This is a genomic window from Clostridium gelidum (genome assembly GCF_019977655.1).
Taxonomy (GTDB): Bacteria; Bacillota; Clostridia; order Clostridiales; family Clostridiaceae; genus Clostridium; species Clostridium gelidum.
Genome location: NZ_AP024849.1, coordinates 1,565,686 through 2,027,058, shown reverse-complemented (window position 1 = coordinate 2,027,058; position 461,373 = coordinate 1,565,686). Strand labels below are relative to the sequence as shown.

Annotated in this window: 391 protein-coding genes, 8 pseudogenes, 4 riboswitches and 1 other annotated feature (2 of these 404 cut by a window edge); of the genes and pseudogenes, 58 read left to right on the top strand and 341 right to left on the bottom strand. The window is 29.2% G+C overall.

The genetic code is table 11. The features are described from left to right. From psyc5s11_RS08955 to psyc5s11_RS08935, 6 genes are all read right to left on the bottom strand, one after another. On the bottom strand, window positions 1–1,377 hold the 5' portion of the coding sequence (locus tag psyc5s11_RS08955) for a methyl-accepting chemotaxis protein (RefSeq protein WP_224037256.1). The gene continues 336 nt to the left of window position 1, outside the view; the window shows 1,377 of its 1,713 coding nt (coding positions 1–1,377); its start codon is at window positions 1,375–1,377; the stop codon falls past the left edge of the window. Between the two features lie 222 nt (window positions 1,378–1,599). Next, the gene (locus psyc5s11_RS08950; protein ID WP_224037255.1) at window positions 1,600–1,809 is read right to left on the bottom strand and encodes a DUF429 domain-containing protein; all 210 of its coding nucleotides are present in this window, start codon (window positions 1,807–1,809) and stop codon (window positions 1,600–1,602) included. A 192-nt stretch (window positions 1,810–2,001) separates the two neighbouring features. Beyond that, a complete protein-coding gene (locus tag psyc5s11_RS27835; RefSeq protein WP_258712435.1) occupies window positions 2,002–2,130 on the bottom strand; it encodes a hypothetical protein in 129 nt (42 codons plus the stop codon). Window positions 2,131–2,387: 257 nt separating this feature from the next. Beyond that, a complete protein-coding gene (locus psyc5s11_RS08945; protein WP_224037254.1) occupies window positions 2,388–3,185 on the bottom strand; it encodes a right-handed parallel beta-helix repeat-containing protein in 798 nt (265 codons plus the stop codon). Window positions 3,186–3,281: 96 nt separating this feature from the next. Next, window positions 3,282–4,619, bottom strand: coding sequence for a pectate lyase (locus tag psyc5s11_RS08940; RefSeq protein ID WP_224037253.1), 1,338 nt, complete (start codon window positions 4,617–4,619; stop codon window positions 3,282–3,284). A 231-nt stretch (window positions 4,620–4,850) separates the two neighbouring features. After that, complete coding sequence (locus psyc5s11_RS08935; protein WP_224037252.1) at window positions 4,851–6,626, bottom strand: pectate lyase family protein; 1,776 nt, start codon at window positions 6,624–6,626, stop codon at window positions 4,851–4,853. A gap of 360 nt (window positions 6,627–6,986) precedes the next feature. Here psyc5s11_RS08935 and psyc5s11_RS08930 point away from each other — a divergent pair. Beyond that, window positions 6,987–7,361: pseudogene (locus tag psyc5s11_RS08930) on the top strand (DJ-1/PfpI family protein); the annotation flags it as partial. 447 nt (window positions 7,362–7,808) lie between these two features. Here the strand turns inward: psyc5s11_RS08930 and psyc5s11_RS08925 are convergent. The 6 genes from psyc5s11_RS08925 to psyc5s11_RS08900 all read right to left on the bottom strand — a co-directional run bounded on the left by psyc5s11_RS08925 (window position 7,809) and on the right by psyc5s11_RS08900 (window position 12,432). Next, window positions 7,809–8,207, bottom strand: coding sequence for a hypothetical protein (locus tag psyc5s11_RS08925; RefSeq protein ID WP_449720077.1), 399 nt, complete (start codon window positions 8,205–8,207; stop codon window positions 7,809–7,811). 36 nt (window positions 8,208–8,243) lie between these two features. Further along, a complete protein-coding gene (locus psyc5s11_RS08920) occupies window positions 8,244–9,608 on the bottom strand; it encodes an MATE family efflux transporter (protein WP_224037250.1) in 1,365 nt (454 codons plus the stop codon). 368 nt (window positions 9,609–9,976) lie between these two features. Beyond that, entirely contained in the window at window positions 9,977–10,597 is a 621-nt protein-coding gene (locus tag psyc5s11_RS08915; protein ID WP_224037249.1) for a nitroreductase family protein, read from the bottom strand. 42 nt (window positions 10,598–10,639) lie between these two features. Beyond that, window positions 10,640–11,071, bottom strand: a complete 432-nt coding sequence (locus tag psyc5s11_RS08910) for an Rrf2 family transcriptional regulator (RefSeq protein ID WP_224037248.1) — start codon at window positions 11,069–11,071, stop codon at window positions 10,640–10,642. A gap of 89 nt (window positions 11,072–11,160) precedes the next feature. Next, complete coding sequence (locus psyc5s11_RS08905) at window positions 11,161–11,793, bottom strand: NAD(P)-dependent oxidoreductase (protein WP_224037247.1); 633 nt, start codon at window positions 11,791–11,793, stop codon at window positions 11,161–11,163. Window positions 11,794–12,225: 432 nt separating this feature from the next. Then, window positions 12,226–12,432 (bottom strand): alpha/beta-type small acid-soluble spore protein, encoded by a 207-nt coding sequence (locus tag psyc5s11_RS08900; RefSeq protein WP_224033539.1) that lies wholly within the window; start codon window positions 12,430–12,432, stop codon window positions 12,226–12,228. Window positions 12,433–12,727: 295 nt separating this feature from the next. On the opposite strand from psyc5s11_RS08900, the gene psyc5s11_RS08895 reads away from it, so the two are divergent. Then, window positions 12,728–12,928: a hypothetical protein gene (locus psyc5s11_RS08895; RefSeq protein ID WP_224037246.1), complete on the top strand. Its 201-nt coding sequence runs from the start codon at window positions 12,728–12,730 to the stop codon at window positions 12,926–12,928. Window positions 12,929–13,118: 190 nt separating this feature from the next. Here psyc5s11_RS08895 and psyc5s11_RS08890 read toward each other — a convergent pair whose 3' ends face one another. After that, window positions 13,119–13,496 carry a YmaF family protein gene (locus psyc5s11_RS08890; protein ID WP_224037245.1) on the bottom strand — a complete coding sequence of 126 codons (378 nt, stop codon included), beginning with the start codon at window positions 13,494–13,496 and terminating at the stop codon, window positions 13,119–13,121. A 166-nt stretch (window positions 13,497–13,662) separates the two neighbouring features. Then, window positions 13,663–14,592: a DUF2935 domain-containing protein gene (locus tag psyc5s11_RS08885; protein ID WP_224037244.1), complete on the bottom strand. Its 930-nt coding sequence runs from the start codon at window positions 14,590–14,592 to the stop codon at window positions 13,663–13,665. An 838-nt stretch (window positions 14,593–15,430) separates the two neighbouring features. On the opposite strand from psyc5s11_RS08885, the gene psyc5s11_RS08880 reads away from it, so the two are divergent. Then, on the top strand, window positions 15,431–15,943 hold the full coding sequence (locus tag psyc5s11_RS08880; RefSeq protein WP_224037243.1) for a QueT transporter family protein: 513 nt from the start codon (window positions 15,431–15,433) through the stop codon (window positions 15,941–15,943). Between the two features lie 363 nt (window positions 15,944–16,306). Here the strand turns inward: psyc5s11_RS08880 and psyc5s11_RS08875 are convergent, their stop codons facing one another. Continuing rightward, entirely contained in the window at window positions 16,307–17,221 is a 915-nt protein-coding gene (locus psyc5s11_RS08875; RefSeq protein WP_224037242.1) for a phosphate ABC transporter substrate-binding protein, read from the bottom strand. A gap of 232 nt (window positions 17,222–17,453) precedes the next feature. Next, window positions 17,454–18,860 (bottom strand): amino acid permease, encoded by a 1,407-nt coding sequence (locus psyc5s11_RS08870; RefSeq protein ID WP_224037241.1) that lies wholly within the window; start codon window positions 18,858–18,860, stop codon window positions 17,454–17,456. Window positions 18,861–19,632: 772 nt separating this feature from the next. On the opposite strand from psyc5s11_RS08870, the gene psyc5s11_RS08865 reads away from it, so the two are divergent. Next, window positions 19,633–21,006 (top strand): MATE family efflux transporter, encoded by a 1,374-nt coding sequence (locus psyc5s11_RS08865; protein ID WP_224037240.1) that lies wholly within the window; start codon window positions 19,633–19,635, stop codon window positions 21,004–21,006. 86 nt (window positions 21,007–21,092) lie between these two features. On the opposite strand, the gene fliB (psyc5s11_RS08860) is transcribed toward psyc5s11_RS08865, so the two are convergent. From fliB (psyc5s11_RS08860) to psyc5s11_RS08785, 16 genes are all read right to left on the bottom strand, one after another. Further along, window positions 21,093–22,313 carry a flagellin lysine-N-methylase gene (gene fliB, locus psyc5s11_RS08860; RefSeq protein ID WP_224037239.1) on the bottom strand — a complete coding sequence of 407 codons (1,221 nt, stop codon included), beginning with the start codon at window positions 22,311–22,313 and terminating at the stop codon, window positions 21,093–21,095. 539 nt (window positions 22,314–22,852) lie between these two features. Next, complete coding sequence (locus psyc5s11_RS08855; protein WP_224037238.1) at window positions 22,853–23,209, bottom strand: hypothetical protein; 357 nt, start codon at window positions 23,207–23,209, stop codon at window positions 22,853–22,855. 138 nt (window positions 23,210–23,347) lie between these two features. Next, window positions 23,348–23,488 (bottom strand): hypothetical protein, encoded by a 141-nt coding sequence (locus psyc5s11_RS08850; protein ID WP_224037237.1) that lies wholly within the window; start codon window positions 23,486–23,488, stop codon window positions 23,348–23,350. Between the two features lie 57 nt (window positions 23,489–23,545). Then, on the bottom strand, window positions 23,546–24,925 hold the full coding sequence (locus psyc5s11_RS08845) for a sensor histidine kinase (RefSeq protein WP_224037236.1): 1,380 nt from the start codon (window positions 24,923–24,925) through the stop codon (window positions 23,546–23,548). Beyond that, window positions 24,922–25,605 carry a response regulator transcription factor gene (locus psyc5s11_RS08840; protein ID WP_224037235.1) on the bottom strand — a complete coding sequence of 228 codons (684 nt, stop codon included), beginning with the start codon at window positions 25,603–25,605 and terminating at the stop codon, window positions 24,922–24,924. The genes psyc5s11_RS08845 and psyc5s11_RS08840 overlap by 4 nt, the downstream gene beginning before the upstream one ends. Window positions 25,606–25,710: 105 nt before the next feature. Continuing rightward, window positions 25,711–26,385 carry an SIMPL domain-containing protein gene (locus psyc5s11_RS08835; RefSeq protein ID WP_224037234.1) on the bottom strand — a complete coding sequence of 225 codons (675 nt, stop codon included), beginning with the start codon at window positions 26,383–26,385 and terminating at the stop codon, window positions 25,711–25,713. A gap of 178 nt (window positions 26,386–26,563) precedes the next feature. Then, window positions 26,564–27,052 carry a DUF6803 family protein gene (locus psyc5s11_RS08830; RefSeq protein ID WP_224037233.1) on the bottom strand — a complete coding sequence of 163 codons (489 nt, stop codon included), beginning with the start codon at window positions 27,050–27,052 and terminating at the stop codon, window positions 26,564–26,566. Between the two features lie 128 nt (window positions 27,053–27,180). Beyond that, window positions 27,181–27,513, bottom strand: a complete 333-nt coding sequence (locus psyc5s11_RS08825) for a hypothetical protein (protein ID WP_224037232.1) — start codon at window positions 27,511–27,513, stop codon at window positions 27,181–27,183. A 41-nt stretch (window positions 27,514–27,554) separates the two neighbouring features. Beyond that, window positions 27,555–27,887 (bottom strand): hypothetical protein, encoded by a 333-nt coding sequence (locus psyc5s11_RS08820; RefSeq protein WP_224037231.1) that lies wholly within the window; start codon window positions 27,885–27,887, stop codon window positions 27,555–27,557. 282 nt (window positions 27,888–28,169) lie between these two features. Next, a complete protein-coding gene (locus tag psyc5s11_RS08815) occupies window positions 28,170–29,507 on the bottom strand; it encodes a DUF346 domain-containing protein (RefSeq protein ID WP_224037230.1) in 1,338 nt (445 codons plus the stop codon). A gap of 206 nt (window positions 29,508–29,713) precedes the next feature. Beyond that, window positions 29,714–31,432, bottom strand: coding sequence for an HD domain-containing phosphohydrolase (locus tag psyc5s11_RS08810; protein ID WP_224037229.1), 1,719 nt, complete (start codon window positions 31,430–31,432; stop codon window positions 29,714–29,716). A gap of 36 nt (window positions 31,433–31,468) precedes the next feature. Then, window positions 31,469–32,470, bottom strand: coding sequence for an ABC transporter substrate-binding protein (locus psyc5s11_RS08805; protein WP_224037228.1), 1,002 nt, complete (start codon window positions 32,468–32,470; stop codon window positions 31,469–31,471). A 492-nt stretch (window positions 32,471–32,962) separates the two neighbouring features. Beyond that, on the bottom strand, window positions 32,963–34,078 hold the full coding sequence (locus psyc5s11_RS08800; RefSeq protein ID WP_224037227.1) for a glycoside hydrolase family 113: 1,116 nt from the start codon (window positions 34,076–34,078) through the stop codon (window positions 32,963–32,965). A gap of 30 nt (window positions 34,079–34,108) precedes the next feature. Further along, a complete protein-coding gene (locus psyc5s11_RS08795) occupies window positions 34,109–35,116 on the bottom strand; it encodes a polysaccharide deacetylase family protein (RefSeq protein WP_375541995.1) in 1,008 nt (335 codons plus the stop codon). A gap of 527 nt (window positions 35,117–35,643) precedes the next feature. Beyond that, on the bottom strand, window positions 35,644–36,837 hold the full coding sequence (fliB, locus tag psyc5s11_RS08790; RefSeq protein WP_224037225.1) for a flagellin lysine-N-methylase: 1,194 nt from the start codon (window positions 36,835–36,837) through the stop codon (window positions 35,644–35,646). A 428-nt stretch (window positions 36,838–37,265) separates the two neighbouring features. Next, window positions 37,266–38,111, bottom strand: a complete 846-nt coding sequence (locus psyc5s11_RS08785; protein ID WP_224037224.1) for a putative RNA methyltransferase — start codon at window positions 38,109–38,111, stop codon at window positions 37,266–37,268. A gap of 519 nt (window positions 38,112–38,630) precedes the next feature. Here psyc5s11_RS08785 and psyc5s11_RS08780 point away from each other — a divergent pair. Next, complete coding sequence (locus psyc5s11_RS08780; protein ID WP_224037223.1) at window positions 38,631–39,392, top strand: 3'-5' exonuclease; 762 nt, start codon at window positions 38,631–38,633, stop codon at window positions 39,390–39,392. A 93-nt stretch (window positions 39,393–39,485) separates the two neighbouring features. After that, window positions 39,486–39,581, top strand: a riboswitch (guanidine-I (ykkC/yxkD leader). Window positions 39,582–39,955: 374 nt separating this feature from the next. After that, window positions 39,956–40,345, top strand: a complete 390-nt coding sequence (locus psyc5s11_RS08775; RefSeq protein ID WP_224037222.1) for an ACT domain-containing protein — start codon at window positions 39,956–39,958, stop codon at window positions 40,343–40,345. Between the two features lie 116 nt (window positions 40,346–40,461). Here psyc5s11_RS08775 and psyc5s11_RS08770 read toward each other — a convergent pair whose 3' ends face one another. The 6 genes and pseudogenes from psyc5s11_RS08770 to psyc5s11_RS08745 form a co-directional block, all read right to left on the bottom strand. Further along, the gene (locus tag psyc5s11_RS08770; protein WP_224037221.1) at window positions 40,462–41,157 is read right to left on the bottom strand and encodes a response regulator; all 696 of its coding nucleotides are present in this window, start codon (window positions 41,155–41,157) and stop codon (window positions 40,462–40,464) included. A gap of 3 nt (window positions 41,158–41,160) precedes the next feature. After that, window positions 41,161–42,735 carry an ATP-binding protein gene (locus psyc5s11_RS08765; RefSeq protein WP_224037220.1) on the bottom strand — a complete coding sequence of 525 codons (1,575 nt, stop codon included), beginning with the start codon at window positions 42,733–42,735 and terminating at the stop codon, window positions 41,161–41,163. Between the two features lie 236 nt (window positions 42,736–42,971). Further along, window positions 42,972–43,081: pseudogene (locus psyc5s11_RS08760) on the bottom strand (butyrate kinase); the annotation flags it as partial. 184 nt (window positions 43,082–43,265) lie between these two features. Further along, window positions 43,266–44,255, bottom strand: coding sequence for a 2-keto-3-deoxygluconate permease (locus psyc5s11_RS08755; RefSeq protein ID WP_311196419.1), 990 nt, complete (start codon window positions 44,253–44,255; stop codon window positions 43,266–43,268). Between the two features lie 250 nt (window positions 44,256–44,505). Then, window positions 44,506–45,678, bottom strand: a complete 1,173-nt coding sequence (locus psyc5s11_RS08750; RefSeq protein WP_224037219.1) for an NAD(P)-dependent malic enzyme — start codon at window positions 45,676–45,678, stop codon at window positions 44,506–44,508. A 429-nt stretch (window positions 45,679–46,107) separates the two neighbouring features. After that, entirely contained in the window at window positions 46,108–46,725 is a 618-nt protein-coding gene (locus tag psyc5s11_RS08745; RefSeq protein WP_224037218.1) for a TetR/AcrR family transcriptional regulator, read from the bottom strand. Between the two features lie 139 nt (window positions 46,726–46,864). Between psyc5s11_RS08745 and psyc5s11_RS08740 the strand changes: the two genes are divergently transcribed. After that, a complete protein-coding gene (locus psyc5s11_RS08740) occupies window positions 46,865–48,517 on the top strand; it encodes an MFS transporter (RefSeq protein ID WP_224037217.1) in 1,653 nt (550 codons plus the stop codon). 195 nt (window positions 48,518–48,712) lie between these two features. Here psyc5s11_RS08740 and psyc5s11_RS08735 read toward each other — a convergent pair whose 3' ends face one another. Then, window positions 48,713–48,973, bottom strand: coding sequence for a hypothetical protein (locus psyc5s11_RS08735; RefSeq protein WP_224037216.1), 261 nt, complete (start codon window positions 48,971–48,973; stop codon window positions 48,713–48,715). Window positions 48,974–49,185: 212 nt separating this feature from the next. On the opposite strand from psyc5s11_RS08735, the gene psyc5s11_RS08730 reads away from it, so the two are divergent. Then, the gene (locus psyc5s11_RS08730) at window positions 49,186–49,725 is read left to right on the top strand and encodes a DUF6512 family protein (RefSeq protein WP_224037215.1); all 540 of its coding nucleotides are present in this window, start codon (window positions 49,186–49,188) and stop codon (window positions 49,723–49,725) included. Between the two features lie 275 nt (window positions 49,726–50,000). Here psyc5s11_RS08730 and rpiB read toward each other — a convergent pair whose 3' ends face one another. The 7 genes from rpiB to psyc5s11_RS08695 all read right to left on the bottom strand — a co-directional run bounded on the left by rpiB (window position 50,001) and on the right by psyc5s11_RS08695 (window position 58,942). Continuing rightward, window positions 50,001–50,471, bottom strand: coding sequence for a ribose 5-phosphate isomerase B (gene rpiB, locus psyc5s11_RS08725; RefSeq protein WP_224037214.1), 471 nt, complete (start codon window positions 50,469–50,471; stop codon window positions 50,001–50,003). 106 nt (window positions 50,472–50,577) lie between these two features. Continuing rightward, a complete protein-coding gene (locus psyc5s11_RS08720; RefSeq protein ID WP_224037213.1) occupies window positions 50,578–51,207 on the bottom strand; it encodes a VC0807 family protein in 630 nt (209 codons plus the stop codon). Between the two features lie 17 nt (window positions 51,208–51,224). Next, the gene (locus psyc5s11_RS08715) at window positions 51,225–51,926 is read right to left on the bottom strand and encodes a flavodoxin family protein (protein WP_224037212.1); all 702 of its coding nucleotides are present in this window, start codon (window positions 51,924–51,926) and stop codon (window positions 51,225–51,227) included. Between the two features lie 132 nt (window positions 51,927–52,058). Next, entirely contained in the window at window positions 52,059–52,619 is a 561-nt protein-coding gene (locus psyc5s11_RS08710; protein WP_224037211.1) for a PadR family transcriptional regulator, read from the bottom strand. A gap of 350 nt (window positions 52,620–52,969) precedes the next feature. After that, window positions 52,970–54,988: a methyl-accepting chemotaxis protein gene (locus tag psyc5s11_RS08705; protein ID WP_224037210.1), complete on the bottom strand. Its 2,019-nt coding sequence runs from the start codon at window positions 54,986–54,988 to the stop codon at window positions 52,970–52,972. A 344-nt stretch (window positions 54,989–55,332) separates the two neighbouring features. Next, window positions 55,333–56,811: an ISLre2 family transposase gene (locus psyc5s11_RS08700; protein WP_224033258.1), complete on the bottom strand. Its 1,479-nt coding sequence runs from the start codon at window positions 56,809–56,811 to the stop codon at window positions 55,333–55,335. Between the two features lie 331 nt (window positions 56,812–57,142). Beyond that, window positions 57,143–58,942, bottom strand: a complete 1,800-nt coding sequence (locus tag psyc5s11_RS08695; protein ID WP_224037209.1) for a heme NO-binding domain-containing protein — start codon at window positions 58,940–58,942, stop codon at window positions 57,143–57,145. A gap of 417 nt (window positions 58,943–59,359) precedes the next feature. On the opposite strand from psyc5s11_RS08695, the gene psyc5s11_RS08690 reads away from it, so the two are divergent. Both psyc5s11_RS08690 and psyc5s11_RS08685 read left to right on the top strand, forming a co-directional pair. Continuing rightward, window positions 59,360–60,823: an aminotransferase-like domain-containing protein gene (locus psyc5s11_RS08690; protein WP_224037208.1), complete on the top strand. Its 1,464-nt coding sequence runs from the start codon at window positions 59,360–59,362 to the stop codon at window positions 60,821–60,823. Window positions 60,824–60,956: 133 nt separating this feature from the next. Continuing rightward, a complete protein-coding gene (locus psyc5s11_RS08685; RefSeq protein WP_224037207.1) occupies window positions 60,957–61,550 on the top strand; it encodes a hypothetical protein in 594 nt (197 codons plus the stop codon). 192 nt (window positions 61,551–61,742) lie between these two features. Here the strand turns inward: psyc5s11_RS08685 and psyc5s11_RS08680 are convergent, their stop codons facing one another. The 30 genes from psyc5s11_RS08680 to psyc5s11_RS08535 all read right to left on the bottom strand — a co-directional run bounded on the left by psyc5s11_RS08680 (window position 61,743) and on the right by psyc5s11_RS08535 (window position 105,731). Continuing rightward, the gene (locus psyc5s11_RS08680; protein WP_224037206.1) at window positions 61,743–65,069 is read right to left on the bottom strand and encodes a methyl-accepting chemotaxis protein; all 3,327 of its coding nucleotides are present in this window, start codon (window positions 65,067–65,069) and stop codon (window positions 61,743–61,745) included. A gap of 87 nt (window positions 65,070–65,156) precedes the next feature. Further along, a complete protein-coding gene (locus tag psyc5s11_RS08675; protein ID WP_224037205.1) occupies window positions 65,157–65,759 on the bottom strand; it encodes a CheR family methyltransferase in 603 nt (200 codons plus the stop codon). Between the two features lie 488 nt (window positions 65,760–66,247). Continuing rightward, complete coding sequence (locus psyc5s11_RS08670; protein WP_224037204.1) at window positions 66,248–66,649, bottom strand: response regulator; 402 nt, start codon at window positions 66,647–66,649, stop codon at window positions 66,248–66,250. Between the two features lie 33 nt (window positions 66,650–66,682). Further along, window positions 66,683–68,983, bottom strand: coding sequence for a PAS domain-containing hybrid sensor histidine kinase/response regulator (locus psyc5s11_RS08665; RefSeq protein WP_224037203.1), 2,301 nt, complete (start codon window positions 68,981–68,983; stop codon window positions 66,683–66,685). A gap of 47 nt (window positions 68,984–69,030) precedes the next feature. After that, on the bottom strand, window positions 69,031–70,059 hold the full coding sequence (locus tag psyc5s11_RS08660) for a protein-glutamate methylesterase/protein-glutamine glutaminase (protein WP_224037202.1): 1,029 nt from the start codon (window positions 70,057–70,059) through the stop codon (window positions 69,031–69,033). Between the two features lie 6 nt (window positions 70,060–70,065). Continuing rightward, window positions 70,066–70,875 (bottom strand): CheR family methyltransferase, encoded by an 810-nt coding sequence (locus psyc5s11_RS08655; RefSeq protein ID WP_224037201.1) that lies wholly within the window; start codon window positions 70,873–70,875, stop codon window positions 70,066–70,068. 99 nt (window positions 70,876–70,974) lie between these two features. Further along, complete coding sequence (locus psyc5s11_RS08650) at window positions 70,975–73,605, bottom strand: methyl-accepting chemotaxis protein (protein ID WP_224037200.1); 2,631 nt, start codon at window positions 73,603–73,605, stop codon at window positions 70,975–70,977. Between the two features lie 147 nt (window positions 73,606–73,752). Continuing rightward, window positions 73,753–76,647, bottom strand: coding sequence for a methyl-accepting chemotaxis protein (locus psyc5s11_RS08645; RefSeq protein WP_224037199.1), 2,895 nt, complete (start codon window positions 76,645–76,647; stop codon window positions 73,753–73,755). Between the two features lie 60 nt (window positions 76,648–76,707). Further along, window positions 76,708–77,211, bottom strand: a complete 504-nt coding sequence (locus tag psyc5s11_RS08640; protein WP_224037198.1) for a chemotaxis protein CheW — start codon at window positions 77,209–77,211, stop codon at window positions 76,708–76,710. 20 nt (window positions 77,212–77,231) lie between these two features. Then, window positions 77,232–79,271: a chemotaxis protein CheA gene (locus tag psyc5s11_RS08635; RefSeq protein ID WP_224037197.1), complete on the bottom strand. Its 2,040-nt coding sequence runs from the start codon at window positions 79,269–79,271 to the stop codon at window positions 77,232–77,234. A gap of 27 nt (window positions 79,272–79,298) precedes the next feature. After that, entirely contained in the window at window positions 79,299–79,652 is a 354-nt protein-coding gene (locus psyc5s11_RS08630; RefSeq protein ID WP_224037196.1) for a response regulator, read from the bottom strand. 560 nt (window positions 79,653–80,212) lie between these two features. Further along, window positions 80,213–82,435, bottom strand: a complete 2,223-nt coding sequence (locus tag psyc5s11_RS08625) for a methyl-accepting chemotaxis protein (protein WP_224037195.1) — start codon at window positions 82,433–82,435, stop codon at window positions 80,213–80,215. A gap of 68 nt (window positions 82,436–82,503) precedes the next feature. Continuing rightward, window positions 82,504–83,001: a chemotaxis protein CheW gene (locus psyc5s11_RS08620; protein WP_224037194.1), complete on the bottom strand. Its 498-nt coding sequence runs from the start codon at window positions 82,999–83,001 to the stop codon at window positions 82,504–82,506. 833 nt (window positions 83,002–83,834) lie between these two features. Further along, on the bottom strand, window positions 83,835–85,397 hold the full coding sequence (locus psyc5s11_RS08615; protein ID WP_224037193.1) for a P-loop NTPase family protein: 1,563 nt from the start codon (window positions 85,395–85,397) through the stop codon (window positions 83,835–83,837). 227 nt (window positions 85,398–85,624) lie between these two features. Then, window positions 85,625–87,565 (bottom strand): FtsX-like permease family protein, encoded by a 1,941-nt coding sequence (locus tag psyc5s11_RS08610; RefSeq protein WP_224037192.1) that lies wholly within the window; start codon window positions 87,563–87,565, stop codon window positions 85,625–85,627. Beyond that, window positions 87,555–88,319 carry an ABC transporter ATP-binding protein gene (locus psyc5s11_RS08605; RefSeq protein ID WP_224037191.1) on the bottom strand — a complete coding sequence of 255 codons (765 nt, stop codon included), beginning with the start codon at window positions 88,317–88,319 and terminating at the stop codon, window positions 87,555–87,557. Before psyc5s11_RS08605 ends, psyc5s11_RS08610 begins: the two co-directional genes overlap by 11 nt. Window positions 88,320–88,355: 36 nt before the next feature. Next, the gene (locus tag psyc5s11_RS08600; RefSeq protein ID WP_224037190.1) at window positions 88,356–90,827 is read right to left on the bottom strand and encodes an ABC transporter permease; all 2,472 of its coding nucleotides are present in this window, start codon (window positions 90,825–90,827) and stop codon (window positions 88,356–88,358) included. Beyond that, window positions 90,820–91,575, bottom strand: a complete 756-nt coding sequence (locus psyc5s11_RS08595) for an ABC transporter ATP-binding protein (RefSeq protein WP_224037189.1) — start codon at window positions 91,573–91,575, stop codon at window positions 90,820–90,822. The genes psyc5s11_RS08600 and psyc5s11_RS08595 overlap by 8 nt, the downstream gene beginning before the upstream one ends. Window positions 91,576–91,817: 242 nt before the next feature. Then, a complete protein-coding gene (locus psyc5s11_RS08590) occupies window positions 91,818–92,828 on the bottom strand; it encodes a sensor histidine kinase (RefSeq protein ID WP_224037188.1) in 1,011 nt (336 codons plus the stop codon). 11 nt (window positions 92,829–92,839) lie between these two features. After that, the gene (locus psyc5s11_RS08585; RefSeq protein ID WP_224037187.1) at window positions 92,840–93,529 is read right to left on the bottom strand and encodes a response regulator transcription factor; all 690 of its coding nucleotides are present in this window, start codon (window positions 93,527–93,529) and stop codon (window positions 92,840–92,842) included. 371 nt (window positions 93,530–93,900) lie between these two features. Next, the gene (locus tag psyc5s11_RS08580) at window positions 93,901–94,146 is read right to left on the bottom strand and encodes a hypothetical protein (RefSeq protein ID WP_224037186.1); all 246 of its coding nucleotides are present in this window, start codon (window positions 94,144–94,146) and stop codon (window positions 93,901–93,903) included. A gap of 520 nt (window positions 94,147–94,666) precedes the next feature. After that, window positions 94,667–96,130 carry a glycoside hydrolase family 1 protein gene (locus psyc5s11_RS08575; protein WP_224037185.1) on the bottom strand — a complete coding sequence of 488 codons (1,464 nt, stop codon included), beginning with the start codon at window positions 96,128–96,130 and terminating at the stop codon, window positions 94,667–94,669. Window positions 96,131–96,148: 18 nt separating this feature from the next. Continuing rightward, window positions 96,149–97,555: a glycoside hydrolase family 1 protein gene (locus tag psyc5s11_RS08570; protein WP_224037184.1), complete on the bottom strand. Its 1,407-nt coding sequence runs from the start codon at window positions 97,553–97,555 to the stop codon at window positions 96,149–96,151. Between the two features lie 2 nt (window positions 97,556–97,557). Beyond that, a complete protein-coding gene (locus tag psyc5s11_RS08565) occupies window positions 97,558–99,414 on the bottom strand; it encodes a beta-glucoside-specific PTS transporter subunit IIABC (protein WP_224037183.1) in 1,857 nt (618 codons plus the stop codon). Window positions 99,415–99,571: 157 nt separating this feature from the next. Then, window positions 99,572–100,369, bottom strand: coding sequence for a MurR/RpiR family transcriptional regulator (locus psyc5s11_RS08560; RefSeq protein ID WP_224037182.1), 798 nt, complete (start codon window positions 100,367–100,369; stop codon window positions 99,572–99,574). 366 nt (window positions 100,370–100,735) lie between these two features. After that, window positions 100,736–102,475, bottom strand: a complete 1,740-nt coding sequence (locus psyc5s11_RS08555) for a M20/M25/M40 family metallo-hydrolase (RefSeq protein ID WP_224037181.1) — start codon at window positions 102,473–102,475, stop codon at window positions 100,736–100,738. 10 nt (window positions 102,476–102,485) lie between these two features. Beyond that, window positions 102,486–102,977 (bottom strand): hypothetical protein, encoded by a 492-nt coding sequence (locus tag psyc5s11_RS08550; protein ID WP_224037180.1) that lies wholly within the window; start codon window positions 102,975–102,977, stop codon window positions 102,486–102,488. Between the two features lie 61 nt (window positions 102,978–103,038). Next, entirely contained in the window at window positions 103,039–103,527 is a 489-nt protein-coding gene (locus tag psyc5s11_RS08545) for a hypothetical protein (RefSeq protein WP_224037179.1), read from the bottom strand. A gap of 268 nt (window positions 103,528–103,795) precedes the next feature. Further along, the gene (locus psyc5s11_RS08540) at window positions 103,796–104,458 is read right to left on the bottom strand and encodes a response regulator (protein ID WP_224037178.1); all 663 of its coding nucleotides are present in this window, start codon (window positions 104,456–104,458) and stop codon (window positions 103,796–103,798) included. Further along, window positions 104,451–105,731: a histidine kinase gene (locus tag psyc5s11_RS08535; RefSeq protein ID WP_224037177.1), complete on the bottom strand. Its 1,281-nt coding sequence runs from the start codon at window positions 105,729–105,731 to the stop codon at window positions 104,451–104,453. Before psyc5s11_RS08535 ends, psyc5s11_RS08540 begins: the two co-directional genes overlap by 8 nt. 290 nt (window positions 105,732–106,021) lie before the next feature. Here psyc5s11_RS08535 and psyc5s11_RS08530 point away from each other — a divergent pair, with 290 nt between their 5' ends. Then, window positions 106,022–106,501, top strand: a complete 480-nt coding sequence (locus psyc5s11_RS08530; protein ID WP_224037176.1) for an S-ribosylhomocysteine lyase — start codon at window positions 106,022–106,024, stop codon at window positions 106,499–106,501. A 139-nt stretch (window positions 106,502–106,640) separates the two neighbouring features. Here the strand turns inward: psyc5s11_RS08530 and clpP are convergent, their stop codons facing one another. The 6 genes from clpP to psyc5s11_RS08500 all read right to left on the bottom strand — a co-directional run bounded on the left by clpP (window position 106,641) and on the right by psyc5s11_RS08500 (window position 112,402). Next, window positions 106,641–107,225, bottom strand: a complete 585-nt coding sequence (gene clpP / locus psyc5s11_RS08525; protein ID WP_258712434.1) for an ATP-dependent Clp endopeptidase proteolytic subunit ClpP — start codon at window positions 107,223–107,225, stop codon at window positions 106,641–106,643. Then, entirely contained in the window at window positions 107,222–107,641 is a 420-nt protein-coding gene (locus psyc5s11_RS08520; protein WP_224037174.1) for a helix-turn-helix transcriptional regulator, read from the bottom strand. The genes clpP and psyc5s11_RS08520 overlap by 4 nt, the downstream gene beginning before the upstream one ends. A 241-nt stretch (window positions 107,642–107,882) precedes the next feature. Next, entirely contained in the window at window positions 107,883–108,836 is a 954-nt protein-coding gene (locus psyc5s11_RS08515) for a GNAT family N-acetyltransferase (protein WP_224037173.1), read from the bottom strand. A gap of 2 nt (window positions 108,837–108,838) precedes the next feature. After that, entirely contained in the window at window positions 108,839–109,912 is a 1,074-nt protein-coding gene (rsgA, locus tag psyc5s11_RS08510) for a ribosome small subunit-dependent GTPase A (RefSeq protein ID WP_224037172.1), read from the bottom strand. A 36-nt stretch (window positions 109,913–109,948) separates the two neighbouring features. Beyond that, entirely contained in the window at window positions 109,949–110,494 is a 546-nt protein-coding gene (locus psyc5s11_RS08505) for a GNAT family N-acetyltransferase (protein ID WP_375541994.1), read from the bottom strand. A 447-nt stretch (window positions 110,495–110,941) separates the two neighbouring features. Then, the gene (locus psyc5s11_RS08500; RefSeq protein WP_224037171.1) at window positions 110,942–112,402 is read right to left on the bottom strand and encodes a leucine-rich repeat protein; all 1,461 of its coding nucleotides are present in this window, start codon (window positions 112,400–112,402) and stop codon (window positions 110,942–110,944) included. A gap of 139 nt (window positions 112,403–112,541) precedes the next feature. Between psyc5s11_RS08500 and psyc5s11_RS08495 the strand changes: the two genes are divergently transcribed. After that, complete coding sequence (locus psyc5s11_RS08495; protein ID WP_224037170.1) at window positions 112,542–113,747, top strand: glycosyl hydrolase family 8; 1,206 nt, start codon at window positions 112,542–112,544, stop codon at window positions 113,745–113,747. Between the two features lie 262 nt (window positions 113,748–114,009). Here the strand turns inward: psyc5s11_RS08495 and psyc5s11_RS08490 are convergent, their stop codons facing one another. Both psyc5s11_RS08490 and psyc5s11_RS08485 read right to left on the bottom strand, forming a co-directional pair. Further along, window positions 114,010–115,041, bottom strand: coding sequence for a PocR ligand-binding domain-containing protein (locus psyc5s11_RS08490; RefSeq protein WP_224037169.1), 1,032 nt, complete (start codon window positions 115,039–115,041; stop codon window positions 114,010–114,012). 227 nt (window positions 115,042–115,268) lie between these two features. Further along, window positions 115,269–116,315 (bottom strand): HD-GYP domain-containing protein, encoded by a 1,047-nt coding sequence (locus tag psyc5s11_RS08485; RefSeq protein ID WP_224037168.1) that lies wholly within the window; start codon window positions 116,313–116,315, stop codon window positions 115,269–115,271. Between the two features lie 487 nt (window positions 116,316–116,802). Between psyc5s11_RS08485 and psyc5s11_RS08480 the strand changes: the two genes are divergently transcribed. Beyond that, complete coding sequence (locus tag psyc5s11_RS08480) at window positions 116,803–118,335, top strand: hypothetical protein (RefSeq protein ID WP_224037167.1); 1,533 nt, start codon at window positions 116,803–116,805, stop codon at window positions 118,333–118,335. Between the two features lie 235 nt (window positions 118,336–118,570). Here the strand turns inward: psyc5s11_RS08480 and psyc5s11_RS08475 are convergent, their stop codons facing one another. From psyc5s11_RS08475 to psyc5s11_RS08405, 15 genes are all read right to left on the bottom strand, one after another. Beyond that, window positions 118,571–118,903, bottom strand: coding sequence for a DUF192 domain-containing protein (locus tag psyc5s11_RS08475; RefSeq protein ID WP_224037166.1), 333 nt, complete (start codon window positions 118,901–118,903; stop codon window positions 118,571–118,573). 6 nt (window positions 118,904–118,909) lie between these two features. Continuing rightward, window positions 118,910–119,830, bottom strand: a complete 921-nt coding sequence (locus psyc5s11_RS08470) for a type II secretion system F family protein (protein WP_224037165.1) — start codon at window positions 119,828–119,830, stop codon at window positions 118,910–118,912. An 85-nt stretch (window positions 119,831–119,915) separates the two neighbouring features. Next, window positions 119,916–120,878: a type II secretion system F family protein gene (locus psyc5s11_RS08465; RefSeq protein ID WP_224037164.1), complete on the bottom strand. Its 963-nt coding sequence runs from the start codon at window positions 120,876–120,878 to the stop codon at window positions 119,916–119,918. Between the two features lie 83 nt (window positions 120,879–120,961). Beyond that, entirely contained in the window at window positions 120,962–122,290 is a 1,329-nt protein-coding gene (locus psyc5s11_RS08460; RefSeq protein ID WP_224037163.1) for a CpaF family protein, read from the bottom strand. Window positions 122,291–122,344: 54 nt separating this feature from the next. After that, on the bottom strand, window positions 122,345–123,511 hold the full coding sequence (locus tag psyc5s11_RS08455; RefSeq protein WP_224037162.1) for a response regulator: 1,167 nt from the start codon (window positions 123,509–123,511) through the stop codon (window positions 122,345–122,347). Window positions 123,512–123,525: 14 nt separating this feature from the next. Next, window positions 123,526–124,515 (bottom strand): Flp pilus assembly protein CpaB, encoded by a 990-nt coding sequence (gene cpaB / locus psyc5s11_RS08450; protein WP_224037161.1) that lies wholly within the window; start codon window positions 124,513–124,515, stop codon window positions 123,526–123,528. 31 nt (window positions 124,516–124,546) lie between these two features. After that, the gene (locus tag psyc5s11_RS08445; protein ID WP_224037160.1) at window positions 124,547–125,440 is read right to left on the bottom strand and encodes a pilus assembly protein TadG-related protein; all 894 of its coding nucleotides are present in this window, start codon (window positions 125,438–125,440) and stop codon (window positions 124,547–124,549) included. 9 nt (window positions 125,441–125,449) lie between these two features. Further along, window positions 125,450–125,848, bottom strand: a complete 399-nt coding sequence (locus tag psyc5s11_RS08440; RefSeq protein ID WP_224037159.1) for a TadE/TadG family type IV pilus assembly protein — start codon at window positions 125,846–125,848, stop codon at window positions 125,450–125,452. A gap of 83 nt (window positions 125,849–125,931) precedes the next feature. Further along, window positions 125,932–126,105, bottom strand: coding sequence for a Flp family type IVb pilin (locus psyc5s11_RS08435; RefSeq protein ID WP_224037158.1), 174 nt, complete (start codon window positions 126,103–126,105; stop codon window positions 125,932–125,934). Between the two features lie 64 nt (window positions 126,106–126,169). Then, complete coding sequence (locus psyc5s11_RS08430) at window positions 126,170–126,346, bottom strand: Flp family type IVb pilin (RefSeq protein ID WP_224037157.1); 177 nt, start codon at window positions 126,344–126,346, stop codon at window positions 126,170–126,172. A gap of 141 nt (window positions 126,347–126,487) precedes the next feature. Beyond that, complete coding sequence (locus psyc5s11_RS08425; protein WP_224037156.1) at window positions 126,488–127,162, bottom strand: response regulator; 675 nt, start codon at window positions 127,160–127,162, stop codon at window positions 126,488–126,490. Beyond that, the gene (locus psyc5s11_RS08420; RefSeq protein WP_224037155.1) at window positions 127,143–128,327 is read right to left on the bottom strand and encodes a sensor histidine kinase; all 1,185 of its coding nucleotides are present in this window, start codon (window positions 128,325–128,327) and stop codon (window positions 127,143–127,145) included. The genes psyc5s11_RS08425 and psyc5s11_RS08420 overlap by 20 nt, the downstream gene beginning before the upstream one ends. A 31-nt stretch (window positions 128,328–128,358) precedes the next feature. Further along, window positions 128,359–128,955 (bottom strand): prepilin peptidase, encoded by a 597-nt coding sequence (locus tag psyc5s11_RS08415; protein WP_224037154.1) that lies wholly within the window; start codon window positions 128,953–128,955, stop codon window positions 128,359–128,361. 65 nt (window positions 128,956–129,020) lie between these two features. Further along, on the bottom strand, window positions 129,021–129,668 hold the full coding sequence (locus tag psyc5s11_RS08410; RefSeq protein WP_224037153.1) for a phage replisome organizer N-terminal domain-containing protein: 648 nt from the start codon (window positions 129,666–129,668) through the stop codon (window positions 129,021–129,023). A gap of 1,054 nt (window positions 129,669–130,722) precedes the next feature. Further along, window positions 130,723–131,721: an SHOCT domain-containing protein gene (locus psyc5s11_RS08405; protein WP_224037152.1), complete on the bottom strand. Its 999-nt coding sequence runs from the start codon at window positions 131,719–131,721 to the stop codon at window positions 130,723–130,725. Between the two features lie 1,037 nt (window positions 131,722–132,758). Here psyc5s11_RS08405 and tnpC point away from each other — a divergent pair. The 3 genes from tnpC to psyc5s11_RS08390 all read left to right on the top strand — a co-directional run bounded on the left by tnpC (window position 132,759) and on the right by psyc5s11_RS08390 (window position 138,873). Next, window positions 132,759–134,228: an IS66 family transposase gene (gene tnpC / locus psyc5s11_RS08400; RefSeq protein WP_224033641.1), complete on the top strand. Its 1,470-nt coding sequence runs from the start codon at window positions 132,759–132,761 to the stop codon at window positions 134,226–134,228. Between the two features lie 339 nt (window positions 134,229–134,567). Then, window positions 134,568–137,588, top strand: coding sequence for an MFS transporter (locus psyc5s11_RS08395; RefSeq protein WP_224037151.1), 3,021 nt, complete (start codon window positions 134,568–134,570; stop codon window positions 137,586–137,588). 31 nt (window positions 137,589–137,619) lie between these two features. Then, complete coding sequence (locus psyc5s11_RS08390; RefSeq protein WP_224037150.1) at window positions 137,620–138,873, top strand: condensation domain-containing protein; 1,254 nt, start codon at window positions 137,620–137,622, stop codon at window positions 138,871–138,873. A 10-nt stretch (window positions 138,874–138,883) separates the two neighbouring features. Here psyc5s11_RS08390 and psyc5s11_RS08385 read toward each other — a convergent pair whose 3' ends face one another. Together psyc5s11_RS08385 and psyc5s11_RS08380 are read right to left on the bottom strand one after the other, a co-directional pair. Beyond that, entirely contained in the window at window positions 138,884–139,450 is a 567-nt protein-coding gene (locus psyc5s11_RS08385; RefSeq protein ID WP_224037149.1) for a YbhB/YbcL family Raf kinase inhibitor-like protein, read from the bottom strand. 58 nt (window positions 139,451–139,508) lie between these two features. Further along, window positions 139,509–140,216 (bottom strand): flavodoxin family protein, encoded by a 708-nt coding sequence (locus psyc5s11_RS08380; protein WP_224037148.1) that lies wholly within the window; start codon window positions 140,214–140,216, stop codon window positions 139,509–139,511. Between the two features lie 216 nt (window positions 140,217–140,432). Here psyc5s11_RS08380 and psyc5s11_RS08375 point away from each other — a divergent pair, with 216 nt between their 5' ends. Next, complete coding sequence (locus psyc5s11_RS08375; protein WP_224037147.1) at window positions 140,433–141,071, top strand: TetR/AcrR family transcriptional regulator; 639 nt, start codon at window positions 140,433–140,435, stop codon at window positions 141,069–141,071. A gap of 194 nt (window positions 141,072–141,265) precedes the next feature. Here psyc5s11_RS08375 and psyc5s11_RS08370 read toward each other — a convergent pair whose 3' ends face one another. The 3 genes from psyc5s11_RS08370 to psyc5s11_RS08360 form a co-directional block, all read right to left on the bottom strand. Continuing rightward, window positions 141,266–142,207 carry a polysaccharide deacetylase family protein gene (locus psyc5s11_RS08370; RefSeq protein WP_224037146.1) on the bottom strand — a complete coding sequence of 314 codons (942 nt, stop codon included), beginning with the start codon at window positions 142,205–142,207 and terminating at the stop codon, window positions 141,266–141,268. 155 nt (window positions 142,208–142,362) lie between these two features. Then, on the bottom strand, window positions 142,363–144,102 hold the full coding sequence (locus psyc5s11_RS08365) for an ABC transporter ATP-binding protein (protein WP_224037145.1): 1,740 nt from the start codon (window positions 144,100–144,102) through the stop codon (window positions 142,363–142,365). Beyond that, window positions 144,103–145,836 carry an ABC transporter ATP-binding protein gene (locus psyc5s11_RS08360; RefSeq protein ID WP_224037144.1) on the bottom strand — a complete coding sequence of 578 codons (1,734 nt, stop codon included), beginning with the start codon at window positions 145,834–145,836 and terminating at the stop codon, window positions 144,103–144,105. Window positions 145,837–145,980: 144 nt separating this feature from the next. Here psyc5s11_RS08360 and psyc5s11_RS08355 point away from each other — a divergent pair, with 144 nt between their 5' ends. Then, a complete protein-coding gene (locus psyc5s11_RS08355) occupies window positions 145,981–146,847 on the top strand; it encodes a LysR family transcriptional regulator (RefSeq protein ID WP_224037143.1) in 867 nt (288 codons plus the stop codon). A gap of 141 nt (window positions 146,848–146,988) precedes the next feature. Here the strand turns inward: psyc5s11_RS08355 and psyc5s11_RS08350 are convergent, their stop codons facing one another. The 3 genes and pseudogenes from psyc5s11_RS08350 to psyc5s11_RS08340 form a co-directional block, all read right to left on the bottom strand. Then, complete coding sequence (locus psyc5s11_RS08350; protein WP_258712460.1) at window positions 146,989–147,138, bottom strand: winged helix-turn-helix domain-containing protein; 150 nt, start codon at window positions 147,136–147,138, stop codon at window positions 146,989–146,991. A 44-nt stretch (window positions 147,139–147,182) separates the two neighbouring features. Further along, window positions 147,183–147,290 (bottom strand): annotated as a pseudogene (locus tag psyc5s11_RS08345) (family 1 glycosylhydrolase); the annotation flags it as partial. A gap of 129 nt (window positions 147,291–147,419) precedes the next feature. Further along, window positions 147,420–148,079, bottom strand: coding sequence for a TFIIB-type zinc ribbon-containing protein (locus psyc5s11_RS08340; protein ID WP_224037142.1), 660 nt, complete (start codon window positions 148,077–148,079; stop codon window positions 147,420–147,422). On the opposite strand from psyc5s11_RS08340, the pseudogene psyc5s11_RS08335 reads away from it, so the two are divergent. Next, a pseudogene (locus tag psyc5s11_RS08335) lies at window positions 148,078–148,281 on the top strand (IS5/IS1182 family transposase); the annotation flags it as partial. The gene psyc5s11_RS08340 and the pseudogene psyc5s11_RS08335 sit on opposite strands and share 2 nt — an antisense overlap. After that, on the top strand, window positions 148,277–148,543 hold the full coding sequence (locus psyc5s11_RS28195) for a transposase (protein ID WP_375541993.1): 267 nt from the start codon (window positions 148,277–148,279) through the stop codon (window positions 148,541–148,543). The pseudogene psyc5s11_RS08335 and the gene psyc5s11_RS28195, both read left to right, overlap by 5 nt. A gap of 267 nt (window positions 148,544–148,810) precedes the next feature. Here psyc5s11_RS28195 and psyc5s11_RS08325 read toward each other — a convergent pair whose 3' ends face one another. The 4 genes from psyc5s11_RS08325 to psyc5s11_RS08310 all read right to left on the bottom strand — a co-directional run bounded on the left by psyc5s11_RS08325 (window position 148,811) and on the right by psyc5s11_RS08310 (window position 152,279). Further along, window positions 148,811–148,954, bottom strand: coding sequence for a hypothetical protein (locus psyc5s11_RS08325; RefSeq protein WP_224038285.1), 144 nt, complete (start codon window positions 148,952–148,954; stop codon window positions 148,811–148,813). Between the two features lie 35 nt (window positions 148,955–148,989). Beyond that, window positions 148,990–149,751: an SDR family NAD(P)-dependent oxidoreductase gene (locus tag psyc5s11_RS08320; RefSeq protein ID WP_224037141.1), complete on the bottom strand. Its 762-nt coding sequence runs from the start codon at window positions 149,749–149,751 to the stop codon at window positions 148,990–148,992. Between the two features lie 109 nt (window positions 149,752–149,860). Further along, the gene (locus psyc5s11_RS08315; protein WP_224037140.1) at window positions 149,861–150,871 is read right to left on the bottom strand and encodes an amidohydrolase family protein; all 1,011 of its coding nucleotides are present in this window, start codon (window positions 150,869–150,871) and stop codon (window positions 149,861–149,863) included. Between the two features lie 16 nt (window positions 150,872–150,887). After that, on the bottom strand, window positions 150,888–152,279 hold the full coding sequence (locus tag psyc5s11_RS08310) for an oxidoreductase (protein ID WP_224037139.1): 1,392 nt from the start codon (window positions 152,277–152,279) through the stop codon (window positions 150,888–150,890). Between the two features lie 156 nt (window positions 152,280–152,435). Between psyc5s11_RS08310 and psyc5s11_RS08305 the strand changes: the two genes are divergently transcribed. After that, window positions 152,436–153,011: a TetR/AcrR family transcriptional regulator gene (locus tag psyc5s11_RS08305; protein WP_224037138.1), complete on the top strand. Its 576-nt coding sequence runs from the start codon at window positions 152,436–152,438 to the stop codon at window positions 153,009–153,011. Window positions 153,012–153,417: 406 nt separating this feature from the next. On the opposite strand, the pseudogene psyc5s11_RS28300 reads toward psyc5s11_RS08305, so the two are convergent. From psyc5s11_RS28300 to psyc5s11_RS08255, 9 genes and pseudogenes are all read right to left on the bottom strand, one after another. Further along, window positions 153,418–154,574, bottom strand: a pseudogene (locus tag psyc5s11_RS28300) (IS91 family transposase); the annotation flags it as partial. A 254-nt stretch (window positions 154,575–154,828) separates the two neighbouring features. Then, on the bottom strand, window positions 154,829–155,569 hold the full coding sequence (gene bglS / locus psyc5s11_RS08290) for a beta-glucanase (RefSeq protein ID WP_224037135.1): 741 nt from the start codon (window positions 155,567–155,569) through the stop codon (window positions 154,829–154,831). A gap of 270 nt (window positions 155,570–155,839) precedes the next feature. Next, a complete protein-coding gene (locus psyc5s11_RS08285; protein WP_224037134.1) occupies window positions 155,840–157,441 on the bottom strand; it encodes a response regulator in 1,602 nt (533 codons plus the stop codon). Between the two features lie 23 nt (window positions 157,442–157,464). Continuing rightward, window positions 157,465–158,871, bottom strand: coding sequence for a sensor histidine kinase (locus psyc5s11_RS08280; protein ID WP_224037133.1), 1,407 nt, complete (start codon window positions 158,869–158,871; stop codon window positions 157,465–157,467). A 200-nt stretch (window positions 158,872–159,071) separates the two neighbouring features. Then, the gene (locus tag psyc5s11_RS08275) at window positions 159,072–159,326 is read right to left on the bottom strand and encodes a hypothetical protein (RefSeq protein WP_224037132.1); all 255 of its coding nucleotides are present in this window, start codon (window positions 159,324–159,326) and stop codon (window positions 159,072–159,074) included. A gap of 21 nt (window positions 159,327–159,347) precedes the next feature. Next, entirely contained in the window at window positions 159,348–160,982 is a 1,635-nt protein-coding gene (locus psyc5s11_RS08270; protein ID WP_224037131.1) for an extracellular solute-binding protein, read from the bottom strand. 522 nt (window positions 160,983–161,504) lie between these two features. Continuing rightward, window positions 161,505–161,684 (bottom strand): hypothetical protein, encoded by a 180-nt coding sequence (locus tag psyc5s11_RS08265; protein WP_224037130.1) that lies wholly within the window; start codon window positions 161,682–161,684, stop codon window positions 161,505–161,507. A 53-nt stretch (window positions 161,685–161,737) separates the two neighbouring features. Further along, a complete protein-coding gene (locus psyc5s11_RS08260) occupies window positions 161,738–161,881 on the bottom strand; it encodes a hypothetical protein (RefSeq protein ID WP_224037129.1) in 144 nt (47 codons plus the stop codon). A 276-nt stretch (window positions 161,882–162,157) separates the two neighbouring features. Next, window positions 162,158–163,869: pseudogene (locus psyc5s11_RS08255) on the bottom strand (methyl-accepting chemotaxis protein). Between the two features lie 413 nt (window positions 163,870–164,282). Here psyc5s11_RS08255 and psyc5s11_RS08250 point away from each other — a divergent pair. Continuing rightward, window positions 164,283–164,549: a hypothetical protein gene (locus psyc5s11_RS08250; protein ID WP_224037128.1), complete on the top strand. Its 267-nt coding sequence runs from the start codon at window positions 164,283–164,285 to the stop codon at window positions 164,547–164,549. Between the two features lie 425 nt (window positions 164,550–164,974). On the opposite strand, the gene psyc5s11_RS08245 is transcribed toward psyc5s11_RS08250, so the two are convergent. From psyc5s11_RS08245 to psyc5s11_RS08160, 18 genes are all read right to left on the bottom strand, one after another. Next, window positions 164,975–166,435: a glycoside hydrolase family 32 protein gene (locus tag psyc5s11_RS08245; protein ID WP_224037127.1), complete on the bottom strand. Its 1,461-nt coding sequence runs from the start codon at window positions 166,433–166,435 to the stop codon at window positions 164,975–164,977. Between the two features lie 120 nt (window positions 166,436–166,555). Beyond that, a complete protein-coding gene (locus tag psyc5s11_RS08240) occupies window positions 166,556–167,461 on the bottom strand; it encodes an alpha/beta hydrolase (protein ID WP_224037126.1) in 906 nt (301 codons plus the stop codon). 85 nt (window positions 167,462–167,546) lie between these two features. Further along, window positions 167,547–168,461: an alpha/beta hydrolase gene (locus tag psyc5s11_RS08235; RefSeq protein WP_224037125.1), complete on the bottom strand. Its 915-nt coding sequence runs from the start codon at window positions 168,459–168,461 to the stop codon at window positions 167,547–167,549. Window positions 168,462–168,471: 10 nt separating this feature from the next. Beyond that, window positions 168,472–168,975, bottom strand: a complete 504-nt coding sequence (locus tag psyc5s11_RS08230) for a PTS sugar transporter subunit IIA (protein ID WP_224037124.1) — start codon at window positions 168,973–168,975, stop codon at window positions 168,472–168,474. A gap of 255 nt (window positions 168,976–169,230) precedes the next feature. After that, window positions 169,231–169,977 (bottom strand): ChbG/HpnK family deacetylase, encoded by a 747-nt coding sequence (locus psyc5s11_RS08225; protein ID WP_224037123.1) that lies wholly within the window; start codon window positions 169,975–169,977, stop codon window positions 169,231–169,233. 14 nt (window positions 169,978–169,991) lie between these two features. Further along, window positions 169,992–171,398, bottom strand: a complete 1,407-nt coding sequence (locus psyc5s11_RS08220) for a PTS transporter subunit EIIC (RefSeq protein ID WP_224037122.1) — start codon at window positions 171,396–171,398, stop codon at window positions 169,992–169,994. A gap of 168 nt (window positions 171,399–171,566) precedes the next feature. Next, complete coding sequence (locus tag psyc5s11_RS08215; protein ID WP_224038152.1) at window positions 171,567–172,529, bottom strand: LacI family DNA-binding transcriptional regulator; 963 nt, start codon at window positions 172,527–172,529, stop codon at window positions 171,567–171,569. A gap of 433 nt (window positions 172,530–172,962) precedes the next feature. Beyond that, entirely contained in the window at window positions 172,963–173,211 is a 249-nt protein-coding gene (locus psyc5s11_RS08210) for a hypothetical protein (protein WP_224037121.1), read from the bottom strand. A gap of 390 nt (window positions 173,212–173,601) precedes the next feature. Continuing rightward, a complete protein-coding gene (locus psyc5s11_RS08205) occupies window positions 173,602–174,468 on the bottom strand; it encodes a radical SAM protein (RefSeq protein WP_224037120.1) in 867 nt (288 codons plus the stop codon). Between the two features lie 145 nt (window positions 174,469–174,613). Further along, window positions 174,614–174,787, bottom strand: a complete 174-nt coding sequence (locus psyc5s11_RS08200; RefSeq protein WP_224037119.1) for a GerMN domain-containing protein — start codon at window positions 174,785–174,787, stop codon at window positions 174,614–174,616. A 234-nt stretch (window positions 174,788–175,021) separates the two neighbouring features. Beyond that, complete coding sequence (locus psyc5s11_RS08195; RefSeq protein WP_224037118.1) at window positions 175,022–176,554, bottom strand: methyl-accepting chemotaxis protein; 1,533 nt, start codon at window positions 176,552–176,554, stop codon at window positions 175,022–175,024. A gap of 236 nt (window positions 176,555–176,790) precedes the next feature. After that, window positions 176,791–176,878, bottom strand: a riboswitch (cyclic di-GMP riboswitch). 39 nt (window positions 176,879–176,917) lie between these two features. Next, a complete protein-coding gene (locus tag psyc5s11_RS08190; protein ID WP_224037117.1) occupies window positions 176,918–178,495 on the bottom strand; it encodes an AMP-binding protein in 1,578 nt (525 codons plus the stop codon). A 241-nt stretch (window positions 178,496–178,736) separates the two neighbouring features. Beyond that, window positions 178,737–179,747 carry a 3-oxoacyl-[acyl-carrier-protein] synthase III C-terminal domain-containing protein gene (locus psyc5s11_RS08185; RefSeq protein WP_224037116.1) on the bottom strand — a complete coding sequence of 337 codons (1,011 nt, stop codon included), beginning with the start codon at window positions 179,745–179,747 and terminating at the stop codon, window positions 178,737–178,739. A 234-nt stretch (window positions 179,748–179,981) separates the two neighbouring features. After that, entirely contained in the window at window positions 179,982–180,947 is a 966-nt protein-coding gene (locus psyc5s11_RS08180) for an aromatic acid exporter family protein (protein WP_224037115.1), read from the bottom strand. Window positions 180,948–181,032: 85 nt separating this feature from the next. Beyond that, window positions 181,033–182,313, bottom strand: a complete 1,281-nt coding sequence (locus tag psyc5s11_RS08175) for a PAS domain-containing sensor histidine kinase (protein ID WP_224037114.1) — start codon at window positions 182,311–182,313, stop codon at window positions 181,033–181,035. A gap of 389 nt (window positions 182,314–182,702) precedes the next feature. Next, window positions 182,703–183,401 (bottom strand): aspartate/glutamate racemase family protein, encoded by a 699-nt coding sequence (locus psyc5s11_RS08170; protein ID WP_224037113.1) that lies wholly within the window; start codon window positions 183,399–183,401, stop codon window positions 182,703–182,705. A 118-nt stretch (window positions 183,402–183,519) separates the two neighbouring features. Further along, entirely contained in the window at window positions 183,520–184,377 is an 858-nt protein-coding gene (locus psyc5s11_RS08165) for a YitT family protein (protein WP_224037112.1), read from the bottom strand. A gap of 269 nt (window positions 184,378–184,646) precedes the next feature. Beyond that, a complete protein-coding gene (locus tag psyc5s11_RS08160; RefSeq protein WP_224037111.1) occupies window positions 184,647–186,134 on the bottom strand; it encodes an amino acid permease in 1,488 nt (495 codons plus the stop codon). 363 nt (window positions 186,135–186,497) lie between these two features. Between psyc5s11_RS08160 and mmuM the strand changes: the two genes are divergently transcribed. Continuing rightward, window positions 186,498–187,433: a homocysteine S-methyltransferase gene (mmuM, locus tag psyc5s11_RS08155; RefSeq protein ID WP_224037110.1), complete on the top strand. Its 936-nt coding sequence runs from the start codon at window positions 186,498–186,500 to the stop codon at window positions 187,431–187,433. A 238-nt stretch (window positions 187,434–187,671) separates the two neighbouring features. Here mmuM and psyc5s11_RS08150 read toward each other — a convergent pair. From psyc5s11_RS08150 to psyc5s11_RS08140, 3 genes and pseudogenes are all read right to left on the bottom strand, one after another. Then, window positions 187,672–187,887 (bottom strand): annotated as a pseudogene (locus psyc5s11_RS08150) (aminopeptidase); the annotation flags it as partial. A gap of 88 nt (window positions 187,888–187,975) precedes the next feature. Next, window positions 187,976–188,731: an AIM24 family protein gene (locus tag psyc5s11_RS08145; protein ID WP_224037109.1), complete on the bottom strand. Its 756-nt coding sequence runs from the start codon at window positions 188,729–188,731 to the stop codon at window positions 187,976–187,978. Between the two features lie 265 nt (window positions 188,732–188,996). Beyond that, a complete protein-coding gene (locus psyc5s11_RS08140) occupies window positions 188,997–190,334 on the bottom strand; it encodes an NCS2 family permease (protein WP_224037108.1) in 1,338 nt (445 codons plus the stop codon). Window positions 190,335–190,517: 183 nt separating this feature from the next. Beyond that, window positions 190,518–190,619: riboswitch (purine riboswitch) on the bottom strand. A gap of 423 nt (window positions 190,620–191,042) precedes the next feature. Between psyc5s11_RS08140 and psyc5s11_RS08135 the strand changes: the two genes are divergently transcribed. Continuing rightward, on the top strand, window positions 191,043–191,828 hold the full coding sequence (locus tag psyc5s11_RS08135) for an RNA polymerase sigma factor (RefSeq protein ID WP_224037107.1): 786 nt from the start codon (window positions 191,043–191,045) through the stop codon (window positions 191,826–191,828). A 125-nt stretch (window positions 191,829–191,953) separates the two neighbouring features. Then, window positions 191,954–192,400, top strand: coding sequence for a DUF3795 domain-containing protein (locus tag psyc5s11_RS08130; RefSeq protein ID WP_224037106.1), 447 nt, complete (start codon window positions 191,954–191,956; stop codon window positions 192,398–192,400). Window positions 192,401–192,576: 176 nt separating this feature from the next. Here psyc5s11_RS08130 and psyc5s11_RS08125 read toward each other — a convergent pair whose 3' ends face one another. From psyc5s11_RS08125 to psyc5s11_RS08100, 6 genes are all read right to left on the bottom strand, one after another. Beyond that, complete coding sequence (locus psyc5s11_RS08125; RefSeq protein ID WP_224037105.1) at window positions 192,577–193,209, bottom strand: ankyrin repeat domain-containing protein; 633 nt, start codon at window positions 193,207–193,209, stop codon at window positions 192,577–192,579. 982 nt (window positions 193,210–194,191) lie between these two features. After that, window positions 194,192–195,754, bottom strand: coding sequence for a reverse transcriptase family protein (locus tag psyc5s11_RS08120; RefSeq protein ID WP_224037104.1), 1,563 nt, complete (start codon window positions 195,752–195,754; stop codon window positions 194,192–194,194). Further along, a complete protein-coding gene (locus tag psyc5s11_RS08115) occupies window positions 195,751–196,992 on the bottom strand; it encodes a hypothetical protein (RefSeq protein WP_224037103.1) in 1,242 nt (413 codons plus the stop codon). The genes psyc5s11_RS08120 and psyc5s11_RS08115 overlap by 4 nt, the downstream gene beginning before the upstream one ends. Before the next feature lie 96 nt (window positions 196,993–197,088). Then, window positions 197,089–197,559, bottom strand: coding sequence for a hypothetical protein (locus psyc5s11_RS08110; protein WP_224037102.1), 471 nt, complete (start codon window positions 197,557–197,559; stop codon window positions 197,089–197,091). Then, window positions 197,549–200,557: a hypothetical protein gene (locus psyc5s11_RS08105; RefSeq protein WP_224037101.1), complete on the bottom strand. Its 3,009-nt coding sequence runs from the start codon at window positions 200,555–200,557 to the stop codon at window positions 197,549–197,551. The genes psyc5s11_RS08110 and psyc5s11_RS08105 overlap by 11 nt, the downstream gene beginning before the upstream one ends. A 385-nt stretch (window positions 200,558–200,942) precedes the next feature. After that, window positions 200,943–201,242: a hypothetical protein gene (locus psyc5s11_RS08100; protein ID WP_224037100.1), complete on the bottom strand. Its 300-nt coding sequence runs from the start codon at window positions 201,240–201,242 to the stop codon at window positions 200,943–200,945. A gap of 696 nt (window positions 201,243–201,938) precedes the next feature. On the opposite strand from psyc5s11_RS08100, the gene psyc5s11_RS08095 reads away from it, so the two are divergent. Beyond that, window positions 201,939–203,287, top strand: a protein-coding gene (locus tag psyc5s11_RS08095) for an IS3 family transposase (protein ID WP_375541960.1) whose coding sequence is annotated in 2 segments (ribosomal slippage) — window positions 201,939–202,326 and window positions 202,326–203,287 — 1,350 coding nt in all. Because the reading frame shifts where the segments join, the coding sequence is not laid out codon by codon here. Here the strand turns inward: psyc5s11_RS08095 and psyc5s11_RS08090 are convergent. The 20 genes from psyc5s11_RS08090 to psyc5s11_RS07995 form a co-directional block, all read right to left on the bottom strand. After that, on the bottom strand, window positions 203,284–203,532 hold the full coding sequence (locus psyc5s11_RS08090; RefSeq protein ID WP_224037099.1) for a hypothetical protein: 249 nt from the start codon (window positions 203,530–203,532) through the stop codon (window positions 203,284–203,286). The two genes, psyc5s11_RS08095 and psyc5s11_RS08090, sit on opposite strands and share 4 nt — an antisense overlap. Window positions 203,533–203,546: 14 nt before the next feature. Then, window positions 203,547–203,813 (bottom strand): hypothetical protein, encoded by a 267-nt coding sequence (locus psyc5s11_RS08085; protein ID WP_224037098.1) that lies wholly within the window; start codon window positions 203,811–203,813, stop codon window positions 203,547–203,549. A gap of 127 nt (window positions 203,814–203,940) precedes the next feature. Next, the gene (locus tag psyc5s11_RS08080) at window positions 203,941–204,675 is read right to left on the bottom strand and encodes a hypothetical protein (protein ID WP_224037097.1); all 735 of its coding nucleotides are present in this window, start codon (window positions 204,673–204,675) and stop codon (window positions 203,941–203,943) included. A gap of 281 nt (window positions 204,676–204,956) precedes the next feature. Then, complete coding sequence (locus tag psyc5s11_RS08075) at window positions 204,957–205,349, bottom strand: hypothetical protein (protein WP_224037096.1); 393 nt, start codon at window positions 205,347–205,349, stop codon at window positions 204,957–204,959. A 14-nt stretch (window positions 205,350–205,363) separates the two neighbouring features. Continuing rightward, on the bottom strand, window positions 205,364–206,653 hold the full coding sequence (locus tag psyc5s11_RS08070; protein WP_224037095.1) for a hypothetical protein: 1,290 nt from the start codon (window positions 206,651–206,653) through the stop codon (window positions 205,364–205,366). Beyond that, window positions 206,623–207,243, bottom strand: coding sequence for a hypothetical protein (locus psyc5s11_RS08065; RefSeq protein ID WP_258712433.1), 621 nt, complete (start codon window positions 207,241–207,243; stop codon window positions 206,623–206,625). The genes psyc5s11_RS08070 and psyc5s11_RS08065 overlap by 31 nt, the downstream gene beginning before the upstream one ends. Window positions 207,244–207,843: 600 nt before the next feature. Next, a complete protein-coding gene (locus psyc5s11_RS08060; protein WP_224037094.1) occupies window positions 207,844–208,188 on the bottom strand; it encodes a hypothetical protein in 345 nt (114 codons plus the stop codon). A gap of 54 nt (window positions 208,189–208,242) precedes the next feature. After that, window positions 208,243–209,121, bottom strand: coding sequence for a hypothetical protein (locus psyc5s11_RS08055; protein ID WP_224037093.1), 879 nt, complete (start codon window positions 209,119–209,121; stop codon window positions 208,243–208,245). Window positions 209,122–209,457: 336 nt separating this feature from the next. After that, window positions 209,458–209,685 (bottom strand): hypothetical protein, encoded by a 228-nt coding sequence (locus psyc5s11_RS08050; RefSeq protein WP_224037092.1) that lies wholly within the window; start codon window positions 209,683–209,685, stop codon window positions 209,458–209,460. Between the two features lie 203 nt (window positions 209,686–209,888). Next, the gene (locus psyc5s11_RS08045; protein WP_224037091.1) at window positions 209,889–210,662 is read right to left on the bottom strand and encodes a hypothetical protein; all 774 of its coding nucleotides are present in this window, start codon (window positions 210,660–210,662) and stop codon (window positions 209,889–209,891) included. A 261-nt stretch (window positions 210,663–210,923) separates the two neighbouring features. Further along, on the bottom strand, window positions 210,924–211,697 hold the full coding sequence (locus tag psyc5s11_RS08040) for a hypothetical protein (RefSeq protein WP_224037090.1): 774 nt from the start codon (window positions 211,695–211,697) through the stop codon (window positions 210,924–210,926). Window positions 211,698–212,102: 405 nt separating this feature from the next. Continuing rightward, window positions 212,103–212,717 carry a hypothetical protein gene (locus tag psyc5s11_RS08035; RefSeq protein WP_224037089.1) on the bottom strand — a complete coding sequence of 205 codons (615 nt, stop codon included), beginning with the start codon at window positions 212,715–212,717 and terminating at the stop codon, window positions 212,103–212,105. Between the two features lie 78 nt (window positions 212,718–212,795). Then, on the bottom strand, window positions 212,796–214,388 hold the full coding sequence (locus psyc5s11_RS08030; RefSeq protein WP_224037088.1) for a late control protein D: 1,593 nt from the start codon (window positions 214,386–214,388) through the stop codon (window positions 212,796–212,798). A gap of 44 nt (window positions 214,389–214,432) precedes the next feature. Continuing rightward, window positions 214,433–214,828 (bottom strand): DUF4280 domain-containing protein, encoded by a 396-nt coding sequence (locus tag psyc5s11_RS08025; protein WP_224037087.1) that lies wholly within the window; start codon window positions 214,826–214,828, stop codon window positions 214,433–214,435. An 18-nt stretch (window positions 214,829–214,846) separates the two neighbouring features. Further along, window positions 214,847–215,374: a hypothetical protein gene (locus psyc5s11_RS08020; RefSeq protein WP_224037086.1), complete on the bottom strand. Its 528-nt coding sequence runs from the start codon at window positions 215,372–215,374 to the stop codon at window positions 214,847–214,849. Between the two features lie 29 nt (window positions 215,375–215,403). Then, window positions 215,404–216,000 (bottom strand): hypothetical protein, encoded by a 597-nt coding sequence (locus psyc5s11_RS08015; protein ID WP_224037085.1) that lies wholly within the window; start codon window positions 215,998–216,000, stop codon window positions 215,404–215,406. Between the two features lie 102 nt (window positions 216,001–216,102). Then, window positions 216,103–217,524, bottom strand: a complete 1,422-nt coding sequence (locus psyc5s11_RS08010) for a phage tail protein (RefSeq protein ID WP_224037084.1) — start codon at window positions 217,522–217,524, stop codon at window positions 216,103–216,105. 52 nt (window positions 217,525–217,576) lie between these two features. Further along, entirely contained in the window at window positions 217,577–218,167 is a 591-nt protein-coding gene (locus psyc5s11_RS08005) for a hypothetical protein (protein WP_224037083.1), read from the bottom strand. Between the two features lie 351 nt (window positions 218,168–218,518). Continuing rightward, window positions 218,519–218,962 (bottom strand): GNAT family N-acetyltransferase, encoded by a 444-nt coding sequence (locus tag psyc5s11_RS08000; protein ID WP_224037082.1) that lies wholly within the window; start codon window positions 218,960–218,962, stop codon window positions 218,519–218,521. A gap of 238 nt (window positions 218,963–219,200) precedes the next feature. Next, a complete protein-coding gene (locus psyc5s11_RS07995) occupies window positions 219,201–220,031 on the bottom strand; it encodes a polysaccharide deacetylase family protein (protein WP_224037081.1) in 831 nt (276 codons plus the stop codon). A gap of 155 nt (window positions 220,032–220,186) precedes the next feature. Between psyc5s11_RS07995 and pknB (psyc5s11_RS07990) the strand changes: the two genes are divergently transcribed. Beyond that, on the top strand, window positions 220,187–221,596 hold the full coding sequence (gene pknB, locus psyc5s11_RS07990; RefSeq protein WP_224037080.1) for a Stk1 family PASTA domain-containing Ser/Thr kinase: 1,410 nt from the start codon (window positions 220,187–220,189) through the stop codon (window positions 221,594–221,596). 204 nt (window positions 221,597–221,800) lie between these two features. On the opposite strand, the gene psyc5s11_RS07985 is transcribed toward pknB (psyc5s11_RS07990), so the two are convergent. Next, window positions 221,801–222,664, bottom strand: a complete 864-nt coding sequence (locus psyc5s11_RS07985) for a Cof-type HAD-IIB family hydrolase (protein WP_224037079.1) — start codon at window positions 222,662–222,664, stop codon at window positions 221,801–221,803. A gap of 174 nt (window positions 222,665–222,838) precedes the next feature. Here psyc5s11_RS07985 and psyc5s11_RS07980 point away from each other — a divergent pair, with 174 nt between their 5' ends. Then, window positions 222,839–223,102 carry a hypothetical protein gene (locus tag psyc5s11_RS07980; RefSeq protein WP_224037078.1) on the top strand — a complete coding sequence of 88 codons (264 nt, stop codon included), beginning with the start codon at window positions 222,839–222,841 and terminating at the stop codon, window positions 223,100–223,102. A gap of 273 nt (window positions 223,103–223,375) precedes the next feature. Here psyc5s11_RS07980 and psyc5s11_RS07975 read toward each other — a convergent pair whose 3' ends face one another. Together psyc5s11_RS07975 and psyc5s11_RS07970 are read right to left on the bottom strand one after the other, a co-directional pair. Continuing rightward, window positions 223,376–223,531 carry a hypothetical protein gene (locus psyc5s11_RS07975; RefSeq protein WP_224037077.1) on the bottom strand — a complete coding sequence of 52 codons (156 nt, stop codon included), beginning with the start codon at window positions 223,529–223,531 and terminating at the stop codon, window positions 223,376–223,378. Between the two features lie 67 nt (window positions 223,532–223,598). After that, the gene (locus psyc5s11_RS07970; RefSeq protein WP_224037076.1) at window positions 223,599–223,805 is read right to left on the bottom strand and encodes a hypothetical protein; all 207 of its coding nucleotides are present in this window, start codon (window positions 223,803–223,805) and stop codon (window positions 223,599–223,601) included. 44 nt (window positions 223,806–223,849) lie between these two features. Between psyc5s11_RS07970 and pknB (psyc5s11_RS07965) the strand changes: the two genes are divergently transcribed. Beyond that, entirely contained in the window at window positions 223,850–225,277 is a 1,428-nt protein-coding gene (gene pknB, locus psyc5s11_RS07965) for a Stk1 family PASTA domain-containing Ser/Thr kinase (protein ID WP_224037075.1), read from the top strand. 17 nt (window positions 225,278–225,294) lie between these two features. Here pknB (psyc5s11_RS07965) and psyc5s11_RS07960 read toward each other — a convergent pair whose 3' ends face one another. From psyc5s11_RS07960 to psyc5s11_RS07900, 13 genes are all read right to left on the bottom strand, one after another. Further along, window positions 225,295–226,953 (bottom strand): hypothetical protein, encoded by a 1,659-nt coding sequence (locus psyc5s11_RS07960; RefSeq protein WP_224037074.1) that lies wholly within the window; start codon window positions 226,951–226,953, stop codon window positions 225,295–225,297. A 4-nt stretch (window positions 226,954–226,957) separates the two neighbouring features. Then, window positions 226,958–227,743, bottom strand: coding sequence for an ABC transporter ATP-binding protein (locus psyc5s11_RS07955; protein ID WP_375541992.1), 786 nt, complete (start codon window positions 227,741–227,743; stop codon window positions 226,958–226,960). Window positions 227,744–227,769: 26 nt separating this feature from the next. Further along, window positions 227,770–227,916, bottom strand: coding sequence for a hypothetical protein (locus psyc5s11_RS07950; RefSeq protein WP_224038284.1), 147 nt, complete (start codon window positions 227,914–227,916; stop codon window positions 227,770–227,772). Between the two features lie 139 nt (window positions 227,917–228,055). Further along, window positions 228,056–229,192 (bottom strand): GGDEF domain-containing protein, encoded by a 1,137-nt coding sequence (locus psyc5s11_RS07945; RefSeq protein WP_224037072.1) that lies wholly within the window; start codon window positions 229,190–229,192, stop codon window positions 228,056–228,058. 195 nt (window positions 229,193–229,387) lie between these two features. Next, the gene (locus psyc5s11_RS07940; protein ID WP_224037071.1) at window positions 229,388–230,449 is read right to left on the bottom strand and encodes an iron-containing alcohol dehydrogenase family protein; all 1,062 of its coding nucleotides are present in this window, start codon (window positions 230,447–230,449) and stop codon (window positions 229,388–229,390) included. 137 nt (window positions 230,450–230,586) lie between these two features. Then, the gene (locus tag psyc5s11_RS07935) at window positions 230,587–230,898 is read right to left on the bottom strand and encodes a hypothetical protein (protein WP_224037070.1); all 312 of its coding nucleotides are present in this window, start codon (window positions 230,896–230,898) and stop codon (window positions 230,587–230,589) included. Between the two features lie 127 nt (window positions 230,899–231,025). Next, complete coding sequence (locus psyc5s11_RS07930; RefSeq protein ID WP_224037069.1) at window positions 231,026–231,217, bottom strand: PspC domain-containing protein; 192 nt, start codon at window positions 231,215–231,217, stop codon at window positions 231,026–231,028. Window positions 231,218–231,338: 121 nt separating this feature from the next. Then, window positions 231,339–231,485 carry a hypothetical protein gene (locus psyc5s11_RS07925; RefSeq protein ID WP_224037068.1) on the bottom strand — a complete coding sequence of 49 codons (147 nt, stop codon included), beginning with the start codon at window positions 231,483–231,485 and terminating at the stop codon, window positions 231,339–231,341. 198 nt (window positions 231,486–231,683) lie between these two features. Next, the gene (locus tag psyc5s11_RS07920; RefSeq protein ID WP_224037067.1) at window positions 231,684–233,090 is read right to left on the bottom strand and encodes an APC family permease; all 1,407 of its coding nucleotides are present in this window, start codon (window positions 233,088–233,090) and stop codon (window positions 231,684–231,686) included. A gap of 348 nt (window positions 233,091–233,438) precedes the next feature. After that, window positions 233,439–234,677 (bottom strand): MFS transporter, encoded by a 1,239-nt coding sequence (locus psyc5s11_RS07915; protein WP_224037066.1) that lies wholly within the window; start codon window positions 234,675–234,677, stop codon window positions 233,439–233,441. A gap of 140 nt (window positions 234,678–234,817) precedes the next feature. After that, the gene (locus psyc5s11_RS07910) at window positions 234,818–236,596 is read right to left on the bottom strand and encodes an ABC transporter ATP-binding protein (protein ID WP_224037065.1); all 1,779 of its coding nucleotides are present in this window, start codon (window positions 236,594–236,596) and stop codon (window positions 234,818–234,820) included. After that, window positions 236,535–238,289, bottom strand: a complete 1,755-nt coding sequence (locus psyc5s11_RS07905) for an ABC transporter ATP-binding protein (RefSeq protein ID WP_224037064.1) — start codon at window positions 238,287–238,289, stop codon at window positions 236,535–236,537. Before psyc5s11_RS07905 ends, psyc5s11_RS07910 begins: the two co-directional genes overlap by 62 nt. A 39-nt stretch (window positions 238,290–238,328) precedes the next feature. Next, window positions 238,329–239,309, bottom strand: coding sequence for a LacI family DNA-binding transcriptional regulator (locus psyc5s11_RS07900; RefSeq protein WP_224037063.1), 981 nt, complete (start codon window positions 239,307–239,309; stop codon window positions 238,329–238,331). Between the two features lie 385 nt (window positions 239,310–239,694). On the opposite strand from psyc5s11_RS07900, the gene psyc5s11_RS07895 reads away from it, so the two are divergent. Beyond that, the gene (locus psyc5s11_RS07895) at window positions 239,695–240,306 is read left to right on the top strand and encodes a hypothetical protein (protein ID WP_224037062.1); all 612 of its coding nucleotides are present in this window, start codon (window positions 239,695–239,697) and stop codon (window positions 240,304–240,306) included. A 102-nt stretch (window positions 240,307–240,408) separates the two neighbouring features. Here the strand turns inward: psyc5s11_RS07895 and psyc5s11_RS07890 are convergent, their stop codons facing one another. The 5 genes from psyc5s11_RS07890 to psyc5s11_RS07870 form a co-directional block, all read right to left on the bottom strand. Next, window positions 240,409–241,878 carry an MDR family MFS transporter gene (locus tag psyc5s11_RS07890; protein ID WP_224037061.1) on the bottom strand — a complete coding sequence of 490 codons (1,470 nt, stop codon included), beginning with the start codon at window positions 241,876–241,878 and terminating at the stop codon, window positions 240,409–240,411. 108 nt (window positions 241,879–241,986) lie between these two features. After that, on the bottom strand, window positions 241,987–242,724 hold the full coding sequence (locus psyc5s11_RS07885) for a phage replisome organizer N-terminal domain-containing protein (RefSeq protein ID WP_224037060.1): 738 nt from the start codon (window positions 242,722–242,724) through the stop codon (window positions 241,987–241,989). A 465-nt stretch (window positions 242,725–243,189) separates the two neighbouring features. Then, window positions 243,190–244,284 (bottom strand): sensor histidine kinase, encoded by a 1,095-nt coding sequence (locus psyc5s11_RS07880; protein WP_224037059.1) that lies wholly within the window; start codon window positions 244,282–244,284, stop codon window positions 243,190–243,192. Further along, window positions 244,274–244,969: a response regulator transcription factor gene (locus tag psyc5s11_RS07875; RefSeq protein WP_224037058.1), complete on the bottom strand. Its 696-nt coding sequence runs from the start codon at window positions 244,967–244,969 to the stop codon at window positions 244,274–244,276. Before psyc5s11_RS07875 ends, psyc5s11_RS07880 begins: the two co-directional genes overlap by 11 nt. A gap of 131 nt (window positions 244,970–245,100) precedes the next feature. Then, complete coding sequence (locus psyc5s11_RS07870) at window positions 245,101–247,056, bottom strand: serine hydrolase (RefSeq protein WP_224037057.1); 1,956 nt, start codon at window positions 247,054–247,056, stop codon at window positions 245,101–245,103. Window positions 247,057–247,296: 240 nt separating this feature from the next. Between psyc5s11_RS07870 and psyc5s11_RS07865 the strand changes: the two genes are divergently transcribed. Beyond that, window positions 247,297–247,977: a helix-turn-helix domain-containing protein gene (locus tag psyc5s11_RS07865; RefSeq protein ID WP_224037056.1), complete on the top strand. Its 681-nt coding sequence runs from the start codon at window positions 247,297–247,299 to the stop codon at window positions 247,975–247,977. Next, window positions 247,950–248,864 carry an IS3 family transposase gene (locus tag psyc5s11_RS07860; RefSeq protein WP_224038150.1) on the top strand — a complete coding sequence of 305 codons (915 nt, stop codon included), beginning with the start codon at window positions 247,950–247,952 and terminating at the stop codon, window positions 248,862–248,864. The genes psyc5s11_RS07865 and psyc5s11_RS07860 overlap by 28 nt, the downstream gene beginning before the upstream one ends. Before the next feature lie 119 nt (window positions 248,865–248,983). On the opposite strand, the pseudogene psyc5s11_RS07855 reads toward psyc5s11_RS07860, so the two are convergent. Further along, window positions 248,984–249,182 (bottom strand): annotated as a pseudogene (locus tag psyc5s11_RS07855) (tRNA-dihydrouridine synthase); the annotation flags it as partial. A 55-nt stretch (window positions 249,183–249,237) separates the two neighbouring features. On the opposite strand from psyc5s11_RS07855, the gene psyc5s11_RS07850 reads away from it, so the two are divergent. Further along, window positions 249,238–250,116: a PHP domain-containing protein gene (locus tag psyc5s11_RS07850; RefSeq protein WP_224037055.1), complete on the top strand. Its 879-nt coding sequence runs from the start codon at window positions 249,238–249,240 to the stop codon at window positions 250,114–250,116. A gap of 574 nt (window positions 250,117–250,690) precedes the next feature. On the opposite strand, the gene psyc5s11_RS07845 is transcribed toward psyc5s11_RS07850, so the two are convergent. From psyc5s11_RS07845 to psyc5s11_RS07825, 5 genes are all read right to left on the bottom strand, one after another. Beyond that, a complete protein-coding gene (locus psyc5s11_RS07845; protein ID WP_224037054.1) occupies window positions 250,691–251,032 on the bottom strand; it encodes a hypothetical protein in 342 nt (113 codons plus the stop codon). Window positions 251,033–251,043: 11 nt separating this feature from the next. After that, the gene (locus tag psyc5s11_RS07840) at window positions 251,044–251,433 is read right to left on the bottom strand and encodes a YtxH domain-containing protein (RefSeq protein WP_224037053.1); all 390 of its coding nucleotides are present in this window, start codon (window positions 251,431–251,433) and stop codon (window positions 251,044–251,046) included. A gap of 139 nt (window positions 251,434–251,572) precedes the next feature. After that, the gene (locus psyc5s11_RS07835; protein ID WP_224037052.1) at window positions 251,573–252,382 is read right to left on the bottom strand and encodes a helix-turn-helix domain-containing protein; all 810 of its coding nucleotides are present in this window, start codon (window positions 252,380–252,382) and stop codon (window positions 251,573–251,575) included. 145 nt (window positions 252,383–252,527) lie between these two features. Further along, a complete protein-coding gene (locus tag psyc5s11_RS07830; protein WP_224037051.1) occupies window positions 252,528–255,611 on the bottom strand; it encodes an efflux RND transporter permease subunit in 3,084 nt (1,027 codons plus the stop codon). Next, window positions 255,611–256,849 carry an efflux RND transporter periplasmic adaptor subunit gene (locus psyc5s11_RS07825; protein ID WP_224037050.1) on the bottom strand — a complete coding sequence of 413 codons (1,239 nt, stop codon included), beginning with the start codon at window positions 256,847–256,849 and terminating at the stop codon, window positions 255,611–255,613. The genes psyc5s11_RS07830 and psyc5s11_RS07825 overlap by 1 nt, the downstream gene beginning before the upstream one ends. Window positions 256,850–257,023: 174 nt before the next feature. Between psyc5s11_RS07825 and psyc5s11_RS07820 the strand changes: the two genes are divergently transcribed. Next, window positions 257,024–257,608, top strand: a complete 585-nt coding sequence (locus tag psyc5s11_RS07820; protein ID WP_224037049.1) for a TetR/AcrR family transcriptional regulator — start codon at window positions 257,024–257,026, stop codon at window positions 257,606–257,608. Window positions 257,609–258,065: 457 nt separating this feature from the next. Here the strand turns inward: psyc5s11_RS07820 and psyc5s11_RS28190 are convergent, their stop codons facing one another. From psyc5s11_RS28190 to psyc5s11_RS07660, 32 genes are all read right to left on the bottom strand, one after another. Beyond that, window positions 258,066–258,194 (bottom strand): hypothetical protein, encoded by a 129-nt coding sequence (locus tag psyc5s11_RS28190; RefSeq protein ID WP_375542006.1) that lies wholly within the window; start codon window positions 258,192–258,194, stop codon window positions 258,066–258,068. Next, window positions 258,191–258,787 carry a thiamine phosphate synthase gene (locus psyc5s11_RS07810; protein ID WP_224037048.1) on the bottom strand — a complete coding sequence of 199 codons (597 nt, stop codon included), beginning with the start codon at window positions 258,785–258,787 and terminating at the stop codon, window positions 258,191–258,193. The genes psyc5s11_RS28190 and psyc5s11_RS07810 overlap by 4 nt, the downstream gene beginning before the upstream one ends. Beyond that, window positions 258,780–259,937 carry a 2-iminoacetate synthase ThiH gene (gene thiH, locus psyc5s11_RS07805; RefSeq protein ID WP_224037047.1) on the bottom strand — a complete coding sequence of 386 codons (1,158 nt, stop codon included), beginning with the start codon at window positions 259,935–259,937 and terminating at the stop codon, window positions 258,780–258,782. Before thiH ends, psyc5s11_RS07810 begins: the two co-directional genes overlap by 8 nt. Before the next feature lie 15 nt (window positions 259,938–259,952). Further along, the gene (locus tag psyc5s11_RS07800; protein WP_224037046.1) at window positions 259,953–260,729 is read right to left on the bottom strand and encodes a thiazole synthase; all 777 of its coding nucleotides are present in this window, start codon (window positions 260,727–260,729) and stop codon (window positions 259,953–259,955) included. 39 nt (window positions 260,730–260,768) lie between these two features. Then, window positions 260,769–261,578 (bottom strand): sulfur carrier protein ThiS adenylyltransferase ThiF, encoded by an 810-nt coding sequence (thiF, locus tag psyc5s11_RS07795; RefSeq protein WP_224037045.1) that lies wholly within the window; start codon window positions 261,576–261,578, stop codon window positions 260,769–260,771. Window position 261,579: 1 nt separating this feature from the next. Then, the gene (thiS, locus tag psyc5s11_RS07790; RefSeq protein WP_224037044.1) at window positions 261,580–261,777 is read right to left on the bottom strand and encodes a sulfur carrier protein ThiS; all 198 of its coding nucleotides are present in this window, start codon (window positions 261,775–261,777) and stop codon (window positions 261,580–261,582) included. Window positions 261,778–261,988: 211 nt separating this feature from the next. Further along, window positions 261,989–264,418, bottom strand: coding sequence for a heavy metal translocating P-type ATPase (locus tag psyc5s11_RS07785; protein WP_224037043.1), 2,430 nt, complete (start codon window positions 264,416–264,418; stop codon window positions 261,989–261,991). Window positions 264,419–264,440: 22 nt separating this feature from the next. Continuing rightward, window positions 264,441–264,806, bottom strand: coding sequence for an ArsR/SmtB family transcription factor (locus tag psyc5s11_RS07780; protein WP_311196418.1), 366 nt, complete (start codon window positions 264,804–264,806; stop codon window positions 264,441–264,443). A gap of 390 nt (window positions 264,807–265,196) precedes the next feature. Beyond that, window positions 265,197–266,012 (bottom strand): nitroreductase family protein, encoded by an 816-nt coding sequence (locus tag psyc5s11_RS07775; RefSeq protein ID WP_224037042.1) that lies wholly within the window; start codon window positions 266,010–266,012, stop codon window positions 265,197–265,199. 42 nt (window positions 266,013–266,054) lie between these two features. Further along, the gene (locus tag psyc5s11_RS07770) at window positions 266,055–266,780 is read right to left on the bottom strand and encodes a DsbA family oxidoreductase (protein WP_224037041.1); all 726 of its coding nucleotides are present in this window, start codon (window positions 266,778–266,780) and stop codon (window positions 266,055–266,057) included. A gap of 166 nt (window positions 266,781–266,946) precedes the next feature. Further along, window positions 266,947–268,584 carry a methyl-accepting chemotaxis protein gene (locus tag psyc5s11_RS07765; protein ID WP_224037040.1) on the bottom strand — a complete coding sequence of 546 codons (1,638 nt, stop codon included), beginning with the start codon at window positions 268,582–268,584 and terminating at the stop codon, window positions 266,947–266,949. A gap of 76 nt (window positions 268,585–268,660) precedes the next feature. Continuing rightward, complete coding sequence (locus psyc5s11_RS07760; protein ID WP_224037039.1) at window positions 268,661–269,095, bottom strand: MarR family winged helix-turn-helix transcriptional regulator; 435 nt, start codon at window positions 269,093–269,095, stop codon at window positions 268,661–268,663. Window positions 269,096–269,297: 202 nt separating this feature from the next. After that, on the bottom strand, window positions 269,298–270,719 hold the full coding sequence (locus tag psyc5s11_RS07755) for a family 43 glycosylhydrolase (RefSeq protein WP_224038148.1): 1,422 nt from the start codon (window positions 270,717–270,719) through the stop codon (window positions 269,298–269,300). 291 nt (window positions 270,720–271,010) lie between these two features. Beyond that, on the bottom strand, window positions 271,011–271,430 hold the full coding sequence (locus psyc5s11_RS07750) for a DUF3237 family protein (protein WP_224037038.1): 420 nt from the start codon (window positions 271,428–271,430) through the stop codon (window positions 271,011–271,013). A gap of 171 nt (window positions 271,431–271,601) precedes the next feature. Further along, window positions 271,602–271,751, bottom strand: coding sequence for a hypothetical protein (locus psyc5s11_RS07745; protein WP_224037037.1), 150 nt, complete (start codon window positions 271,749–271,751; stop codon window positions 271,602–271,604). 26 nt (window positions 271,752–271,777) lie between these two features. Then, window positions 271,778–272,197, bottom strand: a complete 420-nt coding sequence (locus tag psyc5s11_RS07740) for a GtrA family protein (RefSeq protein WP_224037036.1) — start codon at window positions 272,195–272,197, stop codon at window positions 271,778–271,780. After that, the gene (locus tag psyc5s11_RS07735) at window positions 272,194–273,249 is read right to left on the bottom strand and encodes a glycosyltransferase family 2 protein (RefSeq protein ID WP_375541991.1); all 1,056 of its coding nucleotides are present in this window, start codon (window positions 273,247–273,249) and stop codon (window positions 272,194–272,196) included. The genes psyc5s11_RS07740 and psyc5s11_RS07735 overlap by 4 nt, the downstream gene beginning before the upstream one ends. Window positions 273,250–273,344: 95 nt before the next feature. Then, on the bottom strand, window positions 273,345–274,811 hold the full coding sequence (locus psyc5s11_RS07730; protein ID WP_224037035.1) for a glycosyltransferase family 39 protein: 1,467 nt from the start codon (window positions 274,809–274,811) through the stop codon (window positions 273,345–273,347). A gap of 478 nt (window positions 274,812–275,289) precedes the next feature. Continuing rightward, window positions 275,290–276,312 carry a sensor histidine kinase gene (locus psyc5s11_RS07725; protein ID WP_224037034.1) on the bottom strand — a complete coding sequence of 341 codons (1,023 nt, stop codon included), beginning with the start codon at window positions 276,310–276,312 and terminating at the stop codon, window positions 275,290–275,292. After that, window positions 276,309–276,980 (bottom strand): response regulator transcription factor, encoded by a 672-nt coding sequence (locus psyc5s11_RS07720; RefSeq protein ID WP_224037033.1) that lies wholly within the window; start codon window positions 276,978–276,980, stop codon window positions 276,309–276,311. The genes psyc5s11_RS07725 and psyc5s11_RS07720 overlap by 4 nt, the downstream gene beginning before the upstream one ends. A 37-nt stretch (window positions 276,981–277,017) precedes the next feature. Continuing rightward, window positions 277,018–279,009: an FtsX-like permease family protein gene (locus psyc5s11_RS07715; protein ID WP_224037032.1), complete on the bottom strand. Its 1,992-nt coding sequence runs from the start codon at window positions 279,007–279,009 to the stop codon at window positions 277,018–277,020. Further along, window positions 278,999–279,766, bottom strand: coding sequence for an ABC transporter ATP-binding protein (locus psyc5s11_RS07710; protein WP_224037031.1), 768 nt, complete (start codon window positions 279,764–279,766; stop codon window positions 278,999–279,001). Before psyc5s11_RS07710 ends, psyc5s11_RS07715 begins: the two co-directional genes overlap by 11 nt. Window positions 279,767–280,072: 306 nt before the next feature. After that, complete coding sequence (locus tag psyc5s11_RS07705) at window positions 280,073–281,626, bottom strand: ABC-F family ATP-binding cassette domain-containing protein (RefSeq protein ID WP_224037030.1); 1,554 nt, start codon at window positions 281,624–281,626, stop codon at window positions 280,073–280,075. A 394-nt stretch (window positions 281,627–282,020) separates the two neighbouring features. Further along, a complete protein-coding gene (locus psyc5s11_RS07700; protein ID WP_224037029.1) occupies window positions 282,021–282,296 on the bottom strand; it encodes a CD3324 family protein in 276 nt (91 codons plus the stop codon). Window positions 282,297–282,570: 274 nt separating this feature from the next. After that, window positions 282,571–282,708 (bottom strand): hypothetical protein, encoded by a 138-nt coding sequence (locus tag psyc5s11_RS07695; RefSeq protein WP_224037028.1) that lies wholly within the window; start codon window positions 282,706–282,708, stop codon window positions 282,571–282,573. Window positions 282,709–283,145: 437 nt separating this feature from the next. Next, a complete protein-coding gene (locus psyc5s11_RS07690) occupies window positions 283,146–283,658 on the bottom strand; it encodes a PTS sugar transporter subunit IIA (RefSeq protein ID WP_224037027.1) in 513 nt (170 codons plus the stop codon). Window positions 283,659–283,763: 105 nt separating this feature from the next. Then, window positions 283,764–285,479: a dihydroxy-acid dehydratase gene (gene ilvD / locus psyc5s11_RS07685; RefSeq protein WP_224037026.1), complete on the bottom strand. Its 1,716-nt coding sequence runs from the start codon at window positions 285,477–285,479 to the stop codon at window positions 283,764–283,766. Between the two features lie 20 nt (window positions 285,480–285,499). Further along, window positions 285,500–286,924, bottom strand: coding sequence for a 6-phospho-beta-glucosidase (ascB, locus tag psyc5s11_RS07680; protein ID WP_224037025.1), 1,425 nt, complete (start codon window positions 286,922–286,924; stop codon window positions 285,500–285,502). Continuing rightward, window positions 286,917–288,344, bottom strand: coding sequence for a PTS cellobiose/arbutin/salicin transporter subunit IIBC (gene ascF, locus psyc5s11_RS07675; RefSeq protein ID WP_224037024.1), 1,428 nt, complete (start codon window positions 288,342–288,344; stop codon window positions 286,917–286,919). Before ascF ends, ascB begins: the two co-directional genes overlap by 8 nt. A 407-nt stretch (window positions 288,345–288,751) precedes the next feature. Then, window positions 288,752–289,495, bottom strand: a complete 744-nt coding sequence (locus psyc5s11_RS07670) for a MurR/RpiR family transcriptional regulator (protein ID WP_224037023.1) — start codon at window positions 289,493–289,495, stop codon at window positions 288,752–288,754. A 419-nt stretch (window positions 289,496–289,914) separates the two neighbouring features. Next, on the bottom strand, window positions 289,915–292,338 hold the full coding sequence (locus psyc5s11_RS07665) for a flavocytochrome c (protein ID WP_224037022.1): 2,424 nt from the start codon (window positions 292,336–292,338) through the stop codon (window positions 289,915–289,917). 14 nt (window positions 292,339–292,352) lie between these two features. After that, window positions 292,353–292,952, bottom strand: a complete 600-nt coding sequence (locus tag psyc5s11_RS07660; RefSeq protein WP_224037021.1) for an NADPH-dependent FMN reductase — start codon at window positions 292,950–292,952, stop codon at window positions 292,353–292,355. 172 nt (window positions 292,953–293,124) lie between these two features. Between psyc5s11_RS07660 and psyc5s11_RS07655 the strand changes: the two genes are divergently transcribed. Both psyc5s11_RS07655 and psyc5s11_RS07650 read left to right on the top strand, forming a co-directional pair. Further along, window positions 293,125–294,069: a LysR family transcriptional regulator gene (locus psyc5s11_RS07655; RefSeq protein WP_224037020.1), complete on the top strand. Its 945-nt coding sequence runs from the start codon at window positions 293,125–293,127 to the stop codon at window positions 294,067–294,069. Window positions 294,070–294,226: 157 nt separating this feature from the next. Beyond that, window positions 294,227–295,165, top strand: a complete 939-nt coding sequence (locus psyc5s11_RS07650) for an FAD:protein FMN transferase (protein ID WP_224037019.1) — start codon at window positions 294,227–294,229, stop codon at window positions 295,163–295,165. Between the two features lie 30 nt (window positions 295,166–295,195). On the opposite strand, the gene psyc5s11_RS07645 is transcribed toward psyc5s11_RS07650, so the two are convergent. Together psyc5s11_RS07645 and psyc5s11_RS07640 are read right to left on the bottom strand one after the other, a co-directional pair. Then, on the bottom strand, window positions 295,196–295,600 hold the full coding sequence (locus psyc5s11_RS07645; RefSeq protein WP_224037018.1) for a GtrA family protein: 405 nt from the start codon (window positions 295,598–295,600) through the stop codon (window positions 295,196–295,198). Window positions 295,601–295,696: 96 nt separating this feature from the next. Then, entirely contained in the window at window positions 295,697–297,160 is a 1,464-nt protein-coding gene (locus psyc5s11_RS07640; RefSeq protein WP_224037017.1) for an MDR family MFS transporter, read from the bottom strand. 149 nt (window positions 297,161–297,309) lie between these two features. Between psyc5s11_RS07640 and psyc5s11_RS07635 the strand changes: the two genes are divergently transcribed. After that, window positions 297,310–297,885 (top strand): PadR family transcriptional regulator, encoded by a 576-nt coding sequence (locus psyc5s11_RS07635; protein WP_224037016.1) that lies wholly within the window; start codon window positions 297,310–297,312, stop codon window positions 297,883–297,885. An 81-nt stretch (window positions 297,886–297,966) separates the two neighbouring features. On the opposite strand, the gene psyc5s11_RS07630 is transcribed toward psyc5s11_RS07635, so the two are convergent. Further along, window positions 297,967–298,917: a flavodoxin family protein gene (locus psyc5s11_RS07630; RefSeq protein WP_224037015.1), complete on the bottom strand. Its 951-nt coding sequence runs from the start codon at window positions 298,915–298,917 to the stop codon at window positions 297,967–297,969. 219 nt (window positions 298,918–299,136) lie between these two features. Between psyc5s11_RS07630 and psyc5s11_RS07625 the strand changes: the two genes are divergently transcribed. After that, window positions 299,137–300,393 (top strand): PucR family transcriptional regulator, encoded by a 1,257-nt coding sequence (locus psyc5s11_RS07625; protein WP_224037014.1) that lies wholly within the window; start codon window positions 299,137–299,139, stop codon window positions 300,391–300,393. Window positions 300,394–300,551: 158 nt separating this feature from the next. Here psyc5s11_RS07625 and hydF read toward each other — a convergent pair whose 3' ends face one another. After that, window positions 300,552–301,790, bottom strand: a complete 1,239-nt coding sequence (hydF, locus tag psyc5s11_RS07620) for a [FeFe] hydrogenase H-cluster maturation GTPase HydF (protein WP_224037013.1) — start codon at window positions 301,788–301,790, stop codon at window positions 300,552–300,554. A gap of 105 nt (window positions 301,791–301,895) precedes the next feature. On the opposite strand from hydF, the gene psyc5s11_RS07615 reads away from it, so the two are divergent. Together psyc5s11_RS07615 and psyc5s11_RS07610 are read left to right on the top strand one after the other, a co-directional pair. Then, window positions 301,896–302,132, top strand: a complete 237-nt coding sequence (locus psyc5s11_RS07615; RefSeq protein WP_224037012.1) for a DUF2164 domain-containing protein — start codon at window positions 301,896–301,898, stop codon at window positions 302,130–302,132. Window positions 302,133–302,146: 14 nt separating this feature from the next. Further along, a complete protein-coding gene (locus psyc5s11_RS07610; RefSeq protein WP_224037011.1) occupies window positions 302,147–303,544 on the top strand; it encodes an aspartate ammonia-lyase in 1,398 nt (465 codons plus the stop codon). A 201-nt stretch (window positions 303,545–303,745) separates the two neighbouring features. On the opposite strand, the gene polC is transcribed toward psyc5s11_RS07610, so the two are convergent. From polC to psyc5s11_RS07595, 3 genes are all read right to left on the bottom strand, one after another. Next, the gene (gene polC, locus psyc5s11_RS07605) at window positions 303,746–308,095 is read right to left on the bottom strand and encodes a DNA polymerase III subunit alpha (protein WP_224037010.1); all 4,350 of its coding nucleotides are present in this window, start codon (window positions 308,093–308,095) and stop codon (window positions 303,746–303,748) included. Window positions 308,096–308,432: 337 nt separating this feature from the next. After that, window positions 308,433–309,131 (bottom strand): zinc dependent phospholipase C family protein, encoded by a 699-nt coding sequence (locus tag psyc5s11_RS07600; RefSeq protein WP_224037009.1) that lies wholly within the window; start codon window positions 309,129–309,131, stop codon window positions 308,433–308,435. A gap of 235 nt (window positions 309,132–309,366) precedes the next feature. Then, a complete protein-coding gene (locus tag psyc5s11_RS07595) occupies window positions 309,367–309,615 on the bottom strand; it encodes a hypothetical protein (protein ID WP_224037008.1) in 249 nt (82 codons plus the stop codon). 340 nt (window positions 309,616–309,955) lie between these two features. Between psyc5s11_RS07595 and psyc5s11_RS07590 the strand changes: the two genes are divergently transcribed. Further along, the gene (locus tag psyc5s11_RS07590; protein WP_224037007.1) at window positions 309,956–310,591 is read left to right on the top strand and encodes a phosphoribosyltransferase; all 636 of its coding nucleotides are present in this window, start codon (window positions 309,956–309,958) and stop codon (window positions 310,589–310,591) included. 282 nt (window positions 310,592–310,873) lie between these two features. Here the strand turns inward: psyc5s11_RS07590 and psyc5s11_RS07585 are convergent, their stop codons facing one another. Continuing rightward, window positions 310,874–311,710 (bottom strand): PRD domain-containing protein, encoded by an 837-nt coding sequence (locus psyc5s11_RS07585; RefSeq protein ID WP_224037006.1) that lies wholly within the window; start codon window positions 311,708–311,710, stop codon window positions 310,874–310,876. A 179-nt stretch (window positions 311,711–311,889) separates the two neighbouring features. Further along, on the bottom strand, window positions 311,890–314,016 hold the full coding sequence (locus psyc5s11_RS07580; protein ID WP_224037005.1) for a PTS transporter subunit IIABC: 2,127 nt from the start codon (window positions 314,014–314,016) through the stop codon (window positions 311,890–311,892). A 484-nt stretch (window positions 314,017–314,500) separates the two neighbouring features. On the opposite strand from psyc5s11_RS07580, the gene psyc5s11_RS07575 reads away from it, so the two are divergent. Next, on the top strand, window positions 314,501–314,797 hold the full coding sequence (locus psyc5s11_RS07575) for an HNH endonuclease (RefSeq protein WP_224037004.1): 297 nt from the start codon (window positions 314,501–314,503) through the stop codon (window positions 314,795–314,797). Between the two features lie 105 nt (window positions 314,798–314,902). Here the strand turns inward: psyc5s11_RS07575 and psyc5s11_RS07570 are convergent, their stop codons facing one another. From psyc5s11_RS07570 to psyc5s11_RS07515, 12 genes are all read right to left on the bottom strand, one after another. Further along, window positions 314,903–315,787: an ABC transporter substrate-binding protein gene (locus tag psyc5s11_RS07570; RefSeq protein WP_224037003.1), complete on the bottom strand. Its 885-nt coding sequence runs from the start codon at window positions 315,785–315,787 to the stop codon at window positions 314,903–314,905. Between the two features lie 248 nt (window positions 315,788–316,035). Then, window positions 316,036–316,917, bottom strand: a complete 882-nt coding sequence (locus psyc5s11_RS07565; protein WP_224037002.1) for an ABC transporter substrate-binding protein — start codon at window positions 316,915–316,917, stop codon at window positions 316,036–316,038. Window positions 316,918–317,257: 340 nt separating this feature from the next. Continuing rightward, complete coding sequence (locus tag psyc5s11_RS07560; protein ID WP_224037001.1) at window positions 317,258–318,127, bottom strand: hypothetical protein; 870 nt, start codon at window positions 318,125–318,127, stop codon at window positions 317,258–317,260. Window positions 318,128–318,130: 3 nt separating this feature from the next. Continuing rightward, a complete protein-coding gene (locus psyc5s11_RS07555; RefSeq protein ID WP_224037000.1) occupies window positions 318,131–318,511 on the bottom strand; it encodes a response regulator in 381 nt (126 codons plus the stop codon). A gap of 349 nt (window positions 318,512–318,860) precedes the next feature. Continuing rightward, window positions 318,861–319,871, bottom strand: coding sequence for an ABC transporter substrate-binding protein (locus tag psyc5s11_RS07550; protein ID WP_224036999.1), 1,011 nt, complete (start codon window positions 319,869–319,871; stop codon window positions 318,861–318,863). A gap of 3 nt (window positions 319,872–319,874) precedes the next feature. Beyond that, window positions 319,875–320,618 carry an ABC transporter permease gene (locus psyc5s11_RS07545; protein WP_224036998.1) on the bottom strand — a complete coding sequence of 248 codons (744 nt, stop codon included), beginning with the start codon at window positions 320,616–320,618 and terminating at the stop codon, window positions 319,875–319,877. Next, window positions 320,615–321,367, bottom strand: a complete 753-nt coding sequence (locus tag psyc5s11_RS07540) for an ABC transporter ATP-binding protein (RefSeq protein ID WP_224036997.1) — start codon at window positions 321,365–321,367, stop codon at window positions 320,615–320,617. Before psyc5s11_RS07540 ends, psyc5s11_RS07545 begins: the two co-directional genes overlap by 4 nt. Before the next feature lie 130 nt (window positions 321,368–321,497). Continuing rightward, complete coding sequence (gene tenA, locus psyc5s11_RS07535; RefSeq protein ID WP_224036996.1) at window positions 321,498–322,157, bottom strand: thiaminase II; 660 nt, start codon at window positions 322,155–322,157, stop codon at window positions 321,498–321,500. Between the two features lie 194 nt (window positions 322,158–322,351). After that, window positions 322,352–322,452: riboswitch (TPP riboswitch) on the bottom strand. Window positions 322,453–322,496: 44 nt separating this feature from the next. Beyond that, window positions 322,497–322,814: a hypothetical protein gene (locus psyc5s11_RS07530; protein ID WP_224036995.1), complete on the bottom strand. Its 318-nt coding sequence runs from the start codon at window positions 322,812–322,814 to the stop codon at window positions 322,497–322,499. A 56-nt stretch (window positions 322,815–322,870) separates the two neighbouring features. Next, complete coding sequence (locus psyc5s11_RS07525) at window positions 322,871–323,845, bottom strand: CPBP family intramembrane glutamic endopeptidase (protein ID WP_224036994.1); 975 nt, start codon at window positions 323,843–323,845, stop codon at window positions 322,871–322,873. Window positions 323,846–324,135: 290 nt separating this feature from the next. Next, on the bottom strand, window positions 324,136–325,434 hold the full coding sequence (locus tag psyc5s11_RS07520) for a sensor histidine kinase (protein ID WP_224036993.1): 1,299 nt from the start codon (window positions 325,432–325,434) through the stop codon (window positions 324,136–324,138). A 12-nt stretch (window positions 325,435–325,446) separates the two neighbouring features. Next, window positions 325,447–326,154 (bottom strand): LytR/AlgR family response regulator transcription factor, encoded by a 708-nt coding sequence (locus psyc5s11_RS07515; protein WP_224036992.1) that lies wholly within the window; start codon window positions 326,152–326,154, stop codon window positions 325,447–325,449. A 131-nt stretch (window positions 326,155–326,285) separates the two neighbouring features. On the opposite strand from psyc5s11_RS07515, the gene psyc5s11_RS07510 reads away from it, so the two are divergent. Beyond that, entirely contained in the window at window positions 326,286–326,366 is an 81-nt protein-coding gene (locus tag psyc5s11_RS07510; protein WP_224038147.1) for a helix-turn-helix domain-containing protein, read from the top strand. Window positions 326,367–326,469: 103 nt separating this feature from the next. On the opposite strand, the gene psyc5s11_RS07505 is transcribed toward psyc5s11_RS07510, so the two are convergent. The 6 genes from psyc5s11_RS07505 to psyc5s11_RS07480 form a co-directional block, all read right to left on the bottom strand. Continuing rightward, window positions 326,470–328,269 carry a dynamin family protein gene (locus tag psyc5s11_RS07505; RefSeq protein ID WP_224036991.1) on the bottom strand — a complete coding sequence of 600 codons (1,800 nt, stop codon included), beginning with the start codon at window positions 328,267–328,269 and terminating at the stop codon, window positions 326,470–326,472. A 23-nt stretch (window positions 328,270–328,292) separates the two neighbouring features. Then, on the bottom strand, window positions 328,293–330,056 hold the full coding sequence (locus psyc5s11_RS07500) for a dynamin family protein (protein WP_224036990.1): 1,764 nt from the start codon (window positions 330,054–330,056) through the stop codon (window positions 328,293–328,295). 6 nt (window positions 330,057–330,062) lie between these two features. Further along, window positions 330,063–330,752 (bottom strand): hypothetical protein, encoded by a 690-nt coding sequence (locus tag psyc5s11_RS07495; protein ID WP_224036989.1) that lies wholly within the window; start codon window positions 330,750–330,752, stop codon window positions 330,063–330,065. Between the two features lie 111 nt (window positions 330,753–330,863). After that, window positions 330,864–333,383 carry a dynamin family protein gene (locus psyc5s11_RS07490; protein WP_224036988.1) on the bottom strand — a complete coding sequence of 840 codons (2,520 nt, stop codon included), beginning with the start codon at window positions 333,381–333,383 and terminating at the stop codon, window positions 330,864–330,866. A 221-nt stretch (window positions 333,384–333,604) separates the two neighbouring features. Beyond that, on the bottom strand, window positions 333,605–335,047 hold the full coding sequence (locus tag psyc5s11_RS07485; protein ID WP_224036987.1) for an esterase/lipase family protein: 1,443 nt from the start codon (window positions 335,045–335,047) through the stop codon (window positions 333,605–333,607). 226 nt (window positions 335,048–335,273) lie between these two features. Continuing rightward, on the bottom strand, window positions 335,274–335,891 hold the full coding sequence (locus psyc5s11_RS07480) for a hypothetical protein (RefSeq protein ID WP_224036986.1): 618 nt from the start codon (window positions 335,889–335,891) through the stop codon (window positions 335,274–335,276). Between the two features lie 116 nt (window positions 335,892–336,007). Here psyc5s11_RS07480 and psyc5s11_RS07475 point away from each other — a divergent pair, with 116 nt between their 5' ends. Next, the gene (locus psyc5s11_RS07475) at window positions 336,008–336,436 is read left to right on the top strand and encodes a histidine kinase N-terminal 7TM domain-containing protein (protein ID WP_311196443.1); all 429 of its coding nucleotides are present in this window, start codon (window positions 336,008–336,010) and stop codon (window positions 336,434–336,436) included. Window positions 336,437–336,559: 123 nt separating this feature from the next. After that, a complete protein-coding gene (locus tag psyc5s11_RS07470; RefSeq protein WP_224036985.1) occupies window positions 336,560–336,868 on the top strand; it encodes a sensor histidine kinase in 309 nt (102 codons plus the stop codon). A 618-nt stretch (window positions 336,869–337,486) separates the two neighbouring features. Here the strand turns inward: psyc5s11_RS07470 and psyc5s11_RS07465 are convergent. From psyc5s11_RS07465 to psyc5s11_RS07435, 7 genes are all read right to left on the bottom strand, one after another. Continuing rightward, entirely contained in the window at window positions 337,487–340,111 is a 2,625-nt protein-coding gene (locus psyc5s11_RS07465) for an ABC transporter permease (RefSeq protein WP_224036984.1), read from the bottom strand. A 1-nt stretch (window position 340,112) separates the two neighbouring features. Continuing rightward, entirely contained in the window at window positions 340,113–340,775 is a 663-nt protein-coding gene (locus tag psyc5s11_RS07460; protein ID WP_224036983.1) for an ABC transporter ATP-binding protein, read from the bottom strand. Window positions 340,776–340,953: 178 nt separating this feature from the next. Beyond that, entirely contained in the window at window positions 340,954–341,925 is a 972-nt protein-coding gene (locus tag psyc5s11_RS07455; RefSeq protein ID WP_224036982.1) for a sensor histidine kinase, read from the bottom strand. Between the two features lie 128 nt (window positions 341,926–342,053). After that, the gene (locus tag psyc5s11_RS07450; protein ID WP_224036981.1) at window positions 342,054–342,230 is read right to left on the bottom strand and encodes a hypothetical protein; all 177 of its coding nucleotides are present in this window, start codon (window positions 342,228–342,230) and stop codon (window positions 342,054–342,056) included. After that, window positions 342,203–342,898 carry a response regulator transcription factor gene (locus psyc5s11_RS07445; protein WP_224036980.1) on the bottom strand — a complete coding sequence of 232 codons (696 nt, stop codon included), beginning with the start codon at window positions 342,896–342,898 and terminating at the stop codon, window positions 342,203–342,205. The genes psyc5s11_RS07450 and psyc5s11_RS07445 overlap by 28 nt, the downstream gene beginning before the upstream one ends. Window positions 342,899–343,146: 248 nt before the next feature. Beyond that, on the bottom strand, window positions 343,147–343,398 hold the full coding sequence (locus psyc5s11_RS07440; protein WP_224036979.1) for a kinase to dihydroxyacetone kinase: 252 nt from the start codon (window positions 343,396–343,398) through the stop codon (window positions 343,147–343,149). Between the two features lie 320 nt (window positions 343,399–343,718). Further along, a complete protein-coding gene (locus tag psyc5s11_RS07435) occupies window positions 343,719–344,069 on the bottom strand; it encodes a winged helix-turn-helix transcriptional regulator (protein WP_224036978.1) in 351 nt (116 codons plus the stop codon). A gap of 128 nt (window positions 344,070–344,197) precedes the next feature. On the opposite strand from psyc5s11_RS07435, the gene psyc5s11_RS07430 reads away from it, so the two are divergent. Then, window positions 344,198–344,599, top strand: a complete 402-nt coding sequence (locus psyc5s11_RS07430; protein WP_224036977.1) for a pyridoxamine 5'-phosphate oxidase family protein — start codon at window positions 344,198–344,200, stop codon at window positions 344,597–344,599. 500 nt (window positions 344,600–345,099) lie between these two features. Here psyc5s11_RS07430 and psyc5s11_RS07425 read toward each other — a convergent pair whose 3' ends face one another. From psyc5s11_RS07425 to psyc5s11_RS07415, 3 genes are read right to left on the bottom strand one after another with little or no spacing between them, the layout of a single operon-like run. After that, complete coding sequence (locus psyc5s11_RS07425) at window positions 345,100–346,791, bottom strand: [FeFe] hydrogenase, group A (RefSeq protein ID WP_224036976.1); 1,692 nt, start codon at window positions 346,789–346,791, stop codon at window positions 345,100–345,102. A gap of 4 nt (window positions 346,792–346,795) precedes the next feature. Then, on the bottom strand, window positions 346,796–348,670 hold the full coding sequence (locus psyc5s11_RS07420; protein WP_224036975.1) for an NADH-quinone oxidoreductase subunit NuoF: 1,875 nt from the start codon (window positions 348,668–348,670) through the stop codon (window positions 346,796–346,798). 1 nt (window position 348,671) lies between these two features. Next, the gene (locus tag psyc5s11_RS07415) at window positions 348,672–349,148 is read right to left on the bottom strand and encodes a complex I 24 kDa subunit family protein (RefSeq protein WP_224036974.1); all 477 of its coding nucleotides are present in this window, start codon (window positions 349,146–349,148) and stop codon (window positions 348,672–348,674) included. Between the two features lie 682 nt (window positions 349,149–349,830). Here psyc5s11_RS07415 and alr point away from each other — a divergent pair. After that, window positions 349,831–350,991 carry an alanine racemase gene (gene alr / locus psyc5s11_RS07410; protein WP_224036973.1) on the top strand — a complete coding sequence of 387 codons (1,161 nt, stop codon included), beginning with the start codon at window positions 349,831–349,833 and terminating at the stop codon, window positions 350,989–350,991. Window positions 350,992–351,025: 34 nt separating this feature from the next. On the opposite strand, the gene psyc5s11_RS07405 is transcribed toward alr, so the two are convergent. The 8 genes from psyc5s11_RS07405 to psyc5s11_RS07370 form a co-directional block, all read right to left on the bottom strand. After that, window positions 351,026–352,198, bottom strand: coding sequence for a SpoIIE family protein phosphatase (locus tag psyc5s11_RS07405; protein ID WP_224036972.1), 1,173 nt, complete (start codon window positions 352,196–352,198; stop codon window positions 351,026–351,028). 7 nt (window positions 352,199–352,205) lie between these two features. After that, a complete protein-coding gene (locus psyc5s11_RS07400) occupies window positions 352,206–353,894 on the bottom strand; it encodes a [Fe-Fe] hydrogenase large subunit C-terminal domain-containing protein (protein WP_224036971.1) in 1,689 nt (562 codons plus the stop codon). A gap of 222 nt (window positions 353,895–354,116) precedes the next feature. Next, the gene (locus tag psyc5s11_RS07395; RefSeq protein WP_224036970.1) at window positions 354,117–355,388 is read right to left on the bottom strand and encodes an MFS transporter; all 1,272 of its coding nucleotides are present in this window, start codon (window positions 355,386–355,388) and stop codon (window positions 354,117–354,119) included. A gap of 387 nt (window positions 355,389–355,775) precedes the next feature. Beyond that, on the bottom strand, window positions 355,776–357,485 hold the full coding sequence (locus psyc5s11_RS07390; protein ID WP_224036969.1) for a serine hydrolase domain-containing protein: 1,710 nt from the start codon (window positions 357,483–357,485) through the stop codon (window positions 355,776–355,778). A 250-nt stretch (window positions 357,486–357,735) separates the two neighbouring features. Continuing rightward, complete coding sequence (locus psyc5s11_RS07385) at window positions 357,736–358,002, bottom strand: CD3324 family protein (RefSeq protein ID WP_224036968.1); 267 nt, start codon at window positions 358,000–358,002, stop codon at window positions 357,736–357,738. A 302-nt stretch (window positions 358,003–358,304) separates the two neighbouring features. After that, on the bottom strand, window positions 358,305–359,426 hold the full coding sequence (locus tag psyc5s11_RS07380; RefSeq protein WP_224036967.1) for an alpha/beta hydrolase family protein: 1,122 nt from the start codon (window positions 359,424–359,426) through the stop codon (window positions 358,305–358,307). A 104-nt stretch (window positions 359,427–359,530) separates the two neighbouring features. Continuing rightward, window positions 359,531–359,968: a hypothetical protein gene (locus tag psyc5s11_RS07375; protein WP_224036966.1), complete on the bottom strand. Its 438-nt coding sequence runs from the start codon at window positions 359,966–359,968 to the stop codon at window positions 359,531–359,533. A gap of 83 nt (window positions 359,969–360,051) precedes the next feature. Beyond that, a complete protein-coding gene (locus tag psyc5s11_RS07370) occupies window positions 360,052–360,489 on the bottom strand; it encodes a MarR family winged helix-turn-helix transcriptional regulator (RefSeq protein WP_224036965.1) in 438 nt (145 codons plus the stop codon). Window positions 360,490–361,015: 526 nt separating this feature from the next. Here psyc5s11_RS07370 and psyc5s11_RS07365 point away from each other — a divergent pair. From psyc5s11_RS07365 to aguB, 3 genes are all read left to right on the top strand, one after another. Then, window positions 361,016–362,056 (top strand): galactose ABC transporter substrate-binding protein, encoded by a 1,041-nt coding sequence (locus tag psyc5s11_RS07365; protein ID WP_224036964.1) that lies wholly within the window; start codon window positions 361,016–361,018, stop codon window positions 362,054–362,056. Window positions 362,057–362,155: 99 nt separating this feature from the next. Next, on the top strand, window positions 362,156–363,196 hold the full coding sequence (locus psyc5s11_RS07360; RefSeq protein WP_224036963.1) for an agmatine deiminase family protein: 1,041 nt from the start codon (window positions 362,156–362,158) through the stop codon (window positions 363,194–363,196). Between the two features lie 2 nt (window positions 363,197–363,198). After that, complete coding sequence (gene aguB / locus psyc5s11_RS07355; protein ID WP_224036962.1) at window positions 363,199–364,077, top strand: N-carbamoylputrescine amidase; 879 nt, start codon at window positions 363,199–363,201, stop codon at window positions 364,075–364,077. Between the two features lie 86 nt (window positions 364,078–364,163). On the opposite strand, the gene psyc5s11_RS07350 is transcribed toward aguB, so the two are convergent. From psyc5s11_RS07350 to psyc5s11_RS07300, 11 genes are all read right to left on the bottom strand, one after another. After that, the gene (locus psyc5s11_RS07350) at window positions 364,164–364,895 is read right to left on the bottom strand and encodes an aminotransferase class IV (RefSeq protein ID WP_224036961.1); all 732 of its coding nucleotides are present in this window, start codon (window positions 364,893–364,895) and stop codon (window positions 364,164–364,166) included. Next, window positions 364,896–366,251 (bottom strand): aminodeoxychorismate synthase component I, encoded by a 1,356-nt coding sequence (gene pabB, locus psyc5s11_RS07345; protein WP_224036960.1) that lies wholly within the window; start codon window positions 366,249–366,251, stop codon window positions 364,896–364,898. It lies immediately after the preceding gene. Further along, a complete protein-coding gene (locus psyc5s11_RS07340) occupies window positions 366,244–366,828 on the bottom strand; it encodes an anthranilate synthase component II (protein WP_224036959.1) in 585 nt (194 codons plus the stop codon). The genes pabB and psyc5s11_RS07340 overlap by 8 nt, the downstream gene beginning before the upstream one ends. A gap of 198 nt (window positions 366,829–367,026) precedes the next feature. Beyond that, entirely contained in the window at window positions 367,027–368,388 is a 1,362-nt protein-coding gene (locus psyc5s11_RS07335) for an MATE family efflux transporter (protein ID WP_224036958.1), read from the bottom strand. A 271-nt stretch (window positions 368,389–368,659) separates the two neighbouring features. After that, window positions 368,660–371,338 (bottom strand): LuxR C-terminal-related transcriptional regulator, encoded by a 2,679-nt coding sequence (locus tag psyc5s11_RS07330; protein WP_224036957.1) that lies wholly within the window; start codon window positions 371,336–371,338, stop codon window positions 368,660–368,662. A 264-nt stretch (window positions 371,339–371,602) separates the two neighbouring features. Next, complete coding sequence (locus tag psyc5s11_RS07325) at window positions 371,603–373,315, bottom strand: methyl-accepting chemotaxis protein (protein WP_224036956.1); 1,713 nt, start codon at window positions 373,313–373,315, stop codon at window positions 371,603–371,605. A gap of 148 nt (window positions 373,316–373,463) precedes the next feature. Further along, window positions 373,464–374,651, bottom strand: a complete 1,188-nt coding sequence (locus psyc5s11_RS07320; protein WP_224036955.1) for a class I SAM-dependent rRNA methyltransferase — start codon at window positions 374,649–374,651, stop codon at window positions 373,464–373,466. Window positions 374,652–374,781: 130 nt separating this feature from the next. Further along, a complete protein-coding gene (locus psyc5s11_RS07315) occupies window positions 374,782–375,972 on the bottom strand; it encodes a DegT/DnrJ/EryC1/StrS family aminotransferase (RefSeq protein ID WP_224036954.1) in 1,191 nt (396 codons plus the stop codon). Between the two features lie 65 nt (window positions 375,973–376,037). After that, window positions 376,038–377,198: a MerR family transcriptional regulator gene (locus psyc5s11_RS07310; RefSeq protein ID WP_224036953.1), complete on the bottom strand. Its 1,161-nt coding sequence runs from the start codon at window positions 377,196–377,198 to the stop codon at window positions 376,038–376,040. A gap of 169 nt (window positions 377,199–377,367) precedes the next feature. Further along, a complete protein-coding gene (locus tag psyc5s11_RS07305) occupies window positions 377,368–378,543 on the bottom strand; it encodes a DegT/DnrJ/EryC1/StrS family aminotransferase (protein ID WP_224036952.1) in 1,176 nt (391 codons plus the stop codon). Window positions 378,544–378,873: 330 nt separating this feature from the next. Continuing rightward, window positions 378,874–380,589: a ribonuclease J gene (locus psyc5s11_RS07300; protein WP_375541990.1), complete on the bottom strand. Its 1,716-nt coding sequence runs from the start codon at window positions 380,587–380,589 to the stop codon at window positions 378,874–378,876. A gap of 218 nt (window positions 380,590–380,807) precedes the next feature. Here psyc5s11_RS07300 and psyc5s11_RS27830 point away from each other — a divergent pair, with 218 nt between their 5' ends. Beyond that, entirely contained in the window at window positions 380,808–380,933 is a 126-nt protein-coding gene (locus psyc5s11_RS27830) for a hypothetical protein (protein ID WP_258712432.1), read from the top strand. Window positions 380,934–381,121: 188 nt separating this feature from the next. Here the strand turns inward: psyc5s11_RS27830 and psyc5s11_RS07295 are convergent, their stop codons facing one another. From psyc5s11_RS07295 to psyc5s11_RS07280, 4 genes are all read right to left on the bottom strand, one after another. Then, a complete protein-coding gene (locus psyc5s11_RS07295; RefSeq protein ID WP_224033889.1) occupies window positions 381,122–382,732 on the bottom strand; it encodes an IS1182 family transposase in 1,611 nt (536 codons plus the stop codon). Window positions 382,733–382,895: 163 nt separating this feature from the next. Then, the gene (locus psyc5s11_RS07290; protein ID WP_224036951.1) at window positions 382,896–383,666 is read right to left on the bottom strand and encodes a DUF4931 domain-containing protein; all 771 of its coding nucleotides are present in this window, start codon (window positions 383,664–383,666) and stop codon (window positions 382,896–382,898) included. Window positions 383,667–383,894: 228 nt separating this feature from the next. Beyond that, on the bottom strand, window positions 383,895–385,868 hold the full coding sequence (gene pulA, locus psyc5s11_RS07285; protein WP_224036950.1) for a type I pullulanase: 1,974 nt from the start codon (window positions 385,866–385,868) through the stop codon (window positions 383,895–383,897). A gap of 56 nt (window positions 385,869–385,924) precedes the next feature. Further along, complete coding sequence (locus psyc5s11_RS07280; RefSeq protein WP_224036949.1) at window positions 385,925–387,265, bottom strand: alpha-amylase family glycosyl hydrolase; 1,341 nt, start codon at window positions 387,263–387,265, stop codon at window positions 385,925–385,927. Window positions 387,266–387,805: 540 nt separating this feature from the next. Between psyc5s11_RS07280 and psyc5s11_RS07275 the strand changes: the two genes are divergently transcribed. Further along, entirely contained in the window at window positions 387,806–388,315 is a 510-nt protein-coding gene (locus psyc5s11_RS07275) for a hypothetical protein (protein ID WP_224036948.1), read from the top strand. Window positions 388,316–388,465: 150 nt separating this feature from the next. Here the strand turns inward: psyc5s11_RS07275 and psyc5s11_RS07270 are convergent, their stop codons facing one another. The 9 genes from psyc5s11_RS07270 to psyc5s11_RS07230 form a co-directional block, all read right to left on the bottom strand. Next, entirely contained in the window at window positions 388,466–389,458 is a 993-nt protein-coding gene (locus psyc5s11_RS07270; RefSeq protein ID WP_224036947.1) for an alpha/beta fold hydrolase, read from the bottom strand. Between the two features lie 337 nt (window positions 389,459–389,795). After that, complete coding sequence (locus psyc5s11_RS07265; protein ID WP_224036946.1) at window positions 389,796–390,863, bottom strand: HD-GYP domain-containing protein; 1,068 nt, start codon at window positions 390,861–390,863, stop codon at window positions 389,796–389,798. Between the two features lie 194 nt (window positions 390,864–391,057). Further along, window positions 391,058–391,216 (bottom strand): hypothetical protein, encoded by a 159-nt coding sequence (locus tag psyc5s11_RS07260; protein ID WP_224036945.1) that lies wholly within the window; start codon window positions 391,214–391,216, stop codon window positions 391,058–391,060. A 173-nt stretch (window positions 391,217–391,389) separates the two neighbouring features. After that, the gene (locus psyc5s11_RS07255; RefSeq protein WP_224036944.1) at window positions 391,390–391,737 is read right to left on the bottom strand and encodes an arsenate reductase family protein; all 348 of its coding nucleotides are present in this window, start codon (window positions 391,735–391,737) and stop codon (window positions 391,390–391,392) included. A 4-nt stretch (window positions 391,738–391,741) separates the two neighbouring features. Continuing rightward, window positions 391,742–392,161: an SRPBCC family protein gene (locus psyc5s11_RS07250; protein ID WP_224036943.1), complete on the bottom strand. Its 420-nt coding sequence runs from the start codon at window positions 392,159–392,161 to the stop codon at window positions 391,742–391,744. 122 nt (window positions 392,162–392,283) lie between these two features. Then, complete coding sequence (locus psyc5s11_RS07245) at window positions 392,284–393,873, bottom strand: response regulator transcription factor (RefSeq protein ID WP_224036942.1); 1,590 nt, start codon at window positions 393,871–393,873, stop codon at window positions 392,284–392,286. A 36-nt stretch (window positions 393,874–393,909) separates the two neighbouring features. Next, window positions 393,910–395,703 (bottom strand): sensor histidine kinase, encoded by a 1,794-nt coding sequence (locus psyc5s11_RS07240; protein WP_224036941.1) that lies wholly within the window; start codon window positions 395,701–395,703, stop codon window positions 393,910–393,912. Window positions 395,704–395,903: 200 nt separating this feature from the next. Beyond that, window positions 395,904–397,442, bottom strand: a complete 1,539-nt coding sequence (locus psyc5s11_RS07235; protein ID WP_224036940.1) for a glycoside hydrolase family 43 protein — start codon at window positions 397,440–397,442, stop codon at window positions 395,904–395,906. 16 nt (window positions 397,443–397,458) lie between these two features. Beyond that, window positions 397,459–398,952 (bottom strand): GH39 family glycosyl hydrolase, encoded by a 1,494-nt coding sequence (locus psyc5s11_RS07230; protein ID WP_224036939.1) that lies wholly within the window; start codon window positions 398,950–398,952, stop codon window positions 397,459–397,461. Window positions 398,953–399,137: 185 nt separating this feature from the next. Here psyc5s11_RS07230 and psyc5s11_RS07225 point away from each other — a divergent pair, with 185 nt between their 5' ends. Then, window positions 399,138–399,923 (top strand): helix-turn-helix transcriptional regulator, encoded by a 786-nt coding sequence (locus psyc5s11_RS07225; protein WP_224036938.1) that lies wholly within the window; start codon window positions 399,138–399,140, stop codon window positions 399,921–399,923. Window positions 399,924–400,148: 225 nt separating this feature from the next. Here the strand turns inward: psyc5s11_RS07225 and psyc5s11_RS07220 are convergent, their stop codons facing one another. The 10 genes from psyc5s11_RS07220 to psyc5s11_RS07175 all read right to left on the bottom strand — a co-directional run bounded on the left by psyc5s11_RS07220 (window position 400,149) and on the right by psyc5s11_RS07175 (window position 415,168). Then, window positions 400,149–400,946, bottom strand: a complete 798-nt coding sequence (locus tag psyc5s11_RS07220) for a polysaccharide deacetylase family protein (protein WP_224038144.1) — start codon at window positions 400,944–400,946, stop codon at window positions 400,149–400,151. Between the two features lie 324 nt (window positions 400,947–401,270). Then, entirely contained in the window at window positions 401,271–402,821 is a 1,551-nt protein-coding gene (locus tag psyc5s11_RS07215; RefSeq protein WP_224036937.1) for a glycoside hydrolase family 43 protein, read from the bottom strand. Between the two features lie 12 nt (window positions 402,822–402,833). Then, on the bottom strand, window positions 402,834–403,970 hold the full coding sequence (locus psyc5s11_RS07210) for a glycosyl hydrolase family 8 (protein WP_224036936.1): 1,137 nt from the start codon (window positions 403,968–403,970) through the stop codon (window positions 402,834–402,836). Beyond that, window positions 403,970–404,866, bottom strand: a complete 897-nt coding sequence (locus psyc5s11_RS07205; RefSeq protein ID WP_224036935.1) for a carbohydrate ABC transporter permease — start codon at window positions 404,864–404,866, stop codon at window positions 403,970–403,972. Before psyc5s11_RS07205 ends, psyc5s11_RS07210 begins: the two co-directional genes overlap by 1 nt. A gap of 15 nt (window positions 404,867–404,881) precedes the next feature. After that, the gene (locus tag psyc5s11_RS07200; protein WP_224036934.1) at window positions 404,882–405,841 is read right to left on the bottom strand and encodes an ABC transporter permease; all 960 of its coding nucleotides are present in this window, start codon (window positions 405,839–405,841) and stop codon (window positions 404,882–404,884) included. Between the two features lie 242 nt (window positions 405,842–406,083). Next, window positions 406,084–407,757: a type 2 periplasmic-binding domain-containing protein gene (locus psyc5s11_RS07195; RefSeq protein ID WP_224036933.1), complete on the bottom strand. Its 1,674-nt coding sequence runs from the start codon at window positions 407,755–407,757 to the stop codon at window positions 406,084–406,086. Between the two features lie 282 nt (window positions 407,758–408,039). Further along, the gene (locus tag psyc5s11_RS07190; protein ID WP_224036932.1) at window positions 408,040–410,385 is read right to left on the bottom strand and encodes a glycoside hydrolase family 95 protein; all 2,346 of its coding nucleotides are present in this window, start codon (window positions 410,383–410,385) and stop codon (window positions 408,040–408,042) included. Between the two features lie 119 nt (window positions 410,386–410,504). Next, window positions 410,505–411,587: an alpha/beta hydrolase gene (locus psyc5s11_RS07185; protein ID WP_224036931.1), complete on the bottom strand. Its 1,083-nt coding sequence runs from the start codon at window positions 411,585–411,587 to the stop codon at window positions 410,505–410,507. A 213-nt stretch (window positions 411,588–411,800) separates the two neighbouring features. Continuing rightward, window positions 411,801–413,309 carry a GH39 family glycosyl hydrolase gene (locus psyc5s11_RS07180; RefSeq protein WP_224036930.1) on the bottom strand — a complete coding sequence of 503 codons (1,509 nt, stop codon included), beginning with the start codon at window positions 413,307–413,309 and terminating at the stop codon, window positions 411,801–411,803. A gap of 41 nt (window positions 413,310–413,350) precedes the next feature. Continuing rightward, a complete protein-coding gene (locus psyc5s11_RS07175; RefSeq protein ID WP_224036929.1) occupies window positions 413,351–415,168 on the bottom strand; it encodes a family 43 glycosylhydrolase in 1,818 nt (605 codons plus the stop codon). A gap of 183 nt (window positions 415,169–415,351) precedes the next feature. Between psyc5s11_RS07175 and psyc5s11_RS07170 the strand changes: the two genes are divergently transcribed. Beyond that, window positions 415,352–416,131, top strand: coding sequence for a helix-turn-helix transcriptional regulator (locus psyc5s11_RS07170; RefSeq protein WP_224036928.1), 780 nt, complete (start codon window positions 415,352–415,354; stop codon window positions 416,129–416,131). Window positions 416,132–416,143: 12 nt separating this feature from the next. Here psyc5s11_RS07170 and psyc5s11_RS07165 read toward each other — a convergent pair whose 3' ends face one another. From psyc5s11_RS07165 to psyc5s11_RS07135, 7 genes are all read right to left on the bottom strand, one after another. Further along, complete coding sequence (locus psyc5s11_RS07165; RefSeq protein ID WP_224036927.1) at window positions 416,144–418,243, bottom strand: alpha-glucuronidase family glycosyl hydrolase; 2,100 nt, start codon at window positions 418,241–418,243, stop codon at window positions 416,144–416,146. A gap of 85 nt (window positions 418,244–418,328) precedes the next feature. After that, window positions 418,329–419,792 carry a DUF5605 domain-containing protein gene (locus psyc5s11_RS07160; protein WP_311196417.1) on the bottom strand — a complete coding sequence of 488 codons (1,464 nt, stop codon included), beginning with the start codon at window positions 419,790–419,792 and terminating at the stop codon, window positions 418,329–418,331. 252 nt (window positions 419,793–420,044) lie between these two features. Further along, a complete protein-coding gene (locus tag psyc5s11_RS07155) occupies window positions 420,045–421,667 on the bottom strand; it encodes a mannitol dehydrogenase family protein (RefSeq protein WP_224036925.1) in 1,623 nt (540 codons plus the stop codon). A gap of 13 nt (window positions 421,668–421,680) precedes the next feature. Further along, complete coding sequence (gene uxuA / locus psyc5s11_RS07150) at window positions 421,681–422,751, bottom strand: mannonate dehydratase (RefSeq protein WP_224036924.1); 1,071 nt, start codon at window positions 422,749–422,751, stop codon at window positions 421,681–421,683. Between the two features lie 76 nt (window positions 422,752–422,827). After that, on the bottom strand, window positions 422,828–424,591 hold the full coding sequence (locus tag psyc5s11_RS07145; protein ID WP_224036923.1) for a methyl-accepting chemotaxis protein: 1,764 nt from the start codon (window positions 424,589–424,591) through the stop codon (window positions 422,828–422,830). A 373-nt stretch (window positions 424,592–424,964) separates the two neighbouring features. Further along, complete coding sequence (locus tag psyc5s11_RS07140) at window positions 424,965–425,945, bottom strand: glycoside hydrolase family 43 protein (protein WP_224036922.1); 981 nt, start codon at window positions 425,943–425,945, stop codon at window positions 424,965–424,967. 47 nt (window positions 425,946–425,992) lie between these two features. Beyond that, on the bottom strand, window positions 425,993–428,125 hold the full coding sequence (locus psyc5s11_RS07135; RefSeq protein WP_224036921.1) for a glycoside hydrolase family 3 C-terminal domain-containing protein: 2,133 nt from the start codon (window positions 428,123–428,125) through the stop codon (window positions 425,993–425,995). Between the two features lie 131 nt (window positions 428,126–428,256). Here psyc5s11_RS07135 and psyc5s11_RS07130 point away from each other — a divergent pair, with 131 nt between their 5' ends. Beyond that, on the top strand, window positions 428,257–429,033 hold the full coding sequence (locus psyc5s11_RS07130) for an AraC family transcriptional regulator (protein ID WP_224036920.1): 777 nt from the start codon (window positions 428,257–428,259) through the stop codon (window positions 429,031–429,033). A gap of 121 nt (window positions 429,034–429,154) precedes the next feature. On the opposite strand, the gene psyc5s11_RS07125 is transcribed toward psyc5s11_RS07130, so the two are convergent. The 17 genes from psyc5s11_RS07125 to psyc5s11_RS07045 all read right to left on the bottom strand — a co-directional run bounded on the left by psyc5s11_RS07125 (window position 429,155) and on the right by psyc5s11_RS07045 (window position 447,806). Then, on the bottom strand, window positions 429,155–429,721 hold the full coding sequence (locus psyc5s11_RS07125) for a Uma2 family endonuclease (protein WP_224036919.1): 567 nt from the start codon (window positions 429,719–429,721) through the stop codon (window positions 429,155–429,157). 203 nt (window positions 429,722–429,924) lie between these two features. Beyond that, window positions 429,925–430,638, bottom strand: coding sequence for a purine-nucleoside phosphorylase (gene deoD / locus psyc5s11_RS07120; RefSeq protein WP_224036918.1), 714 nt, complete (start codon window positions 430,636–430,638; stop codon window positions 429,925–429,927). Window positions 430,639–430,670: 32 nt separating this feature from the next. Further along, window positions 430,671–431,069: a cytidine deaminase gene (locus psyc5s11_RS07115; protein WP_224036917.1), complete on the bottom strand. Its 399-nt coding sequence runs from the start codon at window positions 431,067–431,069 to the stop codon at window positions 430,671–430,673. A gap of 158 nt (window positions 431,070–431,227) precedes the next feature. Then, window positions 431,228–432,400 (bottom strand): phosphopentomutase, encoded by a 1,173-nt coding sequence (locus psyc5s11_RS07110; RefSeq protein ID WP_224036916.1) that lies wholly within the window; start codon window positions 432,398–432,400, stop codon window positions 431,228–431,230. Between the two features lie 33 nt (window positions 432,401–432,433). Next, entirely contained in the window at window positions 432,434–433,738 is a 1,305-nt protein-coding gene (locus psyc5s11_RS07105) for a pyrimidine-nucleoside phosphorylase (RefSeq protein WP_224036915.1), read from the bottom strand. A 141-nt stretch (window positions 433,739–433,879) separates the two neighbouring features. Further along, a complete protein-coding gene (gene deoC / locus psyc5s11_RS07100; protein ID WP_224036914.1) occupies window positions 433,880–434,530 on the bottom strand; it encodes a deoxyribose-phosphate aldolase in 651 nt (216 codons plus the stop codon). 196 nt (window positions 434,531–434,726) lie between these two features. Beyond that, the gene (locus psyc5s11_RS07095) at window positions 434,727–435,611 is read right to left on the bottom strand and encodes an ABC transporter permease (RefSeq protein WP_224036913.1); all 885 of its coding nucleotides are present in this window, start codon (window positions 435,609–435,611) and stop codon (window positions 434,727–434,729) included. Beyond that, the gene (locus tag psyc5s11_RS07090) at window positions 435,601–436,728 is read right to left on the bottom strand and encodes an ABC transporter permease (protein ID WP_224035713.1); all 1,128 of its coding nucleotides are present in this window, start codon (window positions 436,726–436,728) and stop codon (window positions 435,601–435,603) included. Before psyc5s11_RS07090 ends, psyc5s11_RS07095 begins: the two co-directional genes overlap by 11 nt. Beyond that, on the bottom strand, window positions 436,703–438,253 hold the full coding sequence (locus tag psyc5s11_RS07085) for an ABC transporter ATP-binding protein (RefSeq protein ID WP_311196416.1): 1,551 nt from the start codon (window positions 438,251–438,253) through the stop codon (window positions 436,703–436,705). Before psyc5s11_RS07085 ends, psyc5s11_RS07090 begins: the two co-directional genes overlap by 26 nt. 95 nt (window positions 438,254–438,348) lie before the next feature. Beyond that, entirely contained in the window at window positions 438,349–439,395 is a 1,047-nt protein-coding gene (locus psyc5s11_RS07080) for a BMP family lipoprotein (protein ID WP_224036912.1), read from the bottom strand. A gap of 175 nt (window positions 439,396–439,570) precedes the next feature. Then, window positions 439,571–440,587: a LacI family DNA-binding transcriptional regulator gene (locus psyc5s11_RS07075; protein WP_224036911.1), complete on the bottom strand. Its 1,017-nt coding sequence runs from the start codon at window positions 440,585–440,587 to the stop codon at window positions 439,571–439,573. A gap of 486 nt (window positions 440,588–441,073) precedes the next feature. Next, window positions 441,074–442,240 (bottom strand): aminotransferase class I/II-fold pyridoxal phosphate-dependent enzyme, encoded by a 1,167-nt coding sequence (locus tag psyc5s11_RS07070; RefSeq protein WP_224036910.1) that lies wholly within the window; start codon window positions 442,238–442,240, stop codon window positions 441,074–441,076. Continuing rightward, window positions 442,237–442,716, bottom strand: coding sequence for an Lrp/AsnC family transcriptional regulator (locus psyc5s11_RS07065; protein ID WP_224036909.1), 480 nt, complete (start codon window positions 442,714–442,716; stop codon window positions 442,237–442,239). The genes psyc5s11_RS07070 and psyc5s11_RS07065 overlap by 4 nt, the downstream gene beginning before the upstream one ends. 48 nt (window positions 442,717–442,764) lie before the next feature. Next, window positions 442,765–443,069 (bottom strand) — a binding site (T-box leader). A gap of 316 nt (window positions 443,070–443,385) precedes the next feature. Beyond that, a complete protein-coding gene (locus psyc5s11_RS07060; RefSeq protein WP_224036908.1) occupies window positions 443,386–443,538 on the bottom strand; it encodes a zinc-ribbon domain-containing protein in 153 nt (50 codons plus the stop codon). A 114-nt stretch (window positions 443,539–443,652) separates the two neighbouring features. Further along, complete coding sequence (clpA, locus tag psyc5s11_RS07055) at window positions 443,653–445,929, bottom strand: ATP-dependent Clp protease ATP-binding subunit ClpA (RefSeq protein WP_224036907.1); 2,277 nt, start codon at window positions 445,927–445,929, stop codon at window positions 443,653–443,655. 4 nt (window positions 445,930–445,933) lie between these two features. Beyond that, complete coding sequence (locus psyc5s11_RS07050) at window positions 445,934–446,233, bottom strand: ATP-dependent Clp protease adaptor ClpS (protein WP_224038143.1); 300 nt, start codon at window positions 446,231–446,233, stop codon at window positions 445,934–445,936. A 94-nt stretch (window positions 446,234–446,327) separates the two neighbouring features. Continuing rightward, window positions 446,328–447,806 (bottom strand): aminotransferase class I/II-fold pyridoxal phosphate-dependent enzyme, encoded by a 1,479-nt coding sequence (locus psyc5s11_RS07045; RefSeq protein WP_224036906.1) that lies wholly within the window; start codon window positions 447,804–447,806, stop codon window positions 446,328–446,330. Window positions 447,807–447,966: 160 nt separating this feature from the next. On the opposite strand from psyc5s11_RS07045, the gene psyc5s11_RS07040 reads away from it, so the two are divergent. Further along, a complete protein-coding gene (locus psyc5s11_RS07040) occupies window positions 447,967–448,578 on the top strand; it encodes a DUF2975 domain-containing protein (protein WP_224036905.1) in 612 nt (203 codons plus the stop codon). Between the two features lie 16 nt (window positions 448,579–448,594). Next, a complete protein-coding gene (locus psyc5s11_RS07035; RefSeq protein ID WP_224036904.1) occupies window positions 448,595–448,804 on the top strand; it encodes a helix-turn-helix domain-containing protein in 210 nt (69 codons plus the stop codon). 238 nt (window positions 448,805–449,042) lie between these two features. Here the strand turns inward: psyc5s11_RS07035 and psyc5s11_RS07030 are convergent, their stop codons facing one another. The 5 genes from psyc5s11_RS07030 to htpG all read right to left on the bottom strand — a co-directional run bounded on the left by psyc5s11_RS07030 (window position 449,043) and on the right by htpG (window position 455,509). Next, window positions 449,043–450,065, bottom strand: a complete 1,023-nt coding sequence (locus psyc5s11_RS07030) for a threonine aldolase family protein (RefSeq protein WP_224036903.1) — start codon at window positions 450,063–450,065, stop codon at window positions 449,043–449,045. An 18-nt stretch (window positions 450,066–450,083) separates the two neighbouring features. After that, entirely contained in the window at window positions 450,084–451,304 is a 1,221-nt protein-coding gene (locus psyc5s11_RS07025; RefSeq protein ID WP_224036902.1) for a M16 family metallopeptidase, read from the bottom strand. A gap of 388 nt (window positions 451,305–451,692) precedes the next feature. Next, on the bottom strand, window positions 451,693–453,054 hold the full coding sequence (gene scfB / locus psyc5s11_RS07020) for a thioether cross-link-forming SCIFF peptide maturase (RefSeq protein ID WP_224036901.1): 1,362 nt from the start codon (window positions 453,052–453,054) through the stop codon (window positions 451,693–451,695). A 67-nt stretch (window positions 453,055–453,121) separates the two neighbouring features. Then, the gene (gene scfA / locus psyc5s11_RS07015) at window positions 453,122–453,259 is read right to left on the bottom strand and encodes a six-cysteine ranthipeptide SCIFF (RefSeq protein ID WP_224036900.1); all 138 of its coding nucleotides are present in this window, start codon (window positions 453,257–453,259) and stop codon (window positions 453,122–453,124) included. 312 nt (window positions 453,260–453,571) lie between these two features. Next, the gene (gene htpG, locus psyc5s11_RS07010; RefSeq protein WP_224036899.1) at window positions 453,572–455,509 is read right to left on the bottom strand and encodes a molecular chaperone HtpG; all 1,938 of its coding nucleotides are present in this window, start codon (window positions 455,507–455,509) and stop codon (window positions 453,572–453,574) included. 199 nt (window positions 455,510–455,708) lie between these two features. Between htpG and psyc5s11_RS07005 the strand changes: the two genes are divergently transcribed. Beyond that, the gene (locus psyc5s11_RS07005) at window positions 455,709–456,473 is read left to right on the top strand and encodes a MerR family transcriptional regulator (RefSeq protein ID WP_224036898.1); all 765 of its coding nucleotides are present in this window, start codon (window positions 455,709–455,711) and stop codon (window positions 456,471–456,473) included. Between the two features lie 131 nt (window positions 456,474–456,604). Here the strand turns inward: psyc5s11_RS07005 and psyc5s11_RS07000 are convergent, their stop codons facing one another. The 7 genes from psyc5s11_RS07000 to psyc5s11_RS06970 all read right to left on the bottom strand — a co-directional run. After that, complete coding sequence (locus psyc5s11_RS07000; protein WP_224036897.1) at window positions 456,605–457,417, bottom strand: purine-nucleoside phosphorylase; 813 nt, start codon at window positions 457,415–457,417, stop codon at window positions 456,605–456,607. Between the two features lie 165 nt (window positions 457,418–457,582). Next, entirely contained in the window at window positions 457,583–457,975 is a 393-nt protein-coding gene (locus psyc5s11_RS06995; RefSeq protein WP_224036896.1) for a GerW family sporulation protein, read from the bottom strand. A gap of 62 nt (window positions 457,976–458,037) precedes the next feature. After that, window positions 458,038–458,682, bottom strand: coding sequence for a DUF2953 domain-containing protein (locus psyc5s11_RS06990; protein WP_224036895.1), 645 nt, complete (start codon window positions 458,680–458,682; stop codon window positions 458,038–458,040). Window positions 458,683–458,686: 4 nt separating this feature from the next. Beyond that, the gene (locus psyc5s11_RS06985) at window positions 458,687–459,145 is read right to left on the bottom strand and encodes an anti-sigma factor family protein (RefSeq protein WP_224036894.1); all 459 of its coding nucleotides are present in this window, start codon (window positions 459,143–459,145) and stop codon (window positions 458,687–458,689) included. Then, window positions 459,142–459,717, bottom strand: a complete 576-nt coding sequence (locus psyc5s11_RS06980) for an RNA polymerase sigma factor (protein WP_375541989.1) — start codon at window positions 459,715–459,717, stop codon at window positions 459,142–459,144. Before psyc5s11_RS06980 ends, psyc5s11_RS06985 begins: the two co-directional genes overlap by 4 nt. A gap of 165 nt (window positions 459,718–459,882) precedes the next feature. Continuing rightward, on the bottom strand, window positions 459,883–460,035 hold the full coding sequence (locus tag psyc5s11_RS06975; protein ID WP_224036892.1) for a hypothetical protein: 153 nt from the start codon (window positions 460,033–460,035) through the stop codon (window positions 459,883–459,885). A gap of 132 nt (window positions 460,036–460,167) precedes the next feature. Then, window positions 460,168–461,373, bottom strand: partial view of an ABC transporter permease gene (locus psyc5s11_RS06970; protein ID WP_224036891.1) — the 3' portion only. Its footprint extends 825 nt past the window's final position; 1,206 of the gene's 2,031 nt are visible here — the last part of the coding sequence; its start codon lies beyond the right edge, outside the window; its stop codon occupies window positions 460,168–460,170.

Here is a 461,373-nt window from a genome sequence, read left to right as displayed (position 1 = left end):
ACCATTTGATGATAGATTTAAAAATGCATCCTGAACCTTTACAATAGTATCCTGAATACCAGTTACTGCCTCTGAAGATTGTTCTGCAAGTATTCCTATTTCTTCTGCAACTACTGCAAATCCTCTGCCTTGTTCTCCCGCCCTAGCAGCCTCAATTGATGCATTTAGCGCCAGTAAATTGGTCTGATCTGCTATGCTTGCAATTGTATCAGCCATAACCTTTATGTTATCTACAACCTTGCCATCTTCAATGGCCTTTAGCATATTCTTCTTCTTTTCTGAATATAAATCTCTTACTTCTTTTATAGATTCTTCACCTTTTTTCTTAACTTCAATAGCTCTTCCTTTGGATTTGTTTGCATTATCGCTTCCTTCCATAGCTTTTCCAGACAGTTCATTAATGCTTGAATCTACTTCTTTTACAGATGCTGTTATTTCTTCTGCGACTGCATTTGTTTCTTGAATTCCAGCTACTATGTTTGTTACTGCATTATCTATCTCTTCAGTTTTTGCTGATAATTCCTCTATTGTCGCAGAAAGTTCTTGACTTGATGCACTCATATTCTGTGAATCGCTCATTATTACCTTTATAAGTTCCTTTATATTCTCCTGAGCCTTTGTAAGTGCTCCAAATGTCTTACCAAATTCATCTTTCCTTACGACTTTATAATTATTAGATAAATCAAATTTAGCCATCTTTTCTGCTAAATCTACCATTTTTAATAATGGAATATCTATATCTTTTGATATAATAAGTCCACACACAATTCCAAGTATTATTCCTACTATAATTAATATTGTCATAGTGTTATTACTTTTTAAGTATATAGAATTATTATTTAAACTATCTGTTTTTGCACTATCAATATTTATATTTATCAACTTATCAATATTGCCAAACATTGCATCATCTGTAGCAGATAATTGCTGATATTGTTTTGCCGCTTCATCAAAATTTCCATCATTAATAAGCTTCATCACATTTGCTGTTAATGTGTTGTACTTTTCAAGTTGATTTTTATATGTTGGCCATATTTGTTTTTCTACATCATCCATAGAAATTTTTTCATAAGCTGTTACGTATTTATCATTTTTATCTTGATTTAGTTTAATATCTTTTTCTAAATCAGCTTTTTTCGAATCATCTTTTACATAAGCAACCTGTAACATATTGCTTTTAATCTGTGTTAAACTTTGTTTCATATCTGTCAAATAATAAACACTCTGTAGGTTATTGTTATACATCTCTCCAGAATTTGCATCTACTGTTTTTAATGATGTTTTTCCTATTATACCAACAATAGCAATTAATATTGCCATAATAAGAAAAGATGAAATCAATTTAGTTTTTACTTTTATATCCTTTAAAAATAACATTATAATTTCCTCCTCCTTGCATTTTAAAAAGAACTAATTTTATTGTTATTAAATTTATCTACCAACTTTTATAATCTCAATTGAATTTTTAACATTTAGATTACACTTTGTACAAAATTCTTATTTTTATTTTTTGCAAGTTGGTTATTAAAATAATAGTATTGAAGTAAAAATGCACTATTATAATATCTAACTATAAAGGCTAATTGTGGCAAACATATGTCATTTGATCATGAATTCAATTGCTTTTGTATAAACTTCAGCATATACAACTTGTCTACACTGCGTATTAAATATACTTGAGGTTTTTCCTTTTAGATATATTCTAGCGCTACTTTCTGGGCGATTATCCTCCATGCTCTCTAGAAGAACAATAATCATATCTATAATTATACTATTTGCATTTTTATTTAAAATATTAACCACAGCCATTTCCGCAAGCTACTTCCTATATATTTAAATATCTTCTCCTTAGTATAATAATATTTTACAAACACTTTATTGATTATAACTATTTATTTCTATATTTATCTATAGTTTCCTTTTTGATTACATTTAAGGCTTCAACATGTGCATTTACAACTGGCAACCATTCTGCTGATAGCACTCCAGAATTTGCAAGTATCACACCTTCTTTTCCACATATTTATTTTTGTCTACTACTAAAGCTAATACCTCATAACCTCTTGCTAAATCTTCATCAACTAATACACTACCTACGTTACCATTTGCTCCCAATATTGCTATTTTCATTTTAATCATCCTCACTTAATTTAATTTTTATTCGTTGTATCTGTTTCAGTCACATCTGTTGTGCTCATTGTAGTTACATCAAACAAATTTGTCAATAGGATAATTTTTCATTCCTTTTTTTCCTGACATATAAACACCCCCTATTGTAGTTATTTTAAGTCTACAATAGGGGGTGTTTTTCATCAATATCTATATTAATGGGTTCTGTTCACATTTTACACATCAATTGATATGCCTTTATTTTTTTATTTATAATTTTAGTTTAGATTCCAGCTAAATTGACCTTTTATATTTCCAGTAGATATATTACCAGATTGTATTGGAACTACTTTATTATGATTTCTAAGGAATCCCACTCCTTTATTATTTTTGGCAGTACAACCTGTTACTGTAATTAATCCACCATCTTGTCCATTATATAAATTAGGACCTAATTTAAAACCATTTCCATCACCATTTCCACCACTACCATTATTTTCTGCAGTACAACCAGTAAATTTTATATTAGCTCCAGCAGTATAAGTATCATATCCATCATCACTATTTCCACTAGCTGAACAATTATTTAATGTTATATTTTTTGCACCATTTTTTATTCCAAATCCATCAGCATTTTCGCCATTTTTAGCATTATCAAAATTATTATTTGATATGCAATGATCTAAAGTAATATATGATGCATTATTTTTTACTTCAATACCAGCAAATTGAGCTTTATTTACAGTGCAATTTTTTAAAGTTTTACCTAAGCAATCTTGCATACTTATGCCTTGTCTTTTAGCATTGTTTACAGTTATACCCGTTATATTAGCTTTTGCCACAATAGCTATTGTATCACTCGGACAACCTGAGGCATCAATTACAACTTTATTAGCTATAATATCTTTTGTTACTGTTACACCTTTAGTAAGTTTGTAATTACCAGCTGGTATAGTTCCACCTGCTTGCAATAAGGCTGCAATATCTGTACTTGCTGCTGATGCCGTTACTGTTCCTGTTCCTAATGATAATACTAATGTTGCTATTGTTAAAATTGAGACTACTTTTTTATTCATATTTAACACACTCCTTAAAAATTTATGTTTGCAGATAACTATTTAGCTATTTACAATTACATATTCTCATAATACTTAAATTAAATAAATATCTAGTTAATTCCAAAAACTGAAGTTCATATAAGTTGGAATTTTATTATTTGAAAGTTCAGTTCTCATCTTCGCTATTGCTGCATTAACTTCAGTTCTTATAGCTGCTTGTTTTGATGCATCTACAATTGTTACAGTTCCACCACTTGGTTGTTTTAAATTTTTTGTTGCAAATGCTTGAACATTTTTAAATGTTCCAGCTTTCATAAGATCAAGTTGATAATCACCTTTTGTATTTCCGAGTGACATACCATTTGTGATATTTATTGTACCAGCACCATTGTTTTCATCAAAACCTTTTGATGTATTATCAACAGCTAAACAATTAGTCATATTTCTAACGCCATTTGATTGAGCACCATATTTTGATGAGCCTGAACCCATCTTAAATCCATTACCATTTCCAGATGACTTACCAGTTGTCAAATCCTTATCAATCGCAAGTCCTTTTGCTTTATCATATGCTCCAGTATAAACTGTTGCATCACCATTGTGATATGCTACACAATAGTTGTATGTTACATCACTACTTCCTGTAGCAAAACTATCCCAAGCATCATCTGAATTTTCAGCTGATACACAATTTGAAAATACATTACCGTTCCCAAGGAAAAGCTTTGCGGCAAATCCATCTGCATTTCCACCAGTTGTAATTGGGTCAAAATTTCTATAAGCTACACAACCTGTCACGGTATTATTATCTGGTTTTACACTAAGTCCCAAATCTTCAAGTCCATTACTTCCTGAAATTTGAAGACCTGCATCACCATTATAATTGAATACACAGTCAATTATTTGATTGTTATCAGGATCTCCTGTTACTTGCTTATCTTTTGCTAATGCGCTGTTATAATTTGGCTTTATAAGCATACCATTATCATATGCTTTTTCTATTATAAGTCCTTTAATTGTATAACTTCCTCCACTAATTCTTATACCTACATATTGATCACCAGTTGCTTTAGGACTTGCTGCCTTTGCTGTTGTTCTAAAACTAGAAAAGTCTAACACAGGAGTAAATCCAGCTGCTGCCTCAATTGTAATACCTGAATTTACTTTATCGAGTACAAGCTGACTTGTACAATCAAACTTATTTGCTGCAATTTCTATTGTTTGTCCACTAGTTGCAGAAGAAACAGCTGTTTTTAATTGATCAAAAGTTGTAACTTTAATGACTGAAGCTGTACTTATACTACTTACAGTAACTGCTGCACTAGTAGTTACTGTTGAACTACTAATAGCCGCAAAAGCACTGACAGTAGGATTTCCAGAAACATAACAAATAGATAGAGCCATAGATACAATTGATAACTTTGCTAATATACTTTTTATTTTTTTTGACATGATTTAATCGCCTCTCTTATAATCATTATTTTTTATAACACAATGGAATTACTTCCACTGTGTGTAAAATCTTTTTTAGTTTTTCATATGACTTTTATACATGTTATAACGTGATTTATATTGTAAATATAAAGTATTAGAATTAAAATATCTTTATTGTTAACGTTAACTATTTCTTGCATAAATAATTATGCACTATTAGTTGCAGTTTAATACTTTGATGTTTTCTATTTATTTTCCTCCAACAGATACTAAACTAGATTCATAACTCTTAAGTTTAGCCATTAAATTAACATCCATAGTTGAATTTGTATCGTCAGCATTTGTGAAATTCCATATAAGATCTCCACCATTTACTCTTCCTGCATAGGTAGTAACCTTGCTTTCTACATCTTCTGAAGCATCTGGAGTATATTTGTACATTTCTGGTTTTGTATCGAAATTATTATAAGTTGTTCCTCCACTTACAGTTTTATATGTGCTAGGAACTACTTCGTTTTTTGATGTAGCTAAGTATGCATCAAATTGAGTAGGATTTTCACTAGCATAAACAAGTCTTGCAGCACCTTCTACTTTATTGTTGTATGCCTTAATCATACCACCTGGTTCCTTTGAAAATCCACCTATACTGCCATTATAAATATCAGTACCTTGTAGTGAACTCAGCATTGGATCTTTACAATTTCTAAAGTAGTTAGCTTCTACGAAAGCAGAACTTCCTTTTGTTACACCAACTCCATATTTTGCATTACCATCAAAATAGTTATTGTACACGTGAACAGTTCCGACCCTAATACGTGGATGTCTTGAATCTGAGTGATCAAACCAGTTATGGTGATATGTTACGTTGAAATTATTTACATCGCTCATACCGCAAAGAGAACATTTTCCTGAATCATGGAATCGGTTATATGAAACTGTAACATAATCTGATAGTTTCACATCACAAGAACCATCACCTTTTATTTGGTCAGCATCATGTCCAGCTGCACCATAGAAAATATCATTATTGTGGACCCAAATATTTTGATTACCTGTATCAAGTGAAATTCCATCGTCTGGGAATAACATAACTCCTAGATTTCTAATTTCTACATTATGAGCATTTCTAACAAGAATTCCCCATCCATAAGCTGTAGCATCTTCTCCTACACCTTCAAGTGTAACATTATAACAGCCTTTTACTTCTAAATATCCAGTACTATTAAGTCCAGTTATATCAGATGATTTAATTTCACCTACCATACGAATAATAAGTGGAGTTTTATCATAACCTTTTTGACGAGCTGCTAAAATATTAGCAAGACCTGTACAAGTAGTTTTAGTTCCTTTTACATTTGTTACAACATCTGATTTTATTGTATTTACAGTATCTGCTGTAATATATACAATTGTAGCATTACTTGCAACAGTACCATCATCCTTATATCCACCTGATCCTGTCCCCATTGGTGAAGCTGAAGAAAAAGCAAAGCCTTCTCTTATATTTGCTTTTACACTAAGAGTTTTTGTTATTGCTTGTACTGAAGTATCCTCTTTACTGCTTATAATAGGAACTATTTTTATTACATAATTACCTTCTGCAAGACCTAACACATCAGCTCTATAATATGATGAATATTTTCTAATCGATTGATTATCTAACAGCTTATATGTAGAATCTGAAGCGCTTGCTGATTTATAATAGACATCATATCCAGTAGCGTTCGAAACAGAACTCCATTCTACATTTGCAGATTCTAACCAACCTTCACTATCTAATATAGATACTGTACTATTTAATGCAGCTGATGCTGATAAGGCCGATATTGATACTGCTGCTGATGTAGTACTTGTAGCTTTTGTAGTATTTTGAGTTCCTACTGCTACAGCACTTTTATTATTTGTTGATGTACTAGCACTAGCACTAAATGTTGGCGCCATAACTATTGATGATGCTATAGTAGCTAGCATTACTCTTTGTGAAATTTTTAGGATTTGATTACTTTTTTTAAGTTTTTTTTCCATTTAATTATTCCCTCTTCATTAATTTATTTTTTATATTGCATCAAGTTATTATTATACGTTTACACGAAATAATAACGTGATTCTATGGTTGGCTTTGATTAAATGCTAATATATTTTATATTAAAATCTCTCTTGAAACTTAATGTAAAATATATTATAACTATTTAACTACTTGCAATTACATTTTCTCATGATATTTAAATTAAATACATACCTTTTCCTTAAAACATACAAAATCAGGCATTAAATGCAAATACTCTTCATATATGCTTTATTTTTTCTAAAATACTTCTTCTACGACTAAAAATATACACTATGCGATAAAAATATTGACTATATATCATATAAGAAGATTATGATGCGATTTATTTTACAGGTGGTCATGGTACTATATTGGATTTCCCTAACACTGAAGATTTTCAGAAATTAAGTAGTCAAATATATCAAAACGAAGGAATAATTTCAGCTGTTTGTCATGGAGTAGGTGCATTACTTAATATAAAGTTAGATGATAGTCACTTACTTATAAAAGATAAAGTTATTACAGGTTATTCAAATGATGAAGAAGTTTTAGCTAAAGCAATGGAAAAAATACCTTTTACTTCTTATGTAGTTGAAGATGAAAGACTTATAACAGGACAAAATCCCCAATCAATAAAAAACATTTTAAAAAGTCTTACAATCTTTAATAAAGTAAGACATAGCAATGACAATGTTTATTTAAATAACATATAAGAAATTCCACTAGTTCTGATAGTAATGTATATATAAAATCCTTGGGTGTTCATATGATATCCAAGGATTTAACTTTTATATTAATGAATTTCTAATTTAGCTAATATGTATCAGCTTTAAAAACTCATCTTCCTCAATCGTATTTACCATTACATTGTAAGTATAGGCGTTACTTGAAAATAGTGCCCGCTTTAATAACTAAAGATAAAATCGCCTTATTAATTCCTGTTTTAAAACACTTTATAAAATATAACCTGTGGTCACCAATAGAACGACCTAATATTGAAAGGGTAAGGGGCCTCACCCCCTTACCCTTTACTACTTCTGAGCCCATTCATTTAGAAATCCAATTAATTTAGGAAAAATTGGACTTGCCGCATTTCTAACATAGAATCCAAATGTTGCAGTCCCCATTATTAAGGATTCCTTAGGCGATAATCCTAGAATTTATCCTAAACAGAATCCTGCATTGAAGTTATCTCCTGCGCCTGTTGTGAGTTTTGGATTAGGCTCAAACGGACACCAAGTATGAAAATACTTTCCATTGCAAACTGCTGCCGCTTCTCTTACAGGGTGAACTACAGTGCAATATACATTAAGCCTTTTGGCTATTTCTGTAGTTAATGTTTCTAAATCTACTTTAGAGAATCCTTCTGATACTTCTAATATATCTCCTATTTCAATACCCACAGTTTCTTTTAGTTTGTCCCAATTAACATCTCTTAATGCTTCTCTCTTACCAATCATTAATTTACCATCAAGGAATTCAACAGCATCTGTTTGACCAAGGTTAGCAATTGAAACTAGCTTACATTTATCGAACATTGGCTCAAATACAGCATCAATAGAAGGAACTCCTTAAGATAAATTACAAAATTTATTTTATGCTAAACTTTTATCTTGTTTTATTTCTAATTTAAACTTCTTATCAGAGTAAAATACTATAAGTACAAAAATTGCACATGAAACCCAAATGATTGGTTCTGATATGGTTACCCCTAAATATCCCATGGTTGGAGCTAAAAAACCTACAACTGCAAATTTAGCTAAAAGTTCTATTGAACTTGAGATAAGTGGCGTAAACTTCCTACCAATTCCTTGCAACGTACTTCTATATATAAGAAGTATAGCTAATACATAATAAAAAGGAGTATTAATTCTTAAATATCTTACTGCTGTATCTATAATTAAGGTATCATTTGTTCCAGTCAAATATTTTATTATATATGGACCAGAGGTAAAGGAAACTATAACAACTATTGTTGACCATATTGCACCCATAAAAACAGTTTTCTTAAGTCCAATGTTTATTCGTTCATACTTCTTTGCACCATAATTTTGACTTACAAATGTTGCTGCTCCTGTTGCTAATGTTCCAAGTGGCATCATGAAAATTTCACTAACTTTTCTTGCTGCCATATGTGCAGTTATTATATCTTTACCAAAACTGTTTATTGCACTTTGAAGCGCAACTGAACCAATTGAAACAAGGGATAGCATAAATCCCATAGATAATCCTGAAGTGAATAATTCCATTACCATAGTACCATCATATTTAAAATCTCCCTTTGATAATTTTAGTTCTGGACATCTTTTTATAATATGATTAAAGCCTAAGATTACTGATAGGATTTGTGATATGACAGTTGCATAAGCAGAACCTTTAATCCCCCATCTAAACACCAAAATAAATGTAAAAACTAGCACTACATTTAAAATTGAAGCATAAATTAAATATACCAGAGGACTTCGACTATCTCCTAATGCCCTTAAGACTCCTGCTATCATATTGTACATTATTGTAACAGTCATAAACATTAAAATAACAACAATATATCCATATGCATCATTTATTATTTCTGCTGGAGTATTTAAAAATTCTAGAAGATGCCTTATTTGGCTTACTCCAACCACTGTAAATACTACAGATATTATTAAATCAAGAATTATTGTCATTGCCACAGCTTGTCTCATTTTGTCCATATTTTTTGCACCAAAATATCTTGCAATAACAATAGAAAATCCATTATTCATACCCAGAGCCATACCAACAATAAGTCCAAATAGCGGTGTTGTAGAGCCTATAGCAGCCAATGCATTTTCACCTAAAGTATATCCCACAATTACTGTATCCGCCAAATTGTACATTTGTTGAAATACACTTCCAAGAAATATAGGTAATGCAAAATAAAAAATTAATTTTCCAGGATCACCCTTTGTTAAATCTGTAATTTTATTTTTTTCCATAGTAGTTTCCTTCCTTTGGACAGATAAGTTTTATCATCTTTATTCTTTGAGGTTCTGAAAGAACTTTATTATAAGAGCACATCTTATCAATTAAATTATTTTTCATAATTTTCCCTTCAATAACAATATGGCTATATTAATACAGAAATTTTATTTTGTCAATTATGTGATCTTGCTTGAAAAGGCTTGATATATATTCAGGTATTAAGAGGCTTGCTTATAAAATTATAAATTAAAATACCGCAAATTCATTTTGAATAATACGGTACTTGAGATATTAATTATTTTTTCTTTTAACTATATTACTTTTATTTACAACACATCAGAACTATTCACTCCATATATATTTAAACTACAAATATAATCTCTTAATAAAATTTAACAAATTCAGCAGCAGGCTTTCTATAACCTCTTATTTTACTGCTGCTCTTGTCCACTTTTCCCATGGTAATCATCAAAACTGGCACTTCATTTTCTGGAATATTTAATAATTGACTAATTTTATCTTTTTCAAAATATATCATTGGGCATGTATCCCAATCTTTATTTTTAGCTAATAGCATAAATTGCATTGCTGATAAAGATGCATTTCTAACAGCTTCGTCATGTTGAAAACTTTCTCCCCAACCTTCATAAAGACTACTTATAGTATTAATCATAATTTGATATTCAGTACTATCAATCATTCCTAACATCATTGATCCTTCATAAATTTTATCTGCTGATAAATACGCTTTTTTATCTCCTGTAACTATTATTGTTGCTGAAGCAGTTTTAATTTTATATTGTTTAAAAGATGATTCATAAACTTTCTCTGTCAATGCTTTATCTTCTACAACATAGTATCTAGCGTGTTGTAGATTAAATGCTGACGGTGATAATGATAGGTCTCTAAATATATCATCGAAATCCTCTCTAGGTATTGTAATATTTTCAATAAATTTATTAGCTGATCTTCTTTCTCTTATAACTTTTAAAAATTCGTTCACTTTAATATTCTCCTTTTTTAAATTATTTTTTGTAACCTGAGCTTAGTCTTCTATTTTTTCAGCTAGATTTTTAGTTATATCTGCAAGTGTTATTTTCTGCAGAATTCCTTCCATAGCATCTTGTGAACTAATTAGTGCAACATTTATAACCTCTTGAATATTAGCTCCAACCGGACACATTGGATTTGGATTTTCATGAATCTGAAAAAGTTGCCCATCCTCAACACTGCCTACTGCTTTATAAACATCTAGCATTGTAATATCTTCAACACTTTTTACTAAGTAAGCACCACCGGTTCCCCGCTTCATATCAACCATTCCTGCTTGTTTTAACATACCTAATATTCTTCGAATAACTACTGGATTCGTATTTACGCTCCCTGCTATATATTCGGATGTAGGCATTGGATTTCCGTAGAGTTGTAAAATTGAAATAATATGGACTGCTACAGAAAAACGACTACTGATTTTCATAAATCTAACTCCTTTATATGCATCGTGTATAATACGCTACACGAATTTATTTTATCTAAACTACTTATATTTTATATTCTTGCTTATATTTAGTATCCAACAGTAAATGCCTTTTTAATAAAATCTGAATTATCTAATTCATCAAATAAAGCTACGGCATAATCTTGGAAGGATATATGGCTATTGCCCTCTGAATCAACTAATAAATAATCTGTTCCAAGTCTAAATTTACCTGTTTTTTCTCCAGATCCAAAAATGGAAGATGGTCTAAGTACGGTCCAATTTAAATCAGTTTCCTTGCTTATTACATTTAAGGCTTCAACATGTGCATTTACAACTGGCAACCAATCTGCTGGCAACGCTCCAGAATTTGCAAGTATCACACCTTCTGAAACGAATAAACTTCCTGCACCACCAACCATTAAAAATCTCTCAACTTTTGCTCTCTTTGCAGCATCTACAAGATTTCTTGTTGCTACAACAAGATCATTTTCAAAGCCTGCCTTTGGACCAAAAGCACTTACTACTATTTTAATATCCTTAAATCCATTTACTAATGTATCTTTGCTAAGGGCATCTACCTCTTTGACTTCTACACCTTTTTTTGCCACATAATTATTTTTGTCCTTTACTAAAGCTAATACCTCATAACCTCTAGATAAAGCCTCATCGACTAGTACACTTCCTACGTTACCATTTGCTCCTAATATTGCTATTTTCATTTTAATCATCCTCACTTAATTTAATTTTTATTTGTTGTATCTATTTCAGTTACATCTATTGTAATCATTATAGTTACATCAGTCAAATTTGTCAATAGGATAATTAAAATGAATGAGGTCTTATCATGTTAATAAAATTGAATCTCTAATTACCATAGATATGTCTTTTTTATGCCCATAATCCCTTAGCCCTCATTTTTGGCGCATATTCCGAAGAATATATATGGTGAAGCATATTATGGTCAAAATATTCAAATGAATTATTAATTGTTTTATAAGCATATTAAAATACCCTGTATTGTCTACATATCTCAAGTATAAACTTAAGACTTCAACTTTACAGGGTATTAGGGTTAAAGGTATTAGAGTGCTTTAAACATGAATTGTAAATGCACTAAGGATAAACTCAGTGCATTTGCAATTATCTGATGTTTAGAGTCCTTTTTCGTAGCTTTCTACCATTCTCTTTACCATTTCCCCACCAACGCTTCCATTTTGTCTTGAAGAAAGGTTTCCTTTATCTGTGCCTTCATAGTTTTGTAAGCCAATTGATGAAGCAACCTCAGTTTTAAATTTGTTTAACCCTTGTCTTGCTTCTGGTATTAAAGTTCTGTTACTTCCACTGTTATTTGAGCCCATATCTATCTACCTCCTTAAATTATAAATTTGTTGGCAGTAATATATTAACCACTATTATAAATAATAACCTATGAAAGTATTGGAATAATTATTACTTATAACCTTTATTAGACGAGTTTATATATTTTGCCTTTACAAAACGATTTTGCTTCTATTTTGTGTAAAATCCAAATATTTAATGAATTAATAAACCTATCTTTTCAAATAATAATGTTGTAACTAAATTTTATATATTCTAGTTTAAAATATTAGATAATATGAAAAATGTTAAAATTAATATGCTAGGAGTGATTCTATGAACCAAGAAAAAGTACCTTATAATCGAATCCAAGGAGAAGAAATACCTGAAATACAGTCATCAGAACCCAGTGTCTCTGATATTGAAAAAGCTAAAAAACTTTATCTTCCAAATTCAAAAGCTAATAATAATCCAAGTGAGGAAAGCATTGAAGATGCAAATGGCTTAAATTATTCTAAACCTAATACATTATTATAGAATATTGTTATAATAAATATTCTATTTGAGTGGAATTGATTCGAATGAGCAAAGAAAAAAAAATGCCTTATACTTCCTATAATTATCTTATTTATCTTTTACATAAAACAATATAATGGGGCCATTGCAAAATGCAACAGCCCCTAAAAATTATCTTTGCATAAATATAATCATTTTACTAAATTTTCTTTTAACATTTTTTATTTTCTGGTACATTACTAGGATCTTCAATTAAAGTAGTGAAATAATAATCATGATCATGGTTATTATCATCTGCAACACCTGTTGTACCTTTTAGTAAATGGATGTGTTTTCCATCTTTAAGAAAAAGAGCTGGACCAGTAGTATCACAAATCTTATGAAAATGATCATCAAAAGTATCTGTAAGCACGTCTATTTTGTGAACATGGGATTTACCACATTTAATTGGAGGACCAGTTACACCAGCAATACGATGATTGTGTTCTACACATTCATCATCTTTTTCATAGTCTGTACTTGATAGAAATTCATGGTTATGATTTTTTATTTTATATTCATAATTTTCTTTCTTTTCTTTGCATCCCATAGAAACTTCCTCCTCAGTTATTTAATATATTATATAATATGTACTCTACATATTTTTGTGAATAAAAGAAAAATATCGCATATAATTTGATATGCGATATTTTAACTAAACAAAACTTTAAAACTACTCATTTTATTAAACATATAATTTACATTGAATTCAAACTTTACGCATTTTTTTTGAATATCTTTAATAAACGTAAATAGTGATTTGCTTCACGCAAAGTATGGTCACCCAATAATGGTATAATTATAGACTTAATCTTACACTCTACCAATCCTTGCGTACCTTGTGCCTTAAACTTACTTATTTCCGTAGTTGCTTCAAAGCTGTCGTCTGTAACCTTAGAAATTGGCATTGACTTATCCATCGCTTCTTTTGCCTCCATTGTCAACTTATCAAACTCATTTCCAAAATTATTTGCTGTATTTATTAGTTCTTCTTCAGTTGGATCAAGAAGTCCACGAATAAATTTTGAATGTTCAGCCATTATTCTGTTCCAAAAAGTTTCTTGCTCATACGCTTCTTTCTCTAAGTCTATTTCTTCACGATTTTGTAACCTTTGAACTAGCTGAAAATAAAATTTTGCTTCTCTTAAAATATGATCTATAAGTAAAGGAAAATTACTTGTAAATACCTTGCAGGTAATAACATCTGACAATAACTTAGCCTTAAACTGAACTAAACCTTTAATTAATTCCATTATCCTATTATTAAGCATAACTACTCTCCGTTCAAGAAGTGTATGGTTATTTGTGATTAATATGCTACCCACTAAATCAGCCTCTGCTTTAGTAACATAAACTGGAATTTCTACACCTGTAAAATACGCGGAAGCCATTTCAGCTTTTAATGTAAAAGGTGTTATTACTTCACCAGATTGTAATACATCATTGCTAACAACACCATTAGAAATAGAAATAACATCAGCTAAAATCATGTCAAAACCCTTTCTAAAAGCATCTGCCTCATCTATATAATTTGAATCCTTTGGTGTAAAACTCACTTGCAAAAAGAATGAATGTTCCTTCATAATTCTTGCAAAAAAAAGATGTAATTCTAATGATTGTTGTATAAATTCACTGCTAGAAAGCATAGACAACTTCTCCTATATATAAATTAATTACTAAATTCATTATATTCTCTAGATATATAAAAGATTACTTTTTTATATCATTTTAATATTGAGACTTCATTTACACATATAAACATTCTTTTTCATCTATTTTTGAATTAAAAAATCCGATTATAGATACCCACAACTGAAATTTTACTTATGCTTGGTATTATATTCAACATTTACTATACTTAGGAGCATATCCAAACAGAGAAATTGGATACATATTTGTGAAGTAGGCATTGAAAATAACCTGCTGAAGCTTCTTAATGGGAGGTTGTTCCATTATAGTTTGTCCAAAAAGTGAGAATCGAAATTTTATATTTCGTTCTTCGAACTTTCTCTGTGAGCTTTTACATTTGGAGCAAACTATAATGGGTGCAACCTCCCATTTAGAATGCTTCCAGCGAAATTTTCACAGTCCTACGGAATAAATATGTATTCAATTTCGGCGGATGTATGCATAAGTATGAGTTCTACTGTGGTTATCTATAGATTGTATATCATCATCTATTTTGTATAACTTGTAATAATTTTACCTATCTGCTATAATTGTCACAATGAAATTTAATATTTAGTCAGTTCGAAAGCCTCCTGACTCAAAATAAAACTACGGTTAAATAATAAATAGTAATAAAGATTGTACTTGATTTTTTTATTAATGTAATCTTTTATTTTTGTTGAGCTTATTTATCGTAGGGTATTTCCTACGATTTTTTTATTTGAGGATCTGTAATAATACTATTACAGAATTGTGAAGTGAGCATTTGAATTGTACTATAATAAAAGAATATTATTATATAAATGGAGGAGTTTCGTGAATAATACTAAGACAGTAAAGAGACTAGTTAGAACAGCTATTATAGCAGCACTTTATGTAGTTTTAACCCTTGCACTAGCACCAATAAGCTATGGTCCTATACAATTTAGAGTGTCAGAAATAATGGTGTTATTAGCATTTTTTGATCCATTTTATATTGTAGCACTTACAATTGGATGCTTTATTTCAAATATGCTTGGACCCAATGGAATAGCTGATGTTATATTTGGTACATTCGCCACATTTATTAGTGTTTATGCTATTTCACTTACAGGAAAGTTTATTAAAAATAACAAGGTTTCATTAATAATAGCCTCACTTTGGCCAACTATTTTTAATGGTGTAATAGTTGGATTTATGCTTAACTATCTTTATCAATTACCACTTATATTATCAATTGGAGAAGTTGCAATTGGTGAATTTGTTGTAGTTACAATAGTTGGAGTTCCAGTCATAAAATTAATACAAAATAAATATGATAAATTATTTATTTTAAAAACTATGTTTTAGTTAACATCTTCAATCTAGACTTGCCCTCACCGCATATTCCCTTAACCAGCATTTTTAACGCATATTCTTCAGAATAAATATGCACCTTTATAAAGAGTGCGATAGGACAACTAGGAACTTTAAATAATATTTATTGTTCACCATATTAGAATATATATTCTTTAATCATGCATTAAGTGAAAATACTAAATATAGAAATATCTTTATACCTAAGAAAAAAACCTAACGATAGAGATAATGCAATATGAATCTCTATGTTAGGTTTATTTATATGTTTATTGCCTTAATTTTTCATATCTTAGCATGTAGTTTCAGAAAAATATCGTTATTGTTTATTAAAAATATTTCTTTATAATAATAGAATTATTTTACTTTCATTTCAGCTCCTGAAATGAATCCTAAAGTTTCTACACTTTCTTTATTATCAGCACTTGTTACAAATTCTATAAAGCTTTTAGTTAAATCTTTTGCTTCGCCCTTAGTGTACATATGACCCCATGACCAGAATTTATAAGATCCATCAATTATATTTGCTTTATCAGAAGCTACTCCATCAATTTTTACTAATTTTAAAGAATCTTGAGCCTCCTTTGAATTCATGTATGCAAGACCTAAGTAACTAATTGCACCATCATTTTCCTTCATTGCACTTAATACTGCGCCATTTGAATCTTGTGTTACTCCAAGTGAATCATTTTCAAGTGACTTATCTCCACCAAGTATTGTCTTTTCTAAAGTTGCTCTTGTTCCTGAACCTGCTGTTCTATGGATTAATAAAATTTCTTTATCAGCTCCTCCAACTTGTTTCCAGTTAGTAACTTTTCCAGAGAATATATCTTTAATTTGAGCTGAAGTTAAATTATCTATTCCAAGTGATTTACTTACTGCAATACCAAATCCTTGTGCTACAACTTTATGATCAACTAATTCTTTTGCCTTTGCTGCATCTAATTTTTCTTCTGCAAATACATCTGAATTTCCAATGTCTACTGTTCCATCTAATACTTGAGTAAGACCTGTACCAGACCCACCTGCTTGAGCTCCAACTTCTGCTTTAGGATTTTTTGCAGCGAATTTTTCAACTGTCTTTTCCATAAGTGGCAATAACGCCGATGAACCACTAACTGTTATAGACCCACTTAATTCTGTTCCTGCTTTTGTATCAGCTGTTCCAGATTTAGCATCAGTTTCTGGTTTGCTTCCACATCCCACCATTACACTTCCTACCATTGCCACAAGTAAAGCACTTACTATTAATTTTAATGTTCTTTTTTTCATTATTATTTTACCTCCACTAATAAATTATATTCTATATTCTTTTTTAACTTTCCTTACTACATATTTTATAATATACCCCTTTTGTTAATGCATTATTACAAGTATGTTAAGTTATATTAGATGTAGGTTAAGAGAATTTAATATTATAACAATATAAAAAGTCTAAAGTAGGAAATATAAAAATATATTTTCTACTTTAGACTAAAATTTCAAATCAACTGTTATTTTAACTTTATATAACTTTATCTAAATCCTCAGAAGTTTCTTCATTTTGAAGTATACTGTGTTTTCTTCCATAAAAAAAGTATACTAAAAGTCCTATAACAAGCCAAACTAAAAAACCTATCCAAGTTATTAATTTCAATCCGCATAATAAAACTATGCAACATATTATAGCTATTGCTGGCGTAAATGGTACTCCAGGAGCTTTAAACATTCTTTCGAAATTTGGCATAGTTTTTCTAAGTACTATAACAGCAGCAGATACTGATATGAAGCTTATTAATGTTCCTGTATTTAAAAATTCTACAATGATATTTAATGGTAAAAAGCCAGCTATTAATGCTGCTATACTTCCGGTTATTATTGTTGATATATATGGTGTATTATGTGTAGGATGTACCTTTGAAAATAATTTTGGCAAAAGTCCATCTCTTGACATAACCATAAATACTCTAACTTGACCATAAAGTACTACCATCATAGTAGAAATCATTCCAAGTATTGCTCCTGTTCCTACTAATGCTGCTCCCCAGTTTATACCAACTCTTGCTAAAGCCCCTGGTACTGCATTTTCTGAAATTATTTCTTGATAAGGGACCATTCCTGTAAGTACAACTGCAACTGCAACATAAAGAATTGTAACTGCTATTAAACAAGATATAAGTCCTATTGGAATATCTCTCTTAGGATTTTCAGCTTCTTCTGCTGCAGTTGATATGGCATCAAAACCTATGAAAGAAAAGAATATAATAGACGTTGCTGCAAAGATCCCACCAAATCCCTTTGGTGCAAAAGGCTGATAATTACTTGGATTTATGTGTGATACTCCAAGAAATATAAATAATATAATTATAGATATTTTTATCACTACAATTATATTATTAAATTTAGCACTTTCCTTCATACCATAATATAATATGTAAGTTATTAATCCAATAATTAGTACAGCTGGCAAATCTATTATTCCACCTTTACTTGGTGATGCAGTAAATGCTGTTGGTAGTGTTATTCCTATTGACTTTAATATACCAACAAAAGTACCTGACCATCCTGATGCAACAGCACTACAAGCAACTAAGTATTCTGCAGTAAGACACCAGCCAATTATCATTGCAATTATTTCACCAAATACTATGTATGAATAGGAATAAGTACTTCCTGCTACTGGGAACATAGTTGAAAGCTCACAGTAACATAACGCACACAGACAAGCTACTATACCTGCTATAATAAATGAAATAATTACTGCTGGTCCTGCTAAATGTGCCCCTTCTCCTGTGGCAACAAATATGCCTACTCCGACAACTGCTCCTATACCAAATGCAGCTATGTCTTTAGCTTTAAGATTTTTCTTTAAAGCTGTCTTTTGTATACCTTCCAGCATTTGTTCTACTGATTTTTTCTTAAAAATGTTCATAAGTTCCTCCTATTTAGTTAATGAATTCGTCAAAATATTCGTTTTAATTTGCTGATTATTTTAGAATATTAATATATTTTCTTATAAATTTTAAAAATACAGTAAATTAACCAATTAGTATTTTATCATATTTTGATAATAATTAGCAAGATGTTAACATTATGATAATTTTATCGGCTTGCAACCATGAATATATTGGAAAATCAGGTTCCTAACTCTGCTCAAAATCATATGTGCACCTTTTCTGTATACGACACCCCATATTATATACGTTAATATAAAAAGGGTTATTTTAACATAAGAATTATAAATTCAATATTTTTTATGTATAAACAGGTTATTGTAAACCTGTTCATCAACTCCAACTGTTTATATGACAAATTTTGAGCTGAATTTGCAATATAATTAATTTTGTATTATTCTTATATAAGTAACGCTTATTAGGCTAAACATTATAAGAACTAATCTTAATGCTTTAAAAAATGTGAATAAAGTATTTTAGTGTAGTACATTATATTTATAAACTTAGACTATGTAATCATATTAATGACCACATAGTCTAAATTTATAGACTTTAGGCACAATCAAAAAAATAACAAGTCCATTTGCCAGCTTATTTTCCATCATGCTGCGTCGACAAATTGACCTAATAGGCCTGCTATGAGGGCAATTCGTCTCCTTGCCTGATGAAAAATATTCATAGCAACTTTGGACTTGTTATTTATTTTCATGTGCCTTAGTAATTTTTGAATATGAAATGAGGAAATAGAATATGAATAAATCAAAAGAATTAGAAACTGAGAATGTAGGAAAACTTCTATTAAAGTTTTCTATACCAGCTGTTATAGGTATGCTTGTTAATGCTTTATACAGTATTGTAGATAGAATATTTGTAGGTAGAGGTGTTGGATCTCTGGCACTTTCAGGAGTGGCAATAACATTCCCTATTACCAACATAATCATGGGTGTAGGAATGCTTGTTGGTGCTGGATCTGCTGCATTAGTTTCCATAAAATTGGGTCAGAAGAAGGAAAAGGATGCAGAAAAGATTATAGGTAATGCGTTTGTGCTTACGATTATACTTTCATCAATTGTAACTATTTTAGGACTTATATTTTTAGATCCTATATTAAATTTATTGGGTGCAAGCAAGGAAACCCTTCCTTATGCAAAGGAATTTGCTACTATAGTACTTGCAGGTACTTTACTTCAAAATGTTGGATTTGGTTTAAATCCTATTATCCGTTCAGAAGGTGATCCAAAGACTGCTATGAAAACCATGCTTATAGGCGCTGTACTTAACGTAATTATAAATCCCATATTAATATTTGGATTTGGACTAGGTGTAAGAGGTTCAGCCTTTGCAACTATTATTTCACAAGCTGTTTGCTCAATATGGATATTTGTGTATTTTACAAAGGGCAAAAGTCTTTTAAAACTAAAAAGATCCAATACAAAATTAGAAAAAAGTGTTGTTCGTGAAATAATAGCCATAGGTGTATCACCTTTTGCTATGCAAGTTGCCGCTAGCTTTGTTACAATTATTATTAATAAAAGTTTAGAAAAGCATGGTGGAGACCTTGCTATAGCAGCTTATTCACTTATAATGAGTATTGCCCTATTAATAATAATGCCAATGCTAGGTGTGAATCAAGGAGCCCAACCAATAATCGGATATAATTATGGTGCAAAAAATCCAAGTAGAGTTAAAAAAGCATTGAAGTATTCAATTATTGTAAATACTATTATTTCGGCAGTTGGATTTATATTAGTTCAATTATTCCCAGTTCAAATAATTAGAATTTTTAATTCTACAGACACGAAACTTATAGAGATAGGTTCAAATGGAATTTCAATTTTCCTTTGCATGTTTATATTTGTTGGAGCTCAGACAGCTTGTATCAATTACTTTCAGTCTGTAGGAAAAGCAAAAGAATCTATGCTTTTAAGTTTACTTAGGCAGGTTATATTACTTATACCACTTGCAATCATACTTCCAAGCTTCTTTAATTTGAATGGTATATGGATAGCAGGACCAACTTCAGATGTTATTTCATCAATAATAACATTTATTGTTATAGCCTTTGAAATGAAAAAATTAAAACAACTTAATAACGACAACTCTGATGATAAATTAATAGCTTAATATATATTAGGCACAATCAAAAAAACCACGTTGATGTAATCAGCGTGGTTTTTAGATTTTATGACTTAGTTACTAGTTAATATCACCTATAAAAGTATTTTAGCAAATTCCATATTATCAAATTCGTTTTCTTTTATATGATTTAGAGCATCCACTAAGTAGGTTTTGTGATGTTCTATAGTCTTTGAGAAAATTTGTATAAACTTAACTATATTTTCTTTTGAGTCCTGTTCATTATATAAATATTTCCCAACTAAATAAAATCTAATAAATGAATATCTCATTAAAAGCATAATATATCCATCAAATATGGATTCTGTTTCAGAAAACGGAAACATGTTGTTATATATAAAGTTTACTAAATAATTTTCAAAAATATAGCTATTATTATTTATAAAATCTTCATTATAATTTTCAAATGATTTTATGTATGATTTTGAATGTATATTTATGTTTTCTCCTTTTTCAAACTTGAATCCGTCTATAATCTGCTTAGTATACTCCTTAAATACCAGGCTATCCACATTTTTAAATACATTTAAGAAATCCACCATCTTTTTAAAGAAATCAATTTGAAGAATATAGTTTAATTCATTTTTTTCATAAGTATCACACTCAGAATTTATATCATATTCTTTAATGAATTTAGATACATTACCATAATTATATTCAAGTTTTTCTTCTAATGCTTCTATAAAATTGCCTAACATATAAAGTCTTTGACTTAAATCGAATTTTCTATTTTTTATTATTTTTATACTTAAATCTCTAATTTCTTTAAAATACTTTATAGGTGAATTATTAAATTCTTTAGATTTAGTATCAATATCACTTGATATTATGTGTTTTCCTAAAGTTTCTTCACTTTCCTTAAACTCAATCCCTTCTTCTTTTTGTAAAATAATTCTTGCAGCTTCCGGGCACGCTACATCAAGGGACATTTCATAATATCCATCTATTTTATTTGTGATTCTCGGGAAAGATGTACAGACATTCGAAAGATATTCTTCTCCAATCTTAGAATAAATGATACAATAATTTTCTTCATCTAAAAAAGGACACCTTTTTCCACTTTTTAATTTTACTTTTCCATAATCTATATCAGGACTACAATAATTATCATTATTATGAACATTTTTTTGAAACATACTCTTCATTTCTTTGTCTTGAACTTTATAATACTGCTTAAACGTAATCTTATCAATATCTACATCCCATCCAATGCAGCAGCTATCTTCACACTTTCCGCCTATACACTTGAATTCTTTGATATAACGCGGATATCTCATTTTTATCTTTTTCTCCATTGTTTACTTCCTCTTTTACATTAATGCATTTTTAGTTACCTTTTACTAGTAACATTATTCTATTATAACATATATGATTTTCCTCTAAAACATTTATGTAACATTACCCGTAACTTTGTCTAGGTAATACTACTATCATTTGATCCAGTAATTTCACATAAAGTGAAACTTTTCAGGTGGAGTCTTATGCTCCAGCTGAATTTAGTTGAACTTATCCAGGAGCGTGCAGCCGTTATCTCCCACTTGAAGAAGAGGGAGTGTTACGGATGCTAGCTATCGGATAAAATGCTGTACAATTCATTTTAGTGAATAATACAGCATTTAAATGGACTTTTAACTATATATGTTGCAATTAATAATTTACAATGTACAATTGATGCCCTTTATGGGTAGTCTGTGACCAATTTAAGAATTATTTATGCAACATATATATATTCTATCATTTAAATTATCCATATCTATCCAATTTATACTTTAGAATTGAAATTTCTAATAAAAAGCTAACAATACTGTTTGTCCCTCTATTTATTAGTTTACTCTTAGTAATAAGGATAATATGGATAATATGGATACAATGGTGGTGCAATATAAGGTAATAATGCTAATGTAGCTAAATTATTAATTGGAAATCTTCGACGTCTAAATCTTCTAAATCTTCTTCTAGGGCCCCCATAATCATGATATTGCCTTTGTCCATTAGATTGATTTGTATCTTCTTGCTCCATTACCTCCTCACCAGATAACATGGTAATGCCATCTTTGTCCACATTTTCAATAATCCCATCGAATTTATTTCCATCAGTCGTTGTTATTACAATGTGATAATATAAGTATTTTTTGCATTCATCTTCTACAGCACGTGAGTCTCCGTAATAATCATTTCCTTCTAAAGCCATTTTTTAACCATCTCCTTTTAAATTCATGATATTCATCACTGTGGAGAATCGTTCCATTTAAAACAAAAACTGCCTTAACAGAATTTCAAATTCATTATAAGGCAGCTTATTTATTTATTTATTTATTTATTTATTTATTTATTTATTCTCTTTGTTTCTTACAGGTTTATATGAACCTGTTTTATCTTCTGGATCTATATACGTGTAATCACCATTTGAAGTTTTTTTAACTCCAAGTGAAGCCATTTGCTTTTTAGTAACTTTGCGTTTATTAGCCATAAATATCACTCCTTCTACATTTTTAGGATTACCATATAGAAATAATTCATACATTGACTATATAATTTTACTATTTTTACGTATACGTACTGTAAATGTAGTTCCCTTGTTTTCCTTACTTTCTACATCAATAGTTGCATCATGTAGCGTTAGTATTCTCTTTACAAGAGTGAGCCCTATCCCAGTACCATCTACTTTATATCTACTTTTATCGGTGCGGTACATTCTTTCAAATATAAAAGGTAAATCTTCTTTTTTTATACCAATACCACTATCTTTAATTTGAATAATAACAGAATTTATATCACTATCAAGATTAATCCATACTTTTCCATCATTAGTAAATTTAATTCCGTTAGATATAAGATTTATAAATACTTGTTTTAATTTATCATAATCACCTAATACTATAAAATTCTTATTTTCTTCTTCATTAATAATTAATTTTATATTTTTCTCAGTAGCTTCAATAGAAAAATCGTTAATTACTGCTGAAATAAGTTTATCTATATGAACTAGTCCTAAATCAATAGGTATTTCATCTGATTCTATTTGTTTTAATGCATCTAAATTATTTAAAAGCTTACCAAACCTTATTACTTCATCATTTAAGTTATTAAGTTTATCCTGAGTTACTGGTATTATCCCATCTATCATTGCTTCTAAATTATTTTGCAATACATTAAGGGGAGTTCTTATTTCATGAGATATATCTGAAATTAGCCTTTTTCTAAGTAAATCTTGACTGTTTAGTTTTTCACCTAAAGAATTTATACTCTGTGTTAAATTTGTAATTTCCATAATGTTGCTTTTTATATTTGATCTAGAATCATAATTTCCCCTTGATAAATTTACAGAAGTATTTGAAACTTCTTTTATAGGCTTAGAAAATTGCTTTGATAAAATCAAACTTATTATTGCTACTATTGCGAGTGTTAATACACCACTAAATAGAATACCCTTATTAATCTCTGTCTTAAAACTTATATCTTCCTTTGAAAGTAAAACTGGTCCATACTGGCCAACTAGAATTTGACCCACTGTTTTACCATTTACATTTATATCAAAAGTATTACTAGTATAAACTCCTTCTTCAGTACCACTATGCATCATTGTATAACTTTTATCTTTTATGTCATTATGATTCATTCCCCATACAATTTTCTCGTTTTCATCTAAAAGAGTTAAACAATAGTTATTCATATATGCTTCATGCATCATCTCTTCTCCTGAGGTTTTATCCCACTTTCCATCCCTTTTATAAACTTGCTCGAAATATTCTACCAACCTTGTATTTCTTTTACTTTGTATATCTTCCATATATTTATTGAAAGTATTGGTTATAGTTACATTAATTATTACAGCAGACAAAAGTACAGCAACTACTGCACAAAATATTATGATTATACTTAAACGTCCTCTAATACTTTGCTTCATTTTTCATCACCAAATTTATACCCAACTTTTGTAACAGTAATAATGTATCTTGGAGCCTTACTATCTTCTTCAATCTTCTTACGTAAATTCTTAATATGAACATCAACGATTCTATCTGAACCATCAAAATCAATACCAAAAACTCTTTCTATTACAGCTTCTCTTGTAAATACTTTACCTCTATTTGAAGCTAAAGCATATAATATATCAAATTCATTTGGAGTTAAATTCACGTCTTCTTTATTTAACTTAACAATCCTCTTATCAATATCAATTATTAACTTATCACTATCAAGATAAAGAACATTATCTTTTCCTCCATCTACTCTTCTAAACAAAGCATTTACACGAGCAGTTAGCTCTCTTGGACTTAAAGGTTTTGTTAGATATTCATCAGCACCAATATTTAAACCTTCAATTTTATCACTTAGTGTACTCTTAGCAGTTAACATAAAAATATATACATCTGATATTCTTCTAAGGATTTTGCAAACTTCTTCGCCATCAATATCAGGAAGCATCAAATCTAAAATCACAAGATCAATTTTTTCTTTTCTAAATATTTCTATTCCATCTAATCCACTCTCAGTACAGTAAACTCCATATCCTTCTTTTTCAAGATATGCTTTTAAAATTTCCGATACACTTTTTTCATCTTCAATTATTAAAATATTATTCACAAACTCCACCACCTATAAAATTCATTAATATTACATTATCATATATTTACTAAGTTAACATAAACTTATGAATTTTATGTGTAGATAATAAGTAAATTATTACTGTTAAATATATATAAATACAGCTTCAATGTCTGCAGTTATTTTATTTTCTCCAGCTTCAATAGGTGTAGCTCCACTTTCATATTTAAAAGTCATCCCTGTTATTGGTGTTATATTCCCTTTATCCTGTTCTATTATTTGTATTGGTATAATATTTAACTTTACATTAAGTTCATTAGCCATAACACTGGCTTTCTTCTGAGCATCTATAGCCGCCAACCTTAGTGCTTCATAATAATATTTAGTTTGATCTGAAACAATCAAACTAATACCACTTACAGTATTGGCACCATTTTTTACAGCAATATCAATTATTTCACCTACAAAATCAATATTTCTGATAAGAATTTTTAAATTATTACTTACTTCATAACCTCTAAGAATTTGTTTTCCATCAATATAATCATAAGTAGGTCTAATATTATAATTTTGAGTTTGTATATATTTAGGCAATACTCCTATTGCCTTTATACTATTTATAACTTGTTGAGTCGTATTTGCATTTTCTTCTTGTGCAGCTTGTAATTTTATATTTTCTGTTATAATTCCAATTACCACTTCTGCTGCATCTGGTTTCACACTTACTGAACCTTTTCCAAAAACTTTTAATCTATTATGATTTTTCCCACTGGTATAATCATCTGATTTATAGTTATCACTATCTCTTAATATATCCATGATTTTCATCCCTTCAAAATAATTAAGTTACTACCTCATAATATGATTTTTTGTGCTAAATGTCTCAAAAAATAATAAGCGGTAGTTGTAAAATGATTTTCAAATCAATTTACAATTACCACTTAATTTCAGATTAAATTTGAATGCTATTCTTAACTTATCTAAAATAATATATTTATTACATGTTAGGCATGTTTGACATATTACTTATAAGTTCAGGATTTACCATACCAAAAATCATTGCAACATGAGCTACAACTAGAAATCCACTAATAAGAATAAAGTGAATTTTTGTTTTTTCCTCTGCTGTTTTCTTCTTAAATATTATTCCAAGCTCCATTAAAGATATTGGAAGAAGAAATATCACTCCGGATAAATAGAAACCAACGGCTAATACATCTATTACACCATGCCATCCTCCAGAACTAGTTAATGGAATAACTGCTGCATTCAATAGATAAATAAAAATACCCGTGAAGAATAATCCATCAAAAATTCCAACAACTTTATTGAATGTTCTTAATCCACCATATTTACTTTTGTTAAATAATATAAAGAATTCTGAGATTGTCAGAGCTTCTGCACAAATAACTGGTATAGCCATAAAAATAATCAGATTCCAAGGTTGATTGTCTGCAAGTAGTGACATATAATGAGTCATATTCATAATTAATACCTCCTTATAAATTTTATAAATTCATTTTACAAAATTCTTATGAAGATTTTATGAAGATTTCTAATATTATCCGAAAGTAATATAAGAAAGAATTACTACTTAATAAACAAAGCAATTATTTATGGTGATTTTGGAGTGATCGTTACCTCACCATTACCAACTAATACAATTATGTAGTTAGGCTTAATCGTTATTACATCGTTTTCTATTGAAACAGGTTCTAGTTTAATGGTTTGTATATCATTATTATATTGATCAAAAATTAAAATGCGGATACTATCTTTTTTTGAAACATTTTTAATAATATAAGCATTACTTGGCGAGACATCAAAATTAGTGACAGTATAAATACCTTCCTTAAAAGTTGCATCAACAGCAAATGCAACCTTTAATCCAATTACATTAAAAAATAAGCATAAAAAAATCAAGAATAAAATAGTACACTTCTTCATCATACATCTCCTTTAAGTTAAAGCATTAAACAAAATCACCACTAAGTTTCAATTGGAGTAAAATATAATTCTCCTTTACCAAGTATTACAATTCTGTAATTAGTCAAAATCGGTACTGTAATGTGTTTTCCTGAGTTTGGCTGTAGTCGTATAGCATGATTTATAACTTGATTTTCATCTAAAATAATCAAGTAAACTCCATCCGTTAAGGAAATGTTTGAAAAAGAATAAACATTGCTTTTTGAGGGAATAAGATCAGATGATTTATAAATACCTTGGGTAAATGTATTAGTAATTGCAAATACAGATTTTAATCCGATTATATTAAAGGTTAAGCTAAAAAAAATTAAAAATAAAGCAGTAAATCTCTTCATTACTCACCCACCTTTCGGTTATATTATGCGCAATAAATATAATAATATTAGTTCTTTTTAGATTTGATAATTTCTTAACTTTTGTTTTGTACGTAAATTCTAAAATTATAAGTTCTTCCAAATACTTTAATAATCTTATTTTCAATAATATAATCTTTATAACCTAACAAAAACAAAACAAAACAACACCCATTCTAGATTAAATTTACTTTTGTAAATCATTCAACACTAAAATCGGTGTTTTTATTATTTTTCAATTATATCTTCTTGGAATTCAGGAAATTAATCTCTCCAAATATGCCATAAAGCATTATTTGACCCTTTAACAAATACATCAGTTCTACGAGGTCCCCACGATACCGCTGCTGGATCTAAAGTAAATGTCCCCCCAATAGTTTGCCAGTTACTCCACCGCGATCCGTTCCAAGACCTAGTTATTAACTGGTTATTTGGATTTCTTGCAAATACTTCAAGTCTATTTGTAGCTCTAGATGATACTGCTGGTGCTGATGCTATATTGCCCCCAAGATCTTCAAAATCGCTCCAGTTAGAGCCATCCCACCACTTGTGATATAGACGATTTCCTTGACCACGAACAAATACGTCTATTCTATTATTTCCCCAAGAAACAGCAGCAGGAGCAGATGTTAAGTTTCCACCAAGATTCTCAAAGTCACTCCAGGTGGAACCATTCCACCACTTATGATAAAGGGCATTGTCAGTTCCACGAACAAATGTATCAAGTCTGTTTGGTGCCCAAGAAGAAACTGTTGGTGCAGAAGTTAATACTCCACCAAGATCTTCCCATTCACTAAAGTTAGAGCCATCGAAGTATTTATGATACATGGAGTTAGTTGTGCCTCTACCAAAAATATCAATTCTATTATTTCCCCAAGAAACAGCAGCAGGTGCAGAGGTTAGAATGCCACCAAGGTTTTCATATTCACTCCAACGTGAACCATTCCAATATTTATGATATAACGCACTATCTGTGCCTGTTACAAAAACATCAAGCCTGTTTGGTGCCCAAGAAGAAACTGCTGGAGAAAACTTTAACACTCCACCAAGATCCTCCCATTGACTCCACTCGTCACCTGGTTCAGGTTGTGGCTGAGGTCCCGGTTGTGGCGGAACTGGAAACGGTGGAACTGTACTATTTCTAAGAGTAAATTCTATTATATCTCTAAAAGTACGCCTAACCACGCTGTTAGGTAAACCGGAAGCACTAAGGACAGAAAAAATCGTGTCATATCTTCTTCTAAAATTGTTATAAATTGTATTTATTCTTTGATTTATATTTCCTCCATACTTTGGCGATTCATCTAAAGTAAATGAAATTGCTGTTCTGACGTAATTTTCAATTATTCTTTGCATTTCTCTAAATAGCTGTGGTTGTTGGTTATTAAGTATTGTATATATTCTAGTTACATCCTGTTCTGGTGCTCTGGTATTGTTTAAGTAAGATTCTTCAGAAAATAAGTCAAAATGTTGCAGCTCATCATCACCTCTAGTTTCATCGTCATGGTCAGAGTTATTGAATTTCCTCATTTGTTCATAAAAAAACGGACAAACATTTTGTTGCATGCAATAAGGGCAGTACAAGTTTTCTTTATTATGCATTAAAAATCTCCTTATATTTTTACTTGCTATGGATATAAACCCAACTAATTTCATTTTATGATTAGAACTTAAGTGTGTTACACAAAGTAACAAATATAAGAATTTTATTTACGCTTTTACGCAGCAACTTTGTTCTTTTGGGATTACCAGTTACAATATCATTACTTGGACAAAATAAGTGTATTTTTAATCACTTAGATTATCCATTAATCCTCTAATTCAGCTTGTATTCTTTTAATTTCATTAATATTATCTAAAAATATATCCACTATTTTAGGATCAAATTGCTTTCCTCTCTGCTCCTTAATATACTCTACTATTTGAGATAATTCCCATTTCTTCTTATAAACACGCTCTGTTGCTAATGCATCAAATACATCAGTTAAAGAAACAATTCTACTATAAAGCCCAATATTATCCCCACTTATTCCCTTTGGATAACCTGTACCATCATATCTTTCATGATGTTCTAAAGCAATGTTTGAGGCAATTTCCAAAATCGGCTTATTGGAATTGCATAGTATCTCATGTCCTACAACAGTATGGGTTTTCATGATTTCAAATTCTTCTGGAGTTAGCTTACCTGGCTTTAACAATATATTGTCTGGAATTGATACTTTACCAACATCATGCAAAGTAGAAGCGATTTTTAAAATATCAGCCTCCTCTTCAGTAGTACCATATTTCAGTGCAATAAGTCTAGAGTAATGAGCAACTCTTCTAATATGATTACCAGTTTCTTGCGAACGGGCTTCTGTAAGTGCTCCAAGCTTATATATTATTTCTTTTTGAGTCTCAAAGTTATCTTTAATAAGATCCCTTATACTTGAAATCATATCATTAAAGCCTTTAGAAATTTTAGCAATCTCGTCGCTATTGTTATCTACAAGTTCAATATCAAGATTTCCCATTTTAACTTTGTTCATAAGATTCTCTAGTTTATTTAATGGCTTTGATATACTAAATGAAATTACAATAGAAATAGGTACTGCAAATACCGAACATAATACTCCAATAATCACTATATTCCACATAAGAGTCTTAGAGTCTGCTTGAAGATATGTATATGGAATAGTACTTATAATAAACCAATCGCAGTTTTCTATTTTGTTATAAGCTACCAATTTTTTTTCACCCAATATATCCATTGAAAAGCTATAGTTTTTCACTTCATTATTGTGTATAATATTTTCTATTAGCTTTTTCTCTAAATAGACTTCATTTATTGGTATTTTTGATTCATTACTACTGGATACTATTGTACCTTTTGAATCCATAATTAAAATTTCTCCATTATCTCCAATTTGCAATTCATTACAAACATTTGAAATATATGAACTTTTTAATGTTAATATTAATGTTCCAATTCTTTCACCATTAACATGATTTTTTACAATACTATCAATTGAAACTTCAAAATTTCCATTTAAATCCTTAAGAATTCTATAATTGTATCCTTTATCTTTAGATTCATTGTAAATATCCATAAGTTGATTTGAGTTATAGTTATTTTGACCGACTCCCATTATTGAATTATTACCAGTAATAATATTTATACTAGTTATATTCGAAGAAGCATTAAATGCTGAAAGCCTCATTTTTTTTATAAATCCGGACTTAATTTGATCTTCAATTTTATACTTTTCAACACTATTTTGTTTATCATAACCAATTAAATCCTTTTGTATTTCTTCACTCATCCCAAGTTCTTCACATAAACTTTCTTTAAACGTCAATTCAGTTTGTAAGTTTCTCCCAACATCAGCCATTAATTGAACTGAATAGGTGTTAATCTTGCTCTCTATAGCATCACTTGATTTCCTATAACTTATTAAGCTTGTAATAGCTAATGGGATAAATGATAGCAATAAAAATGAGACTATAAGTCTTGTCTGAATTTTAATGCTTCTTATTTTTATATGCATCCCTATCCCTCTCTTTCTTTTACAAATTTATTTTTATTAATCATATAATAAAGGTTTCATATCTTCATTATCAATATTAGTTTTGTCATACCATATATATCCTGTGTCTATGATACTTTGTATCTTTTCTCCATTTGAAACCTCATATGCTGCTTCAACCGCTTTGTACCCCATTTGTACAGGATTCTGACTAATTGCACCAAGCATTATTCCACTTCTTACAGCATCTTTTTGCATCTTTCCAGCATCAAAACCAACAATTGTAATCTTTCCTACTTTATTTTTTTCAATTACACCATTAATCAGGCCATATGTTGCTCCTTCATTTGTTGCAAATATCCCCTTTATATCTGGATATTTCTCAATAATTTTCTCAGTAAACTTTTGAGAAATCTCATGTTCACTTGCGCCATACTCAACATCTATAATTTTTATTTTTGGATATTCATCTTTTATTCTATTCACAAAACCATCACAACGTTCCGTGCCTGTACTACTTACCGAATCTGGATCATGACATATAACTGCAACTTCCCCTTCTTGACCTATAGCTGTAGCCAATTTATCTGCTGCTGCACTTGAAGCCGCCGCATTGCCCGTAGCTACAGTAGTAATCGGAATATTACTATCTACATCGGCGTCAAATATGATAACAGCAATATTAGCAGCTTTAGCCTTCTCAAGTTGAGGAATAACTGATTTTCTATCACCAGCTGCCAAAATAATAGCAGCTGGTTTCTTGCCTAAAGCTGAATCAATTATTTCAATTTGCTTATTGATAGAAGCATCACCTTCCGGAGCTTCGAATGTTATTCTAACATTATAGTCCTTCGCTGCTTTTTCTGCTCCCATCTTAACTGATTGCCAATACTGTTGTTGCAACCCCTTTGCTATAATTGGAATATATATTTGTTTTTTGTCATCATTTTTCGAAGACACATTATCCATTTTGTTGTCCAGTGAATTTCCACAACTGCATAAAAATAATGCAAAAAATATTTGACAACAAATACTACAAAAACTTTTTTTATTGTTCATACATTTTTCTCCTATGCTATATTATTTTTATTCATACATTATATTATGTTTAATAATTCTTAATGTTATATCAATATATTTAAATAATTCTATATAAATATATTTTCACCTTTATATTTTTTTATTTTTCGCACAATATTTATCATTTTCTTATTCTCATAAAACCTATTTTTCTCCTAACTTAGTTGCTATAACAAAGTTATTTAATATATCTATATCAAATCAAAACTCACAAGATTATACTCTCATATGTTAATTCTTTTATTTTATATTACTTACATAATACTACATTCTGCCCAAGCTTTCTATAAAATTAAGAGTCAATCGAATTAAATACTTAACTGTTATATTCCAAAATAGCTTTTTTACAGCAAAAAAATAAAGGTTTGGAATTAAAATTCCCATAACCTCTATTTTTTTAACTAATGTGCAATTTAGCCAAATTTATTATAACATACAGCTTAACTGTGCACCGGTTTTACCAAAACTATTCTAATTACGTTCTTCTGTATACCACTTTTTTATAATCTCAGTACTTTCATTGCTTGGATAGTACATTTTATCAGCGCTTGTTTCACCTATAGCGAATATTGAGAATCCAAGATGCCAAGTCTCATTTTCAAATACTACTCTATACGCATCAAAGCAATTTGCCTGTTCCTGATTATTAACAATGTCAGAAATTTGGGGATCATATGGCGCGACTGATGCTTTGTTTGTTCTTGGAAATCCTAGTTCTCCAAAAAAAATTGGTTTCTTATATTTATCATAAAAATTCTTTATTTCTTGTTTTACATTTTGTTTTCTATTATATATTGTTGTACTTTGTAGGGCATCTTTTAAATTATCTACAGTATTAATATCATTATTTGTAAGTTCAAAATATGATGCTATTGAAATAAAGTCTACTTTTGAAAACACTTTATTATTTAATTTCGCCTCGTACTGTGCAGTTACTTTTGGTTCCCATTCTGTAGCTGTAACCCAGAAGTTTGTCCTATATGTCACTAGACCTTTATACTGTTTCCTAACATAGTCTACCATATCACACATATATCCTTCACTAGACTCCATATTTACAAAACTTGTACCTATATTTAATGCATCTATATGATAAGGTACTGCAACATCTTTAATCAAAACATCCAAAACATTATGTGTCCAATTATAAAAAAAGTCATTTATATTATCAGGCTTCCATTTTGTTTCTGGGATGCTTCCATTTTCTATCCATGGATAAGGCTCCAATATTATATTTATCTTTTTACCTTCTAATTTATTAATTAGATCTATTGCTCGTTTTTTGCTTCCATTATCTACTGTCATATTGCTTGATGTTGAATAATCAATATTTACTACTATTGGTACATTTAAAGTGTTTAATCCCAATTTTTCTACATCCTCAAGAGCTTGTTCAATATTATAATCAGTGGATAAATTCCCTGATTTAATCTTAGTTTGAAATTTATCATTTAGTGTCTTACCTTCTATTTTATTTATCATTTTATTAATGACACCTCTAGACGTAACATTAATTTTATAACTATAAAAAGCAATTGAAAATATAATTATGATGATAAATATTATTATTTTCCTTTTCTTAGTCATTTTTACCCCCTTGCAAGTTATCATACTGTATTAATTAGGAAGCTCATCTAAAGTTTTAAATTTATAACCTTGGTTCTTCCATTCTTTAATTAAGCTATTCAAAATAGTAGCATTAGTTTTAGATACAGCATGAAGTAAGCAAATCGTACCATTATGAGTGTTTTTTAAAAGCTTTGCTTTAGAAGATTCAGGATCAGGCTGATTATCTACATTATAATCTTGATAGGCAAGGCTAAAAAATACGGATTTATAACCAAATTTTTGAGTATAATAAAGTGATAATTCACTAAAAGTACCTTCTGGTGGTCTGAAATATTTTGACATTTTACAACCAGAAATACTATTCACTGCATCCTCTACACCAGAAATTTCAGCATTAAAAGCAGTTTCATCCTTCAATGTAGGCATTGATTTATGTGATACTGAATGGTTTCCTATTATATGTCCTTCCTTACTCATCCTCTTTAATAATTCTGAATCTGGAACCCCATTAAAGCTACCAGTTACAAAAGGCTTGGTTACAAAAAATGTTGCAGGTACATTATTTTCCTTTAGCGTATCTAGAATACTTACAGTATATCCATTTTCATAGCCTTCATCAAAAGTAAGATAAATAATTTTTTGAGATTTATCTCCAAAGCCATAACCTTTATATTTGGATAAAAGGTCAGCATTATCTCTTGATGAATATAACCATGACCATTCTATAGCTTTAGTGCTAAGTGATGAAGTGTCAGATGACACTACAGGCGTAAAAGCGTCTGGTTTAGTAGTAGATTTCAGTATAGAATCAGACTCTTTTTTTATAACAGACTCTTTTTTTTGTGCTTCATCTGGTGTAAGTTCAGATTCCGATTTAAAATCAGGCTTTGCTTTTTCTGCAAGCTTTTTATTATTGTGGCCATTGTCTATATTTTCATTTTCCGAATCAATTGCCTGTATATTCTCTTGATTTTTTGTCTCATTTTGATTTGTTCCTCCACAACCTGACAACAGTAAAGCTAAGACTATGCTTAATGCTAAGTTCCTTTTAAACAATTTCATCCCCCCAAACATATAAGGAATATTCATTAATATTTTCTACCTAAAATGTTTTTTGTTATAACTTGTCCTACATAAAAATAATTATAGAACAACATATTTACTGTTCATTAATATTACTATAATTACATTATACAACATTTTATCACTAAATTTTCTATAACTTCTTGCATTTTTTATGTTTCTTCTACATAAATCTTAATTGAAAAACTCTTAATATACATTTAACTAAATATTCTTCATGAAATAAATCTGCTATATTATATTTAAATTTTAATTAACTTTGCTACATTTATATAGTATTCTGGATAAAAGAAAAAGCCATAAATTAATTATGACTTTTGCTTATCTTATTTATTGTTTTAATAGATATAATAGTATTCAATTTTCAAAACTCATCTTATCCAATAAAATATACATGAAATCCAACTCACAATGCATACATTATTCTTACTTTACATGATTAAGAACTTCATTTAATTTATTATACTTTTTCAATCAAATGTAATTCCATACACTCTTTCCTATTTTTTTAACAGTTCGTTAAACACCCTGTTATGTTCTATATCCTTACTTAATCCTTGAATGACTCTTATAATTTGTTCTCCACCTATTTTTTCTTGTGAATTCATGGCAATTCCTATAACATATGCTTTTATTATTCTATAACTATTAATTAATACTTTAACACTTTGAATCAAACTTTCTTCTTTATTAAAAGGAATCAAGTCTTTAAAAATCTGATTTACTAAGTAATTTTCAAAAACATAAGCGTATTCTTCTAATTCATTAAAATACTTTTGGGTTTCCTTTAGGTACTTACCTATATCACCTTGATTTAATTCATCACTCCCGTTTAATGTAATTCTATCTAGTATATTATTTTGATTTAAAATTCCAGCTTTATATTCCATTACACATGCTCTTAATCTTACACTTCTTATCTTTTTCACAAGCTCATCTTCAGCAAGACTTATATAAAATTCATTATTTTCCTTAAATGTTACTCCTTTTAGATCAGCATAATCTATATCTTCATTATTCATATCTTCTAATAGTTCTTCCATATCATCAAATTCACCTGAATTGTATATTCCGTCAATTTGCTTATAAAAATTCTCAAGAATATTAAGCCTCTCTTCTATAGAAAACCTTCTATCCTGTATAATATTTATGGATATAACCCTTATATCCCAAAAATATTGAAGAAGGCTTTCTGTACCTTCAAAGGCTTCACTATCAATAATTCTTCTTATCTCAATATTTTTTTCCTCAATTTCTTCTTTACTTTCAACAAATTCCATTTTGTCTTTATTTAAAAATGCTCTCGTACATATTTCCATACAAGAAGGTAATCCGCTTTTTTCATACACATTATCTACAATATTGAATACTCTAGGATAGCCTTTGCAAGTTAAACAAAGATTCTCTTGTCCATCCCCTCCATGTATATCACAAAGCATATTTGAATTTAGAAAGGGACATCTATTTTCATCTTTAAGCACCATAAAACCATAATTGAAAGAATCATGTTCATCTTCACTTTTAATAAATTTCCCGTCTAATAATCCTTTAAGTTCTCCGGTACTATTCACGTATTTATTATAAGTATCCTCATCTATATTTATATCCCAACCAGCACAACAGCTATCAGTACAACTTGAGCTTACGCATTTAAACTCCACCATATATTTAGGTAAAAAAGTATTAACCTTCATAATTTAACTCCATTCTATTTCTCATCAATCTAAATCTAATAATTTTAGCTATCAGCTTGAAAAAACTGATATTTAAAATTTAACACAATTAAAAGTTTAAATCCATATAAAATATAGTTTTCATAACTAAAAATAAGAGATAGCTATTATTATAACTATCTCTAAACTTTAGGACTGTCTTTAGTATATTTATTTCTTTTGTATTTATCTATTTTTATATCCTTAGTATTTATACTTCTTTTGTATTTATCTATTTTTATATCCTTAGTATTTATACTTCTTTTGTATGTGTATATAATAACATATTGCGACAAAATAATCCATATTCTTCAGGAATATTAAATAATTATTTTTCGACAAAGTTATAATAGTATTAAGATAATCATTTTTTTATAACTTAAAATTTGCCTACACTCATACAAATATTTTTATTTCTTTTGAAATACACCTATACGCATATCTATAGTAATAACAAGTGATTCATATGAATCTAATTTTTCTTTATTTTCTGCAGTAGATTTCCAATAATGAGGTGTCATTTTCAATAAACTTAGAATTTCTTCCTTGTTCAATTCAATGTCAAAGGTAACATTAGATTCTTTAACATATTCATTTTCCTCATCATCAGCTTTATATACTTTTTCATTTAAATGAACCTCTGAATAAATAATATTTCTAAGTTGAATCAAATGATTAGTTCTAGGCAACACCCTAACGAAAACTCCATCATCTTTTAAAACTCTATTGCACTCATTAATATCTATAGGACTAAATACAGAAAGTATACAATCTATAGATTTACACTCCGCCGGAATATGAAAATTATTTCCAACTGCCCAAATACAGTCTTTATTGGTTTTGCTTGCATGTTTTACAGCCTCTTTTGATACATCCATACCATAGTAATTAGCCTTTATATTTCTTTCATCCATATAATTCTTTAAATTTGTTAAATAATAACCTTCTCCACATCCTAAATCCATAATATTAAATTTATCATTATTATCTTTACTTAAAGATTCAACAATCATTTCGTTAATTTTATCTGACAGCACCCCATAATAACCTTTAGACAGAAACTCCACTCTTGCCAATACCATCTCCTTAGAATCGCCCGGATTTTTACTTCTTTTTTGATTACTAATTAATAAATTCACATACCCTTCTTTTGCAATGTCATATGTATGATTATTTTCACATTTATACATTTTATTCGAAACATCTTTAATCAAATTTCCTTTACAAACAGGGCAAAGCAGCAGTTCATTATTCATAATATACAGCTCTCTTTCTATATCTTTACAATCTCTATACTATACACTTTTTGAATGTTTTTATCAACTTTTCGAACGCTTTTAGGGTTGATTAATTATATTTTATGTTCGAGTATTTATGAAGAAAATATCAAGTCAAAGTTACAATTTGAATGTACCTTAAAACATTTTAGATTAAATATATATAAAATAAAAGATGCAGCCCAATAACGACTGCATCTCTATATTATATAATATTATAAGGGGATGGGTTTGGGGGGTATTGAAATTTCATTCTTCTGTACATCTATATTATAACATAATGTGACAAAATGTTCTATATTTTTTCACATTTTTATTTATTATTTTTCGACAAATCTAAAAATAGGTATCTAAAATAATGTGGAATATTTAAATAATATGATTTAAACTAATATTATTGCTTCTATTATTGGTAATAATAGAAATAAGTAATATAATAAATTGCTATTAACTAGAATTATGCCCCTTGAGGGTATAAATAGAAAAGAAGGTGAAGATATGAATTATATCATATATGATTTAGAATTTAATCAGAAAAATAACGCTTCTACAGAAACTTATAACAACTCTATAGAAACTGAAATTAATAACAATTGTAGTATACCTTTTGAGATTATTCAAATTGGAGCATTAAAATTAAATGAAAATTTTCAATTAATTTCCACCTTTAATATGCTAATAAAACCAACAATATATAAATCTATTCATCCTTTTGTAGAAAATTTAACTAAAATAACTGATGATATGGTTGCTTCATGCAAAGATTTTATTCATGTTTATGAAGATTTTCTAAAATTTATTGGCAATGATGAAATAACATTATGTGTTTGGGGAGCCGCTGATATTAAGGAACTGGTAAGAAACCTAAAATTTCATAATTTATCTACTTCATATGTTCCTAAGTATTTTGACATTCAAAAATATGCTTCAAAATATCTTAAAGCGCCAGAAAAATCTAGAATAGGTCTAAGAAATGCAATTGAGCTTTTAAATATACCAATTGAAGGTGAATTTCATGATGCTTTTAATGATGCTTATTATACTGCAGAAATCTTTAAGCTTATTTATAATGATAATATAAAACCTATGATTTATACCCCTGCTTCTCCTAGAAGAATATCACAGCCAAAAGAAAAAATTGATATATTATCCTTAATAAATCAATTTGAGAAAATGTATAATAGAGAAATGTCTGAGGAGGAAAAATCCATAATAAAGCTTGCTTATATGATGGGTAAAACTAGACAATTTATACTTTAAATACATACACATGGGAAAAATATATACAAAGTTGATTTAAATATTATCTTATGCTAAAATTGATTTATTGGTTGCAAATATATATAAATACTTTATATAGTTTTCTAGGGTTCCGCAGTTTATAGCTTGCAGGTCCGAGAGAAAACGCACAGTTAAGTGTGTACACGGAAGGATAAAAGCCTGGGAGATATTTTTAATAATATTTCTATTGGCTTTTTTATTTTTGCTTTTTTAAAATTATGTCAAGGAATATTATGATTATGATATAAAAAATACACTAATAATTTTATATTAACGTAGTACTTAGGCACAGTCAAAAGAATAACAAGTCCATTTGCCATCCTATTTTTCATCATAATGGAAGCTCGATTCGCATGCGCTCATTGAGTAAGCGATTCACACCAAATCATAGATTTGGGTTCACTGCTCATGTCGGCAAATTGACCTAATAGACCCACTATGAGGGCAATTTATCCCCTTGCCTGATGAAAAATATTCATGGCAACTTTGGACTTGTTATTTATTTTCATGTGCCTTATAAAAAGAAAGGATGAAAATAAGATATGATAGAAAAAATATTAACACTGAAATTATTAAAAGAAAAATATGGAGTTTGTAGATTAGATAAAAATGAATTAATTCCTAGATGGGCACAAAGTAGTGACTTTTTCTCTATAACAAAAACATGTGATGAATTATCAATAGTATGCTCACAAGATCATATTCCTAATGATATAAAGTGCGAAAAAGATTGGAGAATTTTAAAGATTGAAGGGCCATTAGACTTTTCATTAATAGGAATCCTTGCTTCAATTAGTAGAATATTAGCACAAAATAAAATAAGTATATTTGCTGTTTCCACTTACGATACAGATTATATTCTTGTTAAAAATAAGGATATAGATAATGCTGTAGATTCACTTGTTAAAGAAAGATATGAAATTATAGGATAAATTAAGTAATGTTAAAAAGTTATAAGCGGACAATACCACCTATAACTTTTTATTATATTTCAACACTATATTAAAACATATCCAAATATTTTTGCGCCATAAATTAGAACTTATATCTAAAGGTTTTTTAATTTATATTTATATAGTGGCCTTCCAATCTTACCATATTCAATGATTTTCTCTAGTTGTCCTTGTTTGCTCATATAATCAAGATATTTTCTAACAGTAACCTTTGCTATGCCAAGTCTTTCAGATAATTCCTCAGTAGTAAAATATTCTTCTTTAATGTTATCAAGTTCATTAACTATTGATTTATAAGTATATTTATTAAGACCTTTTTCAAGATTGTATACTAAATCTTCATCACTGCATTCCTTATTTTTGCTGGTTAAAATAAGCTTATCAAGTTCACCTTGTTCAATAGTTTGATGATTTGTAAAACTACTAAGTCTTTCTTTAAAAATACCGAGAGATTCTCTAAACCTTTCAAAGGTAAATGGTTTTATTAAATAATCTACAACTCCATATCTAAAGGCTTCCTTAATTCTTTCCATGCTTTTATCAGCAGTAATTAATATAACATCTGATGATATTTCATTTTTTCTTAACCACTTTAAAAAATCTATGCCGTTTTCATTGGGAAGATAAACATCTAAAAGAATTAAATCAACAGTGTTTTTTGATATAAACTCCTTTGCTTCTGTAAGATTTGCAGCAGCTTTTTCTAATAAAAAGCCATCTATTTTATTTAAAAACTTAGAGTTTATTTGCCTAACCATTGGATCATCTTCAACAATCATAGTTTTAATCATCGTTTAACCCCTTTCCATAGGTATAGATATATTCCACTCTGTACCACCATTAACCTTAAAGTCTATAGTGCCTTTAGCTTCGTTAATAATTTTTTTTACTACGTACATTCCAACGCCACGTCCACCATCTTTACTTGTAATTCCCATTTCATAAATTGAGTCTCTTATATTTTCAGGTATTCCTGATCCATTATCTTTTGTAATAATTTTAAGTTTATTCTCTTCTTCATATATTTTTACATATATTTCACCAGTTCCATCGTTTTTAACTACATCTATAGAGTTTTCTATTAAATTACCAACAACAGATACAAGTTCCTGTGAATTCATATATTCTGGTAATTTAGTTATTTTCGAATTTTCATCTATTACTAAATTAATTCTAGCTTCCTCACATTTACTATACTTAGATAGTATTAATGCTGCAATTGCTACATCCTTTATTTTATCTGATATTATTGTAGCTATGTTTTTTTTACTTGTTGCAATAACATTAATAAATTTAACAGCTTCATCATATTCCTCTAATTGAACAAGCCCTGAAATTGTATGTAATTTATTCATAAATTCATGATTTTGAGCTCGAAGTGACCATGTCATTTTTTTTATTCCAGTAAGTTCTTCTGCCATTTTACGTACTTCTGTTAAATCTTCAAAAGTTACAACCAAACCTAAAATTTGATTTTTAAAACCTCTTATAATACTATATTTACACATAATATTTAAACCTGGACGTACCTTTATTTCTATATTTTTCATTGGTTTCACACTACTTAAAACCACTTGAACCATACTTTCATATGTAAAATTTGTAATTGGTTTTCCTATATCACTTTCTTTTATTTCTAAAATTCTGCTAGCTTCCTCATTAAATAAAGTTATGCAACCCTTATTATCTAAAGCAATTATGCCTTCCTTTATATTTTCAATTACAGTTTCTTTTTGTTTTAATATTAGAGCTATTTCTTCAGGTTCAAGACCAAATATAGCTTTTTTAATGTTATACGAAAGAGCAATTGCTCCTGAAACGCCTAAAATCAATCCAATTATTATAGTAGGCATAAATTTATAAATTTTAGTATACACTTCATTATCAAATTTATTATATAACATTCCTACAGCTACTGCACCTATCTGTTTATTATCATCATCATAAATAGGAGTAAAAGCTCTTACAGAAACTCCAAGACTTCCACTTGCTGTTGATATATATTCTTCCCCCGCACTTAATACCCTTTGTTCATCACCACCCATAAATTTTTCACCTATTTTATCTTTCACTGGATGAGAATACCTTATACCATTCATATCCATAACAACTATAAATTCTACGTCTGTCTTTAAACGAGCTTTCTCAATTTCATCATTTAGCAATTCATTGGAAATGTTTTCATTCCCCTTCAAATATTGCTTAACTTCATAAGTTGATGCAAAAGAATTAGCTATATTTATCATATTTTTATCTATTTGATCTCTTAACAATCTTTTCATTTCAATAAATGAAAAAATTGTTATGCTACCAATCGAAATCACTAGAATAATTATTACAAAGGATGTTATTTTCTCTTTTAACTTCATTTTATCACCTATCACAACTCTATATTTAAATATGTTTAAACTTATTATATATAAAAATTGAATTATTATATATAGGAGAGTTACTCTAATTTAAAATATAATCCATTTTGTTTACTTTTAACACAAAAATTAAGAGCGCACTTCCTAAGAATCCGCTCTTAATTATATAATTTATTTATATTCCCCAAATTCTTATTGTCTTGATAAAACTCTAATTACGCTTGTTCTAATGCAAGCATTTCATCTACAACTACTGGATATCTACTATATAAGCATATTTACCAATAGAACTCGCAATATCACTTGCTATTATAGCTCCAAGATTCGATGCATGCTCTCCTTGCACATTTTTCCCTCTCTTACATTTTCATCTTAAGTATTTCCATTTTATCAATATATTAAACTTCACTTTTAAAATAAAAAATGCGACCTACTTTATCTAAAACCGTCTATAAAATTACGAGAATATATGCTTCACTCATGCTATACATTTAATTTTGAAATTAAACCTTTGAAATAATCATTTTTTATCATGCCGTAGCTTCAGTAGCTTTAGTAGCTTCATTATTTGATTTTTTTATTTTATTCTTATTAATCATTTTGAATACAAACGATACAATGAATGGGCAAATGATAGCAGATACTACACATGATGCTGCAACTTGTGCAGTAGCCACTGTTGCTATAGTAGCAATTGTTGGATCTAATAATGCAACAGCTGCTGGTGTGGCTACTGCATTTCCTGCAGTTGATCCAGTTGCTAGTCCAATTACAGGCTCTTCTTTAAATATTTTTAAAAGTATATAACCTCCTATTCCAGTAAAAGAAGCTAATATTCCTAATAATATACCAGGACCTCCAGCTGTTATAATAGTTGAAAGATTCATTCCTGCACCCAATGGGAATGAAAAGAATGGAATTAATAATAATTTACTACTTCCAAGAAATTTTCTCATATCAGGATCAAGATTTCCGAGTATCATTCCTATTATTATTGGAACTAATGTTGCAACAAGTGACATAAAAGGAATTTGTGCAAGTCCCGATGCACCTAATGCAACTAATGTGAAAAACGGACCATCTTTTAAAGATAATAAAGCGTAAGCACCTACATCAGTTTCATCACCATATTGTGAAGCAAGAGATGCATATAATCCTCCATTACAATTTGTCAATGCTGCAAGAACAGCTAATGGTGATAAACCTAATACTCCAGCAGGTCCAAAAACTTTTCCTACAGCTATACCAATACCAGCACCCACTATAAATTTTCCAGCTATTAATAATACTCCTTTTTTTAATGCCTTTGGTGCTAGTTTGAAATTAATTTGTGAACCAATAAAAAACATAAAACAAGCTAAGATTGTTGATGATGCTGCTGAACTAAATAATGCTGTTGTAAATCCACCAATTTTTAAAACTTGTGGACAAAATGTATTAACTAATACCCCTATGAAAAGTGGAACAATCATCATACCACCTGGAATTTTATCAAGTGTTCTCTTAATTGGAATTTGCATAATTATACCTCCTAAGTTTTTATCTTTTAATTTAAACATTTACATTTTTAATATTATTGAAATTTATAATTTCCATCGCTCATCTATAATTTTGTGGGATTCGCTTTACTTAACCTAAATTATTATTTAGCTTAAGTTGGTGTATTTTTGATTCTATACATGTCCTAACAACCTTTACACTAGTTATTTAGTAACATGTATAAAATCTATATCTCTACTAATGATATTACTAGTATTATTAATACTTTTACTACTTTCTTGCAACTCCGCTTTCTCTAGCAGCTTTTGCAATTGCTTCTGCTACTTTTTTAGCAACATTCTTATCTAAAGCACTTGGAATTACGTTGTTTTCATTTATATCTTCATCTTTAATATAGTCAGCTATTGCATATGCAGCAGCAAGTTTCATTTCTTCGTTTATTTCTTTTGCTCTAACATCTAAAGCTCCTCTAAATATTCCTGGGAAAGCTAAAACATTATTTACTTGATTAGGATAGTCTGAACGCCCTGTTCCTACAACTCTTGCACCAGCCATCTTTGCTTCATCAGGCATTATTTCTGGTGTTGGATTTGCCATTGCAAAGATTATTGAATCCTTATTCATTGATTTAACCATTTCAGGTTTTAATATTCCTGGAGCTGATACTCCTACAAATAAATCTGCGCCAACTAATGCATCTGAAAGATTACCTGTTATATTATCTGGATTTGTTATTTCTGCTAATGCATCTTTAGCATCATCAATTTTTTCCATTCCCCTATATAGAATACCTACTTTATCAACAGCAATTAAGTTTTTTACTCCTGAAGATAATAGAAGTTTAGCTATGGCAGTTCCAGCTGCTCCAGCACCATTTATTACTACTTTTAAATTTTCAAGTTTCTTATCTACTACTTTAAGTGCATTTATAACACCAGCAAGTACTACTATTGCAGTTCCGTGTTGATCATCATGAAATACTGGAATATCAAGTAATTTTTTAAGTTTCTCTTCAACTTCAAAGCATCTTGGAGCTGCAATATCTTCTAAGTTTATTCCTCCAAATGTTGGAGCTATTAATCTAACCACGTTAACGATTTCATCAACATCCTTAGTATCTACTAATATAGGAAATGCATCAACATCTGCAAATTCTTTAAATAATATTGCTTTACCTTCCATTACAGGCATTCCTGCCATTGGTCCTATATCTCCAAGTCCAAGTACTGCTGTTCCATCCGTAACTACAGCTACTAAATTTCCTTTTGATGTATATTTGTATACGTTTTCTTGGTCTTCATGAATTTTTCTACAAGGTTCTGCAACTCCTGGTGTATATGCAAGGCTTAAATCATCCCTTGTTTCAATCTTAACCTTAGATGTTATTGAAATTTTTCCTTTTCTTTCTTCATGTAATTTTAAGCTTTCTTCAAAATAATTCATTTAAAACACTCCTTCTTTATTTAAACATTTACATTTAATACTTGTTAATTTGTTGTTGTTTGTTTGGTGTAACTAGATAATATCATTTTGTCTGAAAATTTAAAATATTAAGTAACTTTAAATAACGTTTTGTAAATTAAGAATACTTTGTGTATTTTTTAACAATTTTGATTAATCCTTATAAATCAACACTTTACGTGATATTGATAAATAAAAAATATGTTTATTTATTCTGAATTTTTAGATAATAATTCACATTCTTCTGCAAAAATGCATATTGCCTATATTTATTGATCCTATAACTCAGCAGTACAGAATTCAAAAATAAATAAACTGTATATTAAAGTAGATACAATAAAATTGTGTCCACTTTAATATACAGTTTTACATATTTTCTAAAGTTCTTTTATAACACCAAAAATCTATTCTTTAATCTTTATCGAACGAAGTATACAACATTTTTTTTACTGATTTTGCGCATATTTCTATTAAAGAATCCTTGTCTAGATTTGATTTCTCATTATAAACAATTTCATGGCAGGTATCTTCAATTAGAGAAGATATCAAAAAGTATTTTTCCTTGTCATTTTTAATATTTATATTGATATTTTTAAATTCTTCCATACATTTAATAACCAAAAGCCCCTGCTCTTTACGGAAACGATATCTAATTTCATTATCTATATATGATAATATCATCATTTCTTGGTGAAACTTAGGAAATATTTTATGGCTTTCAATTATTATATTTATAGTGGTTTTTATCATTAAATCCTCATCATTTGTATCTTCCATTTTATTTATTTCATCAACAATATGATTGTAAATAGTGGTCTCATATAAATCTGCTACTTCTAAAAAAATATCCTTTTTATCCTTAAAGTATGCATATAGACTTCCAGTAGCTAGCCCTGCTTCCTTAGCAATTTCAGCTGTATTAGTATTAAAATATCCTTTTTCATTAAATATTTTTAATGCAGCATCAATTATTTTTCGCCTCTTTTCTATTGACCTTTTTTGAACTGGTATCCTTATTTCTCTTTTCATAATATCACCTAGTTGAATGTTAATATAAATCATATATTTTGTCAATAAAGTGAATATGAAATGTATTTCATGTATTGACATTATTAAATATAGAATCTATTATATAAACATGAAACATATTTCACATTAGGAGGATTTTATGAAAAAAAGTAAAGTTATTTTAGGTTTTACGGCATTAATTATTGGTTGTTTTTTAGGTGTTTTGGATAGTACCATAGTAAATATAGCATTACCAGACATAGCAATTTATTTAAGTAAAAGTATTAATGATGTAAGCTGGGTTACAACTGCGTATTTGTTATCATTTTCAGTTTTCTTAATTATAGGTTCTAAAATTGCAGATCAATTTGGCAGAAAGAAAATATTAATAATAGGATTATTTATATTTGGGCTATCATCACTACTTTGCGGATTAGGAAATTCCTTTGGATTTTTAATCATTATGAGATTCTTTCAAGGGATAGGAGCTTCTATTATAACACCTGTTGTTTTGCCTCTAGGACTTGAGATTTTTGGCAAAGAAAAAAGAGGCTTTGTAATAGCTGTATCAGGTGGAATTACAGCTTTGGCCGCAGCTGTTGGTCCACCCTTAGGTGGTATAATTCTCCAGTATTTAAACTGGAAATATATTTTTTATGTTAATGTTCCAATATCTATTATAGCTATAGTTTTTGCAGTTATAGCTTTAAATGAATCTTATGATACTACGGTTTCAAAAAAAGTAGATGCTGCAGGTGCAATTTTACTTATGATAAGTATATTTTGCTTAGTTTTCCCACTTCTTAAGGGAAACGATTATGGATGGCAATCAAAAATAATAGTATCACTTTTTTGCATTTGCATTTTATCAATTAGCGTATTCTTATTTGTTGAAGTTAAAACTAAAGAACCAATGCTACCACTTAATTTATTCAAGGAAAGTACCTTTACGGCCTCTTGCATTTTATATATGTTGGCAGGCTTTGCAACAGCTTCACCACTATTATTATTAAATTTTTATCTAGAACAGATATTTAGCTATTCTCCTCTTAAATCTGGAAGTATACTAATGACTCTTTCAATAACTTCAGTATTAGGTATTCCACTAGGTGGTGTTTTGGCTAAAAAGATTGGATCAAGATTTGTTAATTTCTCAGGAATACTTATTGTTGGAGTAGGTACAGTGTTGTTATCACAGATAAATATAAACACTTCAATAACAAGCATGAGAATAGCGCTTGTTATTATGGGAATTGGATTTGGGTTTTCAGTACAGTCAATAGCTTCATCAATAAAATATCTACCTGTAGAAAAAAGTGGTATGGCATCAGGAATTATTAATGCTGGAAGGCAAATTGGGATGTGTGTAGGCATTGCAGTTCTTGTAAGTATATTAAACAGTAATGTCACAAATGCAACTAATAACATTAAACAAGATGTTGCGACGCAAATAAATTCACAAGCAAATCTAGATCCAGTTATTAAAGAAAAAATGTTGAGTAATATTAATAATTCAAATCACAATTCAATATCAGGTTCAAATGAAGACTTTATTAAGGATATTGATAAGCAAGGTAAAATAATGCTAGCTAAGGCACCTGACAATAAGAAAGCAACAGTCTTAACTACCATAAACGAGCAAAAGACAAGTGTAGAATATATAATAAACTTTGCTAAAGATCTTAGAACTAAAAAGCTAACCAAGGCTTTTGATAATACATTTGTAGTTTCATATGTTATAGTTTTTATATTATCTATATGTGGCTTATTTACTGATAGAAAGCCAACAGATGATGAAAAAATGATAGCCTAGTAAACAAACTTTCTCAATGCATAAAAGAAAATATCAGAGCAAATATATAATGTATATATAAATAAAATGCAGTTGTTAGTTCTAAACTTACCACTGCATTTTAAAAATTCTTTTGCTTATAAAAATCATTCATATGTTTCTATTTTTCCTCTCCATTGTTCATTTAAATAGATTATTAGATTTAAAGATTTTTCTCTAATATATTTCTTCTATGCCTAACAATCTAGGTCTACTATCATTTTTAATTTTTATATATACCTTGGCCACTTTCATTTGTAAAGTATTTATTGCTGTTTTTACTTTACATATAAAGTAATAATCTTCTATACCATTAGTAACTACAGCTATAGGATTAAATTTCCAACCTTTTATCCCATCTAATGCTTTTGTTAGTATTTTTTTATCTTCACTTGAAATTACATTTCTTATTTCTAATTCATTATTTGCTTTTATCATAATATCAACCGTCCCTTCTATATAAATATATTACCATTGGTTTTTGACAAGTTCTTGTCAGCTTTATTAAGTTTTTCTTAACAAGTTATTACAAAAATATCAATGTAGCCTATGAAATGTAATTACTTATGACAACTTTGTAATAATTCTTTGTTTTCTATACTATATTATAGTGAACTTAGTTAATATTAATCAATAAATAGGAGACTCATATGTATACTAATTCTATTAAACCAAAACTTTGGATTCTTATTGGCATCCCAATTATTTTTCTCTTTGGATCATTAATGCATTTTGCATATGACTTAAGCGGACACTCAACTATTGTAGGTATCTTCACCCCTGTTAACGAAAGTATTTGGGAACATTTAAAGCTTTCTGTATATCCAACTTTTCTTTGGTGGATTATAGGCTTTTTTATATTGGATGATGTACCCACATACAGATGGTTTAGATGTTGTGTTTTTTCAGTTATTGTTAGTCCCATTGTCATAACTTCTTTTTATTATACTTATACTGGTGCCCTTGGGATTCATTCCTTATTTCTTGATATATTTTCTTTATTTTTAGGTCTTCTTATTTCTCAGTGCTTTGCACTTCATCTTTATAATAGAGCAAAGATAGAGAAGTTTGACTTTTATCTCTCTATTTTAATAAGTCTATTAATAGTTATTACCTTTACAATTTTTACTTTTTCTCCGCCTAAATTACCCATATTTATGGATCCTATTACTCAACAATATGGAATTTAATAGTACAATCTTGTACCTAAATAATTTTATTTTATAAGGCACATGAAAATAAATAACAAGTCCAAAGTTGCCATGAATATTTTTCATCAAGCAACGAGACGAATTGGCCTCATAGCAGGCCTATTCGGTCAATTTGCCGACGTAGCATGATGGAAAATAGACTGACAAATGGACTTGTTATTTTTTAATTGTGCCTAAAACACAAAAAATAGTAACCTCCTTTTATTTGGAAGTTACTATTTTTAAGTTGAATAATTTATTATTCACTATATCTATTAAATTTTAGATAATTTCTTTAAATGCTTTTCTGAAATCTCTTTTACTTTATTTACACGTCTTGCATATTTTTCTACATCTCCAGCATGCTCAGTAGTCATCCATGTCTTAACGATTTCCATTGCTATTGCTGAACCAATTATTTTTCCACCAATGCAAAGAACATTTGTATCTGAATGTTCACGCGCTAAGCTTGCACAAAATGGATCTTGGCAAACTGCTGCATATATACCATATATCTTGTTTGCAATCATAGCACTACCATATCCAACTCCATCTACGAAGATTCCACGATCAGCCTTTCCTTCTGCAACTGCCATTGAAGCAGGATAAATATAATCTGGTAAATCACAAGATTCTTCATTATGCGTTCCAAAATCTATTACCTCATGTCCTTGTGCTTCTAAATACGCCTTTATTTCTTCTTTCAACGAAAACCCTGCATGATCATTTGCCATAGCTATCTTCATAATTGTATACCTCCAACTTAAATTTTGTTATATATGTTGTAAATCAATATACAAATTATAACATAGCTTTATGATGTTTAACATATCAAAAGTTGAGAGTACATCTTTATTTTATTCTTTTCCAATACCACTTAGGAAACAACATAGAAAATGTTAAAAGAAGAGGACTAGAAATATTTCCATAAAGAGTGCTCATTGCATAATATGAACTCATAGATACAGAATATAATAATATAGTTCTTAAAACTGCTTGACTTATATTCAAAACTCCCCATGCAATAGTGACTATTCTCCAAACCGCTTTATACTTTGGTTGTTTTTTAAATTCTTCCGAAACATTTTTTAAATAACTTTGTTCAACTATTATTTGAATTAATGACCTTTCTAAAAACAATGAGCCAAAGAAAACTAAAGCAAGTAAAATATCCTGTATTATAGGAGCTACTAAATAAAAAGTAGGATTTTTTGAAATAACAGTTCCTATTATTCCAATTCCAGCAAAACTTGCACCCATCGCTGCAAGTGCATTAATTTTATGATCTTTCATAAAATTAATTAAAACTACACCGATACTCCATACCCCTGATAATATTATTCCACTAAGAGTCATTTCCATTTTATCAAAAACCGAAAATATTATAATAGGAATAATAGCACTTACAACAAAGTCTTTGTTAAATATATTTTTTAATACTGAATATTTTTTATTTGAATTATTATCGGATATTTTTTCCATAATCAATCTCCTCCTTATTATTTCCAACCTCGATTTGCATTTTTTACGTAAATTTCAGGATCAATAACCTCTTTATCAATTATGGCTTGAGTTTCAGCTTCTATATATCCTAGGTTTACCACTTCTTTTCCTGCACTTCTAAGTGCTGAGAAAAATGGTGCATACATTTTCTTTAACATATCATTCTTATTCACAGAGCTAAGTATCCCGCCTTGTCCACATAAAATATATGCTGCTAAATTTCCTTTTGTCATAACCTTAAAAGTTTCCAATAACCCCGAAAAATTATATTCCCCAGGAAAACCACAGTTTGAAATTAACACAGTCTTAACAGGTACTCCCCTTTTTAAACGGCTAGGATGTGAATAACTATCACCAACTTTAACTATTTCTCTATTATTTAATGGAAGCATACGATCCATAAAATCTTTCATGATTCCAGTAACTGTATAATAATATAATGGAGTAGCGTAAACCATTATGTCTGACTTTGATATTTTCTCAAGTAATTCCTCCATATCATCTTTATGAATACACTTTCCCGGAGTCTTTGTCCAACAATTAAAGCATCCAATGCAATGTTTTATCTTTTTATCCTTAAGATAAATTATTTCAATCTCTGCCCCTGCTTCTGTGCAACCTTCAAGAAACGGCTTTAATATAACCTCTGTATTTCCAAATTGTCCTTTGGGACTACCGTTTATTGCTAAAACTTTCATTTAAAATATCTCCCTTCATTTTTTATTGTTTTATAATCATATAACTTTTTTATAATTCTATAATTTTTCATGGCTCTATTAATCTTATATATCCTAATAATTCTTTTATGAATCTATAGATTGTTTATGACCCTATAAATCTTTTATTGTCTCTAATGCTTCTAATGTTTCATTGCACCATTTTATTTCTGCTTCTTCACCTTGTTTTCCATTATTAATAGTAATAGTCCATAATACTAAGTTTTTTTTATCTGCTTGAATCTTTCCAGAATTAAATAACTCTTCAATTTCTGAATACTTTTGGAGATTTCTTTTGCAATCTTCCTTTCTTTTTTTGATTTTTTCAGCAATGTTTTCTACTGGTATATCTTTGGATAAGAATATTTTAAGTAAAAGCTCTGATCTAGTAGGTTGTTGTTCTATTGGAAGCATAAGCCACTCTTCTAATTCTTTTTTACCTTTTTGTGTAATAGAGTATACATTCTTAGCTGGTCTTCCTTCTGTTTGCTTTACTTCTTTTGTTATCAAATCCTCTTCTTCCATTTTTTGAAGTACAGGATATATATGACCATAATTTTCATTCCAAAAATGTCCTATAGAATAATCGCACATTTTCTTAATATCATATCCTGAACCTGATTTATTGTTCAATATCCCCAAAAGAGCATATTTAGTTTTATTTACTTTTGCCATTTAACTTCACCTCTTATATATCACTCTGATATAATTCATATTATATCAGAGTGATATATGTGTCAATACTTTTTTATTTTATTGCTAATATATTATTACTTATATTTACTACAATTCTCCAATATAATATCAATGGTAATAAAATGAGTATCACTCTGATTAGAATTTAGTCAAAGTGATACTCCTCTTCAATTCAAAGAAAAAAATCTCTAAATAATTGAAATAAAATATCAATCATTTAGAGATTTTTACATTTTGGATGCAAAACAACAAGTTATTGCGTAATACGTCATCACGTTCCCCTAATAGCCAATTATGAGATTTACTATTATTATAAAATATTTAGAATCCTATATTTTAAATTTATCTACAGTATTCTTAAGATTTCCAACCAATTCTTCTAATTTATTAGTAGTTTCTCCAACTTGATGCATACATGCTGTTTGTTCTTCATTTGAAGCCGTAACTTGTTCTGTAGCTGCTGAATTTTCTTCAGTTATGGCAGCAACATTACTTATAACTTCATCTGTAGTGTTAGCTTTATTAGCCATACTATTTGCAGCTTTTGATACTTCTGCTACAATAGAACTTATTTCAGTAAATACCTTCTCTACTTCCTCAAAGTTTTTCCCAACTGTGGTTGTAATATCAACGCCATGCATTACTTCATTTGTACCCTTGTCCATTTTCTCTGCTATGTTTTCAATTTGTTTTTGAACTCCATTTATAAGGTCTGCTATTTTATTTGAAGCAGTACTTGATTCTTCCGCTAATTTCTTAACTTCATCTGCAACTACAGCAAAGCCTTTTCCTTGTTCCCCAGCTCTAGCAGCTTCAATAGCTGCATTAAGTGCTAATAAGTTAGTTTGTTCTGCTATATCACTAATTACATATACTATTTGTCCAATTTGTTTGGATTTTTCTAGTAAGTTTTGCGTTTCTTTAACATTATCGCTATTTGTTACTGCTATAGTTTGTATACTATCTATAACTTCTTTAACACCTTCTGCACCAGAACTGCTTACCTTCTTAGATCCTTCTACAACATTTAGCATATAATTACATTTTTTAAAGACTTCATCTATATCTGCAACTAATTCCATTGTTGCCTCTGAAGCCATACTAGCACTTTCAGCTTGTGCAATAGCACCTTTAGCTATCTCTTGCATACTTCGTGAAACCTCATCAGTTCCTCTTAATGATTCATCTGTAGCTACACTCAACATATCTGATAATATGCTAACTTCATTAGCAGAATCACTTATATCACTTATCATATCTTTAAGTTTAGTAACTGTATTATTTAAACTCTTCCCTACTTTTCCAATTTCATCATTTGAAGTAACTTTCAATTGTGATGTAAGATTTCCTAAAGCAATTTCTTCAGAAAATGCAGATAATTTAATTAGTGGTGATACCATACGTTTTGCCGCAATCATAACTATGCCTACAAGAATAACAACAATTATTAATGTAATCAAAAGTAATGTTACCATTAATTTTTCAGAAGCAGCAAATAATTCTTGTTCTGATATAACACTTGCTACACTCCATCCAGATAGAGGAACTTGATCATAAAAAACAATAAAATTATCTTTACCAGACGTAAATCTAAAAGTACCTGTTTTCTTATCAAGCATTTCTTTTCCTAATGACTGCATATTTGCATCTTCTACTTCTGCTATTTTACTTTTCATTACTAATTCTTCATTTGGATGTACAAGAACAGTTCCATCTTTTCCAAGTAATAAACTATAACCTTTCTCACCGAATTTAAAATCCTTAACTTTATCTTGAATATAAGAAAGATTGACAGCTGATATCATTGTTCCAATAGATTTATCAGCTTCATTTTTAATAGGTACACCTATTACTACTAATGTTTTTCCTGTTCCTTTTGATACAACTGGATTTGACATATTATAAGGCACACCACTCATCAAATCTTTATACCATGGTTTTTCAGATACATCTCCTGCCACGAAATTTCCATTTGAATATTGAGCTCTAGATATACCATCATTGTTAAATAAAGTAGCTGATGCATTATCATACTCACCAGGATAGTTTTTCTCTAAAAACTTAATTCTATCTGAATTAAATTTATCAACTGCATCAAGGTTTGTTTCAATTTGTTTAGCTGTTGGAGTATTTGATGCACCTCTAACTTCAAGAAGTTTACCCTCCAACCATCCGTTTACGTTTTCAGATAACTTATGAGTTTCAGAAATTCTATTACTAATAATTTCATCTTGAATTGTTTTCCTAAATTGATATAATGCTGTTCCACTCAAAATAAGCATACCAACAATAACCATGGGCAAAATACTAAGTAATAATTTGATTTTAAATGATAATTTTTTAAACATTTTTAGTCCCCCTTTAAAGTTACTATATGTGAATATGTTAATACGAAATTTATGTAATTTAAGTATACACTGATAAATTTTATGAAGAAATCACTTTACAACATCTTAACTTATTCCTAACCAAATTGATATATAAGTTTCGACTATAAACGGCATATTTAGTTTTTTGTTCTAAGTAGCTTTCATTTAAATCATATATATTATAATAATATCATTAATCTACAAATAAGTATAAACACATTTTAGATTGGTTGAGTCAAGTAAAAGTTGGCAAGAATTTTATTTAAATTATTATCCATTATTTTACATTGCATTTTTAAAATTTCCCTACCCATACTGTATATTTAACTATAACTAATATCACTAAATGATTTTAATCCACATAAATCACGTACTATTTTTCTACCTAACGTTGCGGCAGCTCCGCTATACGGAATTTGTGCACTATTGCACTTATATGCCTTACACTTATTAGATTCTTTATTCGCTTGAAATACTGTTAATGGTAGTTTTGCAACTACTGTATCAATAACATCATCAGAAATAATATTTCTGTAGATTTTATCTACAGTATCAAACAACCTATTACTAAATTTTTCAGATAATATTTTAGATAAATTATCTGCACCATTAATAGACCAGCTCATTTTTCTGCCCTTCATTCTTTGAGCTAATACATCACAAATATTATGTTCCATTGTGCCTAGATTCTTGTATTCCATGCCTTCCGGCGCCGTAGGCATGTTTATGTCACTTCTTAATTTATACGGTATTAATCCATCTCTATTGTGAACAAAGTAATCATATAATTCAGTAAGCTTCTTAAATGCAATATCTTTTTCGTTTGTAAGTATCATCATATTTACAATAGTTTCTAGACCTTCATCAATTTTACCTTCTCTAAATAGTTTTAGTAATTGCTTTTGAGCTCTTTTATCACTTACCTTACGTATAATCGCTTGGCCTACATGAAATGGATCTAGCTGAAAATGAATGTCTTCATCCTCACAAGTTGCTTTAATCCAATTTGCTCCATCACCGTTTAATATTCTAGTTTGAATTTCATCTACATTGTATTTTTCTGAAATTGTTGCGCTAGCAAGCTTTTTAAAGTGATTGGAATTGCTAAAGCTTGCACAAACAGTTTTATCAACAACCACATATTCTTTTTTGCTCCCTGGGCGTAAAGTCCAGCCAGTATATGATACTGCTAGTTTTAACTCTTTCTTTTTATTTTTCCCTTTTGGTCTATCATTACCTTGAAGATAGAGCCAAACTCCATCTTGCTCCTGAAACAATACTGGTACTTCCTTTTCGCCTTTTAATGCACCTTTGTCATTTAACTCAATTTTACGATTTTCTATTTCTTTAATCTTTTCCCCAAGTGTTTGAACTATGTTCCAAACGCCTTGAGCACTAATATCTTGATTACACATAGTTTTAATATTCTCAGATGTCTTTCTAAAAGAAACCTCCGTCACGTTAGTTAAAATAGTTTCTACGAGATTTATAGACACATTTCCTAAAGTGTCCATCCCTAAATACTCATCCAAAAGGTACTTAGTTGCTTTCTTACCATCTTCAAGTTTAAATTCATAAATGCGCCTAGAATACTCTACGTTCCCCATAATAGTCCTCAAACAAGTTTGCTTACGACCTTTATTACGGTAAACCTTGCTATCTCTTTCATTAAGTAGTTTTTCATCTAAAAATTCTAATATACTTTTTAAAGCATTACAAGCTTCGTCACAAGCATATTTATAAATTCTTTTCTCTAACTCCTTGAAAGTCATTCCTTTATCATTTAAACTTAATTCATACATAAATATAACTCCATTCTATTTAGTCTTAGCAACTTAATTATAATGGATAATTTATGTATTTGGGAGATGCTTTCGCATCTCCTTTTACTATTTATACAGTTTTTATTACTGTTTCTGCCTACTAAAATTATACTCTAACTTTAGATTTATTCTCAATCAACTCATTTAGTGTAATTTTTATACAAATAGTATCTTTAAATTTATAGTTCATTTGATACTTTTATTTAAATTTCAACCCATTTTAAATATAATATAATATAATATAATAATTAAACCACCAAAAATTAATCTAACTAATTAATTTTAGTGGTTTTTATTATTAATTGTAAAATTATATTTTATATTTTTCTAAATCATTTTTAAAGGTTTCAGTAATTCCCTTAAAATCATATATATTATCTATAAGTTTTTTAATTTCATTAGTATAGTTTATTACACTAGCACTTACCTCTTCTGAAGATGCTGAATTTTCCTCTGCAATAGCAGCTAAGGATTCTGTACTATCATAGACATTAGATATAGCATCAGCTTCAATATTTAGCTTCTTTATAGTCTCTATCATAGAATTAGCTACACTTTTTACAGATTGGTTAGCTTCAAAGCTAACATTTCTAACATTGCCAAGATTATCAGTTTCATTTGCCAATACATCATACTGAATGTCTATTTGCCCTACTAGGGCTCCTATTTCACGAACAAACTGTTCTAAATTAGAGTTAATTTCTAAAACTGCATCTTTAGACTGTTCAGCTAATTTTCTTATAGACTCAGCTACAACTGAAAACCCTCTTCCTTGCTCACCAGCTCTAGCTGCCTCAATAGATGCATTTAGTGCTAGCAAATTAGTTTGTTCAGATATTCCTGAAACTATAGAAACAATATTAGTTATATCTTTAGCTCTTCCTTCAAGATTTGTTCCTTTAATCTTAACCTCATTGAATTTCACTAAAGAAGTCGAAATGTTTCTACTCGCATTATCTACATTTTCATAGCTGTTATTTATTTTATTTATTGCCTCTTCAAGCTCTAATTTATTAGAATTTTCATTTTCAACTATACTCCTTAAAGCTTTAATATTTCCATTAAGTGCTTGTGCTACAACATCTGTATTTTGAGCTTGCATAACAGCACCTCCTGCAACTTGTTCAACAACACCACTTATTTCATTAGAAGTATGATCCATTGATTCAGATATTTTATTTATAGTATTCACAAAAGTATTCATTTCATCTGTAACACCTTTGAATCCAACAAAGTCAGCTTGTATAACTTTTTTATGACTTTTAAGAAGGTCATAAATTTCTTCAAAGAAATCATTTGTTACGATTTTTCCATCAATATTATATTGATTATTTATAATTCGCCCAAGTTCTTCTTTTATTTGACTCATAGGAGACATCATCAAATAAACGCCTGCAAATGCTCCAATACCAGCTACAACACTTCCAATTATAGATTTAATAATATTATCAATACCTAACATAGGTAAAAATACTATTGCTGATATTATAAATGTAAATAATCCTACTTTAACTCCAAAATTTTTAATAAAACCCAAAGAAAGTAATCTATTAAATAAGTACTTCTTACTATAATATATATCTTTATCAAAAATGAGCTTTAATTTTAATTCACTATCAGTTCTTGATACCTCTTCTATATTTACTTTTTCATTAAAATGTTCACAAGATCCATCTAGCATACCAAGAAAATAATCAAACATACCTCTAGAAGAATTATAACTAAATATAGCTTCCCTACTTGAAATAGGCTCAATTAAAACTAAAGGTGGCTTTGCTCCAGCGAATTTTTTTGTCATTACTACATGTACATCGAACATGGATTTTAAAAATGAATATACATTATCATGTTTAAAAAATGCAGGATAGTCTTGACTGAATGATTTTATGTTATCTTGTCCAATTTTCCTCCATAGAACCCCCAATTCCATATTTTGACTTTTGGCTATGTATGATATTATTTTTTTTACTTCCCCATCATCAACATTTTCAATAGGCGAAAATATTTTTCCACTTCCCCATCCAACATAATTCATTGCCTCATTAACAGTTGAATCTCCAAACAGTTTTCTATTGGTTCTCATCCAAGTTGATACAACAGTACCTTTCATCTATATGTTCCTCCTTAATTTATTTATAAACTCTTATTTTATTTAATATCAAAGCATTTTATATCATACTAATTAGTATACAGTACTTTAATAACTTTAGTAAATATATACTAAGTAATATTTATTATTCTTTAACATTTAATTAAAATATAGTACAATATTTATAATATTTCCTAATATACATTCTTATTTTTTTGAAATTTATATGTAGGTGTAATATAATATGTCCAAGTACAAAGTTTGTAAAAACACACTTAATTATGATGAATTAGCTAAAGCTTTAAAAGATAACTCACCTAGTCTAGTGTACTTGTCTTTTTTATAATTTACCTCATAAAAGTAGACTAGACCACTAAATTTTTTTATACATAATATAAATAATATCTGAATTAGTCAAAGAAAGAAGTTGATTTATTATTGATATTTTCTAATCTTATTATAAATAAAAATGAACCTATCTACATTCAAATAGAAACGCATATTAAACAAGGAATTAAAAGTGGTGAATTGAAAAAAGATAGTAAGCTACCTTCCACAAGAGAGGTAAGTAAGTTTTTAAATATAAGTCGAAATTCTGTTATTTCCGCTTATGAAGAGCTAGAAAGCAGAGGAATAATAGTTACTAAAAGAGGTATAGGTACTTTCATCTCTATAGAAAGTGAACATGAACGTTATGAATATAATGTTGATTTTATAGAAAGAGTTAATAATTACGGAAATACTCTTAGAGAACTTGATATTACAAAAAGTGAATTACCTTATAAAAAAGGAATGATATCTTTTAAATCTATTTCTCCTGAAAGCCATCTTTTTAATCTTGATGATTTTAAAAGATCTCTTTTAGACGCTTGGACTTTTGAAGAAGCAAATCTACTTAATTATGGTTATGCCAAGGGTTATAAACCATTAATAGCTTACTTTTTTGATTATATGAAAGAAAAGCGTGTAACAACTGCTAATAAAGATATTTTAATAACAAATGGTTTTACTGAAGCCTTTGATATAATCATAAGTTCATTAACAACTAAAGGCGATGTTATTTTATGTGAGGAGCCAACTCATAATACTGCTTTGAAGATTATGAAAGCCTACGGATTGCAAGTTGTTCAAGTAAAAATGGACAAAGAAGGACTAGATTTAAACTCACTTGAAGATGCTTTAGATAAATATAATCCTAAGTTTGGATATTTAATACCTTCATATAATAATCCAACAGGAATTGTAACTAAAACTGAAAGAAGAAAAGAAATATATAAACTTTTCAGAAAATATTCTGTTCCTATAATAGAAGATGGATTTAACGAAGAATTATTATACTCTAGCTCTCCAATTGATCCAATAGCTTCTTTATGTGGAAATGGTAATGGAGTTATATATATAGGAAGTCTTTCAAAAATACTATTTCCAGGTCTTAGAATTGGGTGGATATTTGGAGATGAAAAACTCATAGATGTTTTAGAAAGTGTAAAACGCGGCAGAAATATTCATTCATCGTTTTTAGATCAAAGTGCATTTTGTTATTATTTAAAAAGTGGTGCGTTTAGCAGGTATGTTAAGAATGTACGAAAATATTATAGAGATAAATATAATCTCGTTATAGATATGATTCACAAATATATTCCCTATGAATATATCACTGGTGAGGGTGGTCTACATGTTTTTATAAAGCTTACAGATAATATAGATGCAAGAGAACTTTTAGATCTTTGTTATAAAGATAATGTTATATTTATGCCTGGTGATATCTTTTATGAAAATAAATTAAAAGGAACTGATACATTTAGAATAGGTTTTGGAAGAGTAAGTGATGAAGATATTAAAAATGGTATCAAAATAATAGGCGATAATATAAAGCGCTTAGTAAAAAATCAAAATACCTAACCTAAGTTCTTGCTAAAATACTTAGCTTGTCATAATCTCATAAAAGCTTACACAATATTATTGAGAAACTCATATATATAGTATCAGGATAGAATTTAAATATTTCCTAATACTAAACAAAAGGGATGAGAAAATGATGTTTAATATGCATTTAAAGAGTGCTAATTCTTCAGAAGGCTATTTAGATAAAATAAAAGAAAGACAAGTTGGTATTTCATCTTCACGCAATTGTTCAGAGGTTGATTGTAATAACTATGGGAATACAATTACTTTTGTTGCGTATGCACGTGTCCCAGAAGGTTATATCTTTGATGATACTTTTTCACTTGAATATACACCTGAATTTATGTGTAATTCTAATTGCTTAAAATGTTTAGTTGAGCCATGTGTCATATCGGATGTATGTGTTACAAATCCCTGTGATGATACAAAAACAATTGAAGGTTGTTGTATAAAGCTTAACAAGATAAGACTACTTGGTTCTTTAAAATATTATGTTGATGTATATTTTGCTACTGGTAACCCTGGTGTAGGAATTGCAGCTCCAGGAAATGAAGGAGTATATTTCATAAATCAGATTCTAGATTATACTTGTGCCTGCAACGATGTATGCCCTGAAACTATAACAATAACCTATGACCTCACTCTAAATACAACTGGACCACTTCTTCAGCCTAATGGTGATACGCTTGTTCCTATTGATGTAACATTAATATTTACACTTTAATATAACTAGAAGAGGAAGTCTCTCAATATTATTTTTCATATCTTTTTGAAAGACTTCCTTTTTCTGCAATTTTAATATTAATATATTAAAAATCATGATAAATATTAGACCATTCTCCACCATCTTCATCACTTATATTTGTATACAATAAATATAATTAGGAGATGGTGGTTATTTTAATTATTGTCCAATTTAGTATTTACCGAATTCATTATCACTTAATGCTATTTTAGGTTTACTTGATGTGGCTGCTACTTCTTTAAAAGCAACTTTATTTTCTTTAATATAAGATTGTTTGTTTTTATAGTTTTTAGCGCCATTATTTAATGAACTATTACCATTATCATTTTTAAGTTTAAAACTAGAAACCATCTCTTTAAGCATTTGTGATTGGCTTGAAAGTTCCTCACTCGCCGCTGCGCTTTCCTCTGCAGTTGCTGAATTTGTTTGAACAACTTGTGATACTTGCTCAATTCCCAGGTTTATTTGCGAAATACCAGTAGCTTGTTCATTCGAAGATGCTGCTATTTCTGCTACAAGGGTAGCTGCTTTTGATACTCCATCTACTATTTCATATAAAGCTTTTGCTGTATTATTTGCAATCTCAGTACCTTTTTCAGATTTCTTTATAGAACCTTCAATAAGAGCTGTAGTTTCTTTAGCTGCATTTGCACTTCTTGCTGCTAAGTTTCTTACTTCTTCAGCAACTACTGCAAATCCTTTACCATGTTGACCTGCTCTTGCTGCTTCCACTGCTGCGTTAAGTGCAAGTATATTAGTTTGGAAAGCTATTTCATCTATTACTTTTATTATTTTTGAAATATTTGCAGAAGACTCATTTATTTCACCCATAGATTTGAGCATTTCACTCATATGTCTATTACCTTCTTCAGCCTTTTCCTTTACATTAAGCGAAAGATCCTTAGCTTGGTTTGCATTAATAGCATTTTCCTTAGTTTGTGCTGCTACTTCTGTTATAGAAGATGTTAATTCTTCTATAGCACTTGCTTGCTCTGTGGCTCCTTGAGATAGTGCTTGACTACCATCTGAAACTTGACTTGATCCTGTAAACACTTGATCTGATGCAGTATTTATTTCACTAAGCACCGAATTTAAAGACTCTATTATTGTATTTAATGAAACAGAAATACTTTTGAAGTCTCCTCCAAATTCTCTAACATCTTCAATCACAAGATTGCCTTCAGAAATTTTCCCTATAACTTCAGAAATTTCTCCAATAATATTTTTCAAACGTTCTCTGAAATTATTAATAGTATTTGCTAATACTCCAAATTCTCCTTTGTAATCTCCCTTTACAGAAACTCCTAAATTTCCTTTAGACATTTCGTTCATAACACTATTTACTTCTTGTATTGGTTTTACCATAGCTTCGATTAACTCATTTACACCTTCTACTATCTTTCTAAAATCCCCGTTGTGCTTTGATTCATCTGCTCTCGTATCTAACTTTCCTTCTATAGCAGCCTTTGATAGCATAATTGACTCTGTTACCAATTCTCTAATATTATCTATACAGTTATTTAAATTATTCTTTATTTCATTAAAGTCTCCATGATATGTGTCTGTTATTTTCTCTGGTATATCTCCTTTACTTATTCTGTCTATATACTCTGCTGTTATATTTATTGGTGCTACAAAAGCATCTATTAATTTATTTACACCATCAATTAACGTGCCCCAATCTCCAACAAATGCTGCTGAATTTCCTCGTGTATCAAGTTTGCCTTCTTGTGTTGCCTTTATTAGATTATTAGTTTCAGTTAATAACCCTCTCATTACATCTATACAGTTATTTAAATTGTTCTTTATTTCATTAAAGTCTCCATTATATGTGTCTGTTATCTTCTCTGGTATATCTCCTTTACTTATTCTGTCTATATACTCTGCTGTTATATTTATTGGTGCTACAAAAGCATCTATTAATTTATTTACTCCACCAACTAATGTACCCCAATCTCCAGCAAATGCTGCTGAATTTCCTCGTGTATCAAGTTTTCCTTCTTGTGTTGCCTTTATTAGATTATTAGTTTCAGTTAATAACCCTCTCATTACATCTATACAATTATTTAAATTGTTCTTTATTTCATTGAAGTCTCCGTAGTATGTGTCTGTTATTTTTTCTGGTATATCTCCCTTACTTATTCTCTCTACATATTCTGCTGTTATATTTATTGGTGCTACAAAAGCATCTATTAATTTATTTACACCATCAATTAACGTACCCCAATCCCCAACAAATGCTGCTGAATTTCCTCGTGTATCAAGTTTGCCCTCTTGTGTTGCCTTTATTAGATTATTAGTTTCAGTTAATAACCCTCTCATTACATCTATACAGTTATTTAAATTGTTCTTTATTTCATTAAAGTCTCCATAATATGTGTCTGTTATCTTCTCTGGTATATCACCTTTACTTATTCTCTCTACATACTCTGCTGCAATATTTAATGGTCCTATTACTGAATCAAGAGTATTATTTACACCTTCAACAATATTTCTGAAATCCCCACTATGTTTTGTCGCATCTGCTCTTGTATCAAGTTTTCCTTCTACTGCTGCTTTTGATAACATATTTGTATCTTTTACTAATTCTCTTATATTTTCTACCATTTTATTCAAAGCAGGTGATATTTCATCTTTTTCATCTTTTAACTGTATGTTCATACTCACATCGCCATTGGAGATTTTCTTCATATTCCCAATTATAGAAGTTTGTAAATCATCTGCAAATATATCCATAGCCACAGACATTTGTCCAATTTCATCTTTAGTATTAATCTTTAACCTCTCTCCAAGATGACCTTTGCTCATTTCTTGAATAATATATACTGCCCGTTTTAACGGCTTAGTAATTAAGTTTGAAATATATAATCCAATTAATATTGACATAACCACAACAAAAATAATTATTCCAAGCATAATTGTTATTGTTATGTTAGCATTTTTTGTATTTAAATCTGATTTTGCTTGTGCATCATCAATCTTCATAGAAATTATTTTTGCTATTGAATCCTGCTCTACTCTTGAGGATTTTCCAGCTTCACCATTTTCACTAATCATAGCAACTGCTTCTTGATCTTTATTTTCTTTTGCAAGCAATATTGCTTTATCAAGTTTTGATTTGAAGTCAACTCTAGCTACTTTAAAAGCTTCAAACTCTTTTTTCATTTCTACAGAAATAATAGTTTTTTCAAAAGAATTAGACACTTTATCTATGTTAGCTCTTCTTTCTTCTATTTTATCCATATTAGCTTGAATATCTTCTGGTGATTGAGCAATTATCATATCCCTTAAGTTTACTCTAAGCCTTTGAAATTCAGATGATATTTCACCCATTTGAGAAACCGGAACAGTCATATTCTCATACAATTCAGTATCTGAGTTTTTAATGGATTTTAAATTTAAAATTCCATAAGCACCCATTGCTCCAGCTATTAATGCTATTAAGATAAAACTCGACAATAATTTTTTACTAATACCTAAATTATTAAACCAACCCATTTTTCATACCCCCAATAGTTTTTTGTAAAATTTTTCCTTATATTGTATTTTAAATATAAATATATTTATATATGATACCTATTCTTGTCATCTTTTCTTAAATACTTGAGCATTAGATACAACAGGTTCAAACAAATGTTGTACTTCCTTTGGAAGTTTCTGTGTCTGCTCCATAGCTAGATATCCACCCTCTATAAGTGAATCATAATACATTTTTATAACCTTTATCCTTTGTTCTTCGTTAAAATGTAAAAGTACATTTTTACATATTATAAGCCCAAAATCTTTCTTAGGTGGACTTAATGAAAGTAAATCATGCTTTTGGAAAGTTACTGATTTTCTTATTTCTTCATTTAATTTAAAATATCCATCTTTATCATCAGGTTTAAAATACGCATTAAATATATCTTTAGGAATACGTTGTATTTGTTCTTCTGGATAAGAACCTTCTGATATTATATTTTCAAATAAATTGCTTTCATCTATATCTGTAGCCAGTATTTCAACATTTCTAAAATACATATATCCTAAGTTCTCGCATAAAATCATCGAAAGAGAATACGGTTCCTGCCCCATAGCACATCCTGCATCCCATATATTTATATATTGTTTAGAACTTAAATATGGTAGCGCATAATCTCTTATTACCTCTAGCGTCTGAAGATCTCTAAAAAAATAAGTGAATGCCATTTTATAATCACTCCTTTTTATCCTTTGTTTTTAATTTTTCTATTTTATTCATTAAATTGATTATTCTTAGTACTTTTTCTTTAAGGATCAACTCTATATTTCCTATAAAATTCTCTCCGTATTTGTAATCATTTACTTATAGTTGTATTCATTTCCTTAAATTTAAATATAGTTTTATTTAAGTAAAAATTTTTATAAAATTACATAAATTATACAACTAGCTCTTTACTTACAATTATACTTATTTATAGTAAAATGTCAATACTTGTAATATTATGTCTTGCCAAGTATTATACAACAAATCAATCGTCAATTTTCACCATACTTCACAAATAAAATCCACAGATCAAAGCATCAGTGGATTTTATTACTTTATCAGGCATAAATTATAAATACTATATCGGAATTCTATTCAGTTAAATAAGAAATATATGTATTTTTTTATCGAACAAATATTTTAAGTTTAAGATATTTGTTCACACAACTTATTATATCTTCTTTTTAAAATTTAGTTTCTCCATTACATTCTCTAGTTTTTTTATATCAATAGGTTTATTAGCATATACCTCACAACCACTATCAAAAGAATTTTTAACTAAATCTACATCATTTAATGCTGTAGTCATTATTATCTTTACCTTTCTCTCGCCTTCAATACCCCTCTGCTTTTCCATTTCTCGAATAGTTTTCAAAACTTTTACTCCATCTACCTTAGGCATCATAATATCTAAGCATATTAAATCATAATGTTCCCCTTCATCTAATGCCATTAAATAAGCATCCAATCCTTCCATACCATCTACAGTAATATCACAATCACCATAATTAGACATAAATTTATACAAAAATTTTCTACTTGACAAATCATCTTCCACAATTAATATTTTCATAATTAAATCCTCCTTATTGTTCTAATAATATGACTAAATATCACATTTTAATATACTATAAATTTTATATAAATTAGTTTGTATATTAATATCATCCTTTTTTCTTGATGCAAGTTCAATTTTAAAAGCTAAAGTTTTTATATTCTTTAAATCATTTCCCTCTGATTTTATTTTTATATAGTGAGCTATTCTTTCAATTTCATCATAATTCTTAGATCTTTCTTTTCCTACTTTGAAGTATGAATTTAGCTCTCCTACCAAATCTAATAAATTCTTCTTAATTTCTTTAGACAACTCTACAATATCATTTTCACTATCATCTATATTACTTTTTAAATAAGAGCTAATAATATTTGTATTATTATTACAACTATTATTTTGAGTTCTATCTAACGTTTCACTAAGCTCATTTATATCTATTGGTTTTGATATATACTCATCCATACCCTTAGATAGAAATTTTTCTCTATCACCTTTTAAAGCATATGCAGTGACAGCTATAATAGGAATATGCTTACCTGATTTTTTTTCATTTTCTCTAATAATTTGAGTTGTTTCAATTCCATCTAATTCTGGCATTTCAATATCCATTAAAATAATATCAAAATTATAACCATCTATTAACTTTAATGCTTCAAAGCCGTTTGATGCAGTTTTTATGCTACTATAACCTATTTCTTGTAACATTTTCTTAATTACTATTTTATTTATATTATTATCTTCTACTAGCAATATACTGTCATTTTTTAAATCTTTAGTACTACTCACTTTCAATTTTGATTTCAATATAATACCTTTTGCTTCTTCTAACTTAATAGTAAAATAAAATTTACTACCACTACCTTTTTTACTGTCAACTTCAATACGTCCACCCATTAATTCCACAAGATTTTTAGAAATTGTAAGTCCAAGTCCCGTGCCTCCATATTTCCTTGTTATTGATCCATCAACTTGAGTAAAACTTTTGAATAAAAGCTTCATTTCATCTTTACTAATGCCAATGCCAGTATCTTCAACTATAAATTGAATTTCTAAAATTTCATTAATATTACTTATTTTATTTACCTTCAATATTACAATTCCGCCATCTGTAAATTTAACAGCATTTGATATTAAATTATTTAAAATTTGCTCAAGTCGATATGCATCTCCAATTAATATTTGAGGAACTTCTTCATCAATACTATAATGTAATTGAACATAATTTTCATTAGCCTTAACTAAATTAGTATATATAACCCTTTGAATAAGAATCTTTATATCAAAGTCTATCTCTTCAATAATAACTTTTTCTGCTTCAATTTTTGACAAATCTAAAACATTATTTATTAAAGAAAGCAAAGTATGAGCACAGTTTTTTACAACGTCTAAATTTTCTCTTTGTTCTTCTGTAAGATCAGTTGACAATGTTAAATCAGTCATACCTATTATTCCATTAAGTGGAGTTCTTATTTCATGGCTCATATTTGCTAGAAACTCACTTTTAGCTTTGTTGGCTTCTTCTGATACGTTCTTAAGTCTAATAAGCTCTTTATTTGTCTTTTTACTTTTTGTAATATCAATATCTATTCCTACAAATCCTGAAAACTGACCATTTTTACTATAAATAGGATTACCTCGACTTAAAATATTGCTATATTTCCCCGATCGTGTTTTTAATCTGTATTCAATTTCAAATGCGTTATTATCCTCATAGACTTCCGCCAATTTTTTGCAATGATTTTCAACATCATCAGGGTGCATACCTATTATGCAATTTTCTTCCATTAACTTTTCTGCAGTTTGTCCTGTTAATTGCTCCCAATTTTCATTAAAATAAACATATTTTTTATCTACATCTATTTTCCATAACATCTCCGGAAAATATTTTATAAGCGAATGATAAAAGTTATTTAAAGTTATACTTTCATTTTCCATTTTCTTATATTCTGTAATATCCGTAATAACCACTAAAATTTGATTATTTCCAGCTTTTACAATTGGAATTGTTTTAATTTTAAACCATACCTTTTTAGATATATTATTCTCTAATATAGTATGTTGAATTTCAATATACTCACTTGGAATCAAAGTCCTTATAGTATCCTTAATTGTTTTTCTTATTTTGCAGTCATTACACGCAGTACTATTCCCGCATCCTCTAGGTGAAAGAAAACTATTAACGCAATTTATATAGTCCCCTGGTCCCATATCCATATTTTCATTAAAATTTCTATCAAAAATATTATTGGGAGGTGTATTATGATATCTTATCATTAAATTTTCATCTGTAATAATAATTACTGCAGGCATATAGTCCATAACCATTTCTAAATCAGTTTTTTTACTCTGCACTTTACCCAATCCCCCTACCACTTAAAAAAATATTGTAGTTTGTAGGTTCACCTTTTATTAATAATAGAATAAATTGCCTGAGGTATATTTTTCAAAGAAACTTGTTTTAATACTGCACCAATATCATAAGCTACTTTTGGCATCCCATAAACTACACACGATTTTTCATCTTGTCCTATTGTTATAGCACCTTTTTGTTTCATATTTAAAAGACCTTTAGCTCCATCATAACCCATGCCAGTCAATATTATTCCAATAGCCGATCTACCTACCTTTTCTGCCACAGAATTAAATAAAACATCTACAGAAGGTTTATGACCATTAACTTTATCACCATTAAAACATTCCACTATATATGAATTTCCTTTTTTATTTATTTTTAAATGTTTATCACCAGGTGCAATTAAAACTCTACCAGAAATAATTTCATCTCCAGTTTCTGCTTCCTTTACTTCCATTTTACAAGAAGCATTTAACCTTTCTGCATACATCTTAGTAAATACTGGTGGCATATGCTGCACAATTACAATTCCTGGCATTTCTATTGGGAGAGCACTAATTATATCAGCAATTGCTTCTGTGCCACCTGTTGAAGCTCCAATTGCAATAATTACATCCTTTTTAATTATATTGGTATTAGTATTTAATACATTATTTCTATAATCATTTTTATGATGACTAACCTTTGCTACTGAAGATATTTTTACTTTTACAATCAATTCATTGATAAATCCATCAAGTCCATTTACTCCAGTTGGTTTTGTTACAAAATCAACTGCACCTGCATTTAATGCTTCAAATACTTTATCACTTAAAGCACTTACTACCACAACTGGCATAGGATACTGAGGCATTAATTTTTCCAAGAATTCTATTCCATTCATTCTTGGCATTTCAATATCAAGAGTGAGCACGTCAGGCTCCAGTTCTATAATTAGATCCCGTGCTTCAAATGGGTTTGAAGCTGTACCTACAACCTCAATCCCTCTATCATTACTTAGTCCTCTTGCTACTGCCTCTCTAAATAATAAAGAATCATCTACCACAAGCACTTTTACCCTTTTACGTGCATACATAATAACCTATCCTTTCCTGTAAACTGAAGGCATTATATATTTATATGGATTTTCTGTTTTATTAAGAGCTTCTGAAAGCCCAATAAACAGATATCCTCCTACCTCAGTCATGTCATAAAATTTTCTTATAAGCCTATCCTTTGTTTCTTGATCAAAATAAATCATAACATTTCTACAAAATATAACATGGAACTTTCTTTTAAAAGGAAATTCATCCATTAGATTAAATACCCTAAAAATAACTTCGTTTTTTAATTTTGAATCTATTCTATACGTATCATTATCTATTTTATTAAAATAATTTAATTTCCAACTTTCCGACATTTTTTCTAAACCTTCCACACTATATATACCTTTATCTGCTGTTTTGAGAACATTAACAGATATGTCTGTTGCTAAAATTTTCTTATCCCATAAACTTTTTTCTTGTGCAAAATAATCTTCCATTATCATTGCAAGAGTATATGGTTCTTCACCTGACGAACAGCCTGCACTCCATATTCTTAAATCTCTATTTTTAACTGTAGTAGCCAAAGATGGTAATACCTGATTCTTAAAGAATTGAAAATGTTCTTGTTCTCTCATAAAGAAAGTATGATTTGTAGTCAGTTTATTAATTAGTGTTGTCAATTCATTTTTTGTAATATCTGCGTAAACATAATCGAGGTATTCTCTAAAACTATTACACCCTTTTTCAATAAGAACGTTATTCAATCTTCCTTCAATAAGATTTTTTTTATGGGTTAAATTTATTCCATAATTATTCTTTAAAAACTTAGTAAGTTCTATAAATTCATTTTCTTTTATATTAATCATAAATTCACCGACTTTTCTAAAATTATTTATAAAAAAAGCGGAAAGTTAAAACAAAAAATTCTTTAAATTTTCAACTCTCCAATTTTTAATATCAATAATTTAATATTTACCAAACTCTTTATCGCTTAATGCTATTTTAGGTTTATTGGATGTAACTGCTACTTCTTTAAAAGCAACATTATTTTCTCTACTGTAATATTGTTTATTTTTATAATTTTTAGAGCCATTATTTAATGAACTACCAAAATTCTCATTACTATTTTTAAGTTTAAAACTAGACACTCTCTCTTTAAGTAATTCTGATTGACTTGAAAGTTCCTCACTAGCTGCTGCGCTTTCTTCTGCTGTTGCTGAATTTGTTTGAACAACTTGTGATACTTGTTCAATTCCAAGGTTTATTTGTGAAATACCAGTAGCTTGTTCATTCGAAGATGCTGCTATTTCTGCTACAAGAGTTGCTGCTTTTGACACTCCACCTACTATTTCATATAAAGCTTTTGCTGTTTCATTTGCAATTTCAGTACCTTTTTCAGATTTCTTTATAGAACCTTCAATAAGTGCTGTAGTTTCTTTAGCTGCATTTGCACTTCTTGCTGCTAAGTTTCTTACTTCTTCTGCAACTACTGCAAAGCCTTTACCATGTTGACCTGCTCTAGCTGCTTCCACTGCTGCATTAAGTGCAAGAATATTAGTTTGGAAAGCTATTTCATCTATTACTTTTATTATTTTTGAAATATTGGCAGAAGATTCATTTATTTCACTCATAGATTTAAGCATTTCACTCATATGTCTATTGCCTTCCTCTGCATTTTCCTTTACCTTAAGAGCAAGATCCTTAGCTTGATTTGCATTAATAGCATTTTCCTTAGTCTGTGCTGCTACTTCTGTTATAGAAGATGTCAATTGTTCTATGGCACTTGCTTGTTCTGTAGCTCCTTGAGATAGTGCTTGGCTACCATCTGAAACTTGACTTGATCCTACTGCCACATCATTTGCAGATATATTTATATCAGTAAACACTTCATTAATTGTTTGTATTGACGAATTTAATGCATTTATTATACTTGCATAGTCACCGCTATAAGAATTTTCAACATCTATATCCAAGTTTCCCTTTGCCATTTCATTTAAAGCGTTATCTATTTCCCTTATAGGTTTACCAAAAGCATCTATAGCTTTATTTATTATATTTATAAGTTCTTTAAAGCTTCCAGTAAATTCTTCACTTTCACCCCTAATTTGTAAATTACCATCTGCTGCTGCTTCAAGAACTCGTATCTCTTCTGCTACAACTTTAAGGATGTTAATTTTTAGATTATTTAAACTTTCATTTGCGATACCATATCTTCCAGGTAACTTTTCAAGTTCAACTGAAAAATCGCCTTCTGAATAGGATTTTAATACGGCAAATATTTTGATTAATGCTTCTACAGATATCCACATTCCATCATTTACACTTTGTGCCATTTGTTTATATACCCCATTGAACTTTGAAACATCTATTTTATCTCTTGTATTACCTAATTTAAAGGTTTCATTCATCCAATTTACATCTTTTACAAACATATTTAAAGTATCTACTAATAAATTTAAATTGTTCTTTATTTGGTTGAATTCACCATGATATATTTTTTCAATCTTATCTGGTACCTCACCATTACCTATTCTCTTTACGTAATCAGCTGTTATAGTTATAGGATCAACAAATGCATCTATTATTCCATTAATTCCACCAATCATTTCAGCCCATGAACCACTAAATTTAGATGCATCTACTCTTTTAGACAAATCTCCTTGTTTAATTTCATTAGCTATATTAATTTGTTCTTTAGATATATTTAATAGATTTTGTCTTAAATCTTCCACATGTTCATTTACTAATCCATATCTACCTGGGAATTTTTCAAGTTCAACTGAAAAATCTCCTTTTGAGTATGCTTTAAGTACTTCAAACAATTTTATAAACACATCCATGGATACCCATGTTGTATCATTTATACTTTCAACTATGTCCTTATAAATGCCTTGGAATTTTGAAATATCTATTTTATCTCTTGTATTCCCTTTTTTAATAGTTTCCTTAAACCAGTGTATATCACCTATAAAGGCATTCAAATTATCAATGAGCTGATTAATATTATTTTTAGCAATATTAAATTCTCCAACTTCTTCTTGGTTATACTTATTAGAGATTTCTCCGTTACTTATCTTACTTATATAATCTGAAGTTGTTTTTATATTTTTTATAAATATATTTGTAGTTGTTAAATTATTTTCAGATATCTCTTTCCATGCACCATTATATTTTGACTTATCCAAGTTTATATCAAAATCTCCTTTTTTAACAGATTTTAATATCAAATTAGAATCATCAACTAAATTGTTTATATTTTTTAATATTATTTTAAATGAATTAGCTAATTCGCCAATTTCATCATTGGCCTCTACATCTATGTATTCATTGAAATTACCATTTTGAATGCTCTTAGCAATACTATTAAGTTTTTTCATAGGTTTACAAATTAAATTTATTAGTAGTAAGCCTAACGCTATTGTAATAATAATGAAAAACAATAAAAATATAATCATATTATTTTGTAATTCTTTTATAGACGTTATGTTTCCCATACCTTTATAAGCTACAGTAAACAAGATACTCTCCATTGCAATTATAACTATAAAAACCATACTAATTTTATTTTTTATTTTCAACTCATTAAACCAACTCATATATTATACGCCTCCCTACTTTTCATAAAATTCATCCTATTTTATACATACTTTTGTATGTTTCACCAATACTAATCATAAAAAGAGGAAAGTTAAAACATAATTTTTCTTTTAACTTTTAACTTTCCACTATTAATTCTTAATAATTTAATATTTGCCGAACTCGTTATCGCTTAATGCTATTTTAGGTTTACTTGATGTAACTGCTGCTTCTTTAAAAGCAACATTATTTTGTCTACTACGCGATGGTTTATTTTTATAATTTTTAGTACCATTATTCAATGAATTGTTCCCATTACCATTTTTAAGTTTAAAACTAGAAACCATCTCTTTAAGTAGCTCTGATTGGCTTGAAAGTTCCTCACTTGCTGCTGCACTTTCTTCTGCAGTTGCTGAATTTGTTTGAACAACTTGTGATACCTGTTCAATTCCTAGGTTTATTTGTGAGATACCAGTAGCTTGTTCATTTGAAGATGCTGCTATTTCTGCTACAAGTGTGGCCGCTTTTGATACACCTTCTACTATTTCATATAAAGCTTTTGCTGTATTATTTGCAATTTCAGTACCTTTTTCAGATTTCTTTATAGAACCTTCAATAAGAGCTGTAGTTTCTTTAGCTGCATTTGCACTTCTTGCTGCTAAGTTTCTTACTTCTTCAGCAACTACTGCAAATCCTTTACCATGCTGACCTGCTCTTGCTGCTTCCACTGCTGCGTTAAGTGCAAGTATATTAGTTTGGAAAGCTATTTCATCTATTACCTTTATTATTTTTGAAATATTTGCAGAAGACTCATTTATTTCGCCCATAGATTTGAGCATTTCACTCATATGTCTATTACCTTCTTCAGCCTTTTCCTTTACATTAAGCGCAAGATCCTTAGCTTGGTTTGCATTAATAGCATTTTCCTTAGTTTGTGCTGCTACTTCTGTTATAGAAGATGTCAATTGTTCTATGGCACTTGCTTGCTCTGTAGCGCCTTGAGATAGTGCTTGGCTACCATCCGAAACCTGACTCGATCCTGTATAAACTTGATCTGACGCAGTATCTATTTCACTAAGAACTGAATTTAAAGAATCTATTATTGTATTTAATGAAACAGATATACTTTTGAAATTGCCATGAAAATCTTTGACGTTTTCAATTGCAAGGTTACCTTGTGAAATTTCTCCTATAACCTCAGAAATCTCTTCAACAACATCTTTCAAACCTTTTTCTGTAGCATTAACAGCATTTGCTAATACTCCAAATTCACCTTTGTAACCTTCACTTACTGGAACTTCTAAATTTCCTTTAGATATTTCACTCATAACAGCAGTAACTTCTTGAATTGGTTTTACCATTTCTCCAATTAATTCATTTACTCCCGCTACTATCTTTTTAAAGTCCCCATTGTGTTTTTCTATATCTGCTCTTTTGTCTAACTTTCCTTCTGCAGCTGCCTCTGATAGCATATTTGCATCTACTACAAGATTATCAACTGCATTCTTAGCATCTTTTAAGCTATTTGATATTCCTTCAAATTGTTCGCTAACTTCACCAGTATATTTATCTGCTTCCTTAATCTTAAGATCAAAATTAGTATTTCCCTTTGAAAGTAACTTCAAGTTTCCTTCAAGCCTCTTAACTTCAAGTTTTGTATAGTCGCTTACTCTAATAATAGGTGTTAAATCTGTTACAACTTCAACATATCCAACACTTTCACCTTTTTTATTTTTTAAATATGCTGTATCTTGTTTATTGTTCATACCACACCAGTCAAAGAAACTTTCTGGGTTGCCTTTATGAAGCTGCTTAATTCCACATTTTTCAGTATTACATATAGTAGCACCTGCATGACTACATGCGAGTCCATATCCCGATTTACGATCTCTAATAACACCTTGATTAATCATAAGATTTTCAAATGACTTATTCATATATGTCCAATTCATATCATTATCTGTAACATGAATTGGGAAAGGTATAGCATCTATAATAGCCTCATACCAAACAACTTTGTCTACTACAGTATCTAATGTACCATTTACACCATCTATGACTTTTTTAAAATCTCCATCATGCTTGCTTGCATCAGCCCTTGTCTCAAATTTTCCTTCTATAGCCGCATTTGATAACATATTTGCATCTGCTACTAATGCTTTTATATTTTCTACCACTTTCTTCAAAGCAGGAGTTATTTCATCCTTTTCATCTTTCATAGTTATATCAATATTCATATCGCCTTTTGCAATTTTATTCATAGCACCAATTACATCATTCTGTAAACCATGTGCAAAAGAATCCATTAACTTAGCCATTTTTCCTACTTCATCAGTTGTCTTCATATCTGCTCTTTCACCAAGATGGCCTTTACTCATTTCTTCAAGCATATATAATATTCTATTTATTGGTTTACTAATTAATCCTGATATTATAACTCCCAATGCTATGGCAACAATTGTTCCCACAAGAATTATTCCAATCATAGTAATTATTGCAGTACTGGCAGTTTTTGAATTGGCGTCTGCTTTTTCCTTACCACTAACTTCTGTTAATGAAATAAGTTTCGATGCTGAATCATCCACAGCTTTGCCAAGAATACTAGCTTCACCATTCATAATACTAATGGCTTCATCATTTTTGTTTTGAGTTGCTAATTCCATTACTTTATCTCTAACTGGTATATATTTATCTATGTTTGCTCTTAAATTATTGTATTCATCAATTATACTTCGATCTTGGATACTACTTTTAAACAAATCCAAAGTCTTATTTATTTCTTTATCGGTTTCAATCATTACATTTTTACTATCTCTATTTGTATTTACATCATTTTCAATTATCATATTCCTAGCTATTACTTTATTTTTTTGTATATCAACTTGTATAATATTCATTAAACTAATAGGTTTTGTATTATTTTCATATAATTCAGTGTCTAGCGTATTAATCTTTTGAAGATTTAAAATTCCAACACACCCTACAATCCCCATTAAGATAACAATTGTAAAAAAACCAGCCAAAATCTTACTTTTTGTTTTTAGATTTAAAAACCACTTCATTACTACACCCCTCCCTAATTCTCATAAAAATTACCCTTTTAATACTTTTTTATTGCTTTATTATATTTCTTTATTTTTTAATTCTTCTAGTTCATCTTCTTCAAGAAGTTTATGGCACTCTATAAGAAGCCTTACTTCATTTTGAATTTTACCAATGCCTTTTATATATTTATTGGCATTGTCTTTATTGGAACTTGTCTTAGGTGGTGGTGATATATTATTTTCATCAATACTCACGACCTCTAAAACTCTGTCTATTATTAACCCAATACATATACCTTCTATTTCAACAACTATAATACAAGTCCTATCATCATATTCCTTTTCTTCTTTTTTAAATTTAAGCCTAACGTCCATGACTGGTATTATCTTTCCCCTAAGATTTATTACTCCTTTAATGTAATTTTCCAATTGAGGTACTTCTGTTATTGGTTCAATACCTATAATTTCTATTACATATTTAATATCAATACCATATGCTTCTTTACCAATTGAAAATATAAGATATTTATCCTTTTGAGTATCTTCTTCACTTTCAATAAAATCCTGTAGTAATTCTGCCATATTAATCCCTCCTTAATTTTTTACATATTGACAATCTCTGATGCATCAAGTATCAAGCTTATAGTGGCATCCCCAAGTAATGAACATCCACTTACTCCATTTACTTTTTTAATATAATTTGGTAGTGCCTTAATTACAACTTGTTGCTCTCCAATAAGTGCATCTGCAAAAATGCATCTCACTTTACCTTGATCTTCAATCATAATTACAATGCCATCTTCAATATTTACTACATCTGTTTTAATATCATAAAGTTCATGTAGTCTTAATATAGAATAACATTCCCCTCTTAAAAGTATCATTTCTTTGTTATCAAGATCTTTAATTATATCTTCCTTTTTAATTATGAATGATTGTCTAATAGCCATAACAGGAACTGTAAAAGTTGAATTGCCAACTTTTATTGTCATCCCATCAATAATTGCTAGGGTTAAAGGAATTTTTATTGAAGTTGTTGTTTCTTTTCCTTCTATGCTATCAACGGTTACAGTACCTCTAATTTTTTCAATTTCCTTTGTAACTACATCCATTCCAACTCCACGCCCTGAAAATTCAGTAACATTTTCATTTGTTGAAAATCCAGGTAGAAATATCATTGAATAGATTTCTTTATCTGTCAAATCACTTTCTTTTCCTTTAATTAATCCATGTTCTCTTGCTTTTTTTAATATTTTATCTTTATTAAGACCCTTACCATCATCTTTTATAATAATCCAAACTTCTCCGCCAGTATTTTTAGCTTCAATGGTTAGTTTTCCTTTAGGAATCTTACCACTTGCAACTCTTTTTTCCTCTGTTTCTATACCATGATCCATGGAATTTCTTATTATATGCATTAAAGGATCACCTATATGTTCTATGATATTTTTATCTACTTCTGTATCTTGTCCTATTATTTCAAGTTCTGCTTCCTTATTTAGTTTTTTACACATGTCTCTAACTATTCTGTTCATCTTGTTTAGTGTTGGCGCAATCGATACCATTCTTATTGACATAACAACATCTTGAAGATCTGCAAGTCTTTTTCTATGTTGTCTTGCTGCTTTGTTGAAGCTATCTAAATGTAATTCAGAAATTTCCGAATTTTTAGTTACCATGGCTTCTGAAATAACCAATTCTCCAACCAAGTCCATAAGCATGTCTAACTTATTAACATCAACACTAATTAAATTTTGTTTGTGTGTATTTTTAGAAATTATTTTTTCATTTTCATTCACATTATTAATAATAACTTCCGCTTGATTTTCATCTTTCTTTTTAAAATTCTTATCAAACTCGTTTTCATCATCAAACTGCTTAATATCAATCTTATCTAAAAATACTGTTTCCATAAAACATTCTCTAATTTCTTCTTTACTATTGTTAGCTCTAAAAAATATTTTAAAACCTTGCTGTTTTATAATTTCACAAGTATCGTTGTTTTCAATAATATCTTCTGGATAAAAATATGAAACTTCTGCAATTTCTTTAAGTTTGTGAATAATAGTAAAGCATCTTATGTTCTCCATTTCACATTCTTCTTCAAAAAATAATGTAGCACAAAACAAATTAATATTCTCATCGATTTTATCATTACTCAAATAATATTTTTGTTCTTCATTTGTCTCTATAACTACTTTATTCCCATTGTTATTATCTGAATTTTCTGACATTTTATTGGATTCTTTTAAAACCTCTAAAAATTTATTTGCTTTTCCGATAAATAAAGTGAAGTCTCCATCTGCCTCTTTATCACTATTTATTTTTTCTGTCTCTGCTTTTATAAGGTCGCTTCCTTCTAGAACTAAATCTGTAAGACTTGAATAATCAATTTTTTTAGGTTTTGATTCTCTAACAAAATAAAATAAATCTTCTATGGTATGAGAAATATTAGCAATGTTATCAAACATCATCATTCCAGAAGAACCTTTTATAGTATGCATTATTCTAAATATTTCATTTATCGCATCTGGTTCAAGTTTTTCTATCTTTTCACTATCAATTATCAGTTGTTGAAGTTGTTCTATCATTTCAAATGTTTCAAAAATAAACATCTCTAACATTGGTTCTTTACTATCCATATAACCCACCCCTTTTAATTATGTCTGTTAAAATTTACTCAATGCTTTTAAAAGATATTCTTCTTTAAATGGTTTTATTATAAACCCTTTAGCTCCTTTAATAACTGCGTCTTTAACTATACCTTCTTGTCCCATAGCACTTAACATAAGTACAGTTGCTTTAGGATCAAATTTAATTATTTCAGTTAAAGCTTCTACTCCACCCATATCTGGCATTGTTATATCCATTGTAACAATATCAGGTTTTAACATTTTATACATTTCAATAGCCTTACGTCCATTTTCTGCTTCGCCTACAACTTCGAATCCATTTTTATCAAGCATTGTTTTTATTGTTAGCCTCATAAAAGCTGCATCATCAACTACAAGTATTTTTTTCATAAATAAAAGCCTCCCTCTAATGTACATTCAAAATATTTTAAATAGATTTCATTATTTTCACCTTTGAAACAATTCCAGTCCTATTACTTATTTATTAAATCAATTGTGCTTATTTGTTTTCTAGTTGCTTATGTCTTTTCATAAAACCATTTTAATATAGATAACATTTTACTTCTAATTGTAATTGCTAACTATAATTTTAAAATAATTGTATTATGTGCAATTATTTGCACGAATTCCATACTTTATATTAACTAACTGTCTACTTATAATTGTACTGATTTATGACAAAATGTCAATACTTGCATCATTATGTTACATAAGTGTTATATAACATAATACTAATTATAAAATTATATTATTAAATTAAATAATTCTCTATTTTTCTCGTTTTACTAATATTAAAAATATAGTTCATCAACTTTTTTAAAGAACCCATATTTTTTTATTTTCATTGCAGTTTTGGACTTGTTATTTATTTTCATGTGCCTTAATTATAAAAAAAGAGGAAAGTTAAAAAATTTCTTTATATAAACTTTCCTCTTTTGAATATTAATAATTTAATATTTGCCGAATTCTTTATCACTTAAAGCTATTTTGGGTTTACTAGATGTAACTGCTACCTCTTTCAAAGCCATATTGTTTTCTCTATTATAATATTGTTTATTTCTATAGTTTTTATTTTCATTATTTAATTGCCTACCATTACTATTTTTAAGTTTAAAACTAGAAACCATCTCTTTAAGCATTTGTGATTGACTTGAAAGTTCCTCACTAGCTGCTGCACTTTCCTCAGCAGTTGCTGAATTTGTTTGAACAACTTGTGATACCTGTTCAATTCCTAGGTTTATTTGTGAAATACCAGTAGCTTGTTCATTTGAAGATGCTGCTATTTCCGCTACAAGCACCGCTGCTTTTGATACACCATCTACTATTTCATGTAAAGCTTTTGCTGTATTATTTGCAATCTCAGTACCTTTTTCGGATTTTTTTATAGAACCTTCAATAAGAGCTGTAGTTTCTTTAGCTGCATTTGCACTTCTTCCTGCTAAATTTCTTACTTCTTCTGCAACCACGGCAAAACCTTTACCATGTTGACCTGCCCTTGCTGCTTCCACTGCTGCATTAAGTGCAAGTATATTAGTTTGAAAAGCTATTTCATCTATTACCTTTATTATTTTTGAAATATTTGCAGAAGATTCATTTATTTCACTCATGGATTTAAGCATTTCACTCATATGCTTATTGCCTTCCTCGGCATTTTCCTTTACCTTAAGAGCAAGATCCTTAGCTTGGTTTGCATTAATAGCATTTTCCTTAGTTTGTGATGCCACTTCTGTTATAGAAGATGTTAATTCTTCTATAGCACTTGCTTGTTCTGTGGCGCCTTGAGATAGTGCTTGACTACCATCTGAAACCTGACTTGATCCTGTAAACACTTGATCTGACGCAGTATTTATTTCACTAAGTACTGAATTTAAGGAATCTATTATTGTATTTAATGAAACAGAAATACTTCTGAAATCCCCATCAAATTCTTTGATATTTTCAATTGCAAGATTACCTTTTGAAATTTCTCCTATGATTTCAGAAATTTCTCCAACAATACCTTTCAAACTTTCTTCTGTAGAATTTACAGCGTTTGCCAATATTCCAAATTCACCTTTATAATATCCACTTACTGGAATATTCAAATTTCCTTTAGATATTTCACTCATAACACTGGTTACTTCTTGAATTGGCTTTACAACGGCCTCTATTAATCCATTAATTCCAACTACAATTTCTTTCCATGCTCCTGAATATAAATGTTCACGGCCTCTTGAATCTAATTTTCCTTCGCTTGTTTCTTTCGTAAGATTAACAAGTCCTTTATTAATTCTATTTATAACTTCTACCACTTTATTTAAAGCTGGAGATATTTCATCTTTTTCATCTTTTATAGATATATCCATACTCACATCACCTTCGGCGATTTTATTCATAACATTAATTACATTAGTCTGCAAATTATCAGCAAAAAAATCCATTGCTTTAGCCATTTGTCCTACTTCATCATTTGTATTTATATCTGCCCTTTCACTAAGATGACCTTTACTCATCTCCTCAATCATATATAATACTTTTTTTAATGGTTTAGTGATTAAACCAGAAATGTATAGTCCAATTAATATTGATATAATTATAACAATAGCAATTACCACAAGCATTATGCTTATTGTTGTATCAGCATTTTTAGAATTTAAATCACTTTTTTCTTTTGCAGCATTAGTCGTTGCCGAAATTAAATTTTTAATAGCATTTTCTTCTGCTTGTCCTGATTGAACATTTTGATTATTCTTAGCAATAGCTTCATCTTTTTTATTTGCTTTTGCAAATTCTATAACTTTATCAAGTTCTGGTCCATATACTTTTCTAGCTTCAACGAAAATATCATATTGTTTTTTCACTTCACTTGTTACAAGAGTTTTTTCAATTGAATTTCCTAATTTAGTAATATTTGATCTTATTTCCTCAATTTCCTTTGTTTTAGTTGCAACATCTTCAGATGATTGTGCACTTAACATATCCCTTATATCAACTCTTAATGTTTGAAAGTTAGTACCTAACTCTCCCAATTCTGAAATAGGTACTGTCATATTTTTATATAATTCCGTATCCGATTTATCAATAGATTTTAAAGAATAAATTCCATAAACACCCATTGCTCCAGAAATTAATGCTATTAATATAAAACTTGATATTAACTTTTTACTTATTTTCAAATCAGTAAACCATCTCATAATTATACCCCTCTCTATTTCCCATAAAATTTATCTAATTAATAAATAATTTAATAAGTTTATTAAATTTAATTATTTTTTAATTCTTCTATTTCGTCTTCCTCAAGCAGTTTATGGCAATCTATAAGAAGCCTTATTTCATTTTTAATTTTGCCAATTCCTTTTATATATTTATTGCCATTATCCTTATTGTAGCCAGTCTTGGGTTGTGGTGAAATGTTATTTTTATCAATATTTGCGACCTCTAGAACTCTGTCTATTATCAAGCCAATACATATACTTCCTATTTCAACTACTATAATACAGGTTCTGTCATCATATTCTTTTTTTTCTTTTTTGAATTTTAGTCTAACATCCATTACAGGGATTATCTTACCTCTAAGATTTATTACTCCTCTAATATAATTAGGCAATTCAAGTACTTCTGTTATTGGCTCAATCCCTATAATCTCTATTACATATTTAATATCAATACCATATGATTCTTTACCAATTGAAAATATAAGATATTTATCCTTTTGAGTGTCTTCTTCACTTTCAAATATTTCTTGTAATAAGTCTTCCATTTTTAATCACCTCTTTAATTTTTTACAATGATTGCTTTATATATGTAGGGGGGATTGTAAAAACTGACTTCCTAACTTTTATTGTCATTCCAAAAGACGCCTCTATAGTATGCATTATTCTAAATATTTTATTTTTGGCATCGTTTTCAATTTTTCTTATTCTTCCCTATCAATTATAAGTTACTAAAGTTGTTTTACTATTTAGAAGGTTTCAAAGATAAGCATCTCTAACATTAATTCTTTATTATCCATATATTCCTCCTTCTTAACAATAAATTAAATGAGCTATTCTAATTTAAATATCAGTAGTATTCTCACTTTTTATTAATATTTTTAAAAAATGTATAATAGTATTTAATAAGTGTGATTATCCATAACTTATATGGAAAACTACTTAATTACAATTGTAACTGTTTATAACAAAATGTCAATACTTGTATTTTTATGTTTTAATTATCATTCAGAAAATACATAAAAATGATAAAGTTAGGCACATGAAAATAAATAACAAGTCCAAAACTGCCATGAATATTTTTCATCAGGCAAGGAAGTAAAATGCCATCATAGCGAGTATTATGGCATTTTACTGACGTGAGCAGTGAACCCAAATCTATGATTTGGTGTGAATCGCTTACTCAGTGAGCGCATGCGAATCGAGCTTCCCATTATGGAAAATAGGTTGGCAAATGGACTTGTTATTTTTTTGATTGTGCCTAATATTTAATAGCATATCTATTTTAATAAAGAAAAAGTGTACTTGAGTATATTTTAAATCAACTCAAGTACACCTTTTTAGAAAATTTTCAAAAAATATCATTCTATTTTAACTACCACTACACATAAACTCCAAATATATCTTTACCTTGAACATTTATCTTTTCTTCCTTAAATTCCTTATTTTTATTGAAATTAAATATAACCAAATACCCATTTGCTAAAGAATGAATATCTAAATAATCACAAAGCTGTTTTATGCCATCTTCATGATATTTTTGCCCTCTCCATATTTTCATTTCAATTATATATTTAAAATTATTGTAGGTTATAACAATATCCAATCTCTTTTCTTCTGAAACTTGAACTTCTTTAAAATCAAAGCCTACACCATTTATTATTGGCTTTATAAATGCTAAAAACAGTATCCTTCCATGATGTTCTATGAATTCTTGATCTTTAGATGAATATTGTTCTTTCATAAACTGCATGAATCTTTTAAGAATCTTCTCTATATCTAGTTCTCCATTTTCTTTTATAAAGTTTGCTTTAAAATTATATAAACTCATATTTTTAGTGGACGTTCTTATTTTTGATAGCATATAATTATAAATTATTTCTTCAAATATCTTATTGTTTATCTCCACGCCTTTTTCACCGTTTTTAAATATACCATTAGTTATACCTAGACTTATTACTGGATCTAATGGATTAAAAATAAATTGTTCTCCATCTATTAAAATTCTCTTTGTTAAATCATAAAGTTCGCTATTGTTCTCCAAATTCTTAACTATACTTTCAAACAATGTATTCGTCTCTTCATTAATAATTTTAACAGCTTTTTCGATATTATTTATGGTCCAAGCTTTTTTTTCATCAATATAGATTTTCTCATCGACAATCTGACAAAGCCTACTAACTAAATATGGATAACCGTTTGTAAAGAAATATAATTCTTCACTAATCTCCTTAATCTCCATGGTCAAATTATTCTCTTCTTGATACTCTACTAGCATTGATGCAATTTCATTACTAGAAAAGCTCATATCTACATTAAAATCTACAGCTATGTTCCAAGGTGAATTATATTTTGCTTCATCTTCTTTCCTAAGTTTTAATTTTAAGCTTTTCACATCATGAACTCCTGCTAAAATCACTGATTTAAATGTATAATCTTCCCCTACTTCTCTAGCTAAATACTTATTTCTAAGCATTCCTATAAAACTCAAAAACAATTGATTATTTGAACTCTTATCTACTTCATCTATAATTAAAACTACATCCTTTGAAGTTTCTTTTATAAATTTAGTTATTGCTTTTGATAAATCTTTAATACCATTTACACTTTTTGATAATTCTAACAGTCTTTCACTTTCATTTTCATAATTTATAGCCATATTTTCACTTAACACTTCCATAAAAACCTTTGAAAAATCTTCTTCACGCTGAAAAGCCTTATCTCCAATTCCTTCAAAACTAATACTTATAACTAAATACTTTTCCTTTAATAATATTTTCAACTGACTTAAAGTCGTTGTCTTTCCATATTGCCTTGGTCTATTCATAGTAAAATAAAATTCACTATCTATTAGTTTTTCTATTTCCTTAAGCTTATTACTTATATCAACCATATAATGTTTTCTTGAAACACATACTCCTGTACTATTAAATCTCTTTTGCATAAATAAAAAATCACCTTCTTTCCATACTTTTCATATCTGATTTTTATTTGAAATATAAATTTATTTCTAAGTTCTAAATTAACTAATTCATAATTACTCTCTGTCTTATATTAAAATTATATACTAAAACTATGATATTATAAACTACAGCATGTTTTCTAACATATTTAATCTAAAAATCAAAAAGGTCTTTCTACTACTAATTATATTATCAGAGTTTTCTCGCTTTATCTCTCAGATTCTAATATCAACCTTGAATATTTATACTTGCATATATTAAAAAATCCAACTTGAATAATCAAAAATAGCATAAATACAATTAAGTCGCATTTTATAATAAAATTACTAACTTCTATAGAAGAACCTTTTGAAAAAGCAATTGAATATACAAATGCTAATCCGCATCCAATTACTGGACCTATAAAAAATATAGGTAATAATTCTTTTTCTATTTGTTTCTTTATTTCTTTTTCTGTCATCCCTATTTTGTACATGCTTTGATATTTATTTTTATCACAATCTACAGATGATAATAGTTTTAAAAATAAAATTATTGAAATTGCTACAAAGAAAAATACTCCAAGGTATGATGATGTAAATATTAATATTGCTGAACCTTGTTTATTCTCTTTATAATTTCCTATTTTTGATGCTACTTTTAAATAGTTATCTTCATTAAAGCTTAAATTACTCTTCCTAAAATTAGGTTTACCTATATTATTATTTTTTAATGCGTCCTCAAGTTCTACCGATATTTTATAAGTATTTTCCCAATTCTTAAAGTTATATAATTTAATATTTCCTATTTCATAGTTGTCACTTTTTTTCTTAATAAATTCATAGTCATTTTTATTTAATATCGCTACATCATTAAGCCAATATATATCACTTCTAAATATATCCTTAAATAAGTTATTACTTTTTTGCAATACATATATATTATTTTTTATTGGTATTTCTAATTTGGTATCATGATTTATATATTCTTCTTGATCACTTAGTTCTTCATACTGCGTTAAATATACATATCTTCCATTATCAACCTCTAGATTTGCATTGTTAAGTTTATTAATTTCATCGTTACTTGTAAATATTCCTTTTCCATAATAGTATATACACTCAATATTATTTTTACTTACTATATCTTCACCATTGTTCTTTACTATTTCATTTATTTTTTCATCTGGTATTATATTTTTTTCTCCCAGTTCTAAATACGTTATATCATACGTATTATTTTTTATTGCTTCTTTTTCTGCACATAAATAAAACCTTAACGTCATTCCCGAATAAAATACTATTACGGCAATTAGCATAGATGTTATAAAAATTATTTTTTTATTTTCCTTAAACTTGCTATTTATATTTGTAATAAACAATAAGTTTTTATAATACTTATTTTTATTCTTTTTACTTATTTTTATTAAAAATCCTCCAAATTGAGAAATCATAAGATAAGTTCCAATTGCAATTATAATCATGCTTTCAAATAGCAAATTAGTTGTTAAATTAACTTCTATATATAGTATAATTGACATTCCTAATACAAGTCCAAAACCTACTAATGCTAACCTAGGGTTATTTATTTTATTATATTGATTTTTTTTCTCTTCCTTTATGAGCTTTATAATTTCAAATTTACATGTAGATATCATTGTTACTAACATGTTAACCAAATATATTAGTATAAAGATGCCTATTGGAAATAGAAAATTTTTAATTCCAATTATATATTCAATGCCTGTAATTTCCATTGATTTAATTATAATCAGAAAAAATAATCTAGAGAAAACTAAACCCGATATAATCCCTAATATGATTGCTGCCACTCCAATAAAAATATTTTCATAAACAATTATTCTTCTTATGTCGCCTATAGACATTCCCAAACTCATAAATAATCCAAATTCTTTTTTTCTTCCTCTAATAAAAGTTGAATGAGCATAACTAATAAAAACTATTGAGAATAATACTAATGAAACACTTGGAATCTTTAGAGTATCTAAAGCACCTTTTGCCACTTGGTCTGAATTAGATAATTTATCGTTGAACATTAATGTTGAATACATAAAAAATGTCATAATAATAAAACTATTGCATAAATAATATGTAATATATTTTCTTATACTTCCTTTAAAATTCTTTATTGCAACATCTTTAAATGTCATATCTATCCCCTCCAAGTAACGCCAAGGAGTTCATAATATTGTCTAAAAATTCTTTTCTATCTCCTTTTTTGATAATTTGAGAATGTAGCCTTCCATCCTTAATAAAAATCACTCTATTACAATAACTTGCAGCAAAAACATCATGAGTAACAATAAGCATTGTTGATTTCAGTTCCTTATTCATCTTTTCAAAGCACTCCATAATGCTCCTTGCTGATCTTGAATCTAAATTCCCCGTAGGCTCATCCCCAAATACTATTGAAGGATTATTTACTAATGCTCTACTTACTGCAGTTCTTTGCTGTTGACCACCTGATACATTATATGGATATTTATTTGCAATTCCATATATCTCAAACATGCTCATAAGCTCTTTAGCCTTATTTTCCATTTCTTCAGCTGATTTTTTATCTAACACCAACGGAAGCATTACATTTTCTTTTAAAGTTAAGCTATCTAATAAATTAAAATCTTGAAATATGAATCCAATCTCACACCTTCTAAATAAAGCTATTTCATCCTTGTCCATCTTTGCAATATCTTTTTTGTTTATCTTAACACTTCCCGTGGTTAACCTATCTATTCCACTTAGAATATTTAACAAAGTAGTTTTTCCACTACCTGATGGACCCATTATCCCTACAAATTCACCTTTGTCAACTTCAAAAGATATTCCATTTAAGGCAGTAGTAGACCTTTGTCCATCTTCTCCATTATATATTTTAGTTAAGTCTTGAACACTTAGCATACTCATAATTAATTTATCCTCCAAATTGTATATAATAATCTTTTATAGCTCTTCTTGATTTAATTCTAAAATAAGTTTCTCTTTTTGAATTTTTTGTATATCTGGAAAAATACAAAACAATACTAACATAATTGAGCATACACAAATTAATATTAATGTAGTATAGTCTGGGAATATAATTGTAGTTCCTCCATCAGATATTGATACTATAAAAGATCCAATAGTTCCAATTGCTACTCCTAATATGTCTCCAATTAACAAGAAAACTATTGATTGAGTTATTATCATTTTTGTTAAATCCTTTTGTTTAAATTTCATACATCTTAAAAGCGCATATTCTTTTCTGTTAGAATTTATATTATTTTTAATTGAAGTAATTATTCCAAATACCATTGAGCAATCAAGAATTATTAAAGCTAATTTAAAAAAGCTCCATCTTTCTTCTATCTCTTTATTAGTTTCTGTTAATACAGTATCTAAAGATGCCCACTTTATTCCTTGATATTCTTGAATTTTCCCATTTAATAATGTATCTATATTCTTATTTGTTGTGTCTATATACATTTTATTTAGTCTACCAGAAATATCATCAACTAATTTTGTATTTGATATATCAATTAATACAGGTTTGCGATTCATTAACTTATCATCCTCTATACTACTCACTTCCAAGTTATATTCATACTCTGGTTCCTTATAACCTTCAGCATAAATAACGTTCTCTTCATTTTCAAACTTAGGTGCAATAAATTTAAGTTTTTCGCCCACTACAATATTATTTTCTTTAGCATATTCTTCACTTATGATAACCTTGTTTTTTGCATCACCATCAAACTTTTTTATTAAGCCTTGTTTTTTCAGTTCTTCTAAATTACCTAAAGAAAATCCAATGTTTTTTTTACTATCATTTCTTATAATAGTTGTTGTACCACCTTCTGTCATAACAGATGCAACTGTATCATCAATTTCATTTACATCATTTATAAGCTTAAGAGTTGTCCCATAATTAAGTTCATAATCACAGGTTAGTACAATATTCGTCAGGTATTCTTTTCTATAATATTGTTCATTGTTAAATGTAATTAATTTTACAAAACTTCCACCAATGGTTGTTATGATTATCATTGTAGTTATAGCCAAGATTAATATAGAATTCTTCTTAACTTGAGGTATCAGCATCTTCATTGAAACCTCTCCACTTCTTCCAATGATAAACCTTAGTGGCTTCATTAATAACCGAAAAATTTTATTTATATATATCATAACAAATAAGAAAGAACTTAAGTATATGCATAAAAATCCTCCTATTCCATGTAAGAAAGAGTTTTTATCTGCTGCAATTATACAAGATAAAATTAATATAATTCCAACAATTAAACTTCCTTTCATAATATATTTCATTAATTTTATATGTTTAAATTCCACATTATCATTTTTAGCCATGGCTTTTAAGGGTAATATTCTAGAAGTTTTAAATACAGGAATTAATAAAACAATTTGAATTATTAAAAATCCAATTAAAGCAATCTTTAGTGCTGGCAAATAATAATATTCAAAGGAAGTTAAAAATAGTTTACATATTAAAAATGATAATATTGTTCCACTAAAGACTCCTGTAATATTAATCATCATTGTCTGCATTAATACTGTAATAAAAACTTGAAATGACGAGCCTCCTACTGCCTTTATTACTGAAAAATCTTTAGTATATTTATATATATATCCTTGAAGATTAGATACTATAAATATTCCACACATTATAAATACTAAAACTCCTAAAAATCCAATAAAATATTGCATACTATTAATATTCTCAAGCAAGTCCTTATCTTCTTGAAATACTTCAACTCTCAAATCTTTATCTAAATTAATTAATTCCTTAGATACTTTAGATATACCATCATCATTTTGTACCTTAACCATCATATAATTAGCTTCTTCTGGAAATTTTAATATTTCCTTTAATGATTTTCTATTCATTATTGCTATGTTTATAGAATTAGAACTATATGTTTTATCCTTGTAAATTTCTATAACCTTATTTTCATGACCATTAACTAATACATTATCTCCCTCATTGACTTTTAAGGTATCAGCTAACTGTTTATTAATAATTATTGTATTTTCTTCAATATCACTATTATATTTATATTTACTTTTACTTAACTCATCATTTTCTATGCCTACTGTGTAAGTATTAATTCCATTAATATTAATGTCTATACCCTCTACAATAACTGGTGATATTTTATCTATTCCTTCTAAAGAAGAAGTTTCTAATAAAAACCCCTTAGTAATTCTTTTTGAACTATCCATCTCGTAACCGCATTGTATTTCAAAAGCTCCAAATTTTTCAAGAGTTTTTTTCTTTAAATTATTTTCTGAATTTATTGAGAAATTCATAAGTGATGTTATTAATAAAATTGATAAAGATATTGCAATTATAGATGGAATTGTAATCCACTTATTAGATATAAAGAATCTTTTTGATAAGCCTCTTAAATTCTTAATCATGTTTACTAATAACTCCTTTAAATTTCTTTAATATAATATCTATATTATCCTTATTATTTTCTTTATTTTCATATTCATCTACAATTTGTCCATCATAAAAAAATAATACTCTATCAGCATAACTTGCTACCATAGGATCATGAGTTACAATTATAATACTTTGATTTAATTTCTCTCTCATCATCTTAAATATGTTAAGCACTTCTAAAGAAGTGTTGTAATCAAGATTACCTGTAGGTTCATCTGCAAGTAATAAATTAGGTTCTGTAATCTTAGCTCTTGCTATGGCCACCCGTTGTTGTTGCCCTCCTGAGAGTTCCAATGGTCTATGCTTTTTCCACCTTTCTAAACCAACTAAATTTAATTCTTGTTGAACTTTTTTACTTACTTCCTTAGAATTCATGCCTTGCAAAATTAATGGCAGAGCCACATTTTCTTCAACACTTAAGTCCCTCAATAAATTAAATGATTGAAAAATAAATCCTATATTTTCACTTCTATATTTAGTTGCAAAAGGTTCTATGTGATAGTCTTTTTGCAATTTTCCATTTAGATAAACCTTACCTGAATCTGGTGAATCTAATGCTCCAAGTATATTTAGTAGTGTGCTTTTCCCTGATCCGCTGCTCCCCATAATCGCAAGTAATTCCCCCTTATTTAGAGAAAAACTAATATCATTTAAAGCCAATATTTTATTTTTCTTTATCCCAAATGATTTTGAGATATTTTCAACTCTTAATGCTTCCATATTATATCTCCTATTCATAATATCTAATTGAGCTTCATAATAGCCTAATTATATTGTCTTACCAATTAAGCTATTTCAAATCCACTCATTTTAGGTCTTTGAAATAGAATAACAAGTCAGTATGCTCGCTTATTTTTATAAAATATAAACTCACATATTTAACTTGTTATCTTCTTTCTTATTCCTAATTCAATATTACATTTTATAGTCACACTAAAGAATGCATTAACCTTAAAATAACCTTACAATTTTGAAAGGTAACTAATCCTCACTTCTGTACCTACATTAATCTTAGAATTAATCTCAATAGTATGTCCTAATTTTTTGCATATCTCTTTACTAATGAATAATCCAATACCTGTAGAATTTCTTATTTTTCGTCCATTCTCGCCTGTAAAAAATGCTTCAAATACTCTCTTTAAATCATATTCAGGTATTCCTATGCCATTATCTCTTATACTAAGTATTACTTCTTCATTACTGCTTTCAATATTAAAATAAACCTTTCTATTACTATTATTTACTGTATATTTTATTGCATTCGTAATAATCTGTTCTATTATTATTCTATTCCATTTTTTATCTGTACATATGTATATATCATTTTCACTACATTCAAACACTGGAAAAACTTCATTATGAATAAATTTACTTTTATTATCGTTAATTATATTTTTCAATTCCTGCACAATGTTTACATTAGTTAATTCTAAATCATTTCCAAAACTATCGATTCTAATAAAACTTAGAACTTGCTCTAAAGAAGATTCTAAATTGTTATTTTCTTTTTCTATATCAATTAAAATATCTCTTTCTATTACTTCCTGTGACTTTCCCTTATCTATTATTAATGCCATAACAGATATATAGTTTTTAAATTTATGAATACTATTAGCTAAAAAATGTTCTTTTTCTTTATATTTATTAACTATATTATTTTCATTTTTTATATGCTCAAGATTAAGCTCTTTTAAAAGAGAATATATCTCCTTTTGTTCTTTTGTAGCACATCTTATATTATAATTTCTTTCATTCCTAGAATTTTGTATATCTATATTGAATCTTGAATATTTAATAAAATCAATGACTAAATAACTTAACATTAAAAATATTGTTATTGAAATTGGATATAATATCTCTACCGTGTCATTAACCGTTAAGCTATAAAAAGTTATTATTAATATGGAATTTATAAACATAAATAAAATATAACTTGTCCTATCTATAACGAAATTAGCAACTGTCTTTTTCATAAATTTATACCTTAAATTATGGCAGCTACATCTAAAATATAGCCTACCCCTCTCTTAGTTTTTATAACATCAACTAGCCCAAGCTCCTTTAAAATATTTCTAATTCTAGTGATGTTTACATTCAATGTATTCTCATCTATGAAATTTCCATCATCCCAAAGTTCTTCAAACAATATAGCTCTTGATAAAATTTCCCCTGAATTATCAAAAAACTTTTTTAGCAATTTTAGTTCATTCTTACTAATTTCAAATGATTTTTCTTTATATATTATTTGATAATTATGTGAATCTAAAACTAGTCCATTAATATTAACTGTAGTTTTTGTTTCAGCATATTCTCCATAGCTTCTTCTAAGTACCGCTTTAATTTTAGAATTCAATATATCCAATTTAAATGGTTTGGTTATGTAATCATCTGCTCCCAAATCAACAGCTAATATCTGATCCGTATCTCCACTTCTAGCTGATGTAATAATTATAGGTATATTTGAACTTTGCCTAATTTCTCTACATATATAATAGCCATCAAAATATGGAAGGTTTATATCTAAAATAATAAGATTTGGCTTTATTTCATTAACCTCATCCATTATATTAATAAAACTTTCTGTTTGATGCACTATGTATCCATTATTCTCTAAATACTCTTTAGTAATATCACTAAGCTTTAAATCATCCTCAATAATATATATCTTTTCCATTACTTATCTCTCCTTTTAGGTACAGAACAAATTGCTACACAATTTTAATCTAAATTATCTTAATTGCGCTTAATAATTTCTTGGTTGCGCTTCGCGCCTTTTTCATATGGGTATATTCTTTAAAATTATACCAATCATTTTTATTATTGTCTAAATATTGCTATGCATTTATTTTCGTGAAATATATTGAAACACAAAAAATCTTCTTACCATAAGATAAGAAGAACTTTTAGTGTAGCTATAATCTAAATAATTCAATTTGAATTTTTAACAATATTAACAAAGCTTGTTAATAAATTTTTAATCTTTGTAAATGACCAATTTTATAGAAGTATATAGTAATCGATTTTTTATTTGTATTTTTCTTTTCATTATATACTCCTTCTAATTCCAATATGTTTAATTTTCTCTATAACAATGCTTTCATGTTCTGTGCTATACATTAGTTGAACATTTTTGCATTTTGTAAATTCCTTCATAGCTTCTCTACCATCTTTTATTGCTTTTATCACTGCAACTTCATCAACATATTTAGTTTTCTCATCTTCATGGTATTCCACGATTTCAAATTTAACAAATTGATTTGGATACATTTCTCTAACTTCCTGCCATTTCATTTGAATCAGCTCCTTTATATTAAATACTAGATATTATTCTTAATTTGCATTTATATTTTATACTATAAGTTCTTCTGACCTTTTTATTTTAATTAGGCACATGAAAATAAATAACAAGTCCAAAACTGTCATGGATATTTTTCATCAGGCAAGGAAGTAAAGTGTCATCATAGCGAGTCTATTATGGCATTTTGCTGACGCAGGATGATGGAAAATATGCTGGCAGATGGACTTGTTATTTTTTTGATTGTGCCTTATAACTTGCCATATAACTTCTTAAAACAAAAATTTCACTTTGAATAAATACACGTTCCATGTTTGAAAGATTATTTTTTTGTAATGATTATTTCCGCTAAAAAGTGCACACCCAAACAACAAAATGCACACCCCTAATTCAAAAAACATCAGAGGTGTGCATGTCCAACACAAAAATCTATAAATTTAATCACTAAAACTTGAAATTTTCACCAATATTTTATACCATTAGAACACTCTGCTCCAATAGGGTTAATGTTAAATATTAATCTAATCCATTACTTTTAATTACATTCTTATACCAATAAAAACTTTTCTTTCTTGATCTTTTATATGTTCCATTTCCTAAATCATCTGCATCCACATAGATAAATCCATAACGTTTGCTCATTTGAGATGTTGATGCACTTACAATATCAATACATGCCCATGATGTATATCCCATACATTCAACACCTTCATCAATTGCAAGTGCAATTTGCTCAAAGTGTTTTCTAAAATATTCAATACGATAGTCATCATTAATAGAACCATCTTCTTCAATTTTATCATAAGCTCCAATTCCATTTTCAACTATCCATAATGGTTTACGATAACGATCATATAAATCAATTAATGAAACACGTAATCCCTTTGGATCTACTTGCCATCCCCATTCACTTATAGGAAGATATGGATTTTTAACTCCTGTTACTAAATTTCCGCCTACCTTTTCACGATTTTCAGCATTTATACTTTGTACCATTGACATATAATAACTAAATGAAATGAAGTCTACTGTATATTGTTTTAAAATTGCCTCATCACCTTCATTCATTTTTACATCTATGTTATTCTTATTAAAATAATTTAATAAATGCCTTGGATATTCACCTAATACTTGTACATCTGTATAAACAAAATTATTTCTGTTATCTCTTTGAGCCAAAATAATATCATCTGGATTACATGTTTCTGGATAAGTTAACGTTTTTGTAACCATGCATCCAACCTGAGAATTTGGTATTATTTCATGACAATATTGGGTCGCTAAAGCACTTGCTATAAATTGATGATGTAAAGCTTGATATATTGCTTTTTCAGCTTCTTTCTTATTAGCATACTTTTCTTCTACAACTCCTACTGTAGTAAATGGGTGACGGAAAACACTATCTATTTCATTAAAGGTTAGCCAATACTTAACTAAATCCTTATAACGATCAAAACATACTTTAGCATATTTTACAAACATGTCAACTAACTCACGGGATACCCAGCCATCATAATGATTCACCAAATAAATTGGCATTTCATAATGAGATAAAGTAACCAATGGTTCTATATTATTTGCTCTTAATTCTTTGAAAAGTTCTTCATAAAATTGCAATCCTTTTTCATTTGGTTTTTCTTCATTACCATTTGGAAATATGCGTGTCCATGCTATAGAAACACGTAGCGTCTTGAATCCCATTTCTTTAAATAAGGCTATGTCTTCTTTATAATGATGATAAAAATCAATTCCTCTACGCTTTGGATAATAAGTGTCTTCTTTAGCTTTCATGGAATTCTCTATATCCTTTAATCCAACATACCATTGATTAACATAATCTTTTATATCAATATGAGGCTTATACATAGCAACATCTGCCACCGACATTCCTTTGCCATCAATATTCCATGCTCCTTCTGCTTGATTTGCAGCTATTGCACCTCCCCATAAAAATCCTTTTGGAAATGATATTTTACCCATGATAATAATTCCTCCATTTTATCTGCCTAAATTTTTGCCATTACTTTCTATAATTTGTCTATAATAATTATAACTTTCTTTTCTCATACGCTTAAATGTCCCACTACCATCATTATTTCTATCTACATACACAAAACCATATCGCTTTTTCATTTCTCCAGTACCTGCCGAAACAATATCTATAGGTCCCCACCAAGTATAGCCTAATATGTCTGCTCCATCCTCTATTGCTTCTTTCATCATGATTACATGTTCTTTTAAATACTCCATTCTCTCATCATCATGAATCTTTCCATCATCAGCGATTTCATCACTAGTACCTAAGCCATTTTCTACAATAAATAGTGGCTTGTGATAACGATCTGTCAGTTCATTACATACATAACGTAAACCTAATGGATCTATTGGCCATCCCCACTTACTTTCTTTCAAATATGGATTTTTCTTACCTAACAATCCTCCAGTATTTCCAAGAATCTTCATTCCTGCTTCATGTAAAGATGAACGATAATAACTAAATCCTAAATAATCACAAGTACCTCTTTTTAAAATATCTTTATCTCCTGGTTCCATTTCTATAGAAATATTATTTTCCTTTTCTATACGATTAAAGTATGATGGATATTCTCCAAGAAGCTGAATATCACTATAAAAAAGTGAACGACGACGTAACTCATATGATTCAAAAACATCTTCAGGCTTGCAAGTAGCTGGATAAATTGGCGATAAAGAAAGCATACATCCAAGCTTAAATTCTTTGTTAATATCATGTCCCATTATAACAGCTTTTGCACTTGCTACTAACATATTATGACTTGCCTGATAAATATTTTGAAGTTTGTTCTCATCTTCCTTTACTTCAATTGCAGCTGCAATAAGTGGTAATGTATGTGCATGATTTATTTCATTAAATGTCATCCAATACTTCACTTTATCTTTATATCTATTAAATATAACATTACAGTAGTTTGTATAAAAATCAATTAACTTTCTATTTTTCCATCCGCCATATTTTTTAATTAAATTAAGTGGTGTTTCAAAATGTGAAATTGTAATAACAGGCTCCATATTATACTTTAATAATTCATCAAATAAATTATCGTAAAATTTTAATCCCTTTTCATTTGGCTCTGTTTCATCTCCATTTGGAAAAATTCGGCTCCATGCTATAGATGTCCTGAAACACTTCATGCCTAATTCTGATAATTCCTTCAAATCCTCTTTATAAGTGTGATAAAAATCTATTGCCTCATGACTTGGATAATATTTATCATCTTCTATGTTCAAAGATATATTCTTGAAACGATCCTTTCCCACTGGCAGTACATCTGCAACACTTAATCCCTTACCATCTTCATTATAAGCGCCTTCTGCTTGGTTAGCTGCAATTGCTCCCCCCCATAAAAATTCTTTTTGAAATCCCATATTTATGCCTCCTTCATTATCAAGTTCATAACCCTATCCTCATTATTTACATGACGATATTCATCTATATTTACGCCATTAAATTCATTACTATTAGTTATAATCATCATAGTTGTTGTATCGTAACCTTTTTCCTTTATTGCTTCTAAATCAAATTGAATTAATTGTTGTCCCTTTCTTACGCTTTCGCCTTGATTAACAAGCATTTTGAAATGTTCACCTTTTAATTCAACTGTATTTATACCAACGTGTATTAATACTTCTATGTTATTACTTGATTTAATTCCCACTGCATGACCTGTTGGAAATGCCACTTCAATAATTCCATCTATTGGTGATGTTACCACTCCATTTTCAGGTATAAACGCAATACCTTCTCCCATTGCCTTACCTGCGAAGACTTGATCCTGAACTTGTTCTATATTAATCATTTCTCCTTGAATACATGAAACCAATTCTAAATCACTCTTATTAGCTTTTGCAGGTCTTGAAGTAGTTTCACCCTCATCAAAACCAAAAAAATATGTTAATGCTGCTGAAATTGTGAATGCCATAATTATACCGATTATATAAATTGTAAAAGTGTCTCCGAAGAAAGCTGGTAATGTTGTTAACGCTGGAAATACATATACAATTGCTTTTGTGTGGAACGCTCCTATAAATGCTCCTGCAATTCCACCTGCTATAGTTTGAGCTATTAAAGGCTTCTTATATTTTACAGATAAACCATACACTATAGGTTCTGTAATCCCACCTAATAATGCTGGAACCAAGGATGATGCTGCAAGTCCTCTTGTTTCCTTATTTCTAGAACGAAGAAACACACCTAAAGCAACACCTGCACTAGCAAATGTAGCAGCTGCAATCATTGGTCTAATGACATCATATCCTAAATTTGAAAGGTTATTTATCATTATTGGAACAACTCCCCAATGAATACCCATCATAACTAAATATGTCCACCCTGCACCTACAATAAGACCTGCTAACAATCCATTATTAGAACTTAAGGTATTGATTACATATCCCATTCCATTTCCAAGTGTTACGCCAATTGGTCCAATTACTATTACAGCTAGGGGAACCATAATAAGCAACGCAACCATTGATAGTGCAAATATTTCAATACTTTTAGGAATAAATTTCTTTAAGAATTTTTCTAAATATGAGTATGCCCATATGGTTAATATTGAAGGAATAACAGTTCCTGAATATCCCATTAGCACAACTGGAATACCAACAAAAGATGCCATATCTCCATTTGCTTTCATTAATCCTGTAAAATTAGGTTCCATTAATGCTCCAATTATTGCTACTGAAATAAATGGATTAACCTTAAAAGTTTTTGCTGCACTAAATGCTAAAAATAATGGTAAGAAATAGAATACACTATTTCCAGCAGCACTTAATATTTTATAAGTACTTCCTGCTTTATCCATAAGTCCATATGTTGTTAAAATAACAAGAACTGCCTTAATCATACCGGATCCAGCTAGCGCTATTATTATTGGAGTAAAAATAGATGCCATTGTATTAAACGCACGAGTTAATATATTTCCAGACGGCTTTTCTTCTACAACCTTTGTTTCAGCTTCACTTTTAATTTCTGGATACATATTTAATACTGTATCAAATACATCTGAAACTTCATTTCCAATAACAACTTGAAATTGACCATTTCCTTCGACTACAGTTAATACACCTTTTATATTTTTAATTGATTCTTTATCTGCTTTTGACGTTTCCTTTAACTTAAATCTTAATCTAGTCACACAATGGAATAAACTATTAATATTTTCTATCCCGCCAACTTTATCAACCACTTCTTTTGCAAGTTGTTCATAATTTTTTTTCGCCATAGTTCTTTCCTCCTATTAATAACAATATTTTTTGATATCGCTTACATCGATGTAATACAATTATAGCATTTACAATCACTGTAACTTTTAATTTCGATTTTCAGAAACTTTATGACAAATAAAAAAAAGTGTGGTATATTTGAAGTTTTACTCACACTCACTTCTTTCTCTTTCTATACCTAATTGCAATAAAATCAGTAATTATTTGAAACAATATTGAATGAGTTTGCACACTAGATGCATGCTGAAAAGTAATACATAAATCTACATAAGGATGCTTTTCCATTTCCTTATTAGCTGTAATTACAACAATTTTAGCTTTAGTTTGTTTAAAAATATTTTTATCAACATTCCCCGCCATCAATTGGTATTTTCTTATATAATCTCCTGAGTTAGTAAATATAATTACTAATGTGTCTTTATCTGCATTCTTAATAAACTCATTTTGTTCTACATCATTTATATGTGTAATAATGTATTTTTCATTATACGCAAGTTTTACTTGCAAATCCATTGCTGCTGATTCTGAATATAAAAGTCCAAAAGCTGCCACCTTATCATATTTAATTAAGTTTTCAACTAATTCATCTATCTTATTCACATCAATACTAGACTTAGCTAGTTCTAAATCATCTATGATCACATCTATGTATTCCTCTTTAGTGTGATTTTCCATATAACTTAAAATATTATCACTATAATTTAAATAATTTGAATGTTTATTACTTTTATAAGAAGATGCCAACTTTAATTCTAAAAAATCATCAAATCCTATATGTCTTGTAAATTTAGAAATTGTTGATTTTGAAACAAAGCACAAATCTGCAACTTCTGATATTGTCATATCTTTTATAGAAGCAAAATTACATAATAAAATATTTGCTATATGATAATATGTTGAATCTTCCTTTCCATTATTCAAAATTATTAATAACCTATTTAATAATGTACCCATGTCCATTCCTCCCTTGATTATTTTTACTTCATCCACAATCCAGTATTAATAATATTTTTCATTAACCTCTCTTATCATTTCGATACTAATTATAATCCTTTTAATATTAAAACATGATCCTTAATCCAAATATCCTATCATTTACCTTACCCGTTTATTTTTATATATACTATATTATACTCAGAAAAACACAGGTAGCAAATTCAAAGAATATATAATTTAAAATGAATATCTTCTAAATTAACTAAAATAAACCCATGAAATTTAGATTTTCGTGGGTTTATTGGTGGAGGCGAAGCGGTAACCAGTCCTCACGCTCTTTAATTATTCAAATCCTTAGTCTATTCACCAACTTAAACAAAGTGTTTATAGCCTCTTCCAATTTAATCTTAATATATCAACTTCATGCCTTCCCTCAAAAAATAATTTACTACTTAATATCATACTACTTAGTGGTATAGTTGCTACTCCTGCAATTATACCGGCTACCTGTATCCCCATACATTCAAATAGTATATACATAATTGGAATATACACTAAAATGCAAGATACTATTGTAAATATCATTAAAAATAAATATCCATAAGCTTCATTTCTTTCTGATTTAAATACAAACTGAAGCATAAAACCTGCCAATATACAAATAGTAGGCCAAAGAAACATATAGCTCGCTGATTTAAATAAAAAACTTGAAACTACAGTAAGAATACTCCATAACAACAAAGATCCAAAAATCATATTTTCATAAGACACTTTTTTATTAATAAGCATATAAAAACAATACATGATAAAAGTTATTAATATAATTATAGCAATAACCCATATAGCTCCATGAGTTACCAACAATTTGCTATCATCAAAATTAAGGTTCTTTTTATTATTTAAGCAAAAATATACAAATATCTTATATATAATTATTCCTATTACTGATGATACCCCTATAGTACCAACTTCTAGTATAAATCCTTGTAATGTACCTTTAAATGATAATATTTTCTTTTTTAATCCATATATAAAAACTACTATAAATAAAACCGCTGAGAAAATACCTAATGGAATCGAAATGTTTGATGAATACTCTACAAGCACTGATTTTGCAATAGTAAAATATACTGAAGTGCCTTTATCTTTATTATTTAAAGATAAATCTCCAAAGTGTTTTACCAAACTTAGTGCATAATTGCCTTCATGTTGCAAAGTTCTTTGATTTAAATTATAACCTGTATCATCAAAATTATGATAGGTTTCATACCCCTCTAATGTAGCAAAATTGAATCCATCTTTTCCCGCTTTTTTAAACAAAGTAAAATCTGTATTGTTAGGCATGTACTTATAAATTTCATATAAAAATGAATACGCTACAGGATTTGAAATTGACTTTTTAAATTCTTTCATAAACCACTCATTATTATTTCCTGTTTCAAACATAATAACAGGACCAGAATTGCCCCTTGCCTCAAAATTCATTACCATTGTTGAATCCTTTAACAATGGATTTTTATCTACAAATGATTTTGCTCCTAAAAGACCCATTTCCTCACCATCTGAAATTAAGAAAATAACATCATTTTTAAGTGGAGCACTTTCCTTTAGCGCCCTAATTGTCTCTAAAAGTGTTGCTACTCCTGCAGCATCATCTGCTGCACCAGGTCCTCCACTCGTAGAATCATAATGAGCTACCATTAGTATTGCTTCTTTACTATCTCCATTCCCATTTAATCGTGCACATATATTTTCTATATTACCCTTTAAAGTTTCCCCCATTATATTATTTACTGAAAAATCCTTTTGGACTTCCGGTTTTAATCCTAAGTTTGTAAGTTCAGTCAATAAGTAATCTCTTACTTTATCATGCTCTAAAGAACCTATTTCATGAGGTTTAACTGCTATTTTTTCAACATATTCCATTGCCCTTTGTGCAGAAAATTCTTCTTTTTGCACATTTGCTGGTTGAACTTTTGGAAGTGTAAAACTACTTATGCTAAAAAACAAGGATAAAACTATTGTTATTAATATTAGTGCTGATTTAAAAATACATTTCATAAAATCTAACCTTTCCTGTCTCTTAGATATTTTCTCTGCTGATGAATGTGCTAAATCAAACACTGTATGAATTTTAATTCCGATCAAAATTTGTTATGACAACATTGTTATTTTTATTAATAGAAATGTTTATTTCTCCCTTTGCATTTCTTCCAACAATCTTGAATCTATACTTTCCTTTTTCTAATTTCAGTGTTTTACTCCCCTGCTCCGTTCCTTCTAATATATTTTCTATTTCTTTTTTGGGATTAATCAAAACTGCTTTAAAATCACCACTATTAACTATTGAATCAAAATTAAATGTAACTTCACCATCTTCTTTTGATTCTAAAATAAAAATTGTATCATATCCAGAAAAACTACTATATTTAATATTAATTTTATCCCTAGAATTTCCAGTCCATGTTCTAGAGTTATACATATAACTATAACTATCCCAATCCTGTACGATTTTATCATTATTGTTATAAATATTTTTTCTCTCATCACATGTGCTATAACCAAAAATAATTCCTATTAACACCAATAGATATATAAACAATATAACTTTATTTCTTAATTTCAATTTTAATCAACCTCTCATTTTTCTTCAACTTAAAATGCTATTATAAGTTTTAATATTCTTACTAGTGCTTAGTTGATTTAGATATTTCAACATTTTTATTCTCGCCAATAGAAATATTTATTTTTCCTTCTGCATTTCTGCCAACAAGTTTAAATTTATACTTTCCTTTTGCTAATTTCATTGTTTTATTCCCTTGCTCTGTTCCTTCTAATATATTTTTCACTTCTTTTTGAGGATTAATCAAAACTGCTTTAAAATCACCACTATTAACTGTTGAATCGTAATTGAATGTAATTTCACTTTCTTCCTTTGATTCTAAAGTCCAAATTGTATCAGTTCCATAAAATCCACTGTATTTAATATCAATTTTATCATCAGAATCTTTGCCTTCGCCTATTCTGTTTGTATAATTATAACTGTAATCGTATTTAACTATTTTCTCATTATTGTTATATATATTATTTTTAGCAAAAACTACTCCACAAATAATAATAGTTCCTATTAAAAATAATAAACATATACAAAATAAACTTTTATTTTGTACCTTCAATTTTAATCCCCCCCTAATATTTACTTCATCTTAATTTACAATTAGTATTAATGATAAATATTCATCTTAAGAATATAAAATTATTTGTTTTATTTTTCAACTATATGTTGTGACATAGCCTTTTCATATTCCGTTCCTCACATCTTAGATATTTTCTATATCATATCTAAAAAGTAAAATAAAGAAAAGTAACCAGAGTCATTATTACATATGACTCTGGTCATGTTTAACTGCTAATGGTATTTTAAAAAATTACAATTAAGTATACCTATGCAAATAATTTTGCAAGTTTTAAAGCTAATACTGTTCTATCCCTGATTCCTGTTTTATCATAAATAACACTGATATAGTTTTTAACCGTTCCTTCTGAGATATACAAAAATTCTGCTATTTGAGAATTGGTATAGCCCTCAGAAAGCATCTGACAAACGTCAATTTCTCTGCTTGATAAATCTTTTAATAATTCTGAATTCGAATTTGTCTCTTTCTTAGTTGTTACATTGGAACATTTCAACATCACATCTGCCAAGGCCTTCATTACCTTACTATCAATCATACTTTGACCATTCATTACATTAAGAATTCCTTGAACAATAACTTTTGTTCCCGCATCTTTTAATAAATATCCATCCGCTCCATGTCGCACCGCATTTACAATATTTTCTTCATCATAAAAAGTAGTCAATATAAGTATTTTCATAGCAGGATATTTATCTTTTATTTTCAAAATCAGTTCCTGCCCAGACATTCCTGCCATATTTAAATCGACTAATGCTATATCTACCTCTTTTTCCTCTAAAATATCTAATGCTTCTTTTCCATCATGTGCCACTCCAGCTATTTGAAAAGATTCATTCATAGATAAAATTAACTCCAGACTTTCTAAAAGAAGAATTTCATCATCCACTATTAATATCCTAATCTTATTCACTTTTATCACCTGCTTTTATTGGCATTTTTAATGTTACAACCATTCCTTCTTGATTTTCTATATTTAATGTTCCACCTATGGAAATCAAATAATCCCTAATTTTTCTTATTCCAAATCCAGAGGCTAATAACCCATTAAGATTTTCCATATTTTCTATTCCTGTTCCATTATCCTGAACTACCATACGTATATCGCTTCCATCTATATTTATCATGACAATAATAGCCGTTGCATTTCCATGTTTTATACTATTTGTCACCAATTCCTGCAATGCTCCTATCCAAAAATCAATCTTCTTAATACTAAAAATAAACTTCTTCAATTGCTGTTCACTATAAACAATTTTTGTTCTTATTTTAATATTAAAATCTTTTTTTAATTTATCAACATTCGCATTTATCAAACTTATCATATCTTCTATTGTATGCTCATCCATATCACTATTGATTCCATGTACTGCCTTTCGAATGGATTCCAAACTTTCACGCATCCGTATATTCGCAAATTTTATTTTCTCCATTGCTTTATCCGAATCTATATTATAAACAACTTCAGCCGCATCCAAACTCAAAATAGCTGCCATTATTGTATGTCCAACACTATTGTGTATATCTCTGCTTATCTGCTCACGTTCATCATACTTTATCTTATGCAAATTAATGGATTTTTGAAGCTTTAAAACCTCTTTATCCCGTATAGATTTATGATATTGCAGCATAAGTCTAGATGTCCGATCACATAATATATAAAATAAACTTGCACAACACAAATATTGAAGCACCCTTGGAAAAGCACCATATAACATTATATTCTTCATTCCAGTAAATGGTTCAACCCATGGTTGCATCAAAAAATAACAAGTAGATAAATGTGCTATTAGTATATTACAAACGGATTCAACAATTACAACTATAAGCTGTTTTTTTCTGAAATACAAAGAAGCTAGTATTGTTGGAATAATAAACATTAAAATTGTTTGAAATGTTAATATTGCATAACATATTCCTGTAGCAATTACAGCACAAGTAAGTATTATATACTTTACCCCGAATTTTTTCATATGCAATATATCCACCAAAATCGTTGGCAGTAAAAGAGGAATTATAAGCAAAACATTCATAATTATCATCACATTCTGTACAGTATCAAATACATGAATTAAATTCAAAAATCCCGCTATAAAATAAAAATACAAAACAATGCGCATTGATTTTGATACTGTTTTATTTGTTTCTATTTCATTTTTCCATAATAATTCATCAAACTGACTCATGTTACCCCTCTTATTCTGTCATAATATGAACTGCATAAAATATATTCTCTCCGGTAATTCTATCACATATATTTTAATACAACCACAACATCTCTTAAAATACAAAAATTGTAATACAACAAAATATTTATATATCTAAAGTATATATGTTTCAGTTAGGTGCATATTTTATTGCTAATATATCAGATAAATGCTAGAATAAAATTAAATGCATAGGAATACATGGACAAATTAAATTTACTATAATTATAAAATATTGATTTGTTTTAATTTAGATAGGAGTGATTATAATGGAAAAAATTCAAAGTTTTACAATTAATCATTTGGAATTACTTCCAGGTGTTTATGTTTCAAGAAAAGATACATTTGGAGAAGTAGTTCTTACAACTTTTGATATTAGAATGACTAGACCAAATTATGAGCCTGTTATGAATACTGCAGAAATTCACGCTTTTGAACATTTAGCTGCCACTTTTTTAAGAAATAGTAAAGACTATGGCACAAAGACTGTTTATTTTGGACCTATGGGATGCAGAACTGGTTTTTATTTAATTTTAAGTGGTGATTATGAATCTAAGGATATAGTTGATCTTATTACAGAACTATATACATTTATTTCAAGCTATGAAGGAGATATCCCTGGGGCATCTGCTAAAGATTGTGGAAATTACTTAGACATGAATCTCCCTATGGCTAAGTATATAGCAAATAAATTTCTTACTGAAGTTCTATTGCACATAACTGATAAAAACTTAGTTTATCCAGATTAATCGTCTGAAATAAAATAATGCACATTAAAATAAATAATATATCAATGTTTTAAAACATTATTTAATATGACAAAAACTACTTAATTATCTTTTACATAATTAAGTAGTTTTTCTTTATATCTGAAGAATGTTTTTCCTACTATCCCCTATTATTCATTACTTCATCAATTAATCCATATTCCTTCGCCTCATCTGCAGTCATAAAATTATCCCTATTGGTATCTATTTCGATTTCTTCAATTGTTTTTCCTGTATTATCTGCAAGAATCTTGTTTAGCCTTCTTTTGTTATTCAAAATGTGTTCAGCTGCAATTTTAATATCACTAGCTTGCCCCTTTACTCCACCAGATGGTTGATGAATCATAATTTCAGCATTAGAAAGTGCAAACCTTTTGCCTTTTGCACCTCCTGCAAGTAAGAAAGATCCAAAACTTGCTGCAAGACCCATACAAATAGTTGATACATCACATTTAATATAATTCATAGTATCATATATAGCGAACCCTGCAGTTACAGAACCTCCAGGACTATTGATGTATAAATAGATATCCTTATCTGGATCTTCCGATTCCAAAAACAGAAGTTGTGCTACAATAAGACTTGCAGTTGTGTCATTTACTTCTTCCCCAAAAAAGATAATTCTATCTTTTAAAAGTTTGGAATAAATATCATAGCTTCTTTCGCCTCTACTTGTTTGTTCAATTACATATGGGACTAAACTCATGCTGCTTTCCCCCCGCATCTCATATTCAATTTAGTATAAGAACTATACTCCACTTTGCGGTTTTCATATTTTAATTGAATAGATTGATAATCTTTCTTTTTTCTATATACTTTAGGTGATTTATCATATAATTTTTTAAATGCTAATGTAAAAGACTGTTGTGTTTCATAACCAGCAATTAATGATATATCAATAATTGATTTATCAGTATAAACAAGCTGCCAAGCAGCTTCAGTAAGTCTTCTTTTTTGGATATACTGATGTAAGGTACAACCAACAATATCAACAAACATTCGGTGCAAATGATACTTTGAATAAAACGCACTATCAGCTATTTTTTCTAAATACAAATCATCTGTGAGATGTTCTTCTATAAAATCTATAACCTTTGAAATTACATCTGCATTTGACTTCATATAATCAACTCCTTTTTATACATTATATGTTATATACAAATTATTCTTTTAATATAAATTGCTATTTTTTGCCTTAGACTACATTCAATAACAATACCTATAAAAACAGAATGTATCATAAAATATAAATTCAGGGTACCTTCATTAAATTCTTAAGTTTCCTGCTTTAGGTATATGAACCAAAATAACAAATCAAAAAATATAGTATGTTTTTTGCATCAAACTAAGTTTGATATTACAATTAGATGTAGTACTTATAATAATTCATTACAGACTGTTCTTCAAATCCGCAAGATTTATATAAATTAAGCGCAGTATTATTTTTGCATTCTACATCCAATTCTATTTCATAAATGTTTTTTTCATTTATGATGCACAAAGCTTCCTTTAAAGCTGCTTTTCCATAGCCTTTACCTCTAAAATCTGGTAATATTCCAAACCCAAATATAAAAGCTACATTGTCACTGTATTCCACATTAATTTTCCCTATAGTCTCTCCCTTAAGTTCAACCATATATATGCCTTCATTTAATCTTTCCTCTCCCTCTGCAGAACTTCCAATCCCATCTATATCTACCTTTTGAATACTTTCACTTTCTTCTACATCTTCCTCTTGAAAATTTTCAATTTCTTCTATATCATTAAAAAACATTGTATTTTGCTTTCCAATCTCCTTTTTATCAAGCTTCACAGCTTTTCTTAAATTAATAGAATTCATGCTTTCTGAAGAAACTTTGTTAAATCGTTTCATTCTATATTCTGAAAAGTCATAATTTCCATTAACAATCTTTATAAATTCAATTCCCGAGCTTGATTTACCATCTGATAATAGTAATATTTTATTAAAATTTCTATTCTTGCACTCGTCTCTACCAAGTTCAAAAAGCTTCTTAAATATACCTTTTCTTCTCCAATTTGGATGAGTCATACCACTAATTTCACCTATATTCCCTCCAAAGCATGAAATACCAAGGTATGCTACCAAAACTTCATCTATATAATAAAGAAATTCATTTATATTTTCTAATTCTATCTCAGAACTTTTAGGCATATTTAACTTATAGTGCAATCCTAACTTTAGATTTACTTTATCATTTGAACTACAAAACTCCTTAAGCTCAGTTATCTCCTTATACTCTTTTTCAGTTATATATTCTTTCAAACAAATAGATTGATTTAATTCCTTTCCTAACATTTTTAATATCTCCTTTTTAATTCTTTTTGAAATTTAGATATGCTTTTCCATTTAGCTTTTTCCTTTGAACGAAGGTTTGAATCCTCTTTCTGTTTCGCAAACATTGCTTCTTTTTTTAATTTTATATAGTTATCCCATCTTTCCCTTGACAATTCTCCGCTTTCCAAGGCATCTCTTACTGCACAGCCTGGCTCTTTTTCATGAGCACAATCTTTAAACTTACACTTTTTAGATAATTCTTCAATTTCATCAAAGACTATATCCAAGCCCTCTGATACATTCCACAGTCCTAATTCACGCATACCTGGTGTATCAATAATCATAGCATCATTTTTAAGTTTAATAAGTTGTCTATGAGTTGTGGTGTGGCGGCCTTTACTATCATCTTCACGAATGGTATTTACTTTCATTACTTCTTCACCAGAAAGTGCATTAACCAATGATGATTTACCAATACCAGAGGATCCTAAAAACACAATCGTTTTATAAGGCGCTATATAAGTCCCTAGTCCCTCCAAACCTTCTTTAGTTATAGAACTTACCGCTATTATAGGAACAAGCGGCGCTATCTTTTCAACTTCCTCTTTCTGTGAACTATAATCACTACATAAATCCGCTTTAGTCATTATAATTACCGGTGAAGCTCCACTTTGCCATGCAGCAGTCAAATATCTTTCTGTTCGTTTTAAGCTAAAGTCATTATTTAATGAAAGCATTATAAATACATAATCAAAATTGGCAGCTACAATTTGCTCAACATTATTAAAAGAATCAAGTCTTGAAAATTTACTTTTTCTCTCAAGTACGTGATATATAATATCTTCTCCTAAAGGATTATGCTGCGCTAAAACAAAATCACCAACTGTAGGATACACATTGTGGATTTTATCATTATAAAATAAAGCGCCTTTTAGTTTTCCATCACTTTCTCCATATTCTGTTGCAAGCTTATATTGTTCCTTTTGAACCTCAACTACTCTTGCAGGTATCAAATCTGTAGCAGATATCTTAAGCTCATTCACCTGTTTTTCAAAAAAATCGTTATATCCATATTTCTCTATATTGTTATTACTCATCAAATTCCTCCATATTAATTAAATATCTTCTTAAAATTATTTAGTAGAATCAAACCATTCTTCCTCTAACATGGCATATTGATAACAATCATGCCATATTTCCTTACCATCAATTGTTTTTTTGAAATAAACTGGCTTTTTAAAATGTCCTTCTAATCGCATTGAAAGCCGTTCTAATAATTTCCACGAAGCACTATTTTCAGGGTTACACTTAGCGATAATGCGGCGCATACCTATTTGCTCAAATCCATACTTTAAAATTCTTTTGCTTGATTCCGTAGCATATCCTTTTCTATAGTATAAAGGATTAAAAACATACCCAATTTCCCATGTCATAAATTCTTTAGGTTCTTGTTGCTTAAAATATATATTTCCAATTAATTTATTATTTTCTTTAAGGCAAACTGCCCAGAAAGCCTCATTTTGAGAACGATTGACTGCTTCTTCCTTGCATTCATCCTCACTATAAATGCCGTAAGGTTCAAATTTAATTACATTTTCTTTAGAAAGATATTCATATAAATCTTTCCAATCCTCCTCTAAAAATTTTCTAAGTATTAATCTCTCTGTTTCTAAATACACTATATGTCTCTCCTTTCAATTAAGCTCTCTAAAAATGGGCAGAAAAATCCCGCAGTAAGCAACCTCAAAACTGGATGCTATCTGCGGGAATAATAATAAACAGGATTACCTGTATTGTTACTTGTGCTTAATAGTCAGTATATTATAAAAGGTTCTTTGTAACTGCAAAAACGTAAGACAAACAAAGGGTACAATAACCCCCTAAAATTACATTTTCGCCCATATTTAGTTTTATTCAGTAATCACCTTTACACTTAATATCATTTTACATTTCTCCTTTCATAGAACATATTGAAAATTTTACAATAAATTCTTTTGTAACCATATTATACTTTACGAAATTTTTCTTGTCAATTGGTACTTTAAATAGACTAAATAAACTCAACTCGCACAACCTCGCTAAGCACATGATTAACACCACATCATTTGTTTAATGGAGTTACCTACTTAACTAACCCATGCACCACTAGAATTAACGTAATATCCATCTATAGTTGTATTATGTGCCATTTGGCCACTACTATAAAAATAGTACCAATTTCCCCCATCATAAATCCAACCTCTTTTCATCGCTCCTTTATATCCATTTGAAGCTGAATTAAAATAATACCAATCTCCAGCAATATATTCGCCTCCTATTGCCATAACTGCTTTACCATCACCTGAATTTGGTTTTAGATAATATTTGAATCCGCCGCCAAGATCTATAAATCCAGTAGCCATTTGACCATTTCCATAGAAATAGTACCAGTTTTCACCTTCATTATACCAACCATTTCTTTTAGATCCATCACTCCATAACCAATTCCAATAGTTTCCGTCTTTATGCCAGCCTTGTTGCACTGTAGCTTTTTGAGGCACATTATTTATTGCAGGTGTTGTTGTTTGGGCAGTATTTGATGATTTTTTATTTATATCTTTAAAATTATATGAAACTCCATTTTTTATAATAGTTACCTCATCATCAAAAGCATCAAATCCCAATTGTGTATTATTAGGGATTTTGACCTTTTTTAAACTACTACAATATGAAAAAGCACCCTCGTCTATTTCTGTAACACTATCTGGAATTGTAATATTTTCCAATTTACTACAATTACTAAAGGCCTCTTTACCTATTTTAGTAACACTATTTGGAATTGTAACGTCTTCTAACTTATAGCATCGGGAAAAAGTACCAGGCTTTATTTCTGTAATGCCATTTGGAATTACAATACTTTTTATATTACTACAATTGCTAAACGCATTTTCACCTATATCTATAACACCGGTTGGAATTGTAACACTAGTCATATTACCAGAAAATGCACCCTCTGCTATTTCTTTCACATTCGAAGGTATTGTAATATCTCCAGATTGATTCTCTGCATCAAGTAATCTTCCATTTATGATTATTAATCCTTTAGAATCTCGTTGCTTTTCATACCATGGTGTAGACATAAAAGCACCCTTTCCTACCCATGTAGTAGTTGGAAGCTGCACATCAGTTAAATTTACACACGCAAAAGCACCTGATTCAATAAATTTTACTGTTGAGGGTATTATAACACTTTGTATTACATGATCCTTACGCTCATCCGCTGAAAGATAATCTTTAAATTCTGGATATTGTGGTACATCACTAATAATTGATACATTTTTTCCATTTATCTGTGATGGAACTTCCATGTGTGCTTGAGCATTCTTTGCACGTACAATAAAAAGAGTTCCATCACTAAGTTCCTTGTATTCCCATGTAATCCCATTTTTATCAATTGCCTCATGTATAGGCAATCGGTCATCTGTCAAAATATGGTATAATTGCATTGTTTCTTCTGCATTTGCTCTTACTGTTGTATTATAACTTATGACACTTGTACTTATTGCAAGTGCAAGTAATCCTAAAATAAATTTATTATGTTTTATCATTAATTCTCACTCCTTAACTATTATCTATATTAACATATATTTTCCATATAATTTGTCTGTTTTCTTAATTTTAAGCTTATTTTAAGAATACTATATAACACTTGGATACTTATAAATAATAAAGTTAATAGTATTATTTTTGCCTTTTGAAAAATATACTAATAAAAAGGTGGTGTTTAAAATTTATAATGATTCATTAATTAATCTTTATTCTCAAACCAACTTAAATTTGGAGCTATTATCTTTTTATAATGATTGGAAGATTCGTTACTTAAGAGCTGTAGAAGATTCTTCTACCCTAAAGGAATATCTATTTTATTCCCTTGACCAGCCTGCTTTTAGCAATGCTGTTACTTGTTCAGAAGCAATGGGCTATGGTATGGTGATATTTCCACTTATGAGTAAATTTGATGTTAGTGCTAAAGTTCATTTTGCTTCATTATATAATTATATAAAATCCTACCCCAGTATTTATAATAGTAACTTAATGGCATGGCAGCAGATTAAAAACTCTCAAGGTAATATTGTTAATAGTGAACCTGAAACGTCCTCTGCTACAGATGGTGATATGGATATAAGCTATGGCCTACTTCTTGCCCATAAGCTTTGGGGAGAAAATGATAAAATTAATTATAAAGATGAAGCAATTAAAAGAATTAATGCCTTAATGGATAGTTGCGTGAATAAAAGGGATTATATATTAACCTTAGGTGATTGGGTTCTAGGAATAAAAGATAATAATTTTAAATATGTAACAAGAAGCTCAGATTTTTTGTTATATCATATTAGAGAATTTATTAAATACGATACTAAGAATAGTGATCAATGGAACTTGGTAATAAAAACAATTAATTTTATTATTTCTGAACAAATGAAAAGACAGAGCAAACATAATGGTTTGATGCCAGATTTTTTTATAAGGGCTAACGGTAGATATATAGCACCAAAAGTTAAAGTTCTTGAAACTATTCATGATGGTGATTATTATTTTAATAGTTGTAGAATTCCCTTACGATATTCTATGGATGTTATTTTAAATAACACACCCGTAACTAATGAGCTTCACACTTTAAACAATTGGATAAAAAAAGAAACTTCATCTAACCCTGAAAATATAAAATCAGGCTATTACATAGCTAATGATTATCCTGGTAAATCCTTTGGCTATGCTAATAATTTATCTTTCATAGCTCCATTTCTAGTTAGTTCCCTTATAGAAAAAGGAAATGATGATTGGACTATTTCTCTTTGGAATACTCTAATCAATAAACCAATAACAAAATGTACATTTTATGAAAATACCCTTAAACTTATGGCAATGATAGTTGCAACTGGAAATTGGTGATTATCTTTATTAAGGCACGTGAAAATAAATAACAATTCCAAAGTTTCCATGGATATTTAACGTACCAACCATCTCTTCTTGTTTGTTATATTAGAAAACTTATTAAGTGATAGTAGATAATTTTGCTTTTACACAAAATTATCTACTATCACTTAAATTTCGCAATCATTTCATTAAGCTTTTGAGTAAGCTCAACTTGACCTTGAGCTGTTACAAAATAGAATTATAATTTCTGTTTTCACATCTCAAGTTTTTATAGCTTCTATTTTTCATTGGTTAATTTATCCAATTCTGCAGTAAAGCTGGTCACCTCTTCAACACTCGCATTTGTTTCTTCTATTGCTGCTGATTGTTGTTCTGTTATACTTAATGTACTATTTGACATTTGAATAGTTTTATTTACCGATAATTGTATTTTTTCTAATAAATCAGCTATGTTATTTGTTGTTTCTTTTGAATTTTCTGATAGCTTTCTTATTTCTGAAGCAACTACACCAAAGCCTTTCCCCATATCTCCAACTCTTGCAGCTTCAATAGCTGCATTAAGTCCTAGCATCTTTGTTTGATTTGCTATACCTTTTATATATCCTAAAATAGTATTTATTTCATTAGAAAGTTCTTGTACATTTAATATCTCATTATTTAATGTACTTTGATTTTCAGTAACTTCCATTGAAGAAGCTGCCAATTCTTGAGTTGCAGATGATATTTGCTCAAAGCTCTCCATAAGTGTTGCTGTCATTTGTTTAATTTTTAACCGTTGATAGCCGTCCTTTGAAAGTGTATTTGCAACAGAAAATAAAACTTCTGCTGCTGCTTTAACATTTCTTTCAGCTACCACTTGTACCTCCTTAGCTGCTTTGTAATATTCATCTTCATCAATTCCTAGTTCATTTGCCGTCTTTTTAAACTCATTTTCTTTAGGTTCTACAAAAAGTATTTGCCCACCAAGTATTGTACCTATAAGCACACCTTGAACTGTTATAGGCGCTGCAAAATCAATAAGTCCTGAATGACATGTATAAATATATGGTTTTCCAGTTTTAAAAGCTTCCTCTCCTGCATAACTATGACACTGAGCGCAACGATTCTTTCCAATTTCTTTTGATTGAGTATAGTTCAAACAAATGTTACTATAACTACTTGGTTTTGTGACTGGATTTCCATTTCTGTCTACCGTTACGCTGGCAATATTCATACTTTCTGCAAAATCATCTTGAAACTTTTGGAGGAATTTTAAATCAATAATATCCTCAAGTTCCAAATTACTTAATTCTATGCTACCGTTTTTCATAATGTATCTCCCTACATAATTTTGTATTTTTAGTTGCTTTAGTAATTCCTCAAGCATTTATTTTCCCAACTTTTTCAAATTATAGATTTATAATTTCTTCTACTATGTCAAAATATTAATAACAATAAAAACATATAACAATATTACATGTATTTATTTGATCAGTTTTTAAATTAAACTCTCCTTAAATTAAACAACCAATAAGGTTTTCACTCTCCCTATTACTGTTACAATAAGCTTAATACTTTTAGGCTAAGTTCTTGTGAAAGATCTATATACTTTGATTTCACACTAATAATAGGACTTAAAATATCCTTTGGAGGAATACACATTATTTCACCCGTGTCACCATTGTTTAATATCACATTTGCACCCACATAAAATGCTGCAATGTTTTTTAAAAAAGTATTTAGTACAGTAGTATCAAACATTGATTTTCCAACGGTCAAAAACATTTCGAAGGCATCAAATGGGGCTACCTTATCTTTGTATACCCTATTCTGTGTCATAGCGTCATAAACATCAGCTACTGATACGATATTTGCTAATAAACTAATAGCGCTACCAGAATATCCAAAAGGATAGCCTGAACAGTCAATCCTTTCATGGTGTAAAAGCACAGCCTTTTTTACACTTTCACTGATAGAACTAATATCCTTTATAAGATTATATCCATATATGGGATGCTTTTTTATTACTTCAAACTCTTCCGTAGTCAGCTTTTCATTCTTGTTGATAATTTCATTAGGTATCTTTACTTTACCGATATCATGAAGCAATCCCGCTTGAGTTACCTCCTGTATTATAAATTCAGGTAAATTAAGCCATTTTGCAATCAACATGGAATAAAAACCCACATTTATGCAGTGGGTATATGTATACTCATCAAAACCCTTAATATCTTCAAGACACTTGACTATATATTTGTTCTCATTTATGTTACCAACTAAAGCCTTGAATATTCTTACAAGCTTTTCATAATCCAACTTATGTCCAGTAGTTAGATTATTAAGAACCCACTTTAGATTCAGAATAACATCTTTATAAGTTTCCTTTTTCGCTTTAAACTTTATTTTATTTTCCATATCATTCACATTATTTACAGGTTGATACAGCCAAATATATGGGATTTGTAGTTCCGTAAATTTATCTTTTATATATTGATTTACTACAGTATTTTTGACTACTATAATAATATCCTTGTCATTTGTAACATCATTTGCTAATATCTCACCAACCTTACAACAAGTTGCTGGAACCATTATTCTGCTCATTTTAACCACCTTGTATCTGTATATTAATAATCCATTTCTATTTTTGTTCTATGCTCAAACATAATTCTTATATCCTTTCATGAAATTTCTTTTTGGTCATTTAATCCCTCCACTCATGTCTTTGTGATTAAATTAAGAAAACAATGTCTAACTTACTGTTACAGCAGTAACTTTTAAAACACCTACTTTTAACAATGAATTTTATATCGTGATTAAACTATAAAAAGATATAAAACAATTGTCTAATATACAATATAATGTCCAATTTACTTTGATTAACATATATATATTGTGGATTAGACAATTAATTTAACCTTTTTATGGAATAATTATATTGTTACTTTATAGGCTTTAATGATATTATGTATTTAGTATTTTTTGTAATTAATATTCATAATTATATGTCAAAAATGATAAAATTTACAGTATTTTTATCATATTGTCACGACAATTGTATTGACTATTTATTTTAGAAAGGTGAATTATTATGATTACAAAAATTAAATTTGGAGAGTGCCTTCACTTGTTACTTTCAGCATTGGATATCAGCAATAATCGATTATCTAAGGCAATTAATGTAGACTCCTCACTAATAAGTCGTTGGATGCACGAAAAAAGAATTCCTTTATATCATTCAAATTATATAGAAAATATAGCCTTATTCCTTTCTCAAAATGTTCTAAATTCTTTTCAAGAACAACATTTAAATGAAGTTATTAATATAATTTCTGTAAATATAGATAAAACCGTAGATACAAAAGATAGAATAATGAAGGCTCTTTTAGAATCCCAGGGATGTTCTTTGGAATCAAAAAAAGCAGCACTTGGTAAAAAAAACTCGAACCTTAAGTCTATTCAAAGAATTAATTTATCAAAAGAAAATAATATTATTATTGGGCGTAAAAATATTATATCAGCTATGTTATCTTTAATTGAAATAGCTATAAAAGAAAAATGTATAAACAATAATGTAATTTATATGTCATGTAACAGCAATATAAATGCAACAAATTTTTATGACGATTTTATATGCTTGAGAGATGTTGTTTTAAAGGCATTAAGAAATGGTTATACTGTAAAATTTCTATTCAAATTAACCTGTAACCTAACTGCAACAATAAACTTTATAAAATTCCTTCAACCATTAATAGAAACAGGTCATTTCTTACTTTATTACTATAAAGCCTATGATACATTTGATTTTGGTAGAGAATCTACTATTATTCCAAGTATAGGTGCTTTAAGCATTCTTTCAACAACTCCAAGTTTTGGAATAGACAGTGCGTTTTATATAGAAAATCAGGTTGGTATTGATATTTTAAGTAATAATTTTAATGCTATTCTTTTAAATTCTTCTAAATCCTTAGTCAAATACTATACTTTAAATAAAAGTTTAGAATACATAGATTCCTTGGATGAAAGTGAAAAAAGAGCAGGAAATCAGTTTTTATTTAAAGATAGTCTTAGCTTATTAACTATTCCAAGCATACTGTTTAAGAAATTATTAGAGAAACTACCGTTTACTAATAATCAGCTAATAAAAGAATTAGAACTACATAACTGCCGCCTAAATACTTTTTTGTCCAATCTACAGTATTATGAATATTTTAATATATATACCTTAAACTCTATCCAAAAGATAATTAAAAGCAAACAACTTTCATTTAATTTCCCAATTTGTATTAATACAATTGATTTAGAGATTGGAGATATAATTGTAATTATACAAAATATAATTAATTTAATAATAACATATGATAATTACAAATTTGCTCTTATTAATGAACTGTCTTATAACAATGGTAAAAATATCACTTCATTTATTATCAAAGAAAAACATAGAGTTTATATTGAATATTCAAATTTGGCAGTATCAATTAAAGAGCCTATGATTGTCTATGCCCTTGAAGAACATTTTAGAGAATCTTGGGAACATATTTCTCCTGTAGATAAGAATAAAAAAGATATTGTAAAATGGCTTGAACATCAGATAGATGTTTTAAAAAAACAACTTGTTTAAGGAAATATTTTTATAATTATTTATCTTATTCATTTATTGAAAATTCAATTTGCTTAAATTAGTGAAAAAATGAAGTACTTATAAGTACGTCTTATAATGCACATTAAAGAAAATAACAGACCAATATTCTTGTCTGTTGTTTTCTTTCATATGATTAAATATCATTAAACTCAACATATATTTATTCACATTCATTAATTCTTTTTGAGCTAAGACACTTTTTCTAATGTTCATTTTACTTTAGCATTATAAGTTTCTTTCCCTCTTTAATATTTTTAAATATTCCTTCCCTACCTTCTATAACCATTGTACTTTTTTTCTGTGGCATTATAACTTTTCCTGGTTTAATACCCTCTATTTTTTTAATTACTTCCATATTCTCATTAATAAATAATACATCAATAGAAAATCTCATAAAAAATGTATGAATACTGTTACAAGGCTTAATCAAAATAGCTTCATGATGTGGCTCTTTCCGAAACATAAACCCTAAAAATCTTTTTATAAAACTATCTGCTACAAATATTTTAGCTATGCTCACGCATTCATATACTAATGTTTTAACCATGTGTATTCACCCCTTAGTAAATATAGTAATCATTCTTATAACAGCTGGACCTAAGATAATTACAAAGATAGTTGGAAATATAAAGAATACTAATGGAAACAACATCTTAATAGGAGCTTTCATAGCTTTTTCACGCGCTACTTGTTTCCTATTCTCTCTCAAATTTTCAGATTCAATTCTCAGTACTCTGCTTAAGCTTACCCCTAATTCATCTGCCTGAATTATAGAAGTAACAAGCATAGAAAGTGCCTTTACATCACAACGGTCACTCATACTCCTAAGCGCTACCTTACGTTCTATTCCCATTCTGATTTCTTTAAGGCTCTTTGCAAATTCATCACAAAGTTCTCCACTTATATTACTTATAACCCTAGCCAAAGCCCCATCAAAAGATAGACCTGCTTCTACACTAACTGTAATTAAATCCAAAGTATAAGGTAAATCCTTTAAAATTATCTTTTTTCTTGTTTCAATTCTTTTTGATAAATAAAAGTTGAAGAAAGTATTTACAGATAATGCAATAAGCAATCCAATAAAAACAGCCTTGATAATATTCGGATCAACCATAAAAGATAATAGTCCTATTATTGTTGATAATGCTAATAAAAGCATGCTCTTCTTAAATAACCATTTTTCTATAGTAGTATTTTTTAAAAGCCCTGCTTTCTCCAATCTTTTATTAAGCATTACAATTTTATGGCTTGGAGTCATCTTAAGTAAATACTTACTTAAGCTTTGATAAAAAGGTTTCATGGTCCTTTCTGAAAAAGACTTACTTTCAATTTTGTCCTCATTTATTCTATGAAGCTCTTGAATCTGATTAATCCTTTTTTCGATTTCAATTTTATTTTTATTTAAAATTGAAAATATTCCATACAACAAAGAAAATATTGATAAAAAGAATATAAATATTGCAATATAAAGCATGTCCTTCCCTCCTTTCTTTAAGAGCTTTTAAAGAGATTAAACAGTAACTTGGTTATGAATATTCACCTTATTTTTTTACCTATATCTAAATATCTATGTTTACAATTTTTCTTATCATTAATAACCCAAAGAACTCGCTAACAACAGCTCCTCCAACCATAGATAAACCAATAGACGTTGTAAATAGTAATAACATATATTCGCGATTAAAAAGATAAATAGTCATTCCTAAAAAAACAGGCATAAGCATTAAAATCAATCCTGATAATTTTCCCTGTGCTGTTAATGTCTTAAGCTCATTTTTTATCTTTTGTCTTTCTCTTATGGTTTCTGATATATTATCTAATATCTCAGATAAATTTCCTCCTATGTCCTTTTGTATTAAAATAGCATTCATTATAAGTCTAAGATCCTCTGAGTCCACACGACTTAGCAAATTTTTCAAAGCATCCTCTTCTGAGATTCCTAGGCTCATTTCCTTAAGCAATTTCTTAAATTCCTTTGAAAAGGGATCACTAGTTTCTTCTGATACTACTGCTACTGCTTGCAAGAAGGAATACCCTGCTTTTAGAGAGTTTGAGATTATAGTTATTCCTTCATTTAATTGACTGTCAAAGAGTTTAATTTTATCTTTTGCTCTCTTTTTTATTATAAACTTTGGCACATTCCATATTAAAATGTACACAAAAATAATAATGAAATAGTCCTTAAAAACTGCAAATGCTAAGAATGCAAAAGCAGAGGATGAAAGTATTTTTACAACTAAGAGTTCTTCTAATGTAATAGGTAAATCTGCTTTCATAAGTTCTGTTTCACGCTTCTTATCTTTCTTTTCATTTAACCTAGACTTAGGTACTAAATGTGATAAAGGCTTTAATATGCTCACTCTATTTTTCTTTTCATTGTGATACTTTTCCTTAAGCACGTAATCCTCATCGAAATATTTAAGCTTATCTATATGCTTTTCTTTTTTTAAGAAAATAATTAATACAGCACTAATGAAAGCCCATGCTAGTAAAAATGTTAAAATTACTGCTACATATATCATACTTTCACCTCCTTTAATTTCACTTAACAACCTTACATCCTTTAAGGCACAATCAAAAATATAACACGTCCATTTTCATGTGCCTAATTCAAAATATCTGGTGGTATACTTATTCCTTTGTCCTTAAGCTTTTGTACAAACTTTGGCATGATACCTGTTGAAACAAATTCTCCTTTTACCTTTCCGTTGTTATCAATGCCTCTTTGCTCAAACTTAAATATATCCTGAAGGATAATCACATCCCCCTCCATGCCTTGAACTTCTGTAATATGAGTGATTCTTCTGCTTCCATCCATAAGTCTTGATTGCTGAATAATTACATCAATGGCTGAAGCTACTTGATCTCTAATTGCTTTAATTGGAAGGTTCATTCCTGACATAAGCACCATGGTTTCAAGCCTTGATAACATATCTCTTGGTGTGTTAGCATGACCTGTTGTTAGCGAGCCATCATGACCAGTGTTCATAGCTTGAAGCATATCCAAAGCTTCTCCAGAACGAACCTCACCTATAATAATTCTATCTGGACGCATTCTTAAGCTATTTTTAACTAAATCTCTTATTGTAACTTCGCCTTTCCCCTCTACGTTTATTGGGCGCGTTTCAAGTCTTACCACATGTTCTTGAGAAAGTTGAAGTTCTGCTGCATCCTCGATAGTTACTATACGTTCATCATTAGGTATAAATGATGAAAGAACATTTAATGTAGTTGTTTTACCACTTCCTGTCCCACCAGACACAACTATATTAAGTCTTCCCTCTACACAGTTTTTAATAAGTGCTCCCATCTTTGAGGTCAATGTACCAAATCTAATCAAATCCTCTACCTTAAATGGATCTTCAGAAAATTTTCTAATGGTAATTGAGGGACCATCAATGGCTAGTGGCGGTATTATAGCATTTACTCTAGAGCCATTAGGAAGTCTAGCATCTACCATTGGTGAGCTCTCATCTATTCTTCTTCCAATTGGTGCTACAATTTTTTTAATAACATGAAGTACATGATTATCATTTTTAAATTTAGCATCAGTGAGCACCAATTTTCCGCTTTTTTCAATATAAACATGATCTGGACCGTTAACCATAATTTCAGTAACATTATTATCTGCAAGCAATCCTGTAATTGGTCCAAATCCTATAATTTCATCTAACAATTCTTCTTTTATTTTTTTCTTATGACTATTCGTCATATTTAGTGATTCTTTTTCAATATGCTTGCTGACAATATAATCAATTTTTTGTTTCACTTCCTCGTTGTTCTCGGAAATTTCATTAAAGTCTATGTCAAGCTCCTCAATCACTCCATTTTGAATTTTCATCTTTAATTCATAATAAGGATCTACCTCCCTTTCGCTTGTCTTATTAGCTTTTTTATCTACATTTATTTCTTCTAATCTTTTTATAAGAGACATACTAATTCCTCCTATTTAGGCATATTCAAAAAAATAGCAAGTCAGTATAATAGTCTATCTTCTTTCATATCCCTTTTCCAAGTCTTTACACATGACCTCTATGGCCTTTCCTATTTTGAGTTTATAATATTTATCATCATCACATAATGGTAACCCTTTGTTTACTGAAACAACAACACTCTTTTCTTCATCTGGTATAAATGAAAAAACACCATCTTTAAAGGTTTCCTCTATTTCTTTTTTGCTTATTCCATAATTCGAATTAAATCTATTTATAACAAGCTTTACCTTGTCTTTGTCATATCCAAGAGAATCCATAACTTTAAGTCCTAATTTTGTATTCTTTAAAGCTACAATTTCCATAGTTGACACCATAAGTATCTTTTGTGCCATATCTAAAATGTAAAGAGTATTATCATTAAAATTAATACCTGTATCCACAACTATTACATCATATTGCTTTTTAATTATTTTCATTATCTTTTCAACTGTTTCTTTTGCTATATATTCTGCTGCCTCTGGTTTTTCTGGAGCAAATAGTATATCAAAATTATCACTATATTTATATAAATAAGGTTTTATATTTTCATAAGAATCTATTTGTCCATCATCTATTGCATGTAGAATATTCTTTTGATTATACTTATTAACCAGCATAGATATATCACCAAACTGCAAATCCATATCTATAAGAAGTACTTTTTTATTAGCTTCTTTGCTTAAAACAATTGCTGTATTAAGGGATAAAATTGACTTACCCACTCCACCTTTTGAACTAAAGAAAGCTATGACATTTGCATCTCTTATTGTTTCTACACTACTTGCTATCTTTACTTGTCTTTCCCTGTACTTTTCGTAAGTTGTTGTTATAGTTTCAATTAAGTCATCATAGTTAAAAGGCTTAATTATATATTCCTTAGCACCATGAAACATTGCTTTCTTTAAGTATTCACTTTCAGCCTGAACAGACATAATAATTACCAAAACCCCCGGATACTCCATTGTTATTCTTTCAGTAGCTTCTAAACCATTTAATACAGGCATATTGATATCCATTAGAACTACATCAGGTTTTACTTTTGGTATAAGATTAATTACCTCTTCACCATTAGCTGCTTCTCCTACAACTTCAATATTTTCTTTCTGCATACTCAATATTTTTTTTATGACATTTCGAGTTTCTTCAATGTCATCTGCAATTAATATTTTAATCTTATTCATTGTGTATCCCCCTACTACTGTAGTATTGGAATTTTAATTACTTCGCCAGTTACAATTAAATTCTCATTTTGTATATTGTTTGCATCCTTTATAATTGTATATTTATGTTCATCTTTATAAAATTCTCTACTAATACTTTTTAATGTATCTCCACTTTTTACTGTATAAGGTTTATAATTTTCATTGTTATTATTTTCACTGGTTATATTACTTGAATTATTTGCCTTATTAGAAGCTGTTGTATTATCATTACCGCTATTAACATTTAGATACAATTCCTCTGAAGTAGTTCCCTTTGTTTCAGAAATGTTATTATCATCCTTTAATGGTCTAAGAGCTAATTTAATACTTCCTATACTTTGCCCAAGAACTAGCTTTTCTATGTCTGATGTTGGAATTGATAATGTTACTAAAAAATTTGTTAGTGTTTTCTCTTTATCAAGTGCCTTATCATTTGTTTTCTCTTCTCTATTAAGTTGTTTATCAACTGCTAAAATCTCAATATTTTGCAAGATAGTTTTTGCCATATTTGGGTTAACAATTTTTGCTCCATCCCGTTTTTCAGCTATAAATGTAATTATATCTACACTATCACCTGGTTTTAACAAATCTGAAACTCCTGTATCACCTGAAACACTAATAGAAATTGCTCTATGATTACTATCTATTTTTAAACTAAGTTCATTTGAATCCTTGTCTAGTAGTTTATCAGCATAAAAACCTTCATCTTTAAAAACAGTTTCCTTTGTATATTTTCCAACAACTTTTGAAGCATCATCAATATAATTAACTAAAATAGAATCATCAGACACTTGAATTTCTTTAATCATTTTCTTATCTATAAGAGTTCTTGGAGGTATTGTTTCAGCTGCTACTAAAACAGTTATCTTTTTATTTATTTCTTTTGGTGATTTTAAAGACTGCATGAATAAAAAAGCAGCCATTGCTGCAAATAATGCTAAAACAAAAGATATCACTATCAATTTTTGTGCTGTACTTTTCATAACTACCTCCTTGGTTGTTTTGGTTCTCTGCTTACTTTGACAGCTTTGCACCATATACCCCTGTATCATTTAAATTTACATCAACCTTAGAATTTAAAACATATTTAATAAATCTACCTTTAATCTCAATCTTACCCGAAACATCCTTTACTCCTTCTACATAAAATGCTGCGAAACCCACTACTAATACTGACTTCCGTCCATCTACAGTTAATGAATCTACCAAAGGTATTGTCCAAAGCCTAATTGAATCTCTAGAAAAATTATCAAAAGTGCTGTGTTCAGAGTTAATATAATTATTTATATCATTAGTAGCCCCTGCCATATTACCTGGTTCAGTATTTATATAATCACCTACTGATATTGTTCCACTATAGCCGTATAGTGCATTTATTCTAAAAACATTTGAACCTTGTCCACCAAGTGCAACTGCACCATAATTACCATGATATCCATCTCCAGCACCTTCTTTAATTGTTACGAGCTCTCCATATGGAAAGTTGTATGCTTCTACCGCAAAGGGTCTTATTCCACTATTCACTGATTTTGCTGGTGCAAGTACAGCTTTTGTTTTAGCATTTACATTGCTACTGTTTATGCCTATTATTGGAGCAAACAAATGCTTTACATTTTTGATACCTTCTATTTGAATGCTTTTATGATCTACTCCAACAACTATAGAAGTCTGATTTGGATCTACATTATTTTTTTGAAGATAATCTACAGCTACAGCCTTTGCTTTTATATCATTACTCGGCAGTTCAAGTATGGCAGCTAAAGCTGCTGAATCAATTGCATTTGTTAATTTTTCTTTTTCTGCATAAACCATTCCTACATCAATTACATAAGCTGCAAAACCCATTAATGCAGTAATTACTAAGCATAAAATAATTGCGACATTTCCCTTATTATCTAATCTTTTCATTTCCCCACCTCACTCAACTCTCATGGAGGTTTGTCCATTCAAGACAATTACATTATTAAAAAGACTACTTATAATTGGAACAGTGAGTTTATAGTTATAGGTTACGTTTACAGTAAGAGTACCTCCAGCTATTCTGTTAGTTACATTCGGAGTTATACTTACTACTAAATTTTCTGGTTCTAGACTAGGTGAAGTGGATATAATCAAATTTCGAATTTCAGCATCAGTACTTCCTATAATTCCAGTTCTTGCTCCTTCTCTTGCAGCATTTCCAATTGTAATGTATGCGTTTAACATCATTCCAAATTGAAATATCCCCATGATTAGCAGCATAAGAATTGGAAGAACTATTGTAAATTCAACTAATGCTTGACCCTTTTGATTTTTTAATTTTTTAATTGTAACCACGTCCTTTTAATAACCACTAAATCTAAAATCTCTACTGTTCCAAAAATACCCTATGATACATAACATTTGTAACAACAGTTCTTTTACTTAAGTGCATTTATTATGTCTTGGAATTTTGCAGATATCGCTGGTCCAAGTAATACTAATACTGCAATAACTACTATTGATACAAGTCCTATTATTAGTGCATACTCAACCATACCTTGTCCTTTTTCATTTTTTAAAATTGATACTATTTTATCTTTCAATTTCTTCATATTTAACACTCCTCATTCTTAGTATTTTAATTTTTTATCTCATCTTCAAAATTCGTTATACTTTTTATTTAAGTGCATTTATTATATCTTGGAATTTTGCAGATATTGCTGGTCCAAGTAGTACTAATACTGCAATAACTACTATTGATACAAGTCCTATTATTAGTGCATATTCAACCATACCTTGCCCTTTTTCTTCTTTAAATTTACTTAAAACATATCCTTGAAATTTTTGTAGCATATTAATCTCCCCTTAAAATTTATTTTCTTTTGTTTTCCCTTGACTTTATTATAGCCCTGTCCACTTTTGTTTGGCAGATTGCAAAAGTCACATTTCATAAGTAAAAAAGTCACAAAAAATAGGGACTAAAGTCCCTATTCCTTAATCTTCATATTTATTTATGTAATATTCATTAATGTTATTTTCTATTGCAACAATTGTAGCCTTAACTCTATCCTCCACATTTATCTTTCTAAAAAGATTTGTCGCATAGTTTTTAATAGTCTTTTCTGAAAGATACAACTGTTCTCCAATTTCCTTATTACTATGCCCTTTCGATATTTTAATCAGCACTTCAACTTCTCTTTTTGAGAGATTATCTAAAATGCCAAGTGCTTTCTTATTCTTAATTTTTATGTCTGAAAAAAGTATGGAAACCAATGATTTATCAATATATTTTTCGCCCTTATGTACTGTTCTAATTGCATCTGCAATTTCTGTTCCGGCTGAATCCTTAAGCATGTAACCATCTGCACCTATATTTATAGCTTCACTAATAGTCTTTCTATCATTTTCAACAGTTAACATTATAACTTTAATTTTATCTCCCTTAGCCTTTATGTTTCTAAGAGCCTCAATACCATTCATTATTGGCATATTGCAATCTAATAAAACAACATCTAATTCATGCATATTTAAAATTTTCAGAGCCTTCTCACCATTTTCTGCCTCAAAAATCACCTCCATATCCTCTTCAAAACTAATAATTCTCTTTAACCCCTGCCTTATGATATCATGATCATCAGCAATTAATATTCTAATTACCTCGTCTTTCATCCTTTATCACCTCTCGATTAATAGGAAGCTTAACAGTATAAGTTGTGCCTGTTTTCTTTGAAGATTTGATTTCAATTTCCCCTTGGAGCTGATTTACTCTATCAAAAATGCCAATAAGACCATAAGAAGTTCCTTTAGTTCTTACTCTCTTTAAAGTTTCTTCTACGTTAAATCCTACACCATCATCAGTTATGATTAACATTAAATATTTCACTCCAAAATCCATCCTTACCTCTGCATTCTTTGCTTTAGAATGCTTTCTAATATTATTGAATATTTCCTGAATAATTCTATATACTGCAACCTGAATAATGGATTCTATTTCTGTTTTAATTGGCTTTAATTTTACCTTTATATTAATATTAGACTCCTCTGAAATAGAATTTACTGTTTGCTGTATAGTTTGAATTAACCCTAAATCATCTAAAGACATTGGTCTTAAATCAAAGATAATACTTCTTACTTCCCTTAAGGCTACTTTAACACTTCCCTTTAAATCTTCTAGTTCCTTAAGCCCTTCTTCAAAATCCTTTTTAAGAACCATTGTGCAAATATCCACCTTCATGACTACATTAGCCATATGCTGAGCAGGTCCATCATGAATATCCCTTGCAATTCTCTTTCTTTCACTTTCTTGAGCCTCTAAAATTTTTATACCAATAAACATTTCTGAATTTTTATCTGTACCTTCTAAAGCTGAAAAAATATCTCCCTCTAAATAGCCCATAGCAATACTTATTTGATTAATTATTTTTTCTCCGTTCTCAATATTAACCATTGTTTTTTTTAGGGCTAATTCTAGACTATCTCTTTTCTCTCTCAGTAGCTTTTCTTCATTTTTCTTTATATAAAATTTAACCCTTATATCCTCCGCTCTTTCGTACGCCTCTTTAATATCACTTTCACTATATTTATTAAAATTGGCAGAGACCTTAGCCAATCTTTTTCTACTAGCCTTATCTTGCTTTTCCAGTTCATCAACCTCATCTATAACTCTAGCAACATCCGCCCTAACTTTCTCAATCTCAAGTTTAAGGTTTTCCTTATCTTTTCTTATGTTATCAACAATATTAAGTATTTCCCCTCTGCTTGAACCTATCGCTCCTATTATATTATTGATTATTTTATTGATAGCATTAACATCTAATTCCATATTCTTCATCATACCCTTAACTTTTTATTTTCTTTCATATGCCTTATACAAAGATCAATATCGAAATAAAACTTCCTAATGATAAAAACGGACCAAATGGGATATAATCCTTAGTTCCTTTTATTTTTAATAATATTAAAACAATACTAATTATTGAAGAAATAATAAAAGCTAAAAGAAGTGCCCATAAAGTTCTATTTAGTCCTAAAAAAGCTCCAATGGCAAACATAAGCTTTATATCTCCCCCACCCATGGCATTGGGAACAAGAGCTAATAAAAATAGTATTCCTCCACCTGCTATCATTCCAAGTATTGTATCTATAAATGAAGTCTTAGCTATAAACGAAAATATTATTCCAATAACTAAAGCTATAACAACCATAAAATCAGGTATAATTTTATGCTGCAAATCAATAAATGAAATTATGATTAAAATCACTGTCATCACTATTGCTTTAGCTAATATAATAGTAAATCCAAATCGCACAAATAAAACTTCAAATGCCAAGCCACAAATAATAGGTATAACAATTTTTGCAGTTTTTTTCTTATTTTTAGTTATACTATATGATATTTTCTCTATTATAAAATTTAATATACTTCCTATAATTAGACCTATAATAAAAATCACTACATTCATTGTTTACCTCTCAAATAGATTTATTGAATATTCTCCCTTAAGTTTTACATCTTCCATCTTATATTTCACCTAATAGCGCAAAGATATTCCGTATTCTTATTTATGGGGGTATTTTTTTTCACTTCTAAAATCATAGGAATATTATCCTGTGGATTATTATTAATCTTTTCATCACTCATATTACTCTCAATTTCTTTAATATCTTTATGAATAATTTCTAAATTACACATTTCATCATTTGTCACATTTGTCGCTTCATTTTGAATGATTTTATTTTCAGATATTTTATCTTCATCCTTAGGATTTTCATTTTTTAAGATTTCCTTTACCAAAACTTCCTTGTTCTTTATATCTTCCTCTTTATCCTTATCTTTGCTTTTTTCTTTTATCTTGATATTTTGATGCTTAGCAAAATTTTTCACTCTATAAATGTTATCTTCTGTAAGTTCAATCATTTCTAATTCTATTAATACATCTAAGGCTAACTTGATTTGGTCCATATCTCTGTTAAATTCTATTGCTAAAGTTTCTATTGTATATGGAATATTTCTAGAAAGATATAAATCCCCTTCTAAATTAACCTTTCCAGCCAAAGTGATAAATCTAGTCCAAACATAGTGAATAAGATCCCTTTCAGGCTTTCTATCTATTATTTTAAATTTTGTATCTTCATACATATCAACTCTAAATTTTACAACTTTTCTTTCTCTCATTTTTATCATTCCCCTTAATTTTTTATTTTTTCAATATACCTTCACTTAAGATATATGTTCCACTTAATAAAATTACAATAATTCAATAATATTTTTTCTATTAAAATACTACAATTTTTTTATACTAGTTGAATTTTAAGAAAAAAAAAAGATACTACTGCTGTAATGTCTTTTCTAAATCTTTCTGCTGTAAAAATTTATTTGCAAATGCCCATTGAATTATTACCAATATATTCCTATGTAAAGTGTTAGATAATTATGGTACAATATCCAAGTAAAATTCAATAACCATAGACGGATGGCTATGGAGGTTTTGAACATTTTTTCCTCCTTGGGCTAATAGTGAATTATTTCATTGTAGCTTAGGAGGTGGTATTGAATATGCTAGAACTGATTATAAAAAGTTTTGCTACTCTTTATATTATTAGATTAGTTTTGAAACATAATCTTTTTATTTCTAAACTAATTATCAAGATTAATTTTCTTGGAATTCACATAGAAGTTAACAGCAACGAAAAAAAGCACCCATCCCACAAAGACTAGTGCTTTTTTCTAGAATTAAATTATTAAATTAAATTCATTCAATAGCCCTAAAACAAAATAAATGTTCTAAGGATTGCTTAATGTTAAAGCATTAAGCTTTTCTTATTTATATTATATCAAACTTTTTTAAAAAATAAACATATATTTTTCATTTTTATTGGGATATCTTATTTTCATTTATATTACATCTAGTTTCAAATAATTTTTTTTAACTGAATCAAAGATCATATGAATAATTAGACATACAACTTCAATATCTGAAAGCTCTATCGAATACTTCTTTATAGTAAAATACTCTTATAGATTTCACCAAAATCTCTAAAAGTTTACATAGAAAAATCCTAATCGCTATTTATTTCGTCTTTAATTCTTCTACTTGTTCTTTTTTGTACACTTTTACTATACTTGTTACCTCCTTCAAAATATAAAAAGGATTACTCAAAGCTCTTATTACTCTAAGTATTCCCTTAAATTTTATCCACTATTATAATATATATTTATAGAAATCCTATTAATTCACTTGCGTACTTTTATGTATTAAATCTTTCTTTATTTCTTTAAATTCTTCTTCTGTTATTGCACCGTCATCAAGTAACTTCTTAAATTTTATAAGTTCATCTGCTAAATCGAATCCACTTGTACTTGAATTATGTTGACTTGTTGCCGCTACTTCTTCTCTTACATCTTCATATTCAGTATCTACAGTTTCATATTCAATGTCTATGACTTCCCCTGTTTCTCTTTCTAAATCCTTAATATCTTTCTTCAAATCTTCTTCTGTATAATTTTTATTTATGGAACTTGCTAATGCATCCTTTAATCTATTCCCCATTGGTTTCATAGACATATATGTTAGTCCACCAGATATTACACCACCTAAAATAGGTATTGCCTTAGATGCTCCTTTTGCAAATGTATCCTTTGTCATCTTTACACTCATTATAGCTGCTATTTTCTTTATTATAGGATAATATATAGTCTTCGTTAATGCTTTTTGTGGTAATTTTTTTAATACTTGATTTGCTATATTAGTTGAGAGTAATCTTAATGCAGTAGTTGCTCCACCAACACCAAACATTGCTCCTAGAAAAAGTGTTAATTCATTTTTCACTCTTTCATTATCAATGTTATCATCTTTCCATAAATCTTCAAAGCCATATAGATACGCTAATTCTTGTGCTATTCTAAGTGCTACTCCAAAAAATTGCAAAGTATCAGCAGGTATAGTTGCCGCCATAGCAAGTCCACCTGGTAATCCCGCTAAAAAAGAAGCTCCTGCAGTTTGATTTGTTCTTTTACTTATTATATTCTTAGCTATTTTATCTAATAAATTTAAATCAATTCCTGCCTCTATTGTATTTGACTTAACAACTTGATTTATTTTTTCTTCTGAAACATGTTTACTTAACTCTTTTATTAAAAAACCAGTCCTATCTACTTTTACGCCTGGTATTTTCAATGCCGTAGTTAATGCTAATTCAAATTTATTATTTCCCTCAATATTATTCATAATAGCCCTCTTTCTTCCTTTTATATATATTTTATCAAAATCCATTCCAAACCCGCATGATTACTATAAATATTTATATATTTAACTATGTTTCTATTTAACTATGTTTCTATAAAAATATTTTCCTAGCTTCATATTTACATATAAATATATATTCCTATTTTTATATATAACTATTTTCTTATTTAATAATTCCTGCTGAGCTTTTTCCCAACTGCCAGCAACCAAACAAAAGTCAGTTTAATATTGTAATTTAAAGTGGTTCTACCTCAAAACCAATTATCCAACTATCAGCTTTGAATTTTAATTTATACTGAAATGCATCTAGATAATTACCATAAACAAAAGACTGATTTAGTATTGTTTGCTTTGTATTTCATATCTAAATTCCCTTTCAAAACCTATGTTATTAACATTTTATATCCTTATATTAATTTAAAATCATCCTCTTAATTATATTTATTATGGTTCTTCATAGGTATGCTCCTCATTTGTTATCTTATACTATACTTAAACTTCAATTACTTTTACCTAGACATATTAACTCCCCATTAATATGAATAATGGCAAGTTGTATTTCATTATAAATCTGCCTTACTTGTGATACCGCTTACGCTCAATTATTATTCTAAAACTCTTTAAATTTCATTTAATAAAATCATATCAGCTTCCTATTATAGACATAACTAGAATACTCCTTCTTTTAGTTTTTTAATACTATTTTGGACTCTCCTCTATTGAATCGAGTTCCCATACCCCCAGTTTTTCACATATTTTCTATCAATTCAATTAAAAGAACTTCCCTCTTTAACTGCTTCAATTTCTAATGACATATTACATCAGTACTTTAAGTTATTCGTCATAAATTTTTCATCCCCTTCAAAATATTTCAATTTAATTCAGATTTGTAACTATTCAGCTATTGAATAAATTTATTATATATTAAATAATTTTTCAAAAAATTATTCCTATTATTCTTAGCTTTTGGTATTATAAATATTGTCTTTTAAAAAACTAATGATAAGGTGGTGACTATCGTGAGCGAAGGCAAAATTATAGAAATCTATAATCAAGGATTAACGCAAGTTATGAGTGTTATAAAAGAACTTACAAATGAAATAAAAGGTCTAAATTCTCAAGTAGAAAAAATTTCAAAAGAAAATAAAGCTCTCGGTGAGCGTGTTCAATCTTTAGAAAAACAAACTCAAAAGAATAGTAATAACAGTAGCAAACCACCATCGACAGATGGTTTTAAAAAGAAAACTAAAACTTTAAGAACTAAATCAGGCAAAAAACCTGGTGGTCAAGAAGGTCATGATGGAAAGACACTTGAGCTTACTGAAAATCCAGATGAAATAATTGTACACACTGTAGATAAATGTGATATTTGCGGAGAATCCTTACAGGATGTAGCTCCGGACAGTATAATTGTACGACAAGTGGTTGATCTACCAGAGACTAAAGTAAAAGTTACTGAACATAGATCAGAAGTTAAAAAATGTCCAAAGTGTAGAAGAAAAAACACCGGTAAATTCCCTGAGGGAATAACAAACACAGTTCAATATGGCGATAAAGTAAAAGCGATAGCTGTTTATTTAACTCAATATCAATTAATTCCGTTTAAACGTGGTGCTGAATTGATTTCTGATATGTTTAATATAAGTTTAAGTCAAGGTACAATAGTCAATTTTAATAATAACTGTCATGAAAAATTAGAACTTGTTGAAGAAAATATAAAAAATGCAATAACTAATTATCAAGGTGCTGTACATTATGACGAAACTGGAATATATATAGATAAAAAACGCCAATGGCTACATGTTGCTTCAAATGATAAATATACTTATTATGAAGCACATGAAAAACGAGGTAAAGAAGCTATTGATGATATAAATATATTACCTAAATTTACCGGAACAGCAGTACATGACTGCTGGAAGACATATCATCAATACTCTTGTGAGCACGCTTTATGCAATGCTCACATATTAAGAGAGTTAAATGCTATATCAGAGCTAGAAAAACAAAAATGGGCAGAGCCTTTGAAAAATCTATTAGTAGAAATAAAAAAAGAAGTAGATTTATCTTGGAATACTGCCAATGCCTTAACTTTAGATAAAATTGAAGCCTTTGAAAAAAGATATGATCAAATATTAGAAGATGGCTTCAAAGAAGATTATATAGCAAATAGTAAAGCATACAGTAAAAAGAAAGTAAAGAAAAGTACTAGTCTTAATCTATTAAATAGATTAAGCGGTTATAAAAATCAAATACTTGCTTTTATGTATGATTTTGAAATACCTTTTGATAATAATCTTGCAGAGCGTGATCTACGAATGACTAAGGTTAAACAAAAAATCTCTGGAACATTTAGAAGTAAAGATGGCGCAAAAGCATTTACTAGAATTCGTGGATATGTATCCACGGTTCGAAAAAATAGCTTGAATACTTTGGATTGTATAAAATCAGTATTTACTTCAAATATAATCGATCCGACCTTAGTTTAACTAAGATATTTCTAGGGGTATTGAGAATAAGTTGATACCCCTATTTGCCATACCTAAAAGTATATCTATTAAAATTTTAAATGACTACAGCTGAATAGTTACTCAGATTTTATTATCTTTTCAAAACAAAAGAACTATACTAAACCTAGCATAGCTCCTATTGCTCTCTATTTCTGACTCAAACCAGCTGAAAATCAACTTTCCTAATTAAATAAAATATGTTATTATTTTAATATTAAATGCATTTTTAACCAACAAAACATGACATTTTTTGTTGATTAAAAAAAGAACTTTCAGAGAGTAACCAACCTTATTATTAATAAATTTTGCGAGGGTATTATGAAACTTAATTTTTCTAAAAAATCCTATTATTTTTTAATTTTTATTACATTCATATTAGTTGTAGCATCTTTTGTAAATGTTTATTTTAACAGAGATTGTTTTTCGTATAAACCATTTGAAAATGGTCCAGAATTATCTTCACCTATATTCTCCAAAGTTGTAGACAACGGAGACCAATACTATATTGATAAAGGAAATCATCGCATTATTGGAATAAATAGAGAAGGTAAATGCAAATGGACATATACAAATACTGACGCAAGTTATAAAGAACTTGTACAAGCTCCTGATGGCAGAATATTTGTAACAAATTATCATTATGTTAATGATGCCGCCATTTCCAACATTTCAATTGATGAGTTTTCTGCTTCGGGTAAATCTTTAGGCAGTATATATTCTGCTTCATATTCTGTTAATCATCTTTTTGATAAAACAAGCCAAATAATGGATTTGCAGTTTTTTGATGATGCTCTTACATTTGTCACAAGAACAGATGACAAACTTCTTCTATATTCTATAAATTTGAAAGAAAACAATAAATCCCAGCTAAAAGCCTCTGTTTCCTGGGACGACGAAAAAGAGCACGCCATAAAATACTGTTATGATCATGACAAAGAAATTTTTTATGCTATTACAGCTCTTGGCAATGTTTATAAAATAGCAACAAATGTAAATGATGCCAAACTACTTTCTTATTCAAAAGAAAGTGGCTTTAATATTCCATATTCCATGACGCTCATGGATGGTCATCCTGTTATTTCGGATATTGGTTCACGAACTGTAAAGTTTTATGACGGTGAAATCTTTAAGACAATAGCTATTATGAAGAAAAGTGATGACTTTTTCACAGATCCTGCTCTTTATTATTCCATTACAAGTGCCAGCCAAAATGAAGTTACTCTAACATCAAGTTATGGTATTTCTCTGCTTAATGTTAATACAGAAATTCTAACGACCATAAACACAGACTTTCCATTTTCTTCAAAGGAACACGCTCGCATTATTTCAACCTGGTTTTGCGGTCTTCTTTTGATTCTTTTTGGATTTGGATTAATTATAGTTTTTGCAATATATTACTACAAAAAAGTAGGATTTACAGACTTCACCTATAATTTTATGATGATAGTAATTGTTGTAGCAATATCAGCACTTATTATTGCTAATTATACAAACATTACTTACAAAGCTTATCAAGACAACTCAATTGATAAAATTTCTTCTATTGGTAACTTAATAGCAAAAAATATTTCCCCAGAGGATGTAAAAAATATAGATTCTTTGGAAGATTTCAACTCGCAAAGTTATAAAAATATAGTGAATTTCCTTAATAATAATTCAAGCAATTCAGATAATCCTGTTTTATTTGTAGATGAATCAGGACTAACTAAAAAAGATAACGCCTGGGACGCAGATATTTATTTTGGAATTAATAAATTCTTTAATGAAAGACTTTATTTTATTTTGGCTATGCCTGAAGAAGCCGGATCTATATACCCATTAGAGATTTCAGACAAAGATTCAATCGACTTATTAATTCAGAAGAACACACTGGTTTACCCAGACTATGTGGGTTACTTTGGTTCTTATTGTCTGGTTCAAGTTCCTATAATTTCAAATAACGAGGTAATTGGTACTGTTGAGGTTGGATTCAATAAAGAACATTTTATTAAAGAAATGCGAGTAAAGCAAACAGAAATCATTATTTCAATAGCTGTAGTTTTGCTGCTTTCCTTACTGTTTTTAAAAGAAATTATCTTTTTTATAAAGATGTTTTTCTCAAAGCGTTCTTTAGCACCTGGTCAACTAATTGACTCAGGCTGCGTTAGAACTCAAATGTTTTTGGGTCAAACTGCCTACTCCATATCCATAGTCTGTGGTCCGCTGTTTGCTATGCAATTATACAGTGAAACCTTTGGTATTCCAAAAGAGATTGCTGTGGCAATTTCCTATTCAGCCACTCTTTTGTTTGTTGGCATCTTTGCCTTTGTTTCTGGCAATCTTGCAAAGAAAATTCCACTTCATCGGTTACTTGCCATCAGTGCCATTCTTGCTATAGCCGGCGAGCTGACTGCAGCTACCTCTACCACGTTTTTACAGTTCCTTATTGCTAGAAGTTTATTTGGAGCCGGTGTAGGTATGATACTCAATGTCTTGGATACCATGGTAGCTATGCAACCTGATGAAGAACGTGTAACGCAAGGATTTACCATGAGCAGTGCAGGTGGCCAAGCTGGAATTATTTTTGGCGTTGGCATGGGTGCTACTGTAATGGCCTACTTCGGTTATCGAGGTGTATATGTTGTTTCCGCTATTATCCTCATTATTCTTTTTTGTACATCCATTCTTTTTTACAACAAGAATAATGTTCCCGTTACTACAGATTTAGTCGAAGATAATGCTGGCATGAGTTTTTTTAGTTTTGTGAGGAATAAAAAAGTAATAGGTTATGTTTTCTTTTTAGCTGTGCCATATTTCCTATGTTTAGGATTTATTGACTATTTCCTTCCACTGGCAGGAAATGGCTATGGTCTTAGCGAACAATCAATTTCATATATTGTAATTGCTTTTGGACTAATATCCATTTGTCTTGGTCCGTTTCTTACAAAAAAGCTTCTTTCTATATTTAATTCCTATATTGTACTTATTATATCCACAGTTGTTGTGTCTAGCGCAATAATATATTACGGGCTTAATCAATCTGTTTTTGGACTTGTGATTTCCTGTGTTGCTTTTGCCTTTGCCGATAGCTTTTTTCAATCGGTGCAGAACATCTATCTTACTCAGTTGCCTGAATCAATCAAATACGGGCAAGGTAGCACTCTTGCGTTCAGCAATATTGTTATCGGTATTGCTGGTATGGGTCAATCCTACATATTTGCCTTTGCCATGATTTTTGGTATAAAGAAGGTTTTTTTGATAATTGGCGTTAGTTTCCTTGCTTTAACAGTATTATTCCTAATGTTTAATCTTGACAAAAAGGATTGTAATAAAAATGAGAATTTTTTAGATGATGTTTAATTATTGAAATTAGAAGGAGGCTATATTATTTATGCGTATTCTACAGATTTGTGATGAACAACAATATATTTTTAATATTAATGAAGCAAACAAGAGTATCCCTATACAAATATCATATTCCATGGAATTTTCAGAAAGCTTTTCTTCTGATGAACTTTCCTTTGCAATTGATAAATGTATAAAGGAATCTGATGTTTTTGGGGCAAGATGTATTGTAAAAAACAGCCGTCAGTATATGGAATTCCTACCATATGATAAGCATGATTTTCCTATTTTCAGTTTTTCTAGTGAAAAAGAATATGAAAGCTTTTGCAACCAAGTCAGAAAAACAAAAATAAACAATAGAGATAAACTTTATTACATATTTATTTTTTCAATTGCAGGTTCTTATTATCATTTACACTTTAGTTTTAATCACATAATATTTGATGGGACATCAGCGTTATTATTATCTGAGAAGATTCAAAAGATTTTACTCAACAAAAATGAAGAAATAAAATGGCACCCTTTTTACAACCATTTAGATAATATAAAGAGTTATAATGAAAGTCAAAAATATCTTATAGATGAAAAATTTTGGGAAGATAGATTTTTAGAAATTTCTAAAAGTGATTATCTCTTTAGGGATGTTATTGATACAAATTATTCTCCAATTAAAGATTTGACTTTTCAGACAAGCAAAAAACTAAAAGAGGAGTTATTTGAGTATTGCTCTAAAAACAATATTTCACCACATATTTTGATTGTTGTAGTTCTTGCACAAATTATAACTGACAAAACCGGATGCAAGCGTTTTTACTTTGAAATCCCTATTGGAAATCGTTTAGGAGCAAATGAAAAAAATAGCATAGGTACTTATGAAATCGCAGTTCCAGTAATTTTTGATTTCACTATATATAATGATTTTTTTGATTTGCTTAAGTCAGTTCAAAAACAGTCCACAGATTATTATAAGCATAAAAATTTCGATTGGATCACAAAAATATCTTCTGAGTCACACGAAAGAAAATACGGCAAGTATATTCCTCAGTTTTCCTTTTCGTATTTTTGTCAAAACAAAAAGCCATCTGCTTCAGTTGCAACAATACATCACCAATCATGTGAAAATGACATTCTACCTATGAATTTATATGTATCAGACTATCTTGATTGGCAGGCTATTACATTTTCTTATATGTATTGGGATAATTACTTTAATGACGAAGAAGTTATACAAATTCATAAGGATATTGAAACCGCTATAGCAAATATTATTGAGAATAAAAAGCTTTTAGAAAATGAATAGCACCAGCGTTCTAACCACTAAATTTACCCGTTAATGTTCCATATTGCAATATATGTTCCTTCATTGCTTTTAGTAACTCAGACTTACCAGCATCGTTACTCAAGTTTAATGTTGTATCTAAAACATATACCTTAAATATATATCTATGTGTTCCAAAGGGTGGTAATGGTCCTCTATACCAATGTTTACCTTCATATCCACTCTTTCCTTGTATAGCTTCACCTAGAGAATTTACAACTTCTTCTTTTGGAACACCTTCTAGTATATTATCAAATCTTGCAGGTATATTCCAAATTACCCAGTGGTTATACACTCCTATAGGGTTATCTAAATCATCCATAATAATTGCAATTGTTTTTGCATCAATATCAATTGTATCAAATTTTAAAAGTGGAGAAATATCTTCACCTTTTCCAGTATATTTTATTGGCATTTCCCCATTATTTTCAAATGCAGTACTAGTCACTTCTAAATTAACAGGCACATCATAATCATCTTTAGTACTATAAGCTCTTTTTATAAATACCATCACTATTATTATTAAAAAGATACCTATAGCTACAACAATTTTTTTCACTCATGATTACCTCACTTTCTTTTAAAATTTATATTTACTAATTGACTTTCTGCAAAACTTATTCCACTAAACCCCTTTCCCTAAGATTACTATATACACTCTTAAAATTATCTTCTTTGCCTTTTAAAATAATTTTTCTATATGAAGGTTTCAATATAAAGAAATTTATCATTCTTACAAATAAATTTTGTAAATGATACTTCTTATTATTTTTTATATCCCTTGTAATTTTTCTTCCAATCTCACTAGCTAAACTGTAGCCCTCTGTATCTTTCACATCTTTAGAACCTAATTTTACTCCAAGAAAACCTGAAACATAACCTCTTTTAAACGAGCTTCCAGTAACCATGTAAGCAAGTCCCTTGGCTACTTTCTTTGCTACCATTGACCCTGCAGTAGATATACCCACTACATACTTACCTCCAAATAAAGAAGAAGTCATATTCTCAAACAATCCTATTCTATCTATAAAATTTTTCATACGTGCATTAGCAGCACCTGCAAAAGTTGGTGAACTTAAGATGATTCCATCTGCATCATTAACAAGTTTTTTCAACTCTTCAAAATCGTCATTAATAGGGCATCTCCCTTTAAGACATGCTAAACAACCTGTACAATATTCAAGGTTGTATTTTGGAAGAAAAATTTCTGTTACTGTAGCACCTTCTTTTTCTGCACCTTTAAGTGCTTCTCTAGCAAGTCTAGCACTATTTCCATTAATTTTTCCGCTACTAATCAATGCAATTATTTTTATATCTTTTTTCATATCTCCATCTCCTCTTACTTCTTACCTAATTTACCCATACAACTTCCCAATCTGCCTATTAATTCTTTAAGTATGCATCACTGCATACTTTCTGTTTCTTGACAGAAAAAAAATAATATTATATACTTTGTACACAATCCGTATACAAAGGTTACATACTGTAACTTAAATATACATTGTGTGTAATACAATTGTCAAGTAGGAGGAAAAAATTTTATGGATACAATGTCCAGAAAAGAAAAAGAAAAACTATTAAGGGAAGAAGATATTATAAATGCAGCAGAAAAAGTATTTACTACAATGGGATATAACGGAGCCTCAATGGAAGAAATAGCTAAAGAAGCTCAATTTACTAGAAAAACTATATATCAATATTTTGCAGACAAAGATGATTTATATTATGCAGTTGTAGCTAGAGGATTTAGTGGACTTCTATCTTATTTCCAAGAAGATATTCAAGATGGACATAACGGCTTTGAAAAACTTCAATGTTTAATGTCTGCTTATTATCGATTCTATCGGAATTTTCCAAGTACATTCAATTTAATGACTTATGTTGGATACATTAAATCAAATAAGGAAATTACAATAAAGCAGCAAGAATTCAATAAAATCACTGAATTATTGCCCAAAGAAGTTGCAAAGGTGATTGAAGAAGGAAAGGCCGATGGTAGTATCCGTACAGATATAGATACAATGAGTGCAACTTATTCTGCTGAATTTTTGACAACAGGATTTTTTCACATGCTTTCTGTATCAGGTAAAACATTCACAAATCACTTTTCCCTTGATCAGGAGAATTTTATACTTTTTAATATGAATTTACTATGTGATGCTTTTCGTTCACGAAAATAAAAGTGATTATAACATATTTGGTAAATACCGTATTATTCAATTTTCAGGTTATATCTGGCAAAATAGCAACTTATTCACCAATCCAAATATTATCTCAGATATGTAGTTTATTCGTTTAATTAAAAAAGATATCTGATTTCTAAATCAGATATCTTAATAAAAATAAGTTAAGTCCTGTATAATATTTTATTTAATTACTTTATAATTTTAAATTCATAACCTTGCTTTTTTAAATATTCTATTATTCTAGGTAAAGCTTTTGCTGTTTCTTCTTTTCCATAAGTATCATGCATTAATATTAATGCCTTTTCTCTATTACCTATAGTTTTTATAGCCTCCTGAGTTAATTGTGCAGCATCTTTATGTCCACTTTCTGCATCTCCTGATAATGCATTCCAATCAATTTGATGCCAATCTTTTTCATGCAAAGCTTTGTCCACAGCCTCTGCCCCTTGTGGATCCTTGTTACTCCATGTCATTTGACCTCCTGGGAATCTAATAGCACGCGACGAAAAATCTTGCCCCAAAACATTTTTTAAAGCTTTATCTGTTTTATCAAAATCAGACATACAATTTTCCAAATTTATATTTCCATTTGGAAATAAATAGTTATAATCATGTGAATAAGAGTGAATACCAACTGCATTACCTTCTGCTATTTCTCTCTTTACTAAGTTCTTACTGGCATCATCTTTATCAACATATTTTCCTATAAGAAAGAAAGTTGCATTTACATTTTCAGATTTAAGAATATCTAATATTTGTGGCGTTACTGTTTCTGATGGACCGTCATCAAAAGTTAAATAAGCAACTTTTTTACCATCAGCACCATCAGGCTTTTGTCTTTTTATTTGTTGTTGTATATATTTTTCCAAATATTCAACATTCTCTACACTGGTGTTACTTTCTTTATCTACTGAGCTATCATTTTCTTGATTATCATTATCTTGACTTTGTACCGAATTATTATCAACAGCTTGTACAGCTTGTACAGCTTGCTTATTTGCTGAGAACTTTTGAGCAACTACTACTCGTCCTACAATTACAAATAATGCAACTGCAATAAATAATATAATAATCCTCGCTCTCTTAATATTTTTCCTTCTATTGTTATTGTAAATATAATTACGTTTCATTCTTCTACCTCTTATATATTTAATAATTTATTTACTGTCCACTAATATAAGAATGTAAAACACTTATTATAAAGTATATTATCTTTATATTCATAAACTACTTCTTTTCCTACATTAATTCCATTTATTGCATTTATCGATAGTAAATTTTATTTTTATAATTGATGTTTAAACTGACTATTATAAAGATCTGTATAAATTCCACCTTTATTTACAAGTTCGTTATGATTTCCTCTTTCAACAATTTCACCATTCTTCATAACAAGTATTATATCTGCATCACGTATGGTTGAAAGTCTATGGGCTATAACAAAGCTTGTACGACCCTTCATCATTGAAAGAAATGCATTTTGTATTTTTATTTCTGTTCTTGTATCTACACTACTGGTTGCTTCATCTAATATAAGCATTGGCGGATCTATAAGCATTACTCTTGCTATAGTTAAAAGTTGTTTCTGTCCTTCTGAAAGATTTCCACCAGATTCAGTTATAAGCGTATCATAGCCATCTGGAAGTCTCTTTATAAAACTATGAATATATGCTGACTTTGCTGCATTTTGAACTTCTTCTAAAGTGGCATTTGGTTTGCCATAAGCTATGTTTTCTCTTATAGTTCCTTCAAAAAGCCATGTATCTTGAAGTACCATACCGAATTGATTTCTAAGACTATCTCTAGTAAGATTATTTATTTCTTTATCATCTATAGTAATCTTACCTTTGTCCAAATCATAGAATCTCATAAGCAGATTAACCATAGTAGTTTTTCCAGCGCCAGTAGGTCCTACGATGGCTATAGTGCTTCCTTTTTTTATGTCAACACTGAAATCTTCTATAAGTGGTACTTTCTTATCATAAGCAAATGACACATTTTCAAACTTAACATTTCCTTCACATTCAGTTATATTTTCAGCATCTTTAGAATCTGCCTTTTCTGGCTCTTCATCTATAACAGAAAATATTCTTTCACAAGATGCAAGCGCAGCTTGAAGCTGAGTAGCAACACTAGTAATATTGTTTATAGGTTGTGAAAATTGAGTGGAATAGGTTAAAAAACTCGAAATTACACCAACACTTAATCCGCTTATTGCTGAAAGGATTCCTCCAACCAAACCAACTAAAATATATGTAACATTATTTACGAGTCTTGTAGCTGGATTTGTAAGTGATGAATAAAATTGAGCAAGCTGTCCACATTTATAAAGTCTTCCATTAATTTCCCCAAAGTTTTCTTCTGCTCTTTTTTCATATCCAAAAAGTCTTACTACCTTTTGATTTCCTATGATTTCTTCTATATATCCATTTAATTCTCCTAAAGTTTTTTGTTGCTCTTTAAACATTTTATTAGATCTTTTTGTAATAAAAGAAGCAATAAGAAAACAAAAAGGTGTCATTATTACTATTACAGCTGTTAATTTAAAACTTAAGCTTATCATTAAAATAAGCGAACTTAATATCGTAATAATACCTGGGTAAAATTGTGTTATACCTTGAAACAATCCATCTGAAATGTTGTCCATATCATTTGTAAGCCTGCTTATAATATCTCCATGAGGATGTCTATCAAAATACTTTAAAGGCAAAGTACTTATCTTACTTAATGCTTCATTTCTAAGATCCTTTACTGTACTATAAGCCACAATATTAGCCACTATAGTAAAGAGCCATGTAAATAAGGCACTTACTACATAAATTACTCCAAGTATTATGATTGTTTTAATTAAACCATCAAAATCAACTTTGCCCTCCGCAATTATTTTATCAATCGCCTTTCCGACTATTAATGGCATAAATGCAATAAGAACATTACTTATAAGTGCAAATATCAGCGATGCAAACATATAACCTTTATATTTTGAAACATAACCTATTAATCTAGAAAATGTACTTTTTTTCATTTACATAGCCTCCTTTGTATTTTGAGAACTACATATTTCTTTATAAACACTTGATGTCTTGAGTAATTCTTCATGTGTTCCAACTCCTGCTAAATTTCCATCATCTAAGACAATTATTAAATCAGCATCTTTTATAGTACTTATTCTTTGAGTAACCATCATTACCGTCGCACCTGTAGAATTTTCTTTAAGTGCCTGTCTAAGTTCTGCATCTGTAGCATAATCAAGAGCACTTAAGCTGTCATCCATAATTAATATTTCTGGTTTTTTTACTAAAGCTCTTGATATAGTAAGTCTTTGTTTTTGACCTCCAGAAAGATTAACTCCACCTTGAGAAATATATGTATCATATTTTTTAGGCATCTTTTCTATAAAATCAGAGGCCATTCCAATTTCAGCGGCCTTTTTAACTTCGCTCATAGTAGCATTTTGTGCTCCCCATCTTATATTTTCTGATACAGTACCAGAGAATAAAACAGCCTTTTGAGGAACTAATCCTATGTTATCATCAAGTTCTTTTTTATTAAAATCGCGAGCATTAATTCCATTTATTAATATGATGCCTTTAGTGGTATCATATAATCTAGGTATTAAATTAACTAAGGTAGTTTTCCCAGAACCTGTACCACCTATTATTCCAACCATTTGTCCTCTTTTTATTTCAAAAGATATATTACTTATAGCCTCTTCTTTAGAATCCTTATAAGAAAAAGATACATTCTCAAATTTAAGTATTGGCATATCCTTATCATTATTTTTACTAAAGCTGCTGTTTCCACTATACTTAATACTTGTGTCTGTATTAAATACTTCATTTACACGAGATACACTAGCTGCTGCTTTAGTAAAGGTAACTATAAGATTAGCTAGTACTATAAGAGCTGATAAAACCATATTTATATAGTTTATATAAGCTATAACCTTTCCTGTTGTCATTCCTCCTACATTTACTCTTATTCCACCAAACCAAATTACTGCCATAAGTGCAAAATTCATTATTATACTTGTAACTGGATTCATAAGTGCAGATATCTTTCCTACCTGAATTGCAGTACTTGCAAGTTCTTCATTTGATTCTTTAAATCTTACCTTTTCACCTTGTACTCTGGAAAATGCCCTTATAACTCTTACTCCAGATAGATTTTCTCTTAATATAAGTGCTAATTTATCAAGTTTTTTCTGAACTACTTTATAAAGAGGAAGAGATTTACTCATAATAAGATATATTGCAAAAGCAAAAAACGGGATTGATAAATACATTATTAAAGATAATTTAATATCAAGATACATAGCCATTATAATTCCGCCAATGCAAAGAAATGGAACTCTTATAGCAAGTCTTATAAGCATTGCTAGACCAAGCTGAAGTTGATTCACATCATTTGTTACACGATTAATAAGAGATGATGTTCCAAAATCATCAATCTCATTATAGGAAAAAGTTCCTATTTTTTTAAACAGTTCATTTCTAAGTGCTGTCCCAAATCCTTGCGATGCAATAGATGAAAAATATTGACAGGTAAAAGATGATAGCACTCCACAAACTGCCATAACAAGCATTATTATTCCTATCTTAAATATATAATTAATATTTCTTGTTCCTATACCTTTATCGGTTATAAGTATCATTATTGTAGGTATTGATATTTCAAAAATTGCCTCGAGCAATTTGAATATAGGACCTAATATAACTTGCTTTTTATAGGGCTTTACGAATTTTAATAAATTATTCAAAGTTTATCCTCCATTCTTTAGGGAGTCGAAAGAAGTTGAATATTTCCCTAATTTCATTTATTATTATATCAAAAACAAATACATATAAAAAATACATAATATATATGAGTGTCATACATTTTTTATATATGAGAAGGTGAAAGAATGGATATTAAACAATTAAAATATTTCTATGTAATTGCAGAAGAAGGACAAATAACAAGTGCTGCCAAAAGGCTTCATATTTCTCAACCTCCTCTAAGTTATCAACTTAAAAACCTAGAGGAGGAGCTAGGTGTAAAACTTGTTGAAAGAGGAAGCCGTAACATTAAATTAACCGATGCAGGACTTATACTTTATAAACGTGCTGAACAAATATTATCTCTAACAAAATCTACAGTGGATGAATTAAAAGATTTCAAAGAAGGAACCCATGGAACTCTATCCATTGGTACCGTTTCTTCATCTGGAGCATCACTTTTAGATAGCAGACTAAGTATATTTCACGACAAATACCCATTTATAAATTTCGAAATCTATGAAGGAAATACATTTAAATTATTAGAAGATCTACATAAAGGTGCAATTGAAATTGCTGTTGTACGAACTCCTTTTAATAATTCTGGAGTAAACTCAATTTTATTACCTAAAGAAACTATGGTTGCCGCCATGATAAAAAATTTAGACTGGACAGATAGTAAAGTAATTGACATTACAGATTTAAAAGATAAGCCTTTAATATTTTATAGAAGATTTGAAAGGCTAATATTTAAAGCATGTGAGGATTCCAATTTTGAGCCAACTGTGTTTTGCAAAAACGATGATGCAAGAACGTCCTTACTTTGGGCAAACGCTGGACTCGGAATCGCCATCGTCCCAAAATCTTCGATAAAATTAATTGGCTCTTCAGATATAATTTTTAAAGAAATTGATAATGAGGAATTATCAACTCAAATAGCTATAATATGGTCTAAAACAGGTTATCTTTCATCAGCTGGGAAAAATTTTTTAGCCCTTTTCTCAAATGCATAAAATCTCTATATGAACTTTTAACTGCTCAGCTATAGTATAATCAGAAAGAGCATCTCCCACTAAAGAAATGCTCCCTGATTTAAACTTGACTTGTTACTTTTTTCTTAATTAATAATTTTCTGAGCAGACTTTGTTTCATTTTTATACCTCAAACTTATATCCTATACCATAAACAGATTTTATTTCCCATTTATCTTCTTGCTTCTGCAGTTTTTTTCTAAGTCTTTTAATTTGATTATCAATTACTCGTGTATAGCCAAAATAATCATATCTCCAAACCCTTTCTAATATTTGTTCTCTGCTTAATACCTTACCTTCATTTGAAGCTAATAAATATAGAATTTTAGATCTTCTTCATTTGGCTGTTCATCATCTCCATTTGGAAATATTCTTGACCAAGCAATAGACATTCTAAAAGAGTTAAGCCCCATTTCGATAATAAGTTCCTTATCGCATAGCAGACTAAAAAAATAATCATATAAAACAAACTGAGCATATTGTTACAATAGCCCAGTTTGAAATATTATTTTATATAGAAGTCATTTAAAACATACTATTATCTATTGTTAATTTTACTCTCCATAACCCTTATACTTTTCAAGTAATTCTTTTTTATTAGGGATTTGACCTGGTCCAACTGCTTTTGTTGAAATTTCAACTTGATGTTCTAATTTACCATCATAGAATAAACGAGATCTCTTTTGCTGAGCTTCACTAAAGTTAACTTTAATTTGTCCATCAACTAAAGTTAATTCTCCACTGATTCCGCAAACTGGACATTCTACTTCATTTTTATTATGAATTACAGTAAGCATATCACAATGACATACTGGGCAAACACCTTCATCTGCGCCTCTCCATTTATTCATTTCTTCTTTTGTATCACTATTTATAGCATCAGCAATATTTTTACCCATTACTACCATACGATCCATTACTTGTTGATTCCCTACTACATGTTCATGAGCCATTGCGCCAAAATATTCATATTTATCTACTACATTAGTTCCCATTGATATTGTAAATTCATACATAGATGGCATCGCAAATGACAACCAGTTTTGTGTCATTGCTCCACCAACAGTAATTAATGCACCTACTCTTGGCTTAAATGATCTTTCATCTGGTAATTGTTCTGGAGTTTTACCAGCTGCTATCCCTGCTTTTTTAGCTTCAGTTATAAATGCAAGATCATGAGAAGGAATTCTCTTTTTTGCGCATAATATTAACATGATAAAAAATAATATTATACCTATTCATCAAATAGGATTCCAAATAAGTTTTGAAAATATTATACCTAATGATGATTCAGTAAGAATGCTTTATGATGTTATGGAGGGATTAGATTATACAGAATTAAATAGAACTTACTCTAGTATTGGTAGAAATCCAGCAGTCTTACCTGAAACCATGTTTGCAGTTATAGTTTATGGAAAAGGCAACAGGAAAAGTAAGCTTCAAAAATATACAGAACTACTTAATGAATTCATTGATAAACAAAGCAAATATGATGAATATAATAGTATTTGCTGTGATTAAGCAATATTATCGTTTTAGAAGATTTTTTATGCGTGGAAATATCAAGGTAAGAACTGAATTTTTACTAATGGCATTTGGATATAATATGAATAAATTACACAGCAAAACTCTTCAAGCACGTAACGGCAAACTGCTTCATAAGAAGCAAGCTTATTGATTACAGCAATATAACTATATAATGGATAAATAGTATTTACCCTATTTTTGTTATGCTTAAAAACAAATTATTTACCAATAACTGCATAAAATTTTGTGAATAAATAATAAAAATACAAGAAAAGACTGCATCAGTATTGAGTTAAAAAAACTCAATCTGATACAGCGCCTTTTAAAACATACATCACATATAAATTTATATAGTCATAAATCATTTTTGATATTCATAAAAACAGATTCCCTAATAAACTCTCTTAATAGAGAATTCTTAATCATTTTCTTTATGTCCATATACAAATCCAAACATCCTTCCTAAATCAGTTTTCACTTCATTAAAATTAGTATTTACTCTATAGCCGCCAATGGATTTATCATAAAGATATTTATCAGCTACTTTAAATAAATGACTCACATAAAATATACGTCACATCCTTGGTCTATTATTTTTTAATTCATAAATACTCCACCATTTACATCTATGCTACATCCAGTGATGTAATCTGAATCGCTACTAGCTAGAAATTCTATAACTCCACTACAATCTTCAACTTTTCCTAATCTACCCAACGGAATGATTTTTTTAATTAAGGATTCTGGGGCACTTGCATAAGTAAAATCAGCAATCATATTTGTTTTAATGGCACCTGGACAAATACTATTTACATTAATATTGTAATCACCGTATGCTTTTGCATAACATTTAGTAGCAGTAATCATTCCACCTTTCGATGCAGAATAGGCTATAGATGATTCAGTCCCACCAATTCTACCTGCAACGGAAGAAACGTTGATTATCTTTCCATATTTCTGTGGTTTCATAAACTTAAGAGCTTCTAGTATACATAGGTGCATACTTCTTAAATTAATGTTCATTACCCTGTCCCATTCTTTTGCATCAATAGTTTCAATTGGCATTGATGGACAGACTCCTGCACCATTTACTAAAATTTGAATAGTAGGAAATTTCAATTTTGCTGCTTTAAATAAGTTTACTATATCCTCCGGTTTTGAAACATCAGTCTGAACATAATAACACTCACAACCTGTTAAGTTTTTGATTTCTTCAGCGGCTTTTATACCTCGTTCTTCATTTCTACCAGCGATTATGGCACCACTTAATCCATCCCTTGCCATACAGATAATACTTTCCTTTGTAATTCCATCCGTCCCACCTGTAGCAATAGCATATTTACCTTCGAATTTATGCATGTTCCTATCTCCTTTCATAAAAATTTAATCTTAAGCCAGTCTTTTGAAACCCACTATAAAGCTACATAATTACAACTTTTCATCTTACCATTTAATATAGAACTCACCATCATTTGCTGATACGTCGTACAGTGGAATCAATCCCTAAAAGTTCAGCTAGATTACCTCCAAAAATCTTGCGTTTCTCCTCATCAGTCAAAGGTAAATAGCCATATTGCCATTGTAATTCATCAGGGATTTGGAAGCTGCTCAATCCCATCACTGCTGCACCAATCTGAGCACCAAATCCGGCACTGTCTGTCCCCCAAATAATACGGTCTGGTCCTGCAAATCGCATTGCTTCTCCAAGGATTTTTCCAAATTTATAAGGTGCGGTTATTCCCCAAGGTACAAGCAGACTCAAACATAGGTATACATTAGGATGCCCCATTGCTATCATATTGAGATCATCACAATATGGATAACCCATGTGAAATGCTACAATCTTTAAGTTTGGGAAATCGCGAGCAACATCATCAAGCTGAATAGGAAGGCAATATTTGCTCTTTCCAGGTGGTACCCATGAAAAACCTGTATGAATGTCTAACACGATGCCGAGTTCTTCAGCCCTCTTATAAAATGGCCATAGTTCTGGATTATTGATATAGGTATCCTCTGGTGGATAGTATTTAAATATCTTTGCACCACGCTCTACCCAATATTCCATCTCCCATATAGCATTATCTACGCCTCTATGTTTAATAGGAGAAAGATTCGGTTCAATGATAAAGCGGTCAGGGTGTTTTTGAACGGCCTCCCATGTAGCACCATTTGTGCACCAACGACTGGAATATCCCGTAGTATCCATCATTGATTCAGGTAAAAGGCATGCAATATCCACACCGTATTTGTCCATTGCACGGATAATATTTTCAGGGTCAGCGCTTTTTTTAAATTCCCAAGGTTCCAGCATATCATGGAGCTTTTCTGGTGCCCCTTGCAATATAGGACGTGTAATATTATCAATGGCGTGCCACCACATTTTCACGCCAGGAAAGTGATTAATTGAATCCATATTGCCAATTAAATGGCATTCTGGATCTATTTTAAAGAACCCATCATCTAAATATTTTTCACTCATTTTAGTTGCTCCTTTCTTATATCAAAGGTAAACCTTCTCGTTTATCCATAAACTTTTTTGCACGTACATCCATTAAACCATCGTCCTGCCAAAGCTCTGGATAATACTTTTCAAAACCTGCGGTAGGGTTTGCAGCACAACGAATCCAACGGGGCTCGAACAAATTCATGTAACATTGCTGACAGCGGATGCATTTTACAATATCTCCATAGCGTCCAGCTTTCACCTTTGCAGGCCAGTAAGGATCAGCAATAGATTGACGGCCCAATGAAATAATGTCGGTCATTCCACTCTTAATTGCATCAACTGCTGTTTCTGGGTTAATAAAACTTGGTGTAATTACTGGCAACCCTCCGCTGGCCTCTTTAAAACCAGGTGCCCAGTGTGTAAAGTCATTTTCACCATCAGGAGCGAATCCAGCTCCCGGATTTTCATAAGAGCCTTGTGATACATTAAAATAATTTGCACCTGCATCAGTAAAAATCTTGACAAGCTTACAAACTTCTTCATGCCCTAAACCACCTCGCATCAATTCATCACCGGAAAGGCGACAACCCAATACTTTTTCCGGACCAACTTTTTTTCGGATACGCTCAATAATATTTGTAACTACACGCGCACGATTTTCAGTACTTCCACCATACAAGTCTGTACGATGATTAGAGCGTGGTGACAAGAATTGATGCAGAAGATATCCGTGAGGCGTGTGGAGTTCTACACCATCATATCCCAGCTTATAAACAGCACAGGCCTGCTCCACCATGAATTTCTCCATCTTCTCTATTTCTTCAATAGTAAGTTCTCGTGGGGTATCTCCTTTGACTGCATTGAAAAATTCTGGAGCATTCTTTTTTAAGTAACTAAAGGCCATAGCCTTTACATCCTCATACTCTTCATCACTAAGGCTCTTGAACTTTTCAATGCCTCCAACTTCATCAATCAGAGTTATACCCATTCGTTTAAATTGTTTAGCCCAGCCATGGTTTAGATTACGCAAATCTGTTTCCATAGGAATGGCTGAAGGAGCGCCAGAAGCAATGCCCTCATGCAGCATATCCGGATGTCCTTGCCGTCCCCAACCTGGAGAAAGCTGCATAAACACTTTCGTCCCCTTATATGAATGAATAATATCGGCCATTTGGCTCAAATAGCGGTATTTCTTTTGACTGTCACATAATAGAGGATTAAGTGAATCACTGCCACGCCACGGATAAGGGTTTGCTACTACACATTCCGTGATGATAAGGCCAAAGCCTCCTCTTGCCCTAGTCGCATACCATGCATTTGATTCCTCACTTGCATAACCTTCCGGCCCTGTGTATCCCATATTCATTGGTGACATCGCAATCCTGTTTTTCAATTCTACGTTGCCAATTTGCATTGGCTCAAATAATATATTTGTGTTCATTTGAATTACCTCCCTTATTTATCAATATATATTAATAATTGACATCCGATATTTTTAAGTGTAGAATATTTTTATTATCAAATCAACAGTCAAAACAACTGGTTTTGACACATAAGAAACAAAATGCACTAATCTGTTTCCGAAAAGGAGAATAAAATGGAGATTAAATATGACTTGCGGGTTATCCGTACCTATAAATCATTAACAGAAGCTTTTGTACAGCTTATGAGTGAGAAACATTTTGAAAATATAACAGTAAATGAATTATGTAAGAAAGCAATGATTCGAAGAACGACATTTTATAAGCACTTTGCAGATAAATATGAGTTTTTTCGTTTTTTTGTCCACCAACTGCAAACTGATTGTGATGCAATAACTCCTGCTTCAGCTGATTATAAAGCCCCATATTCTTTTTATATAAGCATCGCTCATCATATCTTGAATTTTTTAAAAGAGCATGAACAATTTGTCAATATGGTATTAGGTAGTAATTTACTTCCTACTCTTCTTGACATACTTTCTGAACAAGTTATTTCTGATATTACAGATAAAATTAAAATTGGCATAAAAAAAGGCATAGATGTACCCGCATCCCCTGAAATAGTCGCATCTTTTTTTACTGGTGCAATAATGCACACGATCAGATGGTGGCTCATGCAAAAAAAGAAAATATCAGAAGAAAAATTAATTCAAGAAGTACAAAAAATTCTCTACAGCATCGATATCACTTGATAAAAAAGTAAGGCTTAAGGATAGCTAAAATCATTTTTTTGAGATTTAATAAATTCTTGGTTGTAGTGCGAAAGTTTACTAGAATGGTATAAAATTACGGTAAAGTATCAAAAAATTACTTAATTTAAGCATTTACAGAACAAAAGTGGCTGCGCCACGCTCCTTCGGAGAAATAATTTTAAATTAGAGTAAAAAACATAGAGATTTATATTTCTCTATGTTTTTTGCTATTATAATTTATATTTTTTCCATATACTCCGTTATACTTTTGTGGTCTCATAACTCCACCACATCTTTCGCTAGCAAAGCAAGGGGGTTCATCTATGTTACTTTGATCCATTTCATCAAAGTATTCAACAACCTCCTTAGGTATATTCTCTTTATTTTTACATTGTAAACAAATATATAGTATTTCTTCATTTTCTTCAACAATTCTTTTTCTAAGATATTCACGCATTGACCCATACTTACTATAAACTATATCGTTAAACCGCATAGTAGTACTGCAATTAGGACACTTGCATGGATCAACTCCAAATGCAGCAAGTATTCTATACTCCCATTTAGCTACTGATTTTCTTATTTTAATTATCTTCTCATCTAGCATCTTTATAAAACTATTTCTCTTTTTACTTCTTCTAGTATAAATTCCAAAATATCTAATCATTTTAAAATTCTTTTCTTGAATATGAATTATAACCTTCTTTATAAACTCATATACATTTACAGTTTCTATCACTACTTTATTATCTTCATGTCTTGTATATTTATATGTTACATTTTTTCCATCATATTTAAGAATTCTTGATTCTGCTATCGCAGGGCGTCCCACATATCTACCTATATATTTAGCTGCTATTTTAGCTGACTTTATTTCTGTCTTAGCATGCACATAAAATCCCTTATCGTTTTTCTTATATAGTTTATTCTTTAATATTCTAGCTTCACGTTCATTTCCAACTAAATAAGCTAACTCATCTAGCAATAATTTTTGCCACCTTTTTCGCAATGCATCATATGAAATATATCTTATATGTCTCCATTCAGTACAATTATCTGTGCCACCTTCTGTAACCATCATATGTACATGAGGATTCCATTTTAAATCTCTACCAAATGTATGTATTACTGTTACAATCCCTGGAATAAATTCTTCTTTTTTATTCAATTCTCTCATCCACTCGTAACAGCTTTTGCTGCGCATTTCGGAAGTACTTTTAACTTTTCTCTATCTTTTCCAAAGTATTCTCTTAATTCTTATGGTATCGTGAATACAATATGCCTATGTCTAGCATTAATTAGTTTTGATAACATACTGTCTATCCAGTTATCTACATATATTTTTCCTCATGATGTACAAAACCTACTTTTGCAAGTAAATCCGATTTTTTTAGTTTCATTGCATTTATCACATTTCAGCTCAATGTACCCATATTTTATGTCTTTACATTTTAATACTTTATCAACTTCGACTTTTACATTTGGTCTGATTTTTTTATTATATATTTTTACAAAACCATCCCAATGATCTTTTAATATTGTTTTGATTTTACTTTTCATCATTTGCTTACCTCTAACTATTTTTATTTACAATTTAACATAATTAAAAGCTGAAATCTAGAGGATATTTTATTTCCAATTTGATACAATTATTCTCTAGTGCTAGATTTTGTCAGCCTTTCAGGCTTCCTCAATTCTATACTTTCCTATACATTAAAAAAGAGACTCTTTACAGAATCTCTTATATATACTACATATTTTTTGTTTTCTAGTCTATTCACTTAAATCTGGTTTACGTAATCAAATATCTATATTTATTAATTTGGATCGTAAGCAACCCAGTCGTAATTTGCATAAATTGGAGTTTTACCATCATAAGCATTTAGCCATGAATCTACACCCGTTCCAGGCCATAAATTCAACATAATTTTGCCAGGATGTGATGGAATATTATTGGTTGCCCTATAAACTTCCTTTCCATCTACCAACCATGCAATATAAGTTGGTTGCCAATTAAAAGCATAAGTATGGTAGCTTTTTGAAGCATCAAATCCTAGATTATAAATGTGCTCATGATTACCTACACCATTTGTATAATAATTGAATTGTACCTTTGTAGTATCTTTACCTAAAAACTCTATATCGATTTCATCCCAAGGAGTACCATCTGTTGGACCTGTGTATGTGAAAAATGAAGAAACTATACCAGTATTTTTTGCTGGTTTCATATTTACTTGATATATTCCATAACCATAAGTATCATTTGAGCGATATTCTCCACCTGCATATGGCTTTGTGCCTCCCTTAGTATCTTTATTAAGCGTAAGAGCCATAGTTCCATTGCTAAAATTAACGTTACTAGATCTCCAAGTACAGTTAAACATACCTCCATTTGTCCATCCATCTGATTTTGACCAAGCTGATGGATTAGCGTAATCAAACGCCTCACCCATGTGTGTTTTAGTTAATGCGAAAGCTGGTGTTGGCATTAAAGCTCCCACTAAAAAAGTACCTACTAGCATTCCTAATGTTGCAATTTTTAATTTTCTTTTATTCATATATACCCCTCCTCAATTCTTATTATATCTTTATGATATATTAAAATAGAACTTATTAGAATCATATAAAATTACAATAATATACTAAAAAATTACTTAATTTAAACATTTACATAAAAAGAATGACAATGTCTACGACACGCTCTCTCTCAATCACATTTTTACAAGCCAACTTTCGCTTAGCCATTTATATCACTGGATTTAAAAAATCTATTTTTTTATACTTTCATATAAAACAAAAAGAGAGTCTTCACAGAATCCCTTCTATATTTATATGCTAATTTTTTTGTATTCAGCCGGAGTATAACCGGTATGCTTTTTAAAAAGCTTACTAAAATATGAAGTCTCCTTATACCCTAACAAATCACTAACCTCGTAAACTTTATAATCATGTTTCTTTAACAATATTTTAGCTCGTTCCATCTTTGCCTTTGTTGCATATTCCAAAAAATTTTCTCCAGTTTGCTGTTTAAATATTGAGCATAGATAGTTCTTACTAATATTTAAATTGTTAGCTATAGATGATAATGCTATATCTTCATCTATATGATTAAGTACATATTCACAGGCTTTTTGGACTATATTATCACTCTGATTTAGATTGTGTTCCTTTATAATGTCTATAAGTTTCACTATATTATCCATCAGTTGCTTTTCAATATCCTCAAGAGTTTCAACGCCTAAAAACCCAATATTAATTATTTGGCTTAAGTCATATACATCTTCTAAAAAACTATATTTTTTAAGCACATTATTGTAAATATTGTATACTACTTGAGTAAATGCAATATTAATACTAAAAATATCAGAATTCAACATACTTGCTATTTCACTAACTAATTCTTGAAGTATACTTAAAGAATCATCTTTTCCAATAAGTATTGAATTTATTAACGCCTTTTCCTTCTCAATTGGATAAACAAAATTCTTCTTTCTTATTTCTGCTAATTCATTTAATTGAATTAATTTATTTGTTCCTAGCACATATTTATATTTTAGTGCTTCTTTAGCATTTAAATAACTTTTATAAATACTATATAGTTGATTATAAGCATTTCCAACCCCAATATTTAATTTTATTTGGTAGTTTTCACTGCTATTTTTAAGTATTTCTTTTAATACTGCAATAAAACTTTGATTAAAATCTGATATTTCAATATCTTTATTAGTTTGTACAAGAATAATCTTTTTCCCAAAATCTCCATCTAATAAAGAAAAATGTTCTATATCACTCTTTTTCAATTCTTTTTCTATTAAATCATTGACCTCATTATTCAAATAGTTCCATTCGTCATTTTCAGTTAAGTCTTCGCTACTAATAATAATTTCATTAATCTCAACGATTGCAACTTGAACTTTCCCTTTAATGAGAGGAAGATTATACTGTGAAATATATTCGTCCATCAGCATTAAATTTTTTCCTCTTAATAAATCATATAAAATTTTTTCTCCCGAAATAATTTTATTTGCATTATATTCATGATCTTTTTTTTCTTTCATTGCTAATTTATCATAAGCATTAATTAATATGTTTTCCAGTTTTTGAGCATCTAATGGCTTTAATATATAATCAAAGGCCCCCAGTCTTATACCCTCCTGTGCATATGTAAATTCATCATATCCACTTAATAATACTACTAGAATATCTGATTCTTTGTCCCTAATCGCTCTTAATAGCTCAATTCCAGTTATTTTATGCATCTTTATATCTGATATAATGAAATCTATATTATACTCCTTAAGTAACTCAAGTGCTTCTTCTCCATTTCGTGCTTCGCAAACTATATTAAAACCAAACTCCTCCCAGTTGATTATTTTTTTTAATCCCTTTCTGATAATTGGTTCATCATCTACTATCATTACTGAATACAAATTACTTTCCCCCTTGAAAATTCTTATTTGCTTAATACTTCTAATGGATTATCTATAACATTTGGCAGCTTAAGTGTTATTTGTGTATAGCACCCTTCTTTAGCATCAATCATAATACCATATTGTTTACCGTAAAAAAGCTTTATTCTATCACTAACATTTTTAAGTCCAAGACCATATTTATTATCTATATTTCCATTTATATGATTCTGCAGTTCCTGAACCTTGTTTATATCCATTCCTTTTCCATCATCCTTAACATTTAAATATAAATATGCTTCATCAATCTCAACAGATATAGAAACAGTACCATTTTCACTCATTAATTTTTCTGAAATACCATGCTTCACTGCATTTTCTACTAAAGGCTGAATAGTTAATTTTAATATTTCTCTACTTGAAAATTCCGAATCAATATTAATCTTTAAAATTATTTCAAAGTCATATCTGAGCGTCATTAATGCTATATAATTTTTAATATGGCTTATTTCTTCACTTAGTGAAACAAACTCACTGTTCCATTTCATGTTATATCTCATCATATCACCTAAAGCTGCTAAACAATCAGATACCATATAATTTTCTTCAACCAGTGCAGTCATTCTAATATTCTCAAGAGTATTATATAAAAAATGTGAATCTATTTGAGTTTTTAATGCTTTTAACTCTGCTTCTTTGGTTATTATTTCTTTATTTACACTATCCTTAATCAGTATTTCTATAGTTTTCATCATTTGTCTAAAGTTATGAGCAAGTACTCCTACTTCATCATTACCTTGCACTTCTATACTCGGCATTAAATCTCCAGTTCTCACCTGTTTAACTGCTGAAATTATTTTGTACAATCTTTTGAGAATAGCTTTAGTTGCATAAAATACTACTACTGATAGAAATAGCAATAAAAAAAGAGAACTCCAAATAACAATATATTTGGAATTTTTAATTTCTTGTGAAATGTTATTTAATGGTATAATATTTATTAAGTAATTGTTCGGAATGGGTGACTCCTTGTATAGTATAATATAAGCTTCACTACCTTGATTATAATTCACTTCTCCTTTTTCATGTTCTAATTTATCTTTAATAAATTCCTGGAACTTTTTTTTATCAAAATTAAAATTTTTAAGCAGTGTGCTATTTTCATCTGTATTTATATCTATATTTTCTTTATTTACTAATAATATTTGTCCACTTTTCAACTCATCCTTTTCGTACATTTTGGGAAAAAAGTCCTTAGAATTCATAGTTACCCTGCAAATACTGAAATACTTATCACTTGGATAAGTAATCCTTTTATTAAGGGAAACTACTACATTTTTTGATTCATCATTTAAAGTTGATTTAACCACAATATCATTATCATAGTGGTTAACGTTCCAATATTCCGAACCATTTTTTTTAATAACTTTTTTATACCATTCATTATCCATAATTCTATCTATTTTATAAAAAGTAGGCCAAATTTCGCTTATATTTGAATTATTGGTAAATATGTTTATTTGTTTAATTGTTGGATTACTATTTTGCAAATTAATTAATTGTTTATAGGTTGTTTCTCTAAAATCAATTAGCTCTTTTGCTTCTTGATTATTATCTCCTTGTAAATATCCTATTACTTGATTATCAGATTCTATAGTTTTAATTGTATTTCGCTTATATACACATTCTTTTCAACACTATCATATTCAGTGCTGAGATCATAATTAGCTCTATTTACTGCATCATGTTTGGCATTCTCTGAAAGTGAACTAAATATATATACAGAAAATATTACTATTGGAATACCAATAATGAATATATACATGGTAATTAATTTTTTTATTAAACTTTGATCAATTAATTTTTGCTTAACTTTTTCCCACAAAATAACGACTTTATTATTCATTTAAGCAGCTCCTATTTCAATTCATCTAACTACATTTAGCTTCTTCTTATTTTCCTCGTATTTTTGTTGATCATATTTTTGTATCTTATCCCAACCTTGTTCTTTTCTATATGCAATAAATTCATTTAATATTTTATCAAACTCATTCTCGTTCTTAGCTATAAGCAGATTTTTCAATGTATTTCCCCATTTTTTGTTTATTCTACCAAATGCTACTCCTTCCTCATTATCTCCATAAGGATAAATATTGTCAAATAAGGAGTAATTATAGGTCTTCCCTTTTGCCCAATCACTTATTATACTTAATGGTTTCTCTTTTTCTGGCATCCACTTCTGTATTAAATCACCATCAGCCAGCATCCAATATGTATTTGCCGCACCATATTTATTGTCAAAAGCTATTCTATCTTTGTTTAGCAAATCTACTACTTCTGGTTTAAACTGTTCCTTTCCATCAATTACATCCCAAGTTAATCCTTTTATCCCTAAATACAAATCTTTATTTCCCTCTTCACTAATTAAATAACTCAAAAAGTTTATAGCTCTTTTGGGATCCTTGCAGGATTTTGAAATCAAGGTAACCGTCCATCCAGAAATACTATCTCCTGCTAGTTTAGGTTGATCCAGCTTAGAGTTTGAAGTCCCGTCAATAGCCATATATACTTTATTCTTATCTCTAGAGTATAATTCCAGCTGTTGAGCAGACATATCAGAACTTTGATAAAGCATTGCAAAATATCTTCCCTCTGTTATCTTTTCTTCTATCTGAGCTCTTTTATCCACAAAAATTTTCTTCGATAATAATCCTCTTTCGTTAGCCTCTCTTAATGTTTTTAACCATCCTATATATTCTTTATCTATATTTTTATCATATACTTTTCCATTCTCTTCCCTAGGAACATCTAAAAAATTTGGCAAAATGCTATCTAAAGAAAGATTTCCATAATCATTGAACTCATGAAATCCTATAGGTATCAATTCATGTCCATCAACTGTAGGGAATTCTTTTTTTGCCCTTTCAAGCGCACTTAAAAACCCTTGTGGTGTTCTCATATCAGGTTTTCCTAAAGCTTCATAAATATCTTTTCTAACTAAAAATGTTTGATTAGATGGCTTCTCTTCTTTATAATTATCAAAGTCAGTCACTGGACTCGAAAAATTAGGATAACAATATACAGATCCATCACTTTGTCTATACCATTCCAATTTTTGTTTATCTGCAACTTTCATAAAATATGCATCATATTGTTCTGATAGCTTATCAAGTGGTAATGCTAAACCACTCTGAATTATTCTTTTATATCCATAATCTTGTGAACTTAATGTAATAAGATCTGGCAATTTACCTGTTTCAATCATAGAATTTAATTTTTCTGTCTCATCACCGCTTGGAGTTATTAAGTTTAAACTAACACCAGTCTTCTCTGAAACATATTTTGACACAGGATTTGTCCCCCATTTAGTTTGAAACCACGAAAAATCAATATACCAATCAAAGGTTATTGGTGTTCTATCAACATTTTGCCCTTCTTCATCGTAGTTATTATTAGCTGTACTGCCTATTTTTTTATCAAATAGACCACATGCTGTAAAAAACATAGACATTACAGTTAAAGCTATAATCCCTTTACAAACCTTTACAATTTGCTTTCTCATATGTAATCCCCCTTTTTTATATAATATCGCAAATATTAATAAACGGTGTATCTCTCACTTCTTAATCTTCTATTTATTTAAATTAACTTTAAAGTCCCCAAAAATAAAATTTTAATTTTATCAATACATTTAGCCAAAATTATGAAATCGACTTTTCTTATCTACCATTAGTTAATTCTTTTCTATTAAAGATTATTTTGTAACCAATAATTTAAAACTTCATTTTAAAATTATACTTTTCAAAAAAATATAAGTCAATTGATTAATATTCAATCAAAGTTTACAGCACTAATTTAAACTTTAATTATATTTTCATATAAATTTTCTGCTACGCTCTTAATGCCAACCCCATAACTCTTAAATGATTTCCAGCTTTACTAACCCGCATATTTCCTATAAATATTTATCTATATATCTGTTTTTATAGTTTTATATTTCTTTATTGAATGGCATAATTTCTTTCTTTATTGTCCATCATCATTTGCAAAATTCATTGGTTAAGAATTGAATTTTATCAGTGTTTCAGCTTTCTAAAATCTTATATTTACCTCGTATTTCACAATAAAAAATAGTCTGTAGCAAAGCTAATTTACTTAGTTTCACCACAGACCAATTATAAAAATTATTTAATTGAACTAATTTACCATGCGAAGCTTTATTAAATACAGTATATCCTTGGTCTTCAAAAGCTAATCCAAACATTTCTGCTCCAGCATCTGTTCCACATAATGTTACTTGTGCTTCTTTTGGTATAATTATTTTCTACTCATATCTTGCAAATTCAAAAGAACATCCAACTGCGATATTGCTTGAAGCAACATGTGAATAGCTTCTTCCGGAAATTTATCAAAGTTCTTTTTCACTGTGTCATAATTATAAACTTCAATATCATTTACCATCTCTAGTCCAGCTTTAGTAATATAGATATTAACAACTCTTATATCAATATCTGCATTTTCTCTTCTTACTACACCTTCTTTTTCAAGAAAGCATATATTCCTAAAAAAACTATGCTTACACTAGAAAATGTAGATTCCCCTTTAAACGAATACGGTATTCCATGCTGTCCGCGTGATCATTCTCGCCCAATAATATCAAAAAGAACTGACCCAAATCCACTATATGATTTGAGTCGGTTTCCTAGTTTTATGTATATATATATGTATTTCTTACTTTTAAATCTTGAATTTTTGAATTATTTCATTAAGATTTTGCGCAAGTTCTGCTTGACTTTGAGCTGTTTTTGCCACTTGCTCTATAGCCTCTGTGGTTTCATTCATACTTTCTTTTATTACTTCTGCTTCTTCAGTTGATTTTTGAACTGAAAAAGCCATATTTTGAATTGCTTCACTTACTTGTCCCACTGTTGCTGTTACTTCTTCTGACATTGCTGCAATTTCTTCTGACATATTACTTACAAAATCAGAATCTTCATAATATCTATTACCAGTTTTTTCATATTCCTCAAATTGTATATTTACATCTCTATTAATAAATTCTAATATGTCATTTCCTGTATCAATACTATTTTTTAATGCATCTTGTACTTTCATTATAGTTTCTTGAATACTTTTTACTGCATCAGCTGATTGTTCAGCAAGAATTTTAACCTCTTCGGCTACAACTGCAAAGCCTTTTCCCATATCCCCAGCCCTTGCTGCTTCTATTGCTGCATTTAATGCAAGCAGGTTAGTCTGGCCTGCTATATCCGCTATAGTATCTGCCATAACTCTAATATTGTCTACTACCTTACCATCTTCAATAACTTTTATCATTCTTTGTTGTTTTTCATCTGATATTTCTTTAGCTTCATTTAAAGCTCTTTTGCTATTATTTTTAACTTCTATAGCTCTATCTTTTGCAGCATTTGAATTCGCACTTCCATCCATAGCCTTTTGTGAAAGTATATTTATACTTGAATCAACTTCTTGAATAGATGCACTTATTTCTTCTGTCCCTGCACTTGAATCATGCATATTGTTATTAATATTATTTACTGCTTCATCTATGCTTGCAACTTTAGAAGATAACTCTTCAACTGTTGCTGAAAGTTCTTCACTAAATGCACCTATATCTTCAGATTTTTCTTGAATTACCTTAACTAAATTACTTACATTCTCTTGTGCTTTATTTAGCTCAACACCCGTTTTCCAAATTCATCTTTCCTTGTAATGGACATTGAACTTGAAAAATCATATGATGATAGTCGTTTTGCATAATCTATCATCTCTTTAAGTGGTTTACTTATATCATTTGCTATAAGCAAACCAAGAGACATTGCAATTAAAAATCCTACAAAAGTTAGTATCCACATTATAGTAGTTGACAGTTTACTTGTTGAATGAATATTATTATTTGCCAATTTAGCTTCATCTAAATCAGTTTGTATTAATTTATCTAAACTTTCAAACATTTTTTTTCTAACCTCTGTTGTTTGCAAAAGGTTTTCTTCCGCTTTTATATAGTTTTCTTCATCTACAAATTTAATAACATTCTCTCTTAAATCTCTATATTGTTGAAAATAACCCATAAATGTATCATATTCTTTCTTTACCTGTTCACTTTTTTGAAATTTCTCAAATTCACTTATATAATTATCATTTTGCTCTTTATTTTTTACAATATTGTCTTCTAAATCAGCCTTTTCAGAGGGCAATCTTTTATATACTAATGACAGTAAACTTGACCTTATTTCAGTTAAATTTTGCTCCATATCTTTTAATATATAAACATTACGCAGATTATTAGTATACATCTTTTCTGATTCTTTTCCTGCATTTTCAAGTGCCATAATTCCAATTCCACCTACAACACCAATAAAAAGTGCAACTATTAGAAACGATACAACCAATTTCCTCCTTACTTTTACATTATTTAACAAATTCATTATTATTACTATCCCCTTTTCTTTAAATTACTAATTGTTTAATTCAATACTTATATTTTTAGCTAATTATTCTGACTTTTTTTGCTTACTTGTTTTTGTATTTTTCTTCATGCTAGATTCTACAGGCATAATTAAAATACCCTTTAAATCTCTTCATAAGTGCAAATTACTCTAGCAAAAACACTTATTTCATAGTTGAAATGCTTCCTTAATATACATAACCTTATTTTATTAGTATACTTTTTCATTTGTTCATCAATATACACGATTGTGATATACTAAATACATTAATTTATATAGTAGCGCAAGTAATATTATAACATTTCAATATTTATTAAGCATTGTGTAGAATTCAAAATCTCATTATTGAAAAAAGTGCAAAAAGCACAACCTATATTGAAAGGAAGATATAAATGTTAACATTAAAAAAACTACTAAAAAGAATTAATAAAGAAAATTTTAAAATATCTTGTGATAATAAAAACTCTATTTCATACAATATGGTTAATCCAATACTTAACTCCTCTCCTTTGCAAGACAATACTTTATATATCGGGCTAGTTTCAGAGCTAGATAATATATATTTTCAAAACTCAAATGTTGGTTTTATTTTAATACCAGATATTAGAGATGAAAATAATTCGCGGTATTTTTTTACCTTTGTAAATGCATTCTTTTAATTGTTCACTTTTATTTATAACCTTGTTTAAATTACATTTTTTTGGAAATCTAGAAAAAAACATTAATAAATTGATTAGAAATATTAATTTTTATCTTTATAAACATATACCTTTTTACCTTTTCTTCAAACCATTTTAAGATTTTCGTTCTAATAATATATTTCACTTCTCTATTTTGTATATTTAATTCTAAATAATGATTATCTTGCTCGTCCATTCTTTCACTAATTTTTTTGAAATATCCTGTAAATTAAAAAGCATTAATTGGATCGCCCAACTAATGCTTTAATCAACCTAAATTACTCCATATTGTATTTACATATATCAATTTAAACAAAACCTTACATTAGATATTTTGACAATTACTTCTTATATATTCCTTATACCAATAAAATTAAAGATATCCACAATAAGAGTTACAAAGTCTATGACTCTACATAATTAATTCTCCTTAAACTCCAAATTTGCAATTTATTTATTTTCACCTTATTCTTGATTTCAATTTCAAAATCATCACTCTTAGGAAAATACGCTAAAGTTGTTGTTTCTAATCCATCTTGATAATATATTTCTATAAATGAATTATCTATGAACATATGCATCTTTAATGATTTATCAATTTTTAATTTAAATTTTCGTACTCCTTTTCCACCAAGCTCCATATTATTTCTATCTACTATGCATATTTCATCTTTTTTGCTATATGATATTGAAATATGTTCATCTTTAAATTTAAGTTTCAGCTCCATATTATCAGAATTATTTATATCTAAATCTAAGTTGCATTCTATAGTTCGTGAATCAAGTTTGATACTATAATTATCTACATATTGACTTTTAAAATCTACAATCTTCGATTCCCTTAACTCTTTTAAAAGTTCAAGTGGCTTTTGATATATAGCATTATCTTTATATTCTAAAACTCTTGGCATAGTCATTCCAAACATCCAACCATATTCTGAGCTTAAATATTCTTTATCTTTATCAGGCATTCCTATCCAACCTATCATAATATTTTTACCCTTATGATTAAATACTTGTGGTGCATAGAAATCAAAACCCATATCAATTTCTTTAAATTCAGTATGGTTATTTAGGAAAACTTCATCTAAATTTAATTCTCCAATTACATATCCTGATTGATAAATATTTTGATGTTTGAATTCTTCTTCTTTTAATCCTTGAGGAGAAAACATAAATGCAACTTTATCCTTATTTACTCTAAATAGGTTTGGACATTCCCACATATAACCTAAATCTTTCATATCTGTTTTTAATTCACCAACGAAACTCCACCTATTTATATCCTTTGATTCATATATTAATGCTCTTCCTTTTAATTCTTTAGTTTGAACTCCAAGCACCATGTAATAAATCCCATTGTTTTCAAATATCATCGGATCTCTAAATTGAGATGTGTAGCCTTCTGGCTCTTTATCAATTAATACACCTTTTTTCTCAAATAACCAATCTTTATTATAGTCAACCACACATTGATATGATTTTCTTTCATTATTAATCCCTTTAACATTTCCAGTATAAAATAACTTTAAGGTGCCATCTTTAACATAAGCCCCTCCTGAATAACATCCACCTTTATCAAACCATTCCTCTGGTTTTAAAACTATTTCCGGATTAGTAAAATTAATAAAATCAGCTGTTGTAACCAATCCCCAGTGCTTTGTTTTATGTTCACACCCAAAAGGATTCCATTGGTAAAATATATAAAATTTGTTATCATAATAGCATAATCCATTTGGATCATTCATTAATCCAAATGGCATCTCAACGTGGAAATTATTTCTCCATATATTACTTTTTATATTGTTTTTATTACTATAATAATTCTTTATGGCTTGATTTATTTCTTCATATGATTTTAACATTCCACCACTCTTTTCTCACCAATTTCTCTTACACACTTTCTTTTAATTAATTCTAAAGATATACCCTCATTTTTTTTCTAATGCTATAAAATGTTCTTATATGCAGCATAGCTACTTTTTCTAATGTGCATATTTTTCTAGAAAATCAATAAGTGCATTTAATGTGTCTTGGCAATAGAATACATTTCCTCCATGATCCGCATCATCAACACAATAAAATTCTACATTCTTATTATGTTTGACACATTTCTCATATATCTCTATACTTTGCTCAAATGGAACAACACGGTCTTTATTACCATGCATAATCAGTAATGGATCATTATTTGATTCATCATCAATATACGAAATAGGTGAAGCTTTTAGTGCTAACTCTAAATTTTCTAAAAGACTATCAACACCAATTATCATAGTCGCTGGAGAGAATTTTTTATGTTCAAAAGCCGAACGATATTTATGTATAGTCGCCAAATTACTTACTCCATATAAGTCAACAAATCCTCTTACATTACAAAGATTTTCATCTGTATAATCTAACTTTGAATTCTTCCATGTAGCCCAACACAAAGAAGAGGTATGCCCTCCACTTGATTCACCAGATACAAATACATTATTCATATCAATATGAAGTTCATCACTATGATTTTGAATATATCTCATTGCACATTTTGCATCCAATACTTGCGCTGGAAATAAGGCTACATCGCTGGGACGATACTCTACAACTGCTAAAATATATCCAAATGTAACAATATCTTTAAAATCTAAAATGTGGCTATTTAGATTTTGCTTCATCCAGGCTGAACCTTGAACATGAAAAAACAAAGGATATTTTTTATTTTCATCAAGAGTTTCTGGATAAACAAGTCTTAACTTTAATTCAATTCCATCCCTTTTATTATATACAACATCTTCACCGATAAATGCTCGTATATTATCTTTATTTCCTTTAATCATCTTCATTCCTTTTGGATAATTAATCACCTTACTCATCTCTTCATATGTATATTTCATCTCAGGTTTCATTATTTTCTCTCCATTCTCAAACGATAATTAGTCGCTTGTAAAATTACAAAAGCGTTGATTTTTATAACCTTTTAACAGGTAAATATTAATACTTTCTTTTATCTTTACTATCAAAAGTATCCACTAAAAATTTCCCCATCATCGTCCATGCTCTATCAGCTTCTTTTTCATTAAATTCTTTAAGCCATTTGTGAGTAAAACCATGTTGACATTCCTGAAATATTTCAAATTTTACATCTATTCCAGCTTCTTCAGCCTTCTTTGCAAAATCTTCTTCTTCCTTTAATAACGAGTCATATTCAGCCCCCAAAATAAGCATCCTTGGAAGATCATGTAAATCAGCTAATAAAGGTGAAGCCAAAGGATCACTTAAATCTTCAAGATTATCAAAATACCAGTTAATATATTGAAGCATTCTGCTAGGACTCATTGCTTTACTTGGGTCAAGCGCCTGTCTATCTTCTTCACTCAAAGATTGTTTTAAAGGTGCATAATCCAAAATTTGTCCGCGTATACCAATTTCTTTTTTTTCACGATCCAATAAACATAATGCTGCTGCTATATATCCTCCTGCACTATGACCACCAACAACAATTTTATTGGCATTGATTTTATATAAATTACTATTTTTCTTTATTTTAACTATTGCCTCATATGTTGACAAAATAGGTTTAGGAAATTTAAATTCTGGAGCCAAACAATAATCAACATTAATTACAGCACAATGTGCAATATTAGCTAATCTTTGGCAGTATATTCCATCAACTTCTGAATAACCAAGAACATTACCTCCACCATGAAAATTAAACATAACTGGTAGAACTTCTGTGTTATCATAATTTTCTGGTCTATATATATCTCCATCCACATATCCAGAAATGCTTGTTCTTACTGTAATTTTTTCAAATTTGCCATTTAATTTTTCACTATATACTGCTTCGTAATTTTGCATTTCTTTTTCCATTCTATATTCATAAATGGAATAATCTTCTTTTTTCATTTCAACCCTCCTATAAATTTATTTTTTGTTTATTACTAACCTGCCCGTATTCTACAAACTTAATATCTTTATCACTGCTATTTGTAATAATGAGCATTGTAGACAAATCAACATTTTTCTCCTTCAGCAAATCTAAATTGAGCTCAATAATTGGTTCACCACATTTAACCTTTTTCCCTTGCTTAGATAAAATTGTAAATCCTTCACCTTCTAGATTAACTGTATCAATTCCTATATGAACCAAAATTTCAACACCATCACTTCTTGTAATCCCAAAAGCATGTCCTGTGGGAAATATTGTAGTAAGTCCACCCTCACAAGGCGAAGAAATTATATTATTCAATAATTTAAAAGCAACACCATTACCCATTAACTTTTGAGAAAAGACCTGATCATTAACTTCTTCAATAGGAAACATAACAGCATTACAAACTGCAACTATATCACTACTACTTTTTTCTTTTTTTAAAAACCCTAATATTTTAATCATCTCACCTTCTAAAAATTCATCCATAATCAAACTAAAGTAACTTATATATGTACCTAAAATTAACCTCAATGTTTGTTTAATAGTCCTTTTTATTTATTGCTTACCTATCAACTTCACAAATATCAAAGATACTAGTTTCAGAATTATTTAAACCTAATTATTAGACGAAAATTTTCTTAACAAAATTATTCAAAAATCTTACACATTAAAATTTAAACAACATTCCATTAGTACTTTGAATATTTAATAGGTTAATAAGTAAGCTCTGTTTATTTTTTACTATAAATCATCATATGTTACTAACTTAATATCATTACGTTTCAAATATTCTTTTGTAGTTTCACTACATAACATTTCCACTTCATAAACCCTTGGAATATTTACTGATGAATTTTCTAATATATACGCATCAATATACCCAGGATGAGTAATAACCATGTCACAGTCACCTTCATGACCTTGCTCAACCGCTTCAATTAAGGGCTCAATTGACTTCTGTTCAATAGAATGCGCTATATGAACGTAAACATTCGTTTCACCTACAATCATTGGTTTATTTCCAAAAGTCATTCCTGAATACTTTAGATTTAATTTTCTAGCAACAATTTCCAATCCATTGAAGAAGTTCTCACTTTTAATAGCATGACCATCTAAATATTTAGGTTTATATCCAGTCAATTGAACAAATTGTTTATATTGTGCTTCGATTTCCATAACAACTTCTTCCAAAACAACAATATCTTGCTCTGAATTACGATAATCACTTGATGATTTAAATTCACCATTTTCATTAACCAAACTTGGAATTACTTGTGGATTACAAACTGGTTTACCTATACAAATATTTGTGTGTTGTCCTAAACAAATACTATAATCTTTTATTAAATTGAATCCATGGCTTGCAGCAACCATGTTTGTCATCATGCCTACTGATTTAACTACTCCATTTTTTATAGATTTTTCAATTCCGTAATTCACAGCTTCACTATATCCAAGGTCGTCTGCTCTTATTAACATTTTTTTCATATCATAATCCTTTCTTAATTACCTTTTACAATCGGATCATTTTTATCAAAACCAAAAAAATAAGTAACAACTGCAGCAACAATTACTGAAATAATACAACCGATAATTCCATTTACTAAGTTAGACACTCCATTACCAGTAAAAGCTAAAATTCCAATTATATTAGTAGACGGTATAAGTGTATAATGTCCAAGATGCAATATTCCCATATATAATCCACCTGCAAATCCGCCAGCTACTAACCCTAATAATGGTTTTTTGTACCTAACACCTACTCCGTATAAACCTGGTTCAGTTATTCCTCCCACTAATAAAGATATCAAGAAACCAAATGATAGAGATTTTTGCTCAGAATCTTTAATTCTTAAGGCTGCTCCCAAGCACATTCCTGCTACTGCGTATGTTGCTGCGGCCATACCTACTGCTACAAAGTTTTCATGTCCTGCAGTTGCGAAAACTTGGAATAAAAAAGCAATTAAAATCATATGCATTCCACTCATAACTAAAAATTCAAATGTAGCACCAATTATTGCTACTCCTAAGAACCCTGAAATTCCTCCTAATGCTATGATACCATTACAAATATAATTCCCTAAGAATGACCCAGCTGGTCCTAAAACACATAGAGCAATTGGTAGCATAACTACGATTGTAAATGCTGGAGCAAAAACACTTCTTAATGCAGAAGGCAAGTATTTATTAAAGAATCTTTCAACATATGACATTACCCAAACAGATAATATTATTGGTAAAATTGTACTTCCATAATTTTGTACTGAACAAGGAATACCATAAACACTAAACTCTTTACCAACAAGACCTGTAAATGTAGGATGTAACATAATCGCCCCTAGCAATATTCCCATAATTGGTGATACTTTAAATTTTTTAGCTGAAGTATAACCAATCAAAACTGGAAAGAAATAGAAACCTGCATCTCCAACAAATGTTGACAATACATAAAAATCACTTTTATCACTAATTATATTAAACATTGATGGTCCAAATAATGCAGCAAACATCTTAAAAAATGCTGATGCTGTAATAACTGGTATCGCAGGAACTAAACTTCCAGATAGTACATCTAATATTCCATTTAAGACTGATTTGATTGTTATTTTTTCCTTTGGTTTATTATTTTCATCAATCATATCATTACTTTTAACTCCAATTATTTTGCAAACCTCATCATAAACTTTTGATACATCTTGCCCAATAATTACCTGAAGTTGTCCACCCGCTCGAATAACTCCTAGTACTCCTTTAATTTCCTTAATTTTTTCATCATTAGGAACATTTTCATCTCTCAAATTAAAACGCAATCTTGTAGCACAGTGAGCAGCATTAATAATGTTTTCTTTCTCACCTACTTCTTCTAAAATCGCTTTTGCTAATTTTATAAACTTTTCATCTTTAGCCATTTTTCTTCCTCCTTATACTTGCAACATTTTTTGCATCACCTAAAAAATAGATTCTGATTACATCATATTTAATATCCTATTAAATATTTCTTTGCAGAACCGGTTCCTCACACCTTTTAAAATTAACCGGTGCAGAACCGGTTCCTTATTTGTATTATATTATCGTTTTCATAGCTTGTCAACACTTTCTCTTTCAATTAATTTTACTGGAATAATAGTCTCTTTATTCGTATTATTTCCAATTATTAAATTAACAATGTTTTCTGCTAAAAGCTTTCCACAAGATTTATATGGGTAATGAATTGTTGTTAGAGATGGGGTTATCATCCCTGCTATCTCATAATCTCCTATTCCTGTAACAGAAATTTCCTTAGGAATTGATATTTCCATTTTTGTTAATCCTTTCATAACTCCAATCGCAATACTATCAGTAGCACATACAATAATTGTTGGTTTTTGAGTAGATACTATTTTTCCCACTACTTCAATAGCATCTTCTATAGTTGAATCACTTTTAAAAAATGAAACACTATCTATATAATTCTCTTTCATGCACTTTTCAAATCCCATTCTTCTTCTTGACCATGCTGAAACGCCTTCTTTATCTACATCAATATAACATATATTTCTATGTCCCTTACTTATTATATATTCTCCAACCTGATATCCTGCATCTTCATCATCATGTAAAATGCAATAAAAATTCTCATTTTTTTGTCCTAATAATATAACTGGTATATTACTTCCTCCTAATGCTTTCTTATGCTTATCAGTTATTTTTCCTGCTATTAAAATCATTCCTGAAACCCTTTGATTTACTAAATTTTCAATACTCTCAATTTCTCTTTCATCCTTTTGTCCTGTGCAAGATATTATCAATTGATATCCTAATTTCCTTAATGTTTCATCTATTCCTGCTAATGTTCTTGACGTTGCATAGGAATCTAGTCTTGGCACAATTATTCCTATAAGATTATTCTTTTTTGCTTTTAAACTTTGTGCAAAATTGTTTGGAACATAATTAGTATCTTTTATTGCCTTGTCAATCTTTTTTCTAGTTTCTTCACTAACATACCCACCATTTAAATATCTTGATACAGTACTTTTAGCTACTCCTACGATGGAAGCTATATCTGCTATTGTAGTTTTTATTTTAACTCACTCCTAATTCTTACTTTACATTTTTATTTGCCTATCATCATATAGTCTATTTATTTCTGTAAATTATTAAAATAATTTTTAATATCTGCTTTGCCTATTATAAACAGGTTCTCTTCGTTATCCTTTTTATTTCTTGCAATTTCTAAATTTGAATATCCACTTTGCGTAATAAAATAACATCTCTAAAATAAAAATTATCTCAATAAAGTTAGTTTTATTTACAACTATAATTTTAGTATTTAATCATAAACATGTCAAATATTATACATTTTCATCCTCAAAAAAATTCGTTTCAAATCCCTATACACCTAAAAAATTATCACATGAAGATTATCAATCACTAGTAAATTATAACTCTTTAATCTGACGCCTCTCCATTACTATCAATAACTTTCTTATACCTCTAACTATATTCAAATGTAACCTCATAAAAATTAACCTCATGTGGTGAAAGACAGCTTTCTATCCTTAGTTCATCTATACTTTCTACATAAAAAACGGTTTGCTTTGGCACACAAATTTGTTTTAAATAATCAATTTCCTCCTTTTTAATATTATAAGTTGAATTCATATTTAGCCACTCATCAAAGATACTTCCATGTTCTCTATTTAAAATATATCGCTTTATACGATAACGACCTTTTTTTATCACCTTTTAATATAAATAGAAATTCTACATATTTTTGAACATTTACAGAAATCTTTTTTATCTTATTTAGAAGAATTGTTATTGGTATACTATTATTCTGATTATTATTTTTTCTTATGTTACCTATATGCACACCCCTTTAAAAATTAATTTTATCGTTTACATACCCGACTAATGAAGTACTGGAGTTTTCAATATTATTAATCATTTGTACTTTCTATAGAGCTTATAATAATGTCTACTACTTTTATAGCAACATCATCAAATGTAATAAAATCACATTTTCTATTTTTCATACATTTTTCTATTTTTCTCAAATCATAAGAAAACTTTATATATCTACTTTATATTTTCATAGGTTTGGAGTAACCATCTATTCTAGGAAAAAGACCATTAAAGTCTTCTGTCCTCTTCTTGTTTCAGTTTATTTGTATCTTGATAATAGTTTATTTGAGTTAATAATTTTTCTTTATCTTTAGGTAAATTTCCACTTAATGAAATATAATTTGATGCATGATTGCATCTAAATATTATTGGTTCTTTTACATTAATGTACTTTATTAAAAGCTTAATCTCATTTAAAATCTCTTTGTCATTTAAAAGTTCAAATTCTTTATTTATAATTTTATTATGCAAATTAGTTCCTTCCTCAACCATAAGAGTCAATACACCTAAATAATCTGGAATCATACTGCTTATCATTTCACCAGTTTTAATTGCATGACTTTTACTGCGCTCTGCTCCACCAATTCCAGCTATAACCGTTACTGACAATAATATATTTGCATCCTTAACCTTCTTTGCAGCCTTAATTAAATCCTCACTACTTACGCCTTTATTAATATCCTTTAAAACTTCATCATTTCCACTTTCAACGCCCATATATATCATTGATAATCCTAAATCTTTAAGATCACTTAATTCCTGTGGAGTTTTAAGTAATATAGATTTAGGGGAACCATAAAGAGTAACCCTACTACATTCAGGAAATAATTTTTTTATATATACTAATATTCCCTTTAAATCCTCTGTTTTAAGTATCAAAGCATCTCCATCAGCTAAAAATATTCTTTCTACATGTTCATATTTTTGTCTAAAACAACTTATATCATTTTTAATATCTTCTATTGCTTTTATTGTAAATTTCTTGGATTTATACATATTACAAAAGCTACATTTATTATGAGAGCATCCTAAAGTTGCTTGTATTATAAGGCTATTTCCTTCACTAGGTGGTCTGTATAATGGATAATCGTACATAAATATTTTCTCCCCTTATTAATTCTCTATATTAGTCACTTTAAAATTAAATCTGCTACGAGTGTTCCTATTAAACCTATGATTGTAAAATTAAAATAATATGACGAAGCATTAAACTTATTCAGATTTTAATTCAACACTTTTTTTAATCCACAGTAAAAGTTTCACCTTTTTCCTTTATAATATGGCCTGATCCATAAAGTTCTCCTTCTATTGTAATATATACTTTTTCCACACCATAATAAGTTCCAAGTGTATTAGTAATACTTTGTAAAATCATACTTTCATAAACTGCACCTACATTCATTTCGCTAACCAATTCTTATGTAAAATCAACATATACTATATTATCCTAATTAACACTCATTCCTTCTTAACCATTATGTTTCCTACATCCCTATAAGATAATGGTACCATATATATACCTATTAAGTCTGCTAAAAGGTAAACATATTATTTTAATTTTTTTCTATAAAAAAACTACTCAATTATGATAACTGAGTAGTTTTTATTTTCTATGTATATATATTCTGATAGTTGTTTTTTATACAATTTATTTAATAAGTTTATTCATATCTTCAGCAACATTTCTAAGTTCATTAATACTAGCCTCAATTTCTTCACTAGTAGAAGCACTTTGTGTTACTGCTTCTGTTACCATTTCATATTTTGATATTGTATCTTTTGTTATATTGCCTACTTCTTCATTAAATTTAACTACATTTTTAGTTTCTGTAAGTAATGTAGTAGAAGCTTTACTTATATCCATAATATTATTACTAAATAATTTCAAATCCGAAGTCATACTATTTAATCCTTGAACTGTTTCATTAATAATATTATTTCCCGCTTGAGATTTTTCGTTGTTATGAGTCATTTGTTCTTGAACTATGTTAATTTTACTTTTTAACTCACCTACAATTGAACTTACTTGAGTAAGTGATTCCTTTGTTCCTTCAGCTAATGTTTTTATTTCTTCTGCTACTACTGCAAACCCTTTACCATATTCACCTGCTCTTGCTGCTTCAATTGATGCATTTAAAGCAAGAAGATTTGTTTGTTCTGATATATCTCCAATAAGAGTTAATATTTCATCTACTTGTCGTGATTTTTGTTCCAGCTCTTTTGTAGACTCAAACGTATCTTCTATACTATCTTTTATATCATTAATAATTACGAGAGTATCATTTAAAGATATCTGGTTTTTATCTGTCATATTGATAAATTCCTTTATTTTATCCTCACTATCTTTTGTTCTACTCACAACTACCTCATTAGCACTTAATAAAGTGCTTAATATCTCTTTATTCTTATTTGATTTATCAAGCATTTCATCAGAAGCTTTTGATACCGAATGGCTTGTTGCTGAAACTTCCAGAAGTGAACTTGTTTGCTCTTCAATAGCAACACTTAAGTTTTCACTTGATTCCAAAACAGAAGTAGACATTTCACCTATATTTTTAAATAAATATAATAATTTTTGATTTTCTTCTTTGATTTCAATTTCTTTTTCACCAATTGATTCTAATAGCTTAGCTGCAAAATATACAACCATAAAGATTATTGATAAAGTTAAAGAAATAGTAATTATTCTCATAGCTACTTCTGCTATATGAAATTGATTATCTAAAAAAATTGAAGGATTATTTGCAACTACTACTATTTGACAAATAATACTTAAAATTATTGATATCGTAATCATTTTTAAATCAAAAAATAATGCTCCAAGAATGACGAAATAGAAAATCATAAACCATATGGAATTTAAATGCATCGTAAAATTCAAAAATAAATACTGAAAATAAGTTAATATTAAAATCATAATCTTTGTTATCTTAAACGCTTTTATGTTGAAACCATTTTCAGTAAGTGTACATTTATAACATATTCGAAGTACTATAGCATAAATTAAAACAGCTATTCCTTGAATAATCAAAGAATTTATATTTATACTATCATTAAATCCAAACAATTTTAATGCGCTAAAAAATAATAATGCCATAGTACACAATGCCACATAAAATATTAGTACAAATTTAAGGGTTTTTTTATTAAAAGTTATTATAGAGCTTTCTTCTGTATTCATTGTTACCTCCTAGGTATTTTTAAAATTTTGTATATTTATGTAATTAATTTGCATAACATAAATAGTGTACATATTATATCATATAATGTTTACATTACTTATATTATGTTATTTTATCCTATTTTTCCTTTTTAATCATATCATTTCCATTCTTTTTTTGCAAATTAAAGGTGTTTATTATTAATTAATAATACATACCCAAATATAAGTATATATATCGATTCTTATACGTATAATTTGGTAACCTGGCAATCATAGAAAATACTTTTCTTTAGACCCACGGCTTTGCGACCTTACCTTTTGATAATTTTGCTATTATCAATTTATATTATATATTAATTATTTTCAGCTATTCCTTCTTCTTTAATTAATTGCAACTTCAGCGAATACAATAGGATTAATTCTTTCAATTGCAATTTGTTTTAGTGAATTTCGTTTGATTTTCCCAGTAGATGTTAATGGAAATGTATCTATAAATTCTATATGCTTAGGGAATTTATATTTTGAGATTTTCCCAGATAAAAATTCAAATATATCTTCTTTAGTTAAGATAGAAGGTTTTTTAACTTTAATAAAAGCAACTATTTCTTCCCCAAGAGTTTCATCTGGAATACCAACAATTATTGCATTTTCAATTTCAGAGTGTTTAATAAGATGATTTTCAATATCTGTTGGAGAAATATTTTCTCCACCTCTAATTATTACATCTTTTATTCGTCCCTTTATAGATAAATACCCATCTTCATCTATAAATGCAATATCACCTGTATGCACCCAATTATCTATAACCGTAACATTTGTTGCAATAGGATTATTATAATATCCAAGCATACTATAAGGACTTTTTACACATAACTCACCTTCCACATTTGGTGGAAGTGTATGTCCAGTTTTTAAATCACATATTTTTATCTCCACATGTTCAACTGGTCTACCAACAGTATTTACTTTTGGATGATTTTTATCATAAATTGGAGTTTGAGTTACTCCAAGAGTTTCAGTTTGTCCAAAAGTATTGCTTAATTCAGTAATGTGAAGATGTTCCATTATATCTTTCATAAGTGTTTCAGACGAAACTGCTCCTGCAATCATCCCTACTCTCAAACTTGATAAGTCATATGAATTACATTTACTTATTAAATATTGATACATTGTTGGAACTCCATGAAAGCCAGTACATTTTTCGGTTTCAATTGCTTTAAGCGCAACGTCTGTTTTAAATTTTTTCATTAATACTATTGTACTTCCAGATAGAAGTCCAAGAAGTGCCGTATATTTCCCCCCCAATATATGATTCAATGGTAGTGTAACTAGAATCGTATCTTTTGATGTATAACCATAATTTTTACTAAAAGAAAGAGGACCATTTAAAACAGCACTATGTGTAAACATAACTCCTTTTGGCTTTCCAGTAGTTCCTGATGTATATAAAATTGTAGCCAAATCATTTTGAGAAACATCATTTGCAATATTCATAAGATCATCATTTAATACGTTCTTCATTTGAGACATTATAAAACCTAAGTTAAATAAAGTTTTTATTTTCAACGTTATTTTAAGATAAGTGAATTTCTCTAAATCAACTTTTTCAATCATATCTTTATCACTTACAATTAATATTGTTGAATCAGATTGCTTTAGCATATAATCGATTTCTTCCTCAGTTGATGAATAGCTTAAGCAGACGGATACAGCACCTATTTTTAATGTAGCTAAAAACACTATTATCCATTCTGGCGAATTACATGATAGCAAAGCTACGTGATCACCTTTCTTTATTCCAATAGATATTAAACTTTTAGCTATCATATCTACTTCAAAGTTAAGCTTTTTGAATGTAAAACGTCTGTTATCTTCTATATACACTACAGCTTCTTTGTCTTCAAACTTTTTGAATATTTTATTAGTATATGATCCAATAGTCTCATTAAGTAATGTCATTTTAATACACCTCTTGTTCATAATTAAAATCCAACTGTAAATTACTCAAATATTTTATACTTATATCATTTTAATACAAAATTGTAATATTTTCCTTAAAACCAATATATCATAATATACATAAATTATCATTAAAAATAATTATTAACAAAAATTATATAAAAGATAGGTTTTGCGTCTATCTATTAGTATTTCATATATAATTTTGTTTTTTATATAATAATTAACAAATAGATAAACGTTAATATTTTAGTAATACAGATATATGGATATAACCAGCTCCAACAGTCCAAAGCATAACATAGTCACCACGACGAACTTGTCCATTATTTATAGCCGTATATAATGCAATAAATGGACTTGTTGTACCAGTATAGCCATAAGTATTACCTATATATATACTATTTTTTTCAGGTATATCTAGTTTTTCTCTAAGATGCTCTATGTTTTTATATGTATATTGAGATAAACAAAACATAGAAATATCACTTACTTTTAAGTCATTTTCCTTTAATAAATTACTCATACTAGTTATAGCAGTTTCTAACCAAGGACATTCTTCTACAGACCAAGAGGCTAGAAAATCTTCTTTCTTTCCTTCAAATATATTTGAAAAGCCACATTTAGGAAAGACTATATCAGAAACGCCATCAGAATGAACAACAACTTTACTATCGATTAATCCACAGTCTTCCTCAGTTCTTTCAAGTATTAACGCACATGAAGCATCCCCAAATTGTCCATAACAAGCATCATCATCAGGTGATATTTGAAAATTTAAAAAATCACTTCCAACAAGTAAAACTCTCTCAACATTACTGTTTGCTGACATATATCGGTAAATAAAATCTAGAGAATTTGTCATTCCAGCACAATTTAAATTAATATCTTGACAAAAGCACTCCATTTTTCCTTTGATAGTATTATGAATTATGATTGAACATGGTGGAGAAACATATTGAGGAAGTACACTAGAAAAGATAATCATATCAATATCTTTTCCTTCAAGGTTTGATTTTTCCAAAACTTTCTTACATGATTCTATTGCCATAGTAAGGCTATTTTCGCTTTTTTCATCAATTAAATATCTATTTTTTCTTCCAGCAACATCTTCTAAAAAGTGAGTAATATCCTTTCCTTGTTTTTTAAAATGATCAATATAGCGCGAATTATCTACAACTTCTGAACCATGATAAACTTCTATATCTCTTATCTTTATATTAGTTATATTTGGTTTTAATATATTATTCATTTTGCATTTTAGTTAGCTATATAAAATATTTAACTTTGTTCTTGATAGCCAACCTTAACCTCCTTTTTTATATTTATAAGATGTGTATAATATAACATATTTTGTATTAATAGTCATCATTTATATAAAATTTGAAAATTAAACCATATCCGCAAAAATAAAAACTACTTAATTATATTTTTACAATTAAGTAGTTTTTATTCTTTTGTATCTTTCTTTTAGATTCACCACTTATTATCGGGCTTGAAAAGATTCTTTAAATTCTTTCTTAATAATTAAAAAATCCTCTAAATCATTTAAAAATTGAAATAATAACGCTCTATTTTCAAATTCAGTTCTATTCTTTGGTAGCTCCATATTTTCATAATCTTTTCTAAGTAAAGTTAATTTATTAATGAGTTCAACACAATCATTGTCTTCATGAATATTTAATGCCACATCATTAGTAAACTCTGACAATATTCTAGTTTGCTCATATTTCATATAAAATCTTGAAAAATGCCTTTGCATTCTTTTTATAGCCTCTAACTGTATTGTTCTCATATCTATGTAACTCACATAATAATCATTACTCTTAAATAAATGATTGTTATTTATTATTTGTGCCATGACTTTAGTATTCTTAATTAATTTTTCAACGCTCAGGAATACTTCTTGTTCATAAACTGGCACTGCTTGAGTAACTAAGCTTACTGCCATATCAGATAATATTGCTCGAAAATAATCTTCTATCCTTGCTTTATTTTTTTCAAAGTTATCTTCTAATGATACGGAATACAAATTAAACAACATTGCAACTCCAATACCTATTGCATTTAGCTTGGACTCATTTATAATCCAAGTTAAATTAATATTTGTACTCATTAAAAGATGTGTTGATAATACAGCTCCAATAACCATTCCCTCGCTTATTTTTAAAACCTTCGTTGTTGGTATAAAGATAAGTAGAAACAATCCAAATAAAATAGGATTATTTCCAAGAAGCATATAAATAGCATAAGATAAGAGTATAGCTATAGTAGATGAAATTATTCTTTTCCCACCAACCAGTAGAGCCTCTTTCTTGGTATCTTGAATACTGAGTATTGCAATTATGCCTGAGGTTACCCCAAATTGTAATCCCAAATAATTTGATATAATTATTGCTATTGTTGCTGATAAAGCCATCTTAACTGTTTTAGATTGCAAATATTTCATCATTCGTCAATCCCCCTCTTACACTCGCAATTGTATATTTTTTTGTCTATCTAACTTCTTTTTTCATTGACCTTAACTTTAGGTGTATCTATATATCAGAAAATTCAATGTTAATCATATCATTTTTATTATCAATAGGTTTAGTTTGCACAGTGGATTCTGTTTCTTCTACAGTCTTTGCAGGAAGCTCTATTTTAAACACACTTCCTTTATCAAAGTTACTATCAGCACTTATTTTACCTCCATGCATTTCCACAAGTGATTTTACTAAAGCTAGTCCAATGCCACTTCCTTCAGTATTACGTGAAAGTGATTTATCAACTTGATGAAATCTTTCAAATATTCTGTCCAAGTTTTTTTTATCAATTCCTATTCCAGTATCTTCTACTGATATTTCAACAGTATTGCCTTTATCAATTAAGTTTACAAATATATAACCATCTTTGTTTGTGAATTTAATTGCATTAGAAATAAGGTTTAGAATAATTCTCTCAATCTTTTCAGCGTCACAGGCAATAATTTTTTCCTCTGTATTTGTATCAAAAACAATATTTATCCCCTTGCTTTTAATATGTTCTGTTACAGATTGGATACTATCTTCTACAATCTCAACTATATTTTCATTAGATAAATTTAATTTCAAAAATCCGCAATCTATTTTAGATGAATCTATTATATTATTGATAAGCTTTGTTAACTTGTAACAATTTTTTTTAATTATACTAACACCGCTGAATACTTTTTCCTTATTATCTTTAAATAAATCATTTCTTAAATAAAATTCTATTAATTGATTTGTACTGAAAATCACATTCAAAGGAGTCTTAAGCTCATGTGATACATTCACAAATAATTCATCCCGCATTTTTATGGTTTTTTCAATTTTATTCTTAGCTTTCATCTCTTCGGTCACATCTATATAGATAATAGTTATCTCTTTAACTTGATCATTCAATTCAAATAAAGGTCGATACATAATTTTAAAAAATGTTTCCTCTCCTTGGATAATATAATTTGCATGACGAAAAACAGAGTCATCTTTTTTCTGAATCATATTTTCAATTTCCATAATTAATTTAGCTTTTTCATCTATAGGAAGGTAATCAATATAATTTTTTCCTATAAAATAGGATGGCAACTCTGCTTTAAGATAAGATTTTTGAATATAATTACAACTCTTTTGATTCATATATATAATTTTAAAATCTGGGTATGAGCATCTTACAAATCCAAGGTCAATATATTCTATTATTCTAATTGCATATTGTAATTTATCTTCAAGCCTAGAATTTAATTTTTTTTGAGTAACTATATTGTTTTTACTATGCAAAAATGGCTTTTCAAGAATCCTTTTCAAAGTGTATTTCATAATGTCCCCCCCACTTTTATAAAAATAATTACATAATATTGCCTTTACTATTATATATACAATAATATACCATTTATCTATTACCAACAAGACAAATCTAACCATTTTGTTGCATTTTTCGACCATTTATTCAAATATGTAAATACATTAAACGTAATGTTAATTCATCTAATGAAAATGTGATTCAATTAAAATGAAAAAACATATAATTAACCAGATTTTTCTTCTAACTTTACCTTATAGCTTTGAAAAAAAAGTATATGGTTAAAGCTAGATTAAAGCGATATCCTATGGAAATTGGATAAATATTTGTTCCATAATGTGATAAAAATAATCTGTTGAATCAATTAATTGATTCAACAGATTATTTTACTTTTATTTTAAATAATTTATAATGTACTTCCAATGGAATATAACGCTGCTTTTTCTGCATGGATTAAAGCTGTATCAAACAATGGTGTTTTTGTATCCTTTTGTGAAATCAATAATCCAATTTCTGTACACCCTAATATGCATCCTTGTGCACCTTGCTCAGTTAATTTATCTATAACATCTAGATAGATTTTCTTTGAAGGTTCTGATACAATTCCTAAACATAATTCATCATAAATAATTTTATTTATAAGTTTTATATCTTCTATATTAGGTATTAATACTTCAATTCCATTTTCTATTAATTTAGATTTATAAAAATCTTGTTCCATAGTATATTTTGTTCCTAATAATGCAACCTTTGTAATACTTTTTTTCTTTAATTCTTGTGCTGTTACTTCTGCAATATGTAATATAGGAACTGTAATAGTTTCTTGAATTTGATTTGCTATTTTATGCATCGTATTTGTACATATAACTATGAATTCAGCACCTGCTTTTTCTAAATTCCGAGCAGCTTCTGATAGAATCTGTGCACTTTTAACCCAATCTCCATTTGATTGACATTCCTCAATTTCATGAAAATCAACACTGTATAATACACATTTTGCAGAATGTAATCCACCAAGTTGTTCTTTTATAACATTATTTAAAATTTGATAATATGTAACTGTGCTTTCCCAGCTCATTCCGCCAATTAAACCGATTGTCTTCATTTTCACTAATCCCCCCTGTTTTATATATAATATCTACCACTTAAAATAATTACTCTTTGTTTTAACAGTATATACTTATAATATGATATCTTACCAATACTCTATTATTTAATTTGAGTTAATGTATCGCTTTCTTTGAGTATCTTTTCCCTTTACCCTCAACACTTGTAATTGTAATTAATGCATCTTCATCAAATCCCTGTACAATATTTTTTAATTTTGCTATCTCAAGTCTTGATAAAACTACATATATAACATTTGTTTTATTACCACTGTAAGCACCTTTTCCATCTAACAATGTAATTCCTCTTCCAAGTCTGTCCATTATTGCCTCAGAAATATCCATATTCTTTTCTGATACAATAATTACTGCTTTTGATTCATCAAGTCCTTCAACAGTAATATCTATTGTCTTAAAAGCAATAAAATATGCTATTAATGAATACATTGCTCTATCCCATCCAAATATAAAACCTGAACTTCCAAGTATGAAAAGATTAAAGAACATAACTATTTCTCCAATAGAAAATGGAGTACTTTTTTCTAGTATTATAGCAATTATTTCAGTTCCATCTAATGAACCACCATTTCTTATAATTAGCCCTACTCCTACTCCCATTGTAACTCCACCAAATATAGTTGCTAAAAGTGTATCCTGTGTTATACCAGGAACAGGTTGAAGAAATGTTACACCAATTGATAAACATATTACCGAAAATATAGTTGAAAGCGCAAACGTCTTTCCAATTTGCTTATAACCTATAATAACAAATGGTAAATTTAATATAAAAATGAATATTCCTAGTGGAGCTTTTGTTAAATAACTTGCCATAATTGATATTCCTGTCATTCCACCATCAATTATATTGTTAGGTATTAAGAATATTTCAAGACCTATAGATACTAAAACTGAACCTATTACCATAAAAAATATTCTACTAATAATAGTTAAAATATTTGTATGTTTATGTTTCATAATATGCACTCCTTAAAATTTATTAATAGTCCTATACACTAATATTTTATCACCTAATAATTTAATCTTATTTATATTATGTCTTAAATCGGACTATTTGTTAGTATTTTTCTACTTTAAGTATATAAACTCTACACTTAAAATTATAACATATTTCTTAAATAACATAAAAAATAGATAAGGCTTAATTTAAATATATTAAATAATCCCCAACAATACTTATTTTATGTATCGTTGAGGATTTGATATTTTTTCTTGTATATAAATATTTACTTATTTATTATTTCTTTATATTCAAAATCACATTCTTGCAGCGGAACTATTTTTGTTTTCTTAATAAATTTATATCCGAAATACAAACATATAAATATAGGAATACAAATATAGTTTGTGATAAAATCAAACCAACTAAATGTCTCAGCTTGAAATATCCATATATTAGCTCCAAATATAACAACTACACATATAATTATAGATATTATTGGTCCGTAAGGATAAAACTTTGCTTTAAATTTTAAATCTTTTAAATCTCTGCCTTGAGCTATGTATGCTTTTCTAAACCTATAATGACAAATTCCTATACCTAACCATGCAAAAAAGGCTGTTATACCAGAAGCATTATAAAGTATATAATATATCTTTCCATCTCCAACTAAGGATGCAAAAAAAGCTGAGCTTGCAACTATAGTAGTTGCGTATAATGCATTTATAGGCACACCTCGTTTGTTTACTTTTGATAAAAATTTAGGTGCCTTGCCTTCCTTTGCTAAAGAATATAACATACGCGATGCTACATAAAGTCCAGAATTCCCACAAGATAATACTGAAGTTAAAATTACGGCATTCATAGCACTAGCTGCAAATGCTAGTCCACATTTTTCAAATACCATAGTGAAAGGACTATATGCTACACTATCTGCACCACTTTTTAATAGATTTTCATTAGTAAATGGAATGAGAAATGCAATTACTATAATTGCACCAATATAAAACAATAAAATACGCCAAAAAACTGTTTTTATTGCTTTAGGTACATTTTCCTGTGGATTTTCAGATTCACCCGCTGCAAGTCCAACTATTTCTGTTCCAGAAAAAGAAAAACCCGCAACTAAGAATACATTTATAATTGCAAGCATGCCACCAACAAAGGGACCCTTCCTGCCAGCACCATCGGATAGCACCCAGTTATTAAAACCAGGTGAATTATTTCCTACGATACCAAATATCATAAGAACACCAACTATTATAAATATAATAATAGTTGCCACCTTAATACTTGCAAACCAGTATTCACTTTCACCATAAACTTTAGCTGATAAAATATTTAAAATAAAAATTATTACCAAAAAAAATATACTCCATATAGTACCATTTGTATTGGGAAACCAAAACTTAACTATAAGTGATCCTGCAACTAATTCCGCTGCAACGCATATTGCCCAACAAAACCAATAATTCCATCCAAGCGTGAACCCTAATGCAGGATCAACAAATCTTGAAGCATAAGTTTCAAAGGAACCTGAAACTGGCAATAATGTTGACATTTCACCTAGTGATGTCATAAGTAAATAAACTACCATTCCCATAATTAAATATGCAAAGAGGGCTCCCCCTGGTCCAGCCGTACTTACAGCACTTCCACTAGCAAAAAAAAGACCTGTCCCTATAGAACCGCCGATTGCAATCATATTCATATGTCTTGCTTTTAAACTTCTATGAAGTTCATTATTTTGCCCTTCTTCAACATTCTTTTTCATTCTTTATCACATCCTAATCTATAATATGTAATTTAAAATAATAAGTTATATGCTACAAAATAGACTATCTGACTTTCTTGCTATTTTTGATATACTTAATATTATATTTAATACTAACATAATATGAAATATAAACAATATAAATTTGCCTGTAAATATACTGCTAAAACGTAAATTAGATCTATTAAAAATAACAATATATCAAAAATATGTGTTATATTAATTGAATTCATCAATTACATAACATATAATATTAACAATGAATTGTTAATTTTAGGCTCGTGTAATATGTAACTCATCTTTAGTCTGTTAATTACCTTTCACGTGTCCTACAACAAATCTATAGAAAAGAGGAAAACTATTATGAATCCAATAAATAATATCCTAAAAGATTTTTTATTAATTATTTTAGATGGCGCATTAGCCACAGAACTTGAAAACAGAGGTTGCGACATTAACGATTCCCTTTGGTCAGCTAAAATTTTAGCTGAAAATCCTGAAATAATCGAAAAAGTACATTATGATTATTTTGCCTCTGGTGCAGATTGTGCGATTACATCAAGTTACCAAGCTACTATTGATGGTTTTGTAGAAAAAGGCTTTGCTGAATCTGAAGCAATATCACTTATTAGAAAATCTGTTAGTATTGCTAAGAAAGCAAGAGATGATTTTTGGAAAGATCCTTTAAATAGGACAAACAGACCTGCTCCATTAGTTGCTGGTTCAGTAGGTCCCTATGGTGCATATCTTGCAGATGGTTCTGAATATCGCGGAGATTATAAAATTACAGAAGAAGAACTAATTGATTTTCATAGACCAAGAGTAAAGATTTTAGTAGAGGAAGGTGTCGATATTCTTGCTTGTGAAACTATACCTAATCTTATAGAAGCTAAAGCTATTATCAAACTGCTTGAAGAATTTCCTGGAGTCTATTGTTGGATAAGCTTTAGTTGTAAAAATGATTTAGAAATAAGTGATGGAACACTAATTTCTGATTGTGCAAAATTTCTAGATAATTGCGCGCAAGTAGCTGCCATTGGAATAAATTGCACTGCGCCTCAGTACGTGCAATCATTAATTACAGAAATTAAAAGTAATTCGAATAAGCCTGTAGTAGTATATCCAAATTCAGGCGAAGAATATAATGCTAATTCTAAAACATGGCATGGTGATTCCTCAAGTGAAGCTTACTGTTGTAATGCTAAAGGTTGGTTTGATAAAGGAGCTAAGCTAATTGGAGGTTGTTGTAGAACCACCCCTGAAGATATTAAAGCTATTTCTACCTGGGCTAGAAAATAAAAACTGCACTTAAGCGTATATCCCACCGAAATTGAATACATGTTTATTCCATAGGACTACGAAAATTTCTCTGTTTGGATATGCTCCTAAGTATAGTAAATGTTTAATATAACATTACATATATGTCCTAAACTGGAAATAAGGCAGCTTGCTTTTGTTGAGTGTTACATCAAAATCTTCAGTAACCGTAACAAATGCATGCCCCCTTATTTCGGTAGTATATACGCATAATTATGGTTTATATTACCCAGTTTCCATTTTTGAATACTTGAACCTTTTCACCACTAGCAGTTTCTCCTATTATTTCGAGTTCTGCTGAGCCTATCATAAAATCTACATGTGTTAATGAATCATTAACTCCATTTTCTACTGCATATTCAACTATCTTTCCAGCCTTAAATGTTAGCTTAAAGTTATCTATTAGATTTCCTCCATAATTTAAGGGCTTTTTACTTTTAACATATCTTATACCAATTATACCATAATTCATAATATCAATATCATAAAAATGTAAATTCTTGAAGCATTGATTCTCTTATTTGCTATGCTATAGGTGCCATAAGCATTTTCCCTGTTCCACGGTATACATTAACCAATCCTTCCCCTGAAACAGCAGATCCAAGTAAACTTTTGCCAGATTTTTCAACTCTAAAATCTAATGACTTAGACCAAGCAATTGCAAAATTTCCATCAATTCTAACCTCATCATTCTCTAGTTCAAATTCTATAAGTTCATCTCTTGGAACAGGACTTTCTAATACAGCAACACCTTGTCCGCTAAGACATAAGTTAAATAATCCTTCATTTCCAAGTAGTGCTGAAGATAGATTTGATCTGGCTACTACCTTTTGTTGAACTGTTGATTCACAAGCAAGGAAAAGTCCATCATCTAGTACCATTCCTCCCCACTGTGAAACATCCTCAAGTAAAATATGTTTATAAGTAGGCTCTAACATTAATAAGCCATTACCTTGATATTTAGGTTTAATTGCAGATTCCTTTGTTACCTTAGAAGATAAAGCTTTTCCTAATAAATCTCCAAAGCCTTTAACATCAGCTCCCATAGTAACTGCTCCTGAAGTCCATTGCATTGCACCTGCACTAATTGTATATGCATTTCCGTTTAATTCAATTAATACTTGCCTCTTTCTAACATTCATTTTTGAAGCAAAATATGACGCCATTGCGTTTGTAGTATCGACACTTAAATCCTTTTTATATTCAAGAACTTTAATGCCTCCTTTAGCTTCTACTATTTCAATATTCTTATTTTCATAAAGATTTTTGCATGTTATCATTTTAATTATCTCTCCCTTTTATATAATTATTGTAATTTATCACTATTATAATTTTTATTAAATTTTGTGTCAAATAGTTCCATTGTAATATATATCCAAAATGATTATTCTACTTCAACTTTATAATATAGTTATTAAATTCGCTCTTTTTTATCATAGTTTCATTCTTAAACTTCTTAGGCACAATCAAAAAACAACGAAAAAATACTCCATAGTAATTTTTTTACACTATGGAGTATTTATCATTCATAAATTACAATCTCTATTATTTAAATACGAACATTATAATAAAGAAAAATGAAATAACATACATTGACACTGGAACTTCTTTTGATTTACCTGTAAATAATTTTATTAACACATAAGATATAAATCCAAAAGCTAATCCATCTGTAATTGAGTATGTTAAAAGTGTTAATATTAATGTAAGGAATACAGGTAATCCTTCAGAGAAATCTGAAAAATCAACCTTTGTTATTGGTTCCATCATTAATAATCCTAAAACAATTAAAACTGGTGCTGTCGCAAATCCTGGTATAACTGTTAAAATTGGTGAGAAGAATAATGATAAGAAGAATAAGGCAGCTATTGTTACACCGGCTAATCCTGTTCTTCCACCTTCCGCAATACCAGCTGCCGATTCAACAAAAGCAACAGGTGTAGAAGTTCCTAAACATGCACCTATTGTTGAACCAATAGCATCAGCAGTTAAAACTTTATCTGCATTAATAACATTACCTTTTTCATCTAAATAACCAGCTTTTGAAGCTAAACCAATTAATGTACCAATACTATCAAATATATCTATAAATAACATAGTAATAATAGCTGGAATTATTCCTATTACCATTGCACTCTTAAAATCAAATTGCATAAATACTGGAGCAACTGATGGTGGCATAGATACTATACCATTAGGTAAACTAGCAACTCCGAACATTACACCGAGTATATATACAGCAAACATTCCAATAACGAATGAACCTTTTACTTGTTTTTGATATAGTATTGCAATTAATACTACTCCAACAAAAGCTAATAAAACTGGAATACTTTTTACATCTCCAAGACCAACTAATGTAGCTGGATTCGCAATAATTATTCCTCCACCTTGTAACCCTATGAAGGCTATAAAAAATCCAATACCAATACTAATAGCATGCTTTAAACTTTGTGGAACACTATCAATAATCGCTTGTCTAACTTTAAATAAATTAAGTGCTAAAAATATAATTCCTTCGATAAATGAAGCTGCTAAAGCTGTTTGCCATGAGAACTTCATTGTTAAACAAATTGTAAATGTGAAAAGAGCATTTAACCCCATACCTGGAGCCATACCAAATGGATAATTTGCAACAAATGCCATAATTAATGTACCTACGCAAGAAGCCAACGCTGTTGCTGTAAATACGGCTGATTTATCCATACCTGCTTGACTTAAGATACCAGGATTTACTACTAATATATATGCCATAGTAAAAAAAGTAGTGATACCTGCTAATATTTCTGTCTTAACAGTTGTTTTGTTTTTTGTTAAATGAAATAATTTTTCTAGAATACCGTTCTCCGTTTCGTTCACCTTTTTTTTTGATACATTACCCAATCTAAATTCCTCCTATTTTATGAGTTCAACAAATAAATACTACAACTCAAAAACAATATTTTTCGTTAGTTAATTAATTAGCTAACATTGATAAAAAATATAAAAGAATATAACAAGAATTTATAGATACTCATTAAAATATAAAAGCCCCTTTGTTATTACAAAGGGGTTTATAAATAATTTAAAATATCTATAAACACCCATAGTCAGACAATTTACGGTAGTCCGGTAGAAACGCTTAAACCTTATTTCTAAGCATATATAGGTATAATTTTCATTATTTACATATGACATACACATATATTACATTTTAATCTTTAATATCACTTTTTAAGATTCAGTGATTATGCTTAACCTAATGTAATACCTTAAATATGCTATATATATATCTTTTTTACATATTCAATCCTACAATATTTTTGTCTATAAATCAATAGCATTTTATCTCTTTCATGAATTTTTTTATTTTTTATCAATCTAATGTTCGTCTTTTTAAGTGATTTTAACTGAATTTAGTGCATTTAAAGGAAAAATAGACTTGAATTTGAATAATTGACTGTAAATTTTGGATAAATACCAAATAATGAGATTAAACTATGCTTTAGGCAACTATATCCAATAAATGAGAAAACCATATTATATAAGCGTTAGGTAAATAATAATCTTTCATGATATAATTATTAAAAATTATAGAAATGAAGTGAACTAATGGATATTGAAATGCTTATAAATACATACGGAACCTATGTTTACAACTATGCTCTAAAATTATCTTGTCACCCATCTGTTGCAGAAGATTTAGCTCAAGAAACCTTTATTCGTGCATGGCAAAAAATTAGTACTTTAGAAAATTCAAATGCTATTAAATCATGGCTTAGAAAAATATGCTTTAATAATTTTCTGATGAAGGAGAGAAAAAATAAAAATTATAATGAATTACTTTATGATGATATTCAACTTCTTGAAAAAGAAGGACATCTATTAAAGTCTAATCTTCCAAAACCTGAAGATGAAGTAATTGTAGAAGAAGCTATTTTTGAGCTACAAAATGGCTGCTTTCTTGCAATGGTAAGACGTCTCACATTACATCAGCGAATAGCATTCTCATTAGTTGATATGTTTGGATTATCTTTAGATGAAGTTTCAACTATAATTGGCATTTCAAAAAGTGCAACAAAAGGTCTTCTTTATCGTGCTCATATGAATTTGGATTCATTCTTTTATAACCACTGCAATCTTTTAGATGTAAATAATCCTTGTAGTTGCAAGGCTTGGATTGAGTTTTCTAAATCCAGAGACGATTTACAAAAAAATTCTAATAAACATAAATTGATTTCAAAGTTAGATTATACAAAATCAAATTATACTTTTAATAAGGAAGTACGTGGTAAAATAAACTTCTTATATAAAAATATGCCTGATAAAAAGCCTTCTAAAGAGTGGTATGAAGAAGTTATTAGTATAGTCAATGAAAGATATGTTAATAGTAATTAGTAACATAAAAGACAATTCCACTCCCGCTAAATAAATTTTTTATATAAAACGTGACTCTCCTCTTTTTATTGCATCTATATAAGTGAAAAGAAGTATTTTTTATTTATTTAAGAGGAGGAATTGTTATGAATAATTATGAACAAGCTATAAAAGACTTAGCCCCTTGTGGAAATGACTGCTCGAGGTGCGCGTATTATGAGAAGAGTAAAATAGTGTTATTGAGCAAAGAACTTAATGAAAATCTAACAAACTTTGAAAATATGGCTAAAAAAATAAAAGATTTTATGCCTATATTTAACTACTATGAACAATTTTCAGCCATTTTAAAACAGCTTTCAAATGGCACTTGTCCAGGCTGTCGCTTTAGTGATAAACCTGCCTGTCAATGTGGTATAAATGTGTGCCATAAAAAAGAAAAGGTTGACTTTTGTTTTGAATGCCCTAAATACCCTTGTAATCCTACAACATATAATGAATCCCTTACTAAAGCATGGCAAGAAAATAATGATACCATGAAAAAAATTGGTGTTGATAATTTCTATATTGCTCAAAAAGAAAGAACAAGATATTAACTTAAATATTTGATATGACATAATTTATATTAAATAATTTAGGTTTTTTAACTAAAAAGAGGTTTTCTCGTAATGAAGAAAACCTCTGCTTTGTAAAATTATATATAATTTACATCTTCCTCTCTATACTTTAATTTTCTCTTGATCTATCTCTCATTCTTTGTATATCATTATTATTAAAAGTTTATCTGTCCGCCGTGTTCTATTAATATTTTTTCAATATATTTATCTTTGCACAGATATAGTGGAGTATGTCCTGCATTATTTTTTTGATTTATATTAAATCCAAGAGTTATAAGAATTTTTAAAAACTCTTCGAAAGTTTCAGTATTACAATCCAAATAATCATCATGTAAAAGAGTATTGTTATACTTGTCCGTATGTTTAATATCTGCTCCATGTTTCACAAGCAGATTCAAAAGTTCTACAGAATAACTAAAATTACAGTAAAAAACAGGTGTTTTACCCGATATATTTTCAGCATTTACTTTAGATCCTCTATCTAATAACAATTCAACAACATCAATTCTAGGTTTTGTTCTTGCACATATTCTATGCAAAGGTGTTTCTTTTAAATAGCTTTGATGGCTACTTACGTCTGCACCCTTGTTTATTAAAAATTCTATTACTTCGAAATAATTTTTTTCACAATTATCTATGGCAAAATGAAGTAGGCTCTTATCATCATATTTTGCATTAACATCACCTTCGTTTTTTATAAAACTTTCAAGTTCATCCAAGTTCCCTTCTTCTATTATTTTTGAAATAGATTTTTGTCTTGGACCAAACAAAATATCATAAATTTTCATAATTTCCTCCTCATCTATTCTTAACTCTTTTAATTATATACTTATTATAGCCCAATCTAATAACATTTTAAACATTTTTAGCTTCCCATATTATTCTTAACCCGCATTTTATGTGTATAAGTTCTTGGTTGCACTTAATAAGTTCCTAATTGTGCTTCGCACTCTTTTTATATGTGCATATTCTTCACCATATATATGGTAATATTCTGAAGAATAAATATGGTTCACAATATTTATGGTAAACCATATTAGAATATAGTTACCTTCTTAATAAACTCAAACTCAAAAAAATTTAATGCCTTGCACTTAACTGTAATGTAATAAGTCTTCATTTTATTTTTCACTACGTATCCATGTCCAACTTATTTACCAAACAAAAAAAGATTACCCCCACTTATAAAAAATAAGAGATAATCTTTTAATATTTCGATAGATTTCTTGCTAACTATTCTTATATCTGGTTGGGACACTTCAGCGTAGCACCACTACTGTCACATAACCGAAGGATCGGTTTTTAATGTGCACAGTAGTGGTAGCGAAGCGAATTGCGCGCAACCTGATGATGTGTTTCTAACAAATCTCAACTATGGCGCAACACCACAGCATAAAGGCCAAGAAATCTATCAATAAAATTCAATTTTATACTTTTTAAATTATACCATATTACAGTATTGAATTCAACAATTTACAGACAATTATTATTAATTTTATAAAATCATCAAAAATAACTTCATAAATATCTTTATAACATAAGGTTTTAAGTTTCTTCTATCCTATGAGATAAACCTGCATATATTATTCTGATGAATTCAATTATACTTTGTATCTGCATTAAAAATAAATAGTACTCTTGTGTAAACTGTTATATGAACAAATTTACCCGAATATATTTAACATTAACTAAACTTAAGCGTTTATACCAGACTAGAAATAAAGGGTACCTTTTATTTTGGCGGATTATTCACCAAAGCATAGTTTTTACCTAAATATTATTTATTAAATTCATCCCATCTTCAATTATTCCTGAATACCTTTCTCCATTGACACTTTTCACCCATGATACCATCCCACTAATTTCATTTATAGTCTTAGCTGGTACCACTTCCCCATTACGTGTAAGCTTATTAGCATTATAAATTGCAGCTCTTAGTGTTTTTATCCACTTTTTTGGTACTCCAACTTCATGATTATTTATAACAATACCCGTGATGCATTGACGATTGTTTTTCCTTAAAAAGCGTGTCTTCTTTTTATTTACCTTAAGGCCTTCTTCATTTATTATCTTTGAGACTAGTCCCATAAATCTCCCAAGATTTAAATCACTGTTTTCCTCGCAAAAGCTAAAACTCATATCATCTGCATATCTTGTATAAGTGCAATTATATTTAGGAGCTAATCCACTTAGTCTTTTATCTAATTTCACGCAAATAATATTTGTAATCATAGGACTTGCTGGTGATCCTTGAGGTAAAATTCTATTTGAGGCTTTAACATATTTTATTTCCCCTCTTACTTCAATTGGCATACGTTCACAATAAGTGCAAATCATAGCAAGCAAAGACGCAATATACCCAGAATATCCAAAGGCTTTAAACATTCCTCTAACTCTTTCAAATGTAATAGTTGGAAAGAAATTTTCAAGATCCATATTAATTAGTAATTGTGTTTTCTCACCAGAGACTTTTTCTTCATCATGAGTTTTTTCTACCCCAGAAGCTTTTTCTCCCAAATCTGCTTTTGCTGCCACATGAGCTTTTGCTCCTGAAACAACTGATTTTCCTTTTAAAAATCCATGGGCATAATCGCTTACTGGAACTTTTGATAAAATCTCCTCTAAAATCTTTCTTTGTGCATTTTTAAGTATTGATTTTGGAGCTGCAATATTGCGCTCTCCACCCTTTTTCTTAGGAATACTGAACCTATGATAATGATCTACTGTAACTACATCTCTATGATAAACTAAAAATCTTAGCTTTTTGTATTCAATTCCAAGAAATTCAGCTAAAGCTTTATCATCTTCTATAAGAGGTAATTCTTGCGATAGTAACTTATCCTCATCATTTTGTTTATCATATAATAAATTAGAATACCCCTTCCCAATAAATACAATTCCTTTTGCCTTTTCTTTTACCCACGCTTCACTTTTTTGTCTTTTTTCAAGTTCTCTTTGCTCTTTTCTCTCTTTACGTCTTGCAATAGACTCTTCCATTATAGTCTTCGATACATCTATTCTTATTTTTTCATAATCCCAAGTTTCATCATATTTTTTCTTAAGCTCACGTAGTTTTTCATTTATTTTATCTTTTTCTCCATATAAATCAGAAATCTCATTAATTATCTTTTCATATTCTTTTATTAAGTTTTTTCTTTGTGCATATTCTTCCTTTGTTTCATTTTCTTGTTTTTCATAAGGTGTAGGTAAATTTTTTGGCCAAAATCCATATTCTTGCATCTTTAATAAGGTAAACTCTTTTTTACCTATTTGATTTACTTTTTCTCTGTAATCTTGTCTTTTATTTTTTAAAGTTTCTTGATTCTCTATCATAATATTGTCTCCATAATATCATTAATTTTGTATTCCTTATCTTTTTCTAATTTTAATCTTGTAAACTTTGTAGAAATCAAGTATAAAGCAAGAATATGTGCACAAGGAGCTGAAATATTTCTAGGTCCCTTGTTAAACTCTCTACATTTACATTTCACCTTCGAAATTTGGCCATCTTCATCTATTATTAACTGGGTTTCTGTTAAATCATGCTCTCTATTATAGTCTTCTGTATCACGGAATTTCCAATTCTTATATTTACTATTAGGCATTTTAAAAGAATGTTTAAACATAAATTCATTACTCTCATTCACCATTGCTCTAAAGTTATCCATACCTTCATTTATATGTTCTTGAACTTTAAATTCCATTTCAGTAGTTTCATATAATTCTTTTGGAATAGGTTCATTGCACAATCTTCTAAATCTTACAGTATCGTGTGTAGCATCAAAATAACCTTCACCACGTTTTAAAAGCATACCAATTCCTGCTTTACTTGTAGTTTTTGAATCTTCCTTTAAATTATCATAAATGCTTTCCATTGATAAACAACGTTTTTCCTTCATTAATTTATAAACTTTATCATAGTTTCCATTACCAATAAATCCTCCTAAAATATTAAAGGCAGTTCCTTTAACCCAATCATTAGAAGACCAGGCTGAAAAACCAATAGTCATTTTCATTGTACCTAAATCTGCTGTAATAAATTGTGGCATTCCAAACCCCAGTAGTCTTACTTTAAAAGATTTTGCTAAAGGAATTATTTTTTCTAAAACTAGCCAACGTCTTCTTCCCCATATTTTCTCTTCTCTAATCTTTTCACCATCATATATTGCTTTAAGAGTAAGCTCACTACCGAAAGGTTCAAAAACAATTTTCACTTGTCTTTTAGGTTCCAATATCCATTTCATATATCTAGGACTTTTTTGTGCTTTATGCCTTCTTAAAAATGAACATATATCATATATATCTATAGGGGATAATTCAATATCTATACCTCCTAAACTTGCTGCCGACGAAACTTGATTGAAGCCTTTTATCCAAGTTTCCGGTAAGTCTATTTTCTTTTCCATATGTTCAGGAATTATCCCTGTATCTACTGTAAAACCTTCTGGATTAACAGATAATTTAACCTCATTATAAGTTCTAAATCTTTCAATTTCTTTAGCTAATTTGGCTGAAAAATCTATATTAGTTGTGCCTAAAGTTGGCTTTTGAAGCAGCTCAAATTCTTCCATATCAATTGATAAACATCCATAGGTAGATTCATCTACAGAAAATGCTTCGAAAGTTACTTGATCTTCATGTACTGTTATTACTGGATCTAATACAAACTAAAGGTCAAGATCTCTATCTTTTATAAATTTCCAAAAATCTCTTTCAATCTTATAATAATCTTTCCAAACATCTAGACTTTCAATATCTTTTTTAAGGTTATTTTTAACATCAATTAACTTAGCTACATCTGTATTATTTTCTTCTAATGAATGTAATAATTCATTTATATCATTGTTAATATCTTCTCTAACTCCAGGTAAGTATTGTTCATGTTTTAAAAGTCGCCTTTCTATTTCTGTATCAAGCCATTCAAAAAATTCAACTCTCTCCTTTTTCTTTGTGCTCATATCTGAAATAACAATTTCACGAAGCATAAGCATTGAATCTCTAAAAATAAGTGGATGCTTTAATTCACCTAGAAAAGATACCTTTTCATCTCTATAAAGATCAGGACTAAGACCTAAAATTGTCTCGCTCCCTTTATTAATACACATGGATGGACTTGGATACTTATAATTAACCTTCAACTAGCACGACCTCCTTTCTGATTTTTGCCAATGTAGTAAGTGCACGCTCTGAATCTGTAATTATATTTGAACCTCCAATATCCAGCAATATATCTTCAAATTCATCTAATTTATCTTTATATTTAAGTACAAATTTAGGAATCGCTTCATATATATTATCTTTACTTTTAGATACTTTGTTAGGTAAAAATAAAAGAGTCTTTGAATAATACATAAACAGCTCTTCATCTCCACTTCCTAAATTATCAAGTATTTCATTTGTCTTATTAGAAATATAAGCTTTTACGTCAACAGATGTATGTTCTAACATTTGAAGAATAAATTCTTTAGGAATTAAATCTTTATAAATTTCATCTAATTTTCTAAGTCCAAAAGAATAAACCTTATTTACAGGAGAATCAATTATAATTCCATGTAATTTTCTTTGACCTTCTTCAGCCATGTTATCAAAAATCTCTTCTGCTTCCGTATTAAGTATGGTTATATCAGATTCAAACATAAGTAGTAAAGTTGAAAATCTTTTGCTTAACTCTTCACTATTTTCCATAATAGTTCCAAACAATATATTTATCATCTTAGAAGTACCAGTTTCTAATATACCTATAATTTGAGAATCAGAAGATAGCTTCTTATTTTGTATTGATTCTAATAAAGCAACAACTTGTCCACTTCGTTGTAAAATCGGTTTATTTATTGGTTCTATAATAATTTTCTCTAGTAAATTTTCTAAATCTTCATATGAAATCGAGAAAATCACTTCTTCTATAAATACTTCCATCCAATCTGGCATTTCAGTTATATTAAGTACTTCTGAAATCATATATGATATTAAATTTGTTTTTTCATCTTCTGAAATATCTTGAATTTTACTTGTTGAAAATGAAAGTGTATCCTTAATATCCTTAGAAAAATTAATATTTGAATTTATGAATTTATCATTTCTATTTATAATAGCTTTAACAAAATTGCAATATTCATTGTTATCTAAAGAAAGTATGCTTTCCTTAAATAAATCTATCCACATATTAAGATTATCTATTAACATTAAATCCACTAAACCACTGGCTAAAAATGAACCATTAGTCTTATTAATGAATTCTTTAGCTAAATCATGAATATCTTCCTTTTGACTACTCATTAAATCAATCATTATTTTAGAATCAAAGGTAGTAATAGCATTTAATTTATTTGAAAGAATATCTTTAAACATATTTGTAAGAGGCTCATAAGAACTTTGTGTTAAATCAATCAACTCTTTGTAATACATGTTGTCTACAAAATCATTTGTCTTTTCAGAATCTTTCAAAATATAATAACATGCTTTTAATACTGGATTGATTTTAGCCGACCTTGCAATATCTAGTACATCTTGCAAATGGTTGTCCCAAATTTCTTTCATAAACTCATATCGCCCTTGAAGCTTCATTAATTGGTCATTTCCCATCCATTCACTTCTAGCTTGCCAATTATCCCATCCAATAGGAGGTTTTTCCTGAAAATCATAATATAAATAATGTTTCAAAAACTCATTAAATTGAAAGTTCCCACGGAATTTACATACGTAGTCATATTCTGTATAACTTGTTAAAAGAGCTTTCATAGCTTGTATAAATTTCTCTGGATCATTTTTTCCATAAGAATCTATAATTCTTCGCACATATCTCTTATAATATTTTAATTCTTTGGTCTTCTCGTTACCTCTAAAATAGTAATTTAACCTTGGAGCATCTAAATAATATGCTATTTTTCCAATAACATCTGCAAGTCCATAAGATTCAGCTTCTTGCAGTGTATTTTTAAGTTCTAGAGTTTTTAATATTACCCCATCACTATAATTACTTATCTCATAACGCTTAGGGCATCTATACTCTACCCATTTACGAACATTATTATCGTATCTTCCATAATGTTCTTTTAATAGTCCTTGTGCGGCATACTTTCTATACGCTGAACCTTCAATTATCTTGTCAGGTGGAATATCATTGTTATTTATATTAATAAGATGTAAATCCATTTGTGGTAAAGATTCATATATGGTGCTTATTCTCTCAGCTTTTAATTCTTCATTTAATGCTATCAGATATATATGAGCACATCTCTTTACACCTTTTATATAATTTTCTTCTGCCCAATTTATTTGAGATTCGAAAATAATTTTTGCTTGTTTAATTAATATTGGATTACTCCTTTTAGCAAGTTCTAAAAACAAACCACTTATTAATTCAGTGCTTCCTATGTTTACAAGCAATTCATATATGTCCTTTGGAGGATTCATTTCAAGTAATTCATTTAGTGATTTTTTTCTCATATAGATATTTTGATTGCTTAACATATCATAAATAATTTTATATTCTTCAGAATCTTTATATAAGCTTAAAATTTCACTTGGATTCTTGACTAATTTAAAACCTGAAAACTTAATGTTTTGCTTTTCTATTATATTTGCATATTCCTCATAAGTATTAGATGTAAAATAAGGCAAAATAATTTGTTCTTCCTGCTTTAAATTTATAAAATCCTTAACTCTATAATTTTCATCTTTATTCCAATATGATTTTAGCCCTGTTTTGTAATACATTTTAGGTGACTTATCTTCTTTATTCTTATTATAATATCCATTTTCCTCTATAATTCTTACAGATTGGAAAGATGGTAAATGTCCTTCTTTGCCTTTAAACATAACATAACTATTATATTTAACATTATCCTCAAGAACATTATTAATAGCTTGTCCTTGATTTTTATTACTTTTGAATTTATGCTCTCCATAAAGAATAAGAAAACTCGGATTATTACTACTATCATATCCCCATAAAATCACACTTCTTAAGGGATTATAATCCTTTTTCCATATTCTATTTTGTACATTAGTTTTTTCAATTGAACTATTTTTATTAAATTCATTTTCATCTGACTTTGGTTGTTCAATTTTCTGTTCTTTAGATTTTAATAAAGAAAAAATTGTTCTAAAAAAGCTGTTTTCTTTAAACTTTGACATAATAGTAACCCACCTTAATCTTTATTTTAAACTTGAAAATACTTATTTCTCTAATGGTTTTCCAGCAATCTAGGCTTTACTACAATTATACATAATTTCATTAATATTTTCCATTATTACCATTAAGTTTTCAGTTGACAACAAACATTCTTCTAAAAATAGATATACTTCCCCTTACCCCAAAATTTTTTCTTTTATTGCATAACAAAAAATTGAGTAAAACAAATTCAAATATACTCTAAGATGCTCCTCACCTTATTTTTTATCAAATTTGCATTTACTCCATTTTATAAATTTTCAATTAATTTTAGTTGCTATTCACGTTCTATAGTAGCAGGTGGTTTTGATGTTGTATCTTTATTAATTAAATTATAAAATTAAACTTTTATTTATTTAAGATTTCAAATATAACCTGCATTTTATCACCTTCATATCTTTCTTCAAAACCACTATAATCGTTCGGTTGTATCTTACTTCTATTAATTTCAACTCCTTTATCTTTCATAAAATTATCCAAATTCACTATATTTTTAAAATAGTCGTCCGAATCACAGGCATTGACTATTGTTCCATCATTTAAATGTATATTATAGATAATATCTATTTTATTTTTGTATCCATGACAATATGATACTCCTACATATGTAACATCACTCCACATATAATTCTTGTTTTTTAAAAACACACCTTTTCTAACACAAATTCCTTGTTTATTTATATCTATACAATTAAAAAATAGGCACACCAATATAACTAATGAAATTATAAATATTATAATAGAAATTTTACTTTTAATCTTTAAAGTTATACAGGATACTATTATAAAAGTAGAAAAAATTATAATAATTGCTGATAAATTATTTTGTATAAATAATAGTGTATTGGCATTAGAAAAGACCTCCTTTTGGAATTTATAATAAAAATAGCCCAAGCAAAATATTATTACCACTGAAATACATGAGATAATACTAGCTTTAACGTAAAATTTAAAATTCACGTTGCTTTGTATTTTTGTAGTCTGCTTTTTCAAAATATCCTTCCTCTCTATACTTTAATTTTTAAAAATTATCCATAGATTTTATTTTTCTCTTCTGCAATCAACTAAATATACCTAATATTTATCAGCCACTATTACTATCATAAATACAAATGTTAATAGCCCCAATGAAAAAATGGCTATTTCATCATATATGCCTCCAAAATATACATTTTCCAAATTAAAATTCTCCATAAAGTTACCTATTAAAAAATATATATTAATAGGTTCTATAATAATATATGATATCAAACTAAAATGTACCCTATAAGATAGACAGTAAATAAAATATCTATCTTATAGGGTTTTTATGTATAATAAAACAAAGAGATAGGAGTAGATTTTATGAGTAATAAGTTATTTACAAAAGAAGAAATAGAATTGATATCTAGAAATAAATATGTAAAAAATGTTAGTGAAAGATCAATTACATATACAGATGAATTCAGACGAATTTTTATATCAGAATACGAAAAAGGAAAGTTTCCACGAAAGATATTTGAAGAATCTGATTTCGTGATAAGTATCTTAGAGATTGGACGAATTGAATCGATAAGTAAAAAATGGCGTGCTGCCTATAAGGAAAACGGTATACATGGTTTAGATGATACAAGAAAAGGCAAAGCTGGGCGACCTCGTGATAAGGAACTTTCTATAGACGAAAAATATGAACGTCTTAAAGTACAAACTACTCTACTGAAAGCTGAGAATGAATTATTAAAAAAACTCGATTTGATAGAAAGGAGAGTGATAAAACGAAAATAGGTTCATTAACAAAAGAAAATTTCATTCTTATTAAATCAGTAATTAAAAAATATAAATTAAAGAATATGACAAGCTATTTATGCACATTAGCTGGTGTATCACGTTCTGGATATTATAATTATTTTTCAGCAAAATCCGAATGCTTGCGCAGCAAGCGCAACGATAATGATTTGGAAGTTAAAGATATAATTTTAAAGGCATTCAACTTCAAAAAACATAAAAAAGGTGCAAGACAAATAAAGATGGTATTGAAATCTCAATATGGAGTTGTATATAATCTAAAACGTATTCGCAGACTTATGAAAAAATATGACATAGTTTGTCCTTATAGAAAAGCAAATCCATATAGACGAATGGTAAAAGCAACTAAAGAACATAAAGTCTTACCTAATGTGCTTAATAGGAATTTCAAACAGAATACCCCTGGCAAAGTATTGCTTACGGATATTACCTATTTGTTCTATAAAAATAAAAGCAAAAAGGCTTATTTGTCGACCATTAAAGATGCATCAACTAATGAAATAATGGCTTATAATGTATCTGATAGTCTCACATTAGATATAGTTATCGATACTATCACCAATCTTAAGAAATCAAAAAGTGTAAAATTTCATCCTGAAGCTTTCATTCATTCAGATCAAGGATCACACTACACAAGTCCTAAATTTCAGAAGTTAGTAAAAGAATGTGGGTTTGGTCAATCTATGTCTAGACGAGGAAACTGTTGGGACAACGCCCCGCAGGAATCATTCTTTGGGCATTTCAAAGATGAAGTAAACATAAAACAATGCCAAACATTAGAAGACCTAAAAAATGAGATAGACCAGTACATGATTTATTATAACAACTATAGATATCAATGGAATTTAAAAAGGATGACTCCTGTTGAATACAGAAATCATCTCATTGATTCTACACAGTATTTTTAACAATGTCCTTTACAAAGGGTACATTTTAAACCTACCATGGACATTTTATTTAAATTATGGCGTTCTACAGCTTTATCTCTTGCTATTCCACTTGCAATTAATATTCTAGCTAATATTTCATTTTTTATAATGATATATTTTGGGCATCTATTTATATAAAAATAAGATGAACTACTCCTACATACCTCATTAAATATACAGAATAAAACAATAGCACCAAAACAACCTAATACTTTATCTAACATTATACTATACTCCTTTATGTTGCTGGAACTGAATCTGAATTTTCTTGACTTTTATCACTAAACCACTCGCTTACTTTTTTAGAAGCATAATTATGAATATTAGTAACAAATGATGCTACGTCACTCGATTGAAGACCATCTTTTATAGCCTTACTAGCCTCTGTTATATAATGTGATGCAGCCGGAATATATCCAGGACCTCCTACAATGCCTGCAACGAATCCTGCTAAAGTATCTGTTGCAACTTCACCTTCACTTTCCCCCTTTTCAATACCTTGCACACCACTAATTCCACCATTAATAACCCCTTGTCCTAATCGTCCTATAGGTGTAGCTGCACTTGCAGCACCACTATATGCCGTAATAATTGTCTGATTTTGTGCATTTAAGTTTACACTTTTAGGTATTTTAATTATTAGAATCTATACTATACCCGATTTGAAAGATTTCTTTTATCCACTGAGCTTGTCTCTTGCAATTAGGTATCTCTATTTGTTCCATTGCTTCTGCATAATAGAGATTTTCACTTGAAGTTTCATAACCGATATAAAAAGCCCTTTTTTTATAATCAAATCCTTTGCAACATTTTTCCCTCGCTTTATCAGAAAGCTTTTCTGCCCAAAAGCAATATATTGGACAAACAGTACTAAAACGGTACATCTCTTTTCCTTTTAAATAATTATTAAGTATTCTATCCAGTTCTTCATTTTTAATAATTTCATTTTCATCATCTATATTTTGGCCTAATATAAAGAAACCATAACAACAGCTAATTTCCATCAAATTTTTCTTTATGTTGACTAGTTGTAAACCTAACCTCATATTATCAACAGAATAGGTTTCAAAACCTTTTTCTTTTACTCGTTTAATCACCTGTTCACGCGTGATTCTAGATGGTACTGGATGTTTTAATATTGATTCGTCATATACAAACTCCATCACATTTTTATGTAACATAGATTTCACTTTGAACAAAGTAGTTATTCCCAGTAACTCCGGAATTAATATTATCAAAAGACGCTCATCTTTTATCTTATAATCATAATAAAAAATACAAAATAGCATAATAAGAATAAGTATAAATACAATAATTAATCCAAATAGAATTTTTTTGTAATTTTCCATAAGAAAATATTTTTTCATGATCCCCCCAAACTACTTACATAGATAAATTTTATATAAACATTTAACTTAAGTAAGCATTAAACTAAAATTTTAACACAACTTGTCATCCTCCAATTACACCATTTACTAGCATTTCATTACTTCTGTATCTCTTCAAGTGCTGCACTTGCAGCACCACTACATACCGTAATTATATGTTTTCATTAACAATTTCATCTTAATCTCCAAAAAGAGATAACATTCTTATCAGAAAAATTATCTCTTTTAAAATATATCAAATTTACTCCTTACTACTATCCCTAAGATTTATCAGCCACTATTGCTATAATAAATACAAATGTTAATATCACCAATGCACCCATGGCTATTGTATGATATGTGCTTCCGAAATGTACATTTCCCAATTTAAAAAGATCCATGAAATTAAGGATTAAAACATATATATTAATAGGTTCTATAATAATATATGATATCAAACCTATTATGGACATTTTATTTAAATCATGACGATCTACAAATTTATTTCTTGATATTCCTGCTGCTATTAATATTCTAGCTAATACTTCATTTTTTATAATGATATATTTTTGACATTTGTTTTTATAAAAATAAGATGAACTCGTCCTACATATATTATGAAATATACTAAAAAAAAGAATATAAGAAAAACATCCTATTATTTTATCTAACATTATACTATACTCCTTTATGTTGCTGGAACTATATCCAAATTTTCTTGACTTTTATTACTAAAGCACTCTTTTGCTTTTTTAACAATATAATTTGTAAAATTAGTAACACCTGATGCTGCAACACCATATTCAACACCTTTTTCTATAGCTTTACTGGCCTCTGTTGTATAATATGAAGTAGGCAACTTAAATCCTTTTGGCAGATATGGAATATATCCAGCACCTCCAGCCAAGCCTACAACAAATCCTGTTGTAGTAGCTATTGCTATATCATTAACACTTTGACCATTTTCTATAGCTTGCACACCTCCAATTCCGCCATTAATAAACCCTTGTCCCACTCTTCCTATAGGTGTAGCAGCAAGTGCAGCACTTTGAGCACCACTACATGCTGCAATGATTGTATTATCCAATCGATATACATCCCCAAAACTCTTTTTAGATCCATCTTTATTCTTAGGATCATCTTCTTTATATTGTGCATATTGTACTCCCGCATCAACAGCACCACATACAACTGCCCCTATAGCTGCACAAGCTAAGACTGCTAATACCGGAACTCCTACTGCTACTCCTATTACTACTGCCGCTCCTACTAATACTACAGCTCCAATTACACCACCCCAATTAAAAGGCTTTTTAGGTGGTTCTGGTTCTGGTTTTTGCCCTAGTTTTGGTTCATCATCATCAAAGTCAGAAAATGGTTCTTTATCTGTTCCTTCTAGTATTACAGTGTTTGATTTATAATTTAAATCTCCTTCTATTGCCATTCCGCTTCCTGCATTTGTTTTTACTATAGCTATTTGACTTTGTGCATTTAACTTTACACTTTTAGGTGTTTTGATTATTATTTCATCAGTTGCATTTAAACTTAGCTTTTTATGACTTGTTAGTGTTATTCCTACATTGTCTTCAAATTTTATACTTAATGGATCATTACTTCCACCTTTTATATTTATTGCATCAGGTATCATTTCTATTTCGCTACCATGTTCTGTTCCAAGATATCTTTTTGTTGTATCAGATGTTTTAGCGCAGCTAATTCCATTTGTCCTTACGCATCCTGTGATAATTGGTTCTTCACTACTTTCATTTGAAAAATATAATCTTGCACTTGTTCCAACTACTGGCATACTGTACATTATATTTCCTGTTGGTGGTGCATATGGAAACCATGTGGCTTCATCTTCATTTTGGTTTTCATCTATACTTAAATGAAGCTTTACTTTTTCTCCTTCTACGGCAAGAACTTTCCCTTCAAGAGATGCTCCTCCTATAAGTGAATTATAAATTTTAGTTTGCATACACCATTTTTTCTGCATAATCTATATTTATAAATCGCCTCGTCCTTTAAAGCATAAGCTGAATATTGGTTTATATAAAGCTGTTTATTTTTAAGATAAATACCATCACCAACGTTATATTGTTCTCTTCTTTCTATTTCGTAATAAAAGTAGTCTATATCATTAAATCCTGCATTATATCCACCCGCATCCCTAAATGTTTGTAGATTTTTATGAGCCTTATAATACGTTATATCATCTAATTCATAACTTGCATTGCTTGGTCTTCCAAAATAAAACAAATTGTTTGAATTAATTATATCACAGTATATCTCTGAACTTAACTCACTTGCTATTCGTTTTAAAAAGTCCCAATCAGTTTCTTTATATTGGAATAATGGTTTTCCTATTTTTTCACCTTTTGCTATACACGAAGTATAAGTATATCCTGAATAATCTTTTAATATATTTTGTATAAGTTCATCGTATGTCATATTTGCATTTTGAAATGATCTACTTTTTTCCTTTATATCTAATTCAATACTTGATGTACGTCCTTCAATTTCTAGATAATAAACTCCATTAATGTTGCTTGTTTTAATATCATGCACTATTCCATCAAACAGCCTTTTACTATTTCTTTCATTAACTTCATTTATATTTATATTTTCTAATTATTATTATCGAATTTATAATGAATATATTAAATATATTCCGTCTTCTCATATTAAACTTTTCTCTCCTCTCATAATAGTTAGGATTGCATTTCTCTAGCCATTACAACTTAATCTCTTGAAAAATAAAATTTTATTTACATCCCTTGTCAGGTTGTTATCGATTTATATAAATACTAAAATACCCCAATATAATTAAACTATTTTAAATATTTACTATTAACATCTTTAAAATCATAATATAAAGTATCAGCATTTATGTAACCATTAATCCATTCATAACCTTTATAAAGATTAGTGTCCATCCTACTTGTATTTTAAAACATTATTCCCTTTAGCCCACCATCTTCTTCAACTTCATAGAAAAATTAATTTCATTTATCTTTATCTTTTCTACTTAATTTAAGTCACAAGAAAAAAAGTAATCGTACGCTTCTTCTTGTGACCTATACTTAAATTAATTGAACAAATTGTTATTTTCTAATTTCATAATGAATACATTTAAATGATTTAAATCAATTTTAAAAATAAATACCATCAATGCCTTGACCTCAGTATTTCAAAAATTTCTTTCGCTAATATAATCAGAAGAATTATGATAGAAATAAGTTTACCTTTTCTATCTTCTTTTATAAAATTTTTAATTGACAGCCAATAACTATCAATCATACATACAAAAATAAATGTACCAAACACTATTGCAAGAAAAGATTTTATAATAAAAAAATCTTTAATTAATAATGTAGCATTACCAGCAACTATATCCAATGTACTTACAATAAGTGTAATGACTGAAGATGGTATTAATATTAACATCCAAAATTTTTTACTTCTGACTGATAGTTTTGAGCCTTCATACATATTCCATTTTTTCTTCCTCATAACCAGCATTTACCTCTCTTCCAATTATAAAGTTATCCTTCAATTATTACAAAATCATTTTAGATATCTATCAAAGACATCTTTACCATCATAGTATAATCCTTGAGAATTTAAAGATCCATTAATTGCTGCATATCCTTTAGCTGGAATAGATGAACCTTCTGTCCATATTTGTAGATCATTCATTCTTTTATAACCATCTACCCAATTTCCAGTTTCATAATAAGTTGAATTTAAACTTTTTAGTTTAGGTATATTCTTTAGTACTGTAGTAGCCTCTTTAGCCGAATCATAACCTGATTTTGCATCTGCTATATAATAACCAGCATATCCAACATCTCCACCTAACTGACCCATTTTATCAGTATAGTTTGTATCTTTTCCAGTAAATATTTTCTCACCAGTATCTATTCCACTACCAACTAGCTTTCCACCTTTTGTTCCTACTGGAGTATAGAAATCATCTCTAAGATAGTTTTCTGATCCAACTTTATCCATTTCCCCATTAGCTATATGATTAATATCTCTTATACCATCTGCAATAGAATTTACGCCATGAGCTATTGCCACTGCAGCTAATGGCGAGTCTATTCCACCCGTAATATATATTGAAACTGCTGATGCAACTACTGTAATTGTACCACACACAATTTCTTCAGCTGTATATAAAATTTTACCTGCGGTCTCATTAATTGCGCCAACTACAGCTGTAGCAGCCATAACTGCTCCAATCAAAAGGGTTGTTCCTACTCCCAATGTAAGTACTGATACAGCAACAACTGCTACTGCTAATGCACATTTTGCCAAAAGTCCCCAGTTAAATCCTTTCTTTTCTTCTTTCTTTCCACCTGAAAGTAACGTAACTTGTTTAACTGCCGCTTTGGGTTCATCATCAAATGCAGCAAAAGCTTCGCTATCACTTCCATTTTTCATTACATTTTCACCTAAAATGTGAAATTCATTTTCTATAGAAAATCCACTTTGTGTTCTTGTTTTTGTTACTAATATTTGACTTTGTGCATTTATCTTTACACTTTTAGGAGTTTTTATTATTATTTCATCAGTTGCATTTAAACTTAGCTTTTTATGACTTGTAAGAGTTATTCCTACATTGTCTTCAAATTTTATCCGATAGCTAGCATCCGTAACACTCCCACTTATTCAAGTGGGAGTGTTACGGCTACACGCTCCTGGATAAGTTCTTCTAAGTTTCAGATAAACAAAATTAAATTGTATTCCTATTAAGAAAATCCCATCTGAAACTAAGAATCACTTTATACTTAATGGATCATTACTTCCACCTTTTATATTTATTGAATCTGGTATCATTTCTATTTCGCTACCATGTTCTGTTCCAAGGTATCTTTTTGTTGTATCAGATGTTTTAGCGCAGCTACTTCCATTTGTCCTTACGCATCCTGTGATAATTGGTTCTTCACTACTTTCATTTGGAAAATATAATCTTACACTTGTTCCAACTACTGGCATACTGTACATTATATTTCCTGTTGGTGGTGCATATGGAAACCACGTGGCTTCATCTTCATTTTGGTTTTCATCTATACTTAAATGAAGCTTTACTTTTTCTCCTTCTACAGCAAGAACTTTTCCTTCAATAGATGCTCCTCCTATAAGTGAGTTATAAATTTTAGTTTGCCATACACCATTTTTTCTGCATAATCTATATTAATAGCCTTAGTTTACACTGTGATTTTAAGCAAATCAATGTTCCAACTCTTAAATATTGTATAAATAACAATCCCTAAAACAACTGTAAGTGCTAGACCAACTAAATAACAAATATAATTTAAAATCCGCCTCAAAAATTTAGAATTGATATTATTAATCCTTTTCTCAAGAACTGTATATTTTAAGTAAGCAACGCCAATTATTATGACAAAACTTATTAATATTATAATTGGACAATGGTTTAATATTAATAGTGCAAAGAACCCTATTCCCGTTAATATTTGTATGACATTTCCCCTTTTATTTGCTTTATCTATTTGTTTATTTGTTTTATCCATCTCTTCTTTATTTTTAAAAATGCGTCCTCCAGTAAATATCATATTGATCTCTTCATCAGTATTTTTAATATTCATTGCATTGAGCAAGAAGGTTATTAATTCACTTTTGTTAATTACAAACTTCAAGCTAAATAACTTGTTGCCAATTTTTAATTCATCTTTGCTTATACTCCTAATATCTTTACTCTCAAATGTTAAACTGCTTAATAAAAATCTATCAATTGATAATTTACCATCATAAAAGGATATTTTTTTTATTTTGTTAAGTTCAAACTTAGTGATTAAAAAAATAAACATTATAACTGAAATAACCACACAAATACTTTTTATAGACATTGGTTGAAAAAAAATGACGAAAACACCTAATATGATAAGAAAAAATATAGATAAAAATATATTTCTAATACGCTTTATTGAATACTCTACTTTAACAGAATTCTCTGACATGATTACTCTCTCCGCTTCTTATTTTCAAATATAGTTACTTATTTAAAATATATTATTAATTTAAACATTTCAATTGGCCTAACACGATATTTTTTATCCCCTTTATTTTATACCAAAAAAATCATAAATTGCATTTTCTATTTTAGTTGCAAAATCAGCTTATTTTGTAGATGAATTTAAGAGAAAACAACAAGGCATAAAAAACCAGAAAATATCTTCAGAATCTTTGATTCATAAGATATTTTCATGAATAGCCTTAGTTTACACTGTAATTTTAAGCAAATTAATGTCCCAACTCTTAAATATTGTATAAATAACAATCCCTAAAGCAACTGTAAGTGCTATAGAAACTAAATTGGCAATCCAATTTAAGATCAGTCTCAAAAATTTAGAATTTATATTATTAATCCTTTTCTCAAATACGATATATTTTAAGTAATATAATCCTATGAATATAACTATACATATTGTAAATATAATCGCACAATGGCTTCTTATAATTCCTACAATTAACATTATACATATTATACCTAATAATATTGTTCTAACATTTCCTATTATATTCATTTGCTTGTGTTTTTGATTTTTGAATTCTTTATTGGTAAATACGTGTGCTCCACCAAGTATTACATTTATGTTTTCATCAATATTTTTAATTTCCATTGCATTTAGTAAAAGAACTATTAATTCACTTTTATTAATTACAAACTTTATCCTAAATGACTTTTCGCCAATTCTTACTGCATCTTTACTTATAAACTTAATATCTTTTCCATCAAATTCTAAACTACCTAATAAAAACCTATTAATTAATAATTTACCATCATGCAAGGATATTTCCCTTATTCTGTTAAATGCAAAATAAATAGCAAAAGGAATACTAAATGTAACTGCAATAACCGAATAAATACTTCCAATAGAAATCGGTTCAACAAAAATGAAGAAAACATCTATTAGTATACATACAGATATATATGAAAATATACACATAATGTTCTTAATTGAATACTCTACTTTAATAAAATTCTCTAACATGATTATCCTCTCCGCTTCTTTTTTTTAATATTATTACTTGTTTGCTACAAATATATCTTATTATGTATACTTTTTTAATGCTGTATTATTCAAGATTATATTCATTTTCTAGCAATGCTAACCATTAAATTAGCAGATATAAAATTTCCTTATTTGTTTTAACTTCATCAGTAAATACAATTGCCTTTACATCTTTCCATATATAACCCTTGATTAAAACATACTTTTTATCATGAATTTTCCTCCATCAATACTACAATAAAGTGTACAAAAACAACAATCAAACAAATAAACTTTCATAACCTTATTTATTTCTACTGTAAATAACAAAATTAAATTTAGTAGAACTGAACTAATTATTAATTTTAACATACCAATTGACCTAACACGATATTTTTGTCTCCTTTAATTTATACCAAAAAAACTATAAATCGCATCTTCTATTTTAGTTGCAACTACACTTTCAAAATAGACAAGTCCTATCCCAACAGCAAAAACACCTGCAGTAGCTAGAAATCCTGTACTTGCAGATAATGCGACACACCCCTCCATAATCAAACCAGCAAAATAATAATTTCCAATTGATACAACAACATGAATTGTAGATTTCACAACTCTTTTTGTTAATGAATTCCCATCATCCTTTGACATGATATTACCAACATCGAATGCTCCCATTACTATTCCAATAGCAGGTGAAATCCTGTTATTAGCAATTTTCTCATAAGGAGCAACTACTTCCGAATTACAAGATGGTAATGGTTTTACTTCCTCTGGTCCAGTCCCGAATAATCCCGAACGATTTGCTTCCCAGTGTGATGTATATCTACCATGACCGCTAAGAGCTCCTACTACCCCAGTTATTAAAGATTGAGGTAATACTGAAATAATCTCTGAGGACGATGGAATATAAGTTTTAATTGGAGGTTCTGTACTATCCCAAACACTTGGCATTATCTCTACTATGTTATCTTTGTCCATTCCCTTATTGGGTTCTACATCACAATAAATATTTTCCATTTTTCCCTCCTATGTTTTCTTTATTTATACCCTTATTGCTTCTCCATCATAATCAATATTGTCCATTTTATTGTTTGCCTAAACTGGAGTAGTTACCATTGCACATTTAGATAAAGCATAAATGTTAGGTCCTTCTAATTCCTTTTTAGAAGGATTTAATTTTTTAAGCGTTTGTGGATCATCATCAAATGGTGCAAAGATTGTCTTATCCCGTCCATCTGCTATTACATTATTAGCTGTAAAATAAAACTCATTTTCCATTGACATTCCATTTCGTGTATTTCCTTTTGTCATTAATATTTGACTTTGAGCATTTATCTTTACTCTCTTTGGTGTTTTTATTGTTATATCTTCATCTGCATTTAAAGTTAATTTTTTAGGGCTTGTAAGTGTTACTCCAACATTATCTTCAAATTTTATACTTAGAGGTTCTTTACTTCCACCTTTTATATTTAGCGCATTTGGTATCATTTCTATTTCGCTACCATGTTCAGTTCCAAGATATCTTTTTGTTGTATCAGATGTTTTCGCACAACTATCTCCATTATTTCTTACACAACCTGTAACAATTGGTTCTTCGCTGCTTTCATTTGGAAAATAAAGTGTTGCACTTGTTCCAACTATTGGCATTGAGTACATTATATTTCCTGTTGGTGGTGCATATAGAAACCATGTGGCTTCATCTTCATTTTGATTTTCATCTATACTTAAATGAAGCTTTACTTTTTCTCCTTCTGTTGCTATTACTTTTCCTTCAAGAGATGTTCCCTTTAAAAGTGAGTTATAAATTTTAGCTTGCCATACACCATTTTTTCTGCATAATCTATATTTATAGACTACTTCGTCTTTAAGTGCATAAGCTGAATATTGATTTACATAAAGTTCCTTATTCTTAAAATAAATATCATCTCCAACTTCATACTTATCTCTTTTTTCTATTTCATAATAAAAGTAATCTATATCATTAGTTCCACCAGCATCTCTAAATGTTTGTAGATTTTTATGCGCCTTATAATACTTTATATCCTCTAATTCATAACTTGCATTACTTGGTCTTCCAAAATAAAACAAATTGCTTGAATTAATGATATCACAGTATATCTCTGAACTTAACTCACTTGCTATTCGTTTTAAAAAGTCTAAATCAGTTTCTTTATATTGGAATAATGCTTTTCCTATCTTTTCACCTTTTGCTATACACGAAGTATAAGTATATCCTGGATAATCTTTTAATATATTTTGTATAAGTTCATCATATGTCATATTTGCATTTTGAAATGATCTACTCTTTTCCTTTATGTCCAATTCGAAACTTGATGTTGTTCCTTCTATTTCTACGTAATAAACTCCATTAACATTGATTGTCTTAATATTTTGTACTATTCCATTAAATAGTATCTTACTATTTCTTTCATTTACTATATTTATGTTTACGGTTTTGTCATCACTGCCTGTACTTTTGTTATTAGCATTTTCATCCTCTTGTTCTTCATAAACGCATATTTTATCATCTGCGGAAGCATTTATAGGATACTGAAAATTAATTGAGTCATCTATTAAACATTTTAAATATAAATATCCATGTTCATTAGGCTTATTTTCAATTTCTATTTTTTCTATCCTCAGTAATTGATATGATGATTTTACTCTTAATGCATGAACTGCTCCCATCTATTTACTCCCTTCTCACTTAAATATTTTTTTATAACTTACTTCTAATCTTGACCATCATTAACAAACCTTATTTGTCCACCATATTCACATACGAGTACTGAATCTGTTATTAATGCTGCTTCTCCTCCAACTAAAGTATCTTCTTTAGCATTCATCCAATCTTTCAATATCTTTACTTTGCACTTTTTCCCAGTAACATTTCCTCCGTTTTCTTTTACTAAATGAATATTATCACTAGATGGACAACATCCTTTACATACTCCAAAATAACTAATATTTTTATCTACAACTCTATCTGTTTTATTCATCATAGGATTTCCATTTGTATATGATCCATGACTTACAGGAAGATTTATTTTTCTTGAATGACTTCCCATATTGCATTTCATTTTAGCACCTCTAACTATATAACCAGTACCATCAGCCAATTTTATCATCTCCTATTCTTTATTTAATTAATCTTCAATATCTAAACTTTCTAAACATATTCCTTTAACTTCTCTTCTAAGTAAACTTTCAGCAACGTCTAATCGTATTACTATTAAAGGTTTTGAACTTTCTTTTATTTTAAATATTTTCTTACCTTTGATTTTTTCTCTATCTAATATGATTTTTTTTACTACCGTTTTATTTAAATTAAATTCCGAATTTTCACTTAAACAATCTGCTTCTTCAAATATTGGTAAATAGTAGTTTTCTTGCCTTTCATGAGGTGAATCTATAAGAGGAATAGTTTTAAATATAATTTTTCCATTATATTCCCCCATAATTTCTTTCATTTTCTCTGAAATTAAAAATAGTTGAGTATCTAAAATATCTAAAAATTGAGTTTGTTCATCGCACCTCACGTTAAATATAATCATCTCTTCAATTTTATGAGCATTTAACAAGTTAATATTTCTAACATCAATTTTATTAAATACATCAATAAGCCTTGGTGTATTTGTATATCTTTTATCTTGCTTTAATAAAAAGTAATCCATAGTTTTTCCTTTCTCTTATATGTAATTAATTAGTTTTTAGAATATATTATTGTAGTAATATCCATATATTCTCCTGCTGCAATAACTATATCTTCATTCTTTTTCATTTCTTTATATAAAGGACATTCCAAAAATTTTTCTATTATGCTTTTAATTATATTTACTGCTAAAATATGATATTTATTTGCTTCTTTTAGCTTTATTTTTTCTATATCCATCTCTGTTATATTTCGTCCATACTCATTCTTCTTTTCTAAAAGTTCTTCCATATGATTAAAGAGTGAATCATAAATAAACTCCAAATTTATATTTACTGAACATTCCTCTTTATCTAGAAACCAATTTTCATCGTATAAATCAATTTTGAATTCTCCTTTATTTTTAAGGATACTTGTCCTAAGTGAAGAAAAATAAATGTATTTAATATTTCCCTTTAATTCTTTTTCTTGAAGTAATATAGCATCTCGGCATACTAACTCAAATACTGAAATTAGCTTTTTTCCAATGGAGTCTTTATCATTTTTATACTTTTTTGCAATTTTCTCAAATTCACTAATCCATCTATTTTCTACATATTTTTCTTCAAACTCTTTTAGTAATTTTTCTTTATCAACTTGTATTATCATATTCTTTTAACACCTACAAACTTATTTTTTATTGAAGTTTAACTTTGATTTTAATTCATATTTTTGTTCAAAATATTTCACTCTCAATTAGAAACCATTTTCTTAATTCTGAATGTTAACCTTTGCCCCACTTATAGTTACATTATCTTGTATATTCATATTTGCACCTGCTTGAGTTAAATCAATTCCTGTATCCCCTTTAATTGTTATTTTAGCTCCACCATTTATCTCAATATCATCTTTAGCATCTAATATTATCTTTTTATCACTATTAATTTCTATTCCACCATCATCTGTTAATCTCATAAGTAAATTTCCATTTCCTATGATTTCTACAGCACCTGGCTTCATCACTATTTGCTTACCATACTTTGTTCCTATATTCTTTTCAGAAGGATCACTACGTTTTTGAGAATTACTTGATTCTAGATTTACTGAACTTATAGCATAAGAATTTTTTTCTTCATTATCTGGAAAATATAATCTAATTGCATCTCCAACTTCAGGCATACAATACCAGCCTGTCCCATCTTCTGATGAATAAACTGTTGAATATGGAAACCATCTTGCTATACTTTTATCTTGATTTCCATCTATCTCTAAATTAATTTTAACTACATCATTTGCTGTATCCAAAATACTTCCATTAAGAGACAATCCAACTATTTTGTTATTATAAATTCTTCTTACTTTCATTCCTTTTTCATCTCTTAAAATATATTTATTTGAAAGTACTCCATCTACCATTTCTATTTCACACTTATATACATAAATATTTCTTCCTTTAAAGTTAACAGCGCTGTATAAATTCATTATTTTATTAGTTGTTATTTCATAGCTTATTAAATTCATATCATCTAAATCATAATCATCATTTGCAGCTTTTACTTTGTATTCATGTAGACCTTTTTTTATTGAGTAATTAAATTCATTAATATCATAAGTTTTTCTATCTCCTGATGCGCCTAAAGAATACTTTATATCGGTTAACTGACACTCAGATACCACACCACCATTAAAATGTGATGCTAATCTTTTTATTAGTTCCCAGTCACTTTCTTTATATTGAACTATTAACTTATCTATTTTAGCTCCATTTGTAACATTATTAAATGTTTGAACATTGCTATATCCAGCATTGATTTTCTTAAAAATCTCTTCATAACTATCATTTTCATTCTGGAAGGTGCGACTCTTTTTTTCTATATCCATTAAAACAGTTTTGCTTAGAGCTTCAACTTCTAAAGTTCTTACATCATTGCTTGCATCAATACCGATATTCGCAATAATTCCTTCAAATAAATCTGTTATATTACCATCATTATCTTTTACTGATACTTTAATACTTGCTTCATCATCTGCTTCTTCAACATATTTATCTGTATTTTCATCGCTTATTACACCATTAATATAAAGCTTTGCATGTTCATTTAATTCTCTTGTTATTTTTAATACCTTTATTTTTTCAAATTTATATGGTGATACTATAAAATCTCCATAAGTATAGACATATTCTTCACTCATTAACTCTCATCTCCCACAATATTTTTAACTCTTATAGATATGAAATTCTAAATTATTCTTGTTCTTCTTTCACTATTCTTATAGTATTTATTACTTGAACAGCAACATCTCTCCAGTCCTCATAATTTTTATATAAACAACTGAAAGTTCCCATTAAAGTTTTTTCTTCAAATTCGAGAAGAAAGATTAGATTATACAAAAAGTCATCTATTGCTGAACTCTTAAATTCAAAATATCCTATATTTTTAGAATCTACTTCTAATACTCCATCTTCATAAAATACATTAGCTGGATTGGTTCTTTTTATGATTGTCTTCATTCCATCTTTTAATTCTTCTACACGCTCTTCATCTAATGGACTATCAATGATATTTAATGTTATAGCTATACTTCCATTTTCATTACTCTTTATTATTTCTGGACGACTTTCTGATGGATATTTAAATTTTCTTGCTTCTATTGGCATATCCTCAAAATCTTTTGGAATATATATTTTTAACTTTTCTTCAAAAAAGTCTTTCTCCTCAAATTCATAATATCTTTCCCCAATTTTTACTGGACCACTACAAATATCTTTTCTAGCTTCTCTTTTTTCTGCCTCATTTATAAAGTCTAAAATCTTTTCATCAGCTCTTTTTTCCATACTTACTTTGCTCCTATAATGCTTTATTTTTCTAATAGTTTTAATATATAACATTTTTTGTAATTTTATTTTTAAATTATAGTACATTGGTTTTGTAAGTTCAACCCATTTATAGTACTTTTATGTTTTAAATTCACATAAAAGTAGAGGTTAATCTGTTTTTTAATTTCATGAGAAAGAAAATATTACATACGTTTTAATAATGCAAAATTTAATATTAATACAATATTCTAATCTTAAACAAAAAAATAAATGTAACACCAATTATTTATGCTGTTACATTTTAAATTACTTAAATATTTTCTTTATCAACATCTAACAAAGCACTTACCATATCTTTATATTTATGACTTAACTAATTTCAAAATACATATCTTGAAGCATTAACCCACTTTTTTCAGATACAAAAGTGTCATCTTTACATTGAAATCCAACTTTTTCATAAAAATTAATAGTGTCTAATCTAGCATTTAAATGTAAATAATTCATATTACATTCTTTAGCCTTAATAATATGTTTTTTCATCATCTCAAATCCAATTCCTCTTTGTGCATATTCTGAATCAACAACTACATTAGTAATTTTACCCTCGCCATTGTTGTTAGTCATTCTTGAATATCCTACAACTTTATCTTTATCTAAAGCTACTAAGTGTACACTTATATAGTCTGCTTCATCATAATCATATTTTTCAACCTTATTATATGGTCCAAAAAGTATATTAAATCTTAAATCTATTACTTGATCAAATTCTTTGCTTTTATAATCTATGTATTTATATGTAATATCATTCATACTCTATCCCTCTTCTTATTATTTTGTAATTACATTATACAATATATTCATTAATTTTGCATAATTATTCAAAAATACTTTTTAATTATTGTTAATCATCATCTGTTATATATTTTAACTTTAGCAAAAATATTATTAATATCTAATGTAATTGATCCCAAACCAAATATTTATAAACGTAAAAATTCCTCAACAGCGCCTTGATTATAGCACTGTTGAGGATTCACTTGGTAAAATTCTATTTAATTTTTACTGTCTCTCCAGATTTAATCTCTATACTTTTTTCATCAGCACTTATCCAAAGAGAAATTGCTGTAGGATTATACACTATCCCACAATCTGCAGAATACCTTAAATTATCTAGAGCCTTTAAATAATCTATAATTTCAATATTCGTTGCATACCATATTGAATTATTGTTACTAACAGTTTCACAAAATTCTTGAATAAGTTCCCAATTTTCATCTACATCAAACTCATAACTATGCCCCCATACATATAATAACGACATACTTCTAAACTCACTCTCAATGAAATTCTTTGTTATTTCCATTAATCTTGGATTTGTATGATGACAAGTTGGATGCCACTCTAAAAAATTCTCTGGCAAATTAACTTTTTCATGTGAATTCACAGTTCTTGAATATTCAACTCCACAAATTTTCATTACGTCAAGAACTTTTTCATTATAAGTACCATAGGGATATGCCATTCCTCTCACAGGATAACCAAATACTTTCTCTAGATTCTTTCGATCTTCAAAAATTTCTGTTATAAGCATTTCTTTTGGAAGGTCTTCTAAATGAGGATGTGTTAAGCTATGAATAGCTATTTCATGGCCCTTATATACTTCTTCAATTTCATCTATATTCATTCTTCTTATTGTTTTTCCTTGATTAATCCAATAATTGTTTTCACTTTGTATACCAGAATTAAGATTAAAAGTTCCCTTTAAATCATATTTGTTAAAAATACTAACAAGTCTCTTATCTTGATTAACTCCATCATCATAACTTAATGTTAATGCTTTTTTTCTTCCATTCGGGAAACGATTTATAATAATACCCATATATATTACCCCTTCTTACTATTAAATTTCTAGCAATGTATTTTTTATTATACTTTTAACTAATTATAAAGCATCTCCTAATAAAAAGTTAGTTAAAATAAAAACTTTCAGTATGATATAATACGTATGTTACTGTTTTTCATAGGAGGACAAATATGATAAGCACATTACTTTTAAATAGATATGAGTTATTAGAAAAAATTGGTGAAGGTGGCATGGGAATTGTTTATAAAGCAAAGTGCCATTTATTAAATAGATTTGTGGCCGTAAAAATATTAAAATCAGAGTTAAATAATTATGAAGACTTTGTCGCTAAGTTTAGAAGAGAAGCTAATTCAGTTGCAAGCTTGTCACATCAAAACATAGTAAATGTTTATGATATTGGTTCAGAAAATAATATTGATTTTATAGTTATGGAGTATATTAATGGGAAAACATTAAAGCAAGTGATAAATCAAAATGTTAAACTTAGCCCTAGGAAAGCTATAGAGATATCTTTGCAAATTGCTAAAGCACTTGAATGTGCTCATAAAAATAATATAATTCATCGAGATATAAAACCAGATAATATTTTGATCACGGAGGATAATATAGTTAAGGTAGCGGATTTTGGAATCGCTAAAGTAGTAGATTCATCAACCCTAACTAATTCGAATAATGTTATAGGTTCTGTACATTATTTTTCTCCAGAGCAAGCAAAAGGAAGGTCTGTTGATTGTAGAACAGATATATACTCCTTAGGTATTGTAATGTATGAAATGGTGACTGGACAAGTACCTTATAATGCTGAAAGCTCTATTTCTGTGGCTATTATGCATATTAACGAACCTGTTATTCCGCCCAAAGAAGTTATTACCGATATCCCTGAAGATATAAATCAATCCATTTTAAAGGCATTGGAGAAAGAGCCTATTAATAGATATCGAACAGCTAAGGAAATGGTATCGATCCTAAATGCAATTAAAGAAGATTTTGATTTGAAATTGAAATTATATAATAGGTCAATGGAGACTACAATGGTTATGATGGCAGAGCCATTAGTAGTATCTGATACAGAACATGATTTCACAACTGTTATGAGTCAGGTAGCAGTCCCTGAAAATCCACTAATTAAAAAAGATAGAAAAGTACCATCAAAAGATAAAGGTATCAACAATAATAAAAAGAGAATGATAATTGTTGGATCAATTATTTTACTTATGATTATTGGTATTTTCGGAGAATATCTTTCCAACAGGCCTTCTACAGCTGTAGCGGCGCCCATTGCAAAAACTACCGTTCCAGAAGCGAGCATGAAATTACCAGCAGATGAAAAGAAACTTGTGCCTTCACTTATTGGAAAGGCTCAAGATATTGCAGAGAACACTATAGTTAATAATGGATTTTTGATTGGCAATATATCAAGTGACTATAGTGATAGTATTGCTAAAGGCTTGATTATTAGCCAATCGCCTGCAGTAAATGCATCATATGAAAAAAATGGCAAAATCGATTTTGTTATAAGCCAAGGACAAAAGGTTGTTCAGGTTACCCCACAATTAAGAGGGAACAATAAAAAGGAATAAAAAGGTAAAAACTATAGATGAAGCTCTAATTCATCTTATATCTTATAAACAAAATAATTCCAGGCAGCACTTGCATTAAGTACTGTCTGGAATATTCTTGATGTATTAAATCACTATATGTTTAAATTATTAAAATAACTAATTCATATATTTATTTACATTACTTTTATCTACTTTTTCAAATAAAACCACTTTAATATCACTTTAAATATCCAATATACGATAGATTGCTTTTGCTACACCATGCTCTGAATTACTTGCAGTTATGTATTTTGCAACTTCTTTAATTTCTGGTATTGCATTTTCCATAGCAAATGAATTTGGAAATTCTACAAACATAGAATAATCATTAAAGCTATCACCTAAAATAGCTACTTCTTCTTTTCTTATACCCATTCTTTTTGCAACTTTAGCTAATATACGTCCTTTGGTCGCATTAACATCATTAATTTCAATATTAGTAACAAAACTTGATGATATAGCTAGTCCATCTAATTTATTCAATTCTTCCTTGAGACTATTTATTTCATCAATTGACTCTGCAAAAGAAACAAATTTGCCTATATTTACATCACTTTTTAAGAATTCCTCCAAATTTGTTATGTAATTCATATTAATAAAATGAGGATGATTTATAGCATTTATATAAATTTCATCTGAATCTGTAACATCTGGATGAAAAGTTTTTGCTCTTTTAATCATTCCTTTTAAAGTTTCTTCCTTTGTATTTGTTGTATAATATCCATTATCAGTATATATTTCAACTGCTAAATCATACTTTGACATTATGTTTAAAACTTCAGCTGCTATACTTTTATCAATATAAATCCCTACAACTATTTTACCTGCAATATCCCTATATTCTCCGCCATTTAGTACAACGCATTCACATTTCAAACCATACTCATCTAAGAATGGTTTAACATCTTCATATGCTCTGCCAGTTGCAATAGCAAATTTAACTCCTTTTTCTTGAGCAATTTTTATTGCTTCTATATTTTCTATTGATATCTTATGATTAGTGCCTATTAAAGTTCCATCCATATCAGATGCAATTAATTTTATCATTTTAAAATCTCCTCTACATAGTTTTCTAAATTAATTTATTTTAATATTAGACTCAATTGTCTTTTAATTATACCATTTTATTAACTATACATTTTTATGATAGGCTATGTTTAAGAATACATTAATTATCTCAACATATATATTTAATAATACTTTAGGACGGAGATGATATTTATGAAATTGGAGTTAATAACAGCAATACTAACAATCTCTTTATTGATTGTTAGTATGTCAGAATTTATTAGAACTCGAAAACTACGAAAATTAGCATATCCTTTAATTACAATTTATTTTTTAATAGGAATTCCTATTATAGGGAAATTTATAAATAATGGAGTTCTATTTATTTGTTTTACTGTATTAAGTTTTGTTATTACTATGATATTTCTATATAATGAATTAAAATTAAATAACAAAGAAAAAAACTTGCCACATTAGGAAAACAAATATGATTTTATTTGATAGTGTAGTCATTTTTTATGTTCAAATCAACACTATTCTTAAACATAGCTTTATAATAAAAAAATAAGTTGTGCGAGTTTTCAATGTGACTAGTTATTAACCTCTTACCTTAGAAATTACTTTGGAATTTGTAGAAAAATAACTGCCTGTAAGACTTTATTCAAGTAGCTTACTGACAGTTATTGCGTTGAATTTACTCCTTAATTAACATATTTCCTCATATAGAATCATTGTATATCAACATAAGTTTTAAGATCGATCTTCCCACTTTCTTTTCGCTTTCATTACATTCTCTTCACTGAGATTTGTTTCTCCTACTATCTCACCCATTCCACAACCTCTATCAACCATTTCTTTTGCTTTCTCCATAGCTTTTTCATGTTCACCTTTTTTTAATTTCTCCATTAAAATTTCCCTCCTTTTGTTTATACTAATTCTAAAAATTAGTATAACCTAAGGGTAAAATTTATATTCAAATAAGAATTAATATTTTTTCTTTTTTATTAATTAATCCAATAAAACCTACCATAGTTGCCCAAAGCATAAGACAAACTGTAACTGAATGTATATTGCTTAAGATTTCACCCTTCTTTATTCTATTAATAATACAGTTATTTAGAAGTTTAAATTTAAACCATGCATAATCTCTTTCAAAAGCAATGAGGTCATAAATATCCATTGTGATATACTCTATATATTACTGTTTTTACGAGGAGGATAAATATGATAGGGAAATTACTTTTAAATAGATATGAGTTATTAGAAAAGATTGGTGAAGGTGGCATGGGAATTGTTTATAAAGCAAAGTGCCATTTATTAAATAGATTTGTCGCTATAAAAATATTAAAATCAGAGTTAAGTAATGATGAATGCTTTGTTGCTAGGTTTAAACTGGAGGCTAATTCAGCTGCAAGCTTGTCACATGCAAACATAGTTAATGTCCATGATGTTGGTTCCGAAAACAATATTAATTTTATAGTTATGGAATATATTAATGGAAAAACATTAAAACAAGTAATAAAGGAATCTGGTAGGCTTAGCTCTTTGAAGACTTTAGAGATATCTTTACAAATAGTCAAAGCACTTGAATGTGCTCATAAAAATAATATAATTCATCGAGATATAAAACCAGATAATATTTTGATCACCGAGGATAATATAGTTAAGGTAGCAGATTTTGGAATAGCTAAAGTAGTAGATTCAGCAACAATAAGCAATTCGAATATGGTTATAGGCTCTGTACATTATTTTTCTCCAGAACAAGCAAAAGGAATATCTGTAGATTTTAGAACAGACATATACTCCTTAGGTATTGTAATGTATGAAATGGTGACTGGACAAGTACCTTATAATGCAGAAATCTCTGTTTCCATAGCTATCATGCATATTCAAAAACCTATTATTCCCCCCAATGAAGTTATTACAAATATACCTGAAGATATAAATCAAGTCATTTTAAAGGCATTGGAAAAAGAACCTATTAATAGATACCAAACAGCTACCGAAATGGCAGAGATTTTAAAGGCACTTAATGAAGATTTTAATTTAAAAGTGAAATTGCATAATAGGTCACTAGAGGCTACAATGGTTATGATGACGGAGCCAGTGGTATCTGATACAAAAATTGATTCAACAACAGTTATGAGTCAAGTGGCTGATCCTAAAAATCCGATAATTAAAAAAGATAGAACAGTACTGTTAAAAAATAAAAATACCAGCAATAATAAGAAAATAATGCTAATTGTCGGATCAATTATTTTAGTTATGATTATTGGTGTTTTCGGGAAATATCTTTCCATAGGGCCTTCTACAAATATAGAAAAGCCCATTGCAGAAACTGCTGTTCCTGAAGTAAGCGTACAATTACCAGAGCCTGAAAATAAACTTGTGCCTTCACTTATTGGAATGACTCAAGATATTGCAACAAACACCATAATTAATAATGGATTTTCGCTTGGCAATATCTCAAATGATTATAGCAATAGTATACCTAAGGGTTCAATTATTAGTCAATCACCTATGGTAAATACATCATATGAAAAAAACAGCAAAATTGATTTAGTTATAAGCCAGGGACAAAAAGTTGTTCCGGCTGCCCCACAAATAAAGGGAAACAAACAAAAAGAAAACAAGGGGAAAAACAATAGATAATGCAATGAAAAGATTTTTCACATTTTTATGTCTTTCCAATTTACCTTAAAGCTAATTTTCCAAAGAATCAGATTAACTATTAAAAGCACTAATGCATAAATTCCAACAAATATCATATTATTTCTAATTACTATATGAACTATAGCCAATGCCACAAGTAGCAACATTGTTATTATACCTGGTCCTATAAGCTTACCACTATCTGCAATAGCAAACTTTACACTAAATGGCATTGCCTTATTTGATATTTTAAAATACACTAATGATGATATTAAAAGAACTAAAAACATTGCAATTAAATCCATAATTATTGATGGTCCTTTTAATATTAAGAACACCACTGCCTCTAACATATAAACTGGTATTATTAGCTTAAATATAGTTCCTTTTACTGCCCCTTTTAATATTGCTCCTGGATTTTCTATTGGTAACACCTTGTATATAAATGCTCCCTTATAACTATCACTATTGTTTATATACGCTGTGCAAAAACATAGTAGCAATATACTTATATACATTAATAAATGAATTTTCCCACCATAACCTGTTTGAATATTATCCATAAATGATTCTTCTCTATCTATAAATATAAATATAACTGGCATAAAGATAGCCATTGCAAGGGATGGATATACCTTAAGTTTCAAGGTTCTCTCTGTAGCTATCATATTTTGAGTGAATTTAAACATACTTTTTTCAATGTTGTCCGTGCAGACTAATGCTGCTATAAATTCTTTTCTTTTTTCACTTCCCCGACTTATGGCTCCCCCATTATCATTTAATTTTTGAAGATTCTTTTCAAAATACGGTACTACGCTTTTAATATAAATCGTCATTAATATAATTGGTCCTATTATTGCAAGTACAACTAAAAATATTAGAAAATGTTGTTTATTATTATCTATTACTATACCAAATGGCGCTGCAAACCACATGGATGGAAGTAACGCATGCCAAATTTCAGGCACATATTCACTATTCATACTTCTAATATTAAAAACTCTACCAACCATTTGATATCCAAATGAAAATACAAATGCTAAAAATATTTGAAAATAGTTTATTATATCCTTTAGTTTTTCTCCATCAAAATACTTTAAAACTACAGTATATAATAACGCTGTTACTGCTATAACTATTAATACTTCAAGTATATTTTCTACGATAAATATCACAAAAAATAGAACTCCATAATTCACTGAACCAATAATTAACGGAATGAAATTTAATGATAATGATATGCCCATTAAATATATACATATATGCGTAGTTTTTGCTGCATTAAATGTCTTACTATCTATAGGTTTAGGTAATAATATATTTTTCTCCTTTACATCTAACAATACTGCTGAAAAGTCAGATATCATAAGTGATACCATCATAAATAAATTTATACCTATTACAATATTTGTAGCTTTCATAGCTGGCATACCACTCATCATTATTAATCCAATAAAAATGCTCATAAATGCATTAATCATCAATAATCGTAGATAGCTATTTTTGTCAGTGCTTTCATCTATCTTTTTATTATTTGCCATGGCAGTAATTACTCTACGACCATCCATAGTTAGTTTTATCTGTAAAATCATTCTCATAGTCTTATAGTTAACGCCTAATTTTTTATATAATGATTGAAATTTATCTAATATCTTTAATACAGTGAAATCCTTCATAAAATCACACCTCTTCAACCAAAGAAACAAATTCTTTAGCAATGTCTGCATGTTCATTAAAGCCTGTTAGCTCATTAAATATTTCTTCTAGTGATCCTTCTCTCTGATTATTCTTAAGCTCCTCAAAACTTCCATCTGCAACTATTTGGCCCTCATTTAAAAGTAATATTCTATCACTTACCTTCTCAACAACATCCATTATATGTGAAGAATAAAATATAGTTTTTCCTGATTTTGCAAGAGCATGCATAACTTCTTTAAAGACCATTACACTATTAGCATCTAGTCCGCTTAAAGGCTCATCAAAAAATAATATATCTGGATTATGAATTAAACTACATATTATAAGTAGCTTTTGCTTCATACCTTTTGAATATGAAGATATTCTTGAATCTATAACTCCTTCAATTCCAAATAAGCCCATTAACCTTTTTGCTCTGTCAATAAGCTTTGTCTGATCTAATTCATATATTTCACCTAAAAAGCTTATATACTCATAAGCAGTTAAGTTATCATATATATCTGCAAGTTCTGGTACATAACCTATTTTCTTTTTATATTCTATACTTCCATTGCTTATATCTTGTCCTAATATTTCTACTTTACCCTCATAACCTTCTATTATCCCAAGCATTATTTTTATAGTTGTGCTTTTACCCGCACCGTTAGTCCCTATATATCCTATTATCTGCCCCCTAGGAATTTCCAAATTTATTCCATTAAGAACATTCTTACTGCCATAGCTCATTGTTAAATCCTTAATTGATATTATACTTTCTGAGTTTTCCATCATATCGTCCCCTTGAATATATTTTCTTATTTATTTTGCTCTTTAAGTAAGTCTCTTATCTCAACTAAAGTCTTATAATTTTCTTTTAGAATTTTTGTATTGATTGATCTGTCAATAGCTGTTTGTATTAAAATGTATGATCCAAATAACCCAATTAATATTACTATAATCAATATATACATCCTCTCACAAAATATTAAGTTCACTGTAATAAACTCTTGTGCCTAGTTTTATATAAATAATCCTTATTATATCATATTTTGTAAATCCTATAATGTATAAATTTAAAAAGACTAGTTACTTCATTTGTAACTAGCCATATAACTCACTCTTTCTACTTTTCTTTTGCTCATACATCAATTGATCTGCACGTTCTAAAAGTTGATAAATGCTTTCATTAGCATTTATATAACCTACCAGGCCATAACTAAATTTAAATCTATATGATTTTTCTCCTCTATTATTATATGTCTCAACATTTTGAGTTAAATTTTGTATGTAAGACACAACCTTTTCTTTCTGGTTCTCTTCTAATAAAATTACGAACTCATCTCCGCCTAAGCGTATTAGTTTTTTTTGCCTTAATGTAAAACTCTTACTAAGTAAATTAGCAAATGTCTTAATTGCTTCATCCCCCTCTGAATGTCCATATTGGTCATTAATATTCTTAAATTCATCTATATCTATATAAATTATCGAAAGTTCTTTTTGCTTTCTATGATTTATATTTTGAGCATATTGTTCGTAGGCTAAACGATTTCCAAGACCTGTCATGCCATCCCTATAAGCTTGATCATTTAATATAAAAATATAAGTAATAACCGTAATTATTGCTGCACTATTCCAAATTGTCAAATAAACATAATTTTTTAACTGGATAACAGTAAATACGGCAGGTAGAATATAATACGAACTAAACATAACGCATTCCGAAAAAGTAAACTTTTTACGGTGCTTATACATAAAATATAAATTATATACAAAATATATATAGCTGACACAAGGTAAAATAAAAAATAACGCACCTCTTTCATATGTGTTATTACTAGTTATATAAAAAAGTCCACTTTCATTATTGCTTGTCAGTGTTGCTATCCCATTAATAAGTAGTGGAAGTAGAAGTATATAATTTGTTTCTATTTTCTCTTCCTGATACCTATTAACCCATTCTTTAATAAATATATATGCTAAATACGGAATAATAGGCGTTACTATAAATCCAATTATATTAACTAGATTGTGTAATACCATAAATTGCTTCAAATTTGGATTATTTAATAGGACACTAAATATCTCTAATATCGAAGTAATGCAAGTTAATCCCATAATCCACATAAATAGTCTATTAGTTGTTGTTTTTCTATTCATATTAAAATAAGCATGTCCAAGTAAAATAATTAATAAAATTGATAAAACAATATTTATTTGAGTTGGTAGTAAATTAAGCATTTTGATACACTCCATTATATTCTTTTACAAATATGTATTAAGCTTAATTATAACATAATTAAGTCTCATTACAATATATTGTCATTATACTTATGAAACTCCTAATATTTAAATACTCTATTTTGAATCAAATCAATGCACTACTAATAAACAAAGAAAAGGGGTTAATTCATAAATCAATCCCTTCATAGTAGCTTATATTAATATAGAATTTAAAATCTCATCTTCATCAATAAACTTTTTAGCAAGTATCCTATTTTCTTCAACATGAATATAGGTGTATCTGTTAGGTTTTATTGAAGGCGCCATATCTATAGCTTTCTTAAAATCTTCTTTTCTCATTTTTAAAGTTTTAACATAATCAAAAAAGCCTGTTTCTTTTAAAATTTTTGATATTCTTTCAAATCTGTGATTTTGTGCCTTAGACATAATATAGGTTGAAATTCCAACTTGTATACCGTGAAGTTGTGGAACCTCAAGAAACTTATCTAAAGCATGCGAAATTAAATGTTCAGATCCTGAGGCTGGTGAACTATTCCCAGCTATTTCCATTGAAATACCATTTAAAGTTAGTGAATCTACTAGCTCCTTTAGAAACAAATCATCTTTAATAGTTTTAAATTCTGTTCTTACAAAACTATTTACTGCTTTTTTAGAAATCATAGTTGCAAAGTCATCAATAATTGTCTTCCCATTCTCTTCTTCAAATTTCCAATCATAAAGAGCTGTGATATTTGATACTAAGTCTCCAATTCCTGAAAATATAAATTTCTCAGGAGCTCCTTTAATTACATCAATGTCTATAATTATACCGTAAGGAGTTTTAGCTGGAAGAGACATACGTTTTCCATCTACTAAAAGAGATGCTCCAGGACTTGAAAATCCATCATTAGATGTTGAAGTTGGAATACTAATAAATGGTAGCTTTTTTAAAAAGCTCATATACTTTACTCCATCTATTGCTTTTCCACCGCCAACTCCAATTAAAGCCTCCACATCATTTGATATTTCAAAAGCTTTTATACTAATTTTTTCAAAGTTTATATCTGTAATAGTTTCTATCTTTGCAATCTCAATATTGGCGTCTTTTAAGGAGTGACTTATAGAATCTCCAAATAACTCCTCAATACCTTCTCCAAAGTATATTGATACCTTTTGAAACATAGCTTTTTTAATTAAATTTCCTATATTATTAATATTTCCTTTTCCTACTTCTAGAATTGAAGGAATAGCTATTCTATGAGTTGATGCCTTCATATTTATCACTCCTCTAAATATTATTTTTATTTAGGATCTCTTAATATTTACATATAGGTACCCTTATTTCGGCGAGTATACGCACAAGTATGATTTCCACTGTTGGTATCTATACTTATATTAATTTCCATTTTTCTTTATTTTAAATCATTAACTGCTTTATTGATTTTATCAGCCTTATCAATTGTTTCTGTCCACAATTCTTTTGAAGGAATTATTTTCTCTATTGCAGTGTAAGTTTCTTTTACTACAGGTATGTTAACAAGGTTTGTACTTTGAACGGACATTAGCACAAAATAGCAAACACCTATAATTGCAATTATTTTTACTATCCCCTCTATTGCTTTTAATACAAAATAAAAAGCGAAAATAGCTACTGCTATTAATATTATAGTATTTGTTGTTAAATGAATTGGGCTTTTGCTTATCAAATCATTTATCTTTTCCATTTGTTCCTCCTTTTTAGGTACTGCTTATTTTATTTATTGTACCCACTGTTATGTGAATTATTTCATTGTTTAGTAATAACATGCAATTAAAAATAAGCTTAACTTAATCAAGCTCATTTTTAGTTCATTAATACATTTCTTCATTGGGCATCACTAATGCACAAATTATGTATAAAAGTATTCCTGTGCCTCCGAAAAGAACCAAAGCTACATAACCAATTCTGACTAAAGTAGGATCTAGTCCAAAATATTTAGCAAATCCACCACATACACCTGCTAGCTTTTTATCTGTTGACGATAAACAAAGTTTTCTTTCCATAATAACACCTCTTTAATTATTCTAAAATATTATTTCATCACACATTTATTCTTGCTTATGATTATACCATTTTAAGTTTTTAATTAAAAGTCTTCAATATTTACACCTTTATTTATCTCATTTAAAACTTCATCATCGCCACTTTCAACTCCCATATATATCTAGACAAACCTAAATCCTTAAGATCTTCTAATTCTTTAAGTGTTTTAATTAAGATAGATTTTTGCGAACCATAAAGTGTAACTATAATACTTTCCAATGACATCATAGCGTGCCTATTATGGCATTTTACCGACACCGCATAGTAGAAAATAGTCTGACAGATGGACTTGTTATTTTTTTGATTGTGCCTAAATAAACAACATTATAAATAAAACATAATTTTTCTGTCTTAAAAATTTAAAGGGATTTTAGCTTTGAAACATGTCCATTGCCAAAATCCCTTTAATATTTTGTAAATTATAAATTATTGAATATTATTCTTCTTTGCAAAATAAGGCATTATTAAACCTAATCCTATTAATACAAACGGAGTAATAATATTAAGCGCTAATTGGAAAGTATCTGTTGAATACATACCTCCAATACATGCAAATGCAGTAAATGCAAAACACCATGCACCAAATATAATTCCAATTGTTTTATTTTTTATAAAATGATATTCAGATTTAAACTTTTCTCCTGCTTTTTTAAGCGCAATATATGCAGCAAATACCCATAAATAACGAAGAGGCATACATACTGCATTTAATTTTACTAACCACTTAACTAATGCATCTACATCTTTAATACCAAAGGCTGGTACAATTATTAATATTGAAACTATTATTAATATAAGTTTATGACCATTAATATATGCTCCAAACTTATTTTTTACAAACATTTTTTCAGGTATAAAGTTTTTATCTGCACTATCTAGTAACATACGTAAAGGTGCATCAATTGATATAATTAATACAGCAAATTGTCCAATCATATTTGTAATCGCGTATATAACTACAAATAAATTTCCCAAATGATAATATTCGCCTAACTTTTGGAAAGCATAATATGCTCCATTAGTCATTAAATCTTTAGGAACATTATTGGAATCAAACATCATCCCAAGTGAAATAGTACCTAATATAGCACATATACCTACCATAATTGCTAATGTAATCATACCCTTTGAAAAACCTTTTGCTGGATCCTTCATTTGATTAACATATGGTGAAATTTTTTCACATCCTCCAACTGCAAAAACTAAAATAGATAAACTAGTGAAAAATTTCATATCAAATGTTGGCATAAAAGTTTTTAAAGACCAATCTATAGATATTAATTTTGCATCTGTAATTGCTGGTGCCGCTATCATTAAAATAATAAACAATATAGACATAACAAACATAGATGTTCCAGCAAGTGTTGCTAATTTCTTTAATGGATTTAATCCTTTTGATGCTATGTAAAGTCCAATTATGAAAATTACTAAACAAAATAATTGTAGTATTTTAGGATCCATACTACTAATTCTTTTATCTTGAAAAATAGCCCAACTTGTTGCAATCATAAAACCTGATGGTTTTTGTGAAATATAAGGCATATGAACTACCCAGTATGTCCATCCAGCATAGTAAGCAATTTTAGGACCTATAGTTTCATTAATCCATGAACTAACTCCTCCTCCATGCTCCTTAAATGCTGAACCTAGTTCACCAACCATTAATGCATAAGGTACGAAATAAATAGCAAAAATTATAATCCAAGATATAATTGCCTTAAGGCCATTATATTCAGAAAAACCATTAATAACGTTACCAAAACCCCAAACTGTTGAGAACGCCATAAATGCTAAACTGTACCAAAGAATCTTTTTATCGTTTTTTTCTGACATAAGTTTTTCTCTCCTATATTCTCTAATATTTAATATTTACTCTAAAATATTATACTATTTTTATACATATGTATATAGATTCGACAAATTCATTTTTCAATTTGTCCTTATTTATTATTTTTTACTAGTATTGGAATTTCTAATTATAAAAATAACAATTTGAAGTATAATTAATATACTAAACGATATATAAAAAAGAAATAATAATGCTAAAAAAACTCTCAATAATACATTTATGTAATATCGAAAGCTTCCTTTATGTAGATAGCTCTTTATATAAAATTAAGACTATGTTAAACAATAGTATTGATATTAGAATCAATATTACTAGAAGTTTAATTTAACTTATTAAATATTACTTTTATATCTTTTATATATCAATAAAGGAATCATAAGCAAAATAATTATTCCACCACAAGCTGCAAATCCTATTCTTGCATTAAAATGTTCTGCAAACAATCCAGCATAAAGATTTCCAAAAGGTGTAGACCCAGCAAAAACCAAGGTATATACACTCATAACTCTTCCACGGTATTCATTGTTTGAATTAATCTGCAAAGTTGAATTTGCACTCGAAGTAAACATAATAAAAAAGAAGCCAGTGATTGCAAGAGATATTCCAGTTAATAAATAAATATTAGTGTAGCCAGTAATAATTAATAAAGCCCCTACAATTAGCGGTACAATATAAATAACAAACTTTTTAGGCCCAGATTTACTTAAGGTAGCTATAAACATTGCGCCCAAAAATGAACCAAAACCCATAAACGACATTAAGATACCAAAGCCTGCTTCATTTTGTTTTAATATTTCCTTTGTAAATACAGGTACAAGAATATTAAAATTAGGAACAAAAGTGCCTACTATCGCCATCACTAATAAAGTATATAAAAGAATCTTCTTATGATATATATATTTTATTCCATCCTTTATTTCCTCTAATACATTCGTATTATTTTTTGTTTTTCTTTCTATTGGCTTTAACTTAACAAAAAACAAACTTATCACAACTGCTCCAAAACTTATTGCATTTGCAAAGAAACAAACTGCAATTCCCGCATATCCCATTACTATTCCAGCAAGCGCAGGTCCTATAATTCTAGCCAAATTAAAAACCATAGAATTTAAAGCAATTCCATTCATTAAATCTTCTTTTCCAACAAGCTCTATAACCATTGACTGACGTGCTGGCATATCAATGGTATTAACTATTCCAAGAGCTGTTGACATAATTAAAATGTGCCAATATTGTATCTTTCCTGTCCATACTAATATTGCAAGTATTAGTGTAATTACAAGTGAAGCTGATTGAGTAAATAACAAAATTTTCTTTTTCGAAAACTTGTCCACAAAAACACCTGCAAACAAAGCAAATATCAACATTGGTGTAAATTGTACAATGCCAATTAAACTTAATAAAAATGGTGAATTTGTTAATGTATATGCCAGCCATGGTTGAGCTATGTTCTGCATCCAAGTTCCTATTAAGGAAATGCACATACCTATCCAATAATATCTGAAATTTTTATGCTTTAATGCAATAAAAGGATTATTAAATGTATTTTTCACTTCATTAGTAATATTCATTATAATATCTCTCTTTCACTTTTATTCTTATATTCTAATATGGTTTTCTTCAGAATATGCGCCCAAAATGCGTGTTTGAAGACTTGGTGCTAGCAAAACTAATTAAATTATCACAATCCGTTCTATTAATATTAATTGTTTTACTTCTTTACAATTAAGTCTCTATAATATCCTCCCAATTCCATAAGAGAATCATGATTTCCTATTTCTAAAACTTCACCATGTTTAAGCACTATTATTACATCTGCATTTCTAATTGTTGAAAGTCTATGAGCGATTATCAATGTTGTTTTTTCTTTTGTAATGTTATCAATAGCCTTTTGAATCAACTTTTCAGTTTGAGTATCAATATTGGAAGTAGCTTCATCTAATACAAAAATCGAAGGATCATGAGCTATTGCTCTAGCAAAAGATAATAATTGTTTTTGTCCGAGTGAAAGAGTACTTCCTCTTTCCATAACTGGCTCATTAATTCCTTTGGCTAAACCTTTTACTACTTCTTTTCCATAAGAAATCTCTAAAGCTCTTTCTATTTCAGCTTTTCCGATGCTATCATTCAATGTTATATTTTTTTCAATGGTTCCCGAAAACAAAAATACTTCTTGAAGCACCACTGCTATATTCTTTCTTAGATCTCTTTTCTTAAATTCATTAATATTTATTCCATCAATTAAAATTTCGCCTTTCTGTACCTTATAAAATCCACTAATAAGGCTAATTATAGTTGTCTTTCCCGCCCCTGTTTCTCCAACAAAAGCAGCTGTTTGTCCTTTATTTATCTTAAAACTTACATTCCTTAAAATCCACTCTTCATTATTATAAGAAAACCATACATTTTTAAATTCTATATTTCCTTGGAAATAACTTGCTCCAATACCTAAGTCTAAGTCCTCTAGATTTTCTTCCTCATCTAATAGCTCAAATATCCTATCAGCTGATACTAACGCAGATTGAATAGTTGTATAATTATCTGCTAAATCAGATATAGGATTAAAAAATTGCTTTATGTATGTTGTAAATGCATATAATATTCCCACACTTAAGCTTTGATCCGATATTTTACCCATACCATACCAAATTAATATAGCTACTGCTAAACTTTGAAAGACATCTGCAGCAGGTTTTAAAAAGCTATTCATCCAAACTTGAAATAATGTAGCTTTAAAATATTCATTATTTAGCTCACAAAATTCTTCCTTCTTTTCTTTTTCCCCATGAAATATTTGTACTATCTTCATTCCTGATATATTTTCAGCCATAAATCCATTTATTTTACCAATTAAACTTTTCATCTTAGTAAAATTTCTTTTTATTTTTGTTTTTAAAATAAATACTACTCCAAACATAAAAGGAATTACACAAAATGAAATTAAAGCAAGTTTTACATTTATTATTAGCATAGTATAAACTATTCCAATTATTAAAAATACATCTTTAAAAAGACTTATTAAAACATCCGTATACATTTCACTTAAGGCTTCAACATCATTTGTTGCTCTCGTTATTAAACTTCCAGATGAAGTTTTATCTAAATACCAAAGAGGTAATAGCTGTACTGTTTTAAATACTCTACTTCTTAGGAGTTTCATTATATCTTGTCCTACTTTATTTATTAGCATTACTTGAGTAATTGAGAAAATTCCACTTAAAACAACTACTACAAAATATAATATTCCCATATTGGTAATTGAATATAATCCATCTTCTACAATATGTTTAGTTAAGAAATCATCAATTACTAATTTTAATATGTATGGTTTTATTAATTGAGCTGCATTTACTATAATTACACATAAACATGCAAGAATAACTGCTTTCTTATATGGCAACATTAACTTTAATAACCTTCTTATAGTTTTAGGAGATTTCACCTTTGACTCCATTTTCGTCTCCATTGAATTGAGATTTGTAGATGTCATAATATAACCCTCCCTTCTCAATTAATTCTAAATGATTACCCCTTTCAGATATCTTCCCCTTATCCATTACTATAATTTCATCAGCCTCTAAAACTTGTGATATTCTATGAGCTACTATTATTGAAGTTTTATCTTTTCTTGTTCTTTTAATATTCTTTAAAATTTGTGCTTCAGTAATCGTATCTACTGCTGAAAGTGAATCATCTAATATAAGTATTTCCGGATTTTTAATTAAAGCTCTTGCAATTGAAATCCTCTGCTTTTGTCCACCAGAAATATTAACTCCTCTCTCCCCAAGAATTGTCTTAAAATCCTCTGAGAAATCCATAATACTTTCATATATACAACTATTTTTAGCAGCTTCCATAACTTCTTCATCAGAATATATTTTTTTAAAAAACTTTATATTATCTGATATTGACGCTTTAAATAAAAAATTATCCTGTGGTACAAATCCAAAGTTATCTCTTAATGTTTTAGGATTATAATCATTTATATCTATTCCATCAAAAAATATCATTCCATTTTGAACATTATACATTCTTAATAATAAATTAACTAAGGTACTTTTACCCGAACCTGTTTTTCCTATAATGCCTAAAGTATGTCCTTTGGAAATACTTAAATTTATATCATCTAAAATTATTTCTTTTGAACCTGGATATAAAAAAGTTAGATTCTTTATTTGTATATCTCCTTTAAGAAAAGTTTTCACAGAATTTTCTTTCGCTTTTATTTCAACTTCAGTATCAAATATTTCATTTAATCTATTTAAAGATGCCATACCTCTTTGAAATATTGTAATAATACGTCCTATTGAAATTATAGGCGTCATTATCATAGTAAGATATCCATTAAAAGCAATAAAATCTCCTAGGGAAATTTCACCTTTTAATACCATTTTCCCACCAACAATGAGATTTAAAACAAAACTTATAGTAAAACATATTTCAATCACTGGAGATAAATAAGATGATATCCGTACCATATCTAAATTTGATTTTGACATTCTTTCATTTAATTCCTCAAATTTTGTACATTCTTCATCTTCCTGTACATAAGCTTTAATGACTCTAATACCATTTATGTTTTCTTGTACTCTATCAGAAATTGACGCAAAATTTTCTTGAACCTTAATAAAGCGTCTTCTTACAATCTTACCAATCTTAAACATTATAAATACAATAAAAGGTATTGGTATTAATGATAAAAGAGTAATTTCCCAGTTTATAGATTGTGCCATGGAATAAATAGATATAACACATATTACAATTCCATTAACTAACATTGCAGTTGCAGGTCCAAATGTCATTCTAACAGCATTTATATCATTTATAGCATAAGCAATTAAATCCCCTGTTTTCCTTCTATTATAAAATTCAGGCGATAACTTTTGAAAATGTTCAAAAAGCTTTTCCCTAAGAAAAGATTCCATCTTCCTTCCATTTCCAATAATAAGATTTCTCCATATATAAGTACTTACAAAGGTACCTAATGCAATAAATATCATATAACCAATGTTTACATATACAAAACTTGGTTTAAAATCATTTTCTTTTAAAATATCTATTGTATTTCCAAGCACTTTGGGAAAAAGAGTTTGAATGTAAGATGTAACTAGCACAAATATTATTCCAATAAAATATGAAATTTTATGTTCTTTAATAAAATTAATTAATATACTTTGCCCCATAGGACACCTCCTATCAAAGTGAAAATCTTAAACAAATTATCATTTTACAGAATCTCTTTCAACTAAAACGCTATTTATTGTAATATTTTCATAAGGCTTTTCTGGATTTCTTATTCTTTTATAAAGAAGTGATACAGCTACTTCGCAGGCATAATCAATATTAAGCTCCAAAGTTGTTAAAGCTGGTATAGATAGTGAAGACATTTCAGTATTCCCACTACCAATAACAGATATATCATTTGGCACTTTTATCCCTTTTTCATATAAAAACTTTATAAGTTTTATTGCTGTATAATCCCATTGACACACTATTGCTGTTGGTCTATCTTTGCTATTAATTAAATTAAGCATCTTTTCTTCAAAATTTTCTTCATATATAAAAAATTCATCTTTTACAATCAATTCATAATCTTCCAAAGCTGAAGTTATGCCAAGAACCTTTTCTTTATTTTTATATACACTGCTGTTTCCTAAGAAACCTATTTTTGTATGACCTTTTTTAATTAAATATTCACATTGTTTATAACCACCATTATTAAAGTTATACCAAACACTATCACAATCAAAAGAAGGTGAATAACCTGTGTAAAAAACTTGATTCTTTACTTTACTAGAAATAAACTCTACATATTTACTATTAAATCTTCCAATAAATATAATTCCATCAAACTTTATCCCCTTTTGAAGTTTGTACGGCAAATAAAGTTCCTCTCGATGTTCCTTGTCTACAAATTCCAAATCATATTCTGAGCCAACTTTTTGTATTGCTTTTTCAATGCCTTGCACCATATGGCTATAATTACTAGTATCTTGTACAAACGGCTTTTGATGAAGAACTAATATTTTAATATCTTCATTGGTCTTTTCTTTAAAATATCCCATTTCCTTTGCTTTATTTAAAATTTTACTTCTTAATTCTTCACCAACACCTGCGCTCCCCGAAAGTGCTCTACTAACAGAAATTGTAGAGATTTTAAGTGCTTTTGCTATATCTGAGATTTTGACTTTATCAATTTTCAAAAGTACACCTCCAAAAATATTTTACGCCACATTACGTTCCAAAAAACTTATTTTTACGTTATATTTGCAATAAATACAACGTTACTATTACATAGTAACAAATTTGCTAATTATAGTAAATATAAAAAACTTTCTTTCAGACCATAAAATCATATTTATTTAAATAATAATTTCATAATAAATATGATTAACTATTTCTTTCTTTGAATCGAAAAGGAGCATCGCTCCTGATTAAAAATTAATCATTTTGCGACACTCCCTTTCTTCTTTGTCTCTAATTTTTAGTTTCAAATTTTTAACATCGTCTTTACCCATTTATAAATTTAAATTAATAATCATATAGTACTATAATAATATAATTATGATTTAAAAGGATGGTGTGAAAATGCAGACTAAAAATTTAGTAGTTTATAATAACAATTTTAATTTAAGATCAAAATTCACAAAAAATTTTAAATCCATAAAAAAATCAAACCTGCTAATTGGATTACTAATCTCATTACTATTAGCTATTTCTTTCTTAATCATAAGTGATTTTTTCAATGTTTTATACAGTACTAATAATAAAGCTGCTTCAATGGCAGACTTCAAATTAGATATCAATAATCTTAGTGAAACAGCACTTGTTATTGAAAGTGAGAGAAAATCAAGTAATGATTCCCAAATTAATAGTTTTGGCTCTGACGGTTCACTAATGAAATTAGATGAAATTAGACCTAAATTAACTGCTGCATTAGTTAATATTGCAGATCTAAATGAGGATAAAAAAATATCTAATGAAGAAATAGCTTCACTTGAAATAATGCGATTAAACCAAAATCTTTTTAAAAATGAACTTAAAACACTTGGATTCAATTTCAAATCACCAGATTGCAATTTGAATAATTATATTATTATAACCCAGGGGAAATCCGCAGGTACAATTCTTTACAATGGACCTTTTCAATTTATTGATAATAGAAATAAACGATATTTTGGATTAGAATTATCAATTTAGGCACATGTAAATAAATAACAAGTCCAAAGTTGCCATGAATATTTTTCATGTTCCTTAATGTTTTTAGAGTCAGATTACACTTTATAAAAGTGCTTTATCGTTCTAAATCTTAGACTCTGTTGTCTTGGTATTACTTGATATTTTAGGCATTACTAGTGATAAAATCAATGATATGCTAGATATAATTATAAGTATTATAAACAGAACATGCAAAGAACTATTTAAAGACAGCTTTATCTGCTCAATAGTTACAGCAGTATTATATGTAGATGATTTATATAAATTGCTCGGGTCTACTCCGTTTATGCCGAGCTTAATAAAGTATTTAATTATATATAAGTTAAATATACTTCCAAATACACTTACACCTATTGTTTGCCCTAATGTCCTAAGCAATGAATTAGTAGCCATTGCAACACCTCTTTTGTTATATTCTACGGATTCTTGAACAATTATAGTTAAAGTAGTAAAAGCTCCACCAAATCCAAAACCCATTATAAAAACATATACTAACACTAATAATAGTGAAGAATTTATAGTTAGAGTAGGCAATAATATTGTACTAATAAGTAAAATAACATTAGATATTATTATTACTGCTTTCCCGCCATACTTTCCTATGCATTTCCCTAAAACAACTGAAGCTATAAGCCAAGACACTGACATTGGAGCCAAAGCTAGTCCTGATATCTTAGCATTAAAACCTAGTACATTTTGCATATATATTGTCAAATAAACATCTGCACCTATAAGTACCGCTGACGCTAAAAAACTTACTAAATTTATAATTGTACTTGTCTTTGTAAATATGTCAAAAGGAATAATTGGCTCTTTTGCTTTTCTTTCTATTTTATAGAATGCAAATAACAATATAATAGTTATGAGCATTGATATTACAATAAATATATTACGATTAAAACTTATATTTTCAGCTGATAGGAAAATATTTAAAAATATGATCATTGCAATTGATAAGGTAATAATCCCTGCAAAATCTATGGTATGCTTTTTCTTCTCAAAGGTTTCATCTAGATTTTTTTGAAGAAGTATAACTGATAATATTCCAAAAGGAAGATTTATAAAAAATATCCAATGCCAAGACAGCATATCAATTAATATTCCTCCTAGAAATGGACCTGCAAGACTTGCAATTCCCCATACTGTACCTATAATCCCTTGAACCTTAGGTTTTTCCTCAACAGTAAATACATCTCCAACAATTGTATATGTAACTGTAAATATTGCACCTGCACCCACTCCTTGAATTGCACGTGCTCCAATCAACATATACATAGTCTGTGATACTCCACACAAACAGCTTCCAACTAAAAATATTATTATTCCGATTGAAAGTATATTTTTTCTTCCATATAAATCTGATAGCTTACCATATATAGGTGTAGAAATTGCAGAAGTTAATAGATATACTGAAAAAACTAAGCTGATAATTTCAAACCCCTGCAAATCCTTTACTATTGTTGGAATGGCTGTAGTGACAACGGTTCCTTCAACTGCTCCCAGAAACATTGCTACCATTAATGCTATTAATATATTTCTCTTTCTATGATCCATTCTTTAAATCACTTCCTCTCTATTTCCTTAGTTACATTTATTAATCAGACTTTATAAGTATATATATATTAACCCATTTATACAACAAATTCAAACTACATTAACCAATCAAAAAGACCACCTAGAAATAACACTCTCGCCTTCCTCCAAAGGCTTTTCTTCATCAGAATCATAAAAATAAACTATTTCATTATCTAAAGCGTCTTCCTCATCATTGATATCAGAGCTCTTACCTTTTTTCTTATTTTTATTTGCCTTCTTATTTTTCTTAGTGTCCAATAACATAAGAATATTATCCTGTGAATTATTACTAGTATTATCAACTTTATTAATGCTACTACTAGGAATTTCTAAATTACCTCTGTCATGAATTCTAACAACTTCTGCTTGATTTCGAATTGTTTTATTTTCAGCTTCTGTATTTTTATTATCATCTATTTCATTTTTTGAAGCTTCTTTTAAAACTACTTCTTTGCTCTTCACTTCATCATCTTTATTTTTAGGATTTATTTTTTCTTTCACCTTTATATTTTGATGCTTAGCAAAATTTTTCACTCTATAAACATTACCTTCAATAAGTTCAAGCATTTCTAATTCCATGAATACATCTAATGCTAATTTAATTTGATCCTCACCTCTGTTAAATTCTATTGCTAAAGTTTCAATTGTATATGGAAGGGTTTTTGACATATATAAATCACCCTCTAAATTAACCTTGCCAGCCAAAGTTACAATCCTAGTCCAAACATAGTGAATAAGATCTCTTTCAGGTTTTATATCTATTATTTTGAATTTTGTATCATTATACATATCAACTGTAAATTTCACGTACTTTCTTTCTCTCATAATATCAATCTCCTTAAAATTTTTTATTTTAATCTACCTACATTTAGGATATATGAATTTTTTAATAAAATCACAGTAAATTAAATAAATTTTTTTCTATTAAAATACTACAATTTTTTCATATCAATTAGATTTTTAGCGAAAAGAAAAAAGATACTACATCCTAAAATGTAATATCTTTTTATAAATAAAATCCAACGTGAATCTCTTCTTTTAGTTACTTATCCTTTTAAAGGAATTTCAGGTCCTACTAGATCCAATTGATATAACACTAAATCTAGCCACTGTGCTTAATTAGCATCGTTGTAAATCTACAAAATATCCATTAAATCTTTTTCTGTTGCTTGTCTTATCATTTTTTTATTCCTTTCGTAATAAACTAACTTGTATATATTTTAGCATCTTCCATATAAGACGTAAAATTATACATCAAGTCCTAATAATCCATTTTTATATATAAAATCTTCAACTATTAATAAGTAATTTTAATTCAAATTGTGTTTCTTCTTTAGAGCTTTTAACATTTATCTCTCCATAATGCAATTCTATTGCTGCTTTTACAATTGCTAAACCTAATCCTGTCCCTTCTTTTTTATCACAAGATTTTTCTACTCTATAGAATTTATTAAACAAATTTGTTAAATCCTCTTGTTTTATTTGTTCTCCATAATTCACAAACTTAACAATAGCCTTATCATTTTCTTTATCTATAATTATATCTAAATATTTTCCTTCACTAGCATACTTAATGCTGTTACTTATTATATTTTCAAATGCCCTTACTAATAAAATAGGATCTGCATTTATTTTTAAGCCTTTGCTTTTTGAGGTTATTCTATATTCCATATTATTATCTTCAAAAGATGGTATAAATCCCATAGTTACTTGCTCAATTAATTCTTCTATGCCTATTTCAGTTTTATTCAACTTCAAATCTATATTATTTATTTTAGTAAATTCAAAAAGCTGATCTATAGAACTTTTCAATTTTTTAGCTTTCTCTAATGAAATATTGCAATAATGTCTTAATTTATCATCATTATTAGTACCTTTTTCTATTAACTCTAAGAACCCAAGAATTGAAGTTAATGGAGTTCTTAAATCATGTGATAAATTAGTAATTAAATTGTTTTTCTGACTTTCCCATTCTCTTTCTTTTTTAATTAATTCATTTAAATTATAAGCCATCTTGTTTACATCGCTTGCTAATATTCCAAGTTCATCTTTTCTTCTAATAGGAATCGTCACATCCATCTTTCCTGTAGATACTAAATTTAAAGTTTGAGAAATTTCTTCTATATAGTCAGTAATCTTGTTCATTTTTTTTATAAATATTAAGCACAATAGACATATAAACAAGAAGAAGATTGCAAAAGTACAAATCATCATAAATTCTCTACTATTGTTATAAGCATTCGCAAATCCTACATAAAGATTTTTAGATAAAATATGTAGCATTGCAAATCCTAAAATAAATATAACTATTGTCACTATAAATGCTTGTACTCCACTAACAAAAAAGTTAATGATAATATTATATTTTATACTTCTACTCTTCAATTTTGTATCCAACTCCCCATATTGTTTCTATTATCCTAGGTTCCTTAGGGTTTTCCTCTATTTTTTCTCTAAGCCTCCACATATGAACCATTACTGTGTTATTTCCTTCAAAATATTTTTCTTTCCAAACTTCTTTAAATATATCCTCAGCACTAAATACTTTGCCCATATTATTTGCTAGTAGTAACAAAATCTCATATTCTATTGGAGTCAATTTTAATTCTCTATCTAATAAAGATACTTTATGATTCTTTTTATTTATAGTTATATCTTTAAATTCAACAATATCAATATCATTAGGTTTATTGCTTTTTTCATTTAAAAAGATATATCTCCTTATTTGAGATTTAACTCTAGCAATTAGCTCCATAGGATTAAAAGGCTTCACCATATAGTCATCTGCTCCAGTTGATAAACCTTGTATCTTGTCCATATCTTGACTTTTAGCACTAACCATTATTATTGGTATATTGTAATCTTTTCTAATTTTCATACATACTTGAAATCCATCTATACTTGGCATCATTATATCTAAAATAACAAGATGAATTTTTTCTTCATTTACTATGTTAATGCCATCACTACCATTATACGCTTTAAAAACCTTATACCCTTCATTAACTAAATACACTTCCATAAGTTCAACTATTTCAACTTCATCATCTATAATTAATATATTAAACATATAAACTTATCCCCTCATTCAATAATAATCCTTATTATACTATAATTTCCTACAACAATTATATATTATAGCCTAAAAGATTAAAGTAATATAATATCCATTCTTTTGCAACTCATTAAATGAATTAAATATTAATATACTTTGAATCCCAAAATATTCGCATAATATGCACTAAATATAAATGCTAAATTAACTATATTTATAACTGCAAGATAAACTTTTTCTTTATGATATCTTTTCTTTTTAAATAAAATAATAATGAAAATTACTAATTGAATAACCGATACTATTGTTCCTGCTACCAATATTCCCAATAAAATATATAATAGCATCATAAAACTAGAATCGTATGAAATAACCATAGCTTGTGCTAACATCACAGAACCTACAAATCCCACTATGTTTAATATTCCTATAGCTACGTTAGCTAAATTTAGTTTATCAAATATATTTAATTTTTCTTTATTCTTTTTAAATAATCTTCTAATATACTTAACTGCATTAAGCAATATATTTAGTGTAAAAGTTATTATTCCACCTAATAATATTGCTATGTTAAAAATTCTGCCCTCATAAAAACTTAATTTCTCAAAAGAATTATGACTTACATCATTAAATGCATATGTTACTTTTCCATTATCCTTTCTAAAAGCAAAATCACCTTTTCCATCTTGTCTTGCAAATACACCATCCTGATATTCTACTAATTTTGTAGTAACTTCTTCTTTTGCTGATGTACATTCTTTAAGAGTTAATGTACCATCGTTATTATTTTCAATTGTCATATCAGGATCAGAAAAAGAGAAAAACTTCATTAAATTACTTTTTCCGCATGCATCATAACTTCTATACGATCCAGCATATTCACTATAATCTTTATCTGCTTTTGGAGATACTTTTTCAAATTTATTATTTTCTGCTGGATAAAAATGATTTAAAAATGCTTCTTCAAAATCAAAAGGAAGTGCACCTAATGAATTAGTTGCTATATATACACCTAAGTTTTCTTCTGGCACTAAAAACATTGATGTAGTATATCCTACTGGCAATGCTCCTTCATGCTTTAAAACTAATTTATTATTTCTATCACTTCTTATAAATCCATATCCCATTCCTGATAAATCATCATTATTAGAGAATTCTTTTTTTTGCATCAACTCTTCTGTTTCTGGCTTTAACATAGATTGTCCATTAATTTGGTCTTTATTTAAATGGGCTTGCATAAACTTTTCCATGTCAGTAGCTGTTGCAATTATTCCTGATGCTCCTAAATTATATTCATAAGCCCAATCTTGAAATTTATATTTTCCATCATCATATGCATATGCTTTTGCCATTGTTTCATTTTTGGCTCTAATGTAACTATTTTTCATTCCTAAAACATCTAATATATTTTTTTGTACATATTCTTGATAACTTTCACCTGATGCATTTTCAATTACGTATCCAAGTAAACCATATCCCTCATTTGAATATCTACTTACTGTATTTGGTTCTCTAACTACTTTAGGTAAGTGTTTGCTTATAAAATATTGTTGTGATTTTATATCATTTTTATTAAATGTGCCTATATCAAGTTCACTTTCTTCATCAACACCACTTGCATGTGTCAATAAATTAGCACATGTAACAGGTTCACAGTATGGATTATTAACACTAAATGGTTTTATATAGTTATTAACATTCTCATCTAAATCTATCTTCCCATCTTCATAGAGTTTCATAATAGCTGTTGCTGTAAATAACTTACTTACTGATCCTAATGGAAAAGTTGTTTTATCGGGATCAACCAAAACATCATTTTCTACATCACTATATCCATAACCCTTTTTAAATATTTCCTTACCATCCTTTATTACAACTACAGCCGCTCCAGGTACTAAGTACTTTTCCATATTCTCCTTGAAGTAATTATTCATGAAATTATTAACATCTTCTTCATTACTTATAACTCTATATACTTCATTAGATTCTTCTTCAGCTTTTACTTCTTTTAAAATAAAGTTATTACTTAAACCAATTGAAATTAAAAATATTGTTAACAATACTCCAATTATTCTCTTTAATTTCTTTAATATTATATTCATAAGATTCAACTCCTTAACTTTTCTGTAATTTAATCTTACTAGAATATAATTTTTTAATTATAACTTTTTTCTTACGAAGATTTTAATTTTTTATATTTTTTCTTTTATAGTGGAAATAAATATCAAGCTATTCTATGAATTTCTACAAACAAAAACCCACTACAAAATGATTTTGATATGCTCCCTTTATAGTAGACAGTTAAAATAATAAAACTGTTTCTATAAAGGGGGTATTTTATTTTGCCTAGAAAATCAAAAGTAATATCTGAAGTTAAGGTACAAGTTGTTGAAGAATACTTAACAGGCGTAAAAAGTATGGCTCAGATAGCATATGAATTACAAATCAACTACAGTACAATTCAAGACTGGGTAATTAAATTTAAACTATTTGGATCCAAAGGATTAATAACTGAAAATAGTAATGCAAGTTATTCTTCTGAAATTAAAAGACAAGCAATAACTGATTTTAATAATGATCAAGGTTCTTTAAGAGAAATTTGTATCCGCTATAATATTTCATCACATAGTATTCTTCGTCGATGGATAAAGCAGCATAATTGTGATAAGATATTGGAATCTTATCATACTAAAGGAGCTGCTATTATGAATAATGGAAGAAAAACTACTTATGAAGAAAGAGTTGAAATTGTTGCATTCTGCATTTCGAATAATGATGCTTATCAAGCTACTGCTGATAAATTTAAGGTTTCTTATCAACAAGTTTATACATGGGTAAGAAAATACAAAGCTAATGGATATGAAAAGCTAATGGACCGCCGCGGTAAGCGTAAAGAAGCTGATGAGCTTACTGAGTCTGAAAAATTCGCTGCACAATTTAAACTTATCGAAGCAGAAAATAGACGTTTAAAGATGGAGAATGATTTCTTAAAAAAATTGAACGAAGTAGAAAGAAGGCGGTAAGTACCAGAACACTCCAAGAATATAAATATATTTCTATAAAAGATTTACATAATGAAAAGGGCTATCCAATAGCTGATTTATGCAGTTTAGCTAGTATTGCAAGATCCTCTTATTACAAATGGATTAATCGTCCCAAGACTGAATTAGATAGAGAGAATTCACTAATACTAAAAGAGATTGTTAAGCTTTATGAAGACGTACATGGTATCTATGGATACCGTCGGATAACAATGAATATAAATAGACTTGTGAATAAACAGTACAATCATAAACGAATTTATAGATTAATGAAGTCTATTAACATGAAATCAGTTATAAGAAAAAAGAGAAAAGCTTATATTCAAAGTACTCCACAAATCACGGCAGAAAACAAATTAAATAGAGAATTCTATGCAAAGAAACCAAATGAAAAATGGTTAACAGATGTTACTGAATTTAAGCTACTTAATGGCCAAAAGGCTTACCTCAGTGCAATATTTGATTTATCTGATAAAAGCATTGTTTCTTATGTGGTCGGTCACTCAAATAACAATCAACTTGTTTTTGATACATTTGACTTAGCAGTAATTGCGAATCCGACTGCGAAGCCACTTTTTCATAGTGACAGGGGATTTCAGTATACTAATAGAACTTTCAAATCTAAACTTGATAAAATCAATGCAACTCAAAGCATGTCACGTGTCAGTAGGTGTATCGACAACGGACCAATGGAAGGTTTTTGGGGAACTCTGAAATGTGAGATGTACTATTTGCAAAAATTTTATACATACGAAGAATTAAGACAAGCAATTGATGAATATATAGTTTTTTATAATACAAAAAGGCTACAGAAAAATTTAAAAGGTCTGACTCCAATTGAATATCTAAATCAGACCTTGTCTTCATAATTTTTTTATTTTTTCATATGTCTACTTGACAGGGTGCAGTTCATTTTCGTGGGTTTTCATTCTTAAAAGATTTGATATTCTTGTCCAAATACTTTTCATATAAAATATTATTATCCAATTGAAACAACCGTTTCAGCAGGACATCCTAAATTTAAATTAACCTCGTTATAACCTAATTGTTGTAATTTACTCGAAAGTGTAATGAAACCTTCTGAATCATCAGTAAGTATTTGAGGCACTATAATTCATACCTTTATTATTTTCAGGCAAAGCATCCCTTAATTCTTTAGTTTTAAGACTTCTGCTTTTATTTGCCATTACTTGTAAAGTGATATAAAATAAAGATTACAAATAAAAACGGAGGATGCATTAAATGATAGATTTACATATTCATACAACTTCATCAGATGGTTCAGATGAACCGAAAGATATTCTTATTAAGGCACAACAAGCAGGTCTAGAATATATTTCTATTACAGACCATGACTCTATTGGTGCTTATAAAAAACTTAGAGATATCAACGTACATAATTATTTTGAAGGTAAAATTATTCCTGGCTGTGAGTTTTCTGTTGTTCATAATGGAAAACCTATTGAAGTATTAGGATACGGTATAGACCTTGAAGCAATAGATTCAACTGGAATTGTTTCAGATGAGAAATTTCTTGAAAGAGAAAATACTTACCTAAAAAAATTGATGGAAGTATGCAAAAACCTTAATATTAAATATAGTGATAATCTATCAATTAATAATGGAAAATATTTTGCTAATCAAATAATGCACGCTGATCTTAGGAAATATCCTGAAAATGAAAAACATTTCACTAAAGACGTTTGGGAAAGTCTCAATGCATTTTATAGAACTTGTGCCAATAATGAAGATAGTCCATTTTTTCTTGATCAAACAAAAAACTATCCCACAGTACCCGAAGCTGCTACTCTTATAAAAAAAGCAGGTGGCAAAGCATTCCTTGCTCATCTTTATGGATATTTTGCAGATGACCATAAAGAATTTTTAAATTCAATAGTGTCGTTAAATGCACTTGATGGAATAGAATGTTACCACTCTCTTCATACAATTGATAAAACAAAATATCTGCTTAATTATTGCACTGAAAACAATCTTTATGCATCAGGTGGTAGTGACTATCATGGAAAACTTAAACCTAATGTTAAAATTGGTGAAAGCATCCCTGGTTCAAAAATATCATATGAAATATTAGAGCCATGGCTTCCAAGTAATCTGATATAAAGCCTTTCTACAAATTAAAATAACTCAAAATAATAAGGAGAACCCCTCCATTTGGATTGGGTTCTCTAGATTACTTTTCACACTTTTTATTCAATGATCATATGTCTTGTATCTGTGTTAAAAAGTCATTATCGCAAAGTAAATTGTTTGTGCAAATCAATTTCACACTAGAATTGGTGGTTTTTCATTATTTTCAAATCAATTTTTCTGTTAAAATTTATTTTGGGAATTATTGGTTATTAACTGTCCGTATGTCAGGTTCATACTTACACAATAGACAGTCTATGTGTCCGAATATAAAAGCCAATTTGCAACATATATAATATAATTTTTTTCCTATTAAAAAAAGATACTATTACCTATTTGCAATACCTTGAGATTTAATACCAAATTTTCACTTCTAAAACCACCTAATTTTGCCATTAAATATTGTCTTATAAGAATTAAAATACTATTTTATTACTTCTAAATAATAAAATAAAAACTTTCTACTTCCAAATACTTAAAATCATATTGGAATATAGAAAGTTTTATACCATTATATGTATCATAATTCAACATTACTAAGATATTATTATTTAAGCCATACGCCTCTTATAATCTTAAAAATATCTGTAATTATTTCAATGTGATCAACTATTTCTTTTTTTGTATCAATTGCTGTAGAAGTAGCTTCAATAATGACATCACTTGTTGTCTTTAGATTTTCACTTAACTCAACTGCATTATTCGCTATAATTGGCATTGATTTTACTGTCTCTGAAATATTTGTAGAATTTTCATTCCAAAATACCGATATTTGCTTTAACAGTAAATTTAACTTATTCAAGCAAAGTATCAAATAAACCAAAACAACTACTGCTAATATGATTAAAATACCATAACATAGAGTTGAAACTTCAATATACATTTGCATCCCCACAATTTCTATCCAATAGTTTTTTCCTCAACCTCTTCTTTTTCTATTGATTTATTTTCTAAATCTTGATCCTCTTGAGATGAATCACATTTTTTTCCTCTTTTTTCTGAAAGATAACTATTAATTTTATCTCTTGTTTCATTGACACTGGTTGATAATTTTTCTTTCTTCTCTTCAATATCCTTTTTTAAATTTTCATTATTTTCTGTAACCTTTTTAACAACATCTTCTCTAAGTTCTTTACCTGACTTAGGTGCTAATAACAAGCCTCCAATAACACCACCTATTCCAGTCGTTAATAATGATACAGTAATTCCAATTATTTTTTTTGTTCTTTCCTTTTTTTGTTTCCTAATTTTTTCTTTTTTCATTTCAGAAATCATATTTTTTAACAACATATATCATACCTCCCATAAAAAAATGCATATAACTCATTTTAGTAATTTTTATATTATAATTCTTTTAATATAAAAATGTCTTAGGCATATTTTATAACAAATTATACTAATTATCTTGTAAAAATCGGACAATAGCAAATTATTTAAATAAAGTTGGCGAAATACCACAAAAAAATTTGAATTCTTTCACTAAATGAGACTGATCATAATATCCATTTTCTAATGCAACACTCTTCCAATTTAAATCACGTTTATCTTTAATAGAATATAACATATTTTGAAATCTAACTATTCTACAAAATAATTTTAAATTTATACCTATTTCACTCTCAGATATCCTACTCAGATTCCTAGTACTGTAATTGGTTACCTTTGATAATTCTTCTATAGATACTTGTCCTTTCTTATCATAAATATATCTTATTAAATTTGATATTACAGTTTTGTTTTTGCACGAAGGTGTGTTTTCAAAAAACTCTAAGGTATAATTATCTATAGATGACATTAACATTTTGTTATCTATTTCCTGAGCATTTTTAGGTATATATTTGCAAAAATCACTAATTACATCCTTTAATAAAAATTGCTTGTTGACAATAAATTTCATCGGTATGTTAATCAATTCAGAAAGTTTTCCTGGCAAAATTCTTATTCCAAATATGTTTACACTATTATCTATCTCATAATTAACAGAGCTTGTTATTGGTCCCAAAATAGAAATACTTTTGTCTATGTCTTCTTCATTTAAATCTATCAGAATATTTATACATCCATCTGGAATCAGTGACATCGTATAATTTCTTCTTTCAATTTCTTTTGAAAAAAGCGTAAAATAACATAATACAGTGTTACACATTTCTTTACTAGGATATATTTCTTCGTAGGTTAAATTTTTCGAAATAGTTTTTGAATTAATAGTTGACATTTGAATTGAAATGAATTCACTCATAAAACCTCCATTTCCCACTACCACTGGTGATACAAATATAATTAACTATCCTAAAAGCTTTTAATTAATGTGGTTCACATTTCTCCTCAATAAGTACAACTATTATTGAGGTTTAATAATAACACGTGCATCCTAAATATATTCATTATTTTACATTATCTGCTTTAACTTTTGAATTCTTAAACTTAATCTTCATTTTATCAATTATAACATATATTGCTGGAACTACTACTAAAGTAAGGATTGTAGCATACATTAATCCAAAAATAATAGATACTGCCATAGGCTTAAATAGCACTTCTCCATTCACTGCCATTGGGACTAATCCAACAATTGCAATAATAGCTGTTAACATAACTGGACGAAGTCTCGCTTCACCTGCGTTGATAACTGCTTGATTAATCTCAACACCATTTTTACGTTCATTTTCAATAAATTCAATTAGTACTATACCATTTCTCGCAACAATACCAATTAATGTTATAACTCCAAGCATTGCCATAAATCCAAGGGACTTTCCTGTAATAAATAATCCTATTAAACTTCCACCAAAAGCTAACAAGAATGTGCTTGCTATTATTGCTGGTATGCTAAATGAGTAAAATTGTAATATAATAAGCACTATAATTAAAATCGCAGCTACAGCTAAAAGTTTTATTAAATCTGCAAAAATATCTACAGACTCAACAGTTTCCCCACCAGCTTCCCAAGTGTATCCATCTGGTAACTCAATCTTATTCATCTCTTGCTTAATTTCCTTCATAGCCGATGCAGCAGTGGTTTTTCCAGTAACACTAGCGGATACTTGAACATATCTTTCTAAATTACGATGAGGTATAGAATTAATTGAGAAATCTGGTGTAATTTTAACAAGTTGCTTTAAAGGTATTTGCTCACCAAGTGCATTTGGAACACTAAGTTTCTCGAAATCAACCATAGGATCTTCATTGGATTTGTTTGCATATATGACTATATCAGAAACATCATTTTTATCCTCGAATTTATCTACTACTATTCCATCATTAACTAAACGGATGGTACTCGTAATATCTGAATAATTTACATGCATTTTATCCATTAATGCCTTATTTACTTCTATTTTATAGCTATAATTATCAATTCCAATATTATTCTTAACATTAGTTACACCATTAATAGCTTTTAATTTCCCTTCTACTTCCTGCGTAATATCTCTTAATTTTTCTACATCTTCTCCATAAATCCTTATTTCTACAGGCTTACCTACCGAGAATCCAGCTTGTAATGACTTTGATACTACTTCCGCCTTCGGATAAAGTTCCTTAAATTGCTCATTCCATTTATCAATAAGTCTTTCAGTGGACTCTTTTTTTGTATCAATTTTTACAACAATTTGTCCTGACTGCTCCTTATCTTCAATATTTTCATCTGCTGCAAACATAGCTGGAGCTGGTCCACCTGCGTAAGCTGATACTAATTCAACATTTGGTTGTGAACTAACCCATTTTGATACGTCCTCTACAAGCACATTAGTATCTTTTATGCTACTTCCAGTCTGATTAGTTACATTGATAAGAAACTCTGCTCTGTCCGCCTTTGGGAAAAGTTGCATTGGTATAATGCTGATTAATGAATAAGCTACTAATGTAATTAATGTTGCCGCAGTAATAAATTTCAAGGGATTCTTTAATACTTTCGGCATAAACTTACTTACATATATATTGGTTAGTTTCTTAATTTGATTTCCTAAAAGTCCAGCAGGCTTATTTTTATCTTTCTTCCCCTCTCTTTTACCATACCACTGACGAAAGATAGGTATTATAGTAAGTGCCATTGCCATAGATGCCAACATTGACAAAGAAACAATTACAGGTAATGGCCGCGCAAATTCTCCCGTCATACCTGGTAAAAAAGCTATTGGAACAAATGTACAAATTGTTGCTAAGGTTGCTGTTAAAATTGATATAATAACTTCTTTAGGCCCATTAATCGCAGCTTCCTCAACTGATTCTCCTAATTCAAGAATATGCCTGTCAATATTATCATTTACAACAACAGCATCATCAACAAGAATTCCAAGAACTATGATTAATGCATAGATGGTCATTTGATTAAAAGTAACACCAAATGCTGGTGCCAGCATGAAGCCAATAGACATAGAAATCGGTATTGCTATAGCAACCATTAATGAATCTATAAAGCTTAATCCTAAAGAACATACAATTAAAACTGAAGCAATAGCAATGATCATTTCCTTTGCAAGACTGCTGAACATTTCATTTAATCTTTCATTAATAGAATATACATTTTCAAATTGAATTCCTGCTGGCATTGAATTTTTAAAACTATCTAATTTTTCTGTAACCTTTTTTTGTGTAGATGGTATATCTATTCCTGTTTCACAATTTATGGTAATACCCACTGCTGGCTTGCCATTATGATATACATAATGATCAACTTTTTCTGTAGACATATACGCCTTTCCTATGTCACTTAAATAAATAGGATTTCCTTCTTTGGTCGTTGAAACAATTATTTGATTTAAAATTTTTGGCTCATAAGATTCATCTAATTTTAACTGATATCTATGATTTTCATTATCTAAATTACCAAGGGGCGTTTTATCTCTATCTCCCTTAATAGCACCTGCCACTAGCTTCCACGACACTCCATAATTATACATTTTTTGTGTGTCTAAATCTACTCTAACCTGCTTTTCTGGTAGCCCTACTACTGTAACATCTGCTACTCCTTGCACTGTTTTAATCTGATCTTTCCATTTATCTATGTACGATCTTGCATTATATAATTCTTCTAAAGAATCACTTGTTATATTTAAAGTTTGAACATAACTTTTTGCTAAGTCGTCATTTACCTGTGGTTTTTTTGCAGCTTCTGGAAGCCCTGCTTCCACATCTTGTACTTTTTTTCTTAATTCATTCCATTTTTCTTTTGGTTTTTGATTTTTATTCAACTCTACAGTGACAATAGATACACTTTCTCGAGAATCCGAAGTAATTGATTTTATGCCCTGAATTTCTTTTATTTTATCTTCTACTTTTTTTGTTACAGTATTCTCGATATTTTCAGGTGTTGCACCTGGTAATACAGTTGTGACTACTGCTGAATAACTAGTTATATCTGGTGTTTCCTGTTTTGGCATTGCGAAAAAATTATATACTCCGCCTATTATACATATTACAAAGATTAATATTGTTATTTTCTTTTTTCTAACTACAAACTCAATCACTACTTATCACTCCCCGATACTTTCACGCTGTCATTATTTGATAGTTTGTCCATTCCTTCAATAATTACCTGATCACTCTCATTAATACCTGATTTGATTTCAAATTTATTATTTTTTAATTCTCCAACTTCAACAGCAGTTTTTATTGCTTTGTTGTCTTTTAAAAGAAAAACATAAGGTGATGAACCGCCAGTGCTTATAACAACTTCTTTAGGTAAAATAATGCCTTGTCCATTATCAGTATTATGACTACATGTAACTACCTGCCCAGAACGCCATTTATGATCTGGATTATCTATATTTACCTCTACACTTATACTTCCAGTGTTTGCATTCGTTGTTGCAAATATATTAGTAACTACGCCATCCATTGAATCGTCATATAATTTTGCTGATATTTTATCACCTATTTTCCAAGAAGAAACTTCATAATCTGGAACTGACAAAAGAACTTTAAGCTTATCTATGTTTCCTATTTTATATGCTGGAGTTCCTGGAGCTACTAGCTGTCCTTGAGATATAAGCTTAGATATAACAACTCCATTTATAGATGATCTAAGGGATGTTTTGGAAAGTGCCAGTTCTGCTTGAGCTTTAGCAGCATTAGCTTGATTATAACCTGCATTTGCCTGAGCCTTTTCCTCCTCTGTTGACCCTTCAGCAATTAATGAATATGCCTGCTTTGCACCTTCCATATCTTTTTGTGCTACAGTTACATTGTTCTGAAATTTTTCATAATCACTTTTACTTATAGCTTCTGCTTCAAATAGAGTCTTATTTCTGTTGAAATCAACTACTGCTTGATTATAAGCTATTTCTGCTTGTTCAGCTTTTAATTTTACTTGCTCAACCTGCTGCGCTCTAGCTCCTTTTTCAGTTTGTGTAACTGCTGCAGAAGCCTTATCAGCATTTGCTTGAGCTTGACCTACCTGCAATTCATAATTTTTGCTATCTACTGTTGCTAAAATATCATCCTTACTTACATTGCTACCTTCTTTTGCATTCAAAGAATTTATTATTCCTGAAACTTCAAAAGAAACTGTTGCTTCCTCAAATGGTTGTAATGTTCCAGATAATTCAGATACGTTATTGATACTTTCACTTTTAACATTTTGAACTTTTACTTGTTTACCTTGATTTAAATTGTTTTCTACTGCAGTTGTTGATTTACTACATCCAATTAGAGATGTAAGCATTACTCCAATTAAAATAGGCAAACATAATTTTTTATATTTCATAACTATTCCTCCATAAATAAATGTTAGTGTTTAAAAACAAATGTAACACGTGTTGCTTAATACTCATAGTTGTATTATAATTATTTTATAGTCAACTAACAATGGTCAAAAATCAACAAGCTGTTGTTTAATACTCATATTTTCAAAAAATGTTACCTTATATAGGAGGATATTATGGATAAATACCTAGAAAAAAAAGATCGACGAATTGAAAAAACCCAAAAAAGTATCAGAGATGCTTTAATAACTCTACTAGCAGAAAAAGATGCTTCTAAAATTACTATAAAAGAATTGGCTGAAACCGCAAATATAAACCGTAAGACGTTTTATATGCATTATTCAAGTATTGACGACATATTTGATAAAATCGCAAATGAAGCTATAGAAAAATTTTTACTTATTTTAGATAAATGTGATTTTTTTTATGAACAATTTGATGCATATACCTTTTTCACCACTTTAAATAATGTGCTTAATGAAGATTTTGATTTCTATCAAAAGTTAGTTCATACTAATTCGCATAATTTTCTTTTGATTAAAGTAAAAAGAATATTAAAAGATTCCATTATAGAAAAACTTCATAAAAAACTTACTACTAATGAAGAAGTTCTCAACTTATATGCTGAATTTATCGCTTCCGGAATTATATCCATGTATGTTGAATGGCTTGATATAAATTCGACTCTCTCTTTTGAAGACTTTGCAAATGCAGCTAGCAATATTGCATTTAATGGAATTAATTCACTTATTCTAACTTAATCTCAATCTCGTCTGCATTTATTATAATAATTTATTCCATATACACTGATATCTATAATAGATCTTATTTTCCTATAGAGCTCTATAATAACTCACTAACGTAAGAGCAAAAAAATTAACTCAAATTAATTAAGTTAATTTTTTTACTCTTTTAAAAACCAGATCACGTTCATTTGCTAATTCTTTATCACAATCTGTTCACTTTTAAATTTTTATACTAAATCTCAACCTCATAAGATTGTCTGTAGCCTTATTATATAGCGTAATAATTTATTAAAAGTTACCAAATAGTTACGTTGTATAAATTATTCATATATCTTGATTCTCAAATTTATAATAAGTTAATCAATCTGATTTGTTATTTTTTTGAATATAACTTAATTTAGTTTTAAATAAAATCACCGTCATATATTGCTTTTGTCAATGGTAATGGCTCAAGAGCTCCTTCCAAAATACCTTAGACATATCCTATCAATACTCCATAATTAACAATTTGAATATTATGTTTAACTGTATTATCAATCCTTGAAAGCATGGCTGCTCTATTTAGAAAACGTTCATCATAATGTGCACATTTGTTTTTTATATAAATACCTTAGGATTTTTGCACTTCATTAATCCTGACATAATGCAAATACCATCTGCACCAGCATTAATAGCTTCTTGCGCATTGCTAAGCGAAATACCACCAATAGCGAAAACTGGAATATTTACGCAGCTACAGACTGATGATAAAAATCCTAAACCTCTTGGTGGACTGTCTTTTTTGCAATCAGTCCCAAATATATGTCCTGCTGTAATATAAGTTGCGCCTAAATTAACAGCTTCTATTGCTTCACTTACTGAATGAATAGACACTCCAACTTCATTAAATTCTTTGCATACATCCGGCTTAGATTTTAAAACATGCAACGGCAGATGAATCTTTTCACAATTAAGTTCTTTTGCTACATTATAAAAGTTATGCAATATACACTCTGTATTATTTTTTTTACATATTTTCATTACCTTAGCTGCTAAATCCTTATAATCATTTTCAGATAAATCTTTTTCTCTAAGTACTATGCTGACAGACTTAACCGCTGTGTTTTTTGCATTCAATGAACATATGTCTTGTATCTGTGTTAAAAAGTCATTATAACAAATATGACGATTTGTAATTGCCAATAATTTATACATATATATAATCGCTCATAACTGCTTGAAGACCATGTTTAACTATTGCATCAGCTATTTCTTCTACTGTACGTGGATCTGAAATCTCAAATTGTTCATCACCTTTAGCTTCTTCATCATCGCTATGGCCGCCTATTCCAACTGAAACTCCAGCTGAAATTTTAGTTGCTGCAAGTCCAATTACATTATCACGAAAACCGGCACGTTCACGAGTTGATATTGTAATGTTTGCAAAAGGCAGAAATATTCTATATGCCGTAATTATTTGTAGAAGCTGCCTCTCATGTACATCTTTTGGATTAATTTTATCATTATTAATTATTGGACGTAATCTCGGACATGAAAGTGCAATCTCAGCATGTGGATACTTACGTTGAAGAAGATGTGAATGAACTCCTGTTGCAAAAGCATCCTTGCGAAAATCATCCAATCCTAGCAGTGCAGCAAATCCAACACCTCTCATCCCACCTTTTAACGCTCTTTCCTGTGCATTAAAACGATAAGGAAAAATACGTTTGTGTCCCTCTAAATGTAAGGTTTCATATTTATCTGAATTGTAAGTTTCCTGAAATACAGTAACAAAATCTGCACCACATTCATGTACGTATGCATATTCATCTGAGTTCATTGGATATACTTCAAGACCAACCACTTTAAAATATTTTCTAGCTATTTTGCAAGCTTCACCAATATAAGTAACATCAGACATACTGCGACTTTCACCAGTAAGAAGTAGTATTTCTTGCAGTCCAGTTTTGGCAATACATTGCATTTCTTTTTCTATTTCCTCTGCATTAAGTCTCGCACGCTTAATTTTATTATGGCAGTTAAAACCACAATAAATACAATAGTTTTCACAATAATTAGCAATATAAAGTGGCGTAAACATATAAATTGAATTACCAAAATGCTTACGTGTTTCTAATTTAGCACGCTTAGCCATTTCCTCAAGATAAGGCATCGCTTGTGGCGATAATAAAGCTGCAAAATCTTCAATATCTAATACGTCTTTCTTAAGAGCCATAAGCACATCATGAGCTGTATATTTTTCACAATCATATGCTTCCATTTTTGAGATAACCTGATCCATAACATTAGATTTAAGCACCTCCATACCTTCTATATATTTCATATGATCAATACGTTGTTCCATTTTTATTTCCCCTCCTTAATCTTCAATAAATCCAGTTAATGGTGATGAAGCTGAAGCACCGCTATCAAGTACACTACCAAGCCCTGAAAGATATGCGCCTCTTCCAGCAATTATCGCATTCTTAAAAGCATTTGCCATAGCTGGAATATTACCTGCTGTAGCAATTGCAGTATTAGCCATAATAGCACTAACGCCCATTTCCATAGCTTCACAAGCCTGCGAAGGTCGTCCAATTCCTGCATCTACAATAATTGGAAGTTCAATTTCATCAACTAAAATTTTAATAAAATCACGTGTACTTAATCCCTTGTTTGATCCAATAGGTGATGCAAGTGGCATAATAGCTGAAGCTCCTGCATTTACCATATCTCTTGCAACATTTAGATCTGGATACATATAAGGCATTACTATAAAGCCCTCTTTTGCAAGAATTTCAGTAGCTTTTAATGTTTCATAATTATCTGGCAACAAATATTTTGAATCACGAATAACTTCAATTTTAACAAAATTTCCACATCCAATTTCTCGAGCTAAACGTGCAATACGAACTGCTTCATCAGCATTACGAGCTCCTGATGTATTTGGAAGTAATGTAACATTTTTAGGTATATAATCTAAAATATTAGCGCTGCCACCTAAATTCGCACGACGCAATGCTAAAGTGATAATCTCAGCACCAGCATTTTCAACAGCTGCATTTATTAGATCAAGTGAATATTTCCCAGATCCTAATATAAATCGTGAACTAAACTCATGTCCACCTATAATAAGTTTATCATTATTATTTTCCATGTTTTCTTCTCCTTTATCTTCTTACTGTTAAATTTCATTTTATATTTCTTCTATCCCAAGTATTAATCTTAAAACCATATTTGCCTGATGACCTGCGCAAATAGATACCCGTGGAGCCATTAAACCTCTCCCTACCATAGCACCATTTTTTCCGTCCCCACACAAATAAAAATTATCTGCTATTTTTTTTGTGACTATTGCATTACTACTTTCATATCCTGCCATTCCTGAAGCTGATACAATTTTCTTTTGTTGATAGCATTCAAGAAGAGTATTTACAATCATAGCCTTAGCTTTTGGATTATCAAAAGCTTCACAAATAATATCATCATTTTCAAATAAGCCTTGGACATTTTCTTCAGTAATTTGAATAGTATCAATAGTTACTTTAATAAATGGATTTATTTCTTCAATTTCATTTTTTAAAGCCTCTGTTTTATATAATCCAAGATGTTTAATTTTATATTGCTGACGATTTAAATTGCTAGGTTCTACTATATCAAAATCAATTAAATGTAAATGACCTACTCCTGTTCTTGCTAAACTTACTGCTATATTAGATCCAAGACCTCCAAGACCAGCAATTGCTACATTGGAAGCTTTAACTTTTTCAAACACATGTGGAGTATGCCTTGCACACATCAAACTTTCGAATTCATCTTGTGATGGCATTTTACCTTTTTCAATAAAACTTACTTCATCATTTTCACTAAGCTTATAGTCATCAAAGGTTTGAAATCCATTTAAAATCGATATTATATTTTTTTCATCATCATAATGCTCCCTGCATAGATCATGAAGAGTTAAACAATTAGTTGTTACTTTTTTACCATTAATTTTTATATTCAAATCAGCCGCCTCCTACAAAACTTACAACTTCTATAACATCACCATCAGTTAATATTTTTTCTTCATATTGCGTTTTAGGCACAATAGAGCCGTTAAATTCAACTGCAACAAAAGAAATTTTATAACCTTCTCTTATTAGATAATCAGATAAACTCAAATCATCTGCATTGCTTATTTCATTGCCATTTACAGTTATCATAATTCACCTCCCCAAATTTACATGCACAAAAAAAGGCCACAAAAAGAACTACACCCGTGGTGGTGTACCCCTTCTTGTGACCTTAATCATCAATCTGTAACATATTGTACCAAAAGGATTATATAATGTCAATATTGTTTTATTAGTAATATTCTAATCCAATAGAAAAAGTGCAGCCATAACATTATGACTACACTCAAAATAAATATCTCTAAATATTCTCTACCTTCATAGCTCTCATTGCATTTAGCACTGCAATTAGCGCTACTCCAACATCTCCAAATACTGCTTCCCACATAGTTCCAATACCAAAGGCTACAAGAACTAATATTACAAGTTTAATACCTAAAGCAAAAACTATATTTTGCATTACTATATTCCTTGTTTTCTTTGCTATTTTTATAGCTAATGCAATTTTTGAAGGTTCATCTGTCATTATAACTACATCTGCTGCTTCAATTGCAGCATCTGAACCAACACCACCCATTGCTATTCCTATATCAGCTCTAGCTAAAACTGGAGCATCGTTTATTCCATCACCTACAAATACTATCTTACCTTTAGCTGATTTTTCTTTATATAATAGTTCTAGCTTTTCAACTTTTTGATCTGGTAATAATTCGGCATAAACTTCATCTAACCCTAATTCCTTAGCAATCTTAGCTCCAACTGTTTTATTATCACCTGTGAGCATTACTATTTTCTTAACACCAATAGCTTTTAAAGATTTTATAGCCTTTGCTGAATCATCTTTTACCTCATCAGAGATAACTATATATCCTGCATATTTTTTATCTACAGCAATATGAACTACAGTACCTATAGTTTCTACTTCATTATAAGAAATATTCTCTTTATTCATTAATTTGTAGTTACCAACTAGAACTTCTTTTCCTTCAATAACAACTTTAACTCCATGGCCTGATATCTCTTCATGATTCTTTACCTTATCTGAAGCTATTTCTTTTCCATAAGCTCTTAATATTGAAGTTGCTATTGGATGATTCGAGTAGTTTTCTGCGAAAGCAGCATAAGCTATAAGTTCATCTTCTGAAATATTATTTTCTGGTTTTATTTCAGTTACTTTAAATATCCCTTTTGTAAGTGTTCCAGTTTTATCAAATACAACAATTTCAACATTATTTAACGCCTCAAGATAATTTCCACCCTTAACGAGTATTCCATTCTTTGATGCTCCACCTATTCCTCCAAAGAAACCAAGAGGGATAGATACTACTAAAGCACAAGGACAAGATACTACTAAAAATGCTAATGCTCTATAAATCCAATCAGAAAATATTGCTCCTTCTATAACAAATGGTGGTATTACAGCTAGTGCTAATGCTGAAAAAACAACAGCAGGTGTATAGTATCTAGCAAACTTTGTTATGAAATTTTCTGTTGGAGCTTTTTTACTACTTGCATTTTGAACTAAATCTAATATCTTTGCAACAGTAGAATCTCCAAACTCTTTCTCAACTTCTATTGTTAAAAGTCCATTTTTATTAATAACTCCACTTAAAATATTATCTCCAACGCCCACTTCTCTAGGAACTGATTCACCAGTTAATGCAGCAGTATCAACCATAGAATTTCCCTCAATTACTTTTCCATCTAATGGAACCTTCTCACCTGGTTTTACTATTATGATATCACCAATTCTAACTTCTTCTGGCTCTACTTTTTTAATATCATCATTTATTTTTAAGTTAGCAAAGTCTGGTCTAATATCCATAAGAGCTGAAATAGATTTTCTTGAACGATTAACAGCCAAGTCTTGAAACATCTCTCCTATTTGATAGAAAAGCATAACCGCTACACCTTCTGGATATTCTCCTATAGCAAAAGCACCAATAGTTGCTATACTCATCAGAAAATTTTCATCAAATACTTGACCTCTCCTTATATTTCTTAAAGCACCTAAAACCACTTCTCCACCTACAAGTATATAACTTGCTAAATACAACAATAATTCTACTGAATTAGAAAATTTCATAGCAGTTGCTATTACAAAAATTATTGCACCAATAGCCAATCTAATAATTTCACTCTTATTACTTTCCTCTTCATCTTCTTTATCGTTACTTTTTGATACTTTATCTTTACTATCAATTACAACTACATTAACATCTGGTTCAATTCTTTTAACTATTTTTTTAACATTATCTATAATATCGTTTTGTTTTGATAAATCATTTATTTCCATCACAAGCTTTGTCGATATAAAATCTACTGTTGCTGATTTTACACCATCTATATTATTTGATTCTCTTTCAATTTTCCCTGCACAGTTAGCACAGCATAAACCTTCAAGTAGAATCTCTTTTCTTAAAATTTTCCCTTTTTCTTTTTCTCTAACCTTAACATGAGCTTCAATACTAGTTACAATATTAATTACTGCTTCTATTAATTCTTCTACTCTACTAGATTCTTTTATTTCTAAGATTAAAGTTTTAGTAAGAAAATTTACATTGGCGGAATTAACTCCATCTAACTCGTTTATTTTTTGCTCCATTTTAGCTGCACAGTTTGCACATCCAAGTCCTTCTAGCATAAATTCCTTTTTTACTTTTTTTATGTGATTTTTATTTGATAGTTTGGCATTAACAGGACTATTAGATATTTTTATATTACTTGCCATAATTTTTCCTCCAATCTAAAAGTTACTTTTTCTCAGAAATATGAACTAGGCCTTGATCGAAAATACTTTTAACATGTTCATCATCTAGTGAGTAGTAAACCACTTTACCTTGTCTTTTGTACTTTACTAGTCTAGCTTGTTTCAAAACTCTTAATTGATGTGAAATAGCTGATTGAGTCATTCCAAGTAGTGCTGCTATATCACAAACGCACATTTCAGCTTCAAATAATACACATAATATTTTTATTCTTGTTGAATCTCCAAGTACTTTAAATAAATCAGCTAAATCATAAAGAGTTTCCTCTTCTGGTATACACTCCTTAACTTTATTAACTATATCTTCATGAATTATGGTACAATTACAGATTTCAATATTATTATTTTCCACTCTTATCACCCCTTCGTCTGAACATATGAATACTTGTTCATATATACATTATATGCAATACTACTTTATTTTGTCAATACAATAATTAATATTATATGTTTAAATTTTGCCTTATTAAATATTTTTATGTTAAATTAATTAATACCTATTGCAGGTATTAATAATATAATCAGTTTAGCGCATAATACTAAAACCCTTCTCTAAATTTTTACAAATTAAAAAGCCCACAAAAATCAACTTTGATTTTTGTGGGTTTCATGGTAGACTTTTAAAATCGACTATTCTGCTTAAATTTTACTTATTATAGGTTGTTGAATAACTAACTTTTTAAATAATTATTTAGCGGATGCTTTAATTCCCCTTATATTTTCAAACGAAATTTATTACATATTATCCAATCCATGATGCTACATATTTATATTTATTGTCCTCCTTGCCAATTAACACCTTAATTTCACCTTTTAATCCTTTTTCTTTTGCAGCTAAATAAAAATGACATATGCAAATTCCAATATCAATTCTGCTCATTTCAATTTTGCCTTCTGAATATATATGATAATTATTACCGTCTTTCAGTATCCTCCAAGGTTGCTTATTCATTGCTGATGGAGCAATACGAACCATTTCTAAAACCTCAGTATACTCTTTACAATCTTTTGGAATTAGTGCAGTATCAAAATTCTCATAAAAAAATATTTCAGTAAACTCTTTTCTTTTAAATGTATTACTTCCAAACATTCTTGCTAAAATAGATTTTTTTCCACCCTCAATTCCTACTGGTGACACTATTGGCAATTTTTCATCTTCTTTTAATTCCATTGCTTTTGCAAAATTACCTTTGTTAAATGTTCCACCTAGCCAAACAGTTCCGAGTCCTAAAGATGTACAATACAATATTACCTTTTCAAATAAAAATCCTAAATCTTCAAGATCATAATTACTTTTTTTATAAGCTACAGCTAAATAATAACTTGCACCTTTTATTACTCCATAAGTACCTAATTTTATTTCTTTATTTGTATCATCTTTTTCAAATAACTGTATTTTAACCTTTCCGCCAAAAGGACCTACTGAATTATTAATTTCATCTAAATAAACTTGAAGTTTTTCTTTTACATCTTTTGATATCCCTGTATTCTCATAGTTTCTTACAGAATGTCTCTTCTTTATTATTTCATTTATTGGTTCATTAAATGTAGTATTCATTATTGCCTCCTTAAAACCTCACTGCTTATTTCTTGTCTATAATTAAAGTTCACATTTTCCATCTGAACATTTGCCAGCATTAGAATTTCCATTTTCTTTATCTTCTAATACAAATTCTGTTACTACTTCTGAAAGTTCTTCTTTTTTTACTTTTTCAAGCAACTCCAAAAATAATTCAGGTGGTTGTGCACCAGATGCTGAATATTTATTATTAAATACAAAGTAAGGAACTCCACTAATTCTTAGTTTTGAAGCACTTTCTTCATCTTTTCTTACTTCATCTCCATACTTATCTGATTCCAAAACCTTTAACGCTTCCTCACTATTAAGACCTACTTCACCTGCAAGATTAGCTAATACTTGATAATCAGATATGTTTAATGAATCTACAAAATAAGCTTTCAAAAGTCTTTCCGATAACTCATTCGCCTTCCCTTCAGTTTTTGCATAATGTGATAGTCTATGAGCATCAAAAGTATTTGTTGGAATTAAATCATCAAAATTATAGTTAAGATCAATTTCTTTAGCTTGTTCTACGATTTGATTATTTGACGCTTTTGCTTGTTCTACTGATATTCCATACTTCTTTGCTATTATTTCATGAATATTTTCATTAAATTTCTTTTTAGATGATGGATCAAGTTCAAAGCTTTTAAAAACTAATTCAACCTCATCTTTATATTCAAATTTATTTAATGCTATTTCTAATCTCCTTTTTCCTATATAACAAAATGGACATACAAAATCAGACCATACTTCTATTTTCATTGTTATTCCTCCTCATATTTTTTTAATTTATACATAAATAAAATAATTTATCTATGCTAATGATAATTTTTAATAAAATTTGTATTTATATGCTTTGTTTTATGTGAATTTTTAATTACAAGTTATATATTATTTATTTTTCATTGTGTCTTATATTAAAAAATTTTTATACCTTAAAACTTGAAGTATTTTTTTCTAAAGCCTTTGCCATGTTAAGTAATTTCTTGGCTGTAATAGCCATTTCATTAGTTATAGCAGATTGTTCTTCTGTGGATGCTGTAACTTCTTGTGAAAGTGATGATATTTCCTCTGAATTAGAGGCTATACTTTCTACTGTAGATATAATTTTATCTTTCCCTTTCATAGTCTTTTGAAGAACTTCATTAACTTCATTTATTTTAACTGGAATGTTATTTACTTTAGTAATAATTTCCTTGAAAGCACTTACTGATTCTTCTATATTTTCTTTGCTTTCTTCTACTATATTCGCTGCCAAATCAGTAGTTTCTGAAACATCCTTTGTTTCTCTCATAACCTTATTTACTAAACCTGTTATATTTTTAGCAGAATTTAAAACTTCTTCAGCTAATTTTTTTATTTCTCCAGCTACTACTGAAAAACCTTTTCCTGATTCTCCTGCTCTTGCTGCTTCTATAGATGCATTTAATGCTAAAAGATTTGTTTGTTTTGCTACACTATTTATAACATCTACTATAGAATTAATTTCTGATATAGATTCATCTAAATTTCCAACTTTATTTCTTACGATATGAAACGATTTTTGCATATCTTCTATAGTATTTGATAGACTAGTTATATTTTCCGCTCCTTTAGTTGAGTCATTTTTTATTTCTTCTCCATTTTCACCCAGTTTAAGTAATTTATCACTTACATTATTTAAGTCTGATGAAAAATCTTCTAAAATTCCAAGAGCATTTGATAAATCTTCTGTTTGCTTTATGCCCTGCTCAGATACACTTGTAACCGCTGCTACAATTTCTTCACTGGCTGATGCTACTTCCCCACCACCATTTGAAATGTCTTGTGAAAGATTATTTAAACTTAAAGAAATAGCTTTAATTTTCTTTATAAGAATTCTAAGACCTTTTCTAGTTTCATTACTGCTATAAGCAAGCCTGCCGATTTCATCCTTCCCTTTAACCTCATATTCAGCAGTTAAATCTCCTTTACCTATTTCTCCAATAGTAACTTCCATACTTTCTATAGGCTCTGCTATTCTTTTTGCTATTATTATTGCAGCAATAGTAACCATAATTAAAATAATAATACCTGCAATAATAGATTTCACAATACCACTTGTTATTGTATTCTCCATATTATTTACCGAAATACCTACTGAAACGCTCAAAACAACCTTTTCACCTTGTTTTATAGGTACTGTTACATTATATGCAGGAGTATTTTTCCATTCATTCATAAAAGCTTCGGTCTTTCCTTTAAAAACATTTTCTAATTCTTTTGTTTCTATTTTTTGTCCAATGGAATCTTTTGAAGTTCCTGCTACAAGTGTTCTATCAGGTGAAACTACACCTATATAAAATAAATTTCCTTCTGAGTTATCATAAGTTTCATCAACTATAGCTTGTATTTTATTGATATCATCAATTCCAACATTCTCCATGTTTATTTTTATAATATTTGCTAGATTACTACCATCATCTTTCATTTGATTTTGCAATCCTGTTATCATTTGATAAGTTGAAAAAATAGTGTTACTTAATAGAATAATTACAGCCATGGCTACAAAATTAAAAATTAAGTTTTTTCTTATAGACTTAAACATAAACTTTCTCCTTTTCATATCATAATTTCAATTTATTTCGTACGCGGACGGAATAAATATCTTTGAGAAAATGCTCTTAAAGCATTTTCTCAGTATTCTTCAAAACTTTATTAATATTTTCTTCAAAGATTTGTTTTTTATTATCATCAAAATCATTTAGCATTAACTTTAAAAATTCATCATCTATACTCATAAGCTTTTTTACTATATATAAAGCTTCTGGTTTTAAGCTTATATACACACTTCTTTTATCTTCTGGACAATTACATTTTTTTATCAGACCTTGGTTTTCATACTTATTTATAATATCAGATAATGAAGATTTAGATATTTTCCATATATTTGATACTTCATTGAAAACTAATGGACTTCCATCCTCAGGAAGTATATAAAATAATGGAATATGATTTGGTAATATTGGCAAGCCTTCTTCCTTTATTTTTTTTGCAATAAACTTGTTTGAAATAGAGCTAATTTCATTTATCTTGGTCAATATACAACCACTTTTCATTTTCTCACCTCGTTCGTTCGGGTACGAATTAATATTAACTCTAATAATTATTTTTGTCAATACTTTTTATTTTACTACAAAAATAAGGGGGCGATTTATGAAAAAAATAATAGACCAAAGATGCAACGTATATTTTGCATCATACAAGGAAGGTAAGTTCTGCTCATAGTGGCTACGAACAGAATTTTCCAACATATATTAATTATTCCAATGTAAATGATGCAATACTCGCCTGACTTCTACCAACATACCTAAAGTACAAAGCATGTACACCATCTGGTATTGAAATATTTGAGGAGTATTCTATCCAGTCATTACTGGCATCTACCGTAATTGTACCAATAGGGGTACCATCCCATTTTGTCATTATCTCAAATGTTCCACCAATTCCTAATCCGCCACGAACTTTAATTGTAACCTTAGTTACTCCTTTACAATCAAAATATTTAAAGCCTGCTGTAGCTCCATCTCTCATATTTGCAATATGTCCGATTTCTTCGTCTCCATCCTTGCCATCCTGAGTAATCTTAGGGAAACGACAATCCATCCAGTCTCCTGGTCCTGCAGTCATTGGATTTATATGCTTGCAGAACAAATTACATGCAAGGTATGCTGGGTATTCACCTTTTCCTATTAATGGACCACCATTTGGTCCACAAGATGTCATTTCTACTTGATGAATCGTACCATCTTCAAGTATTTTAATTGGCTCTATGCAGCCTTGTCTGCTAAAATTAGTTCCATTAGTGTGTCTATGATAGAAAATATACCATTTACCCTTTATCTCAACAATACTTCCATGGTTATTTCCACCATAGAACATCGGCTGTTCCGCAGGTTTATAGGAATCTATATATAAATCATTATTGCTTACAATGGTTCCGCGATATACAAAATCCTTCGTAGGATATTTACTTGTTGCATAGCAAAGTTCATGCATATTAACAGATGAATAAATAAAGTAATATGTCTCTCCTAACTTTCTAATAGAAGATGCTTCAAAAAATTCATGTCCTTCAAATCCAGTACCTTGGCTATATGACTCACTTGGTGCTAAAGTTATAGGTTCTTCTTTAATAGTAAGCATATCTGCTTCTAGTACTATTGCCATTGACCCTTTTCGTGATTTATCCACTGGCATACAAAAACCAGTATAAAGATAAACATTATTTCCTTCTGTTAGAACACCAGGATCAAACTGAAATTGATCGTTCTCTCTTTCCCCAAGAATTGTGCCATCCTTATAACGCACATACCCATAAAATTCATACTTACCAGCTGGTATATCACAAACCGCAACCGACACTATAGGAAAATGATCCAAACAATAATATAAATAATATCGACCATCTTGTCCTAAAGTAACATCTGGGGCATAAAGACACGCTTCTCCATCTTGGTTTTTAGGGTCATCAGTTTTTTTATAAATAACTCCTTCGTATTTCCAATCAGATAAGTCATCTTCAGGTGCTGACCAGCATACATAATCATTCATACAATATGTATGGCTGTTAAATCGATCATGAGAGCCATACACATATACTCTATTACCAAACACATAAGGTTCTCCATCAGGGCTATATTCCCAAGATGGAAGATATGGATTAAGTCCTTGTCTTTTCATAAATATTACCATTCCTTTCATTTTACGAAGAACATAAAAATTACAAGTCATTTTCTTTCGTAATTTTTTATCAAAAAAGTTGTTTTCTTACAATATCTTTAGCACAAAATCAATATATATTAAATTGTAATTTAACAACATTTGTATTAAAAATTATAAAATACTAAGTATGTTAAAGCAATGATATATTCTAACTTTAAATTGATGTATTCTAAGATTAGAAATTCAACTATCTCTAACATTCTTTCTAAAGATTTGATATTTTCACAAAAAGATTAAATTACTTCTAACCTATACCTGCCTATATATCTTTATATCTACGCCTGACTCTGTTCCAACTCCTTCCCCAACTAATAAATCATAATTCAGAAATTCCAACGCTTTACTATCTGTAATAATTTTCGGGTAAGTTCTAAACGGTACATATTTAAGTTTTCTGTTTACATTACCGTTATTCTCTATGAATATTTTACAACTTTTCCCTGTATAATCCTTCCCCTCAAGCATATACCTTGCTGATAAGGTATGCTTGTCCTCAAATCTTCCAATAATCTGTGTATCAACTCCTCCTGGGAGTACATCCCCTTCGAAATACTTTCCAGTGACATTTCCTTTAAACAAAATCATACAAACTGAATCTACATTATCACTATGCATCTCAATAATTTTTTCTATATTAACATGCACAGTTAATACTTCTTCAAATTCCATTTTACTACACCTCCTCTCATAAAAAATTAAAAAATACTTTTATAACTTATTTTAATCCATAAGCAGAAACAGAAACAACAGGAACACCAATTTCCTTCTCTATATTATTTATTTCTTCTTTTGTTATAGCTGTATCATTTTCAGTAACTCCTATAGTACTGTCTATTACTACTAATGCAACATTTGTCTTTGATAAAACTTCAAATATTTTCTTTTTTCTTGATTTGTTAGTGCATTTATAATACTGGCTTTGTCCGCGTATGTCATTCCAAACATATCAATATGTACTCTTTCTCCAGATGGTGTTGATTTTAAACTCATATAATTACTTTTGAATCATTTTTTAGTTATTTAAATACCAATAGTTTATATCCAACAAAATTTGTTATTTGAGCTGCGAAGGTTACAATTATTTTTGCTATATATACATTAAGATTAAATCTTTTTATTAAAATTCTCATAAATATTATTGTAATTATAAGAGAAATTAAATTAATAATAATAAATTTCAAAAATTCATGCACTATCTTTTTATTAGCATCTTTATCTTCAAATGTCCAATTTCTATTAAATATAAAACTATTTACAACTCCAAAGCTATATCCTGATATCTGACTTGTTGTATAATTTATTCCAAACCAACTATTAATTATTGTAAACGTAACAAAATCAATAAGTGTATTTAATACTCCTACAATTGAAAAACGACTTAACATTTTAAGCTTTCCCCTCCAAATGTAATTCATTAATCTAATTAGAACTTTCATACTTTATTAGTAGTTGCGCTTAAAAAGTTCTTGGTTGTGCTTCGCACTTTTTCAGAGGTGCGTGCTTTTTTTATAGGTGAAAAGTTCCTAATTGCGCTTCGCGCTTTTTTTATAGGTGTATTATTTATTGTACTGGCAATTATATAAATAGGTCTTCCTTTACTTTCGTCAAAAATTCTTGCAATATATTGCCCCATTATACCAATGCAGCCTAAAGTTATACCAAACATAATTAAATTAATTGATATAATCATTCCAAAGTTTATTATTTCTGTTTTGTTAAGTATACTTTTTACGTTAGTAACAACCATTGAAATTATTCCTATAAAAAAAGATAAGCCTCCAAAATATCCAGCAATAACAAGTGGTTTATATGAAAAAGACGTTATACCATCAAAAGCAAGCTTCATCATATTTTTCAAAGAATATTTAGTCTCTCCAGCAAGTCTCTCCTGTCTTTCAAATTCCACATAAATTTGCTTATAACCAACCCAGCTAACAAGCCCTCTTACATATCTATTTTTTTCAGGAAGTGAAATCATAGCGTTACATACCTTTCGATCTATAAGTCTAAAATCTCCAGTATCTACAGGAATATCAATAGTAGTTATACTTTTTAATATTCTATAAAACATCTTTGCTGTAAATTTTTTAAAGAAAGTCTCTCCCTCTCTTTTTATTCTCTTCCCATAAACAACTTCATAACCTTCCTTCCATTTTTCAATCATCTTCAAAATAACTTCTGGAGGATCTTGAAGATCTGCGTCAATTACTACCACAGCATCACCTAGCGCCAAGTCCATGCCTGCTGTTATTGCTGCCTGATGACCAAAGTTTCGTGAAAAGTTAATAAGTTTTATTTTTTCATCACTTTCACATATTTCTTCAGCTTTTTCTCTTGTCTTGTCCTTACTTCCATCATTAACGAATATAATTTCATAATCTTCTTTAACAGAATCCATAACTTTTTTTAATCTTCTATAACTTTCATCTATGACAAGCTCCTCATTATACAAAGGCACTATAATCGAATAAACTACTCTATTAATCATTTTTCTCACCTCAACTATTTATAATATTTTTTTAAAGTTCTATAGTGTTTTAATTCATTTAAAATACACCTACTGCCAGTGCACTTTCTAATATTTCAATCATATTGCCTGTAAATATTATTGAACAATTTAAAATTAATATTCTTCACTCCATCAACTGCCAATATAATAAATAACCAGCAAATAATATAGCCATATCTACTTTGGTTTTCAGTAATTAAATAAGCTGCTATATATCCACAGAATATTAAATAAAACAAATTTAATTTTGAATTTGCTTTAAAGAATTTTTTATCTTTCAATCCTAGAAATATCAAAATTAATATAATAATATAAAATAGCTGAAATGGCATTGAACCAAAAATTCCTATTTTAAATATCGTTTCACTTTGGGGAATATCTTTTTGAGTCCATAATGAGCCTGCATAATCTCCTATACACCATTGTGATGAAAGTTTTACTCCATAGAAAATGAATAATTTAATAGGTGAATTAGTAGTGAGCCTTAAATAAATTATTTCTTTACACTTTGCTGCAAGTTCATCATAGTTACTTAAATATTCCTCTACCGTTTGTGCATCTTCAACATTCCACATGCCCAAATTATTGATATTTGTTCCTTTAAGAACATTTGTTATTTTAGGTTCGCTCCCTCTCCATAATGAATTTTCTGTAATATTCATATTTTGAAGAGTATTACTAACCAAAACTATAATCATTATATAAGGTATGATGATACAAAGTATATTTAATAACTTTTTTAGTATTTTATCTTTAAAGTAAATAGCAATATATAAAATATAAGCAATTACAATCACAACAGCAACCATTCTAAATAAATTTCCAAAAGCTAAAAATACACTGCTAAAACCAAGCAATAGAAATTTATATTTATATTTATCAATTTTGATGCTCTTTAAAAATAAATATATACTTAATAAATAAAAAGGCATGGCCAAGTTTTCACCGCAAAAGACTGATGTATAAGTAACAAGTGGTGGAAATATACTGCCTATTAATAATGATAATAATGCTTTCCTTTTATCATTGAACAATTCATAACTTATAAAATATATAAGTACTAATACTAGTAATCCTAAAAATAAATTTATAATTTTCATTGCTAATAGATTATGTTGGGGACATAAATATTCGATTAATGACATGTATAGAACTGTTATAGTGAGATGTGGAAATCTTGCTATATATTCTTTTCCTTTAAAGCTGCTGCTATCCCCTTGGGTAAAAGCTTTAGCAGATTCATACATAACTTTAAAATCAGAAATCGGTGTATTATTAGTATTTAATAACCATAGAATTCTAATAACTGCTGACATTAAGATTAATAAACATATTTTTTGTTTATTATTAAGATTAGAATTTATTATTTTATATCCTAAAAATAATGAAATTATTATAGCAAAAGTAAATACTATGGTGCCTATATTAAAGTCTAAGATAGTAACAAACAAAATACAAACGCTGGCTATAATAACAATTGATAATACAATTTTTAATATTGTATTCATAAACTTAGTAAATACTTCATTTAATTTATTCATTTTTAACTCCTTTAAGGCACATGAAAATAAATAACAAGTCCAAAATTGCCATGTATATTTTTCATCAGGCAAGGAGGCAAAGTGCCCTCATAGTAGGCCTATTAGGTCAATTTGCCGACGCCGCATGATGGAAAATAGGCTGGCAAATAGACTTGTTATTTTTTGATTGTGCCTAACTATCAAATGTTAAAGCGCTAATCTATAAGTAATAATTATTATAATTTAAACGTTCAAAAAAGACACTAAATTTATGTTATAATATTTTTGTGACGATTATTATATACTTGTAGCTTTAGCTTTATTGCAATGTATTCTGTTGGTGCAGAATATTAGCTGGATTACAAATAATCTTGCTTTAGCGATTAACTTTAACACTTGTAGCGATAATCATTTTTAAGGTTTCTTATTTGTTCTTTGGTGAGAGTAAATAAGAAACTTTTTTATTTCTTTATTAAATTTTTAAAAACTTTCGGCTCATTCAATTTTCTTCTGTAAAAGTTACCATATCTGACAATGGAAATATTATCGTAACTCTAGTTCCTTTATTCACCTCAGAGTCAATACTAATTTTTAATCCCAATTTCAAGCAAAGCTTTTCACATAGATACAATCCTATCCCTGTGCTTTTGCTAAATCTTCTTCCATTCTCACCAGTGAAGCCTTTTTCAAAGATTCTATTTATATCTTTATCTATTATACCTACTCCATTATCATCTATAATTAGCATTACCGAATTAGCTTTCTTAACTGAATATATATTTATTATTGGTTCTTTATTACTACAATACTTTATAGAGTTTCCAATTATCTGATTAATAATAAATTTAGTCCATTTTTCATCGGTATATACAATTTCATTAATATCTTTTATATCTAATTTTATTTTCTTATGAATAAAATCTCTATAATTTCTTTTGACTACATTTCTTACTACATCATCAAGGTTGATTTGTTTTATAATATAATCTTTATGAGCATTATTACTTCGAGAATAATAAAGCACCTGTTCTACAAATCCCTCAATTCTATCTACCTGGAAGTCTATTTTATTAGTTACTTCATTTTGATTATTTTCAATTATCAGCTTTGTAGAAGCTATTGGCGTTTTAATTTCATGGACCCAAGTCTCTATGTATTCTCTATAATCCATCTGCATATCTTTATAATATTTTACATTCTCATGCATATCTCTACTTAGTTCTTTAAGTATACAATTGAGTTTTTCCCCTTGTATAAAGTCTGCTTCCTTTATCATCTCTGGAAGTAGATATTTCTTGTCCAATTTTTCTAATATGCTATCAATCTCATTATAATAATTTTTATATTTTATATACTCAAGGGTCACATATGAACATAATGGAAAAAACCAGATACAAAAAGCAAATACAATTATAATGAAGCTAACATTAATAACAAACATTATAGCTGCGAGTACAATAAACATAAGCATATTGCATAGTATTATAACAGTTTTATCTTTAATAAATTCACCTATACTCATGGCATTATGTACCCTAACCCTCTTCTTGTTTCTATTGGATTTTCTATACCTATCTCTACAAGCTTTTTTCTTAATCTGTTAATATTAACATTTAAAGTGCTGTCATCTACAAAATACTCTGCTTTCCACAAGTATTCCATAAGAGAATCTCGTTTTACTATACTTCCCTTATTATTTATTAAGTAGGAAAGCATCTTAACCTCATTTTTTGTCAACTCCAAGGACTTGTCTTTATAAATAACCGTTGCATTTGAAAGATTTAAATTAAAATCTTTGTAATTTAATATATTATTGGTTTTTAAGTTTCCATATGTTCTTTTTAAAGTATTTGTTATTCTCGCAAGTAGTATTTCTGTATTATAAGGTTTTGTTATAAAATCATCTGCTCCTAAATTCATACTAATTAATTCATCTACTTCACTATCTCTACTTGTAACTATTATAATTGGGACATCTGATGTTTTACGTATTTCTCTACATATATAATAGCCATCAAACTCTGGAAGATTTATGTCTAGTAATATAAGGTTTGCATTCTCATTTTCAACATATTGTATTATGTTATTAAACTCTACTGGTGCATTTACTTCATATCCATACTTTTTCAAAAAATTTTGTAATTCTTCTCTTATAACTTCATCATCTTCAATAATAATAATTTTCCTCATTGTGTTCCCCCTACTCAAATATAAGGTTATTATAAAACTAAATACTATTTTTTACTATATTTTTATAGCCTGTATATGTTATATAGAAATATCCTACATAAACTACAACAAATATTAAAGCTGTTATTAAAGTTGAAAATCTAATATCTATCTGGCTATACGTACTTATCTCATTATTAACTACAATAACACCAACAATTGAATGAATTAATGCAAGAATCACTGGAAGGCTAAAATGTATCAAAGTTTGAATAAATATTGTTTTATTTATCATTTTTTTGTTTGCACCAATTCTCCTTAAAGCTCTATATCTTTCTATACTATCACTAGCTTCTGATAATTGTTGAAGGGCTAATACCGCCATGCTTGTTATTAAAAATACTATAGCTAAATATATTGCAAGAAATAATATTGATGTTGTCGAACCCTTTTCCTCAGAATAAATTCCATCCTTTGACGATGCATTTATATGTGGAAGGTTTAAGCTTTCATACTTACCACCAATCCAGGAATTCTTGTCTATTTCTTCGTATTTTTTATTGTTTTCCTCTCTGCTTTCGTCACAATACATTACATTAAGTACTGATTCAAAAACTTTACAATCAGATAAAAACTCATCATTTATAACTATTGTGCAATAATTATCTGATATTCTATCGGTATCGAGATTCCCCTCTATAGCCTTATGATTTTTTACTACATATTCTTTTCCTTTAATATTCACTTTATTGCCATTATTTAATTTTTGATTAATTGGTTTAATTAATTTATTATAATTTGATAAAATTAAAACTTCATCTTTGTTTAAGCTTATTTCTTTTTCACCCTTTAATTTTAGCATTTTATTATAATCAGATATCTTTACAAGACCTGCTCCCCAACCTTCAAGAACTTCGTCTTCACTTGTAAATAACTCGTTCAGCTTAACATCTGCACCATATTCATTATGAATTTCATATTTTTCATTTTCACTTATTTTAAAATCAATTTTATTAAATATATCTTCTACATTTTGTGTTTCATCATCAGCATATAATATTAGACTGGCATCAAAAGGTGTTATTTTTTCGAGCCCTGCTTCAAAATCTTTCTTAAGACTTATTCCTGTAGATAATACAAGTATTGTAATAAATAACATTAAACATATTACTGACATTGATATGAAATTTGTATTAACCTTCCTACTTATTTGTTTCACTACAAATATATTTAATCCTTTAAAATATACATTTTTATTATTATTTACTATATATAATATAACTCCAGATAAACTAAAGAAAAATAATAATGTACCTACTACTGAAATGACTAGTGATGGCCTAAACATAGGGTTCCATGTGTCTATTCCTATCTTTAGTATAAATTTATACACACATGTTAATGACACTACACTTAACACAAATGATGCTAAATATATAAAAGGATTTTTAAATTTTATATTTTCATTTTTTTTATCTGCTGCTAGTAAATCAATTATTTTGTATTTAGAAATAATAAATACATTAAATATCATTACAAGTAAAAACATTATTCCAAAGCATAATATAGTCTTACCTATAGCACTTATTGAAACAGTAAATCTATATTCCTCCATTGCAACATCAAATAATTTTAATGTAAAAGCAGATAAAACCTGCGATGTTCCCATTCCTAATATAAGACCAGCAATTAAAGATATAGCTCCTACTATAGATGTCTCTGTTACTAAAATTCTAGATATTTTTCTTTTCCCCATACCTAAAGTCATATATATTCCTAATTCTTTTTTACGTTTCTTTATCAAAAAATTATTTGCATATAATATTAAACTGCCTAATATTACTGATACAAATATTGAAAAAATAGACATAGTTTCAGCTAATTTTGATATGTAATTTGCATTTGAAGATTTCATATCAAAAAGTGCCTTTTGTGAATCTATAGAGTTAAAACTATAAAATATACAAACAGCTAGTATTAGTGTTAAGAAATATATCGTATAGTCCTTATAACTTTTTTTTATATTGCTAGCAGCTAGCTTAAAATACATTGTTATCGTCACCTCCAAGAAGAGTTATAACTTCTATAATTTTATTAAAGAATTCCTTTCTAGTGTCATTTCCTCTTATTAGTTCGCTAAAGATTCTTCCATCTTTAATAAAAAGTATCCTATGAGCATAGCTTGCTGTAAAACAATCGTGAGTAACCATAAGTATGGTAGTATTCAAATCCTTGTTTAGAGTTTCAAGTCTTTCAAGTAATAGTCTAGCCGATTTTGAATCTAGCGATCCTGTTGGCTCATCAGCAAGCACTAAAGATGGATTAGTTACTATTGCCCTTGCTGATGCAACTCTTTGCTTTTGTCCACCAGACATTTCATAAGGATATTTATCTAATATCTGTCCTATTTCTAAATGTTTTGCTACTGATTTTATTTTTTCATCTATTTCTGAACTTTTCTCCCCTTTTATTGTTAATGCTAAAGCAATATTCTCATAACCTGTCAGAGTATCTAATAAATTAAAGTCTTGAAATATAAAACCTAACTCATTTTGTCTAAACTTATCTAACTCTTTTGATTTTAGTCTAGTAATATCACTATTATTTATTATTATTTTACCCGCAGTAACATTGTCAATAGTTGATATACAGTTAAGTAATGTAGTTTTACCACTTCCTGAAGGTCCCATTATTCCAACGAACTCCCCCTCATCTACCTTAAAGCTGATATTATCTATAGCCTTTGTTACATTATCTTTACTACCATAATACTTTTCAATTCTTTCTATACTTAATATGCTTTTCATTTATAAATCTCCCTTTTTTCTTTACATTAACTATTATTGTTAACTTCATTTCATGTAACTTATTTTATACGATTCTATTTATATCATCAATTGAACTATGTTTCATTAACATTACATTTTTGTTATATTAATATAGATATAAATCCTTTCTCTAAATATTTGCAAATTAAAACAACCCATGAAAATCCAATATTTAGATTTTCGTGGGTTCCAAATGAGCATTATCAAATAATTCTTGTGGGAGATTTATTATTTCTTTATTCATTGCTACCTGCCTTCTATTATCAGAAAATCCTTAATGTGCTATTACTTATTGCAACACCTCCAATTTTCGCAAGTCCATACATCTGTTGCAATATCTTTATAAAACTCCGGTTCATGGCATACTAGAATTATGCTGCCTTCATATTCTTTTAAAGCACGCTTAAGTTCATTTTTAGCATAAATATCTAAGTGGTTTGTTGGTTCATCTAAAACTAATATATTGGTGGGTTCATTAATTAACTTACATAATCTAACTTTAGCTTGTTCTCCTCCACTTAATATATTAATAGGACTATCTATATGCTGCCTTGTTAATCCACATCTAGCAAGATCACGTCTTACTTCCGTTTGAGTTAAATTCGGAAAAGTGTTCCAAACATCATTTAAAACTGGAGTAGTATTATCTTCTGCAATCTCCTGTTCAAAATATCCTATCTTTTTATAACTGCTTAAAGTTATTTCACCATTTATAGGTTTTAATAATCCAAGTAAGCTTTTTAGAAGAGTTGTTTTTCCTAAACCATTAGCTCCAATTATTGCAATTTTTTGTCCTCTTTTCATTTTTAAATTTAGAGGTTTGCTTAAGGGATTGTTGTATCCAATAATTAAATTGCTCGCTTTAAAAATTATGCTTTCTGGCATTTTTACACTTTTAAAGTTAAAATGAGGTTTTATAATTTCTTTTTTGATTTCTATTTTTTCAATTTTATTAAGTTTTTTTTCTCTTGCTTTAGCTTGTTTTGAAGTTGCAGTTCTCACTTTATTTTTTCTTATATAATCTTCAAGCTTTGCAATTTCGTTTTGCTGTTCTTTATATTCAATTAACCTCTGTTGTTTTCGTATTTCATAAAGTTTAACAAAATAATCATAGTTTCCCCCATATCTTGTTAATGCTTTATGCTCAAGATGATAAACTACATTTACTACACTATTTAAAAAACTATTATCATGGGATATTAATATAAATGCACTTTCATAGTTTATCAAATAATTTTTAAGCCATTCAATATGTTCTTCATCTAGATGGTTAGTTGGCTCATCTAACAATAAAATATCTGGTTTTTGCAGCAGTAGTTTAGCAAGTAAAACTTTAGTTCTCTGACCTCCACTTAAAACTGAAACATCATTATCTAAAAGATCCTTCATTCCAAGACCAGCTGCGGTTGATTGTATTTTGGAATTAATACTGTAAAAATCACTTTTATTTAATATTTCCTGCATGGTAGCAATTTTATTTAGGTTTTTATTCATTTCCTCATCGTTCATATTGCCAAGCTTATTATATAAATCATTTATTTTATTTTCTATATTATATAAATTTAGAAATGCTTCTTTCAAAAAATTTAATGCAGTAATTCCTTCTTTTAAATCAACCTGTTGATCCATATACCCAATGCTAAATTTACTATTCCACTCAATAGTTCCTCCATCTGGCAAAATTTTATTTGTAATAATTTTCATAAAGGTTGATTTACCCTCACCGTTAGCACCAATAATACCAATATGTTCTGCTTTTAATAATCTAAAAGATACATTACTAAATAATATTCTATCTCCAAATGAATGGCTCATGTTTTCAATTTCTAGAATACTCATAAATTATCCCCTCCTTGTATCCTCATAAAGAATAATATCATTATGCAGTATGAAGACCAAGTTCATAAATAAATCTGTAATGTTTATAATCATACGAGATATTAGGCACAATCAAAAAAATAACAAGTTCATTTGCCAGCATATTTTCCATCATGCTGCGTCGGCAAATTGACCTAATAGCCTCGCTATGAGGTCAATTCATCTCCTTGCCTGATGAAAAATATTCATGGCAACTTTGGACTTGTTATTTATTTTCATGTGCCTTATTAAAACCATGTAGTATATATAATAATTTGAAAATATCAAAAGTGTCCTAGATACGAAGAACTATATAGAGATGAAATTTCAAGGCACATTTTTCACACTAACAACTGTGAAAAATGTGCCTTTTATATTAATCATAATTTCTTTGATTCCTGATTATTCTTCTAATACTGCTTTCTGTTAAGAAGTACTGCTTCGATAAGATTTTAACAATCACTCCAGAGGAATACTTATTAAAAATTTCTTTATCTCGTGCTTTAAGATATCTTTTAGTTTCAGTATTTTCTCCCCAGGATTTTTTGTTTTCATTTTTTCTAGGTATATAGATATATCCACCATCAGTATACTTTTGAATTATTTTAATTATACCATCAGGTAGTATATTTTGTGCTTTCTCATATTTCATAAATTCTTTGCTCCAATCTACATTTAGTTTATAAATGAAGATGCAGAGATTGACTAAAATATGAAAAACTTAATATTTATATATTGGCTCCAAACAAAAGTTTTTCATATCCTATAATCTTTGCATGGAGCTAACTACTATACATAAAGACATCGTAAATTCACTTCCTTTTTATTCTATTATACTGTTTCAGTAGCTGATGTCAATTTTAACTTATTTATTCTACTTAGGGGGTTTCAAAAAAATAACAAGCCATCTTCTGGTCTATTTTGCGCTATGCTTCATTGCCAGAACCCTTACATAGCCATGATGGATATATCATTTTAACATTTTTTTCATATTTATCTTCCTTACATTTTAATATTTTATCTAAGGCACCTGAAAGAAAATAATAGACCAAATATGCAAGCATACTATTCTATTATTTTTTTAATTGTGCCTAACGCTAATTATATCATCAACATAACGTATATTTAAAATTATTTTTACTAAGTACTGAAATCTTTTTAGAATCACCAACGTAGTAGGTGGTATTTAAAAATACAAAAAACACGAAAATCATAAGATTTTCGTGTTTTTCATGGTGGATGCGAAGCGTGACCTGTGAAATCCACCAATAAATTTCATCTAATTTTAGTCCAAAATATATTATGCAGAAGTATTACAAACATGTTTATTTTTCATTATCACTTCTGCTATATACTTTCATTTTCTTGTATTTGGGTCACATACCATATCAACTTCCATTGGCCTCGGCATAGTAAGTGAAGAATGCTTTAAAATATAACCATCCAAATATCCTGGATTACATATAAATATTTAATCTCCTCTAAATACAAGTCTACTTTCTTATAAAATTTTGATAAGCTTTTCTAATTTTTCTCTATGACCTTGTGCAAGTACTTCTATATCTCTATATTGATCAGAGTTTGTTACAACTATTGCTGTAGTAGTCACATATCCTGCCTTTTCAATATCAGATATAGAAAATGTCATCAGTGATTGCCCACATTTTATTTTTTCTCCAACTTTCACTAATGGATTAAAGCCTTTTCCATTCATTTTAACTGTATCCATTCCTATATGAATTAGTAGTTCTATTCCATCACAGCTTTTCAATGCAATTGCATGTTTTGTTTCTGTAATCAAAATAATTTCTCCATCAAAAGGTGCATATAATTTTCCATCGGTCGGCTTCATTCCACATCCTTTTCCAAGCATTTCTTCTGAAAATACACCATCATTAATTTCTTTCAAAGGAATTACTTCGCCTTCCATTGGTGCATAAATAAAGCCATTTTCCGTTTTTTTTATAATTGTTTCTTCTTGCTTTTTATTTATAAATTTTTCAAATATATTCATTTTATCACTCCTGGTATTTTATTCTTATCTAAAAAGGGAATCTAAAATAATATATTAATTTTTAGATTCCCATTTGTAAAAATACTTACATAATATATAGCTTAATTATTTCATATACCCGCCTAGCATTGGATCAACTGCATTTTTAGAATATATGCTTAGAACTCCCGATTTATATTTTTCTTCTTTCGGAACCCAGTTTTTTCTACGTTCTTCAAACTCTTTTTCAACTTCTTCTAGGCTGCATTTTTCTCCATTTATCCCTACAACCTGAAGCTTTCTAGACTGTATATCGATTTCTATCAAATCATTTTCATGAACTAATGCTATTGGGCCTCCTACTGCTGCTTCTGGTGATATATGACCTATTGCTGGACCTTTGGACGCTCCTGAAAACCTTCCATCTGTTAACAATGCAATACTTGCTGATAATTTTTCATCAGATGATATAGCTTCTGTTGTATAAAACATTTCAGGCATACCGCTTCCTTTTGGTCCTTCATATCTTATTATAACTGCGTCCCCTGGCTTAATAGTTTTTGTTAATATTGCATTTATAGCTTCTTCTTCACTGTCAAATGGTCTAGCTTTCAATATAGCCTTATGCATTTCTTTTGGAACTGCAGAATGTTTAACTACTGCTCCCTTTGGTGCTAGATTGCCTTTTAGTATAGCTATTGCTCCATTACTTCCTATTGGATTTGTATGTTTACGTATTATGTCTTCTCTTTTTAATCCGACCTTTTCTAAATACGCATTGCACTTTTCATAATAGCCATTTCCTTTTAAATCTTCTAAGTTTTCACCTAATGTTTTTCCTGTAACTGTTAAAACATCCAGATGTAAATAATCTTTTATTTCTTCCATTATTGCAGGAACTCCACCAGCATAGTAAAAATACTCTGCTGGCCATTTTCCTGTAGGTCTTATATCTAGCAAATATGGTATATTTCTGTGTATTTTATCAAACTCACTAACATCAAGGTACATTCCAAATTCATGTGCAATTGCTGGTATATGTAATAACGAATTAGTCGAACCTGAAATTGCTGCATGAACCATAATTGCATTTTCAAAAGATTTATAAGTTACTATATCTCTAGGTTTTAAATTTAATTCAGCCAGCTTAACAGCATGATGTCCTGCTTCCTTAGCTGCATCTTCTAAATCACTGCATGTTGCAATCATTAAAGCCGTCCCTGGAAGCATTAACCCTAATGCTTCAGCCATAACCTGCATTGTGGATGCAGTTCCCATGAATGAGCATGCACCGCAAGACGGACATGCATTATTCTTATAATATGTCAGTTTATCTTTTGTTATTTCTCCTCTTTGATACATGGCACTGTACATTCCGATTTGTTCTAGTGTAAGCAGATCAGGACCTGCTTCCATAACTCCTCCGGTTACAATTACAGATGGAATATTTACTCTACCTATTGCCATTAAATGAGAGGGAACCCCCTTATCACAGCTGGATATAAATACTCCTCCATCAAAAGGTGTTGCCTTTGCATGAATTTCAATCAATGATGCTAATATATCCCTTGATACTAAGGAATAATTTATACCATCATGACCTTGTGCCTGTCCATCACATATATCAGTTGCATAAAATCGAGAGCCTTTCCCGCCTGCTTCACTTATCCCATCCATAGCCTTATTTACAAACTTATCCAGATGCGCACTGCCTGGATGGCTGTCTCCAAAAGTACTTTCAATTATTATCTGTGTTTTAGATAAATCATCTGTGCTCCATCCCATACCTCTTCTTAAAGGATCCATTTCAGGAGCTATTTTTCTAATTTCTTGGCTAATCATACTCAACAATCCTCACTTTTTTATATTAAACATTCACCGTTTGATTCTATTACTTTTTTATACCAATAAAATGATTTTTTTCTTTTTCTCTCTAAAGTTCCAGTTCCATCATCTTGTTTATCCACATATATAAATCCATATCTTTTACTCATCTCTCCAGTTGATGCTGAAACTAAATCGATACATCCCCAAGATGTATATCCTAATAGTTCAACTCCATCTTCCATGGCTTCTTTCATTTCCATGATATGCTGTCTAAGATAATCAATTCTATAATCATCATTTATTGAGCCATCCTCTTCTATTGTATCTTTAGCACCAAGTCCATTTTCTACTATAAATAAAGGTTTTTCATATCTATCATATAGAGTATTCATAGTTATTCTAAGTCCTAGCGGATCAATGGCCCATCCCCATTCACTAACTTCTAAATAAGGATTTTTTATGGATTTAACAACATTAGCTTCAGTTTGATTTTCCATATTCTTAGATGCACATCTAGAAGAATAATAGCTAAAAGATATAAAATCTACTGTATTTTTTAATATATCTAAATCATTTTCTTCCATTGCAATACTAACTTCTTTTTCCGCAAATACCCTCTTTGAATATGATGGATACTTACCTCTAGCCTGTACGTCTATAAAAAATAAATTTTCTCTATCCTTTGCATGAGCCATCCATACATCTCTTGGATCACATGAATACGGATAAAAATCTCCTCCTGCCAGCATACATCCAACTTTATTTTCTGGATTTTGTTCATGAGCTATTTTAGTTGCTAATGCACTTGCTACTAACATATGATGCGCAGCCTGATACTTAACCTGCTCTTTGTTTTCACCTTCCTTGAAATATATACCTGCTCCCGAAAAAGGACTATGTATCAATATATTTATTTCATTAAATGTTAGCCAGTATTTAACTAAACCATCAAATTCTTTAAAGCAGCATCTTGCATATTTTTCAAAAGATGCTATCATTTCTCTGTTCTTCCATGATCCATATTTATTAACCAGTCCCATTGGAACATCAAAGTGACATAATGTTACTAATGGCTCTATATTATATTTTTTACATTCTAAAAATAAGTCTTTATAAAATTTAATTCCTGCTGCATTAGGTTTGCTATCATCTCCATTAGGGAATAGTCTTGTCCATGCGATTGAAGTTCTAAAAACCTTGAATCCCATTTCAGCCATCAGAGCAATATCTTCTTTATAATGATGATAAAAATCAATTGCCTCATGACTTGGATAAAATTCATTATCTTTCAAAGTCAAATCTTCTTCTAACCCTAATTTCACTTTCATTCTGTTTATTCCATGTGGTATAACATCTACGGTGCTTAAACCTTTTCCATCTTCTCTATAAGCACCTTCAGCCTGATTTGCTGCAATAGCTCCTCCCCACAGAAATTCTTCTGGGAAACTGTATTTACTCATTATCTGCCCCCATTATTTCAATATTATCTTCTGCTGGAATATCTTCAAATCCAAATATTAGAGTTAATACGAAAGATAATACAACTGCTAGTATCATTATTCCAATTATCCAAATAAGGCTTGATGGATTTTGTGGATCAAAAAACTGAACACTTGTGAACAAACCTGGTGCAGCCATAGATCTACTTGCTAATCCTGCTATCCCTGCTAAGCCACCACATACACCACCTGAAATTAATGATGCTATCATAGGCTTTTTAAATCTTAATGCTACTCCATACAGTGCTGGTTCTGTGATTCCTGCAATGATTGCAGAAGAAGCAGCTGCAATTGCAGTTTGTCTTAACTCTTTATTTTTAGTTTTGAAAGCAACAGCTAAAGCTGCTCCTCCTAATGAAAGGTTCGCACCTATTTCTGAAGGCATTACCATTCCTTCCATACCTGTTTCTGCTATAGTTGTCAATATAGTTGGAGTAAATACTCTATGCATGCCAGTCATAACAAGTAGTGGCCATAAAGCTCCCATTATTGCTACTGATACCCATCCTAATTTGCTGTGAACAAAATAAACTAAACCTGATATTGCTGTACCAATCCATACACCAAAAGGTCCTATCAATCCAATTGCTATTGGTGCTGCAATCAATACTATAATCGCTGGTTTTAAGAAATTTTTAGTTACTTCTGGTGTTATCTTATCTACAAATCTTTCAATATATGATAATATCCAAGTCATACAAAGTGCTGGTATTACAGTATATGTATACTTAACGGATGCAATAGGTATAAATGCTAAAGTTACATCCTTACCTTCTGATGCGCTTACCATTAGTTTCATAAAATCTGGATGTACCATAAGTCCTGCTATTGCAATAGCTAAATAAGTATTAGTTTTAAATTTCTTAGATGCTGATACTGCCACCATAATTGGAAGGAAATAAAATGCTGCATCTCCCATAGCATTCAGTAAGGTATATGTAGTACTATCTGATGGTAGTACTTTTAACATAGATAAAATCATTACTACTAACTTTACCATTGAACCACCAATAATTGCTGGTATCAATGGTGACATTGTACTTACTAATGCATCCAATATATTAGTTCCAACTTTTTTGATAGTTAGCTTTTCTTTTTTTATCCCTTTTGCAACGTCACTTTGATCTCCAAAGTTTCCTAATTTTAAGACTTCCTTATAAACATAAGATACATTATTTCCAATAATAACTTGATGTTGTCCACCTTGGTGCACATATCCCATTACTCCATTAATTTTTTTAATCTCTTCTACATTTACTTTTGAGTCATCCTTTAAACAAACTCTTAAACGAGTCATACAATGAGTTACACTCTCAATATTTGATATATCACCCAAATTTTTCGTAATCGTTTTCGCCATTAATGCATAATCCTTTGCCATTTTATTACCTCACTTATATTTATTATTTTCGAATAGCTATTGAATTTATCTTAATGTTAATTGAGAAAGCGGATTTTGTCACTATGTAAACGATCATAAAAAACATGTGTTTTTTTTAATAATTTGTTTTTATCAAAAAACAAAATGTTTTTTGCAATCGCAATGTGTTCCTGACACTTCATATATTGAAATAACTGTAATTAAACAAATAAAAAGTTAAGTATTTTCTACCTTAAGCGTACTTTTTAATGTTAAGACAAAGCTTTTTGCATAAACTATCAGATGGTCTCAAAATAATTTATTACTAGCCTATAAAAGAAAATAATTAAAATAAGCTTTATTAACTTGAATTAAAAACTTCAATGTTAATAAAGCTTTATGTAAAATACTTTTTCATACATAGCTATTTACTCAGTTTTGATACATTCCTCTTGACGGTTTTGTAATTTTCTCCCAATTCTCTCTATTATACTGATTATTGGAATTTGAGTGGTAATATCATATATTCCTACCTTAACATATGGTACATAATAGGGAATATTATAATCAGACATTTTCGCTATAGTGCAATTTTCAGTGTTAGTAATACTAACAATACAGCAATTATCTTTTTTAAATCTATTTATATGGCCTATAATATCTTTTGATTCTCCAGACACAGAACATACTATCACAACTGAATTTTCATAAAATTTACCTGTAGTCGGGTAATACGGATCATCAATGCATAAACTAAATTGTCCCACACTTGATAGATATCGTGCTCCATATCTTGCTACAATTCCTGACATGCTGCTTCCTATAAAAATTGTTCTCTTTGCTTTTAATATAGCTTTTACTATTTCCTCTATCTTTTCATCATATTCTTTAGTATTTGTTTTCTTAAAAAAATCAATTATCTCTGTATTATCTTCACTTACTTTTTTAATTTCTTTTTCTTCTATAAATAATTTAAATTTTAGTTTAAACTCTGAATAACCGCTACAATCTATTTTTTTGCAGAAATTTAATATAGTTGTAGTTGATACATGAGATTCAGTTGCTAATTCCCTTATTTTCATATATCGTACCTTATCTTTATTATCCATAATATAATTATAAACAGAAAGTTCTAAATCATTAAGACTTTTCATTTGCCTATAACTGAACATATAATACTTCCTTCCATTGGACTATTCCCTCTAAATTATATCAACTGATAACGTTTTTTTCAATCAATGTATATATTAAGTTTGAGTCAAGTAAAAGTTTTAAATAATTTTAATTATTTTGTTCTCCATTATTATACACCAACTCTTTATTATTGCTAATTCTAAATTATTATAAAATAAAAATGCCAACGAAAATCCAATGTTTTAGATTTTCATGTTTTCATGGTGGAGGTGAACCGTATCGTATCAAATGTATAATATCTATTGAAGGATAAGAGAAAGAGCCTATAACCGCATTTTTACTTATGCGTGTCATCGGCTCTTCGTCTTTGTATCTGGCTCCTTGACAGTTTATACATTCAGTTGTTTAGGCCAGAATGAGGAAGTGAAATTTCTTATTTTAATTATCTAAACATTAACTATTTCATTTCATCAATTGCAGTTTTACCAGCAATTCTTCCGAAGGTAAATATATCAGTTAATGCATTACCGCCAAGACGGTTACCTGCATGGATACCTCCAGCAACTTCTCCAGCAGCATAAAGATTTTTAATTGGTTTATCATTTTCGTCTAATACGTGGGTTTTAGTGTCTATCTTAAGTCCACCCATTGTATGATGAATTGCTGGCTTTCTAGGAGTAGCATAAAACGGTGCTTTTAAAACTTTTAAGCTAAATGTATCCTTATGGAATTCAGGATCAAAGCCTGCGTCAACATATGAATTATATTTATTAATAGTGTCTATAAGAATTGCAGGATCCATACCAACTTTTACTGCTAGCTCTTCTAGTGTATCTTCTCTAAATAGAGTCCCAGCTTCTACCTGACGGTCTAGCTTTTCTTGACTTGTATTAGCTGCGGTTTTCTTTATTTCATCATCAGCTATAAGGTAGAATAAACCACCCTGCTCAATAGCAGCTTTTGTTAAAACATCTCTTCCAGAGAATTCATTAATAAATCTTTTTCCTTCTTTATTTACTATTACAAAGTTTTCAGGAGGTACTTGAAGTCCACTGAATAGTTCACCAGTTTCAGGATCAGCTACAGGCATCATTTGAGTAAAGCCCATTCCTGTAAGTGCTGCTCCTACAGTTTTACCAAGCAATATTCCATCACCAGTCATAGCGTAGGAATTGGTTGTTCTTGTATCATCATCAATATTACTCCAGTAAGTGTTATATTCTTTTAGCATCTTTGTGTTTGCACCAAAACCACCACTTGCAAGTACTACTGCTTTTGCATGAACAGTTATCTTTTGGCCATTGACACCAGTTGCTATAACTCCTTTTATTTCACCATCTTCTATGATAAATTCTTTTACAGGGCTATCAGTAATGATTTTTCCTGAGTTATCTTGTACATATTTTGTTAGTGCAAGTATAAATGCTGTGCCATAGCTTTTGGTAGGCTTATGACCACGACGCCAAAGTGCACCAACAGGAGCAAATACTATGCTCTTATCATACTCAACCCCTATTCCCTCTAGCCATTTAACACTTTCTAAAGCTCTGTCTGTAAGTATCTTTACTAGGTCATATTGTCCGTATATGGTGTTGCCATTAAGGTCAGTTCTTTTACCACCAAAATATGTTTGCATTCTGTGAAGTAGTGTAGAGTCAAATAGATGTCCCTTTTGTGTGCCAAACTTTTCTTGGTAAGCAGAAAACTCTTTTCTAAGTGCACGGAAATCATCTATATATTCTGGATGAATTAAGCTCTCATCTGTATCTAATAGTGCTTCAATTGTATGTCTTTCTCCTGGATTTTCTTCAAACTGGATCTGCCACTCTGGATCTGCCGCATTGACAGGACCACCTGAACGTATGGTATTTCCGCCTACTGCTGGATATTTCTCAATAACAATAGCACTTGAACCATTCTGCAGCGCTGTTGCAGCTGCACTTAGTCCAGCACCACCTCCGCCTACAACTACTACATCGCAAGTATATTCTTCGTCTTCTTTGCTTAGGCTGCTAGCAGGTTTTGGACGTCTCTTAAGTATGTCAGGGTTAACTCCTGCAAGCTTAACTGCTTTGGCTACACCGTCTAGTACAGCATTACTAGTTTCGGAAGCACCAGAAAGAGCATCAACATTTAATGTCTGTCCTTCAATTATTTTATCTGGTATTCTTACAAAAACTACATCTGCAAGACCTTCTGTCTCGCCATCTTTATTTATATCTATACTTTCTATTCTGTTCTCACTAAAGGATACTTTCATCGGAAGACTTCCACTATGACCTATTGCACTTACCTCATATACTCCTGGTTTAAAGGTAAACTCTTCTTCTTCGTTAAGCTGATTTGAAATCTTTGCAAAACGCATAAAGCGTAGTAAGCATATTTCTAGGAAATCTATGGTTCTTTCATCGTTTAGATTACCTTGCTCATCAAATGCTTTATTTGCGCTTCCAAGTAAAAACTCATATCCTGGCATTACATTTGCATCAACACCTGGTGCATCTAAGATTTGACGAAGATGTAGCTGTGCACGAGAAGAACCTTGAGCATCAAGAGAAGCACCAAGGATCATCACTGGTTTGCCAGCAAGTGGATGAAGATCAAAGCTTAGCCATTCAATTAAGCTTTTAAGACTCGATGGGATTGAGTGATTATACTCTGGAGTAGCTATAATAACACCATCACTTGTTGTAATCTTATCATTGAACATCTGTATCACTTCACTTGAAGACTGATTATCAGATTGATTAAACATAGGAACATCTGTAATCTCAAGTATTTCTATTTCTGCCTTTGACTCAAAGTATTTTTTCATAAACTGAAGTAGTTTACGATTATATGATCTTTTTGCACTAGTTCCAACAATTGCTATAAATTTCATTGTTATTAATCCTCCTACTCTTGCCAAGTGAATTTTTTATCTTTTTTATTTAAAACTTTTTCTGCTAAAAGTTTTGATGTAATATCTGTAAATAGAAGAAACTCTCTGAAAATTTCATCAAGCTCTGATAGCTTATCTGAATAGATAAGATTTCCTGCGCTATCAAATGCACCCTGTGATTTTCCTAAAAGGAATTCACTGCTTGGCATGATTCTGGCAGCAAGCTCAGGTGAATCAAGTATTTGTCTAAGATGTGATTGTGCACGCGAAGAACCAAGTGTACCAAGAGAAGCCCCCACTATTAAAACAGGCTGGTCAGTAAGTGCTTGACTAGTGTAACTAATCCATTCAAGAGCACTCTTTAAAACCGCAGGTATGGCATGATCATACTCTGGAGTTGCTATTATTACTCCATCTGCTTTAAGAATTTTATCAGATAATTCTGCTACCTTTTCAGGAATATCAGAATCCTCTGGTTCATTAAAGGCAGGTAAATCCTTAATTTCATATAGTTCTATCTCTGCCCCACTCGAAAAATGCTTTTGCATAAATTGAAGTAGCATACGATTAGTTGACACATCTGAGTTCGTGCCTATAATTGCCAAATATTTCATAGTAATCCCCTTTCTGTATTTCAAAATTTCATAATTTTAGTGATTTCTTGTTATAATTTTAACATATTAAGTATATTATATCTAATAGTTATTTATTGAAGTTTGATAACATATTTGTTATAATCAAACACAATAATAAATAAGTAAATTATTTCAAAAAAGGATGAATTAAATGTCAAAATACTACTCTCAAGATATTTTGTATTATATTGATGCCATTTTAAAGTATAGTAATTATGGCAAGGCTGCCAAATCACTTTATATTTCTCAACCTTACTTGACACAGGTTATTAAAAGGATAGAAAGTCAGTTAAACTGTGAGCTTATAAGTCGTAGCAAGCTGCCATATCGATTAACCGAGCAGGGGAAGATATATTATCAGTATTTAACTTCAATGGAAAACAATCATGCTAAGCTGCTTAGGCAAATATCAGCTGTGTCAGATATAGATAGCAAGGTTATAAAGATAGGAGTGCTTCCTAGCCTTGGAACCTACCTTTTACCTCTTTTTTTACCAAAGTTTTTGGATATGCATCCAAACTGTAGAATAGAGCTTTCAGAGACTTTACCAGAAAAAAATGAGAAACTCACTCAGAATGGTGAATTGGATTTTTGGATTGGACAAAATTCAAGAAATATTTCTCCGAACTTAAACTCGATTACTTGGGGCAGACACAGATACCGTGCTGTTATTCCTCGCTGCTGTGATTTATATCAGAAAGACGTCGCCATTATTCCAGAAGGAACTATCGACATAAACAAGTTATTGTGTCAAAAGCTGATACTAACTTCCAAGGGTTCTGCTATAAGAAAGCAGATAGATCAGTTATTAAGCGTTTATAAGGTGGAACCAAAAATCATAATGGAAAGCACCGAAATCAATACTGTACATAAACTTGCAACGAGTAATTTGGGACTGACCTTTATACCAGAAAGCATCTATGTAAAGGAGTGTCCATCTGAATACAATATATATCAAATTCCAATTGATGAGCTGAATTTAGATTATTTTATAGCATATCACAGTGAAAGAAAACTAACTGGTATTGATAAAGACCTTATAGATGCATTTCTAATTCATGGGCAAAATAATTTTAAGGCACATGAAATAAAATAGCAAGTCCAAAGCTGGCATGAATATTTTTCATCAGGCAAGAAGACAAAGTGACATCATAGCGGGCCTATTATGGCATTTTGTCGCCGCAGGATGATGGAAAATATGCTGCCAGATGGACTTGTTATTTTGTTGATTGTGCGTAATATAGGAGAGCAAAATGAGTGAGTATACGAAGATAATATATCTTATGGGAACAAAAATCTCTCTATATATAAAGGGAGAGGCTGCTGAAAAGCTTGCAGAAAAGGCTTGCGATATGCTGATTTATTATGAAGAAGTATTTAGTGCCAACAGTGATAACTCACAGCTTGCGATGCTTAAAAAAACAGCTTCATTGGCTCCGCAAGAAGTGGATGAGGAACTGTATGAACTGATAAAAATAGGAAAAAAACATAGTCTATGTGAGAATACATATTTAAATATTGCAATAGGGCCATTAATAAAATTATGGAGAATAGGTTTTAAAGAGGCACATGTACCAGAGAAAGAAGCTATAGCACCGGTACTGGAACTTTTAAAGCCTGAAAATATACAACTAGATGATGAAAAAAAGACCGTGTATTTCTTAAAAAAAGGCATTGAGATAGATCTTGGAGCCATAGCTAAGGGCTATTTTGCTGATAAAGTTATGGACTTCTTTAAGGAAAATGGCGCTGTTTCAGCTATGGTAGATATGGGAGGTAATGTTCTTGTTTTTGGAGAATCACCATCAAAGGTTAGTGACTGGAATGTGGGAATACAAAATCCGTTTCTACCAAGAGGAAATGCGGTGGCAGTTGTCACAATAAAAGATCAATCCGTTGTAACCTCAGGAATATATGAAAGAATGTTCGAAAAGGATGGAACTAAATACCACCATATATTTGACAGCAAAACAGGCTACCCAATAGAAAGTAATATAGCTTCTTTAACCATTATTGCTGATAAATCCCTGGACTGCGATATATATACTACAAAATTGTTTGGATTAGATGCTGCTTCAATTATTCATAGAGTTAATCGAATTAAGGGTATGGGTGCTGTTGTAATAACTCTGGATGGAAAACTAGCCTATACAGATAATCTTATGGGAAGAATATCTCCATTAACAATGTAATATTCCAACTTGTTTATGTCTTCACACATATTAGAAACCCCTTACTTTTAATATAGGGTTAGTTAAGTCCTTAATTATATTTAAAGGTTTTATTTCCTTTTTGCTTTCAGCATATCCTAAATCTCTAAAATGTTCTACTGTATAGTATACAGTTTCGGTCATATTTTTCTTTACATAATAAATTAAACTTTGTATTATATAAGGACTATGAATAGTTAATATAAATTTCAAAAATTCATGCACTATCTTTTTATTAGCATCTTTATCTTCAAATGTCCAATTTTTATTAAATATATAACTATTTACAACTCCAACGCTATATCCTGACATCTGACTTGTTGTATAATTTATTCCAAACCAACTATTAATTATTGTAAACGTAACAAAATCAATAAGTGTATTTAATACTCCTACAATTGAAAAACGACTTAACAATTTAAGCTTTCCCCTCCAAATGTAATTCATTAATCTAATTAGCACTTTCATACTTTATTAAATATGATTATTTTAATTGATACTTTTGCTTGCAACCTAATTTGTAATTGATGTAACAGCTTCTGATTTTAATTCTTTAACACCACTACTCTTTTTAAGCATAAAACTAAGTGGTAATCCAATTAATACAATAATTGTAGATATAAAATATATATCATTTATACCCATTGTAAAAGCTTTTTCTTTAATCAAATTAAAGCTATTGCTGCTATTATCCAACATTTGTGTATGATATTCAGTACGTATTACAAGTAATGAACTAAATACACCTATAGCTAAAGAGCTAGAAACTTGACGTAACCAATTATTAATAGAAGAAGCATGTCCTGATAATGCTTTTGGTATAATTGACATTCCTGAGTTTGTTATTGGCATTGTTGAAAATGAAATGCCAATATATCTAATTGTCATCCAAAAAATTATGTAAAAATGTGGCGTGTCATATAGTAAACTTGACATTTTCCATGACCCTAAAGCAATAAAGCAAATCCCTGTTATTATCAAAATTCTTGGATCAATACGATTATATAAAGTTCCTACGATTGGCATCATAAGTGCCATTGCTAATGATGGTGGCAATAAAATAAGCCCTGTATCTAATGTTGATAAGTGCTGTGTATTTTGCAAATATAGAGGTGTTAGTAAAGTTCCAGCGTATAGTGCTATTGTTACTATACTTATTGCAACTATGCTTATAGTGTATTTTGTAAATTTAAATAATCTTATATTAAGAGCCGGAGAACTTGTATTTAATTCTCTACGCACAAAGATTACCAATGAAATAATACCAACAATTATTAATGAAATTGTTTTAGGCGAAGCCCATCCCCATACAGTTCCTTCACTAAAAGCTATTAATATGGATAAACTTAAAATAACAACTGCTGTAAGTCCAATAAAATCAAATGAACTATCTTTTGATAAATTATATTGCGGTATAAAACGAATAACTAAAATAATTGCAATAATGCCTATAGGTACATTTACCATAAAAATTGCTTTCCAACTATAATATTGAACTAACCATCCACTTAAAGTTGGTCCAAGTGCAGGTGCAAGCATTGAAGCCATGCTCCATAAACTTACTGCAAAGGCATGCTTTCCCTTAGAAATAATTTGGTAAATAATAGTCATTGTTGTAGGTATAATTAATCCAGTAAATAAACCTTGTATAACACGAAATGTTACAAGCATAAAAAGATTAAATGAAAGAGAACATAAAATTGATGATAATGTAAATCCTATAAGAGCAATTAAGTATAACTTTTTACAACTCAATTTTTCTCCCAAATAACCCGCTAAAGGGCATGCAACTCCCGTTGCGAGCATAAATCCTGTTAATATCCATTTTACAGATTCTAAACTTGTATTGAAAGTTTGCATAAATTCAGGCAAGGCAATATTTATAGCACTTGTATTAAAAGTACCTAAAAATACTCCCAAAAATATAGGAAACATAACTGCCCAAAATGGTGTTTCTTTATCATGTGTAATTTTCATAAATATATAATCCTCAATTCTTAGTTTCTAATTCTTTCAATTCCAATTTGTAATTTTTTCAATTGATTATATGACAAAACGGACATATAATATAGAATATTACTACTTTAAAGTTAATATGTCAATTTGTACATATAAGGAGGACTTTTATGAACACTTTATCTTACGGTCTTTTAGGTTTTTTAGCAAATGAGTCCATGTCAGGCTATGATTTAACAATAAAAATGAATTTATTTTGGCATACTAGACATAGTCATATATATCCGTTACTTGCAAAACTCGAAGAAGATGGATATGTAGACTTTATATTAGTTAATCAATCTGGCAAACCTAATAAAAAGGTTTATACACCAACAAAAAATGGAATTGAAGCTACAAAGAAATGGCTTGAAGAAAGCACTTCAGACCCTATTACAAAAGATGAAATGCTGCTCAAAACATATTGCCTGCATATATTGGATGAAGAAAAAGCAAAGAAATTACTTAAAGAAAGAGAAGAAATGTATAGTAAGAAACTTCTAAATTATCAAAAGAAGATAGAAGCACTTAAGGAAGAATGTGGAGAAAAACTTACTACTACTAATTCAGGTTATTTTAGCAGGTTTGTTATACTAAATAAAATTTTAGGCGATGCAAAATGGGGAATGGAATGGTGTCAGTGGATTTATAGTTTATACAACAACGGTAACATTTCTAATATTTTTGAAGAAACTCCATTTAACTAATAAATATATTATGTCCTCAATGAAACCCACGAAAATCAGATTTCGTGGGTTTCATTTGGGATTTTAAGTTCATCTCTATTCTTAATTTATTTCAATTGTAGGAAATTTTAATTCCTTATACTTACCAAACTTTTCTTTAACAGTTGACAAATTTTCTTCTGTATAGAAGCCACCTTGTGTATGCATAATTTCCTTTACATGATGTTGTCTTCCTTCAGTATCTGTACGGTCACGACTTAATCCATCTTCTTGAATTACAAACTTCCACTTACCTTCTTCTGTCTTTTCTAAATTTCCGCCTGCACCACAAACTTGACATTCAACTGGGAAATATAATCCATCCCATTGTGGTTCCCCTAAAATTAGTGCATTTGAATGACAATGTGGACACCATCCCATACCTTCATCACCAAGCCAGTCTCTTTCTGCTACTGGTGTTTTTAATGATTTCATGATATTTTCACCCATCTTATGAGCACGTTCTATCATATCATCATGCAATAAACATTGTTTTGGAGCTGGTACTCTTGTTGCTAGATACATATCTACTACTTTAAAGTCATTTGTGAAACATGTAGCTTGCATACTTTCTAAAGCCATTGACTGCCATGAACGAGTAGATCCTCCAACTGCAATTAATCCAGCAACTCTGTCTTTATGTTCAATTGCTCCGATTGATTCTAAAAATGCTGATTCATATGCAAGATTTCTATGCATAAATTTTGAAAATGTTGCTGTTGGCATTAAATCATATGTTGGCGCTGATGCAATTATAGCATCTACATTTAACATAACATCCATGATTGCCTGCTTATCATCTTTTTTACTTAATGTACATCCAACATTTTTTCCACTACTCATACCATGTGTACAAGCTGTGCATCCTGAACATTCCATAATGTTGTAATCTCTTAAATTGATCATTTTAACTTCTGCACCTTGTTCTTGACAAGCTAATAATGCTTCCTTTAATAAAATTTCAGAATTTGAATCCTTTCTTCCTGCTGTGATACCGAGTATTGTAAAAGCCATAATATAATCTCCTTTTGATAATCTTAATATTTTTCTTAAAGCGTTTTATAATGTTTTGTTTTTTTATAAGATATGAATTTTCACTTACAAAATCAAATCATTTGTTATAATATTAACATGTGAAGAAGTGGAATTCATCCAAAATAAGTCTTAAAATAACGCTTTAAATTGCTTACTAGTTAGACATTTTTCTAATTGTAATAAAATAAGGAGAAACTTATGCAGAAAAAAAATGATTTATATAAAAAAAAATACGAACTTTATAATAGTTTATTTACTGAAAATAGTATAGATGGAATTCTTAATATAGGTGAAAACTTTTTAGGTAATGCTATTTTTATTTTAGATACCAGTTATCACATTATCGCTCGCTCTAACCTAGCCAAACTTGATAATTCAAGTATAGAAACTCATAACGGGAAAAGTTACCTTTTGCTAAATATTATTCAATTAATGAAAAAAAATAAATGTATTGATAACATCTATAATTCAGATAATGCCTTTTTTTATAACTCAGACGAGGTTTTAATTTTTTGTTCTATCAGAATTAATAATATTACTGTTGGATACATATCTGTTTTACAAAGTAAAAGGGAATTCAATGCAGAAGATTTAGAATTGACAAATGTACTATCTAAGGTATTTTCCATTCAACTTCAAAAAGAAAACTTATTTATTAGTAATTCTGGATTGGATGAAGAATATTATTTAACAGATTTATTAATAAATAGAATAGATAATATTGAATACTTAACAGAACGATTAAAATATATAAATTTTAATTTATATGAAAACTTGATTATACTTTCAATACCATTTAAACAAAAATATAATGATTATAGAGATAATTACGGATTAAAGGAATTAATAAGGCATTTAAAAAATATACTAAGAAATTGTATTTCAACATATTATAAAGATACAATTATTTTTCTTATAAGCAATGAACATAAAGAGGTTATTAATGATTCTCTGAAAGAAACTCTCTTAGAATTTTTGAAGTTAAACAATTTACGGTGTGGTATTAGTATTGTTTTTGAAAGCTTATTAGATATAGAAGATTTTTTTAATCAATCTATATATGCCTTAGAGCTATCATCATGTATGAAAATAGATAATAATATAAATTATTTTGAAGATTATATAGAGTATTATTTATTTAATATGGCTATGTGTACAACTAATGATTTATATCAAATAAATTTATTAACTTTAGTTCACCCTTGGATAAAAAAACTCATTAAATTTGATGCTCAAAATAAATCAGAATTATTTAAAACTCTAAAAACTTATCTAGAAAATAATAGAAATGCTAATGATACATCTAGCCAACTAAATATACATAGAAGTACATTCTTTTACCGTTTTAATAAAATCCAAAGTTTACTTGATATATCATTAGGCAACAATAATAACCTATTCAAATTAGAACTGTCATTTAAAATTTTAGATTATAATACATTAATAAAAACCTAACTAAAAAACCACGACCACCTGTAAATAGCTATTTTATCTATCTACAGGCGATCGTGGATTTTATGGTGGAGGCGAAGCGTATCGAACCCCTATACGTTAATATTACTTTCAAAATCTAACAATATCCTATATTAAAACAAAATCAAAAGACATGTTCTTTAGCTAAAATCACCATCATATATTGCTTTTGCCAATGGGAATGGCTCAAGAGCTCTTTCTAAAATCCCTTGGACATATCCTATAAGTACTCCATAATTAACAATTGGAATCTCATGTTTAACTGCATTATCAATTCTTGAAAGCATGGCGGCTCTATTTAGCATACATCCTCCACAGTGAATAATAAGCTTATATTTTGAAATATCATCAGTAAAGGAAGCTCCTGAAGAATATTCAAAGTTTATTTGCTTTCCTGTCATTTGTCTTACCCATCTTGGGATTTTTACTGCTCCAATATCGTCACACTGTCTATGATGAGTGCATCCTTCTGAAATCAATACACTATCGCCATCTTCCAGACTTTCTACTACTTTAGCACCTTTTACAAGTTCATTAAGATTGCCTTTATATCTTGCCTGCAATATTGAAAATGATGTAAGCATTATGTCTTTAGGTGTATCTGCAGATGCCTTTAAAAACACTTGTGAGTCAGTTATAACAAGCTTAGGTTTTTTCTTCAGATTTTCAAGGGTTTCTCTTAATTCATGTTCTTTCGTTACAATAGCTATAGCATCACTTTCTATTATATCTCTTATAGTTTGCTGCTGTGGAAGAATAAGTCTTCCTTTAGGAGCTGCTTTATCAATAGGTGTAACAAGAACAACTATATCTCCTGGACTTATAAGGTCTCCTACTAATTTGAATTTATCTTCATCGTCTGGTATTAAAGCTATAATTTTTTGTTTAAGTTCCTCTATGCCACTTTTGTTTAATGCAGAAACAGAAACAACAGGAACATCAATTTCTTTCTCAACATTATTTATTTCTTCTTTTGTTATACTTCTTTGATCTGCCTTATTGAAAATACAAACCATAGGTATTTTCTTTTCTTTTATTTCATTTATTATAGCTGTATCATTTTCAGTAACTCCAATAGTACTGTCTATTACTACTAATGCAACATTTGTCTTTGATAAGACTTCAAGGGTTTTCTTTTTTCTTGACTCACCTAATTTACTTTCATCATCAAGTCCTGCCGTATCAATAATCATACAAGGCCCTATTGGAAGAATTTCAATTGCTTTATAAACAGGGTCAGTAGTTGTTCCTTTCACGTCAGAAACAATAGAAATTTCTTGATTTGTAAGTGCATTTATAATACTGGATTTCCCAGCGTTTGTCATGCCAAACAGAGCAATATGTACTCTTTCTCCAGATGGTGTTGTATTTAAACTCATAATTTATTACTCCTTTTGAATTATTTTTTAGTAATTTTAATATTCTTTAATAGTTTCTTCTATTATAATATAAAATATCAAGATATACTAACATGGAGGTTTCAAATGATAGAAAAAGATAAGATTAAATTAACTAAGGAAAAACGAGAAGATATGATCGTTTCAATAAAAGAATATTTCTATACTGAGCGTGAAGAAGAATTAGGTGATTTAGCTTCAAGCCATATATTAAACTTCATCATAGATGAATTAGCATTAGAATTTTATAATAAAGGAGTCTATGATTCGTATCAATACATGAATAGAAGCATTGATGATTTATTATCAATACAAAAATATTAGAAGGGGTGTTCATTTTGGATTATAGATTAGAACAAGATTTATTAGGTGAAATAAATATAGATAACTCTACATACAGCGGAATAAATACAGCTAGGGCCTTGGAAAACTTTGATTTAAACAGCAAGACTGTTAATTTGAATCTGGTAAAAGAAATTGCCCTTATAAAAAAAGCTGCAGCAATGACAAATAAAAACTTGAAATTACTTGCCCCCGAAAAAGCTGATGCAATAATAAAATCAAGTGAGGAAATTATAGAAGGAAAATTTGATCATGAATTTAAAATAAGTGCATTTCAAGGTGGAGCTGGTACATCTACCAATATGAATGTAAATGAAGTTATTGCGAACCGATCAATTGAAATGCTCGGTGGTACTAAAGGAGATTACAATTTAGTACACCCCCTTAACCATGTTAATATGTCACAATCAACTAATGATGTTTATCCTTCTGCCCTTAGAATTGCTGCAATTAGGTTAATCAGAAAATTAAGTAATTCTTTGTCTAGTTTACAGGAAGCTCTCCAAATGAAAGAAAATGAGTTCTCAGATATAATAAAACTAGGAAGAACTCAATTAATGGATGCACTGCCAATGACAGCTGGGCAAAGTTTTGGAGCATATTCAAAAGCAATAGAAAGAGACCGTTGGAGAATATACAAAGTAGAAGAAAGATTAAGACAGATTAACCTTGGAGGTACTGCAATAGGAACGGGGCTCAATGCTACAAATAAATATGTATTTATGATAACAGATATTATTCAGGAGCTTACTGGCCTTGGCATAGCAAGGTCTGACTATCCTATGGATATTACTCAAAACTGCGATATATATGTAGAAACCTCAGGACTTTTAAAATCCTGCAGCGTGAATCTTATTAAGATTTCAAATGACTTGAGACTTCTGGGTTCAGGCCCTCGTGGGGGAATAGGAGAATTTATCTTGCCTAATATGCAAGCTGGTTCAACAATTATGCCAGGAAAAATAAACCCTGTTATTCCTGAAATGGTTGCACAGGTTAGCTTAAGAGTAATTGCTAATGATAGTGCTATAACTATGGCAAGCTCCATGGGACAATTAGAACTAAATGCATTTACACCACTTATAGCAGAATCCTTACTAGAATCTCTAGAGCTTCTTGATAGAAGCGTCATGATTTTTAAAGAGAAATGCATAATTGGACTTAAAGTAAATAAGGACAGATGCTACGAAAACTTAGAAAAATCCTTAGTTTCTGTAACTGCTTTAGTTCCTCATCTAGGTTATGATAAGGCCAGCTCAATATCAAAAAAGGCCTTAGCTAATGGAAAAACCATAAGAGAAATTCTATTAGAAGAACAAATATTGCCTGAGGAGATTATAGACAAGATATTATCTCCAGCTGAATTAATAAGAACTCATATACCTGGAAAATAATATTTGCCCAATCCTTTGATTATTATAAACAAGGAATAGATGATGTATATGATGCAATAAAAAGTTATACAAATTAATTTATATTTCTAATCATGCTTTTACCTAAAAAAGTAAAAGGAGCTGTTGCTTACAATGATAAAAAATCACTTTGCAACAACTCCATGTTTTATGGATAAACACATTAAATATATACTAAGCTCTTTACACTCCGTCAAAAAAACTCATTTGATCACTTTCAGGAAGTCCATTCAAGCAGTCAAATTTTCTAAGTAACTCTATAGCAGCATTTCCAATCTTAGAACGCTTCCTTACATCTTCTATAGAGTTAAATATCTTTTCTTTTGAAGCATTAGATATACCTTCTGCAGCAACATTTCCCATGCCTGATATACTGTTTAGAGATGGTCTTATACCATCCTCATCAACCTGGAATTTTGTGGCATTGGATTTGTATAAATCAATTGGCAGAAATTTAAATCCCCTCTCATACATTTCCAGAACTATCTCCAAATCATCGTACATATCCTTATCTTTAGGAGCTGCATCATAGCCCAAAGCCTCAATTTCCTTCATCTTTTCCTTAACCTTTTCTTTTCCGAATATCATAAATTCCGAATCGAAAGCCTTTGCTCTAATGCTAAAGTACGTTGCGTAATAAGCCTTAGGTATGTGCACCTTAAACCAGGCTATTCTGAAGGCCATCATTACGTAGGCTGCAGCATGAGCCTTAGGGAACATGTATTTTATCTTTTTACAAGAATCTATATACCATTCCGGTACATCGTGTTCCCTCATTAACGCTTCATATTCCGCCCATTTTTCTGGATTCTTCAATGCTTGCCCCTTACGTACCAACTCCATTATCTTAAAGGCACTATTGGGTGGCAATCCTTTTTTAATAAGATAAATCATAATATCATCTCTTGTACATATTGCCTCACTTAAAGTTACTACTCCTGCATCAATTAAATCCTTAGCATTTCCAACCCATACATCAGTACCATGGGAAAGTCCAGATATAAATATTAAATCTGAGAACTTTTTAGGATTTGCATCCACAAGCATTCCTCTTACAAACTTTGTACCAAATTCAGGAATTCCAAAGGTTCCTACCTTAGAATTTATCTGGCTTGGTGTTACTCCTAAAGCTTCAGTGGATGAGAATATAGACATAGTGTCCTTATCATCCATAAGTATATCCTTTGGGTCAATCCCAGTTATATCCTGAAGCATTCTTATAACTGTAGGATCATCATGTCCTAATATATCCAGCTTCAATAAATTCTGATCAATGGAGTGATAGTCAAAATGCGTTGTTATAATATCTGAATTAGAATCATCTGCTGGATGCTGTACAGGGCAAAATTCAAATATTTCACGCCCCTTTGGCACAACTATAATTCCTCCTGGATGCTGACCTGAAGTTCTTTTTATACCTGTGCAGCCTCCTGAGATTCTTATTGTTTCTGCCTTATTTATTATTATATTTTTTTCATCATAATATTTTTTCACATACCCAAAAGCTGTTTTTTCTGCTATAGTACCTATAGTTCCAGCCTTAAAAGTTGTGCCCTTACCAAAGATAACTTCTGTATATTTATGGGCTTTTGCTTGATATTCTCCTGAAAAATTTAAATCTATATCCGGCTCTTTATCTCCATTAAATCCCAAAAAAGTTTCAAATGGTATATCTATGCCATCCTTAACTAGTTTTTCTCCACAAACAGGGCACACTTTATCAGGTAAATCGAAGCCATTTAGAATGCCGTAATCCGCAAAGTCAGAATACTTACATTTATGGCATCTATAGTGCGGTGGTAGTGCATTTACTTCTGTTATACCAGTCATGTTTGCTACAAAAGACGAACCAACAGATCCTCTAGAACCTACCAGATAGCCATCTTCATTTGATTTCCATACTAGCTTTTGAGCAATAATATACATTACAGAGAATCCATTTTTTATAATGGATTCCAACTCTTTATCTAATCTAGCCTGAACGATTTCTGGCAGTGGATCTCCATATAGCTCATGTGCCTTCTCATATGCAATATCTTTAATGGTCTGTTCACAGCCATCTATGTGTGGCGGACATTTTTCTGATGAAATAGGGCTAATCTGCTGACACATATCTGCTATCTTATTGGTGTTTGTAACAACAACCTCATAAGCCTTTTCTTTTCCTAAATATGCAAATTCATCAAGCATCTCCTCAGTAGTTCTTAAATATAATGGAGCTTGATCATCTGCGTCCTTAAAGCCCTGCCCAGCTTCTAATATACGCCTATATATCTCATCCTCAGGATCCAAGAAGTGAACGTCTCCTGTTCCCACTATAGGTTTATTAAATCTTTCTGCTAGGGAAACTATTTTTTTGTTTATTTCCTTTAGGTATTCTTTATTTGGTACCTGCTCTTTCCTTACTAAATAATCATTATTGGCTAGAGGCTGAATTTCCAAATAATCATAATACTTTGCAATTGATTCTACTTCCTCTTCAGATTTTCCCAGTAGTATTGATTGAAACAATTCGCCTTCACTGCAGGCACTACCAATTATTAATCCTTCGGAATATTTTTCAAACATACTCTTTAATATACGTGGCTTTTTATAAAAATAATCTAAATGAGAATATGATACAAGCTTATACAAATTCTTTAAGCCCACATAATCCTTTGCTAGTATTATTGCATGATAGGTTTTAACTTTTTTATACGCTTGTTTCTTAGATTCTTCATCAGAAGCATAAATTTCTATATCTTGAAGAGTTTCTGCTCCTCGTAATCTTAGCTCTTCAAGCATTATGTTAAACACCTTGACAGTGGTATCAACGTCATCTAAGGCTCTATGAGCAACCTCTACCTTTATTCCAAGGTTTTTAGCAACTCTTCCTAATTTATAGGTTTTAAAATCAGGGAATATTTCTTGTGCTAATGATAATGTATCTAAGTATGTAAAATCAAAATCATAGCCTAAGACCCTTGCATTATGCTTTAAGAAGCCAATATCAAATTCTGCATTATGAGCAACTAAAACAGTTCCATCAATAAACTTAAGCATTTTAGGAAATACCTTATCTATGGTTTCTGCATCTCTTACCATATCATCCGTTATCTTGGTAATCTCGACAACCCTTGAAGGAATTGACTTTTGCGGATTTACAAATGTGCTAAATTTATCAATTACCTTTCCATCCTTGATTTTCATTACTCCTATTTCAGTAATTTTCTCTGTTACTGGAGAAAATCCTGTAGTTTCCAAATCAAGAACACAATATGTAGTATCAATGCTCTGTCCCTTGATATTTGTTACAGATGGCTTTTTATCTGGTGCCAAATAAGCTTCCACTCCATATATAATTTTCATATCTGGATTATCTCTTCCGAGTAGCTTATGTGCTTCAGGAAATGACTGAACCACTCCATGATCAGTTATGGCAATGGATTTCATGCCCCAGCTCATGGCCCTTTTAATTAAATCTTTAGCACTGCTCATGGCATCCATCTGGCTCATTTGTGTATGCATGTGAAGTTCTACTCTCTTCACCTCTGACATATCCTTCCTCTTAAACTTCTTCATGCCCCCTATTTCAACTACAGTATTTGCAATAAGCTCAACTTCTTGAGAAAAATTGCTATGCCCTGCATTTCCAGCAAGCTTAACGCCCTTAGCCTTTTTAAGCTTAGATAATACTTCACCATCCTCACCAGGCTTGCAAAACACCTTACAGGTCATGGAATTTGTTCCATCATATAAATCAAAAGAAACTAATGTTTTTCCACTTCTTAATTCCTTTGCTTCTATATTAGATATTTCTCCCTGTATAGCTACTCTGCCTTCATTGGGTGTGATATCAATAATTTTCACTATTGGTTCCTTAATATTAGAATTTCTGCCTACAATCAAGAATGGATTTGCTTTTTTCCAATTACCTTCTGAATTTGTTTCTTGTTTCTTTTCTTCAGCTTTCTCAGGCTCCTCAAAAGTAGGAGTATTGTTGCCTGATGATATTTTAATTTCATTTTTAATAAACATCATTTCACTTGCACGTTTATCTTCTACCATCTTTGCTATTTCTTCATTGCCTAATTTATCAATAAAATTTATATTATATTGTTTATCATACATATGTTTTAGAACTTTATTGATTTTTTTATCATATTCCATGGTTTTTAAGAAACCTGCTACCGGAATTTTAAAATTGAAATTAATGATATTCCCTAAAACTTCGTATTCACTATTATTCACAGCTGCCTTTAAGGCAGGATATTTTTTTGCCAATGAATATACAATATTTCTCAATTCCTCTTCTACTGGCCTTATATTGACTTTCTCACTATACTTCACAATAATTTTAGAATCATTTAATCCAAATTTCTCCATAATAAAATTGTTAAAACTCTCAATTTCCCCTATTTCAATATAGTTATCTGAACTAATTTCCATTTCTAAGACTTTAGTTCTTTTACGTAAAATTACGGATTCTATAACTGCAATATTTATATTTCTACCTGATCTAAAATCACTGAAAGCTTCATTTATTTTTTTCATACTACTCATTAACCTCTTTTAAAAATTTTTAGCATATTACTATTATATAGGTTCACCTTAGAATTAGCTATATATAAAAAATAGGACTACAGGTAATCCTTTATATTAAATTTGTGATAGCAATCTTATTTTAGTCCTTTAATTTTATTGTAATAAGACACTATCAAAAAATAACAAATCAGCATGCTAGTCTATTTTGAAGTATTTTTTGTTCTTTAGCTATAATGCATAATCAAAAAAATAATTAGTGAATAGTAAATAATCTATATGAAAAAAGATAAATCAACACATAATACCTTGTATTGTAAAATGATCTTGGTTGTGCTTCGCACTTTTTTTATATGTGTATATCTTTATAGAACTTAAACATCAAACCTGCGGTAGTAGCTTGAGCCATTGTTAAAACCTTTGAAGTAATTATGTAAAACCTAACTTGCCTATCTTCCACATTGGAATGCTTTCTGTATATATTTATGGCTTCTTCGCTATTAAAATCAATATAATGTTTTAAAGAATTAAAATATATTCCCCCTTCTTCGATTTTAAACTCATCATAATACCTATGGGTTCTAATTACCCAGTTCTCATAACTTTTATGATCATTTAATAAGTGAACATTAGCATGTTGAGGAACTGTCAAGTCTTGAATTAAATGACAAGCAGCACCTAAATAGAACATTGAATCTTTAATGTTACCATGGGAATATTCATTTAATGCTCTAGTATAGTAAGATATGCATTCTTTTTTTGCATCACTACTACCGTATAATCCCTTGTTCTTATGTGGATTATAAAAATGATTACTGCTTTTTAAATCTTGATCAGCCCAAACTACTCCATCATTAATATCACTTATATATGTTTTCATAAGTTTATAAGCTTCCATATGTCCATCATTTTTTAATACTATTAAAGACTGCGTATTTATAAATTTATGAACTATACACTCAGCTTTCATTATTCTTTTCTTTACAGGATTTATAGTTTTCAATATTCTTTTAAATACATATGAATATGATTTTTCTAAAACTTTCATAATTATCATCCCTATGAATATATTTGTGATCTAAATTATTAGAATCATATATTTAACTATTATTAGTGCAGCATATGATTTAAAATCTCCTTTAATCAAGTAATGTTATTACAACATTCATTTTGTTTCTTAATTATCCCCAGAGGAATATATCTTTCTTAATACATTCACCTAAATCATCTCTATTAATCTTTTAAATTCCATTTCCCTGCTATTATATATATAATTTATTCGGCTATATAGACATATATTTTACTTTAACACCTTCAACATCAAGTAACTCTTTTTCAAGTACCTCTATTTCATCTAAACTGGAATGAATATGTAAAATTATCAATCCCTCCTCAGAACAAGAATTTTGACTAACTTCGTGAAGACCAAGCCTAGTTTTTATAATACATCCATGTTTAGTTAAAACAGTTTGAGCTTTTGGAGCATGAGAACTTCTAGGATCAATAGTTAATACCATAATTATAGTTTCCATAAATTGCATCTCCTTATTTTATGTTTTAAATTAAATTATCAACTTATTATATCCAAATAAATTGAATTAATGCAGTTTAAAACGAACCTTCTTAGTTGGTCAAACCAAAGCATGAAAACATAGGAAGTAATTCTTAAATTTTTATATGCTTATAGGTTATTGCGAAAATCATTGATAAAAATGAATAAAGATTGATCAGAAGCTGCAAGAACATAATTAATTGATTTAAAAAATCCTTTTATACAATTGCAATGGCTAGATTAGTTAAAATAAAATTTCTTGAATAATTCTATAATTTCAACTCAAACTAATCTATATAATTTAAGGGAGAGTTGATAATATGTTTGTAGATAGAAAAGATGCAGGAGAAAAACTTTCTATGGTACTTGAGAGATTTAAAGATGAAAATCCCATTGTTCTTGCTATACCAAGAGGTGGAATAGTAACAGCTTATGAAACTATTAAAAAATTTCAATTGCAGTGGGATTTAATTATTACAAGAAAAATAGGGTTACCACATAATAAAGAAATTGCCATTGGTGCTATATCTTTAGATGGAACATATCTTTTAAATGAAGAATATATAGATATGCTAAATATATCTCAAGAGTATATAAAAAAAGAAATATTTGATCAAACAGAGGAAATTAAAAGAAGATTAAATAAATATAAACGAAATGAAAATTTTCCACATGTAAGAGATAAAACAGTAATACTTATTGATGATGGAATTGCAACTGGTTTTACAATAAAAGTTGCTATAATGTCAATTAAAAAACATAATGCAAAAAAAATTATCTTAGCTGTACCAGTAGCTCCACAGGAGACGATTTCTCTATTAGAGAAAATTGTAGATGAAGTCATATGTCTGTTTATACCTGATATATTTTATGCTGTTGGTTCATATTATAAAAGCTTTGAACAAACTATGGATGAGGAAGTCTTTAATATAGTACGTGAATTAGATAATGTATGACCTCTCATTGAAAGAGTTATTTCCACCAAGTCCTTTAAAGCTACAACTGATGATTATTGACTAAGTATATATAAACAAACAGATCCCCGACAATTATGTCGAGGATCTGTTTACTTAAGGAAAAGCACACTATTTAAAATCTATAATTTTCAGAAAGAACTTATATGTGAATTTTTCTTGGGTATGATTAACAAGTTCCTAATTGTGCTGACGCACTTTTTTTATATGTGAAAAGATCTTGGTTGCACTTCGTGCTTTTTTTATATGTGCGTATTTTATTTTCTATTCCTTTAATTCATCTGAAAATACTCTTTCAATATGCATTGCAAGATATCCAATTTCTACTTCTTTAATTTCTTTATTTAATTCACTGCCTAATTTTCTGCATATATCTCTAGCAATTTCAAATGACTTTTGGAACCGTTCCTTAATGTAATCATTCATATCAAGTTTTATTGTTTCACCCTTTAATGTCCTTGCTGCCATATATTTAATGTGACTCATAAGACGATTATATGATAATGATTCAATATCAATTGTCTTCCCAATGTTCTGTTCAATTGATGTAATACAGTCTCTAACTAGCATTGCTGTCTCCATTGCCTGTGATATCTTTTCATCTCCGAGGCTTGAATGAATATGAAGTGCTATATAACCAATCTCATCTTCATTTATTTCAATGCCTAATACTTCTTTTATAATATCTTTCCCCTTGCATGCTACCTTATATTCTTCTGAAAATAAAGCTCTAATATCTGCTGTTAAGGGATTGCTTATATGTTCATTATTTTTTATTCTTTTTATTGCAAATGCAATATGATCTGCAAGAGGGCATAAAATGTTCTCATCTACTTTATTGAATTTCTTCTCAGCTTCCATAATGATGCTACTAGCAACTTCTAAAATTTCTGGTTCAATATTGTTTATTATTTCTTTAGTTGAACCTCTGTCTGTTTCCTGTTGCAGCAAATATATATGGGCATTTTCTGGTGCTTCCATACGTTCATTCACCTTTTTCCCAAAACCTATACCTTTTCCAAGCAATATATATTGTTTCTGTGTATCATTATCTATAGCGAGTACACCATTATGATTTAATGCCTTTATGACTCTGAACATTTTATGCCTCCTCTTTACATGTTAGGGATATTCAAAGAAATACAAGTCAGTATGCTAGTCTATTTTGTGTCATACTTCGTCTCCAAGTTTCACTAATAGCTCTCTATGAGCAAACCTTAGCTCCTTGCCTGACGAAAACATACATCGCATCTTTGACTTTTTATTTTCTTTCACATCCCTTATTCAAATACATCAATTGCAATTATTGCTTCTCCAGCTTTTATCTCACCTGTTTTTAACAAACGTACTTGTTGGTTACTACTTAATGCTGTGCAAATAATTGGTGATGCAATGGACGGTGCATTCTCTTTTATAAATTCTAAGTCAAAGCTTAATATTTTATCACCCTTCTTTAACTTATCTCCGTCTTTTACAAAGGTTTCAAAGCCTTTTCCATCAAGCTTTACTGTATCTATTCCTATATGAATAAGTAATTCAAGTCCATCAGTTGTTTTAAATCCTACTGCATGTTTTGACGGAAATACAAATATCACTTCTCCATCTGCTGGTGCTACAACATTACCATCAGTTGGAATAACTACAACACCATCTCCCATCATCTTATTTGCAAATGCTTCATCTGGTGCTTCTGATAAATCCTTAGCAATACCTGTTAATGGACTATTTAAGATTATTGTATTAATAACTTTTCCTTGAATCTCTTTTTCAGTTGCTTTTTCTTCTTTATTTTCTTCTACTGTATCCATAGAAACTTCTTCATTAGGTGCTGTAACTAAGTAATCTTCTAAATTTGATTTTATAATAGTTACTCTTGGTCCATATATAACTTGAACACCCTCACCTTTATGAATTACTCCTGATGCTCCACTTTGTTTTAATAAATCTTTATTTACTAATTCTCCTTTGTGTACTGTGCAACGTAATCTAGTTGCGCAGCAGTCGACATCTGAAATATTTTTCTTCCCGCCAAGACCTTCGCATATCATAGCTGAAAGTTCATCTACGTCTCCATTTTCAGCATTTTTCTTTGCTTCTAAATCACTTCTACGATAAAGTTTAACTTCATCAGTGTCTTCACGTCCTGGAGTCTTTAAATTAAATTTCTTAATTAAGAAAGAGAATAATAAATAGTATACTACAAAATACCCAATGCCTACAACTACAACCCATATCCAGCTTGTCTTTGCATTTCCTTGTAAAATACCAAATAAGAATAAATCAATAAATCCACCGGAGAAAGTCATACCTACTCCAACGTTTAACATATGCATGAACATATATGAAAGTCCTGCAAATACACAATGTATTCCATATAATGCTGGTGCAACAAATAAGAATGTAAATTCAATTGGTTCGGTAATACCAGTAAGCATTGAAGTCAATGCTGCAGATAGTAGTAATCCTCCTACTACTTTTCTCTTTTCTGGTTTAGCACATTTGTACATTGCAAGTGCTGCCCCTGGTAATCCAAATATCATAAGTGGGAATTTACCTGACATAAATCTTGTTGCTGAAACACTAAAATGTGTTATTCCTGGAGTTCCAAGTTCTGCAAAGAAAATGTTTTGAGCTCCTTCAATAACTTTTCCGCCAACTTCTGCTGTACCACCAACTGCTGTTTGCCAAAATGGTAAGTAAAATACATGATGAAGACCAAAAGGTATCAATAAACGTTCCATTAAACCATAAACCCATGTTCCTGCATAACCAGATGCAAGTACTACAGCTCCAATTTTATAAATACCACCTTGAATTGGAGGCCAAATATAAAACATTAAAATTCCGACAATTAAATATGTTATTGCACTTACAATTGGAATAAATCTAGTTCCACCAAAGAATGATAATACTTGTGGTAATTCAATTTTATAGAACTTATTATGTAGTGCTGCTACACCAAGTCCTACAATAATACCACCAAAAACACCCATTTGTAATGAAGTAATACCAAGTACGGAAGTTGATGCACCACTAAGGAGAGCTTCAGTTCCACCATTAATATTAATCATAGCACCTATTGATGCATGCATTATAAGAAATGCAATTGCTGCAGATAAAGCTGCAACATCTTTTTCTTTTTTTGCCATACCAATTGCAACACCCATTGCAAATAATATTGGTAAATTTCCAAATACTACACTTCCTGCTGCATTCATTACAGAAAGAATTGCGTAAATAAATGTACCAGGTCCGATTAATTTAGTAAGACCATAAGCTTCAATCATTGTTGGATTAGTAAATGAACCACCTATTCCTAAAAATAATCCTGCCACTGGTAAAATAGCAATTGGAAGCATAAATGATCTTCCTACACGTTGTAACACACCAAAAATTTTGTCTTTCATAACTTTTCTCCTTTTTATGTAATTATTTTTGCATATCAGGATGTCTTGAATGCTTTTTGCGCAAAAAAAAGCGTCAACTAACACAAACATCCTCAAATGTCTATGTATAGTTAATGCCTGCTTACCAGTTACATACTATATCATTATGATTATATTACCACGTTTACAATCATTAATCAACGTTTTCATAAAATATTAATGAATATTTTATGATTGCATATTCAATATTATTTACTATTATTTCTTTATCCATATTTTGACCTCCTAAAAATTAGAGATTTAATATTCGAATTTTATATAAATATTATTGATTTTTCAAAGTTTAGATTCCTAATTTTATATTAACACAATCAAATGCTCATCCCCAAGTTTTGTTAGTAATGTTCAAATTAAATTTTGTTAAAATTTAGTTATAAAATTTGATTTTATTCATTCATTTGATATAATTTAATTATAAGAAACTAAAGATTACGAGGAGGATTTTATGGCACAAAACCATATATGTGAATTATGTAATAGAAGTGTTTCTACAATAACTAAACATCACTTAATTCCCTTAGAAAAAGGCGGAAAAAAATTTGAAACACTCTCTTTATGTCCAACTTGTCATAAACAAATTCACGCTCTTTTTACTAATCGAGAACTCGCAACACACTATCATACTCTTGAATCGTTAAAGAGAGATCAAAAAATCATTAAGTATCTTAGATTTATAGAAAATATTCCTGCTGATTCTTATGTAAATATAAAAAAATCAAGGCATGTTAGAAAAAGTGGCTAATATACTAAACTTATGCGTATAACCCACCGAAGTTAGATACATATTTATTCCAATTTTATTATTAAGATTTCAGCAAATATATAAATCATCATTGTTTATATATGTTCATTGGCCTGAAATATGACCATCTTTAACTGAAACAAAATTACTTTCATTCAGTCCATGTTTTTTTAAAATTTCAATAAGTGTTCCATCTTCTTTCATTTCATCAATTTTTTTATTTATTGCATCTGCAAAGGAAGTATCACTTTTTTTAACTGCTGCTGCTACAATTCCAGGAAGTTCAGGTTTATATGGAGTGAATATCTTAAAATTAAGGTTCTTATATCTTGATACTAAATATGATGCAGAGGCTGAATCAAGTATAGATGCATCTATCTCATTAGTAGCTACTGCTAATATTAAATCAGGTTGACTCTGATATATTCTTACGTCTTTTACTGAACCATCATTTTTCCATTTTTGAATTAGTTCTACAAATACAGTTCCACTTTCTGCACCTACTACTGCGTTTTTCAAATCTTCTTTAAAATTAAATTCTGAAGCTTTAAGCGTAACAATGGCTTCTGGCTCTTTATACCAGACATTTGTGAATAATACCTCTTTTTTACGTTCCTCCGTAACATACAATCCAGATGCTATTATATCTATATCATTATCAGAATTTAATTCGTTTAATAAATATTTAAATGGAACTAGCTTCATTTCAACTTTATCAATTCCAAGTCGTCTTGCAATTTCAGTTATAATATCTGCATCAATTCCAGTAAACTGATTTGTTTGAGGATCTATATAACCAAATGGTTTATTATCTGCTGAAGCAACAGTTAATACTCCTTTTTCTTTTATTTGCTCTAATCTATCTTTTACAGCTGGATTACCCGATATTGTAGTTATGCTACTAATGCTTGCACCACATCCAGCCATAATTCCAATACAATTTGCAGCAACAATAATTAAAACTAATAATTTTTCACATATTTTTTTCATGTAAATTCTCCTTTTCATAATTAGACATTTCTATAGGTCGCATTATAAAACTCTATATGTTTTTAATTTAACTTCGGCGTAATGCCGTAAAGTATTCATATCATTTGATTTTATCCCCCAAAATGGAAATGTAATTTATAGGTACTTAACAGCTAATATGGGAACATGAATAAAGTTCATCCTAAAATAATAGATAGTCTATGTTTTGAGATGTAAAAATTTTATTACAACATATATAATAAGTTACCTCACTGTTCTAAAATATTACCATCTTTAACTGAAACAAAATTACCTTCATCCATTCCATATTTTTTAAGAATTCCAATAAGGGTTCTATCTTCTTTCATTTCATCAATTTTTTTATTTACTTCCTCTGCAAAAGTAGCATCAGTTTTTTTTACTGCTCCTGCTACCATTCCAGGAATCTCAGGTTTATATGGAGTTACCATTTTTAAATTAAGATTCTTATTTTCTGATAATACATATGATGCAACTAAATAATCAATTATACCTGCATCTACTTCACCATTAGCTACTGCTAATATTAATTCAGACTGGCTTTCAAGTATTTTAATTTTTTTTATCAAGCCCTCTTTTTCCCATTTTTGAGCTAAATCTAAAAAAGGAGTCTTATTTTGTGCACCCACTATTGCATCTTTCAAATCTTCTTTAAAATTAAATTTTGTAGCTTTAGGAGTAATAATAACTTCTGGTTCTTTATACCATACATTTGTGAATAGAACTTCTTTTTTACGTTCATCTGTAACATAGAATCCATCTGCAGCTATATCTATATCATTATTTTTATTTAATTCCACCAATACATTTTCAAATGGAACATACTTCATTTCAACTTTATCAATACCAAGTCGTCTTGCAACTTCAGTTATAATTTCTGCATCAACTCCAGTAAACTTATTTGTTTGAGGATCTATATAAGCAAATGGTCTATCATTTGCCGAAGCAACAGTTAATACCCCTTTTTCCTTTATTGCTTGTAATCTATCTTTTGCACTATCAGTGTTTGATATCTGAGCATTACTAACTCCTGAACCAAAAATAACAATTATTCCAATGAAACTTACAACACTAATAATTATAACCAATAATTTTTTACGCATTTTCTGCATATAATTCCCCTCTTTTCATAACTATATATTTCTAGCAAGAATATTATATAAATATAAGTTTATTGTTATTATCCTAATTTTGAATCTGAATTATTCATCAGATTTATTTTAGAGATATTTTTTAAAAATGGATTCTCATATATTAAACATTCTCTATATTCCTATTTGCCATATTAAAGAATACACGTATTGTATAGAGAAAAAGCACTAATCTTCTCAAATGATTAGTGCTTTTGACTATTAAGGCACAATCAAAAAATAACAAGTCCATTTGCCAGCCTATTTTTCATGGCAACTTTGGACTTGTTATTTATTTTCATGTGCCTAAATTCAAATACTACTATTCTTTAATTAAAATGCTGATTTTGCCAAAGGATAAATCTACTGATACTTTGTAAACATTATGTACACTTATATTAGAATACACTTCCTGTGGATTCATTTCTAAGTCTACTCCTGCATTAGACATATTAACCAGAAAAATTCCATTTTGTAGATTTAAAAATTCACCAACTGAGGCTTCTGCCATTTCATCAACAGAGTTTAATTCCTCTTCAGCGTATTTAGATGCGAATTTTATAAAAGAATTCTCGTTTGCTTCAATAAAAGTAGATAGATTTATTTCTCCTTTTATATCTTGTTTAGCAGTCCATTTACATTCATATTCTTCTAATTTAATTACTTCACTTATAACTGCTTCTGTATCTATAAATCTAACTAAGTTTCTTGTGAATAATGCTAAATAGTCTTTAAGTACTTTTTCATTTTTAGTACCTTCAAATTTTATAAATGTATTTACCATTTCATCTACATCATCTCTTTGTATTGCTTCAAATTCCTTATCTGAAATGCTATAGTCTTTTTTATATTCATTTATTGCCTTTTCAAATTCTTGAAGAGTCATATATTCTTTGTCCACAAGAGCTTGACCTAATAAAAGATGCCCAAATTTTTGTGAGGATAACAATTCTTCTACTTGCTCTTCTTTTAAGTATTTCATGTCTACTGCTAATTCACCAAATCTTTTATCTAACTTCTTTTGTGCTTCATTTATCTTATCAGCCTCATCTGCACTCATATATCCTGCATTTACAGCTAAAACCCCTAATTTTAATCTTGTCTCCTTCTGATGTTCTAATCCATCATGCAATTGCTCTAGGGTAAGATATCTTTTATTTAATAAATATTGACCAAAATATTGAGTAAACACGAACTATTCCCCCTTCTTAAGAAAGTTATTAAGTATCTTAGTAATTTGTTCTTGCTCCCAAGGCTTTTGAATAAATTCAAAGGCTCCTGCTTTAATAGCTTTCTTTAAATTTTCCTTTGTTCCTGAAGAAGAAGCCATAACAACTTTAGCATTTTTATCAAAATCTTTTATTTCTGAAACTGCTTGTATACCATCCTTTACTGGCATAACTATATCCATAAATACTAAATCCGGATTTTTCTCTTTATAGATTTCTACTGCCTTTTGCCCATCAGTTGCTTCTAAAATATCAAAGGGACCACATAAAGTTAAACTATCTTTTAGTTTTTTTCTCATCAACATTGAATCATCGCATATAAGAATTTTTAATAAATTTTCAGACATAATTATTCCCTCCATAACTAACTTTTATATAAATTTTAAACTATTACATATGTTATATTCTACTTTAACTTCATTTCTCCTCTATATTTTATAAATTATATTTTTTTAAAGCTACTCTTCTTTGATAATATATATATGCTATAACGATAGAATCAGTTATAACTGCATCTATTTTAGCAATATTTACTGCTGACAGTAATTCAGCTTGATTTTCATCTTTTAAACATTAATCATTATCTATATTTTCAATCTTAAAGAATACATCTCATATATTGAGAAAAAGCACTAGTCTCACAAGACTAGTGCTTATAACTCTTAAAATTATAATTATTAAGGCCTATTTTAAAGCCTATTTTAAATTTTCAACTATTTCCGAAGCATTAAATGACTTCTTAAGTAGCCCTTCCTTTACAAGCCAATCTATATTATCTTGCCATACCTTTGTGTCCTGTGATAAAAACTGTGCATCTTTTGTTTCCATAACAGGAATTAATGTATCAAAACTCTTCTTTTCAACACTTTCACTAAGTGGGAAGTTTTCTGTATTTTGATTTTTCATTAGTATTTTAAGTGATTCATCAGGACTCGCTTTCATATCCTCAAAGCCTTTTTTAGATGCTTTTAAAAATCTTTTTATTTTGTCAGAATTCTTATTAATATTATCTTCACCTGCAACAAATACAAGTTCATAATAGTTAGGAACTCCATATTCAGTTGGTGAGAAGTAGTTTAACTTAAAACCTTGTTCTTCTAAAGCTGGAACTTCATGATTTACAAGACATCCTATAGTTGCATCTACGTTTCCTGTTGTCATTGAACTCATTAGGTCAAAACCTACATCAACTGTTTGTGCTGAATCTTTCTTTTCTCCTGCATTTTCAAGCATTGTAGAAATAATAGATTCAGAAAGTGCTGTTCCACCATATCCTATTTTCTTACCAACAAGATCTTTTGGGGTTTTAATGTTTTTGTCCTTTAATGAAAGTACTACACTTAAAGGTGATTGAACAATTGTACCCACAGCCTTTATAGGAATGTTTTCATTTCCCCTCGCCATTAAAGTATCTTGCAAATAATAAATTCCAAGATCTGCTTTTCCAGCTGCAGTAAGTGCAATTGCATCATTGGTATTTGCAGGGAACTGAATATTTACTTTTAATCCCTCTTGTTCATAATATCCCTTTTCTATAGCTGTATAAATAAAGCCATGAACTGCATTCGGATACCAATCTAAGACAACATTTACCTCCTCAAGTTCTTTCTTTTCATTTGTTTCTGATTTGGTTGCTGTCTTATTACAGCCTACCATTGCAAAAGTCATTAAGCCTGACATTGCTAATGCTAAAATTCTCTTTTTCATTAATTAAATCTCCTTCCTCCAAGTAATTACTTTTTTCTCAATTATATTTACAATTGCAACTACAATCATAGCTGCAGCTGAAAGTAGCACAATAGGTGCAAATACTCCTGCTCCATCTAACTGACTCATCATTCTTTTACTAAAATACCCTAGTCCGCTTTGTGCACCAAGCCATTCGGCTATTGCTGCACCAATTATACTAAGTGGTATTGCCATTTTTATTGCCGAAAAAAAATACGGCAAGCTTGTTGGAATCTTAAGTTTTATGAAAATGTCCTTTTTACTTGCACCATAAGTTATTAAAAGCTCTTCCATTTCTCTTTTTGTAGATTTAAATCCATCATAAACTGTTATAGTTATTGGGAAAAATGTTATTAATATTGTTACCAAAACCTTACTCCATATACTATATCCAAACCAAAGTACAAAAAGAGGTGCAATAGCTGTTGTTGGTATAGTCTGAGAAGCTATTATAATTGGATATAACGCATTTTCTATTTTCTCATTCATGTCCATTAAAACAGCAAGACCTAAGCCAAAAATAATAGAAATAATTAATCCAAGTCCAGTTACTCCCATTGTTGCTGGCAAATGTACTGTAAATAAAGGTTCTCTAAGCTCCCATAATTTCACTAAAATTTGTGTTGGTGACGGTAATATGTAGTGAGCATTTATTATCATAGCAATGATTTGCCAAAGCCCTAGTAATACTATCATTAATATTATTGATGGTAAGTTCTTTTTCATATGTTCACCTTCTGTCTAAGTCTGCTTATAAGGCTTTCTTTTAACTCTATTATTTCAGGTTTTTGCATTGAGCTTCTGCTTCTTGGGTATTCAAGTGGTACTTCTATTCTTTCCATATGAGTTATAGGATTATCTTGAATTACAAATATTGATTTTGAGAGAAAAATCGCCTCTTCAACATCATGGGTTATAAATAATATTGTCTTATTAAAATGCTTCCATTCTTCTAAAAGCCATTCTTGCATTAAAATTCTCGTAAGAGAATCTAATGCACTAAAAGGTTCATCTAAAAGTAATAATTCAGATCCAGTTAAAAGTGTTCTTGCAAAAGATACCCTTTGTCTCATACCTCCAGATAACTCCTTTGGAAACTTATCCTTATAATCAGAAAGCCCAACTTCCTTCAGTATCTCAAGTACTCTATTTTCTCTATCACTTTTTTTTATTTTCTGTATTTCCATTGGAAGCGAAAGATTATCACCTATTGTTCTCCATGGGAAAAGTAAATCCTTTTGAGGCATATAAGCGCTGTAATTTTTAAGATTTTTTATTGAATCTTCATTTATAAAAATTTCACCGCTTTGCATTTTTTCTAGTCCATTTATCAATCTAAATATAGTACTTTTTCCACAACCACTAGCACCTATAATTGAAACAAATTCACCTTTTTCCACAGAAAATGATAAATCATTTAACATTTCGTAATCATATTCTAGATATTTAAAAGTAACATTCTTAAATTCAAGCATTGTTATCATCTCCCCTTTAAATCAGTTAACAGTTATCAATTAACAATTAACAGTTGAGGCTAAAAACCTCAGGTTTTCTAAATAATATATTAAAATCCTAAAAGGATTTTATCCTTCATAAAAAAATTGATCATTTATTATTGTTGTATGCCATATCCCAAAACATGTATTCATAGCGACTACAGTTTATAAATATTGTTTTAAGATTTTCAATTTCCTCTTTTGAGCAATTTTCTCCAAGTTTATCAACAAGGTTTATTATATTGTTATTTGCTATATTATATTCCTTTGAAATATATCCTCTTACCCATTCACCGTAAAATTCATGTTCAGTTGAGTCAGGTATTTCACTAATTTTATCTGCTATCAATTTATAACTCCAACTACATGATAAAACAGTTACGGTTAGCTCTAATAATCCTTCATTTTGAGAAACCCAAAGCATGTAATTTGTGTATGATGTATTTGATAATGAAGATTTTGCATTTGCAATTTCTTCATGTGATATATTAAGTCTTTTCATATAATCTTTATGTATATTAGTTTCGCTGTTTAATGTTGAATTCACAAGTTCTGCAAAGATTCTCATTGTATACTCATCTTTTGCCTTAACAACTCCAAGAGCAAAAATTTTTGCATATTCTAAAAGATATAAATAATCTTGAACCATATAATATTTGAATTTTTCTATTTCTAATTCACCTGTTCCAATGCCTTTCACAAATGGATGCTCATAGTACGAATCCCAAATGTTCTTTGCACTTAAATACAAAATTTCTGATAACTTCATTTTTTAACACCCCCTAAGTTATTAATATTTATATCTATAAAAAATAACAATCAAAGATACTCTAAATATTTTTCAAACATTCCCTATACTAACCTATAATTATTTTTTCACACAAAAAAAGCCTCCCATCACAAAGATAGAAAGCTTGAACTATTTCTTATATAAATTCACCATTTTTCAACGTAAAATTAGTATAATAGACAAACTCACTTCCCTGCGTTGGTTCTAACCACATCAGGTTCAAAGGGTTAAGCAAATGCTCTCTCAGCTTTTCAAGGCACCCCTAGGAATAATTTCACTTAAATTATATAATACTATCAAACTAATGTAAATGTATTTTTATTGCGATTTAATATGTACTCTAACGTCCGAAACAATTCTTTCACTAAGACATGTACTTATTCCAAAAAATATTCCAGCTACTACGGAATTGAGTATCTTAGGAATATGGTCACACCTGAGATACTCACTACATATAATTCCAAGGCTAAAGATAATTCCAATACTAAAGATAATAAACGATAAAATATATGCTTTCCATTTTTTATTTATATTTAATATAGAATTCATTCTATTTGCAATTCTATATTTTCCATCTATTTTAAGGTATAAAAAAATACTCATCATTGCTATTGTGATTGGGATTTTGCTATACACTTAATCAACTCCTTTTTATATTTAGACATGTTTCTACAAATCGGTTGTTTTACCATTTAAGAAATACTAGTAATACCACTTACTACCATATACAAATCATAAGCAATTATTATAATTACTGTAATAGAAGTAACAAATCTTAACATGATCCCCTTTTCCATTCTATTATTTTGTAACCATCCCTTAATATTATTTTTATTACGAATAAAAGTAATTAATAATATGATTACAGAAATACCTGCAATACTACCATAAATGATATTTCCTACATTTTCACTTAGATGAGAAGTAATTTGTGATAATATTTCAACAAAAGTATTGTTACATATATGCAATATAATGGTTAATTTAATTGAATATTCTGTAGCTAAATATCCTAATATAATTCCAACTGCTGTTGCCATAAATATTTGATAAAAGTTGCCATGCATTAATCCGAATAATATTGCTGAAACTAATATAGCAAACCATCTTCCATATTTCTCAAGTCCTCTAAGAACTGCTCCTCTATAAAGAAATTCCTCAAATATTGGTGCTATTATACATGTATATATAATCATTGATATTGTTGGTTGATTTAAGACATCTAAGTCTTCCAAAGCAGAAATAGCACTCAGTCCAATTGCATTAAGTCCAAGTTCTAATCCATTAGCAAATAATCCCAACATATTGTTTACTGATAATAAAATAATAAAACCTATTGTTACGGTCTTTAACGTAAATTTTCTATTTTCTACCTTTAAATCATATTCAACAAATTTCTTTCTTCTATAAATTAAAACTGGAATAAATGCAATCACAACTGCAATAATACTTATTGTTCCTAAAAAGCTAGGTTCCTCAACTAGTAGCTTTAATTGATCCTCACTTATATTGGGATCTCTCACCATTTTCATTATCATAATGCCTATCATAACTATAAAAACAACTCCATTAGAAATTAATCCTTGCACTATTAGTGTAATTCCAAGCATATTAAAATCTTTCTTAATTAATTTTTTAATGACTTTAGATTCATTAATATCATTCATTTATTTCACTCCTATGTTCTTTATTTACTGTTATATTTAGTTTATTATCACTAAGATAAGTAAGTAATAAAACATTGTCTTTTTCTTTCTTCTTCCTAATTTCATTTTACTCTGATAAAAAATTTCCATGTTAACTTATGACGTAGATGGTATTAATTATGGAGTGAAATGCAAATTACAGCCTAATATATAAATAAGTTCAACTAAATTTAGTTGAACTTGTCCTCTCAACTGGACCTCGTATTAAGACAAAATAAATTAGAATACTAACTTGCTATTTGGGGAATCTCTTAATTAGTCAAAACAACTTCAAGTTCAAAGGTATCCTGTGTAACCTTAATATCAAAATCTCCATTATATTTTTTAACAGTAGCTCTTATATTCTCTAACCCAAAACCATGATTTTCCTTATCCGGCTTATTTGTTTTTATCTTATTGTCTTTTATTATTAATTGCTCTTTTATTGAATTTGTAAAACTTAAAACAAGAAAATTTCTACTATTTTTAATTTCTATAGATATTCTTCGCATAGAAGTATCTTCAATTTTTATACAAGCCTCAATGGCATTATCTATTGCATTTGCAAATATAGTACACATATGAACGGGTTTAATTAAGCATTTTTCTTGAAAGTTACCGCTTAATTCAAATGAAATATTATTATTTTTCATAATTGCATGTTTTTCATTGATAATTGAATCTGCAATAGAATCGCCTGTATTAAAAACACTATCTAATATAGTAATATTGTCTTGCAAATTTTTCACATAATCATTTAATTCCTTATACTTACCTTGAGCACATAAATCATTAATACATATTAAGTGATTTTTCATATCATGCTTTAGGCTCCTTGTCTCTTTTTGAGAATTTTTATATGATTCAAAATGCTGAAGCTGTGTTTCCATATAGTATTCATTTATTTCATTAATATTTTTATAGTGGATTGCAGACTTACTTTTTATAATAGAAATAGCAGTAGACATATCCATTAATATAGTAATAAAAGTAATTATTATAAAAATAATCTTATCTGTTATTTCATCAAATATAATAGTTTTTTGTAACTCGTCAATTGCTATTAATATTATTAAAGATAGAGTATTTACAGATATTATTGAGATTATATCCCACCTTTTTAGATTAACATAATAATTTTCTTCTATCTTACGTTTAATCATAATTATTATAATAACATCTAATAAAGTACCGAAGTATGTACCTAACTCTTCCGACCAATTAAATATAGTTTGGCTAGCAAACATGCTAAATATCAACGTAATCATGAGTAGTGGAAGTAACATGACGAATGCGGTTGGAACAATATATATTATCTTTTTTAATCCTTTAATCCCATAACATAAAAAAATAATTATTATAGAAAATATAACCAATGAATATAAAGAATTTTCTCCATTAAAAATCATTCTTTCTATGATAATAAATAAAATTTGACTAAAAGCACACCCTATCCATATTCTTTTATTCAAATTAATTTCATGACAAAATAAGAATTTAATTAAATATAACATGGCCATTGTGTCCAGCGTGTAGTTACCAGATTTTAACATAAAGCTTAATACTTCCATTTATACTTTCTCCTATTTTGCAGTCCGCTTAATGTGTAAATATAAGCTTTCCTTAAATTTCTTAATTTTGAGTCTACTGATTAGTATTATTTCATTATTGTCTACTATTACTTCTTTACTATCATATTCCTTTACATAGCTTAAATTCACTAAATATCCTCTATGAGTACGAAAAAATCCCTCGTCCTTCAATTCTGCTTCAATTTCATTTAAATTACGTCTTTCTATATAACAATTATCAATTGTATGAATATGTATTTCTTTATTTTTAGCTTCTATGTATATAATATTTTTAATCTTTAATATGATATCAGTATCTTTTTGATGCACAAGAAGTGTTTTCAAATTTGATATTTGCTTCTTAACACCTTCAATAGCTTCTATTAATTTGTTTTCTTGCACAGGCTTTATTAAAAAACGAAAGGCAGAAACTTCATATCCTGCTGGTGCAAATTCATTGTGACTTGTCAAAAATACTATTGCTACTTCTTCATTTATATTACGTATTCTTTCAGCAGTTTTTATACCATCAAGTTCTTTCATTTCAATATCTAAAAAGATTATGTCATAATTAACCTGTCCATTTTTATAATGCTTCAAAAGTTCCTCTCCACATGAAAAACTACTAATAACAGTTTCTATGTCCTTATAACTTTTTTCTATATATCCTACTATTTTATCTCTAAATAATGCTTCATCATCACATACGGCTATACGCATTGTTTCACTTCCTTTTAGTCACTTTATTTATTCTGTCTCATATCTTCTATTTTCTTTAATATGCTTCAAAATATTTCATACTTTACCTTATTACTTTCCATTTTACTACGTAATACAATTTAAAACAAAAAATGAAAAGGCTTTTCGTTTTTGCAATATGTGATGTTTTAGATTGTCAGCCAGCTGATATTTTAGAATTTGTTCGTAAATAAACAAGTTTCACCAAAAGTAGTTCTCAACAATACTACAATAGCATTATTGAGAACTATTTATTTGAAATCAGATAAAATATTCTTCAATCTATAAATCTTTTTTTTATAAAGATATAAGCAAACATTTATGCAATAAAAACTCTATTTCCTTTTTATATCTAACTAACTGCTCAGAACTTATATTTTCTAATTCCTTTTCATTGACACTAAATTCTTCACTTAGATCATCAAATAAAGATATTATTTCCTCTTTATTAGTTTCTTTTAATTCATCTAAGTATTTTCTTATGGCACCTTCAACATCATTAGCCCAATTATCTATAGCTTCCATTGATATTTCATTTATTTTTGTTTGCCAAGTTAATGAATCATATAAGAAAAATATTGAATCTGTAAAAACATTCAAAGACTCTGTAATTCCTTTTACAGAAGTGGCTTTTATTGTTTTTAACAAGTGATTTAAATTGCTGTTTTTTTCTCCAAGGGATGCTCTTTCAAATGCACTTTTAAGCTTCTTTAAATTTTGGGTATAGACATTGTTCTTTTTTACTTTCCATGGTTTTCTTTTGGCAGCTTTTCTAAACATTTCTCCCATAGCTTGTTTTATAGTGTCTCCAATATGTTTTTCTATAATTCCCTCCATAACTTTAGTATAAGAAGGCGCATTTATTTTCACCTTATTTTCTAATTTAGAAATTTCTATATTTAACACATCATCAATCACTCTATCTAAAGAAATAATTTCATCTTCAATATAATTTAATAAGTTTTCAGTTTCTTCATTTGTAATCTTTGGAACATAATAATGTTGCATTAAAGCAAAAGTTTCTTCTTTCATAGACCATTTGCTTTCATCATTTATGTATTCTGTAATTAATTCTTTAATTTTTATATCAGATTTATCTATTAGCTTTATAGATTTAACTTTGATTTCTGCAAACTTTGTGTCTAAAACTTCTAATATATTTTCTTTTTTATCTAAAAATTCTTTAATTATATTTATTCTTTCTTCTACACTTTCTTTTTCACATTCAATATTTGCAATCTTAGAATTAATCTTTATATCACATTCACCTAATATGAAATCTTGATAATTTTTTAAGGTTTCAGCAAGTTCTTTTCTTTTTTTAGGACCATTAACACTTTCATAAATATAATCCCAAATTTCAGTCGTGTCTGGATTTTTTTCGCTACTACTTTCTATATAAAATGATTTTACATCCTTATGTATACATTCATTAACACTTTTTTGAATTTCACATATTCTCTTGTTATCCTCTTGTAAATCCTTTGGACACATATTTATAGCTAAAACAACTTCCACATTATCATTTATGATTTCTCCAACATATTTTAAAAATTGAAAATCATCATCTCCAAGTCCAACTCTGTAAGAAACAACATATACAATAAAATCACTTTCTGGTATAAAATCCTTTAAAACTTCCTCATGTTCACTTATAAGAGAACCATATCCCGGAGTATCAAAAAGCCTCAAACCATTGTATTTAGTATCTTTACTTACTCCAATATATTTTAATCTATTCAAATTTTCAGTTGGAGTTACTGTAAGATTATCAAACTTATCCTTATCTAAAAATTCAAAACTCGAATCATTATTTACTACAATTAATGACTCTTTTGAGTTGCTATCTATTACAACTTCAGTAATAACACCTGTAGTTGGTTTAACACTTTCAACTAATATCTTTTTACCAAATATGCTGTTAATTAAAGCACTTTTCCCAGAGCTTGTTTCACCTAACATAACAACATAATGAGCTGGATTAATTATTCTCTCTTTTATAAGCAAATTTTTATATGTAATATTATCATTTGCAAGAACATTAACAACTTTATCAATTCTCTTTTGCCTATCTACACAACTTTTAAAAATATCCATTTTATTTCTCCTCTTTTAAATCTCTACTCCGCGCTAATTAGTTCCTTTAAAGTTTTCAAATCTTCTTCAAATTCTAAAATATGTTCTTCATTATAACTAGATTCATATTGGTTTTCTATGATTTCCATATCTTCTTTAAAAGTTTTTTCTAATTTCATTTTTAATTCTTTTATAGAATCATCTACCTCTTGCCCTTTTGCTCTTAAATCATCAATAATTTCTTCCTTTAAGTACTTTTCTAAATCTTCTATCATTGGATCTAAATCCTTTATAGTATAACTAGCTCTATTCTCAACTATCTTTTTGCGCATATGATCTCCTATTAGAGAAAATGCTAGGCTTATTCCCATACCTACAAGAATCCCTGCTGGCCCTCCAAGTATCCCTACCGCTCCAATTGTTCCAACGACTCCAGTTGATACTCCTAGTACTGTAGGAAGTGACTTTTCATATTTAATTGAACTCTTCCTATTAAAAAATGATATATTTTCATAAGTTCCATTAAAACCTTTTATAGTAATGTCTTCTAATGCACCACTAAGATTTTTTATAAGCTCACTAATACTCGCTAAAACTTCATCCATTATATTATTAATTGCTTTATCAGATGTTTCTTTATATATTAAACTAAGCCTATTACCGTCTACTATTCCCTTATTAATAATTCTCCTAAGTTCTAATTTTAAATCCTCAATATTTTCTTTTATTATTTTTGAAGAATTTTCAATAATATTCTCCATTTCTTCATCTGCATAAGCTCTACAATTTCTTATTTTTCCCTTATTTTCAAAAAGTATCATTTTAATTTCTTTGATTTTTTCTTCTTTTTCCAAGTCATTTTGTTCGTTTTTATTTGAAGCTACGCTTTTATAAATCTCTATTTTATTATTAATATTTTCTAAAGCTTCATAAACCTTTTGGTTTAGCGTATTAATTAACTCTATGTTGTAGTCTTTTGAAATGTTCTTTATCTCTTCTATAACCTTAACTATTCCAGAGTTGTCATATAAATTTACATCCTTAGTAAATTTAGCTTTAACTGCTTCATAAACATTTACAATATTAATGTTGATATCCTTTTCCTCATTATGAGCATAACTTATGCTACTTAATACACCTTCATTATGTTCTTTCGCTTCAGCTGCATCATCTTCGCTTTCATCATTCCACTTATTTTGAACAAAAATAGTATTAGATAACTTTGGCCATAAGGCATTTATGAAATTTTTTTCTGTTCTTGTAATCGGAGGATTTGTTCTAATCATAAAAATTCCAGCGACTTGCTTTTTTACATATTCTAATGTAGTTCTTTGATTCTCAGGAGTTAAACTTCCAACTCCGGGTAAATCTACAAGGACAATATTATCTTTTAAAACATCACTTTTGTTATATAATACTATTTTAAAAACCTGAAGATTATTTGCTTTATTATAATCATTATGTACATACTTTTCTAAGTTTTCTATATGTATATTTTCTTTATTTCCATTTAAATAATATATTGTAGCTTCATTGGTATTTTCTCCATACCTAACTTCAACTGGTACACAAGTTGTTTCATCCACATCAGTAGGTAATATATTATCTTCCATTAAAATAGAATTCAAAAAGCTACTTTTACCTGCTCCTTGAATACCTAATACCGGAACAATTATTTCTTTCTTATTTAAATTTTCAATAAAGTGATTAAAGTACTCCTTGTAATCTGTCCCTTGGTTCTCAGACTTAAGATACTTTTCTACTAACTTATTAAATTTTTCATCTTGTATTAAATCCATATATGCCATGATATTTTATCTCCTTTTTCCAAAAATCCTAGTAAATAGAGATTTATTTCCCCATTTTACTTCCTCTTGTATAATTTCCATATTAATGCTAAGTTCATCTTGTAAACTATTTATAAGCTCTACTAATGCACCCTTATCTTCTAGCTTATTATTAATAATCCTTATTTTATCTAAAAGAACCTTGTTATTATTCTCAAAGTTATCTTCCATAGACTTTTCCAATAATGCTGACTTCTCTTCAATAGATTTCTCTATTAATTCTACCTTTTCTTCAATCTTATCTACATTGATATCGTCTATTTTATTTAAAATAGCTTCTTTATTAAGTGCTGCATCCTTCACTACTTTTAACCCTAAAATAGCTAATCTTTCTTCTATTGATTCAAAAAGTACCTTATTTTGTTCCTTTACCATATTACTAATAGCTATTTCTATAGTACCCTCAATAGATTTTGTTATTTTCAATATACTATTATTTAAATCTTCAATCTTTTCCTCAAAATCGTCTTCTTGAAATTCTTGAAAATTTCCTTTTAAATCATTGATTTTCTTTTCAAGGGGTTTTAACTTTTCTATTATATCTTCTGACATATTACTAGATACTTTTGAAATTGAATTTATCATATCCTCTTGAATTTCACTCATTATATTTTTTGTAACTTCATCACTTTGAATTAAAATCGATTTATTTTCCATGGTTATACTCCTTTTTTTCAGTTAACAGTTAACAATGAACAGTTAACAATTGTGGTACAATTTCCGTTGGAAATTGAATTGATTTATATATAAATACCCCGGCATTTCAATCTATATCGTATCATGTTCCTTATTTAAAAAATAGCTTAAAATCTCCTCTAGAGTTTCTTTTTCCTCTTCACCTCTAGATAATGGATTTCCAAATAATATTTCTTTTATATCTCTATAGTCACTTATTATAAATTTATCCTTTTCTTGCCCTTCTATTAATGCCATATTGTATATTGGATTTTTAGAATTAATTAATATATACCCATCTTTAGAATTATTAAATTTATTTATAATACTATTTTTTAAACTATGAACTTCCATTAAAAGTTCCTTTATGTTATTAGAATTTATAAATACCTTCCATGAGTCTATAACTAAATTTATCATCAAATTATTATTTGTTATAAAATAATTTAAACTCCTGCTCTCTAATATTAGCTTTTTAGAATTTCCTATTTGAATTCCATTAAATACAATAAACATATTATAAGATTTGTCTTTTATTTTCTTTAAAGCTGAATAAAATCCAAGTGTATTTTTACATAGGTCATAAACAATTACTATTTTATCAAAGCTATATATGCCCTCTTGTTTTATGACTTCACATTGCTGCTGACTTAGATGTATGCCCAAAACTCTTGAAACAAATTCCGCGCATGAATCTATATCCCATATCCAAAAAATTTCTTTAGTTTCTTCCTTTATTTTTTCTATACTTCTCTCTTTTATATAATTCCATAATAACAAATAATTTTTTTCAAATATTTGTGTGCTTAACTTATAAATATTATATTGTACCTTGGGAATCGAATAAGAAATACTTTCTGGTGCTTCATATTTTTCACCATCTATTGTCGTCTCTAATTTATTTTCTTCATAAGCTTTTAACTTTATAAGTTTATCTATAAAGCTTTTTAAATTCTTATTAGCATCTTCTATATCATAAAGCTCAATATTTTGCTTCTTCTTTTCTTCATATTCCTCTGCCCTTTTACCTACTTCCTCGTAAAAAACATTTATGGCTTTATTATACTCCGTACTCCACTCTTTTAGTATATTCAAATATTCTATATTATTTTGATTACATACCTCTTGAGCTATATCTATAGTAGCCTCTTTATCCACTACTTTTTCATCATATTCGACTTCCGTGTAACCCCATTCCCTATCAAATATATTAGAAAATAGTCTCTTACCCTTATTTAATACGCCTTCTTTTTTAAATAGTATTGTTTTTTCTTCATATTTATGTTTAACATCTAAATTCTTACTTTCAATGCCTTGAAGAAAATACTCAAATCCTGTATCTAAATTAAGCTTTTCATATATTTCATTCTTTCTCTTTTCGCATTCTTTAACTATATTTAAAATATCACTTTCAATATATAAATTTTTATTATTTATTCTATCTACTATATCTAAATAGCTTTGTAATTCCTCTGAAGATGAATTTCTAATCTCAAATATTGTATCTGAAATCACTGCTTCAATTTCTTTGATTTTTAATAATATCTTTTCCTGTGCATTTTGAAATTCTTCTGCAAACCCATTAATATCTCTAACCTTTACATTTTTTAATGCTTCTATTGTATCTACATCATTTCCATTTATAATTTCTTTATCTGTCGTAATTATCTGATTAATTCTTTCTTCAAGACTTCCTGATCTCTTTTCATTAATCCTTGGAGTAATGCTATTCACACAAGTTTCTATAGCTCTAATAAAATCTTGAATATTAGAACTTTCATATAATTCTTTATCTTTATTTATAATTCCCTTTAACCCATTAAGTGCTGATATTTGAATAACTTCAAAGGATTCACTCTTTTTAGTCCCTTGCATTAAAAGATTTTCAGCCCTTTTTTTATGCTTCTTTAAAATAATAGATTTATCTTCTTCAACTATTCCGTTTCTTCCAAGTTTTTCTTCTATTGAATCTATCATATTTTGTACCAAAATTATCTGTTTTTCTTTTTCATCCACAATTTTGATTTTTTCTACATTGGCTTCATCACTAGTCGCCTTAACTGTAGTCAAAAATATGCAAATATCTATTGTTGGAAGCAATATTTCTAAAGTCAATTTTTCATGATTATCCAAATTCCATGCATCGAGTCCTGGACTATCTATTATATGTATATTTTCATCTAATAAAAAATAAGGTGTTTTAATATCAATTTGAGTAACATTCAATCTATTATTAGGATTTTTACTTTCATCTGCATATTGTCTTATAATTTCCTCATTTAAATTACTACCTTCTAATATTTGTGATTTTTTATCTTTAAAATAAATAGTAGCTTGTCTATTTTCTCCCTTACATGCAGTAATTATAATGCTAGAACTTGGTCTTATAGCCATAGGCAAAATCTTTTCACCTAAAAGCGCATTTACTAAAGTTGATTTCCCACTACTTGTTATTCCCATAATAGCAACTCTTATTATATTGTCCTTAAATATGTTTTTTCTATCTTCAAACCATTCCAAATCTTTATTATATCGTTTTATTCTATAATCATTTTTTCCTAAAACTTTTTTTATTTCATTAATCGTATCTAATATATAATTACCCTTTTTCATAAGCTTCTCCATATTAACATTAATTTATTATTATCACTCTAAAAATACTAACTTACGCCTATACCTTAACTATTTATATATTAACACAACTGCTCCTATTTATCTAAATAAATACTAACTAATTCCAAAAAAAACGCACCAATCCTCACATTAACTGCACCATATTCATTAGTCAAGGTGCAGTTCATCGTATCACTAGTGCATTACTATGAAAATAAATATTAATATCCTTTTTCTTTAAGCTCAGACGCAATTTCCACATATTTTTCAATTACGTCAAACGCTTTGTAATCATCTCTCCTTAAGTCTATAATATCACCATGAGAAATGCCCCGATAATGCTTATTTTCAAGTATACCTCTAAATTCTCCCCATTTTGCAGAATCAACGGAAACTAAACCATCATTATCTCCTTCTGTTAGTTTTACTAAAATATAAGGAATGGTCAATATATAATCACTAAATAAATTTCTCATTACAGTTGCATAACTTTGATAATAAACCCCTACTACATCTTTAACTTTTTCATTGAATTTCTTACTATTATGAGTTGAAAATTGCCTAGTTGCAGTATAGAAATCTGGGTTTTTATCACCAATCAATTTGAAATATTTATTAAAAGCTTTTGCAATACCTTTATAAATCACATCAGGTATATGGCAAGCAATATCAACAAACTTTACACCGTTATGTGGTGATGACATCATTGTAATCGATGCAACATAATCCCCCATTTCTAGTTCACTAACCATATATCGTGCATCTAAGCCACCTTTAGAATGTGCAATAATATTAACTTTTTCACACCCTGTTTCTCTAACAACGTCAAGAATCTTCTCTTTAATATCCTTTGCATTATATTCTACAGTTCCAAAGGCTTCTTGATTACCATAATAAACAGTTGCACCTTGCCTAATCAGTTCTTTAGGAATTCTTCCCCAATAGTTAATATATTTGAAATCCCTAAACCCTACACCATGAATTAAAACAAATGGATATTTTGTTTTGCATATTTCTGAATCAACCCGTGTCTTTTCGATATTAATTTTATAACATTCATGCTCATACTCATCTTTTGCAAGATTGCATGCATATATCATTATAAAAATATTCAAAATTGGAATAAACACCATCCATGCGACTATTATTCTCTTTATAATATTAAGTCTTCTTGAAGTACATATAATACGCAACATTCCATTTACAATAAGTGTAAGAATAAATAATATAGTAATAATAATATCTGCTATGTATATCTTATTTGAAATTTCAAAACTTTGTATAAAACTACTATAAACATAACTGCAAATTATACTTTGAATAAATACTGTATATAATCCACAAAAAACAAGGCGTCTCCCACCTAATAATATTCTTAACCTATGATTAACTATTTGCTTTTTAGACTGTGGAAAAAAATTAATTTTACCCCATATGTAAGAAATAAATATTATAGCTTCGAATATAATTACACCTTGCCATAATTGTGATATCTTATTCTGTGTTGCATACTGATTAAAAAAATATGTTATCAAAAAAATATGTGGCACAACAATTAAAAATAAGCTCATGATACCTTTATGCATTAAATCTATTTTCTTTCTGACATCTAAATATATACATCCAAATACTGCAATCCCTATAAACAAACAAACTATAAACATATCCTACCCCCTAGTATTATAAAACACTATTATTATCTTACTTTTTCTATACAAATCAATTTATGGAATATAAAACTATTATATGTAATTTAATACTATCATAATTTTTAATGATCATAAAGAAATAATTCCAATTAGATGAAATTCTTAATCATTTAAAATAAAATGCATATAATCCCGCTTATTTCTAGGAATTATATGCATAACTACATTTTTCTTTAAATATTTATACTTTAGTCACTTTCTTAACCTTAAATTTATCATTTACACTTATAACTTTAATTTGCAAGTTGTTAAGTAATTTTGATAAACTCTTTATCTGATTAATATATTTTATATCATTCTTTTTAACTAGTTTTATTACCATTTTAATTATATCTGATTTTTCCTCACTGCTTAATCTAACGCTATTTCCTATATACGATCTATTAATATAAACTAAAGTAGTCCAAATTTGTTCCTCTACTATGTTGTTAATATCCATTAGCACCCATGTAAAATCTTTTCTTCTGGTCTCTGCTGGATATGCCTCTTTAAAAAACTTTATAAAAGTATTTTCTATTTTAGGCTCCTTTACCACTACATATTTTCCAAGTTGAGCTTTCAATTGATTTTGTAAAAACATAATAGTGTTAGGCTTAATCTTATCTGCAATTTTATCAATATTATCATAAATAAAATTATAAGTATCTTGAATTTTCTCAGGATCTATATTTTCTTTTTTAAGTATTTTTGTAATATCTATGTATTCTAGTATATTTTTCTTACAATTCAATTCTTTGTTATATAATTTTTCCCATGTTTCTTCCGCACTTAAATTTTCTAAGCTTATGTTTTCTTCCATATTCACTTCATCCTTTTTCTATTATTTATATTGATTATATTCTATCTTAAATCAGTATTCATTACAAACAATATAAAAAGTACTTCTGTAAAATTAATTTATGTATCTCATTATAAATCCTCCCATCCGATCATTTTATTAATGTCTTATATATATTAAAAGTTTTGAAGTATGATTTAACTCCTGTGGCTTGGGGCATTTCAATTCCTCTCATCATATGGGCATTGTTTAGACACAAACTTTTCGACCTTGTTCCAATTGCACAAACCAGAGTCATTGAAAATTTAAAAGATGGTATTGTTGTAATTGATTTAAAAAATCGTATTGTGGATATTAATACTGCTGCCAAACACATTCTAAAATGTGAAACTATTAAAAATATTGGAACTTATATTTCAGATTTTTTTTATAAATGGCCAGCATTACACAACATGCTAGTTGAAGAAAAAGAATATTTAGAATTTGAACAAATACAAAATGGATTTACATATTATTATGAAGCTCTATGTTTGCCTATACAAAATGAGAAAAAATTTTTATTATGAAAACTCTTAATTATTCGCGATACAACTATAAAGAAGCAAACAGAAGCAGCCCTTTAATGACTTGGACGCCTAACCGTAGTTGCGCAACAAGCACAAAAAGACACACAGGAAATAATTTTAAGTATGCGAGAAGAGATAAAAAATACAAAAAGCTTTTTTGTAGAATTAGCTGATTTGATAAATAACTTTGAAAAAGGTCATGAACTTACTGTCAAAATTGATTATACTGGTATAGAAAATTTTGAAATTTACGACAATAAATTCAATGCAAATATCCTCAATATCATAAAAGAATCACTTAATAATATTGTTAAACATTCTGGTGCTGATACTGTAGAAATAGTGTTTCAAGAAATGCTGAAACAATATAAGCAAGGAGAAATCCCTCTATCTCCTGGCCTTGCAATAAAATTATTGAATGAATTTAAATAATCTGCACATGGAAAACCGCAGTCAAGCCGTTAAATATGCAATAGAGAAAGGCTTTGTTGATTAATTATTTATATTCTCTATTCTCTTACTAGATAAAATAGCTTCTAGTTTTTTTTGAATATCCTTTATCTTTTGAATTAAGATAAGTATTTATTCAGAGCTTTTTTTCTTTTCTTTAATAATATAGTCATGCATTTTTTTATATACACTTATAATACTACTACTTCTCATTGTATTCACTTAAGAAAAAGTAGCTGATACACTCTCACTGTATCAGCTACTTTTTCTTAATTTGTTTGCTGTTTTTCCTACTGTTAACTTTAAATTATTTGTATTTACTATACACGTTATTGTTGCTGTTCCAGCTCTCTAACGGCACTCATTTTACCATTTGAAATAATAACATTTTTTAAATTAGTATTGTCCACGAATGCTTAACCCCATATTTCTTTAACCATAACACCATTAATTAGGGTTTGGTGATCAAACCCTAATTAAGTTTTTTCACATAAATAAAACAATCCATAAAAATCCAATTAGCATTGTCTTGGGTTTCATGGTGGAGGCGAAGCACGACCTTTGAAATCCACTACTGTTAACACTTAAAATAAATTAAAACTATTCTTCATTATTTATCCCTTCAACTATCACTATTTTACTTATTCTCTTTAATGGGAAGTAACTAGCTAACATAGTTACACCTATAGTTCCAAGAGTAGCTATAATAATAGCAATCCAAGGTATTTTCCACTCAATTTTTATAGCACTGTAAAACATTTTATATAACATTGCGGAACCTATAGTCCCTAATGTATCTCCTATTACAATAGCTGCCATAGCATAAAAAATACATTCAAGCTTTATTAATTTATTAACTTCTTGTTTGGTCATTCCAATTGCCTTTAAAATAGAAAGTTCTCTTGTTCTTAAGATAATATTGGTACTAATAGTATTAAAAATATTAACACAGCTAATTGCTGCAATTACTGCAACAAAACCATATACAAAAATACTTATTGCTATACTATATTCCTTATTTGACTTCATCTCTGGTTCACGATCTCTAAGAAGAAAATTAGGATAATTTTTTATCATTGTATTTAAATAACTTCTTACTGAAGATGAGTCAACATTATTTTTTAATTTTATTGCTAGATAATCAGGATTTCTGTCTTTCCTTGTCAGCTCTCTATAAATGTCTTCTGTAGTAAATACATTAATTCCACCATCAGTATTAAATTTTTGTCCCCAAATTCCTTGTTTTAATATTCCTTGAACAGTATATTCTTTATATTCATCCATTGAGTTTGCTTTGTTATTCTCATTGTTTTTAGGTATTTTCAATCTTATTTTATCGCCAACTTTTATATTTAATTTATCCATTATTGAATGTATATTAGTTTTGGAATTATAACTTTCCCCTGTATTAACAATAACAACACCTTGTTCATCATTCATTTTGTTTGGATTTACTTCACCTTCAAGCAAGTATTTATTAATTATTGATAAATTCTCATTGGATAGTCCTACTATTTGACTTTTATCAAAATCAGTATATTTCTCATATACTTGTTTGCTATTGTACCAGTCTGAATTAAATTCTTTTAACTTAGAACTAACCAAACTATCAGGAACTATTACTTCATCACCTATTGAATCACTTTGTTTAACATCAAAATATCTATAGTAATATTTATATATTTCATCGATTTCCTTAAAATTACTTAAAGTTTTATAATCATCATCAGTAAGCGTTACATCTCCTCTGTTATCTTTGTGAGAGATTTGAAATTGAAAGAATTCATTATCACTATCATTTGCTCCTGTTTTATAAGTTAAATCAATGATGCTGCTAAATACAATTAATAACACAATACTAATAACCATTGAAAATACAGTTATAGCAAATCTTTTTCTGTTCCTTCCTAAGTTCTTACGTGCAATCCATCCCTCAGCACCAAGGTACCTCTTCACTAATTTTCCTGAAGACAATTTTTTGAACTTTTCTTTTTTCAAACTTCCTGTATTTCTAATTGCATCTAAAGGTGATATTTTACTTGCTTTTCTCGCTGGTCCAAAAGCTGAAATGTATATGGAAATCAAACTTAAAATAGCACTAATTATTATGATATATGGTGATATGATCAATGTAAGACTTCCAAATTCTACATGCGGCACTATAATAGCTAAAATATAATATAGAACTTTTATTGCAAAGGTTCCTACTATTATTCCTATTGGAATGCCTATAACGCTTAAAATAGTTGCTTCTTTAAATACTAATTTTCTAATTTGCTTTTTGGTAGCACCTATGCATCTAAGTAATCCAAATTGTGAAATACGCTCAAGAATTGCAATATTAAAAATATTATATATAACAGCACTCATGGCGAATACTACTATGATTCCTAAAAATGTACATCCTGAAATTAAAGCAACATTATATCCATCATTATTACTTTGTAATAAAAATCTTAGAACTTGTTCATTGTAAGAAATCTTAAAAGTTTTTTGATCAGCATCTCCTAAATCGGCTAAAAGTTCTTTAGCTGATTTATGTACATCGTTGTTATTTTTAAAATTTATATAAGTTCTATACTTAGCATTTTGAAGCGTTAAATTACTATCATAATAAGTAATTCCTTCCATTCTCCTAGAAAAATTCAAATTTGAATCTAAAAATCCTACAACAGTATAGTTTTTTGATTTATTAACTTTTTCATTATCTTCATTAGATGAAATATCAATAGAAATCTTATCACCTATATTAATTTTTTCCTTTAGATAAGGTAAAGTTTCATCACCTATAATAATTTCATCGCTAGCTTTTGGCAATCGTCCTTCTGCAAGGGAAATTGGCCACATTTCTAATGCTTTTTCATCATAAGCACAAAGTTTGTATCCACTCGGATCAAATTCTTTTGCTTCAGTTAATATGTTCTTTTCACTATCTACAAGATTCTTGCCACCTGTCCCAAATTCAACTACTGTCCCAGCTTCTAAAATCGAAACATGTTTTTTAATTTTTTCAGCATTTTCCTTTGAATCACTTGAAATTATCACCTCATATGCACCTGAATTTTTCATAGTTTCTTCATACATCTTATGCCACATGCTTAAGCCTAAAGTACCTACCCCTGCAATTAATGCAGTTGAAAGAACAATCCCAATGATTGTCATTAATGTCCTTTTCTTTTGATTTTTTAAATATCTAGGTGTTATTTGTAAGTAATTATTAATCATATTATTTCACCACACCATCTTCAATATTTATAATCCTATCGGCATTAGATGCAATTGTATGATCGTGTGTAATCATGATCAATGTTTGATGATATTTTTTAACAGACAATTTCAATAAATTTAATACTTCTTCACTATTCTTTTTATCTAAATTCCCCGTTGGTTCATCTGCTAAAATAATAGCTGGTTTAGTTATTAATGCTCTTCCTATAGCAACTCTTTGCTGTTGTCCACCTGATAATTCAGAAGGCAAGTGATATCTTCTATCGTAAAGTCCCAAGCTTTTTAAAAGTTGTTCTAAGTGTTTAGTATCTACACTTTTATTATCTAAAATAAGTGGTAAACTAATATTTTCTTCTACTGTTAAAACTGGTACTAAATTATATTGTTGAAAAATAAAACCTATAGATCTCCTTCTAAAAATAGCCAATCTCTTTTCATCTAACTTAGCAATATCATTATCTTTAATTATTACACTGCCTGAAGTCGAAGTATCAACGCCACCTAATATATGCATTAATGTGCTTTTTCCCGAACCACTTGGTCCAATTATTGCAACAAATTCGCCTTCCTCAACACTTAAATTAATATTTTTAAGTGCATCAACCTTAGTGTTTCCTTTTCCGTATGTCTTATTTAATTCAATTACTTTCACAATATACATTGCGCATTACCCCCATATCTTTTTTTTGTTTAATATGAGTATAAAATTCTTATCTTAATTTTCAGTGAATTTTGTCTTACATTTCAGTCATCTAATACAATTAAGTCGTTATATGCTTATAAATAAACTAATACTAGATTCCCATTGTTTATGCTAGACAAATGAATTTGTATCCCTATTACCCTAGATTAGTCAAAATTATACTGAAGGAACTTCCCTTCCACTTTTGACTTTGCACTGTAATTGCACCATCTTGCCCATCAATTATTCTTTTAGATAAAGACAGCCCTATACCTACACTGTCATCTTTATACTTACTTTTACATTTGTGAAATCTTTCAAATATTTTAGTAACCTCATCCGCTTCAATTCCTTCTCCATTATCTGAAATAGTAATAGTCGTAAGTAATTTCATCTGTTCAATATCAATTACTATTTTTCCATTCTCAGGAGTATGTTCTATACTGTTTTTCACAATATTTAATATTGCCTCACCAGTCCAATTAGCATCTCCGAAGAAACAACTATCTTCTATATTTTCATTAATATGTATTGATATATTTTTATCTTCTCTTAAATATTCTATAGATAAAATAGCTTTTTTTATTATAGTCATTACATGAACTTTTGATTTATTAAATATAATAATTCCAGCATCTAGCATGGCTAACTTTAATAAATTTTTAACTAACCATTCTATCCGTTCCAATTGTTTTTTACTTCTTTCAATAAAATATGTACGTGTTTCTATAGGCATATCAGTTTCAACAGCCATAATATCATTTGCAGCTATTAATGTAGCTACTGGAGTTTTCAGCTGGTGAGAAATGTCTTCTATTATATTCTTTAAAAATACTTTTTCCCTTTTTAAATTATCAATGTTAAGCTTAAGACAATTAGACATCTTATTAAATTCATTTCCAAATACATCAAAGAATTCTTCACCATCCTCCTTTAAATCATAAGAAAAGTCACCCTCAATAACCTTTTGTATTATATAAGTTGTTCTTTCTATTTTGGAATAAATTTTAGAAAAACCTAAAAATACTATACTGAGCAATATAATTGCTAAAACTATAAATGCAGCTATTATTTCTATAATTGATTTAGTATAAACACTATTAATTGAATTTTGTAATTTAAAAGACATGTCCTCTTTATAACCATATTGACTTAAAATTTCTGTTCCCTTTTTTATGTGATTATCTGTTGCTGGTTCTTTTATAATATCTGCAATTCTGTCTTCTAACTGAGGATATTCTTCAACCAGCTTCCCTGCTATCCCAATATTTTCTTTAGCAATATTTTTGTGCTAACATTTCTTAAAGTCTCATTTATTCCAATTAAAAATACTCCTAACGCTAAAATTAAAGTTATAATTAGACTAAAAAATACAATCTTAATTTCTTTATTTACAAAATACCTTCTTAATGTTTTACCACATCCATATTCCACTTATAACCCACTCCCCTAACAGTAATAATATAATCAAATTTTTCACTAATCCCATTTAACTTTAATCTTAGCTTTTTAATATAAACAGATAATGTATTATCTTCTACAAAATTGCCTTCTACATCCCAGATTTTTTCTAGAAGAAGTGATCTAGTCATCACCTGATGAGGTGAATTTAAAAACGCAAGCAATAACTTATATTCTGTACTTGTAAGTATAATTTCTTTATCATTTATTAGCACCTTATATTGAGATGTAAACACCTTAATATCCACACTGCATATAACTTCTTCTTTATTGGTAGTTTGTCCATTTCTTCTGAGGGCAGAATTAATTCTTGAAACTAATTCCCTTACCCTATACGGCTTAGAAATATAGTCATCCCCTCCAATATCTAACCCGGTCACTACATTCATTTCATCATCACAACAAGTCAAAAAGATAACTGGTATATTACTCTTTGTTCTTACCCTTTTACAAAACTCATATCCTAATCCATCAGGTAAAATTACATCTAAAATAATCAAATCATATGATTCTCTTTCAAATAACTCATCAGCTTTTGCTAGACAATCTGCAATGTCTACACTTAAATTTTCTTTTTTCAAAGCATATGACGTCATATACGATAAATCCTTATCATCTTCTACTAATAATAATTTTTTCATTTTTTATTAACCTTTCATATCTATAAATAATTTGACTTAATTACACTCTTACCAATTTTTAACCTTTACTAATGTAATTTTCACATTAAATTATACCAATAAGTTCCTGTATATTCATCTTAATAATTATAAAGTCATTCTCTAAATGTCTATAAATTAAAATAACTCACGACAATACATGTCGTGAGTTTCATGGTGGAGGCGAGGCGCATCGAATCCCTCTACTCAAATTCCACATTATTTATTGTTTAACCTTTGAGACCATTGGTTTGTCGTTCCATATTTTCTATAACAATATCATGAATATCGCCTAATGAAGCACAATACTCAAGTACTTTCCATGGAGTATTTGTGTGAAAATGAATTTTAATGAGTTCCTCATCCCCAACTGCAAGTAAGCAATCACCTTCAATTTTTTTTGTAATATACTCGTTTATTTCATCTTCTGAAAGATTTTCTCCTTCAATTAATAACTGCGTATCAAATTTGTATTCAAGCATAAATATTCTCCTTTTCTATTTTACACATTCATGTTTAGGTATTTACAGTATCTTTTTCTGTTCTATTTGAAGATTTTTTATAATATGGTTGCTTGAAAACACAAAGTACTGTCACTAAAACCCTTAATAATATTTCCTTCATGTTTTAAATATAATCATATATTTATGTTTAATTTTATTTCCATGATATTAATGGATCTTTCCTTGGAGCAATTCTAAAATATTTCACATCAGTATATCCAATAATCATACATGTACAATTTCTTTCTTTTCCTCAAGTTCAAGACAGTGCATTTTTTTGTTTTTAAAAGTATTGTTACTTATTTCCGATCATTTTCTAATACTTTCATATGTTCAATATATTTTTCTCCCCAAATAGAAATGCTCTTAAGTACAGGCTCAAATTCTTTGCCTATATCAGTTAATGAATACTCAACTTTTGGAGGAACTTGAGGAAATACGTAACGGTTCACTAACCCATATTCCTCTAAACTTCGAAGTTGCTTTGTAAGTGTTGATTGTGTTAGATCTGGCATTAGCCTTTGCAATTCTCCAAATCTAAGAGTTTTTGAACTTAAATTATGTAAAATTACTACTGCCCATTTACCTGCAATTATTTTTTGTGCTGTAACAAACGGACATTTGCCAAATAAATCATATTTTTCTTCCATAAAATTCTCCTTTGTATCTTTTAGGATACTATGTATCAAAAATAATAGTACTTGTCATAATGTTTATAATGTCATATTATCTATGTATAAAGTAATATTATCATATTAAAATAAAAGGAGCAATTATAATGAATGAAATATTAGAATTTTTAACTACTAATCCAACTTTTTATCTTGCAACAATTGATGAAGATAATCAAGCTAGAGTACGTCCTTTTGGAGCAGTAATGAGCTTTGAAGACAAACTGTATTTTGCAACAAATAATACAAAATCTGTTTTTAAACAATTAGTTGCAAATCCTAAAGTTGAAATTTCTACAACATCTCCAAAAGGTGAATGGATTCGCTTAAGTGGAAATGCTGTTGTTGATTCAAGAACTGAAGCTAAAATAGCAATGTTAGACGCAGTACCAATGCTTAAAAAGATGTATAATTTAGAAGATGGTGTTTTTTCAGTTTTTTATCTTACAGATGCTGTTGCAGTTTTCAATTCTTTTAGTAATCCTACACCAAAAATAGTTCAACTATAATATACTAAGTGTGAAAACTATACTTAAGTGTATACTCCTCCGAAATTGAATACATATTTGTTCCATAGGACTAAGAAAATTTCGCTGGAAACCACTAAATGGCAGGTTGCACCCATTACAGTTTGCTCCAAATATAAAAGCTCAAAGAGAAAGTTCGAAGAACGAAATATAAAATTTCGATTCTCACTTTTTGGACAAACTATAATAGAACAACCTGCCATTAAGTGTTTTCAACAGCTTATTTTTAATGCCTACTCCATATTATGACCCTTGTGGTTACAAATATGTATCCAATTTCTCTGTTTGGATATGCTCCTAAGTGTAATAACTGTTGACTATAATAAAACCTCTTAGTTTGTATCTATATTTCAAGTTACTTATATATTCCTATATATCAAAAACTAGAAATAAGGGGGCATGCTTTTGTGGAGTGTTACATCAAAATCTTCAGTAACCGTAACAAATGCATGCCCCCTTATTTCGGTGGGATATTTATAATTTTATTTTTCACCATGTCCATAATGAACATGTAATAAGTCATGTTCTCTATTTTTCAATATTCCTGCATATAAAGAATCCATTAATGGATTATCATCAGAACGACTTATACTTTTCATTTTATCTGCTTTGTAAAGCCTTGCACCACGTTTTGCTTTTTCTTCAGCTTTGGCATATGGTTGTCCTGCACCACAAATACATCCTCCTGGACATGCCATAACTTCTACAAAATCATAATGTGCTTCACCAGTTTTTATCTTTTTTATGATATTATCTGCATTTTTAAGGCCACTTACTATTGCAATTTTTATTTCACGATCAAGGGAAGTAATAGTTGCCTCCTTAACACCTTCCATACCTCTAACACCTTCAAACGCGAAGGCACGTAATGCTGGAACTGATTGATCACACAAAACCTTACGAATAACCGCTTCAGTAACACCTCCTGTTACTCCAAATATAACCCCGGCTCCACTGCTGCTTTGAAATGGTCTATCTAGTGCTTCTGGTTCTAACGTAGAGAATGAAATTCCAGATTCAGTTACCATATTTATAAATTCTTGTGTTGTAACTACATAATCTACATCAGGTACTCCATCAGTTTTAAATTCATCTCTATTTGCTTCAAATTTCTTAGCTGAACAAGGCATAATTGCTACACTTACAAGCTTTCTATCATCATTTCTATAATTTTCCTTTAATACAGCCGCAAACATTTCCATAGGCGACTTACAACTTGATACGTTCTTCATTAACTCTGGATAAGTATTTTCTACATAATTCACCCATGCTGGACAACAAGATGTAAACAGTGGTAAAGATTCATTTTTTTGAAGTTTTGAAACAAACTCATTTGTTTCTTCTACAACTGTAAGATCTGCTCCAACTGCAGTATCAAAAACTTTATCAAATCCCATTCTTCTAAGGGCAGCTACCATTTTGCCCATTGCATCTCTACCATCTTCTTCTCCTAATTCATCACTTAACCCTACTCTTACAGCAGGAGCTATTTGAACTACTACTCGCTTGCTCTTATCATTGAGATCTTCCCAAAGCTTGCCTGTATTACTCCTTACTACGATAGCACCAGTAGGACATACTGCTGCACACTGACCACATGAAACACAATTAGAATGTGCTATAGGTTCATCAAACGCAGTAGTTACAGTCATTTTTGAACCTCTTCCTACGAAATCAATTGCTCCAACATTTTGTACTTCTTCACAAACTCTTACACAATCACCACATAAGATACATTTGCTTTTGTTTCTTACAATAGCCACAGATGATTCATCCAATTCTTCAGCCTTAGCTGTATTTGGGAACCTTACATCATTTATTCCAAATCTTTTTGCTAGTTCTTGAAGCTTACAAGATCCGCTTTGTTGACAAGTTGTGCAATCTCTGCAATGATTTGCAAGCAATAGTTCAAGAATATTCTTTCTATATTTTCTAAGTCTTGGTGTATTAGTGTATATTTCCATACCAGCTCTAGGAGGTGTAGAACATGCAGATTCCATATCTCCGCGGTTAGTTTCCACCATGCACATACGGCAAGCGCCGTAAACTGAAAGTTCTGAATAGAAGCAAAATGTTGGTAATTCAATACCTGCTTTTCTAACTAACTCCAAAATGTTTTTTTCATCTTTGATTTCTACAGGTATGTTATCTATAGTCATAAACTGTCCACTCATTCTATTAATCCTCCTTTATAGCTTTAAATGGGCAAGTTTCTACACAAGCACCACATTTTATGCACTTATCTTTATCAATTATAAACGGCTCTTTAATCTTCCCTGAAATTGCCGAAACTGGACAGACTTTTGAACATTTTGAGCATCCCTTACATAAAGAAGGGTCAATAAATATCGTTTTTAGCTTTTGACAAGTCTTTGATGGACATTTTTTATCAACAATATGTGTTATATACTCATCTCTGAAATTCTTAATAGTACTAACAACTGGTGATGGTGCTGTTTTTCCAAGTCCACAAAGGGCTGTTGCTGAAATTGTATCTGCAAGTTCTAGAAGCATATCCAAATCTTCTAATTTGCCACGACCTGCAACAATTCCTTCGAGAATTTCTAGCATTCTCTTAGTACCTTCACGACAAGGAACACATTTCCCACAAGATTCATTCTTTGTAAAGTTCATAAAGAATCTTGCAACTTCAACCATACATGTATCTTCATCCATAACTACAAGACCACCAGAACCTATCATGGCACCTGCTTTTTTAAGTGAATCAAAATCTAATGGTAAATCAAGGTGTTCTGATGTAAGACATCCACCCGATGGACCTCCTATTTGTACAGCTTTAAACTTTTTGCCGTCTCTTATACCTCCACCTATATCAAAGATTACTTCCCTTAAGGTTGTCCCCATTGGTACTTCAATAAGACCGGTATTTTCAATATTTCCTGTTAAAGCAAAAGCTTTTGTACCAGGACTGTTTTCAGGCCCGATAGATCTATACCACTTAGCACCTTTGTCAATAACAATAGGTACATTAGCAAAAGTTTCAACATTATTAAGAACTGTAGGTTTACCAAAAAGACCTTGCTCAACAGTTCTTGGAGGTTTTACTCTTGGCATCCCTCTTTTCCCTTCAATTGAAGCAGTAAGAGCACTTCCTTCACCACACACAAAGGCACCAGCACCTTTATTAATTTGAAAATCAAAACTGAAATCAGTTCCTAAAATATTATTTCCGAGTATTCCATACTCTCTTGCCTGTTCAATCGCATTAGATAGTCTGCTTACAGCTAAAGGATATTCAGCACGAACATAAAGATAACCTTTTTGCGCTCCGCAAGCAACACCCGCAATCATCATTCCTTCAAGTATTCTGTGAGGATCGCCCTCCATTAAGCTTCTATCCATAAATGCACCTGGGTCACCTTCGTCACCATTACAAACAATGTATCTAGTTTCTTCTTTTTGACGCTTTACTTGAGACCATTTACGACCTGCTGGGAATCCGCCGCCTCCACGACCTCTTAAATTTGACTCTTCTATTTCCTTAATAACTTCATCTGAATCCATATCAAATAATACCTTTTCAAAAGCAGCATATCCATCTAGCGCAAAATATTCTTCAATTGAAGTTGCATCTATTTGTCCACAATGTTCAAGGGCAAGTCTAGTTTGTTTCTTATAAAAAGGTATTTCTTCTTGTTTTTTATAAACCTCACCATTTTTAGTATATGCAAGTCTTTCAACACATTCATCGTTAATTATAGTTTTATCTAAAATTTCATCACAATCTTCTGGTTTTACCTTTAAATATAAATAACCAAAAGGCTCAATTCTTACAAGAGGACCCATTTCACAAAATCCATGGCATCCACTTTTTTTAATCCCAACAGTTTCATCATGAGGTTCCTTTTCAAGCTTTACTTCACATTTTATTCCTTTTTCTTTCATCAATTTTATAAATTCTTCATAAATATCTAAAGCGCCACCAGCTACACAGCCAGTACCGGCGCATATAAGAATTTTCTTTTCTTCTTTTTCAAAACTTTTTCTATAAATTTTTCTAGCATTAATCAAATCATTTCTATTAAGAAGCATACTATTTTTCCTCCTTAAGAGTATTTAAAATTTCCATTGCTTTTTCTGGAGTCATAGCTCCATATACTTTATCATTAACAGTCATTGCAGGCGCAAGTCCACAAGCACCAAGACACGAAACTGTTTCCAAAGTAAACAATAAATTATCTGTTGTAATTTTAGTCTCTGAAAGATTTAATTCTTTTCTTAGCTTGTCTAATATAGGAACGGATTTTCTAACATGACAAGCTGTACCATCACATATTTTTATTACGAATTTACCTTTAGGCTCTAAAGAAAAATTTTCATAAAATGTTGCCACACTATAAATTTTAGCTCTACTCATACCAAGCTTTTCTGAAAGATATGCGAATGCTTCTTTAGGTAAATACCTATAAATTTCTTGGGTATCCTGCAATATTGCAATAATATTACAAGCATCATGATTATATTTTGTCAATATAGCATCTAAGTTACTGTAGTCAAAAGAATTAGACATTTCTTCTCCTCCTTGTAATTGTTTTCAAGCTTATACCAATTATATATTACTTTATTTTTAGGCAAATTACAATACATTAATTTAAATTTTTTTGTCATTTTTTACATTATATTCAATAACTCACTCTATAAATTGTGATATTTTTAACACAAATTCTAATAACAACGCCATTTTTAAAAAGTATCAAATGCCCCCTAAATTCCCCCTTCCTACCTTATGTAACTAGTTGAATTTTTACCTTTTTATATCAAAACTCTTACGAGCCAAGATTTCTTAATAACTCAAATTTTACTGTGCCATTTAAGTAAATTTTAATAATGCCATGTTTTCTTATTATTTTTTTATATTCTATATTCAATTTTTCAAAGCAAATTATACTTCTATCTATTATATTCTGTATTTTCTGTATATTCTGTATTTTCTGCTTTTAATAATTTATTCGACACAAAAGCGATTTACCCTTTAATTTTATAACATTAATTTAAAATATAAATATTTCAGCAAAACATTCACAAGCCACCACTCTTCTAAATTTCAATATTAGTGGTTCTTTATTTGTCTAACATATTGTAATATAATAATAATGTATTACAAAATTCTCTTTTATAATACATTACTATATACTTTGGATATTATTACAACATAAATATTAATTTAAATAATAATTGTGAGGCGTAGACAAATGGAAAAAATACTTAGACCTGTATATGCAGAGATAGATTTAGATGCAATAGCTTATAATATGAAAAATATAAAAAACTTAGCTCCTGATAAAGAAGTAATTGCAGTTGTTAAGGCTGATTGCTATGGTCATGGAGCTTTAGATGTGGTTCCAACATTACTTGAAAATGGTGCATCAAGACTTGCTGTAGCAGTTTTAACTGAAGGAATTGAGCTTAGAAATAATAATATAAATGCTCCTATGATGATTCTTGGATATACTCCACTATATTTAGGTAAAGAATTAATAGAATATGATTTAGAGCAAACTGTTTATGATTTAGAATATGCAAAAGAATTATCAAAAATAGCATTAATTCTTAATAAAAAAGTTAAAATCCATATTGCCCTAGATACCGGAATGGGCAGAATAGGTTTTCTTCCAGATGAAAAAGCTGTGGAAGATGTTTCTGAAATATGTTATTTAAAAGGATTAGAAGTACTTGGAATCTTTACCCACTTTTCAACCTCTGACGAAAAAGATAAAGAGTATACTTTAGAACAATTTAAGAAGTTTAAAGATTTTACTGCAAAACTTTCAGATCTTGGGATAAAAATCCCTTTAAAACATGTATCAAATAGCGGTGCAATTATGGATATGCCAGAAACCTACTTAGATGCAGTTCGAGCAGGAATTATACTTTATGGTTATTATCCATCAAATGAAGTTAATAAAAATAATCTATCTCTAAAGCCAGCATTAACATTAAAAGCATGTATAACACGTGTTCAAGAAATGGATAAAGATATGTATATAAGTTATGGCAGAACTTTCAAAACCGAAAGGAAAAGCTTAATTGCAACTCTTCCTATAGGCTATGCAGATGGTTATTCAAGATTATTAGCTAAAGGCGCTAAAGTAATTATAAATGGAAAATTCGCTCCAATTGTTGGCCGAATCTGCATGGATCAATGTATGATTGATGTTACAGACATTGGAGACGTAAAAGTTTCTGATGAAGTTATCCTTCTTGGCGCGGAAGGAAATTTAAAATTCAATGCAGATGATTTTGCAGATATTATGGGAACAATTAATTATGAAATACTTTGCATGCTTAAATATAGAATACCTCGAGTGTATATTAAAAATGGACAGGTTTTTAATGTACGAAATTATCTTTAGTTATATTATCATCAACATTTTGTATTAATTCTATCTAACAAAAACTAGTTTTAACACTTTTGCCCATTTTATTTAAACATTCTTCAAGTTGTTTGATTAATGCTAATTTTGTATCAAAATCAATATCTGTTCCTTGATGTGCAACATTTTCAGACATTCCAAAGTAAATATTCACATCAGTAGCCTCTTCAATCAAAAGAAGCGCAAGTACTGATGCTGGATCTTTGCTTTTAAATATGTTAAGGCAATACATTTGATTTTTTGAAAACTCTAGGATTAATTCCACAACTTTTTTTAAGGTAATGATGCCTTCGGTGACGTAATCTACTCCTTCAATTGAAGCCATATCCGGAACTTCTTCGTTTCCACTGTCTTGTATTACCCTCATGGGCTTCTTTAGGTATTTACTTACAACACTGGCGGTGCTTCCACCACAAATAACGGTTTTTCCATTTTTAGAAAAGAACAATTTTAGTACTTTATTATCATCTTCTTTATTTTCTGGCGGCCCAACAAGCATATTGACAACTTCCCTAGATCTAACCTTTACCACAAAAACCGTAGCATCATCATCTAGAGAATCCTCACTTAGTGTCAAACTGCAATTTACTATTTGTGCAGCAATATGAGATGCTGACATTTGTTTTGTATCAAGACGTTCTAAAAATGCTATAATTTCAGGGTGCTGCCAGCCGTTTTTAGCAAGTTTTCCAATTCCAGCATTGGTAACTCCATCAGTCATCAGCACAATAATATCATCCTTCTGAAGAATAATTCTGCTTTCATGAATTTCTTTTTCGTTAACAAAGTGGACATTATAATTGTATGATAATCTTTTACCTTCTCTCAGGATAATTGCACTAGGATTATCATACTGTACAAGATATGCTTGACCATTTGTAATCTCTAATACAGTAAAAGTAGAGTAAGCAAGTCTTCTCTCCTTACACATTGGAAGAGCTGTGGCAACAGTTTCTATACACTCATCTAGTGGCATATTTTTAGAAAGCATAGTTCCAAGTATTGTTGATGTTAGAGTAGAAAGTATATTTGCTTTAACACCACTACCTAAACCATCTGATAGTACAATTATTTTTCTATCTGTATTTTCAAAAACCTTAAACCAATCACCACACAGGGTTTCTGAATGTTTATTTATACTTGTATATCCAGTTTCTATTATTAAAGATTCATCATTCTCATACATAACACTATTACTCCTTATCCTCTAGCATAATTATATTTTTCAAATCTCTAATAACAATCTTAGTTTCTGCAGCAGTTTCACCCAGCAAAGATGCAATCTCATGTACAATTCGGAGCTGCTTATCAGCAATATCGTCTGCCATAGCAGCCGCTTGTATTTTCTTCTGTTTCAATTGGTTACGTTTCTGACGTTCTGCTGTTATATTATTCATAATGCACACTATAATACTATTACTCTTATCATACATGAATACTTGACTAAGATATGCATTATACTCAGCCAAGAAAGCAAGTTTTTCTGTTTTTTGAGTACCACTAGTAATAATATTTACAAAATCAAACTCATCTAGTATACGAGATACAGGCTGATTAATAATATCCTTAGGTTCTAAATGGAAAATATCACTTGCTGCCTTATTAATCTGTTGGACTTTAAGATCCATATCTACTGTAAGTATTGCATTAGGGGTTATATTTATAATTTGATTTGAAAATGATTCTGCCCTTTCCTTCATATAAGGTAAACACATACTGATTTCTGCTTTTCCTGCATAAACAGCAGAAGCTTTTTCACGACAGGAAAAGTAACCACACATTCCACAATTTAGTTCATCATCTTCTGTATGTTTACCCATTTTGTGCAGTATCGCAACAATCTGTACCTCTGAAGGTTTTTCATGATTAATTGTCTCTCTGTCTGTATAAATTTTCTCCAATGACTGTTTATAGATCACATTAAAATCTTTGGAGAAATCCAAAACCTTTGATTGCTTGTTAATATCAATATTTGAAGTCAGCAAAGAAATATTATTCCTTTGAAATGATGGTCCACCTACGCAGCTACCTTCACAAAAACTCATTTCCACAAAACAATTTGATACTTTCCCCTCGCATATATCATCAATGGCTTGAACACAATCCTTATATCCACTAAGTGAAATGTATTCATGACAAGTCGCAGGTTTCATTGAAGAAATAATACCTCCATCCGTTGGGAATTTCCTTGATAAATATCTTGTTTCTTTCCCTCCAGAGTTTGACTTTGATATTTCTATATTATTATCTTTTAGCATTTCACTCAATTCCTCAAAAGAAATAATATAATCAACATGAGAATCCTTGTCATAACGTTCTATTTTTTTTGCAATACAAGGAGAAACAAACACAATTACTGCATCAGGAAACCTCTCCTTCAAAAGTTTTGAGTGTGCCTCCATTGGTGTTATAACAGGTGCAAGATACTTCAAAGCCTTTGGATAATACTTCTTAATTAATTCATTTAGAGAAGTACAACAAGACGATATATAAGTTTTCTCTGGATTTTCTTCAAGTAGTTTTTCATATTCTGTTTTTACTAGATAAGCTCCTTCAGCTGTTTCAAAAACCTCTGCAAATTTAAGCTTTAAAAGAGATTCCCTAAAATCTACAAACTCTGAATGATAGTATGCAGAAAACGATGGAGCAACGCTTACAACTACTTGCCTTTTCTCATCTAAAACATCCTTAATTTTTTCTACATCACTGATAGCTTCTTTAGTCTTTTGTGGACATACAATAGTACAACGCCCACACAGAATACATTCATCTTCAAGTATCTGTGCGCAATGATTTTTAATTTCAATAGCTTTAACAGGACAATAGCGCACACATTTATAGCAATTTTTACAGTTTACATTTTCAAATTGTAAAATTTTCATATTATAACTCCCTATATACATTTGTCAGTGTATAGTATTTACACTGATTTTCTCTAATTTTTCTTTATATATCACTGGTAACGTTTTTGTATAAAAATAATGCTCCTAATTCTCATGTTATAATTGAGTTCCTTAGCAACATAATAACACAAAACTGAAATGTCATTATCATGAATTCAATTATAACTTATTTACTTTTATACAATCAACATTTAACTGAAACTATTTATCAATTAATTTTATCTTTCTGTAATTTTCACTAAATTTCTTCTTTTCATCCTTTAAGAAAATGACTGCTAATACTAACATAATAGGGAAAACTGTTGATACAAATAATCCACTTTTAAGTCCCAATTGATCTAAATTAATATTATAAACTTGTCCAATTTCAATAATCTTAGTTGATTTTTGTGCAATATCAGACATAAAACCAGCTAACCAAGGACCAATTGAACCACCTAAATCTCCAAATATAGCAAGCATCCCAAACATAGCTGTTCCTCCTTTTGGATACATCTTCGCAGAAAGGCTAAAAGTTCCTGGCCACATTAAACTTACTGATAGTCCACTTATTGCACATGCTATAAGTGAAAGCATTGGCCATGGTGAAAATACTGTTACCGCATAACAAGTAACACATAAAATACCACTTCCAAACAATGCCTTTCTTAAATTTATTCTACTTCCCCATATTCCATATAATGTACGACCTATTCCCATAAATATTGCAAACATGCATGGTCCTGCTATATCTCCAATTACTTTTGGAACACTTAATCCTTTTTCTGCAAATATAGATGACCATTGAGACATTGTAAGTTCAGAAGCCCCAGCGCATAGCATAAGCATAAATGCTACTAAAATATGATTAGATTTTAGTAATACCTTTATTGGCATTTGTTCCTCTTGTGGCATCAGAGGCATCAGAGGTACTTTGATAAATTTAAATCCATTGTAAATAGGAATAACTGCCCATATTATAGGAATTATTGTCCACATATCCTCACCTATTAATTTTAGTAATATTGTTGTTATAAACACAACTCCCATTTGCCCCCAACAATAGAATGAGTGTAGTAAACTCATAGCGGAGGCTTTTTCATCTCCTGGAATTGACTCTACAATAGGACTTACTAATACTTCAAGTATTCCTCCTCCTAATGCATAAATCATCACTGCCATAATTAATCCAATGTAAGGTGATATCATTAATTGAGGTAATATTGAAAGTCCAATAAGACCAATAGCACAAAATATATGTGCGAGTATTGCTGATTTTCTATAGCCTAGTTTATCTACATACTTTATAGCAATAACATCTGCAAATGTTTGAGTTGCAAAATTAATAAGAACTAACCTTCCTATCTCTTCAAACGAAATATGAAATTGTTTTTGAAAAATAATAAAAAGTATAGGTGCAAGATTATTAACAACTGCTTGCGTGATATATCCAATATAACATGCTCTTAATGTGTGTTTATATGTATATTTCATGATTTTCCTCCATTACACATTTTCCTTACCTAAAGGTCTTTTTTTATAAAATAATAGCTACTTTTTTTCTACTTTTTACTAATAGCCTTCATCTTTAAATCCTCCATTTGATTTATTACCTGCAATTTAATAATATCAATTAACAAAAAAAATACCAGACTTATATTTTCATTTATATTATATTCAAACCCATTTTTCTTTTTAAAAAGAAAAATGATTTATTGAAAATAAGAAGCACCTCTTTAGATACTTCTTATCATTTTACTTTTAACTATTACATAATTTGTGTAGATTAAAATTATACTAGAGGAAACTGAATTTCAGTCACATATTCTTCTGGATTATTTGTTTCCCATTCACCCTTATGATATATATTTCAGAAATATTTTACTGTATCTTCATAAATATAAAATTTTCTCGTAAAGTCTGCGTGTCATCTCGATATGAAAATGAGGCTATTTGATTATTTGAGTCTCTACTAAACGTTGTGCAGTAATTCCCCATGTGACTATTATGATCACTTATAAAAGTATCTTTGATTGCATGTGTATAGTATAAATCCAAAGCATTATTATGGAAATTCTCATTCCTTATAAATAATTTTCCATCATGGATTTTAACATTATATGAGACATCAAGTTTTTTACAACGATAACTTCCCTCATATATCTTTAACTGAGAAAAATCAAGTTTTTTTCTATAGAAGGGATAAAACTTGCTGCAAGCTTCTACGTCCTGTAATTTAATACACTCTATAATATGTTTATTATTTTGCACAACTGTATATATTTTCTCTTTATCTGCAGATTTAAAAACACTATCACCATAGTAAAGTATTTTAGTGCTATTTCCTATAGAATCTTCTACATAATAAATATCCTTATTTTTTGTTATATTCCATAAACAACTACTCTCTTGATCTATATATTCACCTGATAAATCTAAATCAAATTCAATTTGATTTAGATTTATATTATCAGATTGCTTCTCTTCCGTATTGTCTCTTTCATCATCATATCCGATTAATAGTTTTAGAATACCTTCCGTTAATCCTCCATTATTAATGCCAAAATCATACATAAAATCCGTATGGTTTCCTAAAATAATCACAGATGATTTCTTTTCTGGAAGTTGAGCGTAGTATGCACTATAACCGCCTGCCCACCCTCCATGATGTACTATCTTATTGCCATAGAATTCGCCAACAAACAATCCTGAGCCATATCCACATTCCTTGCCATTGCTGAGCAATCCAGATGTTGTAAGGAACTTTATAAACTCACTTGAACCTCTTCCAAGCATATTATTATAAAAATTTTTATCCCATAAAAGCAAATCCTTTATAGTTGTCCATATCTGACCGGCACCACCAACTTCCACATTTTCCTCATTAATTGAAAGTTTATCATTCCTTGTAGTATAACGTTTATAACTATCATTATAATGTACATAATCATAATTTGAGTATCCAACAGCTCTTTTTTTGATAATTTTTGTACGATCATCTCTAATAAATGTACTATTCATACCTAAAGGTTTAAAAATATGCTCGTCCGCATATTGACTAAGTGATGTTTTAGTTATAGCTTCAACTATCTGTCCAAGCAAGAAATACCCTGTATTACCATAACTCCATTTCTCTCCCACCTTGAAAAACTTCCAATCGCATGATGTAACATATCTCCAAAACTCATCACGAGTGATACCTTCATCATCCCGAATTCCACACACACAATAAGCTGTATCATATACATCAGGTATTCCGTTTGTCATATACAACAAGTTATATATGGTAACCTTCTCACCACAATTCTTAAGCTGCGGAAAGATACTACTAACATCTTGATCTAATGATAATTTTCCTTCTTCTATCAACAAGGCAATGCAGGCTGCTGTAAATTGTTTCGCCATAGAACAAGCATGAAATACTGTATTTTCATCAATTGGAATATTATAATCCAAGTTAGCTTCACCATATCCTTTACTGAATATTAGCTCACCATTCTCTACAACTCCAACAGCGATACCTGGATAATCTTTTCTATCATATTTTTTGCACATTTCATTAAGCTTAGTTATCATTTTAATTCTCTCCATTTTTTTAACTCCTTATCAATTTTCCTATATAATCTGCAGCTTCATAAAAATTTTAAAAACTTATGATTTAGCATTTTCTGTTCCTCATAAAAAATTTTGAACTTATCTTTATAAATTGTTCTCTTATGAATATTATCATGCTGCAATTTATGATTAAAGTATAAATGAAAATATCATGGAATAATATGTAATGCTTAATTATAAATGTAAATACACAAAAGCAGCCAGTTCAACAACCGACTGCTTTCTTCTATTTCTTTCTATAAACTATACTCTTGATTGTATCATAGGACAAATGATATTCAGACATAATATCATCTATTGTTGCACCGTTCTTCTTCTTATTCTTAATTTCATTGTTTCTTTCAGTAATTTCATTTCTACTATTTGTATAAGTTCCCCATGATTTTTTGTCACTATCCTTTTGAGGTATGTAAATTATACTACCACCCACATATTGTTGTATCTGAAGAATTAATGTTTTTGGTAAAACATCTTTCGCATTTATATACTCCACCTTAATCCTGCTCCTTCTTATTATATTTCACAAGATTGCAGGTTTGCCATATACAAATAAAACAGCGATTATTTTTTACACTCTATACAACTAACCGCTGAATTATATGACTAATCCTGCATAGAGCAAAATGCCTCTTTTCTTCTTCATAATCACACCCCCAAAAACACTATTTAGTGTAACATTTTGGTAACCAAAAATAATGGTAATTATCTTCCCTATATTTTATCATATTGATACATAGTAAACAATTACCATTACTTGCTTTAATTTATTCACTTAGAAACTTATCAAGTATGTTACTATTTAAAAACTTTTTTAATCCAATCTATTATCTCTGGAAATACTTCATCTAAGTAATTCATTGTACAATGTTCTCCATCTTCATAAAATTTAAGTGTCTTATCTCCTTTTGCCCACCTCATCACTTTTTCAGCATGAATTTCTGGAGAAATCATTACCTCATCTTTTCCTCCATGGTAAAATAATAACGGTACTTGTAAATTAGGTGAATTTTCAATATCCCAATTAAATTTATCAACTGCTTCTTCTAATGTCTCATACCCAGTCATATATGTGACACCCCTTTGCCAAATTGGATTGAGTTTCTTTAATCCATTTAATCCACCTATATAAACTAATCCACTATTTCCAACTACAGCTTTTACACGTTTATCATATGCTGCACACATTGGTGCTAGATATCCTCCTAAACTAAATCCAACTAATGCTATTTTCTCAATCTCAATATCAATATCATACTCTTGTTGTTTTTCAAACCAATCAATGATTGCTGATAATGCTTTATGATATTCTTTTACATCAAATTTCATATCCTTCCACATTTCCCCTTGACCTAATCCATCAAAGGTAAAAAAATTAAATCCATGTTTTTGAAATAGTGTACCTTGTGAATGACCTTCTGCTTCCTTAATATTGTCCATTCCATTTATAAAAATTATAAGTGGTTTATTTTTGCCAGTTGCGAGCCTTAAGTATCCAGGAATTTTTACATTATTAAATGGAATATCAATCCGTATAGGCCTTTCTTCTTCCTCATATAAACCAATGGCTTTTTTATAGCTTGTTCGTGCTTTTTCTTGCGTTCTTTCCTTTTGATTATTATCAATAAAAAATATATGCTGACCAACATGATAACAACCTACCGCTTCATGAAATAATGCTTTTGCTTTAGACTTATATCCATCAATCAATGCTTCTTCTGCTTTCTTATATAATTGATCTCCCTCTTTAGTCCATTCATCACACCATTGTAGCCAATTTGATACTCTTTTCACCACTCTTTGTAATCTTCCATAATCAATTCCGAAAGATAAAAATCTTCCATACCATCTTTGATAAACCCTTTTCTCACTAAAAATAAACTTAAATGCAAACTTTTCTTTTAAAGATAACTTAACCATAATTTTTCCCACCTTTAATTATATTTATTTCATTGTTATATCTATAGTAGCTATAACAACTATATTCCTAAAAAAAATAGCAAAATTCTCATTATATTTATAATTCAAATTTTATTGATTTGATTTTTCTCATCTCTAAATATTTTTGTAAATAAGAAAATATTAATTAATCCAAAAAGTATTTCTAATGATTGTAATAGATAAAATATTGACTCTATACTATTATTCTGTGCAAGATAATTTAAAACAGTTGCTAGCGGTGCAAGAAACATCACTCCATTTAATCCAATATACTTCACTCGCCTTACTACTAATCGGTTATATGGAAGATTAGGATATAATAAGGCAAGTTTTCTTGTTGATATACCAGTTATACTCATACATATAATTAATAATGGTAAGGTACAAAATATAGATTTTTTTACAATCACAATAAGAATATAATCACCTAAGAATTCTGCAGTTAAACTTGAAATCATAAAACTTATTATTAATACAAATGCAATAAAAGATGATATTTTATAAACCAATTTTAATTTCATAAACCTCTCCTTAAAATAATTTTAATTAGTTGTCATATATATAATAGTTATAACAACTATTATGATAAAAAAATACAAAATACCTATTCAGCATTTTTGTATATTCTTTCTAGAATACTTTCAAGTATTCTTAACTCCTCATCTGATATTCCTTTTTTTAATTTTTCATTAATTAAATTAATATGTGGTATAAGGTCATCAAACATTTTTGTACCTTTGTCTGTAAGATATATACATAAGCTTCTTCTATCACTTTCATGTTGCTTTCTTACTATATACCCATTTTTTGAAAGAACATCTAATATTCTAGTAATATTAGTTTTATCCTTATATGTTCTCATTGCAATTTCACTTTGAATTAATCCAGGTTCTGCGTATAATACATTTAAAACTGTCCATTGTTCAAATGTAATATCATATCCATTTTCTAAAAATATATTAAGAATCTTTCTCTTTATATAAACTTCACCTTTAATTATTAAATATCCAATTAACTTTGTATAATCATATTTATTCTCCAAATGATCACCTCATCAAAATAGTTGTTATAGCTATAATAATCTTAGCAACTATTTTTGTCAAGATTTTTGTCATTTTTTTTAACATATTTTATAGCATACTCTCACATTTTTTCATTACTATATATGAATTTTTATATTCACAAGATTTATTATAAGCGCTCTTCATGAAACAAAAGAAGAAGGAGAACCTCATCCATCTGAACTTAGTTCTACATACATACTAAATGCATTGTTAAATATTTCTTGCTTTATTTATAATGATTTTTAAGATTAGCATATTAGCCTTAATAACTTTGTATAGCTTAAACAAATTAGTTATATAAAAATTAGGACTATCCTTAAAATGATTATTCCTAATTTTTATTGATTGCATAAGCTACAGAATGAGGCATAATTTTTTTATAAGAAGACAACCTAATACTAAATTAGAATATTTTATAATCCAACATATATAAATGAAGTTCTTTCTGAAATTATAATAATCTAGTAATAAGATAAAATTAAAGTATAAAGAGGAAGGGTTAGAATGAAGATAATAAAAAAAATAGTTTCCATTGCCTTTATTTCTGTATTATTATTACAAATTGTAAAAAGTACTGCATATGCCAACCCAAGTATTACTTCCCAAGATATAGTTAAAGTAGCTGTATTCTTGAATGATTTTAATGATCAATTTATTTCTAAGGTTAGAAATAATTTAGAAGATATACAAAAAGAAAATGAAAACAAAGTTCAATTTACTTTTTTTGATGCAAAAGGAAATCAAGTGTCTCAAAACGAAAGCATGGAACAAGTACTTAATAAAGACTTTGATCTTTTTGTCATAAATCCAGTTAGTACTGACATAAATAAATTTGAAAATACTCTTAATAAACTATTGCAAAAAAATATTCCATTAATTCTATACTACGCTAAAACTCCATCAATAGTAAATTATATTAAAGGTTATGGTAATGCTGTGATCATAGATACAGATATTAATCAATCTGGAATTCTTGAAGGTAAAATCTTAGCGAATACATGGAATGCTAATAAAGAAGCTTTTGATAGCAATCATGATAATATAATGCAGTATGTCATGTTACAAGGTCCAACTAACAGCCCTGAAACAATTGCAAGAACTAAATATTCTATTCAAGCACTTAATGAGATAGGAATAAAATCTCAACAGCTTTCATCAATTCCTTGTAATTGGGACGAAGAATGTGCCAAATCTGCAATAGAATCAACTTTCTTAAGTCTTGGTAATAAAATTGAAGCAATAATTTCTAATAATGATGCTATGGCAATAGGTGCTATTAAAGCACTTCAAAAATATGGCTACAATAAAGGAGATAATTCAAAATATATCCCCGTTGTTGGAATTGATGCTTTGCCAGAAGCTCAAGAATTAATTAAACAAGGTGTCATGACAGGTACTGTGATACAAGATCCACACGAACATGCAAATGCAATTTATACCATAGGAATGAACATAGCCACTGGTAACACTCCTTTAAGTGATACAAATTATAAATTTGATGAAACAGGAATTACAGTCAAACTGCCTTATTATGCATATATTTAATCTTAACATTGATATGATAATAAATTTATTATATTATATGATAGTATACAAAGTATAACATTGCTATAAAATACAATCATAGAAAAGAGGGGTATTATTATGTATCCAAAAGATTTTAATTATAAAATGCCTGCTGAATGGACTGCTCACGAGCGTACATTCATATCATGGCCAGTAAAAGAATCTATGTGTCATCCAGATAATTATGAAAGTGTTTGTGCTGGATATGCAGAGTTTATTAGGACAATTGCTGAGTTTGAACCTGTTTCAGTAATTGTTAATCCAAATGAATTGGAAAATGTAAAAAAGCTTTTTAGAGAACCTAATATAGAACTGCTCCCAATTGATCATAATGATGCATGGCTTAGAGATAATGGTCCTACATTTGTAATTGATGATGAAGGAAATATAGCAGGAGTAAATTGGAAATTTAATGCTTGGGGTGAAAAGTATGCTCCTTGGGATTTAGATGATAAAGTAGCTCCACAGATTTTAGATCATTATAATATTAGGAAATTTGATGCACCACTAGTTATGGAAGGTGGTTCTCTTCATACAGATGGAGAAGGAACTTTACTTACTACAGAAGAATGTCTATTGAATCCTAATAGAAATCCTTATCTTACTAGAGACCAAATTGAAACTTACTTAAAACAATACTTAAATATAGAAAAAGTAATTTGGCTTAAAAAGGGATTAAGTGGTGATGAAACTGATGGGCATGTTGATAACATAGCTTGTTTTGCTGCACCTGGTAAAATAATTATGCAGACTTGTGATGATCCAAGTGATGAGAACTATAAAATCACTTTAGAAAATATTGAAATCCTAAAAAATGCAATAGATGCAAAAGGAAGAAAACTTGAAATTATCCAAATTAACCAGCCCCCTAAAACTGAATATGAAGGTGAAAGATTAACATTAAGTTATTTAAACTTCTACTTTGTAAATAACGGCATTATCTTACCTACTTTTGGTGGAAATGCAGCAGAAGCAGATAAAATGGCTGAAAAGATTTTAAGTTTAACTTTCCCTGATAGAAAAGTTAGAACTGTAGATGGAATAGCTGTTATAAAAGAAGGCGGTAATGTCCACTGTACCACTCAGCAAATGCCTTATTCAAGAAAGGAATTGATATAATTATGAGAAAAGTTAAAGTTGCAGCGGTGCAAATGAGCTGTTCATGTAATATAGATGAAAATATTTCTAAAGCAGAAAAATTCGTAAGAGAAGCTGCAGAAAAAGGTGCTCAAATAATTCTTCTTCAAGAATTATTTGAAACTCCATATTTTTGTCAAAAGGAAAAATCTGATTACTACATATATGCTACAGAAGTAGCACAAAACAAAGCAATTAATCATTTTAAAGAAATTGCTAAAGAACTTAAGGTAGTATTACCAATTAGTTTCTATGAAAAGAAAAACTATGCTAGATATAATTCCATAGCAATAATTGATGCCAATGGAGAAGTACTTGGAACATATAGAAAAAGCCATATTCCTGACGGACCTGGTTATGAAGAAAAGTTCTACTTTAATCCTGGAGATACGGGCTTTAAGGTATGGAATACTCTCTATGGTAAAATTGGCGTAGGTATCTGTTGGGATCAATGGTACCCTGAAGCTGCTAGATGTATGACTTTAATGGGAGCTGAAATTCTTTTCTACCCTACAGCGATTGGCTCTGAACCTCAAGATGGCTCAATTGATTCAAAAGATCACTGGCAAGCTTGCATGTTAGGTCATGCTGGTTCTAATTTAATACCTGTAATTGCATCAAACCGTGTTGGTATTGAAGAAGATGAAGACTCTAAAATAAACTTCTATGGTTCTTCCTTCATTGCAGGACCACAAGGAAACAAGATTGTTGAAGCTAACCGTACAGAAGAAACTGTATTAGTTGCTGAATTTGATTTAGATCAATTAGAAACACAACGTATTGAATGGGGAATCTTTAGAGATCGTCGTCCTGACTTATACAAGATTATTACATCTTATGATGGTGAATTAATAATAAAATAAGTTTTATCATTAATTCCTTTATATCAAGAATTTACGCTCTGTAAGACTAAATTCTTGATATAATAAAACAAAACAAAACATCTATATTATTGTCTAATATATCCTTTATTAAATATGTGGCTAAATTCTTCATTCTCATACTTAATATCATCTATCTTTTTAATAGACATTGCCCCCATTAAACTGTTTGTTATAATTACTTCATCTGATTTTTTCAATTCCTCTAAAGTAATACTTTTTTCCTGTAATTGAAACTCTTCAATAATTTTTCTTCTTATTATTCCATCTAATAATCCATCTTCCACCTTAGGAGTAAATATTTCTTTGTTTTTTACAATAAATATATTCGCACAGCTTGTCTCTGTAACATATCCATTTTCATTTAAAAATACAACATCATCATAGCCCATTTTTTTAGCATTTTCTTTTTCAATTATATTTTCTATATAACATGTAGATTTAATATATGATAACAATGAGGTGCTGTTTCGCCTTACTTTTGAAATAGTTAATGTCATTCCTCTATTGTAATCTTCTTCTTTGTAAGGAATTTCTCTTTGAGTAATTATAATGTTTAATGGTGTAACAGTTATTTTAACAGCTTTATTTTTTATTGATAGATCATTTAAGTATTCCCTTAATTTTTTTTCTTCTAAAGGTAGCATCCCTATTTTTTCTATAGCTCCTTTAAGTCTTTTTAAATGCTCATTTAAAAATATAGGTCTATCCTTCCATAAAATTGTTTCAAAAATACCTCTTCCAAAAAATACTCCTTCATCTATAAATATTTTATCTTCCCCATGAATTATATTTCGCATTTATAATACCCCCATTAATGCCTTAGCTTTATCTATTGTCTCAAACCACTCATCTTCTTCTATAGATTCCCAAGTGATTCCTCCTCCAACGCCTAAATAAGCCTTATTGTCTTTCTTAACAATAGTCCTAATAACTATATTAAAATCACTATTCCCTCTTAAATCAAAATAACCTATAGAACCTGTATAAATATTTCTTTTCAGTTTTTCAAGCTCTTCTATTATTTCCATTGCTCTTATTTTAGGGGCTCCTGTAATAGATCCTCCTGGGAAACATTCTCTTATGCATTTTACGGCAGATACATTTTCTTTTAATTTTCCTTCTATAGTTGCTACAAGATGAAATACTGTTTCATATTCTTCTAATTTAAAAAGTTCTGTAACCTTTACTGAGCTCGGCTTACAAACTTTACTTAAATCATTTCTTTCTAAATCTACAATCATTAAAAGTTCTGATTTATCCTTTTCAGAATTTATTAATTCATTTTTATTTTTTTCATCTTCTTCATGGTTTTTCCCTCTAGGTCTAGTTCCTTTAATAGGTCTTGTTTGCACTAATCCATCAGTAATTGATAAAAATCTTTCTGGCGAAGAACTAATAATTTGAAAATCTTCAAAATTCATATATGCTGAAAACGGTGCTTTGTTACAGCTTCTTAATTTTCCATATATTTCGAAAGAATCTTCATTATTATTACACCATATTCTTCTTGTCATATTTGCTATATATATATCACCATTTCTAATATAATCTCTAAGCTTGGTTATTTCTTTTTCATATTCCAATTTATCAAAATTAGAATAGAATTTATTATTCGAAGCTTCTACTTTTATCTCTACAGCTTCTTTATAATTTTCTAAACTCTTTTCTATACTTGCTATACTTTTTCCTGCCTCTTTAATTTGTCCTACTGCTGTTATGTAAGTTTTCTTATTCTGCACATCAAATATAATTAAATTATCAAAGAAAATAAATATGCTATCTGGAATATTAAAATCCTCCTTAGAATTATCTGGCCGGTCTTCTATGATCCTTCCTATGTCATAAGAAAAATATCCAATAGCACCACTTATAAATGGAATATCGTTATCAATATTAATCTTATACTTTTCTAGGAGTTTTTCTAATTTTTCAAAAGGATCAACTTCTTTGTATTCTTCATTATCAATTAATATATTTCTTCCTTTAGAAATAAATTTTCTATATGGGTTTACTCCAATAAAAGAATATTTTGATAATAATTCATCTTCTTTTGAACTATCTAAAAAAATGCTATCTATTTGGTTTTCAAAAAGACTATATGTATAAAATGGATCATAATATGTAGCTAATTCTTTTATCTGAAAATCAATCATTTTTAAACCTCTTACATTCTATAATAAAATTTTCTAAAATCTTATGCCCTTCCTCTGTTAGTTCTGCTTCTGGATGAAACTGAACTCCATATATAGGCAGTTTCTTATGCTTAATTCCCATAATTACATTATCCGAAGATTCTGCTATAATTTCTAATTCTTTAGGAAGAGTCTCTTTATTTACAATTAAAGAGTGATATCTTGTAACTTTAACAGGTCTTTTCACATTATAAAACAAACCATTATTATTATGTATTACTTCACTTATTTTCCCGTGCATTGGTTTTTCACCTTTTATAATTTGACCGCCAAAATAATGTCCTATACATTGATGCCCTAAGCATATTCCGAGTATAGGTATCTTTCCTTTAAATTTATCAATTATATCTAAACTTAATCCTGCTTCTTTAGGATTTTTAGGACCAGGTGAAATAACTATGCCTAAATATTTATTCATATCAATAGTATTCATATTTATCTTATCATTTCTAACTACTTCTACCTGTTCCCCAATTTCCTCAAAATATCTAACAAGATTATATACAAATGAATCATAATTATCTATCATTAATAACATTTAACCATTCCTCTTAACTTTATATTTATGAACCTTAGTATGAAGTATGCTTTCATATCATAACATTCATATTAACATAAATATTATATGAAAAATAGATTTCTTAATTATGATATTCATAATATTAAGAAATCTATCTTTTATACTTTTGCTAACATTTATCATATTGAATTTATAGTAATTAAATGCATAGATACATTATGAATAAACTTTCTCTTTATATACCTCTAATTTTTCTTTGTATTTTCCTGATAAATAATAGAACAGGCTACAAGAAGTAGAAAATACAGAAGTAATCAAAATTGCATACCATATTCCCTTAATTCCCATATTGGTTTTAGACATAAAATCAGATAAAGGTATTCTTAGTAACAATAAAGTTACAGCTGATATAGTCATAGTTATTATTGTTTTTCCTGAACCATTTATTATTCCATTAGTTATAAAACTTATACTAAATATTAAATAACCTATAGCATTAATCCTTAAATATGATGATCCTATATCTAATATTTGAAAATCTCTTGCAAACACCATAAGAATTTCTTTTGGGAAAAGTTCAATTAATATAGCTACTAATGCAATTGTACTAAAAATTATTATTATGCCCCATTTAAATACTTCTGTAACTCGCTCTAATTTATTTGCACCAATGTTTTGACTTGTTATAACTGATGCTGCAGTTCCAACTGCCATGGAAGGCATTAATGCTAAATAATCAACTTTACTTGCAGCCCCATAAGCTGCAATTGAATCAGCTCCAAACCTGCTTATAAATGCTGTTATGAATATAAGACTGATTGGCATTAAACATTGTTGTATTGTTGATGGCATACCTATTTTAAATATTTCTAAAACTATTTTCTTATCTAAAATAAATCTTTTAGGAATGATATTTATGTCAAAGTTTTTTCTTTTTAAATATATAACTGCAGAAATAATTGCAGCCATTCCTGAAATAAGAGAAGCTGCTGCTGCTCCATCAAGTCCAAACTTCATTATAAGAAATGGATCTAATACAGCATTTACAATTGTTGATAATACTAAGAAGATCACTGAAGTTTTAGTATCTCCCATTCCTGAAAGAATTGAATTAATAACATAATATATATAATTAATAAAAGCAGATAAAAGCAAAATACTTAAATAACTTGATGCCATATCAAATATATTACTTGGAGTTCCCATTAAGCTTAAAAGTTCATTTCTAAACAAAAGTGCTAAAGCTACAAGAACTGCTGCTACTATTGAAAATAATGAAAAAGAAGTTTCTATTATTTCATTTATCTTCTTAAAATCTTTAGCACCATAATTTCTAGATATTAATATTGATACTGCTGCAGTTGAGCCTGCGGCTATTGCTATAAGTATAAAGGTAATTGGAAAACTTACTGAAGCTGCTGCCATTGCATCTTTCCCAAGTAAATTTCCAATCCAAATAGTATTTATTATTGTGTAACCCATAGTTAGAAAAAGTCCTATTGTCATTGGTATTGCAAATTTTAATATGTGATTCCTAATGCTTCCTTTTGTAAAATCATTTCCTGTTGTTTTTTTCATTGTTATATCCTCCTAAATTTAAAACTAAACATTTTTGATAGTATAGTGAAACTTTAATTATTATTTTTTTCCCTATAAATTTCGAATATTTATTATAGCTATATTTTACTAATTTAAGACGATATTTTAATCACCCACAAGTATGATTATGGTGGGTGATTTTTTCAATCACCCAGTTTTAAAAAGAGCCATTAAATAAAATATAGTTTATTTAATGGCTCCAAAATCTACACAACTAATATTTAATTACAAATTTAAAAATAACATGTATCTACAAAATTCCAAGTCCACTAGCCTTAGCTAAAGCTTCTGTTCTGCTATGGACGTCCAGCTTTGTATATATATTTAAAAGATGAGTTTTCACTGTATTTACTGATACAAATAAAGAATTAGCTATTTGTAAATTTGATAGTCCTTCCTTTAAATATTTTAGGACTTCAACTTCTCTTATACTTAATATTTCACTTATTTTAAAAGCTTGTTCACAATTAACTTCCTCAAAACTTTTAATTATCATATTCAAAAATATTAATTGCTCTTTTTCTAGCATCGATTGAAATTTATCTTTTTCTCTAAGTATTATACTTTTCAAGTCTTCTTTTTCATCTAAGAATATTCTTAAATAATTTTCCTTATATGAAATATTAATTGCCTTTACTAACAATTCTAACATTTCTTCTATATTACCTTTTTTATTACATAGAATACTTTTTAAAATTAGTACCTCTGCGAATACTTTATAAATTTTCCTATTTTTAAAATTTACACATAAATTATTAACAGTTTCCTCTGCTTCCTTCATTAAATCATTTAAAATAAAATATCTCAATTGAGCTATATAATAATATGCATATTCTATATTACATCTTTCTAGCTTAAAGAAACTTTCACTTTTTATCCACTTTTCAACTTCATCAAAATTTCCTGTTCGTAAAAAAACATTTTGTTTAACTACCTGAAGCTCAGTTCCCAAATCAAATAATTTAGCGTTAACTACAATAATTTCAGCCTTTTTTATATAATTTAGGGATTCCTCAATATTAGAATTTGCAAATAATATTTTAGTTAAGATCATATAGCTTTTACATAAAACCCATACAACTTCGCCCTTTTCACCAAATTCTAATGCCTTTAATGCAAATTCTTTTGCTTTATCCAAATTATTCCACTCATAATATATTTCTGCCAAATCATTATATATACCACCTGCTATAGGAATTTTCTCTGCATTTCTACTTTTAAGATATTCCAATAGATTTACGCATTGGTTTTCTGCTTCATAAAGCTTACCCTTAAGCATTTTTGATATAATTATACTTCTATTTGACATAACAGCTAAATAATAATTATTTATTCTTTTACTAATTTTAAAACTTTCTTCAAAAAATTCTAAAGCTTTAAGTACTTCTCCATCATAAATACATGCAGTCCCATTTAATAAAGATATTGCTGCATGTAAAATACTTTCATTGTGTTCATAACTATAATTCTTTGCCTTTTTCAAATATTCATTAATTTTGTTACTATCCTTTTCTAGTGTTGCAAGCATAGCTCTAACAATCATTATTTCTGTATTATAATATTTTTCATATTCCTCATCCTTATTTATTTCAAAAAACGCTTCTATATGTTTCAAATAATCCTCAGTATCTTCATAATTTCCATCAGTACATGTAAACCATGCTGCATTCATGCAAAGTCTAATACTCTCATAAAATTTATTTTTTGGTATTGCCATATACCAATCATAGACTTTTTTCATTTCACCGCTAAACATTAAGTCCATATCAATTTTTTCTATCATAAGTATTGCTTCACTATAATTTTTAGCTTCCAAATAAAAATTAATTCCATTAGAGTAAAACCCATTTTCCTTATACCAATTTGCCGCATCACTATAAAGTTTAGGTAAAATATTTTCCATGGTGATATCAATTCTATTTCTTAAAAAATCTTTAAATAAATGGTGATATCTATACCATTCTTTATTTTCATCTAAAGGTATCATAAATAGATTTTCATTATCTAATTTTTCTAAAAAATACTGACTATTTTTTATATCAACAACTTTATTACATAAATCACAATTCATTTCATCTAATATAGAAGTTTTCATAAGAAATTCTTGAGTTTCTTTATCCAATAAAGTAAATACTTCTTCCATTAAATAATCTAAAACATACCTATGATCACCTTTAAATCTTTGTATAAGATTTTCTTCATCTTTATTGTTTTTTAAAGAAAGTGCAGCCATTTGAAGTCCTGCTGCCCAGCCTTCAGTACGCTCTTTCAAAATGATTAGAATATTATCCGATATATCTACATTCATAACGTCTTTAAAAAACACTTCTGTTTCTTCTTTTGTAAAACTCAAATCTTCTTGCGATAGTTGAAGCATACTATCTGTTGCCCTAAGTTTAGCAATTCCAATTTCAGGGACTACTCTACTTAATATTATAACGTGTACATTCGATGGTATATTTCTTATAAAAAACTTCAATTGTTCATATATTTCTTTGTTTTTAATTAAATATAAATCATCTAAAACAATAAACAACTCTTTTTCTAAGTTAAAAAGGTCATTTATAATCACCGATAAAATTTCTGTTTCAAACCCATAGTTAAATTGAACCGAGTTAAGTGCAGAAAAAGAACTATCCACAATTCCTTCTTTTATTTTATTAAGTGAATAAATTATATATTTCCAAAAAATCAAAGGTTCACTATCTCTTTCATCAAAGGATATCCAAGCAACAAAGTATTTATTCTTAATATCAAAATTTAACCATGAAGATATTAAAGTACTTTTACCAAACCCCGCTGGAGCAGTTACTAATATAAGCTTATAATCTATAGCTTGTTTCAATTTATCAAATAAGGCTAACCTTTTTACTAATTTATCTTTAACCTTAGGTATATTTATTTTACTTTTAATAAAACCTTTATCCATTATTTTTATCATCCTTTAAAACTATAATTACTAATATTTTACTACGATCTCATTATTTATACCATCTAAAGTTATAAACTCATACCCCCGACTCTTCCATTGTTTAATCAATCTGTCCAAAATAGTAGCATTAGTTTTGATACCGCATATTGTAAACAAATCATGCCATTACGAGAATAAATATGGTTAAGATTGCTATACTAATTCTAATAAAGTAGCCTGAATAAAGGCAGTAAACATTTAATGTTTACTGCCTTTAAGAAACTAAATCTTAAACCTTAAAATTTCTCGTTTTAATTTATCTGAACTATCCTGTGATTTCTTTGTTAATTCTAACACATCATTAGATTTTGAAGTTACATCAGCAATTCTTTGAGCAATATCAGTTGTCCCTACTGCTCCGTCATTAGCTGCTTGTGCCACTTCATCAATAGTTTTTAGTACATCCTGTATAGATGCTAAAAGCTCCTCTGACGTTGAACTAAACTCTGTAACAAGGTTTTCAACAAAATTTGCATCATCACTATATTTATCAGCAACATCAAGCATTGTTTTATAGTCATTATATACATCAGTAGACACAAACTGTAATAATTGATTTGAACTACTTGATAGTTCAATAACAGATTCTGTTACTTTAACGGTAATATTTTGTATCTCAATTACTGTATCTTTAGACTGCTCCGCTAATTTTTTTATCTCTTCTGCTACTACTGAAAATCCTTTTCCTGCTTCTCCAGCCCTCGCAGCTTCAATTGCTGCATTTAATGCTAGTAGATTAGTTTGTTCTGTTATCTGCATTATAGATTCAGATAGAACATTTATCTGTTCTACTATTTTTGAACTTTCAATTGCTTTTTCAAGCTTCCCTTTTGTTCCTATGAAAATATCATTTGCTTTTTTCTGTGCTATATTAACACTTTTTTTCGTATCAACTGCTCTTTTATTTATATTTACAGCTTCTATTGCACCATTTTGTGAATTTTTAGCTATAGAGTCCACTGCTCTTTCAATTTCCTGTGCAGTTGCTGACATCTCCTGTGAACAAGCTGCTGTTTCTTCCATATTTGCTGCTAGCTCCTCAGTCCTTGCTGAAGCATCTTCTATGTTATTATTCATAATATTTATATTTTCTAAACTGCTATCTACATTGTCATTAACCTTTATAGCTTCATTTTTAACAGTTTCAATTAATTTCTTTAAAGATCCTTGCATAAGAAATACGTCCATAGACATTATTCCAATTTCATCCTTTGTACTACGTATATTTTCAGGAATTTCTACTGTAAAATCTCCATTTTTTAAGGAATTTAATGTAAGAGATAAACCTGAAATTGATTTTTTAATATTTCTAATAATATACCAGCTAATTCCTAAAGCCATAATAATAGCCAATATTGCTATAATAAATGTCATGTTTTCTGTAACTTTTACATTTGCTTCATATTCATTATAAATAACTTTAGCATTCTTAGAATTATAATCATTAATATTCCTTACACTTGTTTGATAAGTTTCTAATAAACTAATATTCTCATAATATAATTTATAAGCTTCATCAACTTTATTAGATTTTGCCATATCAACTTCTGCAATAAATGCTTTTTCATAACTTGCAAGATTATTCTTTACTGTTTCGTATAATTCCATCTGCTGATTGTCCGTAGATAAATCTATTAATTTATCCATATCATCCTTTATTGTCTTTTTACGAGTCTCAATATCATCATTTACTTTTTCTCTATAACTCTCATCTTTAGAAATAATTAAATCAAGTAAATTAGCTTTATTGGCTCTTGTTTGTGTTCTTAAATCACCACCTATCACAATGGCTGATAAACTATTGCTATACATTTTTTCCATATCTGCTGTGGCTTTACGTCCATTATAAATAGAAAATGATCCCAAAATAATTAATGCAATAATTAGAAGCGATATTATAATAGTTAATTTAGTACTTATTTTTAAATTTTTCATGCTAATCCCTCCCTAAGAGTTTACTTATAAACTTATTTTATCATTAAATTATATAAAACAACAAACGTTTCTAAATCTCGCATGATTTTCTTAAAAGTACTATGCTCGAATTTGATATAGAAATGAAAACAATCATTTTAAAGTTATATTAATACATTCTTACAAACACAACCTTCAAATAATTTCCTTCTAAAAATTTATCTGTAACTGCAAAATCTTCTGGAAGACTGTGCTCTTCTAAAATTTCATAATTCTTATTACATTCCTTAAATGCATCATCAATAAACTTCTTAAACTTAGCCATATTAAAAGTAGCACAATTGGTAGAAGCTATAATTAAACCTTTATCCTCTGTTATCTCTATTGCTGATTTCATCAAATCTTTATAATCTTTTGCTGCACTAAATCTATTGTCTTTAGATGTTGCAAAACTTGGTGGATCAAGAATAACCACATCAAATTTTAATTCTTCTTTCTTTGCACGTTTGAAATAAAGGAAAACATCTTCAACAATTATCTTATGCTTTGCAGGATTAATATTATTTATAGTAAAGTTTTCAGTTGTTTTTTCTAGACTTCTACTTGCTAAGTCAACACTTGTAGTAATAGCTCCACCCTTTGCTGCAGCCATAGAAAAAGCTCCTGTATAAGAAAAAGTATTTAACACGCTTTTCCCTCTAGAATATTTATCTCTAATAGATTTTCTTACTTCCTTTTGATCTAAAAATACTCCAACCATTGCACCATCATTTAAATAAATTGCAAAGTTAACACTATTTTCTTTTACTACAAGAGGTTCTGGAGCTTTTTTTCCACACACATAGCTGTCTTCATCCACAACCATGCCATTCTCTTCAAATCTCTTTTTTTCATATATTCCATCAAAAGACACTAATGATTTTATAGCTTTAAGTATGTTATCTTTAAACTCATACATGCCTTTACTATACCACGTAATAAGGTAGTATTCATCAAAATAGTCAATAGTAAGACCACCTATTCCGTCACCTTCACCATTAAATACTCTAAAGCAACTAGTATCTCTTGAATGATAAAGCTTTATTCTTTTAGAAAAAGCATTTCTAATTTTATCATAAAAGAATTTATAATCTAGATTACTATTCTTACTGTTACTTAAAATCCAGCCACAACCCTTATTTTGCTTTCCATAATATCCTTTTCCTAAAAAAGCTTTGTTCTCATCTATAAGAGTTATAATTTGCCCCTCTTCTTTTAAAGATTTTGTATTCTCTAAGGCTTCTTCAAGAATTAATGGATATCCTTTTTTATATTTATTAACAAATTCTTTTTTTACTGTAACTATTATTTCTTTCATATATATACCTTCCTAAACAAATTATTGTATCAAATTCTAAACAATTATATCATACATCTAATATTGTTAATTAATAATTTGTATGAATAAATTAAATACTTATATGTACTTACAGTAAAAACTATACTTATTAGCAATTTATATCTTTTATCGTATCAACTATATAATCCTTTTGTTCTATACTTAACTCTGGGAAAATAGGTATTGCAAATGTTCTATGTGCTAAATACTCTGCTACAGGCATATCCCCTTCTATATATCCAAGATTTTTATATACCTTTTGTAGATGCATTGGAACTGGATAATAGACTCCCGTGCTTATGCCTTTGTCTTGTAGCTTATTAATCATTTCTTCTCTATTTCCAGATTGTACTACATACATATTGTATACAGATTTACTTTCAAGTATTGAAAATGGTAATGTCAATCCTGTATCTTTTAATTTTTCATCATACATTTTAGCATTTTCTCTTCTTTTTTCATTCCAATTATCTATATTAGATAGCTTAATTCTTAAAATTGCAGCTTGAATTGTATCTAGCCTTGTATTAAATCCAATTAAATAATTATAATATTTTAATGGATTATATACTGTATCATCATGTCCTTCTGAAGTTTTAACTTCTTCGTTTATGTTATTTAATAAATTATAAGCCCTTTGACCATTTTCTCCACTACCATGAGTTCTTAGTGCTCTTGCAATAGTTGCTATATTATCATTTGATGTTGTTATAATTCCACCGTCGCCTGCACAACCAAGATTTTTAGTTGGAAAGAATGAGAAACATCCAACATCTCCAATTGCTCCCGATTTCTTACCTTTATATTCTGATCCAACTGCTTGTGCTGCATCTTCTATAACCTTTAAGTTATATTTTTTTGCAATTGCCATTATCTCATCCATTTTTGCTGGTTGACCAAATATATGAACTGGCATAATTGCTTTTGTTTTTTTAGTAATCTTTTCTTCTATCTTTAATGGATCAATATTATATGTATCCTTTTCTACATCCACAAAAACAGGAGTTGCACCTATAAATGATATACTTTCTGCTGTAGCAAAAAACGTAAAAGGTGTTGTTATAACTTCATCGCCTTCTCCAATGCCACAAGCCATAAGCGCTAAAACCAAAGCATCTGTACCATTTCCAACAGATATGGCATGTTTAACTCCTATATATTCTGCAAATTCCTTTTCAAATTCTGTTACATCCTTACCCATAATATAGCTTGCAGATGAAAGCACCTCGCTTACAGCTTTCATTGCCTTTTCCTCAACTGTTTTATATTGAGCTTTTAAATCAACTAATGGAATATTCATTTTTTCTATCTCCTTTAATTTTACCTGACAGCTATTTACCATTAGGTTATTTTCTTTTATATTTATTATTTCATTGCTTTAAACATACAAGTTTTTGTAGTTATTGATATATTTCCATTCTTTTTAATATGATCTTCTAAATACTTTGTAAATTCTTTTTTCTTTTCTCCAACAAGCATTGAACTGCCTTGGATTGTTGACGCTTTATAAGAAACTACAGTTTTTGCGTCGTCTACTATTATTTTTCCTTCTAATATTTCTACATCAACTTTGTTAAAATGTTTTTTAAGAACTGCATCTCCATTTTCTAATTCAAATCTAGATGAATATCCATTATTGTCAATTCCAAGACTTGAATCGAATTTTTCTGCAAGTTTATTTAATTCTGCCATGGTTTCACATGAATTAGCACTTATATAAAGCATTCCTCCAAAAGTTAAAACTCTTTTTATTTCAGATAAAGCTTTTTCTATATCTGATGCAAAATAAATCATATGTTCGGCAATAACAATGTCAAAACTTTCATCATCATATGGAATGTTTTCCATATTGATTTCTTCATACTTAAAATCATAATCTACATCTTTTAATTTATCCTTTGCAATCTTTAACATACTTTTTGAGAAATCTGATAAAGTAATATCTAAATTTTTATCTATACTTTCTTTATTCTTAAACCAAAGCTTTCCGGTGCCACATCCAAGTTCCAATATTCTTGCCTTCTCCGGAAAACTTATTTGATTAAAACACCATTTATCAAAATCTACCTTGTTTATATTATAGCTATGGAGATTACTCCTAATGTTTAGGTTCTTATCACTTTTATATTGCTCCCTTACTCTGCTTTCCATATTAGTTATCTTTATAATATCAATTAAATTGTTAGCATCTAAAAATCCATTTATTTTTGCTTTATTTTTCGCTTTATTAAAAACATCTATAACTGCATCAATATGCTTTTTCTTTTCTTCTAAAGCCTTTTTTTGAATGCTTATCATATTTTCCAAGTTTTCTCCGCTTTCATGTATAATATGACTTATTTCATTTAATGATAATCCAATAAATTTCAGAGTTGTAATCTGCTGAAGCTTTAAAAAATCATCTTCACAATAAATTCTATATCCCGAATCAGTTTTCTGTGATGGTTTAAGAAGTCCAATTTTATCATAATGAAGCAATGTTTTTACAGTTACTCCGGATCTTTTAGCAAATTCACCAATCTTCACTACATTCCCTCCCCTTAAATATATTCTACGCCCTTACCTTAGGGTGGAGTCAACATTAATTTAATTATTTAAAAAGAATACCTACAGTTTATTATCTTATTTAATAATAAACTGTAGGTATTTTATTGTCTTAGGCACATGAAATAAAATAGCAAACCAAATATTTACTCTATAATAACTCTCTAATTACTTTTACAGTTTCCCTAGCTATATATTCTGCGTCTTCAAGAGACAATGTAGAATATACTGGAAGTGTAATTTGATTTTCATATTGTGCATAAGCATTGGGATAATCTTTCATTTCATATCCAAGATTTTTATAAAGTGTTAGCATTGGAAGGGGCTTATAATGCACATTTGTTGCTATTCCTATTTCTGCTAGCCTTTCAATTGCTGCATTTCGCTTTTCTTCATTAAATCCTTTAACTCTATAGAGGTATAAATGATATGATGTTTCAGTTCCATTTTCATCTTTAGTAAATGGAATTATTGAAAAATCTTCTTTAGATAAAATATCAGTGTATGTTTTAAATATTTGTCTTCTTTTTTCAAGCATTCCTTCATATCTCTTAAGTTGAACTACTCCAATTGCAGCACTAATATCTGTCATATTACATTTAAGTCCATCATTTATGATATCATATTCCCAAGCTCCTGCCTTAAGTTTACTCATAGCATCCTTTGATTGACCATGCATAGCAGTAAATCTCATATATTGTAGCAAATTTTTATGACCTCTAAAATTATTATCATTAAAAGTAATTGCACCACCTTCACCAGTAGTTAAATTCTTAACTGCATGGAATGAAAATGAATGAAAGTCACATTGAGAACCAACAGGTTCTCCTTTATATTTAGCCCCAAAAGCATGAGCTGAATCACAAAGAATCATTATATCTTCTCTATTTTTATCCTTCAAAACCTTTTTTAATGCATCATAATCAAATGGTACTCCTGCAATATCTACTGGCATGATTACCTTAGTCTTCTCTGTAATTTTTTCTGCAACCTTATCTATGTCCATTTCAAAAGTATTTTTTTTAACATCTACATATATTGGCTTAACCCCTCTATGCACAGCAACACTTGACGTTGCTGTATAAGTATATGGAGTAGATATAATTTCATCGCCTTCTTTTATATCAAATACCTTAAGTACCAATTCCATTGCAGCTGTAGCACTATTTAATGCTAATGCTTTATTGACATTTAAGTACTTTTCTATTTCTTCTTCAAACTTTGCAAGTTGTGGACCTGAAGTAATCCAACCCGATCTTAATACATTAGCTACTGCTTCTATTTCTTCTTCTGTTATATCAGGTGGTGAAAATGGTATATTTTTCATCTAATTCAATCCTCTCTTAATTAAATACAAAACTTTTAATTAAGGCATATAAAGCAAAATATACTAGTCTAAAGACTTGTTATTCTTTTGAATATTCCTTAAAGGGTATTATCAAAATAATTAAATAAATCGATTATAGATTTAGAAAACCCTTATAAGCTTATTATAAACTCAACCCTTAGGTTAGAGTCAAGACAAATTTCATTAATATTCAAAATAAAAAATAAATCAACGCAACTAAGCCACCTTTTCTAGTAAGTTTTCCACTAAATTTTTTTTTACTAGAAATAGGTGGTTTTCTTGTTTGTTGTGAATATTTAAAATTCCTTACTATACTTCAACAATTACTGGTAAAATCATAGGTTTCCTTTTCATCTTTGTATAAACAAAATTATCTACTTCTCTTCTTATACTATTTTTTATTTCTGCCCACTGTGTTATATTATTTTCTAAACACTTCTCTACAACCTTAGTAACTATACTTCTAACTTCATCAATTAATTCTTCAGAATTTCTAACATATACAAAACCTCTTGAAACTATATCTGGTCCTGATGTCATAATTTTATTTCTTCTATCTATAGCTACAACTACTGTTATAATCCCATTCTCCGCCAAGTTTTTTCTATCTCTAAGTACCATATTTCCTACATCTCCTACACCCATACCATCTACAAGCACTCTTCCAAATGGTACTTTTCCAGTTACGTTTCCTTTATTTCTAGATAGTTCAAGAACATCGCCTATTTCTAAAATGAATATATTAGATTCATCTATACCCATACTTTGTGCAATTTTAGCATGGGTAATTAAATGCTTATATTCGCCATGAATAGGTATAAAAAACTTAGGCCTTAATAAAGATTGAATTAATCTAAGTTCTTGTTCACAAGCATGCCCTGAAACATGTATATCTTCTATTGCTTTATAAATTACATTAGCACCCTTTACTATTAAATCATTTATTACATTTGATACTGCTTTTTCATTACCAGGTATTGGAGTCGCTGAGATAATAACCATATCTCCTTTTTCTATTTGTATCTTTCTATGAGTTGCTGCTGCTATCCTTGTAAGTGCAGCCATTGATTCCCCTTGGCTTCCTGTAGTAACAATGGTTATCTTATCACTTGGATAATTTTTAATCTCATCTAGACTTATTATCATATCTTCTGGAATGAATAAATATCCAAGGGCTATAGCAACTTCTGATATTTTCTCCATGCTTCGACCACTAAATTCTATCTTTCTATTATTTTTTATAGAACAATCACTAATCTGTTGTAACCTATGAACATTTGATGCAAATGTAGATACTATAACCCTACCAGTTGCTTTACTAAAAAGATTTTCTAGAGTTTCCCCTACTGTTTTTTCTGACATTGTATAACCCTTATGAAGGGAATTAGTACTTTCAGACATTAAAAGTAGTACACCTTTCTTGCCTAATTGTGCATATCTTTGTAAATCCATAACTTTTCCATCAATTGGAGTAAAATCAACTTTAAAATCACCAGTATGTAAAATAACTCCAAGAGGCGTATGTAATGCAATTGAACAACTATCTGGTATGCTGTGATTATTTCTAATAAACTCAATATTAATTTCCTTTAATTTTATTAACTCGCCAGGTTCAACTACATTTAATGTACAGTCACTAAGTATATTATGTTCTTTTAATTTAATTTCAATTAATCCAATTGTAAGTTTTGTACCATATACAGGAGCATTAATTTGCTTTAATACATATGCTAATGAACCTATATGATCTTCATGTCCATGAGTAATAAAAAATCCCTTTACCTTATCTTTATTATTTATTAAATATGTTACATCAGGAATTACAAGATCAATTCCATAAAGATCTTCATCTGGAAATGCTAATCCACAATCTATGACTATTATTTCATCTTTATACTCAAAGGCGGTTATATTTTTTCCTATCTCTCCCAATCCACCTAATGGAATTATCTTTATAGGAACTGTTATGGGTTTATTTTTTTTACTTGTTTTAACTTTATTAATTTCAATTTCGTTATTATCCAATTTATCACCCCTAATATTTGTACCCTCAAGGAGTACCTAATGTGATGTTTATATCTATTTTAATTATTTGCAAATAACTATAAATATATAAGTGTTATTAAATAAATATTTATATATTTATTAAAATTAGCAAAACTTTATAACGTTTACATTGGAAATATGTTATAATAAATATATGAAATATTATAATCAATTATATATTTAGAGGGGGAATAAATATGCTATGGATAGTTATTTTTATTAATCTTATATTAATTGTTTGTAATGCTCTTTACGAAACAGATGAAACACAAGAAAAAACAGATGACCCTGAATCAAAGTTAAACAAACTACACAGAATGTAGATGTATCTCATTAAATAAGTAGTATTAATTTTAGGGAGTGTCGCAAAATGATTGATTTTCGATCAGGAGCGATGCTCCTTTTCGATTCAAAGAAAGAAATCTCCCCAAAATTGAAATATCAAATCAATTTTGGGGAGATTTCTGAATTTCAAGCGCACTCAAATAAGCCTACTTATTTTATTCCATAATTAGGCAGTAGATTTTAATTCATGAAGATGATTTTGGGTTCTTTCATTTTGTATTTTTAAATGCAATTTGTTAATGTTGTAGCCAAAACAAAGCAAAATAAATTCAGTTTTAACACTATTTTTTCCACGTGTTAAAAATCTATTGAATTCATAATCACTTTTTAGAACTCCAAATGCTCCTTCGACCTGAATAGATCTGTTCATTCTTAATTTAGTTCCAAATTCAGTTGTGATATTTCTATAAGATATTTCACGCTTTTCCACAAAAGTTTTTGAAACTTGCATCTTTCTATTTCCTTTTGCTTTCGTGCACTTCGATTTATGAGCACAGTTATCACAACTTTCACACTCATAGATAGTAGCCTCTGATTTGTATCCACTGGCGGATTTTCTATTAATAATAGAGGTCGGAATCAACTTTCTACCATTATGGCAAATATATAAATCTGATTCTGCATCATATTTCATGTTTTCACGTTTACTAATATCATTTTTAAAACTTCTTTTTTTCCACTTTTCATAAGTTTGTGGTTTTATATACGGAGTTTGATTGTTAGATTCTAAAAATAAATAGTTCTCCTCACTTTCGTAACCAGAATCTGCAATTACATTAAGATATTTATACCCAATTTTTTCTTGCATATTATTAAGCATAGGTATTAATGTTGCTATATCATTTCTATCATCAAATATTCCGACCCCGGTTACGTATTCACTTTCAACTGCGATTTGTGCATTATATGCAGGTTTCAATTGACCATTTCTCATATGGTCATCTTTCATACGCATAAAAGTTGCATCTGTATCAGTTTTAGAATAACTATTTCTTTTTGATAATATGTTTTTACTGAAATTATATTTTTCTTGTCTTTCTTTATATTCAAATAGTTGCTCTATCCATTTCTGAATTGCAGTTTTTCTTTTACCAATACCGTGAACAAACTCTATGTTTCTTTTGTCTTTTTCATATAAAAGCCATTCGAGAATTTTATCAATATCATATATCAATGTTTCTTTTTTAACAATAAAGTCTCTCGATTCTTCAAGATTGATATTTTCAGCAAGAGTAAGAATCTTATCAAACATTTTTTCCTCATTTTTATAAATGGATTTCTTCCAAACAAAAGTATAACGATTGGCATTCGCTTCGATTTTAGTACCATCAATAAATACATTTTCAAATAATATTTCCTTTTGAGCTGCTAGATATTTAACTTGTTGATAAAATAAATCTTCAATTACTTCATTTGAAAGATATTCTTTACGGAATCTACTAATGGTAGCATGATCAGGTGCTTTATAACCTTGAAGTAGCCACTTGAAATTTATATCTCTTTTGCATGCTTTCTCTATTTTTCTACTAGAATAAACATTTTGAGAATAAGCATACGATACTATTTTGAACATGATTTTTGGTTCCACTGCCGGTTTTCTTCCAACGGAAGAGTACGCCTGATACAACTTTGTATAATTTAATCCCTCCAATATATGGCTTAGCAAGCGGACTGAATCATCTTCTGGTATTAAGTTTTCTAAATTTAATGGTAATATAAGTTGATAATTATCATTAAATTGATTATAATTTTTATTGTATAATTTGGTTTTTAACATAATTTAATTATACTAAAAATGTGAATTCTTTTGAATTCACATTTTTTATTTTTTTTATAAAAAAATGAGCTGCCACAAAACTAACTACGTTAGTTTTGCAACAGCCCCTTTTTTTATTGTATATCGTTAATTACAATATATACTAATATTAAATTAATTTACGTTATTGAAAATACATTGACTTTAATTTATCGACTATTTCTCTTTCACAACTTGATATTTGCTTTATTCCATATCCAAGAAGCAATGGTGAACTAGTGAATCTTGGCATAACCTTACATATTATCTTTTCTTTAAAATGATAAAAGAATATATTAAAACTATCACACTTTACAAAATAGTTATTTAAAAGATAATGAACTATCTTTTTTAGGTTATATGAAAGTTCATTTAATCCATATAAATCATCACTTATAATTATATTAAACTCAGTAAATCCATTAAATGGTCTATGAGATAAATTTACTAAACAATTATCACTTTTATGAACCTCTATTCCTTCAAAATACTCATCTTTTATTTTTAATTTATAATCAATATCATCAATTCCTACAATTTGCATGTGAGGATGTTTTAAACTCCCTCCAGAATTTGGTCCATGATTTTTATAAAATATAACCGACTTATACTCTCCACTTTCTTCTATCCTTAGCCAATGTTTAACACCAAATCTCATTAACTCTTGCATATACTCTGCAGAATATTGTCCCATATCATTATCGCAACTATATGTTTCTATAAGAACTAATTGATAGGTGTCTTTTATTGTTGGATACTTGTTTTTAAGTAATACAAACGGTCCTTTTTGATCTATAATGTCAGTAAGTTTCTCTCTATTACAAAAGGGACATTCTTTCATATTTATTTTTTTAAATTCATTAGGTTTATCTTTATTAATATCATTTAAAAATACTAAATATTTTTCTTTTTCCATTTATATCACCAAAAACCTTCCATCAAGGCATATTAAAGAAAATAACAAGTCAAAGACGCGATGTATATTTTGTCTTAAGACATTGTGCCCCTTGAGGGTATAAGTTCAACTAGATTCAGCTGGAATGTAAAAATTCCACCTAAAAAGTTTCACTTTATGTCAGACACGGAAGTATGACAGGAACTAGACCAGCATACTGACTTGTTATTTATTTGAATATGCCTATAATTATTTCTTTATTAAAACATATGCACATTTTGAAGGAACAGTTATATTATTGCCTGCTATAGCATAAATTTCATCTACTCCAGCTCTTTCTTTATTAACAAGAACACTCCATCCACATTCTTTTAAATCTATAAATGCTTCTTCATCATTTGGATTGAATATTACCACTATAGTATTACTTAAATTTCTTCCACTGTTATCTTCTATTTTATATGCAACAACATTTTCCTTATAAAAACTTTCTCCATTCTCAAAAAATGTCAAGTTTATTCTGATTTCTTCACTTGAATTCATTCTAAAAGCTTTGTATTTTTTTCTTAACTTAATTAATCCTCTATAATAATTAACAATATCTTCATACTCATGAGCTCTGCTCCATTCTAAATTATTCACCCTATCAGGAGCATTATAACTATCATGATTGAAACTCCCATCGTCATTTTTTTTAGTTCGTAGAAATTCTTCTCCGGCTTGAAAAAATGGTATTCCTTGAGACGTTAATACTATGGCTGCTGCTAATTTATTCATGTTCTTACGCTTTTCTAAAGATGAATCTTGATTTGACATAGATAACTTATCCCATAATGTATAATTATCATGTGCTGAAATATAATTTATACATTGATAAGGTTCATTTGCCCATGCCCAGCGTGAATATAATACTTTATCATAATTAATACCTTCTTTTCCAATGGCTCCAACTATGCAAAATTTAATACTTTCTTCAAGACCTGTTCTACCATTTACATAGCCTCTTTCATTAATATTAAATACATGTCCTTTAACAGCATCTCTAGTATCATCACTAAATGCTGCAATTTGCATTTTGTCAAATTTTATTATATTTTCCTTTACGGCTGAATCTTCTCCTCGGAGTGGTGTCCATCCACCAGTCCATCCTTCTCCATATACAAGTATAGAAGAATCAATTTTATCTAATTCTACTCTGATTTTCTTTATAGTTTCTATATCATGAAGTCCCATTAAATCGAATCTAAATCCATCTATGTGATATTCTTTAGCCCAGTAAATTACAGAATCAACAATAAGCTTTCTTACCATATATCTTTCTGAAGCTAATTCATTACCACACCCTGAACCATTTGAAAAATTACCATTAGAATCTTGACGATAATAATATCCTGGTACTGCTAAATTGAGATTTGAATCATGACTTCTATATGTGTGATTATAAACCATATCCATAACAACTCGGATACCTGCCTTATGAAGACTTTTTACCATTTCCTTAAATTCATTAATTCTTTTTTCTCCACTAAAGGGATTAGTAGAGTAAGACCCTTCTGGTGTAAAATAATTTTTAGGATCATATCCCCAATTATATTGTGGCATATCTGGATTACTTTCATCAATCGTTTCATAATCAAAAGATGGGAGTAAATGAACATGAGTTACCCCTAAATGTTTCAAATAATCAATACCAGTTTTTGTATATTGTCCAGGAATAGTAGTTCCATGTTCACAAAATGCAACGAATCTTCCTTTTCGCTCAAATCTTACTCCTGAATTTTCATTTATGGAAAAATCTCTTACGTGAACTTCATATATTATAGATCCTGAAGCGCTAATTAATTCTGGTTTTTCATCTTTATTAAAATCTATAGGATTAGTTTCTTTAAGATCAACTACCATACCTCGATGTCCATTGACTCCTAGAGCTTTAGCATATGGATCTGTTACTTCTCTCTCATTTCCGCTATTAGTGACTAAATAATTATAAAATTCACCCTTTAAATCTTTCTTAATTTCTATACTCCAAGTTCCTTGCAATCCTCTGTTCATATCTAATATTTCTTCTGGAGCATTCATGTGATTTTTTTCATCTTTTCCAAACAAAGCTAGTCTAACATTATTTGCATTAGGTGCCCACAACACAAATTTAGTGCTATCTTTAGAATACTCCATTCCGAGTTTTCCAATATAATTATTATAATCATTATCTAATAAATTCATTATATTATTACCCCTTTGTTAGTTTTATTAAACATTTTGTTTTATATAAGGCATCTCTATTTTAATTTTTGAATTATTTTTGATGAAAATGCTGGTACTTCCATATTTACTTTTCCACCCTTAATAACAATTTCATTTTCATCTAGTAAATCAATTCCTTCTTCAAAAGATAACTCAAAATCTAACAGACTTTCTTTATCAGACAAATTTAAAATTATATATATCTTGTCATCATTAAAAGTTCTAGCAAATATAAATTGCTCATTTTTAACAACAACTTGCTCATAGTTGCCATATTTTAGAGCTTCACTTCCACATCGTATCTTCCCTAATTTTTTAATTAATTCAAATAAATTATCATTTTCTTGTTTTATTTTTTCAAGTTCTAACTCTGGTCTTAAAGGTAAATCCGTCCCTTGTCCTTTAACACCTTTAATTCTATATTCACTTCCATAATAAATACTTGGTACTCCTGGTATTGTAAATAATAATGTATACACATTGTATATATGTTCTGAATTTTTCAAAGTACTAGCGAGTCTATTAACATCATGATTGTCTGCAAAATTATATAAACATAAATCCTTATAAATTCCGCCTTTACCAAATAATCTATTTAATGAATGTGCAATTTCAAAATAATTTTTATCATTATGGCTAGAATAATTCCCCTTATAGCATTCATAATTTGTTACTGAATCTAAACTTTCAGGATTTGCCCATCTAGTATAATCACCGTGAATAACTTCACCCATAAGCCAAAAATCATCCTTTTTAGCTTCTGTAAACTTCTTTAAATCCTTAAAAAATTCAAAGTCTATACTATCTGCCGCATCTAATCTTAACCCATCTATATCAAACTCATCTATCCAAGCACCTACTGCATGTAATAAATGATCTAAAACTTCTTGATTCTTTAAATTAAGTTTAACTAAATCATAACAACCATTCCAACTTTGATAATTAAACTCATCACCCATTGGACTTTTGCTATCAAAGTTTAAATTTACAAACCAACTGCAATATCTAGAATTTGTTCCATTTTCTTGAACATCTTTAAATGCCCAAAATTCCCTTCCTACATGATTAAATACTCCATCTAATATTATTTTTATATTATTTTCGTGAAGCTTCTCACATAATTCCTTGAAATTTTCATTACTTCCAAGTCTTTTATCAACTTTGTAATAATCCTTAGTATCATATCCATGATAACTTGACTCGAAAATTGGTGCAAAATAAATTGCATTTACACTCATTTCTTTTAAATGAGGTATCCATTCTTCAATTTTAGTTAATCTATTTTCTTCTTCATACACTCTACCTGGTTCTAAAACTCCACAAAACCCTAGTGTATAAAATTGATAAAATATGCTCTCCTTAATCCATGAATTCATAATTTTCTCCCCTTCTTTTATATATACATTATACCACTCTCATTCTATAATTTACCATTTTATATTTAATCCATATTTCATAAATTTCATGAAATCAATTTTAGATTTTTCTATCTTATTATTAATTTATGCACCATTAATATTATTAATTATTATTTAAATAAGATTATATATGCTTTTATCTGACCTTGCAATGTAATGTATATATAACCATTTAATTTTCAAAGTAATAATTTTCTAATATTTATGATAAATTTTCTCTAAAACCAAAATCATTTTATTATTTATACAAATAAAAATGATTTTCTAGAATTTTACACCTTTGTATTCTCTAATTATATAAGAGTTTTGTATACTTGAAAACACATATTAAAAATTTCTATCTTTAATTTAACAATAAACCCTTTACACAGACAATTTTTCCTAAATTTGTCTGACATGAACAGTTATTAATGTCATAAAAATAAAAAATATAATATTTTTTATTCTTTTATCACATACTAATCATTGAAATTAAACATCATCTACGGAGGTATGAAAATGAATAAAAAAGCTATAAAATATATGATAACTTCTTTAGTCTTTATTGGTTGCTTTTCAACCATTTCCAAAACAATAATGGCAACTAACACAAGTTCTTATGCTACTAATAATTTAGAAACTTCAACTTGCTATGCTCATAACGATAATATAAAGGAAAGTGAAGATGATAAAAAAGATAAACATAAAGGTTTTAATGTATTTAATGAAAGAAATTTCAAATATCTTTCTTCTGATCAAAAAAAGAAATTAATAGAATTGAAAAAATGTAAAGATAACGGCGAAAAACTTTCAACTACTCAAGAGGAAACTCTACATTCAATTATAGATTGTATCATTAAAGGAAAACTTGGAAATGAAAACTATGAAGATTTCAAATGTTTAATGGAAAAGAAAAAGTCTAATGAAAAACTAACAGATGAAGACGAAAAAAAATTAAAAAACTATAAAGATATTATTGATGGTTCTAAATTATCTACTAAAGAGATAATTAATCAATTTCTAAGATAATACTATATTTTGTATTTTACATACATTAATTAGACTTTTTGAAAATTAATTTTTTAAATTATATACTTTAAAACAGTTTATAATACATAATTAAGGCGGATGCTCAATTTTTCTCTTTAAGCTTCCTCCTTAATTGTGCATATAAGATTCTTATTTTAAGTTATTCTCATAAAATAAGAATGCCTTATCAAGAAAATCAAATAATATTTCATCTTTTTCAAAGTAAGATTCATGTTTAGCTCCCTTTACATGAATTAACTCACAATCTTTAGCATATGATGCAAACTTATTTTGTCCCCTTGAAATGACATAAGTATCATATTCTGCTTGAAATAATAATACTGGTATTTTTACTTTTGAAGCATTTTCTTTTTTCACAAGTTTTCTAGTAGCTTTTGAGCTTTCAATATACCATAGTGCAGATGTCCCTCCACTATGATATTCATTATTATTCTTTATCTTTTCATATACATATTCATATCTTTCTTTGCAACTAGTAGCTGTACTTATGAAACTCTTTTCTTCACTATATGGTATTTGTCCTGGGAGATACATTTTACTATTTCCACAAAGTTTCATTACATTAGAAATAATATTTGCCAAAATAGTTGGTGTTTTCCCTGTATTTATTTCATGCATTGGTGAACTTAATACGGCGGCTTTAAAATAATTAGTATATTCCTCTAAAAAAACAGTTCCTATTCCACCTCCCATAGAATGTGCAAATAACAATAAGTTTTTATTATCACTATTTGGAATAACAATTTCCTCTATAAATTTCTTAAAATCTTCAATATAGTAATTAAATTTTTCAACATTAATTTGACAATTATCAATTCCAATCCTTTGAGAACGTCCATGCCCCCTATGTTCAATAATAAAAACAGAATATCCTTCTTTCATAAAATAGTAAATTAACTCATAGTACTTCTCAGTGAATTCTCCTAATCCATGGCAAATAACTATATTAGCCTTTGCATTTTTAACAATAAATTTCTCATAATAAAGTTTTACGTTTTTTACTCCTAATATGTAACCACATTTTAAGTTTTTCTGTAAATATGGTTCAACTTTATTTAACATTTCTTCATTATAATTATTCTGAGAAATATATCTTTTAGAATCCACAGCCCCTTTCTTCATAAACAAATCCTCCCTCATCTATATTTAGTTTTAAAAAAATATAGATGTTGCAAAAATGATTCTTAATTGCAACATATATATTATTATAAATTACTTTCTTTAAATTAATTATAACTCTAATTTTAACTATACCCTATTTATAAATTTGTACACAATAGAAATAGCCACCTCAAAATAAAAACTTTTCGAAATTTTTTTTGAGACAGCTACTATATTATATAATGCTTATTCGATTTTTCATAACATCGTTTGCAATAATCATTCCATTCTTTAATTCTTGAACATTTAAAAGCTCATTATTTACAATTTATCTGACTTTTATTATCATTTATGAAATTTATAGTAGCATTTCTTTAATATACAAATGTTTTTCTTTTGCTAAATCAATAAATTCTCCATCTCTCATAACTAAAGGTTTCTCTAAATTATTTACATTCATCTGTATTATTTTGCACTTCTCATCAGTATTTAGTAAAACTTCTTCTCCTGTATAATATCCTACTACATGTTCTATAAATATTTTTACATATTCATAATCTAGTTTTCCCAGGCCTTCAGTCTTAACTATTTGTAAAGCCTCAAATGGTAATTTTTTATCCTTATACCCTCTATCTGAGTTGATTGCATCAAATACATCTGCTATAGCAATTATCTTAGCAAAAGGATGTATTGCCTCACCTTTTAACCCTAACGGATAACCTGAACCATCTACTCTTTCATGGTGCATTAGCACTCCATAACTAACTGATTTATCTAAAAATGTAATTCCCTTAATAAGATTATATCCTGCACTAGTATGTGTTTTTATTATATTAAATTCACTTTTAGTTAAAGCTGTATATTTTTTAAGTACTTCAGTATCTATTTTTGTTTTTCCAACGTCATGAAGAATTGCTGAATATACGAGCAATTTTATTTTTGATTCTTCAAGCCCAATCCATTTACCTAAAAGAGAACTCAAAGCTGCAACGTTTACACCATGTCTGTATATTGAATCTTCTCCACTACCATAAAGTACTATATTTTTTATAACTATACTGCTTGGCGTTAATTCATTTTGAATTTTTTGTGAAAAATCTCTAATTTCATTCATAGATGTTTCATTTTTACTTGCTATTTGTCCAAAAGTATTTTGTAATCTTGAAGATATTTCTTTAAACTCTTCTTCAACTCTACTTAATTCGGCTTGTTTTTTATCTTCTATACTTACTTGCTTTTCTACTGTCTCATTATCATAAACGTCTACGCTTTCGATATAATACATTTTTTTTAATTTTGTTATGATTTGATCCGTTATTAGAACATCTTGTTTAAGTAATACTCTACCGTTCTGTTCCAAATTTTTAGCTATTCTCATCCCTGGTTCTATTTTATTAAAATTTATCGTTTTGGTTCTTTCTCCCATAATACATCCACCTGCCACACCAATAATTTTTTTGTATTTTCAATTATTAATTTATACTACAACCAAAAACATACTTATTATAGTATATTATTCTACATTTTTTTCTTTTTGTCAAAACAAATAAAGGATGGAATTTTATAATTCCATCCTTTATTCCTAGATTTAATAAATTCCCAGTATTTTTAGTTCTATTCTTACTGTATAGATGATGCTTTTGTATTTCCTGCTTTAGCCTTTCCTTGTATCTCTGTTGGAACTTTATTATAATCATTTTTTTTATAATTTGTTTTATGATTACTTTCGGTCCCGTGAGGATCACTTGGATCTGGTCTTCTCATTCCTGCTTTTGCCATAAATACTTCATATCCTTTCTAATACATATTTTTTTAAATACCTAGTCATTATATTACGGTGTTTTCTTTCATATGCCAAATTAATCTTCAAATTTAGTATTCTAAAAAAGTCTATATAGTATGCATGACTTTCAATCAAAACTCTTGGTGTATTTAACCTGTACTTCAAATTATTAGTTATTCTCTATCCACTTATTCCATACTTCTAAGTTATACCCAACTGTAGCTTCACCACCATTTCTTACCACAGGCGTATTCATAACTTTTTGATTCTTTAATAACAATTCAGCTTTTATTTCAGTGCTTCTAATATTATTAAAATTCAATTTCATATATTCTTTACATTTACTATTTATTAAATCATTAATATTTACTGAGCGAAGTACACTATTAAGTTCACCTTTGCTCATGGATTTCTCATTTAAATCAATAAATTGAAATTGTATTTTTCTTTCCTTAAAAAAGCGATCTGCCTTTTTAGTATCAAAACATTTTTTAGTTCCAAATATTTGTATATTCATAAATCTATTCCTCACCTAATTTTCTTTTTAAATCTAAAATGTAATTATTTTGTATTTTCTTTAAATCCATAAATAAATATGATAAAACTCTAATTATAGGATTTTTAATAAAAATATTTTCAGTAAAAACAATTTTTGTTCCACCCTTTTCAATTTCTGAAAAATCTCCAACCCAAGAACCTGTAAAATTTTTATTTTCCAAGTTAAATTCATATCTATTATATAAATTCTTTTTTGTAATTGTAAACTTTGTTGAAATACCATTTGGCGTATATTCTATAAAAGTATTTCCATTATCAATTATCTCAATGCGTTCAATATCGCTACGCCACTTATAATCATTATTGTTTGTTACAACATCCCAAACAATCTTTATATCCGTTTTAAAAGTTGCTGTTATTTCTGATTTTCTTGCTTTACTCATAAAAACATCCCCTTGTACACTTATTGATAATATCAACTCCATTAATTATATATTATTTTATAATTAAATACACGCTAACAAAAAATCCACCTGCTTAGCAGATGAACTTTTATATATAATATTTAAAAAAACTGTTTTCGGTATTGTAAAGGTGTCTTTTCTTTTAATTGAACAAATTTATTAATAAAATAATCCGTATTATTATACCCAACTTTTTCTGCTATACTATAAATCTTATCATCACTTCGTTTAAGTAATTCCGCTGCTCTTTCAATTCTATATGCATTTAAATAATCCTTAAATGATACATTATATTGTTTCTTAAAAACTTGTCCCAAATATGCACTATTAACATAATATTTTTCACTTAGATATTTTAAACTTAATTTTTCCATATAATGTTCTGAAATTTCTCTATCAATATGGCTCAAAATTCCTTGAAATGTATTTTGCCTTAATTGATTTAAATATCTTGAAAATTCTAAAGAAAAACTTTGCAAATGTTTTTCACTTCCCCTACTTAGAACTTGTTCAAAAGAAATGGAACTAATATATTGCATTACTTCCTCTTGATCAGCTTCAGAATCTAGCTCTTTTGCAATGTTAATAAGATTACATAATAAATAATTAATATTTATTTTTATAATTTCTAAATCTATCTTAAATTCTTTAAAGCTAGTATAAATTTTATTAACACATTTTATAATTTCTTCTTCATTATTTTCTTCAATTTCATGAATTAAATTATCCATATATTGTTTTTCTATATTATAACTAATTTCCTTCTTTTCTGTCATTTCATCATAATATGCAATGTTATTTTCATTTGAAAATTCTGAAAATAATTTTGCTACATTTGCAGACTTATATGATACTGCTAACTCTTCAATATTATTTATCTTTTGTCCAATATAAGTATAAAAATCATAGTGCTGAATCTGTTTCATATTTAATTGTAATTTTGAAATATACTCTTTCTCACTCAGATCTTGTTCTTCTGCTAATCTTTTATCATAAATAAATCCTATATCATAACAGTCTTTATAATTGCTCATGTTAACAATTACATTATAATAATTTTCGCCTAGCAATGCTATCATATTTTGATAAAATATTTCCTGTCCCTCTCTTTTTTCATTATCAGAAATGTTAATTCCTTCTTCATTATAAAAATTAATTTCTATAATTATATATCTTAATCCCCCTGAAAACTTCGAACAATTTTTAACATATTCTAAGTTAGAATTATCATATTTCCCATATATAATTTCGTTTAAATATCTATCATATACAACTTTATCTTTTATTTTTTCTAGGGTATGCTTATTTTCTTGTTTAATATGTTCTTCTTGAAAACTTTTTAATACCTTAATTAATTCATCTTTTTGAATTGGTTTTAAAATATAATCTGTTACATTGTATTTTATTGCTTTCTTCGCATATTCAAACTCATAATACCCACTTAACATTATAAATTTAACTTCACTCAATATATTATCATGTACATACTCAATTAATTCAATACCATTCATTTCCGGCATCTTTATATCTGCAATAATTAAATCGATTTCCTTTTCTTCTAATACTTTTATGGCTTCAATTCCGTTTGCTGCTTCTCCTACAATTTCATACCCATATTCTTCCCAGTTAATTAAAATTTTCAACCCTTGTCTAATAAATGGTTCATCATCTACTATTAAAATTTTAATCATAATATTCCTCCTACACTACCCCTTAAATCTTCAGATTCATTTCCTTAATTCATCATGATTAATTTGTATTGTAACTACTGTTCCTTCCTTTAATATACTATCCATTTCAAATTTCATATTATTATTGCAATACATCTGCAAACGCATATAAGTATTAAGTACTCCTGTACTTTTACTTTCACTAAGCATTTCTATTTTTGCATTACTCAGTCTATCTTTAATTAATTTTAATTCATTTTTAGGTATTCCATTTCCAGTATCAGAAATTTCTATAAATAAATCAGTATCATCTTTATAAACAGCAATACCAACACTTGCATTATGCGATACCTCTTCAATCCCATGAACACAAGCATTTTCAACAAAACTCAAAATAGATAACTTAGGAATCTTTAAAATTTTACATTCTTCCATTATATAAAAGTTAAAAGATAACTTGTCCCCAAATCGATATTTTTGAATTTGAAGATAATTTTCTACAAATATCATTTCATCTTCAATAGTAATATAATCTTCTCCCCAATTTATTGTTTTTCTAAGTAATATTGATAATTTTTCAATTATTTCTGCTGTTTCTATTTCTTCTTTTATCAAGCTTCTCATACGAATACTTTCAAGAGTATTAAATAAAAAATGTGGATTTACTTGACTTTGAAGTGCTTTTAATTCTGCTTGTTTTTTAGCCAATTCAAGTCGTTGCTTTTCTGCATCTCTCTTAAAAACTACTTCAATCAAATCTTTAATCTTTAATACCATTAAATTGTAACTCCGAACTAATTTTCCTATTTCATCTTTTCCCTCACTGCATTCAATTATAGAAAATTCCTCATTTTCTACTTTGCCTAAATATACACCTAGTAACGTCACTCTATGTCTAATGGAGTGTGAAACTAAAGTAATAATAATAGTTGGTAATAGTAAATTAAATATTATCAACCCAAATAATATTTCTTTTTTCTCCACAATTTTTAATAAAGGATTTACTTCATTTGATGTAACAATAATATTCCATTCTTCATTTGCTACCTTTAATTTAAAGGAACCGTTTAACTTAACATCCTTTTCTTCTATACTTTCTATTGTGTCAAATTCCTTTGAACCAACTTGAGGTGTTTTATTAGAAAACAGAATGAAGTTTTTATTACAAACATACAAATTGCCTTCCATTTTCTCATTTAAAATATTTTTAAGAATTACATTATAATCAACATCTATTTTTAAAATATTTTCATGTTTATCCCCTAATTTGTCCAACTTCCGAGTAATACTAATTGTTCTTGCTGTATTATTTGTTGAATACTCCTTTATATCCTTATCATAATATACAGATATTGTCATATTGTCCTTATTGCACTGGAATTGTTTGTACCAATCACTTTTCCGAATTTCTGGTGTTAATTTTATAAAATTATTACTATTACTAATAGTATCATTATCTGTATAGATTGTAACCTGATATACGTGTTGTGAATTATAATAATAATTAATTACATTATTTCTCAATAGAAAATTGTATTTATCATAATATGAAAGAAGATTATCATATCTTTCATTAACAAAATCATTCAAAGTTATATCACTATGCAAATGATTTGATACTAATACACAATCATCTAACACAGATCCTAAATTGTATTTAACTCTATCAATAGCGTGTTCCATATTTACTTTTTGTTCTTTAACTTCATTATTTCTAATAGTTAAATAAACAATCGAATTAGTAACAATCATTGGAATTAATACACAAAATGCATATATAATCAACAATTTTGTTTTAATACTATAGTTATTCAATATATCTATTTTTTTTAATATACCTAATTTCTTCATTTCTACACCCCTTTTAATGAAGTGTTAGTCTATTCTTTTATAATACACTATTATATCCATTCAAACAATAAATTGTCATATTGAGACAAACAATGATTTGCTAACTAAATTTAAAATAGTCAATCATTAGCAACCCCTTCTTCATTAGATTGATTGTGCCTAAAACATTCAAAGGTATTACTTAATACATAATTACCCTTTTACTTTAAAATATTATATCTGAACTTTGAAAAATCAGCAGTTCCTCCAATTTCCTTTGTAGAAAATAGAAACAAACCAAAGCGGCATCCCACAAATTGATCCATTTTCCATACCATGTTGTGTGTGATACCAATCTTCTTCCATTCTTCTCCATCCTTATAATAAAACTCACATTCGTCTTTATTATCAATGAAATAACCCTTTGCCTTTAGTGTAACTTTCTCTCCGTTTACAAGAATTCTTTCATACTCAACTCCAGGCTCGTTGTCTATCAAGTTTCCAAATATTGATTTATCATCTGTATCTCTTGCCAACATTACCAAGTAGTATTGACCTTCTTCCTTGGTAAGTGCAATCAATCCATATGAGCTAATTAAGAAACATAAACCTGCATAATCACCCTCCTTAAGTTTGCTACCATCTAAAGTTACAATAGCTTCACAAGTAGGCCCCATGACACGTTGTGTCAGTGTATTTACTGAATAATTTATATTCGAACAAATTTTTCTTGAATGGATACGATATGATCCTGGTTTTTCAGTTACTGACCACAAATCATTTGACGGAATATGATTCCATTGCCAGATATCTTTCAGATGTACCTTGCCATTTGGGTCAGGCTCATAAATAAAATCATCATCTCCAACAAGTTGCTTGTACTCATAACCTGGTCTTGTGCTTGGAATCTCAATATATTCTGTTGCCTTTTTATCGAATACTGGAAAATCATTTTCAAAATGCAGTGGGATAAGAACAGGTACACGGCCAACAGCACCATGATCTTGAAATAGCATTGAATACCAGTTACCATATGGAGTATCTACGATTCCTCCTTGTGCAATACCGAAATTATGATATCCCATATCATCATCAAAAACTTCTCTGCCAACAAATTCACGTTCTAGAGAATCTGTTACAAAACATGCCTGAGTCCTACGAGCATGTCCACATTTCAACACATGAATAAAAAAGACGTAATATTTGCCATTAATTTTGTAAAAATGGGCACCTTCATAGCCAAGATAATGCTCTTCGGTATCTCTTAAGATTATTCTGTTCAGTCCACCTGGTTTTGGACCTGAAAGATCATCTTTTAATTCCGTAAGTCGAATCTTGGTATTGCCATAAATAATATAAATTCTGTCATCATCATCAAATAGCAGTGAACAATCATGATAGAATCCTTCAATCTCATGCCTTATCCAAGGTCCAGTGATATCATTAGCTGTAAACAGATAAGTTTTCTGCGTATCATTTGCTACGAAACATACATAAAATTTACCTTTATAATAACGCAGTGAGGCTGCCCACATACCCTTTCCATATATTTGCTTTTCATCTTCTAATTTTTGATCTGGTGTACTGTCCAAAGCGTCATATACATGAACTGCCACTTCCCAATTTATGAGGTTGTATGATTGCAATATAACGCAGCCTGGCATAAAATGCATTGTAGTATTGACCATATAGTAAGTGTCGTCTACTCGAATTAGATCTGGATCTGGATAGTCAGCCCAGATAACAGGGTTGTTATTCATATTAAAATCTCCCTTCTTATTTTGAATAGACATATCCTCTATCACTTTTCTGATCTACCGGAAAGACTTCAAAATATGCCAAAGCATTTTTACTTAAATTTATAGTAATTGTAATATTCTCTTTATCCACAACCACTCGCTCCGTACTAACTGCTGGCATTGCACTTGCACGAAACAATTCATTCTGTGCTGATGTCGGATATGCTGGTTCTCCAATATCATGCCAAACCTTAAGTGGGTTACAGCATTTCTCATCCACAGTCTTAACTAGCAGACAACACTCTTTGCTCATTGGTAATGTAAAATTCAGCTCTATGTTTCGGTCTGGCTCAGTATTTTTTACTAAATTCCAAACAATACCTCTATAGCTTCCATCTTGTGCCTGTACAATAACAGCCTCTTCAGAGCGGTGGACGCATTTACCTTGCAAATCTTTAAAGAACGCAAATGTCCAAAATGTCGGTTTTGGAATCATGCCATTGGCAACAAGACCAAATCCACCATGGAATGGAGTAAACGGCACACCATTCTCTTCAAAAATATCTCCAAACGTCCAATAAGAATATGAGGCATTGCAATCACCTAATGTAGAAAGAAGCCTAGCTATATAAGCTGCATTTACATTTTGATCGTGCAATGGACAATTTGGTATATAGGAAGTGTTAAATTCTGTTATGTGAATATCCATGCCACGATATTCCTCATAACTATCGACAATATCTCTAGTTATCTGCAATTCTCTAAGTAAGTCCTCTGGCTCACGCAGTTCTTGATATCCGTAGTGACCAATGCGTTCCGGTTCTTCTGTTCCATAAGCATGTCGCGTTATGAAATCTATTGGGGCAAAACTTTCGTGACAGAAATTTATAAAATCTTTCACCCAATTCACATCATCCACGCCACAAATTGCAGGTCCTCCTACTTTAAATCTTTTATCAACATCTTTTATTGCCTTTGCTGTCAATTCATATAGCTTGAAGTATTCTTGCTTGTCTGCATCTTTCCAAAAAGCGCTCAAATTTGGTTCATTCCATACCTCTATTGGCCAGTTAACCACTTCATCTTTACCATAGCGTTCCATTAGGTGACGTAATGTCGCCTGAACAAGAGATGTCCAGCCTTCATAGGTTTTAGGTGGTGTAACATTTCCTTTCCAATAAAATACCGTTTGATCTCCAGAAGCTAGCTTTTCTGGCATGAATCCCAATTCCAAAAATGGACGTATCCTAAGTTCAAGATAAGAATCCATTACCATATCAAGATACGTAAAGTTATACTCTGCAATCGTATTACCAATCTCATCTTTATACTCCTGATAAATTGCCATATCATCTGAAAATAATCCATGACCACGAATATGAGAAAAATGGATGTAATCCTGAACATATTTCAATTGGTCTTGGTAAGCTTTATGAAGTGCAAGCCCCATTCTTCCTGTTCCAATACAAAATAGTGCATTGTTGCTAAATGAAAACTTTGCTTCATTTGTTATCGAATAATGTTTAATCATATATCCATTTCTCCTCCCTAATTGATAATTTGAAATAAACATTAATAAAGTAAGTATTCTACACATTCATAAGAATCCATAGCATTTTCAATGCTTTATCAAGAAAATTATAAGTTATTGACCTGTTTGAAACAATGATATATACTAATGTATAATTGATATATTCAAAGATTAGGAGGGTAATTATGACTAATATTTTCTATGTAGGATGTGATGCTACACACACAAATGATTTTATTTTTGATATCCCTCTTGGCCATGACTGTTGGCTTCTCGTTATCACTCAAACTCCTGCTCTTTTCTATGTCAACGGCGAATTCAAGGAATATCCGGCTCACAGTGCCGTATTATATCATCCACATCAGAAAATATACTATCGGGCCTGTGCAGAAAAATACATCAATGACTGGATACGTTTTGATTCCACCGAATCCTATGTTACTGAAACAACGTTTCCACTTGGGGTTCCTTTTTCTTTGGATGACCCCGAATATTGCCACAAGCTGCTTCAGTTGCTTGTCACCGAGAACTCATTTAATAAAGATTATAAAGAATCATCAATAGACTATTTGTTAAGAACTCTGTTTAATAAACTTTTAGAATCTTGCTTCCATACTGGTATTACACCTCAATATTATAACCTTATAAATCTTCGTACAGCAATTCATAATAACCCTGGTAATAATTGGACTGTTCCTAACATGGCAGATTTTATCCACATCAGCCAAGGCTATCTACAGACAATCTATAAAAATACCTTTGGTATATCCTGTATGGATGACGTGATAGACAGCCGAATCCGTCTTGCCAAAGAATATCTGTTTCATTGCAACCGTACAATTGTTGAAGTAGCAATTCTGTGTGGATATAATAATGTTGAACACTTCTGCCGACAGTTCAAACAAGTGACAGGATATACTCCAGGTAAATTCCGGGATCATGCTGTCAATTCATCTATTCTGAGCTGCTAGTTCTCAGTGAATAAATATTTTAACTATTAACATGCCAGTTCACATGAAAATAGTTCTAAACATTACAAAAAATCACACTTCTATTCTTAATGAAAGTAAAAAATGCATCAATATTACAATGCAATAATTGAATTATTATATAGATTAATAAAAAGAGAGCTTATTCAGAATTCCAATTATGAATTGCCTAAACAAGCTCAAAATGTTCATTTTGCTATAACGCGCTTATAATCTTATTATTTCTCCAGCGTTAACTTTTATAGCTTTGTCATCTACACTAATCCACACTGTTATTGCAGTAGGGTTATATACAATATCTCCATTTGCTGAAAATTCAAGTTTCTTTAATGCCTTAATATATCTCATTACCTCAATATTAGTCCCAAACCAAATATCACTGTTTTTAGAAACTAATTCACAAAAGTTCTCAATTAAATTCCAATTATTATTTCTTTCAAACTCAAAGCTATGACCCCAAACATACATTAGCTTTAATTTTCCCTTAAACTCATAATGCACAAATTTTTCTCCAAGCTCTATAAGGTTATCATCATGATGACAAGTTGCATTCCAAGCTAAAAAGTTTTCTGGAATATAGAAATCATGATGTGAAATTACAGTTCTTGAATACTGCATTCCAAGACCTTCAATAGTTCTTATCAGCTGTTCATTAAAAGCCCCATATGGGTAGGACATTCCTTTTATAGGATACCCAACTAAAGACTCTAAACATTTTCTATCTTCAATAATTTCTTCTATAACAGCTTCAACAGGTATACAATCTAAAAATGGGTGAGTTTTTGCATGCACAGAAACTTCATGACCTTTATAAAGTTCTGCAACTTCGGCTTTAGTAATAAACGTCTCCCTGTCTAAGATTCCAGAGTTTAAATGAAAAGTACCTTTTATTCCATATTTATTAAATATGCTAATTAACCTTCTATCAAATATTTGCCCATCATCATAACTCATAGTTAACGCTTTTGTTTTTCCTTCTGGAAATAAATCAAATTTAATATTCATAGTTTTCACCTCAAATTTAATATCTTTATCGATAATTACCTTTATCATTTTAAGCCTCTCAACGCTAGTTTTCATAGAAACTTTATATTATTCCTTCCAAAATTCTATATTTTCCTACATAAAATAATTCACAAAAATCCAAATTTTAGATTTTCGTAGGTTTCATGATGGAGGCGGATTATCATATGATCACTTACAAGCATGATAATGATTTGCCATCTTCATATTTCATGTTACTCAGTTCATTGCAATAATTTCTTGTGTCTATTCCTAATTGTTCCCATATTAATTATTATTTTGAAATTGCAAGTTTAAATTCAATATTTATTTTATTATTGGACTGTACTCAAACCAAAAAAAATCTGCATAATTATCAGTTGATTTGCCATTACTACTTACATACATTCCAATTGTACATCCTACAAATCCACCGGCTATTTCTGTACTTAGATTTATGCTGGACACATTCTTTTCTAATAATTCAAAATTTACACCATTAGTTCCATAATAAAAATCTAATTCTTGTCCTCTACTTACTATTTTTAAGTATAATCTATTAGCATTTAATTGAATTTCATTAATTAATATATCTATCCCATTATTGCATTCAGTAATTTGTAGTACTTTTTTTCCATTTTTCTTAGTATACTCATATCGCAGATGATATTCATTACTCTGAACTATAGCAATTCCTGCACTTTCATTATCATGAGTAGGGTCAAATTCCAACATGGTAGATACTAAATAGTGATAGTCTTTTTGTCTAATGCCTATGTAAGCAGGGTTGTCTAAGTCTTTTAATGATTGCTTTTTCAAATATAAACGCAAACATCCTTCTCTTTCTATAAGTGAATATAAATTTTCACTTGGATTTCTTAGAAATACCAATTTGCTATCTAATTCTTTTCTATAAAAATGATAACAATTAGTTTCTGGTTCTACATCATAACGTTCAAGTTCATGTTCTTGTTCAAGTTCTAATATTCCTGTACCAGGATTAACTACCGGCCAACCCTCTTCCCATATTACTTTTGCTAAAAAGGTTTCTCTTCCAGTATTACAATATCCATCACATGTTCTACTTGCTAACATCACCATAAACCACTTATCATCTTGGGTTTTAACTAAATCTGCATGTCCAACATGTTTTATTGGATAATTTTTTCCTAAATGTCTATGAGTAATAATAGGATTACGCGGACACCCTTCATACTTGCCATATATAGATTTACTTCTTGCAATAGTAACTGAGTGTTCAGGTCCTGTTCCTCCTTCTGCTATCATCAAATAATAATAGTCATCTATTTTATAAAGGTGAGGACCTTCAGGCCATATTGCATCTCTCATTGCACCTTTCCAGATTTTATGACTATCACCTACAAGGCACATATTATTTAAATCTAATTCTTGAATCCAATCTTCCCAATCCCCATTATAACGTACACCTTCTGGATTTGGTCTTGTCCCCACATAATAAGCTTTTCCATCATCATCAAAAAATAAACTTGGGTCAATACCTTCTGCTCCTTCTAGCCAATATGGATCAGACCATGGTCCTTCTGGCTTTTCTGCTGTTACGATAAAATTACCACCATAGGAAACATTTGTAGTTATCAAATAATATGTTCCATTATTATAGCGTAGTGTGGGTGCAAATATTCCTTGTGAATGTCCTACTCCTGTTAAATTTAGTTGTGATTCTCTAGTGAATACATGTCCAATTTGTTCCCAGTTGACCAAATCTTTGCTATGAAAGATTGGCACTCCTGGAAAGTATGCAAAAGTAGATGTGACTAAATAAAAATCATCTCCTACTGCACATATTGATGGATCTGGATAAAATCCTGATAAAATTGGATTTTTTATTTTATTCATTTTTACTTCCCTCTACTTCCAAATTCTATAATTTCCACTTAGCGCCAAGAAGGCAAATAAATATAAACAGTTATCGTAATACCTTCTTTCACCTGTTCTTAAAGGTGTATTCCAAAATAAATCAACACATTCTTTTCTGTACTTTCCTTTGCTAGCTAAAGAAGCCATTGCATTAGTTGCTATAATAGCAACTGGATGAAGTGCTTTTTCTTCAATAATTGTGCCATCTATTTCATAAACTAAATCTGCTTTACCTTTAACTGTTTCACAAAAGAAAGTTTGAATCTTATCAGCACATTCACATTCCCATTCTGTCTTTTCAAACCATTCATATGATAATCCTAAATTAGCAGCCACCCTATAAGAGTCACTATAAAATCTTTCATGATAACCCCTAGCCAAAGGTGAATCACAAGGCACTCCATCATACTTTGAATATTCTGGTGCCAATCCTGTAATCGGATGGCAAGCTTTCTTTAGATATTCCCTGCTACATTCTGCTGCATCCTCCCAAAATTCACGATCTTCTTCATTACACCAAAGAGAAAATAATTCATAAAAATGTGGAAGATGATATGATGGATCTGTAAAATCAAGACCAGGTACAAACTTTATAAGCTTATTTGTATGCTCCCACATAGGATCTCCTGGTTCTTGTTCTCCTTTATGAACACATTCATTAAGAAGCTCCTTGGCTTCTTTTGAATAGTTAAAAATACCTTCTCCATCACCCCATCTGTTTGAAGCAAAGAACAGTGCCATTGCAAAATATTCTTCACCATCTGGCGCTGGTCCATTTGAATTTTTTTCACCATTAAGCTTTACAGACCAAGCAAAATATCCTTTATTAAATCCATCCTCCATGAACATATATGTTTTGGTCCATTTCCAAAGTCTATCAAATTCTTCTTTCATATTTCTTTGAACACACATCATCATGGCATAAGACATACCTTCTGTTCTAGAATCATTATTGCCTGTATCAACGAAATATGCCATATCATCCCCAAAAGGATGATATAGTCTTTCATCATCATTTCCATAAAATATAGTACTATAAATATTCTCAAGTTTATTTTCTATATCTTTTGAAGAGTATCCATATTCCTCAAATACATTATGATAAGTTTCTTTTTTGTATGCACTCATTATTCCTTAACTCCTCCAATAGTAAGACCTGAAATAAAGTATTTTTGTAAGAAAGGATAAATGAACACAATTGGTAATGCTGTTACAATTGTAATAGCTGAACGAATAGATTGTGATGTTACAATACTTCCAGAATTTTTAGCCAAATCAGCAGTACCAGCTCCACCCTGTTGTGTTGCAGCAGATAAAACTTTCATAAGTTCATATTGAAGAGTTGTTAAGTTTGGACTTTGTGCACAATAAAGCATAGAATCAAACCAAGAATTCCATTGTCCAACTGCTATAAACAATGCAACTGTTGCAAGTGCTGGTTTACATAATGGTAATATAATTTGAATAAAAATCCTAAAATCTCCTGCACCGTCAATTTTTGCTGATTCAACTAATCCATCTGGCAAGCCATTCATATAAGTTCTCAGAACAATCATATTAAATGCGGCAACTAAGCCTGGTAAGATATATACCAAGAAGTTATTTGTTAAGTGTAAATCTTTCATTAATACATATATTGGAATCATTCCACCATTAACATACATTGTTAATACATATACCACTGAAAGTGACTTTTTAAATATAAATTCTTTTCTGCTTAAAACATATGCAAGCATTGCTGTTAAAAATACTTGTAATACTGTAGCAACTACAGTTCTTGAAACTGATATAAATGCTGCTTGAGCTAATTTAGGATTGTGAAATACTGTTTGATAATTTTGAAGCGAAAATACTCTTGGCCATATATAAATTCCACCTCTTACTGAATCAATACCATCATTAAATGAAATAGCCAATGTATTTAATATTGGATACAAAGTTGCAACTACAATTATTGCCATAAATATTCCTATAATAGTATCCCATATCTTATCATGTTTGCTTCTTTTTCTAATTCCTGCCATATAAATACTCCTCCTTTAGAATAACCTTTCTTCTCCAACTGATTTTGCAAAACGATTTGCTATAAATATTAATACTATACTTATTAAACTTTTAAATATACCGGCTGCTGTAGCTAATGAATAATTACCTAAACTAATACCATATTTCAAAACAAAAATATCTATTGTTTGAGATACGTCTGAAATAAGACCATTTCCAAGTATATATTGAATTTCAAAACCTGCGTTTACAATATTTCCAATATTCATAATAAGTAATATAATTATTGTTGGTTTAATCCCTGGCAATGTAACATTTAACATTTTTTTGAATCTTCCAGCTCCATCTATTTCAGCTGCTTCATATAAATCTGGATTAATAGAGGTAATTGCTGAAAGATAAATTATACTTCCCCATCCTACTTCTTTCCAAACATTAGTTATTCCGACTATCCCCCAAAAGTATTTAGGATCTGCGAAGAAATTAATAGGTTGATTTATTAGATGTAATCCCATTAATATTTGATTTATAATACCTGGGTCTGGTGAAAGAATCATTTGTACAAGTCCTGTTACTATTATCCACGAAAGAAAGTGTGGAAGGTAAGATACTGTTTGTATAAATTTCTTAGCCAAGACTCTTCTTACTTCGTTTAGTAATAATGCAAAGCCAATTGAACAAATAAAGCTTAAGGTTAAATTAATTATGGCCATACACAGAGTATTTCTTAATACATTAAAAAAATTCGGATCAGTGAATAAAATTTTAAATTGGTCAAAACCACACCAGGTCTGATCAAATATACCTTTTGCTGGTTTAAACTTTTGAAATGCCATTAACCACCCAATAAGAGGTGCATAACAAAAAACTGCAACCCAGATTATAAATGGAATAGACATAATAATTAGAGTTTTCTGCTTCTTCATTTGTTCGATTATATTCTTTTTTGTTTTTATTTTTACATGTAATTTCGGATCTTCTACTCCTAGTTCCATATGAATTCTCCCTTTACTTATATTTTTATAAATTTTTAATAATAGGGTACCTAAAAAGATACCCTAATTGTTAGGCACATGAAATTAAATAACAATTCCAATTTGCTATGGATATTTTTCATCAGGCAAGGAGGCAAATTGCTCTCATAGTGGGACTATTAGGTCAATTTGCCGACACAGCATGATGGAAAATAAGCTAGCAAATAGACTTGTTATTTATTTGAATGTGCCTTATTTAATATTTAGTTCTTAAATTTCTCTACTCTTCTCTTTACTTCTTTAGTAAGAGCATCTTCATAGACCTTTAAATCTGCTTGCGTTGATAATGTTGATTGATATTCATTCCATGTTGAATCAAAGTCGCTTGTGCCAACCATAACAACCTTTGGAAGCCATTTCTTTTTAACTTCATCCATTTTTAACATTGCCATATTTTGTGGATCGTCAGCAGACCAAGAACCAGTTGCTGAGTAAATTGGAAACCAAGGCTCGTTCTTTTCTGCAGGAACATTGAGGAAGTCAGTCCACTTCTTATAACCATATCCACTTAAGACCTTCTTATCATTATCTGATAAAGTGGCTTCAAATTCACCTTGTTGTTGTTCTGGCCATATACAATTAATTCCATCATCAAAGTAACCTGTACCATATTGAGGAAAATAAGCGTATCTGCATTGATTAGCTTGCATCCAATCTTGATTTCTATAATTTTCTCTTTGCTCATCTGTCATATAAAATACACCTTTATCATCTACTTTATAATCCTTATCCTTTTCTCCCCACCATCTTAATGCTAATACATCATTAGATAATAAATCATTTATAACTTTTAACGCTCCGTCTACATCTTTACAGCTAGTTGTAATTCCAAGTCCACTTCCAGTATTAAAGGCTGGTTGAGTTCTATATTGTGGTTTTACATTAGGATCAAGTGTCAAACCTAATGGCACCCAAGTTTTTTCATCCATATGCTGTTGCTTTAATGCTTTTTCTGCATCTTCAAATTCCCACTGTTGATCAACCATTCCAAGAACTCTTCCTGTAGAAAGCTTTGATTTATATTGGTCATAAGATAATGTAAATGTTTCAGGATCTATAATTCCCTTATTATATTCTTCATTTAGCTTTTTGAAATATTTTTGTGCTTCTGGAATTGTATTATAGTTTTTAGCTGTAAGTGTTGCTTTATCTATAATTGCTTTTCCATCATTAGGATATCCAGCTACGAATTGAGGTGGATTTTCCAAACAGAAATATCTCCAGTCATCACATAAAATATCAAACCCTATAGTTGGTTGTCCATTTATTGTTGGATTAGCTGCTTTATATTTTTCAATTAAATCAAAATATTGATCAACAGTTTTTATTTGTGGATAATTAGCCCATTCTAAAACTGCTTTTTGAATCCAAAAAGCTTCATCCTTATGCTGTACTTGTGAATCTTTTCCTCTAGTCTTTCCAAACTGTTGTATATAATAAATATGTCCGTCAGGTTTTCTTAACTGTTCCCATTCATTAGCTGTTAAATAGTTTTTAATATTAGGATATTTGTCTATTTTATCTTCTAATGGAATAAGCGCACCAGCATCTACTAGTGCTTGTGTTCCTTCTCCTCCCTCAATAAAATCTGGATATTCACCTCCTGCGATCATTACCCCAATTCTTTCTTTAGCAGTCTGTCCTGTAAGCCATTGTTCATTTACTTTAGCTCCTATTTTTTCAGCTATTACATTTTTTAATCTATCGTTATCAGGAACTTCTTTTCCTGCAACTGCAAAAAATGCTGAAAATTCTTTTACTTTACCATTAGCTGATGTGCTACTTGCCTCTTGAGATTTGCTTCCACACCCTGTAAGGAGACTCAATCCCATAACTCCTGTTAAGAGCGTAGCTAAGATTAATTTGGTTTTTCTCATTTACTTTTTCCCCCTATTTTTTTGTTATTTAGTTGCACACTTTTTATATTGTGCATGTTGTGTTGTGTTTTGTCTCATTCTATCTTGTAAACGTTTGTGCTTACAAGATAAAGTTTATCACTGATACCGATTACCAACAACCTAACAAACTATATAAAAAACATCAAAAATTATAGATTTCTACTTTATTAGGTCCTATTCAAAAAATAACAATTCAATATACTAATCTATTTTGCATCTTAGAATTGTTATTTACTTTCATATACCTAGAATATGCCATAATTAAAATGTCTTAACCATTACATTATCTTTTATAGTAATTTTGAATTTTTCCCCAATACAAGTTTCAAATTTAAGTATTGAATTACTTTCACAATAACCAACTACAACATTGTTGTTTGGATGAAAAACTTCTAATGAACTTGTTGAGAATATTTTACAATCTAATCCTGCTTTTGAGGTTATCATAGCTTCAATTAATTGATTATTTTCCCATTTTATATCTACTTCAAAGCCACCTCTAGCACAAAGTCCCTTTACTTCACCTTTATTCCATGCCTTAGGTAAGGCTGGAAGTATGTTAATTTCTCCATTATGACTTTGCATAAACATTTCTGCTATAGCTGCAGTTGCTCCAAAGTTACCATCAATTTGGAATGGAGGGTGATTATCAAATAAATTTGGTAAAGTTGATTTACTCAAAAGAGCTTTAATATTTTCGTAAGCCAAATCTCCATCTTCCAATCTTGCCCACATATTAATTATCCAAGCTCTGCTCCAGCCTGTATGTCCTCCACCATGTGCAAGCCTTCTTTCAATCGTAGTTTTAGCTGCCTTAGAAAGTTCTGGTGTCCCTCTCATTGTTATTTGATTTGATGGATAAAGAGCAAAAAGTTGAGATATATGTCTGTGTCCTGGTTCTGCTTCTTCATAATCTTCAGCCCATTCTTGAATCTGCCCATATTTTCCTATGGTTAGTTTTGGAAGTCTATCTCTCATTTTGATTAATTTTCTTGAGAAATCACTATCAGTGGTCAATATCTTAGACGCATTTATGCAAGCGTTAAATAAATCATGTATTATTTGACTATCCATTGATGGGCCTATACATAAATTTCCTCTTTGTCCATTAGGTGATATATACGTATTTTCTGGTGATACTGATGGACATGTAACTAATCTTCCCTCTGAATCTTCTATTAAAAAATCAACAAAAAATTGTGCAGCTTCCTTTAAAGTTTCATAAGCCTTAATTAAAAAGTTCTTATCCAATGTAAATTCATAATGTTCCCATAAATGAAGACAAAGCCACGCTGCACCCATAGGCCATTGTGTTGCTGGCATATATAAATCTTGCGGTGCCGTATCTCCCCATATATCAGTATTATGATGGCATACAAACCCGCCGCATCCATACATTTTTTTTGCTGTTATTCTGCCAGATTCTTTCATTCTCTCTATATGTTCAAATAATGGAAAATGACATTCTGATAAATTACATACTTCTGCTGGCCAATAATTCATTTCAGTATTTATATTTATTGTAAATTTACTATCCCAAGCAGGCAACATATCCTTGTTCCATATACCTTGAAGAGTTGCTGGCAATTCACAATTTCTACTTGAACTAAGTAAAAGATAACGTCCAAATTGAAAATATAAACTTACAAGTCCTAAATCTTCTTTTCCTTCTTGCACCCTGCTTAATCTTTCATCTGTATACAAGGATTCTAACTTTTTATTATCTTCGCATAGCTTAATACTCATACGATTAAAATAACTTTGATATTCCTTTATATGATCATTACGTAACTCAAGATAGTTCTTTTCCGACGCATTTTTTATTGTTTTTATACACCAATCTTCTGGTTCTTCTTCCTTAAAATTAGTTGTTGCAGTTAAAAACAAGGTAACAGTATCAGCCTCTTCAACTATTAATTTATCTCCTACAATTTTAACTTCTCCCCCTTGAACTACTGCCTTTAATGCTGCTCTAAAGGATATTCCCCCTTTGCCTCCAGTGGTACCTCTCATTATTATAGTATCATTTCCTAAGACTGCTATTTGATCATAATTTTTACCTCTATCCATCCTTCCTATAAAGGTGATATTTTTAGGCTTGCTGCATTTCAAGTTTATTACCACTACTTTATCAGGGCAGCTAGTAAAGATTTCTCTAGTATAAAAAGAATCTCCTACATTATATTTAATATTGACTACTGCTTTTTCAATATCCAGATTTCTTTCATAATCTTTTACTTCGCCATTCTCAATTTTAAAATCAATAAATACATCACCTAACGTTTCATAATGCCTTTGTCCTTCTGGGGTTCCAGAGAGCGCTAAAATAGACAAATCTTCTGCAGCTTTTATGTTTCCATTAAACAAGTATTGCCTAATCTTATTTAGATTTTCCAAGGCATTAGGGTTATTTCTATCCCTTTTGCCTCCATACCATACAGATTCTTCATTTAATTGGATTTGTTCAGTTTTGACTCCTCCAAATACCATTCCCCCTAAGCTTCCATTTCCTATTGGGAGTGCTTTATGCCATTCCTCTTCTATAACCCCGCCATCTCTCCATAACTTCATTTGAGCTGGCTTGTTATACTTAAGTTTCATTTCCATATAAATTTCTCCTTAGAATATTTTTCTGTCTTTTTCTTCCCCAATATAGATTTTACTCTTTCTTGAAATATTCCTTTACTTATATAAATTTAATTTGATTTGATTTAAAGTATTTATATTCAATATGAATGGAGTGTCATTTTAACAACGTGTTGCTTTAAATGCCCTTCACTTTTTCCGAAAGACAAACGTATAAAATTATATGCACCATTGTTCCATACGTTAAAATCATGAAACCCACCTTCTATAAGTATCTGGTAATAATTGTCCAGATGATCTCCCACAGCCTCTATAATCCCGTCAATTGCTTTTGCATAGCCGTCTTGACTTGCTATTCCGTCCATGTCGCCACAGGTAATATAAAGTAAGCGCAGCCTGTGGCCACATGATGCTATACTAGCACCCAAAACCTTGCCATCGCTTGATGTAGGAGCATTTGAAAAGGCACCGACATAAGTGAACAGATCTTCCATACCAGGCGCTAGAACAGTCTTATCAAGTCCATTACTCCAACCGCCCTTTGTTCCTGTATATACTTTTGAATCGCATCTATAACCTCCAACGATTAAATTTAAAGATTGCATTCCGCCCATAGATAGACCTGCAATAGCCCTATGCATTCTGTTATATGCAATTCCTTTTGATGACTTATCTTTTATATCTACATATATATTATACTTTGATTCGATGAAGGGAATCAGATCATACCTTAGCTCATAATCAAAATAATAAAAACCGAGCATATTGGTTCCCTCTGAATTAAATGAATCATCTGTCCAATCGTATGCACTTCTGCCATCTGGAAATACGATGATCAACGGATTGATATCACCATTTGCAATAAGATTATCAAATATATTGCATATAACAAAATTTCCATCAACATTACCGCTTCCATCTAACCATTCATAACGATTTCCACCAACTCCATGAAGTAAATACAACACATTATATTGGGTATTCTTATCATCTTCGTTGTACCCTGATGGCAAATACACGTTACATTTCTTTATAATTGAGACTCCCTCAACTGTTTCTCTTCCAACTTCTTGAGAATTGATATTTTGATTTGTTACGAGTTGACGTGACTGGTTAATGTAGTTTTGGACACTGTATGAAACTTCAGTAATAGTACCCTGAAGTTCCTTAGCGACTGCCTTTTTATATTCAGCAGGCACAGATTTCACTTCAATATTCTTCATGTTTTATCCTTCATCCTTCATCCTTTCCCTTAATTTACTGTTAACATATAATTAATGATATATATTTTAATCAGGTAGTTCTATCATTTAGGTGCATAAAAAAATTATATACCAACAATGCAAAATATATTTTGTGCTATACTAATGAAGCAATTTACGCTAACAGTTGACCTATTAGCGTTATATTACTATAAAATTTGATATTTGAAAGCATTATTCCATCCCATAAAATTCTTCTTGTTTATATCCAAGGTAGGTATCTGTCTTATCACATACTGGAAATATTTCCAACATGCATAAGTGATTACACGGAATTTTCAGTTCTACTTTGTAATTTCCCTCTTGTTCAAACAACTTTGCATCCGTTTGAAGTGGCTCTGCTGAAGCCTGCAATATCGCTAATTGCTCCCCACTTAAGCTGCGTGGTTTTCCAAGATTGCTCCAAGTCTGCATTGGGTTTGCATGCGCTCCTCCCACTTCCTTTTTAACTAAAATGGCTTGTTCACCTATTGCAGGTAACGATAAAACATATGATTCATCGGGGGATTGTTTATTGTCTCGCATATCATGCCAATTCCATCCAATAATCACATATCTATCGTCATTTTTGGTAACAATTAAATGATCATCGCGGTAAAGCAGCTCTCTGCCAGCCTTGGAGAAAAATTCAAAAGCATAAAAAGTTGGCTTTTTTATTGAGTTCATGGAAATCAGACCAAATCCTCCATGAAATACTGATTTTGGAACATCCGCCTCCTCGAATACGTCACTGAATGTCCAATATGAATATGAATCTGCATATTCTCCAGCCTCACTAAGGATACGAGCTATATAAGCCGCATTAAAATCCGTATCATGAACTGGGCATAATGGGACATAAGAGCTGTTGAATTCTGTTATATGAAGTTGTATATTAGCGATGCGAGGATAATCTGACATAATCTGTCTTGTCTCTTTCAGTTCTTCAATCATATAAGTTGGATCGTTCATTGTATGATATATATAATGCCCACAGTTAGTCGTCTCATTGGCCGTGTAACAATGACGAGTAATAAAATCCAGTGGTGAATCTTTCTTAATACAGTGTTCAAAGAATGATTTCAGCCACTTTTCCGTTTCTACACCACAAATTGCCGGTCCTCCCACTTGCATTCGAGGATCAACTTTCTTAACAGCCGCTGCAGAATAATCATAAAGCATGAAATATTCTTCCATGGTACCTGCCCAAAACAAAATATTGGGTTCATTCCATACCTCAACTGGCCATGTTACTACTTCTTCCCTGCCATATCTCTCTATTAGATGATTTAATGTAACCGTAATAAGTTCTGCCCATTTTTCATATGATACTGGAGGAGTCACATTACCCTTCCAATAAAATACAGTCTTATCACCAGTTTTAAGCTTTTCAGGCATAAATCCAAGTTCTAGGAAGGGTTTGATTCCATTTTCCAGATAAGTGTCCATAATACGATCTAAATAAGTAAAATTATAAAAGGGATATGTTTTCCCATCCATCTCACATTCGCGATATATTCCTACATCATCACAAAATAATCCATGACCCCGGATATACTGGAAACGTATAGACTGTTGAACTAATTTTAAATGATCAATATATTCTTTTTGAAGTGCTAAGCCCATTCTCCCGGTACCAACACAATATGTTACGTTGTTTTTAAACGGCCTGCCTGAAGCAGGCACATTAATTTCTTTTGACATATTTAAATCCTCCTTGAAAAAAAGAATAATAATGCTATGCACTACTTCACGATAATATCTATAGTTACATTTGCTAACTCCTGATTCAAATCCTTATCTTCTGTCAAATCCAGTACTGGATAACCATCAATATCAAAATGAACACGGCGAAGTCCAGATGATCTAGATCCATCAATCCCTAGTCTTGCATGATAAGCATTCCATACAGTTCCGTCATCATCTATAACATATGAATTGTGACCAGGACCATATTCTCCCGATACGCTGCGAGAAGTAAGTAATGGATAGTTACTCTTCGTCCAACTAGCAGGATCTAACAAATCTGCATCTTTATCTGCACATAACAGTCCTACGACATACGTGGCATCTATCAATGCACTTGCAAAGGTTAAAAATAATTTTTCATCTCTAATCAAAACAAATGGTCCTTCATCTACAAAAACATTATTATTTGCCCAGCCATAATCTGGCTTAGAAAGAATCACTGGATCACTTATCAGCTTCCACGGCTCCTTTGGATCAACTTTTGCAATATAGAGCCATGCACCAAGATCCTCTGGAAGGAATTTACGCTGTGACCAAACAACATAATACTCTCCTTTCAATTCAAAGCAAGTCATGTCAAGAGATATGGTCTTTCCTGCTTCACATAAATAATTACCATCTTTCTTTACGACACGCTGAGGTCTTGACCAGTCTGCTGCAATCATTGGATTACCGCCTCTTCGTAACTTCATAACATGAGACTCTTCATAGAAAAACTCTCCTGTTGTTGCCCCATGAAATATATATAGGTCACCTTCAATAATATGAAACTCTGGTGCCCACAAAAGCCCTCCAATATCCTCATAAGTGCTGGAATCAAGTATCAATACTTCCTCAGCGCCTAATAAACCCGAAATATTATCAGCTTCCCTCATGTATAAGGTATGATTATTGTCCGCATCATTTGTAGCAATAAAATAGTACTTTCCATTCCATTTTCCTATACATGGATCTGCACTGCTCTCAACAATAGGAAATTCATAATGATCCTGATGTACTTTTCCTGCAATTTTATAAGTTCCTGGCTTATTCCAATCTATCTCTGCTACATTCCAATCTACATTTTTCATAGATGTTGTTCCGTCACTATAAATAGCCGTAGCCTTTACAGCTTTCAATTCATTTTCTGATGTAACACATACACTTTCAGTAACCTTGATTTTTTCATTAGTAGGAACCGTAAGTTTACAAATAAGGTGGTGTGCCACTTCCTGTGATATACTAATAATATTCCTTGGTACTATTCCCTCTATTTCTGCTTTAACAGGTTCTATAACAAAAGCTTCCACTTTTTCAGGAATCGAAGCACTATTGATACTCGTTATATCAGTAATAAAATTTTTATAGTAGTTCCCGTTTTCGTCACTCCAGCAAATAACATAAACTTTTTTATCGTCATCATACTGACAGTTGACATCACTTACATAAGTATTTCCTTTTAGATCAATTAAACCAATTTCCTTATACTGCAAAAGATCTGCTGAAGTAAATAAAAGAACTTTGCCTTTGCTCTGCTCATCATTTTCACCATCTGCCACTGTACGTACAGCAATAATGCCAAAAGTGCCATCTGCCAAATAAAAAATATAAGGATTTTTCAAGCTCTTTGAATTTAGAGTTCCATTATCGTTTTCTGTTGCCTTAGCGAATAAAACTCCGGAATTATGATTCAATTCATGAAATCTCACGCCCTCTTCGCTGTATGCAATATGCATACTATATGCCAGTTTTGTTGAATAAATTAAATTTTCCTGTGGTATTCTTGTATAACAAAGTACATAGTTTGAATCTTTTTTTACTTTAGATATAATCATATATTTCTTCCTCCTTCAGATTGATAATTTAAAATAAATATAAAAAAGTATGTATGTTGAATATTTATAAAAATTCATAGCATTTTTACTGTATTCTCAAGAAAATTATAAATTATTGACCTGTTTTAAACAATGATATATAATAATGTATAATTGATATATCCAAAGATTAGGAGGATAACTATGACAAATATTTTTTATGTAGGATGTGATGCTACACACACAAATGATTTTATTTTTGATATTCCTCTAGGCCATGACTGCTGGCTTCTAATTATAACTCAAACTCCTGCTCTTTTTTGGGTCAACGGTGAAGTCAAGGAATATCCGGCTCACAGTGCAATATTATACCATCCACATCAGAAAATATACTATCGCGCCTGTGCTGACAAATATATAAATGACTGGATACGTTTTGATTCTACTGAATCCTATGTTACTGAAACAACGCTTCCACTTGGCATTCCCTTTTCTTTGGATGACCCTGAATATTGCCACAAGATATTTCAGTTGCTTGGCACTGAGAACTCATTTAATAAAGATTATAAAGAATCATCAATAGACTATTTGTTACGAACCCTGTTTAATAAACTTTTAGAATCATGTTTCCATACTGGTATTACGCCCCAGTATTATAACCTTTTAACTCTTCGTACAGCAATTCACAATAATCCTAGTAATAATTGGACTGTTCCTAACATGGCAATTTTTATCCATATAAGCCAAGGCTATCTACAAACAATCTATAAAAGCACCTTTGGTATATCCTGCATGGATGATGTAATCGACAGCCGAATCCGCCTTGCCAAAGAATACCTGTTGCATCGCAATAGTACAATTGCTGAAGTAGCAATTCTGTGTGGATATAATAATGTTGAACACTTCTGCCGACAGTTCAAACAAGTGACAGGATATACTCCAGGTAAATTTCGCAATCATGCTGCCAATTCCTCTTCTGAATAGTCTCCTCCCTAATCAGTATATTCTTCGCCCCTTCTTGTCTTCAATTCCTGACATTCTATAAAAATAAGTATTAATCTGATCCCTCCAATCTCTAGCGCTATCGAACTGTATTTTTAAGCGTTCAAGAGTTTGTTCATATATACCTTTATCTACTTCCCCCTCTAATTCTTCCCATTTTGAAATAAATTCTTTTACTGCTTCAAATCCCTCAAAATGAGTGTCATAAATATGTTGAATTACAGTTTTTCCTGATTTTAATATATGATTATATGAAACATGATGGAAAAATAACAATAATTCATCTGGACATGTTTCTAAATTATTATATAAACTTTTTAATGGCTCATTATATTCTCCTGCATAACCTGTTCCGCTTTCTAAAGTACGATCAATTCCAATTCCTTTGTTGTCTGATCTATGATATGTCCCCCAAGGCGAAAATTCATAACCATCTACATCTGGTCCATAATGATGTCCTGGTGATACCATCCAGCCTATGCCCAGTGGCGATGTATATTTTTCATAAGTCTCCCAAGAATTCATTAATATTTCACTTACATTTTTCATTACTAATGGATTATTTCCCAAAGTAAGTTTAATCCATTCCGCTACAATTTGTTCACTACTAATATTACTATCCCATGCAAGACGTCCATATCCATAAAGGTTAGCTTGCGCTAAAAAATGACCTGTCCAGTTTTCATCATTTCCTACATTTACTATGGCTGCAATTCCATTTATTCTTTGTTCCACATTGTTATCAATATTATTAGCATATGTTGGAGTACTTAAAATATCCTTCCACCATGGTACTAAGAAACATACATGCTTTTGTTGACCTGTATATTCTTGTGTAATTTGTAATTCCATTAATTTATTTGTTTTGTCCATAGTTCCTAATAAAGGAGCAATTGGCTCTCTTACTTGAAAGTCCATAGGTCCATTTTTTATTTGTAAAAATACATTATCTAAAAACTGTCCATCTAAAGGTTCGAAACAATCAAATGCTGCTTTAGCTCTATCTATGGTATGATCTCTCCAATCTTGTCTGCAGTTATATACGAAGCATCTCCATATTAATATTCCACCATATGGTGAAATTGCACTTGCAAGCATATTTGCTCCATCTGCATGATTACGTCCATATGTAAATGGTCCTGGTCTTCCTTCTGAATCTGCTTTTACCATAAATCCACCTAAGTTTGGAATTACACTATATACATACTCAGCTTTTTTCTTCCACCATTTAATTACATCACTATCTAATGGATCTGCCGTTTGCAAATCTCCAAGTGTAATTGGTGAAGCAAAATTTATGCTAAGGTAAGTTTTTACTCCCCATCTTCCCATTATTTCACTGATTATTTTAACAATGCTTATTTTATCATCAATAAGGTAAGTTTCTTCTTTGTGCACATTGGTATTATTAATAATTATTCCATTAATACCTATCGAAGAAAGCATTCTTGCATAATCATTAATTCTTTCTAAATCAGATGCAACCGTATACTCATCATTAAAAGCTTTTCTTAATCCTTCATTAGTTGCTGCTATACCACCTATTGCATTCATAACTTCACTCATAATATCTTTATTACGGCAGCTTTCAAATAAAACAGAACTTCCTGCAAAACCACGTTCTACAGTTCCATCAATATTATCCCAATGATTTATTATTCTAATATTTTTCTTAGGATTATCTATTATTTCCTTGCTTTTAAAATCATAATTTTGCTCAAATAAACGTAATAAAGCAAATACTCCATAAAGTATCCCATTATCATCATTTGCACAAATACTAATACATTCTTTTTTATCATCTGTCTTTGAATATGTTATTTCATAACCTTCATTTATTAATTTATCATTTTGTTCTATATATAATTTAATGAACTTATCTCCAATAATTTCTTTTTCATCTTCACAAATATTTTGAATTTCTTTAACATCTTCTATTTTATCAAAAGCATTTTTAAGTTCATTTACTGCTGAATCTATAATTTCACTGTGATTTAAAACTAAAATATTATTAATATATTCCTTATAACAGCTTTTCTTAATTTCTCTATGGCTCAACCAATTCTGATACATATTGCTTTTTTTATTCACCATTTGAATTTATCTCCTTTTAATATCTTCTATACAATGTATTAAAGCCTCTTATCATTGCCGCTTAACTCTAAAAATGTTCTTTCCCTCAATTAACCTTAATCATCCTAACTGCAATATATTGCTTTCCTGGCATATCAATACTGAATTCTCCACTGTAGGTTCCTTCTAATTCTTTTATAGTCATATCCCAAGTATCTAAAATGTCAACTTTATATCTATTTCCTTGAGGCATATTAAAAGTTCTAAAGGCTGGCTGATTGAAGCTAAAATAAAATATATAATAATCTTCACCCACAACTCCACAAGTGACATCCCAATAAGGTGTTTTTATAGGACTAATTGCTCCTGGAGCACTTTCTATTATTTTTCTTAAGAATCCAATTCTTAAAGGACTTGTTCCATGTAATTCACCACCATGAGACCACCATAATATATCTTGCGGATGAACATAGGTTTCCCCATGGCCTACATAACCTCCCCTTATAACTCCTTCCCAAAACCTTCTTGTCATTTCCTGTCCTGTTATATTACCCCATCCGTGATTAATATTTCCTTCATAAGTACATTCATCTATGACTATAGGTTTTCCATACTGATTTCTCCACTCATTTGTATTCTCTGCGGTTTTAACAGTATCAGTACGCTGAATGCTGCAATGTGTAATCCAAGGTCTTCCATAATCATACATTTTCATACAGTTATGAATAGATCTTAAATGTTGATACGGATCATTTCTTTGAACTATTCGCGCTAATCTTTCCCAATCTTCCACATTCTTTTTTAGTTCACCATCAGAACCAAAAAATAGATCATACTCATTAGCCATTGACCACCAAATATTTCTAAAGTGTGCTAAACGTGAAACTATATATTTCAAATACTTTTTATCATTTTCTGCCCCCATATTACTAAAGCCCCATCTATCATAAGGATGGAAAAGAATTAAATCACACTCTATTCCAATCTCCTGTAAATCAAGTATTCTCCTTTCAAGATGTCTAAAAAATTCTGGTATAAACTTTGTAAAATCGAAGCCGCTTTCTAAAGATCCTTCATATGGATATAAAGGTGGTTCATTATGATTGTAATCATAATGCTTTGGAAATACACACATACGCACTTTATTAAATGGAGAAGTCTTTAACGTTTCTAGAGTTTTCTCCTGAAGTTCTATGGATTGATGTATCCATGCATAACAGGTTGTCCCAAAAGAATAATGGGGTGTTCTGTCAGCATACTCAAAGTGAAACTGATTTTTAACTCTCACTGGTCCGTGGTTATTACTAGAAGGTTCTACACATTCAAAACTTCCTGTAAGTTTATTTAAATCTTCTCTGTTACTTTTAGTAACAAAAGTCCACTTTCCTAGTAGTTCAGGCATAAATCTAACCTTATATATTCCTTCTCCATCATAGAAACCATTAACCTCCACTAAACTATCTTCATGCTTGAAAACTGCAGTTAATTCAACTTCTAGAAATAGATTACCTTCATCTGGACCTTTGAAACTCGACTCGTAAAATCCCCATTGTTCTATCAAATTACTCATTACCATTCTCCTACTTTAAAAATAAATATTATATATCTTTTCACTTTAAGCACATTCAAAAAATAACTAGTCCATTTGTCTCCTTATCTGATGAAAAATATTCTTGACAATTTTGGACTTGTTATTTTCTTTCATATACCTTATTATTATAAAAAAGTGAGTGTTTAACATTTTATAAGGCATAATTGCCTTATTTTTTTATATACCTCAATTAACCACTACTTAAATTCTTTAATACTATAGGAATACAATTTAGCTATTATGCAAATAATTCTTCAAAGTTGCTCTAACTGCACCCTTAGCATCTACCATCTCTTCAAAATATGTTTCTATTAACTTACCTAAGTCAACTTCATATAAATTAACTCCAAAAATTTTTTCATTTGAAAGAATTGGGTTTAATTGCTCATGAAATGGTCCTTTTTGTCCTAATTCAACCCCTTGAAGATGTTCCTTAAGCATAGATAACATTGGATCTGGACTTATTACAAATTTCTCACCATTATCATCAACACCTAATAGATATCTACACCAGCCTGCTATAACTAAAGGAATGAATTTTAAGTCACTTACCTCTAATTCTGGACTATTCATATATTCCTTAATTGTTTCTCCAAAACGAATAGACATTTTTTGTGAAGTATCTGTCGCAATTCTTTGAGGTGTATCTGGCATAAAAGGATTTGGTATTCTCTTAGTTAATACTTCATCTATAAAGTCCTTTGGATTTATAATGCCTGGATTTACTACTACAGGAAGACCTTCAACATATCCTATCTTTTCTACTAAAGCTTTTAACTCTGAATCTCTCATTTCTTTATAAATTTCAGTATAAGATAATAAACATCCAAATACAGCTAATGCTGTATGTAATGGATTTAAACATGTACATACTTTCATCTTTTCTACACAATCAACTGTATGCTTATCTGTAAATTTAACACCTGCATCTTCAAGGCATGGTCTACCATTTGGAAATGCATCTTCAATTACTAAATATTCTGTTTCTTCTGCATTTGTAAATGAAGCAACATAAGTATTCTTATTAGTTATTATGGGTTCTACATCTGAAAACCCGCTTTTTATAAGCATATCTTTAACGCTATCATCTGGTCTTGGTGTAATTTTATCAATCATACTCCAAGGAAATGAAACACTACTAGGGTTGTTAACATAATCCATAAATCCACTTTCTACTTTTCCATTATCCACCCATTGTTTTGCAAATGTGCTGACTGCATTGTATAATTTTGTTCCATTATGAGAGCAATTATCCATGCTCACTAATGCAATTGGTTTTTTACCATTTATATATCTTTCATAACATAAAGTAGCTAGCTTTCCCATATAACTTTTAGGTTTATTAGGCCCATTATTAAAATCTTCTATAACTCGCGGAACAAACTTTTCATCTTTATCAACAAGACTATATCCTTTTTCTGTAATAGTGAAACTTACTATTTGCAATGAAGGACTTCTAAAAATCTCTTTTAATCTTTCAAAATCTTTTGTATTATCACTATCAACTGTAAGCGATTCTACAATGCTCCCAATTACAGTTTTCTCAATTGTTCCATTAGCTTTTAGTATCACCATTAAACTCAAATCATCATGAATATTATTTATTTTTTCAATAATCTCATAATCATAACCCTCTGCTACAATAATTCCTTTATCTGCTTTTCCTTCATTTAAAAGTGTTTGCTGCAAAGCAGCTGGAAATGATCTAAAAATATTACCTGCTCCAAAATGAATCCATGTAGGATTATCTTTTGTTGCATTAGTCACTGCTTCTCTATCAAACTTTGGTAATATAAAATTTTCTTTTTCCCATTGTTTTTCTTGTACAATTCCTTTAATATTTAATTCCAACATTTTTTTAACCTACCTATCTTAAAATTGATTTTTGCAAACTTTCCCAAATTCCATTTAAATAAGTTACTCCAAGAGCCCTATCATAAAGCCCATATCCTGGCATTGAAACTTCTCCCCAAATTGCTCTTCCATGGTCTGGTCTTGTAATTCCATCAAATCCAATCTCATATAAGGCTTTCATAATCTCATACATATCTAATGAACCATCTGAAGATAAATGTGCAGCTTCATCAAATCTTCCTGATCCCAAATGCTTAATATTGCGAACGTGTGCAAAATGGATTTTGCCTTTTAAAGATCTAATAATATCCGGAATATCATTATTCATATTTGATCCTAATGATCCTGTACATAATGTTACTCCATTACAAGGACTATCTACCATAGTTACTAATTTTAATAAATTTTCTTTGTTTGTCATAATTCTTGGTAGTCCAAATACTGGCCAAGCTGGATCATCTGGGTGTATTGCCATTTTAATATTATATTTTTCACAAGTTGGCATGATTGCTTCTAAAAAATATCTTAAATTATCAAATAATTTTTCATTATCCACATCTTTATATAATTCAAATAATTCTTTAATTTTAGCCATACGTTCTGGTTCCCACCCTGGTAATACAAATCCATTAGATTTTGAATCCATAGCTGATAATAAATTTTCAGGATTTATTTTGTCAATCATATCTTGATCGTATGATAAAACTGTTGATCCATCTGGTCTTACTTTAGCAAGGTCAGATCTTGTCCAATCAAATACTGGCATAAAATTATAACAGACAACATCAATTCCCTCTTGTCCTAGCCTCTCTAAAGTTGTAATATAATTATCAATATATTTATCTCTATCCGGTGTCCCTATCTTAATTGAATCATGAATATTAACGCTTTCTATTCCTGCTACTCTAAGACCAACTGCTTCAACTTCTGCCTTCATATCTTTAATTCTATCTAGTGGCCACACATCACCTGGCAATGTATCATACAAAGTAGTAACAACACCTGTTACCCCAGGAATTTGTCTAATTTGTTCTAATGTTACTGTATCTACATCCTTACCAAACCATCTTAAAGTCATTTCCATAAATATTTCCTCTTTTCATTTCATATTTGTACATATCTTAAATTAATAAATTTTAATACTACCTTATTTCAATTTTTTATATTTTAAATCCAGCAATTAATTCATTAAGCTTTTGTGTAAGCATAGCTTGATTTTCAGCGGTGGCTGCAATTTCTTGCATACTTGCTGTTGTTTCTGTTATACCATCTAATATTTCTGTTGAATTCTGTGTTGATTTTTCTGAATTAGATGCCATAGTATCAACCATTGCATTAATTTCTTGAACTGATGCTGTTAATTGTTCTGACATTGCAGCAATATTTTCTGATATTTTACTGATTTCTTCGGCATTATCGTAATAATATTCACCAGACGATATAAATTCACTAAACTGCTTTATTACATCTGTATTTACAAAATTTAATACTTCATTACTGTTATCAGAAAGTTTTCTAAATGCATTTTGAACTTTAGAAACAGTACTTTGGATTGATGTAGCTGAAGTAGCTGATTGCATTGCAAGCTTTTTAACTTCTTCTGAAACTACGGCAAAGCCTCTTCCTTGCTCCCCTGCTCTAGCAGCTTCTATAGCTGCATTTAATGCTAATAAATTTGTTTCTTCTGCTATTGAAGATATTGCATCTACCATAGTGAAAATTTCTTTTACTATGGTACCTTCTTTAATAGCACTTAAAATCTCTTTTTCTCTTTCTTTATATATATTTTGTGTGCTTTTTAATGCTGTATTGGTTTCAGTTTTTAATTTTAGTGATTTATCTTTAAAGCTTGTGGATATACCACTTCCATCAGTTGATTTTCTAGATAATTCGCTAATACTTGCATTAATTTCTTTCATTGACTCATTTACTTGTTTAGCAGATTCCATTGATTCATTCATATTATTAACAATTTCTTTAGTTGAGCTATTTATACTTACAACTCTATTGGTTACTTCTTGAGTTACAGCTGATAATTCTTCTGTAGAAGCAGTTAATTCCATGGTTTGTCCGCTTATATTTTTAATCAGATTTTTAACATTGTTTTGTGCTTCATTTAACGACTTAGCCGTTTGGCCAAATTCATTTTTACTAGTTATATTAATATTTTCCGAAAAATTATATTTTGCTAATCTTTCAGCTAATTCTTTTATTTTAGTTAATGGTTTTGTAACATTTAAAGAAACCTTAACTGCTATAATTATTGATAAGGTTATCAATACAACAAGTGAAGATATTAATGTAATAATAGTTTTAACTAAGTTCCCATTTAATTCGGCAGTTTTTGTAGCAACTTCTGAATCTATATTATCCACATAATTGCCAGTATTTACTATCCAATCAAAAGGTTTAAATAATACTGAATATGCCCTTTTAGGTGCCACTTCCCCATTTGGTTTTGGAAATTCAAAATTCGTAAATCCACTACCATCTTTAATGACAATGCTTATTATATTTGCTTTAAAATTGGTTGCATCTCCCATTGTTTCACTGATAGTTTTTGTATCTGCCTTTGATGCTTGCGAACCTTCTGCTAATTTAGAGTCCACGTTATCTATCCAAAAGTATCCGTTTTCATCATATTTCAAATTTTTAATAATAGCTCTAGCTTGCTTTTTAGCTTCTTCTTCAGTTAATTTCCCCTCAACTTGCATATTATATATTCCATTTAATAATCCTATTACATTATTAACTTGATTTTTAATATTGTCATCATACCCTTGTCTAAGAGTAGTTTCATATTGATTAATTGATTGTAGATTACTTTTTCTTAGTTCAGTAATAGATATGATACTAAGTAATAATGTAGCAACCCCTACAATTAATACATTCATAAGTATTATTGTACTTTTTAATTTTTTCATAAAATTCCCTCCAATTACCCCATTTGTTTATGAATATTTTATATTACGCTAAAATATATGAATTAACATATTATTTTCTTCACCCATATTATAAACTTAATTATCAAAATTAAAACATCTATAATTATAGTTTTTATATAAATAATTATAGGATTTTAAATTACAAATTTATAAATCTCCCGTATGTAAACTCCTCCAAGTATTTTTATTAAAGTTGATTTTCTAGCACGGTTTTATCCTAATAAATCACCTTTTTCACCTTTTTCTTTCTTAATGTTTTGTTTTCGAACTCACGTTAATTATAGATAAATTAAAAGGCAGATAACCTTTTATATCTGCCTTTCAAAATACATTTTTTAAATTATGTTTTGAATTATTTAGGTAATTCTACAGTTTGAATAGTACCATTATCATTATATTTTAATTCAGTGTATTTTACACAACGTTTGTTGTCAGCCCCACCAGATAAAGAGCTATCATGATAGAATAAGTACCATTTGTCTTGGAATTGAACTATTGAATGATGAGTAGTCCAACCTATTACAGGATTAAGTATTTTACCTTTAAAAGTATACGGACCTTTTGGATTTTTACTCATAGCATACACAATACAATGAGTAGTACCAGTAGAATATGAAAGATAATAATATCCATTGTACTTATGAACCCATGGACCTTCAAAATATCTTCTTTCTTCATCACCAGCTAGTATGGGATTGCCCTCTTCATCAACAATTAATATTTCTTCAGGAGCTTCTTTAAAAGTAAACATATCATCATTTAATTCAGCTACTCTTGGTCCTATAGCAGGTGCTGTCGCAGCAGGTCCTTCACCATCTGAATTAAAAGTACCAGTTTGCCATTTTTCTAATTGTCCTCCCCAAAGGCCGCCAAAATAAACATAAGATCTATTGTTATCATCAACTAAAACAGCAGGATCAATACTATAGCTGCCATTGATATAATTTTCTTGAGCTTTGAATGGACCAGCAGGATTAGAACTAGTAGCTACTCCAAGCCTAAATATATCATCTTTATCTCTTGCTGGAAAAAATAGGTAGTACATGCCATTTTTATAAGCAGCATCTGGAGCCCATAATTGCTTACTTGCCCATGGAATATCTTTTAAGTGAAGTGCTTCTCCGTGATCGACACAATGCGAATTCATATCATCAAGAGATAGAATGTGATAATCCTCCATGTTATATTGGTCACCGTTATCGTTTGAAACCTGAATTTCATCAAGATCGTGAGAAGGGTAAATATAAACTTTGCCCTCAAATACGTGAGCAGATGCATCTGCAGTGTAAATATGAGTTACTAAAGGTTCATTTGGTTTTGTAATATTTTTCATATAATTCTCTCCTTTATTGTTTTAATATTTGTTTGTACGTTAAATATTTATACTAATTCAACATCTGCTTCTAATGGAGTTATACCAGTAAGTTGTACACTTCTGCTGTCTGGTTGTGAAATACCAACGAACAATTTAAACTTCTTGCTGTCAAGTATTCTTTCACCTTCATTAGTTACAACTTGAAATGATTTCTTATCTATTGTCATTTTTATAATTTTACTTTCACCCTTCTTTAAAGCAACTCTCTTAAATGCTGATAAATTGTAATTATCTACTGCATATTTTGATTCAAGATCTTTTATATAGCATTGTAATACTTCTTCTATATCAAAATTTCCAATATTAGAAATCTTGATACTCACTTCTACATTTTCAAAATCTTTACTAATATCTGATACAGATAAATCTGATATTTCTATATTAGAGTAAGTTAAACCATATCCAAATGGATATAAGCTTTCTCCTTTCATATATCGATAAGTTCTTCCCTTCATGGAATAATCAATGAATTCTGGTAATTCTTCAGTTGTTTTATAGAAAGTTACTGGTAACTTTCCACTTGGTGAGAATTTACCAAACATTAAGTCAGCCACAGCTCTACCTCCATGACTACCTGGATACCAAGCATTTAATATTGCAGCACAATTTTCTTCTTGTCCACTTAATGTTAATGCACTTCCAGCACCAAGGATAACTATAACAGGTTTACCTGTTGCAAGTACTTTTTCAAGCAGTTCTTGTTGTTTACCTGGTAAATTTAAGTTTAATTTATCTCCAGCTCCATCACTATTTCCCGCATCACCTTGTTCTCCTTCAATAGTAGAATCTAGGCCTAAGCATAAAACAACGACATCGCCTCTCTCTGCAACTGAAACAGCTTCTGCTAATCTATCATCTGCTTCTGCTAAATCTGATACTCTGTCCTTATATAAGTGACATCCTTCTGAATAATATACTCTTATATCTTCTCCATCCACTGCTTCATGAATTCCCTCTAATATTGTAATAGATTTAGAAGCTGAACCAAAATAATTTCCTTTTAGCATTATTTGACTATCTGCATTTGGTCCAATTATTGCAATAGATTTTAACTTCGATTTATCTAGTGGAAGTAGCCCATTATTTTTGAGTAGAACCATAGACTTTCTTGATGCTTTTAATGATGCTTCATGATGTTCCTTGCAATCATTTAATTCATACGGTATTTGGTTATATTCACATTCTTCATCAAACATGCCTAGTCTAATTCTTGTTGCCATTAATCTTTCTGTTGCTGTAGTTATATTTTCTTCTGTTACTAACCCTTCTTTATAAGCTAATAGCATTTGAAGGTATACATTTCCACAATTTAGATCACATCCGTTTTTTATTGCAAGTGCTGCTGATTCAGTTGCTGTACTTGTAACATTGTGGTATAAATGAAAATCTGCAATTGCCCAACAATCAGATACTACATGCCCTTGGAATTTCCATTTTCCTCTTAAAATATCTTTTAATAAAGCTTCACTTCCACAACAAGGCTCTCCATTTGTACGATTATAAGCTCCCATTACAGCTTCTACATCTGCTTCTTTTACGCAAGCCTCGAAAGCTGGTAAATAAGTCTCATATAAATCTTTTTTGCTTACAACAGCATCAAATTCATGTCTTAAGCCTTCTGGACCACTGTGTACTGCAAAATGCTTGGCACAAGCTGCTATTTTTAAATATTTCCCCTCTCCTTGTAATCCTTTAACAAAAGCAACTCCGAGTTTAGAAGTTAAATATGGATCTTCTCCATAAGTTTCATGTCCTCGACCCCATCTTGGATCACGAAAAATATTAACATTAGGAGACCAATATGTTAATCCTTTATAAATATCTCTGTCATCTTTCTTAGAATTTTCATTATATTTTGCACGACCTTCAGTTGCAATAATTTCTGCAATTTCACCTAAAAATTCATCATCAAACATAGCTGCTAGTCCAATAGCTTGTGGAAATACAGTAGCTGTACCTGCTCTTGCTACACCATGAAGTCCTTCATTCCACCAATTGTATCTTGGTATATTCAAATGTTTAATAGCTGGTGCTTTATAAGTTAATTGTTCTGCTTTTTCTTGCAGCGTCATCTTTGAAACTAGTTCTTTTGCCTTTTCTAATGCATATTCATGAGTAATCTTTTCATTGTTCTTCATAACATACCTCACTTTTATTATATTTAATTTCTATACTTTATTGTTTCTTTAATAATAGCCAATTTCGGGTTGACTTAACAAGAAATTACTTATATAATTATAGACAAAATTTATCCTTTTGGAGGTATTTTATGTTAAAATATGAGGCTTATCATTTTGGTGAAAATAATATTTTTTCTCACTATCATCCTAATAGTCTTAATTATCCCAAACACTTGCATCGTAGCTTCGAGTTTATATATGTTTCAGATGGTAATATTGAGATGTCTATTAATAACAGAACCTTCGATGTTCAAAAAAATAATTGTATACTAATACTTCCTTACGAAGTTCATTCTATTATAACTAAGGATCATTCAGATGCTAATATCTGTGTATTTCCACCTGAATACGTAAATACATTTCATAACATGATTGATGGTAAAATTTTGGCAAATCCTGTATTTAATTTACCTACCATTGTTGAAGTTCTAGTTCTGGACAAAATTTTCAAAGATAATTTAAATATCCTTGAAATGAAAGCCTGTTTATATCTTTTATGTTCTGAAATTATGAAAAATACAAGACTTATTGATAGTATAAAAGCTGATTATGAATTACTACATAAAATTCTTAATTATAGTCAAGAAAATTTTACAAAAGATATTTCACTTAGAAGCATTTCCACTAAATTTGGTTACAGTTATACTTATCTTTCTAAATATTTAAACAACATTTTAGGTGTATCCTTTGTTGATTTTATTAATGAAAATAGGATTAACTATGCTTTATATTTATTGAAAAATACGCAAACTACAATCACTGATATCGCTTATACTTGCGGTTACTCAAGTATACGTTCTTTTAATAGAAATTTTCTTAAGATTACTGAGAAGACACCTAAGTCTTATAGAAATTCTTTGTTTTAGATATAATTCAGCTTATAAAACCGATGAAAAAGATTTATTTAAAATAGAATGAACTCAATATTATTAATATAGACAAAAGAAAAAGCCCAAGCTAAAAAGCTTGAACCTTACTTAATCTTATTTAAAATTCTTCATCATCAACCAATTCTACATCATTAATATTTATTACTAAACTTTCAAATCTGTTTGACTTAATATCTTCTTTGACAAAATTATACTCGCCCGCCAGTTTAAAAGTTTCATTTTCTAAAGAATAAACAAAAACTCTTTTAGACATTGGAGAAACAATCCAGTATTCTGAAACTCCATATTTTCTATAAATCTCTTTTTTCTTTTCTGTATCATCATCTGCATTGTTAGGACTTAGTATTTCTACTACCAACTGTGGTATACCTAAGAAACCTCTCCTAAACACCTGCTCTTTATCGCAATAAACTGCTATGTCAGGTACTAATTCTGCTTTTTTTGCTGAAATTAGTTCTTTTAGCTTTAAAAGATCTTTTTTAATTTCAATTGGATTATCTTTAGTTAAGAATAAAGATTCCTCTATAGCAACCTTACATGATTTATCGAAATATTCTTTGAATTTAAAACCAATTGAATATTGGATTTCCATATGATTATGTTCTGGTCTTGGAGACATCAGAACTTCTTTATCAATCCACTCCTCTTTTATTGAGCTATCCATATATTAGCACCTCCATAAACTTAATTTATTTCTTTGTGTTTATCATTATTCTAATTATACATTTTAATTAGAATATTTTCAATATTACGTGTTCCATTATCTCAAACTATAAAAAAGAGACAAGAAATTTAATTCTTAACTCTCTTTTATTAAATTTATTCATTTTTTATTTCAGATAGATTCTAGTTGTTACTATAGATTAATTACACATTTAATCCAGCTATAGTCTCTAATGCAACTTCCATCATATTTGTAAATGTTGTTTGTCTTTCTTCTGCACTTGTAACTTCTCCAGTTACAAAATGATCACTTACTGTAAGCAATGCTAATGCATTAGCTCCATATTTAGCTGCAATTGTATATAACGCAGCCGCCTCCATTTCTACTCCTAAACATCCGAATTTAGCCCATTTTTTCCAATCTTCATTGTCATCACCATAAAATACATCTGAACTATATATGCTTCCTACTTTAGGATCAAAACCTTTTTGAACTGCTATGTCATATGCAGGTTTTAATAATTCGAAGCTTGCTGTTGGTGCAAATGTTCTACCTTGAAATCTTACTAAGTTAAGATTTGAATCTGTTGAAGCTGACATTGCTATTATAAGATCTCTAACTTTAACTTTTTCACTATATCCACCACAAGTTCCGACTCTTATAAGATTTTTAACTCCATAGCTTTGAATTAATTCATTAGTATATATTGATATTGATGGTATACCCATTCCTGTTCCTTGAACTGAAATTTTCTTTCCTTTATAAGTTCCTGTAAATCCATACATCCCTCTAACTTCATTGTAGCAAACCGCATCTTCTAAAAACGTTTCTGCAATAAACTTAGCTCTTAAAGGATCTCCTGGTAATAATACGCTTTCTGCTATAGCACCTTCTGGTGCATTAATATGAATACTCATTTTGTTACCTCCGTATTTTTAATTCTAAATATCTATTTTCCAAGATCAGATTTTGTAAAAGCTCCCGGTAAAATATCATTCATATCTTTTACTATATAATCATCTTCACTTTTAGCTATTATAATTTTCACATTTTGGTCACCAAATTCTGCAATTACTTGACGACAAATCCCACAAGGATATGTGTATTCTTCGAGACTTCCAACTACAGCTACAGCTTTTATTTCTGTTTCGCCTTCTGATATACCTTTAAATATTCCAGTTCTCTCAGCACAATTTGTAGCGCCAAAGGATGCATTTTCTATATTACATCCACCATATATTTTTCCACTTTCAAAAAGCACTGCTGCACCTACTTTAAAATCTGAATAAGGTGAATATGCTCTATTCCTATAGTCTAAAGCTACTTTTATAAGTTTTTTATAATCCATAAACTTCTCCTCCTCCTTATACTATATCAGCTTATTAAATAATCAACTTTTAATGTACCATGCTTTAACCCTCATTCTATAATGCATATAACAAGTTATAGTAAACATGCGCCTTTAAATTAATTTTTTTAAGTTCTTGATTGTGCTTCGCGCTTTTTTTATATGTGTATCTCTTTTAAGAAGCTTTCTCCATTTTGTATCTTTTCTACATTTAATATATCAGCTAAAGTTTGCCCCATATCTGCAAATGAATTTCTAGTTCCTAAATCAACATTTTCTTTTAAACTTTTTCCATATGCTAAAAATGGAACATGTTCTCTGCTATGATCTGTTCCTGGCATTGTAGGATCACACCCATGATCTGCTGTTATAAATAAAACATCATTATCTTTCATTGCATCTACAATTTCTTTAAGTCTTACGTCAAATTCTTCTAATCCCTTTGCATAAGCTTTAAAGTCATTACGATGTCCCCACTTCATGTCAAAGTCAACAAGGTTAGTGAATATTAATCCTTTATTATCTTGTTTGATGTACTCTAAAGTCTTGTCTACACCATCCATATTATCTTTAGTATGAACTGCTTCTGTGATTCCTTGGCCACAGAAAATATCTTCTATCTTTCCAACTCCAATTACATCTAGTCCTTTATTCTTTATTTTATTTAAAACAGTATCATATGGTGGTATTAATGAGAAATCTCTTCTATTAGGAGTCCTAGTGAACTTTCCTGGGGTTCCAACAAAGGGCCTTGCTATTACTCTTGCAACAGCATTCTCTCCATCTAGCATTTCTCTTGCTATTTTGCACATTCTATATAGTTCATCTAATGGAACTACTTCTTCATGAGCTGCTATTTGAAATACACTATCTGCTGAAGTATAAACAATAACACTGCCATCTTTCATTTGTTCTTCCGCAATCTCATCTAAAATAGCTGTACCTGATGCTGGTTTATTTCCTATTACTCTTCTTCCAGTTAATTTTTCAAATTTTTCTATAACTTCACTTGGAAAACCATTTGGATAGGTTGGGAATGCTACTTTTGAAACAACTCCACCCATTTCCCAATGACCAGTTGTTGTATCCTTACCATTAGATGCTTCTTCAAATCTAGCATAACATCCTATTGGTGCTTCACATTTATCAACGCCCTTGATGTTTTCAATATTCCCAAGTCCAAGTCTTACCATGTTAGGTATACTTAATCCACCTACTGCTTTAGAGATATTTCCTATTGTATTTGCACCAACATCTCCAAATTTCTCTGCATCTGGCATTTCTCCCATACCAACACTATCTAAAACTATCCATATAACTCTATCTATCATTTAAAAAACCTCCCTGTAATTGAAAATTGATAACTATCTTATAACTCCATAAATTAATGGAACCGCTTCCTTATTTTCGCTTGTTATATGATAACTATCAATTATGTCTTTGGTTGCCTTTTCTATTTTGTTTTCATTATTTGAATGTATAAAAGCTAATGTATCACCTTTTAATACTTTTTCGCCTCTTTTTTTGTTCAATACTATTCCAACTGCTAAATCTATATCATCTTCCTTTGTAGCTCTACCTGCTCCAAGTTCCATAGCTATAAGACCTATATGCTGTGAATCTATTTTTGAAACATATCCATCTATTTCACTTTTAACTTCTACAACATACTTTGCTTTTGGTAAAAGTTCAGTATTATCAACTTGGTTTGAATTACCTCCTTGAGATACAATAAATTCTTTTAGTTTTTTTAATGCTGATTTATCTTCTATAACCTTAATTAACATTTCTCTAGCTTCTTCTACAGTTTCAGCTTTCCTTGCAAGAACTACCATGTTACTTCCAAGAGTTAAACATAATTCTAATAAATCTTTTGGTCCAACACCATTTAATGTATCAATTGCTTCTTTAACTTCTAATGCATTTCCAACTGCAAATCCTAAAGGTTGATCCATATCAGATATTACTGCTACTGTATTTCTATCAACACTTTTTCCAATGCTAACCATAGCCTCTGCAAGTTCTTTAGCATCTTCAAAAGATTTCATAAATGCTCCATCACCAACTTTTACGTCTAGTACAATAGCATCTGCTCCTGCGGCTATTTTTTTACTCATTATACTTGATGAAATAAGTGATATATTTTCAACTGTAGCCGTAACATCTCTTAAAGCATATAATTTCTTATCCGCAGGGGCTAGATCTGCAGTTTGTGCCATTATAGCTATCTTATTATTATTTACATTATTTATAAATTGTTCCTCACTTATTTCAACTGAAAATCCCGTAAAAGATTCCAATTTATCTATTGTTCCACCAGTGTGTCCAAGTCCTCTACCTGACATTTTTGCAACAGGAATACCAAGTGCTGCAACCATTGGTGTAAGTACAAGAGTTGTTGTATCTCCAACTCCACCTGTACTATGCTTATCAACTTTTATTCCTTCTATATTTGATAAATCAAGAACATCACCAGAACTCACCATTGCCATAGTAAGATCTGATGTTTCTCTCATATTCATTTTTTGAAAACAAATTGCCATTAGTAATGCTGATACTTGATAGTCTGGAATACTACCATCTGTATAATTTTGAATAAAGAAACTTATTTCTTCTGTAGTAAGTTCCATTCCTGCTCTTTTTTTACCTATTATATCAATCATTTTCATAAAATCACCCCTTCAATTCAGTTAACAATTAACAGTTAACAATTATTGATGAAATCACTTCGTAATTTCTTAAATATAATATTCGAAAAGCCCTTGGCTTTTCTTCCTTAATTGTTAATTGTACATTGTCAATTTTAAAAATTATTTACTTTCACTAACAATAGCAATACCCGCACTTGCACCTATTCTGCTCGCTCCTGCATTTATCATATCCATAGCAGTATTGTAATCTCTAACACCACCTGATGCTTTTACTCCTAAACCTTCTCCTACAGTTTTTCTCATAAGTGCTATATCTTCTTTTGTAGCTCCACCTGTTGAAAAACCTGTTGATGTTTTAACAAAATCAGCTTTGGCTTCTTTAGCTATTTCACATGCTTTAACTTTTTCTTCATCTGTTAACAGACATGTTTCAATAATAACCTTAACTATCGCTTTATCTTTAGCTGCATTCACTACTGCTTCTATATCTTGCTTAAGAAGGTCATAATTCTTATCTTTTAACGCGCCTACATTTATAACCATATCTATTTCATCAGCACCATTTTTAATGGCATCACTTGTCTCAAATGCCTTTGCTTCTTTAGTCATAGCACCTAATGGAAATCCAACTACTACGCAAGTTTTTACATCACTTCCGGCAAGTTCAGTGCTAACTAATTTTGCATAGCATCCATTTACACAAACAGATGCAAAATTATATTCCTTTGCTTCTCTGCAAAGTTTTTTTACATCCTCAACTGTTGCTTCTGGTTTTAATATTGTGTGGTCTATATATTTAGCTATATCCATTTTACACGCTCCTTAATTTTTTTGTTTAATTAATTACATTACAATATAAAAAAAGTTAGAATGAAATCCTCAAAAGAATTACCCAAATATACATATTCCAAGAAAGTCCAAAAGAAAAGTGAGAATCCAAATTTTATATTTGGTATCACGAACTTTCTCTTTGAGCTTTCATCCTAAACTCTTAATTCTTAACTGACTAACGTGTTCCTTTTTCGTAAGGTACTCCGTCAGCCTTTGGTGCAACTGATTTTCCAACAAAAAGAATTAAAACTACAATTGTTAGAATATAAGGTAACATTGCAAGTATTTGTGAAGGAATAACAAAGTTTCCGCCACCTAATACAACAGTCAATGCTTGTGCAAATCCAAATAATATACAAGCTCCATATGCACCATGTGGAGTCCATTTTCCAAAAATAACTGCAGCTAAAGCAATAAATCCTTGCCCACTAATTGCTGTTGGAGTGAATTGTGCAATTATGGCTAGTGTCATAGATGCTCCTCCAAATCCTGCTAGTATTCCAGAGATTATTACACATATGTAACGAATTCTAGTTACACTAATTCCAAGGGTATCTGCTGCTGCTGGATGTTCTCCTACTGCACGAATACGAAGTCCCCATTTAGTTTTATATAAAATAAACCATATAACTACTGTTATTATAACTGCTAAAACAACTGTAATATCTACACTAAATATTTTAGGTAATTTAGTAGTAACCGGTTTAGTCATTGTAGCACCTTCAAATAATAATCTGCATAAGAATAAAGAAAAACCAGATCCTAAGAGGTTTATAGCAATACCTGAAATTGTTTGATCTGCATTAAATGTTACAGAAGCAACTGCATGTAATAAAGCAATTATTCCACCTGAAATTCCTGCTGCCAAGAAACCAAACCATGCATTACCAGTATAATATGCTACTGCTGCACCAGTAAAAGCACCTATAGTCATCATTCCTTCAATTCCAATATTTACAACTCCAGCACGTTCAGATACAACGCCACCTAATGCTCCAAAAATTAATGGTGCTGAATACATGAGCGTAATACTTAATAATAATAATATGCTATTTAACATTTTTTTCACCTCTCTTTAAAAGTTTATCCGCTAAAGCAGGTACAACTTTAGTCAATGCAACAAAGAATACAATAGTACCTATCATAATATTAATTATTTCCGATGGTGCACCTATTGCAGATTGTATAGATTGTCCTCCATATAATAATCCACCATATAATAGACCTCCAAATATACATCCAATTGGAGAACTGCCTGCAATTAATGCAACTGATAATCCATTGAATCCATTATTTTCAAACGCTGCCATAGTAGATAATTTATGCGGTGATGTTCCTGTAATAGCGAGTGCACCTGCAAGTCCTGATAATGCACCTGCAATTATCATTGATTGTATTATATTACGATTAACATTTATCCCTGCAAATTCTGCTGCATCTTTGTTTAATCCAACTGCACGTAATTCATATCCCTTAGCTGATTTATACAGTAGAATTGATACTAACACAGCCATTATAATAGCAACGATAATTCCAACATTTACATCTGTTTTTAGTAAGACTTCTGAAAGCCATTTGTGCTGTGAAAGAAATTGAATTCCAGCATCAGAAGTTTTCCAATTGCCTAGTATAGTAGTAAAACCTGATCCATTAATAGGGTAAGTACTTGTTGAATCTGGTTGATGAAATACATTTGTTGATACAATAAAATTAGATAAATATAATGCAATCCAATTTAACATTATGCTTGTTATGACTTCATGTATTCCAAATTTAGCCTTAAGTAATCCTACAATACCCCCAAATATAGCTCCAGCTATTACACCAGCCATAATTACTATAGGAATTTGTATTATTGCAGGTAAATCTAATTTAATTCCAACCATTGTTGCAGCAATTGTTCCTATTATATATTGACCTTCTGCTCCAATATTAAATAACCCTGTTTTAAATGCAAATGCAACACTAAGACCAGTTAAAATTATAGGTGTTGCTTTGATAATTGTATTTGACATATATTTAGGTTTTGAAAAAATCCCATTAAAAAGTGCACTAAAAGCATCTATTGAATTATATCCTGCTAAACTAAGTACTATTGCAGAAACAACAAATCCCAAAAATATTGCAATAAATGTTGCAGTAACTGGCTTTTTAAGAATCTTTACTACTGTTTTCATTACCTTTACCTCCTGCCATTAATAAACCTATCGTATTTTCATCAACATCTCCTTGCTTAAATGTATCTACAATAGTACCAGCATAAATTACAGCTATAGTATCCGAAACATTCATAACTTCGTCAAGTTCAAAAGAAACTAAAAGAACTGCTTTTCCTTTATCCCTTTCTCTAATTAATGTTTTATGAACATACTCAATTGCTCCTACATCTAATCCACGGGTTGGTTGAACTGCAATTAATAAATCTGGATCACTAGCTACTTCTCTTGCAATTATAACTTTTTGTTGATTTCCTCCGGATAATCCTCTGACAGGCGCTAATTCACAGTTATCAGGTCTTATGTCATACTGTTTTATCATATCCTTAGTATGAGAGATAATTTCTTCATTATTTAAAAAACCATTTTTACAATACGGTTTGCTTTTATATTTTTCTATTACAACATTTTCAGCAACACTAAAATCTAATACAAGTCCTCTTTTTTGTCTATCTTCATGTATTGTTGAGATTTTATGTTTAATTACATTTTCAGTAGTAGTATTTTGTATTTCTGTTCCATTTATTTTAATGGTACCGCTCTCACATCTTGTTAGACATGTAATTGCTTCAATTAATTCCTTTTGTCCATTTCCATCAATTCCTGCAATACCAACAATTTCTCCTTTACGAACCTTAAGTGATAAATTCTTAACTGCATCTAATTTTCTTTCATCCTTTACACTTAAATTATCTATTTCAAACACAACTTCCTCTGGTTTGGCAGGTTCCTTATCAACAACCAATTTAACTGCATGACCTACCATCATAGTAGCAAGTTCTGAACCTGTTACCTCTTTAACATTAACTGTATCTATATATTTTCCTCTACGAATTATTGTACAAACATCAGAGGATTCCTTTATTTCCTTTAATTTGTGTGTAATTATAATTATTGTTTTCCCATCTGCAACAAGATTATTCATAATCTTTATTAAATCTTGGATCTCTTGTGGAGTAAGCACTGCTGTTGGTTCATCTAATATTAATAAATCAGCTCCACGGTATAATGCTTTTAATATTTCAATACGTTGTTGCATCCCTACTGAAATATCTTCAACTTTTGCATCTGGATCTACTTCTAATCCATATTTTTCTACAATATTTATTATTTCTGCGCGAGCTTTTTTCATATCCAATATTCCAAATTTACTTGTAACTTCACCACCTAATATAATATTTTGTGTTACCGTAAAATTTTCAACTAGCATAAAGTGTTGGTGAACCATTCCTATTCCATTTTCAATAGCTATATTAGGGTTCTTTATATTTATCTTTTCACCATTAAGATATGTCTCTCCTCCGTCAGCTTGATATAATCCATAAAGTACATTCATTAGTGTACTTTTACCTGCTCCATTTTCTCCGAGTAGTGCATGAATTGTACCCTTTTTAATATCAATACTGATATCATCTAAGGCACAGAACGAACCAAACATTTTTGTAATTCCACGCATTTGCACTGCATATTGTTCGCTAATTTCCATACCAAGTCTCTCCTTAATTTATATGCTTTGCCAACATAGAATCTCTAATTAGCAAAGCATACTTATTTGAATATTATTACTATTTCAAAATTTTATTATTTACCAAAAGCTTTAAAAGTTTCTTCATTAAAAGGAGGCACTATTGAACCATCTTTAATTTTATCTTGAATAGCAATAGTTGCTTTATATACTGCTGGATCCATATTTTTGTTTTCTGTTGGAATTCCTACAGCATTTTCCTTTAAACCATAAGTATATGTTTTTCCACCAATTTTATTTCCACTCATAGCCTCTTTTGAAATATTTTCAACTGCAACACTTGATAATTTTAATGCTGATGTTAAAACATTAGCAGGAGCTAAGTATGCTTGATCACGGTCAACACCTATTGCAAACTTATTTGCTTCTTTAGCTGCTTCGATTACACCTACACCTACATTACCTGCTGCATGGAATACGATATCGCATCCTGAAGAGAACATTTTATTTGCAATTGCTTTTCCTTTTGATGCATCACCGAAGCTTTCAGCATATTGAACATCAACAGTAATGTCTTTACCTAATTCTTTTGCTGCATATTGTACACCTGCTTGATATCCATATTGGAATTGATCTATTATATTACCTTTTATACCACCAATAAATCCTACTTTATTTGTTTTAGTTGTCTTTGCCGCTACATAACCTACCATAAATGATGGTTCTTGAGCTCTAAACATAACTCCTGTTACATTAGCTGGAGTCTTATCTCCATATGAATTATCAACTATAGCATAGCTAACATCTGGATTTGATTTTGCTGAATTTGTTATTGCATCTGACATTGCAAAACCAATACCCCAAACTAATTTATTACCACCATCAACAACTTTATCTAAATTAGTAGCATAATCTGATTCTTGCTTAGATTCTAAATAACTTGACTTAGCCCCTTTATTATTTTTCTCGAAGCTTTGTAGACCTTCCCATGAAGATTGATTAAATGATTGGTCATTTACTCCACCTGTATCAGTTACCATTGCTACCTTATATTCCTTTTCACTGCTAGTTCCTTTATCCTCTGTTTTAGTACTACTTGATCCACAACCAACCATAGTTCCCATCATCATTGTTGTCATTAATAATGCGATAATTTTTTTCATAATACTTCCTCCTAAATATAATAATTTTTAATGTTCCTAATATTTAAAATCATGAATTATGTTTTCATGATTTAAATTTAGCAAAGTAGTTAATCTTCCTATTACTATTTTTTATTTATAATATTTTAATATTATAAACTTTATTTAAAGTTCATATACCCCTTTGTATATTTCCTTATAACCTTTTCTCAGAGCCTTTAGCTATTATTTGTGGTGCAATAATCAGTCTTCTTACACCAGTCTCATCAGTATTTCTTATAATATCACAAAGCATATCCATTGATGCACGTCCTAGTTCAATTGGACAATCCTCCATATATGTGATGTTTAGTCCTACCATATCTAGAAAATCAATTTTATCAAAACCTATTATGGCTAAATCTTTAGGTATATCTTTATTTTCCTCTTTTAATGCTTTTATTACTCCCATAGTCATCATATTACTACAAATGACTAAGGCTGTAGGAGGATCTTTTTCTTCAAATAATTTTTTAGTCAGTTCATATGCTTTATCTAATTTGAAATCTCCATAGTAAATGTATTTATTATTAAACGCAATATTATTCTCTTCTAATGCTTTTTTATATCCTTCTAATCTATCTGCTATTGGTTCTGAACTTAATAGACCTGCCATAATTCCTATTCTAGTATGGCCTTCTTTAATTAATAAGTTTGTTGCATCAAATCCACCTTTTATATTATCTACAAAAACTCCGTTTAATTTGGTAAACTTAACATCTGCTGAAACTAAAATTATTGGAATATTTATATTGTTTATTGTTTTTATATAAGTTTCATTAAACTTTTCTTCACCAAAACCTGGAGTCATTATAATCCCTTTAATTCTTTGTTCCCTTAGTAAATTAAGAGCACGTATTTCTTTTTCTAAATAATTATCTGTATTAAACAAAATTATATTCAAATTATTTTTTTCAGCAATATCACTTATCCCTTTTATAATTTCTCCAAAATAAGCATTGGTTATGTCTGGAACAATAACACCTATTGTATTAGTTTCACTTTTTGATAAACTTCTAGCAATTGCACTTGGCGCATAATTTCTCTCTTTTATTACATCTAATATTCTTTGTTTGGTTTCTTCTTTTACGTATCCTGAATTATTAAGAACTCTTGATACTGTTGCTGATGATACCTTTGCTTCTTTTGCAATATCACTTATCGTTACTGACATTAAAATTCACCCCATTGCAAATTTTTTTTGAAAATTCAACCGCATGTGGTATCGCTTCCATATATACAATAATAATATATTAATAATATGATGTCAATATTTCCTAATATATTTTCTTTTACGTTGTAATCAATTTTATTTTTTCCTATTGTGTTTGATATATATGCATTTCATACCAATTCTATAATATATATGTATTAATACGATACTATATTTAGGAACACTTTTATAAATATTTTTTTCATGTTTCAGATGTTCTTGGTTGTGCTTAATAAGTTCCTAATTGTGCTTCGTGCTTTTTTTTAGCAATGCGACTTTTTTCACTTTTAATTTGAAATAAAAATAGAGCAATTCAAAAGTTCAGTTTTAACTTTTGGTTGCTCTACTTCAGATATTATTATTTTTGTACTATAGCTGGTTTCTGAAGATTGTAACCATTGAAGGTACACGTCCTCTTTATGTGCATAAATTCTTCTAATATTAACTTTATTTTAAGTTATTAACAAATCTTTCTATTCTTTTCAACGCTTCAATAATATCATCCATAGAAGAAGCATAACAAACTCTTATAAAACCTTCTCCACAATCACCAAAGGCATTACCTGGAACAACTAAAACTTTTTCACTTATAAGTAATTGTTCACAGAACTCATCTGAAGTTATTCCTGTAGATTTAATACTTGGGAATATATAAAATGCTCCAAGTGGTTCAAAACAATCTAATCCGATTTTTTTAAATCCATCTAATAAAACTCGTCTTCTTCTATTATATTCTCTACACATCTCTTGTACACTATCATCTCCTTTTTTCAAGGCTTCAATAGCTGCATATTGAGCTGTTGTTGGTGCACTCATAATTGCATATTGATGAATTTTCTTCATTTGGCTTATTAATGTAGGATGGCCACATAAGTATCCAAGTCTCCATCCTGTCATTGCATAAGATTTAGAGAATCCATTTATAACTAAAGTTTTATCTCTCATCTCTGGAAAAGATGCTATTGAAACATGCTTTTCTCCATAACAAAGTTCTGAATATATTTCATCAGAAATTACAATTATATTTTTATCTTTTAAAACTTCTACTATTCCAACAAGTTCATCTCTTGTCATTATTGCGCCTGTTGGATTATTAGGAAAAGGTATTATAACTACCTTTGTATTTTTCGTAATGGCTGCTTCTAACGCTTCTGGTGTAAGCTTAAATTCATCTTTTGCTTTAAGATCTAACACTTTAGCAGTAGCTCCAGTAAAAGCTGTACATCCTTTATACGCAACAAAACTTGGTTCTGGAACTATAACTTCATCTCCAGGTCCAACTAAGGCTCTAAGTACTATATCAATTCCTTCACTTCCTCCAACAGTAACCAATATTTCATCCTCTGGATTATAATTAAGATCAAATCTCCTATGAAGATACTTTGCTATTTCAGTACGTAATTCAATCATTCCTGCATTTGAAGAATAATGTGTATGTCCCTGTTCTAATGAATAAATCCCAGCTTCTCTTACATTCCAAGGAGTAACAAAATCTGGTTCTCCAACTCCAAGAGAAATTACATCATCCATTTCATTTATTATATCAAAATACTTTCGTATCCCTGATGGGGGCATATCTTTAACATACTCTTTAATCATACTCTCTAGTATCATATAAATATTGCCTCCCTATCATCTAATTTCTTTTCTTTAAATATTGTGCCATGGTCTTTATATTTTTTTAATACAAAATGAGTACCAGTACTTAATACATATTCTTGCACTGCAAGTTTTTCAGATACAAAAAGTGCTACTTGCTTCATAGTCTTTCCTTCAACAATAACTGTTAAATCAAATCCTCCAGACATTAAATAACACGCCTTTACTTGAGAAAACTTATATATTCTCTCTGCAACCTTATCAAAGCCCTCACCTCTTTGAGGTGTTATCTTAACTTCAATTAACGCTGTAACTGTTTCACTTCCTGTATTTTCCCAGTTTATAAGAGTTGTATAACCAGCTATGATGCTCTTTTCTTCATAATCTCTAATTGCATCTCTAACTTCTTCAGTTGTCTTACCTACCATAACAGCAATTTGTTCATCAGTATACCTACTATTTTTTTCTAAAATCTCAAGTATTTCCTCCATTTACAATGACCTCCTTATTTTTAAGTATAAAAAAAGCTCCCATCCCAAACAAGGGACGAAGGAACTACTTCGCGGTACCACCCTAATAAACAATATAATTATTGTTCACTCAGTTAGAGTACAATATAATACTCCACCCCTATAACATGAGGATCACGTTATAACCTAATTAAAAATCATCACTTAAATAAAAATAGCTAATCATTTAGAAATTTATATTTAAGACTTATAATTTATATTTTTCAGTTATAAAATTCAAAGGCTGCTTCTATAAAGCTTACTTACTAGATTCCACCAAGCTCTAGCTCTCTAAAAAGTTTACTTAATATACTATTCCTCATCAAAATCTTTAACATATAATTTTTGAATCTAATTCATTTTAATGTACATTACAAATATTAAATTCTCAGAGTAAAAACATCAGATAAATAATTTCTCTTTTATCCTTTATTCAAATCTTTCTTTATATTATACTCTCAAAAATATAAAAAATCCAATAGAATTTTTATATTTTTTATTGTATATCTATGTTTCAATTAATTATGTGCAGTTTTGCACTGTATAATTAAAGATAACTTCCTTTAGGATTTTTTTAACACATATTTAATAAGAGCCATAAGATTTGTTCTCATGGCTCTTTGATAAATCAACAAAGTTTATTATTGATTATCATCTGTTGTTTTGTTGCTTTTTAGCTCTTCTACAATCAGCACATCTAGTTGGTTCATTTTCAAAACCCTTTTCTTTATAGAATTCTTGTTCTCCTTCTGTGAAAATAAATTCATCTCCACAGTCTCTGCATATTAGTTTCTTATCTTCCATTTTAATCTTCCATTGCCAAAGTTATATAATAACTTTGCAATAGTTCACCTCCTCTTTTAGTTTCGAGATTTCTCCCTGTCATTTATATATTATTTCTTAATCAAAAAATTTTATTCAATTAATTTTTAATCGAAAATTTTCATCTATTAAATCAACAGTACAATTTCCACCACCACTTAATTTCCCAAATAAAATTTCATCAACTAATAATGGCTTTATTTTTGAAGCTATAATTCTAGAAATTTCTCTAGCTCCAAATTCTTCTGATATACCTGTTTTTGCAATAAAACTCGCACATTCCACGCTGAACTCAATTTCAATATTCTTAGTAGCTAGTTTAGTTTTAAAGTCATTTAATTGCTTTTTAGCAATGTTTATTGCCATAGTGTCATTCATAGCATTAAATACGATTGTTTTATCCAATCTATTTCTAAATTCAGGTGTAAAGAATTTCTTTACCTCCTCCATTATAGCTTCGCCTTTAACCTGACGCTCTCCAAAACCTATAAGCTTTTTGCCTATATTTCTTGCCCCTGCATTAGAAGTCATTATTATTATTGCATTTCTAAAATCTGCTTTCCTACCTTTATTGTCAGTAAGTGTTGCATAATCCATAACTTGAAGTAATACATTTAAAATATCTTCATGTGCCTTTTCTATTTCATCTAGCAATAATACACAATGTGGAGTTTTTCTTATAGCATCTGTAAGTAATCCACCCTCTTCATAACCAACATAGCCCGGAGGTGATCCTATAAGTTTTGAAGCTGCATGCTTTTCAGCATATTCACTCATATCAAATCTAATTAGCTCTATGCCAAGTTTTTTAGAAAGGCATCTTGCAATTTCAGTTTTTCCAACTCCAGTGGGTCCAACAAATAGCATAGACGCTACTGGTTTATCATCCTCGTTAAGTCCAGATCTAGACATCTTTATACATCTTACAACTTCTTCAATTGCTTTATCTTGAGAAAAAATATTTTCCTTTAAACTAGCTTCTAAGTATTTTAAAGAACTTATCTCACTGCTTTCGACAGTTTGCTTTGGAATACTGCATACCTTTGAAATTATTTCCTCAATAATCTTTCTATCAATTATGATTTTTTCTTCTAAGTCCTCATTGTTCATACGAGCATAAGCTCCAGCTTCATCTATAATATCTACAGCTTTATCTGGCAAAAATTTATCATTAATATACTTATCACTTAAAATTACAGCATCACTTATGGCTTCATCTGTATAACTAACATTATGATATTCTTCATAATTATTCTTGAGTCCATTAAGGATTTCTATTGCTTCTTTAATAGAAGGTTCTTTTACATCTATTGTTTGAAACCTTCTACTTAGTGCTTTATCTTTTTCAAAGAATTTTTTATATTCATCAAAAGTAGTTGCTCCAATAAATCTTATTTTTCCTTCTGTAAGATAAGGCTTTAATAAATTAGATGCATCCAAAGCTCCGCCATTTAATGATCCAGCACCAACTATGCTATGAATCTCATCTATATAAACTATTGGTTTATGTTTTTTTCCAATCAAATCCAAAATTCTTTTTATTCTTTCCTCAAAATCCCCTCTATATTTAGTTCCCGCAATTACTGCTCCTATATCTAAAGAAAATATAGAGCTTTCTTTTAGTTTTTCTGGCACCTTATTCTCACTTATAAGTCTTGCAAGTCCTAAAGTAATAGCTGTCTTTCCAACGCCTGATTCACCAACATGAATAGGATTATTTTTTATTCTTCTGCAAAGTATTTGAATACTTCTATCTAGAATATCTTTTCTTCCTATTAAAGGATCACTATTTTCTTCCCTAGCTTTTTCAATAAGATTTGTTGTGAATTTATTAAGGAAAGCATCTTCTTTTTTCTTCTTAGCTTGTTCTTGACTTTCTTGATCTATGGATCCTTCAATATCTTCACCAAAATTATTTTTCATTTCATCTTCGTTAGAATTTTGATTGACTTCTGTTAAACTATGACATAGAGAATATAATAATTCTCTTCTTGTTGCACCTTCTTGTTCTAAATAATAGCGTGCATAACTATTTTCTAAATTATAAATTGCAGAAATTATATGATCTACATCAATAGCCTCTTTCCCGCTATTTCTAATTTGTTCATTAGCATTTAGAATAATTTGTTGAAATTCAATACTTTCTTGAGGCTCTCCTTGAGCAATTTTATTTATATATGTTCTTATATATGTATTTAAGTTATACCTTAAATTTTCTAAACTACCACCACATTCTTTAATTGCATATTCTACATTTTCATCAAACGTTGCTGCATATAAAAGATGTTCTGGAGTAATATATTCGCTATTTTTTCCTTTTGCTTCTTCATATGCCTTAAGTAGTATTACATTAACTTCGTTAGTAATCTTCATTTTTCTACGCCTCCTCCACTGTAAGCTTAAATGGAAATCCATCTTCCTTTGCCATAGACATTGCAGTTGAAACCTTTGTAATTGCAATATCATAGCTATATATCCCCGCTACGCCCTTACCTCTTTTATGTACATCTATCATTATTTTTTCAGCTTCTACAAGCTTTTTATTAAACACGTTCACTAATATATTAATAACAAATTCCATTGTAGTATAATCATCATTATACATAACAACTTTATAGTTTTTTGGTTTTTTTATCTTGACTTCATCTTTTTGTTTGGTAACAATATTTGTTTCCATAATATACTTGTCCATTCCTCCCTATATTCTATTTATTCTAAATAGCTATATTTTAACACAATATTCAAATTCATACCATTGATTCAATTAACAATTAATTTACAATTTCCTGCGCAAATTGAATTACTAGAACCTTATTGTTTTCAACTCCCAATATACTTTTCTTATTATCAACATAGTCTTTTATTATATCTATAGCATTTGCAGAAATAATTTCCCCTTGGCAAACTAAAGGTATCCCAGGTGGATATGGTATTATTGCATCCTTTGCAATATGACCTACGCTTTTTTCAACTTCACACCACTCACCATTTAATTTAAATACTTCATATGGTTCAAATTTCTTTTCTGGAATATGCGAAAAATATTTCGATTCTATCTGCGCACTTATGCTATTCATTTTGAGATTCGAAATAGCTTCATATATACGTTTAAAATCTTCTTCTGTATTAAATGGAGATAATATTAAAACCACGCCTCTTGAAAAACTCATTTCAGCTTGTATCTTTTGATTTCTTAAATAATCTAGAAGTTTATGTCCACTATATCCTTTGGGAAGTATCAATATATACCTACTCAAATCAATATCATATTCTTCGTTTGATTTAATTTTAGTTTCAGTTATCATTTTTGCCTTGTATTGTTCATTTAAATCATCCTTACATAATATGCGTACTTTCTTGAGTTTATTTATTTTTTCTTTCCAAATTTCAGCTGTATCTATCATTTTTTCATAATCATTTCCACCATAATTATCCAAGTAATATCTAGCATAATCTAAAGATGCCATAATTAAATATGAAGGCGATGTTGTCATGAATGCTTTTAAATAAAATTCTAATACACTATTTTCTTCATTTACTAAAAGATATGCACCTTGAGTCAAAGCAGGCAAAGTTTTATGAGCACTTAAAACCACATAATCTCCTAAACTCGCAACAGATTTAGGTAATCTTTTATTTATACCAAAATGAGCTCCATGAGCACAATCTACAATAACTTTTAGTCCTTTTAATTTCAAATCTATTATAATGTCTTTAATATCATATGTTATTCCAAAATAATTAGGATAAGTTAATATAATTCCTTTCGGATTCAAACATGCTCTGAGTGCATTATAAATATTTTCTTTATCTGGAGGAAGAAACACACCATTTTCATCATCAATTATAGGCTCTATATATTTAACTTTTAGTTTTCTTAAAATCAATCCATTATAAATTGACTTGTGACAATTTCTTTCAACTAAAACCTCATCGCCCTCATCAAATGCAGAAAATATAGCAGCCAAATTTCCAGATGAACTCCCATTTACTAAAAAATACGCTTTTTTAGCTTTATAAGTTTTAGCTAGTAGTTCTTGTGCTTCTTTTATAACACCTTCTGGACAATGCAAATTGTCTAAAGGATCAACTTCTGTTATGTCTAAAAAGCCTAGTCTATTTGCAAACTTCTCTCCAAACTCATCCCCTAAAAATCCAATTCCACATTTATTTCCTGGTATAGAAAGAAGTAGATTCTTTTCATCATGATATTTAAGTAGTTCTTGTAATAATGGTAATTTTCTCTTCATAATATACCTCTTCATACTAATTCTTATTTAATTACATACTTTTTCTTATTTATATCATAATTCAATAATAATTTAACGTTTATCATTATATTATTATTGATTAGTTTGATATTTAGTGTTACTATTCATATATAAAACTGGTAAAGGTGGTTCTATTTAAATGAATAATAAAACAATTACTTCAATTCGCACTAATTGCAACAACATAAATTATATTGTAAAACTTTTCTTATATATATTTGTGTTTATTGCTTTTAGCCGTATAGTTTATACTATATTTATACTTACTCAATCAGGAAATTCCTTAGAAGTACTTTCTTTTAAAAATGAATTTATTATTCGCTCATCAAATTTATCATTTTGGATGGGTGGGAGTATTTCTAAGTCATTAGTTACATCTTCTCTAGATCAACCATTTTCCAATGTAATATTTGCATTTATTATTACTCAAGTTACTTTTTTAGTCAATCAATCATTAATTATTTTAACCTTCTATTTTATAAGTAAGATTTTAAACAATATAGAAAATAACTATACACCATTTATAAATGAAAATGCTCGTAAAATTAAATTAGTTGGACTCCTATTAATAGCTTATTCTATAGTTCCTAATTTAGTTGCATATTCTTTACTTAGAATTGTTACCCAAGATGTAGTTTTAGAAATAAACTCTAGTCTTCCTATGATTTTCGCAGCATCTTTTATATTACTAATATCTAATATTTTTGTTTACGGATGCGAATTACAAAAAGACTCAGATGAAACTTTATAGAAGGAGATTAAAGTATATGGCTATTATTTTAAGACTCGATAGGGTTATGGCAGATAGAAAAATATCCTTAAATCGTTTAGCTGAACAAGTAGGTATTTCAACAGTTAATCTTTCAAATTTAAAAACTGGTAAAGTTAAGGCAATTAGATTCTCTACTTTAAACTCAATATGTACAGTTCTTAATTGTCAACCTGGCGATATTTTAGAATTTACACTTGATGAATAATATTATGCCATCCTAAAAAAACATATAATATTTAAATTTTATCTAATGTCTAGACTAGCATACTGACTTGTTATTTTTTGCTTGTCCTGAGCTTGTCGCAGGAGCAAGCAGAAATGGGTGCAACCTCCCATTTAGAAGTTTCCAGCGAAATTTTCTTAGTCCGCTGGAATAAATATGTATTCAATTTCGGAAGGTATACGCATAAGTACGATTTTCACTGTAGTTATCTATATTCTAACTAAATACTATTCAAATCTTCAATAAATTCTAAGACATTTGCTTCATTTGTTGCCCAAGATGTTACTAATCTAATTGCAGTATTACTATTATCAATTACCCTTTCAATATTAAAGGAATACTTTTCGCTTAATTTCTTAATTATATCATTGGGTAAAATAGGAAATTGCTGATTAGTAGATGAATCTGTTAAAAATTCATATCCTTTTTCTTTTAACGCATTCTTTAACAAAATAGCCATTTTATTAGCATGTCTTGCAATATCAAAATATAGATCATCTTTAAATAATTCTTCAAATTGAACTCCAAGTAGTCTTCCTTTAGCAAGCAAACCACCTTTTTGTTTTATAAAATATCTAAAATCCTCTTTTAATTCATTATTGCAAATGACAAGGGCCTCTCCAAAAAGAGCTCCATTTTTTGTCCCACCAATATAAAAAGCATCTACTAATTTAGCTATATCAGCTAGTGTTAAATCATTTTCTTCACAAACAAGTGCAGTACCTAAACGAGCACCATCTAAATATAGAAGTAAGTTATTTTTAATACAACAATTATGTAATTCTTCTAATTCTGATTTTATATATATCGTTCCGAGTTCTGTAGAGTTTGATATATACACTAATTTGGGTTGAACCATATGTTCATCAGTATGTCCATCTAAAACCTTTTGAATTAAACTTGGTGTAAGCTTTCCATCATCAGTTTTCATTGTAAGGACTTTATGTCCAGTAGCTTCAATAGCTCCAGTTTCATGGCAGTTAACATGAGATGTATCAGTTCCTATTACAGCTTGGTGTGGTCTTAAAAAAGCAGATATTGCAGTAAGATTAACTTGAGTTCCACCTACTAATAAATGAATATCTACATCTTCACAATCCATTTTCTTTTTTAATAACTCTATGGCTTTTTCTGTGTGATAATCTGTACTGTACCCACTTGTTTGTTCTAAATTTGTTTCTAAAAGCGCATTTAATATTCTTGAATGTGCTCCTTCGCTATAATCATTTGTAAAACTATACATTTTAAACCTCCATTTATATTAATCAATTATTTGTATTGTTAAGTTTTTCAATACTCTAATACCTACTTTAAATATTATTTCATTAGTTAATAAATCTAATCCCTCAATTTCATTAACATATATTTTGTAATCTCCAAACATGCAATCATATGTGGCTAATTCTTTTGCTAGTATTATACTCTGCTCTTCTCTAAATAATCTCTTCAACTTAAAATTCTTGATTAATTGTTCTATTTCCTTTTTATTTAAAGCTTGCTCTAATAACTCTAAATTCCTTATACATTCCTTAATTAAATATATAATTTTATTGACATTTTCTTTTGCTGTACTAAAAGTAATCTTATATAGTTTTATATAGTTTTCATGTGCAATTTTAGTGATCACATCATAAACAAGTCCCTTATTAGTTCTCAAAGTATCATAAAGAATTGAATTAACCCCTTCTCCAAAGTATTGATTAAAGATTCTAAGAGCCCTCATTTCTTTCTCATTTAGCTTATCTATTGGGCATACTATTTCAATTTTACATGTATTTGTGCCATCTCTTTTATTATCAAATGTACAGGCTTTGAGAACTTCATATTCTATTTCTTTTTTATATTTATTATAGATAATCCTATTTTTCCATTTATCGAAATATCCTTCTACTATATCTTTAACTTGGTCAAATTTTGCTGATGAAATTATAACAACAGAAGTATTTTCCGGGAAATAATATTCAGAATAAAACTTTTTTATATCATTCAAAGTAATACTATCTAAACTTTCCTCTGTTCCTATAATGGGATACTTTATTCTTCTATTATCAAAACAATTTAAAAAAAGTTTATCTTCACAATACTGTTCTAATTCTTCATCCCACTCTTTAAGTTCTTCTTTTATTACATCCAGTTCTTCTTTAAATCCAACCTCATTAAAGCTTGGATTAATAACTATATCACTTAATAAGTCTACACCTTTTTTTAAATCTTCCTCTAGTAGTGTTCCATAATAAATTACGTATGGGAAATTTGTCATAGCATTATTAAAGCCAAAAAGATTACTTAACTCTTCATTTATTTCTTTCTCTGTTCTATTTTTTGTTCCTTTATAAACCATATGCTCAGTTGCATGAGCTATTCCATATTTTTCATTTTCAACTCCCGCACCAGCATCTATTGATATACAAATCGATGTGAGTTCAGATTCAGTATGCTTGTATATTAATTTTAATTTATTTTCTAAAATATATTCTTCCAATTACTATTCTCCTTGCACACTATAATTTATATAATAATTCATCCCTGGCATAAATAACCAAATCATTTTTAATCATCAATACATTTGCTAACTAAAAAATCACAAATATTATCTGCTTTTTTAGTTTCATATTATTATATTATAACCTATTTTTAATAAAATTAAAAAATATAACAACTTTAAAGTTTTCAAAATTACTACCTTTTCATTTATCTAAAAGATTAACAAAATTCAAGTTACTTGCTACAACAAAAATAAGTAACATATTGTGTGGAGTGTTTCATTGGAATTTTGATGGTACAACTTCTAGTCTTATAATCATCCATCAAAATTCCAGAAACCGGAATACAATATGTTACTTATTTAGTTACGCTATATAAATATAGTATTAATTTTCTTCACATTTTAATGCAATTGCACATTCAATTCTCTTCTTTTGCATTTTGCATCCAATTTCATAAGGAATATTCATATCTCCATTGAAATTAAAATTATTTGCTTGGCATCCACCACTACAATAGAATTTTGCCCAACAATCTCTGCACTTAGGTTTATTGTATATGTGCGACTTTTTAAATTTCTTAGCAAGTTCTGTATCGTAAGTATCATCATAAATACTTCCTAATTTAAATTCTTCATTTCCAACAAATTGATGACATGGATATACATCTCCTTGTGGAGTTATTGCTACATATTCAAAGCCAGCTCCACAACCTGAAATTCTCTTATAAACACATGGTCCGCCGTCAAGATCTATATTAAAATGATAGAATTTAAATTCTTCATTTCCTTCTCTTTTTCTTTTTACCATTTCTTCATATAACTTATCATAATTATCAAAAATTGTATCAATATCTTCTTCTCTAAGAGAAAGAGGATGTCCACTTTCTAAAACAACAGGTTCTATTGATAATTCTTTAAAGCCTTCATTTACCATAGCCATTACATCTTCATAAAAATCTATATTTCCTCTTGTAAAAGTTCCTCTAACATAATAAGTTTTTCCCTTAGCTCTTCTTTTAATCATTTCTTTTATATTAGGTACAATATCATCATAAGAACCACTCTTATCTGGCTTAATTCTAACACTATCATTAACTTCTTTTCTTCCATCTAATGATAAAATTATATTTCCCATTTCCTTATCCATATAATCCATCATGTCTGGAGTTAAAAGAGTAGCATTAGTAGTCATAGTAAATCTTATATTCTTCTTCCACTTTTCTTCATTATCTCTTGCATATTGTACTATTTCTTTTATAGTATCCATCATTAAAGTTGGCTCTCCACCAAATAAATCAATTTCTATATTCTTTCTTGGACCACTTCTTTTAATAACATAATCAATTGCTTTTTTAGCGGTTTCTAGGTTCATTACCCCACCATGTCCATGATATTCACCTTCATCTGCAAAACAATATTTACATCTTAAATTGCATCCATGAATTACATTTAAGCAAATAGCCTTTATGTAATCTCTATCATCCATTGAACTATGTGCTATTTCTTCATATTGATCTTCTGAGTAAAGAATACCTTCTTCTGCTAATTGTTGAATTTCATCATAAGCTTCTGAAAGTTCTTCTAAATTATATTTATCCTTAAGTTCTTCTAGAACTTCTTTCTTATTCTTTAATTTATCCTCACCTAATATATCATAGACTAGTTCATCCACGACGTGAACTGCTCCAGTATTTACATCTAAAACAAAATAGTTTTCACCTTGCTTAAATTTATGTATTAAAGACAATTTAAATTCCTCCTAAATATATGCAAATATAAAGTAAGCAGTAACTTAATAGTTACTGCTTGAATAATTAGTTTTCACATTCTAAGTTTGCAACTGTACAAGATGTCTTACAAGCTGATTGACATGAGTTTGCACATTCCTTACATCCTGGTTTGCATACGCTATTTTTGATATTTGGTTTATTAATAGTTTTTATATGTTTCATAAATGAAAACTCCTCCATTCAAAAAATATCTCTTGTAATTATAGCATTACACTATAGAATTTACAATATTCAATTTAACATTTAAAATTATGATTTTTTCTTTACTTAATAATGAAACTCGATTTTTTCAGTCGCTGAGTACTAACAGGGTAAGCGACCATAATCAAATCACTTTTTAAGGAAGTTAATTTGCATATGCAAATTGACTAAGTTCGAGGAACCAAATGAATAAGGAAGTTAACTCGTATTCACGAGTTAACTAAGTTCGAGAACCCAAATACAAGATTTGGACTCTCACTTATCACTTATCTACTATAGTAAAATAACTTTCCTTAAAAGTTCATTATTTCTCTTTATAAATTCATCCATTTCATTTGCATCTAATTCTTTATTAGCAATCTTAGCTAAATCTAAAATATGTTCACAAATGAATTTAACTTCATCTTTTTTAGCATCATCTTTAGAAACTTCTACAAGCTTTTTAATGATAGCATTTTTGCTATTTACAACTAAAGTCTTTTCTTCATCAAACATCCCTGGAAAGTTCATTCCTGATTTTGCATACATCTTACTCATTTGAGCCATTCTTCTTGATTCTTCTGAAACTATAATAAGAGCCGAAGTATCTTCATTTTTTAATCCTTCAACTGATAATTTAGCAATCTTTTCTCCTAAAGCATTTTTAAATACATCTTCGATTTCTTTGTTTATTGCTACTTGAGTTTCATCATTTTCATCTGTTTTACTTCCGAGTGTATCAGAAATATCAGAATCAATTCTATTAAACTTAACTCCTGACTCATGCATTTCTAAGAATGAAATAAAATGATCATCTATTGTACAATCAAATATTACAGCATCTAGCTCATATTCTTTAAACATCTTGATATATTGAGATTGTTGTTTTTCATCATTAGCATAAAATACTTTGTTTTCATGCTTTTCTTTATTAGCTTCAAGATAATCTTTTAATGTTACAAATTCACCTTTTAAATTTTTAAAGATTATTATTTCCTTAATCTTTTCATAGAATTTTTCATCTCTTAAACAGCCATACTTAATAAATATTTGTATATCTGGCCAAAATTTATCAAACTCTTCTCTACTATTTTTAAATAAGTCTACTAATTTATCTGCAACCTTCTTAATTATATGATTAGAAATCTTTGAAACTTCCTTATCATTTTGAAGGAAACTTCTTGATACATTTAAAGGAAGATCTGGACAATCTATAGTACCCTTTAATAATAGTAAGAATTCTGGAATTACTTCTTTGATATTATCTGCAACAAATACTTGATTATTAAATAATTTCACTTGTCCTTCAGTTGCTTCAAATTCATGTGTTAATTTTGGAAAATATAATATCCCTTTTAAGTTAAATGGATAATCCACATTTAAATGAATCCAAAATAATGGTTCATTAAAATCATTAAATACTTTTCTATAAAAATCCTTATATTCTTCGTCTGTACAATCTTTTGGAGCTTTAACCCATAAAGGCTTTGTATCATTTAACGATTTTGGAGCTTCTATTTCTACTAATTCTTGATATTCAGTTCCATCTTCTTTTTTCTTTGTTTCATATTTAGGCTCTTCTTTTGGTTTATTTTCATCTTCTAAATATATTTCTATAGGTAAGAATGAACAATATTTCTTTATTATTTCTCTAACCTTATATTCTTCCAAAAATTCTGCACTATCATCATTAATATATAATGTTACAGTTGTGCCTCTTGTAGTCCTTTCTTCTGAAATAGATATTTCATATTCAGTGCCACCTTCATCACAAATCCATTTTATTGGTTCAACTTCATCTTTATATGATAATGTGTCTATTTGAACCTTATCAGAAACCATGAATGTTGAGTAAAAACCAAGTCCAAAGTGACCTATTATATCCTTACCTTCATCCATCTTATCTTTATATTTCTCTACAAAATCTGTTGCCCCTGAAAAAGCAACTTGAGTGATATATTTTTTAACCTCTTCTTCAGTCATTCCAATACCATTATCTATAAATTTAAGAGTTTTCTTTTCTTTATTTACAGATACTATAACTTTATATTGTTCATCTTCTTGTGCAGTAGCTTCTCCAAATGAAGCTAACCTTTGAAATTTACTAATTGCATCGCATGCATTACTTATGACTTCTCTTATAAATATGTCTTTGTCAGAGTATAGCCACTTCTTAATAATAGGAAATATATTCTCTGTATCAATTGAAATATTACCATTTTCTTTTATCACTTTATAACCACTCCTCGTTTCTTTTTACTAAAAAATATTTTAGACCAAAGAGTACGTATTGTCAAATTATTCTTGCTAATTTGAATAACTGTAAGTATCATATAATGAATTAATTGAATAATTACAATTTAATAAATAAAGAACTATTGACATTCACGCTACGTGAAGGAGTAAAGTAATCTTGTAAGGAGGTGAACACATGGAGTACACAGTGCAAAAACTAGGCTGCTTGGCTGGGGTTAGTACCAGAACTCTTAGATATTATGATGAAATAGGAATTCTTAAGCCGGCAAGAATTAATTCATCCGGTTATCGAATTTATGGTCAAGAAGAAGTAAATAGATTACAGCAAATATTATTTTACAGAGAATTAGGTGTGAATTTAGAAAGCATAAAATATATAATCACATCCCCGACCTTTGATAGTGCAACTGTACTGAAAGAACATCGTGAAAAGCTTCTTGCAAAACGAAATCAATTAGATATTTTAATAGCTAATGTTAATCAGACAATAGCTGAATCAGAAGGGAGAATTATAATGAGCGATAATGAAAAATTCGAGGGATTTAAACAAAAACTTATTGATGATAATGAAAAAAAATATGGTGCAGAGATACGCGGAAAATATGGCGATAATGCAATTGATTCGTCAAATAAAAAATTAAAAAACATGACTAAAGAGCAATATGATGAATATGATAAGCTAGAGAAAAGCGTAATTGATACACTTATGGTTGCATTTGAAACTAAAGATCCAGCAAGCGACCTTGCACAAAAAGCTGCTGAATTACATCGTACTTGGCTTAGTTATTCTTGGAATAGTTACTCAAAAGAGGCCCATGCAGGACTTGTACAAATGTATGTAGATGATGAAAGATTTACTAAATATTACGATAAAGAACAACCTGGTTTAGCCATCTTTTTAAGAGATGCAGTTTTCATTTATACAGGAATGAAAAAATAAACCCAATACAAATTATAGGCAGTCTAACTATGGACTGCCTACTCTCAGTATATTAATATAAGTCAATCTTTCTCATAACAAAGAAATCAACAAAGAAAATTTAATCCTTATATAGTCTTATGTAGTTATAATTAGATTTCTTCTATAATTCTTTCTACCCATTTGCACAAGTCAACAGAAGCCTTTTTAGCAGTTTCCACTACTCTTTCATGTGAATGCTTAACCTTTTGTATGCCCGTTGCCATATTAGTAATACATGCTATTCCAAGCACATCCATACCTAAGTAATTAGCTACTATTGTTTCTGGCACAGTTGACATACCAACTGCATCAGCTCCATGTCTTCCAATCATTACAATTTCAGCAGCTGTTTCATAATATGGTCCCATAAATCCTGCATAAACACCCTCACCATATTTTATCTCTAGCTCATCTGCAATCTTTTTAGCTTTGTTAATAAGCTCTATCTTGTAAGGTTCTGACATATCAGGAAATCTTGTTCCTAATCTTTCATCATTTACGCCGATTAAAGGATTATCTCCAAATAAATTTATAAAATCATTAATGATCATTAATGTTCCTGGTTCAAAACTTTTATTAATTCCACCGCAAGCATTAGTTACAATAATTTTTTCAATACCTAATTGTTTCATTACATATATGGGATATGTAACTTCTTTCATTGTATATCCTTCGTAATAATGAAATCTTCCTTGCATAAGTAGCACTTCTACCCCATTAATAGTACCAAACACCAATTTACCTTCATGACCTTTAACTGTTGAAATTGGAAAATGGGGAATGCTTTCATATGGTATATTTTCTGCACCTTCAACTGAATTAATCAAATCCCCGAGTCCTGATCCAAGTATCACTGCAATTTTAGGGTTTCTATTTATTTTGCCTTTTATATAACCTACTGATTCCATTATTTTATCGTACATCTAATTTCCTCCTTGTATGCTGATCTTAAGACCACTTATATACTATATAATGTACAATACTTGAATAAATAAATCTATATTATTCAGAAAATTAAAAAGCACACTAAAATCATTTCATTTTAGCATGCTTTAATATTTTGAAATTTAAGTCTGTATGTTTAAGTTTTATTCCTCGTCTTTTGTTTTTTCTTTGCAACAAGATTCTTTATCTTTTTTAAAATTTATTTTTGATACTATATCAGGCACCATATTAATAAGATTATCCAAGTTATTTTGGCCTTTTATAGGAAGCATAGTTACCTCATCCTTTTTGATTACTAGGATCGCATTTGGTGATATTCTAGCACCCATTCCTCCACCTGAACCATCTCCAGTCATTCCTTTATTATCACCGCCAGTTCCGCCACCTGCTCCGCCTCCAAACATAACGCTTATAATAGGTACAAGAGTTACTTCCCCTACAATAATAGGTTCTCCTACAACTGTTTCTGTCTTTATGAATTTTTCCAAATTAGTAAATAGTGAATCAAAACTTTCTTTCATTGAATTATTTTCCATGATTAATTCCTCCTAAATTTTTTATATTTTCTAATCTCTAATATCTAATACACCTGCTTTAACTAAAAAGTTTCAGCAGCTTTTGACTTTTTAAATAATTTTTGTCTTACATCTTTTTTTATGATTAGCTTAAGCGTTCTATAGCCTATGACACAAACTTTTATATCTCCATATATTTCAGCTTCAATATTAATATTTTCTTTTTCAAAATCTGGATTTACATAAATTTGTGCACTTGGAACTGCTCCTTTTATTATACTTATCACCCCCAAAAGCATTCCAGTTAATGAAGGGTCTTCAAATCCATACACTCCACTTATCTTAAAATATTTAGGTTTTACAATGTTAAGAATATCTTTAAAGTACCTAAATAATTCTATCATTAAGTTCATCCCTATATCTCTTTTTGAGTTAGATTCGTTTTTTTTATTTTTGTTTTTCTTTACATTATTTTCTTTTATAAACTTCTTATTATAAATGTTTAATCCACAAATAATTATTTTCATTTCTGGTTTATCTTCAGATTTGTAAATAATAATTCTAATTAATCCAAAGAGCCATCTTATCTCAGCTTTCCCCTCAGCGCCATCATTTATTTTGCCATTTAGAAAATAATCAAAGGGAATAAAAAGTACCAATATTAGTACTGATAATAATATACACAGTAATATAAGTAATATTTTAAAGACTATAAGCAAAACTGTCATATCATTACACCACCTTAAAAAGCTTAAGAATCTTTATTTTAGATATCTTTTTATTATAATATTTTTTTGCTGGCTTGCTTATTAAATCCACAGCTTTTGTTAAATTTTTTTCAATAAATTTATTATACGGATTATTGTATGGAACCTTATATGCATCCATAATAGTCTTTTTTATTAACTTCATATCTTCATTATAATTATGATTTTTTAGCTTTACATCCTCATTTTCCATTTGATTTATGCAGTTCTCTACTAATAATTGTGACAAGCTTGATAATCTATCTGGTATTGGCATTTCAAATTCAAATTCATTAAGTTCTTTATCAAGCTTTTTTATTAACTCTAATTCCTTTTTACATTCAGCGCAAGACTTCAAGTGTTCCTGTGCAAAAATTTTTTCAAGAGGTTCTATTGTATTATCTGCTAAAGAATATAATAACTGTTGATCAAATTTACAACTCATGTCTCCACCTCCATTATAGTTTTAAGTTTATCTTTCAAGAGAGCCTTAGCTCTATAAATTTCTGTTTTTACCGTTCCTAAAGGCTTGTCTAAAAGCTTTGCAATTTCATTATAATTAAGATTTTCATAATACCTAAGAACTATAACAATTCTATATTTTTCAGGTATTTCTTTCAAATTACTTTTTATTATATCCTTAATTTCCAATTTTATAATTTCATCTTCTACATCATCTTCCGAAACCAAAACATCTTCTAAAGTTATATCATTATTTATGCTTTGATTCAATGATACAACATTATTCTTTATAGTTCTTTTAAAATTTAAACATGTATTTACTGAAATTTTTCTAATCCAAGGATGAAAAGGTAGACTATCATCAAATTTTTTAATATTATTGAACACTTTTATGTAAATCTCTTGTACTAAATCCAGTGCATCCTGCTGATTCTGTGTATAACTATAGCATAAGTAATATAAATATTTTTCGTACATCTGAAATAATAACTTAAAAGAATGCTTATCATATTTTTTACACTTTACAATAAGTATATTGTCTACCTCCAAATTCACCCCTCCTTTTTATGAAATAATAACCAGTAAATTCATATGTATATTATAACAATACACCTATGTTATTTAAAAAGTTTCATATTTTGTTAAAATATTTGATTAAATTTCTAATTAATAGCTACTTAATTGTTTTAAATATAGCAATAGAGGTATAAACTAAATCAGTTATCTAAAAATGCTTTTACCTAGATTTTCACGCCAGCCAACTGGTTGTGTAGTTTTCGCATCGGTGTCGCTGTTACCTTCATTAGTTGCAGTATTTCCAGACACATATGTTAATAGTATTGACAGTCTAATAATTAAATAAAAATCCTCCACAAGATTTTACTCTAATGAAGGATTTAAAAGTTCATTTTTCAAATGTAAATTTTGGACTCTTAGAGGAAACTCGACTCGCATTAGTCGTTGAGTAAGTTCGAGGATCCAAATTAAAATTTGGACTCTCACTTATCACTTATATTCATTATTAGCTATATTTTTATAAGCTACATATGTTGCATATAAATATCCACCATAAACAATAAGCATTATAAGTGCTGTTACTAAAATTGACGTAAATTGATTTCCTGTACCTAGAGCAATCAAATATGTATTAACTACACTAATTCCTACATATGAGTGAACTATTGATAGTGCTAAAGGTAGTGCAAAAAATATTGCTACTTGTTTAAATATACTTTTATTAATCATATTTTTTGTAGCTCCAATTTGTCTTAAACATTTATATCGTTCTATGGACTCATTACATTGTGATAATTGTTGAAGTGCAAGTACTGCTGCACTTGACAATAGGAGTACTATCCCTATATACACAGCTATAAATAATATCATTGCAGATAGCCCTCTGCTAGCATCATATGCCATTTCTCTAGTTAAACCATAAATAGTATAATTTACTTTTTTAGATTCACTATTATCGAATGTAGAATTGTTAAATATAGTTGTTAACTCGTTTTTAGCTTCTTCTTTGTTATTCCCTGAAAAATTCAAATTCAAAACTTCTTCTGATGGCTCTAATCCTGCTACTAAATCATCTGTGACTATTAAAGTAAACATATTGTCGCTTGTAGGTGATGTTGAAAGGGCTTCAGTTTCAATTTTCTTTTCTTTTATTTTAAATTCTTTATCACCTATTTTTATTGAATTTTCTTTTTCAATAAATCCTTTTAATATTCCTTCTATTGGTGCATAATTAGAAGCTATTACTATTTCGTCATTTTTTAAATCTATACTTGTTTCTCCTTTTAATTTTCTCATGCTATTATACTCGGATAATTTAATCATACTTATTTTCTCAAAAATTTTTATATTTAAAGTTTGTTTTTCACCATCAGTCGTTGCATATTTATCTAATAAATCTTTAGTACTCATATCATATTGATATTGTCTAAGTATAGTATAGTCTGAATTATCCTCTAAATTGTAATTTAATTGTTTTAATGCATCAACAGGTGAAATTATATTACTACTCTTCTCATTATCAAATACCTGCAACGATGCATCAAAAGGTGTTTGATTTTTTAGTGTACCTTCCAATGAATTCTTTACAGCTAATCCAGTTGATAAAGTTCCTATTGTTACAAATAGCATCAAACAAATTATTGTCATTGATATAAAATTAGTATTAAATTTACTTGAAATCTGCCTTATGCTAAA

Bases quoted from the DNA above. Each gene is read 5' to 3' on its own strand.
- psyc5s11_RS08820 (WP_224037231.1), bottom strand. From the start codon at position 27,887: ATGAAGAGATTTACTGCTTTATTTTTAATTTTTTTTAGCTTAACCTTT.
- psyc5s11_RS08315 (WP_224037140.1), bottom strand. From the start codon at position 150,871: ATGAGTGAAAAATATTTAGATGATGGGTTCTTTAAAATAGATCCAGAA.
- psyc5s11_RS08080 (WP_224037097.1), bottom strand. From the start codon at position 204,675: ATGAAAAAATATTTTCTTATGGAAAATTACAAAAAAATTCTATTTGGA.
- psyc5s11_RS08470 (WP_224037165.1), bottom strand. From the start codon at position 119,830: ATGCTTTATATTGCAATATTTATATTCTTTTTATCAATATTTTCTTTG.
- psyc5s11_RS08715 (WP_224037212.1), bottom strand. From the start codon at position 51,926: ATGAAAGTTTTAGCAATAAACGGTAGTCCCAAAGGACAATTTGGAAAT.
- psyc5s11_RS07225 (WP_224036938.1), top strand. From the start codon at position 399,138: ATGACTAATATTTTCTATGTAGGATGTGATGCTACACACACAAATGAT.
- psyc5s11_RS07870 (WP_224037057.1), bottom strand. From the start codon at position 247,056: ATGAATATAATATTAAAGAAATTAAAGAGAATAATTGGAGTATTGTTA.
- psyc5s11_RS07105 (WP_224036915.1), bottom strand. From the start codon at position 433,738: ATGAAAATGATTGATATAATAGGTAAAAAAAGAGCAGGAATGGAACTT.
- psyc5s11_RS08280 (WP_224037133.1), bottom strand. From the start codon at position 158,871: ATGGATAATGAATGGTATAAAAAAGTTATTAAAAAAAATGGTTCGGAA.
- psyc5s11_RS27835 (WP_258712435.1), bottom strand. From the start codon at position 2,130: ATGAAAATAGCAATATTGGGAGCAAATGGTAACGTAGGTAGTGTATTA.
- psyc5s11_RS07625 (WP_224037014.1), top strand. From the start codon at position 299,137: ATGCAGAAAAAAAATGATTTATATAAAAAAAAATACGAACTTTATAAT.
- psyc5s11_RS07115 (WP_224036917.1), bottom strand. From the start codon at position 431,069: ATGGATTATAAAAAACTTATAAAAGTAGCTTTAGACTATAGGAATAGA.
- psyc5s11_RS07050 (WP_224038143.1), bottom strand. From the start codon at position 446,233: ATGGAAACAAATATTGTTACCAAACAAAAAGATGAAGTCAAGATAAAA.
- psyc5s11_RS07135 (WP_224036921.1), bottom strand. From the start codon at position 428,125: ATGAAGAACAATGAAAAGATTACTCATGAATATGCATTAGAAAAGGCA.
- psyc5s11_RS08120 (WP_224037104.1), bottom strand. From the start codon at position 195,754: ATGATAGAGAATCAAGAAACTTTAAAAAATAAAAGACAAGATTACAGA.
- psyc5s11_RS07315 (WP_224036954.1), bottom strand. From the start codon at position 375,972: ATGAATATTCCATTAGTTGATTTAAAAGCTCAATATAAAACAGTTGAG.
- psyc5s11_RS08050 (WP_224037092.1), bottom strand. From the start codon at position 209,685: ATGTACAGTATGCCAGTAGTTGGAACAAGTGTAAGATTATATTTTCCA.
- psyc5s11_RS07455 (WP_224036982.1), bottom strand. From the start codon at position 341,925: ATGTCTTTTAAATTACAAAATTCAATTAATAGTGTTTATACTAAATCA.
- psyc5s11_RS08010 (WP_224037084.1), bottom strand. From the start codon at position 217,524: ATGAGTGAAGAATATGTCTATACTTATGGAGATTTTATAGTATCACCA.
- psyc5s11_RS08730 (WP_224037215.1), top strand. From the start codon at position 49,186: ATGTATACTAATTCTATTAAACCAAAACTTTGGATTCTTATTGGCATC.
- psyc5s11_RS07480 (WP_224036986.1), bottom strand. From the start codon at position 335,891: ATGGAAGAAAACATAAGCTTAGAAAATTTAAGTGCGGAAGAAACATGG.
- psyc5s11_RS07650 (WP_224037019.1), top strand. From the start codon at position 294,227: ATGAGTGAGTATACGAAGATAATATATCTTATGGGAACAAAAATCTCT.
- psyc5s11_RS07735 (WP_375541991.1), bottom strand. From the start codon at position 273,249: ATGATTAATAGAGTAGTTTATTCGATTATAGTGCCTTTGTATAATGAG.
- psyc5s11_RS07425 (WP_224036976.1), bottom strand. From the start codon at position 346,791: ATGAGTGGACAGTTTATGACTATAGATAACATACCTGTAGAAATCAAA.
- psyc5s11_RS07145 (WP_224036923.1), bottom strand. From the start codon at position 424,591: ATGAAAAAATTAAAAAGTACAATAATACTTATGAATGTATTAATTGTA.
- psyc5s11_RS07290 (WP_224036951.1), bottom strand. From the start codon at position 383,666: ATGGAAAAAGAAAAATATTTAGTATTTTTAAATGATATTAATAAAGAT.
- psyc5s11_RS07185 (WP_224036931.1), bottom strand. From the start codon at position 411,587: ATGAAGAATATTGAAGTGAAATCTGTGCCTGCTGAATATAAAAAGGCA.
- psyc5s11_RS07170 (WP_224036928.1), top strand. From the start codon at position 415,352: ATGACAAATATTTTTTATGTAGGATGTGATGCTACACACACAAATGAT.
- psyc5s11_RS07980 (WP_224037078.1), top strand. From the start codon at position 222,839: ATGAAATTGGAGTTAATAACAGCAATACTAACAATCTCTTTATTGATT.
- psyc5s11_RS08945 (WP_224037254.1), bottom strand. From the start codon at position 3,185: ATGAATAAAAAAGTAGTCTCAATTTTAACAATAGCAACATTAGTATTA.
- psyc5s11_RS08235 (WP_224037125.1), bottom strand. From the start codon at position 168,461: ATGAAAAAAGAAGATTATTCCATTTATGAATATAGAATGGAAAAAGAA.
- psyc5s11_RS08455 (WP_224037162.1), bottom strand. From the start codon at position 123,511: ATGAATAAGATTAAAATATTAATTGCAGATGACATTGAAGAAACTCGA.
- psyc5s11_RS07330 (WP_224036957.1), bottom strand. From the start codon at position 371,338: ATGGATAAAGGTTTTATTAAAAGTAAAATAAATATACCTAAGGTTAAA.
- pknB (WP_224037080.1), top strand. From the start codon at position 220,187: ATGATAAGCACATTACTTTTAAATAGATATGAGTTATTAGAAAAAATT.
- psyc5s11_RS07215 (WP_224036937.1), bottom strand. From the start codon at position 402,821: ATGAATAAAATAAAAAATCCAATTTTATCAGGATTTTATCCAGATCCA.
- psyc5s11_RS08230 (WP_224037124.1), bottom strand. From the start codon at position 168,975: ATGGATGAATTTTTAGAAGGTGAGATGATTAAAATATTAGGGTTTTTA.
- psyc5s11_RS08800 (WP_224037227.1), bottom strand. From the start codon at position 34,078: ATGACTAAGAAAAGGAAAATAATAATATTTATCATCATAATTATATTT.
- psyc5s11_RS07555 (WP_224037000.1), bottom strand. From the start codon at position 318,511: ATGTCTGAAAATTTATTAAAAATTCTTATATGCGATGATTCAATGTTG.
- psyc5s11_RS07505 (WP_224036991.1), bottom strand. From the start codon at position 328,269: ATGGATATTTTTAAAAGTTGTGTAGATAGGCAAAAGAGAATTGATAAA.
- psyc5s11_RS08740 (WP_224037217.1), top strand. From the start codon at position 46,865: ATGAAAAAAAGTAAAGTTATTTTAGGTTTTACGGCATTAATTATTGGT.
- psyc5s11_RS08145 (WP_224037109.1), bottom strand. From the start codon at position 188,731: ATGATAACATGCAAAAATCTTTATGAAAATAAGAATATTGAAATAGTA.
- psyc5s11_RS07715 (WP_224037032.1), bottom strand. From the start codon at position 279,009: ATGTATTTTAAGCTAGCTGCTAGCAATATAAAAAAAAGTTATAAGGAC.
- psyc5s11_RS07155 (WP_224036925.1), bottom strand. From the start codon at position 421,667: ATGTTGGAATTAAATATTAAAGGAATTGTACAAGAAAAACAATGGGAA.
- psyc5s11_RS07085 (WP_311196416.1), bottom strand. From the start codon at position 438,253: ATGGAAATTAGCGAACAATATGCAGTGCAAATGCGTGGAATTACAAAA.
- psyc5s11_RS08655 (WP_224037201.1), bottom strand. From the start codon at position 70,875: ATGATTAATATAAAAGAAAATGAATTTATAGAACTTACTAAGTTTTTA.
- psyc5s11_RS08920 (WP_224037250.1), bottom strand. From the start codon at position 9,608: ATGGAAAAAAATAAAATTACAGATTTAACAAAGGGTGATCCTGGAAAA.
- psyc5s11_RS07615 (WP_224037012.1), top strand. From the start codon at position 301,896: ATGATAGAAAAAGATAAGATTAAATTAACTAAGGAAAAACGAGAAGAT.
- psyc5s11_RS08580 (WP_224037186.1), bottom strand. From the start codon at position 94,146: ATGAAATGGCAGGAAGTTAGAGAAATGTATCCAAATCAATTTGTTAAA.
- psyc5s11_RS07180 (WP_224036930.1), bottom strand. From the start codon at position 413,309: ATGTCAAAAGAAATTAATGTGCCTGCTTCAGGCAGGCCGTTTAAAAAC.
- psyc5s11_RS07565 (WP_224037002.1), bottom strand. From the start codon at position 316,917: ATGCAGAAAATGCGTAAAAAATTATTGGTTATAATTATTAGTGTTGTA.
- psyc5s11_RS08225 (WP_224037123.1), bottom strand. From the start codon at position 169,977: ATGAAAAAAATGTTAATAAGAGCAGACGACCTTGGATATAGTGAAGCT.
- psyc5s11_RS08370 (WP_224037146.1), bottom strand. From the start codon at position 142,207: ATGAAACGTAATTATATTTACAATAACAATAGAAGGAAAAATATTAAG.
- psyc5s11_RS08670 (WP_224037204.1), bottom strand. From the start codon at position 66,649: ATGAAAATATTAATTGTGGAAGATGATTTGTCAAGTAGAAAATTTTTG.
- psyc5s11_RS08395 (WP_224037151.1), top strand. From the start codon at position 134,568: ATGAAACTTAATTTTTCTAAAAAATCCTATTATTTTTTAATTTTTATT.
- ascB (WP_224037025.1), bottom strand. From the start codon at position 286,924: ATGAGTAAATACAGTTTCCCAGAAGAATTTCTGTGGGGAGGAGCTATT.
- psyc5s11_RS08165 (WP_224037112.1), bottom strand. From the start codon at position 184,377: ATGAAACATAAACATACAAATATTTTAACTATTATTAGTAGAATATTT.
- psyc5s11_RS07765 (WP_224037040.1), bottom strand. From the start codon at position 268,584: ATGTTTAAGTCTATAAGAAAAAACTTAATTTTTAATTTTGTAGCCATG.
- psyc5s11_RS07175 (WP_224036929.1), bottom strand. From the start codon at position 415,168: ATGATTATATCTAAAGTAAAAAAAGATTCAAACTATGTACTTTGTTAT.
- psyc5s11_RS08185 (WP_224037116.1), bottom strand. From the start codon at position 179,747: ATGAATAATATATTAAAACCAAATATAACTAATATAAAGATAAGAGAT.
- psyc5s11_RS08605 (WP_224037191.1), bottom strand. From the start codon at position 88,319: ATGAGTATGCTAAGTGTTCAAGACTTAACTAAAATATATAATGGAGAA.
- psyc5s11_RS08205 (WP_224037120.1), bottom strand. From the start codon at position 174,468: ATGTACGATTATCCATTATACAGACCACCTAGTGAAGGAAATAGCCTT.
- psyc5s11_RS07260 (WP_224036945.1), bottom strand. From the start codon at position 391,216: ATGGCAAAAGCAGGAATGAGAAGACCAGATCCAAGTGATCCTCACGGG.
- psyc5s11_RS08870 (WP_224037241.1), bottom strand. From the start codon at position 18,860: ATGAACATTTTTAAGAAAAAATCAGTAGAACAAATGCTGGAAGGTATA.
- psyc5s11_RS07335 (WP_224036958.1), bottom strand. From the start codon at position 368,388: ATGAAAAAAACAACAGGAAATGATTTTACAAAAGGAAGCATTAGGAAT.
- psyc5s11_RS08435 (WP_224037158.1), bottom strand. From the start codon at position 126,105: ATGAAGAAATTGAAAGATAAAATAGTATCAATTTTAAAAAATGAAAAA.
- scfA (WP_224036900.1), bottom strand. From the start codon at position 453,259: ATGAAACATATAAAAACTATTAATAAACCAAATATCAAAAATAGCGTA.
- psyc5s11_RS07550 (WP_224036999.1), bottom strand. From the start codon at position 319,871: ATGAAAAAGAGAATTTTAGCATTAGCAATGTCAGGCTTAATGACTTTT.
- psyc5s11_RS08825 (WP_224037232.1), bottom strand. From the start codon at position 27,513: ATGAAGAAGTGTACTATTTTATTCTTGATTTTTTTATGCTTATTTTTT.
- psyc5s11_RS06995 (WP_224036896.1), bottom strand. From the start codon at position 457,975: ATGGAAAATAATTCAATGAAAGAAAGTTTTGATTCACTATTTACTAAT.
- psyc5s11_RS08390 (WP_224037150.1), top strand. From the start codon at position 137,620: ATGCGTATTCTACAGATTTGTGATGAACAACAATATATTTTTAATATT.
- psyc5s11_RS07365 (WP_224036964.1), top strand. From the start codon at position 361,016: ATGAAGATAATAAAAAAAATAGTTTCCATTGCCTTTATTTCTGTATTA.
- psyc5s11_RS08810 (WP_224037229.1), bottom strand. From the start codon at position 31,432: ATGCATATAAAAATAAGAAGCATTAAAATTCAGACAAGACTTATAGTC.
- psyc5s11_RS08780 (WP_224037223.1), top strand. From the start codon at position 38,631: ATGAATTATATCATATATGATTTAGAATTTAATCAGAAAAATAACGCT.
- uxuA (WP_224036924.1), bottom strand. From the start codon at position 422,751: ATGGAAATGACTTTAAGATGGTTTGGTAAGGATGTAGATACAGTAACA.
- psyc5s11_RS08245 (WP_224037127.1), bottom strand. From the start codon at position 166,435: ATGTTAAAATCATATGAAGAAATAAATCAAGCCATAAAGAATTATTAT.
- fliB (WP_224037225.1), bottom strand. From the start codon at position 36,837: ATGAAGGTTAATACTTTTTTACCTAAATATATGGTGGAGTTTAAATGC.
- psyc5s11_RS08695 (WP_224037209.1), bottom strand. From the start codon at position 58,942: ATGAAAGGTACTGTTGTATCAACTTGGATGAGAACCAATAGAAAACTG.
- psyc5s11_RS08745 (WP_224037218.1), bottom strand. From the start codon at position 46,725: ATGAAAAGAGAAATAAGGATACCAGTTCAAAAAAGGTCAATAGAAAAG.
- psyc5s11_RS08855 (WP_224037238.1), bottom strand. From the start codon at position 23,209: ATGGCTTTAGAAGGAAATGATTATTACGGAGACTCACGTGCTGTAGAA.
- psyc5s11_RS08500 (WP_224037171.1), bottom strand. From the start codon at position 112,402: ATGATAAAACATAATAAATTTATTTTAGGATTACTTGCACTTGCAATA.
- psyc5s11_RS08410 (WP_224037153.1), bottom strand. From the start codon at position 129,668: ATGAGAGAAAGAAAAGTTGTAAAATTTAGAGTTGATATGTATGAAGAT.
- pulA (WP_224036950.1), bottom strand. From the start codon at position 385,868: ATGAATTTATTAGATAATGATTATAATAATTATATTGGAAAACTCGGA.
- psyc5s11_RS08560 (WP_224037182.1), bottom strand. From the start codon at position 100,369: ATGGGTACATTATTAAATAGGTTATTAATAATTTTGAATAATGGAAAG.
- psyc5s11_RS07915 (WP_224037066.1), bottom strand. From the start codon at position 234,677: ATGAATATTACTAATGAAGTGAAAAATACATTTAATAATCCTTTTATT.
- psyc5s11_RS08755 (WP_311196419.1), bottom strand. From the start codon at position 44,255: ATGCAAATTCCAATTAAGAGAACACTTGATAAAATTCCAGGTGGTATG.
- psyc5s11_RS07705 (WP_224037030.1), bottom strand. From the start codon at position 281,626: ATGAGTATTCTAGAAATTGAAAACATGAGCCATTCATTTGGAGATAGA.
- psyc5s11_RS07670 (WP_224037023.1), bottom strand. From the start codon at position 289,495: ATGTTCAGTTATAGGCAAATGAAAAGTCTTAATGATTTAGAACTTTCT.
- psyc5s11_RS08175 (WP_224037114.1), bottom strand. From the start codon at position 182,313: ATGAAATACACTTTGAAAAGGATTCTTGAAAAGCCATTTTTGCATAGT.
- psyc5s11_RS07415 (WP_224036974.1), bottom strand. From the start codon at position 349,148: ATGTCTAATTCTTTTGACTACAGTAACTTAGATGCTATATTGACAAAA.
- psyc5s11_RS07800 (WP_224037046.1), bottom strand. From the start codon at position 260,729: ATGGAAAATAATAATGATAAACTTATTATAGGTGGACATGAGTTTAGT.
- psyc5s11_RS07840 (WP_224037053.1), bottom strand. From the start codon at position 251,433: ATGTTGTTAAAAAATATGATTTCTGAAATGAAAAAAGAAAAAATTAGG.
- psyc5s11_RS08380 (WP_224037148.1), bottom strand. From the start codon at position 140,216: ATGAAAAAAGATATAAAAATAATTGCATTGATTAGTAGCGGAAAAATT.
- psyc5s11_RS08020 (WP_224037086.1), bottom strand. From the start codon at position 215,374: ATGGATTACTTTTTATTAAAGCAAGATAAAAGATATACAAATACACCA.
- psyc5s11_RS07970 (WP_224037076.1), bottom strand. From the start codon at position 223,805: ATGGATATTTATGACCTCATTGCTTTTGAAAGAGATTATGCATGGTTT.
- psyc5s11_RS07740 (WP_224037036.1), bottom strand. From the start codon at position 272,197: ATGAAAGTTCTAATTAGATTAATGAATTACATTTGGAGGGGAAAGCTT.
- psyc5s11_RS08305 (WP_224037138.1), top strand. From the start codon at position 152,436: ATGGAGATTAAATATGACTTGCGGGTTATCCGTACCTATAAATCATTA.
- psyc5s11_RS08600 (WP_224037190.1), bottom strand. From the start codon at position 90,827: ATGATTAAGAATTTAAGAGGCTTATCAAAAAGATTCTTTATATCTAAT.
- psyc5s11_RS07655 (WP_224037020.1), top strand. From the start codon at position 293,125: ATGTCAAAATACTACTCTCAAGATATTTTGTATTATATTGATGCCATT.
- rsgA (WP_224037172.1), bottom strand. From the start codon at position 109,912: ATGAGTAATAACAATATAGAGAAATATGGATATAACGATTTTTTTGAA.
- psyc5s11_RS07255 (WP_224036944.1), bottom strand. From the start codon at position 391,737: ATGAATATACAAATATTTGGAACTAAAAAATGTTTTGATACTAAAAAG.
- aguB (WP_224036962.1), top strand. From the start codon at position 363,199: ATGAGAAAAGTTAAAGTTGCAGCGGTGCAAATGAGCTGTTCATGTAAT.
- bglS (WP_224037135.1), bottom strand. From the start codon at position 155,569: ATGAATAAAAGAAAATTAAAAATTGCAACATTAGGAATGCTAGTAGGT.
- psyc5s11_RS08070 (WP_224037095.1), bottom strand. From the start codon at position 206,653: ATGCAAACTAAAATTTATAATTCACTTATAGGAGGAGCATCTCTTGAA.
- psyc5s11_RS08885 (WP_224037244.1), bottom strand. From the start codon at position 14,592: ATGCTTTCTAGCAGTGAATTTATACAACAATCATTAGAATTACATCTT.
- psyc5s11_RS07070 (WP_224036910.1), bottom strand. From the start codon at position 442,240: ATGATACTAGAGAGTATGATTAAAGAGTATGTTAAAGATATGCCCCCA.
- psyc5s11_RS07380 (WP_224036967.1), bottom strand. From the start codon at position 359,426: ATGGTTAAGTTATCTTTAAAAGAAAAGTTTGCATTTAAGTTTATTTTT.
- psyc5s11_RS07525 (WP_224036994.1), bottom strand. From the start codon at position 323,845: ATGAATGATATTAATGAATCTAAAGTCATTAAAAAATTAATTAAGAAA.
- psyc5s11_RS07350 (WP_224036961.1), bottom strand. From the start codon at position 364,895: ATGCGAAATATAATTCATGGGGAAGATAAAATATTTATAGATGAAGGA.
- psyc5s11_RS08875 (WP_224037242.1), bottom strand. From the start codon at position 17,221: ATGAAAAAAAGAACATTAAAATTAATAGTAAGTGCTTTACTTGTGGCA.
- psyc5s11_RS08520 (WP_224037174.1), bottom strand. From the start codon at position 107,641: ATGAAGTCAAATGCAGATGTAATTTCAAAGGTTATAGATTTTATAGAA.
- psyc5s11_RS07035 (WP_224036904.1), top strand. From the start codon at position 448,595: ATGGCTATTATTTTAAGACTCGATAGGGTTATGGCAGATAGAAAAATA.
- pabB (WP_224036960.1), bottom strand. From the start codon at position 366,251: ATGATTGATTTTCAGATAAAAGAATTAGCTACATATTATGATCCATTT.
- psyc5s11_RS08645 (WP_224037199.1), bottom strand. From the start codon at position 76,647: ATGAAGTGGTTTTTAAATCTAAAAACAAAAAGTAAGATTTTGGCTGGT.
- psyc5s11_RS08160 (WP_224037111.1), bottom strand. From the start codon at position 186,134: ATGAAAAAGAATGTTGAAGAAGGGCAAAATAATGAACTTCATAGAAGT.
- psyc5s11_RS08250 (WP_224037128.1), top strand. From the start codon at position 164,283: ATGTTAACATTAAAAAAACTACTAAAAAGAATTAATAAAGAAAATTTT.
- psyc5s11_RS08905 (WP_224037247.1), bottom strand. From the start codon at position 11,793: ATGAAAATAGCAATATTAGGAGCAAATGGTAACGTAGGAAGTGTACTA.
- psyc5s11_RS07075 (WP_224036911.1), bottom strand. From the start codon at position 440,587: ATGTCAGTAACGATAAGTGATATTGCAAAAGAAGCAAAGGTATCATCA.
- psyc5s11_RS08535 (WP_224037177.1), bottom strand. From the start codon at position 105,731: ATGAGTCAGTTTGATGAATTATTATGGAAAAATGAAATAGAAACAAAT.
- psyc5s11_RS07810 (WP_224037048.1), bottom strand. From the start codon at position 258,787: ATGTATAAATTATTGGCAATTACAAATCGTCATATTTGTTATAATGAC.
- polC (WP_224037010.1), bottom strand. From the start codon at position 308,095: ATGAAAAAAATAAATGAAGCTTTCAGTGATTTTAGATCAGGTAGAAAT.
- psyc5s11_RS28195 (WP_375541993.1), top strand. From the start codon at position 148,277: ATGGAAAAGGCAACAGGAAAAGTAAGCTTCAAAAATATACAGAACTAC.
- psyc5s11_RS07245 (WP_224036942.1), bottom strand. From the start codon at position 393,873: ATGATTAAAATTTTAATAGTAGATGATGAACCATTTATTAGACAAGGG.
- psyc5s11_RS07755 (WP_224038148.1), bottom strand. From the start codon at position 270,719: ATGAAAAGACAAGGACTTAATCCATATCTTCCATCTTGGGAATATAGC.
- psyc5s11_RS07545 (WP_224036998.1), bottom strand. From the start codon at position 320,618: ATGAAAAAGAACTTACCATCAATAATATTAATGATAGTATTACTAGGG.
- psyc5s11_RS07395 (WP_224036970.1), bottom strand. From the start codon at position 355,388: ATGAAATATACATATAAACACACATTAAGAGCATGTTATATTGGATAT.
- psyc5s11_RS07460 (WP_224036983.1), bottom strand. From the start codon at position 340,775: ATGTATATTGTGAAAGTAATTGAATTAAATAAGACATACGGAAAAGGA.
- psyc5s11_RS07630 (WP_224037015.1), bottom strand. From the start codon at position 298,917: ATGGCTTTTACAATACTCGGTATCACAGCAGGAAGAAAGGATTCAAAT.
- psyc5s11_RS07640 (WP_224037017.1), bottom strand. From the start codon at position 297,160: ATGAAAATTACACATGATAAAGAAACACCATTTTGGGCAGTTATGTTT.
- psyc5s11_RS07725 (WP_224037034.1), bottom strand. From the start codon at position 276,312: ATGAGTATAGGTGAATTTATTAAAGATAAAACTGTTATAATACTATGC.
- rpiB (WP_224037214.1), bottom strand. From the start codon at position 50,471: ATGAAGATAGCTATGGCAAATGATCATGCAGGGTTTTCGTTGAAAGAA.
- psyc5s11_RS08775 (WP_224037222.1), top strand. From the start codon at position 39,956: ATGATAGAAAAAATATTAACACTGAAATTATTAAAAGAAAAATATGGA.
- psyc5s11_RS08615 (WP_224037193.1), bottom strand. From the start codon at position 85,397: ATGCAAAAGAGATTTAATAGTACAGGAGTATGTGTTTCAAGAAAACAT.
- psyc5s11_RS08900 (WP_224033539.1), bottom strand. From the start codon at position 12,432: ATGGGCTCAAATAACAGTGGAAGTAACAGAACTTTAATACCAGAAGCA.
- psyc5s11_RS08610 (WP_224037192.1), bottom strand. From the start codon at position 87,565: ATGACATTTAAAGATGTTGCAATAAAGAATTTTAAAGGAAGTATAAGA.
- psyc5s11_RS08940 (WP_224037253.1), bottom strand. From the start codon at position 4,619: ATGTCAAAAAAAATAAAAAGTATATTAGCAAAGTTATCAATTGTATCT.
- psyc5s11_RS07390 (WP_224036969.1), bottom strand. From the start codon at position 357,485: ATGGAGAGAATTAAAATGATAACTAAGCTTAATGAAATGTGCAAAAAA.
- psyc5s11_RS08025 (WP_224037087.1), bottom strand. From the start codon at position 214,828: ATGATAAAATTGGCTGATGGTACTGGTTATATAGTTAGAGGTGCTAAA.
- psyc5s11_RS08355 (WP_224037143.1), top strand. From the start codon at position 145,981: ATGGATATTAAACAATTAAAATATTTCTATGTAATTGCAGAAGAAGGA.
- psyc5s11_RS08075 (WP_224037096.1), bottom strand. From the start codon at position 205,349: ATGTTAGATAAAATAATAGGATGTTTTTCTTATATTCTTTTTTTTAGT.
- psyc5s11_RS07205 (WP_224036935.1), bottom strand. From the start codon at position 404,866: ATGGCAGGAATTAGAAAAAGAAGCAAACATGATAAGATATGGGATACT.
- psyc5s11_RS08530 (WP_224037176.1), top strand. From the start codon at position 106,022: ATGGAAAAAATTCAAAGTTTTACAATTAATCATTTGGAATTACTTCCA.
- psyc5s11_RS08030 (WP_224037088.1), bottom strand. From the start codon at position 214,388: ATGGGAGCAGTTCATGCATTAAGAGTAAAATCATCATATCAATTACTG.
- psyc5s11_RS07490 (WP_224036988.1), bottom strand. From the start codon at position 333,383: ATGAAAAAGGGTAATTATATATTAGATACGATTAATGAAATAAAAAAA.
- psyc5s11_RS07730 (WP_224037035.1), bottom strand. From the start codon at position 274,811: ATGAATAAATTAAATGAAGTATTTACTAAGTTTATGAATACAATATTA.
- psyc5s11_RS08125 (WP_224037105.1), bottom strand. From the start codon at position 193,209: ATGAAAATTTATGATATTTTGTTTGGTCCAAGACAAAAATCTATTTCA.
- psyc5s11_RS08365 (WP_224037145.1), bottom strand. From the start codon at position 144,102: ATGAAAAAAAGTACATTTTCTAGATTAATAGGTTATGTTTCAAAATAT.
- clpP (WP_258712434.1), bottom strand. From the start codon at position 107,225: ATGAGTTTAGTCCCATATGTAATTGAACAAACAAGTAGAGGCGAAAGA.
- psyc5s11_RS08585 (WP_224037187.1), bottom strand. From the start codon at position 93,529: ATGGAAAAGATATATATTATTGAGGATGATTTAAAGCTTAGTGATATT.
- psyc5s11_RS07400 (WP_224036971.1), bottom strand. From the start codon at position 353,894: ATGAAAATTTTACAATTTGAAAATGTAAACTGTAAAAATTGCTATAAA.
- psyc5s11_RS07890 (WP_224037061.1), bottom strand. From the start codon at position 241,878: ATGGATCATAGAAAGAGAAATATATTAATAGCATTAATGGTAGCAATG.
- psyc5s11_RS07660 (WP_224037021.1), bottom strand. From the start codon at position 292,952: ATGAAATATTTGGCAATTATAGGCACGAACTCAGATGTGTCAACTAAT.
- psyc5s11_RS08485 (WP_224037168.1), bottom strand. From the start codon at position 116,315: ATGAGCAGAATAATGGTTCCAGCAACTTGTTGTAAGGTTGGTGAGATA.
- psyc5s11_RS07945 (WP_224037072.1), bottom strand. From the start codon at position 229,192: ATGCTTAATTTACTACCAACTCAAATAAATATTGTTTTATCAATTTTA.
- psyc5s11_RS08640 (WP_224037198.1), bottom strand. From the start codon at position 77,211: ATGGCAGAATTACTACAGGATTTTATTGAAAGTGAAGAAGATACTCAA.
- psyc5s11_RS07090 (WP_224035713.1), bottom strand. From the start codon at position 436,728: ATGAAAACAGTAGTAAAGATTCTTAAAAAGCCAGTTACTGCAACATTT.
- psyc5s11_RS08275 (WP_224037132.1), bottom strand. From the start codon at position 159,326: ATGAATAATAAAGTCGTTATTTTGTGGGAAAAAGTTAAGCAAAAATTA.
- psyc5s11_RS08890 (WP_224037245.1), bottom strand. From the start codon at position 13,496: ATGGGATGCAAAGAAAAGAAAGAAAATTATGAATATAAAATAAAAAAT.
- psyc5s11_RS08910 (WP_224037248.1), bottom strand. From the start codon at position 11,071: ATGAAAATCAGTAGTCGTTTTTCTGTAGCAGTCCATATTATTTCAATT.
- psyc5s11_RS07320 (WP_224036955.1), bottom strand. From the start codon at position 374,651: ATGAAAGAAATAATAGTTACAGTAAAAAAAGAATTTGTTAATAAATAT.
- psyc5s11_RS07000 (WP_224036897.1), bottom strand. From the start codon at position 457,417: ATGTACGATAAAATAATGGAATCAGTAGGTTATATAAAAGGCAAAATA.
- psyc5s11_RS08135 (WP_224037107.1), top strand. From the start codon at position 191,043: ATGGATATTGAAATGCTTATAAATACATACGGAACCTATGTTTACAAC.
- psyc5s11_RS08750 (WP_224037219.1), bottom strand. From the start codon at position 45,678: ATGAATTATTTTGAAGAAAGCTTAAAATTACATGAAGAAAGAAAAGGA.
- psyc5s11_RS07125 (WP_224036919.1), bottom strand. From the start codon at position 429,721: ATGGATAGCTCAATAAAAGAGGAGTGGATTGATAAAGAAGTTCTGATG.
- psyc5s11_RS07040 (WP_224036905.1), top strand. From the start codon at position 447,967: ATGAATAATAAAACAATTACTTCAATTCGCACTAATTGCAACAACATA.
- psyc5s11_RS08515 (WP_224037173.1), bottom strand. From the start codon at position 108,836: ATGTTAGGAAAGGAATTAAATCAATCTATTTGTTTGAAAGAATATATA.
- psyc5s11_RS07960 (WP_224037074.1), bottom strand. From the start codon at position 226,953: ATGAAGGATTTCACTGTATTAAAGATATTAGATAAATTTCAATCATTA.
- psyc5s11_RS08630 (WP_224037196.1), bottom strand. From the start codon at position 79,652: ATGAAAAAAATACTTGTAGTTGATGATGCAGCTTTTATGAGGCTAACA.
- psyc5s11_RS08845 (WP_224037236.1), bottom strand. From the start codon at position 24,925: ATGAAGCAAAGTATTAGAGGACGTTTAAGTATAATCATAATATTTTGT.
- psyc5s11_RS07445 (WP_224036980.1), bottom strand. From the start codon at position 342,898: ATGAAAAAATTATTATTAGTAGAAGATGATAAGGATTTATCGTATATG.
- psyc5s11_RS07700 (WP_224037029.1), bottom strand. From the start codon at position 282,296: ATGAAATATGAGAAAGCACAAAATATACTACCTGATGGTATAATTAAA.
- psyc5s11_RS07235 (WP_224036940.1), bottom strand. From the start codon at position 397,442: ATGAATAACAACCCTGTTATCTGGGCTGACTATCCAGATCCAGATCTA.
- psyc5s11_RS07770 (WP_224037041.1), bottom strand. From the start codon at position 266,780: ATGAAAATAGAAGTATGGTCTGATTTTGTATGTCCATTTTGTTATATA.
- psyc5s11_RS08060 (WP_224037094.1), bottom strand. From the start codon at position 208,188: ATGAGGAAGAAAAAATGGAATATGTATGAAGGCTCAAAACTATCAGTC.
- psyc5s11_RS08675 (WP_224037205.1), bottom strand. From the start codon at position 65,759: ATGGCATTCACTTATTTTTTTAGAGATCTTCAGACGCTAGAGGTAATA.
- psyc5s11_RS07580 (WP_224037005.1), bottom strand. From the start codon at position 314,016: ATGAAAGACAAAATTTTTGGTGTGTTACAACGTGTAGGAAGATCATTT.
- psyc5s11_RS07030 (WP_224036903.1), bottom strand. From the start codon at position 450,065: ATGTATAGTTTTACAAATGATTATAGCGAAGGAGCACATTCAAGAATA.
- psyc5s11_RS08570 (WP_224037184.1), bottom strand. From the start codon at position 97,555: ATGGGATTTCAAAAAGAATTTTTATGGGGGGGAGCAATTGCAGCTAAC.
- mmuM (WP_224037110.1), top strand. From the start codon at position 186,498: ATGAATCCAATAAATAATATCCTAAAAGATTTTTTATTAATTATTTTA.
- psyc5s11_RS08005 (WP_224037083.1), bottom strand. From the start codon at position 218,167: ATGGAAAAAAGAGCTGATGAAAAGATTTTAGACTTTATAAATGAGGCA.
- psyc5s11_RS08620 (WP_224037194.1), bottom strand. From the start codon at position 83,001: ATGGAAGACTTATTACAAGAAATATTTGAAAGTGAAGAAGACACTCAA.
- psyc5s11_RS07440 (WP_224036979.1), bottom strand. From the start codon at position 343,398: ATGCTTGAATACAAATTTGATACGCAGTTATTAATTGAAGGAGAAAAT.
- psyc5s11_RS07710 (WP_224037031.1), bottom strand. From the start codon at position 279,766: ATGAAAAGCATATTAAGTATAGAAAGAATTGAAAAGTATTATGGTAGT.
- psyc5s11_RS07190 (WP_224036932.1), bottom strand. From the start codon at position 410,385: ATGGAAATGAAACTTAAGTATAACAAGCCAGCTCAAATGAAGTTATGG.
- psyc5s11_RS07785 (WP_224037043.1), bottom strand. From the start codon at position 264,418: ATGGCAAGTAATATAAAAATATCTAATAGTCCTGTTAATGCCAAACTA.
- psyc5s11_RS08950 (WP_224037255.1), bottom strand. From the start codon at position 1,809: ATGGCTGTGGTTAATATTTTAAATAAAAATGCAAATAGTATAATTATA.
- psyc5s11_RS08425 (WP_224037156.1), bottom strand. From the start codon at position 127,162: ATGAAAGACGAGGTAATTAGAATATTAATTGCTGATGATCATGATATC.
- psyc5s11_RS07760 (WP_224037039.1), bottom strand. From the start codon at position 269,095: ATGAAAAGTGGTTGTATATTGACCAAGATAAATGAAATTAGCTCTATT.
- psyc5s11_RS07470 (WP_224036985.1), top strand. From the start codon at position 336,560: ATGCGAGAAGAGATAAAAAATACAAAAAGCTTTTTTGTAGAATTAGCT.
- ilvD (WP_224037026.1), bottom strand. From the start codon at position 285,479: ATGATTAGCCAAGAAATTAGAAAAATAGCTCCTGAAATGGATCCTTTA.
- psyc5s11_RS07095 (WP_224036913.1), bottom strand. From the start codon at position 435,611: ATGTTAAATAGCATATTATTATTATTAAGTATTACGCTCATGTATTCA.
- psyc5s11_RS08420 (WP_224037155.1), bottom strand. From the start codon at position 128,327: ATGATGAAGAATATGGAATTAGATGTTAATGCTATCAATAAAATAATC.
- psyc5s11_RS07775 (WP_224037042.1), bottom strand. From the start codon at position 266,012: ATGAATACTACATTTAATGAACCAATAAATGAAATAATAAAGAAGAGA.
- psyc5s11_RS07935 (WP_224037070.1), bottom strand. From the start codon at position 230,898: ATGGAAAAGATAAATGATTTGATAAGCAAAAGCCCAATTCATTTAACA.
- psyc5s11_RS08190 (WP_224037117.1), bottom strand. From the start codon at position 178,495: ATGACATTACTTAATGAGACTATTGGATCATATACTAATAAAATATTC.
- psyc5s11_RS08220 (WP_224037122.1), bottom strand. From the start codon at position 171,398: ATGGCTAAAGATGAAAAGTTTATAAAATTAGCAAAAGCGATTTTAGAA.
- psyc5s11_RS07420 (WP_224036975.1), bottom strand. From the start codon at position 348,670: ATGCTTCTTAATAGAAATGATTTGATTAATGCTAGAAAAATTTATAGA.
- psyc5s11_RS07575 (WP_224037004.1), top strand. From the start codon at position 314,501: ATGGCACAAAACCATATATGTGAATTATGTAATAGAAGTGTTTCTACA.
- psyc5s11_RS07340 (WP_224036959.1), bottom strand. From the start codon at position 366,828: ATGTTATTAATGATAGATAATTATGATTCATTTGTATATAATCTTGTT.
- psyc5s11_RS07220 (WP_224038144.1), bottom strand. From the start codon at position 400,946: ATGAATATTAAATTTGATTTATTTCCAGAAGGAAAAACAAAAGCGTTA.
- psyc5s11_RS07195 (WP_224036933.1), bottom strand. From the start codon at position 407,757: ATGAGAAAAACCAAATTAATCTTAGCTACGCTCTTAACAGGAGTTATG.
- psyc5s11_RS06985 (WP_224036894.1), bottom strand. From the start codon at position 459,145: ATGAGTTGTAAATTTGATCAACAGTTATTATATTCTTTAGCAGATAAT.
- psyc5s11_RS08660 (WP_224037202.1), bottom strand. From the start codon at position 70,059: ATGTATGCACGTAAAAGGGTAAAAGTGCTTGTGGTAGATGATTCTTTA.
- psyc5s11_RS08310 (WP_224037139.1), bottom strand. From the start codon at position 152,279: ATGAACACAAATATATTATTTGAGCCAATGCAAATTGGCAACGTAGAA.
- psyc5s11_RS07295 (WP_224033889.1), bottom strand. From the start codon at position 382,732: ATGTTAAAAACCAAATTATACAATAAAAATTATAATCAATTTAATGAT.
- psyc5s11_RS08805 (WP_224037228.1), bottom strand. From the start codon at position 32,470: ATGAACAATAAAAAAAGTTTTTGTAGTATTTGTTGTCAAATATTTTTT.
- psyc5s11_RS08480 (WP_224037167.1), top strand. From the start codon at position 116,803: ATGATTACAAAAATTAAATTTGGAGAGTGCCTTCACTTGTTACTTTCA.
- psyc5s11_RS07325 (WP_224036956.1), bottom strand. From the start codon at position 373,315: ATGAAAAATTTAAAAATAAGTACTAAATTAACTATTATAATATCGCTT.
- psyc5s11_RS07500 (WP_224036990.1), bottom strand. From the start codon at position 330,056: ATGGCATATATGGATTTAATACAAGATGAAAAATTTAATAAGTTAGTA.
- psyc5s11_RS08785 (WP_224037224.1), bottom strand. From the start codon at position 38,111: ATGAATAATGAACTGCTGCTTTGCCCTGTTTGTAAAGGAAATTTGATT.
- psyc5s11_RS07110 (WP_224036916.1), bottom strand. From the start codon at position 432,400: ATGATAGATAGAGTTATATGGATAGTTTTAGATAGTGTTGGTATGGGA.
- tenA (WP_224036996.1), bottom strand. From the start codon at position 322,157: ATGAAGTTATCAGAAATTTTGTATTTAAGTGCAAAGAACATTTGGGAT.
- psyc5s11_RS08430 (WP_224037157.1), bottom strand. From the start codon at position 126,346: ATGCTACAAAAATTTCAAGGATATGTTTTAAGTAAATTTAAAGAAGAA.
- deoD (WP_224036918.1), bottom strand. From the start codon at position 430,638: ATGAGTATTCATATTAATGCACCAGAAGGTGCTATAGCAGAAAGCGTA.
- psyc5s11_RS07435 (WP_224036978.1), bottom strand. From the start codon at position 344,069: ATGGAAGAAAAATATGATTTATTTGGCAAATGTCCGTTTGTTACAGCA.
- psyc5s11_RS07745 (WP_224037037.1), bottom strand. From the start codon at position 271,751: ATGAGTTTAAAATCAACACCATCTGGAGAAAGAGTACATATTGATATG.
- psyc5s11_RS08850 (WP_224037237.1), bottom strand. From the start codon at position 23,488: ATGGCTAATAAACGCAAAGTTACTAAAAAGCAAATGGCTTCACTTGGA.
- psyc5s11_RS07695 (WP_224037028.1), bottom strand. From the start codon at position 282,708: ATGCTTGCATATTTGGTCTATTATTTTCTTTCAGGTGCCTTAGATAAA.
- psyc5s11_RS07360 (WP_224036963.1), top strand. From the start codon at position 362,156: ATGTATCCAAAAGATTTTAATTATAAAATGCCTGCTGAATGGACTGCT.
- psyc5s11_RS07485 (WP_224036987.1), bottom strand. From the start codon at position 335,047: ATGTTTATAGTTTGTTTGTTTATAGGGATTGCAGTATTTGGATGTATA.
- psyc5s11_RS08700 (WP_224033258.1), bottom strand. From the start codon at position 56,811: ATGTATGAATTAAGTTTAAATGATAAAGGAATGACTTTCAAGGAGTTA.
- psyc5s11_RS08635 (WP_224037197.1), bottom strand. From the start codon at position 79,271: ATGGATAGTAAAGAACCAATGTTAGAGATGTTTATTTTTGAAACATTT.
- psyc5s11_RS07140 (WP_224036922.1), bottom strand. From the start codon at position 425,945: ATGAAAAATATTACAAAACCAAATGAACCTTTAGTAACTCATATTTAC.
- psyc5s11_RS08590 (WP_224037188.1), bottom strand. From the start codon at position 92,828: ATGAAAAAGACAGTTGCTAATTTCGTTATAGATAGGACAAGTTATATT.
- hydF (WP_224037013.1), bottom strand. From the start codon at position 301,790: ATGAGTTTAAATACAACACCATCTGGAGAAAGAGTACATATTGCTCTG.
- psyc5s11_RS08680 (WP_224037206.1), bottom strand. From the start codon at position 65,069: ATGGGTTGGTTTAATAATTTAGGTATTAGTAAAAAATTATTGTCGAGT.
- psyc5s11_RS08815 (WP_224037230.1), bottom strand. From the start codon at position 29,507: ATGCATAATAAAGAAAACTTGTACTGCCCTTATTGCATGCAACAAAAT.
- psyc5s11_RS08935 (WP_224037252.1), bottom strand. From the start codon at position 6,626: ATGGAAAAAAAACTTAAAAAAAGTAATCAAATCCTAAAAATTTCACAA.
- psyc5s11_RS08465 (WP_224037164.1), bottom strand. From the start codon at position 120,878: ATGATATATGTAGCAGTAATTTTAACATTTTTACTAGCATGGGCTTTC.
- psyc5s11_RS08445 (WP_224037160.1), bottom strand. From the start codon at position 125,440: ATGAAAAGATTAGATAATAAGGGAAATGTCGCAATTATTTTATGCTTA.
- psyc5s11_RS08320 (WP_224037141.1), bottom strand. From the start codon at position 149,751: ATGCATAAATTCGAAGGTAAATATGCTATTGCTACAGGTGGGACGGAT.
- psyc5s11_RS08705 (WP_224037210.1), bottom strand. From the start codon at position 54,988: ATGTTTAAAAAATTATCATTTAAAATCAAATTATTACTTAGTATTTTG.
- psyc5s11_RS08895 (WP_224037246.1), top strand. From the start codon at position 12,728: ATGAACCAAGAAAAAGTACCTTATAATCGAATCCAAGGAGAAGAAATA.
- psyc5s11_RS08475 (WP_224037166.1), bottom strand. From the start codon at position 118,903: ATGGTTAAAACATTAGTATATGAATGCGTGAGCATAGCTAAAATATTT.
- psyc5s11_RS08265 (WP_224037130.1), bottom strand. From the start codon at position 161,684: ATGTTTGGATTAGCTTTTGAAGACCAAGGATATACTGTATTTAATAAA.
- deoC (WP_224036914.1), bottom strand. From the start codon at position 434,530: ATGGATATAGCTAAATATATAGACCACACAATATTAAAACCAGAAGCA.
- psyc5s11_RS08735 (WP_224037216.1), bottom strand. From the start codon at position 48,973: ATGATAAAAGCAAATAATGAATTAGAAATAAGAAATGTAATTTCAAGT.
- psyc5s11_RS07065 (WP_224036909.1), bottom strand. From the start codon at position 442,716: ATGGAGGAAATACTTGAGATTTTAGAAAAAAATAGTAGGTATACTGAT.
- clpA (WP_224036907.1), bottom strand. From the start codon at position 445,929: ATGAAGATTACTAACGAAGTTAATGTAATACTACTTAAGGCATATGAA.
- psyc5s11_RS07905 (WP_224037064.1), bottom strand. From the start codon at position 238,289: ATGGGGCAAAGTATATTAATTAATTTTATTAAAGAACATAAAATTTCA.
- psyc5s11_RS07925 (WP_224037068.1), bottom strand. From the start codon at position 231,485: ATGATGTCATTGGAAAGTATTATAGTTACACTTTATGGTTCGCAAAAA.
- psyc5s11_RS07835 (WP_224037052.1), bottom strand. From the start codon at position 252,382: ATGAGTGAATTCATTTCAATTCAAATGTCAACTATTAATTCAAAAACT.
- psyc5s11_RS07820 (WP_224037049.1), top strand. From the start codon at position 257,024: ATGGATAAATACCTAGAAAAAAAAGATCGACGAATTGAAAAAACCCAA.
- alr (WP_224036973.1), top strand. From the start codon at position 349,831: ATGGAAAAAATACTTAGACCTGTATATGCAGAGATAGATTTAGATGCA.
- psyc5s11_RS07265 (WP_224036946.1), bottom strand. From the start codon at position 390,863: ATGGGAGAAAGAACCAAAACGATAAATTTTAATAAAATAGAACCAGGG.
- psyc5s11_RS07375 (WP_224036966.1), bottom strand. From the start codon at position 359,968: ATGAAATTAAAATTGGTTTATAAAATATCATCTTTTATTGCATTTGTA.
- psyc5s11_RS08015 (WP_224037085.1), bottom strand. From the start codon at position 216,000: ATGATAATACAAGTTGATAAAGAAAAATTACTAAAAGAGTTTGAAGAA.
- psyc5s11_RS08055 (WP_224037093.1), bottom strand. From the start codon at position 209,121: ATGAAAAATGGAAGTGATAGCGAAGCTTTTGCTGCATTTGATGATGAA.
- psyc5s11_RS08770 (WP_224037221.1), bottom strand. From the start codon at position 41,157: ATGATTAAAACTATGATTGTTGAAGATGATCCAATGGTTAGGCAAATA.
- psyc5s11_RS07875 (WP_224037058.1), bottom strand. From the start codon at position 244,969: ATGTTTAATATATTAATTATAGATGATGAAGTTGAAATAGTTGAACTT.
- psyc5s11_RS07240 (WP_224036941.1), bottom strand. From the start codon at position 395,703: ATGAAGAAATTAGGTATATTAAAAAAAATAGATATATTGAATAACTAT.
- psyc5s11_RS07200 (WP_224036934.1), bottom strand. From the start codon at position 405,841: ATGGAACTAGGAGTAGAAGATCCGAAATTACATGTAAAAATAAAAACA.
- psyc5s11_RS08765 (WP_224037220.1), bottom strand. From the start codon at position 42,735: ATGAAGTTAAAAGAGAAAATAACATCCTTTGTAATAATTATTCTAGTG.
- psyc5s11_RS07060 (WP_224036908.1), bottom strand. From the start codon at position 443,538: ATGGAAGATAAGAAACTAATATGCAGAGACTGTGGAGATGAATTTATT.
- psyc5s11_RS07885 (WP_224037060.1), bottom strand. From the start codon at position 242,724: ATGAGAGAAAGAAAGTACGTGAAATTTACAGTTGATATGTATAATGAT.
- ascF (WP_224037024.1), bottom strand. From the start codon at position 288,344: ATGGCAAAGGATTATGCATTAATGGCGAAAACGATTACGAAAAATTTG.
- psyc5s11_RS07495 (WP_224036989.1), bottom strand. From the start codon at position 330,752: ATGGAAAATAAATCGATTTTAATTCAAAGTGATGAAGTTACAAAAAAT.
- psyc5s11_RS07130 (WP_224036920.1), top strand. From the start codon at position 428,257: ATGTTAAAATATGAGGCTTATCATTTTGGTGAAAATAATATTTTTTCT.
- psyc5s11_RS08035 (WP_224037089.1), bottom strand. From the start codon at position 212,717: ATGGAAAATATTTATTGTGATGTAGAACCCAATAAGGGAATGGACAAA.
- psyc5s11_RS08460 (WP_224037163.1), bottom strand. From the start codon at position 122,290: ATGTCTCTTATAAAAAGATTAGAAGAAATAAATGTAGATAAAAAAGCT.
- psyc5s11_RS08565 (WP_224037183.1), bottom strand. From the start codon at position 99,414: ATGGCGAAAAAAAATTATGAACAACTTGCAAAAGAAGTGGTTGATAAA.
- psyc5s11_RS07585 (WP_224037006.1), bottom strand. From the start codon at position 311,710: ATGTTCAGAGTCATAAAGGCATTAAATCATAATGGTGTACTCGCTATA.
- psyc5s11_RS07405 (WP_224036972.1), bottom strand. From the start codon at position 352,198: ATGTATGAGAATGATGAATCTTTAATAATAGAAACTGGATATACAAGT.
- psyc5s11_RS08340 (WP_224037142.1), bottom strand. From the start codon at position 148,079: ATGTTAATATTATGCGCAAAAAAGAGAATTCCTTCTCATGATCTTGCA.
- psyc5s11_RS06990 (WP_224036895.1), bottom strand. From the start codon at position 458,682: ATGACAGTTTTGCTTATAGTCTTTAAAATATTACTTATATTACTGTGT.
- psyc5s11_RS08105 (WP_224037101.1), bottom strand. From the start codon at position 200,557: ATGTCAAAGTTTAAAGAAAACAGCTTTTTTAGAACAATTTTTTCTTTA.
- psyc5s11_RS07515 (WP_224036992.1), bottom strand. From the start codon at position 326,154: ATGCGTATAGCCGTATGTGATGATGAAGCATTATTTAGAGATAAAATA.
- psyc5s11_RS07595 (WP_224037008.1), bottom strand. From the start codon at position 309,615: ATGGAAACTATAATTATGGTATTAACTATTGATCCTAGAAGTTCTCAT.
- thiS (WP_224037044.1), bottom strand. From the start codon at position 261,777: ATGATAACTGTAAATGGCAATGAAATAAGCAATGCAGATGATTTGAGT.
- psyc5s11_RS07270 (WP_224036947.1), bottom strand. From the start codon at position 389,458: ATGAAGAAAGGGGCTGTGGATTCTAAAAGATATATTTCTCAGAATAAT.
- psyc5s11_RS07720 (WP_224037033.1), bottom strand. From the start codon at position 276,980: ATGAGGAAAATTATTATTATTGAAGATGATGAAGTTATAAGAGAAGAA.
- psyc5s11_RS07280 (WP_224036949.1), bottom strand. From the start codon at position 387,265: ATGAATTCATGGATTAAGGAGAGCATATTTTATCAATTTTATACACTA.
- psyc5s11_RS07930 (WP_224037069.1), bottom strand. From the start codon at position 231,217: ATGGAAAGAAAACTTTGTTTATCGTCAACAGATAAAAAGCTAGCAGGT.
- psyc5s11_RS08490 (WP_224037169.1), bottom strand. From the start codon at position 115,041: ATGAAAAACGGTAGCATAGAATTAAGTAATTTGGAACTTGAGGATATT.
- psyc5s11_RS07210 (WP_224036936.1), bottom strand. From the start codon at position 403,970: ATGAGTGCATACAAAAAAGAAACTTATCATAATGTATTTGAGGAATAT.
- thiH (WP_224037047.1), bottom strand. From the start codon at position 259,937: ATGGAACAACGTATTGATCATATGAAATATATAGAAGGTATGGAGGTG.
- psyc5s11_RS07465 (WP_224036984.1), bottom strand. From the start codon at position 340,111: ATGATTAATAATTACTTACAAATAACACCTAGATATTTAAAAAATCAA.
- psyc5s11_RS07005 (WP_224036898.1), top strand. From the start codon at position 455,709: ATGGAGTACACAGTGCAAAAACTAGGCTGCTTGGCTGGGGTTAGTACC.
- psyc5s11_RS08650 (WP_224037200.1), bottom strand. From the start codon at position 73,605: ATGAGTTGGTTTAATGAGTTGAAAATAAAAAATAAAATTAGTATGGTT.
- psyc5s11_RS08270 (WP_224037131.1), bottom strand. From the start codon at position 160,982: ATGAGAAAGCAAATTGTAAAGGTTTGTAAAGGGATTATAGCTTTAACT.
- psyc5s11_RS07920 (WP_224037067.1), bottom strand. From the start codon at position 233,090: ATGTCAGAAAAAAACGATAAAAAGATTCTTTGGTACAGTTTAGCATTT.
- psyc5s11_RS08170 (WP_224037113.1), bottom strand. From the start codon at position 183,401: ATGAAGACAATCGGTTTAATTGGCGGAATGAGCTGGGAAAGCACAGTT.
- psyc5s11_RS08595 (WP_224037189.1), bottom strand. From the start codon at position 91,575: ATGGAAGCATTAAGAGTTGAAAATATCTCAAAATCATTTGGGATAAAG.
- psyc5s11_RS07520 (WP_224036993.1), bottom strand. From the start codon at position 325,434: ATGGAAGTATTAAGCTTTATGTTAAAATCTGGTAACTACACGCTGGAC.
- psyc5s11_RS07275 (WP_224036948.1), top strand. From the start codon at position 387,806: ATGAATAAAAAAGCTATAAAATATATGATAACTTCTTTAGTCTTTATT.
- psyc5s11_RS07825 (WP_224037050.1), bottom strand. From the start codon at position 256,849: ATGAAATATAAAAAATTATGTTTGCCTATTTTAATTGGAGTAATGCTT.
- psyc5s11_RS07305 (WP_224036952.1), bottom strand. From the start codon at position 378,543: ATGAAAAATATACCATTTTCACCACCTGATATAACAGAAGAAGAAATA.
- psyc5s11_RS08405 (WP_224037152.1), bottom strand. From the start codon at position 131,721: ATGAATAATATTGAGGGAAATAATAAATTTGAATTAGCATTAACTACG.
- psyc5s11_RS07850 (WP_224037055.1), top strand. From the start codon at position 249,238: ATGATAGATTTACATATTCATACAACTTCATCAGATGGTTCAGATGAA.
- psyc5s11_RS07665 (WP_224037022.1), bottom strand. From the start codon at position 292,338: ATGAAATTTATAGCAATTGTTGGAACTAGTGCAAAAAGATCATATAAT.
- psyc5s11_RS08575 (WP_224037185.1), bottom strand. From the start codon at position 96,130: ATGGGTAAAATATCATTTCCAAAAGGATTTTTATGGGGAGGTGCAATA.
- psyc5s11_RS07690 (WP_224037027.1), bottom strand. From the start codon at position 283,658: ATGAATATATTTGAAAAATTTATAAATAAAAAGCAAGAAGAAACAATT.
- psyc5s11_RS08830 (WP_224037233.1), bottom strand. From the start codon at position 27,052: ATGAATATGACTCATTATATGTCACTACTTGCAGACAATCAACCTTGG.
- psyc5s11_RS08865 (WP_224037240.1), top strand. From the start codon at position 19,633: ATGAATAAATCAAAAGAATTAGAAACTGAGAATGTAGGAAAACTTCTA.
- psyc5s11_RS08180 (WP_224037115.1), bottom strand. From the start codon at position 180,947: ATGATGAAATATTTGCAATCTAAAACAGTTAAGATGGCTTTATCAGCA.
- psyc5s11_RS07955 (WP_375541992.1), bottom strand. From the start codon at position 227,743: ATGGAAAACTCAGAAAGTATAATATCAATTAAGGATTTAACAATGAGC.
- psyc5s11_RS07045 (WP_224036906.1), bottom strand. From the start codon at position 447,806: ATGAAGAGAAAATTACCATTATTACAAGAACTACTTAAATATCATGAT.
- psyc5s11_RS07995 (WP_224037081.1), bottom strand. From the start codon at position 220,031: ATGGGTATTATTATAAATCGTTTCCCGAATGGAAGAAAAAAAGCATTA.
- psyc5s11_RS08415 (WP_224037154.1), bottom strand. From the start codon at position 128,955: ATGAATGTAGTGATTTTTATTATAGGTCTAATTATAGGAAGTATATTA.
- psyc5s11_RS08835 (WP_224037234.1), bottom strand. From the start codon at position 26,385: ATGGATATATTAAGAGATAGTGATAACTATAAATCAGATGATTATACC.
- psyc5s11_RS07845 (WP_224037054.1), bottom strand. From the start codon at position 251,032: ATGCAAATGTATATTGAAGTTTCAACTCTATGTTATGGTATTTTAATC.
- psyc5s11_RS07600 (WP_224037009.1), bottom strand. From the start codon at position 309,131: ATGAAAGTTTTAGAAAAATCATATTCATATGTATTTAAAAGAATATTG.
- psyc5s11_RS07910 (WP_224037065.1), bottom strand. From the start codon at position 236,596: ATGACATCTACAAATCTCAATTCAATGGAGACGAAAATGGAGTCAAAG.
- cpaB (WP_224037161.1), bottom strand. From the start codon at position 124,515: ATGAAAAGTACAGCACAAAAATTGATAGTGATATCTTTTGTTTTAGCA.
- psyc5s11_RS08040 (WP_224037090.1), bottom strand. From the start codon at position 211,697: ATGTTAGAGAATTTTATTAAAGTAGAGTATTCAATTAAGAACATTATG.
- psyc5s11_RS08195 (WP_224037118.1), bottom strand. From the start codon at position 176,554: ATGAATACAGAAGAAAGCTCTATAATAACTTTTAATAAAAAAACCCTT.
- psyc5s11_RS08260 (WP_224037129.1), bottom strand. From the start codon at position 161,881: ATGGTAAATGATATTGAAGTTTATAATTATGACACAGTGAAAAAGAAC.
- psyc5s11_RS08685 (WP_224037207.1), top strand. From the start codon at position 60,957: ATGATGTTTAATATGCATTTAAAGAGTGCTAATTCTTCAGAAGGCTAT.
- fliB (WP_224037239.1), bottom strand. From the start codon at position 22,313: ATGGAGAAAAAGATAAAAATGAGATATCCGCGTTATATCAAAGAATTC.
- psyc5s11_RS08090 (WP_224037099.1), bottom strand. From the start codon at position 203,532: ATGTTAGATAAAGTATTAGGTTGTTTTGGTGCTATTGTTTTATTCTGT.
- psyc5s11_RS08045 (WP_224037091.1), bottom strand. From the start codon at position 210,662: ATGTCAGAGAATTCTGTTAAAGTAGAGTATTCAATAAAGCGTATTAGA.
- psyc5s11_RS08115 (WP_224037103.1), bottom strand. From the start codon at position 196,992: ATGGAAGAATTTGAGCTGCTTCAAAAGCCAACTTTAGGCACAACTAAT.
- psyc5s11_RS07510 (WP_224038147.1), top strand. From the start codon at position 326,286: ATGAAAAGGCTTTTCGTTTTTGCAATATGTGATGTTTTAGATTGTCAG.
- psyc5s11_RS07985 (WP_224037079.1), bottom strand. From the start codon at position 222,664: ATGATAAAATTAATTGCATCTGATATGGATGGAACTTTAATAGGCACT.
- psyc5s11_RS07230 (WP_224036939.1), bottom strand. From the start codon at position 398,952: ATGATTAAACATTATTCGATAACAAATGAAGCAAAGTTTTCATTTAGC.
- psyc5s11_RS07750 (WP_224037038.1), bottom strand. From the start codon at position 271,430: ATGGAATTTGAAGAAGTATTAACTGTGCATGTTAATATAGAAAAAATT.
- psyc5s11_RS27830 (WP_258712432.1), top strand. From the start codon at position 380,808: ATGCTATGGATAGTTATTTTTATTAATCTTATATTAATTGTTTGTAAT.
- psyc5s11_RS08375 (WP_224037147.1), top strand. From the start codon at position 140,433: ATGGATACAATGTCCAGAAAAGAAAAAGAAAAACTATTAAGGGAAGAA.
- psyc5s11_RS07080 (WP_224036912.1), bottom strand. From the start codon at position 439,395: ATGAAAAAAATTATCGCATTATTAATGACAACAATGATGATGGGAACT.
- psyc5s11_RS08720 (WP_224037213.1), bottom strand. From the start codon at position 51,207: ATGGAAAAAATATCCGATAATAATTCAAATAAAAAATATTCAGTATTA.
- psyc5s11_RS07430 (WP_224036977.1), top strand. From the start codon at position 344,198: ATGAATGAAATATTAGAATTTTTAACTACTAATCCAACTTTTTATCTT.
- psyc5s11_RS07940 (WP_224037071.1), bottom strand. From the start codon at position 230,449: ATGAAGGCATCAACTCATAGAATAGCTATTCCTTCAATTCTAGAAGTA.
- psyc5s11_RS07895 (WP_224037062.1), top strand. From the start codon at position 239,695: ATGCAGACTAAAAATTTAGTAGTTTATAATAACAATTTTAATTTAAGA.
- psyc5s11_RS07590 (WP_224037007.1), top strand. From the start codon at position 309,956: ATGTTTGTAGATAGAAAAGATGCAGGAGAAAAACTTTCTATGGTACTT.
- psyc5s11_RS08000 (WP_224037082.1), bottom strand. From the start codon at position 218,962: ATGAATGATATTACATATAAATACATAGATTATAAAAGCAAAGAATTT.
- psyc5s11_RS07975 (WP_224037077.1), bottom strand. From the start codon at position 223,531: ATGGAGAAATTAAAAAAAGGTGAACATGAAAAAGCTATGGAGAAAGCA.
- pknB (WP_224037075.1), top strand. From the start codon at position 223,850: ATGATAGGGAAATTACTTTTAAATAGATATGAGTTATTAGAAAAGATT.
- psyc5s11_RS08710 (WP_224037211.1), bottom strand. From the start codon at position 52,619: ATGGCAAAAGTAAATAAAACTAAATATGCTCTTTTGGGGATATTGAAC.
- psyc5s11_RS07160 (WP_311196417.1), bottom strand. From the start codon at position 419,792: ATGAGTAATTTGATAGAACAATGGGGATTTTACGAGTCGAGTTTCAAA.
- psyc5s11_RS07250 (WP_224036943.1), bottom strand. From the start codon at position 392,161: ATGAGTAAAGCAAGAAAATCAGAAATAACAGCAACTTTTAAAACGGAT.
- psyc5s11_RS07570 (WP_224037003.1), bottom strand. From the start codon at position 315,787: ATGAAAAAAATATGTGAAAAATTATTAGTTTTAATTATTGTTGCTGCA.
- psyc5s11_RS07540 (WP_224036997.1), bottom strand. From the start codon at position 321,367: ATGCTTGAATTTAAGAATGTTACTTTTAAATATCTAGAATATGATTAC.
- psyc5s11_RS08625 (WP_224037195.1), bottom strand. From the start codon at position 82,435: ATGAGATGGTTTACTGATTTGAAAATAAGTAAAAAGTTAATATCAAGT.
- psyc5s11_RS08130 (WP_224037106.1), top strand. From the start codon at position 191,954: ATGAATAATTATGAACAAGCTATAAAAGACTTAGCCCCTTGTGGAAAT.
- psyc5s11_RS07635 (WP_224037016.1), top strand. From the start codon at position 297,310: ATGAACACTTTATCTTACGGTCTTTTAGGTTTTTTAGCAAATGAGTCC.
- psyc5s11_RS08240 (WP_224037126.1), bottom strand. From the start codon at position 167,461: ATGAAACCTGAGATGAAATATACATATGAAGAGATGAGTAAGGTGATT.
- psyc5s11_RS07165 (WP_224036927.1), bottom strand. From the start codon at position 418,243: ATGGTGAATAAAAAAAGCAATATGTATCAGAATTGGTTGAGCCATAGA.